The sequence below is a fragment of the Xanthomonas campestris pv. phormiicola genome, from assembly GCA_025666215.1.
GTDB classification, from domain to species: domain Bacteria; phylum Pseudomonadota; class Gammaproteobacteria; order Xanthomonadales; family Xanthomonadaceae; genus Xanthomonas_A; species Xanthomonas_A campestris_A.
In genome coordinates, this window is the sequence record CP102593.1 from 3,397,357 (window position 1) to 3,858,729 (window position 461,373).

Annotated in this window: 389 protein-coding genes, 3 tRNA genes, 8 pseudogenes and 1 riboswitch (1 of these 401 only partly in view); of the genes and pseudogenes, 191 read left to right on the forward strand and 209 right to left on the reverse strand. The window is 68.5% G+C overall.

Going from position 1 to position 461,373, the window contains the following annotated elements; translation table 11 throughout:
- On the reverse strand, positions 1-824 hold the 5' end (the start) of the coding sequence (locus tag NRY95_14055; protein ID UYC14850.1) for a methyl-accepting chemotaxis protein. Its footprint begins 838 nt before the window's first position; 824 of the gene's 1,662 nt are visible here — the first part of the coding sequence; it begins with the start codon at positions 822-824; the stop codon falls past the left edge of the window.
- Between the two features lie 476 nt (positions 825-1,300).
- Positions 1,301-5,665, reverse strand: coding sequence for a DEAD/DEAH box helicase (locus tag NRY95_14060; protein ID UYC14851.1), 4,365 nt, complete (start codon positions 5,663-5,665; stop codon positions 1,301-1,303).
- Between the two features lie 317 nt (positions 5,666-5,982).
- Between NRY95_14060 and NRY95_14065 the strand changes: the two genes are divergently transcribed.
- From NRY95_14065 to NRY95_14075, 3 genes are all read left to right on the forward strand, one after another.
- Positions 5,983-6,198 carry a hypothetical protein gene (locus tag NRY95_14065; GenBank protein UYC14852.1) on the forward strand — a complete coding sequence of 72 codons (216 nt, stop codon included), beginning with the start codon at positions 5,983-5,985 and terminating at the stop codon, positions 6,196-6,198.
- A 52-nt stretch (positions 6,199-6,250) separates the two neighbouring features.
- The gene (locus tag NRY95_14070) at positions 6,251-6,565 is read left to right on the forward strand and encodes a DUF3175 domain-containing protein (protein UYC14853.1); all 315 of its coding nucleotides are present in this window, start codon (positions 6,251-6,253) and stop codon (positions 6,563-6,565) included.
- A gap of 119 nt (positions 6,566-6,684) precedes the next feature.
- Entirely contained in the window at positions 6,685-8,058 is a 1,374-nt protein-coding gene (locus NRY95_14075; protein ID UYC14854.1) for an EAL domain-containing protein, read from the forward strand.
- A gap of 191 nt (positions 8,059-8,249) precedes the next feature.
- On the opposite strand, the gene pnp is transcribed toward NRY95_14075, so the two are convergent.
- The 25 genes from pnp to tpiA all read right to left on the reverse strand — a co-directional run bounded on the left by pnp (position 8,250) and on the right by tpiA (position 34,639).
- Positions 8,250-10,358, reverse strand: coding sequence for a polyribonucleotide nucleotidyltransferase (gene pnp, locus NRY95_14080; GenBank protein UYC14855.1), 2,109 nt, complete (start codon positions 10,356-10,358; stop codon positions 8,250-8,252).
- A gap of 164 nt (positions 10,359-10,522) precedes the next feature.
- Positions 10,523-10,783 carry a 30S ribosomal protein S15 gene (gene rpsO, locus NRY95_14085; GenBank protein UYC14856.1) on the reverse strand — a complete coding sequence of 87 codons (261 nt, stop codon included), beginning with the start codon at positions 10,781-10,783 and terminating at the stop codon, positions 10,523-10,525.
- Positions 10,784-10,998: 215 nt separating this feature from the next.
- Positions 10,999-11,925, reverse strand: a complete 927-nt coding sequence (truB, locus tag NRY95_14090) for a tRNA pseudouridine(55) synthase TruB (protein ID UYC14857.1) — start codon at positions 11,923-11,925, stop codon at positions 10,999-11,001.
- 235 nt (positions 11,926-12,160) lie between these two features.
- Positions 12,161-12,562, reverse strand: a complete 402-nt coding sequence (gene rbfA / locus NRY95_14095) for a 30S ribosome-binding factor RbfA (protein UYC14858.1) — start codon at positions 12,560-12,562, stop codon at positions 12,161-12,163.
- A gap of 116 nt (positions 12,563-12,678) precedes the next feature.
- Complete coding sequence (gene infB, locus NRY95_14100; GenBank protein ID UYC14859.1) at positions 12,679-15,387, reverse strand: translation initiation factor IF-2; 2,709 nt, start codon at positions 15,385-15,387, stop codon at positions 12,679-12,681.
- A 92-nt stretch (positions 15,388-15,479) separates the two neighbouring features.
- Entirely contained in the window at positions 15,480-16,991 is a 1,512-nt protein-coding gene (gene nusA / locus NRY95_14105; GenBank protein UYC14860.1) for a transcription termination factor NusA, read from the reverse strand.
- Positions 16,988-17,635 (reverse strand): ribosome maturation factor RimP, encoded by a 648-nt coding sequence (rimP, locus tag NRY95_14110; protein UYC14861.1) that lies wholly within the window; start codon positions 17,633-17,635, stop codon positions 16,988-16,990. The genes nusA and rimP overlap by 4 nt, the downstream gene beginning before the upstream one ends.
- A 204-nt stretch (positions 17,636-17,839) precedes the next feature.
- Positions 17,840-17,916, reverse strand: a tRNA-Met gene (locus NRY95_14115).
- 210 nt (positions 17,917-18,126) lie between these two features.
- Positions 18,127-19,602 carry an NADH-quinone oxidoreductase subunit NuoN gene (gene nuoN / locus NRY95_14120; protein UYC14862.1) on the reverse strand — a complete coding sequence of 492 codons (1,476 nt, stop codon included), beginning with the start codon at positions 19,600-19,602 and terminating at the stop codon, positions 18,127-18,129.
- A gap of 37 nt (positions 19,603-19,639) precedes the next feature.
- Positions 19,640-21,142, reverse strand: coding sequence for an NADH-quinone oxidoreductase subunit M (locus tag NRY95_14125; GenBank protein UYC14863.1), 1,503 nt, complete (start codon positions 21,140-21,142; stop codon positions 19,640-19,642).
- A gap of 20 nt (positions 21,143-21,162) precedes the next feature.
- Positions 21,163-23,319, reverse strand: a complete 2,157-nt coding sequence (gene nuoL / locus NRY95_14130; protein ID UYC14864.1) for an NADH-quinone oxidoreductase subunit L — start codon at positions 23,317-23,319, stop codon at positions 21,163-21,165.
- 7 nt (positions 23,320-23,326) lie between these two features.
- A complete protein-coding gene (gene nuoK, locus NRY95_14135) occupies positions 23,327-23,632 on the reverse strand; it encodes an NADH-quinone oxidoreductase subunit NuoK (GenBank protein UYC14865.1) in 306 nt (101 codons plus the stop codon).
- Positions 23,629-24,279: an NADH-quinone oxidoreductase subunit J gene (locus NRY95_14140; protein UYC14866.1), complete on the reverse strand. Its 651-nt coding sequence runs from the start codon at positions 24,277-24,279 to the stop codon at positions 23,629-23,631. The genes nuoK and NRY95_14140 overlap by 4 nt, the downstream gene beginning before the upstream one ends.
- Before the next feature lie 9 nt (positions 24,280-24,288).
- Entirely contained in the window at positions 24,289-24,777 is a 489-nt protein-coding gene (gene nuoI, locus NRY95_14145) for an NADH-quinone oxidoreductase subunit NuoI (protein UYC14867.1), read from the reverse strand.
- Between the two features lie 3 nt (positions 24,778-24,780).
- Positions 24,781-25,872, reverse strand: a complete 1,092-nt coding sequence (gene nuoH / locus NRY95_14150) for an NADH-quinone oxidoreductase subunit NuoH (protein UYC14868.1) — start codon at positions 25,870-25,872, stop codon at positions 24,781-24,783.
- Complete coding sequence (gene nuoG / locus NRY95_14155; protein UYC14869.1) at positions 25,869-28,121, reverse strand: NADH-quinone oxidoreductase subunit NuoG; 2,253 nt, start codon at positions 28,119-28,121, stop codon at positions 25,869-25,871. Before nuoG ends, nuoH begins: the two co-directional genes overlap by 4 nt.
- Entirely contained in the window at positions 28,118-29,461 is a 1,344-nt protein-coding gene (gene nuoF, locus NRY95_14160) for an NADH-quinone oxidoreductase subunit NuoF (GenBank protein UYC14870.1), read from the reverse strand. The genes nuoG and nuoF overlap by 4 nt, the downstream gene beginning before the upstream one ends.
- 5 nt (positions 29,462-29,466) lie before the next feature.
- Positions 29,467-29,994 (reverse strand): NADH-quinone oxidoreductase subunit NuoE, encoded by a 528-nt coding sequence (gene nuoE / locus NRY95_14165; GenBank protein ID UYC14871.1) that lies wholly within the window; start codon positions 29,992-29,994, stop codon positions 29,467-29,469.
- A gap of 157 nt (positions 29,995-30,151) precedes the next feature.
- A complete protein-coding gene (locus NRY95_14170; protein UYC14872.1) occupies positions 30,152-31,459 on the reverse strand; it encodes an NADH-quinone oxidoreductase subunit D in 1,308 nt (435 codons plus the stop codon).
- Positions 31,456-32,205 (reverse strand): NADH-quinone oxidoreductase subunit C, encoded by a 750-nt coding sequence (locus tag NRY95_14175; GenBank protein UYC14873.1) that lies wholly within the window; start codon positions 32,203-32,205, stop codon positions 31,456-31,458. The genes NRY95_14170 and NRY95_14175 overlap by 4 nt, the downstream gene beginning before the upstream one ends.
- A gap of 34 nt (positions 32,206-32,239) precedes the next feature.
- Positions 32,240-32,794 carry an NADH-quinone oxidoreductase subunit B gene (locus NRY95_14180; protein ID UYC14874.1) on the reverse strand — a complete coding sequence of 185 codons (555 nt, stop codon included), beginning with the start codon at positions 32,792-32,794 and terminating at the stop codon, positions 32,240-32,242.
- The gene (locus NRY95_14185; protein ID UYC14875.1) at positions 32,785-33,141 is read right to left on the reverse strand and encodes an NADH-quinone oxidoreductase subunit A; all 357 of its coding nucleotides are present in this window, start codon (positions 33,139-33,141) and stop codon (positions 32,785-32,787) included. The genes NRY95_14180 and NRY95_14185 overlap by 10 nt, the downstream gene beginning before the upstream one ends.
- Before the next feature lie 106 nt (positions 33,142-33,247).
- Positions 33,248-33,332: transfer RNA gene (locus NRY95_14190), tRNA-Leu, on the reverse strand.
- Positions 33,333-33,380: 48 nt separating this feature from the next.
- A complete protein-coding gene (secG, locus tag NRY95_14195) occupies positions 33,381-33,818 on the reverse strand; it encodes a preprotein translocase subunit SecG (protein ID UYC14876.1) in 438 nt (145 codons plus the stop codon).
- Positions 33,819-33,883: 65 nt separating this feature from the next.
- Positions 33,884-34,639, reverse strand: coding sequence for a triose-phosphate isomerase (gene tpiA, locus NRY95_14200; GenBank protein UYC14877.1), 756 nt, complete (start codon positions 34,637-34,639; stop codon positions 33,884-33,886).
- Positions 34,640-34,767: 128 nt separating this feature from the next.
- Here tpiA and NRY95_14205 point away from each other — a divergent pair, with 128 nt between their 5' ends.
- Complete coding sequence (locus NRY95_14205; GenBank protein ID UYC14878.1) at positions 34,768-35,568, forward strand: SDR family NAD(P)-dependent oxidoreductase; 801 nt, start codon at positions 34,768-34,770, stop codon at positions 35,566-35,568.
- Between the two features lie 121 nt (positions 35,569-35,689).
- On the opposite strand, the gene NRY95_14210 is transcribed toward NRY95_14205, so the two are convergent.
- From NRY95_14210 to trpB, 5 genes are all read right to left on the reverse strand, one after another.
- On the reverse strand, positions 35,690-36,628 hold the full coding sequence (locus NRY95_14210; GenBank protein UYC14879.1) for an isopenicillin N synthase family oxygenase: 939 nt from the start codon (positions 36,626-36,628) through the stop codon (positions 35,690-35,692).
- 112 nt (positions 36,629-36,740) lie between these two features.
- Positions 36,741-38,090 carry a phosphoglucosamine mutase gene (gene glmM, locus NRY95_14215; GenBank protein ID UYC14880.1) on the reverse strand — a complete coding sequence of 450 codons (1,350 nt, stop codon included), beginning with the start codon at positions 38,088-38,090 and terminating at the stop codon, positions 36,741-36,743.
- A gap of 181 nt (positions 38,091-38,271) precedes the next feature.
- Positions 38,272-39,162: an acetyl-CoA carboxylase, carboxyltransferase subunit beta gene (accD, locus tag NRY95_14220; protein UYC14881.1), complete on the reverse strand. Its 891-nt coding sequence runs from the start codon at positions 39,160-39,162 to the stop codon at positions 38,272-38,274.
- Positions 39,163-39,484: 322 nt separating this feature from the next.
- Positions 39,485-40,300, reverse strand: a complete 816-nt coding sequence (gene trpA, locus NRY95_14225; protein ID UYC14882.1) for a tryptophan synthase subunit alpha — start codon at positions 40,298-40,300, stop codon at positions 39,485-39,487.
- A 148-nt stretch (positions 40,301-40,448) separates the two neighbouring features.
- Positions 40,449-41,666: a tryptophan synthase subunit beta gene (trpB, locus tag NRY95_14230; protein UYC14883.1), complete on the reverse strand. Its 1,218-nt coding sequence runs from the start codon at positions 41,664-41,666 to the stop codon at positions 40,449-40,451.
- 95 nt (positions 41,667-41,761) lie between these two features.
- Between trpB and NRY95_14235 the strand changes: the two genes are divergently transcribed.
- Positions 41,762-42,652, forward strand: a complete 891-nt coding sequence (locus NRY95_14235) for a LysR family transcriptional regulator (GenBank protein UYC14884.1) — start codon at positions 41,762-41,764, stop codon at positions 42,650-42,652.
- Between the two features lie 58 nt (positions 42,653-42,710).
- Positions 42,711-42,833, forward strand: coding sequence for a hypothetical protein (locus tag NRY95_14240; GenBank protein ID UYC14885.1), 123 nt, complete (start codon positions 42,711-42,713; stop codon positions 42,831-42,833).
- A 171-nt stretch (positions 42,834-43,004) separates the two neighbouring features.
- Here NRY95_14240 and NRY95_14245 read toward each other — a convergent pair whose 3' ends face one another.
- The 7 genes from NRY95_14245 to prmB form a co-directional block, all read right to left on the reverse strand.
- The gene (locus NRY95_14245) at positions 43,005-43,667 is read right to left on the reverse strand and encodes a phosphoribosylanthranilate isomerase (protein ID UYC14886.1); all 663 of its coding nucleotides are present in this window, start codon (positions 43,665-43,667) and stop codon (positions 43,005-43,007) included.
- Positions 43,664-44,437, reverse strand: a complete 774-nt coding sequence (gene truA, locus NRY95_14250) for a tRNA pseudouridine(38-40) synthase TruA (GenBank protein UYC14887.1) — start codon at positions 44,435-44,437, stop codon at positions 43,664-43,666. Before truA ends, NRY95_14245 begins: the two co-directional genes overlap by 4 nt.
- 303 nt (positions 44,438-44,740) lie before the next feature.
- Positions 44,741-46,750, reverse strand: a complete 2,010-nt coding sequence (locus tag NRY95_14255) for a ferrous iron transporter B (protein UYC14888.1) — start codon at positions 46,748-46,750, stop codon at positions 44,741-44,743.
- 253 nt (positions 46,751-47,003) lie between these two features.
- Complete coding sequence (locus NRY95_14260; GenBank protein UYC14889.1) at positions 47,004-48,029, reverse strand: aspartate-semialdehyde dehydrogenase; 1,026 nt, start codon at positions 48,027-48,029, stop codon at positions 47,004-47,006.
- 100 nt (positions 48,030-48,129) lie between these two features.
- Positions 48,130-49,167, reverse strand: coding sequence for a D-glycerate dehydrogenase (locus NRY95_14265; protein UYC14890.1), 1,038 nt, complete (start codon positions 49,165-49,167; stop codon positions 48,130-48,132).
- Complete coding sequence (gene aroC / locus NRY95_14270; GenBank protein UYC14891.1) at positions 49,160-50,263, reverse strand: chorismate synthase; 1,104 nt, start codon at positions 50,261-50,263, stop codon at positions 49,160-49,162. The genes NRY95_14265 and aroC overlap by 8 nt, the downstream gene beginning before the upstream one ends.
- A gap of 10 nt (positions 50,264-50,273) precedes the next feature.
- A complete protein-coding gene (prmB, locus tag NRY95_14275) occupies positions 50,274-51,200 on the reverse strand; it encodes a 50S ribosomal protein L3 N(5)-glutamine methyltransferase (protein UYC14892.1) in 927 nt (308 codons plus the stop codon).
- 79 nt (positions 51,201-51,279) lie between these two features.
- Between prmB and NRY95_14280 the strand changes: the two genes are divergently transcribed.
- From NRY95_14280 to NRY95_14290, 3 genes and pseudogenes are all read left to right on the forward strand, one after another.
- Positions 51,280-51,927, forward strand: a complete 648-nt coding sequence (locus NRY95_14280; protein UYC14893.1) for an SCO family protein — start codon at positions 51,280-51,282, stop codon at positions 51,925-51,927.
- Positions 51,924-52,772, forward strand: coding sequence for an archaetidylserine decarboxylase (asd, locus tag NRY95_14285; protein ID UYC14894.1), 849 nt, complete (start codon positions 51,924-51,926; stop codon positions 52,770-52,772). Before NRY95_14280 ends, asd begins: the two co-directional genes overlap by 4 nt.
- 50 nt (positions 52,773-52,822) lie before the next feature.
- Positions 52,823-52,929, forward strand: a pseudogene (locus NRY95_14290) (phosphatidylserine decarboxylase).
- Between the two features lie 379 nt (positions 52,930-53,308).
- Here NRY95_14290 and NRY95_14295 read toward each other — a convergent pair.
- A complete protein-coding gene (locus tag NRY95_14295; protein ID UYC14895.1) occupies positions 53,309-54,907 on the reverse strand; it encodes a transglycosylase SLT domain-containing protein in 1,599 nt (532 codons plus the stop codon).
- A gap of 197 nt (positions 54,908-55,104) precedes the next feature.
- Here NRY95_14295 and NRY95_14300 point away from each other — a divergent pair, with 197 nt between their 5' ends.
- Complete coding sequence (locus NRY95_14300) at positions 55,105-56,610, forward strand: DUF853 domain-containing protein (protein UYC14896.1); 1,506 nt, start codon at positions 55,105-55,107, stop codon at positions 56,608-56,610.
- 280 nt (positions 56,611-56,890) lie between these two features.
- Here NRY95_14300 and nudK read toward each other — a convergent pair whose 3' ends face one another.
- A complete protein-coding gene (nudK, locus tag NRY95_14305) occupies positions 56,891-57,490 on the reverse strand; it encodes a GDP-mannose pyrophosphatase NudK (GenBank protein ID UYC14897.1) in 600 nt (199 codons plus the stop codon).
- 373 nt (positions 57,491-57,863) lie between these two features.
- On the opposite strand from nudK, the gene NRY95_14310 reads away from it, so the two are divergent.
- Positions 57,864-59,144: a hypothetical protein gene (locus NRY95_14310; GenBank protein ID UYC14898.1), complete on the forward strand. Its 1,281-nt coding sequence runs from the start codon at positions 57,864-57,866 to the stop codon at positions 59,142-59,144.
- 6 nt (positions 59,145-59,150) lie between these two features.
- Here NRY95_14310 and NRY95_14315 read toward each other — a convergent pair.
- A pseudogene (locus NRY95_14315) lies at positions 59,151-60,606 on the reverse strand (rhomboid family intramembrane serine protease).
- 110 nt (positions 60,607-60,716) lie between these two features.
- Here NRY95_14315 and greB point away from each other — a divergent pair.
- Positions 60,717-61,223 (forward strand): transcription elongation factor GreB, encoded by a 507-nt coding sequence (gene greB / locus NRY95_14320; GenBank protein ID UYC14899.1) that lies wholly within the window; start codon positions 60,717-60,719, stop codon positions 61,221-61,223.
- 49 nt (positions 61,224-61,272) lie between these two features.
- Here the strand turns inward: greB and rimO are convergent, their stop codons facing one another.
- Entirely contained in the window at positions 61,273-62,697 is a 1,425-nt protein-coding gene (rimO, locus tag NRY95_14325) for a 30S ribosomal protein S12 methylthiotransferase RimO (protein ID UYC14900.1), read from the reverse strand.
- 183 nt (positions 62,698-62,880) lie between these two features.
- Here rimO and NRY95_14330 point away from each other — a divergent pair, with 183 nt between their 5' ends.
- Positions 62,881-63,228: a helix-turn-helix domain-containing protein gene (locus tag NRY95_14330; protein UYC14901.1), complete on the forward strand. Its 348-nt coding sequence runs from the start codon at positions 62,881-62,883 to the stop codon at positions 63,226-63,228.
- Between the two features lie 158 nt (positions 63,229-63,386).
- On the opposite strand, the gene NRY95_14335 is transcribed toward NRY95_14330, so the two are convergent.
- On the reverse strand, positions 63,387-63,620 hold the full coding sequence (locus tag NRY95_14335; protein UYC14902.1) for an AbrB/MazE/SpoVT family DNA-binding domain-containing protein: 234 nt from the start codon (positions 63,618-63,620) through the stop codon (positions 63,387-63,389).
- 317 nt (positions 63,621-63,937) lie between these two features.
- On the opposite strand from NRY95_14335, the gene NRY95_14340 reads away from it, so the two are divergent.
- From NRY95_14340 to NRY95_14355, 4 genes are all read left to right on the forward strand, one after another.
- Positions 63,938-64,252, forward strand: a complete 315-nt coding sequence (locus NRY95_14340) for a DNA-binding transcriptional regulator (protein ID UYC14903.1) — start codon at positions 63,938-63,940, stop codon at positions 64,250-64,252.
- A 122-nt stretch (positions 64,253-64,374) separates the two neighbouring features.
- Positions 64,375-65,385: an ATP-binding protein gene (locus tag NRY95_14345; GenBank protein UYC14904.1), complete on the forward strand. Its 1,011-nt coding sequence runs from the start codon at positions 64,375-64,377 to the stop codon at positions 65,383-65,385.
- A 4-nt stretch (positions 65,386-65,389) separates the two neighbouring features.
- Complete coding sequence (locus NRY95_14350; protein ID UYC14905.1) at positions 65,390-68,083, forward strand: S8 family peptidase; 2,694 nt, start codon at positions 65,390-65,392, stop codon at positions 68,081-68,083.
- Between the two features lie 33 nt (positions 68,084-68,116).
- A complete protein-coding gene (locus NRY95_14355; protein ID UYC14906.1) occupies positions 68,117-68,434 on the forward strand; it encodes a hypothetical protein in 318 nt (105 codons plus the stop codon).
- Between the two features lie 278 nt (positions 68,435-68,712).
- Here NRY95_14355 and NRY95_14360 read toward each other — a convergent pair whose 3' ends face one another.
- The 3 genes from NRY95_14360 to NRY95_14370 all read right to left on the reverse strand — a co-directional run bounded on the left by NRY95_14360 (position 68,713) and on the right by NRY95_14370 (position 74,839).
- Positions 68,713-70,491 carry an ATP-dependent helicase gene (locus NRY95_14360; GenBank protein UYC14907.1) on the reverse strand — a complete coding sequence of 593 codons (1,779 nt, stop codon included), beginning with the start codon at positions 70,489-70,491 and terminating at the stop codon, positions 68,713-68,715.
- Entirely contained in the window at positions 70,491-72,629 is a 2,139-nt protein-coding gene (locus NRY95_14365) for an AAA family ATPase (GenBank protein UYC14908.1), read from the reverse strand. The genes NRY95_14360 and NRY95_14365 overlap by 1 nt, the downstream gene beginning before the upstream one ends.
- Before the next feature lie 938 nt (positions 72,630-73,567).
- Positions 73,568-74,839 (reverse strand): YiiX/YebB-like N1pC/P60 family cysteine hydrolase, encoded by a 1,272-nt coding sequence (locus NRY95_14370; protein ID UYC14909.1) that lies wholly within the window; start codon positions 74,837-74,839, stop codon positions 73,568-73,570.
- Between the two features lie 592 nt (positions 74,840-75,431).
- On the opposite strand from NRY95_14370, the gene NRY95_14375 reads away from it, so the two are divergent.
- The 3 genes from NRY95_14375 to NRY95_14385 are packed head-to-tail and all read left to right on the forward strand — an operon-like array spanning position 75,432 to position 76,707.
- A complete protein-coding gene (locus NRY95_14375; GenBank protein UYC14910.1) occupies positions 75,432-76,094 on the forward strand; it encodes a dienelactone hydrolase family protein in 663 nt (220 codons plus the stop codon).
- Between the two features lie 9 nt (positions 76,095-76,103).
- Positions 76,104-76,511: an HIT family protein gene (locus NRY95_14380; protein ID UYC14911.1), complete on the forward strand. Its 408-nt coding sequence runs from the start codon at positions 76,104-76,106 to the stop codon at positions 76,509-76,511.
- Between the two features lie 28 nt (positions 76,512-76,539).
- A complete protein-coding gene (locus NRY95_14385; GenBank protein ID UYC14912.1) occupies positions 76,540-76,707 on the forward strand; it encodes a DUF5668 domain-containing protein in 168 nt (55 codons plus the stop codon).
- Positions 76,708-76,805: 98 nt separating this feature from the next.
- Here the strand turns inward: NRY95_14385 and NRY95_14390 are convergent, their stop codons facing one another.
- The 3 genes from NRY95_14390 to apbC form a co-directional block, all read right to left on the reverse strand.
- The gene (locus tag NRY95_14390) at positions 76,806-77,333 is read right to left on the reverse strand and encodes an RDD family protein (protein ID UYC14913.1); all 528 of its coding nucleotides are present in this window, start codon (positions 77,331-77,333) and stop codon (positions 76,806-76,808) included.
- Between the two features lie 34 nt (positions 77,334-77,367).
- On the reverse strand, positions 77,368-77,940 hold the full coding sequence (gene dcd / locus NRY95_14395) for a dCTP deaminase (GenBank protein UYC14914.1): 573 nt from the start codon (positions 77,938-77,940) through the stop codon (positions 77,368-77,370).
- Between the two features lie 128 nt (positions 77,941-78,068).
- Entirely contained in the window at positions 78,069-78,920 is an 852-nt protein-coding gene (gene apbC / locus NRY95_14400) for an iron-sulfur cluster carrier protein ApbC (protein UYC14915.1), read from the reverse strand.
- 751 nt (positions 78,921-79,671) lie between these two features.
- Between apbC and NRY95_14405 the strand changes: the two genes are divergently transcribed.
- Positions 79,672-82,419 carry a TonB-dependent receptor gene (locus NRY95_14405; protein UYC18595.1) on the forward strand — a complete coding sequence of 916 codons (2,748 nt, stop codon included), beginning with the start codon at positions 79,672-79,674 and terminating at the stop codon, positions 82,417-82,419.
- A 166-nt stretch (positions 82,420-82,585) separates the two neighbouring features.
- On the opposite strand, the gene NRY95_14410 is transcribed toward NRY95_14405, so the two are convergent.
- Complete coding sequence (locus NRY95_14410; protein ID UYC14916.1) at positions 82,586-84,160, reverse strand: sulfotransferase; 1,575 nt, start codon at positions 84,158-84,160, stop codon at positions 82,586-82,588.
- A gap of 821 nt (positions 84,161-84,981) precedes the next feature.
- On the opposite strand from NRY95_14410, the gene NRY95_14415 reads away from it, so the two are divergent.
- Positions 84,982-88,008, forward strand: coding sequence for a TonB-dependent receptor (locus NRY95_14415; protein ID UYC14917.1), 3,027 nt, complete (start codon positions 84,982-84,984; stop codon positions 88,006-88,008).
- A gap of 118 nt (positions 88,009-88,126) precedes the next feature.
- Here the strand turns inward: NRY95_14415 and NRY95_14420 are convergent, their stop codons facing one another.
- Positions 88,127-89,719, reverse strand: coding sequence for an NAD(P)/FAD-dependent oxidoreductase (locus NRY95_14420; GenBank protein UYC14918.1), 1,593 nt, complete (start codon positions 89,717-89,719; stop codon positions 88,127-88,129).
- A gap of 174 nt (positions 89,720-89,893) precedes the next feature.
- On the opposite strand from NRY95_14420, the gene NRY95_14425 reads away from it, so the two are divergent.
- From NRY95_14425 to NRY95_14445, 5 genes are all read left to right on the forward strand, one after another.
- On the forward strand, positions 89,894-91,996 hold the full coding sequence (locus NRY95_14425; protein UYC14919.1) for a peptidase: 2,103 nt from the start codon (positions 89,894-89,896) through the stop codon (positions 91,994-91,996).
- 282 nt (positions 91,997-92,278) lie between these two features.
- Positions 92,279-94,288, forward strand: a complete 2,010-nt coding sequence (locus NRY95_14430) for a M13 family metallopeptidase (GenBank protein UYC14920.1) — start codon at positions 92,279-92,281, stop codon at positions 94,286-94,288.
- A 528-nt stretch (positions 94,289-94,816) separates the two neighbouring features.
- Positions 94,817-95,452, forward strand: a complete 636-nt coding sequence (locus NRY95_14435; GenBank protein ID UYC14921.1) for a hypothetical protein — start codon at positions 94,817-94,819, stop codon at positions 95,450-95,452.
- A complete protein-coding gene (locus tag NRY95_14440; protein UYC14922.1) occupies positions 95,449-96,759 on the forward strand; it encodes a lipase in 1,311 nt (436 codons plus the stop codon). The genes NRY95_14435 and NRY95_14440 overlap by 4 nt, the downstream gene beginning before the upstream one ends.
- A gap of 29 nt (positions 96,760-96,788) precedes the next feature.
- Entirely contained in the window at positions 96,789-97,358 is a 570-nt protein-coding gene (locus NRY95_14445) for a relaxation protein (protein UYC14923.1), read from the forward strand.
- A 61-nt stretch (positions 97,359-97,419) separates the two neighbouring features.
- Here NRY95_14445 and NRY95_14450 read toward each other — a convergent pair whose 3' ends face one another.
- The 6 genes from NRY95_14450 to NRY95_14475 all read right to left on the reverse strand — a co-directional run bounded on the left by NRY95_14450 (position 97,420) and on the right by NRY95_14475 (position 103,135).
- Complete coding sequence (locus NRY95_14450) at positions 97,420-98,076, reverse strand: rhomboid family intramembrane serine protease (protein ID UYC14924.1); 657 nt, start codon at positions 98,074-98,076, stop codon at positions 97,420-97,422.
- A gap of 40 nt (positions 98,077-98,116) precedes the next feature.
- Positions 98,117-98,482: an MGMT family protein gene (locus NRY95_14455; GenBank protein ID UYC14925.1), complete on the reverse strand. Its 366-nt coding sequence runs from the start codon at positions 98,480-98,482 to the stop codon at positions 98,117-98,119.
- Positions 98,479-99,414 carry a DMT family transporter gene (locus tag NRY95_14460; protein UYC14926.1) on the reverse strand — a complete coding sequence of 312 codons (936 nt, stop codon included), beginning with the start codon at positions 99,412-99,414 and terminating at the stop codon, positions 98,479-98,481. Before NRY95_14460 ends, NRY95_14455 begins: the two co-directional genes overlap by 4 nt.
- 254 nt (positions 99,415-99,668) lie before the next feature.
- Entirely contained in the window at positions 99,669-101,027 is a 1,359-nt protein-coding gene (gene gorA / locus NRY95_14465; GenBank protein UYC14927.1) for a glutathione-disulfide reductase, read from the reverse strand.
- A 185-nt stretch (positions 101,028-101,212) separates the two neighbouring features.
- Positions 101,213-102,490, reverse strand: coding sequence for a DUF418 domain-containing protein (locus NRY95_14470; protein UYC14928.1), 1,278 nt, complete (start codon positions 102,488-102,490; stop codon positions 101,213-101,215).
- Positions 102,491-102,655: 165 nt separating this feature from the next.
- Positions 102,656-103,135, reverse strand: coding sequence for a peptidylprolyl isomerase (locus tag NRY95_14475; protein UYC14929.1), 480 nt, complete (start codon positions 103,133-103,135; stop codon positions 102,656-102,658).
- 110 nt (positions 103,136-103,245) lie between these two features.
- Between NRY95_14475 and NRY95_14480 the strand changes: the two genes are divergently transcribed.
- Positions 103,246-103,791 (forward strand): C40 family peptidase, encoded by a 546-nt coding sequence (locus NRY95_14480; protein UYC14930.1) that lies wholly within the window; start codon positions 103,246-103,248, stop codon positions 103,789-103,791.
- Between the two features lie 107 nt (positions 103,792-103,898).
- On the forward strand, positions 103,899-104,723 hold the full coding sequence (locus NRY95_14485) for an NlpC/P60 family protein (GenBank protein ID UYC14931.1): 825 nt from the start codon (positions 103,899-103,901) through the stop codon (positions 104,721-104,723).
- A 155-nt stretch (positions 104,724-104,878) separates the two neighbouring features.
- On the opposite strand, the gene NRY95_14490 is transcribed toward NRY95_14485, so the two are convergent.
- From NRY95_14490 to NRY95_14500, 3 genes are all read right to left on the reverse strand, one after another.
- On the reverse strand, positions 104,879-105,358 hold the full coding sequence (locus NRY95_14490; protein ID UYC14932.1) for an acyl-CoA thioesterase: 480 nt from the start codon (positions 105,356-105,358) through the stop codon (positions 104,879-104,881).
- A gap of 187 nt (positions 105,359-105,545) precedes the next feature.
- Positions 105,546-106,412 (reverse strand): class I SAM-dependent methyltransferase, encoded by an 867-nt coding sequence (locus NRY95_14495; protein UYC14933.1) that lies wholly within the window; start codon positions 106,410-106,412, stop codon positions 105,546-105,548.
- A complete protein-coding gene (locus tag NRY95_14500) occupies positions 106,390-107,730 on the reverse strand; it encodes a dicarboxylate/amino acid:cation symporter (GenBank protein UYC14934.1) in 1,341 nt (446 codons plus the stop codon). Before NRY95_14500 ends, NRY95_14495 begins: the two co-directional genes overlap by 23 nt.
- 150 nt (positions 107,731-107,880) lie before the next feature.
- Between NRY95_14500 and NRY95_14505 the strand changes: the two genes are divergently transcribed.
- From NRY95_14505 to NRY95_14530, 6 genes are all read left to right on the forward strand, one after another.
- Positions 107,881-109,590, forward strand: coding sequence for an alkaline phosphatase (locus NRY95_14505; protein ID UYC14935.1), 1,710 nt, complete (start codon positions 107,881-107,883; stop codon positions 109,588-109,590).
- A complete protein-coding gene (locus NRY95_14510; GenBank protein ID UYC14936.1) occupies positions 109,587-110,138 on the forward strand; it encodes a WG repeat-containing protein in 552 nt (183 codons plus the stop codon). The genes NRY95_14505 and NRY95_14510 overlap by 4 nt, the downstream gene beginning before the upstream one ends.
- A 214-nt stretch (positions 110,139-110,352) precedes the next feature.
- On the forward strand, positions 110,353-111,663 hold the full coding sequence (tilS, locus tag NRY95_14515) for a tRNA lysidine(34) synthetase TilS (protein UYC14937.1): 1,311 nt from the start codon (positions 110,353-110,355) through the stop codon (positions 111,661-111,663).
- A gap of 31 nt (positions 111,664-111,694) precedes the next feature.
- Positions 111,695-111,958: an exodeoxyribonuclease VII small subunit gene (locus tag NRY95_14520; GenBank protein ID UYC14938.1), complete on the forward strand. Its 264-nt coding sequence runs from the start codon at positions 111,695-111,697 to the stop codon at positions 111,956-111,958.
- Entirely contained in the window at positions 111,948-112,829 is an 882-nt protein-coding gene (locus NRY95_14525; GenBank protein ID UYC14939.1) for a polyprenyl synthetase family protein, read from the forward strand. The genes NRY95_14520 and NRY95_14525 overlap by 11 nt, the downstream gene beginning before the upstream one ends.
- Before the next feature lie 757 nt (positions 112,830-113,586).
- Positions 113,587-114,678, forward strand: coding sequence for a M35 family metallo-endopeptidase (locus tag NRY95_14530; protein ID UYC14940.1), 1,092 nt, complete (start codon positions 113,587-113,589; stop codon positions 114,676-114,678).
- Between the two features lie 165 nt (positions 114,679-114,843).
- Here the strand turns inward: NRY95_14530 and NRY95_14535 are convergent, their stop codons facing one another.
- Positions 114,844-115,983: a DUF1501 domain-containing protein gene (locus NRY95_14535; GenBank protein ID UYC14941.1), complete on the reverse strand. Its 1,140-nt coding sequence runs from the start codon at positions 115,981-115,983 to the stop codon at positions 114,844-114,846.
- A 37-nt stretch (positions 115,984-116,020) separates the two neighbouring features.
- On the reverse strand, positions 116,021-117,442 hold the full coding sequence (locus NRY95_14540; GenBank protein ID UYC14942.1) for a DUF1800 domain-containing protein: 1,422 nt from the start codon (positions 117,440-117,442) through the stop codon (positions 116,021-116,023).
- Between the two features lie 51 nt (positions 117,443-117,493).
- Here NRY95_14540 and NRY95_14545 point away from each other — a divergent pair, with 51 nt between their 5' ends.
- Positions 117,494-117,787, forward strand: coding sequence for a hypothetical protein (locus tag NRY95_14545; GenBank protein UYC14943.1), 294 nt, complete (start codon positions 117,494-117,496; stop codon positions 117,785-117,787).
- Between the two features lie 48 nt (positions 117,788-117,835).
- On the opposite strand, the gene NRY95_14550 is transcribed toward NRY95_14545, so the two are convergent.
- Together NRY95_14550 and pmbA are read right to left on the reverse strand one after the other, a co-directional pair.
- Positions 117,836-118,213: a DUF4870 domain-containing protein gene (locus NRY95_14550; protein UYC14944.1), complete on the reverse strand. Its 378-nt coding sequence runs from the start codon at positions 118,211-118,213 to the stop codon at positions 117,836-117,838.
- A 154-nt stretch (positions 118,214-118,367) separates the two neighbouring features.
- Positions 118,368-119,732, reverse strand: coding sequence for a metalloprotease PmbA (gene pmbA / locus NRY95_14555; GenBank protein UYC14945.1), 1,365 nt, complete (start codon positions 119,730-119,732; stop codon positions 118,368-118,370).
- 65 nt (positions 119,733-119,797) lie between these two features.
- Between pmbA and NRY95_14560 the strand changes: the two genes are divergently transcribed.
- Positions 119,798-120,400, forward strand: coding sequence for a ribosome-associated protein (locus NRY95_14560; protein UYC14946.1), 603 nt, complete (start codon positions 119,798-119,800; stop codon positions 120,398-120,400).
- 99 nt (positions 120,401-120,499) lie between these two features.
- Here NRY95_14560 and tldD read toward each other — a convergent pair whose 3' ends face one another.
- From tldD to NRY95_14580, 4 genes are all read right to left on the reverse strand, one after another.
- On the reverse strand, positions 120,500-121,942 hold the full coding sequence (gene tldD / locus NRY95_14565) for a metalloprotease TldD (GenBank protein ID UYC14947.1): 1,443 nt from the start codon (positions 121,940-121,942) through the stop codon (positions 120,500-120,502).
- A gap of 63 nt (positions 121,943-122,005) precedes the next feature.
- The gene (locus NRY95_14570) at positions 122,006-125,884 is read right to left on the reverse strand and encodes a TIGR02099 family protein (GenBank protein ID UYC14948.1); all 3,879 of its coding nucleotides are present in this window, start codon (positions 125,882-125,884) and stop codon (positions 122,006-122,008) included.
- A gap of 134 nt (positions 125,885-126,018) precedes the next feature.
- Positions 126,019-127,509, reverse strand: a complete 1,491-nt coding sequence (gene rng / locus NRY95_14575; protein UYC14949.1) for a ribonuclease G — start codon at positions 127,507-127,509, stop codon at positions 126,019-126,021.
- Entirely contained in the window at positions 127,509-128,075 is a 567-nt protein-coding gene (locus NRY95_14580) for a Maf family nucleotide pyrophosphatase (protein ID UYC14950.1), read from the reverse strand. The genes rng and NRY95_14580 overlap by 1 nt, the downstream gene beginning before the upstream one ends.
- Positions 128,076-128,207: 132 nt before the next feature.
- On the opposite strand from NRY95_14580, the gene NRY95_14585 reads away from it, so the two are divergent.
- The 3 genes from NRY95_14585 to NRY95_14595 all read left to right on the forward strand — a co-directional run bounded on the left by NRY95_14585 (position 128,208) and on the right by NRY95_14595 (position 132,797).
- A complete protein-coding gene (locus tag NRY95_14585) occupies positions 128,208-128,945 on the forward strand; it encodes an SIMPL domain-containing protein (protein ID UYC14951.1) in 738 nt (245 codons plus the stop codon).
- 240 nt (positions 128,946-129,185) lie between these two features.
- Complete coding sequence (locus tag NRY95_14590; protein ID UYC14952.1) at positions 129,186-129,866, forward strand: energy transducer TonB; 681 nt, start codon at positions 129,186-129,188, stop codon at positions 129,864-129,866.
- A 165-nt stretch (positions 129,867-130,031) separates the two neighbouring features.
- Positions 130,032-132,797: a TonB-dependent receptor gene (locus tag NRY95_14595; GenBank protein ID UYC14953.1), complete on the forward strand. Its 2,766-nt coding sequence runs from the start codon at positions 130,032-130,034 to the stop codon at positions 132,795-132,797.
- A gap of 171 nt (positions 132,798-132,968) precedes the next feature.
- Here NRY95_14595 and rlmH read toward each other — a convergent pair whose 3' ends face one another.
- The 8 genes from rlmH to NRY95_14635 all read right to left on the reverse strand — a co-directional run bounded on the left by rlmH (position 132,969) and on the right by NRY95_14635 (position 141,342).
- Complete coding sequence (gene rlmH, locus NRY95_14600) at positions 132,969-133,439, reverse strand: 23S rRNA (pseudouridine(1915)-N(3))-methyltransferase RlmH (protein ID UYC14954.1); 471 nt, start codon at positions 133,437-133,439, stop codon at positions 132,969-132,971.
- A gap of 46 nt (positions 133,440-133,485) precedes the next feature.
- Positions 133,486-134,556 (reverse strand): J domain-containing protein, encoded by a 1,071-nt coding sequence (locus NRY95_14605; protein ID UYC14955.1) that lies wholly within the window; start codon positions 134,554-134,556, stop codon positions 133,486-133,488.
- A gap of 79 nt (positions 134,557-134,635) precedes the next feature.
- Complete coding sequence (gene rsfS / locus NRY95_14610) at positions 134,636-135,046, reverse strand: ribosome silencing factor (protein ID UYC14956.1); 411 nt, start codon at positions 135,044-135,046, stop codon at positions 134,636-134,638.
- A gap of 59 nt (positions 135,047-135,105) precedes the next feature.
- Positions 135,106-135,837: a nicotinate-nucleotide adenylyltransferase gene (gene nadD, locus NRY95_14615; GenBank protein UYC14957.1), complete on the reverse strand. Its 732-nt coding sequence runs from the start codon at positions 135,835-135,837 to the stop codon at positions 135,106-135,108.
- Positions 135,838-135,950: 113 nt separating this feature from the next.
- Positions 135,951-136,985, reverse strand: coding sequence for a DNA polymerase III subunit delta (holA, locus tag NRY95_14620; GenBank protein UYC14958.1), 1,035 nt, complete (start codon positions 136,983-136,985; stop codon positions 135,951-135,953).
- A gap of 69 nt (positions 136,986-137,054) precedes the next feature.
- Complete coding sequence (locus NRY95_14625; GenBank protein UYC14959.1) at positions 137,055-137,657, reverse strand: hypothetical protein; 603 nt, start codon at positions 137,655-137,657, stop codon at positions 137,055-137,057.
- Positions 137,658-137,808: 151 nt separating this feature from the next.
- Complete coding sequence (gene leuS / locus NRY95_14630) at positions 137,809-140,451, reverse strand: leucine--tRNA ligase (GenBank protein UYC14960.1); 2,643 nt, start codon at positions 140,449-140,451, stop codon at positions 137,809-137,811.
- 267 nt (positions 140,452-140,718) lie between these two features.
- Positions 140,719-141,342, reverse strand: a complete 624-nt coding sequence (locus NRY95_14635) for a DUF998 domain-containing protein (protein UYC14961.1) — start codon at positions 141,340-141,342, stop codon at positions 140,719-140,721.
- A gap of 234 nt (positions 141,343-141,576) precedes the next feature.
- Between NRY95_14635 and trxA the strand changes: the two genes are divergently transcribed.
- The 7 genes from trxA to NRY95_14670 all read left to right on the forward strand — a co-directional run bounded on the left by trxA (position 141,577) and on the right by NRY95_14670 (position 150,392).
- On the forward strand, positions 141,577-142,440 hold the full coding sequence (trxA, locus tag NRY95_14640) for a thioredoxin (protein ID UYC14962.1): 864 nt from the start codon (positions 141,577-141,579) through the stop codon (positions 142,438-142,440).
- A 165-nt stretch (positions 142,441-142,605) separates the two neighbouring features.
- On the forward strand, positions 142,606-144,279 hold the full coding sequence (locus NRY95_14645; protein UYC14963.1) for a FecR domain-containing protein: 1,674 nt from the start codon (positions 142,606-142,608) through the stop codon (positions 144,277-144,279).
- Positions 144,276-145,937 carry a CHASE2 domain-containing protein gene (locus NRY95_14650; protein UYC14964.1) on the forward strand — a complete coding sequence of 554 codons (1,662 nt, stop codon included), beginning with the start codon at positions 144,276-144,278 and terminating at the stop codon, positions 145,935-145,937. The genes NRY95_14645 and NRY95_14650 overlap by 4 nt, the downstream gene beginning before the upstream one ends.
- Before the next feature lie 32 nt (positions 145,938-145,969).
- On the forward strand, positions 145,970-146,419 hold the full coding sequence (locus NRY95_14655; GenBank protein ID UYC14965.1) for a DUF4442 domain-containing protein: 450 nt from the start codon (positions 145,970-145,972) through the stop codon (positions 146,417-146,419).
- Between the two features lie 341 nt (positions 146,420-146,760).
- Entirely contained in the window at positions 146,761-147,438 is a 678-nt protein-coding gene (locus tag NRY95_14660) for a DUF502 domain-containing protein (protein UYC14966.1), read from the forward strand.
- 10 nt (positions 147,439-147,448) lie between these two features.
- Entirely contained in the window at positions 147,449-148,222 is a 774-nt protein-coding gene (locus tag NRY95_14665; protein UYC14967.1) for a queuosine precursor transporter, read from the forward strand.
- Between the two features lie 292 nt (positions 148,223-148,514).
- The gene (locus NRY95_14670) at positions 148,515-150,392 is read left to right on the forward strand and encodes a DUF885 family protein (GenBank protein UYC14968.1); all 1,878 of its coding nucleotides are present in this window, start codon (positions 148,515-148,517) and stop codon (positions 150,390-150,392) included.
- A 195-nt stretch (positions 150,393-150,587) separates the two neighbouring features.
- Here the strand turns inward: NRY95_14670 and mmuM are convergent, their stop codons facing one another.
- A complete protein-coding gene (gene mmuM / locus NRY95_14675; GenBank protein UYC14969.1) occupies positions 150,588-151,541 on the reverse strand; it encodes a homocysteine S-methyltransferase in 954 nt (317 codons plus the stop codon).
- A 225-nt stretch (positions 151,542-151,766) separates the two neighbouring features.
- Between mmuM and NRY95_14680 the strand changes: the two genes are divergently transcribed.
- From NRY95_14680 to NRY95_14760, 17 genes are all read left to right on the forward strand, one after another.
- Positions 151,767-152,132 carry a VOC family protein gene (locus NRY95_14680; protein ID UYC14970.1) on the forward strand — a complete coding sequence of 122 codons (366 nt, stop codon included), beginning with the start codon at positions 151,767-151,769 and terminating at the stop codon, positions 152,130-152,132.
- On the forward strand, positions 152,129-152,524 hold the full coding sequence (locus NRY95_14685; GenBank protein ID UYC14971.1) for a VOC family protein: 396 nt from the start codon (positions 152,129-152,131) through the stop codon (positions 152,522-152,524). Before NRY95_14680 ends, NRY95_14685 begins: the two co-directional genes overlap by 4 nt.
- A 252-nt stretch (positions 152,525-152,776) precedes the next feature.
- On the forward strand, positions 152,777-153,229 hold the full coding sequence (locus NRY95_14690; GenBank protein ID UYC14972.1) for a DUF2147 domain-containing protein: 453 nt from the start codon (positions 152,777-152,779) through the stop codon (positions 153,227-153,229).
- 226 nt (positions 153,230-153,455) lie between these two features.
- A complete protein-coding gene (gene metG / locus NRY95_14695; GenBank protein ID UYC14973.1) occupies positions 153,456-155,528 on the forward strand; it encodes a methionine--tRNA ligase in 2,073 nt (690 codons plus the stop codon).
- A gap of 104 nt (positions 155,529-155,632) precedes the next feature.
- Positions 155,633-156,223, forward strand: a complete 591-nt coding sequence (locus tag NRY95_14700; protein ID UYC14974.1) for an HAD-IB family hydrolase — start codon at positions 155,633-155,635, stop codon at positions 156,221-156,223.
- 37 nt (positions 156,224-156,260) lie between these two features.
- Positions 156,261-156,677 (forward strand): Rnf electron transport complex subunit RnfB, encoded by a 417-nt coding sequence (gene rnfB / locus NRY95_14705; protein UYC14975.1) that lies wholly within the window; start codon positions 156,261-156,263, stop codon positions 156,675-156,677.
- Positions 156,678-156,970: 293 nt separating this feature from the next.
- Positions 156,971-157,759, forward strand: a complete 789-nt coding sequence (locus NRY95_14710) for a hypothetical protein (protein ID UYC14976.1) — start codon at positions 156,971-156,973, stop codon at positions 157,757-157,759.
- Positions 157,760-157,847: 88 nt separating this feature from the next.
- A complete protein-coding gene (locus NRY95_14715; protein ID UYC14977.1) occupies positions 157,848-158,219 on the forward strand; it encodes a DUF4345 domain-containing protein in 372 nt (123 codons plus the stop codon).
- Positions 158,220-158,277: 58 nt separating this feature from the next.
- Positions 158,278-158,835: a sigma-70 family RNA polymerase sigma factor gene (locus NRY95_14720; protein ID UYC14978.1), complete on the forward strand. Its 558-nt coding sequence runs from the start codon at positions 158,278-158,280 to the stop codon at positions 158,833-158,835.
- Positions 158,832-159,614 carry an anti-sigma factor gene (locus NRY95_14725; GenBank protein UYC14979.1) on the forward strand — a complete coding sequence of 261 codons (783 nt, stop codon included), beginning with the start codon at positions 158,832-158,834 and terminating at the stop codon, positions 159,612-159,614. Before NRY95_14720 ends, NRY95_14725 begins: the two co-directional genes overlap by 4 nt.
- 737 nt (positions 159,615-160,351) lie before the next feature.
- Positions 160,352-161,257 (forward strand): acyl-CoA desaturase, encoded by a 906-nt coding sequence (locus NRY95_14730; protein ID UYC18596.1) that lies wholly within the window; start codon positions 160,352-160,354, stop codon positions 161,255-161,257.
- Positions 161,254-162,516: an FAD-dependent oxidoreductase gene (locus NRY95_14735; GenBank protein UYC14980.1), complete on the forward strand. Its 1,263-nt coding sequence runs from the start codon at positions 161,254-161,256 to the stop codon at positions 162,514-162,516. The genes NRY95_14730 and NRY95_14735 overlap by 4 nt, the downstream gene beginning before the upstream one ends.
- Complete coding sequence (locus NRY95_14740) at positions 162,513-163,376, forward strand: DUF1365 domain-containing protein (protein UYC14981.1); 864 nt, start codon at positions 162,513-162,515, stop codon at positions 163,374-163,376. The genes NRY95_14735 and NRY95_14740 overlap by 4 nt, the downstream gene beginning before the upstream one ends.
- The gene (locus tag NRY95_14745) at positions 163,373-164,704 is read left to right on the forward strand and encodes a cyclopropane-fatty-acyl-phospholipid synthase family protein (protein UYC14982.1); all 1,332 of its coding nucleotides are present in this window, start codon (positions 163,373-163,375) and stop codon (positions 164,702-164,704) included. Before NRY95_14740 ends, NRY95_14745 begins: the two co-directional genes overlap by 4 nt.
- Positions 164,701-165,252: a DUF2878 domain-containing protein gene (locus NRY95_14750; protein ID UYC14983.1), complete on the forward strand. Its 552-nt coding sequence runs from the start codon at positions 164,701-164,703 to the stop codon at positions 165,250-165,252. The genes NRY95_14745 and NRY95_14750 overlap by 4 nt, the downstream gene beginning before the upstream one ends.
- Positions 165,249-166,031 carry a DUF1295 domain-containing protein gene (locus NRY95_14755; protein UYC14984.1) on the forward strand — a complete coding sequence of 261 codons (783 nt, stop codon included), beginning with the start codon at positions 165,249-165,251 and terminating at the stop codon, positions 166,029-166,031. Before NRY95_14750 ends, NRY95_14755 begins: the two co-directional genes overlap by 4 nt.
- Positions 166,032-166,054: 23 nt before the next feature.
- Positions 166,055-167,131: a cyclopropane-fatty-acyl-phospholipid synthase family protein gene (locus NRY95_14760; protein UYC14985.1), complete on the forward strand. Its 1,077-nt coding sequence runs from the start codon at positions 166,055-166,057 to the stop codon at positions 167,129-167,131.
- A 156-nt stretch (positions 167,132-167,287) separates the two neighbouring features.
- Here the strand turns inward: NRY95_14760 and NRY95_14765 are convergent, their stop codons facing one another.
- Positions 167,288-167,632: a RidA family protein gene (locus NRY95_14765; protein UYC14986.1), complete on the reverse strand. Its 345-nt coding sequence runs from the start codon at positions 167,630-167,632 to the stop codon at positions 167,288-167,290.
- Positions 167,629-168,315, reverse strand: a complete 687-nt coding sequence (locus NRY95_14770) for a DUF998 domain-containing protein (protein ID UYC14987.1) — start codon at positions 168,313-168,315, stop codon at positions 167,629-167,631. Before NRY95_14770 ends, NRY95_14765 begins: the two co-directional genes overlap by 4 nt.
- 350 nt (positions 168,316-168,665) lie before the next feature.
- Here NRY95_14770 and mprF point away from each other — a divergent pair, with 350 nt between their 5' ends.
- A complete protein-coding gene (gene mprF / locus NRY95_14775; protein UYC14988.1) occupies positions 168,666-171,236 on the forward strand; it encodes a bifunctional lysylphosphatidylglycerol flippase/synthetase MprF in 2,571 nt (856 codons plus the stop codon).
- Positions 171,237-171,448: 212 nt separating this feature from the next.
- On the opposite strand, the gene NRY95_14780 is transcribed toward mprF, so the two are convergent.
- The 6 genes from NRY95_14780 to NRY95_14805 all read right to left on the reverse strand — a co-directional run bounded on the left by NRY95_14780 (position 171,449) and on the right by NRY95_14805 (position 175,947).
- The gene (locus NRY95_14780; protein UYC14989.1) at positions 171,449-172,900 is read right to left on the reverse strand and encodes a virulence factor family protein; all 1,452 of its coding nucleotides are present in this window, start codon (positions 172,898-172,900) and stop codon (positions 171,449-171,451) included.
- Positions 172,901-173,033: 133 nt separating this feature from the next.
- Positions 173,034-173,222: an oxidoreductase-like domain-containing protein gene (locus tag NRY95_14785; protein ID UYC14990.1), complete on the reverse strand. Its 189-nt coding sequence runs from the start codon at positions 173,220-173,222 to the stop codon at positions 173,034-173,036.
- Positions 173,223-173,292: 70 nt separating this feature from the next.
- Entirely contained in the window at positions 173,293-173,898 is a 606-nt protein-coding gene (locus NRY95_14790; GenBank protein ID UYC14991.1) for a hypothetical protein, read from the reverse strand.
- Complete coding sequence (locus NRY95_14795; protein UYC14992.1) at positions 173,895-174,536, reverse strand: 2'-5' RNA ligase family protein; 642 nt, start codon at positions 174,534-174,536, stop codon at positions 173,895-173,897. The genes NRY95_14790 and NRY95_14795 overlap by 4 nt, the downstream gene beginning before the upstream one ends.
- Before the next feature lie 220 nt (positions 174,537-174,756).
- Positions 174,757-175,212 (reverse strand): PA2169 family four-helix-bundle protein, encoded by a 456-nt coding sequence (locus tag NRY95_14800; protein UYC14993.1) that lies wholly within the window; start codon positions 175,210-175,212, stop codon positions 174,757-174,759.
- A gap of 510 nt (positions 175,213-175,722) precedes the next feature.
- A complete protein-coding gene (locus NRY95_14805) occupies positions 175,723-175,947 on the reverse strand; it encodes a hypothetical protein (GenBank protein UYC14994.1) in 225 nt (74 codons plus the stop codon).
- Positions 175,948-175,958: 11 nt separating this feature from the next.
- Here NRY95_14805 and NRY95_14810 point away from each other — a divergent pair, with 11 nt between their 5' ends.
- Together NRY95_14810 and NRY95_14815 are read left to right on the forward strand one after the other, a co-directional pair.
- The gene (locus NRY95_14810; protein ID UYC14995.1) at positions 175,959-178,202 is read left to right on the forward strand and encodes a methyl-accepting chemotaxis protein; all 2,244 of its coding nucleotides are present in this window, start codon (positions 175,959-175,961) and stop codon (positions 178,200-178,202) included.
- 314 nt (positions 178,203-178,516) lie between these two features.
- Positions 178,517-179,512 (forward strand): UDP-N-acetylglucosamine-peptide N-acetylglucosaminyltransferase, encoded by a 996-nt coding sequence (locus tag NRY95_14815; GenBank protein ID UYC14996.1) that lies wholly within the window; start codon positions 178,517-178,519, stop codon positions 179,510-179,512.
- 102 nt (positions 179,513-179,614) lie between these two features.
- Here NRY95_14815 and NRY95_14820 read toward each other — a convergent pair whose 3' ends face one another.
- Positions 179,615-180,823 (reverse strand): MFS transporter, encoded by a 1,209-nt coding sequence (locus NRY95_14820; GenBank protein ID UYC14997.1) that lies wholly within the window; start codon positions 180,821-180,823, stop codon positions 179,615-179,617.
- Positions 180,824-181,081: 258 nt separating this feature from the next.
- On the opposite strand from NRY95_14820, the gene NRY95_14825 reads away from it, so the two are divergent.
- Positions 181,082-182,170 (forward strand): alkene reductase, encoded by a 1,089-nt coding sequence (locus NRY95_14825; protein UYC14998.1) that lies wholly within the window; start codon positions 181,082-181,084, stop codon positions 182,168-182,170.
- Positions 182,171-182,273: 103 nt separating this feature from the next.
- On the opposite strand, the gene NRY95_14830 is transcribed toward NRY95_14825, so the two are convergent.
- Positions 182,274-183,152, reverse strand: coding sequence for a LysR family transcriptional regulator (locus NRY95_14830; GenBank protein UYC14999.1), 879 nt, complete (start codon positions 183,150-183,152; stop codon positions 182,274-182,276).
- A 111-nt stretch (positions 183,153-183,263) separates the two neighbouring features.
- On the opposite strand from NRY95_14830, the gene NRY95_14835 reads away from it, so the two are divergent.
- Together NRY95_14835 and NRY95_14840 are read left to right on the forward strand one after the other, a co-directional pair.
- Positions 183,264-184,472: a beta-lactamase family protein gene (locus NRY95_14835; GenBank protein UYC15000.1), complete on the forward strand. Its 1,209-nt coding sequence runs from the start codon at positions 183,264-183,266 to the stop codon at positions 184,470-184,472.
- A gap of 101 nt (positions 184,473-184,573) precedes the next feature.
- Complete coding sequence (locus tag NRY95_14840) at positions 184,574-185,722, forward strand: MFS transporter (GenBank protein UYC18597.1); 1,149 nt, start codon at positions 184,574-184,576, stop codon at positions 185,720-185,722.
- Between the two features lie 16 nt (positions 185,723-185,738).
- Here NRY95_14840 and NRY95_14845 read toward each other — a convergent pair whose 3' ends face one another.
- Positions 185,739-186,080, reverse strand: coding sequence for a zinc ribbon domain-containing protein YjdM (locus NRY95_14845; GenBank protein ID UYC15001.1), 342 nt, complete (start codon positions 186,078-186,080; stop codon positions 185,739-185,741).
- Positions 186,081-186,180: 100 nt separating this feature from the next.
- Here NRY95_14845 and NRY95_14850 point away from each other — a divergent pair, with 100 nt between their 5' ends.
- From NRY95_14850 to NRY95_14890, 9 genes are all read left to right on the forward strand, one after another.
- Positions 186,181-187,137, forward strand: a complete 957-nt coding sequence (locus NRY95_14850) for a cation diffusion facilitator family transporter (protein ID UYC15002.1) — start codon at positions 186,181-186,183, stop codon at positions 187,135-187,137.
- Positions 187,138-187,261: 124 nt separating this feature from the next.
- Positions 187,262-187,732, forward strand: a complete 471-nt coding sequence (locus NRY95_14855; GenBank protein ID UYC15003.1) for a peptidylprolyl isomerase — start codon at positions 187,262-187,264, stop codon at positions 187,730-187,732.
- Between the two features lie 157 nt (positions 187,733-187,889).
- Positions 187,890-189,248 (forward strand): Hsp70 family protein, encoded by a 1,359-nt coding sequence (locus NRY95_14860; protein ID UYC15004.1) that lies wholly within the window; start codon positions 187,890-187,892, stop codon positions 189,246-189,248.
- A gap of 241 nt (positions 189,249-189,489) precedes the next feature.
- A complete protein-coding gene (locus NRY95_14865) occupies positions 189,490-190,170 on the forward strand; it encodes a protein N-lysine methyltransferase family protein (protein UYC15005.1) in 681 nt (226 codons plus the stop codon).
- On the forward strand, positions 190,167-190,502 hold the full coding sequence (locus NRY95_14870) for a YkgJ family cysteine cluster protein (protein UYC15006.1): 336 nt from the start codon (positions 190,167-190,169) through the stop codon (positions 190,500-190,502). The genes NRY95_14865 and NRY95_14870 overlap by 4 nt, the downstream gene beginning before the upstream one ends.
- A 16-nt stretch (positions 190,503-190,518) precedes the next feature.
- Positions 190,519-190,716, forward strand: coding sequence for a hypothetical protein (locus tag NRY95_14875; GenBank protein ID UYC15007.1), 198 nt, complete (start codon positions 190,519-190,521; stop codon positions 190,714-190,716).
- A gap of 97 nt (positions 190,717-190,813) precedes the next feature.
- Entirely contained in the window at positions 190,814-191,608 is a 795-nt protein-coding gene (locus NRY95_14880) for an EAL domain-containing protein (GenBank protein UYC15008.1), read from the forward strand.
- 130 nt (positions 191,609-191,738) lie between these two features.
- The gene (locus NRY95_14885) at positions 191,739-192,317 is read left to right on the forward strand and encodes a mechanosensitive ion channel family protein (protein ID UYC15009.1); all 579 of its coding nucleotides are present in this window, start codon (positions 191,739-191,741) and stop codon (positions 192,315-192,317) included.
- A 103-nt stretch (positions 192,318-192,420) separates the two neighbouring features.
- On the forward strand, positions 192,421-192,693 hold the full coding sequence (locus NRY95_14890; protein ID UYC15010.1) for a DUF2789 domain-containing protein: 273 nt from the start codon (positions 192,421-192,423) through the stop codon (positions 192,691-192,693).
- 20 nt (positions 192,694-192,713) lie between these two features.
- On the opposite strand, the gene NRY95_14895 is transcribed toward NRY95_14890, so the two are convergent.
- Positions 192,714-192,980, reverse strand: a complete 267-nt coding sequence (locus NRY95_14895) for a DksA/TraR family C4-type zinc finger protein (protein UYC15011.1) — start codon at positions 192,978-192,980, stop codon at positions 192,714-192,716.
- A gap of 155 nt (positions 192,981-193,135) precedes the next feature.
- Positions 193,136-194,098, reverse strand: a complete 963-nt coding sequence (locus NRY95_14900) for a LysR family transcriptional regulator (GenBank protein ID UYC15012.1) — start codon at positions 194,096-194,098, stop codon at positions 193,136-193,138.
- Between the two features lie 278 nt (positions 194,099-194,376).
- Here NRY95_14900 and NRY95_14905 point away from each other — a divergent pair, with 278 nt between their 5' ends.
- The gene (locus NRY95_14905; GenBank protein ID UYC15013.1) at positions 194,377-195,156 is read left to right on the forward strand and encodes an SDR family oxidoreductase; all 780 of its coding nucleotides are present in this window, start codon (positions 194,377-194,379) and stop codon (positions 195,154-195,156) included.
- A 172-nt stretch (positions 195,157-195,328) separates the two neighbouring features.
- Here the strand turns inward: NRY95_14905 and NRY95_14910 are convergent, their stop codons facing one another.
- Entirely contained in the window at positions 195,329-195,865 is a 537-nt protein-coding gene (locus NRY95_14910) for a DUF2058 domain-containing protein (GenBank protein ID UYC15014.1), read from the reverse strand.
- A gap of 124 nt (positions 195,866-195,989) precedes the next feature.
- Here NRY95_14910 and NRY95_14915 point away from each other — a divergent pair, with 124 nt between their 5' ends.
- From NRY95_14915 to NRY95_14925, 3 genes are all read left to right on the forward strand, one after another.
- Entirely contained in the window at positions 195,990-196,496 is a 507-nt protein-coding gene (locus NRY95_14915; GenBank protein UYC15015.1) for a DUF45 domain-containing protein, read from the forward strand.
- Between the two features lie 70 nt (positions 196,497-196,566).
- The gene (locus tag NRY95_14920; GenBank protein UYC15016.1) at positions 196,567-197,277 is read left to right on the forward strand and encodes an rRNA pseudouridine synthase; all 711 of its coding nucleotides are present in this window, start codon (positions 196,567-196,569) and stop codon (positions 197,275-197,277) included.
- Between the two features lie 161 nt (positions 197,278-197,438).
- Positions 197,439-198,536 carry a S41 family peptidase gene (locus NRY95_14925; protein UYC15017.1) on the forward strand — a complete coding sequence of 366 codons (1,098 nt, stop codon included), beginning with the start codon at positions 197,439-197,441 and terminating at the stop codon, positions 198,534-198,536.
- A 109-nt stretch (positions 198,537-198,645) separates the two neighbouring features.
- Here the strand turns inward: NRY95_14925 and NRY95_14930 are convergent, their stop codons facing one another.
- Positions 198,646-199,449 (reverse strand): SGNH/GDSL hydrolase family protein, encoded by an 804-nt coding sequence (locus NRY95_14930; GenBank protein ID UYC15018.1) that lies wholly within the window; start codon positions 199,447-199,449, stop codon positions 198,646-198,648.
- Between the two features lie 239 nt (positions 199,450-199,688).
- Complete coding sequence (locus tag NRY95_14935) at positions 199,689-200,825, reverse strand: HAMP domain-containing histidine kinase (protein ID UYC15019.1); 1,137 nt, start codon at positions 200,823-200,825, stop codon at positions 199,689-199,691.
- Between the two features lie 808 nt (positions 200,826-201,633).
- Between NRY95_14935 and NRY95_14940 the strand changes: the two genes are divergently transcribed.
- The 3 genes from NRY95_14940 to NRY95_14950 all read left to right on the forward strand — a co-directional run bounded on the left by NRY95_14940 (position 201,634) and on the right by NRY95_14950 (position 205,428).
- The gene (locus tag NRY95_14940) at positions 201,634-203,391 is read left to right on the forward strand and encodes a PQQ-binding-like beta-propeller repeat protein (protein UYC15020.1); all 1,758 of its coding nucleotides are present in this window, start codon (positions 201,634-201,636) and stop codon (positions 203,389-203,391) included.
- A 348-nt stretch (positions 203,392-203,739) separates the two neighbouring features.
- Positions 203,740-205,140 carry a serine protease gene (locus NRY95_14945; GenBank protein UYC15021.1) on the forward strand — a complete coding sequence of 467 codons (1,401 nt, stop codon included), beginning with the start codon at positions 203,740-203,742 and terminating at the stop codon, positions 205,138-205,140.
- A gap of 135 nt (positions 205,141-205,275) precedes the next feature.
- Positions 205,276-205,428, forward strand: coding sequence for a hypothetical protein (locus NRY95_14950; protein UYC15022.1), 153 nt, complete (start codon positions 205,276-205,278; stop codon positions 205,426-205,428).
- A gap of 103 nt (positions 205,429-205,531) precedes the next feature.
- On the opposite strand, the gene NRY95_14955 is transcribed toward NRY95_14950, so the two are convergent.
- Positions 205,532-206,101 carry an N-acetylmuramidase gene (locus NRY95_14955; protein ID UYC15023.1) on the reverse strand — a complete coding sequence of 190 codons (570 nt, stop codon included), beginning with the start codon at positions 206,099-206,101 and terminating at the stop codon, positions 205,532-205,534.
- 216 nt (positions 206,102-206,317) lie between these two features.
- Between NRY95_14955 and NRY95_14960 the strand changes: the two genes are divergently transcribed.
- Both NRY95_14960 and NRY95_14965 read left to right on the forward strand, forming a co-directional pair.
- A complete protein-coding gene (locus NRY95_14960) occupies positions 206,318-206,806 on the forward strand; it encodes a pyridoxamine 5'-phosphate oxidase family protein (protein UYC15024.1) in 489 nt (162 codons plus the stop codon).
- 159 nt (positions 206,807-206,965) lie between these two features.
- On the forward strand, positions 206,966-208,054 hold the full coding sequence (locus NRY95_14965) for a hypothetical protein (protein UYC15025.1): 1,089 nt from the start codon (positions 206,966-206,968) through the stop codon (positions 208,052-208,054).
- A gap of 34 nt (positions 208,055-208,088) precedes the next feature.
- Here NRY95_14965 and NRY95_14970 read toward each other — a convergent pair whose 3' ends face one another.
- The 3 genes from NRY95_14970 to NRY95_14980 form a co-directional block, all read right to left on the reverse strand.
- On the reverse strand, positions 208,089-209,222 hold the full coding sequence (locus tag NRY95_14970) for an HDOD domain-containing protein (GenBank protein ID UYC15026.1): 1,134 nt from the start codon (positions 209,220-209,222) through the stop codon (positions 208,089-208,091).
- Positions 209,223-209,304: 82 nt separating this feature from the next.
- Entirely contained in the window at positions 209,305-209,787 is a 483-nt protein-coding gene (locus NRY95_14975; GenBank protein ID UYC15027.1) for a nuclear transport factor 2 family protein, read from the reverse strand.
- Between the two features lie 161 nt (positions 209,788-209,948).
- A complete protein-coding gene (locus tag NRY95_14980) occupies positions 209,949-213,620 on the reverse strand; it encodes a methylmalonyl-CoA mutase family protein (protein ID UYC15028.1) in 3,672 nt (1,223 codons plus the stop codon).
- Between the two features lie 321 nt (positions 213,621-213,941).
- Here NRY95_14980 and NRY95_14985 point away from each other — a divergent pair, with 321 nt between their 5' ends.
- Entirely contained in the window at positions 213,942-215,549 is a 1,608-nt protein-coding gene (locus NRY95_14985; protein UYC15029.1) for a S53 family peptidase, read from the forward strand.
- A gap of 259 nt (positions 215,550-215,808) precedes the next feature.
- On the forward strand, positions 215,809-216,909 hold the full coding sequence (locus tag NRY95_14990; GenBank protein ID UYC15030.1) for a leucine dehydrogenase: 1,101 nt from the start codon (positions 215,809-215,811) through the stop codon (positions 216,907-216,909).
- A gap of 209 nt (positions 216,910-217,118) precedes the next feature.
- Here the strand turns inward: NRY95_14990 and NRY95_14995 are convergent, their stop codons facing one another.
- Positions 217,119-219,959: a S8 family serine peptidase gene (locus NRY95_14995; GenBank protein UYC15031.1), complete on the reverse strand. Its 2,841-nt coding sequence runs from the start codon at positions 219,957-219,959 to the stop codon at positions 217,119-217,121.
- A 205-nt stretch (positions 219,960-220,164) separates the two neighbouring features.
- Here NRY95_14995 and NRY95_15000 point away from each other — a divergent pair, with 205 nt between their 5' ends.
- From NRY95_15000 to NRY95_15035, 8 genes are all read left to right on the forward strand, one after another.
- Positions 220,165-221,340, forward strand: a complete 1,176-nt coding sequence (locus NRY95_15000) for a thiolase family protein (GenBank protein ID UYC15032.1) — start codon at positions 220,165-220,167, stop codon at positions 221,338-221,340.
- A 123-nt stretch (positions 221,341-221,463) separates the two neighbouring features.
- Positions 221,464-221,805, forward strand: coding sequence for a hypothetical protein (locus tag NRY95_15005; protein UYC15033.1), 342 nt, complete (start codon positions 221,464-221,466; stop codon positions 221,803-221,805).
- Positions 221,806-222,007: 202 nt separating this feature from the next.
- A complete protein-coding gene (locus NRY95_15010; GenBank protein ID UYC15034.1) occupies positions 222,008-223,696 on the forward strand; it encodes a molecular chaperone HscC in 1,689 nt (562 codons plus the stop codon).
- Positions 223,693-225,348, forward strand: coding sequence for a J domain-containing protein (locus NRY95_15015; protein ID UYC15035.1), 1,656 nt, complete (start codon positions 223,693-223,695; stop codon positions 225,346-225,348). Before NRY95_15010 ends, NRY95_15015 begins: the two co-directional genes overlap by 4 nt.
- A 90-nt stretch (positions 225,349-225,438) precedes the next feature.
- Positions 225,439-225,798, forward strand: coding sequence for a hypothetical protein (locus NRY95_15020; protein ID UYC15036.1), 360 nt, complete (start codon positions 225,439-225,441; stop codon positions 225,796-225,798).
- Positions 225,799-225,932: 134 nt separating this feature from the next.
- On the forward strand, positions 225,933-227,264 hold the full coding sequence (locus tag NRY95_15025; GenBank protein UYC15037.1) for a sensor domain-containing diguanylate cyclase: 1,332 nt from the start codon (positions 225,933-225,935) through the stop codon (positions 227,262-227,264).
- Positions 227,265-227,468: 204 nt separating this feature from the next.
- Positions 227,469-228,011, forward strand: a complete 543-nt coding sequence (locus NRY95_15030) for a polymer-forming cytoskeletal protein (protein UYC15038.1) — start codon at positions 227,469-227,471, stop codon at positions 228,009-228,011.
- The gene (locus NRY95_15035; protein UYC15039.1) at positions 228,008-228,376 is read left to right on the forward strand and encodes a hypothetical protein; all 369 of its coding nucleotides are present in this window, start codon (positions 228,008-228,010) and stop codon (positions 228,374-228,376) included. The genes NRY95_15030 and NRY95_15035 overlap by 4 nt, the downstream gene beginning before the upstream one ends.
- Before the next feature lie 98 nt (positions 228,377-228,474).
- Here NRY95_15035 and NRY95_15040 read toward each other — a convergent pair whose 3' ends face one another.
- On the reverse strand, positions 228,475-230,115 hold the full coding sequence (locus NRY95_15040; protein UYC15040.1) for an acyl-CoA dehydrogenase family protein: 1,641 nt from the start codon (positions 230,113-230,115) through the stop codon (positions 228,475-228,477).
- A gap of 112 nt (positions 230,116-230,227) precedes the next feature.
- Between NRY95_15040 and NRY95_15045 the strand changes: the two genes are divergently transcribed.
- From NRY95_15045 to pdeM, 4 genes are read left to right on the forward strand one after another with little or no spacing between them, the layout of a single operon-like run.
- Positions 230,228-231,232, forward strand: a complete 1,005-nt coding sequence (locus tag NRY95_15045; protein ID UYC15041.1) for a ligase-associated DNA damage response exonuclease — start codon at positions 230,228-230,230, stop codon at positions 231,230-231,232.
- On the forward strand, positions 231,229-232,821 hold the full coding sequence (locus NRY95_15050; GenBank protein UYC15042.1) for an ATP-dependent DNA ligase: 1,593 nt from the start codon (positions 231,229-231,231) through the stop codon (positions 232,819-232,821). Before NRY95_15045 ends, NRY95_15050 begins: the two co-directional genes overlap by 4 nt.
- The gene (locus NRY95_15055; protein ID UYC15043.1) at positions 232,818-235,358 is read left to right on the forward strand and encodes a ligase-associated DNA damage response DEXH box helicase; all 2,541 of its coding nucleotides are present in this window, start codon (positions 232,818-232,820) and stop codon (positions 235,356-235,358) included. Before NRY95_15050 ends, NRY95_15055 begins: the two co-directional genes overlap by 4 nt.
- Positions 235,348-235,998 (forward strand): ligase-associated DNA damage response endonuclease PdeM, encoded by a 651-nt coding sequence (pdeM, locus tag NRY95_15060; protein UYC15044.1) that lies wholly within the window; start codon positions 235,348-235,350, stop codon positions 235,996-235,998. The genes NRY95_15055 and pdeM overlap by 11 nt, the downstream gene beginning before the upstream one ends.
- 176 nt (positions 235,999-236,174) lie before the next feature.
- Here the strand turns inward: pdeM and NRY95_15065 are convergent, their stop codons facing one another.
- From NRY95_15065 to NRY95_15090, 6 genes are all read right to left on the reverse strand, one after another.
- Positions 236,175-237,452, reverse strand: coding sequence for an FAD-dependent monooxygenase (locus tag NRY95_15065; GenBank protein ID UYC15045.1), 1,278 nt, complete (start codon positions 237,450-237,452; stop codon positions 236,175-236,177).
- A 97-nt stretch (positions 237,453-237,549) separates the two neighbouring features.
- Positions 237,550-237,756 (reverse strand): cold-shock protein, encoded by a 207-nt coding sequence (locus tag NRY95_15070; protein UYC15046.1) that lies wholly within the window; start codon positions 237,754-237,756, stop codon positions 237,550-237,552.
- Positions 237,757-237,845: 89 nt separating this feature from the next.
- Complete coding sequence (locus tag NRY95_15075; GenBank protein UYC18598.1) at positions 237,846-238,598, reverse strand: S-methyl-5'-thioinosine phosphorylase; 753 nt, start codon at positions 238,596-238,598, stop codon at positions 237,846-237,848.
- 69 nt (positions 238,599-238,667) lie between these two features.
- Positions 238,668-239,222: a hypoxanthine-guanine phosphoribosyltransferase gene (locus tag NRY95_15080; GenBank protein UYC15047.1), complete on the reverse strand. Its 555-nt coding sequence runs from the start codon at positions 239,220-239,222 to the stop codon at positions 238,668-238,670.
- Complete coding sequence (nagZ, locus tag NRY95_15085) at positions 239,222-240,229, reverse strand: beta-N-acetylhexosaminidase (GenBank protein UYC15048.1); 1,008 nt, start codon at positions 240,227-240,229, stop codon at positions 239,222-239,224. The genes NRY95_15080 and nagZ overlap by 1 nt, the downstream gene beginning before the upstream one ends.
- A 158-nt stretch (positions 240,230-240,387) precedes the next feature.
- Positions 240,388-241,065, reverse strand: coding sequence for a DsbA family oxidoreductase (locus tag NRY95_15090; GenBank protein ID UYC15049.1), 678 nt, complete (start codon positions 241,063-241,065; stop codon positions 240,388-240,390).
- A 409-nt stretch (positions 241,066-241,474) separates the two neighbouring features.
- Here NRY95_15090 and NRY95_15095 point away from each other — a divergent pair, with 409 nt between their 5' ends.
- The 4 genes from NRY95_15095 (at position 241,475) to NRY95_15110 (ending at position 246,449) form a co-directional block, all read left to right on the forward strand.
- Complete coding sequence (locus NRY95_15095; protein UYC15050.1) at positions 241,475-242,749, forward strand: efflux RND transporter periplasmic adaptor subunit; 1,275 nt, start codon at positions 241,475-241,477, stop codon at positions 242,747-242,749.
- Positions 242,742-244,844, forward strand: coding sequence for a peptidase domain-containing ABC transporter (locus NRY95_15100; protein UYC15051.1), 2,103 nt, complete (start codon positions 242,742-242,744; stop codon positions 244,842-244,844). The genes NRY95_15095 and NRY95_15100 overlap by 8 nt, the downstream gene beginning before the upstream one ends.
- A 275-nt stretch (positions 244,845-245,119) precedes the next feature.
- Positions 245,120-245,317 carry a hypothetical protein gene (locus tag NRY95_15105; GenBank protein UYC15052.1) on the forward strand — a complete coding sequence of 66 codons (198 nt, stop codon included), beginning with the start codon at positions 245,120-245,122 and terminating at the stop codon, positions 245,315-245,317.
- Positions 245,318-245,408: 91 nt separating this feature from the next.
- Positions 245,409-246,449, forward strand: coding sequence for a hypothetical protein (locus NRY95_15110; GenBank protein UYC15053.1), 1,041 nt, complete (start codon positions 245,409-245,411; stop codon positions 246,447-246,449).
- 59 nt (positions 246,450-246,508) lie between these two features.
- Here NRY95_15110 and NRY95_15115 read toward each other — a convergent pair.
- A pseudogene (locus NRY95_15115) lies at positions 246,509-246,643 on the reverse strand (CYTH domain protein).
- A 100-nt stretch (positions 246,644-246,743) separates the two neighbouring features.
- On the opposite strand from NRY95_15115, the gene NRY95_15120 reads away from it, so the two are divergent.
- The gene (locus tag NRY95_15120; GenBank protein ID UYC18678.1) at positions 246,744-247,895 is read left to right on the forward strand and encodes a hypothetical protein; all 1,152 of its coding nucleotides are present in this window, start codon (positions 246,744-246,746) and stop codon (positions 247,893-247,895) included.
- A gap of 184 nt (positions 247,896-248,079) precedes the next feature.
- Here the strand turns inward: NRY95_15120 and NRY95_15125 are convergent, their stop codons facing one another.
- From NRY95_15125 to rlmD, 3 genes are all read right to left on the reverse strand, one after another.
- A complete protein-coding gene (locus NRY95_15125; protein ID UYC15054.1) occupies positions 248,080-248,757 on the reverse strand; it encodes a DsbA family oxidoreductase in 678 nt (225 codons plus the stop codon).
- A gap of 88 nt (positions 248,758-248,845) precedes the next feature.
- Positions 248,846-249,346: a CYTH domain-containing protein gene (locus NRY95_15130; GenBank protein UYC15055.1), complete on the reverse strand. Its 501-nt coding sequence runs from the start codon at positions 249,344-249,346 to the stop codon at positions 248,846-248,848.
- Positions 249,347-249,417: 71 nt separating this feature from the next.
- Entirely contained in the window at positions 249,418-250,770 is a 1,353-nt protein-coding gene (gene rlmD / locus NRY95_15135; GenBank protein UYC15056.1) for a 23S rRNA (uracil(1939)-C(5))-methyltransferase RlmD, read from the reverse strand.
- 280 nt (positions 250,771-251,050) lie between these two features.
- Between rlmD and NRY95_15140 the strand changes: the two genes are divergently transcribed.
- A complete protein-coding gene (locus NRY95_15140) occupies positions 251,051-251,761 on the forward strand; it encodes a response regulator (GenBank protein ID UYC15057.1) in 711 nt (236 codons plus the stop codon).
- Between the two features lie 145 nt (positions 251,762-251,906).
- Here NRY95_15140 and recO read toward each other — a convergent pair whose 3' ends face one another.
- From recO to rpoE, 9 genes are all read right to left on the reverse strand, one after another.
- Positions 251,907-252,758 (reverse strand): DNA repair protein RecO, encoded by an 852-nt coding sequence (gene recO / locus NRY95_15145; GenBank protein ID UYC15058.1) that lies wholly within the window; start codon positions 252,756-252,758, stop codon positions 251,907-251,909.
- Positions 252,759-253,045: 287 nt separating this feature from the next.
- The gene (era, locus tag NRY95_15150; protein ID UYC15059.1) at positions 253,046-253,948 is read right to left on the reverse strand and encodes a GTPase Era; all 903 of its coding nucleotides are present in this window, start codon (positions 253,946-253,948) and stop codon (positions 253,046-253,048) included.
- The gene (gene rnc, locus NRY95_15155) at positions 253,945-254,625 is read right to left on the reverse strand and encodes a ribonuclease III (protein ID UYC15060.1); all 681 of its coding nucleotides are present in this window, start codon (positions 254,623-254,625) and stop codon (positions 253,945-253,947) included. Before rnc ends, era begins: the two co-directional genes overlap by 4 nt.
- Positions 254,615-254,992, reverse strand: coding sequence for a DUF4845 domain-containing protein (locus NRY95_15160; GenBank protein ID UYC15061.1), 378 nt, complete (start codon positions 254,990-254,992; stop codon positions 254,615-254,617). Before NRY95_15160 ends, rnc begins: the two co-directional genes overlap by 11 nt.
- A 23-nt stretch (positions 254,993-255,015) precedes the next feature.
- The gene (gene lepB / locus NRY95_15165) at positions 255,016-255,816 is read right to left on the reverse strand and encodes a signal peptidase I (protein ID UYC15062.1); all 801 of its coding nucleotides are present in this window, start codon (positions 255,814-255,816) and stop codon (positions 255,016-255,018) included.
- A 100-nt stretch (positions 255,817-255,916) separates the two neighbouring features.
- Positions 255,917-257,707, reverse strand: a complete 1,791-nt coding sequence (gene lepA, locus NRY95_15170) for a translation elongation factor 4 (protein UYC18599.1) — start codon at positions 257,705-257,707, stop codon at positions 255,917-255,919.
- 215 nt (positions 257,708-257,922) lie between these two features.
- Positions 257,923-259,479 carry a DegQ family serine endoprotease gene (locus tag NRY95_15175; GenBank protein UYC15063.1) on the reverse strand — a complete coding sequence of 519 codons (1,557 nt, stop codon included), beginning with the start codon at positions 259,477-259,479 and terminating at the stop codon, positions 257,923-257,925.
- 100 nt (positions 259,480-259,579) lie between these two features.
- Positions 259,580-260,539 (reverse strand): sigma-E factor negative regulatory protein, encoded by a 960-nt coding sequence (locus tag NRY95_15180; protein UYC15064.1) that lies wholly within the window; start codon positions 260,537-260,539, stop codon positions 259,580-259,582.
- The gene (gene rpoE, locus NRY95_15185; protein ID UYC15065.1) at positions 260,536-261,156 is read right to left on the reverse strand and encodes an RNA polymerase sigma factor RpoE; all 621 of its coding nucleotides are present in this window, start codon (positions 261,154-261,156) and stop codon (positions 260,536-260,538) included. The genes NRY95_15180 and rpoE overlap by 4 nt, the downstream gene beginning before the upstream one ends.
- Before the next feature lie 238 nt (positions 261,157-261,394).
- On the opposite strand from rpoE, the gene NRY95_15190 reads away from it, so the two are divergent.
- Positions 261,395-263,458 (forward strand): 3-hydroxyacyl-CoA dehydrogenase NAD-binding domain-containing protein, encoded by a 2,064-nt coding sequence (locus NRY95_15190; GenBank protein UYC15066.1) that lies wholly within the window; start codon positions 261,395-261,397, stop codon positions 263,456-263,458.
- 161 nt (positions 263,459-263,619) lie between these two features.
- Here the strand turns inward: NRY95_15190 and NRY95_15195 are convergent, their stop codons facing one another.
- Both NRY95_15195 and NRY95_15200 read right to left on the reverse strand, forming a co-directional pair.
- On the reverse strand, positions 263,620-264,636 hold the full coding sequence (locus NRY95_15195; GenBank protein ID UYC15067.1) for a cation diffusion facilitator family transporter: 1,017 nt from the start codon (positions 264,634-264,636) through the stop codon (positions 263,620-263,622).
- A 290-nt stretch (positions 264,637-264,926) separates the two neighbouring features.
- Complete coding sequence (locus NRY95_15200) at positions 264,927-265,934, reverse strand: putative sulfate exporter family transporter (GenBank protein UYC15068.1); 1,008 nt, start codon at positions 265,932-265,934, stop codon at positions 264,927-264,929.
- 102 nt (positions 265,935-266,036) lie between these two features.
- On the opposite strand from NRY95_15200, the gene NRY95_15205 reads away from it, so the two are divergent.
- From NRY95_15205 to NRY95_15220, 4 genes are all read left to right on the forward strand, one after another.
- Complete coding sequence (locus NRY95_15205; protein UYC15069.1) at positions 266,037-266,933, forward strand: LysR family transcriptional regulator; 897 nt, start codon at positions 266,037-266,039, stop codon at positions 266,931-266,933.
- Between the two features lie 471 nt (positions 266,934-267,404).
- The gene (locus NRY95_15210) at positions 267,405-270,092 is read left to right on the forward strand and encodes a TonB-dependent receptor (GenBank protein UYC15070.1); all 2,688 of its coding nucleotides are present in this window, start codon (positions 267,405-267,407) and stop codon (positions 270,090-270,092) included.
- A gap of 22 nt (positions 270,093-270,114) precedes the next feature.
- The gene (locus tag NRY95_15215; GenBank protein ID UYC15071.1) at positions 270,115-271,296 is read left to right on the forward strand and encodes an arabinogalactan endo-1,4-beta-galactosidase; all 1,182 of its coding nucleotides are present in this window, start codon (positions 270,115-270,117) and stop codon (positions 271,294-271,296) included.
- On the forward strand, positions 271,293-273,854 hold the full coding sequence (locus tag NRY95_15220) for a DUF4982 domain-containing protein (protein ID UYC15072.1): 2,562 nt from the start codon (positions 271,293-271,295) through the stop codon (positions 273,852-273,854). Before NRY95_15215 ends, NRY95_15220 begins: the two co-directional genes overlap by 4 nt.
- 271 nt (positions 273,855-274,125) lie before the next feature.
- Here the strand turns inward: NRY95_15220 and NRY95_15225 are convergent, their stop codons facing one another.
- Positions 274,126-276,054: an alpha-L-fucosidase gene (locus NRY95_15225; protein ID UYC18600.1), complete on the reverse strand. Its 1,929-nt coding sequence runs from the start codon at positions 276,052-276,054 to the stop codon at positions 274,126-274,128.
- Between the two features lie 447 nt (positions 276,055-276,501).
- Here NRY95_15225 and mutS point away from each other — a divergent pair, with 447 nt between their 5' ends.
- A complete protein-coding gene (gene mutS / locus NRY95_15230; protein UYC15073.1) occupies positions 276,502-279,114 on the forward strand; it encodes a DNA mismatch repair protein MutS in 2,613 nt (870 codons plus the stop codon).
- A gap of 98 nt (positions 279,115-279,212) precedes the next feature.
- On the opposite strand, the gene NRY95_15235 is transcribed toward mutS, so the two are convergent.
- Positions 279,213-279,869, reverse strand: a complete 657-nt coding sequence (locus tag NRY95_15235; protein UYC15074.1) for a glutathione S-transferase family protein — start codon at positions 279,867-279,869, stop codon at positions 279,213-279,215.
- A 58-nt stretch (positions 279,870-279,927) separates the two neighbouring features.
- Positions 279,928-280,623: a YafY family transcriptional regulator gene (locus tag NRY95_15240; protein ID UYC15075.1), complete on the reverse strand. Its 696-nt coding sequence runs from the start codon at positions 280,621-280,623 to the stop codon at positions 279,928-279,930.
- Positions 280,624-281,053: 430 nt separating this feature from the next.
- Here NRY95_15240 and katG point away from each other — a divergent pair, with 430 nt between their 5' ends.
- Positions 281,054-283,303: a catalase/peroxidase HPI gene (gene katG, locus NRY95_15245; protein UYC15076.1), complete on the forward strand. Its 2,250-nt coding sequence runs from the start codon at positions 281,054-281,056 to the stop codon at positions 283,301-283,303.
- A 433-nt stretch (positions 283,304-283,736) separates the two neighbouring features.
- On the opposite strand, the gene NRY95_15250 is transcribed toward katG, so the two are convergent.
- A complete protein-coding gene (locus tag NRY95_15250) occupies positions 283,737-284,144 on the reverse strand; it encodes an RNA-binding S4 domain-containing protein (GenBank protein ID UYC15077.1) in 408 nt (135 codons plus the stop codon).
- A complete protein-coding gene (locus NRY95_15255) occupies positions 284,137-284,421 on the reverse strand; it encodes a hypothetical protein (protein UYC15078.1) in 285 nt (94 codons plus the stop codon). The genes NRY95_15250 and NRY95_15255 overlap by 8 nt, the downstream gene beginning before the upstream one ends.
- A 198-nt stretch (positions 284,422-284,619) precedes the next feature.
- On the opposite strand from NRY95_15255, the gene NRY95_15260 reads away from it, so the two are divergent.
- Positions 284,620-286,080, forward strand: coding sequence for an MATE family efflux transporter (locus NRY95_15260; GenBank protein ID UYC15079.1), 1,461 nt, complete (start codon positions 284,620-284,622; stop codon positions 286,078-286,080).
- Positions 286,081-286,522: 442 nt separating this feature from the next.
- Here the strand turns inward: NRY95_15260 and rplS are convergent, their stop codons facing one another.
- The 7 genes from rplS to ffh form a co-directional block, all read right to left on the reverse strand.
- Positions 286,523-286,939 (reverse strand): 50S ribosomal protein L19, encoded by a 417-nt coding sequence (gene rplS / locus NRY95_15265; protein ID UYC15080.1) that lies wholly within the window; start codon positions 286,937-286,939, stop codon positions 286,523-286,525.
- A gap of 130 nt (positions 286,940-287,069) precedes the next feature.
- Positions 287,070-287,852 carry a tRNA (guanosine(37)-N1)-methyltransferase TrmD gene (gene trmD / locus NRY95_15270; GenBank protein ID UYC15081.1) on the reverse strand — a complete coding sequence of 261 codons (783 nt, stop codon included), beginning with the start codon at positions 287,850-287,852 and terminating at the stop codon, positions 287,070-287,072.
- Positions 287,853-287,929: 77 nt separating this feature from the next.
- Positions 287,930-288,442 carry a ribosome maturation factor RimM gene (gene rimM, locus NRY95_15275; protein ID UYC15082.1) on the reverse strand — a complete coding sequence of 171 codons (513 nt, stop codon included), beginning with the start codon at positions 288,440-288,442 and terminating at the stop codon, positions 287,930-287,932.
- A gap of 43 nt (positions 288,443-288,485) precedes the next feature.
- Positions 288,486-288,746, reverse strand: coding sequence for a 30S ribosomal protein S16 (rpsP, locus tag NRY95_15280; GenBank protein UYC15083.1), 261 nt, complete (start codon positions 288,744-288,746; stop codon positions 288,486-288,488).
- 96 nt (positions 288,747-288,842) lie between these two features.
- On the reverse strand, positions 288,843-289,643 hold the full coding sequence (locus NRY95_15285) for an aminotransferase class IV family protein (GenBank protein UYC15084.1): 801 nt from the start codon (positions 289,641-289,643) through the stop codon (positions 288,843-288,845).
- Positions 289,640-290,710 carry a nitronate monooxygenase gene (locus NRY95_15290; protein UYC15085.1) on the reverse strand — a complete coding sequence of 357 codons (1,071 nt, stop codon included), beginning with the start codon at positions 290,708-290,710 and terminating at the stop codon, positions 289,640-289,642. The genes NRY95_15285 and NRY95_15290 overlap by 4 nt, the downstream gene beginning before the upstream one ends.
- A gap of 271 nt (positions 290,711-290,981) precedes the next feature.
- Positions 290,982-292,361 (reverse strand): signal recognition particle protein, encoded by a 1,380-nt coding sequence (ffh, locus tag NRY95_15295; GenBank protein ID UYC15086.1) that lies wholly within the window; start codon positions 292,359-292,361, stop codon positions 290,982-290,984.
- Between the two features lie 253 nt (positions 292,362-292,614).
- Between ffh and ccsA the strand changes: the two genes are divergently transcribed.
- Positions 292,615-293,409, forward strand: a complete 795-nt coding sequence (gene ccsA / locus NRY95_15300) for a cytochrome c biogenesis protein CcsA (protein UYC15087.1) — start codon at positions 292,615-292,617, stop codon at positions 293,407-293,409.
- Positions 293,410-293,568: 159 nt separating this feature from the next.
- Here ccsA and NRY95_15305 read toward each other — a convergent pair whose 3' ends face one another.
- Positions 293,569-294,621 (reverse strand): galactose mutarotase, encoded by a 1,053-nt coding sequence (locus NRY95_15305; GenBank protein ID UYC15088.1) that lies wholly within the window; start codon positions 294,619-294,621, stop codon positions 293,569-293,571.
- Between the two features lie 621 nt (positions 294,622-295,242).
- Here NRY95_15305 and NRY95_15310 point away from each other — a divergent pair.
- Positions 295,243-296,835, forward strand: a complete 1,593-nt coding sequence (locus NRY95_15310) for an alpha-N-arabinofuranosidase (GenBank protein UYC15089.1) — start codon at positions 295,243-295,245, stop codon at positions 296,833-296,835.
- 97 nt (positions 296,836-296,932) lie between these two features.
- On the opposite strand, the gene NRY95_15315 is transcribed toward NRY95_15310, so the two are convergent.
- The 3 genes from NRY95_15315 to NRY95_15325 all read right to left on the reverse strand — a co-directional run bounded on the left by NRY95_15315 (position 296,933) and on the right by NRY95_15325 (position 300,160).
- Positions 296,933-297,391: a hypothetical protein gene (locus tag NRY95_15315; GenBank protein ID UYC15090.1), complete on the reverse strand. Its 459-nt coding sequence runs from the start codon at positions 297,389-297,391 to the stop codon at positions 296,933-296,935.
- Positions 297,392-297,519: 128 nt separating this feature from the next.
- Complete coding sequence (gene fusA, locus NRY95_15320; protein ID UYC15091.1) at positions 297,520-299,574, reverse strand: elongation factor G; 2,055 nt, start codon at positions 299,572-299,574, stop codon at positions 297,520-297,522.
- A gap of 226 nt (positions 299,575-299,800) precedes the next feature.
- Positions 299,801-300,160 carry a hypothetical protein gene (locus NRY95_15325; GenBank protein ID UYC15092.1) on the reverse strand — a complete coding sequence of 120 codons (360 nt, stop codon included), beginning with the start codon at positions 300,158-300,160 and terminating at the stop codon, positions 299,801-299,803.
- A 148-nt stretch (positions 300,161-300,308) separates the two neighbouring features.
- Between NRY95_15325 and NRY95_15330 the strand changes: the two genes are divergently transcribed.
- Both NRY95_15330 and NRY95_15335 read left to right on the forward strand, forming a co-directional pair.
- Positions 300,309-301,445, forward strand: coding sequence for a DJ-1/PfpI family protein (locus NRY95_15330; protein ID UYC15093.1), 1,137 nt, complete (start codon positions 300,309-300,311; stop codon positions 301,443-301,445).
- A gap of 169 nt (positions 301,446-301,614) precedes the next feature.
- Entirely contained in the window at positions 301,615-302,571 is a 957-nt protein-coding gene (locus NRY95_15335; GenBank protein ID UYC15094.1) for a DJ-1/PfpI family protein, read from the forward strand.
- Positions 302,572-302,666: 95 nt separating this feature from the next.
- On the opposite strand, the gene NRY95_15340 is transcribed toward NRY95_15335, so the two are convergent.
- Positions 302,667-303,830, reverse strand: coding sequence for a dipeptidase (locus tag NRY95_15340; protein UYC15095.1), 1,164 nt, complete (start codon positions 303,828-303,830; stop codon positions 302,667-302,669).
- Between the two features lie 241 nt (positions 303,831-304,071).
- On the opposite strand from NRY95_15340, the gene NRY95_15345 reads away from it, so the two are divergent.
- Entirely contained in the window at positions 304,072-305,340 is a 1,269-nt protein-coding gene (locus NRY95_15345; GenBank protein UYC15096.1) for a cation:proton antiporter, read from the forward strand.
- Between the two features lie 21 nt (positions 305,341-305,361).
- Here the strand turns inward: NRY95_15345 and NRY95_15350 are convergent, their stop codons facing one another.
- Positions 305,362-306,294 (reverse strand): LysR family transcriptional regulator, encoded by a 933-nt coding sequence (locus NRY95_15350; protein UYC15097.1) that lies wholly within the window; start codon positions 306,292-306,294, stop codon positions 305,362-305,364.
- A gap of 143 nt (positions 306,295-306,437) precedes the next feature.
- Between NRY95_15350 and NRY95_15355 the strand changes: the two genes are divergently transcribed.
- Positions 306,438-306,704, forward strand: a complete 267-nt coding sequence (locus tag NRY95_15355) for a DUF2798 domain-containing protein (protein UYC15098.1) — start codon at positions 306,438-306,440, stop codon at positions 306,702-306,704.
- A gap of 154 nt (positions 306,705-306,858) precedes the next feature.
- Here the strand turns inward: NRY95_15355 and NRY95_15360 are convergent, their stop codons facing one another.
- The 10 genes from NRY95_15360 to gguC form a co-directional block, all read right to left on the reverse strand.
- Positions 306,859-307,578 (reverse strand): DUF4261 domain-containing protein, encoded by a 720-nt coding sequence (locus NRY95_15360; protein ID UYC15099.1) that lies wholly within the window; start codon positions 307,576-307,578, stop codon positions 306,859-306,861.
- Between the two features lie 98 nt (positions 307,579-307,676).
- A complete protein-coding gene (locus tag NRY95_15365; protein ID UYC15100.1) occupies positions 307,677-308,297 on the reverse strand; it encodes a glutathione S-transferase in 621 nt (206 codons plus the stop codon).
- 215 nt (positions 308,298-308,512) lie between these two features.
- Positions 308,513-310,420, reverse strand: coding sequence for a glycoside hydrolase family 97 protein (locus NRY95_15370; GenBank protein ID UYC15101.1), 1,908 nt, complete (start codon positions 310,418-310,420; stop codon positions 308,513-308,515).
- Between the two features lie 65 nt (positions 310,421-310,485).
- Positions 310,486-312,450, reverse strand: a complete 1,965-nt coding sequence (locus tag NRY95_15375) for a glycoside hydrolase family 127 protein (GenBank protein ID UYC15102.1) — start codon at positions 312,448-312,450, stop codon at positions 310,486-310,488.
- The gene (yjfF, locus tag NRY95_15380; protein ID UYC15103.1) at positions 312,447-313,475 is read right to left on the reverse strand and encodes a sugar ABC transporter permease YjfF; all 1,029 of its coding nucleotides are present in this window, start codon (positions 313,473-313,475) and stop codon (positions 312,447-312,449) included. Before yjfF ends, NRY95_15375 begins: the two co-directional genes overlap by 4 nt.
- On the reverse strand, positions 313,472-314,527 hold the full coding sequence (locus NRY95_15385) for an ABC transporter permease (GenBank protein ID UYC15104.1): 1,056 nt from the start codon (positions 314,525-314,527) through the stop codon (positions 313,472-313,474). Before NRY95_15385 ends, yjfF begins: the two co-directional genes overlap by 4 nt.
- Entirely contained in the window at positions 314,524-316,038 is a 1,515-nt protein-coding gene (locus NRY95_15390; GenBank protein ID UYC15105.1) for a sugar ABC transporter ATP-binding protein, read from the reverse strand. Before NRY95_15390 ends, NRY95_15385 begins: the two co-directional genes overlap by 4 nt.
- A 12-nt stretch (positions 316,039-316,050) precedes the next feature.
- Complete coding sequence (locus NRY95_15395; protein UYC15106.1) at positions 316,051-317,043, reverse strand: ABC transporter substrate-binding protein; 993 nt, start codon at positions 317,041-317,043, stop codon at positions 316,051-316,053.
- A gap of 97 nt (positions 317,044-317,140) precedes the next feature.
- Entirely contained in the window at positions 317,141-318,580 is a 1,440-nt protein-coding gene (locus NRY95_15400) for an aldehyde dehydrogenase family protein (protein UYC15107.1), read from the reverse strand.
- Between the two features lie 17 nt (positions 318,581-318,597).
- Entirely contained in the window at positions 318,598-319,605 is a 1,008-nt protein-coding gene (gguC, locus tag NRY95_15405) for a GguC family protein (GenBank protein UYC15108.1), read from the reverse strand.
- 150 nt (positions 319,606-319,755) lie between these two features.
- On the opposite strand from gguC, the gene NRY95_15410 reads away from it, so the two are divergent.
- A complete protein-coding gene (locus NRY95_15410; GenBank protein UYC15109.1) occupies positions 319,756-320,751 on the forward strand; it encodes a LysR substrate-binding domain-containing protein in 996 nt (331 codons plus the stop codon).
- Between the two features lie 160 nt (positions 320,752-320,911).
- On the opposite strand, the gene NRY95_15415 is transcribed toward NRY95_15410, so the two are convergent.
- A complete protein-coding gene (locus tag NRY95_15415) occupies positions 320,912-321,709 on the reverse strand; it encodes an SDR family oxidoreductase (GenBank protein ID UYC15110.1) in 798 nt (265 codons plus the stop codon).
- 174 nt (positions 321,710-321,883) lie between these two features.
- Here NRY95_15415 and NRY95_15420 point away from each other — a divergent pair, with 174 nt between their 5' ends.
- On the forward strand, positions 321,884-323,608 hold the full coding sequence (locus tag NRY95_15420; GenBank protein ID UYC15111.1) for a dihydroxy-acid dehydratase: 1,725 nt from the start codon (positions 321,884-321,886) through the stop codon (positions 323,606-323,608).
- A 103-nt stretch (positions 323,609-323,711) separates the two neighbouring features.
- On the opposite strand, the gene NRY95_15425 is transcribed toward NRY95_15420, so the two are convergent.
- The 5 genes from NRY95_15425 to NRY95_15445 form a co-directional block, all read right to left on the reverse strand.
- Positions 323,712-324,098, reverse strand: coding sequence for a hypothetical protein (locus tag NRY95_15425; protein ID UYC15112.1), 387 nt, complete (start codon positions 324,096-324,098; stop codon positions 323,712-323,714).
- Positions 324,099-324,227: 129 nt separating this feature from the next.
- Positions 324,228-324,614, reverse strand: a complete 387-nt coding sequence (locus tag NRY95_15430) for a DUF805 domain-containing protein (protein ID UYC15113.1) — start codon at positions 324,612-324,614, stop codon at positions 324,228-324,230.
- 84 nt (positions 324,615-324,698) lie between these two features.
- Complete coding sequence (radA, locus tag NRY95_15435) at positions 324,699-326,084, reverse strand: DNA repair protein RadA (GenBank protein ID UYC15114.1); 1,386 nt, start codon at positions 326,082-326,084, stop codon at positions 324,699-324,701.
- Positions 326,085-326,282: 198 nt separating this feature from the next.
- The gene (locus NRY95_15440) at positions 326,283-328,172 is read right to left on the reverse strand and encodes a tetratricopeptide repeat protein (GenBank protein ID UYC15115.1); all 1,890 of its coding nucleotides are present in this window, start codon (positions 328,170-328,172) and stop codon (positions 326,283-326,285) included.
- A 287-nt stretch (positions 328,173-328,459) separates the two neighbouring features.
- Positions 328,460-328,894, reverse strand: a complete 435-nt coding sequence (locus tag NRY95_15445; protein UYC15116.1) for a MarR family winged helix-turn-helix transcriptional regulator — start codon at positions 328,892-328,894, stop codon at positions 328,460-328,462.
- A gap of 88 nt (positions 328,895-328,982) precedes the next feature.
- Between NRY95_15445 and NRY95_15450 the strand changes: the two genes are divergently transcribed.
- On the forward strand, positions 328,983-329,867 hold the full coding sequence (locus NRY95_15450) for an SDR family NAD(P)-dependent oxidoreductase (protein UYC15117.1): 885 nt from the start codon (positions 328,983-328,985) through the stop codon (positions 329,865-329,867).
- Between the two features lie 161 nt (positions 329,868-330,028).
- Here NRY95_15450 and cyoD read toward each other — a convergent pair whose 3' ends face one another.
- From cyoD to NRY95_15475, 5 genes are all read right to left on the reverse strand, one after another.
- Positions 330,029-330,364, reverse strand: a complete 336-nt coding sequence (cyoD, locus tag NRY95_15455) for a cytochrome o ubiquinol oxidase subunit IV (protein UYC15118.1) — start codon at positions 330,362-330,364, stop codon at positions 330,029-330,031.
- The gene (cyoC, locus tag NRY95_15460) at positions 330,364-330,990 is read right to left on the reverse strand and encodes a cytochrome o ubiquinol oxidase subunit III (GenBank protein UYC15119.1); all 627 of its coding nucleotides are present in this window, start codon (positions 330,988-330,990) and stop codon (positions 330,364-330,366) included. The genes cyoD and cyoC overlap by 1 nt, the downstream gene beginning before the upstream one ends.
- A 3-nt stretch (positions 330,991-330,993) precedes the next feature.
- A complete protein-coding gene (gene cyoB / locus NRY95_15465) occupies positions 330,994-332,994 on the reverse strand; it encodes a cytochrome o ubiquinol oxidase subunit I (protein UYC15120.1) in 2,001 nt (666 codons plus the stop codon).
- Positions 332,994-333,935 (reverse strand): ubiquinol oxidase subunit II, encoded by a 942-nt coding sequence (gene cyoA / locus NRY95_15470; protein UYC15121.1) that lies wholly within the window; start codon positions 333,933-333,935, stop codon positions 332,994-332,996. The genes cyoB and cyoA overlap by 1 nt, the downstream gene beginning before the upstream one ends.
- A 401-nt stretch (positions 333,936-334,336) precedes the next feature.
- Positions 334,337-335,026, reverse strand: a complete 690-nt coding sequence (locus tag NRY95_15475; GenBank protein UYC15122.1) for a PAS domain-containing protein — start codon at positions 335,024-335,026, stop codon at positions 334,337-334,339.
- Between the two features lie 354 nt (positions 335,027-335,380).
- Here NRY95_15475 and NRY95_15480 point away from each other — a divergent pair, with 354 nt between their 5' ends.
- The 13 genes from NRY95_15480 (at position 335,381) to NRY95_15540 (ending at position 352,806) form a co-directional block, all read left to right on the forward strand.
- The gene (locus NRY95_15480; GenBank protein UYC15123.1) at positions 335,381-336,970 is read left to right on the forward strand and encodes a hypothetical protein; all 1,590 of its coding nucleotides are present in this window, start codon (positions 335,381-335,383) and stop codon (positions 336,968-336,970) included.
- A 3-nt stretch (positions 336,971-336,973) separates the two neighbouring features.
- On the forward strand, positions 336,974-338,488 hold the full coding sequence (locus NRY95_15485; protein ID UYC15124.1) for a hypothetical protein: 1,515 nt from the start codon (positions 336,974-336,976) through the stop codon (positions 338,486-338,488).
- An 81-nt stretch (positions 338,489-338,569) separates the two neighbouring features.
- The gene (locus NRY95_15490) at positions 338,570-340,813 is read left to right on the forward strand and encodes a TonB-dependent receptor (GenBank protein ID UYC15125.1); all 2,244 of its coding nucleotides are present in this window, start codon (positions 338,570-338,572) and stop codon (positions 340,811-340,813) included.
- A gap of 58 nt (positions 340,814-340,871) precedes the next feature.
- Positions 340,872-342,356: a hypothetical protein gene (locus tag NRY95_15495; protein ID UYC15126.1), complete on the forward strand. Its 1,485-nt coding sequence runs from the start codon at positions 340,872-340,874 to the stop codon at positions 342,354-342,356.
- Positions 342,353-344,386 (forward strand): amidohydrolase family protein, encoded by a 2,034-nt coding sequence (locus NRY95_15500; protein ID UYC15127.1) that lies wholly within the window; start codon positions 342,353-342,355, stop codon positions 344,384-344,386. Before NRY95_15495 ends, NRY95_15500 begins: the two co-directional genes overlap by 4 nt.
- On the forward strand, positions 344,383-344,910 hold the full coding sequence (locus NRY95_15505; protein ID UYC15128.1) for a RidA family protein: 528 nt from the start codon (positions 344,383-344,385) through the stop codon (positions 344,908-344,910). Before NRY95_15500 ends, NRY95_15505 begins: the two co-directional genes overlap by 4 nt.
- Before the next feature lie 23 nt (positions 344,911-344,933).
- Positions 344,934-346,211, forward strand: a complete 1,278-nt coding sequence (locus NRY95_15510) for an aminotransferase class V-fold PLP-dependent enzyme (protein ID UYC15129.1) — start codon at positions 344,934-344,936, stop codon at positions 346,209-346,211.
- Entirely contained in the window at positions 346,208-346,648 is a 441-nt protein-coding gene (locus NRY95_15515) for a RidA family protein (GenBank protein UYC15130.1), read from the forward strand. The genes NRY95_15510 and NRY95_15515 overlap by 4 nt, the downstream gene beginning before the upstream one ends.
- Complete coding sequence (locus tag NRY95_15520) at positions 346,645-348,348, forward strand: hypothetical protein (protein ID UYC15131.1); 1,704 nt, start codon at positions 346,645-346,647, stop codon at positions 348,346-348,348. Before NRY95_15515 ends, NRY95_15520 begins: the two co-directional genes overlap by 4 nt.
- 25 nt (positions 348,349-348,373) lie before the next feature.
- On the forward strand, positions 348,374-350,113 hold the full coding sequence (locus NRY95_15525; GenBank protein ID UYC15132.1) for a peptidase M61: 1,740 nt from the start codon (positions 348,374-348,376) through the stop codon (positions 350,111-350,113).
- Between the two features lie 849 nt (positions 350,114-350,962).
- A complete protein-coding gene (locus NRY95_15530) occupies positions 350,963-351,571 on the forward strand; it encodes a DUF4263 domain-containing protein (protein UYC15133.1) in 609 nt (202 codons plus the stop codon).
- A 58-nt stretch (positions 351,572-351,629) separates the two neighbouring features.
- Complete coding sequence (locus NRY95_15535) at positions 351,630-352,412, forward strand: DUF2971 domain-containing protein (protein ID UYC15134.1); 783 nt, start codon at positions 351,630-351,632, stop codon at positions 352,410-352,412.
- 172 nt (positions 352,413-352,584) lie between these two features.
- The gene (locus NRY95_15540) at positions 352,585-352,806 is read left to right on the forward strand and encodes a hypothetical protein (GenBank protein UYC15135.1); all 222 of its coding nucleotides are present in this window, start codon (positions 352,585-352,587) and stop codon (positions 352,804-352,806) included.
- A 384-nt stretch (positions 352,807-353,190) separates the two neighbouring features.
- Here NRY95_15540 and NRY95_15545 read toward each other — a convergent pair whose 3' ends face one another.
- The 7 genes from NRY95_15545 to NRY95_15575 form a co-directional block, all read right to left on the reverse strand.
- Complete coding sequence (locus tag NRY95_15545; GenBank protein ID UYC15136.1) at positions 353,191-354,519, reverse strand: Fic family protein; 1,329 nt, start codon at positions 354,517-354,519, stop codon at positions 353,191-353,193.
- A gap of 538 nt (positions 354,520-355,057) precedes the next feature.
- Complete coding sequence (locus NRY95_15550; protein ID UYC15137.1) at positions 355,058-355,189, reverse strand: hypothetical protein; 132 nt, start codon at positions 355,187-355,189, stop codon at positions 355,058-355,060.
- A 549-nt stretch (positions 355,190-355,738) separates the two neighbouring features.
- Positions 355,739-355,814: transfer RNA gene (locus NRY95_15555), tRNA-Thr, on the reverse strand.
- Between the two features lie 35 nt (positions 355,815-355,849).
- Entirely contained in the window at positions 355,850-356,800 is a 951-nt protein-coding gene (ispH, locus tag NRY95_15560) for a 4-hydroxy-3-methylbut-2-enyl diphosphate reductase (GenBank protein ID UYC15138.1), read from the reverse strand.
- 7 nt (positions 356,801-356,807) lie between these two features.
- Positions 356,808-357,311, reverse strand: coding sequence for a signal peptidase II (gene lspA / locus NRY95_15565; GenBank protein ID UYC15139.1), 504 nt, complete (start codon positions 357,309-357,311; stop codon positions 356,808-356,810).
- 100 nt (positions 357,312-357,411) lie between these two features.
- Positions 357,412-360,243: an isoleucine--tRNA ligase gene (gene ileS, locus NRY95_15570; protein UYC15140.1), complete on the reverse strand. Its 2,832-nt coding sequence runs from the start codon at positions 360,241-360,243 to the stop codon at positions 357,412-357,414.
- A gap of 6 nt (positions 360,244-360,249) precedes the next feature.
- Entirely contained in the window at positions 360,250-361,248 is a 999-nt protein-coding gene (locus NRY95_15575; protein ID UYC15141.1) for a bifunctional riboflavin kinase/FAD synthetase, read from the reverse strand.
- 623 nt (positions 361,249-361,871) lie between these two features.
- Between NRY95_15575 and NRY95_15580 the strand changes: the two genes are divergently transcribed.
- The 4 genes from NRY95_15580 (at position 361,872) to NRY95_15595 (ending at position 364,887) form a co-directional block, all read left to right on the forward strand.
- Positions 361,872-362,159, forward strand: coding sequence for a transposase (locus NRY95_15580; GenBank protein UYC15142.1), 288 nt, complete (start codon positions 361,872-361,874; stop codon positions 362,157-362,159).
- 162 nt (positions 362,160-362,321) lie between these two features.
- Positions 362,322-363,389, forward strand: coding sequence for a radical SAM protein (locus tag NRY95_15585; protein UYC15143.1), 1,068 nt, complete (start codon positions 362,322-362,324; stop codon positions 363,387-363,389).
- Positions 363,390-363,526: 137 nt separating this feature from the next.
- Positions 363,527-364,474, forward strand: a complete 948-nt coding sequence (locus NRY95_15590) for a hypothetical protein (protein ID UYC15144.1) — start codon at positions 363,527-363,529, stop codon at positions 364,472-364,474.
- Entirely contained in the window at positions 364,474-364,887 is a 414-nt protein-coding gene (locus NRY95_15595; protein ID UYC15145.1) for a PH domain-containing protein, read from the forward strand. Before NRY95_15590 ends, NRY95_15595 begins: the two co-directional genes overlap by 1 nt.
- 417 nt (positions 364,888-365,304) lie before the next feature.
- Here NRY95_15595 and murJ read toward each other — a convergent pair whose 3' ends face one another.
- Complete coding sequence (murJ, locus tag NRY95_15600; protein UYC18601.1) at positions 365,305-366,897, reverse strand: murein biosynthesis integral membrane protein MurJ; 1,593 nt, start codon at positions 366,895-366,897, stop codon at positions 365,305-365,307.
- Between the two features lie 116 nt (positions 366,898-367,013).
- Between murJ and rpsT the strand changes: the two genes are divergently transcribed.
- A complete protein-coding gene (gene rpsT / locus NRY95_15605) occupies positions 367,014-367,286 on the forward strand; it encodes a 30S ribosomal protein S20 (protein UYC15146.1) in 273 nt (90 codons plus the stop codon).
- Positions 367,287-367,410: 124 nt separating this feature from the next.
- On the opposite strand, the gene obgE is transcribed toward rpsT, so the two are convergent.
- From obgE to rplU, 3 genes are all read right to left on the reverse strand, one after another.
- Positions 367,411-368,481, reverse strand: coding sequence for a GTPase ObgE (gene obgE, locus NRY95_15610; protein ID UYC15147.1), 1,071 nt, complete (start codon positions 368,479-368,481; stop codon positions 367,411-367,413).
- A gap of 261 nt (positions 368,482-368,742) precedes the next feature.
- Positions 368,743-369,018 carry a 50S ribosomal protein L27 gene (rpmA, locus tag NRY95_15615; GenBank protein UYC15148.1) on the reverse strand — a complete coding sequence of 92 codons (276 nt, stop codon included), beginning with the start codon at positions 369,016-369,018 and terminating at the stop codon, positions 368,743-368,745.
- Positions 369,019-369,030: 12 nt separating this feature from the next.
- Positions 369,031-369,351, reverse strand: coding sequence for a 50S ribosomal protein L21 (gene rplU, locus NRY95_15620; protein UYC15149.1), 321 nt, complete (start codon positions 369,349-369,351; stop codon positions 369,031-369,033).
- Positions 369,352-369,650: 299 nt separating this feature from the next.
- Between rplU and uvrA the strand changes: the two genes are divergently transcribed.
- On the forward strand, positions 369,651-372,614 hold the full coding sequence (uvrA, locus tag NRY95_15625; GenBank protein UYC15150.1) for an excinuclease ABC subunit UvrA: 2,964 nt from the start codon (positions 369,651-369,653) through the stop codon (positions 372,612-372,614).
- The gene (locus NRY95_15630; protein ID UYC15151.1) at positions 372,611-373,039 is read left to right on the forward strand and encodes an acyl-CoA thioesterase; all 429 of its coding nucleotides are present in this window, start codon (positions 372,611-372,613) and stop codon (positions 373,037-373,039) included. Before uvrA ends, NRY95_15630 begins: the two co-directional genes overlap by 4 nt.
- A gap of 255 nt (positions 373,040-373,294) precedes the next feature.
- On the opposite strand, the gene NRY95_15635 is transcribed toward NRY95_15630, so the two are convergent.
- The gene (locus NRY95_15635; GenBank protein ID UYC15152.1) at positions 373,295-373,780 is read right to left on the reverse strand and encodes a copper chaperone PCu(A)C; all 486 of its coding nucleotides are present in this window, start codon (positions 373,778-373,780) and stop codon (positions 373,295-373,297) included.
- 48 nt (positions 373,781-373,828) lie between these two features.
- Here NRY95_15635 and NRY95_15640 point away from each other — a divergent pair, with 48 nt between their 5' ends.
- From NRY95_15640 to NRY95_15650, 3 genes are all read left to right on the forward strand, one after another.
- Complete coding sequence (locus NRY95_15640) at positions 373,829-374,608, forward strand: enoyl-CoA hydratase/isomerase family protein (protein ID UYC15153.1); 780 nt, start codon at positions 373,829-373,831, stop codon at positions 374,606-374,608.
- Between the two features lie 64 nt (positions 374,609-374,672).
- Positions 374,673-375,584 carry an acyl-CoA thioesterase II gene (gene tesB, locus NRY95_15645; protein UYC15154.1) on the forward strand — a complete coding sequence of 304 codons (912 nt, stop codon included), beginning with the start codon at positions 374,673-374,675 and terminating at the stop codon, positions 375,582-375,584.
- Between the two features lie 10 nt (positions 375,585-375,594).
- Complete coding sequence (locus tag NRY95_15650) at positions 375,595-376,107, forward strand: DUF2007 domain-containing protein (protein ID UYC15155.1); 513 nt, start codon at positions 375,595-375,597, stop codon at positions 376,105-376,107.
- Positions 376,108-376,456: 349 nt separating this feature from the next.
- Here NRY95_15650 and NRY95_15655 read toward each other — a convergent pair whose 3' ends face one another.
- Positions 376,457-377,062, reverse strand: a complete 606-nt coding sequence (locus tag NRY95_15655) for an EF-hand domain-containing protein (GenBank protein UYC15156.1) — start codon at positions 377,060-377,062, stop codon at positions 376,457-376,459.
- Positions 377,063-377,198: 136 nt separating this feature from the next.
- On the opposite strand from NRY95_15655, the pseudogene NRY95_15660 reads away from it, so the two are divergent.
- The 7 genes and pseudogenes from NRY95_15660 (at position 377,199) to NRY95_15690 (ending at position 382,543) form a co-directional block, all read left to right on the forward strand.
- Positions 377,199-378,038: pseudogene (locus NRY95_15660) on the forward strand (arginyltransferase).
- Between the two features lie 227 nt (positions 378,039-378,265).
- Complete coding sequence (locus tag NRY95_15665; protein UYC15157.1) at positions 378,266-379,507, forward strand: endonuclease/exonuclease/phosphatase family protein; 1,242 nt, start codon at positions 378,266-378,268, stop codon at positions 379,505-379,507.
- Positions 379,508-379,660: 153 nt separating this feature from the next.
- Positions 379,661-380,023, forward strand: coding sequence for a roadblock/LC7 domain-containing protein (locus tag NRY95_15670; GenBank protein UYC15158.1), 363 nt, complete (start codon positions 379,661-379,663; stop codon positions 380,021-380,023).
- Between the two features lie 10 nt (positions 380,024-380,033).
- Positions 380,034-380,534, forward strand: a complete 501-nt coding sequence (locus tag NRY95_15675) for a PAS domain-containing protein (GenBank protein ID UYC15159.1) — start codon at positions 380,034-380,036, stop codon at positions 380,532-380,534.
- On the forward strand, positions 380,531-381,286 hold the full coding sequence (locus tag NRY95_15680; GenBank protein UYC15160.1) for a phosphate/phosphite/phosphonate ABC transporter substrate-binding protein: 756 nt from the start codon (positions 380,531-380,533) through the stop codon (positions 381,284-381,286). The genes NRY95_15675 and NRY95_15680 overlap by 4 nt, the downstream gene beginning before the upstream one ends.
- A gap of 10 nt (positions 381,287-381,296) precedes the next feature.
- Complete coding sequence (locus tag NRY95_15685; protein ID UYC15161.1) at positions 381,297-381,926, forward strand: hypothetical protein; 630 nt, start codon at positions 381,297-381,299, stop codon at positions 381,924-381,926.
- Entirely contained in the window at positions 381,923-382,543 is a 621-nt protein-coding gene (locus tag NRY95_15690; GenBank protein UYC15162.1) for a hypothetical protein, read from the forward strand. Before NRY95_15685 ends, NRY95_15690 begins: the two co-directional genes overlap by 4 nt.
- A gap of 90 nt (positions 382,544-382,633) precedes the next feature.
- Here the strand turns inward: NRY95_15690 and purT are convergent, their stop codons facing one another.
- Positions 382,634-383,821 carry a formate-dependent phosphoribosylglycinamide formyltransferase gene (purT, locus tag NRY95_15695; protein ID UYC15163.1) on the reverse strand — a complete coding sequence of 396 codons (1,188 nt, stop codon included), beginning with the start codon at positions 383,819-383,821 and terminating at the stop codon, positions 382,634-382,636.
- A gap of 136 nt (positions 383,822-383,957) precedes the next feature.
- On the opposite strand from purT, the gene NRY95_15700 reads away from it, so the two are divergent.
- The 8 genes from NRY95_15700 to NRY95_15735 all read left to right on the forward strand — a co-directional run bounded on the left by NRY95_15700 (position 383,958) and on the right by NRY95_15735 (position 388,715).
- A complete protein-coding gene (locus NRY95_15700; GenBank protein ID UYC15164.1) occupies positions 383,958-384,842 on the forward strand; it encodes an SPFH domain-containing protein in 885 nt (294 codons plus the stop codon).
- Between the two features lie 61 nt (positions 384,843-384,903).
- The gene (locus NRY95_15705) at positions 384,904-385,083 is read left to right on the forward strand and encodes an Arc family DNA binding domain-containing protein (protein ID UYC15165.1); all 180 of its coding nucleotides are present in this window, start codon (positions 384,904-384,906) and stop codon (positions 385,081-385,083) included.
- Complete coding sequence (locus NRY95_15710; GenBank protein UYC15166.1) at positions 385,080-385,265, forward strand: DUF4177 domain-containing protein; 186 nt, start codon at positions 385,080-385,082, stop codon at positions 385,263-385,265. Before NRY95_15705 ends, NRY95_15710 begins: the two co-directional genes overlap by 4 nt.
- 28 nt (positions 385,266-385,293) lie before the next feature.
- A complete protein-coding gene (locus tag NRY95_15715; protein UYC15167.1) occupies positions 385,294-386,559 on the forward strand; it encodes an alpha/beta fold hydrolase in 1,266 nt (421 codons plus the stop codon).
- Positions 386,560-386,564: 5 nt separating this feature from the next.
- A complete protein-coding gene (locus NRY95_15720; GenBank protein ID UYC15168.1) occupies positions 386,565-387,122 on the forward strand; it encodes a PH domain-containing protein in 558 nt (185 codons plus the stop codon).
- Between the two features lie 15 nt (positions 387,123-387,137).
- Complete coding sequence (locus NRY95_15725) at positions 387,138-387,944, forward strand: D-alanyl-D-alanine carboxypeptidase family protein (protein UYC15169.1); 807 nt, start codon at positions 387,138-387,140, stop codon at positions 387,942-387,944.
- Complete coding sequence (locus NRY95_15730; GenBank protein ID UYC15170.1) at positions 387,941-388,537, forward strand: hypothetical protein; 597 nt, start codon at positions 387,941-387,943, stop codon at positions 388,535-388,537. Before NRY95_15725 ends, NRY95_15730 begins: the two co-directional genes overlap by 4 nt.
- Positions 388,538-388,574: 37 nt before the next feature.
- A complete protein-coding gene (locus tag NRY95_15735; GenBank protein UYC15171.1) occupies positions 388,575-388,715 on the forward strand; it encodes a hypothetical protein in 141 nt (46 codons plus the stop codon).
- Between the two features lie 46 nt (positions 388,716-388,761).
- Here NRY95_15735 and NRY95_15740 read toward each other — a convergent pair whose 3' ends face one another.
- The 7 genes and pseudogenes from NRY95_15740 to NRY95_15770 all read right to left on the reverse strand — a co-directional run bounded on the left by NRY95_15740 (position 388,762) and on the right by NRY95_15770 (position 393,680).
- On the reverse strand, positions 388,762-389,436 hold the full coding sequence (locus tag NRY95_15740) for a DNA-3-methyladenine glycosylase (protein ID UYC15172.1): 675 nt from the start codon (positions 389,434-389,436) through the stop codon (positions 388,762-388,764).
- A gap of 1 nt (position 389,437) precedes the next feature.
- The gene (locus NRY95_15745) at positions 389,438-389,809 is read right to left on the reverse strand and encodes a DUF423 domain-containing protein (protein ID UYC15173.1); all 372 of its coding nucleotides are present in this window, start codon (positions 389,807-389,809) and stop codon (positions 389,438-389,440) included.
- Positions 389,810-389,906: 97 nt separating this feature from the next.
- Entirely contained in the window at positions 389,907-391,076 is a 1,170-nt protein-coding gene (locus NRY95_15750; GenBank protein ID UYC15174.1) for a polyketide cyclase, read from the reverse strand.
- Between the two features lie 463 nt (positions 391,077-391,539).
- Positions 391,540-391,608, reverse strand: a pseudogene (locus tag NRY95_15755) (DNA-binding response regulator).
- An 84-nt stretch (positions 391,609-391,692) separates the two neighbouring features.
- A pseudogene (locus tag NRY95_15760) lies at positions 391,693-391,761 on the reverse strand (DNA-binding response regulator).
- Between the two features lie 84 nt (positions 391,762-391,845).
- Positions 391,846-392,487 (reverse strand): response regulator transcription factor, encoded by a 642-nt coding sequence (locus NRY95_15765; GenBank protein UYC15175.1) that lies wholly within the window; start codon positions 392,485-392,487, stop codon positions 391,846-391,848.
- Complete coding sequence (locus NRY95_15770) at positions 392,487-393,680, reverse strand: sensor histidine kinase (protein ID UYC15176.1); 1,194 nt, start codon at positions 393,678-393,680, stop codon at positions 392,487-392,489. The genes NRY95_15765 and NRY95_15770 overlap by 1 nt, the downstream gene beginning before the upstream one ends.
- A 139-nt stretch (positions 393,681-393,819) precedes the next feature.
- Here NRY95_15770 and NRY95_15775 point away from each other — a divergent pair, with 139 nt between their 5' ends.
- The 5 genes from NRY95_15775 (at position 393,820) to NRY95_15795 (ending at position 397,032) form a co-directional block, all read left to right on the forward strand.
- Positions 393,820-394,413 carry a GNAT family N-acetyltransferase gene (locus tag NRY95_15775; GenBank protein ID UYC15177.1) on the forward strand — a complete coding sequence of 198 codons (594 nt, stop codon included), beginning with the start codon at positions 393,820-393,822 and terminating at the stop codon, positions 394,411-394,413.
- 2 nt (positions 394,414-394,415) lie between these two features.
- Positions 394,416-395,171, forward strand: coding sequence for a septum site-determining protein MinC (gene minC / locus NRY95_15780; GenBank protein UYC15178.1), 756 nt, complete (start codon positions 394,416-394,418; stop codon positions 395,169-395,171).
- A 37-nt stretch (positions 395,172-395,208) separates the two neighbouring features.
- Positions 395,209-396,018: a septum site-determining protein MinD gene (minD, locus tag NRY95_15785; GenBank protein UYC15179.1), complete on the forward strand. Its 810-nt coding sequence runs from the start codon at positions 395,209-395,211 to the stop codon at positions 396,016-396,018.
- A 2-nt stretch (positions 396,019-396,020) separates the two neighbouring features.
- Positions 396,021-396,278: a cell division topological specificity factor MinE gene (minE, locus tag NRY95_15790; protein ID UYC15180.1), complete on the forward strand. Its 258-nt coding sequence runs from the start codon at positions 396,021-396,023 to the stop codon at positions 396,276-396,278.
- Positions 396,279-396,534: 256 nt separating this feature from the next.
- Positions 396,535-397,032: a hypothetical protein gene (locus NRY95_15795; GenBank protein UYC15181.1), complete on the forward strand. Its 498-nt coding sequence runs from the start codon at positions 396,535-396,537 to the stop codon at positions 397,030-397,032.
- Between the two features lie 579 nt (positions 397,033-397,611).
- On the opposite strand, the gene NRY95_15800 is transcribed toward NRY95_15795, so the two are convergent.
- Together NRY95_15800 and NRY95_15805 are read right to left on the reverse strand one after the other, a co-directional pair.
- Complete coding sequence (locus NRY95_15800; protein ID UYC15182.1) at positions 397,612-398,904, reverse strand: HAMP domain-containing histidine kinase; 1,293 nt, start codon at positions 398,902-398,904, stop codon at positions 397,612-397,614.
- Positions 398,894-399,595, reverse strand: coding sequence for a response regulator transcription factor (locus NRY95_15805; protein ID UYC15183.1), 702 nt, complete (start codon positions 399,593-399,595; stop codon positions 398,894-398,896). Before NRY95_15805 ends, NRY95_15800 begins: the two co-directional genes overlap by 11 nt.
- A 365-nt stretch (positions 399,596-399,960) precedes the next feature.
- Between NRY95_15805 and NRY95_15810 the strand changes: the two genes are divergently transcribed.
- The 3 genes from NRY95_15810 to NRY95_15820 all read left to right on the forward strand — a co-directional run bounded on the left by NRY95_15810 (position 399,961) and on the right by NRY95_15820 (position 404,377).
- Positions 399,961-400,620 (forward strand): phosphatase PAP2 family protein, encoded by a 660-nt coding sequence (locus NRY95_15810; GenBank protein ID UYC18602.1) that lies wholly within the window; start codon positions 399,961-399,963, stop codon positions 400,618-400,620.
- The gene (locus NRY95_15815; GenBank protein ID UYC15184.1) at positions 400,617-402,266 is read left to right on the forward strand and encodes a phosphoethanolamine transferase; all 1,650 of its coding nucleotides are present in this window, start codon (positions 400,617-400,619) and stop codon (positions 402,264-402,266) included. Before NRY95_15810 ends, NRY95_15815 begins: the two co-directional genes overlap by 4 nt.
- 137 nt (positions 402,267-402,403) lie before the next feature.
- Positions 402,404-404,377 carry a M2 family metallopeptidase gene (locus NRY95_15820; GenBank protein ID UYC15185.1) on the forward strand — a complete coding sequence of 658 codons (1,974 nt, stop codon included), beginning with the start codon at positions 402,404-402,406 and terminating at the stop codon, positions 404,375-404,377.
- 340 nt (positions 404,378-404,717) lie between these two features.
- Here NRY95_15820 and NRY95_15825 read toward each other — a convergent pair whose 3' ends face one another.
- The 6 genes from NRY95_15825 to NRY95_15850 form a co-directional block, all read right to left on the reverse strand.
- Entirely contained in the window at positions 404,718-405,098 is a 381-nt protein-coding gene (locus tag NRY95_15825) for a hypothetical protein (protein UYC15186.1), read from the reverse strand.
- 3 nt (positions 405,099-405,101) lie between these two features.
- Complete coding sequence (locus NRY95_15830; GenBank protein ID UYC15187.1) at positions 405,102-406,016, reverse strand: RHS domain-containing protein; 915 nt, start codon at positions 406,014-406,016, stop codon at positions 405,102-405,104.
- A gap of 12 nt (positions 406,017-406,028) precedes the next feature.
- Positions 406,029-411,614 carry an RHS repeat protein gene (locus tag NRY95_15835; GenBank protein UYC15188.1) on the reverse strand — a complete coding sequence of 1,862 codons (5,586 nt, stop codon included), beginning with the start codon at positions 411,612-411,614 and terminating at the stop codon, positions 406,029-406,031.
- Between the two features lie 456 nt (positions 411,615-412,070).
- A complete protein-coding gene (locus tag NRY95_15840; GenBank protein ID UYC15189.1) occupies positions 412,071-412,601 on the reverse strand; it encodes a GNAT family N-acetyltransferase in 531 nt (176 codons plus the stop codon).
- A gap of 4 nt (positions 412,602-412,605) precedes the next feature.
- Complete coding sequence (locus NRY95_15845) at positions 412,606-413,019, reverse strand: hypothetical protein (GenBank protein UYC15190.1); 414 nt, start codon at positions 413,017-413,019, stop codon at positions 412,606-412,608.
- Between the two features lie 52 nt (positions 413,020-413,071).
- A complete protein-coding gene (locus tag NRY95_15850; GenBank protein UYC15191.1) occupies positions 413,072-414,322 on the reverse strand; it encodes a multidrug effflux MFS transporter in 1,251 nt (416 codons plus the stop codon).
- Between the two features lie 330 nt (positions 414,323-414,652).
- A riboswitch (glycine riboswitch) is annotated at positions 414,653-414,760 on the forward strand.
- Between the two features lie 101 nt (positions 414,761-414,861).
- Here NRY95_15850 and gcvP point away from each other — a divergent pair.
- Both gcvP and NRY95_15860 read left to right on the forward strand, forming a co-directional pair.
- Positions 414,862-417,723 carry an aminomethyl-transferring glycine dehydrogenase gene (gene gcvP, locus NRY95_15855; GenBank protein UYC15192.1) on the forward strand — a complete coding sequence of 954 codons (2,862 nt, stop codon included), beginning with the start codon at positions 414,862-414,864 and terminating at the stop codon, positions 417,721-417,723.
- Between the two features lie 124 nt (positions 417,724-417,847).
- Positions 417,848-418,216, forward strand: coding sequence for a VOC family protein (locus NRY95_15860; GenBank protein UYC15193.1), 369 nt, complete (start codon positions 417,848-417,850; stop codon positions 418,214-418,216).
- A gap of 15 nt (positions 418,217-418,231) precedes the next feature.
- Here the strand turns inward: NRY95_15860 and NRY95_15865 are convergent, their stop codons facing one another.
- Complete coding sequence (locus NRY95_15865) at positions 418,232-419,707, reverse strand: GGDEF domain-containing protein (GenBank protein ID UYC15194.1); 1,476 nt, start codon at positions 419,705-419,707, stop codon at positions 418,232-418,234.
- A 459-nt stretch (positions 419,708-420,166) separates the two neighbouring features.
- Here NRY95_15865 and NRY95_15870 point away from each other — a divergent pair, with 459 nt between their 5' ends.
- Positions 420,167-422,272 carry a catalase gene (locus NRY95_15870; protein UYC15195.1) on the forward strand — a complete coding sequence of 702 codons (2,106 nt, stop codon included), beginning with the start codon at positions 420,167-420,169 and terminating at the stop codon, positions 422,270-422,272.
- Between the two features lie 264 nt (positions 422,273-422,536).
- Positions 422,537-422,698 (forward strand): hypothetical protein, encoded by a 162-nt coding sequence (locus tag NRY95_15875; GenBank protein ID UYC15196.1) that lies wholly within the window; start codon positions 422,537-422,539, stop codon positions 422,696-422,698.
- Positions 422,699-423,402: 704 nt separating this feature from the next.
- Here NRY95_15875 and NRY95_15880 read toward each other — a convergent pair.
- The 7 genes from NRY95_15880 to NRY95_15910 form a co-directional block, all read right to left on the reverse strand.
- Positions 423,403-424,101, reverse strand: coding sequence for a glycosyltransferase family 2 protein (locus NRY95_15880; protein UYC15197.1), 699 nt, complete (start codon positions 424,099-424,101; stop codon positions 423,403-423,405).
- A complete protein-coding gene (locus NRY95_15885) occupies positions 424,098-424,694 on the reverse strand; it encodes a nodulation S family protein (GenBank protein ID UYC15198.1) in 597 nt (198 codons plus the stop codon). Before NRY95_15885 ends, NRY95_15880 begins: the two co-directional genes overlap by 4 nt.
- Positions 424,691-425,452, reverse strand: coding sequence for a PIG-L family deacetylase (locus NRY95_15890; protein UYC15199.1), 762 nt, complete (start codon positions 425,450-425,452; stop codon positions 424,691-424,693). Before NRY95_15890 ends, NRY95_15885 begins: the two co-directional genes overlap by 4 nt.
- A complete protein-coding gene (locus NRY95_15895) occupies positions 425,440-426,423 on the reverse strand; it encodes an acyl-CoA dehydrogenase (protein UYC15200.1) in 984 nt (327 codons plus the stop codon). Before NRY95_15895 ends, NRY95_15890 begins: the two co-directional genes overlap by 13 nt.
- A gap of 220 nt (positions 426,424-426,643) precedes the next feature.
- Positions 426,644-427,807: a glutathione-dependent formaldehyde dehydrogenase gene (locus tag NRY95_15900; protein ID UYC15201.1), complete on the reverse strand. Its 1,164-nt coding sequence runs from the start codon at positions 427,805-427,807 to the stop codon at positions 426,644-426,646.
- 186 nt (positions 427,808-427,993) lie between these two features.
- Positions 427,994-428,242: a hypothetical protein gene (locus NRY95_15905; GenBank protein ID UYC15202.1), complete on the reverse strand. Its 249-nt coding sequence runs from the start codon at positions 428,240-428,242 to the stop codon at positions 427,994-427,996.
- Complete coding sequence (locus NRY95_15910) at positions 428,215-436,896, reverse strand: cyclic beta 1-2 glucan synthetase (protein UYC15203.1); 8,682 nt, start codon at positions 436,894-436,896, stop codon at positions 428,215-428,217. Before NRY95_15910 ends, NRY95_15905 begins: the two co-directional genes overlap by 28 nt.
- A gap of 886 nt (positions 436,897-437,782) precedes the next feature.
- On the opposite strand from NRY95_15910, the gene NRY95_15915 reads away from it, so the two are divergent.
- Both NRY95_15915 and NRY95_15920 read left to right on the forward strand, forming a co-directional pair.
- On the forward strand, positions 437,783-438,085 hold the full coding sequence (locus NRY95_15915; protein UYC15204.1) for a hypothetical protein: 303 nt from the start codon (positions 437,783-437,785) through the stop codon (positions 438,083-438,085).
- A gap of 84 nt (positions 438,086-438,169) precedes the next feature.
- Positions 438,170-438,520, forward strand: a complete 351-nt coding sequence (locus NRY95_15920) for a nucleotide pyrophosphohydrolase (protein UYC15205.1) — start codon at positions 438,170-438,172, stop codon at positions 438,518-438,520.
- Positions 438,521-438,678: 158 nt separating this feature from the next.
- On the opposite strand, the pseudogene NRY95_15925 reads toward NRY95_15920, so the two are convergent.
- Positions 438,679-439,173: pseudogene (locus NRY95_15925) on the reverse strand (DUF6496 domain-containing protein).
- A 109-nt stretch (positions 439,174-439,282) separates the two neighbouring features.
- Entirely contained in the window at positions 439,283-439,852 is a 570-nt protein-coding gene (locus tag NRY95_15930; protein UYC15206.1) for a phosphatase PAP2 family protein, read from the reverse strand.
- Between the two features lie 100 nt (positions 439,853-439,952).
- Here NRY95_15930 and NRY95_15935 point away from each other — a divergent pair.
- From NRY95_15935 to NRY95_15955, 5 genes and pseudogenes are all read left to right on the forward strand, one after another.
- Positions 439,953-440,108, forward strand: a pseudogene (locus NRY95_15935) (NAD(P)-dependent alcohol dehydrogenase).
- 242 nt (positions 440,109-440,350) lie between these two features.
- Positions 440,351-440,626 (forward strand): hypothetical protein, encoded by a 276-nt coding sequence (locus tag NRY95_15940; protein ID UYC15207.1) that lies wholly within the window; start codon positions 440,351-440,353, stop codon positions 440,624-440,626.
- 38 nt (positions 440,627-440,664) lie between these two features.
- Positions 440,665-441,021 carry an energy transducer TonB gene (locus tag NRY95_15945; protein UYC15208.1) on the forward strand — a complete coding sequence of 119 codons (357 nt, stop codon included), beginning with the start codon at positions 440,665-440,667 and terminating at the stop codon, positions 441,019-441,021.
- A gap of 211 nt (positions 441,022-441,232) precedes the next feature.
- Positions 441,233-441,832: a hypothetical protein gene (locus NRY95_15950; protein ID UYC15209.1), complete on the forward strand. Its 600-nt coding sequence runs from the start codon at positions 441,233-441,235 to the stop codon at positions 441,830-441,832.
- Positions 441,833-442,044: 212 nt separating this feature from the next.
- Positions 442,045-444,327: a glycoside hydrolase family 3 C-terminal domain-containing protein gene (locus tag NRY95_15955; protein ID UYC15210.1), complete on the forward strand. Its 2,283-nt coding sequence runs from the start codon at positions 442,045-442,047 to the stop codon at positions 444,325-444,327.
- Between the two features lie 390 nt (positions 444,328-444,717).
- Here the strand turns inward: NRY95_15955 and NRY95_15960 are convergent, their stop codons facing one another.
- The 3 genes from NRY95_15960 to NRY95_15970 form a co-directional block, all read right to left on the reverse strand.
- Complete coding sequence (locus NRY95_15960; protein ID UYC15211.1) at positions 444,718-447,234, reverse strand: excinuclease ABC subunit UvrA; 2,517 nt, start codon at positions 447,232-447,234, stop codon at positions 444,718-444,720.
- 284 nt (positions 447,235-447,518) lie between these two features.
- A complete protein-coding gene (locus NRY95_15965) occupies positions 447,519-447,824 on the reverse strand; it encodes a UBP-type zinc finger domain-containing protein (protein UYC15212.1) in 306 nt (101 codons plus the stop codon).
- On the reverse strand, positions 447,821-449,530 hold the full coding sequence (locus NRY95_15970; GenBank protein ID UYC15213.1) for an FAD-dependent oxidoreductase: 1,710 nt from the start codon (positions 449,528-449,530) through the stop codon (positions 447,821-447,823). Before NRY95_15970 ends, NRY95_15965 begins: the two co-directional genes overlap by 4 nt.
- Before the next feature lie 476 nt (positions 449,531-450,006).
- On the opposite strand from NRY95_15970, the gene NRY95_15975 reads away from it, so the two are divergent.
- On the forward strand, positions 450,007-450,537 hold the full coding sequence (locus tag NRY95_15975) for a DUF1993 domain-containing protein (GenBank protein ID UYC15214.1): 531 nt from the start codon (positions 450,007-450,009) through the stop codon (positions 450,535-450,537).
- Positions 450,538-450,657: 120 nt separating this feature from the next.
- Here NRY95_15975 and NRY95_15980 read toward each other — a convergent pair whose 3' ends face one another.
- Positions 450,658-451,308, reverse strand: a complete 651-nt coding sequence (locus NRY95_15980) for an HD domain-containing protein (GenBank protein UYC15215.1) — start codon at positions 451,306-451,308, stop codon at positions 450,658-450,660.
- Between the two features lie 62 nt (positions 451,309-451,370).
- Entirely contained in the window at positions 451,371-451,958 is a 588-nt protein-coding gene (locus NRY95_15985) for an alpha-ketoglutarate-dependent dioxygenase AlkB (GenBank protein ID UYC15216.1), read from the reverse strand.
- Positions 451,959-452,287: 329 nt separating this feature from the next.
- On the opposite strand from NRY95_15985, the gene NRY95_15990 reads away from it, so the two are divergent.
- On the forward strand, positions 452,288-452,440 hold the full coding sequence (locus NRY95_15990; protein ID UYC15217.1) for a hypothetical protein: 153 nt from the start codon (positions 452,288-452,290) through the stop codon (positions 452,438-452,440).
- Positions 452,441-452,641: 201 nt separating this feature from the next.
- Here the strand turns inward: NRY95_15990 and NRY95_15995 are convergent, their stop codons facing one another.
- On the reverse strand, positions 452,642-453,025 hold the full coding sequence (locus NRY95_15995) for a hypothetical protein (protein ID UYC15218.1): 384 nt from the start codon (positions 453,023-453,025) through the stop codon (positions 452,642-452,644).
- 206 nt (positions 453,026-453,231) lie between these two features.
- Between NRY95_15995 and NRY95_16000 the strand changes: the two genes are divergently transcribed.
- The 7 genes from NRY95_16000 (at position 453,232) to NRY95_16030 (ending at position 458,252) form a co-directional block, all read left to right on the forward strand.
- Complete coding sequence (locus tag NRY95_16000; GenBank protein UYC15219.1) at positions 453,232-454,332, forward strand: histidine kinase; 1,101 nt, start codon at positions 453,232-453,234, stop codon at positions 454,330-454,332.
- Positions 454,329-455,096 (forward strand): LytTR family DNA-binding domain-containing protein, encoded by a 768-nt coding sequence (locus NRY95_16005; GenBank protein ID UYC15220.1) that lies wholly within the window; start codon positions 454,329-454,331, stop codon positions 455,094-455,096. Before NRY95_16000 ends, NRY95_16005 begins: the two co-directional genes overlap by 4 nt.
- A 254-nt stretch (positions 455,097-455,350) precedes the next feature.
- The gene (locus tag NRY95_16010; protein UYC15221.1) at positions 455,351-455,710 is read left to right on the forward strand and encodes a hypothetical protein; all 360 of its coding nucleotides are present in this window, start codon (positions 455,351-455,353) and stop codon (positions 455,708-455,710) included.
- 27 nt (positions 455,711-455,737) lie between these two features.
- On the forward strand, positions 455,738-456,376 hold the full coding sequence (locus NRY95_16015; GenBank protein ID UYC15222.1) for a hypothetical protein: 639 nt from the start codon (positions 455,738-455,740) through the stop codon (positions 456,374-456,376).
- Between the two features lie 219 nt (positions 456,377-456,595).
- Positions 456,596-456,958: a hypothetical protein gene (locus NRY95_16020; protein UYC15223.1), complete on the forward strand. Its 363-nt coding sequence runs from the start codon at positions 456,596-456,598 to the stop codon at positions 456,956-456,958.
- On the forward strand, positions 456,928-457,707 hold the full coding sequence (locus NRY95_16025) for a hypothetical protein (protein UYC15224.1): 780 nt from the start codon (positions 456,928-456,930) through the stop codon (positions 457,705-457,707). The genes NRY95_16020 and NRY95_16025 overlap by 31 nt, the downstream gene beginning before the upstream one ends.
- Before the next feature lie 20 nt (positions 457,708-457,727).
- Positions 457,728-458,252, forward strand: a complete 525-nt coding sequence (locus NRY95_16030; GenBank protein ID UYC15225.1) for a hypothetical protein — start codon at positions 457,728-457,730, stop codon at positions 458,250-458,252.
- A gap of 358 nt (positions 458,253-458,610) precedes the next feature.
- Here the strand turns inward: NRY95_16030 and NRY95_16035 are convergent, their stop codons facing one another.
- From NRY95_16035 to NRY95_16050, 4 genes are all read right to left on the reverse strand, one after another.
- A complete protein-coding gene (locus tag NRY95_16035; GenBank protein UYC15226.1) occupies positions 458,611-458,901 on the reverse strand; it encodes a hypothetical protein in 291 nt (96 codons plus the stop codon).
- Positions 458,902-459,096: 195 nt separating this feature from the next.
- Positions 459,097-460,308 carry a hypothetical protein gene (locus NRY95_16040; GenBank protein UYC15227.1) on the reverse strand — a complete coding sequence of 404 codons (1,212 nt, stop codon included), beginning with the start codon at positions 460,306-460,308 and terminating at the stop codon, positions 459,097-459,099.
- Between the two features lie 162 nt (positions 460,309-460,470).
- Positions 460,471-460,686: a hypothetical protein gene (locus tag NRY95_16045; GenBank protein UYC15228.1), complete on the reverse strand. Its 216-nt coding sequence runs from the start codon at positions 460,684-460,686 to the stop codon at positions 460,471-460,473.
- 1 nt (position 460,687) lies between these two features.
- Positions 460,688-461,002: a hypothetical protein gene (locus NRY95_16050; GenBank protein UYC15229.1), complete on the reverse strand. Its 315-nt coding sequence runs from the start codon at positions 461,000-461,002 to the stop codon at positions 460,688-460,690.
- Positions 461,003-461,373 lie beyond the last annotated feature (371 nt).

Below are 461,373 nucleotides of genomic sequence, written 5' to 3' on the forward strand. Positions count from 1 at the left end.
AGGGTCTGCGCGCTGGCATTGACCTCACCCACCACCTGCTGCAGCTTCTCGACCATGCGCCGCATCGCCATCAGCAACTGGCCCGCTTCGTCCTTGGACGTGCTCTCGATGACCATGCTCAGGTCGCCCTCGGCCAGCGCATTGGCCACATCCACCGCCTTGCCGATCGGCTTGGTCACGCTGCGGCTGATGAAGAAGCCCAGGCCGACCCCGAGCAGCACGCCGCCGATGATGATCGCGATCATCGTCTTGGTACCGCTGCTGTAGATCTCATCGGTCGCATCGTTGGCCTTGGAGGCGTTGGCTTCCTTCACTTCGCCCAGCTCCGACATCAGCGCATCCAGCTCGTCGGAACTGCTGCGCACCGACTTGGACAATTCGGCCAATTGCGGATTGCTCTCCGACAGCGGCAGCTGCATCACCGAGTCGACGAACTTGCCGCGCCGCTCCAGGTAGGTCTTCCAGACCTGGTCGAACCGCGCCAGCTTGGCCAGCGACGCCGGATCGTCGAACGAGGCCCTGGCCTTGTCCATGTGCTCGACCACTTGCGCGGTGTACCTGTCGAGGCTGGCGGCATGCTTGGCGCGTTCTTCCGCGGTGCTGGCCAGTTGCAGGTTGGCGCGCGCACGGCCGGCCGCCATCAGGTTGATGTCGGCTTCCTTCAGATTCGACAGGCCGAGCAGCTCGCGCTCGTACAGCACCGTCGCGTATTCGTTGATCTTTCCCGAATTGAGGATACCGATCCAGCCGATGCACGCGCCGATGGCGGCCACGATCAGGAACGCGCAGGTCAGCCTGATGCCGATTTTCATATTGCCCACCATGATGTATCCCCCCGATTATTTGATAACGACCGCGCCACGCCGGCGCGTCCGGACGTCCTTCCCGCCGCACCACGTGGATCGGGAACGAGCGCAACAGCGCAGCCGCCGCCGGGCAGCCGGCGCGTCGCTGCATCGCGTTGCCTGAAGGCTATCGGCGTGCGCCAAAGCCGCCTTTAATCGGCGTTGCAGCTGCGGAATTCGGCATACACGCGCGTGCTTGTGGCGCTTCGATGAATACGCACGGCGCCTTTCGGAGCGGTGTTCGGGCGCTGCGGAAAGAGACTGGACCGCGTCTGGCGCGCATGCCGCACTTGTCCTGTGCGGCGAATTCCGGCCTTGCCGACGTCGCACCAAACTGGAATGAGAACCCAAGTTACTTGTAGACAAAGCGTGAAAATTGCGCGGCTGCGCGCTGGCGCGCCACTCCTGAATACATCGACGTTGGCGAAGAAGGCCGCTGTCGCAGCCCTGCGTCTTCAGCGCAGGCTGGCGAGCATCGCGGCGATGGCATCGCGTGCGCCCGAGGGCGCTGTCTCGGTCAGCCGCTGCCGTGCCACGGCGCTGTCGGCAGCGCTCAATTCCTGCAACAGCTCGAACCGATCCGCTACCCAGGTCGCCACCGGCACGCCGTCGCGGTACAGCACCCGCGCGCCGGGCACGCGCGGCACCCGGCTGCCCGGCAGCACGCTGCCGAGCAGGTTGGCCGGATCGGCCGCGGCCACGCACAACCAGGCGCCATCGTGCGGCTGGCGGCGTACCTGGCGCAGCAGCCCGATCGCGTCGGGCAGCGCGAACTGCTCGCCGGACAGCCCGCCGATGAAGCGCCCGCCGCGGAGCTCGCCGCGCGCTTCCAGCCGACGATAGACGCGCAGCAGCTCGCGCCACGGCGGCAGCCAGGCCGCCTCGCGCTCAAGCAGGCGCCAGCAGACCACGCCATAGCGACGCAACAAGGTCCGCGCCAGATGCTCGAGCGCCTCGCCGCGCGCCGCGGCGTCGCCAGCGTCGGCGACGCCGCGCAGCAGCGCCCAGCGCCCCGCGTCCTGGATGCCGTACAGCGGCACCCGTCGGCGGCGCCGCGACAGCGCCGAGGGACGCTTGGAGGCCGGCACCAGCAACGCGCGCAGGCCGGCGTAGCTGTCGCAGTGGATGCGGCCTGCGGCCACCAGTTCGGCCAGCGCCTCTTCCAGTTCGGTGGACAGCAGCCGCGTCGCCTCGGCGATCTCGTCGAAGAACGAGGCGCCGTGCGTCCCCAGGTAATCGGCGACCTTCTGCGCGCGCGAACCGGGCGTGCCCGGCTCGGCCGCCGCCGGCACCAGGCGCGACCACTGTGCGGCGCTGCGCCGCGGCAGCAGCAGGATCGGCGTGCTGCGCAGCGAACCCGTGCCGCCCGCAGCGACCGCGCCAGCCGCTGCCGGGCGCAGGCGCGTCCACAGCGTGCGTCCGGCGCTGCACAGTTCGTCCAGCCAGGCCGGGGCATAGTCGCGCACCCGCGCCGGCAGCAGCTCGGCCTCCCACAGCGCCGCCGGCGCCTCGAAGCCCTCCAGTTGCGCCAGTACGCTGGCCAGCGCCTCCGCGCCGGCGACTCGGCTTTTGCCATCCAGGTGCTGCCAGCGGAACAGGAAGCGCGCGTAATCGCGCGGCGCCACCGGTTCGATCTCGCGGCGCAGCCGGCCGAGCGTATAGCGGTGGATGCGCGCCAGCAGATGGCGCTCGCACCACTCGTCGGCGCCGGCCTCGGGAGTGAAGCGGCCGGGCAGGATGTAGCCGTCCTGCTGCAACGCCAGCAGCGCCGCCTGCACCTCGCGCAGCGGCATCTGCAGCGGCGCCGCCAGCGCCGCCGCGGTCACCGGCCCCAGGGCTGCCAGGCGCGAGCGCAGCAGTTCGCGCAGCGCGTGGTGGCGTTGCCAGTCGTCGATCGCGCACCCCTCCGGCACGGCGATGCGCGGCTGCGCCGCGGCCTGCGGATACAGCGGCGCGATCAGCGCCAGCGACTCGGCCGCGACCCACAGCGCGATGCCGTCGTCGCTTCCCTGCAAGCGGGTGGCGCGCGCATCGGCGGCCAGCTCGGCCAGCCACATCGGCCACGCCGCATGCGCGGCCGCCTCGCTGTCGGTCAGCACGCCCAGCGCGACCAGCGCCTCGTGCATCTCGTCGCGGCTGCGCGGCTGCGGCCAGGCTTCCTCGCGCACCGCGGCGATCGCGTCCGGATCGAGCCGGCCGAGGTCGTCGGCGCTGTCCGGGTCCTGGTAGCGGCGGCTGTGCACGGCCTGGGTGCGGCGCTCTTCCAGCGGCGCGTCGTCGAGAAACGCGTACGGCCGCGCGTCCAGCGCCTCGGCCGCCAATGGCGACGGCGCCGCCAGATCGCGCGCCAGCACGCGCACGCTGCCGTCCTCGATGCCGCGCAACAGCTGCAGCCAGCCGTCGCTGTCCAGCGCCTCGTGCAGGCAATCGTGCAGCGTCTGCGCGACCAGCGGGTGTTCGGGAATCTGGCGCTCGCCGACCAGGTTCTCGGCGCAGGCGACCTGGTCCGGGAACACGGTGGCGAGCAGATCCTCGGACTTCATCCGCTGCAGTTGCGGGGCGACCTTGCGCCCGCCACTGAAGCGCGGCAAGGCCAGCGCGTTGGTGGCGTTCCAGCGCCAGCGCACGCCGAACAGCGGCGCGTCCAGCAGCGCCTGCACCAGCACCTCCAGCGCCGACGCCGCGTGCAGATAGCGCGCGACCTCGTCCAGCGCGAAGCTGTGCCGGGTCGACAGCGACAGCACGATCGCGTCCTCGGTGGCCGCCGCCTGCAGCTCGAAATTGAAGGTGCGGCAGAAACGCTTGCGCAGGGCCAGGCCCCAGGCGCGATTGATGCGGCTGCCGTACACGCTGTGGATCACCAGTTGGGTGCCGCCGCTGTCGTCGAAGAAGCGCTCCAGCACGATGCAGGCTTGCGTGGGCAGCGCGCCCAGCGCGGTGCGTGCGCGGCCCAGATAGTCCACCAGCTGCTGCGCAGCGGCGGCGTCCAGCGCCAGTTCCTCATGCAGCCAGGCCAACGCCTGCGCCGCACCGCCCTGCTGCAGACAATGCTCCAGCTGCGCGCGCAGCCGCGACACCCCGGCCGACAGTTCGTCGCTGCGCCCCGGCGCTTCGCCGAGCCAGAACGGGATGTTCGGCGGCGCGCCGCGTGCGTCTTCCACTCGCACCCGCCCCGGCTCCACGCGCAGGATGCGATAGCTGGCGTTGCCGAGCTGGAACACGTCGCCGCTGAGGCTCTCCACCGCGAAGTCTTCGTTGACCGTGCCGATGCTCTCGGCCTGCGGCTCCAGCAGCACGCTGTAGTCGCCGGTCTCGGGAATGGTGCCGCCGGAGGTCAGCGCCGCCATGCGCGCGCCGCGGCGCTCGCGCACGCGGCGATGCACCGCGTCGCGATGCAGGTAGCCGGCGCGCGGGCCGAGCCGCGTGCTGAAGCCTTCGCTCAGCATCCGCAGCACCGTGTCGAAGCGCTCGCGCGGCAGCGTCGCGTACGGCCAGGCGCCGCGCACCAGCGCGTACAGCGCGTCCTCGTCCCATTCCTGGCAGGCCACCTCGGCAACCAGTTGCTGCGCCAGCACGTCCAGCGGCGCGTCGAGGATGCGCAGCGCATCCAGTTCGCCGCGGCGCACGCAGTCGAGCAAGGCCGCGCATTCGACCAGGTCGTCGCGCGATTGCGGGAACAGCCGCGCCTTCGGCGTGCCGCCGACGGCATGCCCGGAACGCCCGGCGCGCTGCAGGAAACTGGCGATCGAGCGCGGCGAGCCGAGCTGGCACACCAGGTCCACGTCGCCGATGTCCAGGCCCAGTTCCAGCGAGGCGGTGGCGACCAGCACCTGCAACTGGCCGGCCTTGAGCCGCTGCTCGGCGAGCAGCCGCGCCTCGCGCGCCAGGCTGCCGTGGTGCGCCGCCACCGCCTCGTTGCCGAGCAGCTCGCCCAGGTGCCGCGCGGTGCGTTCGGCCATGCGCCGGGTGTTGACGAACACCAGGGTGGTGCGATGCGCGCGCACCAGCTCGGCCAGGCGTGCATACACCTGCTGCCACTGGTCGTTGGACATGCTCACGCTGAGCGGCGTCGGCGGCAGCTCCAGCGCCAGGTCGCGGGCACGCGCGTAGCCGATGTCGACGATCGCGCAATCAGGCTGCCTCGCGTGCACCGCCGCGCTGCCGACCAGGAAGCGCGCGACCGCATCGATCGGCTTCTGCGTCGCCGACAGGCCGATGCGCAGCGGCGGCGTCGCGCACAGTTGCTGCAGCCGCTGCAGCGACAGCGCCAGATGGCTGCCGCGCTTGTTCGCGGCCAGCGCGTGGATCTCGTCGACGATCACCGTGCGCACGTGGCGCAGCGCGTCGCGGCCGGATGCCGAACCGAGCAGCACGTACAGCGACTCGGGCGTGGTCACCAGCACGTGCGGCGGGCGCCGCCGCGCCTGCGCGCGCTCGCGCTGCGGCGTGTCGCCGGTGCGCACCGCGGTGCGGATTTCCACATCCGGCAGGCCCAGCGCGCTCAGCTCGGCACGAATGCCGGCCAGCGGCGCCTCGAGATTGAGCTGGATATCGTTTGAAAGTGCTTTCAGCGGCGACACATACAGCACCTGGGTGCGATCGGCGAGTCCGCCATCGCGCAGGCCTTCACGCAGCAGCGCATCGAGCGCGGCGAGGAACGCGGTCAGGGTCTTGCCGGAGCCGGTGGGTGCCGCCACCAAGGTATGCCGCCCGCTCTGGATCGCCGGCCATGCGGCCAGCTGTGCCGGCGTCGGCGCAGCAAAACAGCGCTCGAACCAGCGGGCGACGGCAGGATGAAAGCGTGCTTGCACGAACGACATGCGGTCTCCTGCGACGCACCGTCGCGATCGAATGCACTGCGGGCGAAAAGAAGGAATGTCCCGATTGTCTTCGCCACGACAATCGAGTCAATCGCGTAGCGAAAACATGGTGACGTTACCAACGCAGATCAAGCGAGCCTGCGCGGCGCAGCTGTTTTCAAGGGCTTTTTCGGTTAATGGTTCAGTGAAAATCTCGCTGTCTACCACGCACCCCGATATGCGCGGTTATGTTGTCGATGACGTCACGCCTGCGCATCTAGGGTTTGCGCAACGGACGTGAAATTCGCTTCGGGGAGCCTTGCATGCAGCATGGCAGCATGATCGAACAACCGCTTAGATGCCGACGCAGCCGCGCCGCGGCGCGTGCCTGCGCGCACGCGGCGGCATTGCGCACCGCGCGCATGGTCGGCGATGGCCGCGTGCAACGGCGCATCGCGACGTGCGTGCGCGGCATCGGCGCACGTCGGGGCGGCGTCCGCACCGACGACGGTCGCTTCTTCACTCCACCCATTCGCCCGCCATCGGCGGCATGACGATTCCGCCTCGATTCCACCTCTTCACTTCCCTAGCCAAGGAGCCTCACCAATGGCAAACAGCAGCTCGAATGTGTCCACCGCCCACTGGGTGCAGCGCGCCAACGAAAGCAGCGATACGCTGGAACTCACGCCCAGCGTGTTCGAACGCGACGATCCCGTGTCCATCGCCCGTTCGCTCAAGCACTCCGCCGACCAGAGCGCGCGGCGCCGCACCGGTCCCTACCGCTCGGCGATGTCGATGCTGACCTTCTACATCAACCGCGCCGGCAAGCAGCTGCCGGCCCAGCGCCGCGAAGTGCTGGAACAGGCCAAGGACGAACTGCGCAGCCTGTACGGCAAGCCGCGCAAGGGCGCCACGGGCTAAGCGCCGCGACACCGCATCCGGCGGCGCAACGTGATGCGCGCGGCAATTCCGTGCTTCGCCAGCGCAGCCCCGGCGCATGCCGATTGCCCTGCGCCGAACCATGGGCGCATGATCGCGGCATGACCAAGGAACCCGACATTTCGGACTGGGTCCAGCGCCCTGCCGATACCGCTGCCGAACGTGGCCCCGTTGCCTCGGCGATGAGCGAGGATGCGCTGCTGCTGTCGCGGATCATCCTCGCCCAGGGCGAGATCGCCGCCGCCGGCAGCGACCCGCTGCAGGTGGTCGATGTGGTGACCCGCCGCGCGCAGGAGCTGACCCGTTCCACCGGCGCGGTGGTGGAGATGTGCGACGGCAACGACATGCTGTACTGGTCGGCCAGCGGCATCGCCGAACAGCATCTGGGCCTGCGCCTGCCCAGCGACGGCAGCCTGTCCGGGCTGTGCATGCGCAGCGGCCAGGTGCTGCGGTGCGACGATTCGGAAGAAGACCCGCGGGTCAACCTGGTCGCCTGCCGCAAGGTCGGCCTGCGCTCGATGCTGGTGGTGCCGCTGCGCTACGGCGACCGCGGCATCGGCGTGCTGAAAGTGATGTCGCCGTACCGCTGCAGCTACACCGCGCAGGACGTGCGCACGCTGGAAATGCTGGCGACCCTGGTCGGCGCGACCCTGGCGCTGGCGATGGACCGCGCCGCGCTGCAGACCGATATCGCGCGCCGCCAGAACGCGGAGAAACACGCATTCCGCGAGAAGGCGGCGATCGCCACGCGCATCCGTGAGGTGGTCGCCAACGAGCGCCTGCAGATCGTGACCCAGCCGGTGCTGGCGCTGTCCACGCAACGCATCGTCGGCGTGGAGGCCTTGTCGCGGTTCCCGTCCAATCCCGGCCTGGCGCCGTTGCGCTGGTTCGACGACGCGAGCAAGGTCGGACTGGTGCTGGAACTGGAGCTGGCCGCGGCGCGCAAGGCGCTGCAGGTGCTGGCGCAGCTGCCGGCACCGCTGTACCTGGCGATCAACGTCTCCGCGCAGACCCTGCTGCACCCGCAGCTGGAGGCGTTGCTGCATGGCCACGACCTGTCGCGGGTGGTGCTGGAGATCACCGAGCAGTTGCAGGCGCCGGACTATCCGCGCCTGTCCGAGCATATCGGCGCACTGCAGCGGCAAGGCCTGCGCATCGCGCTGGACGACGCCGGCACCGGCTTCGCCAGCCTGCGCCACCTGCTGCACCTGTCGCCGGACATCATCAAGCTGGACCTGACCCTGACCCGCGGCATCGACGCCGAACCGCGGCGCCAGCGGTTGGCGCTGGCGATCCTGTCCTTCGCCGCCGAGACCGACGCCAGCGTCATCGTCGAGGGCATCGAGACCGAGAGCGAACTGGCCACGCTGCAGGCGCTGGGCGCGCACTACGGGCAAGGCTACCAACTGGCGCACCCGGGGCCGCTGTCGGCGCACCTGGCACGCTATCCGGCGATCGGCGACGAGCCGGACTGAGCGCGGCCGGCCTCGCCAGGGCATTTCGGCCGAAGCGCTCCAGCTATCGCAGTGTTCCTCGCCCTCTCGCGGTACCTCGCTCGGTCGCCGAGCCAACGTAGTTCCCGCCAACGCAGCGCACGAAACCGCGCGCATGAAAAAAGCGGGCCGAAGCCCGCTTTTTTCATGCTGCAGCGCTGGACGCCGACGGCTTACTCGGCCGTCACGCCCTCGCCTTCTTCCACGGCCTTCATCGACAGGCGGATGCGGCCCTGCTTGTCGACTTCCAGCACCTTGACCTTGACCAGATCGCCTTCCTTCAACACGTCGCTGACCTTCTCGACGCGGTCGCTGGAGATCTGCGACACGTGCACCAGGCCGTCCTTGCCCGGCAGGATGGTGACGAACGCACCGAAGTCCATGATCTTGGCGACCTTGCCTTCGTAGATGCGGCCCGGCTCCACGTCCGAGGTGATCTGCTCGATGCGCGCCTTGGCGGCCTGCGCAGCGATCGCGTTGACCGAGGCGATGACGATGGTGCCGTCGTCCTGGATGTCGATCTGGGTGCCGGTTTCCTTGGTGATCGCCTGGATGGTCGAGCCGCCCTTGCCGATCACTTCGCGGATCTTGTCCGGGTGGATCTTGATCGTCAGCAGGCGCGGCGCGTAGTCGCTCAGTTCCGAACGCGGGCTGGTCAGCGCGCTGGCCATCTCGCCGAGGATGTGCAGGCGGCCGGCCTTGGCCTGCGCCAGGGCCTGCTTCATGATCTCTTCGGTGATGCCTTCGATCTTGATGTCCATCTGCAGCGCGGACACGCCTTCGGCGGTACCGGCGACCTTGAAGTCCATGTCGCCCAGGTGATCTTCGTCACCCAGGATGTCCGACAGCACCACGAAGTCGTCGCCTTCCTTGACCAGGCCCATCGCGATGCCCGCGACCGGCGCCTTCACCGGCACGCCGGCGTCCATCAGCGCCAGCGAGCTGCCGCACACCGAGGCCATCGACGAGGAGCCGTTGGACTCGGTGATTTCCGAGACCACGCGGATCGTGTACGGGAACTCTTCCATGCTCGGCATCACCGCCAGCACGCCACGCTTGGCCAGACGGCCGTGGCCGATCTCGCGACGCTTCGGCGCGCCGAAGCGGCCGCACTCGCCCACCGAGTAGGGGGGGAAGTTGTAATGGAACAGGAAGTTTTCCTTGTACTCGCCGCTGACCGCGTCGATCACCTGGCCGTCGCGGGCGGTGCCCAGCGTGGTGATGACGATCGCCTGGGTCTCGCCGCGGGTGAACAGCGCCGAGCCATGGGTCCGCGGCAGCACGCCGGCCTTGACGCTGATCGGACGCACCGTGTCCAGCGCACGGCCGTCGATGCGCACCTTGGTGCTCAGCACCGAGCCGCGCATGGTCTGGTATTCCAGCTCGCCGAATTCCTTGGACAGGTCGGCAGCGACCCAGCCTTCGACGGCGGCGCGCGGCGTCAGCTGCGCCAGCACGTCCTTCTTGATCGCCGAGATCGCGTCGCGGCGCTGCAGCTTGTCGCGCACCTGGAAGGCCGACGCCAGCTGATCGCCGACCGCTTCCTTCAGCGCCGCGATCATGCCTTCGTTCTTCGCCGGGGCGACCCAGTCCGACGGCTTGGTGCCGGCTTCGACGGTCAGCTCGTTGATGATGTTGATGACCTTCTGCATCTCGCGATGGCCGAAGGTGACCGCGCCCAGCATCACTTCTTCCGACAGCAGCGCCGCTTCGGACTCGACCATCAGCACCGCGTTGGCGGTACCGGCCACGACCAGCTCCAGCTGCGAATCCTTCAGCTCGGTGATGGTCGGGTTGAGGATGTACTCGCCGTTCTTGTAACCGACCTTGGCAGCGCCGATCGGGCCGTTGAACGGGGTGCCGGCCAGCGACAGCGCGGCCGAGGCGCCGATCAGCGCGGCGATGTCGCCGTCGATGTCCGGGTTCATCGACATCACCGTGGCGATGATCTGCACTTCGTTCTTGTAGTCCTCCGGGAACAGCGGACGGATCGGACGGTCGATCAGACGCGAAATCAGCGTCTCCTTCTCGGTCGCACGGCCCTCGCGCTTGAAGAAGCCGCCGGGGATGCGGCCGCCGGCGTAGAACTTCTCCTGATAGTCGACCGTCAGCGGGAAGAAGTCCTGACCTTCGCGCGCGCTCTTGGCGGCGACGGCGGTGACCAGCAGTACGGTGTCGTCCATCTTGACGATGACGGCGCCGCCGGCCTGGCGGGCGATCTCGCCGGTTTCGAGGGTGACGGTGTGCTTGCCGTACTGGAAGGTTTTGGTGATTTTTGCCACGGGGTTTCCTTGGATGATGCTGTCTTCGAATGGACCGCTGACGGCCCATGCCGCTGGCGGGTGGCCGGGAGGATCCGGCCGGCGGCGCGGAGCATTCCCCGGGCCACGGTACTACCCAAAACAAAACCGCGGCGCATCACTGCGCCGCGGTAGGGTTCGTTGACTCAGCGACGCAGGCCGAGCTTCTCGATCAGCGCCTTGTAGCGCTCGCCATCCTTCTTCTTCAGATAGTCGAGCAGGCTGCGGCGGCGGTTGACCATCTGCAGCAGGCCGCGGCGGCTGTGGTGGTCCTTCTTGTGGGTCTTGAAGTGGCCGGTCAGCAGCTCGATGCGGGCGGTCAGCAGGGCGACCTGCACTTCCGGCGAGCCGGTGTCGGCGGCGCCGCGCTTGTTTTCTTCGATGACTTTCTGGGTGTCGATGGACATGCTGTGGTTTCTCTGAGATGCGGGGCCGGCAGGAACGTGCTGATGAGACGCACCGCCTGGCTCGCCGATTGCGAAGGATTGCGCCGGAGCGCAGGGATGCCGTAAAGGCCGCGGAATTGTACCGGTCCCAGCCCGGACGAACAAGGTGTTAACGCTGCGTCACGGCCAGGCCGGCCGCATCGCGGCCCGCGCCGGGCTCCTCGGCAGGTCGCGAATCAGAGGTTGAACATGCGCTGTGGCGCCAGCAGCCCGCCGGCGTCGACCTGGCCCAGCCCCAACGGCAGGCCGTCGGCGCCGAACACCGCGACCGCGCCCGGCGCCCAGGCGGCATCGCGCAGGCGCTGGCCCATGCGGAAACGCTGCGCCGCAGCATGGTCCAGGCGCAACGGCGGGAAATCGACCAGGCCGGCGGCCAGCGGCAGCAGCAGCGTTTCCAGCGCCGCCGGATCCTGCGCGGCCAACTGCTGCAGCCGCTCCAGGGTCACCATCTGCGGCGCCCGGAACGGCGCCACCCACAGCCGCCGCAACCCGGCGATGTGCGCGCCGCAGCCCAGCGCCTCGCCCAGGTCGCGGGCCAGGCTGCGGATGTAGGTGCCGGAGCCGCAGGCCACATGCAGGCGCAGGCGCTCGCCTTCGTGGGCGAGCACGTCGATGGCGTGGACCTCGACCTCGCGCTCCGGCGCCTCGATCGCCTCGCCGCGGCGCGCCTTCGCGTACAGCGGCTCGCCGCCCTGCTTCAGCGCCGAATAGATCGGCGCGCGCTGGCGGATGCGTCCGCGCAGCGGCGCCAGCGCCGCCTGCAGGGTCGCCGCATCGATCGCCGGCACCGGCCGGGTGCGCAGCACCGCGCCGTCGGCATCGTCGCTGTCGGTGCTCACGCCGAGCACGATCTCGGCTTCATAGGCCTTGGCCGACCCGAGCAGCAGCCCGGCCAGCTTGGTCGCCTCGCCGAAGCACAGCGGCAGCAGGCCGGTGGCCAGCGGATCCAGGCTGCCGGTATGGCCGCCCTTCTCGGCACGGAACAGCCGCCGCGCCGCCTGCAGCGCCGCGTTGGAACTCATGCCGGCCGGCTTGTCGAGCAGCACGATGCCGTCGAGGCGGCGGAAGGAGATGCGGGGCAGTCGGGGGCCGAAGACGGGCATGGGGGAATCGGGACCGGGGACTCGGGACTCGGGACTCGGAAACGCCGAATCGGGAGTCGGACGGTGAGGCCTGCGATGCTGCAGGCCGGACGTGGTGAACCGCTGTCGACGGCAGCGGACAGCGGCTACGACAGGCGACGACGAGGCTGGAACAGCATGGCCATCGCTGCAAAGTACTTGCCGCTGGCCAACGCGACTTGCGTGCGGCATCGATGCTTGCGCATCGTGCCACCGCTCACTCCTTGGACGGAGCCGGCTCGCTGTCGCCGTCGTCGTCTTCGGTTTGCTGCAGTTCCGGCATGTCGCGCAGCAGGTTGTCGATGCGCTCGCCGCGATCGACCGAATCGTCGTAGTGGAAATGCAGTTCGGGCACGTGGCGCAGCTTCATCGCCCGCGCCAGCTCGCTGCGCAGCTGCGGCGCCAGCTCTTTCAAGCCCTTGACCGCCTCGGCCGAGCGCTCCTGCATCAGCGCGGTGACGAACACCTTGGCATGGGCCAGGTCGCGGGTGACCTCGACATCGGAAACGCTGACCGACGGCAGGCCGTGATCGCGCACGGCCGAATGCACGATCGTGCCCAGGTCGCGGCGGATCTGCGCGGACACGCGATCGGTACGGTGGAAGGATTTTGTTGCCATGGTCCGGAATCTCTTTTATGCGGGACTCGGGACTCGGGACTCGGGACTCGGAAAAGCAAAAGCGACAGCTCTTACCTTTCCGGGTCCCGGGTCCCGGAACCCGAGTCCCGGCTACATCACAGCGTGCGCTGCACTTCGATGCGCTCGAAGCACTCGATCTGGTCGCCCGGCTTGACGTCGTTGTAGGCCTTCACGCCGATACCGCACTCGGTGCCGTTGCGCACCTCGTCGACGTTCTCCTTGAAGCGACGCAGCGATTCCAGCTCGCCCTCGAACACCACGGTGTTGTCGCGCAGCACGCGGATCGGCTTGTTGCGCTTGACCACGCCCTCCACCACCATGCAGCCGGCGACCGCGCCGAACTTGGAGCTGCGGAACACGTCGCGCACCTGCGCGGTACCGATGATCTCTTCGCGGATTTCCACGCCGAGCAGACCGGAGGCCACCTGCTTCACCTGGTCGATCACGTCATAGATGATCGAGAAGTAGCGCAGGTCCACGCCGTTGGTTTCGATGATGCGCCGCGCCGAAGCGTCCGCACGCACGTTGAAGCCGATCACCGTGGCCTTGGAGGCCAGCGCCGAGTTCGCATCGGACTCGGTGATGCCGCCGACGCCGGAGTGGATCACGTTGATCCGGATCTGCTCGTTGGACAGGGCCACCAGCGACTGCTTCAGCGCTTCCACCGAACCCTGCACGTCGGCCTTGATCACCAGGTTCAGCGACAGCTGGCCTTCGCCCTTGCCGAGCTGCGACATGATGTCTTCCATGCGGCTGCCCGCCGAGGACACCAGGCGCGATTCGCGGCGCTTGGTCTCGCGCTGCTGCGCCACGTCCTTGGCCAGGCGCTCGTCGTCGACCACGACGAAGTCGTCGCCGGCATCCGGCACGCCGGACAGACCCAGCACCTGCACCGGGATCGACGGACCCGCCTCGGCCGGCTGGCCGCCGCTCTCGTCGAACAGCGCGCGCACGCGGCCGTACTGCACGCCGCACACCAGGTAGTCGCCCTTCTTCAGGCTGCCCTGCTGCACCAGCACCGTCGCCACCGGGCCGCGGCCCTTGTCCAGCGAGGATTCGATCACCACGCCGCTGGCGCGGCCGTCGAACACCGCCTTCAGTTCCAGCACTTCGGCCTGCAGCGAGATCGCGTCGAGCAGCGTGTCGATGCCCGCGCCGGTCTTGGCCGAGACTTCGACGAACTGGGTGTCGCCACCGAATTCTTCGGCGACCACGTCCTGCGACAGCAGTTCGTTCTTGACCCGCAGCGGATCGGCGCCGGACTTGTCGATCTTGTTGACCGCCACGATCAGCGGCACGCCGGCCGCCTTGGCGTGCTTGACCGCCTCGATCGTCTGCGGCATCACGCCGTCGTCGGCCGCCACCACCAGCACCACGATGTCGGTCAGCTTGGCGCCGCGCGCGCGCATCGAGGTGAAGGCCGCATGGCCCGGGGTGTCCAGGAAGCTGATGACGCCGCGATCGGTTTCGACGTGATACGCGCCGATGTGCTGGGTGATGCCGCCGGCTTCGCCGGAGGCGACCTTGGTGCGGCGGATGTAGTCCAGCAGCGAGGTCTTGCCGTGATCGACGTGGCCCATGATGGTGACCACCGGCGGACGCGGGCGCTTCTCGCCCTGCTCGTCCTCGGTGTGCGCCAGCAGCGCGTCCTCGGCATCGGCACTGCCCGCGCGCACCGGCTTGTGGCCCAGCTCCTCGGTGATCAGCGCCGCGGTATCGTGGTCGATGGACTGGGTGATGGTGGCCATCACGCCCATCTTGAACAGCGCCTTGACCACGTCGCCGCCCTTCAGCGCGAGCTTCTGCGCCAGGTCGGCCACGGTGATCGTCTCGCCGATCGCCACTTCGCGCACCACCGGTGCGGTCGGACGCTCGAAGCCATGCGCGCCGCCGCCGCTGCGCGACGGCTCGGGCTGGCGACGGCCACCGCTGTTGCCGCCGCGCGGCTTGCCGCGCACGTTGGAACGGCGCGCGCGATCGGCCGCGGACAGGTGCAGCTGGCCGGCGAAGCGGCTGGTGCTGTCGTCGTCCTCGACGCCGGCGACCATGACGTGCGAGCCGCGGGTCTTGTGCTTGTTGCCGGCGTTGCGGTCGTCGCTGCGCGGCGCGGCCGGCTTCGGCGGATGGTGCGGCGCGGTGGCCGGACGCGGCGCACGCGGCGCGGCGGCGGCGCCGGTGCCGGCACCGGTAGTCGGGGTCGCCGCGGACGCAGGCACCGCCGCGGCGGCCGGCGGCGCCGACTCGGCTTCCAACGCGGCCTGCGCGGCCTTGCGCTCGGCTTCCACGCGGTCGCGCGCATCCTGCTCGGCCTGGCGCTTGCGCTCGATTTCCTCGGCGCGCGCACGGTCCTGCTCGGCGAGCTTCTGCTGTTCGGCCAGATTGCGCTGCTTGGAGGCTTCCAGCTTGCGCAGGATCTCGGCGCGCTCGTCATCCACCCGTCCGCCCGACGACATGCCCGCGCGCTCGGCAGCGAGGTCTTCGGCGGTCTTGACGTAGGTACGCTTCTGCCGGACCTCGACGTTGACCGTGGTCTTGCTGCGACCGGCGCTGACCGTCACTTCCTGCAGCTTGCGCCGGTTCAGGGTGATCTTCTTCGGCGCGGCCTGGGCTTCTTCCTCGACCGGCTTGTCGGTCTTGCCGTGGGTACGGCGCAGGAAGCCAAGCAGCTTCATCTTTTCGGTACTGGTCACGACCTGGTCGGGACCGCTGAACTTCATTCCGGCCTCGGCCAGTTGAACCAGCAGTTTATCGACCGGCGTGTTCACCAGTTCGGCCAGCTTGCGGATGGTGGTTTGCTGCGACATTCGGATCCTATGATCTGGTTGGCGCCCCCTCGCGTGCGAAGGTAGCGCGGATTCTAAGCCCTGATCGGTTCAGGGCGGCATTCATCGCTGACTCATTCGCCGCGTTCCAATCGGGCGATCTCCTCGGCACGGGCGGCCAGGATGAGCGCAGCGGCGCGCTCCTGGTCCACATCCTCGATGCCGAATTCGAGGATTTCGTCCGCAGCCAGATCCGACAGGTCCTCGCTGGTGCGCACGCCATGGCTGGCCAGCGCGTAAGCGGTGGCCTCGTCCATGCCTTCCAGCGACAGCAAATCCGCCGCCGGCACGCCGCTGTCGTCGCTTTCCTCGGCGGCCAGCGCCTCGTTGAGCAACGCATCGCGCGCGCGGGCCCGCAGCTCCTCGACGATGTCCTCGTCGAAGCCTTCCACCGCCAGCAACTCGCCGACCGGCACGTAGGCGATTTCCTCGACCGAGTTGAAGCCCTCGGCGACCAGGATCGCGGCGATCTCCTCGTCCACTTCCAGCTTGTCCATGAACAGCTGGCGGGCGACGGTCTGCTCGGCCTCGGACTTGGCCGCGACCTGCTCGGCGGTCATCACGTTGAGCTGCCACCCGGTCAGGCGGCTGGCCAGACGCACGTTCTGGCCGCCCTTGCCGATCGCCTGGGCCAGCCGGTCTTCGGCCACCGCCAGGTCCATCGAGTGCTTTTCCTCGTCGACGATGATCGACTGCACCTCGGCCGGCGCCATCGCGTTGATGACGAAGTTGGCCGGGTTGTCGTTCCACAGCACGATGTCCACGCGCTCGCCGTTGAGCTCGTTGGACACCGCCTGCACGCGCGAACCGCGCATGCCGATGCAGGCGCCGATCGGATCGGTGCGGGTGTCGTGCGCCAGCACCGCGATCTTGGCGCGGTCGCCGGGATCGCGCGCGCAGGCCTTGATCTCGACCAGGCCCTGGCCCACTTCCGGCACTTCCAGCTTGAACAGCTCGATCATGAATTCCGGCGCGGCGCGGCTGATGAACAGCTGCGGGCCGCGCGGCTCCGAGCGCACTTCGGCCAGGTAGCCGCGGACGCGGTCGCCGGCGCGCAGCACGTCGCGCGGGATGCCCTTGTCCTTGGGAATGAAGGCCTCGGCGTTGCCGCCCAGGTCGACATAGATGTTGCCGCGCTCGGCGCGCTTGACCACGCCGGTGACCAGCTCGCCGATGCGGTCCTTCCACGCGTCCACCACCTGCTGGCGCTCGGCCTCGCGCACGCGCTGCACGATCACCTGCTTGGCGGCCTGCGCGGCGATGCGCCCGAAATCCGGGTTCTCGATCTGCTCTTCGATGTAGTCGCCGACGTCCACGCCTTCGGCTTCGTCGACCGCGTCCATCAGGCGGATCTGCCGGTCCGGCGATTCCATCACCACGTCGTCGGCCACCACTTCCCAGCGGCGGTAGGTTTCGTAATTGCCGTCCTTGTGATCGATGGTGACGCGCGTCAGCACGTCCTGATCGGGGTAGCGCTTCTTCGCCGCCGAGGCCAGGGCGGCCTCGATCGCGTCGAAGATCACTTCGCGCGGCACGCCTTTTTCGTTGGCCACCGCGTCGACTACCAGCAACAGTTCCTTGCTCATTCTTTCGCTCCGCGCGCAGCCTTGTCGGCTGCCGGTTCGTTGGATGGTTTCTTATTGGATTTTGCGGTCTTGCCGGCCGGCTTGGGGCGCTTGGCCGGCAGCTTGGGAGTGCTACCCGGCTGCTTGGGCGTCTTGCCCGGCTTGGTCGGGGCCAGGCCCAGCGCCGCCCAGTCGGGCAGGATCCGCGCCTTGTCGATATTGTCGAAGTCCACCGCCAGTTCGGCGCCGTCGACCTCGAACACGATGCGGCCGGCGTCCACGTCCACCTGGGCGATGCGCCCCTGCAGGCGCCGACGGCCCTGCTGCGGCAGCTTCAACACCACCTTGGCCGATTCGTCCTGGTGGCGCGCGAACTGCGCGGCGGTGAACAGCGGACGGTCCACGCCGGGCGAGGACACTTCCAGCGTGTAGTTGCCGCTGATCGGATCTTCCACGTCCAGCTGCGCCGACACTTCGCGGCTGACCCGCTCGCAATCGTCGATGTTGACGATGCGCTCGGGCTGCTCGGCCAGCGGTACGTCGATATACAGGCGCAGCGTGGCGCCGCCCGGGGCCGGCAGGTATTCCGCCCCCAGCAGTTCCAGACCCAACGCGTCCACGGTCGGGCCCAGCAGATTCGCGATTTCGTTTGCCTTGTCGCTCACAGCCTGCCTTGCATTTGAATGAATGATTCGGTCCTGGCGGTTTTCCCGGACCCCGGAAACGACAAAGGGCCCGTTGGGCCCCTTGTCCGGTACGACTCCGGTAAAGCTGGATTCCGGTTGCAAAGACGGGAACATGCGTCTTCGCGAAGCCCAGATTTCCCTACCGCAGGCAACCGGTGAACTGGTTGCCGCTGTAGACAAATATGGTAGCGGGGGCAGGATTTGAACCTGCGACCTTCGGGTTATGAGCCCGACGAGCTGCCAGACTGCTCCACCCCGCAGCAGAAGCGGAATTATGAAGAATCAGCGCGATGATTGCAAGCCCTGATTTTCATCCGACCCGGTGGCGATGCCGCCGGTCTTCGAGACACATGATAACCGCAAGCGACCGGAAGCGGAATAGCGATAGCGTCGATCGATGCACAAACGACAACGCCGCCAGGACGGCGGCGTTGTCGCAAACAGCTTGAAAACAGCGCTTTGGCGCGCGATCAGGCCAGATGCGCGAACGCGCGCTGGCACCACGCCATCAGCGGGCTCCAGGCCAGGCCCAGCGCCAGCAAGCCGATCGCATTGACGCCGAGCACCACGCCGAGCACGCGGTCGTCGTTGGCCGGCAACGGCTCGCCGACCGGCTCGTCGAAATACATCACCTTGATCACGCGCAGGTAGTAGAACGCACCGATCACCGCGCACAGCACCGACAGGATCGCCAGGCCGGTCCACCACAGGTTGTCGGTCGGCACCGCGAGCACCGCGCCGAGCACCGCCAGCTTGGCCCAGAAGCCCAGGAACGGCGGCACGCCCGCCAGCGAGGCCATGATGCACAGCACCAGCAGCGCCATCCACGGGTTGCGCGCGTTCAGGCCCTTGAAGTCGTCGATGTGCTCGGCCTCGAAGCCCTTGCGCGACATCGCGATGATCGCGCCGAACGAGGCGGTGGACATCACCGCGTAGCAGATCGCATAGAACAGCGCCGCCGCATAGCCGCGCTCGCCGCCGCCGGCCACGCCGAGCAGCAGGAAGCCGATGTGCGAGACCGTGGAATACGCCAGCATGCGCTTGAGGTTGCTCTGTGCCAGCGCCATCAGGTTGCCGACCAGCAGCGACAGCGCGGCCAGGCCGCCGACCACCCAGTGCCACTGCTCGGCCAGCGGGCCGACGCCCACTTCCAGCAGCCGGTAGGCCATGCCGAACGCGGCCAGCTTCGAGGCCGAGCTGATGAACAGCGCGACCGGTGCCGGCGCGCCCTGGTACACGTCGGGCAGCCACATGTGGAACGGCGCGGCGCCGAGCTTGAACGCCACCCCGGCGATCATGAAGAGGGTGCCGGTCAGCAGCAGCGTGCGCTCGTGGGTGGAACCGATCGCCTCGTGGATGCCGGTCAGGCTCAGCGTGCCGGTGGCGCCGTAGATCAGCGACATGCCGTACAGCAGCAGGCCCGAGGCCAGCGAGCCGAGCACGATGTACTTCATCGCCGCTTCGGTGGCCATGCCGTTGTCGCGGTTCGACGCGACCAGCGCGTACGAGCACAGCGCCAGCAGCTCCAGGCCCAGGTACACCATCAGCAGGCTACCGGCCGAGACCAGGATCATCATGCCGACCGTGGCGAACAGCACCAGCACCGGGATCTCGCCCTGGTACAGCTTGCGCTCGCGCAGGTAGCTCCAGCCGTAGATCAGGGTCAGCGCGCTGAGCCCGACGATCACCGTCTTCATCACGTCGGCGGCGGCATCGCGCACGAACATGCCGTTGAACACCTCGCCCTGCCCGCCCACGCCGGCGAGCAGCATCGCGAACACCGCGACCAGGATCGCCACCGAGACGATGTGGGTCCAGGCCTTGTTGCGCTCGCTGATGAACAGATCGAGCATCAGCAGGGCGAAGGCGCCGCCGGTCAGCACCAGCTCGGGGAGCAGGGGCGGCAGGTCGACGGCGGTCAGGGGCAGTAGCGCAGGGGTGGTCATCATCAAATCTCTGGAATCATTTCGCTCGACGGCCCGATTACAGCTTGCTGGTGGCGATCTGCGCCGCCAGCTTTGCGATCGAGGGTTCCATCAGGTCGGTCAGCGGCTTCGGATACAGGCCCAGGGCCAGCACGCCTGCCGCGAACACGCCCAGCACCAAGGCCTCGCGGCCGTTGATGTCCTTCAGTTCGGCCACGTGCGCGTTGGCCACTTCGCCGAAGAACACGCGCCGGTACAGCCACAGGGTGTAGGCGGCGGTGATCACCAGGGTGGTGCCCGCACCGACGGCCAGCAGCGGATGGGTCTGGAAGCTGGCCATGAGCACCATGAACTCGCCGACGAAGCCGCTGGTGCCGGGCAGGCCCGCATTGGCCATGAAGAACAGCATCGAGAACGACGCGAACCACGGCATCACGTTGGCCACGCCGCCGTAGTCGGCGATGCGGCGGGTATGCATGCGGTCGTAGAGCACGCCGACGCAGGAGAACATCGCGCCGGACACGAAGCCGTGCGAGATCATCTGCACCATCGCGCCCTGCAGGCCCAGGCGCGCCGCATCGGCGCTGCCGAAGCCGACCAGGGCGAAGGCGACGAAGGTGCCCAGGGTGACGAAGCCCATGTGCGCGATCGACGAATACGCGATCAGCTTCTTCATGTCGTCCTGCACCAGCGCGACCAGGCCGACGTAGATCACCGCGATCAGCGACAGCGCGATCACCAGCCAGGCCCATTCGTTGCTGGCGTCGGGCAGGATCGGCAGGTTGAAGCGCAGGAAGCCGTAGCCGCCGATCTTCAGCGCGATCGCCGCCAGGATCACCGAACCGGCGGTCGGCGCCTCCACGTGCGCGTCCGGCAGCCAGGTGTGCACCGGGAACATCGGCACCTTGACCGCGAACGCGATCAGGAACGCGAAGAACAACCAGGTCTGTTCCTTGGAGGTCAGCGACAGCTGGTACAGGTCGGCGAGCTGGAAGCTGCCGCCCTTCAGGTACAGGTAGATCAACCCGACCAGCATCAGCACCGAGCCGAGGAAGGTGTACAGGAAGAACTTGACCGCGGCGTAGATGCGGCGCGGGCCGCCCCAGATGCCGATGATCAGGAACATCGGGATCAGCATCGCCTCGAAGAACACGTAGAACAGCATCGCGTCGGTGGCGGCGAAGATGCCGACGGTGACGCCTTCCAGGATCAGGAACGCGGCCACGTACTGGTTGACCCGCTTCTCGATCGAGGTCCAGGCGCCGATCAGCGCCAGCACCGTGACCAGCGTGGTCAGCACGATCAGCGCGATCGCGATGCCATCGACGCCGAGGTTGTAGCCGATGTCGTAGGCCGGGATCCACGCATGGGTCTCGACGAACTGCAGCGCGTCGCTGGCGTAGTCGAAGCCGGTGAGCAGCGGCAGGCTGAGGGCGAAGGTCAGCAACGCGACCAGCAGCGACGCCCAGCGCGCCGCCTTGGCGTCGCGCAACGCGAGGATCAGCGCGCCGCCGAGGATCGGCAGCCAGATCAGGAGAGTCAGTAGGGGCCAGTTCGACACGTGTTCTTATTCCGTACAGGTCAACGCCAGAAATGCATCAGCACGCCCAACAGGGCAATGAGACCGATGATCATCGCGAAGGCGTAGTGATAGAGGAAACCGGATTGCGTGCGACGCAGCAGGTTGGCCGCCAGGTCGATCACGCGCGCGGTGCCGTTGACCATGACGCCGTCCACGACATGCGTATCCACCGCGCGCGACACCTTGCCCAGGCCCAGCCCGCCGCCGGCGAAGCCGTCGATCCAGAGCTTGTCGAAACCGTACTTGTTCTCGAGGATCCACACCGGCAGCGAGAACGTCTTGCGCGCCTTCGCCGCCAGCTCGGGCTTCCACAGGTACAGGATCCAGGCCAGGGCGAAGCCGGCCAGGGTCAGGAAGAACGGCGGCTGGGTCAGGCCGTGCAGCGCGAACGCGACCGGGCCGTGGAACTCCTCGGCCAGCGCGCCGACGCTGTCGCGCGCCGGGTTGTAGAAGTCGATGATGCCGCTGAAGAAACCGACCGCCTGGCCCTTGATCGCCACTGCGGCATGGTGCCCCGCCCAATCGGTACCGAACAGCATCGGGCCGATGGTGAAGAAGCCGATCGCGATCGACGGGATCGCCAGCAGCACCAGCGGCACCGTCACCACCCACGGCGACTCGTGCGGCTCGTGCGCGCCATGGTGGCCGTGGTCGTCGTGACCATGGTCGTCATGCGCATGCGCGTCGTGCGCGTCGGCATGCGCGCTGTCGTGGTGCGCGTGCGCGTCGTGCGCATGCGCATCGCGGAAGCGTTCCTTGCCGTGGAAGGTCAGGAACAGCAGGCGGAAGCTGTAGAAGCTGGTGATCAGCACGCCGCCGAGTACCGCCCAGTAGCCGTAGGTCGCGATCCAGTTGTGCGACTCGTGCGCATGGTGCGCGGCCGCCTCGATGATCGTGTCCTTGGAGTAGAAGCCGGCGAAGAACGGGGTACCGACCAGCGCCAGGGTGCCGATCACGCTGGTCCAGTAGGTGACCGGCATGTACTTGCGCAGGCCGCCCATCTTGCGCATGTCCTGCTCGTGGTGCATGCCGACGATCACCGAGCCGGCGGCCAGGAACAGCAGCGCCTTGAAGAAGGCGTGGGTCATCAGGTGGAACACCGCTGCCGAGTACGCCGACACGCCCAGCGCCACGGTCATGTAGCCCAGCTGCGACAGCGTCGAGTAGGCGACCACGCGCTTGATGTCGTTCTGCACGATGCCGATCAGGCCGGTGAAGAACGCGGTGGTGGCGCCGATGAACAGCACGAAGTTCAGCGCGGTTTCCGACAGTTCGAACAGCGGCGACATGCGCGCCACCATGAAGATGCCGGCGGTGACCATGGTCGCGGCGTGGATCAGCGCCGAGATCGGGGTCGGGCCTTCCATCGAGTCGGGCAGCCACACGTGCAGCGGCACCTGCGCCGACTTGCCCATCGCGCCGATGAACAGGCAGATGCAAATGATCGTCGCCACGTTCCACGGGTGGCCCTGGAACAGCTGCACCTGGGCCAGGCCGCCGGCCGCCTCGTTGCCGAGCACCGCGGTGGCGTTGGCGAACACGCTGGCGTAGTCGAGCGTGCCGAACCACAGCAGCACGCCGGCGATGCCGAGGATGAAACCGAAGTCGCCGACGCGGTTGACCAGGAACGCCTTCATGTTGGCGAACACCGCGCTCGGCCGCTTGAACCAGAACCCGATCAGCAGGTACGACACCAGGCCCACCGCTTCCCAGCCGAAGAACAGCTGCAGGAAGTTGTTGCTCATCACCAGGCTCAGCATCGAGAAGGTGAACAGCGAGATGTAGCTGAAGAAGCGCTGGTAGCCGGGATCCTCGGCCATGTAGCCGATGGTGTAGATGTGCACCAGCAGCGACACGAAGGTCACCACCACCATCATCATCGCGGTCAGCCGATCGACCATGAAGCCGACGTGGGCCGAGTAGTGGCCGACCTCGAAGAAGGTGTACAGGTTCTGGTTGAACGGCGACGCGCCCTGCCCGACCAGCTGGTACAGCGTCCAGCACGACAGCGCACAGCTGATCGCCACGCCGAGGATGGTGACGGACTGGGCGCCCTTGCGCCCGACCTGGCGACCGAACAGGCCGGCGACGATGCTGCCGACCAGCGGCGCAAGCACCACCGCGATCAGCAGACTCTTGGAGAGAGTGATTTCCATCTACGGGTCAGCCCTTCAGCGAATCGACTTCGGCCACGTTGATCGTGTGGCGGGTACGGAACAGCGTCACCAGGATCGCGAGGCCGATGGCGGCCTCGGCCGCGGCCACGGTCAGGATGAAGAACACGAACAGCTGGCCGGCGGCGTCGCCGAGTTCACGCGAGAACGCGACGAAGTTGATGTTGACCGACAGCAGCATCAGCTCGATCGACATCAGCAGCACGATGACGTTCTTGCGGTTGAGGAAGATGCCGGCCAGGCTGATGCAGAACAGCACCGCGCCGAGCGCCAGCAGGTGGCCTAGGGTGATCATGGCTGGCCCTCCTGCGGCGCCGGAGCCGGGGTGTGCAGCGTGGGCTTTTCGGCATCCATCTTGACGATGCGCAAGCGGTCGCCGGCCTTGACCCGCGCCTGCTCGCCCGGGTTCTGGGTCTTGATGCCGGTGCGCTTGCGCAGGGTCAGCATCACCGCCGCCACCACCGCCACGGTCAGGATGATCGCGGCGAATTCGAACGGCAGCAGGAACTGGGTGAACAGGGTCTTGGCCAGCCAGGCGATGTTGGAGGTGTCGGCGGCCTGCGCGGCGGCGTTGTCGGCCGGGAACGGGGTGGCGGTGCGCGCCTTGACCCCGATCAGGGTGACCATCTGCACCAGCATCGCCACCGCCACCACCAGCCCGACCGGCAGGTAGCGCACCCAGCCCTGGCGCAGCCGCGCGGTATCGATGTCGAGCATCATCACCACGAACAGGAACAGCACCATCACCGCGCCGACGTAGACCAGCACCAGGGTCACGCCGAGGAACTCGGCGCCCACCAGCAGCCACACGCAGGCGATGGAGAAGAAGGTCAGGATCAGGCACAGCACCGCGTACACGGAGTTGCGCACGCTGATCACCGCGCCGGCGGAGACCGCGGCGATGGTGGCGAAGATCCAGAAAGCGATATTTACCCAATCCATTTCGGGACCTCAGCGGAAGGCGGCGTCGGCGGCGCGGCGCTCGGCGATCTCGGCTTCGAGCCGGTCTCCGATCGCCAGCAGCTGCGGCTTGGTGACGATGTTCTCGCCGCGGTTCTCGAAGTGGTACTCGAGCACGTGGGTTTCCACGATCGAGTCCACCGGACAGCTTTCCTCGCAGAAACCGCAGTAGATGCACTTGAACAGGTCGATGTCGTAGCGCGTGGTGCGGCGGGTGCCGTCCTCGCGCTTGGCCGAATCGATGGTGATCGCCAGCGCCGGGCACACCGCCTCGCACAGCTTGCAGGCGATGCAGCGTTCCTCGCCGTTGGGATAGCGGCGCAGCGCGTGCAGGCCGCGGAAGCGCACCGACTGCGGGAACTTCTCCATCGGGTACAGCACGGTGTACTTGGGACGGAACGTGTACTTCAGGGTCAGCCACAGGCCGCCGAGCAGCTCGAGCAGCAGCAGGCTCTTGAAGTAATGGGTGACTTTATTCATCGCTTACACGCCCTTGTGGATCACGCCGTAGAACACCATCAATGCCGTCACCGCGATCCACACGATCGTCAGCGGAATGAACACCTTCCAGCCCAGGCGCATGATCTGGTCGTAGCGGTAGCGCGGGAAGCTGGCGCGGAACCAGATGTAGGCGCTGGCGAAGAACAACACCTTCATCAGCAGCCACGGCCAGCCGCCGGTCCAGATCCAGTTGACCCACGGCGAGATGTCCGCCGTGACCCAGCCCTGGAGCGGGCTCAGCCAGCCGCCCAGGAAGAAGATCGAGACCAGGAAGCTGACCAGGATCATGTTGGCGTATTCGGCCAGGAAGAACAGGGCGAACGCGCCGCCCGAATACTCGACCATGTGCCCGGCGACGATTTCCGACTCGCCCTCGACCACGTCGAACGGCGCGCGGTTGGTCTCGGCCACGCCGGACACCCAGTACACGATGAACAGCGGGAACAGCGGCACCAGGAACCAGTCGAAGAAGCCGGAGTTGCCGGCCTGCGCCGCCACGATCGTGCTCAGGTTGAGGCTGCCGGCGGCGATCATCACCCCGACCAGGGCGAAGCCCATCGCGATCTCGTAGCTGACCACCTGCGCGGCCGAGCGCATCGCGCCCAGGAACGCGTACTTGGAGTTGGACGCCCAGCCGGCCAGGATGATGCCGTACACGCCCAGCGAGGTCATCGCCAGCAGGTACAGCAGGCCGGCGTTGGCGTTGGACAGCACCAGCTTGGCGTCGAACGGCACCACCGCCCAGGCCGCGAACGCCGGCGCCAGGGTGATCAGCGGCGCGATCACGAACATCGCCTTGTGCGAGCTGCTGGGCTGGATGATCTCCTTGAACAGCAGCTTGAACACGTCGGCGAAGGCCTGGAAGATGCCCATGCCCACGTACATCGGCCCGTGGCGCACGTGCATCCAGCCGATCAGCTTGCGCTCCCAGACCACGTAGAACGCCACCGAGATGATCACCGGCATGGTGATCAGCAGGATCTTCAGCACGATCCACAGGACCACGCCGATCGCGCCCAGGCCGACGAACCACTGGTGCAGCGGATCGACCACGTTCAACAGCATCTCGTTCATGCAGCCACCACCGTTACCCGGCCGGCACCGATCGGCGCCGTCGCACCATGGCCGGATTCGATCCAGGCCACCCCTGCCGCGACCCGCGGATCCAGCACCACCGGCAGCGTCGCGTTGCCGACGGCGTTGCCGACCTTGACCACCTGCCCGGCAGCCACGCCCAGTTGCGCGGCGTGCTCGGGATGCAGGCGGATCGCCGGCGCGGCGTTGAGCGGATGCGCCTGCAGCGCGGGCGCACGGCGCACCACCGCATCGGTGCGGTAGATCGCCGGCGTCGCCGCCACTTCGATGCCCTCGCCCGCCGCCGCGGCCTGCGCCGAACCGCGCAGGCTCACGCTGCGCGGCTGCACGCCGGCACGCAGGCCGGCCAGGTCGGTGAAGTCGAAGCCGGCCAGCTGCAGTTCGCCGCCGAGCGCACGCAGCACCCGCCAGCCTTCGCGCGCCTGGTCCGGCAGCTTGCCGGCGGCACGCGCCAGCTGCTCGACGCCGTCCAGGTTGGTCAGCGTCGCGTCGATTTCCGGCAGCGCGCCGATCGGCAGGATCACATCGGCGATATCGCGGGTGGAGGCGCAGGCGAACTGGCTGAACGCCACCACCTTGGCCGCGCCCAGCGCGGCGCGCGCGGCGCCGGCATCGGCGAAGTCCAGGCCCGGCTCGATGCCGTAGAGCACATAGGCGCTGCGCGGCTCGGCGAACATGCCGGCCACGTCGCGCGCGCTCGGCAGCACGCCGAGCTTGGCCAGGCCCACCGCATTGGCGCCCTGCGGCACGCGGCACAGCGCCGCGCCGGTGGCAGCGGCGAAGTCGCGCGCGGCGGCGCGCAGCGCGGCGGCCTGCGGATGGTTCTCGACCAGCGCGCCGACGATCAGCACCGCACGCCCGGCGGCGCCCTGCACCGCCTCGCGCAGCGCCGCATCGGCGAGCGCGGCGGCGAAACCGGACGGGGCCACGATCTGCTTGCCGGCCTGGTCGAAGGCGAAATCGAAATCGACCGGATTGATCGAGTACACGCGCGCCTGGCGCTGCATCCGCGCCTTGCGGATACGCGCGTGCAGCAGCGGCAGCTCATGCCGCAGGTTGCTGCCCAGCACCACGATCACGTCGGCCTGCTCGATCTGCGCCAGCGGCACCGCGAACGGCTCGGCCACGGCGGCATCGGAGAAATCGCGGTTGCCGATGCGGTGGTCCAGGTTGCCGCTGCCCAGGCCGTCGGCAAGGCGCGCCAGCAAGGCGCCTTCCTCGTTGGAGGTGGCCGGGTGCGCGAGCACGCCCAGCGCATCGCCGCGGTTGCTGTTCAGGATGTCGGCGGCGGCGGCCAGGCCATCGGCCCAGGACACTTCCTGCCACTGCCCGTCGATCTTGCGCAGCGGCCGGGTGGCGCGGTCGGCCGCGTACAGGCCCTGGTGCGAATAGCGGTCGCGGTCGGACAGCCAGCACTCGTTGACCGCCTCGTTGTCGCGCGGCACGGTGCGCAGCACTTCGCCGCGGCGCACGTGCAGGAACAGGTTGGAACCCATCGCGTCGTGGTAACCGAGCGATTCGCGCGCGGTCAACTCCCACGGACGCGCGCGGAACTGGAACACCTTGTTGGTCAGCGCGCCGACCGGGCACACGTCGATGACGTTGCCCGACAGCTCGGTGGTCAGCGGCTTGCCGTCGTAGGTGCCGATCTGCAGGTTCTCGCCGCGGTACATGCCGCCCAGCTCGTAGGTGCCGGCGATGTCCGCGGTGAAGCGCACGCAGCGCGTGCACTGGATGCAGCGGGTCATCTCGGTGGCCACCAGCGGACCGATGTCCTCGTCCGCCACCACGCGCTTGCGCTCGTTGAAGCGGCTGACCGAGCGGCCGTAGCCCAGCGACACGTCCTGCAGCTCGCACTCGCCGCCCTGATCGCAGATCGGGCAATCCAGCGGGTGGTTGATCAGCAGGAATTCCATCACGCTGCGCTGGTACTTGAGCGCCTTCTCGCTGCGCGTGGCGACCTTCATGCCGTCCATCACCGGCGTCGCGCACGCGGGCGACGGCTTCGGCGACTTCTCCACGTCAACCAGGCACATGCGGCAGTTGGCCGCGATCGGCAGCTTCTCGTGGTAGCAGAAGCGCGGGATCGGGATCCCGGCCTTGTCGGCGGCCTGGATGATCATCGAGCCCTTCGGCACGACCAGGGACTGGCCGTCGATCTCGACGGTCACGTGTCCCTCCGGCACCACGGCCGGGGTCACGCCAGGATTGTTGGGTTGCGCGCTCATGCGGCGGCTGCCTCCACCTTCTTGCCGTCAACCATCGAATGACCGTTGACGATGTAGTACTCGAATTCGTCCCAGAACTGGCGCAGGAAGCCCTGGATGGGCCATGCCGCCGCTTCGCCGAACGCGCAGATGGTGTGGCCCTCGATCTGGCCGGCCACCGTCTTCAGCTGGTGCAGGTCTTCCATCGTGGCCTTGCCGGCGACGATGCGCTCGAGCACGCGGTGCATCCAGCCGGTGCCTTCGCGGCACGGGGTGCACTGGCCGCAGGATTCCTTGTGGAAGAACTGCGAGATGCGGCAGGCGAACTTGACGCAGCACACGCTGTCGTCGAGCACCACGATGGCGCCCGAGCCCAGGCCGGTGCCAAGCGCACGCAGGGTGTCGTAGTCCATCTGCAGGCCCTTGAGCTGCTCGGCCTTGAGCACCGGCATCGACACGCCGCCCGGCACCGCGCCCTTCAGCGTGCGGCCCGGCTTGAGGCCGCCGGCCATCTCCAGCAGTTCGTCGAAGGTGGTGCCCAGCGGCACCTCGAAGTTGCCGCCCTTCTGCACGCAGCCGGACACCGAGAAGATCTTCGGCCCGCCGTTCTTGGTCTTGCTCAGGCCCAGGAACCATTCCGGGCCGTTGCGGATGATCGCCGGCACCGAGGCGTAGGTCTCGGTGTTGTTGATCGTCGAGGGCTTGCCGTACAGGCCGAAGTTGGCCGGGAACGGCGGCTTGTAGCGCGGCTGGCCCTTCTTGCCTTCCAGCGACTCCATCAGCGCGGTCTCTTCGCCGCAGATGTAGGCGCCGGCGCCCAGCGCGCCGTAGATGTCGATGTCCACGCCGCTGCCGAGCACGTTCTTGCCCAGCCAGCCGTTGCTGTAGGCGTCGGCCAGGGCCTGCTCGAAGTGCTCGAACGGCTCGTGGTGGAACTCGCCGCGCAGGTAGTTGTAGCCCACCGTGCTGCCGGTGGCGTAGCAGGCGATGGCCATGCCCTCCACCACCGAATGCGGGTTGTAGCGCAGGATGTCGCGGTCCTTGCAGGTGCCCGGCTCGGACTCGTCCGAGTTGCACAGGATGTATTTCTGCGGCGCGCCCTTGGGCATGAACGACCACTTCAGGCCGGTCGGGAAGCCGGCGCCGCCACGGCCGCGCAGGTTCGACTGCTTGACCATTTCGACCACCTGCTCCGGCGCGATCTTCTCTTCGAGGATCTTGCGCAGGGCGGCGTAGCCACCGGACTTGAGGTAGCTCTCGTACGACCACGGCGTGTCGTAGTGCAGCGTGGTCAGCACGACCTGGTGCGGCTGTGGGGCCGGGCCGACCGGGCCGGTGGGAGCGTGGGGATGCTGTGCCATTGCCGTTACTCCAACCCGTCCAGCAGCGCGTCGACCTTGTCCTTGGTCAAGTGCTCGTGATAGTGGCCGTTGATCACCATCATCGGCGCGCCGGCGCAGCCGGCAAGGCATTCTTCTTCGCGCTTGAGATAGACGCGGCCGTCGGCGGTGGACTGGCCCAGCTTGCAGCCGAGCTTCTTCTCCGCATGCGCGACCAGGTCCTCGGCGCCGTTGAGCCAGCAGCTGATGTTGGTGCAGAAGGCGACGTTGTTGCGGCCGACCTTCTCGGTCTCGAACATCGAATAGAAGCTGGCGACCTCGTAGGCCCACACCGGCGGCAGTTCGAGATACTTGGCCACGCCGACGATCAGCTCGTCGGTCAGCCAGCCCTGGTTCTGCTCCTGCGCGGCGTGCAGGCCCTGCAGCACCGCCGAACGCTTGCGGTCCGGCGGGAACTTGGCCAGCCAGTGATCGATGTGCGCGCGCGTCTTGTCGCTCAGCACCAGCATCGGATCGACGTCGCGCGCCGCTTCGAAATTACCTGTGGCTTTCATGCGTGGAACTCCGGGACTCGGGACTCGGGACTCGGGACTCGCAAGAGCCCGCGTCCGCCGATGCCCGGACCGTGGAAAAGAACAACCGTGTTTACCGAAAAGGAAGCTGCGAACCCGCTGTTGGCGAGTCCCGAGTCCCGAGTCCCGAGTCCCGGCTTCATCGATCCACCTCGCCAAACACCAGATCATAGGTACCGATCATCGCCACCACGTCGGCCAGCATGTGCCCGCGCACGATCGCGTCCATCGAGGACAGATGGGCGAAGCCGGGCGCGCGCAGGTGCACGCGGAACGGCTTGTTGGCGCCGTCGGAGGCCAGGTAGCAGCCGAACTCGCCCTTGGGCGCCTCGACCGCGCAATAGGTCTCGCCGGCCGGCACGCAATAGCCTTCGCTGAACAGCTTGAAGTGATGGATCAAGGCTTCCATGTCGTCCTTCATCTCCGCCCGCTTGGGCGGGGCGACCTTGAAGTTCTCGACCATCACCGGGCCGGGATTGGCCTTCAGCCACTTCACGCACTGCTGGATGATGCGGTTGGATTCGCGCATCTCGGCCACGCGCACCAGGTAGCGGTCGTAGCAGTCGCCGTTGGTGCCGACCGGGATGTCGAAATCCACCGCGTCGTACTTGGCGTAGGGCTGCTTCTTGCGCAGGTCCCACTCGATGCCCGAGCCGCGCAGCATCACCCCGGTCATGCTCCAGCCATAGGCCTGCTCCGGCGTGACCACGCCGATGCCCACGGTGCGCTGCTTCCAGATGCGGTTGTCGGTGAGCAGGGTCTCGTATTCGTCGACCCGGCCCGGGAAGGTGCTGGTGAAGTCTTCCAGGAAGTCGAGCAGGGAGCCTTCGCGCGCGGCGTTGAGCCGCTTCAGCGCATTGCCCTTGTGCCAGCGCGATTCCTTGTACTTGGGCATGCGGTCCGGCAGGTCGCGGTAGACGCCGCCGGGCCGGTAGTAGGTCGCGTGCATGCGCGCGCCGGAGACCGCCTCGTAGCAGTCCATCAGCTCCTCGCGCTCGCGGAACGCGTACAGCATCACCGCCATCGCGCCCAGGTCCAGGCCGTTGGAGCCGACCCACATCAGGTGGTTCAGGATGCGGGTGATCTCGTCGAACATGGTGCGGATGTACTGCGCGCGCTCCGGCGCCTCGATCCCCATCAGGGTCTCGATCGCGCGCACATAGGCGTGTTCGTTGCACATCATCGACACGTAGTCGAGGCGGTCCATGTAGCCGATCGACTGGTTGAACGGCTTGGACTCGGCCAGCTTCTCGGTGCCACGGTGCAGCAGGCCGATATGCGGATCGGCGCGGACCACGGTCTCGCCGTCCATTTCCAGGATCAGGCGCAACACGCCATGCGCGGCCGGATGCTGCGGGCCGAAGTTCATGGTGTAGTTGCGGATCTCCTGCCTGGCTTCGGCGGGATTGCTGGCGAACGCGTCGTGCGCCTGGTGGTACTCGCTCACTTGGCGGGCTCCTTGTGTGCTTCGCCCGCGGCGGTCTGGTAGCGCGCATCGTCGCGGATCACGCGCGGCACGCCGACGCGCGGCTCGACCGAGGTCACCGGCTCGTACACCACGCGCTGCCGCTCTTCGTCGTAGCGCACTTCGACGTTGCCGATCAGCGGGAAGTCCTTGCGGAACGGATGGCCGACGAAGCCGTAGTCGGTGAGGATGCGGCGCAGGTCCGGGTGGCCGGCGAAGACCACGCCGAACAGGTCGAATGCCTCGCGCTCGAACCAGTTCGCGCCCGGCCAGATGTCGGTGACCGAGGCCACCACCGGCAGGTCTTCGTTGGGCGCATAGCAGCGCACGCGCAGGCGCTGGTTGTGGCGATAGGAGATCAGCTGCGCGAGCACCGCATAACGCTGCAACGGCACCGGCAGCGGCTGGATGTCACCGGCGGTCTCGCCGCTGGGGAATTCGCCCCAGGCGAAACGGCCCATGCCCTTGCCTTCGACGCCGCGGCTGAAGCCCTGCGACGACACGTCGGCGGTATCCCACTCGTCGCTGCCGTAGCCCAGGTAGTCCACGCCGCACAGGTCGGACAACTGTTCGAAACCGAACTCGTCGCGCAGCGCCAGGCAGGTGGCGTGCCAGGCGTCGGCCGGCACTTCCAGGGTGACTTCGCCACGCGGGAGGACCACGAACACCTGGCTGCCGGGGAAACGGGCGCCGAGTCGGTCGCTAAAGGAAGATGCTTGCTCTGCCATGGGGGCTTGGCGTGCTCTTAAGAAGTAAGAGGAATCAGCGCGCGATGGTCTGGGTTCGCCAGATCTTCTTCTGCAGCTGCAAGATGCCGTAGACCAGCGCTTCGGCGGTCGGCGGGCAGCCCGGGACGTAGATGTCCACCGGCACGATGCGGTCGCAACCGCGCACCACCGAGTACGAATAATGGTAGTAGCCGCCGCCGTTGGCGCAGCTGCCCATCGAGATCACCCACTTCGGGTCCGGCATCTGGTCGTAGACCTTGCGCAGCGCCGGGGCCATCTTGTTGACCAGGGTGCCGGCGACGATCATCACGTCGGACTGGCGCGGCGACGGGCGGAACACCACGCCGTAGCGGTCCAGGTCCAGGCGCGCGGCGCCGGCGTGCATCATCTCCACCGCGCAGCAGGCCAAGCCGAAGGTCATCGGCCACATCGAGCCGGTGCGCGCCCAGTTCAGCAGCGCATCGACGCTGGTGGTCACGTAGCCCTTCTCGAGCAACGGGTTCTCGCCTTCGGGACGCAGGATGTCGTCGACCCGCCCTTCCGGGATCGGGTTGGTCATCAGGCGATCCAGGGTCTGAATCACTCCCATTCCAGCGCTCCCTTCTTCCACACGTAGATAAAACCGAGGAACAGCATGCCGACGAACAGGCCCATGGTGACCAGGGAGCGAGCGCCCAGGTCCATGAACACCTGCGTCCAAGGCACGATGAAGATGATTTCCAGATCGAAGACGATGAACTGGATCGCGATCAGGTAGTAGCGCACGTCGAACTTCATGCGCGCGTCCTCGAAGGCCTCGAAGCCGCACTCGTAGGGCGAGAGCTTCTTCGCGTCGGGACGCCGGGGACCGAGGAACCGCCCCACCAGCATCAGCGCGACGCCGATTCCGGTGGCCACGATCAGAAACAGTAGGGTGGGCAAATATTCGGCCAGCACTCGCAATTCTCTCTTGCCTGTGCCCGCGCGCGTGCCGCGCAGGCATGGGGTAGACGATCTTCCAGCAAGAACATGACGTTCCTGCCCAGAAACCGTAGCCAAACAATGGTGCCCAAGAGGGGACTCGAACCCCTACGACCTAAGTCGCTACCACCTCAAGGTAGTGCGTCTACCAATTCCGCCACCTGGGCTTGCGTATCGCGCGCGGCATCCCGCCGCGCAACATAGTGTAACCGTCTTCAGTCTTTCTGCGATGGGGCAGGCGACTTTTGTTGCGCATTTTCCGGCGCCTGCTGCGCGGGCACCGCAGCGGCAGGTGCGGCGGCGGCCGGCGCGGTCGAGGCCGGGGCCTGCGGGATCTTCAGCTCGCCAGCCGGCGCCGCCGGTGTCGGGTTCGCGGCCTGCGACATCACGCCGAGGTTGGCCTCGGCGGCCGGGCGCGCGCTGTGGCCGGCATACCAGGCCATGAACAGGCTGATGCCGAAGAACACCACCGCCAGCCACTTGGTCGACTTGGACAGGAAGTTGGACGCGCCGCGCGATCCGAACACGGTGCCGGACGCACCCGCGCCGAAGCCCGACCCCGCCGCCGCGCCGGAACCGCGCTGCATCAGGATCAGCGCGATCATCGCGATCGCCACCAGCACGTAGACCACATTGAGGATGACCATCAGCATTTCGAAATCCGTCCGGACAGTTGCGACTTGGGTAGCGAGCGGCCGCCAGCGCGGCGACCGTTCGGTTAACGGGCGGCCGCCGCTCGCGCGATGGCCAGGAACTCCCCGGCGACCAGCGAAGCGCCGCCGACCAGCCCGCCATCGACGTCCGGCTGCGCGAACAGCTCGGCGGCGTTGTCGGGCTTGACGCTGCCCCCATACAGGAGCGGCAGCGAATCAGCGATTCTAGCATCGTGGGCGGCGACTTCGCCACGGATGAAGGCGTGTACCGCCTGCGCCTGGGCCGGGCTGGCGGTGCGCCCGGTGCCGATCGCCCACACCGGCTCGTAGGCGACCACGGCCTGGGCGAAGCCCTGCGCGCCGACCAGCGCCAGCACCGGTGCCAGCTGCGCGGCGATGACCGATTCAGTCTGGCCGGCCTCGCGCTGCTGCAGGCTCTCGCCCACGCACAGGATCGGGATCAGCCCGGCATGCAGCGCCGCGGCGAACTTGCGCGCGACCAGCTCGCTGTTCTCGTGATGGTACTGGCGCCGCTCCGAATGCCCGACCAGCCCGTAATGGGCGCCGACATCGATCAGCATCGCCGCCGACACCTCGCCGGTGTAGGCGCCCTTCTCGTTGCTGCTCACGTCCTGCGCGCCGAAGCGCAGCGCATGGCCCTCGAAATCGTCGATCAGGTCGCCCAGGTACGGCAGCGGCGGCAGGATCACCACCTCCACCCCGTCGGCGGGCAGGCCCGCGGCCACCTCCCGCACCAGGGCGGTGGCGAACTGGCGGTTGCCGTGCAGCTTCCAGTTTCCGGCTACGATCTTGCGTCGCATCGGCGCGTTCTCCGGCGAAAAAGTGCCGGAAGGATAGCCGATGCGCGGTGAGGCCCGGCGCTGCCGCCGCCTTTCGCCGCGTCCGCGCCCGCCCTGCCCCAACCACTGCCGCCCTCTGCGAGACCGCCATGCCCCAGCCTTCCGGCCATGCCCTGATCACCGGCGCCTCCAGCGGCATCGGCCGCGAGATCGCCCGCGAATACGCGCGCCGCGGCGTGCCGCTGATCCTCAGCGCGCGGCGCGAGGCGCTGCTGCAGGCACTGGCCGAGGAACTGCGCGCGCAGGTGCCGGTGCAGATCGTGGTCGCCGATCTGGCCGACCCGGCGGCACCGGCCGCGCTGGTGGCCGAACTGGAACGGCGCGGCCTGGCGGTGCGGATCCTGGTCAACAACGCCGGCTATGGCGTGCCGGGGCGCTTTCCCGACAGCGACTGGGCCACGCATGCCGCGTTCCTGCAGGTGATGGTCGGCGCGGTCTGCGAACTGACCTGGCGCCTGCTGCCGGCGCTGCGCGCCAGCGGCCACGGCCGCATCCTCAATGTCGCCTCGTTCGCCGCGCTGGTGCCGGGCGCCGACGGGCAGACCCTGTACGCGGCGGCGAAGAGCTTCATGCTGCGCTTCAGCGAATCGCTGGCGCTGGAGAACGCCGACCGCGGCGTCAACGTCTGCGCACTGTGCCCGGGCTTCACCTGGTCCGAATTCCACGACGTGACCGGCACCCGCGAACAGATGGACAAGCTGCCGCGCTGGGCCTGGCTGCAGACCGCCGCGGTCGCCCGCGCCGGCATCGACGGCGCCGAGCACGGCCGCGTGCGGGTGGTGCCGGGCGCGTTCTACCGCGCGCTGCTGGGCCTGGTCGCGCTGCTGCCGAACGCGCTGCTGCTGAAAGCGATGCGTCGCGGCTCGCAGCGGATCAGGCCGTTGGATTGAAGCCGGGAATGGGGAACCGGGAATCGGGAATGGAGAGAGCGCAGGGTTCCGAAGACCTGAAACAAGGCCGGCCACGGAAACCCGCTTTTACGATTCCCGATTCCCCATTCCCGACTCCCAGCTACTTCAGCTTGATCTCGCGCAACCGCTCCTCCAGATACCCCTGCGCGGTGATCGGCTCGGGGTAGCGGCTGGGGGTGTCGGCGCTGACGCACGAGGGCAGCACATCGATGACGAAATCCGGGTTCGGGTGCAGGAAGAACGGCACCGAGTAGCGCGGCTGCCGCGCCTGTTCGCCCGGCGGGTTGACCACGCGGTGGGTGGTCGACGGGTACACGTGGTTGGTCAGGCGCTGCAGCATGTCGCCGATGTTGACCACGATGGTGTCGGCGTCGGAGGTGAACGGCACCCACTCGCCCTGCTTGGACTTCACTTCCAGGCCGGCGGCGCTGGCGCCGACCAGCAGGGTGATCAGGTTGATGTCCTCGTGCGCGCCGGCGCGCACGTTGGGGATGTCGTCGGCGGTGATCGGCGGGTAGTGGATCGGGCGCAGGATCGCGTTGCCCGAATCGGTCTTGTCGGCGAAGTAGTGCTCGGGCAGGCCGATATGCAGCGCCAGCGCCGCGAGCACGCGCGCGCCGAGCTGGTCCAGCGCCTGGTACAGGCCGTAGCCGTGCTCGCGGAAGCCCGGCACTTCGCTCGGCCACAGGTTCGGCAGCATGACGTCGCGATACTTGGAATCCTCGCCGATCTCGCGGCCGATGTGCCAGAACTCCTTCAGGTCGAAGTGCTTGGAGTCCTTGGCGGTTTCCACGCCGAACGCGGTATAGCCGCGCGCGCCGCCGCTGCCGGGCACGTGGTACTTGCGCTTGACCTCCTCCGGCAAGGCGAAGAACGCCTTGAACACGCCATAGGCCGCATCGATCTGCGCCTGCGCGATGCCGTGGTTGCGGATGCCGGCGAAGCCCCACTCGCGGTAGGCCGCGCCCAGCTCGGCGACGAAGGCGTCGCGATCTGTGTCGAAGCGGGTGATGTCCAGGGTCGGGATGCGCGCAGTCATGGCAGGAACCGTAGTCGTGAAGGGAGAACGCCGCGCTCAGATCAGCAGGCGGTACAGCAGGTAGAAGGTGGCCGCCTTGGCGATCACCACCGCGATGCCGATGGCGATCGACTCACGCCGCGTCACGGACCGCCCCGGCGAGCTTTTCCAGGGTGTCGCGCATCAGCGCGGCGTCGTCGGCCTCGACCGTGACCCGCAGCACCGGCTCGGTCCCGGACGGACGCAGGAACGCACGCCCGCGCCCCTGCACCGCCGCCTGCGCCGCCGCCAGCGCGGCCTGCACGCTGGCCGCCTCGGCCGGGCGCGCGCCTTGCTGCAGGCGCACGTTGACGGTCTGCTGCGGCACCTTGTGCAGGCCCTGCAGCGCCTGGCGCAGGCTCTGCCGCGAGCGCTTGAGCACCTCCAGCACCTGCAGCGCGCTGACGATGGCATCGCCGGTGGTGGCGCGGTCCAGGCACAGCATGTGCCCGGAGGTTTCGCCGCCGAGCACGCCGCCGTGCTCGACCAGCGCCTGGTGCACGTAGCGGTCGCCGACCTTGACCCGCAGGAACGGCAACTGCAGCCCGGCCAGGGCCTGTTCCAGTCCGTAGTTGGTCATCAGCGTACCGACCACCGGCCCGCGCAGGCGGCCGCTGGCCTGCCAGCCGCAGGCCAGCACGTACAGCAGGTCGTCGCCATCGACCGGATTGCCCTGGTCGTCGGCCATCAGCACGCGGTCGCCGTCGCCGTCGAAGGCGATGCCCAGCTGCGCGCCATGCTGGCGCACGTTGCGGGCGAGGTTGTCGATGTGCATCGAGCCGACCCCGGCGTTGATGTTGAGCCCGTCCGGCGCGGCGCCGATCGCGATCACCTCGGCGCCCAGCTCGCGGAACAGCAGCGGCGCGATGTGGTAGGTCGCGCCGTGCGCGCAGTCCAGCACCAACTTCAGCCCGCGCAGGTCGAAGCCGCGCGGCACGCTGGCCTTGCAGAACTCGATGTAGCGGCCGATCGCATCGCGCGCGCGCATCGCCTTGCCCAGGCGCTCGGAGTCCACCGTGGCGAACGGCGCATCGAGCGCGGCCTCGATCGCGGTTTCGGTGGCGTCATCAAGCTTCTCCCCTTCGGCGGAGAAGAACTTGATGCCGTTGTCGTAGTGCGGATTGTGCGAGGCGCTGATCACGATGCCGGCGTCGGCGCCGAGCGTGCGGGTCAGGAACGCCACCGCCGGCGTGGGCATCGGCCCGAGCAGCTGCACGTCGGCCCCGGCGGCGACCAGCCCGGCCTCCAGCGCCGATTCGAACATGTAGCCGGAAATGCGCGTGTCCTTGCCGATCACCACCGTCGGCCGCGCATTGCCGGCGGCGCCGGCGCCGAGCACGCGGCCCAGCGCATTGCCCAGGCGCATCACGAAATCGGCGGAAATGGCGCCCTGCCCGACCCGGCCGCGGATGCCGTCGGTGCCGAAGTATTTGCGGGTGCTCATGGGGCCGGGACTCGGGACTCGGGACTCGGGACTCGAAGTGCCGGGACTGGGGACTCGGGACTCGGGACTCGGTCAAAAGCTGGGAAATCCAGCGCCCCCGAGAAATGCCCTCTCGTCGCGCAAAGTATCCGCCGCACGGGACCACGAGTCCCGGGTCCCGGGTCCCGGGTCCCGACAGAGATCACGCCACCACCTCGGTCTTGGCCGGCGCCGGCTGCCGCATCATCATCGCCAGCAGTTCGGACAGGCGGTCGCGCAGTTCGCGGCGGTCGCAGATCTGGTCGATGGCGCCGTGCTCGAGCAGGAACTCCGAGCGCTGGAAGCCTTCCGGCAGGGTCTCGCGCACGGTCTGCTCGATCACCCGCGGGCCGGCGAAGCCGATCAGCGCGTGCGGCTCGGCGATGTTGATGTCGCCGAGCATGGCGAAGCTGGCCGAGACGCCGCCGGTGGTCGGATGGGTCAGCACCGACACGTACGGCAGGCCGGCCTCGCGCAGGCGCCCGAGCGCGGCCGAGGTCTTGGCCATCTGCATCAGCGAGAACAGGCCTTCCTGCATGCGCGCGCCGCCGCTGGCGGAGAAGCACACGAACGGCGCGCCGATCTGCAGCGCGGTCTCCGCGGCCAGCGCGAAACGCTCGCCGACCACCGAGCCCATCGAGCCGCCCATGAAGGCGAAATCGAACGAGGCGGCGACCAGCGGCTGCGCCTTGAGCAGGCCCTGCATCGCGATCAGCGCGTCGTACTCGCCGGTGCTCTTCTGCGAGATCTTGATGCGCTCGCTGTACTTCTTCTGGTCCTTGAACTTCAGCGCGTCGGTCGGGCCCAGGCGCGCGCCGATCTCGGTCGGCGTGGTGTCCGGATCGAACAGCGAGGCCAGGCGCGCGCGCGCGCGGATCGCCATGTGGTGGCCGCATTTCGGGCACACCTCCAGGTTCTCCTCCAGCTCCGGCCGGTACAGCACGGCGCTGCAGTTGGGACACTTCTCCCACAGGCCTTCGGGAACGCTGCGCTTCTTGCTGGGCGTGCTATCGGTGCGGATGCCGGAGGGCATCAATTTGCTGAGCCAACTCATGCGGAATGACGATCCAGTCGCGCGGCCCACCAGGCCGCCAAGGGGCGACAGTCTAGCGCGCCGCCGGAAATCGCGCCGCAACGCGGCCCAACCGGCCACCGCACCGCGCATCGCCGCAGCGCAACAATCCCCGACCAGGTCCGTGTCGCAGGACACACCAAGCCATGCCCCCCTCCGGCAGCAGAGCGGTTGGCATGACGGCACGGGCAAAGCCTCCGCGCCGACGCCTCAGTTCAAGCAAGCGTCCCGCGACCGAGCCCGTCCGGCGAACATGTACCGCGCCGTGCCGCGGCACAGCGCCCGCCACCGGCGGGCACGGCCTTCACGCCTGGTCCAGCGCCTGCCGCAATGGCGCCAGGAACGCCAGCGCGCGTTCGCGCACCGCCTCCAGGGTCGTCGCCTCGGCCAGCGCCGCGACCAGCGCGCTGCCGACCACCACGCCGTCGGCGTCCACCGCCATGGCCTGGGCGCTGGCCGCGTCCTTGATCCCGAACCCGGCCACCACCGGCACCGCGCAGCGCGCGCGCAACTGGCGCAGGCGGTCGCCGGCGGCGCGGGTATCGAGGTGGTCGGCGCCGGTCACGCCGGCGAAGCTGACGTAGTACAGGTAGCCGCGCGCCGCATCGCACAACAGGCCGATGCGCGCGTCGCTGGTGGTCGGCGAGGCCAGCACGATCAGGTCCAGGCCGGCGGCGGCGAAGATCGCCAGGGTCTCGGCCGACTCTTCCGGCGGCAGGTCGACCAGCAGCACCCCGTCCACACCCGCGGCCACCGCCTCTTCGGCGAAGCGCGCGGTGCCATGGATCTCGACCGGATTGAGGTAGCCCATCAGCACCACCGGCGTGGCCGCGTCGTCGCGGCGGAACGCGCCAACCGTTTCCAGCACATAGGCCAGGCCGGCGCCGCGCGCCAAGGCGCGTTCGGAACTGCGCTGGATGGTGGGGCCGTCGGCCATCGGATCGGAAAACGGCACGCCCAGTTCGATCACGTCGGCGCCGGCCTCGACCAGCGCGTGCATCGCCGGCACGGTAGCCTCCAGCGACGGATCGCCGGCGGTGACGAACGGGATCAGCGCCTTGCGCCCGGCCTGGCGCAGCGCATCGAAGCGCGTGGCGATGCGGTTCGCGGCGCGGCTCATGCGCCGCTCTCCACCAGTTGCACGGCGTCCCAGCTTCCCCAGCACCTCGATGTCATGTTGCCTTCTCCGGTTTCGTAGCGGACCGCGCGCCCGCGTTGCGGGTCGCGCCAAGTCAGATAAAGAGCGTTGCCGTCGTCGCCAGGTTCGCTCACAGCACCATGCCTTCGCGCGCGGCGATGGTGTGCACGTCCTTGTCGCCGCGGCCGGACAGGTTGCACAGCACCAGCGCGTCCTTGGGCAGCTCGCGCGCCAGCTTGATCGACTGCGCCACCGCGTGGCTGGATTCCAGCGCGGCCAGGATGCCCTCGGTATGCGCCAGCAGATGGAACGCGGCCAGCGCCTCGTCGTCGGTGATGCCCTGGTAGACCGCGCGGCCGCTGTCGGACAGGAACGCGTGCTCGGGGCCGACGCCCGGGTAGTCCAGGCCGGCGGACACCGAATGGGTCTCGATGATCTGGCCGTCGTCGTCGCAGATCACGTAGGTGCGGTTGCCGTGCAGCACGCCCGGGCGGCCGGCGGCGATCGAGGCGGCGTGGCGGCCGCTGGCGATGCCGTCGCCGGCGGCTTCGGCGCCGTAGATCTTCACCGCGGGATCGTTGAGGAAGGCGTGGAACAGGCCGATGGCGTTGCTGCCGCCGCCGACGCAGGCGCTGATCGCGTCCGGCAGGCGGCCGTAGTCTTCCAGCATCTGCGCGCGCGCCTCGCGGCCGACGATGGCGTTGAAGTCGCGCACCATGCGCGGATACGGATCCGGGCCGGCGACGGTGCCGATGATGTAGAAGGTGTCGCGCACGTTGGTCACCCAGTCGCGCATCGCCTCGTTCAGCGCGTCCTTGAGCGTGGCCGAGCCGGAGGTCACCGGCACCACCCTGGCGCCCAGCAGCTGCATCCGGTAGACGTTGATCTTCTGCCGCTCGATGTCGGTGGCGCCCATGTACACCACGCACTCCAGGCCCAGCCGCGCGGCCACCGTGGCGCTGGCCACGCCGTGCTGGCCGGCGCCGGTCTCGGCGATGATGCGGGTCTTGCCCATGCGGCTGGCCAGCAGCGCCTGGCCGATGGTGTTGTTGATCTTGTGCGCGCCGGTGTGGTTCAGGTCCTCGCGCTTGAGCAGGATCTGCGCGCCGCCGACTTCGCGGCTGAGCCGCTCGGCGTGGTAGATCGGGCTGGGCCGGCCGACGTAGTGCTTCAGGTCCTTGTCGTACTCGGCGATGAAGGCCGGGTCCTGGCGCGCCTGGTCGTAGGCCGCGGCCAGCTCCTGCAGCGGTCCGATCAGGGTCTCGGCGACAAAGCGGCCGCCGTAGCGTCCGAAATGGCCACTGGCGTCGGGATAGGCATGGAAGTCGCTGATGGGGACGGAGGACATGGCGATCACGGCAAGTAGGACAGGCCTGCACTTTAGCGCACGCGTCGCCCGGCAAAAACCGATAAAGTCTGAGCAGACCCGTCAGGAAATCTCACATGTTCAACCTGCGTCGCCTGCCTTCGCTGAACGCCCTGCGCGCGTTCGAGGCCGCCGCGCGGCTGCGCAGCGTCGGCGGCGCGGCGGCCGAACTGCACGTCACCCATGGCGCGGTCAGCCGCCAGATCCGGCTGCTGGAGGAGGAACTGGGGCTGGCGCTGCTGCAGCGCGAGGGCCGCGGCATCCGCCCGACCGCGGCCGGCGAGCGGCTGCGCGAGGCCACCGGCGGCGCCTTCGCCCAGCTGCGCGATGCGGTGGCGGAACTGCGCCGGCCGGCGCGGCCCAGCGCGCTGGTGCTGGGTTGCCCGGGCAGCATCCTGGCGCGCTGGATGATTCCGCGGCTGCAGGCGCTGCAGCGCGACCTGCCCGCGCTGACCCTGCACCTGTCCGCGCACGAAGGCGAGTTCGGCGCCGACCTGGACGGCCTGGACGCGGCCCTGTTGCTCGGCCAGGCGCCGTGGCCGGACGGCTGGCGGGTGCACGTGCTGGCGCCCGAGCGGATCGGCCCGGTGCTCAGCCCGGTCCTGCCGCAGGCGCAGGCATTGGCCGCGGGCCCGGCGGCGGCGCTGCTGCTGCAGCCCCTGCTGCATACCGCCTCGCGCCCGCAGGCATGGCCGGCCTGGGCGCAGGCGCATGGCGTGGACCCCGCCAAGCTGCGCTACGGCACCGGTTTCGAACACCTGTACTACCTGCTCGAAGCGGCGCTGGCCGGCATCGGCGTGGCGATCGCGCCGCAACCGCTGGTCGCCGACGACCTGGCCAGCGGACGCCTGCTGGCGCCGTGGGGCTTCGCCGAGACCGGCGGGCAATGGGCGCTGTGCGCACCAGGCGGACGCGAGGATCCGCGCATCGTCGCACTGGCGGCGTGGCTGCGCACGCAGTTGCGTTGATCCGCGCACTCCTGCCTTTGCGCTTCACCAACGACGCGGCCCGGCACCCTTGAACCGCTTGAGCGTCGAGAACGGTGTGCGCCACGGAAAACCAAGTGAAAACCTGCGCATGTCGCCGCGCCGCACCGCGCCCGCCACGCAGGCGGTGCGGCTTCGCAAGGAACCGAAGCCGCTGACGTGACGGCATGCCGAGGCGACCGAGCCGTCGCAGTGCGGCAAGCGGCATCGAGTGATGGACTGCATTCAGCACTGTCGATTGACATGGCGTCCGCGTGCACGAACGTGCAAACAACGCAGAAACCATTCCAACTCGCGCCGCGCTGCGCCGATCCAGCAAGCCAAGCGGCTCCGCTCAGCAGTTGGTGTTCAACTCGTGGCAATCGGCGCGGCGCACTTCTTCGACGAACTTGCGCATCTTGTGCCCGTCCTTGATGCCGGGCTGGCTCTCGATGCCGCTGGACACGTCCACGCCCCACGGCAGCGTCGCCACGATCGCGTCGAACACGTTGTCGGAGGTGATGCCGCCGGCGAGCAGGAACGGCCGGTGCAGGCCGGTGGGCAGGCGCGTCCAGTCGAAGGTCTTGCCGGAGCCGCCGCTCTCGCCGGGAGCGTGGCTGTCGAACAGGAAGCCGGCCGCGTTCGGGTACTGCAGCTGCAGGGTGCGCGCGTTGATGTCGCTGCCGCCCATCGGCACCGCTTTCAGGTACGGCAGGTTGAAGCCGCGGCAGAAGCTGTCGTCCTCGTCGCCATGGAACTGCAGCAGGGTCGGCCGCACCGTGCGCAGCACTTCGCGCACTTCGTCCTTGGGGTTGTCGCGGAACAGCGCGACCACGTCGACCATCGGCGAGGCGGCCTGGCGCATCGCGCGGGCTTCGGCCGGCGCCACCCGCCGCGGGCTGCCGTGGGCGAACACGAATCCCACCGAATCCACCCCAAGTTCGCCCGCCAGGCGGATGTCGCCGGCACGGGTCATGCCGCAGAACTTGATGCGGGTGCGATACAGGGTTCGATTCATAGGGTGACCTCGGCCGGTAGCTTCCAGATATCGGGGTAGAGAGGACCGACGAAGACCAATCCCTGCGGCGGCGCGGTCGGGCCGGCGACGCTGCGGTCGCGCCCGGCAAGCAGTTCGCCGATCCAGGAAACCGGCTTGTCGCCTGCTCCTACCATGATCAAGGAGCCTACGATATTGCGCACCATGTGATGAAGGAATGCATTGGCCTGGACCTGGACCTCGACGACCTCGCCGCTGCGGGTCACCGCGACCGATTGCAGCTCGCGCCGCGCGTGCAGCGCCTGGCACTGGATGCTGCGGAACGCGCTGAAATCCTGCTCGCCCAGCAACGCCTGCGCGGCGGCATGCATCGCCTCGGCCTGCAGCGGCCGCCGCTCCCAGCTCAGCGTCTGCCGGTACAGCGCCGGGCGTACCTGGCGGTTGAGCAGGCGGTAGCGGTAGCGCCGCGCGCGCGCCGAGAAGCGCGCATGGAAATCGTCCGCCGCCGGCACGCACCAACGCACGCACACCGATGGCGGCAAGCGCGCGGTGGCGCCGAGCATCCAGCCGCGCGGCGCGCGCGGCGCATCGCAATCGAAATGCACGACCTGGCATTCGCCGTGCACGCCGGCATCGGTGCGCCCGGCGCAGACCACGCTCACCGGCGTATCGGCCACCGACGACAGCGCCGCCTGCAGCGTCGCCTGCACGCTCGGCCCGCCGGATTCGCCGAGCTGCTGCCAGCCCTGGAACTCGCTACCGTCGTATTCCACGCCCAACGCATACCGCATACCGCCCCTACTCCGACACGACGTGCAAGACGGGCAACAGCGGCCACGGCGCAGCGCGGCGGCAGGCGCGAGCCTGCGCCGCCGTGCGCGGCCGAGCGGCGCTGGCCGCGGGCATGCGCGGCCGCGGCGCGGCGGCCATGCACGCCTGCCGGGCCGCAACGCTGGCGGACCGGACCGGACCGGACCCGGCCTGGCGGCGTGTCGGCGGCATCATCGCAAGGCCGAGGAGGTGTTCGCGCATCGTCGCATTCCCTGTCCAGGCAGCGCGGCGGCGGCGACTGCGCCGCACGCCGCCTGCGCGCATCAGCTCAAGCGGGCCAGCAACTGCTGGGCTTCGGCACGCGCCGCCGGATCGCCGCCGGCCGCCACTTCGCTCAGCAGGGTCCGCGCGGTTTCGTTGTCGCCCAGGTCCATGTAGGCCACCGCCAGCTCCAGGCGTTCGCGGCCGATCGGCGGATACGCCGGCGCCGACTCGACGCTCGGCTCGGCGGCGGCAGGCAGATCGCCCTGGTGCCAGGTCGGCTCCTGGCGTTGCGCAAGCACCGGCGCGACCGGCGTCGGCGCCAGCACCGGCGGCTGCCGCCATGGTTCGTCGGCGTCGAGCGGCGCCTGCGGCGCCGGCGCGATCTCCGCGTCGGGCCGTAGCGCGAACTGCGGATGCTCCGCGGCGGGCGCAGCGTCGGCATCGGCATCGGCGTGATGCTGCGCCTGCGCGGCCAGCTCGCGCTCGAATGCGTGGTCCTGGTAGGCCCGGTCTTCGTCGGCCGCGTCCTCGGCCACTTCACGCTCGTGTTCGTCCAGCGGCGGCAGGTCCGGTGCGTCCACCTCGCGGTGCGCGACCACCGGCACCGCCGCGGCCAGTTCCGCCGCATCGTAGCCGTGCCGCGGCAACGGCGGCAACGGCGACGGCTTGCGCCGGCGCGACAACAGCAACGCGCCGATGCCCAGCAGCAGCAGCGCCAGTCCGCCCCACAGCCACAGCGGCCAGCCACTGGAGGCCGCGGCCGGCGCCGGTTGCGCTTGCGCCTGGGTCTGCCCGGATTGCGCCAGGCGCTTCTGCGCCGCGGCCAGGTCGCTGTCCTTCAGCGCGATCAGTTGCTGCTGCTGGGCCTTGAGCTTTTCCAGCTGTTCGACCCGCGAGCGCAGCTCCTGGACCTCGGCATCGCGTGCCGCGAGATCTTCGCGCGCCTGCTGCAATTGTTGAGTCGCCACCATGTCTCCCTCGTCGCCGGCACCGGTGCCGGACTTGGTTCCTGCGTTGTCGCGCTGCGCCGGCACCGCCGGCGCGATTTCCAGGCGTGCGCCCGACGTCGCGGCGGTCGCGGCGGCGGGCTTGGCGGCGGCCGGCGCAACCGCCGCGGCCTGCTGCGCCTGTGCCGGTTGCGGCACCGGCGCGCGCGCCTGGCGCCATTGCGCGGCCTGCTCGCGGACGATGGCGGTGGCCGCAGCGGCATCGATGCTGGCCAGCTCTTCCTGGCGCGGCGTGCGCAACACCGCGCCCTGCTTGAGCAGGTTGACGTTGCCGCGGATGAACGCATCCGGATTGGCGCGCAGCAGCGCGACCATGGTCTGGTCCAGCGAATGGCCGCTGCCGCGCGCCAGCTGCCCGGCGATCTGCGACAGGGTCTGCCCGCGCTGCACCGGCGCCAGCGCATCGCCGGGCGCCGCCGTGGGCGCCGGGGCGCTGCGCACCGGCGCGGCGGGTGCGGCCGACACCGCGGGCGGCGGTGTGGGGGCGACCGGCGCCGGAGCCGTTGCCGGCGCCGGCAACGGCTCGCTGCGGACGATGCGGTCGGACGGCGCGGCGGCGGCCGGGGCATCGATCGCCGGCGCGTCGATCGCCGCGGCGGTGTTGGGCGCGTCGAGCAAGGCCGAATATTCGCGGATCAACCGGCCCTGGCCCCAATCGACTTCGATCAGGAAGCTCAGCGACGGCACCTCGACCGGCATCTGGCTGCTGACGCGGATCACCGCGCGGCCCTGGTTGGTCTGCGCGAAGCGGAACTGCAGGTTGCCGACCAGGCCATCCGGGCGCTCCAGCCCGACCCGGGCGAAGGTCGCCGGCGAGGCCAGCGCCACCCGTGCGTTTTCCAGTTCGCCCGGTTCGTTGGAGATCACCGGGATCTCGGCCAGGAACGGCTGGCCGGGTTTGGACAGGACGCGGATGTCGCCCAGCCCCAGCGCCAGCGCGGCCTGGCTGCAGGCCAGCAACAGCAGCGCGCACGCCGCACGCCAGCCGCGGCTCGGAGCGAACCCAATGGAAATGCCGTCGCCGCCATGGCGGCGGCGGAAGAAGCGTGGTTGTAGGCGCATCACGCCCCTGCCCTTGGTGTCATGCCGTGCAATATAGCCGTTGCCCTTGGGATTGTGGCGTTCGTCTACGTGGCCGTGCGACGGAGCCCGCGCAGGTTCGCGCGGCTTAGCCCCCCCTTCTCCCATCGGGAGAAGGTGCCCCGAAGGGGCGGATGAGGGTACGGGCGAAGCCTCGTGGGATCGAAACAGTGCGAGGGCTTCGCCCCGTACCCTCACCCCTACCCCTCTCCCGAGGGGAGAGGGGAAATAGCGCTCAGCCTTCCTGCGCCACCAGCTCGGCCAGCTGCACCGCGTTGAGCGCGGCGCCCTTGCGGATGTTGTCGGAGACGATCCACAGGTTGAGGCCGCGCGGATGCGAGATGTCCTCGCGGATGCGGCCGACGTAGACCGCGTCGTTGCCCGAGGCGTGGGTGACCGGGGTCGGATAGCCGCCGGCCTTGCGCTCGTCGACCACTTCCACGCCCGGCGACGCGGCCAGCAGCGCGCGCGCCTGCTCGGCGCTGACCTTGCGCGTGGTCTCGATCGCGACCGCTTCGGAGTGGCCGTAGAACACCGGCACGCGCACCGCGGTCGGGTTCACCTGGATGCTGTCGTCGCCGAGGATCTTGCGCGTCTCCCAGACCAGCTTCATCTCTTCCTTGGTGAAGCCGTTCTCGAGGAAATCGTCGATGTGCGGGATCAGGTTGAAGGCGATCTGCACCGGAAAGCGCTGCGGGTCGATCGCCTGGAAGTTGAGCAACTGGCCGGTCTGCTTGCCCAGCTCTTCCAGTGCCGAACGCCCGCCGCCGGACACCGACTGGTAGGTGGCCACGTTGATGCGCTCGATGTTGAATTCGCGGTGCAGCGGCGCCAGCGCCACCAGCATCTGCATGGTCGAGCAGTTGGGGTTGGCGACGATGCCGCGCGGGCGCTGCTTCAGCGCCTGCGGGTTCACTTCCGACACCACCAGCGGCACGTCGTCGTCGTAACGGAACGCCGAGGAGTTGTCGATCACCACCGCGCCGGCGGCGGCGAACTTCGGCGCGTATTCCTTGGAGATGCCGCCACCGGCGGAGAACAGCGCGATGTCCACGCCGGTCGGGTCGAAGCTGGCCAGGTCGAGCACGGTGACCTTCTGGCCCTTGAACTCGACCTGGCCGCCGGCGGAGCGCTCGGAGGCCAGCGGGTACAGCGTGGCGATGGGGAAGTCGCGCTCGGCGAGGATGGCCAGCATGGTTTCGCCGACAGCGCCGGTGGCGCCGACGACGGCGACGTTGAAACGACGGGATTGGTTGCTCATGGGAGATGGTTCGATCGGGTAGGAGAAAGGGGGAACAGCCGCACTGCCAGCTGGATTCGGGGAACCTCCCGAGCGCGCCGCTCAGGTCGCCGGAGGTTCCCTATCGTTTTTTGCCCGCGCCAATGCCGCCGCCGTTGCCGGCAGCCGCGATCGCGTCCAGGTTCAATGCATTCGGCGGACGCCCGGCGTCGGCGCCGATGCCCAGCGCGGCCAGCAGGTTGTCCACCGCCAGCGATACCATCGCGCGGCGGGTCGCGGCGCTGGCGCTGCCGATGTGCGGGGTCAGCACCACGTTGCGCAGCGCCAGCAGTTCCGGGCGCACCGCCGGCTCGCCTTCGTACACGTCCAGCCCGGCCGCGGCCAGGCGTCCGTGCGCGAGCGCGTCGGCCAGCGCCAGTTCGTCGATCAGGCCGCCGCGGGCGATGTTCACCACGGTGGCGCCCGGCTTCATCTGCGCCAGCGCCGCGGCATCGAGGATGTGGTGCGACTGCGGCGAATACGGCAGCACCAGCAGCAGGTGATCGGCGCGCGCCAGCAGCTCGTCGAAACCGACATAGTCGGCCGCGTGCGCACGCTCCACCTCGGCCGGCAAACGGCTGCGGTTGTGGTACAGCACGCGCATCGAGAAGCCCGCGGCGCGGCGCGCGATGGCCTGGCCGATGCGGCCCATGCCGAGGATGCCCAGGGTGCTGCCGTGCACGTCGGCGCCGAGCATGGTCTGGAACGACCACTGCCGCCACTGGCCGTCGCGCAGCCAGCGCTCGGACTCGGTGATGCGCCGCGCGGCGGCCATCAGCAGCGCGAAGCCGAGGTCGGCGGTGGTCTCGGTGAGCACGTCGGGGGTGTTGCTGGCGACGATGCCGGCCGCGCTGAGCGCGTCCAGGTCCAGGTTGTTGTAGCCGACGCCGACGTTGGCGATGGCGCGCAGCCGCGGCGCGGCGGCGATCTCGGCCGCGCCGATGCGCTCGTTGAGGGTCACCAGCGCGCCGTCCAGCGGCGCCAGCGCCGCAGCCAGCTGCGCCGGCGAATACTTGGTCACGTCCGCGGTGGTGGTCAGCGCGCAATGTTCGCCAAGCCGTGCGACGACATCGTCGAACAGCGGTTGGCTGACCCACACCCGTGGCCGCGACTCAGCCATCGCCACCGCCGGGGATGCGCGGGGCGACGCTGCCGACGTCGCCGCACTGCGCGCGGTGGCGCAGCGCCTGGTCCATCAGCACCAACGCCACCATCGCCTCGGCGATCGGGGTGGCGCGGATGCCGACGCAGGGGTCGTGGCGGCCGGTGGTGATCACGTCCACCGCCTGCCCGTCCACGTCCACCGTGGCGCCGGGCAGGCGCAGGCTGGAGGTGGGCTTGAACGCCAGCGCCGCGACGATCGGCTGGCCGGTGGCGATGCCGCCGAGCACGCCGCCGGCATGGTTGGACTGGAAGCCGTCCGGCGCGATCAGGTCGCGGTGTTCGGTGCCTTTCTGGGTCACCGCGGCGAAGCCGTCGCCGATCTCCACGCCCTTGACCGCGTTGATGCTCATCAGCGCCGCGGCCAGTTCGCCGTCGAGCTTGCCGTAGATCGGCTCGCCCCAGCCCGGCGGCACGCCGTCGGCGACCACGGTGACCTTGGCGCCGATCGAATCGCCGGACTTGCGCAGCGCGTCCATGTAGCTTTCCAGTTCGGGCACCTGCGCCGCGTGCGGCCAGAAGAACGCGTTGTCCTCGACCGCATCCCAGGCGAAGCCCTGCGGCACGACCGGCCCGAGCTGCGACAGGTAGCCGCGCACGCGCACGCCGTAGCGCTGCGCCAGCCACTTCTTGGCGATCACGCCGGCAGCCACGCGCATCGTGGTCTCGCGCGCCGAGGAGCGGCCGCCGCCGCGCGGATCGCGGATGCCGTACTTCTGCCAGTAGCTGTAGTCGGCATGGCCCGGACGGAACTGGCGGGCGATGTCGGTGTAGTCCTTGCTGCGCTGGTCGGTGTTGCGGATCAGCAGGCCGATCGGGGTGCCGGTGGTACGGCCCTCGTAGACCCCGGACAGGATCTCGATCTCGTCGGCCTCGCGCCGCGCCGAGGTGTGGCGGCTCTTGCCGGTGGCGCGGCGCTGCAGGTCGTGGGCGAACTCGCTGGCGTCGAGTTCCAGCCCCGGCGGGCAGCCGTCGACCACGCAGCCGATCGCCGGCCCGTGCGATTCGCCGAAGGTGGTGACGGTCAGCAGGGTGCCGAAGCTGTTCGCGCTCATGGCCGCCGGCTCACCGGCTCGCGGCCAGGTCGGCGATGCGCGCATGGTGCGCGAGCAGCTCGCTGGCCTCCACCGCGAAGATGCCCATCTGCCCGACCTTGAACTCGACCCAGGCGAACTCGACTTCCGGCAGCAGCTGCACCAGCGCACGCTCGGATTCGCCGACTTCGCAGATCAGCAGGCCGTCCTCGCTCAGGTGCGCCGGCGCGTCGCGCAGGATCTTCAGCGCCAGGTCCAGGCCATCAAAGCCGGCGCGCAGGCCCAGTTCCGGCTCGTGCGCGTATTCGGGCGGCAGCGCGTCGGTCTCGGCATGGGTGACGTAGGGCGGATTGGTGACGATCAGTTCGTAGCGGCGCCCGCCCAGCCCGGCGAACAGGTCGGACTTGACCAGCGCGACGTTGTCGGCCAGCAGCCGCGCCTTGTTCTCCGCGGCCAGGGCCAGCGCGTCGTCGCTGATGTCGACCGCGTCCACCTGCCAGTTCGGGTTGTAGTGGCCCATCGCGATGGCGATGCAGCCCGAGCCGGTGCACAGGTCGAGCGCGCGGCTGACCTCGCGCCCGGCCAGCCACGGCTCGAAGCCGGCCTCGATCAGCTCGGCGATCGGCGAGCGCGGCACCAGCGCGCGCGCGTCGCTCTTGAAGCTGAGCCCGGCGAACCAGGCCTCGCCGGTCAGGTAGGCGGCGGGGATGCGCTCGGCGATGCGGCGCTCGAACAGCGCCAGCACCTGCGCCTTTTCCGGCGTGGTGACGCGCGCGCCGCCGTAGGCCGGGCCCAGGTCGTGCGGCAGGTGCAGCGCGTGCAGCACCAGTTGCGTGGCTTCGTCCAGGGCGTTGTCGTAGCTGTGGCCGAAGCTCAGTTCGGCGGCATTGAAACGGCTGGTGCCGTAGCGGATCAGGTCGATGATCGTGTGGAGTTCGGCGGCCGCGTCGGCAGTCATGGCAACAGGCAAGGCAATTCGGCCCCCGATTATAGAGGCCCGGCCGCTATCATGAGCGTTCGTTGCAAGGGAAATCAGTATGTTCAACCGCAACTTCGGCATCGTCCTGGTGGTCGCCCTGGCCGCCGGCCTGGGCCTGCTGCTGGCCCAGAAGTACTTCGGCGGCAGCGCTTCGGCGTGGCCCGAGACCCGCAGCGTGCGCCTGTACCCGCAGCCGCGCGCCCTGCCCGACTTCCACCTGCGCCAGTCCGACGGCACGCCGCTGGTGCCCGGCGAGCTGAAAGGCCACTGGACGCTGGTGTTCCTGGGCTTCACCGCCTGCCCGGACGTGTGCCCGACCACCCTGGCCGACCTGGCCCGCGCGCAGAAGCAGTGGGAAGCGATCCCCGACACGCTGCGCCCGCGGGTGCTGTTCGTCTCGGTCGATCCCGAGCGCGACACCCCGCCGCGGCTGGGCGCCTACGCGCACGGCTTCCACAAGGACACCCTGGCCGCCACCGCCGACGTGCCGGAGCTGGAACGCTTCGCCACCGCGCTGGGCTTCGTGTTCCAGAAGGTGCCCGGCAAGCATTTCCAGGAAAATCCCAACGACTACAGCATGGACCACTCCGCCGCGATCGCCGTGCTCGACCCGCAGGGCCGCCAGGCCGGGCTGATCCGCCCGCCGTTCGAGCCGGCGGCGATCGCCGCCGACCTGCAGGCGCTGACCAAGGCGACCGCGCCATGAGCCTGCTGACCTCGCTGACCTACGTGCTGCCGCACCGGCTGCTGTCCTCGCTGGCGCGGCGCCTGGCGTATTCGTCGCGGCCGGGCCTGAAGCAATGGCTGATCGACACCGTGGTGCGCCGCTTCGGGGTGGACCTGGCCGAGGCCGCCGAACCCGATCCGCGCGCCTACCCGACCTTCAATGCGTTCTTCACCCGCGCGCTGCAGCCGGGCGCGCGCGTCGCCGATCCCGACCCGCAGGCGCTGCTGATGCCGGCCGACGGCCGCATCAGCCAGCTCGGCCCGATCCAGGACGGGCGCATCTTCCAGGCCAAGGGCCAGGCGTTCACCGCCGCCGAACTGCTCGGCGACGCCGCCGCCGCGGCGCCGTTCGCCAACGGCCTGTACGCCACCGTGTACCTGTCCCCGCGCGACTACCACCGCGTGCACATGCCGTGGACCGGCACCCTGCGCGAGACCGTGCACGTGCCGGGACGGCTGTTCAGCGTCGGCCCGGACGCGGTGCGCAACGTGCCGCGGCTGTTCGCGCGCAACGAGCGCCTGGTCTGCCATTTCGACACCGAGTTCGGCCCGATGGCCTCGGTGATGGTCGGCGCGCTGCTGGTCAGCGGGGTGGAGACGGTGTGGAGCGGCGTGGAAATCCCGCGCTACGGCGACCGCATCACCCGCAAGGACTGGCGCGGCAAAGGCATCGTGCTGGAGCGGTTCGCGGAGATGGCACGCTTCAACTACGGCTCTACCGTGATCGTGCTGTTGCCGCCCGGCATGGCACAACTCGATCCGACGCTGGCGGCGGAAACGCCGGTACGGCTCGGCCAAGCCCTGGCACGGCGGTTGGATCGCTGACGCGCGGCGGCGCGCCAACCTGACGGGCGCACCGCATCTACTGCGGCGCGGCGCGCTTCGACTACGGCTCCACTGTGATGTGATCGTGCTGTTGCCGCCGGGCGTAGCGACGCTCGATCCGGCGCTGGCAGCGGAAGCGCCGGTCCGGCTCGGTTGAACGCTGGGCACACAGGCGCTACCTGCAACGCCGCGCGGGTATCGGGGCGGCAACAGCGCGCCCTGGCGGCCTTGCACTCCCGGTGCTGCCGTACCCTCACCCTACCCCTACCCCGATGGGAGAGGGACATCATGGCTTCGCGTTTGATGTGAGGCGCGGCTGGACCATCACCGCGCGTTGCGCACCGCCCTTCTCCCATCGGGAGAAGGTGCCCGAAGGGCGGATGAGGGTACGGCGCCGCAACCAGGCGGGCGACGCTCCTGATAGCAGGGGTGGAAAACCTCTCCCAAGCAATTGATTGCGCACCCACCCTCATCCAGCGCTACGCGCCACTTTCCCCCGAAAAAAGGGGCCTTGGTCCCGGCGGAAGAAGGAAGGCCTACCTGTCGCAGCCGGTCATCTTCAGCGATTGCCCCGGCTTCAATGCATAGCCCGGCGCGCGCAGGCCATTGGCCTTGGCCAGCTGCTTGACATCGCAGCTGTAGCGGTCGGCGATGCGGCCCAGCGTGTCGCCCTTGGCCACGCGGTAGCTGCGCACCTGCCTGGGCTTGGGCTTGACCGGCGCCGGGCGCCCGGTGGCGATGGTGGTCGGCACGCCGGCCACCGGCGTCACGTCGCCCACCGCCACGTTGCCGGTGGGATCGGCGACCACGGGCGTGTTGCTGCGGATCGCCGCGTTGACGTCGGCGGTGATCAGCGCGCGCGCCAGGTCGGCGCGCGGGCCGCTGACGCAATAGCGGTTGTACAGGCCGACGATCTTGGTGGTGGCGTTGATGGTGACGCCGGCCGGGATCCAGCCGTCCGGCTCGTAGCGCGGGTTGAGGTTGCGCAACGCGCGCATGTAGCCGTCGCGGGTGCCGTCGCTGCCCAGGCAGATGGTCAGCTCGTAGATCGTGGTCGATTTGGCCAGGCGCAGCGTGGCCGGCTGCGCATTGATCTTCGGGAACGCCACGCCGTACTGCTGCGGGTGCAGGAAGATCCAGGCCGCGGCGATCACCATCGGCACGTAGTCCTTGGTCTCGGCCGGGAACTGGTTGTACACCGAGGCGTCCCAGAAACTGCGCCCCTGCATCTGGTTGAACACGCGCGCGGCGCGGCCCTCGCCGCCGTTGTAGCCGGCCAGCGACAGCTCGATGCTGCGGTTGAGCTCGGCCATGCGCTCGTTGATGTACACCGCGCTGGCCTCGGCGGCGCTGCGCGCGTCGTAGCGGGTGTCGAAGCCGGTGCCGTCCGGGCCCAGCCCGAAGCGGCGCCCGGTGGCGGGCATGAACTGCATCAGCCCGGCGGCGCCGACCCGCGAATTGGCGTGCACCCGGCCGTTGGATTCCTTGGCGATGATGCCGAACAGCAGCGCCTCCGGCAGCCCGCGCTTTTCCCATTCCGGCCACATGATCGCGCGCAGGTTCTGGTAGTTCTCGTAGCTGTTCATCAGCGACGGACGCATGTCGGTGAGCCAGCGGCGGATGCCGGCCTGCACCGCCGGGTTGTAGTCGACCATCGCGTCGAAGGCGTGGCGCTGGTCGTTGAGCAGGTTCGCCGCGCGCGCCGCTTCCGGCACGTTGGCGGCCAGCGGACTGATGTGGTCGGGATCGGCCTGCAGCGGCGCGGCGCCATCGTCGCTCGCATCGGCGTCGGTCGCGGCGCCCTGCGCGTCGGCCTTGGCCTTGAGCAGGCGCTTGTACGCGCCCAGGTAGGTGCCGACCTGGCAGCCGCGCTGCTTGATGCAGGCATCGACCACGTCCTCGATGTCCTCCAGCGCCGCATCGCTCTCCTGGGTGCCCTTGGGGTCGCTGTTGCCGACCAGCACCATCGCGTCGTTGTAGCGCTTCTCGGCCGCGGCCAGGCGCTGGTCGAGAACCTCGATGGCGGCCTTGTCGCGCGCGGAGACACGTTCGGCGTGGGCGGCAGGAGCGGCGCAAGCCAGCGCCAGGGCAGCCACGGCGGGCCATCCATGGGTGATACGGAACGAAGAGGGCATGATGGGACGCGACGACGGAAAGGCCGCAGGGTAGCCGCCGCTGTCACATCGCGGCAAGGTCGGGCATGCGCCGGCACCGCGCCGGCGGGGCATTCGTTCATCGCCCAGGCCAGGCGAACCGCGGCCCCGGCGCCCTCGCGGCGAGCGGGCGCCGGCGCGAACGCCTAGAATCCGCCCACCTCACCGCGGAGCTGTTCATGGACCCGATCCTGCTGGGCAAAGGCCTGACCGACGACATCGCGGTGCTGCTGCAGCCGCGCCTGGGCAATCGCCACGGCCTGGTCGCCGGGGCCACCGGCACCGGCAAGACCGTGACCCTGATGACCCTGGCCGAGGGCTACTCGCGGATCGGCGTGCCGGTGTTCATGGCCGACGTGAAGGGCGACGTGGCCGGGCTGGCAGTAGCCGGCGACGGCAGCGAGAAAGTGCTGCAGCGCGCCAGGGACATCGGCGTGACCGACTACGCGCCGGCCGCCAACCCGGTGGTGTTCTGGGACCTGTACGGCCAGCTCGGGCACCCGGTGCGCACCACCGTCAGCGAGATGGGGCCGACCCTGCTGGCGCGGATCCTGGAACTCAACGACACCCAGGCCGGCGTGCTCGACATCGTGTTCAAGCTGGCCGACGACCGCGGCCTGCTGCTGCTCGACCTGGACGACCTGCGCGCGCTGCTGGCGCTGGTGGTGGAGCAGCACAAGGACATCTCCACCGAATACGGGCTGGTCAGCGCGCCGTCGGTGGCGGCGATCCAGCGCGCGCTGCTGCGCCTGGCGCAGGACGGCGGCGAAGGCTTCTTCGGCGAGCCGGCGCTGGACCTGGCCGAGCTGATGCGGGTAGGCAGCGACGGCCGCGGCGTGATCGGCATCCTCGCCGCCGCGCAGCTGGTGCTCAAGCCGCGCCTGTACTCGACCTTCCTGCTGTGGCTGCTGTCGGAGCTGTTCGAAAAATTGCCCGAAGTGGGCGACCTGGACAAGCCCAAGCTGGTGTTCGTGTTCGACGAGGCGCACCTGCTGTTCGACGATGCGCCGCCGGCGCTGGTGCAGCGCATCGAGCAGGTGGTGCGGCTGATCCGCTCCAAGGGCGTGGGCGTGTACTTCTGCTCGCAGTTCCCCGACGACGTGCCGGACAACATCCTCGGCCAGCTCGGCAACCGCGTGCAGCACGCGCTGCGCGCCTACACCCCGCGCGACCAGAAGGCGGTGCGCACCGCCGCCGAGACCTTCGTCGCCAATCCCAAGCTGGACGTGGCCAAGACCATTTCCCAGCTCGGCACCGGCGAGGCACTGGTCTCCACGCTGCAGGACAAGGGCGTGCCGTCGCCGGTGCAGCAGACCCTGATCGCACCGCCGCGCTGCCGGATGGGCGCGATCTCCGACGCCGAGCGCGCGCAGGTGCGTGCCGCCAGCGTGGTCGGCATTCGCTACGACACCGCGATCAACCGCGACTCGGCGGCGGAGATGCTGGCGCGCCGGGTCGAGCAGGTCGCCGAGAAGACCGCCGCCCCGGCGGCACGCACCCGCGAGCAGGACGACGCACAGGACAGCGGCTTCGGCCAGGCGGTCAAGGACGCGGTGTTCGGCACCAAGCGCCGCCAGGGCATGCTGGAGACGATGGCCAAGCAGACCTCGCGCACCGTCGGCAACCGCATCGGCCAGCAGATCGTGCGCGGCCTCTTCGGCAGCATCTTCGGCGGCAGGCGCTGAGCGTGGCGGATGGATGGCGCGCCACTTGCGCTGCACAGGCACAGGCACCCTAGAACATCTTCGATCCGGACAATGCCAATTGTGGGAGCGACTTCAGGGCACCTCTAATAACCTCGATTCTAAAAATTTGGCACTATGCGCATCAATGACTTGCGAGCGTTTTAGTCGAGTTTTTTGGGGTTATTAGAGGTGCCCTTCAGTCGCGACAGGCTCTACCGGAAAGGCCCGTCGCGACCGGAGTCGCTCCCACAAGGGGCAGAAAGAGACGCCATGCAACGCGCTACGCCATCACCCCATGCAGCTTGGCGTACTGCAGCAGCATGATGGTCTTGCCGTCGGCGATCTCGCCGGATTCGATCATCGCCAGCGCCGCGTCGAGCGGCAGTTCCAGCACCTCGATCTCCTCGCCCTCGGCGGCGATGCCGCCGCCCGCGCCGACCTTGTCGCGATCGAAATACTCGCCCACGAAGAAATACAGTTTTTCGGTGACCGAGCCCGGGCTCATGAACGCCTCGAACACCTTGCGCACGTGCTCGATGCGGTAGCCGGTCTCCTCTTCGGTCTCCTTGCGGATGCAGGTCTGCGCATCGTGCTGGTCGAGCAGCCCGGCGCAGGCTTCGATGAGCATGCCGTCGGGATTGCCGTTGAGCAGCGTCGGCAACCGGAACTGGCGGGTCAGCAGCACCGTCTGCCTGGCGCGGCTGTAGAGCAGGATGGTGGCGCCGTTGCCGCGGTCGTAGGCCTCGCGCGACAGCGTCTGCCAGCTGCCGTCGCTGCGCTGGAAATCGAAGGTGACCTTGCGCAGCACGTACCAGTTGTCGGACAGCACCTCGACCTTTTCGATACGCACACGTGGATTGCCTGTGGCGGATGGGTTCAAGCGACACTCCATGCGATGAGCGGGCGGCGCTGCCGGCGCCCGCAGCGGTTCGCCGCCGGGGAACGCCAGCATTCGCCGTGGAGCGCCATTCTAGCCGCCGTCGCGGCGAGACCAGTCAGGACGCGCAGTGCCCGTCGCAACGCCGATCCGGTTGCGGCACCGCACTCCCTGCACCGAGGCCTGCCCGGCTTCGCTGCGCAGCCATGCCCGCATCACGACCGCGCGCGTCGGCCCGACGACCGCCGATGCGCGGAGGGACATGAGGCCGCCCTGCCCGGCACGGTCTCGCCCAGACAAGCCGCGTGGGCGCATCCCGATTGCACGCACGCCCGGCCCGCCGCACAATCGGCGCACATCGAACGCAGGGGGCGTCATGGAAGACCGTCGTCGCGCCGGCGCAGGCCGCGCGCACCGCAGCACACCCGTACCTTTCTGGGCGCGCACCCGCGCCATCGCGCTGTATCCGTTGCACGGCGGCGCGCTGTTCGCCCTGATCGCGCTGACCCTGTGCAGCCTGCTGGGCATGCTGCCGGGCATCGGCTGGATCATCGGCATCGTCACCACGCTGGCGATCTACAAATACGCCTTCGAGATCCTGCGGCATACCGCCGACGGCCACATGGATGCGCCCGAGCGCGGCTTCGACATCGGCGACGGGGTGGTGCTGCGGCTGCTGGCGCTGATGATCGTGCTCGGCACGGCGGTGATCGCGACGCTGCTGCTGGCCGGCCCGGTCGCGGCCTTGCTGGTGCTGCTGGCAGTGGTGCTGCTGCAGCCCGGCTTCCTGATCTCGCTGGCCATCGACGGCAGCCTGCGCCGCGCGCTGAACCCGGCGGTGTCGATCGGGCTGGCGCTGCGCATCGGCTGGCCGTACCTGGCCGCGTTCGGCCTGTTGTTCGTGATCCAGGCCAGCGCGCTGAGCGCCGCCAACTGGCTGCAGCACTACCTGCCGCCGCTGGCCAGCGACCTAGCGGTCACCGTGGTGACGATCTGGGGCCTGTTCGCCGCCTTCCACCTGCTGGGCTATCTGGTCTACCAGTACCACGAGGTGCTGGGCTACGAACCGGCCGCCGGCAACGACGATGCGTATCGCCGCCACGATCCGGACCAGCGCGTGCTCGACGAAGCCGAACAGTTCGTGCGCGACGGGCATGCGCCCGAGGCGCTGCAGTTGCTGCGCGGCGAAGTGCGCTCGCGCGCGGTCGGCCTGGCGGTGCACGAGCTGTACCAACGCCTGCTGCGCACCGGCGGGCGCGCCGACGACCGCCGCGACCACACCCGCCAGTACATCAATCGCCTGCTGCAGGAAAAGCAGGAGCGGCGCGCCCTGGCGCTGCTGCGCGAAGCCCTCGACGCCGATCCCGACTTCGTCCCGCTGCTGCCGGAACAGGCGTCGCTGCTGGCCGAGCGCGCGCAGCTGGCCGGGCAATTCAAGCTCTCGCTCGACGGCCTGCTCGCCGCGCTGCGCGCCTGGCCCAATGCGGCGGAATTCGGCACCTGGTCGCTCAGTGCAGCGCTGTTGCTGGCCGAACGCTTCGGCGACGACGCGCAGGCGCGCACGCTGCTGCAGGACGCGCTCGTGCGCTGCGAGGACGAGCTGCAGCGCGGCAAGCTACAGGCGGCCCTGAAGGCGCTGACGATCGCGCCTGCCTGAGGCGCATCAGGCGTTTGCGAGCAGGAACCGCGCCTTGTCGGCCTGCGGCAGATCCGGGTAGCGCTCGATCACCGCCAGCAACAGGCGTCGCCACTCCGAGAGGGTCTGTCGCTCGCCATGGCCGAGCGCGAGCCGGAACCAGTGCTGCGCCTGTTCGGCGCGCGACACTGCCGCGGCATCCTGCGCCAGCAGCGCTTCGACATCGTGCAGCCGGCCCAGCGCCAGCCAGCGATCGAACAGCAGCGCACGTGTCGCCGCATCCATGGCAATGGCACCGGCAGTGCAGTCGCCGAGCAGCGCCGCCTGCTGCTGCGCTTCCTGCGCCGTGGTCGCCGGCAGGCGCAGCAGCTCGATCGCGCGCGCCTGCGCGGCACGCGCATCGCCGGCATTGCGCGCGCCCCGGTAGCGCGCCTGCGCCACGTCGAAGCGGCGCGGCTGCTCGGCGGCGAGTCCGTCGAGCAGCAACGCCGCCTCGCGGTTCTCCAGCCGCCCCAGGTGCCGCTGCGCGCGCTCCCAGCGCTCGTCCGCGGCATCCACGGACTCCTCGCGCATGAATGCCTCGCGGGTCTGCCGCGTCGCCACCAGCGCCGCGCCGAGCAGCGCGCCGACGACCAGGCCGCCGGCATGCGCATCGAAGCCGATCCCGGCATCGCCGTTGGCCAGCAGGTTGTACAGCTCCCAGCCCAGCCACAGCGGCAGCAAGGCGATCGCCGGCCCGCGCACGTAATCGAACACCACCGCGAACCAGTAGAAGAAGCGCACCGGCCGCCGCCCCCCAGACCACGCAGAACGCGCCCATCAGCGCGGCGATGGCGCCGGACGCGCCGAGCCCGCCACCGGCCTCGCCCCAGCGCCAGCACAGGCTGACCGCGCTGGAACCGAACGCGCCGAGCAGGTACACCAGCAGGAACCGCCACGGCCCGATCGCGCCTTCCAGCAAGGTGCCGAGCACGACCAGGAACAGCATGTTGCCGAACAGGTGCAGCGCATCGCCATGCAGGAACGCCGCGGACAGCATCCGCGCCGGCGACCATTCGGAGCTGCGCTGCAGGTGGCGCAGGGTGAACACCCGCTCCAGCAGCGCGTCGTAGCGGGCGCGCAACGGCGCCCAGGCCTGCTGCGCCGCCGGATCCTCGAACGCCTCGCCGCTGCGCAGCGCCTGCTCGAAGCGCACGTCGTTGAGACTGGCGGTACCGACGAATTCCGCCTGCTGCGCCGCCGGCAGGCGCTCGAACTGGGCCAGCGCGTCCTTGCGTCCGCTGCGCTGCAGATAGCGCGCATAAGCTGGCGCTTCATGGGCGCCGAGCCCGGAGTCCAGGTAGTAGCGTTGCGCCTGTTGCAGCGGCACCGCGTCCTGGCGCTGCCAGCCGAAATAGACCGCTGCGTTGAGCAGCACCAGCAGCAGCGTGACCAGCGGGAAATTCTCCCGCGACAGCGGCTTGTGCAACGGCAGGATCAGCATCGAACAACGTCCGTGTGGATGGCCGCGCCAGCTTCGGCGATCGCCTGCGAGTGCGCAAGGCGCACGCACGCGCTAGCATCGTCCCCCGCTCCACCGCAGTACCTACCCCGATGAGCCGCTGGCGCCCACCTGCCGAGAAAAGCACCGCCCTGATCACCGCCGAGGGCCACGCACGGCTCAAGGCCGAGCTGGAAGAGCTATGGCGCGTGCGTCGTCCGGAGGTAGTCAAGGCGCTGGCCGCGGCCGCGGCCGAGGGCGACCGCTCGGAAAATGCCGAGTACAGCTACCGCAAGAAGCAGCTGGGCGAGATCGACCGCCGCGTGCGCTACCTGAGCAAGCGTCTGGAAGCGCTGCGCGTGGTGGATACCGCGCCGTCCGATCCGCAGGCGGTGTTCTTCGGCGCCGTGGTCGAACTGGAGGACGCCGACAGCGGCGAGCTGCTGCGCTACCGCATCGTCGGCCCGGACGAGACCGATGCCGGCCGCGGCTGGATCAGTATCGACTCGCCGCTGGCGCGGGCGCTGCTGAAGAAGCGCATCGACGACGAGATCGAGGCGCAGCTGCCCGGCGGCCGCCACAGCTTCGTGGTGGTGTCGGTGGACTACGCCGCGCGCTGAGCGCCGCGCCGTCCACACCGGGGCGCGCCGGCACGGCCGGCCGCCTCGCTCACAGCACCCGCAGGTCCAACGCGCGCGGCTGCGCCGCGCCCGCCGGCAACGCCTCGCCGAACAGGTCGTGCTCGTCGCTGTCGGTGATCTCCACGTCGACCAGATCGCCCGGCTGCAGGCCGCGCTCGGCCCCGTTCTGGATGTGCACCAGGCCATCGATTTCCGGCGCATCGGCCTTCGAACGCGCCACCGCGATGCCGTCCTCGAGCAGATCGACCAGGCATTGCTGCACGCTGCCGATCTTGGCCTCCAGGCGCGCCGCGGAGATGTCGGCCTGCCTGGCCATGAAGCGCGCCAGCCGCTCCTGCTTGACCGCCTCCGGCACCGGATCGGGCAGCGCATTGGCGCTGGCGCCCTCCACCGGCGAGTAGGCGAACGCGCCGACCCGGTCGAGCTGGGCAGCGTCGAGGAAGTCCAGCAATTGCTCGAACTCGGCCTCGGTCTCGCCGGGGAAACCGACGATGAAGGTCGAGCGCAAGGTGATGTCCGGACACAGCGCGCGCCAGCGCTGCACCCGCTCCAGGGTCCGCTCGACCGCGCCCGGCCGCTTCATCAGCCTGAGGATGCGCGGGCTGGCGTGCTGGAACGGGATATCGAGGTACGGCAGCAGCTTGCCCTCGGCCATCAGCGGGATCACCTCGTCCACGTGCGGGTACGGATACACGTAGTGCAGCCGCGTCCACACGCCCAGTTCCGAGAGTCCCTCGCACAACGCCTTCATCCGCGTCTGGTAGCGGCGGCCGCGCCATTCGCGCTCGGCGTATTTCAGGTCCACGCCGTAGGCCGAGGTGTCCTGCGACACCACCAGCAGTTCGCGCACACCGCCCTTGACCAGCCGCTCGGCCTCGCGCAGCACCTCGTCGACCGGGCGCGAATCCAGGTCGCCGCGCATCGAGGGAATGATGCAGAAACTGCAGCGGTGATTGCAGCCCTCGGAGATCTTCAGATACGCGTAGTGACGCGGGGTCAGCTTGACCCCGACGCCGTCCTCGTCGCGCACGCCGTGGCGCCCGCGCGGCAGCAGGTCCACGAACGGGTCGTGGCGCGGCGGCAACGCCGCATGCACCGCCTCCATCACGCTCTGGTAGTCCTGCGGCCCGGACACCGCCAGCACGTCCGGGTACGCCGCACGGATCTGCTCCGAGCGCTTGCCCAGGCAACCGGTGACGATGACCTTGCCGTTCTCGGCCATGGCCTCGCCGATCGCCTCCATCGATTCGGCCACCGCCGAGTCGATGAAGCCGCAGGTGTTGACCACCACCACGTCGGCCGCGTCGTAGCTGGGCACGATCGCATAGCCCTCCACGCGCAGTTGGGTGAGGATGCGTTCGGAGTCGACCAGCGCCTTCGGGCAACCTAGACTCGTGAACCCTACTTTGGGTACTCGACCCTTCGTCGGATTCACGTAATTTATTGATTTCATTTAACTTTCCCCCTCAGCCATGCCAACACCGAAGGTGGCTGATTTTATTTCTACTGTAATACCCAAGGGCATACATATACCCAGCTCGAAGGTCGCGCTATCTTACCGAATGAGGCGACAACACCTGACATAGCATGGGCTACCGCTCCGGAGCAGCTCAGATTGCGAGGGTGCAAAAGAACAATGGCGAAGTTCCGGCAGATGACCATCGGCGAGCGCCTTCGGTGGCTACTGGTGGTCCGACGCCTCACCCAGCAAGGGTTGGCATCAAAGATCGGGATTACGCAAGGCGCAGTCTCAAACATCGTGGGAAGCGCCTCGCGCCAGCCGACCGCGCGAACGCTCCTCAAGATGGCTGATGCACTGGAATGCTCTGCGGAGTTCATCCTGCTGGGCGAAGGTAGCCTCTTTGAGCAGGTCGCACCACGGAATGCGCGAGAGGCCGAATTGTTGTGTCTCTACCGGAGCCTCCAATCTACCGAACAGTCCACTCTCATGGTGTTCGCGCGGATTCTTGCTCGCTCGAAATAGCCGCCGCGCGGCGAATTGGAAAAGCGTGCGGAGTTATGACCACCAATGCCAGCAAGCGAGCTCACCCGTTTGACGTGTCTCGCGGGCCTAACAGGGTCAGTTCTCGCTCGCTAACAATCCGAGCCGTCGAGAACATCTATGCCCACTAGCGAATCACGTTACACATGGCCATTGGCCTCATCCCGGTCAAACTTGAAGTCCATAGGCAACCTACCGCGGAAGGAGTGAAGCCGTTCCAACATGGCCTGCAGCTCTGGCTTCTTGCGGACCGTGAAGAGTCGAGGACCGTCAACGATAACCTCGATCTCATCGCCCTCCCGCAATTCCAGTGCCTCGACCAAGCTAACCGGCAGGCGTATAGCCAAGCTATCACCCCACTTTGCGACTCGCATAGTGAATCAGCATCATATATGTACGGATGTGTATTCTGCCGCTTACCCATTCCGCTGCAACCAGCCCCCCCCTGGCGTGCGAGGATGGGACGGCACGACCTGGAAGAACAGATTGACCTGGTCGCTTTCATCGGCAGACAGCCGATCTCGTCGATGATGAGCATCCGCGCCCCATCAAGTAACCTTCCGGCCGAAGGCGGCAGCGACAACGCGCTATGCAACACCTCTGGTCACAAGGAACTCCGCTTGCGCATCTATAGCACCAGGTGCTATAAAATCACGAGTTGTTTGCCCCGGGCCGATAGGAGTGGATCTCGATGCGCAAGACAAAGTCACCTATCGTTGAGGCAGTGCGCGACACGGCTAAAGGCCTGCACAAGGCCGTCCTAATGGATCAGGTCACGCTACGCGAGATCGACCCGCTCTGGTTGCCACAAGTAGAGCCATTAGGACCCGCCGAAATCAAGCGCATCCGTGAAAACGCACACGTTAGCCAAGCGGTTTTTGCACGCCTACTGAACACTAGTCTTTCGACCGTTCAGAAATGGGAGATCGGGCAGAAAAAGCCCGCGGGAACTGCGCTCAAGCTGCTGCATCTGGTTCAAAAGCGCGGCGTGCAAGTCATCGCATGACTGCGATGCTCCAGCAACACTCGATCAGGCTGCAAGTGCGCGGACCAGCCTGTGGCAAATGAAATCCAGCCCATCGGCGTGCGACCAATCGCCCAACGGCTCGCAAGTAAAGGTGATATCGCATGAATGCCGATATTCTCAAAAGAGTAGTACGAGCCATTGCTGATGGCTCGCAATCTGACTTGGACCGGCTTGCCGGCAAGATCGTCGAAGCAGAACGCAAGACAGGTCACGTCAGGCTGGCTGAGCAGTTGGAGGCCATCCTCAAGCAGCATAAGACGAAACGTGCGCCGCCGTCACCGATTCCGCCAACTGACGTTGAGCGCACGCTCAAAGAGCTGCCCATAAGTCGGCGTCACGGGGAGACTCTGGCCACGCTCATCCCTCACGAGCAGTTGGAGCACCACATGGTGCTGCCCGAAGCTGTCGAGCAGCGCTTCGCCCGCATCGAAGCCGAGTTCGCAGCACGCGACCGGCTACGTACCTTTGGACTCAAGCCACGCAAGACTGTGTTGCTTTACGGCCCGCCGGGCTGTGGCAAGTCGTTGGGCGCTAAGCGGCTCGCCTGGAATACAGGCTTGCCGCTGATGAAGGTGCGCTTTGACGTGCTTATTTCCTCGTTCTTTGGGGAATCGGCCCAGAACCTGCGATCCATATTCAGTAGCGCCAAGGAGAAACCATGCGTGCTGCTACTCGACGAATGCGACTTCATTGCACGATCACGTACTGCCTCTAAGGATATCGGCGAAGTGTCTCGCATCGTCAACTCACTGCTGCAGCTCATGGAAGAGTACGACGCGCCTGGCCTGCTAGTGGCGACCACGAATCTTGAGTCCGCGTTGGACCCTGCGCTGTTTAGGCGCTTCGACGATGTTTTCTCTATCCCCCTGCCCGGCAAGATCGAAATTGAGAGGCTGCTGAGAATGACGCTGTCGAGCGTCCGGATGGACCGAACCATTGCCTGGGACCCATTGATCGCCAAGCTAGAAGGATCGTCGGCTGCGATGGTCGTGAAGGCGGCGCAGGACGCTGCAAAAGCCACTGTGCTGGCCAATCGTCAGTCTTTGTCGCAAGACAAGCTGCTAAAGGCCGTCGAGGAACTGCAGCGGTACGATACGGCACAAAGGGCATAAACCCATGGCGGAAGCGCACAATTTTGAGCACCTTCCACTGCTCCTGCGCTACCAAGGTAAGGCGCGCTTGCGCGGAGGTGGCGATCCGTCACCGCAAACGCTAGCAAACAAAGGGGCGCAGCGACAAGCGCACAGCGTCACTTTAGATGCCGCTGCCCACTCGGTCAGTGCGAACTGGCAGGCTCGCAAGGCACAGCGCCAAGCGACGGACCAAACCTTGCCGGAAATTCCGGCGGGCATTCCTATCCTGTTGCAGATTGACACCGGCCTCGACCTTGACGCGCTGCGTGCCAAGTTCCAATTCGAGATTGTTGCAGAGCAGGAGGACGGCTATGTGATCGTGGCGTCTGAGGACACTCATCTAACGACGTTCCGCAATATGGCCCAAGGGTTTGCTGTCACCGTGCGCGGCTCGGCTACCATCGCCGAAATCCACGCGCTGTTCGACGATCCGAACCAAACGGACCGGCTGGGCCGAATCCTTTCTGATCAGTTGATGGCATCGTGGGGCACTATCGGCGAAGACCAACACTACATCGTTGACATTGGCATCGCCTGCTCCGGCACGCAGGAAATTCCGCCGCGCCCAGTGCGTGGCAAACGTGCGACCGACGCCCAATGGGCGGCTAAGGAATACGAGTGGTCGGAGCGGCGGACCAGCGCGTACAACGAGTGGGACGACATCAAGATCGAACGCGAGAGTTCCATCCAGAAGTTCACCGAGTTCTATCAAGCCGAAATCCTGCATATGATGGACAGCGCCGACTTCGATGCGGGCGTGCTGCCGGACAGTTTCACGGTCCGGCTGAAGATCTCGGGCAAGGGGCTGAAGGACTTCGTCCTCAACTATCCCTATATCTTCGAGGTCGTCGAACCGGAAGACATCGCGCTGCCCCAACACCAAGGCCAGCAAGGCGCGCAAGCGGTGCCCGCAGTTACGCCGCTCGCACCCGATGCCGACGCGCCTGCAGTCTGCGTCATTGACAGCGGCATCCAAGAGGCGCACTTCCTGCTACAACCTGGCATCGACCAAGCCGCGTCCCATTGCTTTTTACCGGGCCAAGCCACGACGGCGGTCGCCGATGAAGTCGCGCCGGGCGGCCACGGCACGCGCGTCGCAGGCGCCGTGCTATATGGCGAGGACGTGCCGGTCGCCGGCGCACCGCAGTTACCATTCTGGATTCAGAACGCTCGCGTGCTCGACGCCCAGAACGCGATGCCTGTCGAGTTGTTCCCTCCTGAAGCGCTACGCAAAGTCGTCGAACGCTTCAACGACGGCCCGCGCCAGACCCGCGTCTTCAATCACTCGATCAACGCGCGCAGCTACTGCCGCACGCGCTATATGTCGTCTTGGGCGGCTGAGATCGACCAGTTGTGCAATGAACGGGATGTACTCATCGTGCAAAGCGCTGGCAACCTGCCGCTGCAAGGCACGCCCCCATTCCTTGGCATCGCCGACCACCTGACTGCTGGCCGAGACTATCCCACCTACCTCGCAGAAAATGCGGCCCGTATTGCCAACCCGGGCCAGAGTCTGCAGGCCTTAACTGTCGGCTCTATCGCCTACGACGCCGCCGAGCAAGGGGCATGGCGTACCTTCGCCACACGGCCCGCAGACCCGTCGGCGTTCTCGCGGGCAGGCCCCGGCATCTGGAACGTCATCAAGCCCGAAGTTGTGGAGTACGGTGGCGACGCCGCGCGCACTAACAACGCGCCGCCAGACATTCAGGTCGGCGGTGTCATCCCTTCCGCCTGCCCCAACCTGATCCGCTCGACACTGCATGGCCCCGGTCCGGCAGCTGATCGTGACACTGCCGGCACGTCCTATGCTGCGCCCAAGGTCGCACGCATTGCCGCCCAGGTGCAACGTGTCTTGCCTGCCGAGCCAACACTCCTGTATCGCGCCCTCGTCGTGCAATCGGCGCAGTGGCCCGCCTGGGCGGAAGAAATACTGGCGCTCTTGCGCAATCCGCCGCCGAGCATGACGCTTGAGGAAAGAAAGATTCTGTTCACCGCAGCGTCCAATGCCTTCCGTTGCCTGGGCTTCGGCATTCCGGACGAAGCGCGGGCCACCACCAACACTGACCATCGAACGACCCTGATCACAAGCGGCGACACCGAAATCCATGCCGGCGAATGCCATGTCTACCAGGTGCCCATCCCGGCGGAACTACGCAATCAAGCTGACGAATTCGATATTCGTATCGACGTGACCTTGTCCTATGTCGCTCAGCCGCGGCGCACGCGCCGCAACCTTCGACGCTATCTCTCAACTTGGGTTGATTGGAAGGCCAGCAAGCTGGGCGAGGGATTGCATGACTTCCGCGTGCGTGCAATGAAGGACGCCATTAACGGCGAAGCGCCGCTGTCCGGCTCCACACTACCCTGGGTACTTCATGACAAACCCCAAGATGGCCTGATCCGGGACTTCAAGCGCAACAGCGGAACGGTACAGAAGGACTGGGCCGTCGTACGCTCAAACAGTCTTCCTGACCACTTCTGCATCGCCGTAGTGGGCCACCAGGGTTGGAGCCATGACCCGGACTCGACGGCGCGCTATGTCCTTGCAGTGACCTTTGAAATATTGGGCGGAGAAATGACGATTTACGAACCGCTTCGAGCGGCTATTGCCGAACTTCAAGCGCAGACCGAGGAAGTAGAAGCACAGGCCGAACTGGAGGTCGGCGTCGATGATTAGTCATCCCTAGAGCCCCCCGCACAGCAAACGCACGTGGACGCCGCACTGTGCGGCGAGGCGATGAGCATGTACCTGACCGAACCACGCGGCACTCCGGCGCCCAACATCAAGATGACCCACCTCCAGTACATGAGCCCGGACGAGGCTTGTGCGCGCAACGTAGAGCGCAACGTACTCATGCGCCTGCACGATCGCATCAAACCCATCGCAGCTTCAGCCTTCGCGCACACCGAGGCGAGCTTCAGCGTCATAGTGCGCTACACGCTCACGCCCGATAAGCCAGCGGTGGTGTTCGAGATTCAAACCACCACGACGCCAGCGGCTGAAGAGGGGCGACTGACTGCGTTCTAGAACGGCGCCGCAGCGCTTGACGATGCCCGCAGCACCCGGGGCACGGTCTAAGTCGTGTTCAACTACGACATCTCGCCAGGGGTGAGATAAGCGTCCAGTCGCATCGGATCAAGGTAAGTCGGCTTTCGACCCGATGCTGCCGTTCGTACCGCCAAGGCGCATCCCCGATAGCAGCCGTTGGCTGACTGTTGAGCCAGTCACCTCACTGGCGCGAAGCTAGGTGTCGTAGGTAATGGACACAGGACTAAACCGTTCTTGCGGTAGCTGCGCAGCCCTCACTACCCGTTGTAATCGAACTCACAGCGAGCCAGAACCTCGGTGGGCTCGTAGCTCCCATATCTTCCGCGTGAGCGACCTGCCTCCGAGATGAGGTGCAAGTGCTTTCGAGCGCGCGAGGCCAGCACGTACAGCAGCTTGCTGGCTGCGACATCACCGTCAGAATCGCTGAAGTGGGGCACCATGCCTTGGAGAAGACCGAATGCTATGACTACGTCAAACTCCGCGCCCTTGACCCCGTGAATCGTCGACACGGTGATCCCGGTCCGTTCACGGAACACTTTCTTGAAGAACGACAGATCGGTGATGTAGTCGGCGCCCGAATTCTGCAGCCTCTCCAGTCGCGCCTGGGAACTCGCAAAGAACGCCTCGCGATGCTCCACTAGGACGGGGAAAGCACGCAGCTCGATCCCCAGGCGATTGAGCAACGCGACGAACGCTTGGTCCAGATACGCCAAGCCGTCTGTTTCGGTAATGGCGAGGGAGTTGGACTCCCGTAGCAGCGATCGCTGCGTGATCCTGGCCGTGTCGACGCCGAAATCTCGCAGGTCGGCAATGACGTCCCTGGCCCATCGCATGCGTCGCACCAGCATTTGTGGCGACGACTCCGTCAGCAATATCTTGGAGAGCTTGAACCAAAAGTTGTCGGGATCATTGCTGAACGGTACTAATCCCGGACCGTCGAACTGCTGGTCGGGGAGCAGTGCCACCAGTTTTCGGGTGGTTGACGCCAGCAAGATCCACCAAGGCGCCAACACGCAAATCTCTTCGGGTGCATGCCCTTCGGCTAAGCTCTTTTGAATGAGCCTGACCAGTTCATCATGAAGGTCGTCGTGCGCAACGAGTCGGTTGTAGGAGATGTGGCTGGGAAAGCCGACCATCTTGCCCGCACCCTCGATGTCGGTAGCATGCACATTGAAGTTGGAGAAGTGCCCGATGATCCGCGCGCTTGAGCGGTAGTTCAATCGCAGCGCCATCTCCCGAATGGGGATGCTCGTGAGCGCGCGAAAATCCGACACCGAAATGGCATAACCGCCAAGCGAGCCATAGATCGCCTGGTTGGGATCGCCCACGATGAACGTCTTGGTGCTGCCAGCGCCCGCCCGAAGGATGGCCCCCACCAGGTTGTACTGGATCTGCTTCGTATCCTGATACTCATCGACGAGGACATAGGAAAAGACTTGCGATAGCAGCGCCGCGATTTGCGGCTGATTTCGGATCAGCACCTGGGAGTACCAGAGGATCAACTCGAAATCGATGCGTCTCATGTCCGCCAGTTCTCGAAAGTAGGCTGCCAGGACCTGATGGATGCTGTCGTGCTTTCGCGTGTCGGCGCATCCCAGCCGGTAACCATCCCCTTCGAAGTAATAGTCGCAGTCCCACAAGGTCACGCCGCGGTACGGTGCGCACAGTCGCTCGAGCATCTTTTCGCGGTCGTGCCGGTCCAAGACCGTGTACCCACGAGCCAGCTCCGGGACATAGATTCCGTAGGGCTTGATGATCCATTCGAGACAGAACGAGTGAATGGTTCCGATCCACAAGGCGGAGGTGTCGACGCCAAGGGCTTCGATTCGCTCCTGGATCTCGTCAGCGGCCCGGTGGGTGTAGGTGATGGCCACGACGATGCGCTTGTCCGTGCGCTGGGACAGCTCATACGCGATCTTGTAGGTCAGTGTGTGCGTCTTTCCGCTGCCGGGGCAGGCGACCAGGAAGACGCTCGACGGTTCTTCAACGGCGGCGGCTTGCTCGGGATTGAGCTCGGTGGCATCCCAGACAAACATCAGTTCATTCCGGCCAGGAACACATGGACCACGTCGCCCGGCAACGCCGCTACGGCCGCCGCACGAAGAGTGGCCAGATCGATCTCCGAGCGCCCGAAACGCTCCACCTCAAAATTGAAGACCGCCAAGCGCGGACGCGCAGCAGGATCCGTGCCTAACAGGCAGTTCATGCGATGCCGGAGGATTCGCATAATCAGCGGGCGCGAGAACGAGCCATGTGCGAACAGAACGGCTTCTCGGATGTAGCCGGGCATAACGGCTTGGTGATCCAGCGTTTGCGCGAGCAAGATCGCAAACCATCCCTTGCCTTCATGCTCGGCCATCGTCAAGGTCCGGTAACCGCTTTGATGGATGAGGCCCGACCGAAGGTCGGTCGTTGCGTGCGCTATCGTCGCTGGCGCCTTGTAGACCTTGTTGACGCTGCTCACGAAGGCTTCATGATTGCCCACCCCGACCAGATCCACCTCGAAGGTATGCGTGGCGTAGAAGCTCCGCACCCAGGCGTTGCCCGCGCCAAAAGCGTCCAAATCGGCTTTCCGTTGCGCGCCGGCCGCCTGTGAGCCGATCGCCTTTCGCTTCTTAGTAGCCAAGGCGTCGTCATCCAACGGATTCGGCGTGGTGTCGAAGAAGATCGTGTCCAGGTCAGTGACGATCGCGCACCGCTTGCGGATCCGGGTCTCGTGGAACAGGACCGCGACGTTCTTGAACCCGGTGCTTCGAATGTTGATGACGCTGAGTCCCAACTCGTCCACGCTCAGGCCCAGGACCTTCTTCACGAGCGCAGGGATCAGGATCTCCTCCGCGTCCCCCTCTACCAGGATCACGCTCTTGGCAAACAGCAGGTTGCTTCGCACCGCGTCCAGGTATCGCTGGATGCTCGTCACCTGGGCAGGATCCAGTCCTGTCGCCGGTTGGTAGGCCTCACAGAAAGCGCCGCGCCGACCCAGGATGTTGACGTTACTCACATTGCTCACCTCGGAGATGTGCGTGGAGTGTGTCGTGTAGATGACCTGCGCATCCTCGTAGCCGATGCGATCAAACAGCGTCTTCTGGATATGGGTATGGATATGCGCTTCGGGCTCTTCGATCAGCAGGAAGTTCGCGATCGCCATCTTCTCGCGCTGGTACTTGAACTCCAGCAGTTTGAGGGTAAGGTAGATCAGGTTAGCGCCGCCAAGGCTGAGCTCGTTGATCGTCCCTTCATGCCCGTCCTCCGACTCCCCGACGAACAGCCGCAGCGACTGAAACAACTGCTCCGCTTCCTCGGGCAGGTCTGACCGGATCGACAGCGACGTCGGGGAGTAGGTTTCGCCGGCAGTGTCCTTGATGGTCTCGCGGATGTGCCTTCGCACCGACTGCACATCCTCGAGCTCTTCGATGGCGCCATTGAGATCGCGCACCTTGTCTACGATGGGCACGAGGGCGGCCGCGTCGATCTCCCCGCTCTTGCTCTTGAGCAGGTTGAGCAGCGGATTGGTGCGGTTGTTGTGAAACTCGGCTACAACGTCGCGAAGCGCCTGAATGAAGGTGAGTGACACCTCTTTAGTGACCGACAGGAACCCGGGCACCTTCGCCCCAAGTTCAGGGAACTCAGTTTCGTCAGAGAAGGAACAAAAGTCGAAGTCTCCGACGATCCGTTGATACGTGGCCGGATCACTAAAGTCAGCGCTGCTTCGGCCGGTGAAGATGGTCTCGTAGTCGTCGATGGTGATGCCATCCCGGATTGCCTTCAACGCCGTGTAGTCGAAGTCATCAAGGGCCGCCAGCTTCAACCGGATCTCCTTCTTGGGGCGGAAGATGAGGTTGTAGGTGGCTTTGGAAATAGGCCCGGCGTGGATATCGGCTGTGCCGTGCAAGAACAACGCTTGGACCGCCTCGTCCGGGCTGAGGTCCTCAAACTCTATGCTGATGACAATCCAGTGGCCCTTCCACTGCTCCAGCGCGCGGCTGAAATCGGACTCTTCCAGCCGATAGGCTGCGCGGACCATGTTGTCGTCCAGGAGCAGTCGGATGGCGCGAAGAATGTTGGACTTGCCCGCGCCGTTCTCTCCGATGATGGTATTGACGCCGCGCTGAAACGTCAGACTGGTGTTCTTGAAGTTTCGGTAATTGACCAGCGTGAGTTTAGAGATGTGCATATCGTTGGCCCTCGTCTCCCTGAGGCGCTAGTGTCTAGTTGTAAGCTATCGTAGCGTGCCAGGGACAGCGAGAACCCAGTCCTGGCGGACGGTTGCCGCAAACCCGCAAGGAGAACGGTTGTCCACACGAGAGCGCCCGGTCTGGACGGACGTCGATCTTGCCAGCCGTTGACTGCGGAGAGCGGCAATGCTGCTGGACCAGCAGCGCATGAACTGGCGACACGTGGCCGCGCCACATGCTTGGCAGGCACTCAGCGCTTTGCGCCTGCAGCTAGCTGAGATCGCGGCCACTACAGCAGCGATGGCTTACAGTAGGTGCTCCCACGCGATGAAGTGTCTGCAAGCAGAGGTCCACGAAGGCCGCTAATGGCTAAGAGCAGCCAGCGAGCACCAGCTGCGGTTCGCGATTGCGCCCGAGGTCGAAGCCCGCCCTGTGTTCCAACAACGACTAGACCCGTTTCCGGGACTTGGCATCCTGGCGCGGACGGCCGAACCGAGGTGCCGGCTTAGTCCACCGAGGCACCCGAATCCCTGACAACCTGCCACCACTTCGCCCGCTCGTCCTCAAGAAGGCTAGCAAACGCGGGCACAGTGCCGCCCAGGGATTCGGGGATTGCCTCCTGGCGATTAGCGACTGCCGCAACTGCGACTGCTTGGGCGAACGGTTGATCTCTAGGTTGAGCCTGAAGACCACGGTATCGGGCGTGCCTGTGGGCTCCACCACTCCGAAGATCACGGCCGCCTCAATGCCCTGGAAGCCCGATTCGGCAATGGTGGGAATGTTCGGGAGCAACGCTGCCCGCAGCGGGAAAGCGACCGCTAGGTCCACCACGCTGCGGCAGGGTCCCTTGGCGAAAACCACCAGCACCAGCGGAACCGTTTCGTATCGCGTTTGAGCAATCACGAACAGCCGCCAAGACCGGCCGGTGACCAGCTCATCAGTTCGCGGGGATTAGCTCCAGCGGCTCTTCCGTTGAGTGGCTGGCGTAGCACTCATCGCACAGACGGTATGTCCCTGGTCCCGCCGGCGGCGGAGTAATTGCAATGTAATCTCTGGTAGGTTCTTTCGTACACATAGTGCATATGGCCGTGTTCTCTCCCGCCGCTTGCACTGCCTGAGCGACCTTGAGTGATAGCCGCGGGTCCCAGTCGGCGAGAGACAGATACCACTTGAGGGTATGTGGCAGCACTGGCGGTGTGTACTCAGCAGTCAGCAGGCCTTTGCGCTCCAGAAGCATGATGGCAACTCTCAGCCGCTGCGCGTGGTTCTTCGCCAAGGCCGTGTAGAGCTCAACCTGCAAACTGAAATATTCCAGCGGGTACGCCATGTGATAGCGCATGTAAGCTGCACGCATCGGCGCGTAATGACTAGGGTTTCGAACCTCCTCCTCGACCACATCTGCGCAGTAGTCTTGTGCGGCCGACTCCGGCACGTGGTGCGCTATCAGTTGATCCACGTCATAGTGCCAAGGTGTTCTGGCCACTTGAGTACGCCATAGTTCTAGGTATCCAGACGCGTGAATTGCTTCGACCATCCGAGCGTCGTCTTGGGGATGCTCAATCAGGTGCGCATTAATGTCGTTCAAGGACTCAACGCAAGGTGCAATCTTGCGAGCGCTATCGAGCAGTGCATTGGTGGCATCACGCATTTCTTGCACAGGGTCCGCTTTCCTGCGAGCCGCCTCCTGCTTAGGAGAAAGCTCGAACACTGCATCAAGCACAGGCGCCAACAACTCGCACCTCAAAAGGTCTCCCGGCGTACAGAATGCGGGATTCTGAGACAGGTACACCCCGGCCGACTCATAGGCCTGAGCCACCAATCGGGAGCAGAACTGCCGGCGGCCTGGGGCAACTTTAAGGCCCAAACTCTTCACGGCATTGCCTATGCTGTAACGCGCGCCAACATGCCCACGGGCGTATGCGATTACCGCATTCAACTGGTCTGCCGACAGCGGCTTCCTGGGCCGTAGGACATAAGCACTGCAACCCGCCTCAATTACAACCCGAGCCAGATTGCGCGCCTGAACGCCCTCCGGCGTTGAATCGATAACGCTTGCATGGCCAACACAGAGCATGGCGTGTGAAATGTCTGCGCGGACACCCACCTGAATCAATCGGCTCCGGAACTTGCGGGTCGTTGTGAGCACGATGTCGCCAAGCTGAACACGGTCAACATCGAAACCTCTCGCCTTCATTTTGGACGTTGGCATAGCAGCTCACAGTTCGATTCGTGCTTCGATGCGGCGCCGGTAATGCAGCATGGGCTCACCGGCGACGTTGTCTGACTGGGGCGATTCACAGCCAACCTGTGCCCCGCTCACCGTTTCAGACCGCGACCACGACGGCCGCGAACTCTGCGGGTGTGACGCTTTCACAGTTTATGGGACCTGCCCCACTAAGTAGGCCTCGAACGCGTGGAGGGAATCGAAAGACGCGGGGTTACCGATAGACGGGGCACGAACATCGTCGCACAGATGGTCAAGCTCCCTTTTCAGCTCTCCGAATGCGCAGCAGCGCCCTGACAGCACGGCCCGCCAACAGATATAGATAGGCTTGCTTTTGGTCAGCCGAGGCTGACGAAGCCGACTTTGGGGTTCGCGAGAGACATGGAGGGCCTGGGTCCGGGGGGCCTGGGAGAAAAAACGCGCGGATTATAACGGGCCGGAGGCGCCGCGCGGCCGGACCGCGCGGCGGGCGCGGCAGGCCGACATACATGGCACGGCCTGTCCCAACCGCGTTAACGGCCGCCTGACCACCGACGTGGATAATCGTCGCCTCCTTCCCCCGCCACAGGAACGCACCATGGGCCACTGGACTACCCTCGAAACCGCGCACGGCCAAGTCTCCGCCTGGCACGCCGTGCCGGAAGGCGCCCCACGCGGCGGCCTGGTCCTCATCCAGGAAATCTTCGGCGTCACCGCCTACATCCGCGAGGTCGCCGACCACTACGCCGCGCAAGGCTACGAAGTGCTCGCCCCGGGGCTGTTCGATCCGGTGCAGAAGGACGCGCAGCTGAACTACGACCAGGAGGGCGTGCAGCAGGGCCTGGAACTGGTCGGCGCGCTCGGCTTCGACAAGGCGCTGGACATCGTGCAGGCCGCCGCGCAGGCGCTGGCGCCAGCCGGCAAGGTCGGCACCGTCGGCTACTGCTGGGGCGGCAGCGTCGCGCTGCTGGCGGCGTTGCGCCTGGGCCTGCCGTCGGTGAGCTACTACGGCGGGCGCAACACCCAGTTCCTCGACGAGACCCCGAAGGCGCCGGTGCTGTTCCACTTCGGCGCGCAGGACAGCAGCATTCCGCCGGACTCGGTGCAGCAGCATCGCGAGAAACTGCCGCAGATGCAGACCTACGTGTATCCGGCCGGGCATGGCTTCGACCGCCACGTCGATCCGAACCACTACGATGCCGACAGCGCCGAGAGCGCGCGCGAACGCAGCCTCGCGTTCCTCGCCGAACACCTGCGCTGAGCCGCAGCGATGACCGATTTCGTGCTCGATCCGCAACTGGAAGCGGACAGCGCGTTCGTCGCCGACGGCCCGCTGTCGCAGGTGCGGTTGATGGACGACGCGCGTTTCCCGTGGCTGCTGCTGGTGCCGCGCGTCGCCGATGCCAGCGAGTGGATCGACCTGGACGGCGCCCAGCAGCGCCTGCTGCTGGCCGAGATCAACCAGCTCTCGCAGCTGCTGCGCGGCGAGCCGGGCGTGCACAAACTCAATCTCGGCGCGCTGGGCAACATCGTGCGGCAGCTGCACGTGCATCTGATCGGGCGCCGCGAAGGCGACGCGGCCTGGCCCGGGCCGGTATGGGGCAGCGGCGCGGCGCAGCGGCTGGACGCCGATGTCCTGCAGACCCGTGTTGCGGCGTGGCGGCAACGGCTACGATAGGCGCCCTTTTAGCGGAAGCCGCGCCTCCATGAAATCCAATGTGATCGCCGCCATCGTGCTGATCGTGATCGGCCTGGTGTTCCTGGCCAACAACCTGGGCTGGACCAATCTCAGCCTGGGCCGACTGATCGCCACCTGGTGGCCGGCGATCCTGGTCGCGGTCGGCGTGGGCATGCTGTTCGGGCGCGGCAAGTAGGAGATGCCGGGATTGGGGATTCGGGATTGGGGGTTCGATCCGGCGATCTCCATCCTCCTGGCTGCCGGCCGCCGATGCGTGGCGGCCGGCACGCCGCATCAACGGCGAACGTTGACCACCTGGGTGCCGGCGATCAGGTCGTGCAGGCAGCGCTTGTCCTTGCGGAAGATGAACAGCGCATCCACCAGCGCGTAGAAGTTGCCCACCACCGGCACCAGCGACAGCAACTGGGTCGGCAGGTAGCGCAGCGCGAGCAGCCGCCACAGCGGCGGTTGCCCGCCCTCCAGATCGGCGATACGGATCCACAGCAGCTTCTTGCCCCAGGTCTGCCCGGTCTTGGCCAATGGATAGCCCTGCACCACCACGAACACGACGAACGCCAGCGCCACGTAACCGGCCATGGCCAGCAACGGCATCGCTTCGCCGCCGCGCGCCGCGTCCATGACCTTGCCGAAATAGCCGGTGACCGCGGCCAGCGGCAGGAAGGTCGCCAGCGAGATGACGCCGTCGATCAGCGCCGCGCCCAGGCGTTCGCCGCGGCCGGCCAGCACATCGGCGCCGTCCAGCGCCAGCGGCGCCGTCGGCAGCGGGGCTTCGGGCGCCTGGTAGGGATTGGGGTCGTTCATTGCGCGCTCCTTGTGCTTGTGTCGTGGAAGAAACTCAGGTCTTGGGCAGGGTCACGCCGGTCTGGCCCTGGTACTTGCCGCCGCGGTCCTTGTAGCTGGTCTCGCAGACGTCGTCGGCATCGGACTGGAAGAACAGCATCTGCGCCACGCCTTCGTTGGCGTAGATGCGCGCCGGCAGCGGCGTGGTGTTGCTGAATTCCAGGGTGACGTGGCCTTCCCACTCCGGCTCCAGCGGGGTCACATTGACGATGATGCCGCAGCGCGCATAGGTGCTCTTGCCCAGGCATACCACCAGCGTGTCGCGCGGGATGCGGAAGAATTCCACCGTGCGCGCCAGGGCGAAGCTGTTGGGCGGGATGATGCATTCGTCGGCCTCGATGTCCACGAAGCTCTTCGGATCGAAGCGCTTGGGATCGACGATGGTCGAGTTGATGTTGGTGAACACCTTGAACTCGCGCGAGCAACGCACGTCGTAGCCGTAGCTGGAGGTGCCGTAGCTGACGATGCGCTCGCCGTTGACCTGCTTCACCTGGCCCGGCTCGTAGGGCGCGATCATGCCGTGCTGCTCGGACATACGGCGGATCCAGCGGTCGCTCTTGATGCTCATACGTCTTCCTGATGCCTGTGGCGGCAAGCCGGAACCTGCCCGCCGGGAGCGCGGCCGACGCCGGAGCGCGCCGCAGTGACCGGCGATTCTAGCCGGTCGCGGCGCGTTCGCGGCAGCCGCGGCGCCGCTCAGAGCAGCGAGGCGGCGATCGGGATCGAGGCGCGCGGCCGCTTGCGCAGTTCCTCGGTCAGGCGCTGCGCGGTCGCCAGATAGGCCTGCGCGGCGGCCGAGTCCGGGGCCGCGGCGACGATCGGGGTGCCGGCGTCGCCCTGCTCGCGGATCGCGATCGCCAGCGGCAGCGACCCCAGCAGCGGCACGCCGTACTGCTGCGCCATGCGCTGGCCGCCGCCCTCGCCGAACAGGTGCTCGACATGGCCGCACTGCGTGCAGGTATGCACCGCCATGTTCTCGACGATGCCCAGCACCGGCACCTCGACCTTCTCGAACATCTTCAGCGCCTTCTTCGCATCCAGCGTGGCGATGTCCTGCGGCGTGGTGACGATCACCGCGCCGGCGACCGGGATCTTCTGCGCCAGGGTCAGCTGGATGTCGCCGGTGCCCGGCGGCAGGTCGATCAGCAGGTAGTCCAGGTCGTCCCACAGCGTATCGGTGAACAGCTGGGTCAGCGCCGAGGTCGCCATCGGCCCGCGCCAGATCATCGGCGTGTCCTGGTCCACCAGCAGGCCGATCGACATCGCCTCGATGCCGAACGCGCGCATCGGCTCGATCGACTTGTTGTCGGGACTGTCCGGGCGGCCGCTCAGGCCGAGCATGGCCGGCACGCTGGGACCATAGACATCGGCATCCAGCACCCCGACCCGCGCGCCCTGGCGCTGCAGCGCCAACGCCAGGTTCACCGCGGTGGTGGATTTGCCCACCCCGCCCTTGCCGGACCCGATGGCGATGACGTTGCGGATCCGCGGCAGCGGGACGAGATTGGGCTGGACGGCATGAGCGGAGATGCGGGGGCGGTCGGTCATCGGGGAACTCGCGGAGGTAATGCCGGCCTGCGCGCCGGGCGCTGCAGCTGGCGATAAAGGAAGGAAGGGTGACACAGGGCGGGCGTCTTGCGTATCGGGCCGGACGCCATGCGCGACCGCGGCAATGGCGCGGCGCATTGCCGCGCGCACTTGCGCATTCGAGCACCCGATCGCCGCGCGCGGCGGCTCCTGCAACGGCTGCCGCCACATGCGCTGCGATCGTCTCGTGGCGGCGACCAAAGGCGGATCCGTGACAACGACGAGCATCGCCACCACTGCCACTCCCCATTATGGCGAAACATCTCACCGCATTGGTGCATGCGGCAGACGCGGATTGGGCTGGTTTGCGCCGACATGCATTCGCGCGGAGATCCGGCTTTGCAGGCTTCCAGCACCATGCCGGAAATGCCCCGCAACCCATTCATCTACCTGTCTCGCCAACACCCCAAATTGGTGCAAAGCAGCGTTGCAGACGCCGCACCCGACACTCATCGGAATATTTTCCGGGCGTTTGCCGCCCAATCGCCGCAGATGCAATGGCTAGCACTAGAACGTGACGAGCCCGTACAAACCGCGTTAAGTTCGTGTTACGTTTGGGTCGCTCGCATGGATGTGACCCCAATTCAAGGCATATGTCGTGGCACGAGGCCACCCGCCTTTTCTTTATTTTTTCCGGGGATAGAGAGAAATGACTGCTCGTCAGACACGTAGTTTCAAGCACAGCCGCCTGAGCGCGGCGCTGGTGACCGCCATGGTCGTGCCGGCCGCGTTCAGCGCCTTCGCGCAGGACAGCAGTGAGACCAAGGCGACCGACCTGGAGAAGGTCACCGTCACCGGCTCGCTGATCCCGCAGAGCGAGATCGAGACCGCCACGCCGGTCACCACCATCACCGCCGAAGACATCAAGGCCCGCGGCTTCAGCTCGGTGGCCGACGTGCTGCAGAAGAGTTCTTTCGCCACCGGCGGCGTGCAGGGCGGCCAGAGCTCCGGCTCCTTCACCCAGGGCGCGAAGACGGTCAGCCTGTTCGGTCTGCCGCCGGGCTACGTGAAGTACCTGATCGACGGCCGGCCGATGTCCAACTATCCGGCGCTGTACAACGGTAGCGACACCTTCAACAACATCAGCGGCATTCCGATCGACCTGGTCGACCGCATCGAGATCCTGCCGGGTGGCCAGTCCTCGCTGTACGGCTCCGACGCGATCGCCGGCGTGATCAACGTCATCCTCAAGAAGAAGATGGACGGCGCGGTGTTCAGCATCCGCGGCGGCGGCTACTCCGACGGCGGCGGCAGCAACTTCCGCGCCACCTTCGCCGATGGCTGGACCTCCGCCGATGGCCGCACCAGCGTGGTTGGCGGCGTGCAGTACGAAGAAAAGGATCCGATCTGGGCCTACGACCGCGCCCTGACCAAGCAAGTCAATGCGCAGGGCTATTCGCGCCAGCTGGTCAGCCGCGACTTCCTGGTCTACAGCCCCTTCACCAGCTACAAGTTCCTCGACCCGGCCAACTGCGGCAACGTCTCCGGCCTGTTCGGCGGCACCATGGCCCTGCAACAGCGCCCGGGATTCGGCGACGAATACTACTGCGGCTCCAAGTACACCCCGGGCTACCGCACTCTGGATGCAGGCCAGAAGTCGCTGCAGGCGTACGTGCACGGCACCTTCGACCTCAACGACAACGTGCAGCTGTACGGCGACGTGCTCTACAGCAAGGACCAGGTCAAGTACAACTCCGGCGGCAATTATCTGTGGTGGGGCACGAGCGCCGACTTCGGCTACTACTACGACCCGAACCTGGACGACCTGGTCAACCTGCAGCGCTCGTTCGCGCCTGAGGAAGTCGGCCCGAACGGCTTCAACGACACGATGAGCCGCGATACCAGCAATTCGGTCCGCATCACCTTCGGTGCGCAGGGCGCGCTCGGCCAGTCCAGCTGGGACTACGATGCCGGTGTCACCTACACCCAATACAAGCTGGAAGAGCGCAACTTCGTCCGCTTCAAGAGCGCGATCGACCAGTTCTTCATCAACAAGGTGCTGGGACCGCAGCAGGGCCTGGATCCCTACTACGACACCTACCCCGTCTATACCCCCAACTATGCGGCGTTCTACTCGCCGATCACGCCGGAGGAATTCGCCAGCTTCACCGGCCATGCCACCAACAAGAGCAAGACCTCCGACGGCATGCTGCGCCTGCAGCTCACCAATGCCAAGCTGTTCGGCCTGCCCGGCGGCGACGCGGGCCTGGCCGTGGTCGGCGAATACGGCAAGCAGAAGTGGGACTACGATCCGGCGCCGGAAATCGTCAACGGCGAAGTCTGGGGCCTGACCTCGGTGGCTGGCGGCGGCGACCGCGACCGCTACGCGCTGACCTCGGAACTGCGCATGCCGGTATTCGACCCGCTGACCATCACCCTGGCCGGCCGCTACGATGCGTTCAAGGCCAGCGGCACCACCGTCGACAAGCCGACCTACAGCATTTCGCTGGAATACCGTCCGTTCCAGTCGCTGCTGCTGCGCGGCAAGTACGGCACCGCGTTCCGCGCGCCGACGCTATCCGACCAGTACCAGGGCAAGAGCGGCTACTACAGCTCGGTGATCGACTACTACCAGTGCGCGCAGCGCGGCTACCTGCCGGGCAACACCGACAACTGCCCGGCGGCCTACTCCAACCGCCAGTTCTTCGGTACCCAGTCCGGCAACCTCGGCCTGAAGCCGATCAACGCCGATGTGTGGAGCGCCGGCTTCGTGTGGTCGCCGATCGACCGCATGGCACTGACCGTCGACTATCTCAACTGGGATATCAGCGATGAGGTCAACCAGCAGAGCGCCAACGGCCTGAGCCTGCAGGACTATCGTTGCCGCGCCGGTATCGACGACATCAATTCGACACTGTGCACCACCACCATGGCCCAGGTCACCCGCAACGCGGCCGGCCAGATCACCGCGATCTATACGCCGAAGATCAATGTCTCCAATCAGAAGCTGGAAGCGGTGACGGCCTCGTTCCGCTATGGCTACGACTTCGGCCGTTGGGGCGACCTGAAGACCGTTGCCAGCTACAGCGAGAACCTGCGCCACAAGTACGTGCAGTACGCCGGCGACGAACCGGTCGACCTGCTCAACGATCCGTACTGGAGCACGGACCCGAAGCGCAAGGCCGACGCCTCGCTGACCTGGGACATCGGCGACTTCTCGACCACCTGGTACGCCAGCTGGTTCGACAAGACTCCGAACTACGCGGCCACGATCAGCCAGGCAGGCTACGCCGCGCCGCGCGCCGGCAAGCTGCCTTCGCACATCACCCACAACGCCAGCGTCACCTACACCGCGTTCGAGGGTATGGAGCTGTCGCTGATGGTCACCAACGTGTTCAACAAGATGCCTCCGTTCGATGCGTCCTACCCCGGCAGCGCGCAGTGGGCGTACAACGAGTACAACTTCGACGCGTATGGCCGCGCGTACTATCTGGAAATGCGTTACTCGTTCGGCAAGTAACAAAGCGTCAGGCGACACCAAGGCCCACCCGCAAGGGTGGGCTTTTTTTGTGCGGCGGCCTGCTGCGGGAATGCACGCCATCTTCGACGAACGAGCATTGCCCCCCACAGGGCCGCGCACACGCGATGACGCGACCTTCGCCTTCGACGCCTTGCCGCTTCAGCGACTAAGGCGCCCGTTGCGACTGCGTATCGAGCAATTGCTTCAGCTCGGCAAGATCCTCGCCGTAACGCTGCCAACGCCCCATGTAGGCGCGGGTCATCGACGTGCGCACCTGCACCACGCTGGCGGTCGCCACCGGCGCCTGGTTCTGTTCGAAGCGCAGGCAGGCCTCGTCCCATGGCAAGCCGCAGAACTCCAGCAGGCGGCGCGTGGTCGGCTCCTGCTCCAGCACCAGGTCTTCGTAGTCGATTTCCAGAAGACGCTGCGGGAACAGCGCGCGCCAATGCGCCATCAAACGCTCGAACATCAGGTAATAGCGACCGACGTCCATCAGGTCGAAGGAATAGTCGTAATACGGCGAGGACAGCGCGAACAGTTGGCGGAAGTTGCTCAGGCAGCTGTCCATCGGATCGCGCCGCAGGCACACGATGCGCGCATTCGGCAAGGCGCGCGCGATGTGCCCCACGTACAGGAAATTGTGCGGCAGCTTGTCCACGAAGCGCGGCTTGGCGGCGGTGCCGGGACGGGTGGACTCGACGTAGGCGCGGCCGAGTTCGCGCCAGTCCAGCCCCTGCAGCCGGGTCAGCGTGGCCACGTCCAGGATCGCCGGCGATGGCGTGCGCACCAGGCGCTTGAGCGCCACCGAGAAATTCTGCAGTTCGCCGGCCGAGTGCACCTGCGGATGGCTGGACAGGATCCGGTCCACCAGGGTGGTGCCGCTGCGCGGCATGCCGACCACGAAGATCGGCTCTTCGCTGTCGAAGCCTGGCGCAGGCGCAGCGTCGGCGCGGAAGGCCTGCTGCAATGCATCGAACAGCACCGCATCGCGCTCGGACGTGTAACCGCGCGCACGCTTCTGCACCGCCTTGCCCTGCACGTAGCCACGGAACGCGGCATGGTAGTCGCCGAGATCCTCGTGCTCCTTGGCCAGTGCCAGGTTGAGATACAGCACCGCTTCCGGCGCGTCGCCGGCCGACGCCAGCGCCTGCTCCAGCAAGGCCAGGTTGTTCTCGTCGGCGCTCCACTTGCGCAACTGCGACAGCGACAGATAGACCTTCCAGTAGCGCGGCTCCAGGGCCAGGCAGGCCCGGTATTCCTGCTCGGCTTCCTGCAGGCGCCCGGAGAACAGCAGCGAGGTACCGAGGTTGTAGCGGAAGCTGGCGTGTTGCGGCGCGAGCTGCACCGCCTGGGTGAACGCCTGCAGCGCCGCGACGTGCTCGTTGACCTGGGTGTAGACCACGCCCAGCGTGTCCAGCGTATGCGCGTCGGTCGGCTGCAGCGCCATCGCCTGGTCGGCGAAGCGGTGCGCCTCCTGCATGAAGCGCCCCATCGCCAGCACCTTGGCCAGTTGCGCGGCGTAGTCCGCACGCTGTGGATTCAACGCCGTCGCCTGGTACAGGTGCGCCGCGGCAGGCTGCATCTGTTTCAGCTCCAACGCCGCCACGCCGGCCACGAAATGCACGCCCGGATGCTGCGGCAACGACCGCAACAGGTACTGCGCGAGCCGCTGCGCCTGGCCCCAGTCGCGCTGATTGAGCGCCGCGACGGCCTGGTTGTAGAGCTGAACCTGTTCGGTCATGGATGCGCCTGATCGTCCCCGGGAGGCCGGCAACGCCACGAGATAGCCGCGGCGCACCGAACCGACATTATGCCCGGCCCACAAAACCGTGGCCGGTGCTGGCATGCGCCCAGCATTCGCACGCAACCGGGCCACACGAATGTCTGCGCCTGCCGGCGCGACCAGTCAGTCGCCCGGCCGCGCCCTGCGCGGCGACCTGCGCTGTCAGCACCTGATCGCGCGCGATGCGCTTCGGGGTGCCTGGACCATGCAACCGCTACGGCAACGCAGCGCGACCATGCCAGCGCCACGTAGCCGTCACCTGATCGCCAGGCCCACGCTGCGACATACAGGGTTGCCGATACCCGTGAGCGACAACGCCGTCGTCCCGGGATGGGAGGAGAAGCACAGGGGCGACGATCGGATATTCGACCCTGCTCCCGCGTCAGCCTCACCCTTACGGGCTGCACAGCCACGCAAAAATATATGCCGAATTCGTCATTTCAAATGACTCACATCGACTGCCTCAGGGAGCATGAGTCCCACCAAGACCACAGGGACCCAACTGATTTTCGTGGTTTTTATCGCATTTCTTCACTAGACGGCAAGAAAAAGACACAATGTACCGATCCTGATCCATAGCGCCATAGGCACTGGTGATTTGCGCATTTTTGTGATTTGAGCCTCGTCCGACACACCCAATTTATACAAATTGCCGCATTTTTGATGCGGATGACGGCAGATCCCGCTACAACTCGTTGCACGCGCTAGCACGCCGTTATTACGTTTGGGTTAAGGCCGCTCATCTGCGGCCCGCCACCCCACGTCATCGAAGGTAAGCAATGAGCAACCACCGCGATCGAAAGGCATTCAAGCGCACCGCTCTGGCCATGATTCTCAGCGCCTCGCTGGCCCACGGCGCCGTTCATGCGCAAAGCACCACCGGCAGCATCTACGGTTCCGCGCCGGCCAGCGGAACCAGCATCACGATCCAAAGCGATACGGGGTTGAGCCGTACCGTGCCGGTGGACGGCAATGGCCGCTACACCCTCGGCTCGCTGCCGATCGGCAACTACACCGTGATCCTGCGTCGCGGCGAGGAAACCATCGACACGCGCAAGGACGTCTTGCTACGCGTCGGATCGGGCACGGAAGTCTCGTTCGCGGCGGCTGACGCCACCACGCTGGGAGCCGTGACCGTCACCGCCGCGAGCGTGCCGAAGATCGACGTCAGCAGCACCGCGTCGCGCTCGGTGATCACCTCCGAGCAGCTGGACACGCTGCCGCTGGGACGCAGCGCCGAAGCGATCGCACTGCTCGCACCGGGCACCGTCTCCGGCAGCGGCGCGTTCACCAACGGCAGCCGCTCGGTGGTGTCCTTCGGCGGTTCCGGCGTGACCGAGAATGCGTATTACATCAATGGATTCAACGTCAGCAATCCGCTGAACAATCTCGGCGGGCTGAGCCTGCCGTACGGCGCCATCGACCAGCAGGAAACCTACACCGGCGGCTACAGCTCCAAGTACGGGCGTTCCACCGGCGGCGTGATCAATCAGGTCGGCAAGCGCGGCACCAACGAGTGGCACTTCGGCATCCAGACCACCTGGGCGCCGGATTCGCTGGCCAGTTCGCCGCGCGATATCTGGTATCCCAGCGCCAGCCTGGCCAGCGACTACACCTACGAAAACCCTGACCTCGCCGGCACCCTGTATCGCCGACGCAAGGGCGACACCAGCACCAACACCACCTACAGCGCCTACGCTGGCGGCCCGCTGATCGAGGATCGCCTGTTCGTCTTCGTCGCCGGCGAATCCAATAAGACCGATGGCATCGACACCAACAACAGCGCCGACAGCATCCAGGCGCGCAACCACTACAACTACAGCGCGCCGAAGTTCTACGGCAAGATCGACTGGAACATCAACGACAGCAACATCCTGGAATACACCCGCATCCAGAACACCGACCGCCGCGCCGGCTACTACACGTCTTACGACTACGACACTCTCAGCGAAGGCGGCCGCACCGGCACCTATCCGGACACCTACAAGCTCACCGACACCTACGACATCTTCAAGTACACCGGCTACCTGACCGACAACCTGACCTTGAACGCGACCTGGGGCCGCAGCCTCGAAAGGGACTACCAGGCCAATCCGGTGTCCTCGGACCTGCCCTACATCAGCGGCGTCACCAACCAGGATCCGTCGATCACCGGCGGCACCGCGATCACCAACAACCAGGCCTCGACCACGGTCAAGAACGCCAACGCGCAGAACAAGACCCGCGGCCTGCGCGTGGAGCTGGAATACCGCATCGGCAACCACGACCTGACCGCCGGCGTGGACAACATGTACTTCAACGCCTACAACGAAGGCGTCGATACCAGCGGTCCGGGCTATCGCTGGATCTACAGCAAAGCCTCCAACCCGAGCGTGGCCATCGATCCCAACCTCGGGGTCGGCGCGGCCGGCGGCAACGGCTATTACGTGCAGAAGTACATCTTCACCACCGCCACCAGCATGGCGGTGGAGCAGAAGGCCTACTACCTGGAAGATCGCTGGCAGGTGAGCGACAATTGGCTGCTGACCCTGGGCGTGCGCAACGACAAGTTCACCAACTTCAACAGCAGCCACGTGGCCTATGTGGACAGCGGCGACCAGTGGGCCCCGCGCATGGGCGTGAGCTGGGACGTGTTCGGCGATTCCTCGTTCAAACTGTTCGCCAACCTCGGCCGCTACTATCTTGCGCTGCCCAACAGCGTCGCCATCCGCGGCGCCTCGGCCTCGACCTATACCCGCGAGTATTTCACCTACACCGGCATCGATGCGAACGGCGAGCCGACCGGTCTGACCGCGCTGGGCCCCGGCCCGGTATCCAGCAACGGCGAATACGGCGAAGCTCCGGATCCGAATTCGTTCACGCCCAGCGACCTGAAGTCGCAGTACCAGGACGAGCTCATCGTCGGCTTCGAGAAGACCATCGGCGACAAGTGGAACTCCGGCGCCAAGGTCACCTACCGCAAGCTGCAGTCGGCGATCGACGATGTCTGCGATAGCGACAAGATGTCGAGCAAGCTCACCGCGCTCGGCATCGATCCGGATTCGGTCACGATCCCCGGCTGCGTGCTGTTCAACCCCGGCGAGAGCAACACCTACAAGCTCGCCAACGTGGACGGTTCCGGCTACACCACGTTGAAGATGTCGCGCTCGGACTGGGGCTTCACCGATTCGGCCAAGCGCAACTACGCCGCCGTCGACCTGTTCCTGGAGCATCCGTTCGACCAGAAGTGGTACGGCCGCGTCGACTACACCTGGTCGCACAGCTACGGCAACACCGAAGGCCAGGTGAAGTCGGACATCGGCCAGACCGACGTTTCCAAGACCCAGGACTGGGATTCGGCGCCACTGATGTACTACGCGGGCGGCGATCTGGCCAACGATCGTCGGCACCAGCTGAAGGCCTTCGGCGCCTACCAGTTCACCCCCGAGTGGATGGTCTCTGCGACGCTGAAGATCGCCTCGGGCATGCCGAAGTCCTGCCTGGGCTACTTCGGCAGCGACGAATCGGATCCGATCAGCTACGGCTCGGCGTATCACTACTGCGGCGGCAGCCCGTCCAGTCCGGGCCAGGCGGGTCGCCTGCCCTGGACCAAACTGGTGGATTTGGGCGTGACGTATCGGCCGGCCTTCGCCGACCACAAGCTGGCGTTCAGCCTGCAGGCGTTCAACGTGTTCAACGAGCGCAAGCCGGTGCAGATCGATGCCACCTACGAAACCGATCCCTATACCGTTTCCAACACCTACGGCATCGGCACCTACTACACGACGCCTCGCTCCGTGCGCCTGTCGGCGTCCTACGACTTCTGACCGCCCGTGGCGGGACGTCCGGCCAGGGCGTTCCGCCGCAACGCAACGCCTCTCTCCTGCCCCGGCTACGCCGGGGCTTTTTTTGCGCGTGGCGCCGGCATGCATCGCCGGCAATGCCTCAGCGGCCCAGCAGGGCCATCGCCGCATTGTGCCCGGGCGCGCCGGTCACGCCGCCGCCCGGGTGGGTGCCGGCGCCGCACAGGTACAGACCGGGAATCGCGCCGCGGTAGTTGGCCTGGCCGAGCATCGGGCGGGCGCTGAACAACTGGTTGAGGCTCAGCGCGCCATGGAAGATGTCGCCGCCGATCAGGCCGAAGCTGCGTTCCAGATCCAGCGGGGTCAGCGCCTGCCGGCCCAGCACCGAGGCGGCGAAGCCAGGCGCGTAGCGTTCGACGGTGGCGATCATCAGCTCGGCGACCTCGTCGCGGTACGCGTCCCAGCTGCGCCCGTCCGGCAGCTGCGGCGCCACGTGCTGGCAGAACAGGCTGGCCACGTGCTGCCCCGGCGGCGCCAGCGAATCGTCCAGGGTGCTCGGGATCAGCAACTCGACGATGGGCTCGCGCGACCAGCCATGCGCGCGCGCATCGCGGTAGGCGCGATCCATGTAGTCCAGGCTCGGCGCCAGGATGATGCCGGCGGTGAGGTGGTCGCCCTGCCCCGGCAGCGCGCGGAACTGCGGCAAGCGCGACAGCGCCACGTTCATCCGGAACGTGCCCGAGCCGCAGTGCCAGTTGGCCATGCGCTCGCGGGTGGCGGCCGGGACGTGCGCCGGGTCGAGCAGGCGCTCGTACAGCAGCTTGGGATTGACGTTGGCGACGACGCGGCGCGCATGCAGGCGTTCGCCGTGTTCGGTGATCACGCCGACCGCGCGCCCGTCCTCGACCAGGATCTCGCGCACGCCGGCGTCGGTGCGGATCTGCGCGCCGGCGGTGAGTGCCGCCTTGGCCATCGCCTGGGTGATCGCGCCCATGCCGCCGAGCGCATGGCCCCAGGCGCCCTTGACCCCGTTGCTCTCGCCGAACACGTGGTGCAGCAGCACGTAGGCCGAGCCCGGCGTGTAGGGGCTGGCGTAGTTGCCGACGATGCCGTCGAAGCCGAACAGCGCCTTGACCGGGTCGCTCTCGAACCAGCGCTGCAGGTACTCGGCGGCGGAGATGGTGAACAGGTCCAGCAGTTCCTGGCGCAGGCCGGGGTCGAGCGCATGCAGGCGGCGGCCGAGGCGGCCGGCGCGCAGCAGTTCCGGCAGCGCCTGCACCCAGCCGCCGTCGGTGACGTTCGGCGGCGGCTGCAGCGCCAGCGCGCGCAGCACGTCGGCGATGCGCTCCAGCCGCGCCTCGTAGGCCGGCAGGCGCTCGGCGTCGCGCAGCGAGAACTTCGCCACCTGCGCCTGGGTGATGCTGGCGCCGGCCAGCAGGTAGCGGTCGTCGGGCAGCGGCACGAAGTTGTTGCAACGGCGCGGCACGATGCGCAGGCCGTGCGCGGCCAGGTCCAGGTCGGCGATCACCTTCGGCTGCAGCAGCGAGACCGTATAAGAGGCCACCGAATTGCGGAAGCCCGGATGGAATTCCTCGGTGACCGCGGCGCCGCCGACCACGCCGCGCCGCTCCAGCACGGTGACCTTCCAGCCGGCGCGCGCCAGGTAGGCGGCGCAGACCAGGCCGTTGTGGCCGGCGCCGACGATCAGGGCATCGCAGGACGGTTCGCGCTTCATCGTGGCGATCATACCGGGCCGCCGGCCCCGCGCTGGCCGGCCGCGGCGCCCGGCCCATGACCTTCGACACCCCTGAAACGCCGGGCAGCGGCGTACAGTCTCGCCACGGCCCATCCGGGCCATTCCGTATCCCCGCTGGCTTGGAGCTTCCTTGTGACCTTTCGCAATCCCCGCATGCTGCTGTTGACCCTGGCCGTGAGCGCCGCGCTGAGCGGCTGCAACAAGCCCGACGCGGCAGCGCCCGCCGCCGACACCGCCAAGACCGAGGCCGCCGCACCGGCGCCCGCCGCGGCGCCGGCCGAGCTGAAGCTCGACACCAGCAAGCTGCCGCCCTACAACGCGTTCAGCGCCAACGACCTGGACCCGGCCAAGGACGCCTGCGGCGATTTCGCCGGCTACGTCAACGGCAAGTGGCTGGCCGCCAACGAAATTCCCAAGGACCGCAGCAGCTGGGGCGCGTTCTCGATCCTGGACGAGCGCTCGGTCGCCGTGCAGCACCAGTTGGCCGAGCAGGCCGCCGCTGCGGCCAACGCGCAGGGCGTGGACAAGATCGTCGGCGACTTCTGGTCCTCGGGCATGGACGAAGCCAAGGTCAACGCGCAGGGCATCGCGCCGCTGAAGGCCGACCTGGCCGCGATCGACGGCCTCAAGGACGGCCCGGCGGTGGCCGAGTACCTGCGCCAGAGCGCGGCCAAGGGCGAGAACGGCCTGTTCGGCTTCGGCGCCGAGGCCGACTTCAAGAACTCCTCGATGAACATGGCCTACGCGATGCAGGGCGGCCTGGGCCTGCCCGACCGCGGCTACTATTTCGATGCCGACAAGAAGGACAAGCTCAACGCCTACCAGGCGCACGTGGCCAAGGTGCTGGAGCTGTCCGGCGTGCCGGCCGCCGATGCGGCCAAGCAGGCCAAGGACGTGGTGGCGCTGGAAACGCGCCTGGCCAAGGTCTCCAAGTCCAGCGAACAGATGTCGCGCGACGCCGAGCTGGCCTACAACCCGATCACCCCCGCCGAGGCCGACAAGCTGGCCCCGAACTTCCCCTGGACCAAGTTCTTCGAATCGCAGGGCGTGGCGGTGCCGGAGAAGTTCTCGCTGGCGATCCCCGCGTTCCACCAGGAAGTGAGCAAGGCGCTGGGCGATACCGATCCGTCGGTGTGGCGCGCCTACCTGCGCTTCCATACCGTGGACAGCGCCTCGCCGTACCTGAGCGATGCGTTCGCGCAGGAGAGCTTCGCGTTCTACGGCAAGGAGCTCAACGGCCAGGCCGAGATGAAGCCGCGCTGGAAGCGCGTGCTCGGCAGCATCGAGGACGGCGCCGGCGAGGCGATGGGCCAGATGTACGTCAAGGTGGCCTTCTCGCCCGACGCCAAGAGCAAGATGCAGCAGCTGGTGGACAACCTGCGCCAGGCGCTGAAGGCGCGCATCGAGAACGTCACCTGGATGAGCCCGGAGACCAAGGCCAAGGCGATCGCCAAGTGGGAGACCTTCACCCCGAAGATCGGCTACCCGGACAAGTGGCGCGACTACAGCGGCCTGAGCACCCAGCGCGACAGCTACCTGGACAACGTGCGCGCCGCCACCGCGTTCAACTACAAGTACAACCTGAGCAAGATCGGCAAGCCGGTGGACAAGACCGAATGGGGCATGACCCCGCAGACGGTCAACGCCTACTACAACCCGCTGCAGAACGAGATCGTGTTCCCGGCCGCGATCCTGCAGCCGCCGTTCTTCGATCCCAACGCCGACGACGCGTTCAACTACGGCGGCATCGGCGCGGTGATCGGCCATGAGATGACCCATGGCTACGACGACCAGGGCGCGCGCTTCGGGCCGACCGGCAACTTCGAGAACTGGTGGACGCCGGCCGACGCCAAGAACTTCGCCGCGCTCACCGGCAAGCTGGTCAAGCAGTTCGACGAGTACAAGGTGGACGGCAAGCCGGTCAACGGCAAGCTGACCCTGGGCGAGAACATCGCCGACCTGGGCGGCCTGTCCACCGCCTACGACGCGATGAAGAAGGCCACCGAGGGCAAGGACGATCCGAAGGTCGGCGGCATGACCCGCGACCAGAACTTCTTCCTCAACTGGGCCACCGTGTGGCGCACCAAGTACACCCCGCAGAACGCGGCGGTGCGCCTGACCACCGACCCGCACGCCCCGGCGCAGTTCCGCGCGATGGGCGCGCCGTCGAACCTGCCGGCCTTCGCCGCCGCGTTCCAGTGCAAGCCCGGATCGCCGATGGTGCGCGCCGGCGACAAGCAGGTCGTGATCTGGTAAGTCTGGCGATCCGCTGCAACCCGAAAAGGCCCGGCATGTCCGGGCCTTTTCTTTGCGCGCGGCGCGCCACGCCGCGGAAGCCCGCGCTGGCGCGGAAGCGGCAGGCACCGCACGCCTGGATCCGTGTGCGACAGCGCGCCGGCGACACCCGCACGACCGCCACGCACCCATGCGCGCATCCATCTGAACCGGTTAGGCAAAGCCGCGCCGCAGCATGGACACAGCTGCGGGCCGCAGCTTGTTAAACTCCGCCGACTTTAATCCTGACCGGATTCGCTCCCGATGCTCAATGCCCGTCCGCTTGCCCTCGCTGTCGCCCTCGGCCTGATCGCCCTGGCGTCCACCGCCGATGCCGCGCCCAAGAAGAAGCGCGCCGCCGCCAAGGCGCCCGTCGTCAGCGCCGCCTGCACCGATTTCTACGACTACGCCAACGCCGATTGGCTGAAGAGCAACCCGCTGCCGCAGACCGGCGCGGTCACCGCCCTGGGCCAGCTGTCGGCGCGCGCGCAGCAACAGCAGCGCGACCTGCTCGACGCGTCGATGCAGTCGCCGCAGAATTCGGTGCAGAAGGCGCTGGGCGATTTCTGGGCCAGCGGCCTGGACGAAGCGGCGGTGGAGAAGGACGGTTCCACCCCGATCGCGCCGCTGCTGAGCCGCATCGACGCGATCAAGAAGGCCAAGGAGGTGCCGGCCTCGATCGCCGCGCTGCACCAGATCGGCATCCCGGTGGCGTTCAACTTCGGCGCCGACGTCGATCTGAAGGCGCTGGACCGCCACATCGGCTACTTCATGCAGGGCGGCATGGGCCTGCCCGACCCGGCCTTCTACACCCGCACCGACGCCGACACCGTGGCGCTGATGGGCCGCTACCGCGCCTACGTCAAGCAGATCCTGACCCTGACCGGCACCCCGGCGGCCAAGCTCGAGGCCGACACCCAGTCGGTGCTGCAGATCGAGACCGCGCTGGCGCGCAGCGCCAAGTCGCTGGCCGGCATCAACAACCCGTTCAACAACTACGCGCCGATCTCCACCAAGGAGTTGAACAAGCAGTACCGCAACCTGCAGCTGGACGCGTTCCTGAAGGCGCAGGGTGTCAACGACGACCTGGTGTCGATGGCCGATCCGGACATGTTCAAGCAGCTCGACGGCATGATCGTCAGCATCAAGCCCGAGCAGTGGAAGGCCTACCTGCGCTGGCGCGTCGGCGACGCGATGGCGCCCTACCTGTCCAAGAGCTTCCGCGACGCCAGCTTCGAGTTCCGCGGCCGCGTGTTGGAAGGCCAGACCCTGCCGCCGCAGCGCTGGGCGCAGGTGCTGGACGCGATCAACGTCGCCGCCGGCCCGATGCTGGGCCGCGAGTACGTCGGCCGCTATCTCAACGCCGACACCCGCCGCCAGGCCGAGAGCATCGCCGACCAGGTGCGCGATACCGAGATCGCCGCGATCAAGCGCAACACCTGGCTGAGCGAATCGGCGCGCGCCGAAGCGCAGGCCAAGCTGGCCGCGCTGAAGATCGAGGTCGGCGCGCCGCGCCGCGACCTGGACTACAGCGTGCAGCCGATGGGCCGCGGCAGCTTCGGCGGCAACATGCTGATCGCCTCCACCTGGCGCCACCGCGAGGAAATGAAGCGCATCGGCAAGGGCAACGCCGACCGCCGCTGGGACGTGCTGCCGCAGCAGCCGGCGCTGACCTACGACCTGGCCCAGAACCGCCTGATCGTCACCGCCGCGGTGCTGCAGCCGCCGGTGTTCGTCGCCGGCGGCGATGCCGCCGCGCTGTACGGCGGCTACGGCGCGCTGGTCGCGCACGAACTGATCGGCGCAATCGACAGCAAGGGCAGCCAGGTCGACGCCAAGGGCGAACTGCGCAGCTGGTGGACCCCGGAAGACAAGAGCGCGTGGACCGCACTGAGCGCGCGCGCCGCCGCGCAGTACGGCGCCTACGACTTCCCCGGCGTGAAGGGCGCCAAGGTCAACGGCCAGCTGACCCAGGAACAGGACCTGACCGACATCGGCAGCGTCGAGCTGGCCTGGCAGGCGTATGCCGCCGCCCAGCCGGCCGCCGGCGACACCGGCAAGCAGGCGTTCTACAAGGCCTGGGCCGGCCTGTGGGCGCAGCAGCTGTCGCCGAACGAAGCGGTGCAGCGCGTCACCGCCGACGTGCACGCGCCCGGCCGCTGGCGCGCCAACGGCCCGCTGGCCAACCTGCCGTCCTTCGCCGCCGCCTTCACCTGCAAGGCCGGCCAGCCGATGGTGCGCAGCGACGCCGAGCAGATCCGCGTCTGGCCGTAACCGCAATTCGCTAGGCAGTGCATGCACGACGGCGCGGGCAACCGCGCCGTCGTCGCGTGTGGCGCCCGCGCACCGCGGTACGCGGTACTCGGTACTCGGTACTCGGTACTCGGTATCGGCAGCATCCAAGTGATTGAAGCGCCTTGCACACTGCCCGGCGCAATCGCCTCGCCCGCAGCCAGGCGGCGACCGGCGCATTCCCGAAGGCGGCAACGACGTCATTAACCACATGATGGGAGACGATCCGGCCAGTGCGGCCAGCCGCGTACTGTTTGAGACTTGGCGATGAGACCCAACCGAGGCCAAGCTTCGTTCCTCGCGCGGCATCTGGTAGACGAATCGCGCAGTGACCGGGCCTGGACTTGCCCGTGTGGCAAAGGAGGAGTAGGTTTGGAATACCTGAACTTAAGCGCTCAGTTGCGGACGGCACACAAGCTGAGCCGCTCCAACTCGCACACGATGCACTGAAGTTCTCGCCTTTGGACAGCATCCAGACCAGGGAGTGTCATGCAAGCGCTTCGGACCGCCTTGTTTCTGATCCTGCTCGCCCTCTCACTGTGCGCCTGCGGCGGCACCGGGAACCATATGCATTCCAAGAATGGCCAGGACGTCGATGCCGACGGCGACCCGATCTACCGCAAGAACCCGCACCCCACGCAGGCGTACCGGATCACGATGACCATCGAGGACGCGCCGGGACCGTTTGGGTACGTCTCGGGCACGGCATTCTATGAAATGACCAATCACCGCGAATGCACCCCGGTCGAGCCGATCGCTGGCGTGTGGAGCAAGTCAAGCGAAGGTGCGATCCCGATTCACTTCCAAAAAGTCGATGAAACCACCTATGTAGCGACAATTTATGCCGATGGCATGGTGGATGCGGACTATTACGAAAAGGGTGTTTGCGCTTTTGAGCTTGATGGGGTTGGCATTACACTGAAAGCCACTGGAAGCATCAAGGAGACTCGTTTTCAACCAGCGTTATTCAAAAAAGAAATATATAGCCCAACGCCCAAGATAACCTACTTCTGGAAAGGAGGCTACCCAAAGGACGACATGGCCAACTTCCCAGATGGCGGCAAGACAAATATTGAAGATTTCAATGACAATGCGCGCCACAATGTCTTTAAGATTACGTTAGCCGTCCAAAAGGTGATGCAATGAGCCTAACCAGTCAGCAATATGCAGCCCTTGTAGATGATGGTTATAAAGAGCCACAAGAAACTGGATGGGATAGTAAAGTCGTCGGCATTGGCGGCCTCGATTATAGACGCATCGAATATATGGACCGCCCCTCTGGCTATCAGGGCATCATCTATCAAAGAATAGATAATGGAGAAATTATCGCCGTCCACCGCGGCACCGAATTCGATCGCCAGCCGATGCACGACGGCATCTACGCCGACGGCGGCATGGTTGCTACCCGCCATAACGCACAGGCGGCAGACGCCATAGAGCTGACTCGGCATGCTATCGATATGGCAGAACGCGAAGCTAAACGCTACGGTCACAAACCCCAAGTCACCGTCGCCGGCCACTCCCTCGGTGGCGATCTGGCCCAGGTCACCGCGCACCATTTCGGCCTCAAAGGCGAGACCTTTAATGCCTACGGCGCGGTCAGCCTGGACCGGCGCATTCCCGAAGGCGGCAACGACGTCGTCAACCATGTGATGGCCGGCGATCCGGTCAGCGCCGCCAGCCGGCACTACGGCCATATGCGGGTCTATGCGACGCCGCAGGAAATCGCCACGCTGGAGCAGGCCGGGTACGACAATCGCAGTAGCGGGCTGGACGCACGCAACCCGCTGGGCGCGGCCAAAGGCCTGGTGATGGATTCGCACCGGATGCACAACTTCCTTCCCGTGGACGGCAACGGCAAGCCTGACCGCTCGGTCCTGGAGGATCCGGCCGCGCGACAGCGTGCGCAGCAGTACGCGCCGATGATCGACAAATACCGAAGCGACGTGGAGACGATGCGGACCGGGGTGACCATCGGCGCACGCGGTTGGCAGGGCCTGGTGGTCGATGGCATCGATGTACTGCGCGGCCCCGCGTCGCCCGGGGCGGGCCGCCGCGCGATGGACGCGCCCAGCTGGCCCGAGCAGATGCAGCACCTGCACGAGAGCCGCGAACGCGGCCATGCGCCGCAAGGCTGGCAGGTGCCGTTGCGAGTACCCGGCGACAACGAAGTGCAGGCAACCAAGAATCCTGCGCATGCCTCCTTGCGAGACGACCCTGGTGCCTTCCTCGACCGCATGTTGGCCGCCTCGCAGAATGGCGACCGCGACCTGTTCCGGCAGATGACCCAGGAATTGTCCAACGCAACACCGGGCCGCACGCTGCGCAGCGAGGCCATCGACATGGTGAACCAGCAGGAGCAGCAGGCCGCGCAGCAAGCGATGCAGGCGCAACGGCAACACGTCGAGATGCAGCAGCAGGAAACGATGCGCATCGGCGCGCGCAGTCTCTGATCGCCACTACAGCGGATGCAGGAAGCACGATGAACCAACCCGATCCCGTGGCGCTGGCGAGCAAGGCCGCCGCGCTGATGGAGCAGTTCGAACGCCGCTGCGCCGAGCTTGAGCAGCAGCAACGGCAACTCGCACAACACCTCGAACACGTCGCGCACTCGTTGCCGGGTGTCGTCGCGCGTTCGGCGCAAGAGACGTTGCAACGCGTTCCCGACACGCTGATCCGCCAGGTGCAAACCGGCATCGATCAGCCCGTGGCCGGCTTCGAGAAGCGGCTGCAGCAGGCCGGCAGCTCGATCGCCGAAGGCGCCCACGCGTTGGCCGCGCAGCTCAATCGCATCGAGCGCGTGCAGCGCAGCCTGCTGTGGAAGAGCGCCACCGTCACCCTGGGCAGCTTGCTGCTGTTGCTCGCCGGCGGCGGTTGGTTGCTGGTGCAGTACCGGCACGACATCCAGGACAACCAGCTGCGTGCGGAATTGCTGCGTGCCTACAACGCGGCCGACGTGACCCTGTGCGCGGGCCGCCTGTGCGCCAACGTCGACCCCAATGGCGCGGCCTACGGCGATCGCCGGCAGTATCGGCTGATCCGCCCGCGCTGACCGCGCGGCTCGCGCGCCGGCGAGGGCGACGCAGGCCGCGACCGCCCTCGCCCACCAACCCTCAGCGCACGATCCGCGGCCGCGGCGGCTTGCGCTTGCCGAACGGCGGCTGGCCGCGCCAGTAGCGGATCAGCAGCCAGCCGAACAGCATGCCGCCCAGATGCGCGAAATGCGCCACGCCCGGCTGCCAGCCGGTGAAGCCCATGATCAGCTCCAGCGCGCCGAACACGATCACGAAGGTGCGCGCCTTCATCGGAATCGGCGGGAACAGCAGCATCACCCGCTGGTTCGGGAACAGCATGCCGAACGCCAGCAGCAGGCCGAAGATGCCGCCGGAAGCGCCCAGGGTCGGATACGGATCGCCGCCGTTGCTCACCATCCACCAGCCCACCAGCAGCTGGCACAGGCCGGCGCCGGCCACGCACACCAGGTAATAGGTCAGGAAGCGCTTGTTGCCCCAGGTCTGCTCCAGCGGCCCGCCGAACATGTACAGCGCCAGCATGTTGAACAACAGGTGCGAGAAGCCGCCATGCAGGAAACCATAGGTCAGCAGTTGCCAGATCTGGAAATTCTGTCCCGGCGAGAACGCGTCGAAGTCGCTGATCGGCCACAGCATGAATGGCGCGAAGGTGTCGTCGCCCAGCAGTTGCTGCAGCAGGAACACCACCACATTGCCGATCAGCAGGGCTTGGGTCACAGGCGGGAGTCTGGGAAACATGGTCGTGTCCGTGGCAACTGCCGACCATCATAGCCGCTCGCTATTGCGGCCCCCATAACGCCGCGTCGAGATCGCGCGCCGGCGTTGGGGCACGCTTCACCCGCCCGCCCTGCACCGCCACGCCTTCGGCGCGCAGCCGCTGGCATTGCTCGCGAAAGCCGCGCGAGCCTTCCGCAAAGGCGATGCGCCCGTCGCTGCGCAGCACCCGGTGCCAGGGCAGCGCCGGATCGGTGTTGGCGCCGAGCACGCGCGCGACCAGCCGCGCGCGGCCGGGCAGCCCGGCCAGCATCGCCACCTCGCCATAGCCGCGCACCTGGCCGGGCGGGATCGCACGGATCGTCGCCAGGAGCCGCGCCTGGGCCGCCGCCGAGGCCTCGGCGGCCGACGCAGGAGGCGGCCCGCTCATGCCGGCAACGTCCGCGCGGGGCGCGACACGGCCAGCACCCCGCCCAGCACCAGCAGCGTGCCGGCGATCTGCCACGGCCCCATCGCCTCGCGCAGCACCAGCACGCTGAGCACGATGGTCGAGACCGGACCGAGCATGCCGATCTGCGACGCCAGGCCCGAGCCGATGCGCCGCACCGCCAGCATCGTCGCCAGCACCGGCACCGCCGTGCACAACGTGCCGTTGAGCAGCGACAGCCAGTACACCGGCGTAGGCAGCTGCAAGGCCTGCAGCGGCCGCAGCAGCAGGAACTGGGCGATGCACAGCACGGAGGCGACCAGGCTGGCGTAGGCGGTCAGCCGCACCGCGCCGATCCGCGCCACCATCTGCCCGCTGCCGACCAGATACAGCGCATAGGCCAGCGCGCTGCCGAACACCAGCGCGCTGCCCCAGGCGGTACGCGCGCCGCCGACCTGCAGGTCGTGGCCGAAGGCGAGCAGCACGCCGAGATAGCTCAGCGCCAGCGCCCACAGCTGGCGGCGCTGCGGCCGCCGGCGGAACGCGAGCACGCCGATCAGCAGCACCAGGGTGGGAGTCAGATACAGGATCAGCCGCTCGAGCGTGGCGGTGATGTAGGCCAGGCCTAGGAAATCCAGGTAGCTGGCCAGGTAGTAGCCGAGCACGCCGAGCATGCCGATGCGCCAACGGTCGCCACGCTGCAGCGGCGGCGCGCGGCGCGCGGCCCACAGCGCCATCGCCGCGAAACACGGCAGCGCCACCAGCATGCGCAGCGCCAGCAGGGTCACCGCGTCCACGCCGTAGCGATAGCCGAGCTTGACGATGATCGCCTTGCCGGAAAACGCGATCGCGCCACCGGCGGCAAGCAGCACGCCGCCCAGGTCGGCATGCGCCGTGGCCAGCGGAGCGGCGGTCGAGCGCCCGGATGCGCTCATCGCGGACCGGCGCCGTAGCGGAAACGAACATCTTGCATGCCGCCCATTCTACGGCCGCCGCGCGCGGCAGCAGCGCTACCGATGCGACAGAGCGGAGCGCATCGGCGCAAACCACCCCGCAACCAGCCTGCATAACGCCGGCGCCGCAATGCACTGCACTAAGGCGGATGACCGCACCGCTCGAACGTCGCCTTGCCCGCGCCCTCCCTGGTTTCGGCGCCACCACCTGCAGTAGCACCGCGACGGCACGCGCCTCAGCGCATCAGCACCACTTCCTCGGCCGAGGTCGGATGGATCGCCACCGTGTCCTCCAGCTGGCGCTTGGTCACGCCCAGCTTCAGCGCCACCGCGAAGCCCTGCAGGATCTCGTCGGCGCCGTCGCCGAGCAGATGGAAACCGACCACCCGTTCGTCCTCGCCGACGCAGACCAGCTTGAACAGGCTGCGCTGCGGCGCGTCGGCCAGCGCATGCAGCATCGGCCGGAAATTGCTGCGATACACCGTCACCGCGTCGCCGTAGCGTGCCCGCGCCTGCTCCTCGCCCAGCCCGACCTGGCCCAGCGGCGGATGCGAGAACACCACGCTGGGCACGTTGTCGTAGTCCAGCCGCGCCTGCGGCTGGTCGCCGAACAGGCGATCCATCAGCTTGCGTCCGGCCGCGATCGCCACCGGGGTCAGGCCGACCTTGCCGGCCACGTCGCCGATCGCGTACAGCCCCGGCACGTCGGTGTTCTGGTAGTCGTCGACCACGATCTCGCACTTGTCGCCGATGCGCACGCCCAGCGCTTCCAGGCCGATGCCCTGGCTGTTCGGGCGCCGCCCGATGGCGAAGAACACCTGGTCCACGGGCTCGCTCGGCTGCCCGTCGCCGTCGTGCAACCGCAGGCCCTGCTCGCCGCGGCGCAAGGCGGTGGCGCGATAGCCGAAATGCAGGCGCACGCCCTGGTGGTGCAGGTTCTCGCCGAGCTGGCGCGCCAGTTCCGCATCGAAACGCTCCAGCAGGCGCTGGCCCTGCACGAACAGGTCGACGCGACTGCCCAGCGCCTGCAGCAGGCCGGCCAGCTCCACCGCGATGTAGCCGCCGCCGACGATCGCCACCCGCGCCGGCGCCTCGCACAGGTTGAAGAAATCGTCCGACACCAGGCCCAGTTCGGCGCCCTCGATCGGCGGCCGCAGCGCATGCGCGCCGGTGGCGATCACCACGTGGCCGGCGCTGACCCGCACGCCGTCGCCGCATTCCACCGTATGCGCATCCAGCAACCGGCCGCGCTGCGGAATCAGCACCACGCCGTCGGCATCCAGGCGCCGCCGGTAACTGCCGTGGATGTTGCCGATATAGCCCTGGCGATGCGCCACCAGTTCCGGCCACGACAAGGTCGAACCGGGAATGGAGAAGCCGATGGCGCGCGCCAGATCGATGCGCCCGACCAGGTCGGCAGCCAGCCACATCGCCTTCTTCGGCACGCAGCCGATATTGACGCAGGTGCCGCCGAGCGCGTTCGGCTCCAGGATCGCCACGCGCGCGCCGAGGCCGGCGGCGCGGAACGCGGTGGCCAGGCCGCCGGAACCGCCGCCGAGCACCAGCAGGTCGTAGTCGTAGACGGCATCGTTCACTGGAAACGCTCCGCGCGGTGCGGCGTGGTGTAGATCGCGGGCCACTGCCCGCCTATCCGGTCGGCCATCGGTTGTCCTGTCGTGTGGCTCATGCTGATTCCGAGCATGCCACGCGCGGTGGCGAGCCACGCGTGAGGATGCCGCGGCATGCACGGGATCGGCGCATCGTCATGGGCAGTCGCGTTTCAGGCAGTGCCATGACGGCGCATCGGTTGCCAACGCAGATAGCTCGCCGAACGCCACAGCCATTCGACCGGACCGAAGCGGAAATGGCGCAGCCACAGCTGCGACGCCGCCACCTGCAGCGCGAACAGCGCGAACGCGAACGGGATCTGCCAGGCGCGCGGCAGGCGCTCGAAATAGCCCAGGCCATAGCCATAGAACAGCGTGGTGCACAGCAGCGACTGCAGCAGGTAGTTGCTCAGCGCCATGCGCCCGGCCGGTGCCAGCCAGCGCAGCGCCGGGGCCAAGCGCAGCAACCAGGCCGCATAGCCCAGCGCCATCATCCCGCTGGCCACGGTGGCCAAGGCGAACGCGCTGGCCAGGCGCAGATCCAGCCGCGCCGGATCCATCCACGGCTCCAGCCGGAAGCTCAGCAGCATCAGCGCCATGCCCACCGGCAGCACGCCCCAGCGCAACGCCGCCAGCAGCCGCGCAGAGCGCTGCGGCTGCACCGCCAGGCCACTGCGCACGCACCACGCGCCGAGCAGGAACATGCCGAAGATGGTGGGCGCATTGAACACCAGCTCGCCCAGCGTATCGATCAGGTCGCGCAGGCGCTGCGCAGTGGCCTCGGCGTAGCCGCCATGGCCGAACACCTGGCGCTGCTGTTGCAGCGCCGCCGCCGCGCGCTGCGCCTGCTCGGCCATGTCCTGCCGCCACTGCACGGCGCCATGCGGATCGGCCTGCGCCGCCGAGCCGATCGCGCCGGTCAGCAGCGACAGCAGCGGCGAGCACAGATAGACCGCCAGCGCCATCCACGGCAACCAGCGCGTCGGCGCCTCGCGGAAGGCGAGCAGCATGAACGCCAGCAGCGCGTAGCTGACCAGGATGTCGCCGGACCACAGCAGCACCGCATGCAGCACGCCGATCAGCAGCAACGCCGCGCTGCGGCGCACGAAGAAGCCGCCGAACTCGCGCAGCGCCGCCTCGGCGCGCTGCGCCATCACCGCGAAACCCATGCCGAACAGCAACGAGAACAAGGTGTAGAACTTGCCCTGCACCAGCAGGTAGACCGCCGCGTCGGCGATGCGGTCGGCGCCGCGCAACAGCGGATCCAGCCCGGTCATCGCCGCATCCAGGGGACCGACGAAGCCCTCGATGTTCATCAGCAGGATGCCGAGCAGGGCGAAGCCGCGCAGCACGTCCAGGGCGGCGATGCGTTCGGCGGGCGCGACGGGCTGCAGCACGGGAGCGGAGGAAGCCAAGGCGTGGCACCGGACGAAAGACCGGCGATTATCCATCGCCGCGGCGCCGATGCGCCAAGGTGCATGCGGCGCAGTGCGCGCCGGCGGCGCGCCGGGCGCTGCGCCGCCGCTCAGCGCTGCCGACCAGGCAGCGACGGCGCCGCCGGCAGCGGCGCGACGGCGGACGCGGACCCGTAGCAGCCGGATCCGCGCCAGCCTCGATCAATGGTGATGACCGCCGTCGCCGTGCACGTGGCCGTGCTCGATCTCTTCCGGCTTGGCTTCGCGCACCTCGAGGATCTCCACGTCGAAATGCAGGTCCTTGCCCGCCATCGGGTGGTTGAGGTCGACGTCGACCACGCTCATGCCGACCTTCTGCACGGTCACCGCGCGCGGGCCGAAGTTGGTCTGCAACACCACCTGGCTGCCCGGCTGCAGCTTGGTCGCGCCGAAATGCTTCTTCGGCACGCGCTGGGTCAGGCCCTCGCGGTAGTCGCCGTAGGCATCCTTGGCGGCCACATCGACGCCGAAGCTGGCGCCGGCTTCCTGGTCCAGCATCGCGTTCTCCAGGCCCGGGATGATGTTGCCGTGGCCGATCAGGATCACCAGCGGATCGCGGTCCTTGGACGTCTCGATCGGCGCCTGGCCGGCTTCGGAGACGGTGTAGTGGAAACGGACGACGCGGTCTTTTTCGATCTTCATGTGCAACTCTGCGCTGTGGCTGCCGATGGCAGACGGTGTGGACGGCTTGTCGGCCGACGGGAGCGCCGCCATGATGGCGGCCATCTAAGGTTGCGCATTATCCCGGCTCCATGCAGAACAAGCCAGTTGCAACGTCCACGCGGCGCCGTCTTCCCTGCTGGGCGGCCCTGCTGTGCATGGCCGTGCTGGCCGCCTGCGGCCGCCACGAGGTGCGCCCGTCGCGTCCGCCCCCGCCGGTGGCGGTGCGCAGCTGGCCGCAGGTGGCGCCGGCCGACCCGGCCGCGGCCAACGCGGTGCTGATGCGCGCGCTGGGCCTGGTCGGCACGCCCTACCGCTACGGCGGCAATACCCCAGAATCGGGCTTCGACTGCAGCGGCCTGGTCGCCTACGTCTACCGCGACATGCTCGACCTGCGGCTGCCGCGCACCTCGCGCGAACTGGCCGCAGTGCAGGGTCCACGGATCGATCCGCAGCGCCTGAGCACCGGCGATCTGGTGTTTTTCGGCAGCGCCGGCACGGTCAGCCATGTCGGCATCTATGTCGGCGAGGGCCGCTTCGTACACGCCCCCAGCACAGGCGGAACGGTCCGTCTGGACTTTCTGGACGGGGCCTATTGGCGCGATCACTACACCGGCGCAAAACGTGTCCTGCACTGAAGTGTGGTTTCGCTCACATTCATAATTACGAAATATTAACGTAATTTGAACTTCCTCTTGCTGTCTACAGGGCATGATCGCCCATCGTTTGAATTTGTGATCGAAGCGTGACGACCGAAGCCAAGACCTCTCCAGGCAAGACCTCCGTCCCCCGCCGGGCCGCCTTCCGCCTCATTTGCACCGCCTCGCTCTGCCTCTCGGCCGTTCCGGCCCTGGCCCAGTCGGCCCCGGCCGACACCGTGGTCCCCGAAGCGATCGCCACCATCGCCCCGGCGCAGGTGACCACCGCCACCGGCTCGGCCAGCACCAATTCCACCGCTTCGCAGCCCGCGACCGCCAAGCCGGCCGCCGCGCAGACCCCGGCCACGGCACGCAGCAAGGCCGATGCCGCCGCCACCGCCACCCTGGCCGCCCTGCTCCCGCACCTGGCCGCCAACGACACCATTCCGCTGATGGACCGCTCGGCGATGTTCGCCGGCGACATCAGCCGCCTGCTGGCCAACTACGACGTGTCCCAGGCGCCGCTGCGCGAAGGCGTGGTGCCGGGCGGCGACAAGGTCCAGTCGGTGCTCAAGCGCGCCATGGCGCTGCTCGGCACCCCGTACCGCTGGGGCGGCGAAGACACCGAAGGCTTCGATTGCAGCGGCCTGGTCGGCTACGTGTTCCGGACCGCGCTGGGCATCGAGCTGCCGCGCGTGTCGCGCGAGATGGCACGCGAGGCCAATGCCGAACTGATCAAGGACCGCGACGCGCTGGCCCCGGGCGACCTGGTGTTCTTCGGCCGCAAGGGCCGCGTCGACCACGTCGGCCTGTACGTCGGCGAGGGCCGCTTCCTGCACGCGCCGAGCCGCGGCAAGGACGTGCGCGTGGACACGCTGACCAGCGGCTACTGGAGCGAGAAGTTCGTGCAGGCGCGGCGCGTGGCGATGTAAGTCGCGCGGCACGCCGGCAAACGACGAAAAGGCCGCTGGAGACAGCGGCCTTTTCCGTTGCTGCAGGCCATGCCTGCCCTGCGCTGCATGACCTCGCCGCGCGCCGGTCCGCGACCGCGCCTGCGGCGCGGCCACGGCCACCGCCGGCGCCAGGCTCAGGCCTGGTAGTGGGAGATGGTGTCCTCGATCCCCTTGCTCAGCTCCATCACCTTCAGCGCGTACTCGGCCAGGCGGTGGTCTTCGGGCGTGTCCGGGCTCCACGACGGCACCGGGGTCGGCTTGCCTTCGACCCCGTCCAGGGCCACGAACACGATGATGCAGTGGGTGCACAGGCGCGAGTCGCCGCCCATCGGGTCGCGCGCGCGCACGTCGATCGCGAAATGCATGCTGGTGCTGCCGGTGTAGACCAGCTTGGCGCTGACCGTGACCATGTCGCTGATCCGGATCGGCGAGACGAAGCGAATCCCGCCGACCGCCACGGTCACGCTGTAGCGCCCGCTCCAGCCGACCGCGGCGGCGTAGCCGACCTGGTCGATCCACTTCATCACCACCCCGCCGTGGACCTTGCCGCCGTAGTTGACGTCGATCGGCTCGGCCAGGAAGCGGAAGGTCAGTTCGCGTTGCGTGCCGCTCATCGGGGCTCCAGGGAAGGGGGGAAGACCCGCAAGTCTGCCACGTGCCGATGCCGCTGATGCCAGAGGCGATGCAACGCTGCAACGCGCGGATGTGCGGTTCCGGGCCAGGGATGTCGCTGCGCAGGAAACCAGCCGATAGCAGGCGCCATCGCCTTGCCAGGCAGCGCCGGCAGCCGGTCGCGCCTGCCTAGGCGTGCGCCAGCCCCGGGTTGTCGCGTTTGCGGATGCACAGCCACGGGAAGAACGGCTGCGGCCAGCGCAGCGCGCGCAGCCACCTGGCGCGCAGGCTGCGCGGATCGAACAAGCGGCGCACCACGATGCCGTCGAGCGCAGCATAGGTGTGCTGGTGGTAGCGGCTGGCCAGTTCCGCGCAGCCCAGGCCGGTGAAATAGCGCAGGCTGCGCGCGGCGCTGGCCTGCGCGTGCGCGGCATCGGCATAGAACGGGCTGTCGATCACGTGCAGTTCGCCATCGTCCTGCAGCAAGCCCAGCAAGCGTGCGATCAGCGCGCGCGGGTCGGCGAAATACTGGATGCAGGCCGGCAGCACGACCGCATCGAAGCGCTGCGGCGGCAACGGCAGCGTGTGGATGTCGCCGGCGACGAAGCTCAGACGCGCACTGGCCGCGAACACGCGCGCGGCCTGCGCCAACTCGGTACGGTTGACGTCGACGCCGCAGACCTCGCGCTGCAGGCCCTCGGCCAGCCGCTGCGACAGCCAGCCGTTGCCGCAGCCCAGTTCGAGCAACGGTCCGCTGCCGCCGCGCGCCTGCAGGTGGCGCAGCAGGCGCCGGCAGGAGGCGGCGCGCACCCGCCACTCGTGGCTCGCCCCCAACGCCCCGCCGGGACGCGGCAGCATGCGTACCTGCGCATCGCTGTAGACGCGGCCTTCCTGCTGGCGGACCGCGAGGTACCGGCGCTCGAACGGATCGGCGGCCAGCGCCTGCTGCACCAGCACCCCGTCGATCGGCACCAGGCCGGGCAGCGCCTGCAGTTGCGCGCGCAAGCGCGTCGCAGGCGTGCTCACCAGGCGATCAGCGCACCCGTCCGGAACCATCGGCCGGCCCATCCTCCAGGCCGACGTTGCTCGACGCCGCCTCGTACATGCTGCGGTCGAGCAGGCCGGTTTCCTTGGCCACCAGCACCGGCACCAGCATCTGCCCGGTGACGTTGGTCATGGTGCGCATCATGTCCAGCACGCGGTCGATCGCGTACAGGTAGCCGATCACCTCCAGCGGCAGGTTGGCCGCGCTCAGCACCACCGTGGCCATCACCACCGCGGTACCGGGCACGCCGGCGGTGCCGAAGCTGCCCAGCACCGAGGCGATCAGCACCACGAAATACTGGTTGGCGGTCAGCGGCACCCCGGTGTATTGGGCGATGAACACCGCGCACAGCGCCGGGAAGATCGCCCCGCAGCCGTCCATCTTGATGCTGGCGCCCAGCGGCACCGCGAACGCGGCGTAGTCCTTGTTGACGCCGAGGTTGTGGGTGATCGAGCGCAGCGCCACCGGCATCGCGGCGAAGCTGGAGGAACTGACGAAGGCCACCTGCATGCCCGGCGCGGCGCCGCGGAAGAACTTCCACGGGTTCAGCCCGTGCGCCAGCAGCAGGCCGCTGTACACCACCAGGATGTGGATCGCGCAGGCCAGGTACAGCGCCAGCACGAAGTTGCCGAACGGCAGCAGCTTCTCGAAGCCGTAGCTGCCGACCAGCGAGGCGATCAGGCCGAAGGTGCCGAGCGGGGTCATCTCCAGCACGAAGCGGGTGACCTGGATCATGATCTCGCTCATCTGCCCGGTGAGCTTGCGTGCCTCGGCCACGCGCTCGCCCAGCTTGACCATCGCAAAGCCCAGCAGCGCGGCGAAGAAGATCACCGGCAGGATCGAGCCGCGCCCGGCCGCCAGCACCGTCTCGCCGGCGGCGTTGGTCCTGGTGCCGATGCCGGTCAGCGCATAGAACGGATTGGACGGCACTACGTCCAGCAGCACCTGGATCGGGCTGGGCACGTCGCGCGGCTTCCATGCGCCATCCACGCTCAGGCCGAAGTGGCCGGCGCCCGGCTGCAGCAGCGTGCCCACGGCCAGGCCGACGCCGACCGCCAGCGCGGCGGTGAGCACGAACCACAGGAAGGTGCGCCCGCCGAGCCTGGCCACCGATTGCTGGCCGTGCAGCGAGGAGATCGCGTTGATCACCGCGAAGAACACCAGCGGCACCGCGATCATCTTGATCAGGGTCACGTACAGATCGCCCAGCGGCCCGAACCAGGTGTCCGCCGCCGGCCCCATCGCCCAGCCGGCCAGCGCACCGAGCACGAAGCCGGCCACCACGCGCTGCCAGAACGGAATGCGCAACCAGGCGGTCACCAATGTCATCGATGCTATCCAGGAAATCTCGGGATCCTGCACCATAGCGCAAGCCGGCGCGGGCGACGACGCCATGGCTGGAAAGGCGCGATGTCATCGGCGTGCCTTGTCGCAGCCGGCATAATGCGCAGGACTTCGTGCCCAGGGCCCGTTCCTCGTATGCGCTACCTCGTTCCCGCCTTCGCCGCCGCCTCCACCCTGCTGCTGGCCGCCTGCGCCAGCGCCCCGCGCGCGCCGGCCAGCGCCGCCGTCGCGCCGATCCAGGTGCCCGCCGTCGCTCATCCAAGTGGCGAGACGCCGGACTGGTGGTACCGCAGCGGCGCGGCCAAGGCGGCCAACAACGGCGCGATGCGCGGCAAGGCCAAGAACGTGATCCTGTTCCTCGGCGACGGCATGAGCCTGACCACGGTCGCCGCCGCGCGCATCCTCGACGGCCAGCGCAAGGGCGCCTCCGGCGAGGAGAACCAGCTGGCGTGGGAAGCGTTCCCGGCCACCGCGCTGAGCAAGACCTACAACACCGACTCGCAGACCCCGGACTCGGCCGGCACCATGACCTCGATCACCACCGGGGTGAAGACCCACATGGGCGCGATCGGCGTGTCCGCCGGCAAGCGCGAGGCCTGCGCCGACAGCCTCGGCAAGCACCTGCTGACCTGGCTGGAACTGGCCGACAGCGCCGGCATGAACACCGGCATCGTCACCACCACCCGGCTGACCCACGCCACCCCTGCGGCGACCTACGCGCACACTCCCGAGCGCAACTGGGAAAGCGACACCGACCTGCCCGGGAAGGCGGTGGCCGAAGGCTGCCGCGACATCGCCCAGCAGATGGTCGGCGCGCGCTTCGGCCGCGGCCCGCAGGTGATGCTGGCCGGCGGCCGCGGCCAGTTCACCACCGTCGAGCAGCGCGATCCGGAATACGACGACAAGGTCGGCCTGCGCCTGGACGGCCGCGACCTGATCGGCGAATGGCGCCAGCGCCATCCGCAGGGCGCCTACGTCTGGAACCGCGGGCAGCTGGAAGCGGCGCAGAACGCGCCGGCGCTGCTGGGCCTGTTCGAGCCGGACCACATGCAGTTCGACCACGACCGCGACCAGGGCGCCGGCGGCGACCCGAGCCTGGCCGAGATGACCCGCGCCGCGATCCGCACCCTGTCGCGCGGCAAGGACGGCTACGTGCTGATGGTCGAAGGCGGCCGCATCGACCACGCCCACCACGCCGGCAACGCCTACCGCGCGCTGGACGAGACCATCGCCCTGTCGCAGGCGGTGCAGGCCGCGGCGGAGGCGACCTCGGCCGAGGACACGCTGATCGTCGTCACCGCCGACCATTCGCACACGCTCAACTTCGTCGGCTACCCGCAGCGCGGCAACCCGATCCTGGGCAAGGTGCGCGGCACCAGCGGCGAAGACGCCAACACCGGCGAGCTGGCGCTGGACGGCAACGGCCAGCCGTACGCCACGCTCAGCTATGCCAACGGCCCCGGCTATACCGGCGCCAGCAACCAGCAGCCGGCCGGCATCAAGACCTTCCCGCATGCGCCGAGCAGCTTCGAGCCGGCGAACGGCCGCCCGGACCTGACCCATGTCGACACCGAAAGCCCGGACTTCATGCAGGAAGCGCTGGTGCCGACCAAGGCCGAGACCCATGGCGGCGAGGACGTCGGCATCTGGGCGCGCGGCCCCGGCAGCGACGCGTTCCGCGGCAGCCTGGAAGAGAACGTGATCTACCACGTGATCGTGCAGGCCACGCCGAAGCTGCGCGGCCGCCTGTGCCAGGCCGGCACCTGCAATCCCGACGGCGTGCCGGTGCAGGTGCCGAAGCCGGACGCGTTCGTGGCCGACGCCGCCACCGCCACCGCGAAGTGACGGCGGCGCGGCGGCGCGCTCGCGCGCTACGGATCGCGCTGGCGCTGGCGGCGATCGCCGCGGCGCCATTGGCCTGGGCGCAGGCGGACAGCGCGTGCCGGCTCGGCGATCCGAACAGCGACCGCGCCATCGTGCCCGGCTGCAGCGTCGGCGCCGACGGGCGTCTGCGGCTGTCGCCGCAGACCGCACGGCGGTTGCAGTTCGACGCCGACGGCCTGGCCGTGCTGACCGTGCAGAACCAGTTCTACTACGTGCGCGCCGACGGCAGCAGCCTGCCGGTGATCACATGGGACAGCGGCCCGGACTATTTCGCCGAAGGCCTCACCCGCGGCATCTTCCATGGCCGCATCGGCTTCTACGACCGGCAGCTGCGCGAAGTGATTGCGCCGGTGCACGATTTCGCCTGGCCGTTCGAGCACGGCGTGGCCCGGGTCTGCGACGGCTGTCGCCGCGGCACGCCCGATGGCGAGGGGCACACGCCGATGCAAGGCGGGCGCTGGTACGCCATCGACCGCCGCAACCGCGAAGTGCCCGAACCGCAGCGCTGAGCGCGGGCACGTCGGGGGCGGCAGCGTCGACTTGCCGACAAGCAGACCGGCTCCGCTCTCCACTTGGACCGCAGGGCACGGCTTGCGCGCCACCGGCGCGTGCCGGGACGCAACCTCGTGGCGCCGCAGCGGCCGCACCACGCTTCGCGGCCGCGTCGCCAGCCTCTAAAGTGACACGATGAGCATCCGCCCCGCTACTGCATCTCCCTGCGCCGTGAGCGCCGCCCTGCCCGACCCGGCGCCGGCCGCGGTCCTGGTCGGCCTCAGCGGCGGGCTGGATTCCAGCGTGCTGCTGCATGCGCTGGCGCAACAGCCGCACTACCGCCGCGCCGGGCTGCGCGCGCTGCATGTGCACCACGGCCTGCATGCCGATGCCGATGCCTGGGCCGACCACTGCACCGCGTGCTGCGCCGCACTGGCGATCCCGCTGCAGGTGCTGCGCGTGCAGGTGCCGCGCGACAGCGGCCACGGCCTGGAGGCCGCGGCACGGCAGGCGCGGCGCGCGGCCTTCGCCCAGGCGCTGGCCGCCGGCGAGTGGCTGGCGCTGGCGCAGCACCGCGACGACCAGGCCGAGACCTTCCTGCTGCGCGCGCTGCGCGCCTCCGGCCCGGACGGGCTGGCGGCGATGCAGGGCCTGCGCAGCTTCGCCACCGGCATGCTGTGGCGTCCGCTGCTGGCCCTGCCGCGCAGCGCATTGCAGGCCTACGCGCAGCGGCACGCCTTGCGCTGGATCGAAGACCCGAGCAATGCCGACCCCGGCTTCGACCGCAACTTCCTGCGCCTGCAGGTGTTGCCGCTGCTGCGCCAGCGCTGGCCGCATGCCGCTGCCGCGCTGGCGCGCAGCGCGCAGCTGTGCGGCGAAGCCGGCGCGCTGCTGGACGACGGCGACCAGGCCGCGCTGGAGGCGCTGCGCGACGACGCCAGCGCGCCGCTGTCGCTGCCGCAGCTGCGCGCGCTGCCGGCGCCGCGACGCGCGCGCGTGCTGCGGCGCTGGGTCGCGCAAGCGGGTCTGCCGCCGCTGCCGGCCGCCGGCCTGCTGGCGATCGAGCGTACGCTGCTGCACGCGCGTGCCGACGCCGCCGCGCAGTTCGCCTGGCATGGCGCGACGCTGCGCAGCTGGCGCGAGGCGTTGTACGCCGAGCGCGATCCGCCGCCGCTGCGCGCCGACTGGCAGGCGCAATGGGACGGCCTCGCACCGCTGGCGCTGCCCGACGGCCGCCGCCTGCGGCTGCTCGCCGACACCCCGCTGGTGTTCGACGCCCCGCTGCTGGTGCGCTTGCGCCAGGGCGGCGAACGCATCCTGTTGCCCGGGCGCGTCCACTCGCAGGCGCTCAAGCAACTGCTGCAGGAGCGCGCCGTGCCGCCCTGGCAGCGCGCGCGCCTGCCGCTGCTGTTCGACGCCGAGCGCCTGCTCGCCGCCGGCGACCGGATCGTCGCCGCGCCGCTGCACGCCTGGCTGCAGGCACGGTACGCGCGGCTGGTACTGGACAGCGCCGCCACGCCATCGTCACCCGCCTCGCATTGACCCTTCCGCCGGCGCCGCGCACACTTCCGCGATGCCCAAGAAGCCATTAGAAGAAGCCTCCCCGGTCGCCCGCTTCGAGCAATCGCTCGAGGAGCTGGAAGTGCTGGTGGAGAAGATGGAAACCGGCGACCTGAGCCTGGAACAGTCGCTGAGCGCCTACGAGCGTGGCGTCGGCCTGTACCGGCAGTGCCAGCAGGCGCTGGAACAGGCCGAACTGCGCGTGCGCCTGCTCAGCGATCCGGAGCAGCCGGACAGCGCCGAGCCGTTCGATCCTGCCCCGCTCCATGGCGGCTGACGCCGCGTTCGCGCGCTGGCGCCAGCGCGTGGAAGCCGGCCTGGATGCGCACCTGCCCGCCGCCGCGGCCGCGCCGCAGCGCCTGCACGCGGCGATGCGCCACGCCACCCTCGGCGGCGGCAAGCGCATGCGTCCGCTGCTGGTCTACGCCACTGGCGCGCTGTTCACCGCCGACGAAGCCCGACTGGATGCGCCGGCACTGGCGGTGGAACTGATCCACGCCTATTCGCTGGTGCACGACGATCTGCCGGCGATGGACGACGACGCCTTGCGCCGCGGCCGCCCGACCGTGCATATCGCCTTCGACGAGGCCACCGCGATCCTGGCCGGCGATGCGCTGCAGAGCCTGGCCTTCGCCCTGCTGGCCGGCGCCGACGGCGCCGATGCGGCCTTGCGCGTGCGCTGGCTGCAGACCCTGGCCGAGGCCGCGGGCGCGGCCGGCATGTGCGGCGGCCAGGCGCTGGACATCGACGCCACCGGCACGGTGCAGCCGCTGGCCGACCTGCAGCGCATGCACGCATTGAAGACCGGCGCGCTGATCCGCGCCAGCGTGCGCCTGGGCGCGCTCGGCGGCGGCGCCGACGCCGCCGCGCTGGCGCAGCTGGACGCCTTCGCCAGCGCGCTGGGCCTGGCATTCCAGGTGCGCGACGATATCCTCGACATCGAGGCCAGCTCCGAACAGCTCGGCAAGACCGCCGGCAAGGACGCGGCGCAGGCCAAGTCCACCTACCCGGCGCTGCTGGGCATGGACGGCGCCAAGGCCAAGCTCACCGAACTGGCGGCGACGATGCGCGACAGCCTGCACGGCCACGGCGCCCGCGCCGACACGCTGGCGGCGCTGGCGCGGCTGGCGGTGGATCGCGCGCACTGACTCCATCCAGCCGCCCCCTGTAGGGACATGTGGGAGCGGCTTCAGCCGCGACAATCGAAGCGGCGAGATTGCCAGGCTTCAAGGTGGTCGGGAGGGCGCTGAAATCCTCTCTGCAGCGCAGGCAGCGCGCCGGCCGCCTGTAGGGACATGTGGGAGCGACTTCAGGGCACCTCTAATAACGCGGCGTCGCGGCCGCCGGCAGCACCTGGGTGAAGTACGGGCGATTGCTCTTGTCCTGCTTCGGCGTGACGAACTCCCAGGCCAGCAGTTTCAGCACGCCGCCGTCGCAGGTCGCATACCTCGCGCAGCGGCGTGCCCGGATAGTCCGAACCCACCGACAGATCGTAGAAGCGATCGCGCGGCGACGTCGGCCCCTGCACAGCCAGCGCGATCTCGCGGACCGCAGGCTGCGCCGCGGCAATCGCCGCCAGCGACATCGGCGCGGCACCCCACCACAGGCGTAGCGATCCCATGACGTCCCCGTGCCAAGGCGTGAACGCGCGACTCTAGCATCGGCATGCGCACCGGCAAACCGGGAGCGCACCGGCGAACGCGCGATGCAAGGCGCCATGCGTGCGTCCAGCGCAGCGAATGGACGCTGGCGCCGGATTCGCACGAACATCGTTTGTGGGATCGGTCGTCCGTTTCGCTGGACGGAATCGCAGACAAATCCACAAACGCCGGTTACCCGCGGATCGTCGGGCTAGTTTGCATACGCCCACGCACGGGCAGTCCCTTTTCGACGGAGAAAGCCTGCATGAAACACGCATCCCTGATCTCGGCAGCCATCGGCTTCAGTCTGGTCGGCCTCATGTCTGCGGCCACGGCGCAATCGCGGCTGTCGCGCACCACCCCGCCGCTGCAGGTCGAACTGGCACCGGTCGCCGACGCCGACGGCCAGTACCGTGGGCAGGTCGCGGTCACCGTGCGCAACGCCGGCGCGCGCGGCGCGCGCGTGCCCAGGTGGGAGCTGCCGCTGGGCGAACTCGATGCCAGCCTGTTCGAGATCCAGCGCGACGGCAGCACGGTCGATTACGTCGGGCGCCTGGTCAAGCGCGCCGCTCCGCGCGCCGAGGATTACGTGACCCTGCAGCCGGGCGAAGCGCGGCACGCGCAGATCGATCTGGCCAACGCCTACGAACTGTCGCGCAGCGGCAACTACACCATCCACCTCAACGCGTCGCTGCAGTACGCCGCATTCGCCGACGGTGAGCGGATGCAGCGCGCCGACGGCCAGGCGCAGACCGTGTCCAGCGCACCGCTGACGCTGTGGCTGGACGGCCGCGGCCGCGCGGTGCGCAACGATCTGATGGCCGGTCCGCAGGCGGTGGTCAACGGCATCAACTACACCTCGTGCAGCACCAGCCAGATCAGCACCATCGGCAGCGCGGTGAACTCGGCGCGCACCTATTCGCAGAACGCCAAGACCTATCTCAACGGCGGCAGCACCGGCGCGCGCTACACCTCCTGGTTCGGTGCGTACGACGCCGGCCGCTACAGCACGGCCACCTCCAACTTCGTCAACATCGATGCGGCGATCGACCAGAACAACGGCCAGGTCACCATCAACTGCGGCTGCAGCGACAGCTCCTACGCCTATGTCTACGCCAACCAGCCGTACCAGATCTATGTCTGCAATGCGTTCTGGAGCGCACCGCTGACCGGCACCGATTCCAAGGCCGGCACGCTGATCCACGAGATGAGCCATTTCACCGTGGTCGCCGGTACTTCGGACTATGCCTACGGCCAGAGCGCGGCGCGGACCCTGGCCACCAGCAATCCGGCGCGTGCGGTGAAGAACGCCGACAGCCACGAGTACTTCGCCGAGAACACCCCGGCGCAGAACTGAACCTGGCGCCGTACGCAGCGCACGCGCGACCGGTGCCGGCAAGGCCATGCCGGCACCGTTGCCGGCGCGCGGCATGATGCAATGGCCGCCGCATTGGCGGCCATGTTCGCTGCGCATGCGACAGCGGGCCGGACGCCGTAACGTCCACCGTCAGCGTGTACTTCCTCAGCGCGACGCTACCAGCCCGTCCATCGCCCGCACCGCACCGCTGCCGGGAAACACCTGCGTTTCCAGCGCCGCGTCGGACACGCCCAGGTGTGCGCCCAGCAGATGCTTGAACAGGCCGCGCAGGTCGGCGGTGGCGCGCAGGTCGCGCCCCTCGTTCAAGGCCCGCGGCGACAGCCCCGGCCAGTCGCCGGCAATGCGCCCGCCGCGGATCGCGCCGCCGGCCAGGAAGGCCACGCCACCGGTGCCGTGATCGGTGCCGCCGGTGCCGTTGACCGCCGCGGTGCGCCCGAACTCGGTCACCACTGCGACCACGCTGCGCTCCCAGCTGGCGCCGGCACCGTCGTGGAACGCGCGCACTCCGGCATCGAGTTCGGCCAGCTTGCGCTGCAGCACCGTGGCCTGGTTGCCGTGCGTGTCCCAGCCCGAATCCTCGACGAAGCCGATCCGCGGGCCGTCGGCCTTGGCCATGAAGCCGGCGGCGGCGCTCATCGCCTGCGGCAGCTGCCCGCCCTTGACGCTGTCCACCTGCATGCCCTGCCCGCGCACCGCGCGCGCGAAGCCGTCGGCCAGTTGCGCATCTGCAGCGTACAGGGGCTGCAGCCGCTGCAGCAGGATCGGATTGACCGCGCTCGGCAACGGCGGCGACCAACTGCTGACCGCGCCCGGACCGCGCATGATCAACGGCGTCACCGTGCTCACCGAGAGCGCGTCGGCGCCGTGCAGCGCCGCCGCACACCGGTTGAGCCAGCCGCTGGAGGCGCCGCTGGGCCGCGCGGTACCGTTTTCCAGGCAGTCCTGCGCTTCGAAATGCGAGCGTTGCCGATACGGCGGCGCCACCGCCACCACCGGCAGCCACTGCTTGCGCGCATACAGTTCGTGGGCGAAGGCCAGCGCCGGGTGCAGCGCGAAACTGCCGTCCAGCGCCAGGGTCTGCGGCGGCGCCAGCGCGCCGCGCAGCCGCGCGTAGTCCGCATCGCCCTGCGGCACCAGCGCATGCAGGCCGTCCAGCGCGCCGCGCAGCAGCACCACCAGCAGTCGCGTCTGCGCGCCCGGCGTGGCCAGAGCGGCGCCGGACCACAGGCTCAACAATGTGGCCGCACCGCTGGCGGCGAGAAAACGGCGGCGTGTCAGTTGCATCGGGCGTTCTCCGCGATCGTGGTGCGCGACGCGCCGCTCAGGCGCGCCATTGGAAGGCCGGGCTGGCCAGCAGCAAGGCCACGCCGTCGCGCGGCGATTCGGCGCGGCGCAAGGCACTGGCGGTGTCCTGGTCCAGGCTGGTGGCGAACACGCTGCCGGCCAGCGCCAGCGGATCGGTGGGTGCGACCAGCCCGGCCAGCGCCTCGGCCGCCTGCACCCGCTTCCACAGCGCATCCGGCCCGCTCCATTCGGCGGCCACGTCGGCATAGCCGGCCGGCGAGCGCGGCGTGAACGGCGGCTGCCCCATGCGCATCAGCAGGCCGAGCACCGTTTTCTGCTGCGCCGGCGCCTGCGGCCATTCACCTCCGGCGCGCAGCGCCGACAGCACGAAATCCTGCGGTGGCTTGAACTTGCGCGCCTGCGCACTCCACGCCTCCGGACTGTCGATCAGCGCGCGGTACACGCTGGGCAAATGCCCATCGCTGCGCAGCCAGGCGTCGGCCATGCGCTGCACCAGCGCCGGCGGCGGAGCGTCATGGACGAAATGTCGCGCCAGCTTCAGCGACACATGCCGCGCGGTGGCCGGGTGCCGCGCCAATGCGGCCAGGATCGCCTCGCCCTGCTCCTGCCCGGCCTCGGCGTAGCGCCGGCCCAGCACCTGACGGCTGCCGGCGGCATGCGCCGGGGCGCGAAACACGAAGGCGCGATCGGGCGCGCCCTGCTCGAAATCGCGTGGCGCCGGCACGCCCCAGCCAGTGATCGCGCGCGCCAGCTCGGTGACGTCGGCCTGGGTATAGCCGCCGTCCACGCCCAGCGTGTGCAGTTCCAGGATCTCGCGCGCCAGGTTCTCGTTGAGGCCGGACCGGCGCGGCGGCGCCTCCAGGCCCTGCCGCGCCGCACGGCGCTGCGCGCGTTGCGCCAGCACCGAGTCGGGACCGATCGAATTGGCGTTGTCCAGGTAGCGCAGCATCGCCGGATGCCGCTCCACCGCCAGCAACAGGTCGGCGAAACGGCCCATGCACTGCGGGCGGATCGCTTCGCGCTCCATCGGCGCGGCGTACAGCGCGGCCGCGCGCTTGTCGACCGAGACCGCGAAATGGTTGGACCAGAACTGCACCAGACGCTCGGCGAAGCCGTCCGCGCTGGCGACCGCGGCGCCGTAGCGCGCCGCCAGCTCCTGCGCCTGCGCCTGCCGGTACAGGCCGCGCGCCGCCTGCTGCGCGGGCTTGGCATCCGCTGGCGCCTGCATCCGCGCCTGGCGCCGTTCGCGCTGGTAGTCGGCTTCGCGGCGCAGATAGTCCAGGCTGTCGGGCAAGCCCTGCATGGCGGGAACGGCAGCGGGCGGCGCGCGCACCTGCGCGGCCAGCCACGCGTACGGATCGCCGATGCTCGCCAGCTCGCCCGGGCGTGCGCCCAGGCCGAAGCGGTTCGCGGCACTCAGGGTTTCGCGACGGATCATGCGGCGCTCCGGTTCGGCATCCACAATGCAAACGCGCGACACCAGGCCGGGTTGACCGGCCGCAGCCGCAATTCGCAGCGCGGCCTCCCCCGGAGAGAGCAGATCGCGGGCGAGGAAACCACGGCGCGGACCGGGCCGGAGTCGCCGGCCCGCCGTGCTTTCTGGGCGATGCGCCCCCCGATGATGCGACTGGAACACGCCGGAAGCATGTTCTCGCGCGATATCTGGCTGGTCGTGCAGCGCGATCCGCGCCGCTCTTCGCCGGTGATCGACTTCGTGGCCGCTGCTATCGCAGCGACACCAGGTCTTGGCCTTGAAACGGAGGTTGCCCAGCAGCGGAAATAGAAAAGGCCCGGCGAATGCCGGGCCTTGTTCGCGAACCGGACCGCGCGCTTACTTGATCAGGCGCAGCGCGAACGGGTAGCGGTAGGCCACGCCTTCGTTGGCCTTGATCCCGGCCAGGATGCAGAACACCAGGTTCACCACCCACACCACCGGCGCCAGCAGCCCGCCGATCACGATGACGCTGAGCACCATGCAGATCACGTAGGCGATGGCGACGGTGATCTGGAAGTTCAGCGCTTCCTTGGCCTGGTCGTTGAGGAACGCCTTGGCCGGGTTGTCCTTGTTCACCAGCCAGATGATCAGCGGCACGATGAAGCCGGCGATGATGCCCGACAGATGGGTGATCAAGGCGACCGTACGGTCTTCCTGCGGGCCGGCGGCAGCCGGCGGCGGCGGCGGTGCGGTCACGTTGTCGAATTCGCTCATCGGTATTCCTTTCCTTATGGTGGTGAGTGGGCAAGGCGCTTCGCGCGCCACTCTCGGTGGCCCGCGCGAGCCTGTCAAGCCTTCGCGACGCCGGGCCGGGCGCGCCCCGCCAGCGGCCGCGGCCGCGGATGGCGGCGACGGCCAGCCGCGCGGGTCAGGAGTTGCCGGCCACCGTCATCCTGCCGACCAGCACCGCGCCGATGTGCACGTGCGAGCGCACGTCGATGTCGCGGCCGACCGCCTCGATGCGCTGGAACATCTCGCGCAGGTTGCCGGCGATGGTGACCTCGTCCACCGGGTAGGCGATGGCGCCGTTCTCGATCCAGAAGCCGCCGGCGCCGCGCGAGTAATCGCCGGTGACCGGGTTGACGCCGTTGCCCATCAGTTCGGTGACCAGCAGGCCGCGCGGAATGCCCGCCGCGATCGTGGCCAGGTCGTCCGCGTTCGCCGCCACCTGCAGGTTGTGCACGCCGCCGGCGTTGGCGGTGGTCTGCAGGCCGAGCTTGCGCGCCGAGTAGCTGCCCAGCACATAGCGCTGCAGCACCCCGCCGGCAATCAGCGGCGCGGCGCGGGTGGCCACGCCCTCGCCGTCGAAGGCGGCCGAGCGCAGCCCGCGGCGCAGGTGCGGCAGTTCGTCGATCGCGAACCAGTCCGGGAACAGGCGGCTGCCGACGCTGTCGAGCAGGAAGCTGGCGCGGCGGTACAGCGCGCCGCCGGACACCGCGCCGAGCAGGTGCCCGACCAGCGAGCGCGCCATCTCCGCCGCGAACAGCACCGGCAGCTCGCCGGTGGGCAGCGAGCGCGGCTGCAGCCGCGCCACGGTGCGCTCGGCGGCGCGGCGGCCGATCGCTTCCGGCTGTTCGAGGTCCTCGCGCGCCAGCGCGCTGCTGTACCAATGGTCGCGCTGCATGCCGTCGCCGTGGCCGGCGATCAGCGAGCAACCGATCGAATGGTGGGTGCTGCGCTCGCGGCCGACGAAGCCGTGCGAGTTGGCGTACACCGACAGGCTCTCGCTGCTGCCGGCCGAGGCGCCGTCGGAATTGGCCACGCGCGGGTCGGCCTCGCGCCCGGCGGTCTCGCAGGCCAGGGCCAGCTCGATCGCCTCCTCGGCCTCCAGCGCCCACGGATGCCAGCGGTCCAGTTCGGGCAGCTCGCGCGCCATCAGCGCCGCGTCGGCCAGCCCGGCGGCGACGTCGTCCTCGGTGTAGCGGGCGATCGCGCAGGCCTGGGCGACGGTCGCCTCGAGGCTGGATTGGTGCAGGTCGGCGGTGCTGGCGCTGCCCTTGCGCTGGCCGAAGTAGACGGTGACGCCGATCCCGCGGTCGCGGGTGGCCTCGACCGTTTCCACCGCGCCCAGGCGCACGTTGACGTCCAGCCCGCGGTCTTCGCTGCAGCTGACCTCGGCCTGGCTGGCGCCGAGTTCGCGCGCGCGCGCCAGCAGCCGCTCGGCGATGTCGGACAGGCGCTCCAGCCGTTCCAGGCTGTCGTCGCGGCGCAGTTCGGAAGTGATCGCGTTCAATGCTTTATCCTGTAGAGGTCACGGCTCCGCGCAACGCGGAGCGGAAAATTCGAATTGGAAAGACGATGCGCGGACGCGACGAAGACACCGGTGAATTCCGCGGCGACAGCCGCAGCCAGCAGCGCCGCGCGGCGCTGGAAGTGCTGACCCTGGGCGAGAAGCTGGTGGCGCTGACCCCGGCGCAGCTGGCCAAGCTGCCGGTGCCCGAATCGCTGATTCCGCATATCGAGGAAAGCAAGCGCATCACCTCGCACATCGCGCACAAGCGGCAGCTGGCGTTCCTGGCCAAGCAGATGCGCCGCGAGGACGACGCCACCCTGGACGCGATCCGCGAGGCGATGGACGCCAACAGCGACGGCGCGCGCCGCGAAGTGGCGGCGATCCACCGCGTCGAGGACTGGCGCGCGCGCCTGCTCGCCGACGGCGACAGCGCGCTGTCCGAACTGCTGGGCGACTACCCCGAGGCCGACCGCCAACGCCTGCGCCAGCTGATCCGCAACGCCAAGGAAGAGCGGCTGAAGAACAAGCCGCCGCATGCCTACCGGGAGTTGTTCCGGGAGTTGCGCGAGTTGGTGCTGGGGGCGGACTCGGGACTCGGGACTCGGGACTCGGGACTCGAAGAAGCGGACCTGGACGCGATCGACACCGATCCCGACGAGCGCGACTGAGGCGCGGCGCCGGACGGAGCGGCCGATCGCACCGGCATCGCCATGGCCGCAGCGCGCGGCGCTAGCGATTCCCGTTTGCCGATTCCCCATTCCCGGCACTCAAGCGGTCCCGCCCACGGTCAGCCCGTCGATCAGCAGCGACGGCTGGCCGACGCCGACCGGCACGCTCTGCCCGTCCTTGCCGCATACGCCCACGCCCGCGTCCAGCGCCAGGTCGTGGCCGATCATGCGCACCTTCTGCATGGTTTCCGGGCCGTTGCCGATCAGGGTGGCGCCCTTCACCGGCGCGGTGATCCTGCCGTCCTCGATCAGGTAGGCCTCGGTCGCCGAGAACACGTACTTGCCGCTGGTGATGTCGACCTGGCCGCCGCCAAAATTGACCGCGTACAGGCCCTTCTTCACCGAGCGGATCATCTCTTCCGGATCGTGCTGGCCGGCCAGCATGTAGGTATTGGTCATGCGCGGCATCGGCAGGTGCGCGAACGATTCGCGGCGGCCGTTGCCGGTCGGCGCCACGCCCATCAGCCGCGCGTTCAGCGAGTCCTGCATATAGCCCACCAGCACGCCGTCCTCGATCAGCGTGGTGCAGTTGGTCGGCGTGCCTTCGTCGTCCACGTTCAGCGAGCCGCGGCGGCCGACGAGGGTGCCGTCGTCGACGATGGTCACGCCCGGCGAGGCCACGCGCTGGCCGATGCGGCCGGCATAGACACTGGTGCCCTTGCGATTGAAGTCGCCTTCCAGGCCATGCCCGACCGCCTCGTGCAGCAGCACGCCGGGCCAGCCGGGACCGAGCACCACCGGCATCACCCCGGCCGGGGCCGGCACCGCCTCCAGGTTCACCAGCGCCTCGCGCAAGGCTTCCTTGGCGAAGGCCTCGGGGCGGCCGTCGGCGAACAGCACCTCGTAACCGTAGCGGCCGCCACCGCCGGCATGGCCGGACTCGCGGCGCCCGTCCTGTTCGACGATCACCTGCACGTTGAGCCGCACCAGCGGGCGCACGTCGGCGGCGAGCACGCCGTCGCTGCGCGCCACCAGCACCGTGTCCACGCCGCCGGACAGGCCGACCATCACCTGCTGCACGCGCGGATCGGCGGCGCGCAGGAACTGGTCCAGGCGCCGCAGCATCTCGACCTTGAGGTCGTTGCCCATGCCGTCCACCGGGTCCAGCGCCGGATACAGCGCGCGCCCGTTGCCGCGCAGCAGCGATTGCGCCGGCTGCGCGCCGCCGTCGCGTGAAATCGCCCGCGCCGACTGCGCCGCGGCCAGCAGCGCGTCGCGGTGGATGTCGTCGGAGTAGGCGAAACCGGTCTTCTCGCCGGAAATCGCGCGTACCCCCACGCCCTGTTCGATGGAATGGGCGCCGTCCTTGACGATGCCGTCCTCCACGCTCCAGCTCTCGCGCCGCGAATGCTGGAAATACAGGTCGCCGAAGTCGATGCCGGGGCCGAGCAGCGTGCCGAAGGCGCGCTCCAGGCTGGTGGCATCCAGGCCGGCGGGAAGCAACAGGCGGGTTTCGGCGAGGCTGAGGGCGTTTTCGGTCATGGGCTCAACATGGGGGACATGGGCGCTCAGCGCAAGCGCGGATGGCGCAGCGCAGGCGCCGATTCAGGGAGGGCTGGAGGGCGTTGGCGAAGCGGGGGTGCGCGCGGACTCGCGCTCGATCACTTCCACCTTGGGATCCTTCCACGGGCCGGTGACGCGGTAGGTGCGCGCGCCGATCGCGCCCAGCGGCTTGCCCAGCACCGCGTTGGCGGCAGCGCCGACCGCCGCGCCGACCGGGCCGCCGGCGACCGCACCGACCACGGTCAGCAGATTGCCGGACTTGGGATTGACGTCGATGGTCTGGTCGAACTGCTGCGCGCGCAGATCGGCCTGCCCGCGCACCTTGATCTCCGCGGCGGGGCCGTCGATCAGCATCGATTCGCTGCGCGCGACGCCGTTGCCGAACTGGACCTGGCCGTCGATGCGGTTGAAGGCGAAGCCCTTGGAGAAGAAGTCGCGGAAATCGAACATCAGCCGGCGCGGCAGCTGCGCCACGCTGAGCAGGCCGAGCACGCGCCCGGCGCCGGGATTCAGTTCCAGCAGCTGGCCGTTGCGCGCGGCCACGTCGAGCTGGCCCTGCAGCGTGGCCAGCTGGAACCCGGCCGGGTCGCCGGGCCAGGCGGCGCGCAGGCGCAGCGTGCCTTCGCCGCCGCGCAGCTGGCCGCCGAAGTCCAGGTTCTGCATCAGTTCGCCCAGGTCCTGGCTGTCCACGCTGGCGTTGAGCTGGGTGCGCGCGGCGGCGCCCTTGCCGCGCCAGTCGCCGCCGATGTCGATCTTCTGCTTGTCCGAGCGCAGGTGCAGTTGGTCCACCTGCATGCCGTCGCTCAGCTTGCGCGTGCGCAGCGAAGCGGCGCCGAGGTTCATCGCGCCGAAGCGCAGGTCGTCCACGTCCAGCGCCAGCGCCGGGATCGTGGCCGGGTCGATCGCCTCGGTCAGCGGCCGCACCGCCGCAGCCGCGGCCGTCGCTACGGGTGTCGGAGCGGAGGCCGGACTGGCCATCACCGCGGCCGCCGGCGCGGCGCGCCAGTGCACCCGCGCCAGGCGCCCGCCGAGCACCCCGCCCTCCTTGCTCGGCACGCTCAGCTCGCCGGCCAGCGCCGGTCCGTCCAGACGCACCGCCACCGTGTCGGCTTGCGGCTGCAGGCGCAGGCGGGTGTTGTCGAACACGCCGCCGAGCAGCAGCAGGTGGTCGGCCAGCACGTCGATCTGGTGCAGCGGCATCGGGTCTTCGGCGCCCGGCGTGGCCGGCTTGTTCGGATCCGGGCCGCTGACCAGGCCGATCCAGTCGATCGCGTTCAACGAGGCGGTGCGGCCGCTGACGGTGAGGCCGCTGCTGGGCGGGTCCTCGGCCACGTGATCGCTGCCCATCACCACCTTGACCCCGGTCTTGCCGTTCTGGCTGCGCGCGACCAGCGCCATTAGCTTGCCGAAGGCCACCTCGATGCGCCCGCTGCCGACCGGCAGCGGCACGTTGACCGAGGTCGCCAGCGGCGCGGCCACGCCCTTGTCCATCGGCGCCGGCAGCAGCAACTGGGTGCCGACCAGGTCCGAATGCAGTTGCAGGCGGGTCGGCGGCTGCACGCCGCCATCGGCGGTCTTGGGCAGGCCGACGCCGATGTTCCAGCGCGAGCGGCCCTGCACGAAGGGCTTGAGCCAGGCCATTTCCGGCGCCCGGTCGAGCAGTTCGTCCGCGTCCACCGAGGCGCTCAGCGCCGCTTCGAACGCCTGCTGCGGATCGCTCACGCCGTCGCCGGCACGCAGCGCCAGCTCGCCGGCATGATCCGCGTACAGCACCGCCAGCTTCGGCGCCTCGAAGCCGGTGTCGCGGTAGTCCGCGCTGCCGCGCATGTCGTCGAAGGCCACGTCCCAACGGCGGTCGGCGATGCGCGCGCCGAGCAATTCGACCTTGCCGCGCAGGTGATGGCCGCCGACGCCGGCGCTCAGCGGCTGCAGCAGGTCGAAGCTCACCTCGGCCGGGCCGGAGGCGCTGAGCGCGTCCAAAGTGTCGCCGTAGCGCTTGCGCAGCGGGCTCTGGCGCAGCATCGCCAACAGCTGGCCGGTCTCGGCGCGGCTGCTGGCCAGCACGCTGAGCTGGCCCTGTTTGTAGTCCGGCAACGTCGCCGACAGCCGTTCCACCGGCACCCCGCCCATCTCGCCGCGGCCCTGGACCTGGAAACCGTTGCCGATGAACACGACATCGGCATCCACCTTCTCCACCGCCGGCCATTCGCGCTGGAAACGGACCTTGCCGTCGTCCAGCCGGGCGCTGGCTTCGAAGCGGCCGTTGTGGTCGACGAACGGCCACTGGTCCAGATCGCCGGACACCAGCGCGCGGCCGCCGCGCAGGTGCCCGCCCTGCAGCGCGGCGTCCAGCCAGTCGGTGGCCGCCTTGCTCATCTTCGAATGCACCCAGAATTTCTTCGCCGCCACCACCGGCGCGTCCTGCAGCTGCGCGGCCAGATCGATCCACGGCCGCGAGCCGTCGGCCTGGAAGCGCAGCCCGCCGCGGACATCGGCGCCGTAATCGGTGCCCTGCACGCGCAGCGCCGGGGTCGCCACGCGCAGGTCCTCGCCGTCGCGGAACACCACGATGCGCCCGGCCAGTTGCACGTCGTGGGGCACGCCGAAGCCGCTGGGCCAGTCGAAACGCACCGGGCTGGCGGCGTCCAGCACCAGTTCGCCGCCCTGCGCGTCGCCCTCGAAGCGGCCACGCAGGCCGCTCACCCCGGGCGACTGCCCGACCGGCGCGAACGCCAGCTCGCTCAGGCGGCCCTGGCCATACAGCGGCCCGCCGGCGCGGCCGCTCAGTGCCACCTGGGTCAGCTGCAGCCGCGGCCGGGCCGCGTGCAGCCAGGTGCGCAGGGACGGCGACAGGCCGTCGCTGAGCGCGGCCACCGCCAGCAGCGGCGCCAGGTCCAGGCGCTCGCCGAGCAGCGCGAAGCGGCGCCCGCCGGCCACGGTCAGCCCGTCCAGGCGCTGCGTCGGCTGGCCCGCCTGGCCGATCTGCAGCTGCGGCGCATCCAGCCGCCAGCCGCCGTCGATCAGCCGCCAGCGCGCGGTGGCGCGCAGCGTGGTGAACGCGGTCTGCGGCCGCGCGCCGCCGGCGACCGGCGCCGCGCCGCTCAGGCGCAGCTCGCGCAGCGTGGCCTCGACGCTGACCCCGACGATCCGATGCTGCCGCAGCTGCGCCCAGCCCTGCACCTGGCCGGTGCCGCCGTCGACGCGGATCCCGCCGGCCTGCAGCAGCCCCGACCAGCCAGCCAGCTCGGCCGGGCGCGCGGCCACATAGGCCTGGCCGTCGCCGCGCCGGCGGTCCATGTCCAGCACCGCGGTCAACGGCGCCTGCCTGGGATCGATCCAGCCCTGCGCACCGACGCGCAGGCGGTCGCCGTCCACGCGCAGGCGCAGGTCGATCTTCGGCAACGTCGCCTCCACGCCCAGCTGCGGCGCATGCACCGCCAGCCGGCCGTCGATGACCTGCAATTCGCCCAGGCCCTGCAGCGCGTCCAGCGGATCGCCGCCCTGCCCGGTGGTCGGCAGGCCCTGCACCGACCAGCTGCCGTCGGCGCCGCGCAGCAGGGTCAGCGCCAGCCCGCGCAGGCGCAGCTCGGTGAACGAGCGGCCCGGCAACAGGCCGGCGTACATCGACACCAGCACCTCGGCCTGGCCGATGCGCACGCCATCGCCGGCGCCCACGCGCAAGCCATCCAGGCGCAGCAGCGGACCGCGCCGGGTCCAGGCGGTCTGGACCCGGTCGAACCGGATCGGGCGCCCGGCACGCTCGCTGAGCCAGGCCTGGATCCGCTGCGGGTGCCGCTCCACGAACGGCAGCGCCTGGCTCAACGCGCCTACCAGCAACGCCACGCACACCAGCCCGATCGCCACCGCGTAGAACGCGAAACGGCGGGCCAGGCGCAGGCGGCGGCGCAGGGGGGTGGGCATTTACTCGGGACTCGGGACTCGGGACTCGGGACTCGGAAAAGCAAGGGCACACGCCGCACCCTCGCGCACGGAAACCCAGCAGCGCACGCGCTTGTGCTTGCCGAGTCCCGAGTCCCGAGTCCCGAGTCCCGGCCTCACAGCAACACCACGTCGAACTGCTCCTGCAGGTATTGTTCGTCGGCCTGGAAGCGGATGCTCTTGCCGAGGAATTCCTCCAGCTCGGCCACCGCCGAGGATTCCTCGTCGGTGATCCGCGCCACCACCTTGCTCGAGGCGATCACCAGCAGCCGCGCCGCATCGAACTGGCGCACCGCGCGGGTGATCTCGCGGAAGATCTCGTAGGTCACGGTCTCGGCGGTCTTGATCGAGCCGCGCCCGCTGCACTCCGGGCACGGCTCGGACAGCTGCCGCTCCAGGCTCTCGACGGTGCGCTTGCGGGTCATCTCGACCAGGCCCAGCGGCGAGAATTCGTAGACCGTGGTCTTGGCGTGGTCGCGCGACAAGGCCTTTTCCAGCGTGCGCAGCACCTGGCGGCGGTGCTCGGCGTCGTCCATGTCGATGAAGTCGATGATGATGATGCCGCCCAGGTTGCGCAGCCGCAGCTGCCGCGCCACCGCCTGCGCCGCCTCCAGGTTGGTGCGGAACACCGTTTCCTCGAGGTTGCGCTGGCCCAGGAACGAGCCGGTGTTGACGTCGATGGTGGTCATCGCCTCGGTCTGGTCGATGACCAGGTAGCCGCCGGACTTCAGCGGCACCTGCTTGTCCAGCGCGCGCGCGATCTCGTCCTCGACCCCGTACAGGTCGAAGATCGGGCGGTCGCCGGTGTACAGCTCCAGGCGCTCGGCCAGCACCGGCATGTACTTGGCGACGAACGCCTGCAGCCGCTCGAAGGTCTCGTGCGAATCGACCTTGACCTTCTCCACGTCCTTGCGGATCAGGTCGCGCACCGCGCGCAGCGGCAGGCTCAGGTCCTCGTAGATGATGCTGGCCGGGGCGCCGTCGCGGCCGCGCCGCTCGACCACGTTCCAGACCCGCGACAGGTAGGCGATGTCCTCGGCCAGCGCCTCGGCCGGCTGGCCCTCGGCATTGGTGCGGATGATGTAGCCGAAACCGCCGTGGCTGGCGGCCAGGTCGGCGACCAGGGTCTTCAGCCGCAGCCGCTCGGTCTCGTCCTCGATCCGCGCCGACACCCCGATCACCCGCGACTGCGGCAGCAGCACCAGATAGCGCGAGGGAATGCTGATCTGGGTGGTCAGCCGCGCGCCCTTGCTGCCGATCGGGTCCTTGACCACCTGCACCACGATGTCCTGGCCGTCGCGCAGCAGCTCCACGATCGGCACCCCCGACGCCACCGGCAGCGGCGGCGCCTCGTCGGTGTCGCCGTTGGCCACCGGCGCCGGCCGCACCACGTCGTTGGCGTGCAGGAACGCCGCGCGCTCCAGCCCGACCTCGACGAACGCCGCCTGCATGCCCGGCATGACCCGCTGCACCCGGCCCTTGTAGATGTTGCCCACCACGCCGCGGCGCCAGCCGCGCTCGATGTGCAGCTCCTGCAGCATGCCGTTCTCGATGACGGCCACCCGGGTCTCGCGCGGTGTGACGTTGACCAGGATCTCTTGCGACATCAAAGCACTCCGAAGGCGCGCAGCAGGTGGGAAGTCTGGTGCAGGGGCAGACCCATCACCCCGGAATAACTGCCGTCCAGGCGGCTGACGAAACGCTCGGCGCCGCCCTGGATCGCATAGGCGCCGGCCCGCCCCATCGGCTCGCCGCTGGCCACGTAGTCGGCGATGTCCTGCGCCGACAGGGCCGCGAAGCTGACCTGGGTCGGCACCAGCAGCACCTCCTCGCGCGCCGCGGCGACCAGCGCCACCGCGGTGATCGCCTGGTGGGTACGCGCGGACAACGCAGCCAGCATCGCCGCCGCGTCGGCGGCGTCGGCCGGCTTGCCGAACACGCGATCGTCCAGCACCACCTCGGTGTCGGCGCCGAGCACGACGGCATCGGCCGCGCCGGCCAGCTGCGCCATGCCGGCGCGGGCCTTGTCCAAGGCCACGCGGCGCACATAGGCTTGCGCGGATTCGTCGGCCGCGCGCACTTCCGGCACCTCCAGATCGAGGATCCGGAACGGCACGCCCAGGCGCGTCAGCAGTTCGTTTCTGCGGGGGGAACGGGAAGCGAGATACAGCATGGCGGAAGGATAACCCGGCGGGCCTGACTGAACGATCGCTAATTCCGGCGGCGCGCCGTCGACCCCGCCCCGAATCACGACGCGTTCATCGTCGCGGCAACACCCTCGCCCCACTTTCAAGGAGAACATCCGATGCGTGCACTATCCGTCTGTCCGCTGCTGCTGGCCCTGACCCTTGCCCTAGGAGGCACGATGACCGCCCACGCCCAAACCGCCGCACCGGGCTATGCCGTGCCCGCCGACGGCACCCTGCTCAACATCGCCGCGCAGGCCGAGGCCAGGCACGCGCCGGACGTGGCCACGCTGTCGACCGGCGTGGTCACCCAGGCCAGCGACAGTGCCGCGGCGATGCGCCACAACGCCGAACAGATGACCAAGGTGCTGACCGCGATCCGCGCCGCCGGCATCGCCGACAAGGACGTGCAGACCAGCGGCGTCAACCTCAGCCCGCAATACAAGTACGCCGAGAACCAGGCGCCGCAGATCCTCGGCTACCAGGCCAGCAACTCGGTCAACCTGAAAGTGCGCGACCTCGGCAAGCTCGGCAAGGTGCTGGACGCGCTGGCCGCGCAAGGCGCCAACCAGATCAACGGCCCCAGCTTCGAGATCGACGATCCGGAACCGCTGTACGACCAGGCCCGGGTCGATGCCTTGAAGAAGGCGCAGGTCCGCGCGCAGACCTACGCCAAGTCGCTGGGCCTGCGCGTGCGCCGCATCGTCAGCATCTCCGAAGGCAGCGGCGGCGGCGTGCGCCCGATGCCGATGATCCGCACGATGGCGATGAAGGCGGAGATGGACAGCACCCCGGTGGCGACCGGCGAGAGCAGCGTGTCGGTCAACCTGGACGTGGTGTTCGAACTGGGCAAGTAAGCCCGGCTCGCACCAGCTTGCCGACGACGGCGCCTGCGGGCGCCGTCGTCGTTTCCGCGCCAGCCAATCCATGGGCGCGGAGCGCTGGCCGCGCGCGTCCTGTGCCGCCGCTTGCCATGCCGATGGCGACGGGTGCAATGTCGGAAGCGCGGGCGGGTGCCGCATCGACCCCGTCCGCCGCGCTGGCGCGTTTGGTCGTACCGCAAGTCCACAAGACGCACTTCATCATGGAGGTGGATCATGGTTCGCACGCAACTCCCCGCTCCCTCGTTCGGTATCGACCTGTCGCGGATCCTGGCGCTCAGCGCCGCGATCGGCCTGCACCTGTTGGCCATGCTGCTGTTGCTGATCCCGCTCTCGCACGTGGCGCCGCCGCAGGAACCGGCGCAGCCGCAGCCGCGCTGGCAACAGCCGGTCGTGGTGCCGATCACCCCGACCCCGCCGCAGCCCGTCCTGCAGCCCGAAAAGCGGCCGATGACCCAGCCGCGGGTGCCGACCGCCGTGCCGGTCCCGACGCCGCTGCAGGCGCCGCTGGCCGACACCAGCCCGCTGCCGATGCAGGCCGAGAGCGCCGATCCGGCACCCACCGCGGCCGAGCCGACCGTGCCGACCGTGCCGCCGGGTCCGAGCGGCGCAGCGGTCGCCGGCATGCAACTGCACTACCTGCGTGCGCCGGCCCCGCCCTACCCGCGCGAGGCGCTGCGCGACGGCCTGCAGGGCAGCGTGTTGCTGCGCGTGCTGGTCGGCGTCGACGGCCAGCCGCTGGAGGTCAGCATCGCCAGGAGCAGTGGCCACCGGATCCTGGATCAGGCCGCACGCGAGCAGGTGCTGAAGCGCTGGAAGTTCCATGCCGCATTGCAACAAGGAACCCCGATTCAGGCCTACGGACTGGTGCCGGTGGATTTTTCGCTGGGCCGTTGAATGCTGGCGCGTCCCCGGTGCAGGAGCGTGCAGCGGGGTCGCTTTAATTTAAAATTCACAATTCATTCACGACAAATACACCTAGATGGCATCAGCCGAGCCTTTGTGCCGGCACTTGGCAAAAATTAGAAATCAAAACTTGCGCTTCCAGTTAGGAGAGAGACTGTGAACACCCCGAACCAACGGCGTGCAACCCGCCGCCATGTCCTTTGCGCGTCCGTCGCTGGCGTCCTCGCCGCCGCTGCCGCCGTCCCCACCGCGTTCGCCCAGGAGGCGGCCACCACCCTCGACCGCATCACCGTCACCGGCTCCAATATCCCCCGCACCAACACCGAGACCCCATCCCCGGTCCAGGTGGTCACCCGCCAGGAAATCGACCGCACCGGCAAGAGCACGGTGGCCGAATACCTGCAGACCCTGACCTCCGACGGCGCCGGCTCGATTCCCAAGACCTTCGGCAACGGCTTCGCCGGCGGCGGCGCCGGCATCTCGCTGCGCGGCCTGGGCGCTGGCTCCACCCTGGTGCTGTTGAACGGCCGGCGCATGGCCACCTATGGCCTGGCCGACGACGGCCAGAAGGTCTTCACCGACCTGAGCACCATTCCGCTGGACGCGGTCGAGCGGATCGACATCCTCAAGGACGGCGCCTCGGCGATCTACGGCTCCGACGCGATCGCCGGCGTGGTCAACATCATCCTGCGCAGCGACTTCGAAGGCGCGATCCTGCGCGGCTCCTACGGCATGTCCGGCGACAGCGACGGCAACGCGCGCAAGGCCACCCTGACCGCCGGCACCGGCAACCTCGCCACCGATGGCTGGAATGCGTTCTTCAGCCTGGACGTGGGCAAGACCGACGCGATCAAGATCAGCGATCGCAAGGACCGCAAGTGGATCGGCACCGGCGACATCCGCCGCTACGGCTACGCCGCCACCGACGCGCAGTTCCTCGGCGGCGCCTATCTCAGCGGCGGCACCGCAGGCGGCACCGGCCCGAACGGCTCGGTGTTCGACAACACCGCGCACCTGGTCGCCCTGCCCGGCTGCGCCAGCGTCAGCAACATTCCCGGCCAGACCGACGCCAGCGCCCAGGCCCAGGGCTGCCTATGGGATCCGGCGCAGAAGTTCCGCGACCTGAGCCCGGAAGAGAAGTACGTCAACGTGTTCGGCCGCGCCAGCTTCGCCTTCGGCGAGGGCGGCGAGATCTACACCGAGATCGGCTACTCGAAGAAGGAAACGGTTTTCTCCAACACCCCGTCGGGCGTGTCCGGCGGCTGGGGCTATCCCGGCGGCCCGGTCAACGCCAACAGCGGCGCCGGCGCCACCGTGCTCTACGCCGGCCATCCCGACAATCCGCTGCCCTACGCCGCACGCCTGCGCTACAGCGCCTGGGACGTGGGCCCGCGCGTGACCGACAACACCAACGAGTTCAACCGCTTCCTGGCCGGGGTCAAGGGCAACTGGGGCGAGTGGAGCTACGACACAGCCTACCTGCATTCGGGCACCGACCTGGTCAACAAGCGCACCGGCTTCCTGCGCTACAGCGCCGTTCGCTGCGTGCTCGGCAACCCGGCCTGCCCGGCCGGCACCTGGCGCATCGGCGACGACGCCGGGCTGAACTCGCAGGCGCTGTACGACTACATCTCGCCGACCATCAGCGCGCGCGCCAAGTCCAGCCTGGACACGTTCAACTTCACCGTCTCGCGCAGCCTGGCCGACCTGCAGGGCGGCCCGCTGGGTCTGGCGCTGGGCACCGAATGGCGCCGCACCAGCAACAGCCTGACCCCGCAGACCTACACCGACGTCGGCGACATCATCGGCCTGGGCTACTCGGCCTACGACGGTACCCAGAACGTCTACGCCGCCTATGCCGAGCTGTCGGCGCCGGTGCTGGAGCAACTGGAACTGTCGGCGGCGGTGCGCTACGACAAGTACGAGAGCGGCGACAGCAAGGCCACGCCGAAGCTGGGCGTGAAGTGGACCCCGGCCGACTGGATCGCCCTGCGCGCCAGCTACGCCGAAGGCTTCCGTGCGCCGAACCCGGCCGAGAACGGCGACGGCGGCCTGGCCGCGTTCTCCAACGCACGCGATCCGGTGCGCTGCGCCATCGATCCGGCCAACGAATGCACCGCGCGTTCGGTGGCGATCATCACCCGCCCGAACCCGGCCCTGAAGCCGGAAGAGTCGAAGAGCTATTCGGTGGGCTTCGTGCTGCAGCCGACCGCCAGCACCTCGCTGACCGTGGATGCGTGGGAAATCAAGCGCACCAACGAAATCGCCCAGGGCAGCACCGCCGACGCGATCGCCGCCGGCAGTGTCCTGCGCGACAGCAACGATATCGGCGGCGTGGCCAACAGCGGCACCATCCTGGCGGTCAACACCGCGTACGTGAATGCCAATTCCTCGCGCGTGCGCGGCATCGATACGGACATCCGCCAAACCTTCGACATCGGTCCGGGCCAGCTGGAGCTGGACGCGCAGTGGAGCCACCTGCTCAAGTTCGAGCGTACCGAAGGCGATACCACCGTCGATTACGTCGGCACCCACGGCAACTGCGACGTGACCAACTGCATCGGCACCCCGCAGGACCGCATCAACGTCGGCACCACCTGGAAGCAGGGCAGCTGGAGCGTCAGCGGCGTGGTCAACTACATCGACAGCATCGAGAACAAGGACCGCCGCGGCGGCGACTACCTGGCGTTCTACGCCGACGGCAGCCCGGTCGAGAAGATCGCCTCGTTCACCACCTTCGATCTGTCCGGCCGCTGGAGCGTCACCGAGGCGTTCGAACTCAACGCCTCGGTGCAGAACGTGTTCGACCGGATCGCCCCGCTGGATCCGTCCACCTACGGTGCGGTCAACTACAACCCGCTGCACTACAGCGGCGCGGTCGGCCGCTACTTCACGCTGGGCGCGAAGTACACGTTCAACTGATCGAACGCGTTGCGCTGCACGAAAAGCCCGGGCGCAAGCCCGGGCTTTTTCTTTTGCGCCGACCCTGCGCAAGTCGTGTCGCGGTTCCGCCGCCGGCTTGGCGCCGGCGCTACGTGCGCTGCGCGGCCGGCGCGCCGTGCACGCACCGGGCGTATCAGGCCGATCGAACGATCACGCGCGATGGTAGGGATGATTGGCCAGCATCGCCGCGGCGCGGTACAGCTGCTCGGCCACCACCAGGCGCACCAGCATGTGCGGCAGGGTCAGCGGACCCAGCGACCAGGACTCGCTGGCCACCGCCAATACTTCGGGCGAATGGCCTTCGGGGCCGCCGATCAGCAGCGCCAGGTCGCGGCCCTGGCCGCGCCAGTGCTCCATGCGCTGCGCCAGCTGTTCGGAACTGTGCGCCTTGCCGGGCACGTCCAGCGCCACCACCAGCGCGTTCTTCGGCAGCGCGGCGAGCACGCGGCGGCCTTCGTCCTCGATCGCGCGCTGCGCATCGCGGCCCTTGCCGCGCAGCCCGGGTTCGATCTCGACCAGCTCCAGCGGCAGCCAGTGCGACAGCCGCTTGCGGTATTCGGCGAAGCCCTGCGCGACCCAGGCGGGCGCGCGTTCGCCGGTGGCGATCAGGCGCGCCTTCATCGTTGCGGCGCAGCCGGCCGGCGTTGCCCCCCATGCACCACACGCATCACCAGCGCTCGGCGGAAAAAGCGAACTCCATCAGCGCCGCATGGCGCTCCTGCTCGTCGATGCGCGCGCGCTGCAGCTTGAGCCATTGCTTGAGCGTGGAGGCCTGCTGCAGATAGCGCAGCTCCTCGGCGTATTCCTCGATCTCGTCCTGCACGTGGCGCTTGATCTGCGCCATCAGCGGATCGAGGCGTTGCGGCTTCGGCCGGCGCTCGGCGTACACGTCGTACCTGTCCAGGAACGATGCGGCGACCTGCGCCAGTTCCTGCTCCACCTCTTTCAACTGCGTGGCCAGCATCCGGTTGTAGTGCTGGATGCGCTCCTCGCTCATCGCCGCGATCCCGGCGCGATCCAATTGGCCGATTTCCAGTTGCAACTCCAGCAACCCCAGCAGATCGCCATCGCGATAGGCGCTGTTGAGACGCTGCATCAGCGCGGTCTTGCGCTCGCGCTGCTGCGGATCGCTCTCGCGGTCCGGGTGCAGGGCCGCCACCAGTTTGCGATAGAGCTCGCGCAAGGACTGCTGCGGATCGAACGCGGTTTTCTGCGCCTTGCGCGTGCCGGCGCGCCGGCTCTTGGCGGTCTTCTGCGCGCGGTCGGCCGCATGCGCCTGCTGCTCGTGCAGGCGTTGCTGCACCTGCGCGTAAAGCTCTTCGGGCGATTGGATATGGTCCAGCTCTTCCGGTGCAAGGCCGAACTCGGCGCCGATCACCGACTTCAGCAGTTCGTTGGATTCGGCGATTTCCTGGTCGAAGCCCACCTCGCTGTGGCGATCGTAGATCGGCTTCAGCTGCTCGAAGCCGCCTTCCTCGATCAGCGGGCCGGCCAACTCGCAGATGATGTCGGACAAGTCGGCGCGATCGCGCTTGCTCAGCCTGTGAGCGGCATAGGCTGCGTCCAGCGCATGCACCAGCTGCGCCTGGGCCGCGTCGCGCGCCTGCAGCAGCGGCTCCACCTGCTCGTGATAGCGCTGCTCCCAGCGCGGCAGCGCCTCGCGCCATGCCAGCAGTTCCAGGCGATAGCGCTCCAGGCGCTGGACCAGCGTATCGAAGCGCTTGCGCGCGGGGGTCATTCGGCTCTGCGTTGCGTCCTGCGCGCGCAGTTGCATGGACTGCGCAACGTCGCGGCCAGCGCGTGAGCCGTCGCGCCGCTCAGGCATCGCGTTCGGCGTCCGCGTCGCTCGGCGGCTGGTCGCCGACCGTCCACAGCCGCTCCAGCGCATAGAACTCGCGCACCCGCGGCAGCATCACGTGCACCACCACGTCGCCGAGATCGACCAGCACCCACTCGGCCTCGCGTTCGCCTTCCACGCCCAGCGGCATCACGTCCAATTTCTTGGCGTGCTTGATCACTTCGTCGGCGATCGACTTGACGTGGCGGGTGGAGGTGCCGGACACCACGATCATGTAGTCGGTGACGCTGGACTTGCCGCGCACGTCGATTTCCACCGCATCCTTGGCCTTGAGCTCGTCGAGCGCGTTGCGGACATGGGCGAGCAGGACCGGCAACGACGGTGGCGGGTTGGGCAGTTGGGTCTTGATGACGTGGGCTTGACTGGACAAAGGTGCGAACTCGATGGAATGGGCGAATTATAGGGAACTACGCGAAGACGCGTATTCAGCTAGCCGGCGCGGGCGCCGCTGGGGGGCAATGCATACAGCCCGGCGGCACGGATGTAGTCCGCGACCGCGGCCGGCACCAGCGCCGCCCAGTCGCCGCCGGCGGCGATGCGCTCACGCACCTGGCTGGCCGATTCGCTGCGCAACGGCTGCCGCAGGCACCACAACAGGCCGCCCGGCGCGGAGGCCAGTGCCTGCGGCGACGCCGCCCAGCGCCCGGCCACCGCCTGCGCCAGTTCGGCCGGCAAGGCGCGTTCCCAGCCGCTGCCGGCACGGTCGGCGACGACCAGGTGCGCCGTGTCGAGCAGGCTGCGCCAGTCGCGCCAGGCGTTGAAGCCGACGAAGCTGTCGGCGCCGATCAGCAGCGCCAGCGGCGCGGCGGCGCCGAGTTCGGCGCGCAGTTCGCGCACCGTGTCGATGCTGTACGAGGCCACGCCCGGCTGCGCCAGCGCGCGCTGCAGCTCGTGCCGGTCGAGCAACAGCCCGGCTTCGCCGGCGATCGCCAGCGCCAGCATCTCGCAGCGTTGCCGCGCATCGGCCCCGGGCGCCTGCCGATGCGGCGGATCGGCCGCCGGCATCAGCCGCACCGGCACCGCGAACGCATCGCGCGCCGCCCGCGCGATCGCCAGGTGGCCGTTGTGGATCGGGTCGAAGGTGCCGCCGTAGATCAGGTGCAGGTGTCGGGACTCGGGACTCGGGACTCGGGACTCGGAAAATCCGGACGTCGGCGACAACAACGGCTGCAGAGACCGTCCCGCACGTTGAGCGGAGGCACAACCAGCAGCGCCCGCACTCGCTGGGTTCCCGCTGTTCCGAGTCCCGAGTCCCGAGTCCCGAGTCCCGGCGGTCATACCACCAACAACCGCACCGCCCGCGCCTCGGCGATGGCCAGCAGCAGACGCTCCAGTGCGATCCAGGCATCGCCGTCGGCGCGGCCCTTGGCGATGCGGTCGATGCGCCCGGCTTCGGCGGCGAAGCGTTCCCAGCGGCGCGGTTCGGCATGCCGCTGCAGGGCGCGCTTGAACGGCGCCTGGCGCGACTCCCAGATGCCCTGCCCCTTCATCTCCGCAGCCAGGTTGCCGCCGGCCGCCTGGACCTTGGCCAGCGCCGCGGTGCGCAGCAGTTCCTTGATCAGGATCGGCAGCAAGGCCGCCACCGCTTCGCCCTCGGCGCGCAGCCCGGCGAGCATGCGGCCCACCGCCGGCGCCTGCCCGGCCAGGGTGGCCTCGGCCAGGCGGAACACGTCGTAACGCGCGGCATCGGCGACCAGCGACTCCATCGTCGCCACGTCCAGGCTGTTGCCGTCGGCCAGCAGCGCCAGCTTGTCGATCTCCTGCGCGGCGGCCAGCAGGTTGCCTTCGACCCGCTCGGCCAGGCGCTGCACCGCGCCGGCATCGGCGCGCAGGCCCTTGCTGCGCAGGCGGCGCTCGATCCAGTCGCCCAGTTCGTGCGGCTTGATCGCCCAGGCCACCGCGATCACCCCGAGCCGGCCGACCGCGTCGGCCCACTTGCCCTGGTGCGCCTTGCTCCATTCGTTGCAGGTGATCAGCAGCACCACGTCCGGCGGCGGGTCGGCGCAGAACGCGCTGATCACCTCGCCGCCTTCCTTGCCGGGCTTGCCGCTGGGCAGGCGCAGCTCGATCAGCCGGCGCGGGCTGAACAGGCTCGGCGCATTGAAGCTGGAATACAGCTGGCTCCAGTCGAAATCGCGGCCGTCGGCGTCGAACACCTCGCGTTCGCCGATGCCTTCGGCACGCGCACGCGCACGCACCGCGTCGGCGGCCTCGAGCACGCGCAGGGTTTCCGGGCCGGCGATCAGGTAGACCGGATGCAGCGGCTGCGCGGCCGGCTGGGTGACGAGCTGTTCGGGACGCAATTCCATGGCGGCAGCCTGGGACGGGTCAGCCGGCCGCGGCGGTCGATCGCGCTGCGGCCGGCGGCGAGCGGCGGATCAAGGCTGCGGCGTGGTCGCCGGCGGCGTGCCGGTGTCGGGCTTGCCTTCGACCGGCGTACCGGTGGCGGCAGGCGGGGCCTGGTTGACGTTCTTGCCGTCGCGCACCTCGGCGCGCACCACGCTGTCGATCCGACGCAGGATCGAGGCCGACATATCGCGGCGCAACTCGTCGGCGAGGATCTCGCGTTCGGTCGTGGTGCCGGTGGCGTCGGTGGCCGGCGCCACGTAGTCGCGCGACAGCTCGATCACCTGCTGCGGCACCAGCACGCTGCCGTCGGCGCGGCGGAATACGAAGATCGCCGCGTAGCGCAGGCTGTATTCCTGGGCGCGGCCCGCGGCGTCGATCGAGATCGGCAGGTCGCCCCAGCGCTCGGACAGCAGCTCCAGACGCGCCACGCCGGTGTTGACCTCGTCAGGAGCGATCTCGGCGCCCGCAGCGCGCAGGCCGCGCTTGAGCAGCTTGACCAGCTCACTGTACGGCGCCGAGGAAACCACCTTCACCGAGGGCGTGCCGGCCGGCAGGGTCAGCTTGTCGCGCAGGTGGAAGCCGCAGGCGGTCAGCGACGTCGCGAAAACGAGGGCGAGCAGGAATCGGGTCATGGACACAGTCTGGAGGAGCCGGCTGGGCGCGGCAACAGGCGGCTAGCCTGCCGGATGCCGCGTGAACGAGGGTTGAGACAGGCCGCGCCGCGCACCGGTGGCGACGGCGGATGCAACGCCGCCACGGCGCCCGCGCCGGTGGTGCCGAGGTTCACGCCGCCACCAGGTTCACGATCTTGCCCGGCACGATGATGATCTTGCGGATGCTCAGGCCTTCCAGGAACCTGGCGGTGTTCGGTTCGGCCTGGGCCAGCGCCTCGATCTGCTCGCGCGGGGTGTCGGCCGCGACCTCGATGGTGCCGCGCAGCTTGCCGTTGACCTGCACCGCCAGGGTCAGCGCGTCGCGCACCAGCGCGGCCGGGTCCGGCTGCGGGAACGGCAGGTCTTCCAGCAGCGTCGGCGCATGCCCCAGCGCCTGCCACAGCGCATGGCTGGCATGCGGGGTGATCGGGTTGAGCAGCAGCACCGCCGCCTCCAGCGCTTCCTGGCGCACCGCGCGGCCCTGTGCGCCGGCGTCGTCGAACCTGGCCAGCGCGTTGGTCAGCTCCATCACCGCGGCGATGGCGGTGTTGAAGCTGTGGCGGCGGCCGTAGTCGTCGGCGACCTTGCCGATGGTCTCGTGGGTCTTGCGCCGCAGCGCCTTGTGTTCGGCGCCCAGCGCGGCCGCGTCCAGCGCCGGGGCGGCGCCGTCGGCGACATGCTTGTGGACCTGCGCCCACAGCCGGCGCAGGAACCGCGCCATGCCGTCCACGCCGGCCTCGTTCCACTCCAGCGACTGCTCCGGCGGGGCGGCGAACATCGAGAACAGGCGCACCGTGTCGGCGCCGTACTTGCCGACCATCGCCTGCGGGTCCACGCCGTTGTTCTTGGACTTGGACATCTTCTCGATGCCGCCGATCTGCACCGGCGCGCCGTCGGCGATCAGGGTGGCGCCGACGATGCGGCCGCGCTCATCGCGCTGCACGTCCACCTCGGCCGGGTTGATCCAGTCCTTGGCGCCGTCGCCGTTGTCGCGGTAGTAGGTCTCGGCGATCACCATGCCCTGGGTCAGCAGGTTGGTCGCCGGCTCGTCGCTGTCCACCAGGCGCGCGTCGCGCAGCAGCTTGTGGAAGAAGCGGAAGTACATCAGGTGCAGGATCGCGTGCTCGATGCCGCCGATGTACTGGTCCACCGGCAGCCAGTAGTTGCCGCGCTTGTCGACCATGTCCTTGGCGCCGGGCGAGGTGTAGCGCGCGTAGTACCAGCTCGACTCCATGAAGGTGTCGAAGGTGTCGGTCTCGCGCTCGGCCGCCGCGCCGCACTGCGGGCAGGTGGTCTTGCGCCATTCCGGATCGGTCTTCAGCGGCGAGCCGGTGCCGCTCAGCGCCACGTTCTCCGGCAGCAGCACCGGCAGCTGGTCTTCCGGCACCGGCACCGCGCCGCAGCTGGCGCAGTAGATCACCGGGATCGGGCAGCCCCAGTAGCGCTGGCGGCTGACGCCCCAGTCGCGCAGGCGGTAGTTGATGCGGCGCTGGCCCTGGCCCTTGCGCTCGAAGCGCTCGGCCAGCGCCTCGAACGCGCCATAGGCGTCCAGCCCGTCGAACTCGGCCGAGTTGACCAGTTCCAGTTCGCGGCTCTTGTCGCCGTACCAGTCCTGCCAGCGGCCGGCATCGAACTGGCGCTCCTCGTCGTTCTTCGGCGCCTTCAGCGCGATCACCTGGCGGATCGGCAGCGCGTACTTGGTGGCGAACTCGAAGTCGCGCTGGTCGTGGCCGGGCACCGCCATCACCGCGCCGGTGCCGTAGCCCATCAGCACGAAGTTGGCGACCCACACCGGCACCTGCTCGCCGCTGATCGGGTGCACCGCCACCAGGCCGGTGTCCATGCCGCGCTTTTCCTGGGTCTCCAGTTCCGCCTCGGACACCCCGCCCTGCTTCAGCTCGGCCAGCAGTGCGGCCAGCTGCGGATTGGACCTGGCCGCATGCAGCGCCAGCGGATGCTCGCTGGCGATGGAGACGAAGGTCACCCCCATCAGCGTGTCCGGGCGCGTGGTGAACACGCGCAGCGGATCCAGCGCCGCGCCGTCGGCGTCGCGCACCTCGAACTGGATCTCCAGCCCTTCGGAGCGGCCGATCCAGTTGCGCTGCATGGTCTTGACCGATTCCGGCCAGCCCGGCAGCTGGTCCAGCCCGTCCAGCAATTCCTGCGCGTAGTCGGTGATGCGCAGGAACCACTGCGGGATCTCGCGCTTCTCCACCAGCGCGCCGGAGCGCCAGCCGCGGCCGTCGATGACCTGCTCGTTGGCCAGCACGGTCTGGTCGACCGGATCCCAGTTCACCACCGCATTGCGGCGATAGGCCAGGCCCTTGCGCATCAGCCGGGTGAACATGCGCTGCTCGTGCACGTAGTACTCGGGGCGGCAGGTGGCGAATTCGCGCGACCAGTCGATCGCATAGCCCAGCGACTTGAGCTGGCTGCGCATGTGCTCGATGTTGGCGTAGGTCCACTTCGCCGGCGCGGTCCTGTTCTTGATCGCGGCGTTCTCGGCCGGCAGGCCGAACGCGTCCCAGCCCATCGGCTGCAGCACGTTCTTGCCGGTCATGCGCTGGTAGCGGCTGATCACATCGCCGATCGTGTAGTTGCGCACGTGGCCCATGTGCAGCGCACCGGACGGGTACGGCAGCATCGACAGGCAGTAGAACTTGGGCTTGTCGGAAGTCTCGTTGACCTCGAAGGCGCGGGTGGCATCCCAGAACTGCTGGGCGGACGATTCGACCTGCTGCGGGTCGTAGGCGGTGGGCTCGACGGCGGACATGGAAACGGGCAAGGGCCAGGCGGCAACAAAGCAGGCAAGGGTACCGCAGCGCAGCAGGCGGCTCCAATCCCGGCGACGAGCGGTGCCGGCCCTGCTTGCCTGCGCCCTGCCCTGGAGCTGCGCGCGCATGGCGGCCAGCGCAGCCGCTGCGGGGAAAACCGCGCTCGCCGCGCCGCCCGGGGCCGCGGGAGGGACACCGCAGCGGCCGCGCGCCAGGCGGGTTGGATGCGCTGCGGGCTGGGCGCCGATTGCGCGGCGACAGCCGTTTCAGCCGCTGCGCGGCACCGCGTGCGGCCCGGGCCAGCAGGCCAGCAACGCCAGCCAGGCCCACCACAGCAGGAAGACCAGCCGCTGCGCCACCGCCGCGGACAGCAGCGGGTCCAGCGCGAATGCGCCGAGCGCGGCCAGCAGCGCCACCGCCAGGGCCGACCGCGCCCAGCCGCGCGCGCCGGGCTGGCGCCAGGCACCGACGGCCAGCAGGCTGGCCGCCGCCACCAGCGCCACCACCCACAGCAGCCAGGCGCTGGCATGCAACTGGGTGGCGCGCGATTCCAGGTCGGCCGGATCCAGCGGCAGCAGGCCCATGCCGGCGAAGGCCAGCCCGGCCAGCAGCAGCAACTGGCCGCCGACGCGCAGCGACCAGGGCGCGCCACGGCCGCTGCGCTGCAGCAGGCGCAGCGCCAGCGCCACCGCCAGCGCCCCGGGCAGCACGAAGGCCAGCAGGTCGAAGGCCCAGGCATGGGCGATGCCGCTGGCGCCGAGCAGCGCGACCGGATGCGACCACGGCAGATAGCCCGGCAGCGCCAGGCCGAAGCCCACGACCGCAGCCACGGCGGCGACCGCCAGCAACGGTCCTGCGTAGCCCAGCGCCTGATCGTATCGGTTGCTCATCGTGTTTCCCGGCCGCTGCGTCGGTACGCCACCGCGGCGCGCCAAACCCCCATTGTCGCCGCTGCCACCGCGGCTGGCACCCCGCCTGCCCCGGTACGCTGGCGATCGCCGCAGCGCCCTCGCTCGCGGCCCGCACCGCGCGCCGCGCAGGCCGTCGCCTGCCTGCGCACCCTTGCGTCGCCGCCGGTCTGCCACCATAGAGGCCATCTTCTTCGCCTGCCACGATGAGCCCCCATGTCCGACATGCCCCACGTTTTCGACGCCAAGACCGAGACCTTCGAAGCCGAGGTCCTGCAGAAATCGCTGCAGACCCCGGTGCTGGTGGACTTCTGGGCGCCCTGGTGCGGCCCGTGCAAGACCCTGAGCCCGATCCTGGAGAAGCTGGCCGCCGAGTACCACGGCGCGTTCGAGCTGGCCAAGGTGGATGTGGACCAGGAGCAGCAGATCGCCGCCGCATTCCAGATCCGCTCGGTGCCGACCGTGTTCCTGGTCAAGGACGGGCAACTGGTCGACGGCTTCCCCGGCGCCATGCCCGAGGGCCAGCTGCGCGAGTTCCTGACCCAGCACGGCATCGCGCCGCTGCCGGCACCGGCCGAGGTCCAGGACGACGCCCCCGCCGCGCCGCTGGATCCGCACGCCGAGGTGCTGCGCCTGCGCGAGGCGGTGGCGGCCGAGCCGGACAAGGACGAACTGAAGCTGGACCTGGCGCTGGCGCTGGTGAAGACAGGCGCCGCCGCCGAGGCGGAGACGCTGATCGACGCGCTGCCGGCCAACCTGGCCACCGACGAGCGCGCGGTGCGCGCGCGGGCACGGCTGGGCTTCGTCGGCGCGCTGCAGTCGGCGCCGCCGGCCGAAACGCTGCAGGCGGCGCTCGCGCAGGACCCGGCCGACCTCAAGGCGCGCTACCTGCTGGGCGTGCAGCGGCTGATCGCCGGCGACGACGAGGCCGCGCTGGAACAGTTCCTGGAGATGCTGCGCCAGGACCGCAGCTTCGAGGACGGCCTGCCCAGGAAGTCGCTGATCGACGCGTTCCGGGTGATCGAGGACGAGGATCTGGTCGGCCGCTACCGGCGCAAGATGTCGGCCCTGCTGTTCTGACCGGCGCGGCGCGCAGGGGCCCGGCGGCGGGCGGCGGCGATACTTTTCTGGCCCGCCGGGATATCATGCGCCGCACGTCCGGGCTCCTCCGCGACGCCATCGCCCCAGGGAAGAGGCATGCATCAGGCATGTCCGTCAGCGCCTGGCACCTGTCAGGCCGACCCGTTGAGTACCAAACACCACCGCGTCTCGTCGTTTCGTTCCTGCCCGCCGCTGCGCTGGGCGATCGCGCTTTCGCTGTGGCTGGGCCTGGCCTGCGCCGGAGCGGCGGCGGACCAGGACTGGACCTACCGGGTGCGTCCCGGCGACACGCTCTGGGACCTGAGCGCCCGCTATCTCAAGCCTGAGGTGGACTGGCGCCGGCTGGGCCAGCACAACCGCGTCGCCGACCCTTACGCATTGCCGCCGGGACGGCCCTTGCGCGTCCCGATCGCCTGGCTGCGGACGCAGCCCGCCCCGGCGCAATTGATCGCCTTGCGCGGCCAGGTCAGCGTGCAGACCGCCGACGGCGCGACGCTGTCGGCGCAGCAAGGCATGCCGCTGCCGATCGGCAGCGCGCTGCAGACCGGCGCCGATGCCAGCGCCACCGTGCAGTTCGCCGACGGGTCGCAGCTGCAGCTGCGCGAAGACAGCCGCGTGCGCTTCGACCGGCTGGCCCGCTTCGGCGCCACCGGCATGGTCGATACCCGCCTGCGGCTGGAGTACGGCCGCAGCAGCAATGCGGTCACCCCGGCGCAGGGCCCCGCCGCGCACTACATCATCCAGACTCCCAGCGGCACCAGCAGCGTGCGCGGCACCCGCTTCCGCGTCGGTGCCGGCAGCGACGGCGAACTGGCCGCCACCGAAGTGCTGGAGGGTGCGGTGCAGATCGCCAATGGGCGCGGGCAGCGCCTGCTGCGACCGGGCCAGGCCGCACGCATGCCCGCGGACACCGCGCCACTGCAGGAACCGCTGCTGCCGCCGCCGGCGGTGGACGCGGCGCGCAGCCGCCTGGACCGGCCTCCCTACGTCCTCGCCTGGCAGCCGTTGCCGGGGGCCAGCCACTACCGGATCGAGGCCGTCGATGCCGACCGGCCACAGGTGCTGCGCTTCGCCCACGAGACCGGGCAGAGCCGGATCGCACTGGACGCGTTGCCCGCAGGCCGGCTGCGCGTGCTGGTCCGCGGCATCGCCGCCACCGGCGTCGAGGGCGAGGATGCCGAGCAGGCGCTGCAGGTCTGGGCCACGCCCCTGCCGCCGCTGACGGTCTGGCCGCTGCACCAGCAGCCGTTGCACGAGCCCCGCCCGCGCTTCGAATGGACCCGCAACCCCGAGGCCGCCGCCAGCGTGCTGCAGCTGGCGCGCGACCCGCAGTTCCAGGACCTGCTGTTCGAACGGCAGACCCGGGACACCCGGCTGCGCGCGCCGCAGGCGCTGCCCGCCGGGGACTATTTCTGGCGCGTGGCCTCGCGCGATGCACAGGCCCGGCAGGGCCCGTTCGGGCAGCCGCGGACGCTGCGCATCAGCGCGGCGCCGGTGGACCCGGCGCTGGCGCCGCCGCTGGCGGCCAAGGGCCAGTTGACCCTGCGCTGGCAGGCCGGCACGCCGACGCAGCGCTACCGGGTGCAGATCGCGCGGCGGCCGGATTTCGCCGCGCCGCTGCTCGATCGCAACGTCGCCACGCCGCAGGTGTCGTTGCCGCGGCCGCGGCGCGGCACCTGGTACGTGCGCATCCAGACCGTGGACGACGACGGCTACGCGGCGCCGTTCTCGCCGCCGCAGGCGATCGCCGTGCCGTGCCGCTATTGCACGGCCGGCGGGACCGCAAGCGGCGCGCTGCTGCTGTGGTTGCTGCTGTGACCACGGCATCCGTGCGACGGGCATTGCCCGCGATCGCCGCGGCGCTGCTGGCGGCGGCGCTCAGCCTCGGCAACGGCGCATGGCGGCTGGACAATGCGCTGTACGACGCGCTGATCGCACGCTGGCCGCACCCCACCGATCCGCGGTTGCTGATCGTCGCCATCGACGACCGCAGCATGCAGGCGCTCGGCCCATGGCCGTGGCCGCGCAAGCTGCACGCGCAACTGCTGGATCGGCTGGATGCGGCGGGTGCGGCCGTGGTGGCACTGGACCTGGTGTTCAGCGAGGCGGACCGGGTCGCCCCGGCGCAGGACGCGCAACTGGCCGCGGCGCTGCGCCGCAACGCGCGCACGGTGCTGCCGGTCATCGGCGGGGCGGATGCCGGCCAGCTCCCGCAGGAACTGCTGCCGACGCCGGCCATCGCCGGCGCCGCGGCCGCGCTGGCGCATACCGATATCCCGATCGATGCCGATGGCGTCTCGCGCGGAGTCTACCTGCATGCAGGGCTGGGCAGCGCGCATTGGCCGGCGCTGGGCGCGACCCTGGCCAGCGGCGCGCTGCCGGCGCTGGCGCCGCCGGCACCGGCACGGGACGCGATGCCGTACCAATGGCATCGCGCCGACTACGTGGCGCTGCGCTTTGCCGGGCCGCCCGACAGCCTCGCCGAGGTGTCCTATGTGGATGTCCTGCGCGGCCAGGTGGCGGCGCAGGCGCTGCGCGGACGGCACGTGATCGTCGGCATGACCGCCACTGGCATGGGCCAGCGCTTCCGCACGCCGATGTCGTCCGAACGCTGGATGAGCGGACCGGAATACCAGGCCAACGTCGCCGCCACGCTGCTCGGCAACGCCGCGATCGTGCCGCTGTCGCGCGCCACCCAGGCCGGCGTGGCGGCGCTGCTGGCGCTGCTGGCGGCAATCGGCCTGAGCTGTCCGCAGCGCTCCTCGCGCTGGCCATGGCTGGCGCTGCCGGGGGCGCTGGCGCTGCCCGTCGCCGGCAGCGCGGCGTGGCTGCTGCTGGGCGGGCGCTGGTTCGCGCCGGGCGCCTGCCTGGTGGCGCTGGGCGTGGTCGCCGCGGGCTGGCTGGGCGTGCGCGTGGCGCAATGGCGGCGCCATGCCCAGCGCGACGCGCTGACCGGGCTGGCCAACCGCCACGGGTTCGAACTCGCCTTTCGCCATGCGCTGGCGGCGGCGCGGCGCAGCGGCAAGCCGTTGGCGATGATCCTGCTGGATGTGGACCATTTCAAGCGCTACAACGACAGCCTGGGCCACCAGGTCGGCGACCACGCACTGGTCCTGGTCGCCGCCGCCGTGGCCCGCCACACGCGGCGGCGCGGCGAGGTCGCCGCGCGCTTCGGCGGCGACGAATTCGCGATCGTCCTGCCGGACACCGGCACCGACGCCGCCTGCCGGACCGCCGAGGCGATCCTCGCCGACATCCGCCAACTGGTGCTGCCGGCCGCCGAAGCCGCCGAGCAACCGCTGACGATCACCGCCACCCTCGGCGTCCACAGCGCCCGGCTCGACGCGCACTCGCGACAGCACGACTTCTTCGAGCACGCCGATGCCGCGCTGTATCGCGCCAAGCGCGCCGGGCGCAACGGCTACGCCTGCAGCGAGGCCGGACGCGCTGCGGACGCACCTTCTGGCGATTACTGAGCTTCGCCTCCCATGCTTTGCGCCCGCCTGCAATGAACGCCTCCCTGTTCCGCCTTGGCCTGAACCTGTGGCCGCCGTTCCTGTGCGCCGGCATCCACCTGGCCGAACTGAGTCCTGACTACCGCTACGCGCGGGTCGAGCTGCGCATGCGCCCGTGGAACCGCAACTATGTCGGCACCCATTTCGGCGGCAGCCTGTTCGCGATGACCGATCCGTTCTGGATGCTGCTGGCGATGCAGAACCTGGGCGGCGCCTACTACGTCTGGGACAAGGCCGGCAGCATCGACTTCGTGCGCCCGGGCCGCGGCACGGTGAGCGCGCAGTTCCGCCTGGACGCGGCGGTGCTGGAAGAGATCCGCCACGCCACCGCCGGCGGCGACAAGTACCTGCGCTGGTTCGACAACGAGATCCTCGACGCGCAGGGCCAAGTGGTGGCGCGCACGCGCAAGCAGCTGTACGTCAAGCGCAAGCCGGCGCGGTAACGCCGGCGCGATTGATCGCTACCAGGCGCGCGATACGATGCCTGGCGCGATCGATGCCCTGCCGACGGTTTCCGAAGCACGGAGACCCTCCTGCTGCGCTTGTCGCGACTGAAGGGCACCTCTAACAACCTCAATTCCCAAAATTTCACGCTATACGCATCAATGACTTGCGAGCGTTTTAGCCGAGTTTTTTGGAGTTGTTGGAGGTGCCCTGAAGTCGCTCCCGCAGGGACTTGCGGCCAGCGCGCTGGCGCGCGGTTTCCCCAATCGCACCTGCACGGAATGCGCCATCCTGGCCGCCGGGCGCAGCGGCCGGCGCGGTGCGCCGCTACACTAGGGGGATGTCGCCCGATACCCCCGCTCCGCATCCCCGCCCGTCCCTGCAACGGCTGTTCTTCACCGGCCTGCTGACCCTGCTGCCGATCTGGCTGACCTGGGTCGTGGTCAAGTTCGTGTTCGTGCTGCTGTCGGGCATCAGCAGCCCGTGGGTGGTGCCGCTGTCGGCGCGCATCGCCGCCTCGTTCCCGCACGAGATGGGCTGGGCCACCGCGCTGTGGGTGCAGAACACCATCGCGCTGATCGCCACCCTGGCGGTGATCCTGCTGGTCGGCATCCTCAGCCGGCGCGTGATCGGGCAGCGCCTGCTGCGCTGGTTCGAGGCGGTCATGCGCCGCATCCCGCTGGCCAGCGTGGTCTACGACAGCGCGCGCAAGCTGCTGGACATCCTGCAGACCCAGCCCGGTAGCACCCAGCGCGTGGTGCTGATCGACTTCCCGCACCGCGACATGAAGTCGGTGGGCCTGGTGACGCGGGTGATCAAGGAACAGGGCAGCGGCCGCGAACTGGCCGCGGTGTACGTGCCGACCACGCCGAACCCGACCTCCGGCTACCTGGAGATCGTGCCGGTGGAGTTGCTGACCCCGACCGACTGGAGCGTGGACCAGGCGATGAGCTTCATCATCTCCGGCGGCGCGGTGGCGCCGGACAGCGTGCCGTTCACCCGCACCATGGACCGCTGAGGGAAGACGCATGCGCAACGGCACGCTCGACGATCGCGCCGTCCGCCTGTTCATCGGCCTGGCCGCGTTCTTCTGCGTCAATGCCGCGCTCGCCGAATTCATCGGGGTCAAGATCTTCGCGCTGGAAGACACCCTGGGCATCGCACCGCTGAACTGGAACCTGTTCGGCCAGAGCGGCTCGATGAATTTCACCGCCGGCACGCTGCTGTGGCCGCTGGTGTTCATCCTCACCGACACCATCAACGAGTTCTTCGGCCGCCGCGGGGTGCGCTTCATCTCCTGGCTGGCGGTGGCGCTGATCGGCTACGGCTTCCTGTTCGCGTTCGCGGCGATCGCGCTGGCGCCGGCCGCATTCTGGGTCGACGCGGCGCAGACGCAGGGCGTGCCGGACTACCAGGCCGCGTTCGCGGCGGTGTTCGGCCAGGGCCTGTGGACCATCGCCGGCTCGCTGGTCGCGTTCCTGGCCGGGCAGCTGATCGACGTGGCGGTGTTCCACCGCATCCGCAACGTCACCGGCGAAAAGCACGTATGGCTGCGCGCCACCGGCTCCACCGCGGTGTCGCAGCTGATCGACAGCTTCGTGGTCATCTACATCGCCTTCGTGCTCGGCCCGCAGCACTGGTCGATCCCGCTGTTCCTGGCGGTGAGCACGCTCAACTACATCTGCAAGATGCTGCTGGCGGTGTTGCTGATCCCGCTGCTGTATCTGATGCGGCGGCTGATCACCGACTACCTGAGCCCCGAGCGCGCCGAGCAGCTGCGCGAGGAAGCCGCGGCCGATTGACTGCGCGGATCGGCCGCGCTGATGCGGCGACGACCCGATCCGCACCACCGGATGCTTGCCGCATTCGCACCGCAGGCGCGCCGCCGATGCGCGCGTATTCCCGCCATGCGCGGCCGGCGCGAACGCCGAAGACAACCGCCTGGCCTGGGCCGCGTCCCGATGCGCCGCTGCCGCACTGGTTGCCGGGGCCAGCCGTCTCACCGATTTTTTCCTGACCGCACGCGCGGTGGTGGGTGGCCTCCACGGTGCGGATCGGGCAAGCTCCCGTGCTCGCTTGTCGTTGGAGCCCGCAATGCCGCCCAGCTTTCCCCGCCTGCTGTCGCTCGCCATCGCCGCCGTCCTGAGCCTGTCGCTGGCCGCACCGGCGGACGCGGCCAAGAAGAAGGCCGTCAAACAGCACAGCGCGCAGACCCGCGCCAAGGCCAGCAAGGCAAAGAAGGCGCGGCCGGCGCCGGCGCCGGTGGTGCTGACCAAGGCGCAGCAACTCAACCGCCTGTACGACGACTACTGGGAAGCATCGCTGAAGCTCAATCCGCTGCAGGCCACGTTCCAGGGCGACAGCCGCTACAACGACCAGCTGCCCAATTTCCTGTCGCCGGCGTTCCGCCAGCAGTCGCACGACTTCACCGTGCTGTGGCTGGGCAAGGCCGAGGCGATCGGCAAGGACGGGCTGAGCGGGCAGGACCTGCTCAGCTACGAGATCTTCGTCAGCGATGCGCGCACTGCGCTGGAAGCGGAGAAGTACCCGAGCTGGATGCAGCCGGTGAACCAGTTCTACAACGTCGGCAGCATCATGGTGATGCTCGGCTCGGGCACCGGCGCGCAGCCGTTCCGCACGGTCAAGGACTACGACGACTGGTCGCGGCGCGCGCTCGGCATTCCCGCCCTGTTCGACCAGGCCATCGCCAACATGCGCGAGGGCATGAAGGCGGGCGTGGTGCAGCCGCGCGCGCTGATGGAAAAGGTGCTGCCGCAGCTGGACGCGATCATCAAGCCCACCGCCGAGGAGAGCCTGTTCTGGGGTCCGGTGCGGAACCTGCCGGCGGACATGCCCGAGGCCGACAAGCAGCGCATCACCGCCGACTACAAGCGCCTGATCGAATACCGGATCATGCCGGCCTACCGCGCGCTGCGCGGCTTCATCGCCACCGACTACCTGCCGGCCACGCGCAGCACTGCCGGCGTCGGCGCGCTGCCCGGCGGCGCGGACTGGTACGCCTACAACGTACGCCAGAGCACCACCACCGAGCTGAGCCCGGCGCAGATCCACCAGATCGGCCTGGACGAGGTCGCGCGCATCCAGGCGCAGATCCAGGTGGTGATGAAGCAGGTGAAGTTCCGCGGCTCGATGCCGAAGTTCTTCAAGTTCATGCAGACCGACAAGCGCTTCACCTTCAAGAGCGAAGACGAGTTGCTGAACTACTACCGCGGCCTGGAGACGCGGGTGGACGCGGCGGTACCGCGCATGTTCGCGCTGAAGCCGAAGGCGGCCTTCGAGATCCGTCCGGTGGAGCCGTACCGCGCGCAGTCGGCGGCCAGCGGCTCGTACATGCGGCCCAGCGAAGACGGTTCGCGCCCCGGCATCTTCTACGTCAACACCTACGAGCTGCCCAGCCGCAAGACCTGGGATGCGGAAGACCTGTATCTGCACGAGGCCATTCCCGGCCATCACTTCCAGCTCGGCCTGCAGCAGGAACTGAGCAACCTGCCCAAGTTCCGCCGCTTCGGCGGCGAGACCGCCTACATCGAAGGCTGGGGCATGTACACCGAATCGCTGGGCAAGGACCTGGGCCTGTACCAGGATCCGTACAACTACTTCGGCTACCTGCAGAACGAGCTGTGGCGGGCGATCCGCCTGGTGGTGGACACCGGCCTGCACAGCAAGGGCTGGACCCGCGAGCAGGTGATCGACTACATGCTCGAGAACTCGGCCACCAGCCGCACCGACGCCGAAGCCGAGGCCGAGCGCTACATGGCCATCCCCGGGCAGGCGCTGTCCTACAAGATCGGCGAGATGAAGATCCTGCAGCTGCGCGACGATGCCCGCGCCCAGCTCGGCGCCAGGTTCGACATCCGCGAGTTCCACGCCGAGATCCTGAAGGACGGCTCGGTACCGCTGGACGTGCTGCAGGAGAAGATCGAACGCTGGGTGGCGAGCAAGAAGGGCTGAGCGCGACGACGACCGCGCGTGATGCAGCGGCTGCGTTGTGGGTGGGACTTCAGTCCCGACGCAGCCTTCTTATCGGGCAACGGTCGGGCCAAAGCCCCTCCTACAAGGCATTCAGACACGGCGAGACAGCTGAGCCGTTCCGCTCCTGAAGCGGCACACTCGATGCGCTGTCGAAGCGACGAGGCATGCGCCGGATCAACCGGCCTGAGGCGCATGCATCCCCAGATGCTGCGCCAACCGCGCGATAGCGCGCGGCGTGGTGCGGCAGCAGCCGCCGATCAGGCGTGCGCCGGCGGCGCGCCAGGCATCGACACGATCGCCCAGGCCGCAGGCATCGCTGCCGGCACCGTCCCAGCGCCTGCCTGCAGCGTCGTAGCGCTCGCCGGAGTTCGGATACACCACCAGCGGCAACCGGGTCAGCGTCGCCAGATGCTGCAGCGCTGGGGTGCACAGCTCCGGCGCGATGCAGTTGATACCGAGCGCGACGACCTGCGGATGGCCGTCGAGCAGCGCCACCACCTCGCGCAGCGGCGTGCCGTCGCTCAGATGCGTGGTGTCGCGCAGGGTGAACGAAAACCACGCCGTGATCTGCGCAAACTCCTGCAGCAACGCCAGCAGCGCGGCGATCTCCGCCGCCGACGGTTGCGTCTCGCAGGCCAGCAGGTCCACGCCCGCTGCGACCAGTGCGGCGATACGCGGGCGGTGGAACTCCAGCAGCTGCGCCTGCGGCAGCGCGTAGTCGCCGCGGTATTCCGAACCGTCGGCCAGATAGGCGCCATACGGTCCCACCGAGCCGGCCACCAGCAGTACGCCGGCATCCGCATGCATCGCCCGATACGCAGCGCGCGCCTCCAGCGCCAGGTGCGCGCTGCGGGCGATCAATTGCTGCGCTTGCGCCAGGTCCAGTCCGCGCGCGGCGAACCCCAACGGCGTGGCCTGGTAGCTGGCGGTGATCGCGCATTGCGCGCCGGCCTGGAAATAATCCAGGTGCACCTGGCCGATCAGCTGCGGCTGCTCGAGCAGCACCTTCGCCGACCACAACGCATCGCCAAGGTCGCAACCGCGCGCCTCCAGCTCGGTGGCCAGCGCGCCGTCGAGCACGATGCAGCGGTCGTCGGCCAGCAGCGCAGTCAACGGGTTGTGCGGCATGCTCGCGTCCTCGCCGGCGAAACGTGATGCCGCCATTGTGGCAGGCGGTGGCCGCTGCGCGGAATGCGGGCGGTCGTGCGCACCGCCATTTGCGCACACGCAGCAGACCGCACCGCCGCCGTATGCGAACGCATATCCCGCGCCACGCGGCGCACAGACTCGCACCTGACGCTGCGCTATGCTCGGCGCATGGCCGACCCTCTTCCTTCCTTGCCGGAGCAGCGCATGACGTTCACTGCGTTGACGCCGATGCTGCGCAGCGCCGACCTTGCCGCGGCGCTGGCGTTCTACACCGACACGCTGCAGTTCCGTCTCGACAGCGGCGGCGCAGACGCCGGCTGGGCCTCGCTGCGACATGGGTCGCTGGCGCTGATGCTGGCCGCGCAGCAGGCCACCACCGAGGCTGCCGTAGCCGGTTTTCCCGGCTCGCTGTACTTCCGCACCGACGACGTCGACGCCTGGTGGCAGCGGCTGCAGCCGCGCGCGCGCATCGCCTATCCGCTCGAGGACTTCGCCTACGGCATGCGCGAGTTCGCGATCCACGATGCGGACGGCCACCTGCTGCAGTTCGGCCAGGCGCTGTGCCGATGAGCCTGACCCTGCGCGGCCTGCACCACGTGGCGATCATCGCCGCCGACTACCCGCGGTCGAAGGATTTCTACTGCCGCATCCTCGGCCTGCGCGTGCTCGCCGAGGTCTACCGCGACGCGCGCGACTCCTGGAAGCTGGACCTGGCCCTGCCCGACGGCACCCAGATCGAACTGTTCTCCTTCCCCGCACCACCGCCGCGGCCCAGCCGTCCGGAAGCCTACGGCCTGCGCCACCTGGCGCTGCGCGTGGCCGACTTGGACGCCGCCGTCGCCCACCTGCAAGGGCACGGCGTGGTGACCGAGCCGATCCGCATCGACGAATACACCGGGCGCCGCTTCACCTTCTTCGCCGACCCGGACGACCTGCCGCTGGAGCTGTACGAGACCGCGTGAGCGGCGCAAAGCCCACGTCGATTTCGGCTGCGGACTGCTATCGCGCTGCGTTCGCGTTGCCCACTCCCCAGGCACACACAGGCGCGCCGGGGCCAAGCAGCAGCCCGGCATCCGCTGCCGGATCCTGAAGCGCGCCGGCGACTCGCTGAACCGCCCACGTCCGTCGATTCCCAGCACCATACGCTTGGGTATACAGTCGGCTCCAGGCCGGCATCGCGCCGGCCGCTTCGCACACACCCTGGGAGGGGACACATGCGCACCACCTTCAAGACCCTGCTGCTGGCCCTGCCGCTGAGCGTGGCCGCGTTCGTCGCGCAGGCCGCCGACACCTCGCCGGTCGGCCGCTGGCAGACCATCGACGACGAAACCGGCAAGCCCAAGTCCATCGTGCAGATCGAGCAGGCCGGCAACGGCACGCTGAGCGGCAAGGTCGTCGAGATCCTGCAGTCCAACCACGGCCCGAACCCGATGTGCGACAAGTGCGACGGCGCGCAGAAAGGCAAGCCGATCAAGGGCATGACCATCCTGTGGGGGCTGAAGCCGGACGGCACCGCGGTATGGAGCGGCGGCTCGGTGCTGGACCCGGCCAAGGGCAAGACCTACAAGGCCAAGATCACCCTCACCGACGGCGGCAAGAAGCTGCAGATGCGCGGCTACATCGGCATCGAGGCGCTGGGACGGACGCAGACCTGGATCAGGGAGTGAGGGCGGGACTCGGGACTCGGGACTCGGGACTGGGGACTGGGGACTCGGGACTCGAAACAGCGGACTAAAGCAGGCGCTGGCCATACTGCTTGGTTCCGATCCAGTTCCAAAGTCAGAAAAGGCGCCGCAAGGCGCCTTTTCTGCTTCCGAGTCCCCAGTCCCCAGTCCCCAGTCCCGGCTCCACGACTAATGCGATAATCGCGATCCCCCAGGATCGCCGTTCCCCATGACCCGCACCGCTCTCGTCACCACCGCCCTGCCCTACGCCAATGGCCCGCTGCACCTGGGCCATCTGGTCGGTTACATCCAGGCCGACATCTGGGTGCGCGCACGGCGGCTGCGCGGCGACCGCACCTGGTTCGTCTGCGCCGACGACACCCACGGCACGCCGATCATGCTCGCCGCCGAGAAGGCCGGGGTCAGCCCGGAGAACTTCATCGCCAATATCCAGGCCAGCCACGAGCGCGACTTCGCCGCGTTCGGGGTGGCCTTCGACCACTACGACTCGACCAACTCGGCCGCCAACCGCGCGCTGACCGAGGCGTTCTACGCCAGGCTCGAGGCCGGCGGCCACATCGCGCGGCGCTCGGTGGCGCAGTTCTACGATCCCGCCAAGGGCATGTTCCTGCCCGACCGCTACATCAAGGGCATCTGCCCCAACTGCGGCAGCGCCGACCAGTACGGCGACAACTGCGAGGTCTGCGGCGCCACCTATGCGCCGACCGAGCTGAAGGAGCCGAAGTCGGTGATCTCCGGCGCCACCCCGGAACTGCGCGATTCGGAGCACTTCTTCTTCGAGGTCGGCCGCTTCGACCGCTTCCTGCGCGACTGGCTGGCCGGCGACGTGGCCCTGCCCGGGGTCAAGGCCAAGCTGATGGAGTGGCTGGACAGCGAGGGCGGGCTGCGTGCCTGGGACATCTCGCGCGACGCGCCGTATTTCGGCTTCGAGATCCCCGGCCAGCCGGGCAAGTACTTCTACGTGTGGCTGGACGCGCCGATCGGCTACCTGAGCAGCTTCCAGACCCTGTGCGCGAGCCTGGGCGAAGCGTTCGAACCGCACCTGGCCGCCGGCACCGCCACCGAACTGCACCATTTCATCGGCAAGGACATCGTCAACTTCCACGGCCTGTTCTGGCCGGCGGTGCTGCACGGCACCGGCCACCGCGCGCCGACCCGGCTGCACGTCAACGGCTACCTGATGGTGGACGGCGCCAAGATGTCCAAGTCGCGCGGCACCTTCGTGATGGCGCGCACCTACCTGGACGTGGGCCTGGAGCCGGAAGCGCTGCGCTACTACTTCGCCGCCAAGTCCTCCGGCGGCGTGGACGATCTGGACCTGAACCTGGGCGACTTCGTGGCGCGGGTCAATGCCGACCTGGTCGGCAAGTTCGTCAACCTGGCCAGCCGCTGCGCCGGCTTCATCGACAAGCGCTTCGGCGGCCGGCTGGCCGACGCGCTGCCGGATCCGGCGCAGTACGCGCGCTTCGTCGCCGCCCTGGCGCCGATCCGCGAGGCCTATGAGCGCAACGACGCGGCCAGCGCGATCCGCCAGACCATGACCCTGGCCGACGAGGCCAACAAGTACATCGACGAACACAAGCCGTGGGTGATCGCCAAGCAGGACGGCGCCGACGCGCCGTTGCAGGCGGTGTGCACGCAGGGCCTGAACCTGTTCCGCGTGCTGGCCGGCGCGCTGAAGCCGGTGTTGCCGCGCACCAGCGCCGAGGCCGAAGCCTTCCTGTCCGCGCCGCTCACCGCCTGGGACGACCTGGACGCGCCGCTGCTGGCGCACGTCATCCAGCCCTACGCTGCGCTGTTCACCCGAATCGACCCCAAACTGATCGACGCCATGACCGAAGCCTCCAAGGACACCCTCGCCCCCGCGCCCGCAGCGACCAAGCCAACGCCAGCCAAGACCGAAGCGAAGGCGGTTGCCACCAATCCCGAATCCCCACTCCCCAATCCCGGCCTCATCGGCATCGACGATTTCGCCAAGCTCGACCTGCGCATCGGCAAGGTGCTGGTCTGCGAATGCGTCGAGGGCTCGGACAAGCTGCTGCGCTTCGAACTGGACGCCGGCGAACTGGGCAAGCGGCAGATCTTCTCCGGCATCCGCGGCAGCTACGCCGAGCCGGAAAAACTGGTCGGCCGCAGCGTGGTGTTCATCGCCAACCTGGCCCCGCGCAAGATGCGCTTCGGCCTCAGCGAAGGCATGATCCTGTCGGCCGGCTTCGACGGCGGCGCGCTGGCGCTGCTCGACGCCGACAGCGGCGCGCAGCCGGGGATGCCGGTGCGTTGAAAGCCGGGAATGGAGAATCGGGAGTCGGGAATGGGAAAAGGCAAAGCCTCGTCCGTGCCGATAGATCGGCTTCCACCATTCCCGTTTCTCCATTCCCCATTCCCATGCACTTAGCCCTTTTCGACTTCGACCACACCGTCACCACCACCGATACCTATTCGCGGTTCCTGCGCCGCGTCGCCACGCCGCAGCAATTGGCGCGGGCGAAGTGGTCGGTGGGGCCGTGGTTGGCCGGCTATCGGCTGGGCCTGGTCTCGGCGCAGGCGATCCGCAGGCGGGTCACCCGGATCGTGTTCGCCGGCCGGGACGCGGCGGAAATCGCCGCGCACGCCCAGGCGTATGCGCACGAGGTCCTGCCGACGCTGCTGCGCCCGGAGATGATGCAGCGCATCGCCTGGCACCAGGCGCAGGGCGACCGCGTGGTGCTGGTCTCCGCGTCGCTCGACCTGTACCTGCAACCGTGGTGCGCGCAGCATGGGCTGGCGCTGATCTGCAACCGCCTGGAAACGCGCGACGGCCAGCTGACCGGCCGCTACGCCGACGGCGATTGCGGGCCGCACAAGGCGCGCCTGATCCGCGCACGCTACGATGTGGCCGCCCATCCGCGCGTCTACGCCTACGGCGACAGCCGCGAAGACCGGCCGATGCTGGCGCTGGCGCACGAGCGCTGGTACGGCGGCCGCCGCATCGCCTGACCCTGCAGCGCGCCGCAGCCGACGCGACGAACCCGCCATGAAGCCCGCCCACGACGCCTTGCTCGAACGCCTCGATCGCCTGCTGCCGCAGACCCAATGCGGCCAGTGCGGCTTCGATGGCTGCCGCCCGTACGCCGAGGCGATGGCGCGCGGCGCGGCGCAGGTGGACCGCTGCCCGCCCGGCGGCGATGCCGGCGCGCGCGCGCTGGCGCGCGTGCTGGGCACCGTGCCGCTGCCCTACGACCGCCGCCGCGGCGCGCACAAGCCGCCGCAGGTGGCGTTCGTGATCGAAGCCGACTGCATCGGCTGCACCAAATGCATCCAGGCCTGCCCGGTGGACGCCATCGTCGGCGGCGCCAAGCACATGCACACGGTGCTGGCGCCGCTGTGCACCGGCTGCGAGCTGTGCGTGCCGGCCTGCCCGGTGGACTGCATCGCGCTGCGCCCGGCCTAGGCGCCAGCGCCCCGCGCAAATCGCGCCACGCTTGCGCGTGCATGGCGCAAGCAAGCGGAAAGGGATGAACACCGTCCGCGCCCGCGAGATGCCGCAGCATCACGCGGGCGCGGAAGCGCGCTTTGGAGTCGGGCTCGCCAGGACAGCCGCCGGCTCCGCGCCGCGCGACCTGACGCGGCCTGCCCGGAATGGATGATGCGCCCTGGCGTCCGGCATCGGCCCGGCCGTCAGCGCATCCGGATCGGCGCCCGCTGCGTATTGCCAGCTGTCACCGTCTCGCGGAAGCGCCACGCATGCCCATGCCGATCGCCACGTCCCCCCTCGCCCGCGCGCGCCTGCCGCTGGCCGCCACTGTGTGCCTGGCCGTGCTCGGCGTCGCCGCTCCGGCGCGGGCGATGCTGCACTACGACGGCCTGGCCTATGCGCCGAACGGCCAGCAACTGCTGTACCGCGAGAGCCATTGGGTGCGCGACGACGGTGCACGGCTGGTGCTGTACCGCTGCGCCGACGGCACGCCGTTCGCGCGCAAGCGCATCGCCGACGGCAGCATCGCCCCGGATTTCGAACTGGTCGATGCGCGCAGCGGCTATCGCGAAGGCGTGCGGCGCAGTGGCAGCGGCCGGGTGATGTTCAGCCAGCGCGACGGCCAGGCGGAGCGCAGCGCGCCGTTGCCGGCGTCGGCCGCGCCGCAGGTGATCGATGCCGGGTTCGATGCCTTCCTGCGCCTGCGCTGGGACGCATTGAGCCAGGGCACGCCGCAGCGCGTCGCCTTCGTGCTGCCCAGTGCCTTGCGCACGCTGCAGTTCCAGATCAAGCCTGCCGCGGCCGACGCCGGCGTGCAGCGCTACACACTGGAGGTCGACGCCTGGTATGGCGGCGTGCTGCCGAATATCGCGGTCGCGTACACGCGCAACGACCGCCGCCTGCTCGAGTTCCGCGGCATCGGCAATGTCCGCGATGCGCGCGGCCGCTACGCGCAGGTGCGCATCGAATTTCCCGAGCGCCTGCGCGATCAGGCCGACGACGCGGCCTGGAACCAGGCGCTGCAGCAACCCCTGGCCGCGCAATGCGCTGCGCGCTGAATCGCACCGGCAGCATCTTCACATCCGTCCGCGTCGCGGCCGCTACACCTATGCAGCGGTCTCCCACACCTCCCGACAAGGAATATCCATGGCCAAGGCCTATCTGTGGTTCAACGCCGCGCTGTACGCGGTCCTGGCGCTGTGGTGCACGCTGCTGCCGGCGCAGACCGCCGCGGCGGTCGGCTACGTCGGCCTGGACCGCTCCGGGCAGTCCGAATACCTGGTCATCTACGGCGGCCTGCAATTGGGCATGGCGTTCCTGTTCGGCTATTTCGCCCGCAGCGGCCAGATCCGTACCGGGCTGCTGCTGGCGCTGGCCTTCTACGTGCCGATCGTGCTCTACCGCAGCGCCAGCCTGCTGCGGCTGTGGCCGGTCGGGCCGACCACCACCGGCCTGGCCGCGTTCGAAATCGGGCTACTGCTCGCCGCGCTCGCGCTGTGGCGCGGACAGCGTCGTTGAGCGACGCGCGCGCCGAAAGCCTGTAGCATCGCCGCGACCTTCGCCACCGCACCCCGGCATGACCGAGACGCCCGATCACGACGAAGCAGGCCAATTGCTGGTCGCCACCGCGGCCGGCGACAGCGCCGCGTTCGAACGCCTGTACCGCACCACCTCCCCGCGCCTGTTCGGCGTGTGCCTGCGCATCGTGCCGCAGCGCGGCGAAGCCGAAGACGTGCTGCAGGAGGTGTTCACCTCGGTCTGGCGCAAGGCCGCGCAGTTCGATCCGCAGCGCGCGCGCGGCCTGACCTGGCTGACCATGATCGCGCGCAACAAGGCCATCGACTACCTGCGCGCGCGCGCGCCGGCGCGGCAATCGGTGGGGCTGGACGACGCCGGCGAACTGCACGACGACGGCCGCGACCCGCTGGCCGAGACCGAGTGGCGCGTCGCCGGGCGGCGCCTGGACGTGTGCATGGGCGAACTGGAACCGCCGCGCGGCGACCTGATCCGCACCGCGTTCTTCGAAGGCATCACCTACGAGGAACTGGCCACGCGCAGCGGAACGCCGCTGGGCACGGTCAAGAGCTGGATCCGGCGCGGCCTGGCCAAGCTGAAGGCATGCCTGGAACGATGAACGCATCCGTGCCCGATCCGCAGGAAACCCCGCCGCCGCGCGATGTGCTGGCCGGCGAATACGTGCTCGGCGTGCTCGACGCGCCCGAACGCCGCGCCGCCGAACAACGCATCGACGCCGACGCCGAATTCGCCGCGGCGGTGACGCAATGGCAGCAGCATCTGATGCCGCTGGCCGACGAGATCGCGCCGGTCGCGGTGCCCGAGCGCGTGTGGGTGCGCATCCGCGCATCGCTCGGCCTGGATGCGCCGGCGCCGCGCGCGCCGGCGGCATCGCCCGGCTTCTGGGAAAGCGTGCGCACCTGGCGTTGGCTGAGCGCCGGCGGCTTCGCCACCGCCGCGGCGTGCATGCTTACGCTGATGGTGGCGCGTCAGCCGCTACCGCCGCAAACGCCTTCCCCGCCGGTCGCCACAGCGCCCGCCGACACCGGCATCGCGATGACCTCGACGCTGATGCAGGCCGACGGCAAGCCCGGCTATGTGGTGCTGATGGACGCCGACAAGAAGCGCATCACCCTGACCCCGCTGGCCGGCAGCCACGACGCCGCGCGCGTGCCGGAGCTATGGCTGATCCCGGCCGACGGCAAGGCCCGTTCGATGGGCGTGTTCGACGACGCGCAGGCACGTGCGGCGCGCATTCCCGACGCGCTGATGCCATTGCTCAGCGACGGCGCCTTGCTGGCGGTGACGATGGAACCGCACGGCGGCGCGCCCGGCGGCGTCGCCACCGGTCCGATCGTGGCAAAGGGCGGCATCAGCACGCTGCGCCTGGCGCCGTAGGCAGACCGCCGCGGTGCCAACTGCACCTTCTCCCTGCGCGAGAAGGTGCCCCGAGGGGGCGGATGAGGGGACGGGCGAAGCCTCGCAGATCCAGGTGCGCCAGCCTGGCCGTGCCGGCGCACCCTCACCCCACCCCCTCTCCCGGTGGGAGAGGGGCTACTGCGGCTCGTAGACAATGCAACGCAGACTGCGCACCTCCCCTCTCCCTGCGGGGAAGGTGCCCCGGAGGGACGGATGAGGGGACGCGCGAAGCCTCGCAGATCCAGGTGCGCCAGCCTGGCCGTGCCGGCGCCCCCTCACCCCACCCCCCACCCCCTCTCCCGGTGGGAGAGGGGCTTGAGCGCCGTGCGTCGGTGACACGCTCGGCTCTCGCGCTGCGCGTGATCATCAAAAGCACCGCGAACCCGCACATTCACCCGGCCACCACTCGCGCGCAGGCAGCATCGCCGCAGCCGTCGCGCATGCGCCGGGCAGCCTGATCCTCCGACGATTCCGACCTGCGTGGACGCCGCTTCGAGCGGCGACCGCATGCGCCGCCATGGCCGCGGATCCCGCGCCTGCAGCGCCGCGCAGGGACGCCGCGACGCGAGTGCATCCGTCTTCCGGCTTTGTCCGTATCGCTACCCGAATCCCCACGAGATGCGCTTGTGCCGAGCCCCGTTCCGGACCATCCCCGTGTACCGACCACCGCGCCTGCCGATGCGGCCGCGCCGCGCAGCGGCCGCGTGGCGCGCACGCTGCGGCGCTGGTTCGACACCAGCGCAGACATCGAACTGGACGAGGCCCGCGCCGACCGCATCGACTGGTTGCGCGCTGCGCCCTACTTCGGCCTGCACCTGGCCTGCCTGGGCGTGTTCTGGGTCGGCGCCTCGTGGTTCGCGGTGGGCATGGCCGTGGCGATGTACGCGGTGCGCATGTTCGCGCTCACCGGCTTCTACCACCGCTACTTCGCCCACCGCGCGTTCAAGACCTCGCGGCTGGTGCAGTTCCTGTTCGCCGCGCTCGGCGCCACCTGCGTGCAGCGCGGGCCGCTGTGGTGGGCCGCGCACCACCGCAACCACCATCGCCACACCGACACCCCGGCCGACCCGCATTCGCCGCGGCAACACGGTTTCTGGTGGAGCCACAGCGGCTGGTTCCTGACCCCGCGCGGCTTCCGTACCGACTGGGAAGCGATCCCGGACCTGCGCCGCTTCCCGGAACTGCGCTTCCTCGACCGCTTCGACCTGCTGCTGCCGGTGCTGCTGGCGCTGGCCCTGTTCCTGCTCGGCGGCTGGTTGCAACGCCACCATCCGCAGCTCGGCACCGACGGGCCGCAGCTGCTGGTGTGGGGGTTCTTCGTCTCCACCGTGGTGCTGTTCCATGCCACCTTCACCATCAACTCGCTGGCGCACCGCTTCGGCAGCCGCCGTTTCGACACCCGCGACGACAGCCGCAACAACCCCTGGCTGGCGCTGCTGACCTTCGGCGAAGGCTGGCACAACAACCATCATTTCTTTCCGGGCGCAGCGCGGCAAGGCTTCCGCTGGTGGGAGATCGACCTGACCTGGTATGGCCTCAAGGCGCTGTCGTGGACCGGCCTGATCCGGCAGTTGCGGCCGGTGCCGGCGGGACTGGTACGGGCGCAGGTGCGCGCACGATGAGCCGTATCGCGGTGGTGGGCTCGGGCATCGCCGGGCTGGGCTCGGCATGGCTGCTGTCGCAACGGCACGAAGTCACCCTGTACGAGGCCGCCAATTACCTTGGCGGGCACACCCATACCCATGCGATCGAACTGGACGGCGCGCAGTTCGCGGTGGACAGCGGCTTCATCGTGTTCAACCCGCAGCACTATCCGCTGCTGAGCAAACTGTTCGCGCAGCTCGGCGTGGCCGCACAACCGACCACGATGAGCTTTTCGGTACACGAAGCGCGTAGCGGCCTGGAATACAACGCAGGCAGTCTCGGCGGGCTGTTCTGCCAGCCCGGCAACCTGGCCAGCCCGCGTTTCTGGCGCATGCTGGGCGATCTGCGCCGCTTCTACCGGCAGGCGCCGCAGGTACTGGCCGATGCCGCGCAGGCGCAGCTAACGCTGGGCGAATTCCTGCAGCGACACGGCTATTCGGACGTGTTCCGCGACGCGCACCTGGTGCCGATGGCGTCGGCGCTGTGGTCCTCGCCGTCGCAGCGGATCCTGCAATTTCCGATGCGCCAGCTGATCGGCTTCATGGCCAATCACCATATGCTGCAACTCAGCGGCCGGCCGCAGTGGCAGGTGGTCGCGGGCGGCTCCAACAGCTATGTGCACGCGCTGCGCAGCCGCTGGCGAGTGCGCGAACGCATCGGCACGCCGGTGCGCTCGGTGCAGCGGCTGTCGCAGGGCGTGTCGGTGCTGACCGAAGGCGACAGCGACGCCGATGCGCAGCACTACGACCACGTGGTGCTGGCCTGCCACGCCGACGACGCCCTGCGCCTGCTCAACGACGCCAGCGCCGCCGAGCGCGAGATCCTCGGCGCGATCGCCTACCAGGACAACGACACCGTGCTGCACACCGATGCGCGCGTGCTGCCGCGCAATCGCCGCGCCTGGGCCGCCTGGAACGCGCACGTGCCGGCCGATCCGGACGCGCCGTGCACGGTCAGCTACTGGATGAACGCGCTGCAGTCGATCGCCTCGCCGCGGCCGTTCATCGTCAGCCTCAATCGCAGCGATGACATCGATCCGGCCAAGGTGCTGCGGCGCATGCGCTACCGGCATCCGCTGCAGACGCACGCCGCGGTGGCCGCGCAGGCGCGCAAGGGCGAGATCCAGGGCCAGCGCGGCACCTGGTTCGCCGGCGCCGGCTGGGGTTTCGGCTTCCACGAGGATGGCCTGCGCAGCGCGGTCGACGTCGCCGCCGGGCTCGGGGTACCCTGGCCATGAACCTGCTGCGCAGCGCTACCGTGTCCGCCCCGCCGGCTGGCGCCGTCTCGACAACGCCGGCGGCGGCGGGCACGACCAGGCCAGGACTGCACAGCGCGCTCTACAGCGGCTGGGTCCGGCATCGCCGCTACGCGCCGAAAGCGCTGGCGTTCCGCTATCCGTTGTTCCTGATGTACCTGGATCTCGCCGAACTCGACCACGTGTTCGCGCGGCGCTGGCTGTGGTCGGTCGGCCGCCGCAACCTGGTCGAATTCCGCCGCAGCGACTACCTGGGCGATCCGGCGCAAGCGCTGGACGAAGCCGTGCGCGACCGCGTGCAGCAGCACTGCGGCGAACGTCCGCTCGGCGCGGTGCGCATGCTGACCCACCTGCGCTACTTCGGCCACTGCTTCAATCCGGTCACGTTCTACTACTGCCACGACGCGCAGCAGCGCCTGCACAGCATCGTCGCCGAGATCACCAACACGCCGTGGAAGCAGCGCCATGCCTACGTGCTGCCGGTGGCCGCCGCGCGCAGTCGCGGCAGCGTGCATGCCTGGCGTTTCGACAAGCGCTTCCACGTCTCCCCGTTCATGGCGATGGCGCACGCATACGCATGGCGCTGCAGCGAGCCCGGCGCGCAGTTGCGCGTGCACATGGACGTGCTGGATCCGCAGCCGGCGGCCAGGCGCTTCGACGCCACGCTGGTGCTGCAGCGGCGCGAACTCTCCGGCGCCAGCCTGGCGCGCGCGCTGCTGCGCTATCCGGCGATGACCCTGCAGGTGGTGGCCAAGATCCACTGGCAGGCGTTGCGCCTGTGGCTGCGCGGCAATCCGGTGCACGACCACCCCGACCATTCCCTTCCGCGAGAACGCCGATGAACGCTCCGCACGCGCCCTCCTCCGCTTCCGTCGCGCTGACCCCGGCCGCAGCGCCGCTGCGCGGCCTCGACCGGCTGCTGCGGCGGCGCCTGCTGGCCACGCTCGACGGCTTGCGCGATGGCCAACTGCGCATCGAGGAAGCCGGCGCGATCACCACCGTGGGGAACGCCGCATCGGGCAGCGCCACGCATGCGGACGACGCACTGCACGCGCACCTGCGCATCCGCGATCCGCGCTTCTACCGCCAGGCCGCGCTGAACGGCAGCGTCGGCGTCGGCGAGGCGTACATGGACGGACTGTGGGAATGCGACGATCTGGTCGCGCTGGTGCGCCTGCTGGTGCGCAACCGCGAGCGCCTGGACGCGCTGGAGACCGGCCTGGCCCGTCTCGGCGGCATGGCGATGCGCGGCCTGCACGCGCTGGCGCGCAACACCCGCGCCGGTAGCCGCCGCAACATCGCCGCGCACTACGACCTGGGCAATCCGCTGTTCGAACTGTTCCTGGACCGCAACCTGATGTATTCCTCGGCGATCTTCCGCGATGACGACGCCGCGCTCGGCGACGCCGCGCTGGAACGCGCCGCCGAGCGCAAGCTGCAGCGCATCTGCGCCAAGCTCGACCTGCAGCCGCACCACCATGTGGTCGAGATCGGCACCGGCTGGGGCGGTTTCGCGCTGCATGCGGCCAGACATCACGGCTGCCGCGTCACCACCACCACGATCTCGCGCGAGCAGTACGAACTGGCGCGCCAGCGCGTGGACGCGGCCGGCGTGTCCGATCGGGTCGAGGTGCTGTTGCGCGACTACCGCGACCTCGACGGCCGCTACGACCGGCTGGTCTCGATCGAGATGATCGAGGCGATCGGCCACCAGTACCTGGACACCTATTTCGGCAAGGTCGGCAGCCTGCTCAAGGACGATGGCCAGGCGCTGATCCAGGCCATCACCATCGAGGACCACCGCTACGCGCAGGCGCTGAAATCGGTGGACTTCATCAAGCGCCACATCTTCCCCGGCAGCTTCATTCCCTCGGTGGCGGCGATGACCGGCGCGATCGCGCGGGCCAGCGACCTGCGCCTGTTCAACCTGGAAGACATCGGCCCCAGCTACGCGCTGACCCTGCGCGCCTGGCGCCAGCGCTTCATGGCCAAACTGCCGCAGGTGCGCGCGCTGGGCTACGACGAGCGTTTCATCCGCATGTGGGAGTTCTACCTGGCCTATTGCGAAGGCGGCTTCCTGGAGCGCTCGATCGGCGACGTGCACCTGTGGCTGAGCAAGCCCGGCGCGCGCCCGGCGCAGTTCGCGCCGGCATTGGCGCACGACGCATGAGCAACCTGGCCAACTACGTCGCGCTGCAGTTGCTGTGGCTGGCGGCCGTGATGGGCGCCGGGCACGGGCTGGCCTGGGCCGGTCCGGCGGCGTTGGCGCTGTTCGCGCTGTACCAGTTGCAGCCGCGCCGCCGCGCGCGCGGCGATGCGGCACTGATGGCGCTGGCGCTGCTGCTCGGCAGCATCGTCGATACCGCGCTGGCCGCGGGCGGTTGGGTGCGCTACGCCGCGGCGCTGCCGCCGGCGCCGTGGGCGCCGCTGTGGATCCTGGCGCTGTGGGCCGGCTTCGCGCTGACCTTCAACCATTCGCTGGCCTGGGTCATGCGACGCCCGTGGCGCGCGGCGCTGTTCGGCGCGGTGTTCGGCCCGTTGGGCTATGTGCTGGCCGCGCGCGGCTGGCAGGCGGTGACGCTGAGCGCGCCGCTGCTGCACGCGGCATTCGCGCTGGCGCTGGCCTGGGCCGCGGCGCTGACCGTGCTGAGCCTGGCGACGCGGCGTCTGTCCGCGACCGTGCAGCCCGCACCACGCATCGCCGGCGCCGCGCCATGAACGCCTGGCCGCTGCTGCAGGTGGGCGTGTTCACCGCGCTGGCGATGCTCGCCGGCTGGGCCTGGCAACGGCGCAGCCGCAACGCCGGCGTGGTCGATGTGCTGTGGGCCGCGTGCATGGCGCTGGCCGCGCTGTACTGCGCCTGGCGCGCCGACGGCGCCGCGCTGCCGCGCGTGCTGACCGCGGCGATGGGCGGCCTGTGGGGCGCGCGCCTGGCCTGGCACCTGGGCGTGCGCGTGTTCGGCGATGCGCACGAGGACGGCCGCTATCGCGCGCTGCGCGAACACTGGCACGGCGACCAGCGTCGCTTCCTGCTGTTCTTCCTCGGCCAGGCGCTGGTGGTGGTGCTGTTCGCGGTGCCGCTGTCGATCGCCGCGCACAATCCGCTGCCGCAATGGAGCGTGTGGACCACGCTGGCGCTGGCGACCTGGCTGCTGGCGGTGGGCGGGGAAAGCCTGGCCGACCGCCAGCTGGCCGCGTTCCGCGCCGACCCCGCCAACCAGGGCAAGACCTGCCGCCGCGGCCTGTGGCGCTATTCGCGGCACCCGAACTACTTCTTCGAGTTCGTGCACTGGTTCGCCTACGTGTTCCTGGCGGTGGGCGGCGGCGCGCTGTGGGTCGGCATCGCCGCGCTGGGGCCTTTGCTGATGTTCGCGTTCCTGTACCGCGTCACCGGCATTCCCTATACCGAACAACAGGCGCTGCGCTCGCGCGGCCAGGACTACGCCGACTACCAGCGCAGCACCAGCGCCTTCTTTCCGTTGCCGCCACGGCAATGACCCCGCTTCCAGGAGATTGCCCGATGTCCAGCACCCTCGCCCCTTCGCCTGCGCCCGCGCTGCCGGCCGAACCGCTGGCCACCCGCGTGGCCGAATCCGGCCTGCTGCCCGATGCGCTGCTGCGTGCCGCGATGCGCAAGCTGTGCACGCAGCGCCTGCGCGATGAGCGCAGCGGCGGCGCCGACGCGGCCTGGGAACGCCAGCGCACCTTCGTCGAGGCCTTGCGCGGCAGCGCCATCGCGATCGAGACCGAGGCCGCCAACCGCCAGCACTACGAACTGCCGCCACGCTTCTTCGAGCTGTGCCTGGGCAAGCGCCTGAAATACAGCAGTTGCTACTGGGACGCCGGCACCGCCGACCTGGACGCGGCCGAGGAACGCATGCTGCACCTGTACGCCGAACGCGCGCAGCTGCGCGACCGCCAGCGCATCCTCGAACTCGGCTGCGGCTGGGGTTCGCTGACCCTGTGGATGGCCGAGCACTATCCCGGCGCGCGCATCACCGCGGTGTCCAACTCGCGGCCGCAGCGCGAGCACATCGAGGCGCAGTGCCGCGTGCGCGGGCTGCGCAACGTCGAGGTCATCACCCACGATGCCAACACCCTGGCCCTGCCGCATGCGAGCTTCGACCGCGTGGTGTCGGTCGAGATGTTCGAGCACATGCGCAACTACCGCGAACTGCTGGCGCGGATCGGCCAATGGCTGGTGCCGGGCGGCCGACTGTTCGTGCACATCTTCTGCCACCGCGACCTGGCCTACCCGTTCGAGGTGCAGGGCGAGGACAACTGGATGGGCCGGCACTTCTTCACCGGCGGGCTGATGCCGGCCGCCGACACCCTGCTGCAGTTCCAGGACGAGCTGGCGCTGGAACGGCGCTGGCTGCTGTCCGGCCAGCACTACGAGAAGACCGCCAACGCCTGGCTGCGCAACCAGGACCGGCACCGCGCCGACCTGATGCCGGTGCTGCAGGCCACCTACGGCCGCGATGCGAAGATCTGGTGGCAGCGCTGGCGCATGTTCTGGATGGCCTGCGCGGAACTGTTCGGCTACGAACAGGGCCAGCAGTGGGGCGTGGCGCATTACCGGTTCGTCAGGCGCTGAAGTGCCGGGATTGGGGATTGGGGATTGGCAAAGGCGAGGCCGCGTGCTCTGAAGGGCGACGTGATGCGGATCGGCGCTTGCAGCGATCGCATGGTGCAGTCAGCCGGAAGTGGGGATCGAATCCCGAATCCCAAATCCCCAATCCCGGCTTTCCACTCACACGGCTGCGGTGATCACGATCTCGATCTTCCAGTCCGGATTGGCCAGCTTGGCCTGCACGGTGGCGCGCGCCGGGGTGCTGCCCGGGCAGACCCAGGTTTCCCAGACCTTGTTCATCTCGGCGAACTCGGCCAGGTCGGTCATGTAGATCTCCGCGCGCAGCACCTTGCTCTTGTCGCTGGCGGCGCGCGCCAGCAGTTCGTCGATCGCCGCCAGGACCTGGCGGGTCTGGCCGGCGATGTCGGCGCTGGCGTCGTCGGCGATCTGCCCGGCCAGGTAGGCCACGCCGTTGTGCACGGTCATTTCCGACATGCGCGGGCCGGTATCGAATCGCTGGATCATGGGGCGGTGTCCTGAAGAGGGGAAACCGGGGCATTGTCGCGCGATTGCGCCAGGCCTGCAGGCCGCCACAGCCGGTAGGCGACCAGCAGCAGCCAGGCCAGGATCAGCACGATCGCCAGCTTCTGGGTCAGCCCGCGCGGCGGCGCGCGCCACAGCACATGCACCCACAGCGCCACGAACGCCGCCACCGCCAGGGCCACCACCGTGCCGGCATGGCCCTGCCACGGCGCCTGCCGGCGCAGCCAGGCGCTCTGCAGCAGCATCGCACTGGTCGCACACAGGAACGCGGTCTGCGCCGCCAGCGCATGCAGCAACGGCGCCAGCAGCGGCGCGCGCTGCGGCAGGTAGCTGTCGCCGATCGCCACCGCGCACAGGCCCAGCCCGGCGACCGCGAACAGCAGCAGCGGCGCGGCGCTGCGTGCCGGCGGCGGGGCCTGCGCATACAGGCCGGCGGCCAGCGCGACGATGCCCGCCGCCAGCAACACGTAGACAATCCGCAGCAACAGCCCGCCCGGACCGTGCAGGTACAGGCTCAGCGTCGCCTGCTGCCAGTGCAGGTCCGCGCGCAGCAGCTGCAGCGCCAGCGCCACGCCGAGGAACAGCAGGCACAGCAGCGTGGCGAGGGCGCCGGCGACGCGCGGCCAGCGCGGCGGCGCGGAGACGGGGGCCATGAGCGGCGGCATGGGCGTAGCTCCGGTTCGGGTCGATCGATGCGCTGCGCGGTTGCTGTCCGCGCCGGCGCCATCGGCACCCAACGACGCGGTGCCGACGTGCGATTCCACTATGATGCGCGTCGCCGGCGCCGCCGGTACAGCCCCAGGGCCTGTCAACGCTGCCGGGATAGGCCACGCCGTGCTTGCGCACGTGCGCGGCAAGGACGAAAAACGAGTGACCGCATGTCGATAAGTGAGCGCGTGATGACGCGGCCCCGTCCCCGCCCAGGCGCGGCCCGTCCCAACAACGCTGCGCGCCCGCGCGACGCCGCCGGCGTCCGTGCGCTGTTCCCCCTCTCCTTCGCTTACGCTCCCCTGCAATGACCGACGCCGCGCCTCCCGTTTCCCCGTCCCCCTCCGCCGCTGGCTGGCGCCGTGCGCTGCCGGTGGTGTTCAGCCTGGCGATCCTGGCGCTGGCGCTGCGCGCGCTGGCCACCGAGTTCAGCACCCACGGCTACGCCGCGATCCGCCATGCCTTCAACCAGCTCAGCGTCGGCCAGATCGCGCTGACCCTGCTGCTGGGGCTGAGCAGCTACGCCTGCCTGATCGGCTTCGACGCGGTCGGCCTGCACCGCAGCGGGCGCAAGCTGCATCCGATGCGGATCGGCGTCACCGCGTTCCTGGCGCACGCGGTCGGGCAGACCCTGGGCTTCGCCGCGCTCACCGGCGGCGCGGTGCGCCTGCGCGGCTACGGCCGGGTCGGGCTGAGCCTGGCCGAGATCGGCCAGGTGGTGCTGATGAGCACGCTCGGCTTCGTGTTCGGCGCCTGGCTGCTGCTGGCGCTTGCCCTGACCCTGGAACCGGCCTCGGCGGCGCTGGCGCTGCCGCTCGGCGCTTCGGCGGTGCGCGCGTTCGGCATCGCGCTGCTGGCCGGCTTCGGCCTGATGCTGGTGCTGGCCGGACGCGAAGGCCGCACCCTGCGCTGGCGCACCCACGAACTGTGGCTGCCGGACCGGCGCACCGCGCTCGGCGTGACCGCACTGAGCGTGGTCGAACTGGGCCTGGCCAGCGCCGCGTTCTACGTGCTGCTGCCGAACGAATCGGGGATCGAGTTCGTCGGCTTCGTCGGCCTGTACCTGGTCGCGGTGGTGGCCGGCCTGATGTCCACCGTGCCGGCCGGCCTGGGCGTGTTCGAATGGAGCCTGCTCAAGCTGCTGCCCGGCGTGGCCCCGGCCGCGGTGCTGGCCGCGGCGCTGATCTACCGCATCACCTACTACGTGGTGCCGCTGCTGCTGTCGGTGCTGATGGCCGCGGTCTCGGGCCTGCGCCGGCCGCTGGCGGCCAGCGCCGGCGGGGTGCGCGTGGCCTGGGGCACGCTGCGCCCGTGGCTGCCGCAGATCATCGCCATGGCGGTGTTCGCGGTCGGCGCGGCGCTGGTCATCGACGGCACCCTGCCGACGCCGAAGCGGCGCCTGGGCATGGCGCCGCTGTCGATCGTGGAGACCTCGCACCTGCTGGCCAGCCTCGGCGGCGTGGTGCTGCTGCTGATCGGCCAGGGCCTGCAGCGGCGCAGCCATGCGGCCTGGGTGCTGGCGATCGGCATCTGCGTGCTGCTGCCACTGCCGGCCTGGCTGCGCGGCGGCCACGCCTCGGTGGCGCTGTCCTCGCTGGTGGTGGCGGCCGGGCTGTGGGGCGCACGGCGCGAGTTCTACCGCCAGGGCGCGCTGCTCGACGAGGCCTGGTCGTGGCCATGGATCCGCAACCTGGGCCTGGTGCTGATCGCCACGGTGTGGCTGCTGTTCTTCGTCTACAGCCACGTCGAATACCAGAACGAACTGTGGTGGCAGTTCGCCACCTCGGCCAATGCCCCGCGCGCGCTGCGCGCGGTGCTGCTGGTCAGCGTGGCGGTGGTGGTGTTCGGGCTGGCGCGGCTGCTGCACAGCACGCGCTCGCCGCTGCCGGCGGCCGACCACGCGCAGCTGGACGCGCTGGCGCCGGTGCTGGCCGCGGCCACCGACACCCAGGCCTGCCTGGTGCTGACCGGCGACAAGGCGCTGCTGCACGCCGAGGACGGCCAGGGCTTCGTGATGATGCAGCGCTACGGCGGCTCGCTGGTGGCGATGGGCGATCCGGTGGGAGCGCCGGAGGTGGCGCGCGCGCTGATCTGGCGGTTCCGCGAAGAAGCCGACCGGCTGGGCCTGCGCCCGGTGTTCTACCAGGTCGGCGAGCAGCACTGGCAGACCTATCTCGACCTGGGCCTGACCCTGGTCAAGCTGGGCGAGGAAGCGATGGTGTCGCTGGAGGACTTCCACCTGGAAGGCCGCGACCGCGCCGACCTGCGCCAGGCCTGGAACCGCGGCAAGCGCAGCGGACTGAGCTTCCGCATCGTGCCGCTGGAGGAGATCGACGCGCTGATGCCGGTGCTGGCCGACGTCTCGCAGCAATGGCTGGAGGAAAAGGCCGGCGAAGAGAAGGGCTTCTCGCTGGGCAGCTTCGACCCGGCCTATCTGCGCCGTTTCCCGATCGCGGTGGTCGAGGCCGAGGGCAAGGTCGTGGCCTTCGCCAACCTGTGGCAGGCGCCGGCCGGACACGAGCTGTCGGTGGACCTGATGCGGCACATCGCCGATGCGCCGAAGGGCACCATGGATTTCCTGTTCATCGAATTGTTCCTGTGGGGCCGCGAACAGGGCTACAAGCGTTTCTCGCTGGGCATGGCGCCGCTGTCGGGGCTGGCCCAGCACCGCCTGGCCGGACGCTGGAACCGCTTCGGCAACCTGATCGTGCGCCACGGCGAGCGCTTCTACGGCTTCACCGGCCTGCGCCGCTTCAAGTCCAAGTTCGCGCCGGCCTGGCGCACCCGCTACCTGGCCGCGCCCGGCGGCATGCACCTGCCGGCGGCGCTGCTGGACGTGACGCGGCTGATTTCGCTGGATCCGCGTAAGCCCGATTGACGGCCGGGATTGGGGAGTGGGGATTTGGGATTGGTAGCCATTCGGCTGCGGAAACAGGGATTCGGGGACCTGGGAAGAGGTCTCTGCGGCAACGGTGGGTTTGTGGGAGGGGCTTCAGCCCCGACGCTTCAGCGGCACGGCGTCGGGGCTGAAGCCCCTCCCACGCATGCCGCTCTTGCGAATCCCAAATCCCCACTCCCCAATCCCGGCCGTCAATCGATGCGCTGCAGGATCTGCTTGGCCAGTTCCGCGTAGTCGCCCTTGAAGTGGTGGTCGCCGGGCAGCTTCACCAGCTGCGCGCCGCCGTGCGGCAGGTCCGGGCACAGTGCGTCGGTATCGTCCTCGCCGTAGATGCACAGGGTCTGCGCGCCCGGCATCTTCGCCACTTCCGGGGCGATCGGCAGGCCGTCGTCGCCGGAGCTGATCCAGTTGGACACGTGGAATTCGTAGTCGGCGGTCTTGCCCAGCGACAGCAGCGCGGTGGCCTGCACCTGCTCGCGCATCGCCGGCGGCAGCTGGTTGTAGGCCGCCGGCAGCACGTCGGCGCCCTGCGAGAAGCCGATCAGCACCACGCGTCCGCGCTGCCACAGGTGGCTGTAGTGGCGGTAGATCCGGTCCAGGTCGGTGGCGAAGCCCTGCGGGGTGCGCTCGCTCCAGAAGTAGCGCAGCGAATCCACGCCGACCACCGGGATGCCGGCCTGGGCCAGCGCACCGGCGACCTGCTGGTCGAGCCCGGCCCAGCCGCCGTCGCCGGAGACGAAGATCGCGAACACCTGGTCGTTGGCGTTGCCGGTGGCCGCTGCGCCGGCCGCGGCCGGCGCAGCCACTGCAGGCACCTCGACCACGGGCAGCCCGGCCAGGTCGACCGGCGTCGGCGGCAGGCTGACCCCGCGCTGCGCGCCCAGCGAACGCACCGCCGCGCGCAGTCCGGGCAGCGGATCGCCGCTGGCGCTGCGGCGGAACTGCCGCGCTTGCGGCACCTTCTGCACGAACGCATCGCTCTGCCGGGTGCAGCGGCGCTTGCCCGGCGCATCGATCGCCGCCAGCCACGGCAGCGGCAGCGTCGCCGGCTGCAGCGCGCGCGCCGGCGCGGTGATGCCGGCGCCGCAGATCTGGTCGTCCAGCACCTGCACCGGACAGAAATCCTCGGTGACCAGGCCGGCCAGCAGGTGCTTGGGCGCCTGCGCCGCGACCGCATAGGCCAGCGCGGCGCCGTCGCCATCGCCGACCAGCAGCGGCAGGCGGTAGGTCGGCACATGGTAGTAGGCCTGCACGTAGCGCGAGAAGTTCTCCACGTCGCCGGCGGAGAAGCCGCAGGTGCCGGGGATCTTGGCCAGCACCGCCTGCAGGTGCGCGCCATCGATCACCAACACCATCGCGCCATCGCCGCGCAGCGCCTCGATCTGGCGCATGCGCGCCGCCTCGCCGTGCTTGCCGCCGGCGAACCACAGCACCACGCGCTGCGCCTCGCCATGCGGCAGCAGCACCGGGACCTGTTCGAAGCGGCCGTGGCTGAGTTTCTCAGGGACCGCAGCCGGTGTCGCCGCTGGCGCGGCTGGCGCTGGCGCCGCTGCCGTCGTCGCAGGCGCCGCCGAGGCGGCAACCGCGGCGGCCAGGCCGGCCAACGCACATCCCCACATCCATCCGCCACGCATTCGCATCATCCGGCAATCCTGAAAAGGCGTGTAAAGATAATCCCGAACGGCGGCGGCGCGAAGCACGGCGCGGGCGCCGGTTCATGCGGGGTACGCCGGGACGTTGCACGCGGGGCCGGCGCGGCCGCCCGCAGGCGGGCGCTCACGCGCCCGGGTCGGCCTCGGGATGGCGCAGCCGCCACGCCGCCAGCGCCAGCCGATAGCGCGCCACTTCGTCGTTGTACAGGTCGTGGACGCACAGCGGGCAACCGCTGTTGCAGCAATCGCTGGGCAGCGGCGGCGGCGGCGCTTGCGGGCACGGATCGGCAGTGGCGGAATCGGGATCGGACATCACGGTGCGCGGCGGGTGGCACGCCAGCGGCGTGAACAGGTGCGCATTGTAGAACGCCGGCGCGGCCGGCTCAGCCGATCGCCTGGCGCAGGTTGGCGCGCGCCGCCGCGTCGTAGCGCGCATGGAACCAATCGCTGAGGAAGATGCGCGGCTGCGCCAGCACCGTCTTCAGGAACGCCCGGCGCTTGCGCCGGTACAGCCAGCCCGGCACCACGCCGCGGTATTCCTCGGCGATGGCGCGATCGTAGGCAGCGAAGCCGGCGGGATCGGCGCCGAGAATGGCCATGTCGCAATCCAGGAACAGCGCCGCCTCGGCATCCACCGCAGCGGCGGACAGTTGCCCATGCCGCGCCGTCAGTTCGATCAGCGCGGCGACCCGCGCCGCGTCCAGCCCCGCAGCGGGCAGCCACTGCGCGATCGCCGCCTGCGCCATGCGTGCCGACTGCGCCTCGTTGTCGCCACGCCCGGCCTGGTACACCGCGTCGTGGTAGAGCACGGCCAAATACACCTCGCGCGGCTGCCGCCAGCCCAACGCCGCGGCGACCTCGGCATAGTGGCCCAGCACCGCCTGCACGTGGCCGAAATGGTGATAGGCGCGCAGCGGCGTGGCATAGGCCGCCAGCAACTGCTCCCATTGCGCGGCGGGCAGGGTCAGCGGCGGCGCCGGTTCGCTCATCGCATCGCCTCGCCGCCGGCAGACGCAGGCCCGGCCGCATCCGCCGACAGCGGCCAGGTGGCCTCGTGCACATGGCGCCCCTGCCCTTGCACGCTGCGGATCAGGCTCAGCGCGGCGACCGTGCAGCGCAGGTCCGGCACGGTTTGCGGCGGCACTGTCTGCTCGTCGTAGCTCAGAGTGATATGCGGCACATAGGCCGCCTCGGCGCGCGCGGCCACGCCCTGGCGGCCGAGTTGCCGCTGCAGGGCCTCGCGCAGCCGGCGCAGCGCGGGCGGCTCGCCGTCGCCAAGCAACACCAGCGGCCGCGCGCGGGTGCGGCCGCCGAAGCTGGCGACCCGATCGAAACACAGTTCGAACGGCGCCTCGGCCACTGCCTGTCCTGCGGCATGCGCCTGCTGCAGCAGGCGCGGCGGGATGCCGGCGTACTCGCCGAGGTAATGCAGGGTCAGGTGCAGACGCTCGACCGGCAGCGCGCGACCGCGCAGGCCATGCTCGGCACGCAGGCGCTCGCCAATCGCGAACGCGCGCTGCGCGGTGGCCGGGTCCGGCAGCACGGCGAAGAACAGGCTCTCGTGCGGCGCCGGCGCAGCGAAGCCGAGCGAGAACTGCACGGTTGCGGAAGGACTATCGTGGGCCATCGGCAGGAGGCGGACGCCGCGGGCGATTCGGCGAAAGGACAAGGAGCGTCATGGTAGCAAGCGCGCTGCGCCACGCGCGCATTGGCGCCGAAAACGCAAAAAGCCGGCCGGACGGAGCCGGTCGGCCTTCGCATCTGTGCGGCACAGGCAGGCCGCGGTCTGCGAGGACCGCAGCGCGCGGTGCCGCGGGCGATGGCCGGGCGCGCGCCCGGCCTGCGGCTCAGGCCGCGTTCTTCATCGCCAGCTTGCGGTTGCGCATCACGTCGTGGCAGGCACGCACTTCCGGCAGCAGCTTGGCAGCGGCATCGCGTGCGGCAACCGGGGTGTCGCTGTCGGCGATGGTCTCGTTGAACGCCTTCAGCAGGCGGTCCTCGGATTCTTCCAGTTCGGCCACATAACCGTACTTGGTGTCGCCCAGCGCGGCGCGCACCTTGCCGTACATCTGTTGCATGCTGCCGACCAGGGTGCCGTGCTCGTCGGGCTTGCCGCCGACCGCCTGGACCACCGCGCTCAGGCTGCTGACGATATCGGACTTGACCCCGGCAATGCGCAGGAACAGCGCCGACAGCTCGGTATCGCCGACCTTCTGCGCCGCTTCTTCGTAGAACTGCTTGCCGTCGCGGGAGATGGCGATGAGGTCGTTGAGGCTGTGGGTGGTCTTGCTCTGAATGCTCATGGATGGAACTCCTTCTGCAATGGGCCGGCGAACATCGCGCAACGGGCACGTCGGGTCGTGTTCCCTGGACTTCGCTCGGCCGCGGTGTGAAGAGTTTTGCCGCGTTGCGTCGTGGGAGGGATGCTGGACGCCTGCGCATAAAGCACATGTGAGCCGAAACGCCTGCGTCCTCACGCGGCGCTGGCAGGCATGAACAGGCGTTCATCGCCGCCGCGTCGACATCGTGGCGATGCTTTCGCCAGATCCCCTGCGCATCGGCTGGGCACATCGAAAAAGCAGGGCCATCCAACGACGCGTACGCCGCTGCTCCACGGCGGCACTGGATGCATGGGCGCTTGCGTTCGCTACGAGCCCAGCCTTGCGCCAACCGCGTGTGAGGCCGAGCTTGCCGCCGGGATCACAGCTTGCAGCGACGTCGGCGCCCCCCTGGAGCGAGCGCCGCTCTCGCCGCAATGTTCGCGGACTCTCGCGCATTGCGACCCACTCCGCAGCCGTCGCCGATGTCGTAGCTCAGGCGCGCAAGGCGCGCAGCACCAATTCCGCAAAAAAATCACGCATCAAGATTCGGGCAAAGCCGCCGCTATCTTGAAACAGGCATTGGCGGGATACAGCACGCAGCGCGACTTGGCCTTGCACGTCGCTGCTCTGCCGCCGTTGCCAGTCTTCCTGCCTGCATGCCCTGCTCTTCGCGCCCTGCCGATGCCACACCAGGCCATCGCGCACCCCCACTTCCATCGGTAACCACCATGAACGGATTCCTGCAACGCTACAACGTCGGCGTGCGCCTTTCCTCCGCGTTCGGCCTGCTCATCCTGCTTTCCTGCGGGCTCGTCGTAGCGGGGCTGATCACCCTGGCGCAGTCGCGCACGCAGATGGAAAACATCGTCAAGCGCAACGCGATCCTGGCGTACGCCAACGAAATGCGCGAGGCTAGCTCGATCATCGCCATCAACCTGCGCAACATCGTCCTGCCGACTACGCAAGAGGACAATCTGCGCTTCGCCAAGATCGTCGAGCAGCAGCGCCAGCGCTACGAAAAAGTCCGCGACCAGCTCTATGCGATACCGGTCGCCGACAGCGCCGGCGCGGAGATGCGCAAGCAGATCGATCTCGGCTATCAGACCGCCAGCGCCGCCAATCAGCAGGTATTCGATCTGGGCATGAACAACAAGTCCGACGAGGCCCTCGCCACGTTGATGAAGCTGGCGGCGCCGGCCACCCAGCGGTGGCAGGATGCGATCAACACGTATTCGGAGCGGCAGCGCCAGCGCGGCACGGCCGCCTATGTCGTGGCCAATGCCGCGATGGACCGCGGCCGGGCCCTGCTGGTCGCAGGCGGCGTCATCGTGATCCTGATCAGCAGCGTGCTGGCCTGGCTGATCACCCGCAGCCTGACCGCACCGCTGAACCGCGCCACGCGCACCGCCGAAGCGATCGCGCGCGGCCAGCTGGACAACGACATCAAGACCGATGCCAAGGACGAAACCGGCCGGCTGCTGACCGCGATGCAAAGCATGCAGTTGCAGTTGCGCAACCTGATCGATGCGCAGCTGGACATGGCCAGGCGCCACGATGCCGGCGAAATCAGCCATCGCATCGATGCGCAGGCGTTCCCCGGCGACTACGGACGCATGGCGGCGGAAACCAATGCCGTGGTCGGCGCGCACGTGTCGGTGCAGATGAAGCTGGCGCAGATCATGGGCCGCTATGCGATCGGCGACCTCAGCCAGGACATGGACCGCCTGCCCGGCGAGAAGGCAGCGTTCACCCAGACCATGGACGAGGTGAAGGGCAACCTGTCGGCGATGAACGGCCAGATCAGGCAGCTGGCGCAGTCCGCCGCCGACGGCGACTTCAGCGCGCGCGGCGATGCCGAGCGTTTCCAGTTCGATTTCCGGGTCATGGTCGAGAGCCTCAACCAGCTGATGACCACCGCCGACGGCAATCTGCAGTCCTTGTCGGCGTTGCTGCAATCCATCGCCAACGGCGACCTGACCGCGCGCATGCACGGCGAGTTCCGCGGCGTGTTCGCGCAGATGCGCGACGACGCCAATGCCACGGCGCACCAGCTGTCGGAAATCGTCGGCCGGATCAAGCACTCGGCGGTGTCGATCAACGCCGCGGCCAGCGAGATCGCCGCCGGCAACGACGACCTGTCGCGGCGCACCGAGCAGCAGGCGGCGAGCCTTGAAGAAACCGCCGCGTCGATGGAAGAGCTGACCTCCACAGTCAAGCAAAATGCCGACCATGCGCGCCAGGCCAACCAGCTCGCGGTCGGTGCGGCCGCGGTCGCCTCCGAAGGCGGCGACGTGGTCGGCCAGGTGGTGACCACGATGAGCGGGATCGAGGCCTCCTCGAAGAAGATTGCCGACATCATCAGCGTCATCGACGGCATCGCGTTCCAGACCAACATCCTGGCGCTCAACGCCGCGGTGGAGGCGGCGCGCGCCGGCGAGCAGGGCCGCGGTTTCGCCGTCGTCGCCAGCGAGGTGCGGACGCTGGCCCAGCGCTCGGCCGGCGCGGCCAAGGAGATCAAGAGCCTGATCGACGACTCGGTCGGCCAGGTCGCCAACGGTTCGACGCTGGTGCGCCAGGCCGGCCAGACCATGAGCGAGATCGTGTCCTCGGTGCAGCGCGTCACCGACATCATGGCCGAGATTTCCTCGGCCTCGCAGGAGCAGTCGGCCGGCATCGAGCAGGTCAACCAGACCGTGACCCAGATGGACGAGAGCACGCAGCAGAATGCGGCCCTGGTGGAAGAGGCCAGCGCCGCGGCGCGGTCGATGGAGCAGCAGGCGACCGAACTGGCGCAGGCGGTGGCCCTGTTCAAGCTGGAAGACGGCGCAGCGCCGGCGCGCCAGCCGACCCGGGCGCTGGCGCCGAAGCCGAAGAGTGCCACCCGTCCGGCCGCGGCTGCCGTGCCGTCCGCGGCGCGACGCCCGCAGCCGGCCGCCGCGCTGGCCACGGACAAGGACTGGCAGGAGTTCTGATCGGCAAGTCCTGGTGTTGGCCGCCCTCCAGCGCGAGGGCGGCGCGTCGGCCCCGGCAACGCCTGCGACCGATCGCTATCGCGCGCAGACCGGCGCAGGTACGGAGTAGAACGGCCCCTGAAGCGCCAGCCGGCGCTCCAGCATCCAAGCCGGCGCCTCCGGGCAGCGCCACGACGCCGGCAAAGGACTATATTCGCGGCGAGCCCCCATTCCGGGTCGCCGCGAGGTGCGCCATGTTCGGTTGGACCGCATTCGCCCTGGTCGCCGCGACGGCGATCGTGCCACCGCCCGCGCCGCCCGCAGCGGACCAGATCATGCGTGTCCCGCCTGCGCTGCATGCGCTGGTGCAACAGCGCGTTGATGTACATGCCCCGCGCGAACAACGCCTGCAGCAACTGGTGCGGCTGACCTTCGATGCCGACGGCCTGGATCTGCAGTACGACGCCAAGGCCACCCACAGCATCGCCGAGACCTACGCCACGCGCCGCGTCAATTGCCTGTCCTTCACCCTGCTGTTCGTGGCCCTGGCGCGCGACGTCGGGCTGGACGCACAGGTGGAGGAAGTGGGCCGGGTGCTGAGCTGGTACCAGGACGGCGACGCGCTGTACAACGCCGGCCACGTCAACGTCGGCGTGCGCATCGACGGGCGCCACGCCAGCATCGACCTGGACCGCAGCGTGCTGATGGACCGGCGCGGCCCGCAGCCGATCTCCGACCGCCGCGCGCTGGCCCACTACTACAACAACCGCGGCGCCGAACTGATGGCCGACGGCGCCCTGCCCGCCGCGCAACAGCATCTGCAGATGGCGCTGCAGATGGACCGCGACTTCGCCGCCGCCTGGAACAACCTCGGCGTGCTGACGCTGCGCCAGGGCGACCCGCAGGCGGCCGCGCAGGACTACGCGACCGCGCTGGCGGTCGACCCCAACCATATGTCCGCACTGTCCAACGCCGCCATCCTGTACCGGCGCCTGGGCGATGGCCGGCGCGAGGCGGCGATGCTGGCGCGACTGCAACGCGTGCAGCTGACCGACCCGTTCCAGCAGTATCTGCTCGGCAACGAGGCGGAGCGGCGCCAGGACTACGCCGCGGCGATCGGCTACTACCGGCATGCGCTGCGGCTGTACGACGGCGCGGACCTGCTCTATTTCGCCCTGGCCCGCGCGTATCTGCTCAACGGCGACACGCGCCGCGCGAACACGGCGCTGCAGCAGGCGCTGGCGCACGCCGACAAGACCGCGCAGCCGCGCTATCAGGCCAAGCTGGATGCGTTGCGGCGGCTGTCGCACAACGCGCAGGCGCAGCGCTGAGTCCCGCCGGGCGCGTCAGGCACGCCACCGCGCGTGCAACAAATAGCCAGGCGCGCAACGGCGCACGCAGCGCGTGGAACGTCGAAACGCGCTCCTGCGCTCTCAGCCAGCCGTCGCCAAGCGCTGCGCACGGCGCGCGTCGTGCCGCGCCCACAGGTACACCAGCAGGCCGCCCAGCGCCGCCGCGGCGCCGACGTAGCCGGTCGAGGTCCAGCCCAGGCCGGCGCTGATCGCGATCCCGCCCATCCACGGGCCCAGCGCGTTGGCCAGGTTGAACGCGGCATGGTTGGACGCCGCGGCCAGGGTCTGCGCCTCGCTGGCCACGTCCATCAGCCGGGTCTGCAGCACCGGCGCCAACGCGCCCATGGTGCCGACCGCGACCACCGCCGGCAGCACCGCCCACGGCGAGTGCGCGGTCAGCGGCCAGGCCAGCAGCACCGCCATCGACCACAGCAGCACCAGCGGCACCGCACGGAACTGCAGCCGGTCGAACAGCCAACCGCCGGCGAGGTTGCCGAGCAGGCCGCCGAAGCCGAACGCGCACATCGCGAACGGGATCCAGCGTTCGGACACGCCGGTGACCTGGGTCAGGGTCGGCGCCAGATAGCTGAACACGCAGAACATGCCGGCGAAGCCGACCGAGCCGATGCCCAGCGCCAGCCACACCTGCGGCCGGTTGAACGCGCGCAGTTCGCGCAGCGGCTGCTGCCGCGGCTCCTGCGGATCGGCCGGCAGCAGGCGCATGACCAGCACCACCGTCAGCACCGCGATCGCCGCCACCAGCGCATACGCATAGCGCCATTGCGCCACCTGGCCCAGCCAGGTCGCCAATGGATTGCCGACCAGCACCGCCAGATTGAGACCGAGCAGCACCCGGCTCACCGCCGCACCGCGCTGGTCGGGGCGGCTGATCGACGCAGCGACCAGCGTGGCCACGCCGAAATAGGCACCATGCGGCAGGCCGGCGATGAAGCGCACCAGCAGCATGCTGTGATAGTCCGGCGCCAGCGCACTGGCCAGGTTGCCGACCGCATAGAAGCCCATCAGCGCCAGCAGCAGCGTGCGCCGCGGCCAGCGCGCGCCGACGATCGCCAGCAGCGGCGCGCCGACCACCACGCCCAGCGCGTAGGCGCTGATCAGGTGCCCGACCTGCGGCTCGTCGATCGCCAGCCCGCGCGCGATGGACGGCATCAGCCCCATCGTGGAGAACTCGCTGGTGCCGATCGCGAAGCCACCCATCGCCAGCGCGAACAGGATCAGCACGTAGCCGCGGCGCGACAGCGGCGTCGGGGAAGTGGCGGGAATGGACATGCCCGGAGCCTGGATCGAGAAGGGCCGCTCATTATTGTGCATCGCAGCATGCAGGTGAACCCGAGCGCGTGCAACGCCGCGTTGCGCCGCGCCATCGCAAGCGCGCCTGCGCATGCCGGTCCGCGAACGGCAACGCACTGTCCCATCGGCGTTCCGGCGAAACCATCGGCGCCGCCCCCATGTCTGCAGTGCACACGCTCGGCGCCGGCAGCGCCGCGCCGTGTCCCGCCTTTTTCCATCGACAGAGACCCCCCACCGATGACCGCTCCTGCTTCCCCCCTGTTCACCCCGCTGCGCCTGGGCGCGATCGAACTGGCCAACCGCATCGTGATGGCGCCGTTGACCCGCAACCGCGCCGAAGGCGAAGGCCGCATCCCCTCGCCGCTGGCCGCCACCTATTACGGCCAGCGCGCCAGCGCCGGGCTGATCGTCGCCGAGGCCACCCAGATCAGCCCGATGGGCCAGGGCTACATGGATACCCCCGGGATCTACAGCCAGGCGCAGGTCGCCGCCTGGCAGACCGTCACCGCCGAGGTGCACCGCCGCGGCGGCAGGATCGTGCTGCAGCTGTGGCACGTCGGCCGCATCTCCCACGTCAGCCTGCTGCCGGACGGCGCCGCGCCGGTGGCGCCGAGCGCGTTGCGCGCCAACGCCAAGACCTATACCGCCGAGGGCTTCAGCGACGTCTCCGCGCCGCGCGCGCTGCGCCTGGACGAGATCCCCGCACTGATCGAGGACTACCGCCACGCCGCACGCAACGCCATCGCCGCCGGCTTCGACGGGGTGGAAGTGCACGCCGCCAATGGTTACCTGATCGACCAGTTCCTGCGCGACGGCAGCAACCGGCGCGACGACGCCTACGGCGGCAGCATCGAGAACCGCACCCGGCTGCTGTTCGAGGTGGTGCAGGCGGTGGCGCAGGAAATCGGCGCCGAGCGCACCGGCGTGCGCCTGTCGCCGGTGACCCCGGCCAACGACGCGCACGACAGCGACCCGCAGCCGCTGTTCGAACGCGCGGTCGAGCGCCTGGATCCGCTCGGCCTGGCCTTCCTGCACGTGATCGAGGGCGCCACCGGCGGCCCGCGCGACAACATCGCCTTCGACTACGCCGCGCTGCGCGCCAGGTTCCGCGGTCCGTGGCTGGTCAACAACGGCTACGACAAGGCCCTGGCCGAGCGGGTGCTCGGCTCGGGCGCTGCCGATGCGGTCGCGTTCGGGCGCCCGTTCATCGCCAACCCGGACCTGGTGGAACGGCTGCGCCGCGATGCGCCGCTCAACCCGCTGGATGCCGATACGCTCTACGGCGGCGGCGCCAAGGGCTACACCGACTACCCGACGCTGGACTGAGCCCGGCGTGCGACGGCGGCACGGCAGGCGTGCCGCCGTCGCGCCTCAATGCACCCAGGCCATGGCTGGGGTGGCGCGATCCCACCGGTCGCGCCGGCAGGCGCTACAGGATCAGCCGTTCGCTGAGGTAATCGATGAACACGCGCAATTTCGGCAGCACGTGCCGGCCCGATGGCCACAGCAGGTGGAAGGTGCCGTCGGCGGCGACATAGTCGTCCAGCAGCGTGCGCAGCGCGCCGTTGGCCACCGCATCGCGTACCGAATGCTCCGGCAGCAGGGCGATGCCGCAGCCGCGCAGGGCGAAGCTCAGGCGCGTTTCGATGCTGTTGCAGACCATCGACACCGGCAACCGCAGGCCGGCGCCCGCCGCGCCCATCGGCCAGGCCTCCAGGCGCCCGCTGCTGCGGAAGCGGTAATGCAGGCACTGGTGGGCCAGCAGATCGGCCGGCACGAGCGGCGTGCCGCAGCGCCGCAGGTAATCCGGCGCGGCCACCAGGCAGCGCCGGAAACCGCCCAGGCGTCTGGACGCCAGGCGCGAGTCGTCGGGTTCGGCCACGCGCAGCACCGCATCGAAACCGTCCTCGATCACGTCCACCAGGCGGTCGTCGAAATCCAGGTCCAGTTGCACCTGCGGATAGGCGCGCATGAAGTCGGCGAGCACCGGCAGCAGCACGTTGTTGTTCATCGGCAGGCTGACCCGCAGCCGTCCCTTCGGCGTGGCCGCATGGCTGCCCAGTTCGCTGCGCGCCGCCTCGGCCTCGGCCAGGATGCGCCGGCAGCGCGGCAGGAACAGCTGGCCTTCCGCGGTCAGGGTCTGGCTGCGGGTGCTGCGATGGAACAGGCGCACGCCCAGCGCGCGCTCCAGCCGCGCCACGCTCTTGGCCATCGCCGAGGCGGACACGCCCAGCACCCGCGCCGCCTCGGCGAAGCCGCCGCTCTCCACCACCTGCATGAAGCCGCGCAGGCTGCCCAGACTGTCCATCGCGCCCCTCCATTGCGGACATTTGCGTCCGTGTAGCCAGGAACTCTACCCGCCTTTTTCCGCAATCGACATGCGCCCACGCTGCAGCTCCCACCATCGCGAGTTGCGCCAATGTCCCTGTCCCCCGCCGTCGACTCCCCTGCCCCGGCACCTGCGCCGGCACTTTCGCCGGCACAGGCCGCCCCGCTCGATGCCGCGCTCGATGCGGCGCTGCGCGAGCAGCGTCTGGTCGGCGCGGTGGTGCTGGTCGCGCACGCGGGCCACTGCGTCTATCGCCGCGCCGCCGGCTGGGCCGACCGCGAGGCGCGGCGGCCGATGCGCGAGGACACCACGTTCCGGCTGGCCTCGGTCAGCAAGCTGGTCGCCGCCAGCGCGGCGCTGGCGCTGGTCGCACAGGGCCGGCTGCAGCTGGATGCGCCGATCGCGCGCTGGCTGCCCTGGTTCCGTCCCGCGTTGCCCGACGGGCGGGTGCCGGACATCAGCCTGCGCCAGTTGCTCAGCCACAGCGCCGGGCTCGGCTACCGCTTCCTCGAACCGGCGGATGGCGCGCATGCGCGCGCCGGCGTGTCCGACGGCATGGACAACAGCGGCCTGCGCCTGGAGGAGAACCTGCGCCGCCTGGCGCAGGTGCCACTGCAGTACGCGCCCGGTGCCGGCTGGGGCTATTCGCTGTCGATCGATGTCGCCGGCGCACTGCTGCAGGCGGCCAGCGGCCAGCCGTTGCCGCAGCTGGTGCGCACACTGGTCACCGCGCCGCTGGGCATGCACGCCACCGCCTTCCATGCCGAGGATGCGGCGCGGCTGGCGGTGCCCTACGCCAACGGCGACCCGGCGCCGCATCGGCTCGGCGAGGGCGAAGTGGTCGCGCCGTTCGCGGACAGCGCCGGCATCGTGTTCCATCCTTCGCGCGCGCTGGATCGGCATGCGTTCGCGTCGGCCGGTGCCGGCATGGTCGGCAGCGCCGACGATGTGCTGCGCCTGCTCGAGGCGTTGCGCCGCGGCGGTGCGCCGTTGCTGCCGGCCGCGCTGGTGGCGGAGATGGGACGCGCGCAGGCCGGCGACCTCGGCCCGCCGGATGGGCCCGGTTGGGGCTACGGCCTTGGCTTCTCGGTACTGCGCGACCCGGCGCCGACCGCGACTCCGGAAGCGCCCGGCAGCTGGCGCTGGGGCGGCGCCTACGGCCATAGCTGGTTCGTCGATCCGGCACGGCAGCTGAGCGTGGTGGCGCTGACCAACACGCTGTACGAAGGCATGTCCGGTGCGTTCGTCACCGACCTGCGCGACGCGGTCTACGCCGCCGTGCCCGGGGCCGCGGCGTGAACCGCGACACCGCCGCGGCGTGCGCGACCGCGCCGGCCACGGCAGCGGCGGCATGCGCGCGCACTGCGCACCAGCAGGCAACGGCCGCGGCGCGGCCGCGCCTGCCGTGGGCCGGCCTGCTGGCGCTGGCCTGCGCCGGCTTCGTCACCATCCTCACCGAAACCTTGCCCGCCGGCCTGCTGCTGCCGATGGCCGTGGGCCTGGGCGTCGGCGAGGCCTGGATCGGGCAACTGGTCAGCCTCTACGCACTGGGGTCGCTGCTGGCCGCGATCCCGCTGACCGCCGCGACCCGGCACCGCCGCCGGCGGCCATTGCTGCTGCTCGCCATTGCCGGCTTCGGCATCGCCAATAGCGTGACCGCGGTTGCGTCCAGCTATGCGCTGATCCTCGCCGCACGCTGCGTCGCCGGGATCAGCGCCGGGCTGCTGTGGGCGCTGCTGGCCGGTTATGCGAGCCGCCTGGTGCCGGCGGCGCAGCAGGGCCGCGCGATCGCGGTGGCGATGCTGGGCACGCCGCTGGCGCTGGCGCTGGGCGTGCCCGCCGGCACCCTGCTGGGCCAGCACCTGGGCTGGCGCTGGAGCTACGCTGCGATGTCGCTGCTGAGCGTGGCCCTGCTCGGCTGGGTGCGCGCGGCGCTGCCGGATCTCGCCGGCCAAGCGGCGACGGTGCCGGCGTTGCGCCTGCGCCAGGTGGTGGCGCTGCCCGGCGTGGCCCAGGTGCTGGCGGTGATGCTGGTGTTCGTGCTGGCGCACAACCTGCTCTACACCTACATCGCACCGGTCGTGGCCATGGCCGGCGGCGATCCCGCGCTGGAGCGCTGCCTGCTGCTGTTCGGGCTGGCGGCGCTGGGCGGGATCGTCCTGATCGGCGTGCTGATCGACCGCTGGATGCGGCCGCTGGTGCTGGCGAGCGTCGCCGCGTTCGGGCTGGCGGCGCTGGCGATGGCGCTGTGGCCGCGCACGCCGGCGCTGCTGAGCCTGGCGATCGTGCTGTGGGGGCTGGCGTTCGGCGGCTGCGCGACGCTGTTCCAGACCGCCATCGCGCGCCGTGCCGGCGACGCCGCCGACCTGGCGCAGGCGCTGGTGGTCACCGGCTGGAATCTGGCGATCGCCGGCGGCGGCCTGGTCGGCGGGATGCTGCTGCAGCGCTACGGCGCCGCCAATCTGCCGTGGGCGCCGGTGCTGCTGCTGGCCCTGACCGCGGTCCTGGCATGGCCGCGACGCGCCTGGCGGGCGCGCGCGAACGCCTGACGCCGCCAGGCGGGACTCAGGCCTTGCGCAGGAAGCAGGTCTTCAGCACCAGGCCCTTGATCTTGTCCGAATTGCCTTCGATGTGCTCGGCATCGTCCTCGACCAGGCGGATGCCGCGGATCACCGTGCCCTGCTTCAGCGGGATCGACGAGCCCTTGACCTTCAGGTCCTTGATCACCACCACGGTGTCGCCGGCCTGCAGCATGTTGCCGTTGCTGTCGCGCACCACGGTGTCCGCGGCGGAGGCGGTGTCCGCCGACTGCGGCCACTCGTAGCCGCAGTCGGCGCAGATCCACAGCGCCCCGTCGACATAGGTGTTTTGCAGCGTGCATTGCGGACAGGCGGGTGCGGCGGACATGGCGTTCCTTGATACGGCGACGACGGGAGGACGCCTATTGTAGCCGCCCGCTCCACGCCGCCGCGTGCCGCGCCCGGTCCGCTCTTCCCGCAGGAATCCCATGTCCGCCGCTTCCGGTTCCCGCTTCGCGATCTATGCCGCGCTCGCCGGCAACCTGGCCATCGCCATCGCCAAGTTCGTCGCCGCCGCGCTGTCCGGCAGCTCGGCGATGCTCAGCGAAGGCGTGCATTCGCTGGTGGATACGGTCAACGAGCTGTTGCTGCTGTACGGCCTGCGCCGCGCCGCGCGGCCCGCCGATGCCAGCCATCCGTTCGGCTACGGGCGCGAGCTGTACTTCTGGAGTTTCATCGTCGCCCTGCTGGTGTTCGCGCTCGGCGCCGGGGTGTCGTTCTACGAAGGCATCGCGCATGTCCGCAATCCGGAGCCGGCCAGCAACCACACCCTCAACTACGTGGTGCTGGGCCTGTCGATCCTGTTCGAGGGCGCTTCGTGGTGGGTGTCGCTGCGCGAGTTCCGTGCGCGCAAGGGCGCCATGGGCTACGTGCAGGCGTTCCGCGAGAGCAAGGACCCGAGCCTGTTCACCGTGCTGCTGGAAGACAGCGCCGCGCTGATCGGCCTGTGCATCGCCCTGCTGGGCCTGCTGGCCGCGCAGTGGCTGCAGATGCCCGAGCTGGACGGCGTGGCCTCGATCGGCATCGCCGCGGTGCTGGCCTGTTCGGCCTTCGTGCTGGCGCGCGAGAGCAAGGGCCTGCTGATCGGCGAACCGGCGGCGCGGCCGCTGAGCGATGCCTTGCGCCGCATCGCCGGCGCCGATCCGGACGTGCGCGCGGTCAACGGCGTGCTGAGCGTGCAGATGGGGCCCGAGCAGGTGGTCGCCGCGCTCAGCGCCGAGTTCGAGGACCAGCGCAGCACCGCGCAGATCGAGGCCTGCATCGAACGCATCGAACGCGCTGCGCGCGCCGAATACCCGGAATTGCAGTCGCTGTTCGTCAAGCCGCAGACGCCCGAGGCGTGGCAGGCGCGACGCAGCGCGTTGCGCGCGCCGCCGCCGGCCTGAACCCGCGATCCGGCGTGCCGACTTGCGATCCGCCGCCGCTTTTCGTTAGGGTATTCGGGTAGCACCTCCCATCGCGCTGTGACTGTGCCGGCGTATCCCACCTTCCTACTGAATGAGGTTTCCCATGGAGATCGCCAACGGCCTTGTCGCCACCATCCACTACACCCTGACCGACGATGCCGGCGAGGTGATCGATCAATCCGCGCCGGACAATCCGCTGAGCTATCTGCACGGCGCCGGCAACATCGTGCCGGGGCTGGAAAAGGCGCTGACCGGCAAGCGCCCCGGCGAACGCTTGCAGGTCGACGTGATCCCGGCCGAAGGCTACGGCCCGCGCCACGAGCAACTGCAGCAGCAGGTGCCGCGCAGTTCGTTCCCGGATGCCGAGGGCCTGGAGCCCGGCATGCAATTCCAGGCGCAGACCGACCAGGGTCCACTGCTGGTCACGGTCGCCGAAGTCGGCCCGGAGCTGGTGACCATCGACGGCAACCACCCGCTGGCCGGACAGGTGCTGCATTTCGCGGTGGAGGTGGCCGGCGTGCGCGAGGCCACCGAGCAGGAAAAGAACCAGGGCCACGCGGGCGCCGCGCTGTAACCGTCCGCCTCCCTGCTGGAAGCGCACTAGGCCCGCAATCGCGGGCCTCGTGCATTGTGCGACGGCGGCGGCGCGCCCTGCACCGGGCGCCGGCCGGCTTGCGCCGCGCTGCGGCTTGCCGCACAGTGCGCGGCCCCCTGCCCGGCCCCGCAGCGACATGAGACTCGGCATCGATTTCGGCACCAGCAACTCCGCCGCCGCCGCGGTGATCGATGGCCGCGTGGTGCCGATCGGCTTCGGCGACCAGCACCAGTTCCGCACCACCGTGTACTTCCCGGAAGTGATGCGCGATCCGGCCGATTTCGAGCTGACCCCGGTGCTGGAGCGGCAGGTGGACGAGCTGGTCGAGGCCGGCCGCCGCGATGCGGCCGCCGCCGGGCGCGAGCGCAGCCGCGACGAATTGCGCCGCGACGCGATCCGGGTGGTGCGCCGGCAATGGATGGAAGCGCAGATGCGCGAGCCGCGCAGTTCCGCGGCGCTGCTGCAGAACGCGGTGTACGGCGACGCGGCGCTGGATGCGTATTTCGTCGAAGGCGAAGGCAGCCTGGTGCAGAGTCCCAAATCGATGCTCGGCTACAACCTGCATCCGCGCGCCAGGCAGACCATCACCGGCATCGCCACGCACATCCTCGAGCACATCCGCCTGACCGCCTCGCAGCAACTCGGCGTGCAGGTGCGCAGCGCGCTGCTCGGGCGCCCGGTGCAGTTCCGCAGCTCGATCGGCGAGGCCGGCAACGCGCAGGCGCTGCAGATCCTGCACAGCGCCGCGATCGCCGCCGGCTTCGACGACATCGCGTTCCTGGAAGAACCCGCCGCCGCGGCGATGCACTACCACGCCGGCAGCGGCGAGCGCCACGACGCGGTGGTGGTGGACATCGGCGGCGGCACCACCGACATCGCCCACGCCAGCGTCGGCGGCGACGGCGCGCCGGACGTGCATCGCGCCTGGGGCATCGCCCGCGGCGGTACCGACATCGACCTGGCGCTGAGCCTGGCCAGCTACATGCCGCTGTTCGGCCGCGGCAGCACCCGCGTGCCGGCGCACCACTACGTCGAAGCGGCGATGGTGCAGGACACCACGCGCCAGCGCGATTTCCGCCAGCATCGCTACGACGAAGTGCCGCACCCATACGACACGCGGCTGCAGGCATTGCAGGACACCGGCAACACCGCGCGCCTGTACCGCGCGGTGGAGCGCAGCAAGATCCTTCTCAGCGACAGCGCGCAGCACGAGGAGGCGCTGGACTACATCGAAGCCGGGCTGCAGGTGCAGGTACGCGCCGACGAACTGACCCACGCCGCACGCAGCTATCTGGAAGCGCTGGGCGAACTGCTCGCGCAGGTCCGCAGCGACATCGGCCGCGAGCCGGCCGCGGTGTTCCTGACCGGCGGCATGTCGCGCGCCGGCTACATCCAGCAGGTGGTCGCCGCCGCGTTCCCGCAGGCGCGCCTGGTGCACGGCGATCCTTCGTTCGGCGTGGTCCAGGGCCTGGCCCTGGCCGCCGCGCAGCGCTGACCGGCGCAGGCCGCAGCGCCTCGCCGCGCCGCCGCAGCGCGCGCCGGCGCGGCCGCGCGTGCGCAAGGCGCTAGCGCAGGTTCCGTTCATACGCAAGAGGCGCGACTGGCGTAATATGCGCGGTCACGCTTCAGCGTCACGTTTGTACACGCGTCTCGTCCGGCCGTTTCTGTCGCCCGACTCGCCCCTCTTCTCGCGCCAGCCTCCGTCCCGCTTCGGGCCGGACCCACCGGGAGCGCCTGTGTCCGGCTACACCACCCAGATCAACACGCTCAACCTGGGCGGCCAGGACTATCGCATCCGTTCGCTGCTCGACACCCAACAGTTCTCCGATCCCGACGCGCAGGCCGAAGCGGCCGGCATTTCCTCGGCGCAATGGAGCCTGTTCGGCAACGTGTGGCCGGCCGGGCGGCTGCTCGCCGAAGCGATGGCGCTGTACGACGTCGGCGGCAAGCGCATCCTCGAGATCGGCTGCGGCCTGGGCCTGGCCAGCCTGGTGCTGCGCCGCCGCGGCGCCGACATCGTCGCCAGCGACCGCCATCCGCTGACCGAGGTGTTCCTGGCCTACAACGCCGCGCTCAACGAACTGCCTGCGGTGCCGTACCGCCGCCTCGACTGGGACCAGCCCAACCCCGAGCTGGGCCGTTTCGACGTGATCATCGGCAGCGACGTGCTGTACGAACACCAGCATCCGGCGCTGCTGGCCGAGTTGCTGGCGCGGCATGCGACGGCGAGCGCGGAAGTGCTGATCGCCGATCCGGGCCGCGGCAACAGCGCCGCGCTGACCCGCGCGCTGGCCACGCAGGGCTACGCGCTCAGCGAACAGCGCGAAATGCCGTTGGGTCCGGACGATCTGCCGCCCTACCGCGGCCGCGTATTGCGCTTTCGCCGCGATGCCATGCCCGTCGGCGGCAACGCGTGAGCGCGCAACCGGCAACAGCGCGCGCCCCGGCCGAAAAATCCGTCGCCTGCGATCGCTGCGACGCGATCTGCTGCCGCCTGACCGTGCTGCTGATGCCCGACGACAAGGTGCCCGACCACTACACCGAGCACACCGCCGAGGGCCTGCACGTGATGGCCCGCGACGAGGACGGCTGGTGCGTGGCGGTGGACAGCAAGCGCATGTGCTGCTCGATCTACGAACAGCGCCCGGCGATCTGCCGCAAGTTCACGATGGCCGGCCCGTATTGCCGCGACATCCGCCGCATCCACAACGATCAGTTGGCGCGCGGCATTCCCCTGACGATGTACTGACTCCAGGAGATTCACCATGGCACGTCCCACCAGCAAGACCCCGCCCCCGACCGCCAAGACCGTACGCAGCGGCGCCGGCGACAAGGCGCAGAAAGGCCTCAGCCGCGAGCGTATCGAGGCCGACATGGCCGCGTTCCGCAAGGCCGGCGGCCGCGTCGAAGTGCTCGGCACCACCCGCGTGCTGAAGAAAGTCGACGAAGCCGAAGCCGGCTGAGCCCGCGCGCTGCGGCACCGCCGCAGCCGATGTCGGCGCCGTCTTCACGGCGCCGGCCGATAGAATCCAGGCATCTTCGTTGCGATAGACGCACGGCATGCTCCTGCGATCCCTCTCCGCCGAACTGGGCCAGCCGGCCTGCGGCAATTGCCGCGATGGCGAACCGCTCGACTTCGGCATCCGCATGGCGTTCCAGCCGATCGTCGATGCGGACGCGCGCACGATCTACGCCTACGAGGCGCTGGTCCGCGGCGAGGACGGCAGCGGTGCGGCCGCGGTAGTGGCGCGGGTCGGCCCGCAGCAGCTGTACCGCTTCGACCAGACCTGCCGGGTACAGGCGATCGCCACCGCCGCGCGGCTGGGCCTGCGCACCCGGCTGTCGATCAATTTCATTCCCAATGCGGTCTACGAACCGGCGACCTGCATCCGCCTGACCCTGGCCGCGGCCGAGCGCTATGGCGTGCCGACCGGCGATCTGATCTTCGAGATGAGCGAGTCCGAGCACATCCGCGACCTCGGCAAGGTGGCGCGGATCCTGCGCGACTACGCGCAGCGCGGGTTCCTGACCGCGATCGACGATTTCGGCGCCGGCCATTCCGGACTCAACCTGCTCGCCGATTTCCAGCCGCATCTGCTCAAGCTGGACATGGCCCTGATCCGCGACATCGATGCCAGCGCGCCGCGCCGGCACATCGTCGCCGGCATCGTCGGCATGGCCGCGGCGCTGGGCTGCCGGGTGCTTGCCGAAGGCGTGGAAACGCCCACCGAGTACCGCACGCTGCGCGCGCTGGGAATCGGCCTGTACCAGGGATACCTGTTCGCGATGCCGGCGCTGGAGGCGCTGCCGGAGATCCCCGCAGAACGCTGGGACAGCCTGGAGCACAGCGCCTGAGCGATGCCCTGCAGCGCATGCGCTGCAGCGTTGTGCTGGCAGCAATGGCGCTGGCTTCGCGCCATCCGCACTTGCCCGATGCGGCGACGATTGCGACCATCGCGCCTGCCCCGCCACCCCGACACCGCCGATGTCCTCGCTCCGCGCCATGCTGCCGCCCTCGCTCCACCGCTGGCTGGACCTGATCGTGCCAGGCGCGCAGATCGCGCTGATCGTGCTCGGCGCATGGTTGTTGCGCACCCTGCTGCGGCGGCTGGTACGGCGATTGAGCGAACACCACGCGTTGCCGCCCGAACTGACGATGCTGGCGCGCCGCGGCAGCGGCTTCGTGATCTACAGCACGGCGCTGCTGCTGATCCTGGACCGGTTCGGCGTGTCCGGCACGGTGCTGTGGACCGCGTTCACCGGTTTCGCCGCAGTGGCGGCGGTGGCGTTCTTCGCGGCCTGGAGCGTGCTGTCGAACATCTTCTGCACGCTGCTGATCTTCGCCACGCGGCCGTTCCGCCTGCACGACCACATCGAACTGCTCGAAAACGGCGAAAAGCCCGGGCTCAAGGGCCAGGTGGTGGACATCAACCTGATCTACACCACGCTGCGCGAGCGCCATGGCGACGATGGCGACAGCGTGCTGCAGATCCCCAACAGCCTGTTCTTCCAGCGCAGCACGCGGCGCTGGCGCGGCCACCCGGTGCCGCCGGGACTCGGCTAGCGCGCAAGCGCACGTCCTAACAAGACACTGATCGCACGAGCGGTATCGTGCCTGGCTCGTGCGCCGCCGTATCGCGGCACGCGCCCCAACGACAAGGTGCCCCATGGAACAACCCGTCCACCCGTTCGCCGAGCTGTTCGCCCAGTTGGGCCTGCCCAATAGCGAAACCGAGATCCGCCAGTTCATCGGCCGCCATTCGCCGCTGCCGGACACGATGCGGCTGGAAGAAGCGCCGTTCTGGACGCCGGCGCAGGCGCAGTTGCTGCGCGAGGAGCGCATCGACGACGCCGACTGGGCGATGGTGGTCGACCAGCTCAACATCGCCCTGCACTCGCGGCCGGTACCGCCGGTCGGCAGCGCTGCCAACGACGACTGAGCGCCCGGCACCGCTGGCCGTCAGCGCAGCTGGCTGTCCTTGCTGCCGCGGCGGTTGTAGCCGCTGTGCTCGTGCCGTTCGCGGTCGTGCGCTTCCTGGCAGGCCACGCACAGGCGCACGCCGGGCACCGCCTTGCGCCGCGCCTCGGGAATCGGCGCATCGCAGGACTCGCACCGCTCCAGGCTCGGCCCCTGCGGCAGCTGGCTGCGCGCGCGCTTGATCGCATCTTCGACGGTGGCGTCGATCTGGTCCTGCACCGCGCCGTCGTTCGCCCATCCTGTCGCCATCGCCGTCTCCTGCCGTGTCGCCTGTTTCCGATGATGCGGCCGGCGCCCGGCAATGCAATGGTGGGCGCCTTCACATTGCCTGGGGATTCAGTCGGGACTCGGGACTCGGGACTTGGCAAAGCCCAAGAGCGTCGCCAAGTCCGAAAAACCCGCGCTTATCGCGGAACGACGTCCGTGGCGAAAGACGACGAATCCAGGATCCCGACTCCCGGGTCCCGCCCAGCCAGAAACCGCTGCAACCGCGGCACCACGAAGTCCAGGAACACGCGTACGCGCTGCGGCAAGCGCGGGCCGCCGCGATAGAGCGCGTGGATCTCCTCGCTATCGCCTTCCACCGCGTCCTGCAGCACTTCCACCAGCCGGCCCGCGGCCAGATCGTCGCGCACGTGATAATCGCCCAGCCGCGCCAGGCCGATGCCGGCGACGGCCATACGCCGCACCGTTTCGCCGTTGTTGGCGAGCAGCGCGCCCTGCACCGTGCGATCGACGATGCGGCCGCTGTGCGCGAGCGGCCACACCGGTGCGGCGCGGCGGAAATTGAAGCCCAGGCAGCTGTGCCGCGACAGCGCGTCGATGCTGCGCGGCGTGCCGTGGCGCGCCAGGTACGCCGGCGCGGCGACGATCTTGCGCTGCGCCACGCCGACATGCCGCGCCATCATGCTCGAATCCTGCAAGGCGCCGACGCGGAACGCGACGTCGGTGCGATCCAGGTACAGATCGACCATCTCGTCGGACAGCGAAAGATCGACCACGATCTGCGGATGCGCCTGCCAGAACGCCGGCAGCAGCGGCTCCAGGCCGAGAATGCCGAACGCCACCGACGCATTCACCCGCACGCTGCCGCCGGCGCTGGCCGCGCCGCGGCCGAGGTCGCGCTCCACGTCGTCGAGTTCGGCGAGCAGCGACAGGCTGCGCTCGTAGTAGACCTGGCCCTCGGCGGTCAGCGACAGGCGCCGGGTCGAACGCTCGAGCAGGCGCACGCCCAGGCGGGTCTCGACGCGACCGATCAGCTTGCTGACCGTGGACGGGGTCATGCGCAGCAGGCGTGCCGCCGCAGAGAAACTGCCGGCATCCACGACCCGCAGGAACACCTGCATTTCGCCGGCCCGATTGTCCATTGCGCCCAACCTGTGAATTCGCTTCACAGATCATAGGCCGGCGCGACGCATTATCAAATCCGTCGCCGCGGCCTATCGTGGCCCGTACCGGCCGAGTTGTATGCCGAAGTCTTCCACCAGGACGCATCGGCAATGCAGCGAGCGCCCATGGCTCTGCTGGCGGCAGCGCACGCGCCGGGCCCGTGGCCGCCGCGCGCAGCGCGCGCCGCGCCCCGTCTTTTCCGCCGGATGCGGCCAGCGCCGCACCGCTTCCCTCTCTCTCACCGAAGGATGCCCTCATGGATCTGCAACTCCACGGCAAGACCGTTCTGGTCACCGGCGCCACCGCCGGCATCGGCCTGGCCATCGCCCGCACGCTCGCCGCCGAAGGCGCCGAGCTGATCATCTGCGGCCGCAACCAGGCCACTCTGGACACTGCCGCCGCCAGCATCGGCGGCAACGTGCGCTGCGTGCTGGCCGACCCGGCGACCGCGCAAGGCGCCGCGGCGCTCACCGCCGCGCTGCCGCAGGTCGATGTGCTGGTCAACAACCTGGGCATCTACGAATCCAAGGAATTCGGCGAAATCAGCGATGCGGACTGGCTGCGCTTCTTCGAAGTCAACGTCCTGAGCGGCGCGCGCCTGGCCCGGCACTACCTGCCCGGCATGCTCGCGCACGACTGGGGCCGGATCATCTTCATCTCCAGCGAAAGCGCGGTGCTGGTGCCGCCCAACATGATCCACTACGGCATGACCAAGACCGCGCAGCTGGCCATTTCGCGCGGCCTGGCGGCGACCACCAAGGGCACCCGCGTCACCGTCAATGCGGTGCTGCCCGGCACCACGCGCTCGGCCGGCATCGAGGCGTTCATGCGCAGCGTCGCCAGCGATCCGGACATGCCGCCCGAGGCGATGGAGCGCGAGTATTTCGCCAAGGAACGCGCCAGCTCGCTGATCCAGCGCATGATCGAGCCCGAAGAGGTCGCCAGCCTGGTCGCCTACGTGGCCAGTCCGCTGTCGGCGGCGACCAATGGCGCGGCGCTGCGCGTGGATGGCGGCATCACCCCGACCATCGTGTGAGCCGCGGCGCGGCGTGTGTGCAGCGGCAATGGATCGGTCCGCAGCAGTGCCACGTTCACAGGCGAGGTCCGCTGCGCCCTGTGCAATTCGCGGCGCGGCGCATCGTGTCCGCGCACGCCGCACGCCGTTTTTCGCGCACGCCGAGGGGTGACAAGCGTGGCGGTGCCGGCGGCTACCAGATCAGGTCGTCCGGCACCTGGAAGCGGCTGTAGTACGCGTCGTCCTCGTCGCTGGCCGCCGGCGCGGCCTGGGTGGTGTCGAGCACGATCGCGGCCGGATCGCGGCTGGCCACCTTCTCCACCACTGCGCGCGGGATCGCCGCGTAGCCGGCATCCAGGCGCGCGATCGCCGCCGCGCCGCCGATCAGCTGCGCGCGCAGCGCCGCATCCACCCGCAAGCGCTGGATCTTGCCGGCGTCGGTGAAGTGGTAGTCGATGTCGCCATCAGCCTTGAGCTTGTGCTGATCGATCAGTTGCCGCGCCTGCGCGCGCTGCTCCTGCGCCCGCACCTGCGCATTGCGCTCGGCGGCCAGCGCGCGGTCGCGCTCCACCCGTTCCAGCCGCAGCCGCTCGCTCTGCAACTGCTCGGCGCTGGGCGGCGGCGGCGCCTTGCCATGGCGCGCCTTGGCCTGCTCGCGCGCGACCTGCGCCACCTGGTTCTTCTTCACCAGGCCGGCCTTGAGCAGTTGTTCCTGCAGGGGATTGCGCATCGGGAAAATCCAGTCGATCCAAGACGTTGGCCGGCATGATACCCGCTGCGGCCGGGTCCCGGCCGCGGCCCCGTGGCGGCGCCAACGGCTCGTCCCGGCGGCCACGGCGCGCTATCGTGGCGCCATGCAAGCGCTGAAATACCTCGCCGGCTATCCGCCGCATGTGCAGGACCAGGTCCGCGAACTGATCGCGCGCGATCGCCTCGGCGAATGGCTGCGCAAGCGCTACGACACGCCCAATCCGGTCCGCAACGACCGCCAGCTGTACGCCTACACGCTGGCCCTGAAGGACCGCCACATGCGCAGCTCCGAGCCGCTGCACAAGGTGATCTACGACAACCGGTTGCAGGCGGTGAAGCACGCGCTCGGCACCCACACCAGCGTCTCGCGGGTGCAGGGCAGCCGGCTCAAGGCCAGCCGCGAGATCCGCATCGCCGGGGTGTTCCGCGACGCGCCGGCGGCGTTCCTGCAGATGATCGTGGCGCACGAACTGGCGCATCTGAAGGAAAGCGCGCACAACAAGCCGTTCTACCAGCTGTGCACGCACATGGCGCCGGACTACCACCAGCTGGAATTCGATCTGCGCCTGTACCTGACCCAGCTCGATCTGGCCGGCACCGTCGACCGCTGAGCGGCGCCGCGCATGGCAGTGCGGTGACGGCTGCACGTACACTGCCCTGCCCTGATCGCCGAGCCATTCGATGTCCGCCCCTACCCGCCTCGACAAATACGTGGCCGCCATGCTGCCGTGCTCGCGCAGCGAAGCGCAGCAGTACATCGAGGGCGGCTGGGTCAGCGTGGACGGGGTGGTGGTCGAGGAACCGCAGGCGGCGGTGACCACGCAGCAGGTGACCCTGGCCGCCGACGCGCAGCTGGGGCCGGTCGAGCCGGCCACCCTGCTGCTGCACAAGCCGGCCGGGCTGGGCCTGGACGCCGCCCTGGCCCTGGTCACGCCCGCTACACGCAGCGACCTGGACATGGCCGACGTGCGCGTGCTGAAGCGCCACTTCCTGCGCCTGAACGCGCCGCTGCCGCTGGAAGACGCCGCCAGCGGTCTGCTGGTGCTGAGCCAGGACGGCCGCGTGCTGCGCCGCCTGACCGAGGACGCGACCTCGATCGAACAGGAATTCGTGGTCGAGGTGCGCGGCGAACTGAAGCCTTACGGCATGCTGCGGCTGGCGCACGGCCTGGTCTACCGGCAGCGCAGCCTGCCGCCGTGCAAGGTCAGCTGGCAGAACGAGGACCGCCTGCGCTTCGCGATCAAGCACGTGCAGCCCGGGCAGCTGCAGCACATGTGCGCCGAGGTCGGGCTGGAAGCGATCAGCCTGCGGCGCCTGCGCGTGGGCCGCATTCCGTTGGGCAAGCTGGCACCGGGCGAATGGCGTTATCTGCCCGGCGGCGAGCGCTTCTGAGCGATAACGGTCAGGACGGATGCTGCGCTAGCACAGCGCGCTTACGCATTCGCGCCGTCTCGCACAACTGGGCCTGGTCGCGCAAAGTCCCCCTGTCTTGCGGCCTATTGCGCGGCTCGCCGCCGGCGGCAGACACTCGCCGCGGGCACAAGGGGACCGACATGATCGCAACGATTCTGGCAGCGGCGCTGGCGTTGGCGCCGACCGATGCTGCCGTGGCGCAAGCCGACCTGCAGTTCGCCGCTGCGCGCATCGCCGCCGATCATCCTGGCCTGGCTCCCGGCGTGGATCCAGCGCTGGCCGCGCAGGCGCGGCAGGCGGCGCGCGCGGCGCAGGCCCAGGCGCGGCGCATCGTCGATCGTGCCGGCTATGCCCAGGTCATGCAGGCCTATGTCGCCTCGTTCGGCGACCCGCATGTCGCGATCGAGCTGGCCTCGCCCGACACCGCCGCCGCGAGCGCACCCGCACCCGCACCCGACACCGCCGCGCAGGGCGCATTCGAACACCTCACGCCGACGGCCTGGAAGCTGACCCTGCCGACCTTCTATGCAGGCGATCCCGGCTTCGAAACGACGCAGGCCGCGATCTCCGCGGCGGCGGACGCGCTGCGCCAGCACACGCCCGCCCTGCTGATCCTGGACCTGCGCGGCAACGGCGGCGGCGGCGCGGCGCCCGGCGATGCGGTGCTGGCCGCGATCTGGGGCGAGCAGGCGCTGCCCGCGCTGGACCGCCGCCGCGCCAGCGCCTCGCTGTGGCGGGTCTCCGACGGCGTGATCGACAACCTGCAGACACGCCGCGCGCGGATCGCCGCGCGCTATCCGCAGGAACTGCCCGGCTTCGACCGCTTGCTGGACGGCCTGCGCGCGGCGCAACGCCAGGGAGAGGCGCTGTTTCGCGACCCGCTGCCGAGCGCGGCCGGCGGTACCCCGCCGCGCGGCGGCCCGGCACGCATCGTCGCGATCACCGATGGCGCCTGCATCAGCGCCTGCCTGGATTTCATGGACCGGCTGCTGGAAGGTCCCGGCGTGGAGCAGGTCGGCCAGCCGACCGGCGCCGACACGCTCTATACCGAAGTGGAAAGCGTGCCGTTGCCGAGCGGACGCGCGACGTTGCTGCTGCCGATGCAGCGCCTGCAGGGGCGCCAGCGCGGCGCGATGCAGGCCTATGCGCCGCATGTGTACCTCGCCGACGACGCGGCGGTGAGCGCCTGGGTGCGCCGCGAAGTGGCCGCGGTGTCGCCCGCCAACGGCGCGCCCTAGCGCCTTGGCACGATCGCGATCGGCTGATCCGGCTGCGCCGAACGCCTGGCCGCGGCAACGCTCAAGGCATGTCATCGCTCCACGAGCAGGTGCTGTTGCGTGACACGCCCTACGGCTGCGCCAACGCGCGCTCCACCGCCTGCTGCGCCAACGGCGCCATCAGCGCGTAGCCGGCGGCGGTGGGATGCACGCCGTCGTTGGCCAGGGCCTTGTCCAGGCCGCCCTGGCGATTGCGCATCTTGCCGTGGTAGTCCAGGTACACCGCGCCATGGCTGCGTGCGTACTGCTCGATCCAGGCATTGAGCGCGCGGATCTTTTCCGCCGGCTGCAGCCCCGGCCGCCACGGGTAGTCGCTGACCGGCAGCACCGACGCCAGCACCAGCTTGATGTGGTTGGCCTGCGCCAGCTCGGCCATCGAGCGCAGGTTGTCCTCGATCATGCGCTGCGTGGACAGGCCGGTGTTGCCGGCCAGGTCGTTGGTGCCGGCCAGGATCACCACGGCCGCCGGCTTCAGGTCGATGACGTCCTGGCGAAAGCGCACCAGCATCTGCGCGGTGGTCTGCCCGGAAATGCCGCGATTGACGTAGGGCTTGCCGGGGAAGAACTTGGCGCCCTCGCTACGCCCCCACATGTCGGTGATCGAATCGCCGTAGAACACCACGCGCCGCTCGCCCGCGGCCGGCGGCGCCAGCGCGGCGTTGTCGGCGCGATAGCGATTGAGCTGCGCCCAGTCCAGCAGGCGCTGCTGCAGTTCGGCCACGTCCTTGGCCTGCAGCGTGTCCGGCGCCTGCGTGTACAGCGCGTCCACCTTGCCCTGCAACGCGTCGGCGGCAGGCGCGGCGGTCTGCGCGAACGCAGGATGGGCGACACTCAGGCACAGCGACAACAGTGCGGCACGCGACAAGGGCTTCACGATCCACCTCCAGCTCGGGGAAACGCGTCACCCTAATCCAAATCGTGCGCCTGCGCGCGGGTCGGTGGCTTGGGCGGTGTGCGCGGCATTGGCGATGCGGCGTTACCCGCGGTTTCTGCGCACGGGGCTCGCCCGTAATCTCGCCTCGGCGATGCTGCGCCCGTCCCCTCACCCCAACTCCTCTCCCGTGGGGAGAGGGGCTTCAGCGCTGCTGCTGGCAGCGCTCAGGCCGGCTTCGCTCAGTTGCTGGCGGCCGCCTGCCGCGGCAGCGTCGCCAGGAAACGGGTGCCATCCTGCTGCGACGAGCTGACGTCGATGCGGCCGCCATGCGCCGCGACGATCCTGTCGACGATGTACAGGCCCAGGCCCAGATTCGCGCCGGCGACCTGCGGCGTGCCGTCGGCGTGCGCGGTCGTGGTCAACGGCTCGAACACCGAGTCCAGCATCGCGGCGGGAATCGGTGGCCCCAGGTTGTGCACGCTCAGGCCCACCTCGTCCGCCGCCAGGCCGTTCAATGCGATCGTGATTTGCTGATCGCGGCTACCGTACTTCAATGCGTTGTTCAGCAGGTTCGCGATCACCCGGCGCAACCGCATCGCGTCCCAGCTGCCGTGCAGATCGCCGACCGTGATCACCTGCATCGCCCGTTTCGGATAGATCGTGGCCATCTCGTCGACGACGTCCTGGGCCAGCGCCTGCAGGCTGGCCGCTTGCGGGCGCACCGGGATGGACACGCCCAGCTTGTCGCCGGTGAAGTCCATCAGGTCGTCCAGGATCGCCTTCATCTGCATGGCGCTGCGCAGCAACACGCGCGCCTGCGGCGCCTGGGCCTCGCCCTGCCCCAGCATCAGTTCGGCGCAGCTCATCACCGCCGACAACGGCCCGCGCAGGTCGTGGCCCAGGATGCCCATGAACAGGTGCTGGGTCTGCTCCACGCTCTCCACGAAGGCGCGCACCGAATCGGCCAGGATCTGGTCCAGCGCCTCGTTGAAGCGGCTCATGTCCGGCACATCCTGCGCGCCCGGCGTATGTTCGGATCGGCTCCACAGGCGCATCACGCTGGCGCGCAGCGCGCGGAATTCCGACACCAGCTGCATCATGCCGAAGCCGTGCCTGACCCGTTGCCGGGCATGCAGGCTCGCGGCGCCGTCGGTCTCGAATTCTTCCGACCCGGCGTCCAGCGACCTGAGCCGCAACTCCGTCGCGCTCATCGGCGCGCGCATGTCGGCGACGATTTCGGCCAGCAATTGCGCGGCATGATCGCGCAACTGGGAAGAGTTCATCGCCTCGCCTTCCGCACCGCGCGTGCGCGCGAACGCCATCCAGTCGTTGCACAGCGGCTCGATGTTCGCCTCGATGAAATCGGCCAACTTCATGCGGCCACTCCCGCAATCGGGGCGCCGTGCCGCAGCCGCCGTGCGCGCGCATTCGCCGCGGGCATGCGCCTTGTGCCGCTTGCCGCCGTCGCCGCGCGGCCTTCCAAGCAAAGCGTCCCCATCACGTCATTCCCAAGCGTCGATGCGCCAGCTTAAACATTCCCGGTGAGATCCGTACACCTGCGCCCTGCCGGCACCGGCCGCAAGGCGCTGCCCTGCGCGACGCCGCGGTCCGGCTTTCGCGGTGGCGACACAGCGCGCAACCGCTGAACGGAACGCCTGTTGTGCGGCGCCGGTGCGGCGCTGCGCACGGCCGTGCCGATTCTGGAATCGCGCATGCGCGCAGCGGCGAGCGCCGCGGACAGACACCCGCACGCGGCATACGCCAGGCACGCGACGCGCAAACTGTCACCGAAGCGCCATACGGCAGCGCCCGTTCTGGCCGATCGCGGGCCTGGCGGCGCGCCAATTCCCGGCATTCAGTCGCCGCTCATGCGCCAACGACGGCTCTGTATCGGCACGCATGGCGCGCACCGGAAATGCCCGCACGCCGCATGCCGGACGCACAAGCCATTGCCCTGCAAGGGACAGGGGCCCATGCCCAAGCGCGCATGTCCCGGCATGCCGGCCATCGGCAATGCATGCATTTGCGACACGTTGCCACGCGGCCGATTGTTTTTCGCTATCCATGCAACCTTTTCGCTTGCCCTAACTTTTTTGTACGTACATGACATGCGCCGTTTCCCGTTCCTACCATTGCGCCGGTAGTGAAGGGGGGGTCCCCACTCCAAGCCCCGAAGGACACCGCATGAACAGGCATTACGCGCACCGGAAACTCTCTCTGCTGTGGCTGGCCCTGGCTCCCGGATTGATGCTCGCCACGGCGGCATCGGCACAATCCGCAAGCCCTGCCCCGGCGCAAGCTCCGAACGACAGCGCAGCGTCCGCCAGCCCGCAGGGCAATGGCAGCCGCTACGGCGACAACGCAGGCACCGGTTCCGCTGCTGGCATCGCCAGCCTCGGCGGATATGCCACGGCATTCGGCGGCGGCGCGCCGTATGCCACGCGCAACAGTTGGGAAAACGCCGGTGGCGGCTTTCTCAACACGCGCTTCGCCCCGGCAGAATGGCAGATCAATCCGTTCAACGCGGCGCGGCTGAAGACCGCATGGACCTTCACCACCCAGGGCGATGTGTCCGCCACGCCGACCGTGCAGGGCAGCGCGCTGTACGTGCCCGACTGGGGCGGCCAGCTGTATCGCATCGACACCACGCTGGGCAAGGCGGTGTGGCAGGTGAAACTGTCCGATTACACCGGCAACGCCGCCTCGCTGTCGCGCAACAGCCCGGCGATCGCGCGCGACAGTGTGCTGGTCGGCGACCAGGCCAGCGGCACGGTCGTGGCGATCGACAAGAACACCGGCAAGCTGCTGTGGAAGACCCTGGTCGAAGCCAATGCGCAAGCGCGCATCACCGCCTCGCCGGTGGTGTACGGCGATCGCGTCTACGTCGGCGTGTCCTCCGGCGACTGGGGCGGGCTGAGCCCGGGCTACAAGTTCTCGTTCCGCGGCAGCGTGGCCGCGCTCGACCTGAAGACCGGCAAGCTGCTGTGGAGCTTCCGCACCGCACCGGAAGGCTATACCGGCGCCTCGGTGTGGGGCACGCTGGCGATCGACCCGCAACGGCAGCGCGTCTACGCCACCACCGGCAACAACTATTCGGTGCCGCTGGACGTGGCCAGCTGCGTCAAGAACGCCAACGGCAACAAGACCGCGCAGCTGGCCTGCCTGGCGCCGGACAACTACGTGGACTCGGTGCTGGCGCTGGACATGCGCAGCGGCAAGCCGGTATGGACGCGCCGCCTGCAGGGCGCCGATGCCTGGTCGCTATCGTGCCTGGTCGCGCCGACCACTGGCGTGTGCCAGGAACCGCAGGGGCCGGACTACGACTTCAGCGGCGGCGGCGCCAACCTGTTCACCGCGATCCGCGACGGCAAGCCGCAGGCGCTGGTCGGCGCCGGGCAGAAGAGCGGCGTGTATTGGGCGTTCGATGCCGACAGCGGGCGCACCGTGTGGTCCACCCAGGTCGGCCCCGGCGGCACCGCCGGCGGCATCGAGTGGGGTTCGTCGGTGGATCCGTTCAAGTCGCGCGTGTACGTGGCCATCAACAACAACAACCACACCAGCTATACCCTCGCCCCCGGCAACACCGAGACCTGGAATGCGGGCTCGTGGGCGGCGCTGGACGCGGCCACCGGCAAGATCGTCTGGCAGGTGAAGGTGCCGGGCATCGATCCGGTCCAGACCGCCTTCGGCGCCGGCGGCCGTGGCCCGCTCGCGTCCTCGCCGGGACTGGTCTACGCAGGTTCGATGTCCGGCGCGATGACGGTACTCGACGCCGAGACCGGCAAGACCCTGTGGAGCTACGATGCCGGCGGTTCGGTGTCCAGCGCACCGGCCATCGTGGACGGTGCGGTGTACTGGGGCGCAGGCTATAGCCGCTTCAATTTCGGCACCGGCGTGCACAAGCTGTACAAGTTCGTCCCGGCCACGTCGCACGCGCGCTGAGCGCGCGTCGCAGCGCAACAGGTCCGATCCCACCGCCTCTCCTGCGCATGCAGGAGGGGCTTTTTTGTGCGCCGACGCCACCGCTGCGCCTGCAGGACGCCAGCCGCAATCGGCTGCATGACGACACCGCTGGACACAGCCGAGCGTGCGCCTCTGCGACCCAGCACCGCGCATATGAAAGCGACAACAAAGCGACAGCTGTCTACAAAATCGGCCCCGCACGCGTGACCGCGCGCACGCAATCGCGGTGTCGGCGCCCGTAGCCTCGGCATGCACCTTGGAAGTGGGTGCAACGGCATCCGGTCCCCTGCCGGATGGTCCAGTCGTCTTCTAGCAGAAGGAAGATCCATGAATCGCAAGAACGCGTTGTATCTGGCCCTGCTCGCCGGCATCTCCGGCCTTTCCCCCATCGCCATGGCCGCCAATCCCCCCGCGGCCGAGATGGACTCCGCTCCGGTCGAAGCACGCCCCAATGCCGCCGCGCTCGGCGGCGCCGAACTGCGCAGCCTCGCCACCGGCAGCGCGCACGCGCCGCGCCTGATCGAACTGGGTGCGCCCGACAGCGCCCAGGCCGCGACGATGAAGCAGTTGCGCGGCCAGCAGGTCAAGCACGGCCAGCCGCTGCAGATCGGCTACTCGCGCGACATCGCCAAGCCGGCGATCAACCTGCGCCGACTCACCTGGCAGAGCCTGCCCAATGGCGCGCAGGTGACCAGCTTCGAGATCGTCTCCACCGACGCGGCAGCGCTGCGCGCGGCACTGCAGCTCAGCGGCAGCGGCGCCCAGCCGGGCGACCCGAGCAAGGCCACGCTGCGTTTCGCCGGCGACGACGGCCGCGTGTTCGAACAGAGCGGCGCCGATTTCGCCGGCAGCGAGCCGGGCTGGTCCGCGGCGGTGTCCGGCTCGCGCCTGGTGGTGGAGATCGAATTGCCGGCCGGCCAGTATCCGCAGGGCTTCGCGCTGAAGATCCCGCAGGTCTCGCACATGGACATCAACCCCGTCGCCAGCGAGGAAATGATGCGGCCGATGATCGGCGAGAGCGACTCGTGCGAGCGCGACATCGTCTGCCGCGCCAGTCCCAGCAGCGGCTTCACCTCGGCCGCCAAGTCGGTGGCGCGCATGGTGTTCAGCACCAGCAGCGGTTCCTACCTGTGCACCGGCACCCTGCTCAACAACACCAATTCGCCGAAGAAGTACCTGTTCTGGACCGCGGCGCACTGCATCAGCACCCAGACCGTGGCCAACACCCTGCAGACCTACTGGTTCTACGACGCCACCACCTGCAACGGCTCCACGGTCAGTTCGGCGTACACCACGCTCAGCGGCGGCGCCTACCTGCGCCATGCCAACACCACCCGCGACACCTCCCTGCTGGAACTGAAGACCGCCCCGCCCAGCGGCGCCTTCTATGCCGGCTGGAGCAGTTCGGCGATCGGCTCCACCGGCACCGCGATCGAGGGCATCCACCACCCCGCCGGCGACGTGAAGAAGTACTCGCTGGGCAGCGTCACCGCCCTGTCCACCTCGATCGACGGCAAGTCGCCGCTGTACAAGGTGGTCTGGAACACCGGCGTCACCGAAGGCGGCTCCTCCGGCTCCGGCCTGTTCACCATCAACAGCAGCGGCGCCTACCAGCTGCGCGGCGGCCTGTACGGCGGCACTTCGTACTGCAGTGCGCCCAGCGATCCGGATTACTACTCGCGCTTCTCCGACGTGTATACGACCATCCAGCCCTACCTGAGCCCGTAAGCCGACGCCCGGGAGGGCCGTACTCCCGGGCCAGGACAGGCCACGCCGCGGCGTGGCCTGTCCGTACGGCCCGCCGCTGCCCCGGCGCACAGCGGTTACACTGGGAGCCCCATCTCACACACGGCAGGCATCCACTTGGCAAAGCCCAACTATTCCTTCGAAAAACGTCAGCGCGAAATCGCCAAGAAGAAACAGCAGGACGAGAAGGACGCGCGCAAGCGCGAAGCCCGCGAGGCGGCCAAGGCCGCAGCGGACGCCGAAGCGAAGACGCCCGACAGCGGCACCTGAGCGGCACCGGCGGAACCGGTCCCGTGCCGGCTCCCGCCAATGCGTGCAGCTTCCGGTGTTTGCCGATGCGCGCAGTGCAGGCGTCGACGCCTCGCCTTGCGACTCAGGCGACGCCGGTGGCCGGCGGGGCGGCAGACGGCAACATCGCCGGGAACCACTCCGCGCGTGCCAGCCAGCCCTCGAGGAATCTGTCGTCGGCAGGACGCTCCTGCGCCAGCCGGTCGTAGTAATCGATCCGGCCCTGGCGATACAGCGCATAGACCCGCGCCTGGTCGGCCGCCTGCAGCGCCGCCAGCGTGGCCGGCCCCATTTCCCCATCCGTGTCCAGACCCGTGGCCCCCGATTGCAGCAGGATCCGCTGCAATAGCAGGACCGCCTCGGCCCCGGCCTTGACGTCGAAATCGAACAGGATCTCGGCCAGCGGCTGCGAGGCGATCTGGTCGCCGTCCAGCATGTCCCAGTAGGCGTGCCGGTAGATGACCCCGGCCTGCTGCGGGGCCAGCGGGCGCAGCGCATCCAGCGTCGGCTGCTCGCCGAGCAACGACGGCGCATGGCGCTCGAACGTCGCCAGGGTGATGCCGCGATTGGTGGCACCGCCCGGATCGGCCGGATCGTCGACATAGCCCCCTTCGAACTCCAGCAACTGCGGCAGGTACAGCTGCAACGATGCCATCGCGATGCACTCCCCGACGAACGACAGGGCTGCAGCGTGGCACCGACCCGGCAGCCACGCTGTGCCCCAGGAAACAACCGCGACGCACGGCCGGGACACCGCATGGACCTGGGTGACGGACGCCGCCTACACGCCCCGTCAACGCCTCCGTCACGATGCGCCCGCGCACGGCGAGGCACAGTCTCGGCAGGCATTCACGCCCTATCGGAGACCCGCATGGCCAGCCCGCAGGAACTGGAAGAGAAATTCTGGAAAGCGCTCAAGTCCGACCGCACGGTCATGCTCGGTCTGGACGGCGTGGAAGACGGCCATGCGCGGCCGATGACCGCGCAATTCGAAGGCGACCGCGGCGGTGCGATCTGGTTCTTCACCTCCAAGGACAACGCCCTGGTGCAGAAGCTGACCCAGAGCCAACGGGTCATCGCCGCATTCAGCGCCAAGGACCACGACCTGTTCGCCAGCATCAGCGGCACGCTCAGCGTGGACAACGACCAGGCGGTGATCGAACGGCTGTGGAACGGTTTCATCGACGCCTGGTACGAGCAGGGCAAGGACGATCCCAAGCTGGCGCTGCTGCGCCTGGATCCGGACCACGCGCAGATCTGGCTCAACGGTTCCAGCGTGGTGGCGGGCATCAAGGTCCTGTTCGGCATCGACCCCAAGCGCGACTACCAGGACAAGGTGGCGGACGTGCCGCTGCGCTGAGCGGCATGCGCGCGTCCTGACAGGCCGCATCGCGCACGCTCTCGAGCCCTGTCACCTGTTCCTTTCCTTGTGTTCCCTTCCTCGCCGCCGGCACTGCCGCGGCGAGAATGGCGCTTCGCAAGCGTCGGGATGCCGAGCAGCGCTCCCTCGCGTCGCCGAGTGGGCCTGCCGTCCCCCGCACCAGCCACGACCTCGAGCGGCATCGCCCGGTGGGCAGGATCGCACTGCGCGTCCATAATCTGCGCCAATATCCACAGCGCCAGCCAGGTCGTCGCGATGCCGCAGCCCTTGTCCGAAGAAGACCTGCAGACGGTGCACGAACGCGCCTACGCGAGTTTCGACGCAGGACAGCTGGAGCAGGCATCGCAGCACTTCGCCACTTTGCTCGCGCACGCGCCGGACGCACGCTATTACCACTACATGCAAGGGCTGGTGCACAAGTACCTACTGGACTGGCCGCTGTCCCTGCACCACAACCTGCGCGCGCTGGCGCTCGCCGAAGACGCCGACGCATCCGCGCAGTGGAATGCCGGCATCGCGGCCACCGCCATCGGCGACTGGGCGCAGGCACGGGCGCAGTGGGCGGCCTGCGGCATCGGCGTTCCCGAAGGCCACGGGCCGATCGACGCGGATTTCGGTGTGGTCAGCGTGCGCCTGAACCCCTGGTCCAACGGCGAGACGCTGTTCGCCCGGCGCATCGACGTGGTCCGTGCGCGCCTGCTCAACGTGCCGCTGCCGGAAAGCGGCCACCGCTACGGCGATATCGTCCTGCACGACGGCGCCGCGACCGGGCGGCGGGCGTTTCGCGACCGCACCGTGCCGGTCTTCAACGCCTTGGCACGGCTGCAGCCTTCGCCATTGCAGACGTTCACGGTGTTCGCGCATTGCCCCAGCCCCGACGATCGCGACGCGCTGCGGGACGCGCCCGCATCCGACGAGATCGCCCTGATCGAGGACTGGAGCGAAACCCTGGTCAACTATTGCCTGCGCTGCAGCTACGGCGCCGCCGCCCATCCGCACCACGACGCGTCGTCCGATACCTGGAAAAGCGATCGCGATTTCGGCGTCGCCGCCACCCAGCGCAGTTCGCTGGATGCGTGGTTGCAGCACTGGCAGGCCGGCGCTGCGGGACGTCGCATCGATGCGGTGGAAATCCGCGAGACCAGTCCTCCGCCGCGCCAGGATGGCATGACCTGGTGGATCTCGCCGGACGACGCGGCCGACGACGGCAAGACCGAGGATTCCTAGCGCATCGGCAAGCACGGCAACGCCGCCCAGGCGCTCAGCGCGCGGCGGCATCCAGCAAGGCCAGCGCCGCCTGGCAGCGGCCGATCCGCAGCGAACGTCCCAAGGAACTCGACGCGTGCGGCGCAGCCTGCCTGTGCTGCTCGCCGAGCGCGTGTTGCATGCGCTTGGACAGCGCCCAGCCATGCGAGATCGCCTGCGCCACCCGCGCCGTCCAGTCCTGCAGCAACTCGGCCAGCATCCCCACATCCGGCACCAGTCCTGGCTGTTTCGCATACGCATCGCGCACCACCTGCACCACGGCGACCGCTCCCAGTCCGTACAGCAGCGCCAGCAGCTGCGCCGCAGCGGGATCCTCGCGCTCGGCAGCTTCGGCATGGCGGGCCGTGGCCTTGGCCGACAGCAAGGTGTACTCCCACAGCAGCGATGCGCAGCGGCCGAACACGCTGCCGTCGTCGGCGATGACCGGTTGCAACAGCGCCGCCAGCACGATCTGGCGCAGGCCCTCGGTGCCGAGCAAGGCCACCGCCCGCTCCAGGTTCTCGATCGGCTCGGCCTGGCGGCGGTAGGCGCTGCTGTTGGCGATGCGCAGCAGGTTGCCGGCCAGGGCTGGATCCTGGCCGAGAATCGCGGCGATGGCCTGGGCGCCGGCAGCGGGATCGTTGATGGCGCGGGTCAGTTGCGGCAACAGCTGCGGGCGGCGCGGGGTGTAGCGCGGGTGCGCATCGATCCGCGCCAGCACCGCGACCGCCGCGGCGGCGATCTCGGCATGCGCAGCGCGCGACGCCGCGCTCGGTTCGGGTGCGGGCGCGTCGGCGAACGCCAGCGCGTACAGGCGCAGCAGCAGCGCGGCTTCCTGCTCGGGCGCGAGTTCGGCGGCAGCCGCGGCGGCGCCGGGATCGGTGTCCGCCGCGATCGCTGCGCCTGCGCCAGCCGCTTCGACGGGGATGGCATCGTCCATGGACGCGGCGGCCCGGCGCGCGACGGCGATCGGCGCCACCGGTCCGCGCCGGCCTCCGCGCCGCCACAGCCAGCCACCGGCGCCCAGCAGCACGACGGCGACGCCTGCAATCCACATGGGCGGCACCATCATCGCCACCCGCGCAGTCGCCATGCGCCCGGCCCGGCCGGGCGCGCGGCCACGGCCAGGCGCGACAGGACGTTCAGGCATGGCGCGCCATTTCCTGCCCGAGCGAAGCCGCCCGCCTGCACACGGACAAGCAGCGACTGCGCAGCGCCGCGAACGCGCATGTTCACGGCACCGGCGACGCGGCCGCGCGGTGGCCGTAACTGAGCACCCGCGTCAGCTTCCAGCCGTCCTGGTCCTGGCGCCACACCATCACGAACTTGGCGATGCCCTCGCAACGCCCGCTGGCCAGTTCGCAGAAGCGGTGCTCGCCTTCCTCGATCGCGCCGAAGTCCTTGACCGGGTAGACCCGCAGCGTGCCGTCCACCAACTCGCGGCGGACCTTGCCGCAGATCCACTTGCGCGTGTTGTCCACGACGCTCTTGCGGTCCCAGGTGACGCCGCCGGTGTCGTGATAGAACTCCACGTCGGGCACGAACAGGGGCTCGAACGCCGCCAGGTCGCAACGGTTGTAGGCGCCGAACAGGCGCTGGTCCAGCGCCGCGACCGTGTCGAACAGCGGCCCGGCCGTGACCTCTTCGCTCGGTTCCGCCGCACGGGCGGTCGCCGCGCCCATCGCCAACAGCAGCAACCCTCCCCATGCCTTCATCCGCCGCTCCCGCGTTCGTCGATGCCCAACTATGAGCCTCCCCAGGCGGCGGCGGCAATAGTGCCGGATGCGTGCGGGAGCCAGCGGGCGAGTCGGCACAAAGCGCTGGGCAGGCATGCTCACCGACCTCGCCACAGCCGGCATCGGCCATCGCCGGCGGCCTACATGTTGCGCCGGTACTCGCCGCCCACCTCGTACAGGGCATGGCTGATCTGGCCCAGGCTGTGGGTCTTCACCGCCTCCATCAGCGCGGCGAAGACGTTGCGGCGCTCGCGTGCGCTGCGTTGCAGGTAGCCCAGGCCAGGGCCTTCGCGCTGCGACACCAGAGCGCTCGCCGGCACCGATGCCGCGTCCAGGTCCGCGGCGGCCGGCGCGATGCCATTGCGGCGCTGCTGCCAGTCGCGCACGTTGGCGATCTGCTGGCCCTTCTCCTCCTCGGTGGAACGGATCAGCTCGATCTGGGTCGCGGTCTCGCCGGCGTGCTGCTTGGGCAGGAAGGTGTTGACCCCGACCAGCGGCAGGCTGCCGTCGTGCTTCTTGTGCTCGTAGTACAGGCTTTCTTCCTGGATCTTGCCGCGCTGGTACATGGTGTCCATCGCGCCGAGCACGCCGCCGCGCTCGCTGATCGCCTCGAATTCCTTGTACACCGCCTCTTCCACCAGGTCGGTGAGCTGCTCGACGATGAAGCTGCCCTGCCAGGGGTTCTCGCAGAAGTTCAGCCCCAGCTCCTTGTTGATGATCATCTGGATCGCCACCGCGCGGCGCACGCTCTCCTCGGTGGGCGTGGTGATCGCCTCGTCGTAGGCGTTGGTGTGCAGGCTGTTGCAGTTGTCGAACAGCGCGTACAGCGCCTGCAGCGTGGTGCGGATGTCGTTGAACTGGATCTCCTGCGCATGCAGCGAGCGGCCGGAGGTCTGGATGTGGTACTTCATCATCTGGCTGCGCTCGTTGCCGCCGTAGCGCTCGCGCATCGCCCGCGCCCAGATGCGCCGCGCCACGCGGCCGATCACGGTGTACTCCGGATCCATGCCGTTGCTGAAGAAGAAGCTCAGGTTGGGCGCGAAATCGTCGATGCGCATGCCGCGCGCCAGGTAGTACTCGACGATGGTGAAGCCGTTGCTCAGGGTGAAGGCGAGCTGGCTGATCGGGTTCGCGCCGGCCTCGGCGATGTGGTAGCCGGAGATCGACACCGAATAAAAGTTGCGCACCTTCTGTTCGACGAAATACTGCTGGATGTCGCCCATCATGCGCAGCGCGAACTCGGTGCTGAAGATGCAGGTGTTCTGCGCCTGGTCCTCCTTGAGGATGTCGGCCTGCACCGTGCCGCGCACGCTGGACAGGGTCTGCGCCTTGATCTGCGCATAGGTCTGCGCGTCGACCAGCTGATCGCCACTGACCCCGAGCAGGGCCAGGCCCAGGCCGTCGTTGGTGGGCGGCAATTCGCCGTGATAGCGCGGCCGCGGCCGGTCCTCGAACAATTGCGCCAGGGTCCGTTCGGCCTGCGCCCAGCGCTGCGCATCGGCCTTGAGGTACTTCTCCACCTGCTGGTCGATGGCGGTGTTCATGAACATCGCCAGGATCATCGGCGCCGGGCCGTTGATGGTCATCGACACGCTGGTCGTCGGCGCGCACAGGTCGAAGCCGGAATACAGCTTCTTCATGTCGTCCAGGGTGGGAACATTGACCCCGGAATTGCCGATCTTGCCGTAGATGTCCGGACGCGGCGCCGGATCCTCGCCGTACAGGGTGACGCTGTCGAAGGCGGTGGACAGGCGCGCGGCCGGCTGGCCCACGCTCAGGTAGTGGAAGCGGCGATTGGTGCGCTCCGGCGTGCCCTCGCCGGCGAACATGCGGATCGGGTCCTCGCCGGCGCGGCGGTACGGATACACGCCGCCGGTGTAGGGATAGCTGCCGGGCAGGTTCTCCTTGCCGAGGAAGGTCAGCAGTTCGCCCCAGTTCCTGTAGCGCGGCGCGGCGATCTTCGGGATCGGCTGGTGGCTCAGCGACTGGCGGTAGTTCTCCACGCGGATCGCCTTGCCGCGCACTTCGTACTCGGTGACCGGGTCGGTGATCGACTTCAGCCGCTGCGGCCACTCGCGCAGCAGCTTCAGCGACGCGCTGGACAGCGCCTGCAGCGCGTCGTTGTAGCGCTGGCGCAACAGCAGCAAGGTCGCATCGACCGCGGCACCGGCCATGGCGGGCGCATCAGCGCTGCGCGCGGGTGGCTGCAGTTCCTCGACTGCGTAAAGGTCCAACTGCTTCGGCAACTGCGGGTCCTGCAGTTCGTGCAGCGATTGCCAGAACGATTGCGCGCGATCCGCGGCCTCGGCCTGACGTTCGACCCCGGCGTTGAGCGCGCGACCCTGTTCGGCGATCTCGGCCAGATAACGCACCCGTGCGCCGGGGATCAGCACGGTGGCGCGCGGCTCCTTCAGCGTGGTGTCCAGTTGCGGCAGGAAATCGCACTGCGGCAACGGCGCGGCATGGCGGGGCGCGTCGGCCGTTGCGGCTCCGGCGGTGGGCGCATCGAGACCCAGCTTCGCGCGCAGCAGCCGGCACAGGTTGACGAACATCCAGCTGATGCCGGGATCGTTGAACTGGCTGGCGATGGTCGGATACACCGGCACCGCCGCGTCCTCCATCTGGAAGGCGCCGCGGTTGCGCCGCCACTGCTTGCGCACGTCGCGCAGCGCGTCCTCGGCGCCGCGCCGGTCGTACTTGTTCAGCACCACCAGCTCGGCGAAATCGAGCATGTCGATCTTCTCCAGCTGGCTCGGCGCGCCGTAGTCGCTGGTCATCACGTACACCGGGAAATCGACCAGATCCACGATCTCCGAATCGCTCTGGCCGATGCCGGCGGTCTCCACGATCACCAGGTCGTAGCCGATGCCTTTCAGGAACGCGATGCAGTCCTTCAGCACGCGGTTGGTGGCCGCATGCTGGCGGCGCGTGGCCATCGAGCGCATGTACACGCGCGGGCTGCGCAGGGCGTTCATGCGGATGCGGTCGCCGAGCAGCGCGCCGCCAGTGCGGCGCCGGCTCGGATCCACCGACACCACCGCGATGCGCATCTGCGGGAAGCCGGCCAGGAAGCGGTTGAGCAATTCGTCGGTGACCGAGGACTTGCCGGCGCCGCCAGTGCCGGTCAGGCCGAGCACCGGCGCTGTGCGCCGTGTGCGGGACTCGAGACTGGGGACTCGGGACTCGGAGGTGCCTGGCAGGCCGGACTGCCACTGCTTGCGCAGCAGGGCCAGCTCGGACTCGCAGAACGCGCCATCCTCGAGCGCCGACAGCACCCTGCCGATGCCGATCTCGTCGTCGATGTGCGGCATGCGCACACCGGCTTGTTCCGGGTCCCGAGTCCCCAGTCCCGAGTCCCGCCCGCGCGAAGCGCGCACCACCACGTCCTCGATCATCTCCACCAGGCCCATCTTCATGCCGTCGTTGGGGTGGTAGATGCGCTCCACGCCGTAGCCCTGCAGCTCGGCGATCTCCTCCGGGGTGATGGTGCCGCCGCCGCCGCCGAACACCCGCACATGGCCGGCGCCGCGTTCGCGCAGCATGTCCACCATGTACTTGAAATACTCGACGTGCCCGCCCTGGTAGGACGACAGCGCGATCGCATCGGCGTCCTCCTGCAACGCCGCGCGCACCACGTCCTCGACGCTGCGGTTGTGGCCGAGATGGATCACCTCCGCGCCCTGCGCCTGGATCAGCCGGCGCATGATGTTGATCGCCGCATCGTGGCCGTCGAACAGGCTGGCAGCGGTGACGAAGCGCAGCGGGCTGGTGTCGGCTTGCGGCAGCGTGACGCGGGAGGCGGGAATGCTCATCGTGGCGGCGATCGGGAAGACGAAGTGCCGATTCTAGGCGCCACGCGCGATGCGGACAGGTTGCGCTGCAACATGCGCCGCGCCGCACGCCGGCCTGCCTGCGGCGCAAAGCGCTTCCTCCGCCGACCGGCGGCGGCATGCTCGCGCCACGACCACGGCCATTTCTTTGGAAATGAAGGAATCCATGGTGTTTCGCACCGCACATGAACATCGGCAGGTGCGCGACATGGACCCCGATGAGAAGCCGGCGACGCGTCTCATTCGGTGCCACGGAGGGTACCTATACTGCGCCGCGACTTACCCCCACTCAAGGATCATGCAATGCCTTACCGCATCCTCCCAGGCAGCGAACGCCAGGCATTGCCTGGGTGCGTAGACGCGGGCAAGGTGCCCGCCTCCGAAAGCGTGCGCGTGCTGCTGGCGTTGCGCCAGGTGGCGCTGGATGAGGCCGCCGCGCGGCTGCTCGACGCCACTGCCGACCGCCTGCCGGAGCCGCTCGCGCGCGAGGCGTTCGCCGAGCGCTTCGCCCCCAGCGACGCCGATGTGCATCGCATCGTGGCATTTGCCGAGCAGCATGGATTGCAGGTCGAACAACATCTCTCCCACGCCGGCGCGATCTTTCTCGAAGGCAGCGCCGAGCAGATGGATCAGGCATTCCAGGTGGACCTGCGCGACTACCGCAAGGACGAATTGCGCTATCGCGGACGTACCGGCGCGTTGTCGCTGCCGGTGGAGTTGCAAGGCCTGGTGACCGCCGTACTCGGCCTGGACAACCGTCCGCATGCGCATACCCTGCCGAAGGCGCGGGACACGCAACCGGGCAAGCGGCACCAGGATGCGCCGCCGGACGCGAAGCGCGCGCCGATCGCCCAGTACACCCCGCCGCAACTGGCCGACCTGTACGGCTTCCCGCAACACGACGGCGCCGGCCAGTGCGTGGGCCTCATCGCGCTCGGCGGCGGCTACGATCGTGCGCAGCTGGCGGCCTACTTCGCCAAGCTGGGCGTGCCCATGCCGCAGATCGTCGAGGTGCCGCTGGCCGGTGCCCGCAACCAGCGCTCCGGGCAGACCGACAAGGCCGACATCGAAGTGCAGATGGACGTGCAGATCGCCGGCGCCATCGCTCCGGGCGCCAAGCACGTGGTGTATTTCGCCCCCAATACCGACAACGGCTTCCTCGAGGCCATCCTCAACGCGGTCCACGACCGCGTACACGCGCCTGATGTCATCGCGATCAGCTGGGGCTTCTCGGAAACGTTGTGGACCGCGCAATCGCGCGAAGCCTACAACCGCGCGCTGGCCGCCGCCGCGCTGATGGGGATCACCGTGTGCATCGCCTCCGGCGACGATGGTGCCAGCGACGGGCAACCCGGACTGAACGTGTGCTTCCCGGCGTCCAGCCCGTTCGTGCTGGCATGCGGCGGCACCCGCCTGCAGGTGGATGGGCAGACCGCGAACGAGCAGGCCTGGAGCGGAAGCGGCGGCGGCCAGAGCCGGGTCTTCCCGCGGCCGCGCTGGCAACAGGGACTCAGCATGAACGGCACGCAGGCCGCCGCGCAGCCGTTGACCATGCGCGGCGTGCCGGACGTCGCCGCCGACGCCGATGCCGAAACCGGCTACTACGTGCATATCGATGGCCGTCCCGCGGTGATGGGCGGGACCAGCGCGGCCGCGCCGCTGTGGGCCGCGTTGCTGGCGCGCATCTATGGCATGAACGGCAGCCGGCGCGTGTTCCTGCCCCCGTCGCTGTACACCGCGGCGGCAGGCGCCTGCCGCGACGTGGTGACCGGCGACAATCGCGGCTACAAGGCCGGCATCGGCTGGGATGCCTGCACCGGCCTGGGCGTGCCCGATGGTGCGCAGATCGCCGCCCTGCTCGGCGCAGGGACAGGCACCGCATCCGCGGCGCCGAACGCCGGCACACACTGACCCGGCAGCGCCGCGGGGCCGCAGCGATCCGGCCCCGGGGCCAGCATCAGCGTCGCATGCAACCACGAGATGCCGTCGCGACAGGCTCCAGCGCCCCCCAGGGCGGCGCTGCGCGGTGCGCGGGCAATTGCTTTAAACTGCCCCATCGCGACGATCAGGACCCGTTCCGGAACCCGTCGCGTTTTTCGTTTTGCGCACCCTCACTAGGCAAGTTCCTGGAACCAAGGTGTCCTACACCTGCAACGCCAGCGGAGCCCCCATGCTTTTCGAAACGCTAGCCACCACCGGCCACGAACAAGTCGTCTTCTGCCACAACCGCGACGTGGGCCTGCAGGCGATCATCGCCATCCACAACACCGTGCTCGGCCCCGCACTGGGCGGCGTGCGCATGCGCCCCTACCCCAACACCGAGGCCGCGCTGCACGACGCGCTGCGGCTCAGCCGCACGATGACCTACAAGAACGCGCTGGCCGGGCTGAACATCGGCGGCGGCAAGGCGGTGATCATCGGCGACCCCAAGGCCGACAAGTCCGAGGCGCTGTTCCGCGCGTTCGGCCGCTACGTGGATTCGCTGGGCGGGCGCTACATCACCGCCGAGGACGTCGGCACCGACGTCAACGACATGGAGCAGATCTACCTGGAGACCGAATACGTCACCGGCGTGCACCAGGTGCACGGCGGCTCCGGCGACCCGGCCCCGTTCACCGCCTATGGCGCGCTGCAGGCGCTGATGGCGTCGCTGCAGCGCAAGCTCGGCCACGAGGAGATCGGCAAGACCAGCATCGCCGTGCAGGGCCTGGGCCACATCGGCATGGAGCTGGTGAAGCTGCTGAAGGAACGCGGCGCCAAGCTGTACGTCACCGACCTGGACCCGGCACTGGTCGAGCGTGCAGTCGCCGAATACGGCGCCGAGGCGGTCAAGCCGGACGAGATCTACGACGTGGCCGCCGACGTGCTGGCGCCGTGCGCGCTGGAAAGCGCGATCGACGAGGCCACGCTGCCGCGGCTGAAGGCCAAGATCATCTGCGGCACCGCCAACAACCAGCTGGCCAACGCCGCAGTGGGCGAAGAACTGCATCGCCGCGGCATCCTCTACGCCCCGGACTACGCGGTCAACGCCGGCGGGGTGATGAACGTGTCGCTGGAGATCGACGGCTACAACCGCGAACGCGCGATGCGCCTGATCCGCAGCCTGTACCACAACCTGGGCAAGATCTTCGACCTGTCCGAGCGCGACAACATCCCGCCGCAGCAGGCCGCCGACCGCATCGCAGAAGCGCGCATGCACGCCATCGGCAAGCTCAAGCTGCCGCTGGGCCGCACCGCGCCGCGCTCGATGGGGCATCTGCGCGGCGAGTAGGTGCGCAAAGAGCAGAACCTCCCGACGCGCAGTGCGTCGGGACTGAAGTCCCTCCCACGATAAGCCAGCACGGTATCGCCGGGCTCTGGCTCCACTGCGGGAGCGACTTCAGTCGCGACAAGCGAAGAGGGAAAGCTGACGCCGCCTCGGCAGCTCGGGACCGAAGCCTCATCTGCAAATCAAGCGCGACCGCACCGGCCGGCACCGCATCAAAACCCCAGCCGGTACCGCAGCGACAGCGCACGATCGTCGCCGCGCGGGCCGAAGCGCCGGTCGTAGCCCAGGCCCAGCGCACTGGCGCCCCAGCGCCGGTCCAGGCCCATGCCGAACAGCCCGCCCGAACGCGCCGGTTGCAGATCGACCAGCGGCGCCCACGCATCCACGCCAACGAAGCTGGCCTGGCGCTGCAGCCCTTGCGCGGCAAGAGTCTGCTGCCATTCGGCATAGCCCTGCAGCGACCAGCCATGCCCGCCGTAACCGGCACGCAGGCCGGCCAATGCCTGGCTGCGCGAAGAAGACGCCGCAGCGGCCATCAATCCGAAGCCGTCGCCGCCCTGCTCGCGGAAGCCATCGCTGTCGATGCGGCTGTAGTCGGCGCCGGCGTACGGGGTCAGCCACGCCTTGCCGCGCCCGACGCGGTAGCCGACCTCCACGCTGCCGGACAGGAAGCGCCCGGCGTAGCGGCTGGACGCATCGGCGACGCTATCGCCGAGCAGCAGGCCGCGGTCGAGCTGGCGCCGGTATTGCCCGGTGCCCAGCTGCGCCAGCGCATAGGCATTGCCGCCGACCGCGCCGAGATAGGCCTGGCCCTGCACCTGGCGATCGCGGCTGTGGTCCAGGCCGCCGTCGCCGCCAGCGTCGGCGCGGGTCTCGCCGAAGGCGAAGCCGGCCACCGCGTGCTCGCCCAGGCGCAGGTCCTGGCCCATCATCCAGCCGTCGAGCTGGAACTGGCTGCCGGCGAAGCTGCCCTGCCCGGTGTCGCCCAGGCGCTGGCTCCACGCGCCGATCGCGCGCGGCTGCGCGATCAGGCTGTCGAAGCGGCCGGACAGCGCGCGCCGTTGCAAATCGATGCTGTCGAAGGTCATCGCCGTGGCCGCCGCATGCGCTTCGCCGGACAGGCTGCGCAGCGTCGCCGCTGCCGCCGCCGCATTCGGCGACTGCTGCACCGCGCCGGCCGCCTTCAGCAGCGACGCGTCGACCGTCGCCGGATCCCGGCTCAGTTGCGTGTCCAGTTGCGCGAACGCCGCGTCCACGCGCGTGGCGGAGGCGAGCGTGGCGGCGCTGATGCTGCCGAAGCTCGCCGCCGTCGCGGTGACGCTGAGCGCCTGCACGGTGATCGAGGCGCTGGTGCTGTCGTAGGCCAGCGAGGAGGTCAGGAACACATTGGACGGCGTGGTGACCGAGGCGAACGTGCCGCTCAGTCCGCCGCTGCTGTCGAGCACCTTGTAGGCGGTGTTGTTGACCACGTAGTCGCGCTTGCCGAGCACGTACAGCGAGCCGCCCTGCAGCGTCGCGGTGCCGGTCACCGAGAGCTTGTCGCCGACCAGCAAGGCCAGCCGGCCATTGCTGTCCTGCACGTAGTTGCCGCTCAGGCTCAGCGTCGCGGCCCCGACCTGGAACGTGCCGGAATTGCTGACGTTGCCGCGCAGCGGCCCGGTGCCGATGAAGGTGGCGCCGTTGCTGATGGCCACGTTGGAGCCGCCCAGGCTGGCCGCGCTGAGCGTGCCGGCCTGCACCTGGGTCGTGCCGCTGTAGCTGTTCTGGGTACCGCTCAGCGTCAACGTCCCGCTGCCCTGCTTGATCAGCCCGCCGCTGCCGGCGATGTCGTTGGCCCAGGTCGAGCTGCCGCTGAAGGACACGCTGACGTCGCCCCAATCGAACCTGGCCGGTCCCAGCACCGCCTTGCCGACATTGAGCAGGCCGTAGCCGAAGGTGGCATCCACGCCGGGCGTGCCCAGGTCGGTGGCGGTGCCGAGCAGCGTCTGCCGCAGCAGATCGTTGCTGAAGTAGGGAAACGCCTGCCACACCAGCGCCGCGGCGCCGGACACCAGCGGTGCGGCGAACGAGGTCCCGCTGCCGTAGTAATAGTCCGGATTGGCGGTGGCGGTGGTCGCCTTGGGATCGACGAACACTTCCGTGCCCGGCGCCACCAGGCAGTAATGCATGGCCACGCCGCAGGCATTGGAATACGACTCCAGCTTGGTGCCGGTGCTCGCATCCACCGCGGCCACCACCAGCCAGCCGCGTTCCAGGTCCGCCGCCGGACGGGTGCCGCCGGGGCCGGGCTGGCTGGGCAGCGCGGCGATGTCCGACGGATCGGCCTTGGCTTCGTTGCCGGCGGCGAACACCACCAGCCCGCCATTGCTCAGCACGAACGGACGGTATTCGTTGGCGATGGCGTTGGTCGCGGTCGGGTCGGTCCAGTAGATGCCGCCCCAGGAATTGTTCATCACCTTGACCCCGGCATTGATCAGGTCCTGGTGGACCGCCGCCAGGCCCAGCGCGCCGCTGGTCTGGTTGCCCTCGCCGCTGCCGTCGTCGTCGGGCGAGGTGTCGCTGATGATGCGCGCCGACACGATCTGCGCGCCTGGCGCGATGCCGCCGGGCCATGCGCCCACCGCCTTGCCCGCGGCCAGCTGCGCGACCGTGGTGCCGTGGCCGTCGACATCGTCGACGTTGACGTTGTTCTTGGCCGGATCGACGTAGATCAGGTCGGACACCACGCGCCCGGCCAGGGCCGGGTGATTGCGGTTCACGCCGGTATCGACCACGCCGATGCGATAGCCGCTGCCGTCGTAGCCGGCATTGTGCGCGGCCAGCGTATTGGTCAGCGCCAGGTGCGCGTCGAACGCCGGCTGCGGCGGTGGCGGCGAGGTGGGAGGGGACGGCGGCGGCGAGGTCGGCGGCGGCGGCGGCGGCGGGGAGGTCGGCGGCGGCGAGGTCGGCGGCGGATCGCTGCGGGTCAGCCCGCCACCGCCGCCACCGCCGCACGAGGTCAACGCCATCGCCAGTGCGGTCGCCAGCAGCGACCGGGCCATCAACTTGCGCATGCTCTCTCTCCAGATATGCACGCCGGCCAAGTCGACCGGCAACGTTGTGTTAGCGGCCGCAAACCGGCGGCCTGAATCGACATGAATCTACACCGGAATCCACATCGACACTCCACGCCCGCCACGATCCCGCCAGGGCGCCGCGATTGGCAGAAGTCGCACCGAGGCAGATAATCGCCAACTCATCTTCCGTAAGGGTTTGCCAATGACCGAGATCGTCATCGCCGCGGCCAAGCGCACCGCCATCGGCGCCTTCCTGGGCCAGTTCAACGGCGTGCCCACGCCGGCACTCGGCGCCGCCGCCATCCGCGCCGCGCTGGAGCAGTCCGGCATCCCCGCCGCCGACGTGTCGGAAGTGATCATGGGCTGCGTGCTGCCGGCCAACCTCGGCCAGGCGCCGGCGCGCCAGGCCGCGCGCGCGGCCGGCGTGCCCGACGCCACCGGCGCCACCACGATCAACAAGGTCTGCGGTTCGGGCATGAAGGCGATCATGCTCGGCCACGACCTGATCAAGGCCGGCTCGGCCAGCATCGTCGTCGCCGGCGGCATGGAATCGATGAGCAACGCGCCGCACCTGCTGCCGAACTCGCGCACCGGCAACCGCTACGGCAACTTCCAGGCGGTCGATCACATGGCCTGGGACGGCCTGACCAATCCCGACGACGGCCAGGCCATGGGCGTGTTCGGCGAGGCCACCGCGGAGAAGTTCGGCTTCAGCCGCCAGGACCAGGACGCCTACGCGATCGAGTCGGTGACGCGCGCGCAGGCCGCGCAGCGCGACGGCGCGTTCGATGCGGAGATCGTTGCGGTGCGCGTCGCCACCCGCAAGGGCGAGGTGGTGGTGGCCAGCGACGAGCAGCCGGGCAAGTCCGACATCGCCAAGATCCCCACGCTGAAACCGGCGTTCAAGAAGGACGGCACGGTCACCGCCGCCAGTTCCTCCAGCATTTCCGACGGCGCCGCCGCCACGGTACTGCTCAGCGCCGACGACGCCGCCCGCCGCGGCATCGCGCCGCTGGCGCGGATCGCCGGCCACGCGACGTTCTCGCAGGCGCCGGAATGGTTCACCACCGCCCCGGTCGGCGCGATCAGGAAGCTGCTCGAACAGGTCGGCTGGAGCCTGGACCAGGTCGACCTGTTCGAAATCAACGAAGCGTTCGCGGTGGTGCCGATGGTGCCGATCAAGGAATTGGGACTGGACCCGGCCAAGGTCAACGTCAACGGCGGCGCCTGCGCGCTCGGCCATCCGATCGGCGCCTCCGGCGCGCGGCTGGTGGTGACATTGCTAAACGCGTTGCGCATGCGCGGCGGACGCCGCGGAATCGCCACCCTGTGCATCGGTGGCGGCGAGGCGACGGCGGTCGCCATCGAATTGATTTGATTGGGATTAACCCTTGAAACACAAAAATGAATGCGCATGCGCTTGACAGCCGACTTTGGCTTGTCATCATGGTGAGGGCGCGCAATAGCGCGTTGCCTAACTAAACGACGAGGATAGACACACATGAGCATCAACAAGCTGCTGATCGCAATGGCCCTGGGCCTGGCCCTGGCCGCGTGCTCGAAGCAGGAGCAGGCGCAGGACGCCGCTGCTTCGGCTAACGAAGCCGCCACCGACGCGCAGGCTGCTGCCGACCAGGCTTCGGCCGCCGGTGCCGCCACCGCCGATTCCGCCCAGGCTGCTGCCGACACGGCCGCTACCGCCGCCAACACCGCTGCCGACGCTTCGGCCGCCGCCGCCGCTGCCCCGACCGATGCCGCTGCCGACAAGGCTGCCGACACCGCCAAGGCTGCTGACGACACCGCCGACAAGGCCAAGGACGCTGCCGAAGAAGCCAAGAAGTAATCACTTCTCGCTTCAGGCACGTCTGAAGAAGCCGCTGGTTCGCCAGCGGCTTTTTCTTTGCCTGCGACTTGCCAGATGCATGCGCGACACCCGCGCTGAGCACTGGGTCGGGCTTTCGGCCGACGCTATGATTGGCTGGCGCGGCCGCCGTCCACCCGGCGCCACTCTCCACCGTATTTTTCGCAACGGACCTGCCAAACCAATGATCGTCGGCATCGACCTCGGCACCACCCATTCCCTGATCGGCGCCTATTTCGAGCAAGGCAGCCGCTTGTTTCCCAATGCGCTCGGTGCGTTGCTGACCCCGTCGGTGGTCAGTGTCGACGACAGCGGCATCCTGGTCGGCCAGGCCGCGCGCGAGCGTCTGGTCAGCCACCCGCAGCGCAGCGTGGCGGCGTTCAAGCGCTGGATGGGCAGCGACCGCGAGACCGTGCTGGGCGAGCATCGCTTCCGCCCGGAAGAACTGTCGGCGATGGTGGTGCGCTCGTTGCTGGCCGACGCCGAAGCCGCGCTCGGCGAAAAAGTGCGCGAAGCCGTCATTAGCGTGCCCGCGTATTTTTCCGATGCCCAGCGCAAGGCCACCCGCGCCGCCGGCGAACTGGCCGGGATCCGCGTCGAACGGCTGATCAACGAACCCACCGCGGCCGCCCTCGCCTACGGCCTGCAGGAACGCGCAGGCCACGGCCGCTTCCTGGTGCTGGACCTGGGCGGCGGCACCTTCGACGTGTCGATCCTGGAGATGTTCGAAGGCGTCATCGAGGTCCACGCCAGCGCCGGCGACAACTTCCTCGGCGGCGAGGATTTCCTGGAACTGCTGCTGCAGGCGTTCCTGGCCGACCACGCGCTCGCGCCGCAGGCGCTGAGCGTGCAGGAAAGCGGGCAGCTGCGGCGGCGGCTGGAAACGGCCAAGCGCGAGCTGTCCAGCGGCCAGGAGGCGACCGTGCAGATCGGCGTGGCCGGCCAGGCCTTGCACTGGACGCTGCACGAGGAACGTTTCAACCACCTGGCCGAACCGCTGGTGCAGCGCATGCGTGCGCCGCTGGAACGGGCGATGCGCGATGCGCGGCTGCAACCCGCGCAGCTGGACGAGATCGTGCTGGTCGGCGGCGCGACGCGGATGCCGCTGGTCGCCAGGCTGGTCACGCGCATGTTCGGACGGCTGCCGATGCGCCACATCAACCCGGACCAGGCAGTGGCGCTGGGCGCGGCGGTGGCGGCCGGGATGAAGGCGCGCGATGCCGCGCTGGAGGAAGTGATCCTCACCGACGTGTGTCCGTACACGCTCGGCACCGAGGTCGCCTCGCGCGACGCGCAAGGCCAGCTACGCACCGGCCTGTTCCATCCCATCATCCAGCGCAACAGCACCGTGCCGATCAGCCGCGAGGACAGCTTCTACCCGATCCACGACGAGCAGGAACACCTGGTGATCGACGTCTACCAGGGCGAGAGCCCGCTGGTGGCCAAGAACATCAAGCTCGGCGAACTGCGGGTGCCGCTGCCCAGGCACCTGCCCAAGGCCGAGAAAGGCGTCACCACCCGCTTCACCTACGACAACAACGGCCTGCTGCAGGTGGAAGTGACCGAGCACCACAGCGGCCTCAAGCACGAGCTGATCCTGGAGCAGAACCCCGGCCTGCTCAGCGCCGGGCAGATCCGCGAACGGCTGGCCGCGCTGCAGGCGTTGAAGATCCATCCGCGCGAACAGCAGGACAACCTGAGCCTGCTCGCGCGCGCCGAACGCATGTACGAGGAATATCTGGACCTGCGCGAACAGATCCAGGCCTGGATCGTCGCCTTCCGTGGCGCGCTCGACACCCAGGACCTGCGCCTGATCGACGACCACCGCCAGCGCCTCGGCGAGGCGCTGGACGCACTGGAGCGGCGCGCTTGAACTGGGCGTTGCGGTGGCTGCAACTGCCGCCGGATGCCGACGAAACCGCGATCAAGCGCAGCTACGCCAAGCTGCTGCGCCAGCATCGCCCGGATACCGACCCGGAAGGTTTCCAGCAACTGCACGCGGCCTACCAGGCCGCACTGGCCTGGGCGCGGTCGCGCAGCGACGAGGACGACGAAGACGTTGAGGGCGTTGAAGACGTTGAGGGCGTTGAAGACGTTGAGGGCGTTGAGGACGTTGAGGACGTTGAGGACGTTGAGGACGACGACGCTCGCGCCGTTCCGGAAGCCGCGACGATTGCCGCCGGCCTTGGCGCCAGCGAGGGCGAGGGCGAGGGCGACGATCGCCGCGACGCGCAGCCGGATCCGGCAGCAGCCTCCGCCACCGACAGCGATTTCCCCGATGCCGAGCGGCTCGCCGCAGATACCGACGGCGACAACCCGCGCCTGGCGCAGCAGCAACGCCCGCCGCCACCGCCACCGCCGCCGCCGCCAGTGCCAGCCAACGTGGCGCAGCCGCCTCCCCCGCTGCCCGCGCCCGATCCGGATGCGCTGTGCGACGAACTGCTCGCCCTGGCCGCGCGCGCCGAGCCGCAGGCGCTGCAGCACTGGCTGGAACGGCAGCCCACGCTATGGTCGCTGCGCGACAAGGCTCAAGTCGGCTGGCTGCTGTGCCATCGACTGCAGCAGCGAATGCCGCCGATCCAGCGCGACAATTTCGCGATCCTGCTCGGCTTCTTCGGCCTGGACGACATCGCCGCCGGTAGCGCCGCGCAGACGCTGCCACTGCTGCAGGAGCGCCTGCACCTGGCCTGGGAAATGCAGCCGGGGAACGCGCACGCCCTTGCCCGGCGGGTGTATCCGGCCGGCGACAAACGCTATCGGGTCCCCGCGCTGATGCGCCAGCTGACGCGTCCGTTGGCGCTGCCGCAGGCGCTATGGACGGGCCTGATGCCGGGACGGCCGCGGGCATTGCGGCAATTGCTGCTGCGCCTGGACCAGGGCCGTCTCGACACCCTGCCGGCACCGCTGGACCGGCAGCAGATCGGCTTCTGGATGCGCGCCACCGACGCCGGCTACCTGACCCGCGCGCGGCTGCTGGTCGGCCTGGCGCGATGTGCCGCAGCCGCGCTGCTGCTGGCCATCGTCGTGGTCCTGGCCACCGCCGCCAGCGCCCTGTCGCCGGATCCGGTGCCGATGTCGTTCGCTTTGTCGCGCAGCGGCATGGCCGCCGTGACGATCGCCGCGCTGTGGGCGGTGTGGCTGGTGGTCGGCATGCTGCTGCGTTGGCAGAGCGAACCGGAATCGGCGAATCGCTCGCCGGCGCCGCCGTGGCTGCGGCTGCTGTTCATTCCGTTGCTGGTCGGCATCGGCCTGGGCTTGATCCACGGCGCCGGACAGCGCATCCCCGGCAGCATCGTCGCCATGCTCGCGCTGCTGCTGTCGATCGCACGGGTGTGGCGGCGACGTGGCCTGGAATATCGCCTGAGCGTGCGCAGCACCTGGTGGACGATCTTCGTGATCCCCAGCCTGTTCAAAGGTTTGCTGGCATTGCTCCATTCCGGCGAGATTGGTGCGGCGCTGGCGCTGGCCTTGTGGTCGTGGGATCTGCTGCACCAGCGCCGGCTGCTGCGCTGGCGGCGTACCTGAACGCGAGCCGGCGCCGCGCGCCGGCATTGACGCCGGCTGCATCCGCGCCCGCTTAGGCTGCGCCGCATCACCCCGCAATGGAGAACGCGCATGACCAAGACCCCGATCGTGGCAGTGGCCCTACTCGGCGCCCTGGCGCTGGCCGCCTGCCAAGGCCCGGAAGCGCAACAGGCGCAGCGCGACGCCAAGGTCGCCGCCGAGCAGACCGGCGAAGCGGCCAAGGAAGCCGCCCACGAGGCCGCGCAGACCGGCCGCGAAGTCGCCGCCGACGCCCGCGACGCCGCGCATCGCGCCGCCAACTCCGAGGCGGTGCAGGACGCGTCGGCCGCGGCCAAGGAAGCGGCTGCCAATGCCAGCGAGGCGACCGCCAGCGCGGCGCAGAAGCTCGCCGACAAGGCGCGCGAGAACGCCAACGAAGACCCGCACAACGGCGACAAAGAAACGCATTGACCGGCACCCGCCGCACCCGCGCAGCGCGCGGGAGGCGGCGGGTCGCGGGCGCCGCCGCGGACCGCGCCGCCGCCCCGCCCAGGCACGACCGTCGTCGCCGCGCTGCTGTCGCAGTCCCGCAGCGCCGCAGCTAGATGCTCGACGTGTACCAGCGCGCCGGCGCGGATGCGCTGCAGCGCGCGATGGCGCCGAGCGTGTTCAAGGACTCCAGCGCGATCCGCGAACACGTGCAGCAGATGACCGAACTGGAGCAACAGCTGCTGCAGAGCCGCGACCGTTCCAATCAACGCAGTTCCGATCTGCTGCTCGCGTTGGCCCTGGCCGGCATCCCGTTCGGCCTGGGCAGCGTGGGCGTGGTCTATGCGCTGCTGTTTCGCGAATTGCGCAGCCGCAGCAACGCCGAGCAGGCCGCCTCGGTCGCCAACGACAAGCTGGCCGCCAGCATCCACGACCTGGAGCGCACCAGCGCCGACCTCAATGCGCTCAGCCGCTACACCGGCCTGCTGCAGAGTTGCGTGGACCCCAAGGAAGCGCTGGCGGTGACCGCGCGCATGCTCGCCGCGCTGATGCCCGATGCCGGCGGCAACGTCTACCTGATGCGTGCGTCGCGGGATCGCGCCGAATCCACCGTCGCCTGGGGCCAGGCGCCGGTGCGCAGCGAACCGGCGGTGGCGCCCGAGGAAAGCTGGGCGCTGCGCCGCGACAAGGCGCACTTCGTGCACGCGCTGCGCCACGACTCGGCGTGCGCGCATCTGCTCGACGACCCGCAGGCGGTCGGCGCCAGCAGCGCCTGCATTCCGTTGTCCGCGCAGGGCACGCAGCTGGGCTTCGTGTTCCTGGCCGGTCCCGGCCCCGGGCCGCTGCCGCGCATCGCCATCGCCGAGGCCGCCGCCGAGCAGCTGTCGTTGGCGCTGAGCAACCTGCGCCTGCGCGAATCGCTGCGCCTGCAGTCGATCCGCGACCCGCTCACCGGCCTGTTCAACCGCCGCTACCTGGAGGCGTCGCTGCACCACGAACTGGCACGCTGCGCCCGCCGCGCGGTGCCGCTGTCGCTGCTGATGCTGGACGTGGACCACTTCAAGCACTTCAACGACCTGCACGGCCATGGCGGCGGCGACAGCCTGCTCGCCGCGGTCGGGCAGATGCTCGCCTCGCGGCTGCGCGGCGAAGACATCGCCTGCCGCTACGGCGGCGAGGAATTCACCGTGATCCTGCCGGAAACCGGCGCCGAGGCGGCGCTGGCGATCGCCGAGCAGATCCGCAGCGCCGCGCAGCAGATCAGCACCACGCTGGACGGCCAGGCGCTGCCGGGGGTGACGCTCTCGATCGGGCTGGCCAGCTATTCGCGCGACGGCGTGGTCGCCACCACCCTGCTGCGCAAGGCCGATGCGGCGCTGTACCGGGCCAAGCGCAGCGGCCGCAACCAGCTGCAGCAGTTCGATCCGGCGCTGGACGGGATGGGATGAGGCCAGGCGAATCGCGAGGGGAAGGCGCGCTGCGCCCTGGTGCCTGCCCCACGGGCCGCCGGATGCGGCAAAGTGCCCATGCGATCGCCTTGCAGGCCGTGGACCCGATCGCGGCGCACGAAGCGCGCTTTAGTGATGATTGTCACAAAAACTGAGCGGTAGAGCGGCGATAGTCGGCGTTCCCCCGACTGGAGACGTCTTCGCATGTCCATCTGGAAAGATCAGGGTACCCCGCGCAAGGACGGCCTGCCGCTGCCCGCCACGTCCGGCACCAGCGCCGTGCCGGAACCGCGGCCGGTCACCGAACCGGCGCCCGGCGAGTCCGCGGTCGGCGTCGCCGCGGCCGCTCCCCTCCCGGTACGCGCCGCAGCGCCAGCGGCGAAGGAGTCGCTGATCGCTGCCGACATCACCATCGAAGGCAAGATCGAAGGCACCGGCCACATCCGCATCGCCGGCAAGTTCAAGGGCGACGTCAACGTGCAGGGCGACCTGACCATCGAGACCGGGGCCAAGCTCAGCGGCGGCGTGCGCGCCAACAAGGTGATCATCGCCGGCGAGCTGGAAGGCAACATCGAATCGGCCTCGCAGGTGGAGCTGCTGGCGTCCGGCGCGTTGATCGGCGACGTCAAGGCCGGTTCGCTGACCGTGGCCTCTGGCGCGCGGATGCGCGGCCAGGCCGATTTCGGCTGGGAAGATGACAAGGGCCGCAAGGGCGGCAAGGCCACGGAGCCCGACGCCGGCGCATGAGCACGCCGCGTCCCGGCACCCCGGGGGCGACCCGGACCTGCCCGCACTGCAAGGCGACGATCCTGGAGAGCGCCAGCGTCTGCCCGGCCTGCAAGCACCACCTGCGCTTCGACTCGGCGGTGCTGCAGCAATCGGCGCCGACCGCGACGGTGCCGCTGCGCGTGCAGGGCACCATCCAGCATCCCGCCGACGGCACCGCGTGGGAGTACACGGTGGTGGTGACGATCCGCAACGGCCGCGGCGAGGAGATCAAGCGCCAGCTGGTCGGCGTCGGCGCGATGCTGGACGGCGAGGAACGCAGCTTCACCTTGTCGGTGGAAGCGACCCAGGCCAAGGGCGGCGGCAAGCGCGGGACGCGGCATTGAGGCGGGGACTCGGGACTCGGGACTCGCGAATAGCCTAGCCCCTCTCCCACCGGGAGAAGGGTTGGGGTGAGGGTACGGTGCGCAGCCATGCCGCACGCTTACGGCAAGGCATGCGCCAGCAGTTCCTCGACCGGCACGCCCCCCTCCAGCGTCCCGAACGCCAGCCCGTGCGCGCCGGCCAGGCGACTGCGCACGAACGCGTCGGCAGCGGGGCTGGCACTGCGCAACAACAGCGCAGCCTGCAACGCCAGCGCGATGCGCTCGCTGATGCGGCGCGCGGCGTATTCGTCCACCTCGCCGTCGCCGGCCAGCGGCGCGCGCAGCGCGTCCAGCGCCTTGTCGTAGTCCGGGTGCAAACCTGCCGCCGTTTCCAGCTCGACCAACAGCGCCGCCGCGCTGGCCGGCTCGCGCGCCAGCGCGCGCAGCACGTCCAGGCACTGGATGTTGCCGCTGCCTTCCCAGATCGAATTCAGCGGCGCCTGCCGGTACAGCCGCGGCAGGATCGATTCCTCGACATAGCCGGCGCCGCCCAGGCATTCCTGCGCTTCGTTGACGAAGGTCGGCGCGCGCTTGCACAGCCAGTACTTGCCCAGCGCGGTGGCGATGCGCGCGAACGCGGCTGCGGCCGGATCGCGCTCGGCCGCATCCACCGCGCGCGCCACGCGCAGCGCGAACGCGGTGGCCGCCTCGCACTCGAGCGCCAGATCGGCGAGCACGTTGCGCATCAGCGGCTGCTCGACCAGGCGCTTGCCGAACACCAGGCGGTGCCGCGCGTGATGCAGCGCCTGCGCCAGCGCCATGCGCATCTGCGCGGCGGCGGCGAGCATGCAGTCCAGCCGGGTCAGCATCACCATGCCGATGATGCGCGCCACGCCGCGCCCTTCCGCGCCGATGCGCTGCGCCCAGGCGCCGGCGAACTCCACCTCGCTAGACGCGTTCGACCAGTCGCCGAGCTTGTCCTTCAAGCGCATCAGCCGCAGCGCGTTGAGCCGGCCATCGGCCAGGCGTCGCGGCAGCAGGAAGCAACTCAATCCGCCCGGCGCCTGCGCCAGCACCAGAAAGCCGTCGGACATCGGCGCAGAGAAGAACCACTTGTGTCCGACCAGTGCGTATTCGCCCTCGGCGCCCAGCGGGGTGGCGATGGTGGCATTGCTGCGCACGTCCGAGCCGCCCTGCTTCTCGGTCATGCCCATGCCCAGGGTGATGCCGGCCTTGTCGGCGATCGGCACGTCGCGCGGGTCGTAGTGCGGCGCGGCGGCCTTGTCCGCCCAGTCGCGCAGCGCCGGTTCCTGGCGCAGCACCGCGACCGCGGCATGGGTCATGGTCAGCGGGCAACTGGTGCCGGCCTCGGCCTGATGATGCAGGTAGCTCAGCGCCGCCCGCGCCACGTGCGCACCCGGCTGCGGCGTATGCCAGGACAGACCGGCCACGCCGTGCGTCTTGGCCGCCTCCAGCAGCTGGTGGTAGGCCGGATGGAAGTCGACCGTGTCGATGCGGTGGCCGTGGCGGTCGTGCGTGCGCAGCCGCGGCCGGTCGCGGTTGGCGTCGAAGCCGAGCCGGTACAGCGTGTCGCCGGCAAGCGCGCCGTACGTCGCCAGCTGCGCGGCGAACGCGTCGCCGCCTTCGCGCGCGACCGCGGCGCGCAGCACCGCATCGTCGGCCCACAGGTCGCGCGGCTCGAACGGCGGCGGCTGGTTGTCGACCACGTGCGTGGCGAAGGCGGGCAGTTCGGTTTGCATGCATCTCCCTCCCAGAAGCGCGTGCCGCATTGTGGCCGATCCGCGCGCGCACGGTGAATCGCTCAGCCTGGATTCTCATCTCCTGCACACCGCGTTGGACACAGTGGCGGGCATGCCGAATCCCGCCTCCCAGGACCTGGTGGTGCTGCGCCCGGAAGGGCTGTACTGCCCCGCCGGCGACTTCCACATCGATCCCTGGCGGCCGGTGCCGCGCGCGGTCATCACCCATGGCCACGGCGACCACGCGCGCGCCGGCATGGGCGAATACCACTGCGCCGCCGCCGGCCTGCCGATCCTGCGCTGGCGCCTCGGCGACCAGGCCTACCGGGCCTATGACTACGGCGAACGCTTCGCGCTGGGCGCAGCAACGGTGTCGCTGCATCCGGCCGGGCACGTGCTCGGCTCGGCGCAGGTGCGCATCGACGTGGACGGCGAAGTGTGGGTGGCCTCGGGCGACTACAAACGCCAGCCCGACCCGACCTGCGCGGCGTTCGAAGTGGTGCGCTGCGACACCTTCATCACCGAGGCCACCTTCGGCCTGCCGGTATACCGCTGGCCGGACACCGCCGCGGTGGCGCGCGAGATCGTCGCCTGGCGCCGCGAATGCGCCGCACGCGGCGAGGCCGCGGTGCTGTTCTGCTACGCCTTGGGCAAGGCGCAGCGAGTGCTGGCCGAATTGCAGCCGTGGGACGACCAGCCGGCGCTGCTGCACGGCGCCGTAGCGGCCGGGGTGGCGGTGTACCGCGAGGCCGGGGTGGCGATGCTGGACACGCGGCCGGTCGCCGAGCTGGACAAGCGCGCCGACTACGCCGGGCAACTGGTGCTGGCGCCGCCGTCGGCGGCGGGCAGTCCGTGGCTGCGCCGCTTCCGCCACGCGCAACTCGGCTTCGCCTCGGGCTGGATGCGGCTGCGAGGCAACCGCCGCCGGCGCAATTACGATCGCGGCTTCGTGGTCTCCGACCATGCGGACTGGCCCGACCTGCTGCGCACCATCGCCGAGACCGGTGCGCAACGGGTCATCGCCACCCACGGCAACACCGATGCGATCATCCGCGCCTTGAACGAACGCGGCGTGGCGGCCGAAGCGTTCCGCACCGACTACGGTGCCGAGGAATGAAGCGCTTCGCCGCGCTGTACCGGCAGCTGGACCAGAGCACCGCGACGCTGGACAAGCGCGCCGCGCTGGTCGCGTATTTCGAACAGGCGCCGCCGGCCGATGCCGCTTGGGCGATCTGGCTGCTGAGCGGCGGCAAGCTGCGGCGCATCGCCAACACCCGCGAACTGCGCGAGTGGATCGCGCAGGAAAGCAGCCTGCCCGGCTGGCTGGTGGACGACAGCTACGACCATGTCGGCGATCTCGCCGAAACCCTGACCCTGTTGCTCGACGATCCGGCCGCAGCCTCCGATCCGGCGCCGCTGCGCGACTGGATCGAGGAACGCCTGCTTCCGGTCGCCGCACAGGACGAGGCCGCGCGCCACGCCGCGGTACTGGCCGGCTGGCGCAGCCTGGCGTTCGACGAGCGCCTGCTGTTCAACAAGCTGCTGACCGGCGCGCTGCGCGTGGGCGTGTCGCAGCGGCTGGTGCAGCAGGCGCTGGCGGCGATGTCGGGCATCGACATCGCGCGCATCGCCCAGCGCATGCTCGGCGCGTGGTCGCCGACCCCGGCCGCACTGGAAGATTTGTTGTCGCACGAGGTGCTGGCCAGCGACCGCCAGCAGCCCTACCCGTTCTTCCTGGCTTCGCCGCTGGAAAACGCCGTGGCCACGCTGGGCGCGATCGACGACTGGCAACTGGAATGGAAGTGGGACGGCATCCGCCTGCAGTTGATCCGCCGCGCCGGCGAGACGGCGCTGTGGTCGCGCGGCGAGGAACGCCTGGACGGCCGCTTCCCCGAGATCGAGACCGCCGCGGCCACGCTGCCACGCGATGCGGTGATCGACGGCGAACTGCTGGGCTGGCGCGACGGCGACATCGCGCCGCTGCCGTTCACCGCGCTGCAGACCCGCATCCAGCGCCGCAAGCCCGGCGCCAAGACGCTGGCCGACACGCCGGCGCGGGTGCTCGCCTACGACCTGCTGGAGCTGGACGGCATCGACCTGCGCGAGCAGCCGCTGGCGCAGCGCCGCGCGCAGCTGCAGGCCTTGCTCGCTGCGCATGCCGATCCGCGCATCGTGCTGTCGCCGCAGGTACAGGCCGCCTCGTGGGAAGACGCCGCAACGCTGCGCGAGGATTCGCGCGAGCGCGGCGTGGAAGGGCTGATGCTCAAGCGCGCCGCGTCGCCCTACCAATCCGGGCGCCGCCGCGGCGACTGGTGGAAGTGGAAGATCGAACCGCTGACCATCGACGCGGTGCTGCTGTACGCGCAGGCCGGTCACGGCCGCCGCAGCACGCTGTACACCGACTACACCTTCGGACTGTGGGACGGCGCGCAACTGGTGCCGGTGGCCAAGGCGTATTCGGGCCTGGACGACAGCGAGATCCTGGCGCTGGACCGCTGGATCCGCGCGCACACCACCGAGCGCTTCGGCCCGGTGCGCGCGGTGACGCCGTACCACGTGTTCGAACTCGGTTTCGAGGCGGTGAACAAGAGCAGCCGGCACAAGTCCGGCATCGCGGTGCGCTTCCCGCGCATCCTGCGCTGGCGCCACGACAAGCCGTTCGCCGAGGCCGACCGGCTGGCCACGTTGCAGGCGCTGGCGCGATGACGCCACAGGCGCGCAAGCGCCCGGCCGATGCGCCGCTGTACGCGTGGTTCGCCGCGCAGGGCTGGCAACCGCTGCCATTCCAGCGCGCGCTGTGGCAGCACTATCTGGACGGCGGCTCCGGGCTGCTGCACACGCCCACCGGCAGCGGCAAGACCCTGGCCGCGTTCGGCGGCCCGCTGCTGGAAGGCCTGCGCGAACAGGCGGCGCTGCAGGCGGCCGCACGCAAGGCGCCGCGCCGCAGCAAGGCTGCCGCCAGCACAAGCACGTCGGCACCGGCCACGCGCGCGCGCCGGCAAGCGCAGCGCGCGCTGAAAGTGCTGTGGATCACCCCGCTGCGCGCGCTCGCCGCCGACACCCTGCGCGCGCTGCGCGAACCGGCGGAAGCGCTGGGCCTGGACTGGCAGATCGGCCTGCGCACCGGCGATGCCAGCGCGCGCGACAAGCGCCTGGCGCGCAGCGGCAAGCTCGACGTGCTGGTGACCACGCCCGAATCGCTGGCGCTGCTGCTGTCCTATCCGGACACCGCGCCGCAGCTGGCGACGCTGCGCTGCGTGATCGTCGACGAATGGCACGAGTTGCTCGGCAACAAGCGCGGCGTGCTGCTGCAGCTGTGCCTGGCGCGGCTGCGCGCTTGGGCGCCGGCGCTGCGTACCTGGGGGCTGTCGGCCACGCTCGGCAATCTGGACGAGGCCCGCGATGTGCTGCTCCCGCACGTGGCGGATGCGCCGATCGTGGCTGGGGTCAAGCCGCGCACGCTGACCCTGGAAACGCTGGCCCCGGCCAGCGGCGAGCGCTTCCCCTGGGCCGGCCACCTTGGCCTGGCGCAGTTGCCGCGGGTGCTGGAAAAACTGTTCGCGCTGCGCAGCAGCCTGCTGTTCACCAACACCCGCGCGCAGGCCGAACTGTGGCACCAGGCGCTGGAATCGGTATGGCCGGAAGACACGCGGACGCTGGCCCTGCACCACGGCTCGCTGGACCCGGCGCTGCGCCGCGCCGCCGAACAAGGCCTGCGCGACGGCAGCCTGCGCTGCGTGGTGGCGACCTCGAGCCTGGACCTGGGCGTGGATTTTCCCGCGGTCGACCAGGTACTGCAGATCGGCAGCCCCAAGGGCGTGGCGCGATTGCTGCAGCGCGCCGGCCGCGCCAGGCACCGTCCCGGCGAGGCCGGCCACGTGCTTTGCGTGCCCTCGCATGCGCTGGAGTTGGTCGAGTACGCCGCCGCGCGCCGCGCCATCGCCCACGGCCGCATCGAATCGCGCCCGTCCCCGCGGCTGTCGCTGGACGTGCTGGCGCAGCATTGTGTGAGCTGCGCGCTGGGCGGCGGCTTCCGCGCCGATGCCTTGCTCGACGAGATCCGCGGCACCGCTGCGTTCGCCGCGCTCGATGCGTCCACCTGGGCCGCGGTGCTGGACTTCGTCGTGCAGGGCGGCCGTGCGCTGGCGCAGTACCCGGACTACCGCAAGGTGGTGCTGGACGAGGACGGCGTGTACCGCGTGCACGACCGCCGCATCGCGCTGCGCCATCGCCTGTCGATCGGCACCATCACCAGCGATGGCAGCGTGGCGGTGCGCTTCCTGCGCGGCGGCCGGCTCGGCGCGGTGGAAGAGCAGTTCGTCGGCCGCCTGCGCCGTGGCGACCGTTTCCAATTCGCCGGACGCCTGCTGGAACTGGTGCGGCTGGAAGACATGACCGCCTACGTACGCCTGGCCAAGGGCGGCGACGGCAGCGTGCCGAAATGGATGGGCGGGCGCATGCCGCTGTCCTCGGCGCTGGCGCGCGAAGTGGAAGCGGTGTTCGCCGAGCCGCGCGGCGAGGAGGAACTGCGCGCCTTGGCGCCGCTGCTCGGCCTGCAGCGCGCGCTGTCGGCGCTGCCGTCGCCGCAGCGGCTGCTGGTGGAGAGCGTGCGCGCGCGCGATGGCCGCCACGTGTTCGTCTATCCGTTCGCCGGGCGCCAGGTGCACGAAGGCCTGGCCGCGCTGCTGGCGCTGCGCTGGGGCCGGCGCCAGCGCAATACCTTCAGCTTCGCCGCCAACGACTACGGCCTGGTGCTGTCGCCGGCGCAGGACGTGGTCGCCGATGAACCCCTGCTGCGCGAACTGCTCAGCCCCGAGCATCTGTTCGAGGACCTGCGCGAAAGCCTCAACCTGGGCGAACTGGCGCGGCGCCAGTTCCGCGAGATCGCGCGCGTATCCGGCCTGCTGCCGCCGAGCCTGCCCGGCGGCACGCCGCGCAGCCTGCGCCAATTGCAGGCCTCCAGCGGCCTGCTGTACGACGTGCTGAGCCGCTTCGATCCCGGGCACCTGCTGCTGGCGCAGGCCGAACGCGAAGTGCTGCAGGGCGAGATGGAACTGACCCGGCTCGCCGCCACCCTGCACGACTGCGCCGGGCGCGATCTGGCCGTGTACACGCCGCGCAGCCTGACCCCGCTGTCGTTCCCGCTGTGGGCCGAGAGCATCCGCGGCCAGCTCAGCACCGAGGACTGGAAGGCGCGGGTGACCCGCGCCGCCGCGCAGCTGGAACAACGCCATGCGCGCTGAACTGGACTGGCGCCTGGCCGGCGAGCCGATGACTCTGCTCGGCGAACGCGCGTTGTACTGGCCGGCGCGCCGGCGGCTGCTGATCGCCGACCTGCACCTGGGCAAGGCCGACGTGTTCCGCCGCGCCGGCATCGGCCTGCCCAGCGGCGGCACCGCGCTGGACCTGCAACGCCTCGCCGCACTGCTGCAGGCACAGGACGCGCAGGAACTGTGGATCCTCGGCGACGTGCTGCACGGCGCCGCGCCCGCGGCCGCCTGGCAACGCGACTGGCACGCCTGGCGCGCCGCGCATCCGCAGTTGCGCGTGGCCGCGATCGCCGGCAACCACGACCGCGCGCTGGCCGGCGCCGGGTTGGACATCGCGCTGCTCGGCGAACAGGTCGAGGACGGCCCGTTCGCGCTGCGCCACGATCCGGCGCCGCACCCGCACCTGCACGTGCTGTGCGGACACCTGCATCCGCTGGCGAAGCTGCCCGGCATGCGCCAACGCTGGCCGGCCTTCTGGCTGCGCGAGCGGATGACGGTGCTGCCCGCGTTCTCGCAGTTCACCGCCGGCGTGGTGCCGATCCTGGACCCGGACGAACGCCTGGTCGTCTGCGTCGAAGGCGCGACGCTGGCGTTGCCGGCGGCAATGAAATAGCGCGCCCCCCGGATACGCCGATCGCGCCCTGTGGGAGGGACTTCAGTCCCGACGCGTTATCGGTAAAGCGTCGGGACTGAAGTCCCTCCCACAAGAAAGCGCTGGCGCCGCGGCATCGCAACAGGTCGACCGATCGCAGAAACAACGTCGTTCGCCACCTGCACGAACGCACTGGCTCACTGCACCTGTTCGCCCTGCGCGTGCCCCGCCGCAATCCGTGGCACTGCCGCCGTCTCCGCCAGCGCCTGCAGAAATCCAGGCTCCAGCGGCAGCTTGCCGAACCACCCGTGCTGGGTACCGCTGAGCACGCGCAGCATGTGCCCGCGACCGCCCGGCATGCGCCCGGCCGGCCGCATGCCGAGGTCGCGCACGCGCGCCACCAGGTCGCGCTCGGACTGGAACAGCGGGGTCAGCCAGCGGCTCCAGAACTGGTATACCGCCACGTGCGCGTGCCGCTGCGCCTGGTAGCGCGCCAGCGCCGCGTCCAGGTCCGGGGCTACACGCAAGCTCTCGCTCAACACCCACGCATCCATCAGCGCCATGTTGACGCCCTGCCCCAGCTGCGGGCTCATCGAATGCGCCGCGTCGCCGGCCAGCACCAGGCGGCCGCGGTACCAGCGCTGCTGCACCGCGTCGCGATAGCTGGCCCGTGCCAATTGCGCCGGCTCGCAGACCTGCGCCAGGCGCTCGCGCGCCTGCGGCCACAGCTGCGCGACCTCGTCCAGCCACGCCTCCATGCCGCGCGCCTGCCAGGCGTCGAAATCGGCGGTGGGCAGGCTCCAGAAGAAACTCATGCGCGGCTCGGGATCGCCGGGCCGGGTACCGACTGGCAGCAGCCCGATCATCTTGCGCGCGGCCACGTAGCGCTGGCGCAGTTCGTCGGCGAAGGCCCAGTCGCCGCGCGGCAACAGGCACCACAGCGCGCCCCACGGATACAGCCGATCCAGGCGCGTGCCCTGCACCTGCGCGCGCAACGCCGAGGCCGAACCGTCGCTGGCGATCACCAGATCGAACGGGCCATGCCAGCGCCCATGCTGGTCCTGCACCCGGCGCAGGCCGTCGTCGATGGCGACGATGCGCGTGTCGCGCTGCAGCTCGGCATAACCGTCCCACGCCTGCGCCAGCAGCGAGAACAAGGCACCGCGCTGCATGCCCAGCCCGAACAGGCGCGTATCCAGATCGCGGTAGCGCATGTCCATCACCGCGCGGCCGCACGGCGTCTCGCCGTACAGGCGCCGCACCGGCGCGCCATGCGCCAGCGCCTGCTCGAGCAGGCCGATCCGCCACAGCACCTGCAACCCGGTCGGCTGCAGCAGGAACCCGGCGCCGACCGGACCCGGCTGCGGCGCGCGTTCGAACACCTGCACCCGATGGCCGTCGCGCGCCAGCAGCAGCGCCAGCGCCTGGCCCGCCGTGCCGTAGCCGACGATGCCGATCCGCATCCGTTGCTTCATCGCATCCACCGATTGCGGGCGACACCGCAGCGGTATCGCCATCCATAAAAAACCCCGCCGGAGCGGGGCTCAAAAACAGCTCAGCCGAGCAAGCGATTTACTCGACAGGCGTAATATTGGAGGCCTGCGCGCCCTTCGGACCCTGGGTCACGTCATAGCTGACACGCTGTCCTTCCTGCAGGCTGCGGAAGCCCTTGGAATTGATCGCGGAGAAGTGCGCGAATACATCGGCGCTGCCGTCTTCCGGTGAAATAAAGCCAAATCCCTTGGCGTCGTTGAACCACTTGACGGTACCGTTCGGCATGGTGATGCGAGACCTTGTGCAATGAATGGGTGGTGGTTGTGCGGCATCCCGCACCGGCGGAGTATGCAAAGCTTGCGCAACGAAGACAATCACCCGCGCGCCAGTTCGCCGATCAGCTCCGGCAGCCCCGCCGACGCCGCCTCCACGTTCGCCAGCACCTCGGCCAGGGTGATTTCCTGCGCGTCGCCGCAGCCTGCGGCCCAGTTGGCCACGATCGCCAGGCACACGTATTCCAGGCCCAATTCGCGCGCCAGGCCCGCTTCCGGCATGCCGGTCATGCCGACCAGATCGCAGCCGTCGCGGCGCAACCGCGCGATCTCTGCAATCGTTTCCAATCGCGGTCCCTGGGTGGCGCCGTAGCAGCCGCCATCGACCACCTTGGCGCCGGTCACGCGCGCGGCGGCCAGTACCTTGCTGCGCAGCATCGGCGAATACGGGTGGCCGAAATCCACGTGCAGCACCTCGCTGCCCGGCTCCTCGCTGAGCGTGGACACGCGGCCCCAGGTGTAGTCGATGAGTTGGTCCGGGCAGGCCAGCACGCGCGGCCCGAAGCGCTCGCCGATGCCGCCGACGGTGTTGAGCGCGAGCACCCGGGTGGCGCCGATTTGCTGCAGCGCCGCAAGGTTTGCGCGGTAATTGATCTTGTGCGGCGGCAGCGAATGGCCCTCGCCGTGCCGGGCCAGGAACGCGACCCGGTGGCCGAGCAGCGTGCCGATGCGGATCGGGCCGGACGGACTGCCGTAGCGGGTGTCGACCTGGCGGGTCTCCACGTCATCCAGTTGCGCGAGTTTGTAGACGCCGGTGCCGCCGATGACGGCCAGTGCGATGTTGTCCATGCGGATCCTCGAATCAGAACGTGCGCGCACGCCGGCCGCGACGGCCGGCGCGCAATGGGAAAAAGGCGCCGCGCCTCATTCCTTCATCGCGTAGATCGCCGGCAGGTTGCGCAGGCCTTCGTTGACGTCCATGCCGAAGCCGAACACGTAGCGGTCGGGGACTTCCACGCCCACGTAGTCGGCGTCGACGCCGTCCACGCGGCGGTCGTGGCGCTTGACCGTCATCGCCGCGATGCGCACGTCGGTGGCGCCCTGCTCCAGGCACCATTGGCGCACCGCCAGCAGGGTCAGGCCTTCGTCGAGGATGTCGTCGAGCAGCAGCACGCGGCGCCCGTACAGCGCGGTGGCCGGGCGGTGCTTCCACACCAGCTCGCCGCCGACGGTCTCGCCGCGGTAGCGGGTGGCGTGCAGGTAATCCAGCTGCAGGTCCTGGCCGCGCGCGCCCAGTTCCAGCGCCAGTTGCCCGGCGAACGGCAGCGCGCCGTGCATGATGGTCAGGTAGACCGGGATCTCGCCGCGGTAGTCGGCGGCGATGGCGTCGGCCATGCGCGCGATGGCCTGGTCGAGGTGCGGACGATCGACCAGCAGGTCGGCCTGGGCCAGGGCCTGGGCGATGGTGAGAGTGGACATCAGGCGGTTTTTCCGAAGGTTGCGAGCAGGTGGGATTGGGTGTGGCCGTAGCGGGCATCGGCGAGCAGGCCGTCCCAGCCGAGGGCGCCGCGGCCGATCAGGCCGAGCAGCGCGGCGGTATTGAGCGGGCGGTCGCGCACGGCCTGCAGCGAGTCTTCGACCAGTTCGGGATGGCAGACCAGGACCACGTCGCAGCCGGCGTCCAGGTGCGCCGACACGCGCGCGGCGACGCCGCCGGCGGCGAACGAGGCGGCCATGCCGATGTCGTCGGAGAACACCACGCCGCGGAAGCCCAGGTCCTGGCGCAGGATCTGCTGGATCCAGCGCGGCGAATAGCCGGCCGGTTCCGGCGCGACCTGCGGGTAGACCACGTGCGCCATCATCACCGCGTCGGCGCCGGCGGCGATGCCGGCGGCGAACGGCAGCAGGTCCTGCTCGCGCAGTTCCTGCAGCGGGCGCGGATCGACGGCGTTGTCGACGTGGGTGTCTTCCAGCACCGTGCCGTGGCCGGGAAAGTGCTTGAGGGTGGCGGCCATGCCGACGCTGTGCATGCCGCGCACGTAGGCGCCGGTGAACGCGGCCACCACCTGCGGATCGTCGCTGAAGGCGCGGTCGCCGATCGCGCGGTTGCCGCGCGCCAGGTCCACCACCGGGGCGAAACTCAGGTCCACGCCGCTGGCGCGGACCTCGCTGGCCATCAGCCAGGCATGCTGCTCGGCCAGCGCCAGCGCCGCGTCGCGGTCGCGCGCATACAGCGCGCCGAAACCGTGCAGCGGCGGCAACGCGCTGTAGCCCTCGCGGAAGCGCTGTACGCGGCCGCCTTCCTGGTCCACGCAGATCAGCTGCGGCCGCGGCGCCGCGGCGCGGATCGCCGCGGTCAGCTCCGCGAGCTGCGCCCTGGAGGCGAAGTTGCGCTTGAACAGGACCACGCCGGCGACGGCATCGTGCTGCAGCCAGTCGCGTTCCTGGGCGGTGAGTTCGGTAGCGGCGACGCCGATCGCGAGCATGCGGGGATTCTCCTGCCAGCGCTGGTCAGCGCGCCTGGGCGGCATTGTCGCAGATGCCGGCGCCGGCGACAGGCCGCAAGTGCCGTGCGGTGCCGTGCGGTGCCGGCGCGTGCCGATGGCGCGCCGTGGCTGCGCCACGTTGCGCTCGTGTGACCGGCCTACACCGCGCAACCGTCGGAGCCGCAGTCCTGCGCCGCATCCGGCGCCGGCGGCAGCAGGCCGCGCAGGGTCGCGGCGAACACTTCCGGCGGCTGCGCTCCCTGGATCGCGTGGCGGCCGTCGACGACGTAGGTCGGCACTGCGCGGATGCCCATCGCCTGCGCCTGCTGCAGCTGCGCCTGGATCTCGGCCAGGCCCTCGTCGCCGTCCAGCAGCGCCTGCACCCGCGCCGCGGGCAGCCCGCCGGCGGCGCCGGCGGCGAGCAGCGTACTGGTCTCGGCCAGGTTGCGGCCCTCGGCGAAATGCGCGTGGAACAGCGCCTCGGCCACCGCCTCGGCATCGCCTTCGCGCGCCGCCAGCCACAGCAGCCGGTGCGCCGGCAACGTGGTCACCCGCACCTGGCCGCGGTCGAAGTCGAACGGCAGCCCCTCGGCGCGCGCGGTGGCCTGGGTCTGCGCCAGGATCTGCTCGGTGCGCGCGGCGCCGCCAAACTTGGCTTCATACGCCTTGCGCAGCGGCACCGGCTCGGTGCCGGCATCGGGATCGAGCAGGTACGGATGCCAGTGGATCTCCAGCGCCGGCGCATCCGCGCCGAGCGCCGCGATGCCTTGCTGCAACCGGCGCTTGCCGATCCAGCACCAGGGGCAGACCACGTCGGACCGGATATCGAGGCGCATGAGGTTGGCATTCGGGATTGGGGGATTAAGGCATACAACCGGAGTTCGCATCATCAGCCGAACTCTGACCGCGGAAGAAGTGCGATCTATCACTGCCGGCTCGGATGAGCATTGTTCACCGATAGCGAGGCCTTGAAGCGATTGCGTTGAAGCGCTTGCGTTGCCTAAGCCGGATCAAAGAACGGCCGCTTTCGACAACCGCAGATAGCTATTGCGAGTTCAGAGTAAAAATCCCTGACCGCAGTAGCGATCGAACGTACATACGAAGGTATAGCCGGCATAAAAGTGAACCGCGGCACCAGCACCTAACTCTCCGATAAACAAAATTCTTCACACACCCTTGACTTCCATGAACAAAATTGCTATCAAACGGTGAAACAAAATACCAATCCAAGTTCAAGGATGAGCAATGTCTCTTTTTAGAGATGAAGTATTTCAAGCCAAAAAAAATGACAATCTCGGAGGGATTCGAATACCTCCTCCGAAAATGGGCTGGTTAGCAGCGTATATCGCGGCTTCTTCTCTAATTACGCTAGCGCTCATTTTTTTCTTTGGGTCGTACACAAAGACAGAGACAGCCGAAGGGATTTTAGTCCCAACCGATGGACAGCTAGATATACTCCCACCAAAAAATGGTTTGATCAGCCAAATTTTTGTCCACGAAGGTGACTTGGTCAAACCAGGCGCTCCGCTTTTCGAATTAACGGAAAACCAAGAAAGCGTTAGCCTTGGAGATACGAAAAAGGCTACCGCGGCACAGCTAATTAGGAAATTAGAAAGACTAGACGAGGCTCAAAAAGAGCAAAAGCGCACTTTTGCATTAAAGAGCCAAGAGCTGATAAATACCATAAATCTACTAGCCAACCAAAAGAAAGATATAGAAGAACAACTATCAATTCAAGCTAACCGAGCTCAAGCAGCTATGGAGCTTTATAAGAAGTGGCAAAAAGACGCCCAAGGAATTATCAGCGGATATCAAATCGGCCAGCAATACGATACCGCGATGCAACACAAGGCAACCTTAGCCAGCCTTAGCCAGCAGAGGTTCCGCATATCAGAAGAAATAATGCGGAGCAAATCAGAGATGGAGCAACTACCGGCCACACTCCGAGAAAAATTATTATTACTTGATCTTCAAATGGCAGACGTCGAACAAGCTCGCCTAGAAAATGCCGAAAACTCATCGATTGTTATTCGGGCGAGCAAGCCAGGAAGAATAAATAATATCATGGCAAAAGCAGGACAAGTTGTAAATACAGACTTTTCCCTAATGACACTCGTTGCAGATGCTTCCCCACTTGAAGCAGAGCTGTGGATTCCTGATATATCCGCGGGATTAATAAGACAAGGTTCCACCGTATCTATTGAATACGCCGCTTTTCCAAAGCAAACATATGGACTTCAATTGGGACACGTAAAAAGCATTTCTCTTAGTCCTGTACCACAGTCAAAACTTATCAAATATCTAGGCCAAGAAATCAAAGGTGCACGCTTTCGCATCTTGGTTGAATTAAGCGATCAATCAGTTTCGCTAGCAAAAGATGAAATCAGACTAAAGCCAGGCATGTCTTTAAAAGCTGACATAGTTGTAGGCAAACAAAAAATACGCGATCTATTTAAACCAAATAATTCTAAGGCACAGAACGATCAGCCCACGTTAACGGAGAGGCTCAAAAATGGCTGACGGATCGGGCTTTATTCATTGGAGTCAGAAGCGCCGAGTAGAACTTGTGATGCAGTCCGAAGGCGCGGAATGTGCTCTAGCATGCCTCACAATGATTTCAAAATTTCATGGGCACAACATCGATCTTCCAAGTCTACGCAGACGCTTCAGCTCTTCCTTAAAAGGAATAACTTTAGCTAGAATGATTGATATCGCAAATGAACTATCATTTGAATGCAGACCATTGAAAGCCGAACTGGAATATCTATCGTTTGCGAAATTACCGTGTATAGCACATTGGGATCTAAATCACTTCGTAGTTATAGCCGCCACAAAAAAAAACAAAATCGTCATCTATGACCCTGCTCGCGGAGTCCGAAAGATTTCCTACAGAGAGGCCAGCGACCATTTTACAGGGGTATTACTTGAATTAGAGCCCTCGACGGACTTCGCCCCTCAGACAGAAATTCGCCACATCTCCTTGAAGGCACTTACAGGAAAAATTCACGGGCTAAAAAGAGCTGTCACTCAAATAATAATCTTAGCCCTTGGAATAGAGGCGCTAGCTTTAGCCATTCCATTACAGTTGCAGTTAACTATTGATCAGTTCAGCGCATCAAATGACACGAGTATCTTACTGATAATAAGCATCTCCTTTACCTTAATCGTAATTACACACTCGCTACTTTCGATTGCTCGAGCTTGGATAATAAGCTGGCTGGGAGCCAACATTAACTCCCAGTGGGTTACCAATATGTTCGGCCATCTATTAAAGCTTCCATTAGAATTTTTTGAAAAGCGGCACTTGGGCGATATCTTATCGCGATTTTCATCAATATACTCAATTCAATCAACACTCACAGGATCTTTTCTTTCGGCAATCCTTGATGGATTGACAGGAATATTGGCGTTACTATTATTAATTTCCTATAGCCCCATTCTAACTTGCTTTGTCGTTGCGATGGCCTGTATTTATTCACTACTTCGTGCACTTATGTTTAAGAGCTTATGGTCAGCCAATGAAGAGAGTGTCGTTTACGCGGCACGACAACAGACAGAACTTATGGAATCGGTACGCGGCATCCAAGCCATTAAAATATCCCAAAAGCAAGCGGAGCGGAAATCGCGCCTAAGCAATTCAACGATGGAGGCCGCCAAAAGGCAACTATCTGCACAAAGAATTGAACTAGGCTTCAACACTGCGAACCAAGGAATATTTGGGTTGCAACGCGTCGTTTTGATCGCGGCTTGCGCTTATATGGTAAGCAGAGGAGAACTCAGCGCCGGCATGTTAGTTGCCTTTGTTGCCTACGCCGATCAGTTTTCATCAAAAACTAGCACTTTAGTAGACAAGTTAATTGAGTTTAAAATGCTAAAACTTCATCTATTGCGGATATCAGACATTGCTCTCGAAAGTCCTGAAAAGCCCCCAATCTTAACCAATAAAAAAGAAAAAGGAAGCAACGAAAGCATCTATATTGAGAATGTTAGCCACAGGTACTCAGACGACGAGCCCTGGGTGATAAATAATTTGTCCATGGAAATAATGAAAGGCGAATCGCTTGCTATTGTAGGCCCTAGTGGATGCGGAAAGTCCACGCTAGCCAAATTGATTCTTGGGCTCCTAACACCAACTCAAGGCACGATAAAATTCGGAAATTCCAGCAGCCTAGCGAGCTCCCCTGGAACAATTGCCGCAGTGATGCAAGATGACAATCTCTTTTCAGGGAGTATCGCTGACAATATCGCATTCTTTGACAGCGACGCAGACAAAGATGCAATTGAGGAAGCAGCTCGCTTAGCCGCAATCCATAACGAGATAAATATAATGCCGATGGGCTATGAAACCCTGGTTGGAGACATGGGTTCTACGCTATCAGGAGGCCAGAAGCAGCGTTTACTTTTAGCTCGCGCGCTATACAGAAAGCCACAAGTCCTGGTTTTAGACGAAGCATCAAGTCACTTGGATGCTGCAAACGAAGCACTAATCAACAAAACCATCAAGGAGCTAAATATAACGAGAATAACTATTGCCCATCGAAAAGAGACGATCGACCAAGCTGATCGAGTGTTTGATTTATCGCTGCACGTGTCAATAGCATCACGTAGCAACTGAAGCAAGGGCCCTGCTGCAGTTGCCACGTGGCGTTAGGTAGACGCCAACCAAAAACCGACAAAGGCAAAAAAAATGGAAAATAACACCGTGAAGCCCGTGCTGAAGTCTCTTTCCCGTCTGGTAACGGCCGATGAACTAACGAAAGTTAGTGGCGCCGGCACCGTAGTCAAACTACCTGGAGCAGTGACCACGGAAAATTCGTACGACAAGAATGGGAAGTATGTATCTCAAGACAAGATCGAAAGCAATTAAATCCCCCATATAAGGAGAAAGAAATGAGCAAAGACACCATCACTCCTATCGCCAAGACGTTAGCTCGCTGCATTTCTGCAGATGAGTTGAGCCAAGTAAGCGGAGCTGGAACAATAGTGCGCACCCCGGCTGCCGGGTCTGGTGGAACGGCAACTGAAGAAACATACAAGGGCAACTCTAAGACACCCAGCGGGCTCGATACAATTATCGAAACGCCTTAACTACGCAAGCGTGCACCACGATAGTGGTGCACGCTTCGCTTATCAAAATCCGATCGGCAGCTGCATGCACCGATAACAAGTAGATATCACCATGGCATCTAAAGTACTTATAGTTTCCTCCGAAGAAGATGATACACACGCCAAGGTGGTTGCTTGGTCGTTAAGGGAAAGAGGGCATGAGGTAATCTTCTGGGACACTTCCAAAGTCATACAAACCGCAGGATATAGTGTTGAAGTGAGTAACGATTTACCATTGGCTGTCCAGATCAACTTACAAGAAAATTTCGATAGCGCCTGGCTCAGGCGCGTGTTCTGGCCACGAAATTTTTCTATTGCCACGGATGCTGCAGACAAAGATTACATCTCAGGGGAGAACAAGAGGTACATAGATAACGTGCTTGACTGCCTATCAAACAACGGCATTAAATGGCTTAATGACAAACCAGCTTGCATTAGCGGCGAACTAAAAATCAAGCAACTTTACGCGTGTCATCAACTAGGGATTCGCTTTCCTAATACTCTCATTAGCTCCGATGCCTCAAAGATCAGAAATTTCGTCGCGAAGCACGGTGCTGTAGCAGTTAAGCCACTAGACGTTTACACTTGGAAGCAAGATGACGGCAGCAGGCTTATGACCTATACGAATGTCATAACTAACGCGCAGCTCCAAAACATAAGTGATGAAGAGCTACTTTCGTGCCCTGTGATCTACCAAGAGCTAATTGATAAAAAATTGGAACTTCGCGTGGTTGCTGTTGGCAAAGAAGTATTTGCATGCAGTATAAAAAATCCCAATGCTGAATGCATTGATTTTCGATTCTACCAAACCGATGAAACTCTCGAATACTCCTCATTCGACGTACCTCCAAGGTTAAGAGAAGAAATGTTAAAGCTCATTAACTTTTTTGGCCTGCAAATGGCGAGCAGCGACTTTTGCGTAGACAAAGATGGAAACATTTTTTTTCTTGATTTAAACCCAGGCGGCGCTTTTCTTTTCGTCGAATATTGGGGAGGCAACCGGATTGTGGCTAGTGTAGCGGCCTTGCTTGGCGGGGGGCTACCTAATGACTACAACAGCCTAACTGATTACAACTTAATGGCTGAGGAAAATAACAGAGTAACAGGAGCATGAATTTGATGAATTTGATGTGAGTAGTAACTTAGCAAAAAATTTGAACAATCGCTTCTTGCTTACCCAGCGAACGGACGCGAGGGAGCCGCTAAGTTGTAGTAACGTGCGTCATCTGCAACCTCGGCTTCCAACCATTTTGGCTTTGCGGAGGCCTCATCGGCGGAGTTCAGTTCGATCTCGGCAACTACCAGTCCAGGTAAAGGGTATGAAGCGCGTTGCGGAAAAGCCATGGTATTGGCGAGCGCTTGATTTCTACCTGCCACGTAACAAAAATAGTACATCATAGGAACCGCAATGCACCAATTGTCCGCAAGCACACTGATTCGACGCGTCATGCATGCGATTTTTCTTGCTGGTGTCATCAGCACAGCCCCTACAGCGAGCGCTGAAGACGCGGGTCCAGCTTATGACATCGCCGTAGCGAGTGGCACCCAGAAAGACCATGCATACTTGTTACTGTTGACGGAACTGAATCAAGAAACTGGTGCACCGCTTACTGAGGAACAACTGGAACGATTCAAGGCCCTCCTGGTGTCGAAAGGCTGGCCGACCAGCGAGACCACAGGTAGAGAAGGCATCGATGTCGCTGGCCAGTTGCTTCTGCGCGCCTCTGGAGAATTTTCTTTTCAGAACTACATGCTTGAGCTAATGGATCAGCAGGTTGATATAGATGTTGATCCAGCGGCCTATGCACGCCTATCTGACCTAATTTATCAACAGCATGGAGATGGTCAGATCTATGGCACCCTTCTGGGCATTGTCGCAGGTAAAGTGGAGCCAGTGCCCGCGATGACACGCTATGGAAAAAGTAGATTCTTTCGAGATTTTTACGGCCTTGCACCCCTCGATCAGGAAATTGAAGACGCACAGAATCGGGTGGATTCAGGTCATCCGATCCCCCAACCTTACGCTGAACTTAGACTATCCAAGCAGGTCCAAGCATATTCCCGGCCAGATATAAGGGAGAGCCTGGGACACATGATTGCTGATGATCAAGCAGCGCGCCAATCTATTTCTCAAACAGTCAGCAAGAAAGAGATCGCGGCCGCCAAGAAGCGCGTTGCCGAGGTAGATGGGAAGAACCTTCCGCTGATTAAGTCGATCTTTAAAGAGGTTGGCTTCCCTACCATTTCAATGGTTGGGAGAGACGGTGTCTCCACTGCTTTTCTGCTCGTTCAGCATGCGGACGACGATCTCGATTTCCAGCGACTCGCCCTTGAGTTGGCGAAACCTCTAATGGAACAGCGGCAGCTCTCTAAACAGCAATACGCTATGCTTTTTGATCGTGTCCGCCTGGCTAGTGGTAAACCCCAGCGCTATGGCACCCAAGTCCAAACGGTCGATGGAAAAACACATCTTCGCCCTGTCGAGGACCCCGAGAATCTTGATATTAGGCGAAAACAAATGGCACTTGGCCCAATAAAGGACTATCTCAACTCTTTTTAGAAAAGCATTTGAATTTTAGAACACACTTCAAAGTTTAGACAAATTCCGAAAATCTAAGGACACAGTAGGCTGATTCTCAAGCACTGACGCGCTTCTACAAATCCCAGACACTCATTCCCAGCTTTTCGAACGCCGCCCGTCGACGTCGATCGCGCGTGCGCCGCGTTGCCGGCGTGTGACCGGCCTACACCGCGCAACCGTCGGGGCCGCAGTCCTGCGCCGCGGCCGGCGCCGGCGGCAGCAGACCGCGCAGGGTCGCGGCGAACACCTCCGGCGGCTGCGCTCCCTGGATCGCGTGGCGGCCGTCGACGACGTAGGTCGGCACTGCGCGGATGCCCATCGCCTGCGCCTGCTGCAGCTGCGCCTGGATCTCGGCCAGGCCCTCGTCGCCGTCCAGCAGCGCCTGCACCCGCGCCGCGGGCAGCCCGCCGGCGGCGCCGGCGGCGAGCAGCGTGCCGGTCTCGGCCAGGTTGCGCCCTTCGGCGAAATGCGCGTGGAACAGCGCCTCGGCCACCGCCTCGGCATCGCCTTCGCGCGCCGCCAGCCACAGCAGCCGGTGCGCCGGCAGCGTGGTCACCCGCACCTGGCCGCGTTCGAAGTCGAACGGCAGCCCCTCGGCACGCGCGGTGGCCTGGGTCTGCGCCAGGATCTGCTCGGTGCGCGCGGCGCCGCCGAACTTGGGTTCATACGCCTTGCGCAACGGCACCGGCTCGATGCCGGCATCGGGATCGAGCAGGTACGGATGCCAATGGATCTCCAGCGCCGGCGCATCCGCGCCGAGCGCCGCAATGCCTTGCTGCAACCGGCGCTTGCCGATCCAGCACCAGGGGCAGACCACGTCGGACCAGATATCGATGCGCATGAGAGGGGAATGGAGAATGGAGAATGGGGAGTGGCAAAAGCATAAGCCCGATCGCCGCGCTTGACCCGCTTTTGCGAATTCCCAATCTCTAATCCCGGCTTTCCGGCCACTCACGGAATGGATGCGAAGCCAGCGCCAGGTTGTAATAGCGCGCATCGTCGGTGACTTCGGCGCCGATCCAGTCGGGCTTGGCGAAGGCCTCATCGGCGCTCTCCAGCTCGATCTCGGCGACCACCAGCCCGGCGTTGTCGCCGAGGAACTCGTCCACTTCCCACAGATGGCCCTGGTGCTGCACCAGGTGCCGGCGCTTGTCGATCAGCCCGCCCACGCACAGCGCCAGCAGCGCGCGCGCGTCGTCCAGCGGCAGCGGATACTCGAACTCCTGGCGGGTGTGCCCCAGCTCGCGCGACTTGAGGTTGAGGAACGCCTCCTGGTCCTGGATACGGACCCGCACCGAGGCCTTCTGCGCGCCGCTGTCCATCGCCGCCTGGTCGTTGATGTAGCCCTGCGCCATCGGGATCACCCGATGCGCCGCGGCGCGCCAGCCGTCGCCGGTGACGAGGAATTTGCGTTCGATTTCGATGGCCATGGGAATGGGGAATCGGGAAAGGAGAATGGGAAAAGCATAAGCCAGCGCGCGGACGCCGCTGTTACCACTCCCTATTCCCCATTCCCGACTCCCGGCTTCTCGAACACCGCAATGCTCTCCACATGCGCCGTATGCGGAAACATGTCCATCGCGCCGGCGGCCTTCAGCACGAAGCCCTGCTCGTTGACCAGGTAGCCGGCGTCGCGCGCCAGCGAGCCGGGGTGGCAGCTGACGTAGACGATGCGCTGGAACGTCTCCAGCGGCAGCTGCCGCAGCACCTCGATCGCGCCGGAGCGCGGCGGGTCGAGCAGCAGCTTGTCGAAGCCCTGGCGCATCCACGGCGCCTGGCGCTGGTCCTGGGTCAGGTCGGCGGCGAAGAACTGCGCGTTGTCCAGGCCGTTGCGCTGTGCGTTGTCGCGCGCGCGCGCCACCAGCCCCGCATCGCCCTCCACGCCCACCACCTCGCGCACCGTGCGCGCCAGCGGCAGGGTGAAGTTGCCCAGCCCGCAGAACAGGTCGAGCACGCGGTCGCCGGGCTGCGCGTCGAGCAGGGTCAGCGCCAGCGCGATCATCTTCTGGTTGAGCGAGGCGTTGACCTGGATGAAGTCCAGCGGCCGGAACGCCAGCTCCACGTCCCATTGCGGCAGCCGGAACGACAGCGGCACCTGCTGCGGGTGCAGCGGATGCACGCTGTCCACGCCGCCGGGCTGCAGGAAGATGGCGAAGTCGTGGGCCTGGGCGAAGGCCACCAGCGCGTCCTGGTCGTGCGCGCTGAGCGGCTGCATGTGGCGGAAGGTCAGCGCCACCGCGTCGTCGCCGACGATGAACTCGATCTGCGGGATGTCGCGCTTGCCGTCCAGGCTCTCGACCAGCGCGGCCAGCGCGCTCACCTTGAAGCCGATCTGCGGGATCACCGTGTGGCACACCGACAGGTCGGCGACGAAGCGCGGGTCCTGCTCGCGGAAGCCGACCAGGGTCTTGTCCTTCTTCTCCACCCGGCGCACCGAGAAGCGGCCCTTGCGCCGGTAGCCCCAGGGTTCGCCGGACAGCGCCGGCAGCACCGTCTGCGGGGTCACGTGGCCGATCCGCTCCAGGTTCTCGGTCAGCACCCGCTGCTTGGCCAGGATCTGCTGGTCCTCGGCCAGGTGCTGCAGCACGCAGCCGGCGCAGACCCCGAAATGCGGGCAGCGCGGTTCGACCCGCTGCGGCGAGGCCTGCAGCACCTGCAGGGTGCGCGCTTCGTCGAAATGACGGTTACGCGCGGTGGGCTCGGCGAGCACCGTCTCGCCCGGCAGCGCGCCGGCGACGAAGGCGACCTTGCCGCCCTCGCCCTCGGGGCGGGCGACGCCGCGGCCGTCGTGGCTGAGGTCGACGATATCGGTCTGGAACGGGGTGCGGTCTAGGCGTTTTCTGGATCGGGCCACGTGGCGGCAGGCTGCGGGCGAAAAAGGGCGGCCATTGTCGCAGATGCGCCAGGGCCTGCCGATGCGCGGGGAGCGGCCCTGCGGTGCGCGGGCGCCGACGCCGCCCTATCGGTGCCCGGACGCGGCGCTTCGGGTTGCCCTGGCCTGCGCCGATCCGGCCAGCGCCCCCCCGGCGGCGGGCCCGGGGCACCGGCTTGCGGACGCGGCGGCGGCGGCGCAAAGTGATGCGACGCATCGTCGCAGCCGCTAAGATGCGCCCAGGCCGCATGGAGGCATAAGGATGGCATCGACCCAGGACCCTGTGACGCGACTTTTGCTGGTCGAGGACGACCCGATCAGTCGCACGTTTTTGCAAGTGACGCTGGAATCCCTGCCCGCGCAGGTCGATCTGGCCGACACCGTCGCTTCCGCGCTGGCCAGTGCGCAGGCGCAGGAACACGACCTGTGGCTGATCGACGCCAACCTGCCCGACGGCAGCGGCGCCGACCTGCTGCAGCGCCTGCAGCGGCAGCGCCCCGGCACCCTGGCGCTGGCGCATACCGCCGACGCCAGCGGCGCGGTCCGCGAGCACCTGCTCGGCGCCGGTTTCGCCGAAGTGCTGCTGAAACCGCTCAGTCCCGAACGCCTGCTGCAGGCGGTGCGCCGGTTGCTGGCGCGTGGCAGCGTCGGCACCGCGCCGGGCGCGGTGGAGGCGGCGGTGGACTGGGACGAGACCACCGCCCTGGTCGCGCTCAACGGCGAGCGCTCGCACCTGATCGCGCTGCGCGAACTGTTCCTGGCCGAGTTGCCCGGCACCCGCGACGCGGTCGCCTCGGCGCTGCAGCTCAGCGACGAGCAGGCGGTGCGCAACCACCTGCACCGGCTGCAGGCCAGCTGCGGCTTCGTCGGCGCCGCGCGGCTGGCGCGCGCGGTACGCCAGCTGCAGGGCGACCCGGCCTCGTCGCAGGCGCGCAGCCAGTTCAGCGAGGCGGTGGCCGCGTTGCTGCATTGAGGCCGGGACTCGGGACTCGGGACTCGGGACTCGGAAAAGCATGGCATGTCGTTGCCATGCGCCATCCAGCGCCGGAGTCGCGGCAAAAAACGCGAGCGCCGCGCGGAGTTCCATCCGCTTATTCCCGGATGCCGCCGTCCACGGACTACGCCGTTCCGGGTCCCTGGTCCCCGGTCCCCGGTCCCGGCTCTGCTGTTCCGAGTCCCGAGTCCCGAGTCCCAAGTCCCGGCCCTGCTGTTCCGAGTCCCGAGTCCCGAGTCCCGAGTCCCGACGCAAACCGGCCCGCCCGCGCCAGATCCTCCAGCATTTCCCACGACTTCAGGCCGCGCCCGCCGAGGTGGTGCAGCAGCACCACGCGCATGCCGCGGCGCAGGCCGGGCAGGTCTTCGGCCACCGGCATCTCGTCGGCGGCCAGCGCCAGCAGCGCGCGGCCGGTGGCCATGCCGCTGCGCTGGTCGTGGCCGCGGTCGCTGAGCAGGCGGCGCGGGCCGTGCTCGGCGTCCAGCACGTAGCGTGCGGCCGGGTCGATCGGCTCGCCGTCGCCGTCGTGGCGCAGGTCGAAGCCCACGCCCAGCGCGTCCAGCAGGTCGCGCTCGAAGCAGCGCAGCGTCCACGCCAGCGGCGCCTCCGCGCCCAGCCGCGCGCGCACCCGTGCGTAGGCCAGGTACAGGTCCGGCGCAGGATCGTCGCGCGGCGCCAGGCGCAGGGTCAGTTCGTTGATGTAGAACCCGGCGAGCATGCCGTCCCCGCTCAGCCGCGGCGCCGTATCCACCGCCTCAGCCGCACGCAGCTGGGCCAGCTCGCCGCGGCGCTGCGCGCTGAAGCGGATCGACTGCAGCGGCTGCAACGCGGCGCGCAGCGGCTGCTTCTTCGGCCCCTGCACGCCCCGCGCCAGCACGCCCAGCCGGCCGTACTGCGCGCTCAGCACCTCGACCAGCAGGCTGGTCTCGCGCCAGGGACGCGCGTGCAGGACGAAGCCGGGTTCATGTTCTATCACGGTCGGGACTCGGGACTCGGGACTCGGGACTCGGGACTCGGGACTCCAGGATGCTGTCCGGCGGCAAATCGCTGTCAAGCGATTTGATGAAAAAGCGCCCTGCTCCGAAGAGAAGCGGCAGCTGTATTTCCGGCTCAGCCGTTTTTTGTGGGAGCGGCTTCAGCCCCGACGCGTTACCGGTAAGGCGTCGGGGCTGAAGCCCCTCCCACAGAAAAGCGGAAATGCGGTGAACTTGCGAAAATCCCGAGTCCCGAGTCCCGAGTCCCGAGTCCCGAGTCCCGGCTTTACTACTCCCCGTACCCGAACGCCTTCAGCGCCGCCTCGTCGTCCGACCAGCCCTCGCGCACGCGCACCCAGGTCTCCAGGAACACCTTGGCCCCGAACAGGCGCTCCATCTGCTGCCGGGCCTTGGCGCCGATGTCCTTCAGGCGGGTGCCGCCCTTGCCGATCACGATCGCCTTCTGGCCCTCGCGCTCGACCCAGATCACCGCGCCGATGCGCAGCAACGCGCCGTCCTCGGCGAAGCGCTCGATCTCCACCGTGGTCGCGTACGGCAACTCTTCGCCGAGTTGGCGCATCAGCTGCTCGCGGACCAGTTCACCGGCCAGGAAGCGCTGGCTGCGGTCGGTGATCTCGTCCTCGCCGAACATCGGCGGGGCCTCCGGCACCAGCGCCAGCAGGTCGCGCACCAGCGCTTCCAGGCCCTTGCGCTTGAGCGCGGAGATCGGATGCACCGCGGCGAAGCTGCGGCCGTCGCTGACCTGCTGCAGGAACGGCAGCAGCGCGGTCTTGTCCTTGAGCCGGTCGACCTTGTTCACCACCAGCACCACCGGGATGCCGGAATCGCTGAGCACGTTGAACGCCAGCGTGTCCTCCTCGTCCCAGCGCCCGGCCTCGATCACCAGCAGGCCGGCGTCCACGCCTTCCAGCGAACCGCGCGCGGCACGGTTCATGACCCGGTTCATGGCGCGCTTCTGCTCGCGGTGCAATCCGGGGGTGTCGACCAGCACCAACTGCCCTTCCGGGAAGCTGGCGATGCCCAGCAAGCGGTGCCGGGTGGTCTGCGGCCGGTTGGACACGATGCTGACCTTGGCGCCCACCAGGGCGTTGGTCAGGGTGGACTTGCCCACGTTGGGGCGGCCGATCACGGCCACGCTGCCGCTGCGGTAAGGGGACGCTTGCTCGTTCACTTGCTGGAATCCAGTTGCTCGATGGCGGCGGCGGCGGCCTGTTGTTCGGCCAGCCGTCGCGAGGTGCCCTCGCCCTCGGTCATGAGGGCAGGCTCGGCGAGTACGCAGCGTACCCGGAATAGCTTGGCGTGTTCGTCGCCGGTTTCGCTGATCAGTTCGTAGGCCGGCAGCGCCCGCTGCCGGGCCTGCAGCCATTCCTGCAGGCGGGTCTTGGCGTCCTTCTCCGGCTTGCCCACCGGCAGTGCCGCCAGCGCCGTCTCGAACCAGGGCAGGATCACCGCACGGCAGGCCTCGAACCCGGCGTCCAGATAGATCGCCGCGACCACCGCCTCGACCGCGTCGGCCAGGATCGAATCGCGGCGATGCCCGCCGGACTTCATCTCGCCCGGCCCCAGCGTCAACCGCTCGCCCAGCTCCAGCTGGCGGCCGATGGTGGCCAGCGAGGCCTCGCGCACCAGTTCGGCGCGGGCGCGGGTCAGCGCGCCTTCGTCGGCCTTGGGCCAGCGCCGGTACAGCGCCTCGGCGATCAGCTGGTTGACGATGCTGTCGCCGAGGAATTCCAGCCGCTCGTTGTGCGGCGCGCCGGCGCTGCGATGCGTCAGCGCCTGCGCCAGCAGCTGCGGGTCGGCGAAGCGGTGACCGATGCGGTCGCCGCGCAGGATCGTTTTACTCGCCACCGCGCGTCGTCAGGTCCTGGGTGATGTCGAACTTGCCGACCACGTCCAGGTTGGCGATGAGCGGCTTGCGCACCTCGTAGGCCACGTGCATCTTCCAGCCCGAATCCATGCGGTCGAACTTGACGTCGTCCGGCTTCACGTTGTCCGAGTAGCTGATGTCCAGGCGGCGGAACAGCAGCATCTTCGCCTGCGCCGGATCCATGTCGGCGCTGCCGTTTTCGGCAGCCAGGCCCTTCATCGCCGAGCGCACCGCGTAGTACTCCATGTACATCGGGAACAGCTTCATGCCGATGTAAGCGAAGAAACCGACCACCGCCAGCACGATCACGAACGACGTCAACGTCATGCCACTTTGCTTGTGCTTCATCGCGCTTCCCCTTACGCCAGAAATCACTGGATGCCGGTCCCGATCCGTGAGGGATCGAAACTGCCGCTGCAGAACCACCCTTCGCAATTGAGCCACACCAGGAACGCCTTGCCGCGCAGATTCTCCTCGGGCAGGAAGTGGGTCTGGGTCCAGAAGCGGCTGTCCTCGCTATTGTCGCGATTGTCGCCCATCACGAAATACTGGCCCGGCGGCACCACCCAATCGCCCTGGCCGGCCGGATTGTTGCGCTCCAGCCATTCCAGTTCGGTGTGGGTGCGGCCCGGCAGGTATTCGGTGAGCAGCGTGGCGCCGGTCATCTCCGCGCCCTTGCCCTTGCCCACGTACTCGCCGCGCACCTGGTACTTCATCGGCGTGCCGTTGATGTACAGGGTATCGCCGTGGAAGCCGATGCGGTCGCCGGGCAGGCCGATGACGCGCTTGATCCAGTTCTCGTCCGGCTTGTGCGGCGGCTTGAACACCACCACGTCGCCGCGCTTGGGCTCGCTGGTCGGGATCACCTTCTGGTTGGTGATCGGCAGGCGGAAGCCGTAGGCGAACTTGTTGACCAGGATGAAATCGCCGACCAGCAGGTTCGGCATCATCGAGCTGGACGGGATCTTGTACGGCTCGGCGATGAAGCTGCGCAGGATCAGCACCACCGCCAGCACCGGGAAGAACGCCCGCGAATAATCGACCAGCACCGGCTCGGTATCCAGCAGCCAGGCGCGCGCCGCGCGGCGCCTGGCGAAGAACAGCTTGTCCAGCAACCAGACGATGCCGGTGGCGAGGGTCAGGACCACCAGCGCGATTTCAAACCATTTCATTCGTATTCCTTCGGAATGGGAATCGGGAATCGGGAACGGGGAATCGGAAAGGCAAGAGCGCCGCTCTTCCCATTCCCGATTCCCTACTCACCATTCCCAGCTACTTATCCATCTGCAGCACAGCCAGGAAGGCTTCCTGCGGGATCTCCACGCGGCCGACCTGCTTCATGCGCTTCTTGCCTTCCTTCTGTTTTTCCAGAAGTTTCTTCTTGCGCGACACGTCGCCACCATAGCATTTGGCCAGCACGTTCTTGCGCATCGCCTTGACCGTGCTGCGCGAGATGATCTGCGAGCCGACCGCGGCCTGGATCGCCACGTCGAACATCTGCCGCGGGATCAGGTCCTTCATCTTTTCGCACAGCTCGCGGCCGCGCCGGTCGGCGTGGCTGCGGTGCACGATGATCGACAGCGCATCGACCTTGTCGCCGTTGATCAGGGTGTCCACGCGCACGAACGGGCCGGCGTCGAAGCGCAGGAAGTGGTAGTCCAGCGAGGCGTAGCCGCGCGACACCGACTTGAGCTTGTCGAAGAAATCCAGCACCACCTCGGCCATCGGCAGTTCGTAGCTGATCTGCACCTGGCTGCCCAGGTAGTTGATGCCGATCTGGCTGCCGCGCTTTTCCTCGCACAGGGTGATGATGTTGCCGACGTAGTCCGGCGGAGTGAGGATGTTGGCGCGGATGATCGGCTCGCGGATCTCCTCCACGTTGTTCAGCGGCGGCAGCTTGGACGGGTTGTCCATCGGGATCACGCTGCCGTCGGTCTTGAGCACCTCGTAGACCACGGTCGGCGCGGTCGAGATCAGGTTGAGGTCGTACTCGCGCTCCAGCCGTTCCTGCACGATCTCCATGTGCAGCATGCCGAGGAAGCCGCAGCGGAAGCCGAAGCCCATCGCCTCGGAGCTCTCCGGCTCGAAGCGCAGCGCCGCGTCGTTGAGGCGCAGCTTGTCCAGCGCCTCGCGCAGGTCAGGATAGTCCTCGGCATCGACCGGGAACAGGCCGGCGAACACGCGCGGCTGCATTTCCTGGAAACCGGGCAGCGCATGCGGCGCCGGGTCGGCGGCCAGGGTCAGGGTGTCGCCGACCGGCGCGCCGTGCACGTCCTTGATCGAGGCGTTGATCCAGCCCACTTCGCCGGCGCCCAGCGCGGCCAGCTCCTTGCGCTTGGGGGTGAACACGCCGACCTTGTCGACCAGGTGGGTGCGGCCGGTGGACATCACCAGGATCTTGCTGCCCGGCTTGATCTCGCCCTGCATCACCCGCACCAGCGAGACCACGCCCAGGTAGTTGTCGAACCACGAGTCGATGATCAGCGCCTGCAGCTTGTCGGTGTCGCGCGGCTTGGGCGGCGGAATGCGGTGCACGATCGCTTCCAGCACCAGGTCCACGTTGAACCCGGTCTTGGCGCTGACCGCCACCGCGTCCTCGGCGTCGATGCCGATCACCGCCTCGATCTCGGCCTTGGCGCGGGCGATATCGGCGGTGGGCAGGTCGATCTTGTTGAGCACCGGCACCACTTCCAGGCCCTGCTCCACCGCGGTGTAGCAGTTGGCCACCGACTGCGCTTCCACGCCCTGCGCGGCGTCGACCACCAGCAGCGCGCCCTCGCAGGCGGCCAGCGAACGGCTGACTTCATAGGAGAAGTCGACGTGGCCGGGGGTGTCGATGAAGTTCAGCTGGTAGACCTGCCCGTCCTTGGCCGTGTATGGCAAGGACACCGACTGGGCCTTGATGGTGATGCCGCGCTCGCGCTCGATCGGGTTGGAGTCGAGCACCTGCGCTTCCATCTCGCGCGCCTGCAGGCCGCCACAGAGCTGGATGATGCGATCGGCCAGGGTCGATTTGCCGTGGTCGACGTGGGCGATGATGGAGAAATTGCGGATGTTCCGCATCGAATCAGAGGACATGAGGTGGGCGGCGGCCAGGACCGTCGTCAGGATAACGGGCCATTATCGCATGGCTCGGAGCGAGCCAGGCGCCCCGCCTGCGCCACGCGTGGACCAAGCGCTGCGCGGGCAGCATTTCGGGAAACAAACCCCAATGAAATCAATGGCGGCCAGCGAACCGGGGTTCGCTGGCCGCCATCGGCAGTGCGGCGTTCGCGCGGTCAGTCGACGCTGATCGCGATGAACTGGCTGGCCGGGCTGCCCGGCGCGCGCACCAGCAGCATCACCACGTCGCCCTTCTTCGCGCCGGCGGTCAGCTTGCGGAACTGCGCCGCGTTGGCTACCGGGGTACGCCCGACCTGCAGCACGATCATGCCCGCACGCAGCTGCGACTTGCTCGCCACCGCGCGGCTCACCTGCGCCACCTGCACGCCCTCGTCGGCGCGCAGGCCGAGCTTCTGCCGCACCGGCGCCGGGATCTCCTCCACGCTGATGCCCAGCGCGCTGCTCTCCGCGGCCTGCGGCGCCGGCGCCGCACCGCCGCGGCCCGGCAGCTGCTGGCCCATCGCCACGCCATCGTCGCTGAGTTCGCTCAGGGTCACGCTGATGTCGCGCGGCTTGCCGTCGCGGATCACGGTGACCCGCGCCTTGCTGCCCGGCGGCAGCATGCCCACCAGCGGCGGCAGGTCTTCGCGCGTGTTGATCTTCTGCCCGTTGAAGGCCACGATGAAATCGCCCGGCTCGATCCCGGCCCTGGCCGCGCCGCTGCCCGGCTGCACGCCGTTGACCAGCGCGCCGCGGGTGTCGGTCAGGCCCAGGCCCTTGGCCTCGACATCGCTGATGTTCGGCTGCATGGTCACCCCGAGCATGCCGCGGCTGACCTTGCCGGTCTTCTTGATCTGCTCGACCGCGCTCATCGCCAGGTCGATCGGGATCGCGAAGCTGATGCCCATGTAGCCGCCGGAGGCGGAGAAGATCTGCGAGTTGATGCCGACCACCTCGCCGCGGGTATTGAGCAGCGGACCGCCGGAATTGCCCTGGTTGATCGCCACGTCGGTCTGGATGAACGGCACGTAGCGCTGGTCGGCGTACGGGTTGCTGCGCCCGGTGGCGCTGACGATGCCGGCGGTGACCGAGTGGTCCAGGCCGAACGGCGAACCGATCGCGACCACCCACTGGCCGGGCTTGAGCATGTTGGAATCGCCCACGCGCACCGTCGGCAGATTCCTGCCGTCGATCTTCAGCAGCGCCACGTCGTACTGCTGGTCGCTGCCGACCACCTTGGCGGTGAACTCGCGGCGGTCGGTCAGCTTGACCTTGACCTCGCTGGCGCCATCGACCACATGGTGGTTGGTCAGCACGTAGCCGTCGGGCGAGATGATGAAGCCCGAGCCCATCGAACGGCCGCCCGGGGTGGCGTCGTCCTCGTCCGGCCCCTGCTGGCCGGGCACGCCCTGCTGGCCGGGCATGCCGTCCGGCCCGAAGAAGCGGCGGAAGAACTCGGGGATCTGCGCATCGTCGGGCATGCCGCCGGCGCCGCTGCGCGCGGCCGCGGCCTTGCGGCTGATCGTGGTCTCGACGTTGACCACGCCGGGACCGACCTGTTCGACCAGGTTGGTGAAATCGGGCAGGCCGGCGACCAGCTGCGGTGCGGGCGCGGCGCGCGCGGCCGGCGGCGGTGCGGCCGGCGCGCCCGCCTCGGGCTGCTGCGCACAGGCGGCCAGCGGCAGGGACAGGGCCAACACGCCCAGCAGATGGTTGCGGATACGGTGAGTCATCGGACGCGAGCCTCCGGTTCGGGAAAGGGAAGGAAAACAGCGGCGGTGCCGCCGGCACCGCGCGCCGGAACGAAGCGCGGGCTTCGGCCGACGCCTGGGTTCAAGGCTGCTGCGGCAGCGGCGCGGACGCCGCCTCGGCCGGCAACCGCGGCTCGAATGGATAGAACGCCGCCGCCGCGCCCTGGCGCGGGAAACTGGCGGTGAACTCGCCGCCGGTCGCGGCCGGCGCCAATGCCGAGCGCGGCCATGGCCGGGCCTGCAGCGGTACCGTCTGGTGTGCGAACGGATCGCCGGCGTGTTGCTGCGCGAGCGCCTGGCTCGCCGCCGCGGCGGTCAGCGGCAACGCGCTCGCCGCAGGCCGCGGCGGCGCCGCGGCGGCGATCGCGCGTACCGGCTCGGCGGCGCGCGCCGTGCTGCTGCGCCCAGCCTGCTGGGTGCGGGTCGCGCCGCGGCGGGCGGCCGCATCCTGGCGCCGGTTCGCGGCGATGGCCACGGCCGGCGCCGCGGCGACCGCCGCCCCGAGGTCGCCCTGCGGATCGGCCGGTGCCGGCGTCGGCACGTGCGGCACGGCTGCGGGGACTGCAGGCGTAACGGCGGCAGGAGCGCTCGAACTGGCGATCTGCACGGGTGCTGGCGCCGGTGCTGCATCGGGCAGGCGCTCGCGGGTCATGAAAAAGGCGATCGCGGCGACCGAGGCCGCCAGCGCCGCGCCGCCGCCCCAGCGCCAGGCGCGGCGGCTGCCGGCCGCATCGCTGGCGCGCGCCGCGCCGGCGCGCTGCGCCTCGGCCGCCACCGCCTGGCGCACGCGCTCGCCGAAATCGGCCGGCGCCGGCATGCACACGCGGCCACGCAGGATGTCGCCGCACAGCTGCCAGCGTTCGTGGCAGCCGGCGAGTTCTTCGTCGTGCTGCAGCCGGCGCACCACGAAACGCGCCTCGTCGGCCGGCAGTTCGCCGTCGATCAGCGCGGACAGCTGCTGCCGGTAGTGCAGTTCGAACTTGTCCGGCGCGGCGGCGCCAGGGGTCGGTTCGGGCGGGGAAACGGGCTTGCTATCGGTCATACGCGGTGTCGCTCACGAGTGGCGCTGTCGGTATCCAGCAGGGGACGGAGTTCGGCGTCGATGGCGTCCCGCGCACGGAAGATGCGCGAGCGCACCGTGCCGATCGGGCAACCCATCTTCTGCGCGATGTCCTCGTAACTCATCCCGTCCACCTCGCGCAGGGTGATGGCGGTTCGCAATTCTTCCGGCAACGCATTCACCGCCTTCATCACCGTCTGTTCCAGCTCCTGGCGCATCAGTTCGCGCTCGGGCGTGTCGGTGTCGCGCAGGCGCGTGCCGCTGTCGAACTGCTCGGCATCGAGCACGTCGACGTCGTCGGTGGGCGGCCTGCGGTTGTGCGCGACCAGGTAGTTCTTGGCGGTGTTCACGGCGATACGGTGCAACCATGTAGAGAACTGGGCGTCGCCACGGAAGTTCCCTATCGCGCGATAGGCGCGGATGAAGGTGTCCTGTGCCACGTCCTGACATTCGCTCCAGTCGGCGATGTAGCGCCCGATCAGGCCGACGATCCGGTGTTGGTACTTGCGCACCAGCACATCGAACGCCGCGCTTTCGCCGCGCTGCACACGCCGGACCAGTTCCAGGTCCAGCTCCTGAGGTGTTTCGACATCGGCCATAACGGGCCGCACTCCTGTCAGCCCAACCTACGTCGGACCATCTGACCGCCAATTCGGAAAAAAGTTCAGCGCCCCTGCGGACCGCCGCCCCACGACGTTAACCCGCATTCCGTTAGGCTGGCGGCATGCCAGCGGTCGCGGGACCCGCGTCACTCCCCGGTGGATTGGGATTTGACGCAACGGAAACAACCTCTGGATGATAACGATCTTCTCCATACATAAGCGGATGGTCCTCCCCATGCTTTCAGGCTTCGACGGGCTCCGATTCAGTCACTGGCAAGCGGATATCCGCGACGACGGCGTCGTCGTGCTCAGCCTCGACCGCCAGGACGCGCCCGTCAACGCGCTGTCGCAGGACGTGCTGCTGGAGCTGGGCGATCTGCTCGAACGCATCGCCATCGACCCGCCCAGGGGCGTGGTGATCCGCTCGGCCAAGGCCAACGGCTTCATCGCCGGCGCGGACCTGAAGGAATTCCAGGAATTCGACCGCCGCGGCACCGTCAACGACGCGATCCGCCGCGGCCAGGCCACCTTCCAGAAACTGGCCGAACTGCCCTGCCCGACCGTGGCCGCGATCCACGGCTTCTGCATGGGCGGCGGCACCGAGATCGCGCTGGCCTGCCGCTACCGCATCGCCTCCAGCGACGGCGCCACCCGCATCGGCCTGCCCGAAACCAAGCTCGGCATCTTTCCCGGCTGGGGCGGCAGCGCGCGCCTGCCGCGGCTGATCGGCGCGCCGGCGGCGATGGACCTGATGCTGACCGGGCGCACCGTGTCGGCGTCGGCGGCACGCGCCATGGGCCTGGTCGACAAGGTCGCCGCGCCGGCGGTGCTGGTCGATAGCGCGGTGGCGCTGGCCCTGGCCGGCAGCGCGCGCCCGTTCAAGCAGCGCGCCAGCGCCTGGGCCAGCAACACCTGGCCGGCGCGCAAGCTGCTGGCGCCGCAGATGCGCAAGCAGGTCGCGCGCAAGGCGCGCAAGGAACATTACCCGGCGCCGTACGCGCTGATCGGCGTGTGGGAGCGCAGCGGCGGCGGCGGCATCCAGGCGCGGCTGGACGCCGAGCGCAAGGCGGTGGTCAAGCTGGCGAGCACGCCGACCGCGCGCAACCTGATCCGCATCTTCTTCCTCACCGAGCGGCTCAAGGCGCTGTGCGGGAAGGATCATGGCATCCGCCACGTGCACGTGGTCGGCGCCGGGGTGATGGGCGGCGATATCGCCGCGTGGTCGGCCTACAAGGGCTTCGAGGTGACCCTGCAGGACCGCGAGCAGCGCTTCATCGATGGCGCGCTGAGCCGCGCCGGCGAGCTGTTCGCCAAGCGGGTCAAGGACGACAGCAAGCGCCCGGCGGTGGCGGCGCGGCTGAAGGGCGACCTGCCCGGCGACGGCGTGCCGCTGGCCGACCTGGTGATCGAGGCGATCATCGAGAATCCGCAGGCCAAGCGCGAGCTGTACCAGTCGCTGGAACCGCGGATGCAGCCCGATGCGCTGCTCAGCACCAATACCTCCTCGATCCCGCTGACCGAACTGCGCGAACACATCCAGCGTCCGGCGCAATTCGCCGGCCTGCACTACTTCAACCCGGTGGCGCAGATGCCGCTGGTGGAGATCGTCTGCCACGACGGCCTGGCCGCCGACAACCAGAAGCGGCTGGCGGCGTTCTGCAAGGCGATCGACAAGCTGCCGGTGCCGGTCGCCGGCAGCCCCGGTTTCCTGGTCAACCGGGTGCTGTTCCCGTATCTGCTGGAAGCGGCCACCGCCTACGCCGAAGGCATCCCCGGCCCGGCGCTCGACAAGGCCGCGGTGAAGTTCGGCATGCCGATGGGGCCGATCGAATTGATCGACACCGTGGGCCTGGACGTGGCCGCCGGGGTCGGCGCGGAACTGGCGCCGTTCCTGGGCCTGCCGATTCCCGCCGCGCTGCAGACGGTGGAACCGGGCAAGCGCGGCAAGAAGGATGGCCAGGGCCTGTACGCCTGGGAAAACGGCCGCGCGAACAAGCCGGAAGTGGACAAGGACTACCAGGCGCCGGCCGATCTGGAAGACCGCCTGATCCTGCCCTTGCTCAACGAGGCGGTGGCCTGCCTGCACGAAGGCGTGGTCGCCGATGCCGACCTGCTCGACGCCGGGGTGATCTTCGGCACCGGTTTCGCCCCGTTCCGCGGCGGCCCGATCCAGCACATCCGCGCGGTCGGCGCCGATGCGCTGCTGGAGCGGTTGCGCGCGCTGCAGGCGCGCTACGGCGAGCGCTTCGCGCCGCGCCCGGGCTGGGATGCGCCGGCGCTGCGCGAGCCGGTGGCCTGAGTCCGGTTCGACGAGTTTTATCAGGCAACTTCGGCTGCCTGGATCTTTGTGGGAGCGACTTCAGTCGCGACAGGCCTTACCGGTAAAGCCCGTCGCGACTGAAGTCGCTCCCACAAATGGCACCTTCCACATGCCGCATTCAAGATCCGCAGCGACTCGACTCAGAAATGCGAATGCCCATGCGCGCCGTGCGCATGGCCGTGCCGATGCCCGTGGTCGTCGTGCTTGCCGTGATCATGATCGTGATCCGCATGATCGTCGTGCGGACCCGCTGCCGCGCGCGCCGGCGTGCCGCACGGCTCCGCGCCGCAGTGCCCGGCTTCCATCTGCAGGGTGATGTGGTCGATGTCGAAGCGCGCATGCAGGCCATCGCACAGCGCCGCGCGCAAGGCGTCGGCATCGGCGCCGTCGGCGATCACCACGTGCGCGGTCAGCGCCGGCGTGCTGGAGGCCAGCGCCCACACGTGCAGGTCGTGCACGTCCTCCACGCCGGGGACGCCATGCAGATAGCCGCGCACCGCGGCCATGTCCATGCCCTTGGGCACGCCTTCCAGCAATACGTTGATCGCCTCGCGCAGCAGCACCCAGGTGCGCGGCAGCACCCACAGGCCGATCAGCACCGCCAGGATCGGATCGATCACCTTCCAGCCGGTGAGGCGGATCGCCAGCGCGCCAGCGATCACCGCCACCGAGCCGAGCATGTCGCTCCACACTTCCAGGTAGGCGCCCTTCATGTTCAGGCTCTCGCCGCTGCCGGCCTTGAGCAGGCGCATCGAGATCAGGTTGATCAGCAGGCCGAACGCGGCGATGCCGAGCATGCCGACCGTGGCCACGTCCTGCGGCTGGCGGAACCGCTGCACCGCCTCCCACAGGATGTACGCGGCGACCACGAACAGCATGCCGCCGTTGAACAGCGCGCCCAGCGCTTCCAACCGCGCGTAACCATAGGTGCGCTTGGCATCGGGCGGGCGCCGGCTCAGCCGCACCGCGACCAGCGCGATCATCAACGCCAGGGTGTCGGTGGCCATGTGCGCGGCGTCGGACAGCAGCGCCAGGCTGTTGGTCAGGAACGCACCGGCGATCTCCACCAGCAGGAACGTGGCGGTCAGCCCCAGTGCCCACCACAGCGGTTGCTCGTGGCGGATCTCGGTCGGTGCGTGGCTGTGGTCGTGTCCCATGGAGTTGGCCTGGCGGTGCGTGCGAAGAACAGGCGCCAGCTTAGATCGGCCCTGCGGCGGAGACTATTACACCGCGGCGGCATGTCCGCACGCCGCTAGCGCAGCGCGCGCAGAGGGCGTTCAAACCTGCGCTTGCGGCACGCCCCGCCGCCCCGCCGATCCGGCGGCCGCGGCGGCGCTTGCCGCGCTGCGGCGACGGTGCAGCGGTCGCGACACGATGCCGCATCGGACCGCACGCGATGCATCCGCGATGCCGACGGCATGCCGCATGCGCACGGCAATGCTGCGCGTCACGGCAGCCACCACACCAACAACCCGCTGATGCCGGCCAGCGCCAGCAGCGACAGCGTGCCCGCGGCCAGCACGCGGCCGCCGGACGCCAGCACCGAGCGCAGGTTCACCGACAGGCCCAGCGCCGCCATCGCCACCAGGGTCAGCAGCGCCGAAACGCGTTGCGCCGCGTCCGCCAGCGCCAGCGGCAACAGGCCCGAGGAGCGCAACAGCATCATGCCGATGAAGCCCAGCACGAACCACGGCAGCAGGCGCTGCAGCGGCAACCGCGCGGCGCCCGGCCGGCCGGCGGTCAGCCCGAGCAGCAGCATCACCGGTCCCAGCATCACCACCCGCATCAGCTTGACCAGCGCGCCGACCTGCGCGCTGATGGCGCCGACCGGCAGCGTCGCCGCCAGCACCTGCGGCACCGCGTACACGGTCATGCCGGCGAGGATGCCATAGTGGCGCTGATCCAGGCCGAACAGCGGCACCGCCAGCGGCAAGGCCAGCACCACCACGATGCCCAGCGCCGCGGTGAACGCGATCGAGGCGGCCACCTCGTCCGAATCGGCGTCGATCACCGGCGCCGCCGCGACGATCGCCGAGTTGCCGCAGATCGCATTGCCGCAGGCGACCAGCGTGGCCAGCCGTGCCGGCAGCCCGAGCAGGCGGCCGATGCCGTAGCCGATGCCGATCGCCAGCAACACCGTCGCCGCGATCAGCCCCAGCAGCAGGCCGCCGGCCGCGCCGACCGCAGCGAAGCTGACCGACGCGCCGAGCAGCACGATCGCCACTTCCAGCGGCAGCTTGGCGGCGAAGGCGATGCCGGCATGGGCATGTGCCGGCAGATCCAGCGCCGTGCGCAGCAGCGTGCCGAGCGCGATCGCGAACACCAGCGCATCGATCCACGGCCGGCCCAGCCAGTGCAGTTGCGCCCGCTCCGCCAGCAGCGCCAGCGCGGCGACCGCGATCGCCAGCAACAGGCCCGGCAGCTGCGCTGCGATGTTGCCTAGTGTCTTGCGCATTGCCGCCACCGTGTCGAAGTGGCCGCAGGATGCGCCTGCCGATCCTGTCATTCCATCACATAATGTTGGATAGTTCGTTCGCCTCAATCGAACGATCCCGCCGTGACCCTGGAACAACTCGCCCTGTTCGTCGCCGTCGCCGAACGCCAGCACCTGACCCTGGGCGCGCAGGCCGCGCATCGCACGCCGTCGGCGGCCAGCGCCGCGATCAAGGCGCTGGAAACCCGGTACGGCGTGCCGCTGTTCGACCGGGTCGGGCGCGGCATCGCGCTGACCGCCGCCGGCGCGGCGTTCTTCGAGGAAGCCAAGGCGATCCTGGCGCGCACCCGCGCCGCGGAACTGGCCTTGAGCGAATGGCGCGGCGTGCTGCGCGGCACCCTGGACCTGCACGCCAGCCAGACCGTGGCCAGCTACTGGCTGCCGATGCGGCTGATGGCCTTCCACGCGCGCTTCCCGCAGATCCAGATCCGCCTGAGCGTGGGCAACACCGAAAGCGTGGCGCGCGCGGTGGTCGAGGGCCGCGCGGAACTGGGGTTCGTCGAAGGCGGCGTGCACGATCCGCAGTTGCAGCTGTCCGCGCTCGGCCACGACCGCCTGCTGGTGGTCGCCGCGCCGACCCACCCGCTGGCCGGACGCCTGCGCCTGGGGCTGCCGCGGCTGGCCCAGGCCAGCACCTGGATCATGCGCGAAGCCGGCTCGGGCACACGTTCGGAGTTCGAAGCGGCGCTGCGCGCGGCCGGGGTCGCGCCGGAACGCCTGCGCGTGGCGCTGACCCTGCCATCGAACGAAGCGGTGCTGTCGGCGGTGCACGCCGGCCACAGCCTGGCGGCGATCTCGCAGCTGGCGGCCGCGCCGTGGCTGGAAAGCGGCCGCCTGCAAGGCGTCGGCGCGGCGCTGGGCGCGCGCACGTTCCACGCACTGCGCCATCGCGAACGCAGCCTGGGTGCGGCGGCCGCGGCCCTGCTCGACAGCGGCATCGCCAGCGGCGCAGGCGGCTGACGCCGGCCCCACCAGCACGACAGTTGCGGCGATCGGGCATGCCACCCGCGCAGGGGCATCGGCGCGCAAAACCAGCCTTGCGCCTGCGCTGCAGCGGAGGCGTCGCATCCCCCCATCCGCCACCACGCGACCCGCGCGGCCGCCACCGACGGCTCCGCGCATGCCACGCTGCAACATGCCGATCAATTCCAAAATGAGATAGCCGACGCCAAATGCTTCATTGGAACGGAATGACAGCCACTCCTATGCTCGCTCCGGTTCCAGGCGATCGGCGCGGCGGCAAGCGGCCAGGTCCACCACTGACGGCAGCCGGAACACAACACGCCTCGTGCAGCGAGGCCGCGATACAACGCACGTTCGCACTACGCACGGGGACCGCCACGTGCGATTTGCCAGCGCGGCCGGGAAGACCGGATTGCCCGGTCTTCATGTCAACTTGCTCGGTAACTTTCGTCCTGGGAGGGAACAAAGATGCCTTTGGAACACCACCGTCGCCCGGCTTGTCGGCGCGCGCAGCACCCGGCCGGCCGCACGCTGCTCGGCTCGGCCATCGTCCTGGCCCTGGCCAGCAGCTTCGGCGCCCACGCGCAGACCGTCGCCGCCGATCCGGCGCCGCCGGCCGGCACCTCGAGCAGCGATGCCGGGCAGGCACCGGTCACCCTGGACAACGTGATGGTGATCGGCCAGCGCGCCAGCCTCGACCAGGCCGTGCAGGCCAAACAGCTCGACGACCACGTGGTCGAGGTGATCTCCGCCGACAACATGGGGCAGATGCCCAATGTCACCGTGGCCGAGGCGCTGGTGCGCCTGCCCGGCGTCAACGGTACCCGCGACCGCGGCAACGAAAGCCTGGCCACGGTGCGCGGCCTGGGTCCGCGCATGACCATGGGCACCGTCAACGGCCGCGAGATCGCCTCGTCCGAGCCCAACCGCGCGGTGCGCTGGGAAGTGTTCCCCACCGAGATCGTCTCCACGGTCAAGGTCTACAAGACCCAATCGGCGGACCTGGTGGCCGGCGGCATCGCCGCCACGGTGGACATCTCCACGATCAGCCCGCTCGACCATACCGGCCCCACGTTCGTCGGCACCGCCGGCCCGATCTACTACGACGAGGCCAAGGACGTGGACGGCTATTCGCCCTGGGGCAACCGCCTCGGCGCCAGCTGGATCCACCGCTTCAACGACAACCTGGCGATCGCGCTCGGCGCCACCTACCAGAAGCAGAAGAATGCCGGCGTCTCCATCGGCAGCTGGGGCTATACCGACGACAGCAATGCGCGCGACGTCGATGGCGACGGCAAGGTCGACTACACGCCGTGGGGCGCGGCCGACCAGCTCAAGCTGACCGAACAGACCCGGACCGGTGCGATGGGCACCGTGCAGTGGCGCTCGGGCGACTTCGAACTCAAGCTCGACGGCCTGTATTCGCGGATCAAGATCGACGAGGACCAGCGCCAGAACTGGTTCAACAACCTCGGCTACAGCGTCTTCTCCGCCAGCAATCCGTATACCGCGCCCGGCTCGTCCTACACCATCGTCGATGGCGACGTGGTCGCCGCCACGCTGGCCAATTCCAACCTGCAGGTGGACCACGTCATCAGCCACTACAACGAGGTCAAGACGCTCGCCGCCGCCGGCCTCAACGCGAAGTGGAGCGGCGACGTGTGGACCCTGGGCGGCGATCTGTCGTTCTCGCAGGCCAAGCGCGACAACGACTGGCGGGCGATCAAGTTCGGCAGCAATCCCGACACCATCTCCTACGACTTCCGCCACGGCGTCACGCCGTCGATCACCACCAGTTCCGACACGCCCGAATGGGGCATCAGCGGGCAGACCGAGCCGCAGGCGCTGCGCGACCGGATCGCGGCGCTGGCGCTCAGCGCCAGCCGCAGCATCGAGGACTCGCCGATCACCGCACTGCAGTTCGGCGCGCGCGCGGCGCGGCGCGAGAAGCAGAACCGCCATTCCAGCAGTTTCCAGTCCAACTTCGACCAGCCGATCTCCGCGTACCAGGACCTGATTTACCCGGTAAGCATGCCCGACCTGAACGTGCCGGCCCTGACTGGCGGCGACCTGAACGCGATCGCCATGGCCGGCTTCGGCGGCTTCGATCCGAGCCTGGCCAGCGAGCAGTTGCTGGACCATTGGAACGTCAAGGAGAACGTGCGCGAAGCCTTCGCCAAGGCGGTATTCAGTTCGCAGTGGTTCGGCATCGACGTCACCGGCAACGCCGGCGTGCGCGTGGTCCACACCGACACCACCAGCGACGGCTACGACACCATCGGCGGCGTGGTCCAGCCCAGCAGCGCCAGCAACGACTACACCGACGTATTGCCCAGCGCCACGCTCAACTTCCTGCTCGACGACGAGCGCATCCTGCGCTTCTCGGTGGCCAAGGTGATCGCGCGTCCGCCGCTGGACGAACTGCGCACCGGCCGCGCGCTCGACGATCCCAACACCACCGTCGGCCAGCTGACCGGCAGCGGCGGCAACCCGAAGCTGGATCCGTTCCGCGCCACCCAGGTCGACCTGTCCTACGAGTGGTACTTCCACAAGGAAGCGCTGGCCGCGCTGGCGCTGTACCGCAAGTGGGTGGACTCGAGCATCGGCTACAAGACCCAGCACGAGACCATCGACGGCCGCGACTACCTGATCAGCGGCCCGTTCAACGGCGGCGGCGGCTACATCAACGGCGCCGAGCTGACCTTCCAGACGCCGTTCTTCTTCATCCCGCACATGGAGAACTTCGGCGTCTACTCGAACTACTCCTACGTCGAATCCAACCTGCACGAGTTCTCGCCGGCCGACGATCCGCTGCCGCTCAGCGGCCTGGCGCGCAACACCGGCACCTTCGACCTGTGGTACAGCAACAGCAAGTTCGAAGCGCGGGTGGGCTACAAGTACCACAGCCCCTACACCGTGGTGTACGGCTGGAATGCCGCACGCCTGGCGCGGCTGGAGAGCGAAGGCACGGTGGACCTGAGCCTGGCCTGGCGCTTCAGCGAGCACCTGGGGCTGAAGTTCCAGGTCGGCAACCTGACCAACGAGCCGTTGCGCGCCTACAGCGACAACAAGCGCAACCGCCTGGCCAACCAGGACGACGGCGGCTATCAGCTGTTCGGCCGCCGCTTCGCGCTGGAAGCCACCTACACGTTCTGAGCCTTTCTGCCGCAGGTACCGCATGCCGCACCCACGCCGTCACCGGATGCCAGCGCTCGCGCTGGCCCTCGCCGCCGCCCTCGTCTCCGCCGCCGCCGGCGCCGGTCCGCTGTATCTGGGCGCCGACCTGTCCTACGTCAACGAGATGGAAGACTGCGGCGTGCAGTACCGCGAACACGGCGCGGTGCAGGATCCGTTCGTGCTGTTCCATGCGCACGGCGCCAACCTGGTGCGCGTGCGCCTGTGGAACGATGCGCGCTGGACCCGCTACAGCGACCTGAGCGACGTCAAGAAGACCATCCGCCGCGCGCGCGCGCAGGGCATGCAGGTGCTGCTGGACTTCCACTACTCCGACGACTGGGCCGATGGCGAAAAGCAATTGATTCCCAAGGCCTGGGCCGCGATCACCAACCAGGACGAACTGGCGCGCACGCTGTACGGCTACACCTACGACACGCTGAGCGCGCTGGACCGCGCCGGGCTGATGCCGGAGCTGGTGCAGGTCGGCAACGAGAGCAACTCGGACCTGCTGGACAGCCGGCCATGGGACAAGCGGCGGCCGATCGACTGGACGCGCAACGCCAAGCTGCTGCGCGCCGGCATCCAGGCGGTGCGCGACGCCGGCGCGCGTTCGACGATCAAGCCGAAGGTGATGCTGCACATCGCCCAGCCGGAAAACGTGGAGCCGTGGTTCGCCGCGGCGAGCAAGGCCGGCGTGCGCGACTTCGACTTCATCGGCATCAGCTACTACCGCAAGTGGTCCAGCGAATCGATGGCCGGGCTCGGCGCCACCATCAAGCGCCTGCGCCAGCGCTACCCCGCCGAGGTGATGGTGGTGGAGACCGCCTACCCGTGGACGCTGGCCAGCGGCGACACCTCGCAGAACCTGCTCGGCGAGGACTCGCTCATTCGCGGCTACCCGGCCACGCCGCAGGGGCAGCTGGACTACCTGGTCGATCTCACCCAGCTGGTGATCGACAACGGCGGCAGCGGCGTCGTGTACTGGGAACCGGCCTGGACCAGCAGCAGTTGCAAGACGCGCTGGGGCACCGGCTCGTCGTGGGAGAACGCCAGCTTCTTCGATTTCGCGCACGGCAACGAACTGCTGCCCGGCATCGGCTTCATGCGCCACGCCTACCGGCCCGCGCCGCAGGCCGGCACCGACGCGGCGACGCCGCCGCACGCACAGGACCCGCAACCATGATCGAACTGAGCCGACGCGACCTGCTGCGCTCGCTGGTCGCCGGCGGCGTGCAGGCGGCCGTTCCCGGTGCGGCCGCGGCCTTGGCGCCGGCGGCCCTGGCCGCGAGCCCCAGCGACGCTGGCCCGGCGCTGGCGCCGACGCTGGACGAGGACGCGCAAGCGCCGCGCGAACGCCTGCTGTGCGACTTCGGCTGGCGCTTCCACTTCGGCCATGCCGACGACCCGGCGCGCGACTTCAACTTCGGGACGTTCCAACGCACCTACGCCAAGGCCGGCAAGGACACCGCCGACGCGGCCCTGCCCGGCTTCGACGACAGCGCCTGGGACGCGATCGACCTGCCGCACGACTGGGCGGTGGCGCTGCCGCCGCGCCAGGATCCCGCCTCGGCCAGCATCCTGGTCGACGATCCGGCCGCCGCGCACGGCTACAAGCCGCTTGGCCGCAACGATCCGCAGACCAGCATCGGCTGGTACCGGCGCGAACTGGAGATTCCGGCCGACGATCTGGGCAAGCGCATCTGCCTGGAATTCGACGGCGTGTTCCGCGACTGCCTCGTGTTCTGCAACGGCCACATCGTCGGCCGCAACGCCAGCGGCTACTGCGGCTTCGAGGTCGATCTCAGCGACGTGCTCGACTACGGCAAGCGCAACGTCATCGCCGTGCGCGTGGACGCCACCCTGGGCGAGGGCTGGTTCTACGAGGGCGCGGGCATCTATCGCCACGTGTGGCTGCGCAAGACCGATGCGCTGCACGTGCCGACGCATGGCGTGTTCGTGCGCAGCCCGTGGCAAGGCGGCGCCGCGCAGGCGCTGGTCAGTACCGAAGTCGGCAACAGCGGCGCCGAGCCGCGCAACTGCAGCGTCACCTCGGTGATCCGCGCACCGGACGGCCGCATCGTCGCGCGCGCGACCGCCGCGCCGGTCACGGTGGCGCCGGGGCTGCTGCAGCGCGTCGAACAGACGCTCGATCTCGGCACGCCGGCGCTGTGGTCGCCGGACACGCCGCAGCGCTACACCCTGTCCACCCACCTGCACAGCGACGGCCGCGCCTGCGACGCGCTGAGCACGCGCTTCGGCGTGCGCAGCCTGCAGTTCGATCCGCAGCGCGGCCTGCTGCTCAACGGCGCGCCGTTCAAGCTGCACGGCACCAACAACCACCAGGACCACGCCGGCGTCGGCACCGCCATTCCCGACCGCCTGCACGAATGGCGCCTGCGCCAGCTCAAGTCGATGGGCTGCAACGCGTACCGCAGTTCGCACAACCCGGCCGCGCCGGAAGTGCTGGAGCTGTGCGACCGTCTCGGCCTGCTGGTCATCGACGAAACCCGGCGCATGTCCTCCGACAGCGAGGCGCTGGCGGAACTGGAAACGATGGTACGGCGCGGCCGCAACCATCCCTGCGTGCTGCTGTGGTCGCTCGGCAACGAGGAACCGCAGATGGTCACCGTGCGCGGCGCACGCATCGTCGCGCGCATGCAACAACTGGTGCGGCGCCTGGATCCGACCCGCCCCACCACCTTCGCGATGGACCAGGGCTTCGACGACGGCGTCGGCCAGGTGGTGGACGTGGTCGGTTTCAACTACCGCACCCCGCAGATGGACGCCTTCCACGCGCGCCATCCCGACATCCCGATCTACGGCAGCGAGACCGGCAGCACCGTCGGCGTGCGCGGCAACTACCGCAGCGACGACGCGCGCGGCTACGCCCGCGCCTACGACCTCGACTACCCGTGGTGGGCGAGCAGCGCCGAAGCCTGGTGGAGCTACGTGGCGCAACGGCCGTACATCGCCGGCGGCTTCGTCTGGACCGGCTTCGACTACCGCGGCGAACCCACCCCGTACAACCGCTGGCCGAACGTGGCCTCGCAGTTCGGCATCCTCGACAGCTGCGGCTTCCCCAAGGACAACTACTGGTACTACCGCGCGCAATGGACCCGCGAGCCGGTGCTGCACCTGTTCCCGCACTGGAACTGGAACGGCCTGCTGGACGAGCGCGACAACGGCATGGTCGACGTCTGGTGCCACAGCAACCTGGACGCGGTGGAACTGCTGGTCAACGGCGCCAGCCAGGGCCTGCAGCAGGTGCCCGCCTACGGCCATGTCGAATGGCGGGTGAAGTACGCGCCCGGCACCATCGAGGCGCGCGGCTATCGCGATGGCAAGCAGGTGCTGGTGCAGACCCGCCAGACCGCCGGCGCAGCTGCCGCGATACGCCTGCGCAGCGACCGCCCCGAGTTGCTGGCCGACGCCGAGGATGTCGCCGTGGTCGCGGTCGAGATCGTCGATGCGCAAGGCCGCGTCGTCCCGACCGCCGACACCGCCGTGCACTTCGCCGTACGCGGTGCGGGTCGGCTGATCGGTCTGGGCAACGGCGACCCGGCCAGCCACGAGAACGACAAGGGCGACAGCCGCCGCGCCTTCAACGGCCTGTGCATGGCGCTGCTGCAGACCACGCGCACGGCCGGCACGCTGACACTGGAAGCGACCGCGCCTGGGCTGGCGCCAGCGCGGCTGGCGCTGAAGAGCGTGCGCACCAAGGTGCGGCCGTTCGTGGCCTGACGCGGGCGCGTCTTTTTAAGGATCCACGCCGGCGCGCGCGCGGCGGGCGCCGGGCGCTCCCGACGTCCTTCCTGCGCAGACGCCCAGGCGCGCCATCCAAGGCCCGCCCATGCCGTGGTCGGCGCGATGGCGACGCACGCCGGGGTGACGTCGCCGACGCTTCACTCCGAAGTCGATCTTCACCGCATCGGGCATCTCCAAGCCCGTGAAGCTGCGTCGCCCCAGCGATGCGCCACCCCCACCGCGCATGGCGGTGAGGGAGCGCAAGCCGTCATCGCAAACGCGAGAATGCACCGATCCCGGCGATCGCCAGCCGCTCGGCGGGCAGCGCCGTTTCGGCGAACGACAGCCGCAGGTAGCGGATCTGGCGCACCTCGGGGAAATTCAGGCGCTGGGTCGACAGCGCATAGGCGATATTGGACAACTCGCCGGCGCCGGCCGGCTGCCAGTGCTGGCCATCCTCGCTGCTTTCGGCGCGATAGCCTTTCGGCGGCGCCGCGCCGTTCAGCACCGCGCGCGAGGGCGTGAGGCTGAAGCCGGCGACCTGGCGCAGCGCGCCGAGGTCGATGGTCACCTGCGCCGGATGGCCCGGCTTGGGCGCGGGCGCGATCCAGATCGTGCCGGCATCGTCGTCGAGCAGCTTCTCCGCCCCAGGCGCGCTGGCCGCGACGATGCGCCAACCCGCGGTGGACAGCACGTCCGGCGCGTTCGCCGTCGGCCGCGCGACCGCAACCGGCGCAACCGCGCGGAACAGCGCGAATTCGCTGATCGCCGGGCAGACCGGCGCCTCGAGCACGAGCAGACGCACACGGCGCGCGGCGACCGGGGAATCGAGCCGCAGGATCCGCTGCGCACCGATGCATTGCGCTTCGGCCAACCGCCGCCATTGCCCATCGACCTCGGCTTCGATCGCGAAGCGGGTGACGCGCACGCCCAGCGGCAGGTATTCGCGCAGCCGGATCAGGTCGAAGCTGCGCAGCGCCGACAGTTCCAGCGTCAGCGTCGGCGTGGTGACGGCGTCCGGCGTGGACCAGTAGCTGTCCGCCTGGCGGTCGAGCACGCGCGCCGGCTCGAAGCCCTTGCCGCGAGACGCGCTGGCGCTTGCCTTGGCGCCCTTGGCCAGATCGATGGCGAAGCTGGCGCGGATCGCGTCGCCGAAGCTCTGCAGCACCGCGACGTCGTGGTCGGCGATGCGGCCGCGTCGGTCGGGCGGAAGATTGAGGTTCATGTTGGTGCCGCGCGCGACCGAGGTGTCGAAATAGCGCACCAGGTTCTCCGGGCTGCGCACCTTGCCGTCTTCATCGGCATGGTAGAACCAGCCCGGGCGGATCGAGGTGTTGGTTTCGGCCGGCCACCACAGCGCCGCCCCACGCACGCCGGCATTGCCGTTTTCCTGGGTGTAAGGGGCATCGGGCATGGTCGGCCAGCACGGATCGCCGGCGACGCCGTCCTCGTTGCCGACCCAACGGATGTCGGCGCCGAGCGGGTCGAAGGTGCAGGCCAGCGGCTGGTGCTGGTGCACCAGCTCGATCATCCGCGGCCAGTCGTAGTAAGCGGGCGCATCGATCTTGCGCGTTTCGCGCGCTCCACCGTAGTAGCCGTCGCCGCCATTGGCGCCATCGAACCAGAACTCGAACAGGTCGCCGTAGCCCGTGCACAGTTCGACGATCTGCTTGCGGAAATAGTCCAGGTAGCCGGGGCGCCCGTACTCGGCGTGGTTGCGATCCCAGGGCGACAGGTAGATGCCGAAGGCTAGGCCGGCGCGCCGACACGCCGCCGCCATCTCGCCGACGATGTCGCCCTTGCCGTTCTTGTAGGGCGAATTGCGAATGCAATGCTCGGTCAGGCGCGTCGGCCACAGGCAGAAGCCATCGTGGTGCTTGGCGGTAAAAATGAGCCCTTTCAGATTGCCGGCCTTGGCCGCGGCGACGATTTGATCGGCGGAGAAATCGCTGGGATCGAATTTGCGCGGATCTTCGTCGCCGTAGCCCCATTCCTTGTCGGTAAAGGTGTTCATCGCAAAATGCACGAAGGCGTATTGCTCCCACCGATGCCATCGCAGCTGCCGCGCGCTGGGCACGGCGCCCCACGGCGCCGGCCCGCCAGCGCGCGGCGCAGCCGCGATCCGAGCGGCGGAGGCGCTGAAACCTGCGGCGACGGCCACAACACCCGTGGCAAGAAAGGTACGACGATCGATCACTGGCGCCTCCGGCTCTGCACAAGCCTCGGATCTTAGCTTCTTCCAGTGGCGGAACAGCCCTACGTCGAAGCGATGACGGCCGTTCAAGCGCAGAACGTCAACCATATGGCGATCCTTGCCACCGCATGCCTGAGAAGTGCACAGCGCACTGTCACCGATCCCGTTTACACGGACACTTGCAGATGCCGCCAGACGACTGGAGCGCATTTGATGCGGACTCGACGTTGCACATCCAGCGCATAGACCGGACATTTCCTGTCTCTCCTGTGACCACCCCGCAAATGCTCGCGGAAACGGTGCGAGGCTGGGAGTTCCGCAGCGGATCGGCAAGTGCTTGTCGGCCATGGCCGCCATGGCTGGCGCCGCGGCACCCTGTCATTTGCCGGCCGCACCCGTCCATACTTGCCCACGGACAGTCACTTCGAAATTCCTAACCCATTGAATCAGATGCAAAATCGAGAAAAATCCCAAGGTCCTGGCGGCGCAGCGGAGCACACCCCGCTGATGAAGCAGTTCTTCGCCGCCAAGTCCGAGTACCCGGACCTGCTGCTGTTCTTCCGCATGGGCGATTTCTACGAGCTGTTCTACGACGACGCGCGCAAGGCCGCGCGCCTGCTGGACATCACCCTGACCCAGCGCGGCAGCTCGGGCGGTGCGCCGATCCCGATGGCAGGGGTGCCGGTGCATGCCTACGAGGGCTACCTGGCGCGGCTGGTGGCACTGGGCGAGTCGGTGGCGATCTGCGAGCAGATCGGCGATCCGGCGCTGGCCAAGGGCCTGGTCGAGCGCAAGGTGGTGCGCGTGGTCACGCCGGGCACGGTCACCGACGAGGCATTGCTCGACGAGCGCCGCGACACCTTGCTGATGGCGATCGCGCGCACCAAGCACGGCTACGGCCTGGCCTGGGCCGACCTGGCCGGCGGCCGCTTCCTGGTCAACGAGGTCGACAGCGAGGACGCGCTGGAAGCGGAGCTGGCGCGGCTGGAACCGGCCGAGCTGCTGGTGCCCGACGAAGACCAGTGGCCGGAATTCCTGCGCGAACGGCGCGGCGTGCGCCGCCGCGCGCCGTGGCTGTTCGATGCGGACAGCGGCCGCCGCCAGCTGTTGAACTTCTTCCAGCTGCACGACCTCAGCGGCTTCGGCATCGACGACAAGCCTCGCGCCACGGCCGCCGCCGGCGCCCTGCTCGGCTACGTGGAGGAAACGCAGAAGCAGCGCCTGCCGCACCTGACCGCGATCGCGATGGAGACCGCCGCCGAGGCGATCGCGATGAACGCGGCCACCCGCCGCCACCTGGAACTGGACACGCGGGTGGACGGCGACACCCGCAACACCTTGCTCGGTGTGCTCGACAGCACGGTCACGCCGATGGGCGGGCGCCTGCTGCGGCGCTGGCTGCACCGCCCGCTGCGCCTGCGCGAGGTGCTGGTGCAGCGCCACCACGCGGTCGGCACGCTGATCGACCGCGGCGCCGATGCCGACCTGCGCGATGCGTTCCGCGCGCTCGGCGACATCGAACGCATCCTCACCCGGGTCGCGTTGCGTTCGGCGCGGCCGCGCGATTTCTCCACGCTGCGCGACGGCCTGGGCCTGCTGCCGACGGTGCGCGCGGTGCTGGCGCCACTGGATTCGCCGCGCCTGGCCGCGATGGGCGCGGAACTGGGCCAGCACGACGAGATCGCGCACCTGCTGGCCTCGGCGATCGCCGAGCAGCCGCCGCTCAAGCTCAGCGACGGCGGCGTCATCGCCGCCGACTACGACGCCGAACTGGACGAACTGCGCCGGCTCAGCACCCATGCCGACCAGTTCCTGATCGACCTGGAAGCGCGCGAGCGCGCCAGCAGCGGCATCGCCACGCTGAAGGTCGGCTACAACCGCGTGCACGGCTACTACATCGAGATCAGCAAGGGCCAGGCCGACAAGGCGCCGGTGCACTACACGCGGCGGCAGACGCTGACCAACGCCGAGCGCTACATCACCGAGGAACTGAAGAACTTCGAGGACAAGGTGCTGTCGGCGCGCGAGCGCGCGCTGTCGCGCGAGAAGCTGCTGTACGAAGCGCTGCTGGACACGCTGGGCGAACGCCTGGAGCCGCTCAAGCGCGCCGCCGCCGCGCTCAGCGAACTGGACGTGCTGGCCGGCTTCGCCGAGCGCGCGCAGGCGCTGGACTGGGCGCGGCCGGAACTGGAGAGCGCGCCGTGCCTGCGCATCGAGCGCGGCCGCCACCCGGTGGTGGAAGCGGTGCGCGAGCAGCCGTTCGAACCCAACGACCTGGACCTGCATCCGGAGCGGCGCATGCTGGTGATCACCGGCCCGAACATGGGCGGCAAGTCCACCTACATGCGCCAGAACGCATTGATCGTGCTGCTGGCGCACATCGGCAGCTACGTGCCGGCCACGCGCGCGGTGATCGGCCCGATCGACCGCATCCTGACCCGCATCGGCGCCGGCGACGACCTGGCGCGCGGCCAGTCCACCTTCATGGTCGAGATGGCCGAGACCAGCTACATCCTGCACCACGCCAGCGCGCAGTCGCTGGTGCTGATGGACGAGATCGGCCGCGGCACCTCCACCTACGACGGCCTGGCCCTGGCCGACGCGGTGGCGCGCCACCTGGCCCACCACAACCGCTGCTACACCCTGTTCGCCACGCACTATTTCGAACTGACCGCGCTGGCCGACGAATCGGTCGAAGGCGGCGCCAGCGGCATCGCCAACGTGCACCTGGACGCGGTCGAGCACGGCGACAAGCTGGTGTTCATGCACGCGGTCAAGGACGGCCCGGCCAACCGCAGTTTCGGCCTGCAGGTGGCGGCGCTGGCCGGCCTGCCCAAGGCCACCGTCGCGCAGGCGCGGCGGCGGCTGGCGGAACTGGAGCAGCGCGGCGGCGAGAGCCACGCCTCGCAGATGGCGCCGCAGGCGCTGGACGCGCCGCAGCAGTTCGGCCTGTTCGCGGCCGCCCCGTCGGCGGCGCAGGATGCGCTGGCCGCGCTGGATCCGGACGAGCTGACCCCCAAGCAGGCGCTGGAAGCCCTGTACCGGCTCAAGTCGCTGCTGTAGCGCGGCGTGCGGTCCAGCCCCTCTCCCACCGGGAGAGGGGTTGGGGTGAGGGTACGGCGGCGCAGCACGCACAACCGCCAGCGAATCGCGTCCGCTCGCTAGGCGACCGCCGGCGCCACGCTTGCCGGCATGTCCGGATGCGGATGCGCCGCGAGCAATGCAGCATCGATCGCACTGGCACGCAGCAATGCAGGGCGATCGCCATGGCGCTGCGCGAACGTGGCGAATGCCGGGCGCGGCTCGAGCATGCCGATGCGCATGTAGTACGCCAGGCATGCGGCTGTATACAGGTCGGCGGCGCTGAAGCGGTCGCCGGCCAGGTGCTCGCGGCCCGCGACCGCCTGCTCCAGGGTCTGCATCAGGTCGGCCTCGCGGCCATAGCCAGCGCTGCGTGCCGGCGCCAGCGCGCCACCTTCCTTCGCGGTCAACAGCGCCTCGACCGGGCCGGCCATGAAGAACAGCCAGCGATAGTAATCGGCGCGCGCCGGCGATCCCGGCGGCGGCGCCAGTTGCCGCTCCGGCACCAGATCGGCCAGATAGGCGCAGATCGCCGCGTTCTCGGTGACCACGGTGTCGCCGTGGCGCAGCGCCGGGACCTTGCCCATCGGGTTGATCGCCAGATAGGCCGGCGCCTTCATCGTGGTGCCGTAGTCGAGGACGACCGCCGTGTACGGCAGGCCGGTTTCCTCCAGCATCCAGCGGGCGACGCGGCCGCGCGACAGGGGGTGGGTGTAGAGCACGATCTCGGTGGACATGGTCAGACTTCCGTGGTGGACAGCCTGCAGTCTGGTCCTGCCCTGCTGACAGGTGCTGTCAGTGGTCGGCGCCGTAACCGGTGGCCGCGCGCCAGCGCTTGATCAGCAGATGGCGGCGCGAGGGATAACGCTCGCCGTCGTCGGCCAAGGCCAGCACCCGGTCGGCGCGGAAGTGGCGGAAATCGCGGCGCAGTTCGCACCAGGCGGCGATCATGCCGTAGCCGCCGAGGAAGGCCATCGCGAACGGCCAGATCAGCCGTTGCGAGGCCGCGCCGTTGGCATCGGCGTACTCCATGCGCAGCACGTGTTCGAGGCGGATGCCACGGCGCAGCACCGGCAACCATGGCGCGGGCGGTTGTGTGGCATCGGCCGCGGGCACCAGCAGTCCGCTGGTCTCGATCGCCAGGCGCAGGTTGCCGGGCAGCGTGGCCGCGATCCGCGCCACCGCGCGCTGCGCCGCCTGCGCCAGTTCCGGATCGGCCTGGCGCGCCACCCAGCGCGCGCCCAGGGTCAACGCTTCCAGTTCGTCCTCGCTGAAATTCAGCGCCGGCAGCAGGAAGCCGGGACGCAGCACGTGGCCGACGCCGGGATCGCCGAGGATGTCGGCGCCCTGCACGCGCAAGGTCGCGATATCGCGGTACAGCGTGCGCAGGCTGACGCCCAGCGCGGCGGCGAGCTGGGCACCGGCCACCGGCCGGCGGCGTCCGCGCAAGGCGTCGAGCAGATGCAGCAGACGGTTCGCACGGATGGCCATCGCGTCAGGATAGTGGGCTTTGCCGCTTCCGATCACCGCCGCGGAGATTCGCCGTCGCGCTGCACAATGCCTCCGATGCGCTCGGCGCGCCCGCGCCGCAGATCGATCGCCGATCTCCACACCGACAGGCGCCGCACGTGCGCAGGCGCGTTATCCAGCGAGTGCCAAGGCGGTTCGGCGCGATCCGGTCAAAACCCGGACATGCTCCACCGCGATCCTCGAATCGCTACGCACCGCTATCCTATAGGTATCTTCTATCGATTCCGTAGGATCATTCGAATTCCCTACCGCAACGTCCCCGCCTATCGTGTCCTCCAATCGCCGTGCGCCATGCTTGCACTCCTTGCATCCCAGCCGCCCGGCCCCGCCATCACGCGCACCGTACGACCACGGCGCGCGGCCACCCAGCGTCCATCAAGGTAGCCTAGCCATGACCAGCGAATCGAAATGCCCGTTCCACAGCGCCGCCAGCAGCGGCACCACGAACAAGGACTGGTGGCCGAAGCAGTTGCGCGTGGATCTGCTCAGCCAGCATTCGTCCAGATCCAATCCGCTGGGCGAGACGTTCGATTACGCCAAGGCGTTCAACGCGCTCGACCTGCAGGCGCTGAAGCAGGACCTGCGCGCGTTGATGACCGATTCGCAGGACTGGTGGCCGGCCGACTTCGGCCACTACGGCCCGTTGTTCATCCGCATGGCCTGGCATAGCGCCGGCACCTATCGCACCGGCGACGGCCGTGGCGGCGGCGGTCGCGGCCAGCAGCGCTTCGCCCCGCTCAACAGCTGGCCGGACAACGTCAGCCTGGACAAGGCGCGGCGCCTGCTGTGGCCGATCAAGCAGAAGTACGGGCAGGCGATTTCCTGGGCCGACCTGATGATCCTCACCGGCAACGTCGCGCTGGAATCGATGGGCTTCAAGACTTTCGGTTTCGCCGGCGGCCGCGAAGACACCTGGGAGCCGGACCAGGACGTGTACTGGGGCCGCGAGACCACCTGGCTGGGCGGCGACGTGCGTTATGCGCACGGCTCGGACGGCGTGGACAAGGCCGGCGGCGTGCTGGTCTCCGACGACGATGCCGATGGCGACGTGCACACGCGCGATCTGGAAAACCCGCTGGCCGCGGTGCAGATGGGCCTGATCTACGTCAATCCGGAAGGCCCGGACGGCAATCCCGATCCGCTGCTCGCCGCCAAGGACATCCGCGACACCTTCGCGCGCATGGCGATGAACGACGAAGAGACGGTGGCGCTGATCGCCGGCGGCCACACGTTCGGCAAGACCCATGGCGCCGGCCCGGCCGACAACGTCGGCGCCGAGCCGGAGGCCAGCGACCTGGAGTCGCAGGGCCTGGGCTGGCACAACCGCTTCGGCAGCGGCAAGGGCGGCGACACCATCACCAGCGGCCTGGAGGTCACCTGGACCACCACCCCGGCGCAGTGGAGCAACGATTTCTTCGAACACCTGTTCAAGTTCGAGTGGGAGCTGAGCAAGAGCCCGGCCGGCGCGCACCAGTGGGTGGCGAAGAATGCCGAGGCGCTGATCCCGGACGCGCACGATGCGTCGAAGAAGCATCTGCCGACCATGCTCACCACCGACCTGGCGCTGCGCTTCGATCCGGCCTACGCCGCGATCTCGCGCCGCTTCCTGGAACACCCCGAGCAGTTCGCCGATGCCTTCGCCCGCGCCTGGTTCAAGCTGACCCACCGCGACATGGGTCCGCGTGCGCGCTACCTGGGTCCCGAGGTGCCGACCGAAGAACTGGTTTGGCAGGATCCGATCCCCGCGCTGGACCACGCGCTGGTCGATGCGCAGGACATCGCCGCGCTCAAGCAGATGCTGCTCAGCTCAGGCCTGAGCATCGCGCAACTGGTCTCGACCGCCTGGGCGTCGGCCTCCACCTTCCGCGGCTCGGACAAGCGCGGCGGCGCCAACGGCGCGCGCATCCGCCTGGCCCCGCAAAAGGATTGGGAGGTCAACCAGCCCAAACAGCTGGCGCAGGTCCTGTCCGTGCTGGAGCGCATCCAGGCGCAGTTCAACGGCGCGCAGAGCGGCGGCAAGAAGATCTCGCTGGCCGACCTCATCGTGCTGGGCGGCGCGGCCGCGGTCGAGCAGGCCGCGAAGAACGCGGGGCAGAGCCTGACCGTGCCGTTCGTGCCGGGGCGCATGGACGCCACCCAGGCGCAGACCGACGTCGCATCGTTCGCGGTGCTCGAACCGGCGGCCGACGGCTTCCGCAACTACAGCAAGCGCCGCTACGCGGTCTCCGCCGAAGCGTTGTTGATCGACAAGGCGCAGTTGCTGACCCTGACCGCGCCGGAGATGACCGTGCTGATCGGCGGACTGCGCGTGCTCGGCGCCAATGTCGGGCAGTCGGCGCACGGCATGTTCACCAAGCGCAGCGACACGCTGAGCAACGACTTCTTCGTCAACCTGCTGGACATGGGAATCGAGTGGAAGGCGACCTCGGACACCAAGGAGCTGTACGCCGGCCGCGACCGCGCCACCGGCGAGCAGACCTGGACCGGCACGCGCGTGGACCTGGTGTTCGGTTCCAATTCGATCCTGCGTGCGCTGGCCGAGGTGTACGCCAGCGCCGATGCCCAGCCGAAGTTCGTGCAGGACTTCGTCGCGGCCTGGACCAAGGTGATGCAGCTGGACCGTTTCGATCTGGCGGCGTGAGGACGAGGGCCTGCCCGCTGCATTGGGCAGGCTGTCGATCGCCGGGGCCTGCCGGGATGATCCGGAGCAGGTCGGCAACAGCAGTTTCTGCACTGCGCGACATGGGTAAAAAGCGCCCTGGCCTGCCGGGGCGTTCGCGTGGGCGTCATGGCATAGGCATCGCGACGGTCAGGCTGATGCAAGCCGGTCGTTGAAAGTGATTCGGGCCCGGGGCCTTCAATCCACACTGCCCGACACCGACGGTTCACCGCTTCGCTCGTCGCGCCCGAAGTCGCTCGCACAGCGCAACCGGCGAGCGAGAAGCATGCCGGCCCGTTGTGGGAGGAACTTCAGTCCCGACTGCGTGATGCCTGGCGAAGCGCCCGCCCGATGATCGCGAGCGGGGTGGCCGCAGTCACCGGAGCTGCGGCTTCGCAGACAACTCCGCCCGTGCCTACAACGCGTCCAGATCGCCCAGCGCGCGGATCAGCCGCCGCGCGCGCTTGTCCGGCTTGCCGTCGGGGGCCTGGTAGCCGTTGCGTTCGGCGCTGCGTTGCGCGCGTTGCTGCGCGCGCCGCTCGCGCGAGGCGTCGCTCTCCTGGTACAGCGTCTGCGCGACGCTGGCCGGGCCGCGGTCGTCGCTGAGCGCCAGCACCTGGATCTCGAATACCTCCTCGCCGCGCTCCACGCGCAGCTGCTCGCCCACGCGCACCGCGCGCGAGGATTTCGGCCGCTGCCCGGCCACGTCGACCTTGCCGGTTTCCACCGCCTGCTTGGCCACGCTGCGGGTCTTGAAGAAGCGTGCGGCCCACAGCCAGACATCCAGCCGGACCGCACTCGGTTGCGCTAGCGGTTCATTCATCGTGCTTACGGAAATCCACCTGCATGGGTTGGGGATCGGATCGCTCGCTGGACCACTGCAGCGACTGTTGTGGATGGCAGCGCTGCCAGCGCTGGCTGACCGCCAGGCCGTCGGCGCGTTGCGGGAGCGCGCTGGCGGCCTCGCCGACCAGACATTCCGGGCGCTCGCCGGGCCGCACATTGGCACTGCCCCAGCGCGCGGTGTCGGCGCAGCCGGCCAGGACCAGCGCCAGCGCGCTGCATCCGATCCACTGCAGATTGCGGCGCGCTCGCGGCATTGCAAGTTCCTCGCATGAGTGCAGCGCGGACAACCTGCGCCCAGAGACCTGCAACTGCGCCACAAGGCCGGCGTCCGCATCGATGCATTCAGTCTAGGACGTTCCCGGCCGCGCCACATCCGCCATGCGTCGCCTCCCCGGGGTCGCGCGCAGGTGCTAGTGTGCGCGGCTCCCCGCTCCCGTCCCTGCAGGCAAGCGATGGCCAAGCCCGCCACCCTCACCGAAGGCCCGATCGGCCGGCAGTTGCTGCTGTTCGCGCTGCCGATCCTGGCCGGCAACATCGCGCAGTCGCTGAACGGGTCGGTCAATGCGATCTGGGTGGGCCGCTACCTCGGCGAGGCGGCGCTGACCGCGGCGGCCAACGCCAACAGCATCATGTTCTTCCTGATCGGCTCGGTGTTCGGGATCGGCATGGCCGCCACCATCCTGATCGGCCAGGCGATGGGCCGCGGCGACGTGCTGCAGGCGCGGCGGGTGATGGGCACCAGCGCCACGTTCTTCATCGGCATCTCGGTGCTGATCGCGGCCGGCGGCTGGTGGCTGGCGCGGCACCTGCTCGCGGCGATGGGTACGCCGGCCGCCTCGTTGCCGCTGGCCGAGGCCTATCTGCGGGTGATCTTCCTGGCGATGCCGCTGCTGTACGCGTTCGCGTTCCTGTCCGCGGCGCTGCGCGGCACCGGCGATTCGCGCACGCCATTCCGCTTCCTGCTGCTGTCGGTGGTGCTGGACATCGGCTTCAATCCGCTGCTGCTGTTCGGGCTGGGGCCGTTCCCGAAGCTGGGCATCGCCGGCGCCGCCTGGGCCACGCTGATCGCCCAGGCCATCGCCCTGGGCGGCCTGCTGCTGTACCTGCGGCACAAGCGCCATGTGCTGTGGCTGGGCCGGCAGGACGCGCGGCTGTTCCGCATCGACCCGACGATCCTGCGCGCGCTGGTGGTCAAGGGCGTGCCGATGGGCCTGCAGATGGTGCTGATCTCGCTGGCGATGATCGTGATGATCTCGATGGTCAACGGCTACGGCACCGATACCTCGGCCGCCTACGGCGCGGCGATGCAGCTGTGGACCTATGTGCAGATGCCGGCGATGGCGATCGGTGCGGCCTGCTCGTCGATGGCCGCGCAGAACGTCGGCGCGCAGCGTTGGGACCGGGTTGCGGCAGCCGCGCGGAAGGGCGTGCTGTTCAACTTCCTGCTGACCGGCGCGCTGATCGCGCCATTGATCCTGCTCGACCGCTGGACCCTGGCGCTGTTCCTGCCGCCGCACAGCGCCGCGCTGGAGATCGCGCGCCACCTCAACCACATCGCGGTATGGTCGTTCCTGTTCTTCGGCGTGACCTTCGTGATCTCCGGCGTGGTCCGCGCCACCGGCGCGGTGCTGCCGCCGCTGCTGATCCTGGCGCTGGCGCTGTGGGGCATCCGCGTGCCGTTCGCGCAGCTGCTGCAGCCGCAGTTCGGCGCCGATGCGGTGTGGTGGAGCTTCCCGATCAGTTCGATCTGCTCGATGACCCTGTCGCTGGCCTATTACCGCTGGGGCAACTGGCGCAAGGCGCGGATGCTGAACCAGCCGCGCCCCGAGGAAATGGCCAGCCCCGCGGAAGTGCCGGCGCAGCCCCCGGCCGCGATCGCGGATGTGTCGATCGCGCAGGATCCGGCGCGCTGAGCGCGGGTACTCGCGGTTCGGCCCGCGCGGTATCGCGTGGATGCCTCTTCAGTTGCGGCCGGCCCTCTCGGCAAAGCCCGTCGCGACTGAAGTCGCTCCCACAAAAAGCCTGCGGCAACTGCGCGAGAACACTCTCGCTTTGTCCCGACCGAAGCGGCATCGAGGAAACGCGGCCGGGGGCCGACGCCGTCGAGGCCTGGCCGCACGCAGGGTCCACGGCTTCGCTCGGTCGCGGTTGAAACCGCTCGTGCAGGAAGCTGGCTGGGTGCACTGCAGGAGGGGCTCCAGCCCGGCCGGCATTCCAGCCCAGCCCATGCCCGGCGCAAGCCAGCCCATTGGACGCAACGGCGCACCCCCCCCGGAATCGCGGTCACGCCGCCGCACCAACGCAAACGGCCGCCCGAAGGCGGCCGTCGCGGCAGCGACCGGAGTCGCTGGGGGATTACTCGGCCTTGGCGGCGGCCGCAGCGGCCTGGCGCGCGACCTTGGCCTGCGCAGCGGCGGCCAGATCTTCCTTGATGCGGGCGGCCTTGCCTTCCAGGCCACGCAGGTAGTACAGCTTGCCGGCGCGGACCTTGCCGCGGCGCTTCACTTCGACCGAGTCGATGATGGCGCTGTGGCTCTGGAACACGCGCTCCACGCCGAAGCCGTGGGAGATCTTGCGCACGGTGAACGAGGAGTTCAGGCCGGCGTTCTTGGTGCCGATCACCACGCCTTCGTAGGCCTGCACGCGCTCGCGGTTGCCTTCCTTCACCTTGACGTTGACGACGATGGTGTCGCCCTGGTTGAACTCCGGCAGCTTGCGCTGGATCTGGGCGGCTTCGAAGTCGGCCAGGATGGTCTTGTTGAGCTTGCTCATGGTGGGCACCGCTTGTGTCTGGTGAGGTGGTCCGGCAGTCGCCGCACGGCGATTGCGCGATATACGATGGGCCAAGCACAGAGGGCTTGACCGGAAAGCCGGGCATTTTAACCCAGTCGCGACGCCGTGGCTAGGGCTTGGATGGATTTTCCTGCAGCGGCGCCGGATCGGCCTGCAGGCCCTGGCGGAACTCCTCCAGCAGCCGCCGGTCGGCCTTGCTCAGCGCGGCCTCGTCCAGCAGGTCCGGGCGCCGCAGCCAGGTCCGGCCCAGCGCCTGCATGCGCCGCCAGCGCGCGATCGCGGCGTGGTTGCCGGAGCGCAGGATGGCCGGCACCTCGCCCAGCGCGTGCTCGCGCGGATGGGTGTAGTGCGGGCAGTCGAGCAGCCCGTCCGGGCCTTCGAAGCTGTCCTGGGCGGCAGACTCGGCATCGTTCAGCGCGCCCTCCTGCAGCCGGGTCACCGCATCGACCAGCACCGCCGCGGCCAGTTCGCCGCCGGACAGCACGTAGTCGCCGATCGAGAGCTCCTCGTCCACCGCGGCGGCGACGAAGCGCTCGTCCACGCCCTCGTAGCGCCCGCACAGCAGCACCAGCCGCGGCAGCGCCGCCAGCTGGCGGGCCTTGGCCTGGGTCAGCGGCGCGCCCTGCGGGCTCAGGTAGATGACCGGCGCCGGCTGCGGGTCGGCGGCGCGTACCGCCTCCAGGCAGGCCTGCAGCGGCTCGATCATCATCACCATGCCCGGGCCGCCGCCGAACGGGCGGTCGTCCACCTTGCGGTAGCCGCCCGTGGCGTAGTCGCGCGGGTTCCAGCCGTGCAGGTCCAGCAGCGCGCGCTCCTGCGCGCGGCCGACCACGCCGAATGCGGCGCACTGGGCGACGAATTCGGGGAACAGGCTGATGACGTCGATGCGCATGAGGCGGGGATTGGGGAGTCGGGATTGGGGATTGGTCGGAGCAACGGCCACGGCAGGCGCATGCGCGCCCGCCTCGCTCAGAACTCGGGGTCCCAGTCGACCACGATCAGGTTGGCATCGAAATCCACCGACTTGACGTAGTCCGGCTGCACGAACGGCAGCAGCCGCTCGCGGTCGCCGCGCACCACCAGCACGTCGTTGGCGCCGTTGGAGAACAGGTGCGAGACCTGCCCCAGGGCCACGCCGTCGACGGTGCGCACGTCCATGCCTTCCAGGTCCACCCAGTAGTATTCGTCGGGCTTGGGCGGCGGCAGGGTGTCACGCGCCACGTAGATCTCGGTGCCGCGCAGCGCCTCGACCGCATCGCGATCGGTGACGTCGGGCAAGGTGACCACCAGGTGCTTGCTGGATTCGCGGCCGCGCACGCCGCTCAGGGTGCTTTCGCTGCCGTCAGGCTTGCGCACGATCCAGGGCTGGTAGCGAAAAATGGCGAGGCGCGGCTCGGTCCACGACTCGAGCTTGGCCTCGCCACGTACGCCGAAGGCGCCCAGGATCCTGCCCAGCAGGATACGGCGCTGGCTGTCTTTCATGGGTGCAAAAACCGAAGGGCCGCGCGTGGCGCGGCCCGCAGGATCAGGCCGCGGCGGCCTGGGCCTTGGTCGCTTCCTTGTACAGGTTGCGCACCTTGTCGGTCAGCTGCGCGCCATTGGACACCCAATGATCCACGCGCGGCAGGTCGAGCACGATGCGCGGCTCGGCGCCCTGCGCGACCGGGTTGTAGTAGCCCAGGCGCTCGATGTTGCGGCCGTCGCGCGCGCTGCGCACGTCGGTGACGATGATGTGGTAGAAGGGGCGCTTCTTGGCGCCGCCACGGGTAAGGCGAATCTTGACCATGGTGAGTTTTCCGGTGTTGCCCAGTCGCCAGGATGGCGCGGTGAACTGCCGATTATAGCCGGCGCCCGGAACGCTGCCAAGTCGCCCCCGGCTCCGTCAGATCGCTTGCCAGGGTTGGGTCTCGACCGCGTCGTTCAGCATCCGCAACAGCTCCGTGGCCGGCCCCAGCGCCTGCCCGTCCACCGCGGCGATGGCCTGCTGGCCGCGCGCATTGCAGGCGAAGACCGCGGCGAACCCGGCCAGTTCGCGCACATGCAGCGGCCGCAGCTGCTGGGCCACGCCGAGCGCGGCCAGCCCGGCCTGCAGCAACCGCTCCTGGGTGCCGCGCAAGGCCGGCGCCCGCGGCCAGACCACGCCCTGCCCGTCCCAGGCACCGAGGTTCCAGGTCGAACCCTCGGCGACCAGGCCCTGGGCATCGACGAACAGCGCATCGTCGAAACCGGCCTGCAGCGCCAGCCGGCGCTGGTGGAACAGGGCGAAGGTGCCGGCGTGCTTGATCTGCGGCAGCTCGCGCGCGAACGCCACGCTGCGCAGCCGCAGCGGCGCGGCATCCGGCTGGGCGGGCGCGGACAGCGCCACCAGCAGTTCCGGCGTGCAGGCCGCATCGGCGCGGCGGAAATCGAAGTCGCGGGCGAACACGCTGGCACGCAGCGCCGCATCGGCGCTGCCGAACGCGGCCAGCGCCGCGCGCAACTCGGCGCGGATCCGATCGGCCGGCAGTTCGCTGCCGAACAGCGTGCGCGTGGCCGCGTCGAGCCGCTGCAGGTGCAGGTCGAAACCGCGCACCGCGCCGGCGCGCACCTGCATCGTGCTGAAGTGGCCGTAGTTGACCAGCGCCGGCGCGGCCAGCGCGTCCGCGCCCGCCGGGCGCCCGTTGCAGAACAGCCGGGCGCTCACAGCAAGGCCTGCGCCTGCATCCACCAGGTTTCCAGCAGCGTCGCCGCCGGCTGCGCCGGCGCCATCCACGCCGCCTGCCCGGCCCAGGCCTGCATCGCCGCGAGCCGGTCGTCGCGGACCGCGGCCTGGCGCATCGGCGCGGTCAGCCCGCGCTGCACCGGGTAGGGCCGCGGCGGCGGCGCCGTCGGCCCGGCCGCGGCGCGCACGTAGTCGGTGGCCAGCGCACGGCCGAGGCGGCCGGAAAAGGCGCGGGTCAGCGTGGTCTGCTCCGGTTCGGCGCCGGCCAGCGCCTCGGCCCAGGCCGGCGCCAGCGCCGCTTCCGGCGTGCGCAGGAACGCGGTGCCGATCTGCACCGCACTGGCGCCCAGGGTCAGCGCCGCAGCGATGCCGCGGCCATCGGCGATGCCGCCGGCGGCGATCACCGGCACGTCCAGGCGGTCGGCCAGCCGCGGCACCAGCGCGAACAACCCGGTCAGTTGCTGCTCGGCGCGCGCCGCATCGAACGCGCCGCGGTGGCCGCCGGCCTCGGCCCCCTGCGCGACCACCGCATCGGCGCCGGCCGCCTGCGCCGCCAAGGCCTCGTCCAGCGTGGTGGCGCAGGCGAACCAGGCGATGCCGGCCTGCTTCAACTGCGCCACGAAGGCGGGCGCGAACAGGCCCATGATCGAGGACGCCACCGCGGGACGCGCATCCAGCAGTGCGGCGCATTGCGCGCCGAAATCGGCCGGACCGGCATCGCCTGCAGCGGCCTCGACCGGCGCCCCCCATTGGGCGAGGAATGCGCGGGTGACGGCCTCGGCCGCGGCGTCGCGCAGCGGCGGCGGATCGGGCACCCACAGGTTGACCTGCGCCGGTGCGTTGGTATGGCGCCGAAACGCATCCATCCAGGTGCCGATGTCCGCGGCCGAGGACAGCACCGCGCCCATCGCGCCCATGCCGCCGGCCTGGGCGACGGCCACCGACAGCGGCACCGGGCAGGCGCCGGCCATCGGCGCCAGCAGGATCGGCGTGCGCAGGCCGAAGCGCGCGCAGAAGGCGGTCACGCGGTGGTGCAGCGAATCGTGCATGGCGGGTCGATGCCGCGGTGGCGGCGTGTCGGATGATGGCGCAGCGGATGATGCCAGTTTCTGCGCAGCGGCTGCGGGGTGCGGCAGGCGCGGGGCGAAGGCTGCATCCGGATGGATGGCGGGTGGCTTCGCGCCTGCCCGCTCCCGGCCCTTCCAGTCATGGCGAGGTGGCTTCGCCCCGACCCACTCCCAGCCCCTCCATGCATGGCGAGGTGGCTTCGCCCCTACCCTCACCCCAACCCCTCTCCCGGGGGGAGAGGGGCTTTACGGTTCAGCGGAACGGCAGGCCGCCGCGGCCGCCCATGCCGCCCATCATGCCCTTCATGCCGCGCATCAGGCCCTTCATGCCGCCGCCGGCCATCTTCGACATCATCTTTTCCATCTGCTGGTACTGCTTCATCAGCTTGTTGACATCGGCCGGCTGGGTGCCGGAACCGCGCGCGATGCGGGCGCGGCGCGAACCGTTGAGCAGGGTCGGGTTGCGCCGCTCCTTCTTGGTCATCGAGCCGATGATCGCGATCATCCGCGGCACGTCCTTGTTGCCGGCAACCTGCTGCTTGAGGTGCTCGGGGATCTGGCCCATGCCCGGCAGCTTGTCCATCAGCCCGGACAGGCCGCCCATGTTCTGCATCTGCTCGAGCTGGTCGCGCATGTCGTTGAGGTCGAACTTCTTGCCCTTGGCGACCTTCTCGGCGAGCTTCTGCGCCTTGTCCTTGTCGACCTGGTGCTCGACCTGCTCGACCAGCGACAGCACATCGCCCATGTCCAGGATGCGGCTGGCCAGGCGATCGGGATGGAACACGTCCAGGCCGTCGGGCTTCTCGCCCACGCCGATGAACTTGATCGGCTTGCCGGTGATGTAGCGCACGCTCAGCGCGGCGCCGCCGCGGGCATCGCCGTCGGTCTTGGTCAGCACCACGCCGGTCAGCGGCAGCGCCTCGCTGAACGCCTTGGCGGTGTTGGCCGCGTCCTGGCCGGTCATCGCATCGACCACGAACAGGGTTTCGGCCGGGTTGATCGCCGCGTGCAGCGCCTTGATCTCGGCCATCATCGCCGCGTCGATGGCGAGGCGGCCGGCAGTATCCACCAGCAGCACGTCGACGAAGGACTTGCGCGCATCGGCGATCGCGGCGCGGACGATGTCCACCGGCTGCTGCGTCGCCTCGGACGGGAAGAACAGCACGCCGACCTGTTCGGCCAGGGTCTTGAGCTGTTCGATCGCGGCCGGGCGGTAGACGTCGGCCGAGACCACCATCACCTTCTTCTTGCGCTTTTCCTTCAGGTGCTTGGCCAGCTTGCCGACCGTGGTGGTCTTGCCGGCGCCCTGCAGGCCGGCCATCAGCACGATCGCCGGCGCCGGCACGTTGAGGTTGAGGTCGCTGGCGGCCGAGCCCATCACCGTGGTCAGCTCGTCGCGCACGACCTTGATCAGCGCCTGGCCCGGGGTCAGGCTCTTGAGCACTTCCTGGCCGACCGCGCGCACCTTGATGCGCTCGATCAGCGCCTGCACCACCGGCAGCGCGACGTCGGCCTCGAGCAGCGCGATGCGCACTTCGCGGGTGGCTTCGCGGATGTTCTCCTCGGTCAGGCGGCCGCGGCCGCGCAGGCGCTGCATGGTGCCGGAGAGGCGTTGGGTGAGGGATTCGAACATGCGGGCGGGTCGCAGACGGGAAACGGTCGTCGATTATAGCCGCGCCCGCCGGCGATCCCGGAGACGGCCGCGGCTCTGGCCTGCCGCCGCATCGGCGGCCGGGCGCCGTACTCGGTGCCGCTGGCCGCCGGCCGTCTGTTGCTGCCGCCGAAGGCGCAGGCGCATGGCGCGCTGCTTGGACGCGGCGCCAGCAGACGCACCCGCTCGGGGGGCCGCCGCCACGAGCGCAGGCCCGATATGCGAAACTGGCGCGATGCTCATCGTACTGCTCGCGACCTTGCTGTACCTCACCGCCACCGGCCTGCTGGTCGGCTCGGTGGTGCGCGACCGGGTCGAGCGCAGCCGCGGCTGGCTGTGGGCGGCGCTGCCGGCGGTGGCGCTGCATGCGGGTTACCACGTGCAGGTGGCGTTGCACACCGCCGGCGGGCCGGACATGCACTTCTTCGCCGCGCTGTCGCTGGTCAGCCTGGGCATGGCGCTGATGACCGCGCTGGTCGGGGCCAGCGGGCGCATGGCGGCGCTGGGCGTGGTGGTGTTCCCGCTGTCGGCCGCGCTGCTGCTGGCCTACCACTCGCACGGCCACGAGCCGGCGCCGGTGCTGGACTGGCGGCTGCAGTTGCATGCGTGGATGGCGCTGCTGGCCTACGCCACGCTGGGCATCGCCGCGCTGCTGGCGGTGATGCTGTGGCTGCAGGAGCGTGCGCTGCGCCGCCGCGACTTCCATCCGTGGCTGCGCGCGCTGCCGCCGCTGACCGCGCTGGAGACGCTGCTGTTCCGCACCATCGTGGTCGGTTTCATCCTGCTGACCCTGACCCTGCTGACCGGGGTGCTGTTCGTGCAGGATTTCCTGGCGCAGCGGCTGGTGCAGAAGACCGTGCTCAGCGTGCTGTCGTGGATCGTGTTCGGCGCGTTGCTGTTCGGCCGCTGGCGCTACGGCTGGCGCGGCATCAAGGCGGTGCACTGGACCCTGGCGGCGATGCTGTTGCTGCTGCTGGCGTTCTTCGGCAGCAAGTTCGTCATCGAACTGGTGCTCGGGCATCCGCAGTAGCGGCTGCGTGTCGGCATTGGGGGATGCAATGCCTCCCTGTAGGAGCGGCTTCAGCCGCGACGCCGGCGCCGAGGAAATGTCGGTTGCGGAAACGTTCTGTCGCGGCTGAAGCCGCTCCTACAGGAAGCGCGCCGCCTGCCGGCGGCCCTGCATCACACCTCAATCGGCCAATGCCGCCTCCACCGCGGTCCAATCGGCATGCGCGCCGACCTCGGCGAAGCGGTATTCGATGCGGTGCCGGTAGACCTGGCCGGGACGCAGGATGGTGTCGGGGAAGCCCGGCTGGTTCGGCGCATCCGGATAGCCCTGCGGCTCCAGGCACACGCCGCGGCCCAGGCCCGGATGCTGGCGATCCAGCCAGTGCCCTTCGTACAGTTGCAGCGCCGGCATCGCGCTGGCGATGCGCATGGCCACGCCGCTGTGCGGCGAATACAGGATGGCGCTGCAGTCGCGCGGCTCGGCCAGCACCAGGCAATGGTCGTAGCCGCCGCTCAGGCGCAACTGCGGATCGGCCGCGCCGTCCTTGTCGGCGATCGCGCGCGGGCGGCGGAAGTCGAACGGCGTGCCGGCCACCGCGGCGACCTCGCCGGTCGGCAACAACGCCGCGTCGGCCACCGGCAGGTAGCGGTCGGCCGGCACGCGCAGCCACTGCGCGGCGGCCGCCACGCCGGCATCGCCGGCCAGGTTGAAGTACGGATGATGGGTGAGATTGAGCGGGGTCGGCGCATCTGTCTGCGCAGCGAACTGCAGTTCCAGGGTGCGCCCGTGCACGCTGAACTCGGCGCTGACCTGCACGTTGCCCGGATAGCCTTCCTCGCCGGCCGGCGAGTCGTAGCGCAACTGCAGGCTGCGCTCGGACTGCGCCTGCACCGACCACACCCGGCGCCCGAATCCGCACGCGCCGCCATGCAGATGATTGGCGCCTTCGTTGGCGGCGACCGCGTAACGCTGCCCGTCCACGCTGAACGCCGACCCGGCGATGCGGTTGCCGAAGCGGCCGACCAGCACGCCGAGATAGGCCGGGTCGTGCAGGTACGCGTCCAGCGTCGGCAGCCCGAGGACCAGTTCGGTGCGGCCGCGCGCAGTCTCCAGGCTCAAGCCGCGCAGCAGGCCGCCATAGGTCAGCACTTCCGCGCGCAAGCCGGCGCCGCTGTCCAGGAGCAAGCGTTGGATGGCGGTACCGTCGGGAAGCTGGCCGAAGATCGATGACATGCGGGGTCCTTTGTAGGCGCGTGCGGAGTCCACGCGTGCCACGCAGCATAACCAGCGCGGCCGCTCGCAAGCCATCGCCGCGCAGGTTGGTGCATCGATGCACCACGCCGCGTGCTTGCGACTGCGATCACGCGCCACGACGAAATGGGTGCGAGGCGCACTCCATGCACGATCTGCGGCATCGCATCATTGCAATCCCCATATCGATACGCCGATTTAAATCATTGGTCGGCTATCTGTCGCTCGCCTATCCTCGATGCGCGAATCGGGGAGCGCAACGGGACGGCGCGGCGACCACGTCAGCGGACAGCCGCGCCAGCGATGCGAATCGGCTATAGCAGCGAGGATTTAAGTCATTGGTCGCAACGCGCCGGCCTGCCTATGCTCGAACCGCGGCCGGGGGCTGCCGCAGCGCCGCACCCTCACCGATCACAAGGACTGCGATCTGCGCCGATACCGCCACCACGCCGCGCCCTGCCACCCACGACTGCCGCTGCGCGCCGCAGCGGCCCCGTGCAGCGCCGATCCCGTGCATGCGCCGCGTGCGGCCGGCACCGCCCCTCATCACCGACGCGGCGTCCTTGCACGGCTCCGCCGCCCCATCCACTTAGGAGACCCACGATGCTCTCGACCCGCTCACTGAAGAACGCCGCGCTGCGCTGGCGGCGACGCCTGCCGCTGGCCGTCGCGGTGGCCGCGCTGACCTTCGGCGCCGGCCTGGCGCAGGCCGCCGACGTCCAGGTGCGCGGCACGCTGCATGCCGATCAGCCGAGTGCGCAGGTCTCGCGCAACCTGTTCGGCCAGTTCGCCGAACACCTGGGCAATGGCATCTACGGCGGCGTGTGGGTCGGACCGGACTCGAAGATCCCCAACACCCGCGGCTACCGCAACGACGTGGTCGCGGCGCTGAAGGCGCTGGAGGTGCCCAACATTCGCTGGCCCGGCGGCTGCTTCGCCGACGAATACCACTGGCGCGACGGCATCGGCCCGCGCGCCAGGCGCCCGACCAGCATCAACACCCACTGGGGCGGCGTCGAGGAACCCAACAGCTTCGGCACCCATGAGTTCATGGACTTCACCGAGCTGGTCGGCACCCAGGCCTACGTGGCCGGCAACGTCGGCGACGCCGCGCCGGACGAGATGGCGCAATGGGTCGAGTACATGACCGCGCCGACCAAGTCGACGCTGGCCAACCAGCGCCGCGGCAACGGCCGCGACGCGCCGTGGAAGGTGCCGTACTTCGGCGTCGGCAATGAGCTGTGGGGCTGCGGCGGCAACATGCGCGCGGAATACGCCGCCGACGTGTACCGCCGCTACCAGACCTTCGTCAAGGCGCCGGCCGACCAAAAGATCATGAAGATCGCGCCCGGCCCCAACGAGGGCGATTATCACTGGACCGAAGTGATGATGCGCGAAGCCGCCAAGTTCATGGACGGCATGAGCCTGCACTACTACACCGTTCCCGGCGGCTGGCCGCCGCGCGCCTCGTCCACCGATTTCGACGAGACCGCGTGGATCGAGACGCTGTCGCGCACGCTGCTGATGGACGAACTGATCAGCAAGCACAGCGCGATCATGGACAAGTACGACCCGGGCAAGAAGGTGGCGCTGGTGGTGGACGAATGGGGTACGTGGTACGGCGGTCTGCCCAACGTCAACCCAGGCTTCCTGCGCCAGCAGAACACGCTGCGCGACGCGCTGGTGGCCTCGCTCAACCTGGATATCTTCGTCCAGCATGCCGACCGCGTGCGCATGGCCAACATCGCGCAGATGATCAACGTGCTGCAGGCGATGATCCTCACCGACGGCGACAGGATGCTGCTGACCCCGACCTACCACGTGTTCGCGATGTACAAGCCGTACCAGGACGCGACCGCGCTGCCGCTGCAGATCAAGGCGCCCGACTACAGGCACGGCGAGTACACGGTGCCGTCGGTGCACGGCTCGGCGGTCAAGGCGAAGGATGGCCACGTGTATGTGGCGCTGACCAATCTCGACCCGAACCGCGCCGCGGAGGTGGTGGTGAGCGTGGACGGCGTGCAGGCCAGCGGCGTCAGCGGACAGATCCTCACCGCGCCGAAGATCACTGCGCTCAACACCTTCGAACAGCCGCAGGCGGTGAAGCCGGCGGCCTTCGGCGGCGCCAGCCTGCAGGGCGGCACGCTGACCGTGGCGCTGCCGGCCAAGGCGATCGTGATGCTGAAGCTGCACTAGTCGCGGACGCCTTCGCGCCTACCCTCCCGCTGCAGGGCGCGGGCAGGTCGTCCGAACCACGCCGGCGCAGGTCGGCGTGTTTTTTTATGCGCTGCGCTTATTCCGGCGCGTTCGACAGCCGCGCGAACAGCGAATCGCCGTCCGGCGAGATCAGGTCGCTGACCGCCCAACAGCCGTTGCCGCGGCGCTGCAGTTCGATCTTGACCGAGCCGTCGCCACCGAGCGCCAGCCGATAGTCCATGCGCACTTCCAGCACGGTGGCCAGGGACCCGCCGGACACCAGGGTGAAGCGCGGCGCGCCGTCGATGGCGCCCTCCGCATCGGTCCACGGGTCGTAGCCCAGGCGGCAGTCGCCCTTGCGCTTGGTACAGCCAAGTCCCGTCTCGAGCGCATGGGCGAAGGGCGGTGTCAGCAAGCCATCCAGGTCCTGCGGCCGCCGATAGAAATCGCGCGCCTGGTACAGCCGCTCGGCCACCTGCAGCGGCGTCTGGCACGGCGGCGCCTGCGCCGCGGCGAGCGCAGGCAGCACGGCAAGGATGGCAACGAGTCGACGCATGCGCGGCTCCGGTGTCGGGGGCGCCTATGAAGCCCGGATCGCGGCGCACGCGCAAGCGCCGGGCAAAAAAAGAGGAGCCGGCGAACCGGCTCCTCGACTTCGTACAGTACTTCTCGCAGACGGGCGATCTACGCCGCCCTGACCGCCTCGTAGCCGTCGAAGGTCATGCTCGCCGACGCGCGCCCCTGGGTCAGTGAGCGCAACGCAGTGGTGTAGGCCTGCAGTTGCGCCAGCGGCGCGTGCGCGACCACGTCCGCGCGCGTGCCGTACTCCTGGATCGCCACGACGCGCCCGTCGCGCCGCTGCAGATCGCCGAGCACGTCGCCGACGCTGGCCGCCGGGGTGTCGATCGCCAGCGCCATCACCGGCTCCAGCAGCAGCGTGCCGGCCTGCGCCAGCGCCGCCTTCACCGCGTCCGACGCCGCACGCTGGAACGCCAGGTCCGACGAATCCACCGCGTGCGCCTGGCCATCGACCAACGCCACCTCCACCCCGACCACCGGGTAGCCGCGCGGGCCTTGCGCCAATGCCGCGCGCACGCCCTTCTCGGTCGCGGCGACGAAGGCCTTCGGCACCACGCCGCCGCGGCTGCGGTCGGTGAAGGTGACCTCGCCGTCCGCGCGCGGCACGATGTCCAGCACCACCTGCGCGAACTGGCCATGGCCGCCGTTCTGCTTGGACAGCCGCCCGGCCACGCCCAGCGCCGCGGCGCGCAGCGTTTCCTGGTAGGCCACGCGCGGCGCACCGGTGCGCACGTGCACCTGCCACTCGCTGCGCAGGCGCTCCACCATCACCTCCAGGTGCAGCTCGCCCATGCCCCAGACCAGGGTTTCGCCGGTCTCGGCATCGCTGTCGACGCGCAACGAGGGATCCTCCTGCGCCAGCCGCGCCAGTCCCTGCCCCATCCGCACCAGCTCCGCGGCATTGGCCGCGCCCAGCCGCCACGCCAGCACCGGCGGCTGCGTGCGGATGCTCTCCAGCACCCAGCGCGCGTCGCCGCCGCTGAGCGTCTCGCCGCTGGCCGCCTCCTTCCAGCCGAGGATGGCCACGATCTCGCCGGCGCAGGCCTGCGCCACGTCATGGGTGCGCTGCGCCTGCACCACCGCCAGCCGCCCGACCCGGCGCAGACGCCGCGCCTGCGACGTCCACACCATGTCGCCGACGCGCAAGGTGCCCGCATACACGCGCACGAAGGCCAGCGGCCCCTGCGCGGTATGCGCGACCTTGAACACCAGCGCCGCCAGCGCGGCGGACGGATCCGGCGCCAGCTGCACGGCATGAGCGCCGCTGGCGTCATCGACGTCGCGCGTCGCCGCGACCGGCGGGCGGTCCAGCGGCGACGGCAGCCAGTCGACGATCGCGTCCAGCAACGGCTCGATGCCCTTGCTCTTGAATGCCGAGCCGGCCAGCACCGGCACGCCGGCGCCGGCCAGGGTGGCGCGGCGCAGCGCGGCGCGCAGCGCGTCGTCGTCGATCGCACGCTCTTCCAGATAGGCCTGGGCCAGCGCGTCGTCGTGCTCGGCCACCGCGGCGATCAACTGCTCGCGCGCCGCGGCGAACGCGGCGCTGTCGTCCGCGCTCCATGCGCGTACGCTCAGGCGCCCGTCGCCGTCCCACGCCAGGACGCGGCGGCCGACCAGGTCGACCCAGCCGTCGAAGCCGGAATCGCCCGGCAGCGGCACGCCGACCGCCCACACCGTGGCGTCGAGCTTGCTGCGCAGCTGCGCCAGCACGCCCTCGAACGAGGCGCCGGCGCGGTCCATCTTGTTGACGAACGCGAGCAGCGGCACGCCGTGCCGGCGCGCCTGGCGCCACACGGTTTCCGATTGCGGCTGCACGCCGTCGACCGCGGAGAACACCGCGACCGCGCCGTCGAGCACGCGCAGCGAGCGTTCCACCTCGATCGCGAAATCGATGTGCCCGGGAGTGTCGATCAGGGTGAGCCGATGCGCCGGCTGCCCGCGCGGCGCCCACTGCGCCTGCACCGCGGCCGCGCCGATGGTGATGCCGCGGGCGCGTTCGATGTCGGAGAAATCGGTGGTGGCGGCGCCGTCGTGGACTTCGCCGACGCGATGGATCGCGCCGGTCGCCCACAGCAGGCGTTCGGTGAGGGTGGTCTTGCCGGCGTCGATGTGGGCGATGATGCCCAGGTTGCGCCAGCGGGAGAGGGTTTGGGTGTTCATGAGATGGGTTCCAGATGCCAACGCGGGGAAGCCGCATGCCCCGGTTGGCGACTGGGCATGCGGCTAGGTTTTCGGTTCGGCGGCGTAGTGCATGGCACGTTCTCCTTCGCATCGGTTCGGTGAAGTGGGGAAGCTGGAAAAAAGGCAATAAAAAAGCACCCATCGGGTGCTTGTCTGCGGCGGATCGGCGGCGGCGGAGCGCTACGGCTCGGCTCGGTCCATCCCGTCAGGCAGGCGCACCCGGCCCGCGCTGATGCGCAGGGCGTCGGTCGGCAATATCAGCAGCGGTGCGTGCGACATGGAAGGGCGGGCGATACGTGGACGAGGGCGCAAGTCTGGACCCGCGCCGCAGGCGGGTCAATGCATTCGGCGCATCGCCGCTGGAACAGTCAAGCGCGGCGCGTGCAACGACGCGACCGGGCCGCTCGCCGGTGTTGTCGCGACGCGTGTCCAGGCGGCTGATATGAGCCAGCTGCGACTGGCAGCTGTGCTCGGCCAGGAACGGCAGCACGTCGATGCCATCGCCCGCCCTTGTCGGCCAACGCGCCATGTCGCGAGCGGGCTTGTTGCGCGAATGCGCGAACACCGCGCTGCAGCCTGCATGGACGACGCTGGACGGGAAAGAGCTTCCGGAACCCCTCGCTTCCCTTCCTGGCAGAAAATGATGGAAGATCGACCTTTAAGCCAAGCGTGAATCCCGAGAGAGTGGGACCCCAACCACATCGGATTTCACCATGTCGCACCATCCCCGTCGCCGCTCCCGCATGGCCCTTTTCGCCGTCGCCGGCCTCTTCGCTGTCTGTGGATCGATTGCCGCCGCCGGTTCTCCGGCGACAGCGCAGCCAGAGAATGCGCGGGCGACGGGCTTGCCGATCGTCCACGTCCGCAAGCATCCGGACGCGCTCCCGGTGGTGGTCGTGGTTGCCCAGGACAAGGCCGTGCTGTCGGACTTCGTCGTGCCATACGGCGTCCTGGCGCAATCCGGTGCGGCAACCGTGATCGCCCTGAACATGACCGACCGTCCGTTGAAGGCCGGCCCGCTCACGCTGTTGCCCGACATGACCGTCTCCGCGTTCGACAAGGCCTACCCCGATGGGGCCGACTATGTGATCGTCCCGGCGACGGCGGACAAGCATGCCGAGGAAACGGCCTGGTTGCGGGCACAACGCGCGCACGGCGCAGCGCTGGTGTCGATTTGCGACGGCGTCGAGCTGCTGGCGGAGATCGGCGCGCTCGACGGTCGCCGCGCCACGGGCCACTGGGCCTCGCTGCGGGACCGTCGCAAGCACTACCGGCAGGTCACCTGGCTGACGAACCTGCGCTATGTGGCCGACGGCGATGTCGCCTCGAGCGCCGGGGTCTCTGCCGCGCTGCCGATCAGCCTCGCACTGGTCGAGACGATCGCCGGGACGCAAGCGGCGCGCGCGACCGCCGAGCGCCTGGGCGTTGCGTCATGGGAAGCCGCACACGACAGCGACATGTTCAAGGTTCTCCCGACGGACCAGGCCACGCACCGCGCCAACATGCGCGTCGAGCGCGAAGACGTGGTGGCGCTGGAGGTGCGGGACGGCGACGACGAGGTGGCGTTGTCGCTGCACGCCGAAGCATGGTCGCGCACGATGCGCAACGAAGTCCGGATTGTCTCCGACACGGCCGGTCCGGTAAGGCTGCGCGGCGGCCTGCGCGTGCTGACCCAGGCGGCTGCGTCCCCGACTGCGGACGTGCGCATCGCATTGGCCGCGGCCGCCCCTGCCGGCACGGCGCTTCCTGCCGCTTTCGATCTGATCGCCGAGCGTTACGGCAGCGGCACCGCACGTCTGTCCGCGCTTGCCATGGAATATCCGTGGGGCGACCTGAAGGCGGCACGGTGACATGCGCGCCCCCCCCACTCGGCGTTATCCGGTCCAGGGCACATGGTGGCCACATGCCGCGATCGGACAATAGCCCATGACGTCTTTGCCAGCGCGGAGCGCTCCAGCTGTCCTAGATGGAAAGCCGATCGGCATCGGTCACGTGGGACAGCCGCACGGACCGCTGCGCGTGGTGCTTCTCGCCTACGACGGGATGAACCTGCTCGACCTCGCCGGTCCGTTGCAGGCGCTGACCACGGCCAACCGGGGCGCGGGACCGGGCGCGCCGGCGCGGTATGACACGATCGTGGCATCGGCACAGGGCGGCCCGATTGTCACCGGGTCGGGCTTGCCCGTGGTCACCGTCCCGGTCTGCGCGCTGGCGAACGTCGCGATCGATACGCTGATCGCGCCGGGCGGCTGTGCGGGCGACGAGTTCGAGGTCACGCCCGCCTTGCGTGATTTCATCGCCGCGCGCGCCGGATCGGTGCGCAGGCTCTGCTCCGTCTGTACGGGCGCGTTCCTTCTGGCAGCCGCCGGCCAGCTCGATGGACGGCGCGTGGCGACGCACTGGGCCTGGCTCGATAAATTGAAGCGCCGGCATCCGGAACTGGAGGTCGATCCGGACAGCATCTTCATCCGCGACGGCAATCTGTGGACTTCGGCCGGGGTGAGTGCGGGAATCGATCTCGCCTTGGCGCTGATAGAGCAGGACTATGGCCCGCGCGTCGCGATCGACGCCGCCAGACAGCTGGTGGTCTTCATGAAGCGCGCCGGCGGGCAATCGCAGTTCAGCGTGCCGTTGGCGGCGCAGGCGCGGGATCGTGCCTTCGTCGAGCTGCACGCGTGGATGGCGGCGAATCTGGGCGCGGACCTGTCGGTCCCGCAGCTCGCGGAGCGTGCAAACATGGCGCCGCGAACCTTCGCGCGCATCTATGCTGCCAAGGTGGGGCGCACGCCCGCCAAGACGGTCGAGTTGATGCGGCTCGAGGCGGCATGCCGCGCGCTGGAGGAAACCGGGCTGCCCCTGAAGAGCATCGCCTTGCAAGTGGGCTATGGCGACGAACAGCAGCTGCGCCGCGCGTTTCGACGCCAGTTCGGCACCAATCCAGGCACGCATCGCTCGCGCTTCTCAACCCATCCCTAGGCATCGAAGCGGAGCGAAAGCGGCCCGCTTGAGGAACGATCAGAGCAAGCACGAAAGCCTGAAAGACGGCATATGCCTATGCCTACCGGCGCGCCTCAGGCCGCGCAGATCTCGCCGAACACCCGGTCGAAGTTCAGCCCAAGCACCTTCTCGGTCACCCGTGCGCTGTAGCCGTGGCGCAGCAGGCCATCGGCGACGCGTTCGAGCTTGCGCACGCTGTTGACGTCGGGCAGGTACGGGGTGCGGTTCTCGCCGGGCGCGCCGACGCCGTCGTGGCGGCGCTGCTGCATCAGCGTGTCCATCTCGCGGATGTCCTGCTCGGTGACCGGGAAGAACATCGAATCGGTACCGATGCCGACGTGGTCCTCGCCGCATACGTCCAGCGCATGCAGCATGTGCCGCAGATAATCGGCCAGCTGCGGCTGGCGGCTGTCCTCGGTCAGGAACGGCAGCATGTAGATGCCCATCACCCCGCCCCTGTCGGCCAGCGCGCGCATGTCGCGGTCGAGCTTGTTGCGCGGATGCGCGAACACCGCGCTGCAACCGGCATGGGTGAAGACTGCCGGCCGCCGCGACAGCGCGATGCCGTCGCGGGTGGTCTGCGCGTTGGCATGGCTCAGGTCCAGCGCCACGCCGAGCCGGTTCATGCGCGCGATCGCCTCGCGCCCGAGCGCGGTGACGCCGCCGGCGTCGCCGTCCAGGCAACCGGTACCGAACGGCGAGGCATGGTTGTAGGACAGCTGCATCACGCGCACGCCGAGCTGGCGGAACAGGTCGATACGCTCCGGCTTGTCCTCCAGCATCGCGGCCGCTTCGAAGGAGAAGATCAGCGCGATCCGGCCCTCGCGCCTGGCCCGCCGCAGGTCGTCGTGCTGCAGCACTTTCAGGAAGTGCTGCGGATAGGTTTCGACCAGCGCCTGCGCGGCGGCGATGTCCTTCACCGCCGCCTCGAAGTCGCCGTCGGCATCGCCCAGCGTGGTCTTCAGCGCGGTCACGCCGGAACCGCGCAACTGGCGCAAGCGTTCGGCACTGTCGCCGTCGCTGGCCAGCTGGCCGATCGAGGCCAGGGTGTTGGCGTCGAGCACCAGGGCGCGGCGATACAGCGCCTGCGCGTCGCTTGCGCCCACGCCGTGGTCGGCCGTGTCCTTCACCGCCCTTGCCACGGCGCCGCTTGCCGCCGCCGTGCCGGGCAGCAGCCCCGCCAGCAGTGCGCTGCCGGAAAGACCCAGCCATTGCCGCCGCGTCCATGCTTCGCTCATCGCCCTCTCCCGCTGCAATCAAGTGATGACGCCCGTGGCCACCGAGCGCCGGGCGCGCCGCCCCGCATAGCACTGCATCCGGGGCACGGCGGTCAGTGCCGAAAGTACCGTCGGCCGCGCGCTGCGGCGCCCGCGACGCCGCCCGGCCGCGCCGGCCGGCGCGCGGCGCGGGCGGCGGGCATGCGTGGCTTTCTCCGCGTCGCGCTCCTATCATCCGCCGACATATCAAGGATGCGTGCCGATGACCACACCGCAGATGTCCGTCTATTTCTTTCTGCAGGCGGCGGCGATCCTCCTGGTCTGCCGGCTGGTCGGCCTGCTGGCCAGGCGCGTGGGCCAGCCGCAGGTGGTGGGCGAAATGATCGCCGGCGTGGCGCTGGGGCCGTCGCTGTTCGGCTGGCTGCTGCCGGACGTGCAGCAGGCGCTGTTCCCCAAGCAGACCCTGGACATGCTGTACGTGGTCGCGCAGTTCGGCGTGGGCCTGTACATGTTCCTGGTCGGCACCGACTTCCGCGGCGACCATTTCCGTGCGCGCTACCGCAGCGCGATGAGCGTGTCGCTGGCCGGCATCGCGGTGCCGTTCCTGCTCGCGTTCGCGCTGGTGCCGTGGCTGCTGCACACCCCGGGCCTGTTCTCGGCCAAGGCCAAGATCCTGGAAGCCTCGCTGTTCCTGGGCGCGGCCATCGCCATCACCGCCTTCCCGATGCTGGCGCGGATCATTCACGAGCGCGGCCTCACCGGCAGTTCGCTGGGCACGCTGGCGCTCACCGCCGGTGCGGTGGACGACGCCGCGGCCTGGTGCATCCTGGCGATCGTGCTGGCCAGTTTCGGCGGCAGCTGGAACAGCGCCTACCTGGCGATCGGCGGCGGCGTGGGCTACGCGCTGTTCATGCTGCTGGTCGGCCGCCATTGGCTGCGCCGCCTGGCCGATCACGTGCGCCCCGACCAGCCGCTCAGCGCCAGCGTGCTGGCGGTGGTGCTGATGCTGTTCTGCCTCAGCGCCTGGGCGATGGACGCGATCGGCATCCACGCGGTGTTCGGCGGCTTCCTGCTCGGCGCCTGCCTGCCCAAGGGCGCATTGACCGAGAAGCTGCGCGAGCAGCTGCAGCCGTTCGTGGTGGTGTTCCTGCTGCCGATGTTCTTCACCTTCTCCGGGCTCAAGACCCAGCTCAGCGTGCTGCTGGACCCGCAGATCCTGATCGCCGCGGTGGCGATCCTGCTCGCCTCGTTCCTGGGCAAGGGCATCGCCTGCTGGGCCGCGGCGCGCGTCAGTGGCGAGAACAACCGCGATGCGATGGCGATCGGCGCGCTGATGAACGCACGCGGGCTGATGGAACTGATCATCATCAACATCGGCCTGCAGGCCGGGGTCATCGAGCAGGGCCTGTTCTCGATCCTGGTGTTGATGGCGATCGTGTCCACGCTGATGGCCACGCCGCTGTTCAACTGGGTGATGCGCCGCGCCGCCGCACGCGAGGCGGCGCCGGCGGTGGCGGGCGGCAGGCTGTAACGCCCCGCCCGCAGTGCGGGCCTACGCCGACGCCACGCGCCACGCCGGCGGCAGGCCGGCGACCAGGTGCTCCTGCAAGGCGCGTACCTTCGGGGTGAAGTCGCGGCGGTCGGCCACGCACAGGTACAGCCGCATCGGTTCGGGCGCGGCGTGGACCGCACCGGTTGCGTCGTATTCGAACAAGGCGCGCAACGCGCCGCGCTGCAGGTACGGCTGCGCCACGAACGCCGCCAGCCGGGTGATGCCGCCACCGGCCGCGGCCATGCCGGCGAGCGCATCGATGTCGTCGCCGACCAGCGCCGGCGTCACCTCGGCATCGAAACGCAACCCGTCGCGGACGAAACCCCAGCGCAGGTAGCGGCCGTCCACCGCCCAGCGCAGCAGCAGGCAGGCGTGGTCCTTCAATTGCTCCGGCGTGGTCGGCATGCCGGCACGCGCCAGGTACTCCGGCGCCGCGCAGAACACGAACGGCACCGCGGCGATGCAACGCGCGACCAGCCCGTCCTGCAGCTGCGGCTCGATGCGGATGCTGACGTCCACGCCTTCCTGCGCGTGGTCGACGCGGTGATCGGCGCTCAGCAATTCGATCGACAGGCGCGGATGCCGCGCCGCCAGCGCCGGCAGCAGCGGCGCCAGCACATGCCGGCCGAACGCGGCGGTGCTGGCCACGCGCAGCCGCCCTTCCGGCTCGGCCTGCGGATCGGCGACCGATTGCCGCGCGCGCTCCAGATCCAGTTCGACCTGCCGCACCTGCTGCAGATACAGCGCGCCGCGCTCGGTCAGCGCCAGGCTGCGCGTGCTGCGGTTGAACAGGCGCACGCCCAGATGCGCTTCCAGCCGCGCGATGTTCTGGCTCACCGCCGCCGCGCTCACGCCCAGGGTCTTGGCGCCGCCGGCGACGCTGCCGGCCTCGGCGGTGTGGATGAAGCTGCGGATGGACTGGAGAAGGTTCACTACGCAAACAGCTATACGCGATGCATTCGTAAGTTGCAGTTTACAAAGTCGCAAGCCGCCCTCGCCTACTGGCGCTGCGATCGGCTTGCTAACGTGCCGCCTGCCGAGCCGTCCGGCCCGCAACGACCACCGAGGCATCGCCCATGCAGGATTTCGACATCGCCGCGCCACGCCGCCTGAACCTGGGCGTGCGCGCCACCCCGTTCGTGTTCGCCTTCTACATGGCCACGATCATGGCCATGCTGATGTGCCTGGTGATCACCGCGGCCAATGCCGGGCTCGGCGAGGACTATCTGCAGCGCGTGTTCGGGGCGTACCGGCTGGCGATGCCGACCGCGTTCTGCTGCATCCTGGTGGTGCGGCCGCTGGTGATGCGGCTGGTGGCGGCGACGGTGCATCCGCCGCGTTGAGCGTTTTCGCCTCGTGCATTGCGGTCGGCAGCGTGGCGTGGACGATCGTCGCGACGCGGCCTATCGATGAAGCCCTGTCGCGGCCGATGGCCCGAGGCCACCTGGAGCCGCTCCGGCAAGTGCGGTGGTCTGCCGCGCATCCTGAACCGCCGACTCACACCGGCGTCAGCCGCCATAGCCCGTAGGGATTGGCGAACAGGTCGCCGGGCTGGAACTGGGTGCTGGGTTCGGCCTCGATCCGGTAGCGCGGCGTATCCTCCGCGATGGCGAAGGTGTGGCCCTCGCGTATCGGCGGCGCTTCGGTGAACAGATACCAGGTGAAGGTGTGCAGCAGCGCCACCGGATCGGGCGACGCCTGCGCATCGACGATCGCGTCCTTCATGCCGAAGTGATGCATGCCGCAGGAATGGACCTGCTCGCCGGTGACGTTCAACACATACGCACGATGGGCGCTGAAAAAGGACAGGTCCGCGCACAGCTGGCGCCATGCCCCTGGACCGTGGGCGACGCCGCTGCTCTCGACCTTCACCCCCAGGCCGCCGGCGTCCAGCAGCGCCGCGGCCGCCAGCATCATCGCCTCGGCACGCCCCCTGGAACCGCCAGCGCCGATCAGGTACACGACCGAGGCATGCGCGTGGATACGCGCCATGTCGTCGGAATCGAGCCAATGCGGCCCGGCGGCGGCGAATGCGGCCGCCATGCGCGGGTCGTGCGGCTCGTATTCCAGTTCGAACGCATCGCCGCTTTCCATGTGCAGCAGGACCCGCCCGGCGAACAGATAGCCGCCGCTGTCGTGGACGATCCGCGCGAGCAGCTCCGCGCGGTCCTGCCACGGACCGGGAATGCACAACACGATTTTCGGGGTGTCGATCAAGATGGCGGCTCCTTGCCGTCAGATGCCGGGCGCGCTCGCCCGGAAGGGCGGCCGCCGCGAAAACGGCGAGGCCGCGCGGGCCGGAGAAAAGGCCATGCTCAGGTCAGCGCCGTCATCACGCCCTTGCGGTAGGCCGGGCGCTGTTGCAGCCGCGCGTACCAGTCCTGCAGATGCGGCAGCGCCGGCCGGTCGATCGGCATCTCGAACCAGGCGTAGGCAAAGCTGCCCAGCGGGATGTCGCCCATCGCGAACTGCGCGCCCGACAGCCACGGCTGCTGCGCCAGTGCCGCATCGGCGATGCCCAGCAGTTCGCCGCAACGCGCCAGCGCAGCGGCGATCCTGACTTCGTCGCGCGCCTCGGGCGCGGCCCGCAGCGTGCCCCAGAACAGATCGCGGAAAGGACCGGCGAAGATCGAGGTGGTCCAGTCCATCCACTTGTCGCCGAGCGCGCGCGCGGCCGGATCTTCAGGGTACAGCGTGCCCGGCGCGTAGCGCGCGGCCAGGTAGCGCACGATGGCGTTGGATTCCCACAGCGCCAGGCCGTGGTCCTCGATCGCCGGCACCAGGCCGTTGGGATTCAACGCGCGGTAGGCCGGATCGGCGGTCTTGCCGAACGCGCCGCCGACCTCGATCGATTCGTACGCCACACCGACTTCCTCGGCGCACCACAGCACCTTGCGCACGTTGCTCGAATTGTGTCGTCCCCAGATCTTCAGCATGGCAGCGCTCCTGTCGCGAGCGCCAATTCTATGCTGCCGCATCCGTCGCTGCGACGCCGATGCGTGCGAGTGCGGCCATCGTGCCGCCGCTGCAATGGCGCGGATTCAGCCTGAGCCGACGGCGCGGCATCGAATCCCGGGCACCCCCGCCATCGCCATCGGCAGGCGCTGTTGCCGCCGTGCGTCTGCCTGCGCACGGGCGGCGGCGAGCGCGCTCAGTCGAACTGCAACACGAAGCCGCCGCGCGCCGGCAATGCCACCTCGACGGTCTGCGCCGGCGGCACGTCGATACGGCGACCGGTCAGCCCCAGCGGGCCGTCGCCATCGACGATCAGGCGTGCGCCACGCCCGGCCACCCCCAGCTCCGCCAGGTTCAGGCGCAGCGTGCGCGGCTGCGCATCGGCATTGATGCCGGCCACGTACCAGCGCGCGCCGCCGCGCCGCGCGAACACCGCGAAGCGCCCGGGATAGCCGTCCACATAGCGGCTGTCGTCCCACACCGCGGGCAGCTCGCGCAACAGCGCACGCACGTCCGGCGCGGCTTTTTCCAGATTCTCGGGGGTCTCGGCGTAATGCTGGATGCCGGACACGAACAGCACCGTCTCGGCCAGCTCGAAGCCCGGCGTGGTGCGGCGCTGCACCTTGTCGTTGAGTTTGACCAGGGCCAGCGGGGTGAAGTCCATCGGGTCGAACACGTTGCGCGCGAACGGCAGCATCGCCGCATGCGCCGGCACCTGGTCGGCATTGGCCTGCTCGAAGGTGGCGAATTCCAGCCCGCGCACCGCCTCCATCGTCATCAGGTCCGGCCATGTGCGCTGCCAGCCGCGCGGCAAGGTGGCGCCATGGAAGTTCAGCAGCAGGCCGTACGGCGCGGCGTCCTGCATGATGTCCAGGTAGTAGCCGATCATCGACTGCCCGTCGCCGCCGAAGAAGTCGATCTTCACCCCGGCCACGCCCATCGCCTTGAGCCGTCCGAACTCGCGGAGGCGGCTGGCGTGGGTCAGCATGCGGTCGCGCGGAGTCTGCGGCGTGTCGTTCCAGCTGCCGGCCGAGTTGTACCAGAGCAGGATGGCCACGTGCTTGCCGTGCGCGTAGTCGATCAGTTCGCGCATCCTGTCTTCGCCGATCTGCGTGTCCCACAGGGCATCGATCAAGGTGTAGCGCCAGCCCATGCGCGCGGCGAAGTCGATGTAGCGCTTCTGCACGGCGAAGGTGGTGGCGCCATCGCCGAGCAGCGGCCAGCTCCACGCCGCCTTGCCCGGCTGCGGCGGCGCGACCGGCGCGGCCGCGGGCGGGTCGGCCAGGTCGGTGCCGAGCGTGGACTCGGCGATGGTCTTCAGGCTGCCGACCGCGACGATGCGCCACGGCGAGCGCCACGGCAGCGCGAAGCGCGGATTGGCGGCGCCGCCGGGCAGCACCTCGCGCGGATCGGGCATGCCGATCGCGTACTCGCCGGGCGCGTCGGCGACATCGCGCAGGCGGCTGCCGGCGTGGCCGCGGCCGAGCGCGCCCTCGCTGAGCAAGACCCAGTCCGCGCCATTGCCGAACAGCGCCGGATACACCCAGCCGGCCGCCAGCGGCGACGGTGTCCCCACGGCGATGTCCTGCAGGTAGTACTCCTCGTAGGAGGGATTGGTCCTGCCGAATCCGGTCTTGGCCGGCGACATCGGCTGCAGCCAGGCGCGCGTCTGCGCCGCGAAGCGGAACGTGGTGGCGTCCTCGCGCAGCTGGCGGATCGTCGCGTCGCGCTGCGGGAAGCCGTAGCGGAACGCGACGCCGTCGTCGGAGACCTGGAATTCGATCTGCAGGCGCTCGCCCTCGGCGCCGCGCCAGGAGAACACGCGCCGGTTGGCGCGGTAGTCGTTGATCCGGCGCTTGCCGGTGAGCAGTTCGTAGCGATCGTGCACCGCGGCGACCGGCGACACCGCGAGCAACTGCAGGCCCTTGGAAAAATCGGCATCGTCGCGGACCAGGCCGAGCCGCGAGCGCAGCAGCACGTCGCGCCCCTCGCGCAACACCCGGTAGTGCGCGCTGCCGGCCTCGTCCACGCTCACCTGCGCGCGCAGCGTGGCGTCCGGGCTGAGCACCTCGCCGACCATGCGCTCGGCGGCCAGCGCTGGCAACGCGCACAGCAGCAGCGCGCCTATCGCCGCGAGTGCCGCCGGCGCCCGGCACCGGCGGCTCGGAACTACGGATTCTTTTCCCATGCCGGCCTCGCTCGGCAATAGACCGCATAACGCTCGTGGGCGATACGGTAAAACGGCAGCAGGGTGATCGGGCCTTCGATGCCGTCGGCCTCGAACACCTGGACCTGGCCTTCGCGCTTGCGCGCCCACAGTGCGTCCGGCGCGAAGTAGACCGCCGGCAACTGGCGGCCGACGATGCGGTTCACCGACGGCCGCTGGTCGCAGACGTGCAGCTGCGCCGGATCGATGCCGTCGCTGCCTAGCTGCGCGGCCAGCACCAGCGGACCGTACATCATCGCCTGCAGGCTCGGTTCGTCGGGCAGCGGCGCGGCATGCAACGCCATCGGCAGATCGAGTTCGATGCGGTCGCCGTCGGCGAAGCGGCGCTGCAGCACCAGGTAGCTGCCCGGGGTCGCCGACACCGCCTGCGCCTTGCCGTTGATGCGCAGGCCAACGCCCTGCGTGGCCCAGTACGGGACGCGCAGGCGCAGCGTCATCTGCTGCGCGCGCCTGCACTGGAATTCGAGCGCGGTGCCCTCCTGTTGCGGGAACCGCGTGCGCTGGGTAACGCGCAGGCCGCGCTCGGGCCAGTCCAGCTGCGAGGCGATGAACAGGTTGACGGTCAACCCGGCATCGTCGCGGAAGTAGATGCTGTCGTTGCTCTTGGCGAACTCCTCCACGCCGGTGCCGGTGCAGCACCAGAACGAGGCGAACGGCGTGCCGTACAGCTTCCAGTAGCCGGCATCCATCGGCACGAAGTACATCAGCATGCCGGCTTCGTCCTGGGTGCCCAGGCGCGCGTTGAACAGCACGCGCTCGTAGTAGTCCATCAGCGCCGCGTCCGGCTGCCAGGTGTACAGGTGCCGGGTCAGCTTGAGCATGTTGTAGCTGCAGCAGCACTCGTGGCTGTGCCCGCTCAGGCGCCCGGCGAAGTGGTCCGGCTTGCCGAACAGCTCGTAGTCGCTGGTACCGCCGGTGCAGTAGGCATGGTGGCCGCTGACCGTGCGCCAGAAGAAATCGGCGATGTCGCGCTGGCGCGGGTCGCCGTCGATCTCGTAGGCGCGTGCGGCGGCGACGATCTTCGGGATCTGGGTATTGGCGTGCTGGCCGTTCAGCGCGTCGCGCTGCTGCGCCAGCGGTTCGAGCAGCGCGGGCTGCGCGTAGCGCGCGGCCCAGCGCCGGTAGTTCGGATCACCGCTGAGCAGGTACAGCTCCAGCAGCGATTCCTGCACGCCGCCGAACTCCACGCCAAGGATGCGCTGCCACTGCGCGTCGTCGCAACCGTCCATCCACGCGCCCAGCCAGTCGGCAAAGCGCTGCGCGGTGCGCAGCGCCTGCGCATTGCCGGCATGGCGGGCCATGTCCAGGTGCCCGGCCAGGATCTTGTGCGCGGTGTAGATCGGCACCCACACGTACTCGCCGCGGCGAAGTCGGTCGTAGAACGAGGACGGATACGCGCCCAGGTAACCGTCTTCGCGCTGGCAACGCGCCAGTTCGGCGACCAGCGCATCGGCCTTGTCCTTTATTGCGGCATCGCCGGTAGAGGCGTACAGCAGCGCGCAGGCGGACAGATAATGGCCGCCGGCGAAATGCCCGCGCAGCTCGCCCTGCGGCGATTCCCAACCGCCCAACGGTTCGGCATCCGAGGCCAGGCCCGCGGCGAGCCGGAAACTGTGCAGCAGGCGCGCGTTGGGAATCGACATCAGGTAGCGGCGGTCGCGCGCGCGCGCCTGCAGGAACGGACCGTCGAGCAATTGCACCTGGCCCAGCGCGAACGGCTGCTCGCGCAATTGCACCGCTGGCTGCCGTTTCGCGGCGGCCGGCGCAGCCGATGGCGTCACGGCCAGCGCCTCGCCCTGCGCCAACAGCCCCAGCGCGGCCAGCGAGGCGCCGCCGTAGTGCAGGAAATCGCGCCGTGTGCAGGCCAGGCCCGCGCCTTCATGGTCCGCGCCTTCATGTTCCGTCATGCGTCCGCTCCCGAGTCCGGCGTGCGCCGGGTCAATACGCGCTGCAGCAGGCAGAACACCAGCAGCAGCGCACCGATCACGATGCGTGTCCACCACGAGCTGAGCGTGCCGTCGAACACGATCAGGGTCTGGATCACGCCGAGGATCAGCACGCCGAACAGCGTGCCGATCACATAGCCGCTGCCGCCGGCCAGCAAGGTGCCGCCGATCACCACCGCGGCGATCGCATCCAGCTCCAGGCCCAGCGCATGCAGGCTGTAGCCGGACAGCATGTAGAACGTGCACACCACCCCGGCCAGCGCCGAACAGAAGCCGCTGAAGGCGTACACCTTGATCTGCGTGGCGGCCACCGGCAGCCCCATCAGCCGCGCCGAGGCCTCGCTGCCGCCCAGCGCGTACACGCCGCGGCCGAAACGCGTGCTGTGCGCCAGCCACATGCCCAGCGCCACCGTGGCCAGCGCGATCAGCGCGCCGATCGACAGCGAGGCGCCGGCGCCGATCGGCACCCGGAACTGGGCGATGGCCACGTACAGCGCATCGTCGATCGGGATCGAATCGACGCTGATCAGATAGCTGGCGCCGCGCGCCAGGAACATGCCGGCCAGGGTCACCACGAACGGCTGCAGCCGGTAGCGCTGGATCAGCATGCCCATGAACGCGCCGAACAGCGCACCGAGCAGCAGCACCAGCGCGATCGCCGCCAGCGGCGGGCAGGCGTGGCGTTGCACCAGCGCGGCCGACAGCACCGTGGTGAAGGCGATCACCGCGCCCACCGACAGGTCGATGCCGCCGCTCAGGATCACGAACGTCATGCCGACCGCGGCGATGCACAGGAAGGCGTTGTCGATCAGCAGATTGGCGAACACCTGCGGCGACAGGAAGCCGTCGTAGAGCGCGCCGCCGGCGCCGGCCATGGCCACGAACAGGGCCACGGTGATCGCCAGCGGCAGGCGCGCGCCGTGCAGCAGCGTGCCGGCGCGGCGCAGGCCGCGCGCGGTCTGGACCGGTACGCCGGCCACGCTCATCGCCCCGCTCCCGGCTCGGCACGCCGCACCCAGCCGCGCACGCTGGCGCGGAACTGCGGCGATTGCAGCAGCATCACCGCGAACACCAGCAGCGCCTTGATCAGCATGTTGACCTGCGCCGGCACGCCGATCGCGTAGATCGTCGCGGTCAGGGTCTGGATGATCAGCGCGCCGATCAGGCTGCCGGCCAGGCTGAAGCGGCCGCCATCCAGTAGGGTGCCGCCGAGGGTGACCGCCAGGATCGCGTCCAGCTCCATCAGCTGGCCGGCGTTGTTGGCGTCGGCGCTCTTGACGTTGGAACTGATCAGCAGCCCGGCCAGGCCGGCGCTGAACGCGCAGAACACGTACAGCAGCACCGCGATCAACCGCGCCTTGACCCCGGCCACGCGCGCCGCGCGCGGGTTGTGCCCGATCGCGCGCACGAACAGGCCCAGCGCGGTGCGCCCGAGCAGCAGCTGCAACACCACGAACACGGCCGCGACCACGAACAGCGCGAACGGCAGGCCGAGCAGGAAGCCGTTGCCGAGATAGAAATACGGCGGGGAGTAGATGGTCAGGATCTGGCCGTCGCCGATCAGCTGGGCCACGCCGCGCCCGGCCACCATCAGGATCAGCGTGGCGATGATCGGCTGCATGCCGACCTTGACCACCAGCAGGCCGTTCCACAGCCCGCACGCGGCGGCGACCAGCAACGGCGCCACGATCACCGCCCACAGCGGGAAGCGGCTGTGCTCGCCGCCGCCGATCATCCACGCCGCCACCGTCGCGGCGATCGCCACCACCGCGCCGACCGAGATGTCCAGGCCGCGCACCGCGATCACCAGGGTCATGCCCAGCGCGACCAGCGCCAGCGGCGCGGCGCGGTTGCCGATGTCCACCAGGTTGCCGTACAGGTGCCCGTCGCGCCATTGCAGCGCCAGGAAACCGGGATTCCACAGGCCGTTGCCGAGCAGCAGCAGCGCCAGCGTCGCCAGCGGCCAGAACAGCGGATGGGCGGCGATGCGCGCCGGCCACCGCGGCGCGCTCGGCGATTGCGTGGCCGCCGCGCTCATGCCGCCGCGCTCCCGGCGATCAGCTCGAACACCGCGCGCTCGCCGCAGCCGCCGGGCAGTTCGCCGACCAGGCGCCGTTCGCGCAGCACGGCGATGCGGTCGGCGATGCGCTCGATCTCGGCGACTTCGGCGGAAATGAACAACACCGCCATGCCCTCGCGGGCCAGCGCCAGGATGCGGGTCATGATGTCCTGCTTGGCAGCGATGTCGATGCCGCGGGTGGGTTCGTCGAGGATCAGCAGCCGCGGCCGCGTCGCCAGCCAGCGCGCCAGCACCACTTTCTGCTGGTTGCCGCCGGACAGCAGCCCGACCGGCGTTTCCACGCTGGCGGTCTTGATGCCCAGCGCGTCCACGTAGCCCTGCGCGATGCGCACCTGCTCGGCCAGCGGCAGGAACCGGCGCAGGCCCATGCGCGCCTGCAGCGCCAGCACGATGTTCTCGCGCACCGACAGCTCGGCGACGATGCCCTCGGTCTTGCGCTCTTCCGGGCACAGCGCCAGGCCGTGGCGGATGGCGTCGGGCGGGCCGCGCAGCGCCACGTCGCGCCCGTCGATGGACAGCTGGCCGCAATCGGCGCGGTCCAGGCCGAACAGCAGCCGCGCCAGTTCGGTGCGGCCGGCGCCGAGCAGGCCGGCCAGGCCCAGCACCTGGCCGCGGCGCAGTTGCAGGTCGAGCGGATGCAACTGGCCGCGCCGGCCCAGCCCCTGCGCCTGCAGCAGCACCGGCGCGGCTTCGGCCGGCGCGGCGTCCACCGCCGCGGCGGCCGCGGCGGCCACGTCCAGTTCGCGCCCGACCATCGCCGCGATCAGCCGCGGCGCCGGCAGGTCGGCGGCCAGGTATTCGCCGACCAGGCGGCCGTTGCGCAGCACGCTGATGCGGTCGGACACCGCGTACACCTGGTCGAGGAAATGGGTGACGAACAGGATCGCCATGCCCTGCTCGCGCAGGCCGCGCATCACCCGGAACAGGTCGGCGACCTCGCCTTCGTCCAGGCTGGAAGTGGGTTCGTCGAGGATCAGCACCCGTGCCGACACGCTCAGCGCGCGCGCGATCGCCACCATCTGCTGCACCGCCACCGGATAGGCGGACAGCGCGCGGCGCACGTCGATGGCCACGCCCAGCCGCTGCAGGCACTCGTGCGCCTCGCGCTCGACCCGGCGCCAGTCGATGCGCCGCGGCCAGCCGGTCAGCGGATAGCGGCCGGCGAAGATGTTCTCGGCCACCGACAGGTTCGGGCACAGGTTCACTTCCTGGTACACGGTGCTGATGCCCAGCTGCTGCGCCTGCAGCGGCGAGGCCGGCGCGATGGCGTCGCCGCCCAGCGCCATGCGCCCGGCATCGGCCGCGACCGCGCCGGTCAGCAGCTTGATCAGGGTCGACTTGCCGGCGCCGTTCTGGCCCATCAGCGCGTGGATCTCGCCGCCGCGCAGGCACAGCGCCACGTCCTCCAGCGCGGCGACGCCGGCGTAGGCCTTGCTCAGTCCCTGCGCGTGCAGCACCACCGGCTTCATCGGCAGGCTCCGTCAGTACTTGCGCTTGGGCAGCTCGGCGGCGGCCTGCTCCTGGGTATAGACCGATTCCTCGACCACGATGCGCTTGGGCAGCGGCTTGCCGGCCTTGACGTCGCCGATCGCCTGCACCAGTTGCGGGCCGAGCAGCGGATTGCACTCGACGGTGACGTTGAGCTTGCCGGCCTGCATCGCCTCGAACGCGCCCTTCACCCCGTCGATGGAGATCACCAGGATGTCCTTGCCCGGCTTCAGCCCGGCTTCCTCGATCGCCTGGATCGCGCCGATCGCCATGTCGTCGTTGTGCGCGTACAGCACGTCGATGTTGCGCCCTTCCGACTTCAGGAACGCCTCCATCACCTCCTTGCCCTTGGCGCGGGTGAAGTCGCCGCTCTGCGAGCGCACCACCTGGAAGCGCGGGTTGGCCGCGATGATCTCCTTGAAGCCCTTCATGCGGTCGATCGCCGGCGCCGAGCCCACCGTGCCCTGCAGCTCGACGATGCGCACCGGCTTGTCGCCGTCCTTCAACGGCGATTTCTCGAGCAACCAGCGCCCGGCCTTGCGCCCTTCCTCGACGAAGTCCGAGCCGATCAGCGTGGCGTACAGGCTGTCGTCGGACACCTTGACCGCGCGGTCGGTCAGCACCACCGGGATGTTCGCCGCCTTGGCCTCGCGCAGCACCGTTTCCCAGCCGGATTCGACCACCGGCGAGAACGCGATCACATCCACGCGCTGGGCGATGAACGAGCGCAGCGCCTTGATCTGGTTCTCCTGCTTCTGCTGCGCATCGGAGAACTTCAGTTTCATCCCGGCCTGCTCGATCGCCTGCTTCACCGAAGCGGTGTTGGCGGTACGCCATTCGCTCTCGGCGCCGACCTGGCTGAAGCCGACCGTGATCTGGCCGTGCTTGGCGGCCGCGTCCTTGCCGCCGCCGGAACACGCGCTCAACGCCGCGCCCAGCAGCACCGCCATCCCCAGTACCGCTGCACGCACTCCCGACTTCTGCATAACCCCTCCTCGTTCGTTGCACGCTGGCGGTCGCGCGGCGTTCGGGCCGCGGCGGCCGCCCACCCTCCCAGGCAGGCGCGCGAATGGATCGATCAGTTCATCCCGCGAATGTATAGGCCGTCTTGACCGTCGTATAGAACTCCACCGCATAGCGGCCCTGCTCGCGCGGACCGTAGCTGGAGGCCTTGCGCCCGCCGAACGGCACGTGCGGATCGACCCCGGCGGTCGGCAGGTTGACCATCACCATGCCGGCCTGCGCATGCCTCTTGAAATGCGTGGCGTGCTGCAGCGAACGGGTGGCGATGCCGGCGCACAGGCCGAACTCGGTATCGTTGGCCAGCGCCAGCGCATGCTCGTAGTCGTCGGCCGGCATCACCGCCGCGACCGGGCCGAACACTTCCTCGCGCGCGATGCGGTGCTGCGGCTGCGCGGCGATCAGCGCCGGGCGCATGTAGTAGCCCTGGTGCCCGCATTCCAGTGCGTCGCCGCCGTATACCAGCTCGGCGCCTTCTTCCTGGGCGATGCGCACGTAGTCGCGGTCCTGCGCGAACTGGTTGGCGCTGGCGACCGGACCGATGTCGATGCCGGGGCTCAGCGCGTGGCCGATCTTCAGCGTGGCCAGGCGCTTGCACACGCGCGCGACGAACTCCTCGTACACCGCGCGCTCCACGATCAGCCGGCTCGACGCGGTGCAGCGCTGGCCGGTGGAGAAATACGCGCCGTTGACCGCGATTTCCACCGCCAGCTCCAGGTCCGCATCGGCCAGCACCACCAGCGGATTCTTGCCGCCCATTTCCAGCTGGATCTTCAACCCGCGTGCGGCGGCCTGCTTGAGCAGGTGGTTGCCGGTGGGCACCGAGCCGGTGAAGCTCAGCGCGTCGATGCCGCGCTCGGCCACCAGCGCCTGGCCGACGCTGCGGCCGCTGCCGATCACCAGGTTGAACGCGCCGCTGGGCAGGCCGGCGCGGCTGAGAATCTCGGCCAGTGCCCAGGCGCAGCCGGGCACGATCTCGGCCGGCTTGAACACCACGGTGTTGCCGTAGGCCAGCGCCGGGGCGATCTTCCACGCCGGGATCGCCAGCGGGAAATTCCACGGCGCGATGATGCCGACCGTGCCGACCGGCTCGCGGGTGATCTCCACGTCCACGCCGGGGCGGGTGGAGGCGAGTTTCTCGCCGGGAATGCGCAGCGCCTCGCCGGCGAAGAACTTGAAGATCTGCCCGGCGCGCGCGGCCTCGCCGATGCTCTCCGGCAGGGTCTTGCCTTCCTCCGAGGCCAGCAGCGTGCCCAGCTCCTGCTTGCGCGCCAGGATCTCGCTGCCGACGAAGTCCAGCGCGTCGGCGCGCTGCTGCGGCGTGCTCGCCGCCCACTTGGCCTGCGCCGCGTTGGCCGCGGCGATCGCGCCGCGCACCGCGTCGGCGTCGACGCTGCCGGCCTCGCCGACCGGCGCGGACAGGTCCGACGGATTCTCGTCCGCCGCGCTGTCGCTGCCGGCCACCCACTGGCCGTCGATATAGCTCTGGAAACGCTGGCTCATGCGGTTCTCCTGTGCGGTTACAGCGCGCGCACGCCGCCCAGTTCGAACCCGGCCGACACCCGCTGCAACGGATTGACCAGCGCTGCGCCCAGCTCCGGCAGTTCGATCTCGAAGCGATCGCCCGGCTCGGCCTGCACGCCGTCGGCGAAACTCAGCGTGGCGGTGCCGAAGAAGTGCAGGTGCACGTCGCCGGGCACGCGATGCGCCGCGTACTTGAAATGGTGGTATTCCAGGTTGGCCAGCGAGTGGCACATGTTGGCCTCGCCGGTGACGAAGGGTTTCTCCCAGATCACCGCATCGCCGCGGCGGATGCGGCTGCTGCCGCGCAGGTCGCGCGGCAGCTCGCCGCTGCGCAGCTCCGGCCCGACCGCGCAGGCGCGCAGCTTGGAATGGGCCAGGTACAGGTAGTTCTGGCGCTCGGTGACGTGGTCGGAGAATTCGTTGCCCAGCGCGAAGCCGAGCCGGTACGGCACGCCGTCGGCGCCGATCACGTACAGCCCGACCAGCTCCGGCTCCTCGCCGCCGTCCAGCGCGAAATCCGGCGACGGCAGCGGCGCGCCCGGTGCGACCAGGATGCTGCCGTCGCCCTTGTAGAACCATTCCGGCTGCGCGCCGGGCCGGCCGTCGCGCGGGATGCCGCCTTCCACGCCGAGCTGGAAGATCTTCATCGAATCGGTGAGCGTGCCCTGCTCGGCCTGCTGCTGCAGGTTCTGGTGCATCGCGTCGCGGGTGGCGGCACTGCCCAGGTGGGTCAGGCCGGTGCCGGTGACGCGGCAATGCGCCGGGTCCGGATGGGTCAGCGGCGACAGCACGCGGTGGTTCGCCAGCAGCGCGGCGTAGTCGAGCACGATGTCGCCGAGTTGATGCGTGGCGTAGTCGTCCAGGCCGAGGCCGGCGGCGAGCGCGGCGTTGGCCAGCGCATAGGTCGAGCCGACCTCGCGCAGCAGGCGCACCTGGGTGCCGTCCGCCGCCACCGCGCCCACGCGGGGAATGCCGGACTCGTCGAGCAGTTGGATCAATCGCATGAATCGGTCGCCTGTCGGAATACAAAGAGCGGCGCGGCAGCACAGACCGCCGGTGCCGCGGATGCGCTTCTATTCTGGCCGGATGACCTATATGCAACAAATATCGTTTTTGGCTTAATGTATACGAACATTCATATGCATTGGGCCGCCATGTCTGCCGCCACGCCCTGGTACGTCCGCGCCCGCCTGAAGACCCGGCAATTGATGCTGCTGCTGGCGATCGAGGAGGAAGGCAACATCCATCGCGCCGCCGAGACCCTGAACATGTCGCAGCCGGCCGCGTCCAAGCTGCTCAAGGACCTGGAAGACATGCTGGACGTGCCGCTGTTCGAGCGGCTGCCGCGCGGCATGCGCCCGACCTGGTACGGCGAGGCGATGATCCGCCACGCGCGCATCGCCCTGTCCAGCCTGGGCGAGGCCGGCGCCGAGATCGAGGCGCTGAAGGCCGGCTATTTCGGCAGCGTCAGCGTCGGCGCCATCGCCGGGCCGGCGATGACCCTGCTGCCGGCCGCACTGGCCCAGGTCACCGAACAGCATCCGCTGCTGCGCGTGGCGCTGCGCGTGGACGGCAGCGACGTGCTGCTGGAGCAACTGGCGCAGAACAGGCTCGACATCGTGGTGGCGCGGCTGTTCGCGCGCCACGACAAGCGCAACCTGCACTACCAGGCGCTGGCCGAGGAAGAGGTGTGCGCGATCGCCCGCCCCGGCCACCCGATCCTCGCAATGCCGCAGCCGGCGCTGCGCGCACTGGCCGATGCCGGCTGGATCGTGCCGCCGGACGGCAGCGTGCTGCGCCACCGCTTCGAGCTGATGTTCCAGAACGCCGGCCTGGAGCCGCCCAGGCGGGTGCTGGAGACCTCGGCGCTGGTGGTGCTGCCGCAACTGCTGCGCCTGGGCGACTACCTGGCGGTGGTGCCGGTGGACGTGGCCCGGCATTTCGCCGACCACGGCAGCGTGGCGATCGTGCCGGTGGAGCTGTCGTGCCGGATGGACGCGTTCGGCATCATCACCCGCACCGACTGGCTGCTGTCGCCGGGCGCGCGGATCATGCTGCAGGCGCTGCAGGCGGCCGCCGGACCGGTGTATGGCTACGTCGCGCCGGCCGAGGAAGCGCCGGCGCCGGCGGATGCGCGAACCGAAGGGTGAGGTCGGGGCTGAAGCCCCTCCCACAATGCATCCAGCGCACATGCCGCAAGCCCGCTGTGGGAGCGACTTCAGTCGCGACGAGCGAAGCCCGCAATTGCGACCGCTTCAGTGATCGGCAGAGGCCGAAGCCCCTCCCACATGTCGGCAACGCATCCGCCGCTCAGGTCCAGCCCGCATCCACCACGAACTCCTGCGCGGTGATCGCGCGCGCCTCGTCCGAGGCCAGGAACAGCGCCATGCGCGCGATGTCCTCGGGCATCACCTTGTCCGGCAGGCACTGGTTGCGCGCCAGTTCGCGCTCGCCGGCCTCGTCCAGCCACAGCGCGACCTGGCGTTCGGTCATCACCCAGCCCGGGGTCAGCACGTTGACGCGGATCCGCGCCGCGCCCAGTTCGCGCGCCAGGCCGCGGGTCAGTCCGTTCACCGACGACTTGGCGGTGGCGTAGACCGGATAGCCGCCGGTCTTGCTCTGCCAGCCGGTGGAACCGAGATTGACGATCGAACCGCCACCGAGCCGCTGCATGCCCGGCACCACCGCCTGGATCGCGAAGAACGCGGCGCGCTGGTTGATCGCCACGCAGCGCTCCCAGTACTCCGGGGTCACCGCGTCCAGCGCATGCCGGTCGTCGCTGCCGACGTTGTTGAGCAGCACGTGGAAATCGCCCAGTTCGGCGGCGGCCTCGCCCAGCGCCGCCTGCAGCGCGGCCACGTCGGTGACGTCGCAACGGCGCCACCACGGCCTGGCCAGGCCGGCCGCGGCCAGCCGCTCGGCCAGCGCCGCGCTGGCCTCGGCGGCCACGTCGACGAAGGCGACCTGCGCGCCCTGCCCGGCGAAGGCCTCGACCAGGGCCGCACCGATGCCCGACCCGCCGCCGGTGATGAAGACGCGGCGCCCGTGCAGGCTGCCGTAGGTTGCGTTGCCAGTGCCGAGGGGCGTCGCGCTTGCCGTGTTGTCCATGCCGTTTCGCTCTAGGTGGATAGGATTTTGATATATGAAAACAAATATCCATAGTCAGATATTTGTTATTTTTCATGTATCAATATGCCCGCTAGCATCGCCGACGTAAAGCACCCCGGGCGACGCCGCGCAGGCACCGATCCGGGCCGATCAGGTCTCGAGGATTCCGCCAGCATGGGCTCACCCACCAAACCGGTCCGCCGCAGCCAGGCGTGGTTCGGTCGCGAAGGCAAGCAGGGTTTCTACTACCGCAGCTGGCTCAAGAGCGCGGGCCACCCGCACGACATGTTCGACGGGCGCCCGGTGATCGGCATCTGCAACACCTGGTCGGAGCTGACTCCGTGCAACGGCCACCTGCGCGAGCTGGCCGAGCACGTCAAACGCGGCGTCTACGAGGCCGGCGGCTTCCCGCTGGAATTCCCGGTGATGTCGCTGGGCGAGACGCAGATGCTGCCCACCGCGATGCTGTTCCGCAATCTGGCCAGCATGGACGTGGAGGAATCGATCCGCGCCAATCCGCTCGACGGCGTGGTGCTGCTGATGGGCTGCGACAAGACCACCCCGTCGCTGCTGATGGGCGCGGCCAGCGTGGACCTGCCGACGATCGGTTTATCCGGCGGCCCGTCGCTGTCCGGCAACTGGCGCGGGCAGCCGCTGGGCTCGGGCACCGGGGTGATCCAGATGTCGGAGATGGTCCGCGCCGGCACCTTGAGCCAGGAAGACTTCGTCGAGGCCGAGGCCTGCATGCAGCGCTCCAAGGGCAGCTGCATGACCATGGGCACCGCCTCGACGATGGCCAGCATGGTCGAGGCGCTGGGCATCTCGCTGCCGGAAAACGCGGCGATTCCCGCGGTCGATGCACGCCGCGCGCGGCTGGCCCGGCTCAGCGGCCGGCGCATCGTGCAGATGGTCGAGGAAGACCTGCGCATCTCGCAGGTGCTGACCCGGTCCGCGTTCGCGAACGCGATCAAGGTCAACGCGGCGATCGGCGGCTCCACCAATGCGGTGATCCACCTGCTGGCCATCGCCGGGCGCCTGGGCGTGCCGCTGAGCCTGGACGACTGGGACCAGTTGGGGTCGCGGTTGCCGTGCCTGGTGAACCTGAAACCGTCCGGCCAGTACCTGATGGAAGATTTCTACTACGCCGGCGGCTTGCCGGCGGTGATGCGCGAACTCGGCGCCGAGCTGGAGCTGGACGCGCGCACCGTCAACGGCCGCACCCTCGGCGAGAACGTGGCCGACGCGCCGTGCTGGAACCGCGAGGTGATCCATGCACTGGACACCCCGTTCCGCGAACAGGCCGGCATCGCCGTGCTGCGCGGCAACCTGGCCCCGGACGGCGCGGTGATCAAGCCCTCCGCCGCCTCGCCGCACCTGCTGCGGCACCGCGGCCGCGCGGTGGTGTTCGAAAGCATCGAGGACATGAAGGCACGCATCGACGACGAAGCGCTGGACATCGATGCCGACTGCATCATGGTGCTGAAGAACTGCGGCCCGCGCGGCTACCCGGGCATGGCCGAGGTCGGCAACATGCCGCTGCCGCCGAAACTGCTGCGCGCCGGCGTCACCGACATGGTGCGCATCTCCGACGCGCGCATGAGCGGCACCGCCTACGGCACCGTGGTCCTGCACGCCTCGCCCGAAGCCGCGACCGGCGGCACCCTGGCGCTGGTGCGCGACGGCGACATCATCGAACTGGATGTGCCCGGGCGCTCGCTGCACCTGGAGGTCAGCGACGAGGAACTGCTGCGCCGGCGCAGCGAATGGACGCCGCTGCCGACGCCGCTGCGCGGCTGGAGCAAGCTGTACGTGGAGCACGTGCAGCAGGCGCACCTGGGCGCCGACCTGGATTTCCTGGTCGGCGGCAGCGGCGCCGACGTGGCGCGCGATTCGCATTAGGCGCTTCGACTCCGGCAGTTGCAGCCGGCAGCGTAGTGCGCCGGTGCGTTTGCAGCCGACGCGACGTTGTGCGACGGGCCTTGCCGGGAGCTGATGACCCACATCACGCATCCAGCGTAGCAATCCGACAGGGCAGCGGTGGTGTGTGGACGGCGGCGCAGAGCCATCGCGGCCCCAGGGCGACCAGGTCGAAGCGCCGGTTCAAGCGATGGCAGAACCCGCTGAGGTAGCGTTGCAGGCACTTCGGGCGCAAGGCGTGATAGGTGCCATGCAAGGCGTTCTCGATGTTGCCCAGCAAGCTGTTGCCCCGCGGATAACAGAACCCTTGCGGCCAGCGCTGTTCAAATACGGCTTGCCGGCATTGCGCTTCGCTGCCATGCCATAGGACTGCAGGAACGCCGGCAGGCGCATGCCTGCCTGGAACCGGATCAGGTTCTTCTTGGCCGTCGTCGCATCGCCTCTGTCGAATCAGCGGCTTGCATTGCAGCATCGGTTGGTTGCCCCTGGATCAAGGGATGCGACCGATCGGGAATCAGCTCACCGCAAGCGGCGCATGCGCGCCAATGCATCGGCAACGGCCGGGTCGCAGGACCCGGCCGTTGCGGGATCGCGCCGCAGATCAGGCCTGCTTCGGATCCGGACCGTAGGCGTTGGCGCCCCTGATCCCTTCCATGCACATGAAGACGAGGATCACCACGCCGCCCAGCCAGGGGATCAGGCCCAGCAGCACGTACCAGCCGGACTTGCCCTGGTCGTGGAAGCGGCGCACCTGCACCGCGATCGACGGCACCAGCACCGCGAGCGAATACAGGCCCAGCAGCACGACCGCCACCAGCGACAGCGCGCCGGTACCGTTCTGGCCGCCGACGCCGCCGCCAATCCCCATCAACACCATCAGCACGGTGATCACCACGATGTTCAACAGCGTGAACATCCAGTACTCCTTGCGCCGCGAACGCCCGGAAAAATCCGCGTAGCGCTTGAGCGGCATCAACATCCATTCCATTGTGTTTCCCTTTATTTCGAACCGCTGCCTCACTGCAGCGGGCGGCATGGTGGCATAAACTCCGCCGCAGGGAAACGCTTTCAGCTACTCGCTCGCCGCCTCCAGCGCCTGCGCCAGGCGCTCCACCGCGATCACCTCCATGCCCTTGACCACGCCGGTCTTGGGCGCATTGGCCTTGGGCACGATGGCGCGCTTGAAGCCGTGCGTGGCCGCTTCGCGCAGCCGGTCCTCGCCGTTGGGCACCGGGCGGATCTCGCCGGACAGGCCGACCTCGCCGAAGGCGATGGTCTTCTCCGCCAGCGGCCGGTCGCGCAGCGAGGACAGCACCGCCAGCAGCACCGGCAGGTCGGCCGCGGTCTCCTGCACGCGGATGCCGCCGACCACGTTGACGAACACGTCCTGGTCGCCGACCACGATGCCGCCGTGCCGATGCAGCACCGCCAGCAGCATCGCCAGGCGGTTCTGCTCCAGGCCCACCGCCACCCGCCGCGGATTGGACAGCGGCGAGGCATCGACCAGCGCCTGCACTTCCACCATCAGCGGCCGCGTGCCTTCGCGCGTCACCATCACGCAGCTGCCGGGCTGGTTGGCGCTGCTGCCGGACAGGAAGATCGCCGACGGGTTGGACACTTCCTTCAGTCCCTTCTCGCCCATCGCGAACACGCCCAGCTCGTTGACCGCGCCGAAGCGGTTCTTGAACGCGCGCAGCAGGCGGAAACGGCTGCCGCTCTCGCCTTCGAAATACAGCACCGCATCGACCATGTGCTCGAGCACGCGCGGCCCGGCGATGCCGCCTTCCTTGGTCACGTGGCCGACCAGGAACACCGCGGTGCCGGTCTCCTTGGCGTAGCGCACCAGCCGCGCCGCGCTCTCGCGCACCTGGCTGACCGAACCGGGCGCGGCGGTCAGCGACTCGGTCCACAGGGTCTGCACCGAGTCGGCCACGATCAGCCTGGGCCGCGCCGCGCTGGCGTGCTGCAGGATCTGTTCGATGCCGGTCTCGGCCAGCGCGTTGAGGCCGTCCAGCGGCAGATCCAGGCGCACCGCGCGGCCGGCGACCTGGGCCAGCGACTCCTCGCCGGTCACGTACAGCACCGGCAGCGTGCCGGCCATCTTCGCCAGCGCCTGCAGCAGCAGCGTCGACTTGCCGATGCCCGGGTCGCCGCCGATCAGCACCACCGCGCCTTCGACCAGGCCGCCGCCGAGCACCCGGTCGAACTCGCCGATGCCGGTGGACACGCGCGCCTGGTCGCGATGCTCCACGTCCTTGAGCGCGGTGATCTTCGGCGTCTCGGCCTTGCCGGCCCAGCCGCTGCGCCGCGCCGCGGCCGGCGCCTTGGCCGCCGACGCGCTTTCCAGCACGATCTCGCTCAGCGAATTCCACGCCCCGCACTCGGTGCACTGGCCTTGCCATTTGCTGTATTCGGCGCCGCAGTCGCCGCAGACATAGGCCGTTTTCGCCTTCGCCATCTCGTTCTTGCCCGCTGACAGAATGCGCCAGCATAGTGGCTGGCGGTCTCAAGGTCCGCGACCGTGCACGGGAGCGGCGGACCGATGCCGCGCCCGTGCATTCGTCCCGCTCCTACAGGGGCGAACGAGGGCTGCACGCGTTGCCGCGTTGCCCCCGCACGCAGCGGCCCATCGCCATGGACCGCCCCCGTTCCCCGCTCAGCGCGCCTTGTACAGCTCGCTCAGCCGGTCCGGCTTGCCGGCGATGCGTTCCAGGTGCGGATACTGCAGGCCACCGTGGTAGGCGATGCGCAGCGTGTCGTAACGGTTGCCGCGCTTGACCAGCAACTCGATCGGCGCGGTGCCGCCCTTGGCCGCGGTGATCGCCTCCTTGATCGTGTCGGCGCTGTACTCGCGGCCGTTGACCGCGACCACGCTGTTGCCGGCGATGATGCCGGCGTCGAACGCCGGACCGTCCCACAGCACGTCCTGCACGCGGCCCTTCTCGTCCAGGCTCAGGCCCAGCGAATAGGTCAGGCCGACGCCCTTCTTGGTCGCCTCGTAGGTCTTGATCGCCTCGTTCGGCTGGTCGCTGTAGACCAGCTTCCAGCCGCTGGCCTCGATGCCGCCGAGCAGCGAGCCGTGGCCATCGACGCGGCTGCGCAGGAACGTCGCCCAGTCATAGCTGGCCACGCCATCGAGCGTGGCGACGATGTCGTCGAAGGTATACGGATTCACGTCCCAGGCGCCGTCGTGCATGCCGAAGAAGGCCTTGGCGAAATCGTCGATCGAGCGCTTGTTGCCGCTGAGCTCGCGCAGCTTGGCATCCGTCTCCAGCCACAGCATCTGCCCGCCGGAATAGTAGTCCTCGCTCATCTGGTAGCTGCGGTAGGCGCGCGGCCGGCGCATCGACATGGTCGGATCGTTGGTGGTGTCCTGCAGCGCGCGCCAGGCCAGGCCGGGGCGGCCGCGCTGGTAGGTGGCGGCGACGTCGGCGAGCGCGTCGCGGGCCTGGTTCTGCGTCCACAGGCCGGAGCGCGCCGACAGCACTTCGCCCCAGAACTGGGTCTGGCCTTCGTACAGCCACAGCAGGCTGTCGCCCATCGGCACATTGAAGTTCGGCGTGGCCAGGTCGGCGCCGCGGCGGTACTTGCCGTTCCAGGAATGGTTGAACTCGTGCGGCAGCAGGTCGCGCCGGTCCCAGCTCTTGTCCCACTCGGTGAAGTAGTTGAGCGGGCCGCTGTTCTCGCTGGAGCGGTGATGCTCCAGGCCGATGCCGCCGAGCTTTTCGGTCAAGGCCAGCAGGAACTCGTAGTGGTCGAAATGGCGCGCGCCGTACAGCTTGTCCATCTGCTGCACCAGCGCCGCGTGCGCCTTGATCTGCTCGGGCTTGGCCTCCAGCGACTTGGCCTCGTCGGCGAACACGTTCAGGTACACCGGCGCCCTGCCGCCGGCGTCCAGCGCGATGCGCTTGTAGTATTTGCCGGCGAACATCGGCGAATCGACCAGGTCGTCGAAGTCGATCGGCTTGAAGGTCACGGTGTCGCCGACCCGCGTGGCGGTCTCCAGCGCGGTGGCGTAGCTCCAGCCCGGCGGCAGGGTCACGCTGGCCTGCGCCTTGATGTTGCGCGCGTAGGGGCCGGCCGGGTACAGCGCGGTGGTGTTCCACTGCAGGTTGAGCAGCTCCGGGGTCATCATCACCCGGCCCTGGCCGTCGCCCTGCGCGGACAGAAACTGGAACTCGGCGACGATCTCGCTGGCGCCCTGCGGCACCTCGACCTTGAACGCGTACACGTCGAACTGGTCGCGCTTCCACGGCAACACCTGGCCGTTGGCCTTGATCACCAGCCCGGCCAGCTTGTCGATCGGCCCGGTCGGCGAATGGTTGCCGGGGATCCACTGCGGATACAGCAGGGTCATCGGCCCCGGCGTGGCCGGAATCGTGGTGCGTACGCGGAAGATGCGGTGCGCCAGATCGGTGGCATCGACATCGATCTTCAGCGTGCCGGCGAACGGCACGTCCTGCGGCGGCGCGGTCTGCGCCGAGGCCTGGAAGGCGGCAGTGGCGGCCAGCAGCAGCGGCGCCATCCAGGCGGTGGACTTGTTCATGGGGTCTCCAGTGGGGGTACGGCGGACGGGCAACTCCTGATCCTATGCCGGTGGCGGCGTGGCGCTCTATGCCATTGGTCATGCATCGGTGCCATCGGCGCCCTCGATACCAACGCGTGCACGCCTTGCCGTGTCGGCCATCCATCGCTGCCGCCAGCGCCGCGATCGTCCGGCGAGAGGAGCGCGCGCTGGCGTATCGGCGCGCGGATCGTGCCGGCACGCTGCCGGTCAGGCGCACGTGCGTGCAGCCTCCAGCGCACGCCGCGCGATGGCGCTTCAAGGCCGCTTCAAGCGCGATTGAACTTCCCGAGCAGCGCCACCAGTTGCGCCAGCTCGACATCGTCCCAGTGCGCCAGCCGCGCCAGGAACATCTCGGCCTTGACCGCATCGGCGGCCTGCAGGCGCCGGTCGCCCGCGGCGGTCAGGCGGTATACCGTGCCGCGACCGTCGTGCGGATCGGCCATCGCCTCCACCAACCGGTGTTCGCTCAGCGACTTCGCCAGCCGGCTGACCGCGCTCTTGTCCATGCCGAGCAGCTCGGCCAGGCGCCCGGCCTTGCTGGGACCATGCCGCGCGAGCGCGGCGGCCAGCTGATACGCGGCGGGCTGCAGCGCGGGATGGAAACGCGCGGCCGACGCGGCCATGACCGCGCGCGATGCCGCCAGCAAGGCGCTCAGTTCGCCGCCCAACTCCCCGACCAGTGCCGCATGACGTCTGCCCATGTGTTCTCCGCATGCATCAAAAGTGCGCATGGACAGCGCGCGGCTTTCGTGATTTAGTTGATATATATCAACCAAATCATGCCACACCATGCTCACCCTTCCCACGATCCTCATCACCGGCGCGACCGACGGCATCGGCCAGCTGGCGGCCCTGGCGCTGGCACGCCGCGGGGCGCGCCTGGTGCTCACCGCACGCAGCCAGGTCAAGGCGGACAGGACCCGCGCCGCGATCCTGGCCGTCGCTCCCGCCACGCCGGTCGATGTGCATTATGTGGATTTTTCGGATCTTTCGGCGGTCGCGGCGACCGGCAAGGCGATCGCCAGGCAGCATCCGCGCATCGACGTGCTGATCAACAACGCAGGACTGCATGCCTTCCGGCAGCGCGTCAGCATGGACGGCTATGCGGAAATGATCGCGGTCAACTACTTCGCCCCGTGGCTGCTGACCCATGTCCTGCAGGAAACCCTGCTGCATTCCGCGCCGTCGCGCATCGTCACGGTCGGGTCGGAGGCCTCCCGCCATAGCGGCCGCCTCGCCATCGAACGCGACCTGCTCGACATCGCCGCCTTCGGCGTACGCGGATCCTCGCGGATCTATGGCCGCAGCAAGCTGCTGGACATCATGTTTTCCCTGGAATTGGCGCGCCGGCTTCGCGGCAGCGGGGTGACGGTGAACTGCCTGTGCCCCGGTTTCAACGTCACCGGCCTCGGCCGGGAATTGGGCTTGGCACGGCCGCTGGCCAGGCTGCTGCGATGGTTCGACATCGGCAACCCCCGCCATGGCGCCGACGGCATCGTGCGGCTTGCGGTCGATCCGGTTTTCGGCCGCCAGAGCGGTGCCTACGTGTCGGCCAGGCATGCCCGCGCGCTGACCCCGTGGGGACCGGCAAACAGCGACGCGGCGAGGCGGCAGTTGTGGGATGCGACCGCCAGCCTGCTTGCCCGGTTCGTCGCACCCGCCCCTGCGCACTGAAGGCGCGCATGCGAGCGATGTCGCTCGACCGGCGCACGCCGCGGCGCCACGCGATCGCCGACGAAGACACGCCTGCGCCGCAACGAAGAAGGCCGCCCGGAGGCGGCCTTCCTGCGTTCACGCGAACGACGGCATGCGCATGCCGTTGCGCGTGCCCGACCTCAATGCATCATGTTGACGTTGAGGTTGTGCATGACCCACAGCGAGCCGACCACCACGATGCCGATGATCAGCAGCGAGAACAGGCCCACGTGCACGTTGGAGCGCTGCTCGGCGGAGCGGTCCATGTGCAGGAAGTAGATCAGGTGCACCAGCATCTGCACCGCGGCCAGCACCGCGATGACGATGACGGTCACGCCCTTGGGGAACGCGCCGCTCATGACCATGCCGAACGGGATCACGGTGAGGATCACCGCCATCACGAAGCCGATCAGGTAGGACTTCAGGCCGCTGCCGTGCGACTCGGCGTGTGCGTCGGAAGAAGGGTGGTTGGCCATTACAGCGCTCCCAGCAGGTAGACGATGGTGAACACGCCGATCCAGATCACGTCCAGGAAGTGCCAGAACAGGCTCAGGCACGCCAGGCGGGTGGTGTTGCGCGGGGTCAGGCCGTTCTTGGCGATCTGGATCACCAGCACCGTCATCCACAGCAGGCCGGAGGCCACGTGCAGGCCGTGGGTGCCGACCAGGGTGAAGAACGCGGACAGGAACGCGCTGCGGCCGGGGCCGGCGCCCTCTTCGATCAGGTGGTGGAACTCGTAGATTTCCATGCCCAAAAAGCCCAGGCCCAGCGCCGCGGTGACCGCCAGCCAGGCGTACAGGCCGGCCACGCTGCGCTTGTGCGCGGAGATCATCGCCAGGCCGAAGCTCAGGCTGCTGAACAGCAGCAGGAAGGTTTCCACCAGCACGAACTTCAGGTCGAACAGTTCCTTGGCGGTCGGGCCGTCCACCGTCGCGCCGGCCAGCACCGCGTAGGTCGCGAACAGGCCGGCGAAGATGAGGCAGTCGCTCATCAGGTAGACCCAGAACCCGAACACGGTGTTGCCGCCGCTGTCGTGGTGGGCGTGGTCGTCGTGGCCGTCCGCGTGGACGGCGTGGTGGTTGTCGAGCGTCGTGGAGGACATGGTTCAGACCGCCTTTGCGGCATGTGCCGCCTGTTGCTGCTCCAGCAGGGCGAAACGCGCGTTCTCGATGCGTTCCACTTCCTCCGCCGGCACCCAGTAGTCGACGTCGTCGTCGAACGTGCGCGCGATGAAACTGCCGATCATGCCGACCAGGCCGATGATCGCCATCCACCAGATGTGCCAGATCAAGCCGAAGCCCATGACCACGCTGAAGGCGCCGATCCAGACCCCGGCCGCGGTGTTGCGCGGCATGTGGATCGGTTCGTACCTGGCCGGACGCGTCCAGCCCTTGCCCTTGAGCTTGTCTTCCCAGAACTGGTCGCGGTCGTCGATGTGCGGCAGCACGGCGAAGTTGTAGAACGGCGGCGGCGAGGACGTGGCCCACTCCAGCGTGCGACCGTCCCACGGGTCGCCGGTCAGGTCCAGGTTGTCCTTGCGCTTCCAGATGCTGTAGCCGATCTGCACCAGGTTCAGGAAGATGCCGATGCCGATGATCGCCGCGCCGGCCGCGGCCACCATCAGCCACGGCGCCCACTCCGGGTGGTTGTAGCTGTTCATGCGCCGGGTCATGCCCATGAAGCCGAGCACGTACAGCGGCATGAAGGCGATGAAGAAGCCGACGATCCAGCACCAGAACGAGGCCTTGCCCAGCGTCTCGTTGAGCTTGAAGCCGAACGCCTTCGGGAACCAGTAGGTCAGGCCGGCCAGGTAGCCGAACACCACGCCGCCGATGATCACGTTATGGAAGTGCGCGATCAGGAACAGGCTGTTGTGCAGCACGAAGTCCACCGCCGGGATCGCCAGCATCACCCCGGTCATGCCGCCGATGGTGAAGGTGATGATGAAGCCGATCGTCCACAGCACCGGCGCGGTCATGCTCACCCGGCCGCGGAACATGGTGAACAGCCAGTTGAAGATCTTCACCCCGGTGGGGATGGAGATGATCATCGTGGTGATGCCGAAGAAGGCGTTGACGTTGGCGCCCGAGCCCATCGTGAAGAAGTGGTGCAGCCACACGATGAACGACAGCACGCCGATCGCCGAGGTGGCGTAGACCATCGAGGTGTAGCCGAACAGGCGCTTGCGGCTGAAGGTGGCGATCAGCTCGGAGAAGATGCCGAACGCCGGCAGGATCAGGATATAGACTTCCGGGTGGCCCCAGATCCAGATCAGGTTGACGTACATCATGGCGTTGCCGCCACCGTCGTTGGTGAAGAAGTGGGTGCCCAGGTAACGGTCGGCCCCCAGCAGCGCCAGCGCCACGGTCAGGATCGGGAACGCGGCGATGATCAGGATGTTGGTGATCAGCGCGGTCCAGGTGAAGATCGGCATGCGCATCAGGGTCATGCCCGGCGTGCGCATGCGCATGATCGTCACGAAGAAGTTGATGCCGGTCAGCAATGTGCCTAGACCCGATATCTGCAAGGCCCAGATGTAGTAATCGACGCCGACCCCTGGACTGTATTCCAGCCCCGACAGCGGCGGATACGCCAGCCAGCCGGTCTGGGCGAATTCGCCCACGCCCAGCGAGATGTTGACCAGCGCCGCGCCGGCCACGAACAGCCAGAAGCTCAGCGAGTTCAGGAACGGGAAGGCCACGTCGCGCGCGCCGATCTGCAGCGGCACGATCAGGTTCAGCAGGCCGGTCATGAACGGCATGGCCATGAAGAAGATCATGATCACGCCGTGCGCGGTGAAGATCTGGTCGTAGTGGTGCGGCGGGAAGATGCCTTCGTTGCCGCCGTGCGCGATCGCCTGCTGGGTGCGCATCATCGCCGCATCGGCGAAGCCGCGCAGCAGCATGACCAGCGCCACCAGGATGTACATGACGCCGATGCGCTTGTGGTCGACCGAGGTGAACCACTCCTTCCAGAGATAGCCCCACAGCTTGTACTTGGTGATCGCCGCCACGACCAGCAGGCCGAGCAGGCCGGCGCCGCCGAGGGCGCCCATGATGATCGGCTCGTGGTACGGAACCGCCTCGAGCGTGAGTTTGCCTAGCATCACTTGTCTCCAGAAGTGCACATGGCGACCGGCTCAGCAGCCGATGCCGGATGGGCGTCGTGGCCTTCCATCTTGTGGCCCTTGCCCATCATGTATTTGTCGAGCAACGACTTGAACATGCCGTCCTGCACCGACGAGTAGTAGGTCACCGGGTACTGCGCCTTGTCGTTGCGGTTGGCCGCCAGGATCTGGAACTCGGCCTGGTCCAGCGCCTTCGGCGCGGCCTTGACCTTGGCCACCCAGGCGTCGAAGCCGGCCTGGTCGGTGGCGTGCGCGGCGAAGCCCATCTTCGAGAAGCCGTGGCCGCTGTAGTTCGCCGACAGGCCGAAGTACTCGCCCGGCTCGTTGGCGATCAGGTGCAGCTTGGTCTCCATGCCGGCCATCGCGTAGATCTGCGTGCCCAGGTGCGGGATGAAGAACGAGTTCATCACCGTGTCGGAGGTGATCTTGAAGTTCAGCGGCGTATCCACCGGGAACGCGATCTCGTTGACCGTGGCGATGCCCTGCTCCGGGTAGATGAACATCCACTTCCAGTCCAGCGCCACCGCCTCGATGGTGATCGGCTTGACCTTGGAGTCCAGCGGCTTGTACGGATCCAGCTCATGCGAGGAGCGCCAGGTCAGCACCGCCAGCACCAGGATGATCATGCACGGGATCGACCACACCACCACCTCGATCGCGGTGGAGTGCGACCAGTTCGGCTCGTAGCGGGCCTTGGTGTTGGACGCGCGATAGCGCCAGGCGAAGGCCAGGGTCATCACGATGACCGGGATCACCACCAGCAGCATCAGCACCACCGAGGTGATCAGCAACGTCTTTTCGTCGTGGCCGATCTGTCCCTTGGGGTTGAGAATGGCCGCGTCGCAGCCGGCCAGCAGCAGCGCGGGCAGGACCGACAGACCGGAGCGCAGCGAGCGCCGGAGTTGTTTCAACGGAATCATCGAACGATCCAATTGCGTAGGGGATGCGGACCGCGCAGTGGCGAACGGGAGCGGCCCGGACGGGCGTTTCCGCGTTGCCTGCGGCATCCTGGCCGGCATGCGCGATCGACCCGGCATTTTATGCTGCCGTGCGGCATCTCCGAAAGCCATTGACAAGGCCGAGCGTGCGCGCAGGCGTGTTTTTATGTGCGACACATTGCCGCACCCGCATGCGACGGATCGCGGCAGCGTGCCTGCGGCGCATGCCCGGCGCCCTCCATCTCGCTACAACTTGAGATGAAAGCGGGCGCGACCGCCGCCGCGTCGGCGCGGCCCTGTTGCTTGCGCGGAGAGCGAGACGACATCCCGCCCGGCCCTGCCTGGCCGACGCCGCGACCGCCCGCCCCATCCGGCTCCGGGCGTTACGGCCGCGCCGCCGCCTTCTTCTGCTTGATCTGCTCGATGTAGTTGTAGATGGTGAAGCGGCTGACCCCCAGCGCCGTGGCCACCTGCTCCACGCTGTTGCGGATCAGGAACAGGCCGCGATGCATCATCGCCTCCACCGCGTACATCTTCTCTTCCTTGTTCATCAGCGCCGGCGGCTTCATGAAGCGCTTGACCGCATCGTCGATGATCTCCTGCATCATCGCCTCCAGCCCGACCTCGCCGGTCGGCGCCTCGCTGCGCGGCGGCTTGGCCTTCCGGTGCAGCATCTGCTCCAGCCAGCCATGGGCCATCTCGAACACGGTCATGTCCGCATTGAGGCACAGCGCGGCCACCGGCTGGCCGGCGCCATCGCGGAACAGCAGGGTGGCCGAGCGCAGCTGGCGGCCGGCGGCGTTGGTGGTCTGGTACTCGTCGACGATCGCCCAGCTGATCGTGCCGGTGCCGGCCACGTCGCGGTACAGCTCGCTGAAGCCGGCGTCCTCGCGCGGGCCGCTGAGGATCGGGTCGCCGAGGCTGCGCCCGGACACATGGCCGTTGGCGATCGCCAGCACCGAGGCCCCGGGCGCGGACAGGTCGTGCAGCACCACTTCGATGTTCTCGCCGATCACCCCGCCGAGCAGGGTCACCACCGGCTCGAGCAGCGCGAACAGGTCGCGCACCTGCACGCCCGCCCCCAGTCCTTGCGCTGGCGCAGGCGCCGCCTGGGCGCGCCTGCGCCTGAGCGCGGGCGCCCCGCCCTTTTTCGCTGTTGCCATCGAATCGTCCCGTCCTGAGCAGTGCCCGGCGAATGCGCACCGGCCATCTTGCCGGCTACGTCCGCAGGCGTCGAGACGGCAGCGCAACGGCGCAGCTCCGCACAGGAAGGATGTGACGCGGTCTTGACATAAAAATTATTTTTGTATATCAACAAACTGTTGAAGCAGCATCGCATCGCGGCCAAGGGGGCCGCCGCCGCCCATGCATCGGGCGTCCAGCCACGCTTCGCCAGGGGAAACACCGTGCTGTCCATGCCGACGTCCATGCCGTCCGCCAGATCGTGCTGTCGCGCCAATGCCTGGCGGCGTCCGTTCGCGGTTGCCGCGGCGCTGTGGCTGGCCGGCGTCGCCAGCGTGTCGGCGGCGGTGCCGGTCCACGCCGACGTGCAGGTGCGGTCGGCCGGCAGCGTCGCCGTCCAGGGCCATGACACGTTGCGCTACGCGGCCGAGGCCGGGCTGCTGCCGATCCACGACGATCCGACCGGGCGGCTGATGGCGTCGGTGTTCTTCGTCGGCTACAGCGCCCCGGCCAGTGCCGGCGCGGTGCGGCCGCTCACCTTCCTGTGGAACGGCGGCCCCGGCTCCAATGCCGCACAGCTGCACCTGGGCGTCGGCCCGCGCCGCCTGGACACCGCCGATCGCCTGCCGGACTGGACGCCGGCGCAGAGCGAGCGGCCGCTGGTCGAGAACGCCGACAGCTGGCTGGGCGCGAGCGATCTGGTGTTCGTCGATCCGCTGGGCACCGGCTACAGCCGCGCGGTCGAGGCCAAGGACCTGCCCACGCTGTACACCTCGCATGGCGATGCGGAAGTCATCGCCGAGGCGATCCGGGTCTATCTCACCCGCCACGACGCCTGGGACCGCCCGCTGTACCTGGCCGGCGAAAGCTATGGCGTGACCCGGGCGATGCTGGTCGCCGAAGCGCTGCAGCGGCGCGGCATGCCGGTGCGCGGCGTGGTGCTGGTGTCCTACAACTTCGACCTGGGCACGCCGCCGGCGGCGTATCCGGAAGACGCATTGAACGTGCCGCAGTTCACCGCCGCGGCGCACTACCACCGGCGCCTGGACCCAACGCTGCAGGCGCTGGACGAAGCGACCGCGGTGGCGCAGGCGCAGGCATGGATGCGGCAGGACTACCTGCCGTTCCTGGCCGCCCCGGCAACGCAGACGCCGGAGGCGCGGCGCCGGATCCTGGCCGCCCTGGCGCGCTTCAGCGGCCTGCGCGAGCAGGACATCGATGCCAAACAGTTGACCATCTCCACCGCCGATTTCGCCGACCGCCTGCTCGCCGACCAGGGCCGTGAGCTGGGCCGCTACGATCTGCGCATGACCGCGCCGCGCCGCGCCAGTGACGCGCCGTGGATGCCGGGGATCGACCCGAGCCTGCTGCCGATGGCCGGCCTGATGAACGGCACCTCGCGCGTGTTCAACCGCTATCTGCGCCAGCAGCTCGGCTTCGAGAGCGACCTGCTGTATCGCGGCCCGTTCGGCAACGCCTTCCATCCGCTGCCGCGCTACACCGACCCGAAGACCGGCATGCCGGACGACTGGATGGCGCAACTGTGGGATTTCTCGCAGAAGCTTCCCGAGGGCGCCGCTGCGCCGCTGCGCAAGGCGATGGACCAGGACCCGCAGCTGCGCGTGCTGAGCCTGCGCGGCCGCTACGACGGCTGGCCCTGCGAAAGCTCGGTGGAGACCACCCGCGCCGCCGGCCCGCGCTACGCCGCGCGGGTGACCACCCTGTGCCTGCAGGGCGGACACATGTGGTACTCCGAACGCGCCAGCCGTGCCCAGGGCCGCCGCGCGTTCGAAGCCTTCCTCGCCGCCGCTCCCTCTCTTCCCAGCACGGACTAGCCCATGCGCTCCGCGACCGTACACCCCGGCCCTGTGCCGCCGAAGACCCGAGTGCTGCAGCCGCTGCTGGCGCTGGCCCTGGCGATGGCCTTGCCCGCCGGCAACGCGCACGCCGCGGAACCGGGCTTCGTCGATCCAACCACGCTGGGCCCGGTGTCGTTGCCCACACCAGTCACCACCCAGCACCGCGGCGTGTTCAACGGCCAGCACATCGCCTACGCCGCGACGGTGGAAACCTATGCCACCACCGGCGCCGACGGGCACCCGGCCGCACGCCTGGTCTCCACCGCCTACATCGCCACGTCCACCGACCGTGCGCGGCCGCTGCTCTTCGCCTTCAACGGCGGCCCGATCGCCGCCAGCACGCCGCTGCATTTCGGCCTGCTCGGCCCGCAGCGGCTGGCCGTGCCCGACGACCTGCATGCCGACGCCGCCGGCTTCAAGCTGGTGGACAACCGCTATTCGCCGCTGGACGCGGCCGACATCGTCATCTTCGATCCGGCCAGCACCGGCTACAGCCGCGTCGCCGACGGCGTGGCGCCGGCCAGCCAGTTCTCCACCCGCGCCGACGCGCGCCAGCTCGCGCAGCTGGTGACGCAGTGGCTGGACCGGCACGGCCGGCGCGGCGCGCCGGTGTACCTGCTGGGCGAAAGCTACGGCACCTTGCGCGCGCCGGAAGCGGCCACGCAGCTGCAGGCCGCCGGCATCGTGGTGGACGGCATCATCCTACTCGGCCAGGCCGACAACATCCTCGAATACGCCCAGCGCCGCGACAACATCGTCAGCTACGCGGTGTCGCTGCCGACCCTGGCCGCGCTCGGCTGGTACCACGGCAAGGTCGAGCGCAAGGGCCGCAGCCTGGCGCAGTTCGTCGACGAAGCCTCCGCCTACGGCCGCGAGCGCTACCTGAGCACCCTGTTCCTCGGCAACCGCGCCAGCGCGCAGCAGCGCGAAGAAGTGGCGCAGGCGCTGCAATCGTTCACCGGCCTGTCGGCGGACGCCTGGCTCAAGGCCGATCTGAAGCTGTCCAAGGTCGCCTACGCGCGCCAGCTGTTCCCGGGCCGGATCCTGGCGTCCAGCGATGGCCGCTACCTGCTCGATGCGCAGGGCAATTCCAGCAGCGTGCCCGACTACAACGCCGCCGCCGAGCGCTACTACCGGCAGGTGCTGAAAGTGCCCGCGCAGGCGGGCCGCTACTCCACCGCGCTGCCGACCTCCAGCGACTTCAACGCCTGGGAGTGGGACGCGAACAAATCGCCGTTCGGCGACTACCCGTGGGTCGGGCAACTGCGCGAGCTGCTGGCGTCCAACCCGCGCATGCGGCTGCTGGTCGGCAACGGCTATTACGACAGCCAGACCACGATCGGCGCGATGGATTATCTGGCCGCGCAGTCGGGGTTTCCGATGCAGCAGGTGCGCACGCGCTACTACGACGGCGGCCACATGATGTACACGGTCGAGCGCACCGCCGCCGACCTCGCCGACGACATCCGCCAGATGGTCCGCCGCACCTGGTGACCTGACATTCCGCAGTCCCCGCAGCACCCGTGGTTCGCGCTCCACCCATCCCGCCCACCGCCCGCCAGACGAGTCCCGCCCATGTCATCCGTCGCCCGCAACCGTCTTTCCCAGGTCATTTCGCGCGCACTGTGCTGCCCGGCCAGCGCGCTCCTGCTGCTGCCGTCCATCGCGCTTGCCCAGCAGGACGACGGCACGGCCGCAGCCAAGCAGCTGGACACCATCACCGTGACCGCGCAGAAGCGCAGCGAGCGGCTGCAGGACGTGCCGATGTCGGTGCAGGTGCTCAACACCGAGAAGATGAGCAGCGAAGGCAGCTACAAGCTGGCCGACTATTTCGCGCAGCTGCCCGGCCTGTCCTACATCCAGTCGCCGATGAGCAGCAACATCGTGCTGCGCGGCATCGCCACCGACTCCGGCCTCGGCAGCCGCCCGACCTCGGGCATCGTCATCGACGACGTGCCCTACGGTTCGGCGCTCAGCACCGGCGCGATCCCCGACCTGGACCCCTCCGACCTGCAGCAGATCGAAGTGCTGCGCGGCCCGCAGGGCACGCTGTACGGCGCCAGCAGCATGGGCGGGCTGATCAAGTACGTGATGACCGATCCGGACACCAGCGCGACCTTCGGCCGCGTCGAGGCCGGCGGCTCCAGCGCCGCGCATGGCGGCTCCGGCTACAACGCGCGCACCTCGGTGAACCTGCCGTTCTCCGACCGCTTCGCGCTGCGGGTCAGCCTGTTCCAGCGCCAGGACCCGGACTTCGTGCACAACACCAACAGCGGCGACAAGAACGACAGCCAGGTGCGCGGCGGCCGCGTCTCCGCGCTGTGGAACGTCACCGACACGGTGACCATCCGCTCCTCGGCGCTGTTCCAGGACACCGAGACCGGCTCCAGCTCGGTGGTCGATACCGACCCCGAGCTGCATCCGCTGTACGGCCAGTACAGCCACGACCGCATCAGCGGCGGCGACACCTTCAAGGGCCAGGTGCGCTTCTACACCACCAAGGTCAGCTGGGATCTGGGCTGGGCCACGCTGGACAGCATCAGCGGCTATGCGCAGCACCGCAGCAAGGCCTACCAGGATGTCGGCTACACCACCATCGGCTCGCTCGCACCGGTGTTCGCCGGCATCTTCGGCCTGGACAGCAGCAACCCCAGTTCCCTGATCGACAACCGCTACAACACCAACCGCACCACCCAGGAGGTGCGGCTGGCCTCGCAGGGCGAGCGGCCCCTGGACTGGCAGGTCGGCGCGTTCTACAGCGACGAGGAGGCCAAGAGCACGCAGAACTTCTACATCGCCGACAAGTCCAGCGGCACCATCTACCGCGACTTCCCGCTGCTGGTCTCGCTGGGCGACAGCAGCTACCGCGAGAAGGCGGTGTACGCCGACGGCACCTACCACTTCACCCCGCAGTTCGACATCCAGGTCGGCGCCCGCTACGCGCGCAACAGCCTGCGCGAGAACAGCGACACCGGCGGCCTGCTGCAGGACCCGAACCAGAGCTTCGACAGTAACAAGGACAGTTCCACCACCTATCTGTTCTCGCCGCGCTACCGCTTCAACGACCAGTTGATGACCTACCTGCGCGTGGCCTCCGGCTACCGTGCCGGCGGCAGCAACGGCACCCTGGTGGCCAACGTCCCGTTCTCCTACGGCTCCGACAGCCTGTGGAGCTACGAGTTGGGCCTGAAGACCCAGTTGCTGGACCGCTCGCTGAGCCTGGATGCGGCGCTGTTCCACATCGACTGGAGCGACCTGCAGATCTCGCAGGTCGAGCCGACCCTGGGCAGCAGCTACACCACCAATGCCGGCAAGGCCACCAGCCAGGGCCTGGAACTGTCGGTCAACTGGGTGCCGTCGGCCGACTGGAAGGTCAGCGCCAGCTACGCCTATACCGACGCCACGCTGGCCCAGGACATCCCCGGCTACGTCGAAGGCTCCTCGGCCTACGGCAAGGACGGCGATCGCCTGCCGTACTCGGCGCGCAACAGCGCCTCGGCCTCGCTCAAGCGCTACTTCGCGCTGGGCGACAACCTGGAAGGCTTCGCCGGCGCCGACGTGGCCTACATGGGCGATCGCGACATGGAGTTCACCACCTCGGCCAGCATCCCGCGCATCCACCTGCCCAGCTACACCACGCTCGGCCTCAACGCCGGCGTGCAGGGCCAGGCCTGGAGCGCCACGCTGTACGTGCGCAACCTCACCGACGAGGTCGGCTACATCAACGCCAATCGCCGCGGTTCGCTGGCCAGTTCCGCGCTCGGCGCCACGCTGATCCAGCCACGCACGGTCGGCCTGACCCTGGCCTGGGACTATTGATGCGCCTCGCCGGCCGCCGCTTGGCGGCCGGCCCTTCCTCCTGTTGCGGAATTCCCCGATGAAATGGATCCACGGCCTGGCCCTGCTGCTGTGCACGGCGCTGCCGTTCGCCGCAGCCGCCGACGAAGCGGCAGCGCTGGCGCGACCGACCTTGCTGTCCAGCCCGCAGCAGACCCGCATCGGCGCGCAGCGGCTGCGCTATCGGGTCAGCTTCGACCAGCTCGACTTCGCCGGCGCGGACGGCGCCCGCGTCGCCTCGATCGGCGCCATCGGCTATCTGGCCGAGCGCGCCGATGCCGGTACGCGGCCGGTGCTGTTCGCCTTCAACGGCGGACCCGGCGCGTCCTCGGTGCTGCAGGTCGAAGGCCTCGGCCCGCGGCTGCGCGCGCGCGACGGCAAGCGACAGAAACTGATCGCCAATCCGCACAGCATTCTCGACGTCGCCGACCTGGTGTTCATCGACCCGCCCGGCACCGGCTTCAGCCAGGCCCCGACCGATGCCGCCGCGCGCGCACGCTACTGGTCCGACCATGGCGACGCCAAGGCCGTGGAAGCGATGATCCGGCACTGGCTCAAGACGCACGCACGCGAACGCGCGCCGCTGTACATCGCCGGCGAAAGCTACGGCGGCTACCGGCTCGCCCTGCTCGCCGCCGGCATCGCCGACCTGCGTCCGGCCGGGGTGCTGCTGGTCTCGCCGCTGCTCGATGCCAGCAGCGGCGACGACAGCCCCGGCAACGACCTGCGCGCGGTGTTCGACCTGCCCTCGCTGGTCGTCGCCGCCGCCGCCCACGGCAAGGGCGACCTGGCCGGGCAAGCGGTCGACAACGTCTATGCGCAGGCACGTGCGTTCGCGCTCGGCGACTATGCGCAGGCGCTGCTGCAGGGCAGCGCCCTGCCGGCCGACGCACGCAGCCGCATCGCCACGCGCCTGGCCACGCTGCTGGGCCTGCCGCCGCAAGCGCTGCTGGCGGCCGACCTGCGCCCCGATGTCGAAACCTTCCGGCTCGGCGTGCTCGCCGACGCCGGCCAGCAGATCGGCCGGCTCGACAGCCGCATCGCCGCGCCGCTGCCGGCGCCGCATGCGGCCGACAACGGCCGGCCCTCCGCCGCCAACGATCCGGCGCTCGGCCTCGGGCGCAGCAACCAGATCAAGTCCGTTGTCATCGCCGACTACCTGCATGGCCTGTTCGGCGCTGCGTTGCCGCGGGACTACGTCAGCCTGGACATCGACATCGCCATGGCCTGGCGTTTCAGCCCTGACGATGGCGCCGCTGCGGCTCCGGCCGGCACCGCGATGCGCTTCAATCCCACGCCGAACCTGGCGCGCCTGGCGCAGGCCAACCCCGACTTCCATGTGCTCGCGCTCAACGGCTATTACGACCTGGCCGTGCCCGCGCTCGGTCCCTGGTACGCGCTGCACCACAGCGCCCTGGATCCGGCGCGCATCGATTTCCGCCTGCTGCCCGGCGGCCACGCCGTGTTCGCGGAAGACGCGCTGCGCCCGCAACTGCATGGCCTGCTGAAGGACTTCCTGCGATGACCCACACGCTGCTGCGGGCGGCCGCCCTCGCCGCTGCCTGCACGTTCGCCGGCCACACCGCGATCGCGGCGAACCCGCCGCAATCGCTGGTGCTGATCGCCAACGGCGAGAACGTCGGCTACCTGAAGGCCACGGCCGACGGCGACACCTACGAAGTCGATTACCACGTCGACAACAACGGCCGCGGCCCCAAGCACCACGAGACCATCGTGCTCGGCGCGCACGCGCTGCCGCTGGCCTGGTCGGTCGCCGGCACCTCGCTGATGGGCGGCCAGGTCGCCGAGCGCTACCAGTGGCGCGACGGCGTCGCCGAATGGAGCAGCCAGGCCGACAGCGGCCGCAAACCGCAGCCGCGACCGACGCTGTACATCACCAACGACAGCAGCCCCTGGGCGATGTGGACCTACGCCAAGGCCTTGCTGGCCGCACCCGAGCATGCCCTGGACGTGCTGCCCAGCGGCCGCATGCAACTGGAACTGGTCGGCACGCTCGCACTGCAAGGCCAGGCCGGGGCGCCGCCGCTGCAGGCGCGGCTGCTGCGGCTGTCCGGCCTGGACCTGGAACCGCACTACCTCGCCGTCGATGCCGACGACGCCCTGCTGGCCGACATCGACGACGACGCCGTGGCGATCCGCGACGGCTACCAGGCGCAGGTGGCGACCATCGCCGACGCGGTGAAGGCGCAGCAGTTCGCGCATGCGCAGGCATTGCAGCGCCAGCTCGCGCATCCGCTGACGCGCGGCCTGTGGCTGCGCAACGTGCATGTGTTCGATCCGGTCAACGGGCTGCGCAGCGACGCGGTGAACCTCCACGTCGCCGACGGGCACATCGTCTCGATGGACGCGCGCTGGCAGCCGGCGCCCGGCGACAGCGTCTACGACGGCAACGGCGGCACGGTGATTCCCGGGCTGCACGACATGCATTCGCACAGCACCCTGTCCTCCGGGCTGTGGTACCTGGCCGCGGGCGTCACCAACACCCGCGACATGGGCAACGACAACGCCTTCCTGCTCGACCTGACCGCGCGCATCGAACGCGGCGAGATCGCCGGCCCGCGCATCGTGCGCAACGGCTTCCTCGAAGGCCGCAGCGCGTATTCGGCGCGCAACGGCTTCGTCGTCGACACGCTGGCCGACGCGCTGAAGGATGTCGCCTGGTACAAGGACCACGGCTACTGGCAGATCAAGCTCTACAACTCGATGAACCCGGCCTGGGTGGCGCCGATCGCCGAACGCGCGCATGCGCTGGGCATGGGCGTCACCGGCCACATCCCGGCCTTCACCAACGCCGACGCGATGATCGCCGCCGGCTACGACGAGATCACCCACATCAACCAGCTGATGCTGGGCTGGGTGCTCTCTCCCGAAGAGGACACGCGCACGCCGCTGCGGCTGACCGCGATGAAGCGCGTGGCCGCGCTCGACCTCGACGCGCCGAACGTGCGCCACACGCTGCAGCTGATGCGCCAGCGCGACATCGCCCTGGACACCACCGAGGTGATCCTGGAGCGGCTGATGCTGAGCCGCGCCGGCAGCGTGCTACCCGCCGACGCGCCGTACCTGTCGCACATGCCGATCGCCTACCAGCGCTACCGCCAGCGCACCTTCGTCCCCGACCTCGACGCGCAGACCGATGCGCAGTACCGCCAGGCGCTGGACAAGACCCTGCACCTGATCGGCCGCCTGCACCGCCAGGGCACCGTGCTGCTGCCAGGGACCGACGACACCACCGGCTTCACCGTGCACCGCGAACTGGAACTGTACGTCGCCGCCGGGCTGACCCCGCAGCAGGCGCTGAGCGCCGGCACCTGGCAGAGCGAACAGCATTTCGGCCGCAGCGACCGGCTCGGCAGCGTGCATCCGGGCAAGCAGGCCGACTTCGTGCTGCTGCCCGGCGATCCGACCACCGACATCGCCGCGATCCGCCAGCCCGCGCTGGTGGTGAAGGACCAGTCCCTGTACCTGCCCGCCGACATCTACCGCGCCCTGGGCGTGGCCCCGTTCGCGCCGGCCCCAAAGAAACTTCAATGAGCCCGATCCCCCATCCCATGCAGACCCCGCACGTCCCCCCATCCGGCACCGTGAGCGCGCGTCTGCATGCGCTCGGCATGACCTTGCCGCCACCGCTGCGCGTGCCCGACGGGGTGATCCTGCCGTTCGCGCCGGTGCACGTGATCGGCAGCCGCGTGCTGATCTCCGGCCACGGCCCGCAACATGCCGACGGCAGCATGGCCGGTGGCGTCGGCCGCGTCGGCGAGGAGCTGGACGATGCCCAGGGCTATGCCGCGGCGCGCGCCACCACCCTGTCGATGCTGGCCAGCCTGGAGCGCAGCCTGGGCAGCCTGGAACGGATCAAGCGCTGGGTGCGCGTGTTCGGCATGGTCCGCTGCGCGCCCGGCTTCCAGCGCCTGCCGAACGTGATCAACGGCTGTTCGGACCTGCTGCTGGCGCTGTGGGGGCCGGAACTGGGCCAACATGCACGCAGCGCGGTCGGCATGGCCGAGCTTCCGTTCGGCATCCCGGTCGAGATCGAAGCCGAAGCCGAACTGCACTGACCCTCGCCTGCTGGAACGCCACCATGGACACGCGCCCGCCCCGTTTCGATCCCACCCGCCGGCAACTGCTGGCCGCGGCCGGCGCGCTGCCGCTGTCGGCCGCGCTGTCCGGCATCGCCGGCCAGGCCAGCGCCGCCACGCCGCCACCGTCCACGCCCGCACGCGGCCTGCAAGGCCTCAACCAGGCCTTCGAGATCGCCGGCTGCTATCTCAACGGCGCCTACATGCATCCGCTCAGCCGTGCCGCGGCACAGGCGCAGCGCGGCTTCCTCGATGCGCGGCTGATGAACGCCGGTGCCGACAAGGTCGACATGGGCGGCGACCGCGAACGCGCGATGGCCGCGCTGGGTCGGCTGCTGCATGCCGACCGCGACGAACTGGCGTGGATTCCCAGCACCATGTTCGGCGAGAACCTGGTGCTCAACGGCCTGGGCATTCCGCACAGCCGCCAGCGCGTGGTCACCGACGCCTACCACTTCAACGGCTCGCTGTTCATGTACATGGAGCTGGCCAAGCGCGGCCTCGATGTGCAGGTGGTGCGCCCGCGCGACAACCGCATCCGCCTGGAGGACCTGGACAAGGCGATCACCCCCGGCACGTGCCTGGTCGCGCTGACCCTGGTGTCCAGCGTCAACGGTTTCCAGCACGACCTCAAGGCGGTCTGCGACCTCGCCCACAGCCGCGGCGCGCTGGTCTACGCCGACCTGATCCAGGCCGCCGGCAACACCCCGATCGACCTGCACGGCAGCGGCGTGGATTTCGCCGCCAGCTCCACCTACAAATGGCTGATGGGCGACTTCGGCCTGGGCGTGCTGTACGCGCGCCGCGCCAGCCAGGACGCCTTGCAGCAGATCGTCTGGGGTTACCGCCAGGAAGGCGACACCGTCTCGCACCTGCTGCCGTTCGACCCGCCCGGCGAGCCGCCGCTGCAGACGCAGGCGATCGGCGGCCTGGCCGGCAAGATCGAAGTCGGCACGCTCAACAACTCGGCCGCCGCCGCGCTGGCGAGTTCGCTGGAGCTGATCGAACGCATCGGCGTAGATGCCATCCACGCATGGCGCCAACCCTTGCTGGCGCGCCTGCACGCCGCGATCCCGCGGCTGGGCTTCGACGCGATGACCCCGCCCGATTCCAGCTCCGCGCTGGTGTCCTTCGCCCAGCGCGACGTCGGCAAGCGGCTGGCGCCGAAGCTGAAGGCGGCCGGCGTCGAAGTCACCCTGTACCGCAACTATTTCCGCGTGTCGCCGTCGTTCTACAACGGCAGCGACGATGTCGAACGCCTGATCGAGGCCCTGTCATGAAACGACTTACATTGTTGCTGTGTGCACTACTGCCGTGGACCGCACAGGCCGCGCCGGCAGCGTTGCACCACTACGGCACCGCGCCCGGCGCGCCGTTCTCGGCCGCGGTGCGTGCCGGCGACACGCTCTACGTCTCCGGCCAGATCGGCAGCGCCGCGCAGGGCGGATTGCCCGAGGATTTCAGCGCCCAGGCCAACAACGCGCTGGACAACGTCGCCAGCGCCCTGGCCCTGGCCGGCGCCGGCATGGACGACGTCGCCAAGTGCACGGTGATGCTGACCGACATGGCGCAATGGCCCGCGTTCAACGCCCTGTACGTGCGCCGTTTCAAACCCGGCCACCTGCCCGCACGCAGCGCCATCGGCGCCAACGCCCTGGCGCTGGGCGCCAAGGTGGAAATCGAATGCATCGCCTACCTGCCCCAGGCCACACCATGACCGCACGCACCTGCCGCTGGCTCCCCCTCGCCCTGTTGCTGACGCCGGCCTGCGCCGCGCTCGCTGCCGAACCGCCCACGGCCCCGGTGCCGCTGGACGTGGTGCTCACGCCCAAGGCCGACGCCGGCCGGATCGGCACGCTGCAAGTGCATCTGCATCTGCCTGCGCCGAAGGTCGCCGCCGGCGCGCCATTGCTGCGCATGCCGGTGGAACTGGTGTCCACCCCGACCGCCGCCTACCGCGCCGAACAGATCCAGGTACGCGACGCGCGCGGCGCCTTGCCGCTGCGCGCCGAAGACGAAGCGCCCGACTCGTCCGGCAGGTACCGCAACTACCTGGCCACCCGCGCCAGCGCCGGCGACGTCGAGGTCGACTACGCCACGCCGCCGCGCGCGGTCGATGCCGACACCCGCAACGGCCCGCTGTTCGACCTGCGCGCGCAGGACGGCGGCCTGATGGGCGCCGGCGTCTATTTCATGGCGTTGCCGCCGGGCGAGGCGCCGCGCCGGATCCACCTGCGCTGGAACCTGAGCGCGCTGCCGGCCGGCGCACGCGGCGTGTGGAGCGTCGGCGAAGGCGAACAGCGCGCCACCGCGCCGAGCGACCTGCTGCGCTTCTCCTACTACGCCGTCGGCACGATGCAGCGGGTGCCGGAAAACGACGACGACGTCTTCCATTTCTACTGGATGGACACCCCGCCGTTCGACGCGCACGTGCTGGCCCAGCAGACCGGCCAGCTGTACCGCTACATGGCGCGCTTCTTCGGCGACGACGGCTCGGACTATCGCGCCTTCGCCCGCCGCAATCCGTATCCGGCCGGCGGCGGCACCGGCCTGGCGCACTCCTTCATGTTCGGCTACGGGCCGCAGGGCCAGACCATCGCCGAGGGCCCGCAGGCGCTGCTGGCGCACGAGATGGCGCACACCTGGCCCAAGCTCGACGGCGAAGAGCACGCGCTCACCGCCTGGTACACCGAAGGCACCGCCGAGTTCTATTCGCTGCTGCTGTCGCTGCGCGCCGGGGTCTACGCCAAGGACGCCTTCCTGCAGGCGATCAACCACCGTGCCGACGGCTACTACGACAACCCGTTGCGCGCGCTCGACAACACGGCCGCCGGCGAACGTTTCTGGAAGGACGCGCGCGCCCAGCGCGTGCCGTACGGCCGCGGCTTCATGTACCTGGTGAGCGTCGATGCGCAGTTGCGCCAGCACGGCCGGCAGGCGCATTCGGTGGACGACCTGGTCCTGGAAGTGCTCAAGCGGCAGCGCGCCGGCGAGACCATCGGCGTGCCCGAATGGCGCGCGATGGTGGTGCGCGAACTCGGCGCCGACGCCGGCAGCGCGTTCGACGCGATGGTCGCCGGCAAACTGATCGTGCCGGCCGCCCCGGCATTCGGCTGCTACCGCGTGGTGCCGGCGCCGCACCAGCCGTTCGAGCTCGGCTTCGATCGCATGCGCATGGGCGTGGTCAAGAACCTGCTGCCCGATTCGACCGCCGCCCGTGCCGGCGTGCAGGAAAACGACCGCATCGTCGACTACACCCCGCTGGAACAGGCGATGGCCGACGAGCACGCGCACATGCAGCTGAAACTGGAGCGCGACGGCAAGCCGGTGCAGGTGGACTACCTGCCGCGCAGCGCGCGCGTGGATGCCTGGCGCTTCGCCGTCGATCCGGCGCTGGCCGCGCGCTGTTCGCCCTGATCCCCACCTGCCGCGACCCTTGCCGATGAAGATGCCACGCCAACGCTGCCTGTTCCTCGCCCTCGCCGCGGCCGCGTCTCCGGCCCTGGCCGCGACCGATGCGCCCTACGCGATCACCATCCATGCGCAGGCGGACGCCGCCGGCAGCAGGATCGAGGCACTGCTGGTGGACGAAGCCATCCCGCTGCCGGCCACACCGGCCGGCACCACCGTGCTGGCGATGCCGCACGTCACCAGCAACGTGCCCACCATCGCCGGCAGCGTCGACGAACTGGCCGCGCGCGACGACCGCGGCGCCGTGCAACTGCGCTATCGCGACCAGGGCGAAGGCCCGGTGCGGCAGCGCCAGTGGTACGCCGATCGCGACGTCGCCGGCATCCTGCGCTTTTCCTACCGTGCGGCGATGACCGAAGCGCTGGCCGCGCGCGGCGCCGCGCCGCCGATCGAACTGCGCAGCGAGGAAGGCGCCTTCTCCGGCGCCGGCGCCACCTTCCTGCTGCATCCGACCAGCGGCCGGCACGACATCGAACTGCACTGGGAGCTGTCCGCACTGGGCGCGGGCGCGCATGCCGTGAGCAGCCTGCAGGGCCGCAACGCCCGCGACGTCGACATGGAAGCGCTGGACAGCAGCTACTTCATGGCCGGCAAGATCGGCCTGTACCCGCGGGCGCCCGACGCCACCGGCTTCTTTTCCGCCTGGCAGGGCAACACCCCGTTCGACGCGCAAAAATTGCTGGCCTGGACCCAACAACTGCGCCAGCACTACCAGGCCTTCTTCGCCGTGCCGGCCACACCCTACGGCGTGTTCCTGCGCCGCAACCGGGTCAACCCCGGCGGCGGCATGGGCATGTACAACTCCTTCGTCGTCACCTACGACGACGACCGCGGCAACGACCCGCAACAGCTGGAACTGACCCTCGCCCACGAGATGTTCCACACCTTCCAGCCGCACATGAGTTCGCAGTACGACGGCGAAAGCCTCGCCGACGCCTGGTTCAACGAAGGCACGGCGGTGTTCTACCAGGCGCGCCTGCCGTTCCGCTACGGCATGATCGATGCCGATGCGTTCCTGAAAGACCTCAACTTCGCTGCCGCCCGCTATTACACCAACCTCCTCGGCAACGCCCCAAACAGCGAAGTGTCCGCGAAGTTCTGGCAGGACACCCGCATCCGCACCCTGCCCTACGACCGCGGCTTCCTGTATTTCGTCACCGTGGACGACGCGCTGCGCAAGGCCAGCGGCGGCCGCAAATCGCTGGACGACCTGATCCTGGCGATGCTGCACCGTCGGCAAGGCGACAAGTCGCTCGGCATCGCCGACTGGGAAGCGCTGCTGCGCGACAACCTCGGCGAGGACGCGGTCGAGCAACTGCACGCCATGCTCGACGGCGCCGCACCGCTGCCCGCCAGCGACGCCTTCGGCCCCTGCTTCGAACGCATCTCCCAGCCCATGCGCCGCTACGAACTCGGCTTCGCCCCCGCCGTGCTGACCGAATCCCCGCGCATCGTCCGCGACCTGATCCCCGGCTCGGCCGCCGCCAAGGCCGGCGTGCGCAATGGCGACGCGATCACCCGCCCGGTCGGCCAGGATCAGCTGCAGGGCGAACAGGACGGCACCCTCACCCTGCAGCTGTTGCGCGACGGCAAGCCGCTGACGGCCTCGTACAAGCCGCGCGGGGAAACCGTGGCGACTTGGCAGTGGAAGCGCAAGCAGGACGTTGCGGAAGCCACGTGCTCGCTGCCTGCCACCGCTCAGGCGCAATGACCGACAGGCTCCCTCCCCGGCCAAACGCCTGACGCAATTGCCGATGGTCCGGCGAATACTTCATCTTACTCACGGCCCAACTTCTCAAAAATCGGACTCTCCCGAAATCCCAGGGCGGTTCACAGACCAAAAGGGGCTGGGTGTTGGGCCACAAGACCAACAATGCACGCCAGCTTGAGCCCAATAATCTCCCTATCGAGGCACTAGTCTTCTCTTCTGACTGATCGGATACGCGGCCAAGAACGCGCCATTCGGTACATCTGGATGGTGCTGCATCAAAAATTTGTCTACGAATTAAGGCCGCCGGCGGCTTCGCCGAGCTGCCTCAACTTGTGACGATGCTCAACAAGTGGTAGCGTCGGCTTGATCGGGGATGCACTGGGAATGGCCGTGGGGTTATGCGCAAGGATTCCGCGACAGCGCGACTCGCGAAAGATCGGACCTGAAATCCATGCTGCGCCGAAAGGTAGCGAAATAGATTCGCTATACACCTTTTTCACACACCATTTTATCGTCAAATAATATTTAGGGCGCAGGGTGAAGAATGGGCGCATCAATTAGAGAAGAACTAGAAAGATCGAATGTAAAAGAGCATGTCAGTCATAGCAATCTCTATAAAGTTACGGCCGCGGTTCAAGCAGAAAAAAAGGAATCAACCCGAAAGACCCCATGCAGACCGAGCAGAAGAAAGCATTGCGGCAAGTACAAAGAACTTGCTAAAAATGAGGATTGCAAAGTAAGTGAATGTCAATACGTAAAGAAATCCAGAATCTAGGCTGCGGCCTATCAATTCATCCAAGCCGAACATGCTTCTCGTGTCGACTTAATTCAGGCGTTAGGGCCAAGATCATGCCTTTCAATACTCTAAAACAACTCGTAGCCGCTAACTCGGGCGAAAACGATATTCAGAATCACCTTAAGGCCAACCTGCACCTTATCGGTAGATCTTGCACATATACGCCTATTGGAGATGAGTATTTAGCGTTCTCTGAATTTGAGATACAGCGAGGAAAAGTTGACTTCTGTGTATTTGCAGATCGATCGCGCATGGCGGTAGTGCTAATTGAAGTCAAAGGAGCAGACTTCTCTTTCCTGAACCAAGACGGCTCAATCAATGCACTGATTAGCGAGGCTGCACGCCAAATCAGAGAGCGAGTTGAGTACGCCATGACCGATCAATTCAGACAGGAGGCACATGAAATTCGGCGCCTTACGTTACTTGACAGAAGTCCCTTCAACCACGTCAAAGGGCCAGCAGGCCTCCCTGAAGTCGACCCCGGCAAACCACTTCAGATTCGGAGTCTTGTCATAGGCGGATTCACTCGAGATGACACCGAGGAGAGTCGTGAACGAAACCGCCTTGAACGCCACGACCCGAAGACTCGATTCGAGTCCTGGAATAGCTGGATACGCAAGAACGGTGATATTGGTGGCTCATTAAAAAATGCTGGGCACTAATAATTCATTGAAGCCCACGCCGCTTCGCGGCGCGGCTTAATTCAGGCGTCAGGTTGCCATGACAGATTTCACGCAAAAGAGGGAGTTGCTTCTTGCGGCAATTACAGCTGGGAAGTACCCCCGTCACCTCTATAAGTATCGAAACGACTCGATTTATACGGATTCAATATTTAAAGATTTAACAATGTGGTTTTCTGCACCGCAGTCGTTCAATGATCCTTTTGATTGCAATCTATCTGAGATCTCCTATCATACCCAAGATGAGGCAAATCAATTCCTAAAGCATATTCTAGAAGGCCAGACCGATCGAGAAATATTGCTATTAATAGGAACAACTATTGCAGAGGCGGAGAGATCCCTAGCTTCATCAAAAGAAGCTATCCTTTCCAAGACAGGAATTCTTTGCCTCTCAAAGAAATTCGAAAACGTACTAATGTGGTCTCATTACACAAACTCCCACAAGGGACTTGTCATAGAGCTAGATCTGGTTCATGACTTGGACTTTTTCTTATCTCCTATTCAAGTTCGCTACACTGACGCCTACGAACCAACGAACTACTTCAAAGATCAACACTCAGCAATCAGTCAGATAATTTCAACGAAATCATCTTGTTGGAGCTATGAAGAAGAGGTCAGAATTGTAAAGAACAATGTAACTGGGTCCGTATTTTTAAATCCCAAGGCAATTCGTCGCGTGATCTTTGGTTGCAGATCAGATGCTGACTTCATTTCAAGAATTCGAGGACTCTGTTCCGTTCCCGAACTTGAGCATGTTTTGTTTTCTCAGCTTAAGAGTTCATACGGGAAGTTTGCTCTTGAAATCTCGGATCTGGCAACCTAGCAATTCAAGCCGACGTCGCTTGGCGACGCGGCTTAATTAAAACGCCAGGCCCCTCCCTCGGGCAACAACGGGGCCATAGGAAATATCCATTTAAAGCACATATTTCCTCTGGCCCCGTTATTGCCGCATCGTCCGCGAGCTGATCCCCGGCTCGGCCGCCGCCAAGGCCGGCGTGCGCAATGGCGACGCGATCACCCGCCCGGTCGGCCAGGATCAGCTGCAGGGCGAACAGGACGGCGTCCTTACCCTGGAGTTGCAGCGCGACGGCAAGGCGTTGAGCGTTACCTACAAACCGCGGGGGGAGACCGTGGCGACGTGGCAGTGGAAGCGCAAGCAGGGCGTCAGGGAAGCCACTTGCTCGCTGCCTGCCACCGCCCAGGCGCATGACCGATAGGCTGTGTAACCGGAGTCCATCTCTGCCTGGACTGCCTCCATAGGCCAATGAGGATGGAAGTTTCCATGGCAATCGGAACCTGCCCAAAACGAACTGGAACAATACCCCAAAAAACTCCGGCCAAAGCCAGGGGTTTTTCCCTGGAACTGGTGCCGGAAACAGGATGCGAATCCCCTTTGGGACGCAAGGCTTTCCGGGCGCTGCGGGGGAATTTCTGCTCAGGCCACGTACGGCCGCAGCGCAACCCACGGCCCGCCAGTTTCCGATCCACTCTCTTCTGATCCAGTTCTAGCGCAGCCAGGTAAGATGTATCTGTATGGCGCGGCCCGTGATTGCTAGCGGGCCTTAGAAAACATGCGCCGCTGAAAAGTTCTGGGCCTTGTGCTACGCGCCCAGAATGCGCGACAACCCGACTGCCGGCATGTACTCGAAAGCACGGCCGATGCGCTGCTTATGGAGAAGGCCAGCCGCTACCAGGGAGTTGAGATCTCCGAGCGCCGTGGGATAGGTGATCGTGTGCGCCGATTGATGGCTCGCGATGGTATATGGACGGTCTGGGTCTTTCAGAGCATTTGCCAATAGTGCGCGCTGTCGATGGTTCAACACCATGCCGTTGACTTTCGCGGTTCGCAGAACACGTCGCGCCACACGGTCCTCTTCATGTTTCTTTGCAATGTAAGCGTGCAGGGCCTGAATGGACTGCTCAATTGCTTCCAATTGCTGGCTCACGAAGTAACTGAGGTCGACCCCGTCGCTCTCGGTATAAAGATAGGCCCGCATGTACTTCCCAGGGGACTTCTTCAAGACGCTTGAGATCGACAGATACTCGGTCAACCAGTAGCCAGAGTTCATCATGCTCCAGTAGAACAACGCTCTCGCAGTTCTGCCATTTCCGTCCACGAATGGATGGTCGTAACCCATCTGAAAGTGGATTGCGATCGCGCGGACAACTGGGTGCACGAATGATTCGCCAACGTCCTCATTGGCGAAGGTGCACAAACGCTCCATTCGCTCAGGCACTTCGGCAGCAGGGGGGGGGACGTGGAGCAACGTTGGCGGAGACCCTCGGTCGTAGATCACCACGTTGTCTCCCGCCGTCCTGTACCTTCCACAATCGCCGCCGCTCTCCAGAGTTCCATCCGTGAGTATGCTGTGTAGCTCCAGAATCTCTTCCGGGGTAATGGGCCTCTTCCCACGCTCCCGAATCATGTTCATTGCGACGTAGTTGTTGTAGATCATCCGCTCGGACTGATCGCGTGGCGCACGCCCGGTCGCAAGCATCTCTTTTGCTATGGCACGCGTCGTGGCGGCACCTTCAAGTTGTGACGAGGTCATTGCCTCCTCAATCAGCGAGCGGATCAGAAATCGGCCCTGGCCTGCGCCGTCTTCCATTCCCTTGATAGCGCCAGCCGCTTCGCGATCTATGTAGTGCAGTCGCCGGTGCATGGTGTCCGTGAGCGACACAGCAAATTTCGAGCCCGTCTTGTCTAGAAGCTCAACTGGCCTAGCGAGCGCGTTGCGGATCGTTTTGATGCCGAACCACCATTCCTCGGATGTCAGTCCGGATGGCGGGGTGCGGTGCCGAAGCTTGTCCCAATGTTCGTAGTTCCCGTTCACCTCCGGACCTATATTCATCCGGAATACCTCGTACCATCTCGAAGGGTTGTGCGTCATGAGATCCCAGACGACAGGTGGCGGCACAGGCAGCTTCATCTCTGTTTGCTATAAAAAGGCACCTATTCTTTATAGCAAATTGCTACTGAGATTTCAGTGGTCGCTCTAGCGAGGCCCTACAGCCATGAAAATCCACGCTGTCCGCACGTCAGACGCATCCGTCCAGCATCGTCACATCACAATAAGCGCATGATTTTCATGGCTTCAGTGATCACCCCCATTCCGCCTATGCTGCAACGGCGCGTTCGGTCGTGGCCGGCCGCGCGACCTCCGGCTCCGGTTCGTCGGTGATCGCAGCGAACGACAGCAGGTCCGGCTCGAGGCGGCGGGATCAGTCCAGCGGGACCAGAGACAGGCGAGCAGCATCGGGGGACCGCTGCGCGGCACGAACTCCAGGCGCTGATTCTCAACGTCGATCTCGACGTTCTCGTAGAACCGGCCACGATCAGCCCGTGGCGTAACCGAACGGCCGGCACCAGAAACCCTTCGAGTTGTCGCGCCTAGCGTTGTAGGTGCCGGGGAACTTCCGCTCGTACAGCGCCGGCGTGCCGGCTTGGCCACTGGTAGCGCATCGGCTTCACCACGCACTGGCCGTTCTCGACCACCAGGACACGCCGAGGAAGATGCGGTTGTCGTCGACACCGCGCACGCCCTTCGGCACATCCAGACGCCGCTGGGCATGCTGGATCTTGTTCGTGCCGATGCGCACCCTCGCGGGTCTTCTTGGTTTCCTTCTGTTGCAGCGCCCGCTCGGCGTCACCGACGCGCCGCCTGTGATCGAAAATTTCGCGCGTCAGGGCGCCGGCCTCGGGTGCATAGGCTTGCCGGATGTTCTTCTTCAGCTCCGGCGGCCCGCGCTTGGGTCGTGCTGCAGCGCCTTCAGTCGGATCAGCTCCCAATGGGATCCGTCGCGCTCCGGCGCCACTATCGCTGTAGCGCTGCATGGCGTCGCTGCAGGTCTTGCCCGGCAGCTTCATGCCACGCAGCTCGGCCTAGCGCTTCAGCGCCCACCAGGCGGCCTCCTTGCGTGTCTGCTTCGTCGCCGAGTCGCGAACGCCGTTGACCAAGACCTGGACCCGGCACTGGATTTCCGGATGCTCGCCATGCCCCCCATCGCATGGGAAGTTTTTGGGGAGTGGAAGCGGACAATCGCGGGCAAATCATGGCAGCGCCGAGAAACGAAAACGCCCGAAACCGTTGCGGCCCGGGCGCTTCGTTGTGAATCGTGGCGATGCCGCAAGCCGTCGGATTCGGGGCCTGGTGCCGGAAATAGGAATCGAACCTACGACCTACGCATTACGAATGCGCCGCTCTACCAACTGAGCTATTCCGGCTGAACCGCCAATTCTAGGGGCGCGCCGGGCGCCGGTCAATTGACCAGGCGCAGGCGCAGCTCCTTGGGCAGGGCGAACACCATCGACTCCGGTTCGCCGGCCAGTTCGCCGACGCCGTCGGCGCCCAGTTCGCGCAGCCGCGCGATGACCCCGTCCACCAGCACCTGCGGCGCCGAGGCGCCGGCGGTCAGGCCGATGCGGCGCTTGCCGGCGACCCAGGCCGGGTCGATCTCCTCGGCGCCGTCGATCAGGTAGGACTCCACCCCGTCGCGCCGCGCCAGCTCGCTGAGCCGATTGGAATTGGAGCTGTTCGGCGAACCGACCACCAGCACCAGGTCGCACTGCCTGGCCAGGTCGCGCACCGCGTCCTGGCGGTTCTGGGTGGCGTAGCAGATGTCGTCGTTCTTCGGCCCCTGCATCGCCGGGTAGCGCGCGCGCAGCGCGTCGATGATGCCGCGGGTGTCGTCCACCGACAGCGTGGTCTGGGTGGTGTAGGCCAGATTCTCCGGCTGCTGGATCTCCAGCGTGGCGACCTGCTCGATGTCCTCGACCAGATAGATGCGCCCGGCGCCGCGTTCGCGGTTCCACTGGCCCATCGTGCCCTCCACCTCGGGGTGGCCGGCATGGCCGATCAGCACCACGTCGCGGCCGGCGCGGCAGTGCCGGGCCACTTCGAAATGGACCTTGGTGACCAGCGGGCAGGTCGCGTCGAACACCTTCAGCCCGCGCCGCTCGGCTTCATGCCGCACCGCCTGGGACACGCCGTGGGCGCTGAAGATGACCGTGTTGCCGTCGGGCACCTCGTCCAGTTCCTCGACGAAGATCGCGCCGCGCTGCTTCAGGTCGTCGACCACGAAGCGGTTGTGCACCACTTCGTGGCGCACGTAGATCGGCGCGCCCAGAATCTCGATGGCGCGCTTGACGATCTCGATCGCACGGTCGACGCCGGCGCAGAAACCACGGGGATTGGCGAGCAGGACGTCCATTCCCTAATTATCCCGCTTTTCGCTTCGGCTTGCCGTCGAACACGCCGAACAGGGCGATGCCCACGGCGCCGGCGACGATCGCCGAGTCGGCGATGTTGAACGAGGGCCAGTAGTGGTCGCCCACGTACCACTGGATGAAATCGACCACGTGGCCGTGCATCAGCCGGTCGATCACGTTGCCGATCGCCCCGCCGATGACCAGGGCGTAAGGCATTGCGCTACGCCAGTCGCCGCGCGGGGTGCGCGCCAGCCACCAGGCCAGCAGGCCGCTGATGCCCACCGCCAGCGCGGTGAAGAACCACAGCTGCCAGCCGCCGGCCTGGCTCAGGAAACTGAACGCGGCGCCGGTGTTGTAGGTCCGGTACCAGTTCCAGAAGCCGTCGATCACCGGCACCGCGGTGAACTCGGGCAGGCTGGACAGCACCCAGGCCTTGCTCCACTGGTCCAGGCCGATCACCAGCGCGGACAGCAGCAGCCAGATCAGGGCGGAGGGGTTGGGTCGTACGGTCATGCGCGGGATCCGCCTTGGGCGAAGGGTGGGTGTGAAAGACAGCGACACGGCGGGAGCCATGACGGCGACGGCGAACGCCTCGCCGCCGCGCAGGAACGGATCAGAACCAGGTGCGCTCCTCGCCCGGCCCGGCGATGTTGTTGACGCAGCGGCCGCACAGTTCCGGGTGCTCCGGATCCACGCCCACGTCGGCACGGTGGTGCCAGCAGCGCACGCACTTCTGCTTGCTGGTGGCCTGGGCGCTGACGAAGATCTCGTCGGTGCTGGCCTCGCGCACCACCACGTCGCCACTGATGAACAGGAAGCGCAGTTCCTCCTGCAGCGGCTGCAGCTTGGCGGCGGTGGCCGCGTCGGCGGCGACGGTGATCTCCGCCTCCAGCGCCGCGCCGATCACGCCGTTGCCGCGCATCGGCTCCAGCACCTTGGCCACCTGCTCGCGCAGCGCCAGCAACTGCTCGAAATCGGCCGCGCTCAGCGGCGCATCTTCCGGCAGCGGCGCCAGGCCTTCGTACCAGGTCGCGAACAGCACGTTGCCGACATGCGCACCGGGCAGGTAGCCCCACAGTTCGTCGGCGGTGAAGCTCATGATCGGCGCGATCCAGCGCACGAACGCCTCTGCGACATGGAACATCGCGCTCTGCGCCGAACGCCGGCCGTGCGAGTCCTCCGGCATCGTGTACAGCCGGTCCTTGGTCACGTCCAGGTACAGCGACCCCAGGTCCACGCTGCAGAAGTTCAGCAGCGCCTGCACGATCGCGGCGAAGTCGTAGCGCGCGTAGGCGGTCTTGATCTGCTCCTGCACCTCGTAGGCGCGATGCACGATCCAGCGGTCCAGCGCCACCAGCTCCGGCAGGGTGCGCAGGTGCGCGGCCGGATTGAAGCCATGCAGGTTGCCGAGCAGGAAGCGCGCAGTGTTGCGCAGGCGCCGGTAGGCGTCGGAATTGCGCTTGAGGATCTCCTGCGACAGCGACATCTCGTTGCTGTAGTCGCTGGAGGCGATCCACAGCCGCAGGATGTCCGCGCCCAGCGTCTTCATGATGTCCTGCGGCTCGATGCCGTTGCCCAGCGACTTGGACATCTTGCGGCCGTGCTCGTCCACGGTGAAGCCGTGGGTCAGGCACTGCCGGTACGGCGCCGCCTGGTCCAGCGCCACGCCGGTCAGCAGCGAGGACTGGAACCAGCCGCGATGCTGGTCCGAACCTTCCAGGTACAGGTCGGCCGGCTTGGGAATGCCGCGCTCGGCCAGCACCGCCTCGTGGGTCACGCCCGAATCGAACCACACGTCGAGGATGTCGGTGATCTTGTCGTAGTCGGCGGCTTCGTCGCCGAGCAGTTCGGCGGCATCGAGCGTGTACCACACGTCTACCCCGCTCTCCTCGACGCGGTCGGCGACCTGGCGCATCAGTTCGGTGCTGCGCGGATGCGGCTCGCCGGTCTCGCGGTGCACGAACAGCGCGATCGGCACGCCCCAGGTGCGCTGCCGGGAGATGGTCCAGTCCGGGCGCCCGGCGACCATGCCGGCGATGCGCGCCTGGCCCCAGGACGGATACCAGTGCACGCCCTCGATCGCCTTCAGCGCGTCGGCGCGCAGGTTGGCCTGCTCCATCGAGATGAACCACTGCGGGGTGGCGCGGAACGCGATCGGGGTCTTGTGCCGCCAGCAGTGCGGGTAGCTGTGGACCATGCTCGCGTGCGCCAGCAGCGCGCCGCGCGCGGCGAGCACCTCGGCGATGGTGTCGTTGGCCTTCCAGATGTGCAGCCCGGCCAGCGCCACGCCGTCGGCCGGCGGGGTCGACGGCAGGTACACGCCGCGGCCGTCGATCGGGTTGATCTGCGCGGCGGTGTAACGCTCGATCAGGCCGTACTGTTTGGCGGCCACATAGTCTTCCTGGCCGTGCCCGGGCGCGGTGTGCACCGCGCCGGTGCCGTCCTCGTCGGAGACGTGGTCGCCCAGGATCAGCGGGATGTCGCGCTCGTCGTAGAACGGATGCGCCAGCAGCTGGTGCTCCAGCGCCGCGCCGGCGACGCGGCCGTGCACCACCACCTCGGTGACGCCGTAGCGTTGCAGCGCGCGCTCGGCCAGCGCATCGGCCAGCACCAGCCAGCGGCGACGGCCGTCGTGGGCCGGGCCTTCGACCAGGGCGTAGCGCAGGTCCGGCCCCAGCGACACCGCCAGCGAGGCCGGCAGCGTCCACGGCGTGGTGGTCCAGATCGGCACCGCGACTTCCACATCCTCCGGCAGCGCGACGCCGAACGCGGCCGCCAGCGCCGCGCCGTCGCGCGCGGTGTAGGCCACGTCCACGGTCGGCGACTGCTTGTCGGCGTATTCGATCTCCGCCTCGGCCAGCGCCGAGCCGCAATCGAAGCACCAGTGCACCGGCTTCACGCCGCGGGTCAGGTGGCCGTTGTCGACGATCCGGGCCAGCGCGCGCATCTCGTTGGCTTCGAAATGGAAGTCGAGCGTGCGGTACGGGTTGTCCCAGTCGCCGATCACGCCCAGGCGCTTGAAATCGCGGCGCTGGATGTCGATCTGCTCGTTGGCGTACTCGCGGCACTTCTGCCGGAACTGCGCCGCATCCAGCTTGACCCCGACCTTGCCGTACTTCTTCTCGATCGCGATCTCGATCGGCAGGCCGTGGCAGTCCCAGCCCGGGATGTACGGCGCATCGAAGCCGGCCAGGTACTTGGACTTGACGATGATGTCCTTGAGGATCTTGTTGACCGCATGGCCGAGGTGGATCGCGCCGTTGGCGTACGGCGGGCCGTCGTGCAGCACGAACAGCGGCCGGCCCTGGGCGTTGTCGCGCAACTGCGCGTACAGCCCCTCGCTCTCCCAGCGGGCCAGCGTGTCCGGCTCGCGCTTGGGCAGATCGCCGCGCATCGGGAAGTCCGTCGCCGGCAGGTTGAGGGTGGCTTTGTAGTCCTGGGTCACGGGGATTTACCGGTTGTCTTCAGTGGAGAGTCCGCGCGCGGAGGCGCGGGCTTGTGCGGGCGGCAGCGCGGGGCGCTGCGCGGACGCGAGCAGGCGCCGGGCCAGCGCGGCGTCGCGGTGCATCTGTTCGGTCAGCGCCGGCAGATCGGAGAACTTTTCTTCGTCGCGCAACTTGGCGACGAATTCCACGGCGATGTGGCGTCCGTACAGGTCGCCGTGGAAATCGAACAGGTGCGCTTCCAGCAGCGGCTCCACGCCCTGCACCGTCGGCCGCGTGCCGAAGCTGGACACCGACGGCCACGGCTGCTCGGTCACCCCGTGCACCCAGGTCGCGTAGATGCCCGACAGCGCCGGCGTGCGCGGAAACCGCAGATTCGCGGTGGGATAGCCGAGGGTGCGTCCGAGCTGCTTGCCGCGCACCACGCGGCCGTCGATCGCGTACGGGCGGCCGAGCAGTTCGGCGGCATGGGCGAATTCGCCGGCCACCAGCAGTTCGCGGATCCGGGTGCTGGAAATGCGTTCCTCGCGCAGGTGCACCGGCTCGATCTCGCCGGCGGAAAAGCCCAGGTGCGCGCCCATCTCGCGCAGCAGCGCGATGTCGCCGCCGCGCTTGTGGCCGAAACGGAACGCCGGGCCGATCCACACCTCGCGCGCCTGCAGCCGATCGACCAGGGTGCGCTGCACGAAGTCCTGCGCGCTCATCGACGACAGGCGCAGGTCGAAGCGCAGCAGGCCCACGCTGTCCACGCCGAGCTGCTGCAGGCCTTCGACCTTGGCCCGCGGCAGGGTCAGCCGCGGCGGCGGCGCGGCCGGCGCGAAGAACTCGCGCGGTAGCGGCTCGAAGCTCAACGCCACCGCCGGCACACCCAGCGCGCGGGCACGCGCCAGCGCATGGCGCACCAGCGCGCGGTGGCCCAGATGCAGGCCATCGAAGGCGCCGATGCAGACCACGCTTCCCTGCGGGAACAAAGTCCCGCCCTCGACGTCTCTAAACAGCCTGCTCATTCCTCGGTCCGAAGCGCCGACGCTGGAATGCGCCGGCCGATGATGCGTAACCGTCGAGTATAGCGGCTGAGGCAGCGGCCTGGGCCTGGGCCTGGGCCTGGGCCTGGGGCCTGGGCCTGGGCCTGGGCCTGGGCCTGGGCCTGGGGCCTGGGCCTGGGCCTGGGCCTGGGGCCTGGGCCTGGGCCTGGGCCTGGGCCTGGGGCCTGGGCCTGGGCCTGGGCCTGGGCCTGGGCCTGGGCCTGGGCCTGGGCCTGGGCCTGGGCCTGGGCCTGGGCCTGGGCCTGGGCCTGGGCCTGGGCCTGGGCCTGGGCCTGGGATTGGGATTGGGATTGGGATTGGGATTGGGATTGGGATTGGGATTGGGACTGGGACTGGGACTGGGACTGGGGGATCCCAGAGAAAGAAGATAGGCCCCTCCAAAGATCGAAACCGACTTATGAAATAGCAGACGACGGCGATGGCTGCTTATCATGCGCAGGATTCGAGCAGCATCTTCGGCCGACGCACCAAAACGTGTTCCTGCCGAGGGTGGAGCGGACCGTGCCATGGCCATCGCTATGCATTGGGTCTAGCCGCGCTATCCAAAGGCTGGCAATGGCCGGCCACCGATCGATTTGGAACGCATGCTGCGGATGTACTTCGTGCAGCACTGGCTCGATCTGGGCGATGAGGCCTGCGAGAAAGCGCTGCTGGACAGCACGGCACTGCAACGGCTCGTAGGGACCGACCTAGGCCGGGAGCGCGTGCCGAGCTCGAAATCGCGAACTGGAGAAGAACACGAACTGCAGCTTCGTCGTGCGGCTTGGCCAAACCTGCACCTGGCGCATGCGCATTTGAAGAGATCGTTGCACATGAGGTGCAACAGCGAACCGGAGCGTCCAAAAAAGTCTGTAACGACTGTCAATCGCTGACCCACTCACGCCCCGCACCGGATACTCATGATCACTATCCAGCCCGAATACATGATAAGCGTCTCACTATCGACACCCTTCAAACTTGACCACGACACCACCTAGTGCTATCAACGCGAGCGTCGAAAGGAATGGAAATTATGACTAAGGAATGGAAATCTCATGACTGAGGCAAAGGCTCATAGCGCTCGCCTGATTGATCCGCAGACCTTGACGATTCTGTGCACATACACTTGCACCGCTGCATGCAGGCAATGCTGCTTCGAATCAAGTCCCAAAGTAGTAGGAAGGCTCGATCGCGAAGTGCTTCTGGCTCGCATCAAAGAAGCCAAGAGCAAGTTCCAGAACCTCAAGATAGTTGTATTCAGCGGTGGCGAGGCTACGCTTCTGAAAGAGGACCTTTATGAAGCCGCTGCCTTGTGCACGAGCTTAGGGCTCTTGACACGCATAGTTTCGAACGGCTCTTGGGGCAAGACAGCACGATCTGCCAATAATGTTGCTTCGAGGCTAGCGGCTTCAGGCCTCTCAGAACTCAACATCAGCACCGGAAAAGATCATCAGGAATTTGTCTCTCAGGACTGCGTCATCAACGCAGCCCAAGCAGTCAGCGGCCGCATGATTCCCACACTGATTACCGTCGAGGCTGACGAAGAAAAAAACATGCACTATCGCCATCTGGCGTCGGATCCGCGAGTACAGAAGTTGCTTAGGGGAGGATTTCTACGCATTCAGTCCAACAGTTGGATGCCCTTTCACAACGATGCCGACGAGCGCGACCAGGAGATCGACCACGAAAGCCTGAGAAATGGCTGCGACCAGATCTTCTCAAACGTCGTTGTCACGCCTCACGACAACCTCTCCGCATGCTGCGGGTTGACACTTGAGCATATTCCAGAGATGCGCCTAGGCCGTTGTGATGGTAGCAATATGGATGAACTCTACTACAGCCAGTCTCAAGACTTACTCAAATTCTGGATACACACGGACGGTCCATACTCGATCATCGAAAGTGTTCTAGGCAAGGAATCCGCCAAGATCCTTGATGGCGTAGTCCATATCTGCCAAGCCTGCGCAATTCTTCATAAAGATGACGAGGTAAAGCGCGCAGTGTTATCCCGCTATCGGCAGCTTGCACCGGAAGTCATGACAAGGTTCTACCTAAAGCGAGCCCTAGAAGTTTCGAGCAAAGAAATTTCGCCCAACCTAAACAAGGAAGAGGAAACCACATGAAGAGAAGGAAATTCATACAGGCCGCTCTGATTGCTCCAGCCGCTGCCACAACCACAGCTAGCGGTGCCAGCTCCGAAAGGCTCTATGGAACTCCGTTAAGCGTTCAGGCCGACGGTGGCCAAGCGGCAGCGAGATTCATGCTTCCGCTGTCGCAGACTGGCCTTCCAGCTGATTCGTGGGCAGAGTTGGCGCGAGTCTCGCAAGTCGTTGATCGCGTACTGACCTCTAGCGAAGAATCTACCCGGTTCCGTGCGTCCCCAGAGAAATTCCTTCGATCCCATGGGCTCGACGGCTCTGACAGGATACTCAATAGCGAAATCACGAGGATGCTTGCCTGCGCAAGCGACCCAGCTGTTCGGCTGACTTTAGAGAATTCAGACTGGGATGGCGCAATCAAACTCTTTAAGGCAGCAGGGCTCTTCGAGCAGCCCGACACGTCCGTGCTGACCAACCGAATTGCGACAGCACTGCAAGGGAACTACGATGAAATTGCCAAGATTCTTCGCTCAGAAGGACTGGTCACGGAAGACGAACAGGACAAGGCACTTCTGGAGCTCATCACCCACACTGCTGGCACGCCGACCGAAGACGACTTGGCGGCGCTCTACCATCTGACCTCTTCTGGGCGCGTCACACCCATGTTCTGCACAACTGTGACCGTTTGTGTTGCAGCCGTGACAGCTGGCGCCGCGGTTACAGCAGTGGTCTATCTGATGGTGGCGGTCGTTTCTGCAGCTGCCGTTCTCACTCAGGTCAGCACGTCTGGCAGTTCGCCACAACTCCCACAACTAGGTGACGACCGCGGAGGCACGTTCAATGGAAGCATGACAAAGCTTGATCCGCTCTTGGTTAGGAACAGCCAGCGCGCGCTGCGGCTTGGAGCCATCCTTGGCAACTCAGAACTTCAAACACAGGTGTATCGAGACCTGATTTCACGTGAAGTGGACGCATTCATGCGCGCCATGGCCAGTGCGGGCCTCTTCCGTTTCGACGAGACCCAACTCACAACAGCCATATCCGCAGTTCAATCCTATTCACTCAGGGTTTCTGGTCTAGCACCTGAGAGTAAGAGACGGAGCAAGTGATGACGTTTAGATCGAAAATCGACTGGTGGTTAGCGGCCATCCTGCTGGTAGTGATCGCGGTGTCTATCGTGACCATCGTAGCTGCGTCGCATGGACGATCCAATGGAGGCTTGCTAACAGCGGCAGCAGTCCTTGTTATAGGCATCGTATTGCCTGCCTGGCTGCTGCTTTCCACGGCCTACACCGTTGAATCAAAAGTCCTCATCGTTCGCAGCGGTCCGGTCAGGCAACGTATACCGCTAGATCAGATTGGTGACATAAGGCCCTCATCAAATCCGGTTTCAAGCCCAGCCCTCTCTCTTGATCGCCTTGAAATACATCATGGACAGAAGAGAACTCTGGTCTCTCCGAAAGACAAACAAGGGTTCATCAAGGCCATCCGAGACGCACAAAGAGCTTTGGGGCAACGCTGATCAAGTCTGTGCCGAGAGCGACCAAGGAGCCTCCTTCCCAGATCGTGATCGACCGCTGGAACAGCAGCCATTGGCAATGGCTGCGGATCAAGACGGATTGAGCAGCATTGCCGGCCGACGCGCCGACACGTGTTCCTGACGAAGATGGAGCAGACTTCGCCATCGTCGGCGCCATGCGCGGCGATCTAGTCGCACTAATCGGTTAGTTGCACCTAGGGCCGCAACAGCGGCCCGGAGCACCCGGGAATGGACCGGTGACGCCTGTCAAGCGTAACCCGAGGCGCGTTATGCCCTTCAAGATCACCGCCAAGTTCGGCCACGATCAGGGTGCCTTAAGCAAGAAATCCCACCAATGCCGCGCATTCGCGCAAAATCCCGAGTCCCGAGTCCCGAGTCCCGAGTCCCGAGTCCCAGCCCCTAATGCTCGCGCAGATCCCGCGGGCGGAACCCCAGCGCCAGCAACGCCAGCAGGTACACTGCCCCGCCGCCGCCGACCAGCGCCAGCAGGCTGCCGATGCGGTGCCACTTGTCCATCGTGGTGAACCCCGGCAGCCAGTGCAGGCCCAGCCCCAGCACCGCGGCCATCGCGGCGCAGGCCACGCCCAGCCGCAGCAGGTAGCCCGCCCAGCCCGGCCGCGGCCGGTACACCTCGGCGCGGCGCAGCCAGCGCCACAGCAGCGACAGGTTGATGTAGCTGGCCACCGCGCTGGCCAGGCCCAGCGCCAGGTGCAGGCCCGGCACCGCCGCCAGCGCCGCGCGCACGCCCTGCGCGCGCAGCTCGGCCGGCACCCACAGCTGGTACAGGATCGCCAGGAACAGCAGGTTCAGCACCATGTTCGCGACCAGCGCGACCACGCCGGCGCGCACCGGGGTGCGCGTGTCCTGGCGCGAGTAGAACGCCGGCAGCAGCACCTTCAGCAGCGCGTACGCGGGCAGGCCGAAGCTCAGCCCGAACACCGACATCGCCGCCATGCGCGTGTCGAACGCGGTGAACTTGCCATACTGGAACAGCGTGGCCACCAGCGGCTGGCTCAGCAGCATCAGCCCCAGCATCGCCGGCACCGAGATAAGCAGCGTGATGCGCAGACCCCAGTCCAGCGCATTGGAGAACCCGGCATGGTCGGTCTTGACGTGGTGCCGCGACAGCGCCGGCAGGATCACCGTGCCCAGCGCCACGCCGAACACGCCCAGCGGCAGCTCCAGGAAGCGGTCGGCCTGCGACAGCCAGCTCTGCGAGCCGGCGAACAGGAACGAGGCGATCACCGTGTCCAGCAGCAGGTTGATTTGCGCGATCGAGGAGCCGAACAGGGTCGGCACCATCAGCTTGAGCACCCGGCGCACGTCCGGATGGCTCCAGCCCCAGCGCGGCAGGGTCAACAGGTCGATGCCGCGCAGCGCCGGCAGCTGGAACAGCAGCTGCAGCGCGCCGGCAACCAGTACCCCCCAGCCCACCGCCAGGATCGGCACCTCCAGCTTCGGCGCCAGCCACAACGCGCCGGCGATCATGCACAGGTTGAGGATCACCGGGGTCAGCGCCGGCAGGCCGAAGCGGTTGAAACTGTTCAAGGCGCCGCCGGCCAGCGCGGTCAGCGACACGAACAGCAGGAACGGGAAGGTCAGCCGCAGAAGATCCACGATCAGGCCGAACTTGGCCGGATCGTGGCTGGCGCCGGGATTGAACAGCAGCGCCACCTGCGGGGTGAAGATCAGCCCCAGCGCGGTGACCAGCAGCAGGATCCCGCCCAGGGTGCCGGACACCCGCGACATCAGCGCGCGCAGGTCGGCATGCGGCCGGGTTTCCTTGACCTCGGTGAACACCGGCACGAAGGCGGTGGCGAACGAGCCCTCCGCGAACAGCCGGCGCAGGAAGTTCGGAATGCGGAACGCGACCCAGAAAGCGTCAGTGATCGCGTTGGTGCCGAACGAAATGGTGATAGCCTGATCGCGTACCAGCCCCAGCACGCGCGAGACCATGGTCATGCTGCTGAACGAGAGCAGCCCGCGGGACATGCGCGGCGTGCTCATGCAGCGACCCTCTTGACAATTGGCTTGACGCAGTTGTTTAGAACCTTCATACTCTCCCGCTTGTTTTTATCCACCACACAGCTTTCCAGGAAACCACCACCGTGGCCAATATCAAGTCCGCCAAGAAGCGCGCCAAGCAGACCGTCGTGCGCAACGCGCGCAACACGGCTCAGCGTTCGATGCTGCGCACCGCCGTCAAGAAGGTCATCAAGGCCCTGGACGCCAACGACGCCGCCGGCGCCGAAGCCGCTTTCGCCGTTGCCCAGCCGATCCTCGACCGTTTCAGCTCGCGCGGTCTGATCCACAAGAACAAGGCTGCGCGCCACAAGAGCCGCCTGACCGCCCGCATCAAGGCGATCAAGACCGCCGCCTAACCGGCTGTGGTCGTTGCCGGAGGCGCCAGCGCTTCCGGCACTACGAAAAAGCCCGGCCTCGGCCGGGTTTTTCGTGTGCGTGCGATCCGTTGGCGACAACCGTGCGCCGGACCGGCCGCCGCGCTCAGAGCGCATCGGCGGCAGGCGCATTGGCGGCCGCCTCCAGCGCATCCTCGCGCTGGCGGTCGAAGAACGCCATCACGTCCTTCATGATCGGCCAGGTGCCGTCGCGGCCCAGCGCCGACACCAGGTACCACGGCTGGGTCCAGCCGAGTTCGGCGACGACCTGCTCGGCCAGCGTGCGCGCCTCGTCCTCGAACAGCAGGTCGGCCTTGTTCAGCACCAGCCAGCGCGGCTTGGCCAGCAGCTCCGGGTCGTGCTTTTCCAGCTCGCGCTCGATCGCGCGCACCTGCTCGGTCGGCGACACGCCATCCACGCCGCCTTCCATCGGCGCCAGATCCACCAGGTGCAGCAGCAGACGCGTGCGCTGCAGATGGCGCAGGAACTGCGCGCCCAGGCCGGCGCCGTCGGCCGCGCCCTCGATCAGGCCCGGAATGTCGGCGATCACGAAGCTGCGATAGGCCTCGACGCTGACCACGCCCAGGTTCGGATACAGCGTGGTGAACGGATAGTCGGCGACCTTCGGCGTGGCCGCGGACACCGCGCGGATGAAGGTGCTCTTGCCGGCATTGGGGAAGCCGAGCAGGCCGACGTCGGCGAGCAGCTTCAGCTCCAGCTTCAGCACGCGCTCCTCGCCCTCCTCGCCCGGCGTCGCCTTGCGCGGCGCGCGCGTCACCGAACTCTTGAAATGCATGTTGCCCAGGCCGCCCTTGCCGCCCTGCGCGACCAGCAGCTTGTCGCCGTGCGCGACCAGGTCGCCGATGGTCTCGTCGGTATCGACGTTGATCACCACGGTGCCGACCGGCACGGTGATGACCAGGTCTTCGCCGGCCTTGCCGTACATCTGCCGGCCCATGCCGTTCTCGCCGCGCTGCGCACGGAACGCGCGCTGGTGGCGGAAATCGACCAGGGTATTGAGGTTCTCGTCGGCGACCAGCCACACGCTGCCGCCGTTGCCGCCATCGCCGCCGTCCGGCCCACCGAGCGGGATGAACTTCTCGCGGCGGAAGCCGATGCAGCCGTTGCCGCCATTGCCGGCACTGACCTGGATTTCTGCTTCGTCTACGAGTTTCATGAATTTACAACCGGGAATGGGGAATGGGGAATCGAGAATCGGAAAAGCCAACCGGCGCCGCGGCGTCGATTCTAAGTGGCAGCACCCGATCGGCAAAATCCGACCGGTTGCGCGGCCAGGAAACGGAACGAGCCAAAGGGAGGCGCTTTTGCCATTCCCGATTCCCCATTCCCGATTCCCAGCCACAAAACAAAAACCCCGCCGAAGCGGGGCTTTCGTCAGCAAGCCCGCGCCGTGGCGCGGGCCCTGGAGGCGAAACGCTTACGCCTCGGCGCTGACCGCTTCGGCGACCACGCTCACGGTGCGACGCTTCTTGGCGCCCTTCACCGAGAACTCGACCTTGCCGTCGACCAGCGCGAACAAGGTGTGGTCGCGGCCCAGGCCGACGCCCGAACCCGGGTGGAACTGGGTGCCGCGCTGACGCACGATGATGTTGCCCGCCTCGATCGCCTGGCCGCCGAACATCTTCACGCCCAGGTATTTCGGGTTGGAGTCGCGGCCGTTGCGCGAGGAACCTACGCCTTTTTTGTGTGCCATGACTGCTGCTCCTTACTTCTTGTCGCCACCGGCAATGCCGGTGATCTCGATTTCGGTGTAATGCTGACGATGTCCCTGACGCTTCATGTGGTGCTTGCGGCGACGGAACTTGATGATGCGCACCTTGTCGGCGCGGCCATGGGCCACGACCTTCGCGGTGACGGTGGCGCCGTTCAGCGCGTCACCGAGCTTGATGCCGTCGCTGTCGCCCAGCATCAGGATGTTGTCGAACTTGATCTCGTTGCCGGCTTCGACTTCGAGCTTTTCCACGCGGAGCGTTTCGCCCTGCGCGACGCGGTATTGCTTACCGCCGGTTACCAGTACTGCGTACATGACCAGACTTCCTCTGTAGTTATTGTGGTCGCCCCTGCCGTGCCTCTTCGGGCAGACAGGAGCGGAATTGTAATGGCTTCAGCGGGTTAGGGTCAAGCCCCCGGCCCGGCCCGGCGCGGACGCGGTCCCGGCGCCGCGCCGCGACTGGCTGAACCGGCCAGCCGCGGCCCGCCCCGAATCCTGGCAAATCCGGCAATTGCCCCCACCTGACAAGCTGGGTACGCTGATCGATTGCCGTCCCCTCTCCGCCCCCACGCTGGCCCCGGGCTGTCGCCCGGCCGGCACAACACGGACCCCTCATGGCGATGGATTTCATCCGCATCCGCGGCGCGCGGACGCACAACCTCAAGAACCTCGACCTCGACCTGCCGCGCGACAAGCTGATCGTGATCACCGGCCTGTCCGGCTCGGGCAAGTCGTCGCTGGCGTTCGACACCATCTACGCCGAAGGCCAGCGCCGCTACGTGGAGTCGCTGTCGGCGTACGCGCGGCAGTTCCTCAGCGTGATGGAAAAGCCCGACATCGACCACATCGAAGGCCTGTCGCCGGCGATTGCGATCGAGCAGAAGTCGACCTCGCACAACCCGCGCTCCACGGTCGGCACCATCACCGAGATCTACGACTACCTGCGCCTGCTGTACGCGCGCGTCGGCCAGCCGCGCTGCCCCGACCACGGCTATCCGCTGGAGGCGCAGACGGTCAGCCAGATGGTCGACCAGATCCTGACCCTGGACCCGGAGCAGCGCTACATGCTGCTGGCGCCGGTGATCCGCGACCGCAAGGGCGAGCACGCGCAGGTGTTCGAGCAGCTGCGCGCGCAGGGCTTCGTGCGCGTGCGCGTGGACGGGGAGCTGTACGAGATCGACGCGGTGCCGGCGCTGGCGCTGCGCCAGAAGCACACCATCGAGGCGGTGATCGACCGCTTCCGCCCGCGCGAGGACATCAAGCAGCGCCTGGCCGAGAGCTTCGAGACCGCGCTGAAGCTGGCCGACGGCATGGTCTCGGTGCAGTCGCTGGACGACACCGCCGCCGCGCCGCACCTGTTTTCCTCCAAGTACAGCTGCCCGGTCTGCGACTACTCGCTGCCGGAGCTGGAGCCACGGCTGTTCTCGTTCAACGCGCCGATGGGCGCCTGCCCGAGCTGCGACGGCCTGGGCGTGGCCGAGTTCTTCGATCCCGAGCGCGTGGTGGTGCATCCGGAACTGTCGCTGTCGGCCGGCGCGGTGCGCGGCTGGGACCGGCGCAACGCCTACTACTTCCAGCTGATCGCCTCGCTGGCCAAGCACTACAAGTTCGACGTGGACGCGCCATGGCAGTCGCTGCCGGCCAGCGTGCGCCAGGCGGTGCTGTACGGCAGCGGCGAGGAGACCATCACCTTCACCTACTTCACCGATGCCGGCGGCCGCACCCAGCGCAAGCACCGCTTCGAAGGCATCATCCCCAACCTGGAGCGCCGCTACCGCGAGACCGAATCGCCGGCGGTGCGCGAGGAACTGGCCAAGTACATCAGCGAGCGGCCGTGCCCGGACTGCAAGGGCGCGCGCCTGAACAAGGCCGCACGCAACGTGTTCGTCGCCGACCGTCCGCTGCCGGACCTGGTGGTGCTGCCGATCGACGACGCGCTGACCTTCTTCCGCCAGCTCGACCTGCCCGGCTGGCGCGGCGAGATCGCCAGCAAGATCGTCAAGGAGATCGCCGAGCGGCTCGGCTTCCTGGTCGACGTCGGCCTGGATTACCTGACCCTGGAACGCAAGGCCGACACCCTGTCCGGCGGCGAGGCGCAGCGCATCCGCCTGGCCAGCCAGATCGGCGCCGGCCTGGTCGGGGTGATGTACGTGCTCGACGAGCCGTCGATCGGCCTGCACCAGCGCGACAACGAGCGCCTGCTCGGCACGCTGACCCGGCTGCGCGACCTGGGCAACACGGTGATCGTGGTCGAGCACGACGAGGACGCGATCCGCCTGGCCGACTACGTGCTGGACATCGGCCCCGGCGCCGGCGTGCACGGCGGCGAGATCGTCGGCCAGGGCACCGTGGCGGACCTGCTGAAGGCGCCGCGCTCGCTGACCGGCCAGTACCTGTCCGGCAAGCGCCGCATCGAGATCCCGGCCAAGCGGCACAAGGCCAATCCGAAGATGACCCTGCACCTGCGCGGGGCCACCGGCAACAACCTCAAGAACGTGGACCTGGACATCCCGGCCGGGCTGCTGACCTGCGTCACCGGCGTGTCCGGCTCGGGCAAGTCGACGCTGATCAACGACACCCTGTTCACCCTGGCCGCCAACGAAATCAACGGCGCCTCGCATGCGGTGGCGCCGTACCGCGAGATCGAGCACCTGGACCTGTTCGACAAGGTGGTGGACATCGACCAGTCGCCGATCGGCCGCACCCCGCGCTCCAACCCGGCCACCTACACCGGCCTGTTCACGCCGCTGCGCGAGCTGTTCGCGCAGGTGCCCGAAGCGCGCGCGCGCGGCTATTCGCCGGGCCGCTTCAGCTTCAACGTGCGCGGCGGCCGCTGCGAGGCCTGCCAGGGCGACGGCCTGATCAAGGTCGAGATGCACTTCCTGCCCGACGTCTACGTGCCCTGCGACGTGTGCCACGGCAAGCGCTACAACCGCGAGACGCTGGAGATCCTGTACAAGGGCTTCAACATCAACGACGTGCTGCAGATGACCGTGGAAGATGCGCTGCGGCTGTTCGAGCCGGTGCCGACCATCGCCCGCAAGCTGGAGACGCTGGTCGACGTCGGCCTGAGCTACATCAAGCTCGGGCAGAGCGCGACCACCCTGTCCGGCGGCGAGGCGCAGCGGGTGAAGCTGTCCAAGGAACTGTCGCGGCGCGATACCGGCCGCACCCTGTACATCCTCGACGAGCCGACCACCGGCCTGCACTTCCACGACATCGAGGCGCTGCTGGGCGTGCTGCACAAGCTGCGCGACGAAGGCAACACCGTGGTCGTGATCGAGCACAACCTGGACGTGATCAAGACCGTGGACTGGGTGGTGGACCTGGGTCCGGAAGGCGGCCATCGCGGCGGCACCATCCTCGCCACCGGCACCCCGGAGGACATCGCCGCGCATCCGGATTCCTACACCGGCCAGTTCCTGGCCAAGCTGCTGCCCGCCGGCACCGTGGCCAAGCCGACCAAGCCGGCGGCGATGGCCAACAAGCCCGACGCGCTGCCGCCGCGCAAGAGCAAACCCGAGAAGGTCGCCAAGAAGGCGGCCAAGAAGACCACGACCAAGAAGGCCGCACGATGAGCGCATCCCCCGCCGATTCCTCCCCCTCGCACAAGCCGCTGGCGCGCGTGCCGATCAGCGTGCGCTGGCGCGACATGGACAGCATGGGCCACGTCAACAACGCCAAGTACATCTCCTACCTGGAAGAAGCGCGCGTGCGCTGGCTGCTGAACGTGGAAGGCTTCTCGATGCGCAACCGCATCGCCCCGGTGGTGGCCGCGACCAACGTCAACTACCGGCGCCCGATCGTGTGGCCGAACGACATCGTGGTGGAGCTGTTCGTCGAGCGCATGGGCAGCAGCAGCATCACCGTCGGCCACCGCATCGTCGACCAGCAGGACGAGCGCGTGCTGCATTCGGACGGCAACGTGGTGGTGGTGTGGATCGACACCGAAACCGGCAAGAGCGCGCCGCTGCCGGACGAGATCCGTGCGGCCTGCAGCTGATTGAAAAGCCGGGATTGGGGAGTCGGGATTGGGGATTCGCAAAAGCGATCCTCAACCCCAGCCCCTGTAGGAGGGACTTCAGTCGCGACCGGCATCATCAGGAAGCCCTGGCGCCGAAACAGCCGGGGCAATGAATCCATCCTGCAGCGCGCCATTGCGCCGGCCGCAAGACGTGTGGGAGCGACTTCAGTCGCGACGCGCAGGAGCCACAGGCCGCAGTGGCAAAAATCCCACCACAGCACCGCAACGCAACCGCTACGGCTTGCCCGCACGCACCTTCAGCTCGCCCTGCACTTCGCGCCCATCCTCCAGCACGAAGCTGATCGGCAGGCTCGCCCCCTCGCGCAGCGGCTGCGCCGGCTGCATCAGCATCAGGTGCAGGCCGCCGGGCTGCAGCACCGCGTCGGCGCCGGCGGCCAGCGGCAGGCGCTCGATCTCGCGCATCTTGCTGACCCCGTCCACCTGCGTGGTCTGGTGCAGGCTCACCTCGGCGAACGCCGGGCTGCGCGCCGACACCACCGCCAGCGCCTGCCTGCACGGGTTGTGCAGGCGGCCGAAGCCGGCGGCCATCGGCATCGCCGCGCTCGGCGGCAGCCTTGCCCAGCCCGCCTGCCACTGCGGCAGACAGCCATCGGCCTTGGCCGCCGCCGGCGCCGCGAAGGCCGCCCCCGGCGCCAACCCGGCCAAACACGCCAGCCCGATGGCCAGCCCCCGTACGCATGCGGATGGTTTGAGCTTCATGACCCTATGATAGCGGTCCCGCACCGCACCGCCCTCGGCAGCTTTCGCATGACCTCGCTGATCCAGGTTTTCGACCACGGCCCCATCCGCCAGCTGCGCCTGGCGCGCGCGCCGGTCAACGCGCTCGACACCGCCCTGTGCGCCGAACTGGCCGCAGCGATCGCGCAGGCGCAGGCCGACGCGGTGCACGCGCTGGTGCTGTCCGGCAACGAGCGCATCTTCTCCGCCGGCATGGACGTGCCGCACCTGCTCGGACACGGCAACGACCGCGCCAAGCTGCTCGACAGCTGGCAGCAGTTCTTCGGCGCGGCGCGCGCGCTGGCCGGCAGCGCGATCCCGGTGGTGGCGGCGTTGACCGGCCATGCGCCGGCCGGCGGCTGCGTGCTGGCGCTGTGCTGCGACTACCGGGTGCTGGCGCGCAGCCCGGAACCGGCGCACCCGGTCAGCATCGGGCTCAACGAGACCCAGGTCGGCCTGGTCGCGCCGGAAGGCATCCAGCGCCTGCTGCGGCGCGTGGTCGGCGCGCACCGCGCCGAACGGCTGCTGGTCGCCGGCGAGCTGGTCAGCGCCGAACGGGCGCTGGAGATCGGCCTGGTCGACGAACTGGTCGACGCGCAACTGGTGGTCGCGCGTGCGCTGGCCTGGCTGCAGGAGCTGCTGAAGCTGCCGCGGCAGCCGATGCTGCAGACCCGCGCGATCGCCCGCGCCGACCTGCGCGCCGCGCTGGCCGACGAACACATCCAGCTCGAGCACTACGTGGACACCTGGCAGGCGCCGGACACCCAGGCCGCGCTGCACGCGCTGGTGGCGCGACTGGGCAAGCGCTGAGCGGCGCAGGCGGGCGCGGGCGGCCCGGTATAATCGTAGACATTCCTCGCCCAGGCCCCGCCTCTTGTCCGCCAAGCCGTCCGCTCCCGTCGTGTCCGAACTGATCGAACTGCTGTCGCTGGAACGGTTGGAGGACAACCTGTTCCGCGGCCAGAGCCGCGACATCGGCACCAAGTACGTGTTCGGCGGGCAGGTGCTGGGGCAGGCGCTGTCGGCGGCGCAGGCGACCGTAGAGAACGGGCGCCGTGCGCATTCGCTGCACGCCTACTTCCTGCGCGCCGGCGACATCGACCACCCCATCGTCTACGACGTGGACCGCACCCGCGACGGCGGCAGCTTTTCGGTGCGCCGGGTCACCGCGGTCCAGCACGGCAAGGTGATCTTCTTCTGCGCCGCCTCGTTCCAGGAGCGCGAAGACGGCGCAACCCACCAGCTGAAGATGCCGGAAGTGCCGCAGCCGGAAGACATCGAGCCGACCCAGGCCGCGCGTCCGGACGTGCTGGCCACGCTGCCGACCAAGGTGCAGCGCTGGCTCTCGCGCGGCGGCCCGTTCGAGTTCCGCCACGTGTACCCGCGCGACGAACTCAACCCGCCCAAGCGCCCGCCGTTCCAGCAGATGTGGCTGCGCCTGAGCGAGCCGGTCGGCGACGCGCCGGAACTGCACCAGGCGCTGCTGGCCTACGCCTCGGATTTCCACCTGCTCGGCACCGCGACCTTCCCGCACGGCATCAGCTATTACACGCCGAACGTGCAGATGGCCTCGCTCGACCACGCGCTGTGGTTCCACCGCCCGTTCCGCGCCGACGACTGGCTGCTGTACTCGCTGGACAGTCCCAGCGCGCAGGGCTCGCGCGGCCTGGCGCGCGGCCAGTTCTTCACCCGCGACGGGGTGCTGGTCGCCAGCACCGCGCAGGAAGGCCTGATCCGCGTGGTGCCCGAGGACGGCGCCGCGGCGCAGGTTCCGGCCAAGGACTGAGGCGACGACGATGCGGCAGATCTTCAGCAGTCAACGCGTGGAAACCGCCGAAGGCGTGGCCAGGCTGTTGCGCGAGCAAGGCATCGAGGTGCGGCTGAGCAACGGCCGTTCCTATCGCAGCCGGCGCAGCGGCCAGTTCAGCTACATCGACCCGGTGGCGACCCAGGTGCAGCCGACGGTGTGGGTGGTGCATGCCGACGACCAGCCGCGCGCGCGTGCCCTGTTGCGCGAATCGGGGCTGATCGACAGCACCCGCCAGGACCCGGCGCAGACGCTGCCGTACCTGAGCGAATTCCGCTCGCAGGCGGTGCCGGACACCGGCAAGCGCTGGGCGTGGCGGCTGCGGGTCGCGCTGCTGCTGGCGATCGGCGCGGTGGCGCTGGTGACGGTGCTGCGCCATCGCGGCAACCAGGCCGCCGTGCCCGCCCCGGCTGTCGCGCCAGCCGCCGCACCGGCCTCGCAACCGGCGCAGGACAGCGACGAAGTGCGCGTGCGGGTGCAGCCGGCGCAGCGCGGCAACTGAGCCGCCGGCGGCAAAGGCATCCTGTTTCTTGCAGGGTTTGGGGTGGCCGCTGACGCCTGACGGCCGCCGGAGCCGGCGATTTCGCCACCGCCCCCGTGCGGTTGAAGCCGCCCGCGACCGGCGGGCCAGGTGCACTGCAGGAGCGGCTTCAGTCCCGACAGGCCGCCGAAGTTCGCCACTTCGCCACTGGGCCTGGCGCGGTTGAAACCTCCTACAGACGCATGGCGATCGACCCGGTGCGCTGCAGCAGCGCTGCGTGGACAAATAAAAACGCCCCCTGCGCATCGCTGCGCAGGGGCGTCTGTCGATCGGCGCCTTGTTGCCTGTTGCCTGTTGCGGGGTGGAATGGTCAGTTCGCGTCGGAGGCGGCCGGCATCGGCTTGGCGCCAGGCTTCTGCCCGGGCTTCGGGCCCGGCTTGTGCATCCACATCGACTGCGCCGCGTCGAACTCGGCGCGGCTGAGCATGCCGTCCTTGTTGGTGTCGGCCTTGGCGAACCATTCGTCGCGATGCTGCTTGGCGCGCAGCTCGAAATCGGCGCGATCGACGAAGCCGTCCTTATTCGCGTCCATCTTGTCGAAGCGCGCGGCGAACTTCGGATCGGCCTTGGCCTCGTCGCGGCTGATGCGGCCGTCCTTGTTGGTATCCAGCTTGGCCCACATCGCGCCATGCTCGCCGCGTCCGCCGCGCTCGCCGTGACGGCCATGGCGCGGGAACTCGTCGGGGGTCAGCTTGCCGTCGTGGTTCTTGTCCAGCGCGTCGAAGTGCTCGGCCAGGCGCGGGTTGGCCGCGGCCTCGCTGCGGTCGACGACGCCGTCGCCGTTCTTGTCCAGCCTGGCGAAGCCGCCGGCATCGGCCGGCGCGGCCGGATCCGACGGCGGCGGATTGGCGGCATAGGCGCCGCCGGACAGCACGGCGAGCATGGCCAGGGCGAGCAGCGGATTGCGATACTTCATGGAAAACTCCCTGAGGGAAAGGAACACACCTGCCGGCGCGGCAAGCGCGTGCGGCAGTCGCCAGCGCAGCAGGGACGGACCGCCAAGCGGGCCGGCGCAGCGGCGCCTTCACTGCAAGCAACGCCCCGATGCAGGCGCGGTTGACCCGCGCCGGGGCGCATTCATGCGGCGGACAGTCGCGGCCGCTGCGATCGCGAAGCGCTATGCTCGGTGCATGGCCATCCACACCGACGTCAGCGACGACCTGCGCCTGTTCCAGACCGGCCAGCACGCGTGCGGCTATTGGCCCGAGCGGCAGGCACGCGATCTGGTGCTGGACCCGCACGACCCGCGCCTGGGCGCGCTGTATCCGCTGGCACTGAGCTGGGGTTTCCGCCGTTCCGGCGACCTGGTCTACCGGCCGCATTGCGACCACTGCCGCGCCTGCGTGGCGGTGCGCATCCCGGTCGCCGAGTTCGTCCCCGATCGCAGCCAGCGCCGCTGCCTGGCGCGCAACGCCGACATCGACACGCGCATCGTCGCCGCCGAACGCAACGACGAGCAGTTGGCGCTGTACCAGCGCTACCTGCGCATGCGCCACCCGGGCGGCGGCATGGATGCGCACGGCGCGCACGAGTTCGACCAGTTCCTGATCGGCCGCTGGTCGCATGGGCGCTTCCTGGAGATGCGCCAGAAGACCGCGGACGGCCAGCGCGGTCCGCTGCTGGGGGTGGCGGTCACCGACATCGCCGAGCAGGCCCTGTCGGCGGTCTACACCTTCTACGATCCCGACGTCGCCGCGCGCGGGCTGGGCACGCTGGCGATCCTGAAGCAGATCGAATGGGCCAACCGCGAAGGCCTGAGCCATCTGTACCTGGGCTACTGGATCCGCGGCCACCAGAAAATGGACTACAAGCGCCGCTTCCGGCCGTTGCAGGCCTACGACGGACGCAACTGGCGCGCGTTCGACGAGGACGCCGGCCGCCTCGGCGACTAGGGCGCCCGCACTGCGATTCGGCCTTCCGGCGCGTCGACCGAGGGGAGGGAGAAAGGCGATGCGCGACGCACGGCGCGACCGGCAGAGGCGACGACGAGCGACCGACTCGCCGTCTCGAGCCGCCCGCCGGCGACGAAACCCGCAGCATGCATCGCCCTCGGCAGGCGGGTTCGGCACGCCGCCGCGGCGCCATCGTCAGGACATGCGCCGCGTGCAAAAATAGGCACATGACTCCACGCGCCCTGTTGTTCGCCATGACCCTGCTGTGCGGCGCCTGCTCGCATGCCGGCTCCGCCCCGACCGCCGCCACGCCCGCGGCGCCCGCCACCGCGGCGTTGCGCCTGGCCACCTACAACACCTCGCTGAATGCGGACGCGGACGGCGGCCTGATCGCCGCGCTGCAAGGCGACAGCGCGCAGGCGCGCAAGATCGCCGCGGTGCTGCAGCAGGTGCGCCCGGACCTGGTGCTGCTCAACGAATTCGACTACGACGACGCGCACCGCGCCGCCGACCTGTTCCAGCAGCGTTACCTGGAAGTGGCCCAGCCCCTCGGCGGCGCCGCGCTGCACTACCCATACCGCTATCTGGCGGCGGTGAACACCGGCGTGCCCAGCGGCCTGGACCTGGACAACAACGGCAGCGTCGGCGGCGACGGCCGCACGCGCGGCAACGATGCCTGGGGCTACGGCCTGCATCCCGGCCAGTACGGCATGCTGCTGCTGTCCAGGTACCCGATCGACGCCGCGGCGGTGCGCAGCTTCCGCCTGTTCAAATGGAGCGCGATGCCCGGCGCCCTGCGACCGATCGACCCGGCCACCGGCCGCAGCTTCTACAGCGATGCGGTGTGGGCGCAACTGCGGCTGTCGTCGAAATCGCACTGGGACGTGCCGGTGCGCACGCCGCTGGGCGTGGTCCACGACTTGGTCGCGCATCCCACGCCACCGGTGTTCGACGGCGCCGAGAAGCGCAACGCGGCGCGCAACCACGACGAACTGCGGCTGTGGCGCGAATATCTGGACGACAACACCAGTGCGACATGGCTGTGCGACGACGCCGGCCGTTGCGGCGGCCTGGCCGCCGACGCGCGCTTCGTGATGCTCGGCGATCTCAACAACGACGTCATCGACGGCGAAGGCCGCCACGACGCGATCCGCGCGCTGGTCGAACACCCGCGCGTGCTGCACTACCCGGCCCCGCACAGCGCCGGCGGCGAAGAGACCGCGCGCGCCTACGCCGCGCAGGGCATCGCCCACCGCGGCCCGCCGCAGCAGGTCACCGGCGATTTCGGGCCGAAGGCCGGTGCGATGCGGCTGGACTACGTGCTGCCGTCCAACGGCTTCCGCTATCTGGACAGCGGCGTGTTCTGGCCGGCCTCCAGCGTTGCGGCCGCGGCGATCGCCGACGGCAGCGACCATCACCTGGTGTGGGTGGATGTGACTGTGGAGCCGGGATTGGAGAGTCGGGATTAGGGATTCGTGGCGCTGGCGGTCGGCCGGCGACTGAATTGATCCGGGTCCGCGGGGTCGCCGCAGACCGGCCTTGATCCAGATCAAGGGCAAGACCGCGCAAACGCTATCCAATGCATGCCGCACCCCGTCGGGATGCGTCACCGGATAGCGAGCATGCGAACGCAACAGCTGCAACAGGCGCTGGAGGGACTCAACGGCGCCACCGCCGATATCGAGGCCTCGGCGCTGATTTCCTTGGATGGACTGATGATCGCCTCGGCGATGCCGCAGGGCATGGACGAGGACCGCGTCGGCGCGATGTCCGCCGCGCTGCTGGCGCTGGGCGAGCGCAGCGCGCGCGAGCTGGCGCGCGGGCCGCTGGAGCGGGTGCTGATCCAGGGCGAACTCGGCTACGTGATCATGAGTGCGGCCGGGCGCGAAGCGGTGCTGACCGTGCTCGCCAAGCCCAGCGCCAAGCTCGGCCTGGTGTTCCTGGACATCAAGCGCGCCGCCCAGGCGCTGCAGCAGATCCTCTAGGAGCGCAGCCATGCCGCTGCCGCCGATGGATCCGCCGCACGAGCCGCACCGCAGCGCCGAGCTGCGCTACCACGACCGCAGCCGCCGCCTGGTGTACTGGAGCGAACGCGAAGTGGCCTACCCCGACGGGCGCCTGATCGTCTCGCGCACCGACCTGGACGGCGTCATCACCCACGCCAACGACGCCTTCGTCGAACTCAGCGGCTGGCCGCGGGCGGCGCTGATCGGCGCGCCGCACTGCATCCTGCGCCACCCGGACATGCCCAGGCGCGCGTTCGCCGACCTGTGGGACACGGTGCTGGGCGGCGAGAAGTGGCACGGCTACGTCAAGAACCTGCGCCGCGACGGCGCCTGCTACTGGGTCTACGCCACCGCGCTGCCGAACGTGCGCAACGGCCAGGTGGTCGGCTTCACCTCGGTGCGGCGCAAGCCCTCGCGGCGACGCATCGACGCGCTGCAACCGCTGTACGCGCAGTGGCTGCAGGACGAGCGCGCGCAGACGCCGGCATGAGCCTGGACTTCCTGGTCGCGCCGGACTTCGCGCCGGAGAACTTCTGCGGCTGGTACCTGCTCAGCACCGTGCTGCAGCGCCGCACCGGCGTCGGCCTGCACCTGCTGATGCCGGCCGATGCCGCCGAACAGAAACAGTTGCTCGACGACCGCGTGGTCGACCTGGTGTACGCCAGTCCGTTCGATGCCAGCGCCCTGATCCGCACGCGCGGCTACCTGCCGCTCGCACGCCCGCGCGGTCGCGCCGACGAAGTGGTGATCGCCGCGGCCGCGGACGCGCCGGCGCGCCGTGTCGAAGACCTGTCCTACGGCTGCCGCATCGCGCTGACCGACAACCACGACGTGCGCCTGATCGCGCTGCGCCTGCTGGAGCCGGCCGACCTCGACCCCGAGCGCATCGCCTGGCGTCCGGCCAGCAGCTACGCCGCGGTGGCGCGGCTGCTGCTGGAAGGCGAAGCCGATGCCGGCCTGTTCCTGGCCGACGCCTATCACCGCCTGTCGCGGCTGACCCGGGAGCGGTTGCGGCCGCTGGTGGAGAGCGCGCTGTGCGACATCGGCCACGTGCTGCTGGCGCATCCGCGCATCGCCGCGCAGCTGCCTGCGCTGCAAACGGCGCTGCTGGCGCTGGGCGACGACGCGCACCGCGAGGACCAGGGCGTACTCGACGCGCTGGGCCTGGAACAGGGCTTCCAGGCGATGGGCATGGAAGACGCGGAATTCATGATCGACCTGATCGACACCTTGCTGGACTGAGCGCACCGCCATGGCCAACCGCACCGCTCCAGATCCGGCCCGCCTGGTGATGCGCACCCATGCGCGCGCCCTGCTGCGCGATCCGCACGACGCCGGCGCGCACCTGGCGCGGCTGCATGCGGCGCTGCAGCTGGCCGACGACGAACCGGTGCAGGGCGTGCTCGCCGACCTGTTCGTCGGCCTGCCGCGGCACGACAGCGCGCTGCGCCACGCCGCGCTGCAGATGGCCCAGCAACGCCTGCCGCCGCATGTGGCCGCGGCCTTCCAGGGCCATGCGCTGCTGCCGATCACCGCACTGGCCACGCGCTGGAGCGTCCTGGCGCGGCCATCGGCCGACGTGCCGGCGCGCATGCGCCGGGCCAATCCGGATCATTCGCGGCGGCTGGCACGCGAAGTGGTGGAAGCGCTGTGCGAAGGCGAACCGCTGTCCGCCGCCCGCACCGAGCGCGAGTTCCTGGACTACTGCGTCAGTTGCCAGGACAAGCTCGCCTTCATGCTCGCCAGCCGCGACCTGCGCCGCCACGCGCTGGCACTGGACGACCGCTGGGACCGCGCCGCGCGCTGGCTGCAACAACGCGATCTGCTAGGCGGCCGCAACGTCGCCGCCCTCTCTCTTCCCACCGCAAGCCATTGGCCATGAACGATCAAGAACCCACCTGGCTGATGCCCACGCCGCACGGCGTGCTGCATGGCTTCGCCAGCGCCGCCCCGGACCGCATGCAGCGCGCCCTGCAACTGCTGCTCAGCGCGCACGGCGCACTGTCGCTGCCGGAATGGCGCATGCGCGTGGACGGCGACGCGCAGCGCCTGCTGCACGAGGCGCGCGAACGGCAGTGGATCCAGCTATTGCGGCGTCCGGTGCCCGGCCCGGAGATCCGCCTGGACGATTTCGCCCAGCACGTGATCGCGCCGCTGTCGGCCGAACGCCGCGCCGTGCTCGCCTCCGACGGCGGCTTCTGCCTGGGCCAGGCCGGGCTGAGCCAGGACGAGGCCGACACGTTGAGCGTGGCCGCGGCCGATTTCTCCGGCTTCGCCCAGCGGCAGGGCGCACGCGGCTGGAGCGGCGCGCAGCGCTACGTGTCGTTCTACAGCGAACCGCAGCTGTTGCTGCCGGACTGGTCGTTCGTCCCGTTCCGGGTGGACGGCGCCGGTTACTGGCTGATCCTCGGCGGCGAAGCGCTGCTCAACAACCTGGCGATGGTGGAACTGGTGTGGAGCATCCGCCTGGCGGCGGCGCGGTTCGTGCCGCCGGCTTGAAGAGCCGGGATTGGGGAATCGGGATTGGGGATTGGGAACGGCCCCACGAGCGCGTCCCTTTTCCATGCCGTCAGACCTTTTCCCCTGCCGTCAGACCTTCAGTTCGATGGTCAGGGCGGCGGCGGCGTCACGGGCGGTCTGGCGCGCTTCGTCGATGCTGGCGCCGCGCGCCAGGGTCACGCCGACGCGGCGGTGGCCGTGCACGCTGGGCTTGCCGAACAGGCGCAGCGCGGTGTCCGGGGCCTGCAGCACGGCGGCGACGTTGCCGAACAGCGGCACGCCTTCGCCGTGCGCCAGCAGCGCGCACGAGGCCGACGGCCCGCTCTGGCGGATCACCGGGATCGGCAGGCCCAGGATCGCGCGCGCATGCAGCGCGAACTCGCTCAGTTCCTGCGAGACCAGGGTGACCAGGCCGGTGTCGTGCGGCCGCGGCGACACTTCGCTGAACCAGACCGCGTCGCCCTTGACGAACAGTTCCACGCCGAACAGGCCCCAGCCGCCAAGGTCGTCGGTGACCGCGCGCGCGATCTCCTGCGCACGCTGCAGCGCCAGCGCCGACATCGGCTGCGGCTGCCAGCTCTCGCGGTAGTCGCCGTCCTTCTGCCAGTGCCCGATCGGATCGCAGAACGACGTGCCGGCGGCATGGCGCACGGTCAGCAGGGTGATCTCGTAGTCGAAGTCGATGAAGCCTTCGACGATGCAGCGGCCGGCGCCGGCGCGGCCGCCGGTCTGCGCGTATTCCCAGGCCGCATCGATCTCGGCCTCGCTGCGCAACGTGCTCTGGCCCTTGCCCGAGGACGACATCACCGGCTTGACCACGCACGGCAGGCCGACCGCGGCGATCGCGGCGCGGTACTCCTGCGGCGTATCCACGAAACGGTACGGCGAGGTCGGCAGGCCCAGCGTCTCCGCGGCCAGGCGGCGGATGCCCTCGCGGTCCATGGTCAGCCGCGCCGCGCGCGCGGTCGGGACCACCCGCTGGCCGTGCTCGCGCTCCAGCGCCACCAGCGTCTCGGTGTGGATCGCCTCGATCTCCGGCACGATCAGGTGCGGCTGCTCGCGCGCGATCAGCTCGCGCAGCGCCATCGCATCGAGCATGTCCAGCACGTGCGAACGGTGCGCGACCTGCATCGCCGGCGCATCGGCATAGCGATCGGCGGCGATCACTTCCACGCCGAAGCGCTGCAGCTCGATCGCCACTTCCTTGCCCAGTTCGCCCGAGCCGAGCAGCAGCACGCGGGTGGCGGAAGCGGACAGCGGGGTTCCCAGGGTGGTCATGGCGGCGGTGCCTGCGCGAAAGAGGGGCGCCATTCTAACGGCCCGTGCCGTTTCCCCGTCGCAGACGTCCGCAAACGCCCCCTTGCAATAAGATATCAAAGTGATATCTTTCTCTAACACACTTGGGGACACCGCCATGAAAGAACGCACGCTTCGCTCGCTGCCCGGCATTCCGCTTCTGCTCGGCGTCCTGGCGCTGTCCGCGCTGGCGCTGTGGCTGTTCGTGATGGGCGTCATCAAGGATCCGGTGAGCGGCGGGCCGAGCTCGCTGCCGCTGGTGCTGCTGTCGCTGCTGCTCGGCGCGGCCGCCCTGTTCAGCCTGTGCGGCCTGTACACGGTGCAGCCGAACCAGGCCGCGGTGCTGAGCCTGTTCGGCAAGTACGTGGGCACGGTCAAGGACAACGGCCTGCGCTGGAACAACCCCTTCTATTCGAAGAAGAAGGTCAGCCAGCGCGTGCGCAACTTCGAAAGCGGCCGACTCAAGGTCAACGAGCTGGACGGCAGCCCGATCGAGATCGCCGCGGTGATCGTGTGGCAGGTGATCGACGCGTCCGAGGCCGTGTACAACGTCGACGACTACGAGAGCTTCGTGCACATCCAGTCCGAATCGGCGCTGCGCGCGATGGCCACCAGCTATCCCTACGACCAGCACGAGGACGGCCAGATCTCGCTGCGCAGCCACCCCGCCGAGATCAGCGAGCAGCTCAAGCGCCATCTCGACGAGCGCCTCACCCAGGCCGGCGTGGACGTGATCGAGGCGCGCATCAGCCACCTCGCCTATGCCCCGGAAATCGCCCAGGCGATGCTGCAGCGGCAGCAGGCCAATGCGGTGATCGCCGCGCGCACGCGCATCGTCGCCGGCGCGGTGGGCATGGTCGAGATGGCGCTGGCCGAGCTGGAGAAGAACGGCACCGTGCAGCTGGACGAGGAACGCAAGGCGCACATGGTCAGCAACCTGCTGACCGTGCTGTGCTCGGACCGCGGCGCGCAACCGATCGTCAACGCCGGCACGCTGTACTGATGCGCGAGTCCTGCCACCTCCGTGCGGCAGCGGCCGCACGGATGCAAACGAGCCGTCCCGCATGAGCGAGAAGAAGGCCTATCCGCTGCGCATCAACGCCGACGTGCTGACGGCGGTGCAGCGCTGGGCCGACGACGAGCTGCGCAGCCTCAACGCGCAGATCGAATACGTGTTGCGCGACGCGCTGCGCAAGGCCGGCCGGCTGCCCAAGCCCGGCGAGGACCAGGAACCCAAGCCATGACCACGCGCTGGACTTACCTCACTGTCGAAGTGAATCTCAAGCCCACCTTTCTCGGCAAAGTGGACGCCGAACCGATCCAGGCCGAGCTGAACAAGCAAGGCGCCCTGGGCTGGGAACTGGTCAACGTGATCAGCTCGCCGCGGCTGTGGCCGGTGCTGCTGGTGTTCAAGAAGGCGAGCTGACATGCGCCCACGCCGCCACCTCGGTCCCATGCTGGCATCACTGCTGTTCCCGGCTGCCGCACTGGCGGCCTCGCCTCAGCAGGCGGCGAACACGCTGCTGGACCGCCTGCAGGCCGGCGACTACGCCGCCGCAACCGCCGATTTCGATGCGCGCATGCATACCGCATTGACGCCGCAGAAGCTCGCCGCGGTCTGGACGTCACTGCAGCGCCAACTCGGTCCGCTGCAAGAACGCGGACACTCCGAGCAGCACACCGAGGGCGCAACGACGCTGGTCCTGGTGCCGCTGCAGTACGCCAAAGGCGAGCTGCAGGCGCGCGTGGGCGTGAATGCCGACGGCCGGATCTCCAGCCTGCTGATCGTGCCCGCCGCCTCGGCCGCGACAGCGGCAGCACCCGACGCCAATGCCGCCTACATCGAGCAGGCCGCCACCGTCGGCGACCTGCCGGGCACGCTCACCCTGCCCAAGGGCACCGGCCCGTTCCCCGCCGTCGTGCTGGTCCATGGCTCCGGCCCGCACGATCGCGACGAAACCATCGGCCCCAACAAGCCATTCCTGGACCTGGCGCACGGCTTGGCCGAGCTTGGCATCGCGGTCCTGCGCTACGACAAACGCACCTTCGCCAGACCCGAGTCGATGGCCGGCGCGCACCTCAGCGTCGATGCCGAGACCACGGACGACGCGGTGGCCGCGATCGCCTCGCTCGCCGGCAACCACTCGATCGATGCCCACCACATCTACCTGTTCGGCCATAGCCAGGGCGCACTGCTCGCACCGCGCATCGCGGCGCGCTCGCATCGGGTCGCCGGCATCGTGCTGCTGGCCGCGCCGGCACGACCGTTCCTGGATCTGCTGCTCGAACAGACGCGCACGCTGGGCAAGCAGCAGTCCACCATCGACCAGATCCAGGCCGAGGTCCGCCGCATCCGCGAGCCGCCGCCGGCGGGCGCGGCCGCCGGCGAAACGGTACGCCTGCTCGGCATCCCGGTTCCCGCCGCGTACGCACGGGAACTCGACCGGATCGACCCGGTCGCCGAGCTGCGCACGCTCGGACCGATGCCGGTGCTGTGGCTGCAGGGCGAGCGCGATTTCCAGGTCACCGCGCTGGACTGGCAGCGCTGGCAGCAGGCGCTGGGCGAGGACTCGCGCGCGACCCTGCACCGCTATGCGCAGCTCAACCACCTCGGCATCGCCGGCAGCGGCGCACCGAACCCCGCCGAGTACGCGCAGCCCGGGCATGTCGACGCGCAGCTGATCGCCGATACCGCGCAATGGATCCGCGCACAACCGTGACCGCCATGCACCGCCATTCCCCAGCCGCACCGACCTCCCGCGACTACCGCGTCGCCACGCCCGGGCGCCTGCCGCTGCTGGGCCTGTGGCTGCCGCTGCTGCTCGCCGCCGGGCTGGTCGCCGCCGTGGGCCTGTCCAGTCCCGACCGCGGCCATCGCCTGCACTGGACCACCCTGGTGCTGCTGCCAGCCACCGGCACCGTGCTGAGCCTGTTCTACCTGCGCCGCGGCATCCGCCTGCAAGGCCACACGCTGCTGGTCCGCTCCAGCCTGTTCGCCGCGCGCACCGACATCGCGCAGATCGACCTGGCGCAGGCACGCGTGGTGGACCTGGCCGAGCATGGCGAATTCGCGCCGACCCGCAAGACCATCGCCTACGCGTTACCCGGCTTCAAATCCGGCTATTTCCGCATGCGCAACGGCCAGCGCGCGTTCTGCCTGGTCACCGATGCCAGCCGCGTGCTGGCGCTGCCGTTGCGCGACGGGCGCTGGCTGCTGCTGAGCCCGGAACAGCCGCGGCAACTGCTGCAGGATCTGCAACGGCTGGCCGCGCACCGCGCTTAGCCCTACCCTGTGCGGATGCGCCCCGCTCCCGCCCTGCTGCTCAATACCGAATGCATCGAACTGCTGCCGGCCAGGTTGCTGCGCGCGCGCAGCAACGTCGATGCACGCCTGCTCGCGCAGGCGACCTGGCTGTTGCGGCGCAAGTGCGACGGCCGTTATCTGGCCGCCGCCTCCGCGCACGGCCTGCACGCGCTGCTGCCGCGGCTGATGCACGAACCCGGCATCGATGCGGCGCTGGATCGCCTCGATGCCCTGCCCCTGCGCCGGCAACCCGACGACGCCGGACCGCTGCCGCTGAGCGCCTTGCACGAACGCCTGGCCAGCCTCGGCCTGGACGCGGAGGACTACGCGCGCAGCACCGGCCTGCCGCTGCACGCCGAGCCCGCCACCCTGCATGCCGCCGGCCGCGACCGCTACCGGCGCCCGCTATGGCTGAGCGTCGGCGCCGCGCGCGCCTGGCCGGCGCTGCAACGCGCCGCCGCCCGCGACGGCGTGGTGCTGGAGGCGATCTCCGGCTACCGCAGCCACGCCTACCAACTGGGCATCTTCGCGCGCAAGTTCGCGCGCGGGCAGAGCCTGCCGCAGATCCTGCAGGTCAATGCCGCGCCCGGCTACAGCGAGCACCACAGCGGCGACGCGCTGGACATCGGCACGCCCGGCGAGCCGCCGGCCGAGGAGAGCTTCGAGCGCACCGCGGCGTTCGCCTGGCTGCGCGCGCATGCCGCCGACTTCGGCTACCGGATGAGCTACCCGCGCGGCAATCCGCACGGCATCGTCTACGAACCCTGGCATTGGCGCTGGCATGCGCGAGCGCCGGCATGAAGGGCGACATGGAGCAGCGCGTGGAGCGCCTGTGGCGCGGCGGCCTGGCGGGTTGCGCCCTGGGATTGCTGGCGCTGCCGTTCGGCGCCTCCGCGCAGTGGCACGATCGCCAGGGCAAGCCGGTCGCCGACAGCGCCGAGCGCGCGCACGACAAGGACTTCGCGGCGAGCGTCCACGTCGCCGACGAAGCCGCGTTCGCGCGTTTCGGGAAAGAGTGGAGCGGGACCGACAGCGGTCACGGCCCGCAGCTGCGCACGATCGAGCGCGTGCGCCGCGGCGAACCGCTGCGCGTGGTCGTGCTGTATTCGGGCTGCGCGCCCAGCCGCAACAACGACGGCGCCTGCGACGCGCAACTGCGCCTGCGCCTGCTGGGGCCGGACGGCCGCGTCGCGCTGCAGGAACCGGCGCGGCCGCTCACCACCGGCGGCAAACCAGCCGCGGCGGGCATGCTGGAACTGGCGCCGCTGTCGCTGCAGATCCGCTTCGAGCCCGAGGATCCGCTCGGCACCTATACCCTGCACGCCACGCTCAACGATCCCAGCCAGGACGCCTGGGTGCGCGTGCAGACGCAGGTGGAACTGGTCGCGGACTGACGCCCACCCCTGCCGACACCACGGGAGCATCTTGCTCATGGACGAGCACATCGACAGCCAACGCCGCATCGCCGTTGCATGCGGCGAAAGCTCCGGTCGCAATGCCGGGCCGCATGTCCTGCAGGAGCAGCTCCGGGTGCCTCGGGCCATCAGCCGCGACCGGAGCCTCTCCCGGTAACGCCCGGTCGCGGCTGAAGCCGCTCTCACAGAAGACCCAGGCCGTCCTATTCCTGCGAACGCGGCGTTGGCGTTTTCGTCGTCAGCGCCGCGTCGGCGATGCGCCACAGGTAGAAGGTGGCATAGCTGCGATACGGGCCCCAGCGTTCGCCACGGGCCAGCAATTCCGTCGGAGCAGGTGGCAGCTCCAGCGTGTCCACCCGCTGCGCGCCCTTGCGCACGCCCAGGTCGTCCACCGGCAGCAGGTCCGGGCGGCCGAGCCGGAACAGCAGCAGCATCTCCACCGTCCAGCGGCCGATGCCGCGCACCGGCAGCAGCGCCTGCACGATCGCCTCGTCGTCCAGGAAGGCGAGCTTGCGCAACGCAGGAATCTCGCCAGCGGCCTCGCGCCGCGCCAGATCGCGCAGCGCCAGCGCCTTGTTGCCGGACACGCCGCAGGCGCGCAGGCCGGGATCGTCGATCCGCGCCAACGTGTCCGCATGCAACCGGGTGCTGCCGATCGCCGCCTCGACGCGGCCGACGATGGTCGCCGCGGCCTTGCCGCTGAGTTGCTGGAACAGGATCGCGCGGGCCAACGCATCGACCGGGTCGAACGGCCTGGCCCAGCCCGGCTGCGGCGCGATCGGGCCGATCCGGCGCATCCACGCGCCGAGCTTGCGGTCGCGCCGGCTCAAATGGTCGTAGGCGGCCTGGGTGTCGAATCCGCGCGCGTAACGCGGCATCTCAACGCCTGAGCGCATCCAGCGCCCACAACACCCAGCCCAGCATCAGCGTCGTCCCGCCGACCGGGGCCAGCCGCGTCGGCCATTGCGCCAGCGCGTTGCCGGCCAGGCTGCCGGAAAACAGCAGCGTGCCGAGCAGCAGCAGGGACAGCGCGGCGCGCGCGAGCAGGCGCGCGCTGCTGCGGCCCAGTGCGGCCAGCGCCAGCCCGTGGCCGAAGGCATACAGTGCGGCGGTCTGCAGATGCGACTGCGCCAGCGGCTCGGCGACGCCGTGCGAGGCATAGGCGGACAGGCCGATCGCGGCGGCGGCCAGCAGGCCGCCGGCGCAGGCCAGCCAGGAACGTTTGTGCGAACGCCGATCGAGATTCAGCATGACGAGGCTCCGTTGCGGCCGGCGTTCCGGCCCCCACAAACGAAACGCGCCGCAAGAAGCGGCGCGTTTCGGGTCACTCATCCATCCGGGCGACGGCTTACTTGATCGCCCAGTAGATGTCGTACGTGCCTTCCGGCGTGAACGCCTTGTCCACGCCGCCCTTCCAGGCCTCGTACGGACGGTCGGTCACGTCGTAGCCGCTGGTCGCGGCCCAGGCGCGGACCGCATTGCGCGCCGCATCCAGGCCCGCCATGTGGCCGGTGTAGCTGGCGAAGGCGGAACGGTGCGCCTCGGTCCGCAGGTAGGTGACCGGCGCGCCCTGCGGGATGGTCGGCTTCAGCGGATCGCCGCTGGCGGCGACCGGGGTCGCATCGACCGGAGCCGCAGGAGCGGCCGCCGCGTCGTCCTTCTTGTCTTCCGGCTTGGCCGCCGCGTCCGGCTTCGGCGCGCCACCGGCACGCTTGCGCACCGGCTGGGTCACGTCGAAGGCGTACTTGTCGGAACCGAAGTCGGTGGTGACGATGCGCACCGGACCGGCCGCTTCCAGGCCGTTGGCGTCCATCACCCGCTTGATCCACTCCTGGTTGTCCTTGATGGACTTCTTGATGGTGTCGTTGTCGCGGTCGACATTGCCGGCGTTGACCACCAGCAGATCCTCGGCCGGGACGTCGACGACCTTCAGGTCGGTCAACGGGGTTTCCTCGGCGCGGTAGTCGACGTTCGGCACGGTGGCCAGCACGTTGCTCAGCCGCGACAGGCCCAGCTTGATGTCGTCGCCGACATGGCGGCTCACGTACAGGCCGGCGTAGCGACCGAACAGGTCCCAGCCGTACTTGACCGTGTAGTCCTGGGTGATCTTGACGTTGCGACCGCTCTTGCCGGTCGGCTCGAGCTTGAACGACGTGGTCTTGTCGCGGCCCTTGCTCTCGTCTTCGATGCCGATGACGACCTGCTTGTTCTTCTCGGTCGAGGTGATGGTCCAGCTGCCCTTGCCGATGTAGCCCTCGTTGGAGGTGTAGTCGAGGCGGGCGCCGACGCCGGCTTCAGGACCGGAAAGCTTCAGCTGGATACGCGGATCGCGTAGCACCAGAGGATTCCAGTCCTTGAAACGACGCAGGCTGTTCACCGTGTCATAGACAATGGTCATGCGCCGATTGGTTTCGACGCTTTCGGACATGTGACGCTCCGAAGGCAGCACCAGGCCGACGATGACGAACAGGCCAGCCACGATCCCCAGTGCGATCAGGAATTCGATAATACGGGTCATTCAGGAGGTCTCCGGGGCCGATCCCACGGCCGGGTTAATGAAGCGAAGCGGCCATCCTAGCAGGCTTCGCGGCTCGTGGTCAGCAGATGGCGACGCGGAATTCCGCATAGTGGCGAAAACCCTGCGAACGCGCCGTGCAAAGCGCCGCGGCGGCGCCACGCGGGGCGACCAGACCATTGTCGCGCAGGCGGTGGCGGACAGGCCGTTGCCGGCGCCGGATCGCGGCGGGCAAGCCAGACCAGGCGTGGCGTTTGCGCCCGGGCGCGGGCAACGGCGCCGATCCGGGCGGCCAGACCACTGCAGGCGGCGCCCTGTAACGCCGGACTGTCGGCGCAGACGGTCTCCGGACGCGGCACGCCTGCCGCTGCGCTCGTCGCGACTGAAGTCGCTCCCACAGGGGCTGGCGCCGCACCGGCGCGCGCGAACGCCCGGCGCGCTGCGCCGGGCCGGGCATCCTGTCCGGTCAGACCAACTGCAGCTCGAACGCCTTCAGCACCGCCCGGGTGCGGTCGCGCACGCCCAGCTTGGACAGGGTGAGCGGGCGCTGCTTGCGAGCCACTGGCTCGCGCGCCCGTGAACGCCCGGCGCGCTGCGCCGGGCCGGGCATCCTGTCCGGTCAGACCAACTGCAGCTCGAACGCCTTCAGCACCGCCCGGGTGCGGTCGCGCACGCCCAGCTTGGACAGGGTGAGCGGGCGCTGCTTGCGAGCCACTGGCTCGCGCGCCCGCGAACGCCCGGCGCGCTGCGCCGGGCCGGGCATCCTGTCCGGTCAGACCAACTGCAGCTCGAACGCCTTCAGCACCGCCCGGGTGCGGTCGCGCACGCCCAGCTTGGACAGGATGTTGGACACGTGGTTCTTGATCGTGCCCTCGGCCACGCCCAGCGAGTTGGCAATCTCCTTGTTGGAGAAACCGCTGGCCATCAGCCGCAGGATCTCGGTCTCGCGGTCGGTCAGCGGATCCGGCCGGTCCAGGCTGACGAAGTCGTTGCGCATGTGCTCCAGGCCCGACAGCAGGCGCTGGGTCACCGCCGGCTGCACCAGCGAACCGCCGGCGGCCACCGCGCGGATCGCGCCGACCAGCTGTTCCAGCGACACGTCCTTGAGCAGGTAGCCCTTGGCCCCGGCCTTGAGCCCGGCCAGCACCAGCTGGTCGTCGTCGAAGGTGGTCAGGATGATGGTCGGCGGCAGCGTGCCGTTGCGCGACAGCATCTGCAGCGCCTCCAGCCCGGACATCGCCGGCATGCGCATGTCCATCAGCACCACATCCGGCTTCACCTGCGGGATCAGTGCCACCGCCTGGCGGCCGTCGTTGGCCTCGGCGACCACCTCGATCCCGCCGTCCAGCGCCAGCAGCGAGCGGATTCCCTGCCGCACCAGGGTTTGGTCGTCGACCAGGCAGACACGGATCATCACAACACTCCTTGTGAAACGGCGGGCGGCAGCAGGGCCGCCGCACTCGGGACCGCGGCGCGCAGGCGGAAGCCCGTGCCCTGCGGCGCATCGATTTCCAGGCTGCCACCATACTGGCTCAGCCGCTCGCGCATGCCGCGCAGGCCGTTGCCGGGCAGCAGCGCCTCGCAGCCGCGGCCGTCGTCGTGGGCCTGGATCACCACCTGCGGGCCGTCGCGGCGCACCTGGATCCACAGGTTGTCGGCCTGCGCGTGGCGCACCGTGTTGGTGATGATTTCCTGGGTGCAGCGCAGCAGGACATGCGCGCGCTCCGGATCCTCGACGGTCAACGGCTCGTCCACCTGCAGATGGATCCGCAACGACGGCACCCGCTCGACCAGCGGCCGCAGCGCCGCGGCCAGGTCGATCGCGCCGCTGTCGCGCAGATGGCTGACCGCCTCGCGCACGTCGGTCAGCAGCAGCTTGGCCAGGGTATGCGCCTGGTGCACATGCTCCTGCGCGCGGCCTTCGGTGATGTGGCCGGCCACTTCCAGGTTCAGGCTCAGCGCGGTCAGGTGGTGGCCGAGCAGGTCGTGCAGCTCGCGCGAGATGCGGGTGCGCTCGTTGACCCGGGCGCTTTCGGCCAGCAGCGCGCGGGTGGCGCGCAGCTCGGCATTGAGCTGGCGCTGCTCCTCGCGGGCCTGGGCCTGCTGCCGCGCGACCAGGCTGGTGACGAAGATGAACATGGAGAAGCCGCCGTACAGCAGCGACTGCATCAGCGCGTCGAACAGCGGAAAACCGACCAGCAGGTAGTAGACCGGCAGCACCGCCAACTGGCTCAGCACCAGCCACAGCACGCCGATCCGTACCGGCAGCAACCACGGGATCACCCCCGCCGCCACCATCATCAGGATGCTGCCCAGCCCGCTTCCGGTCAGATAGCTGACCGCCAGCGCGCAGACGGTCAGCAGCAGCAGGATCAGGCGATCGTACCAATGCGCGTGGCCGCCGCTGCCCAGCCCGCGGGTCAGCCAGTAGTAGCTGCCGCCGAAGGCGATGAAGAAGCCGGACATCATCGCCGCTTCCCAGCCGCCACGCCGGTTCGCCCCCTCCTCCGGGATCCAGTAGGTGTAGACCAGCGGCATGGCGATCATGGCCCAGGTGAACAGGCCGGCGAAGCGCAGGACGCGGGTGTGGCTGAGGTTTCCCAACATGCACGCATCTTAGGATGAACGGCGCGCAATGCACTCCCACGGAAGTCATGCATGCGCGGCTCGCCGCCCCGGGCCACGCGTGCGATAATCCGGCTGGCGGTCCGCATCTGGCCGCGCGCGCATCAGCAACGGAGTCCCAATGTCGATCGTCATCCGCGACGTGCGCGAGCACGAGCTCGATTCGGTCATGGCCCTGAACAACAACGCCGGACTGGCGATCCTGCCGCTGGATTCGGCCAAGCTGCACCGCTTCTACGAGACCGCAGAATACTTCCGCGTCGCCGAGCGCGACGGCAACCTGGCCGGCTTCCTGGTCGGTTTCGGCGGCGGCAGCGATCACGACAGCAGCAATTTCGCCTGGTTTCGCGAGCGCTATCCGGCGTTCTTCTATATCGACCGCATCGTGGTGGCCAGCCGCCGCCGCGGCGGCGGCGTCGGCCGCGCGTTCTATGCCGACGTGCAGAGCTACGCCGAGCTGCGCTACCCGCAGCTGGCGTGCGAGGTTTTCCTGGATCATGGCGCGGACGCGGCGCTGCTGTTCCATGGCAGCTTCGGTTTCCGCGAAGTGGGCCAGAACACGATGAACGAGGTGGAGGTGCGTGCCAGCATGCTGTTGAAGGATCTGTGCAGTTACGCCTGGGTCCGCGAGACCTACGGCGACGAATTGCCCGACCTGCCCTGGGTCGGCCATGCCCGCCGCCTGCAACGGGCCCAGCGCCCGACCGGGACCTGAGCGTGTCGTCGGTGAATCTGGATTTCGAGCAGGCAGGCGAACTGAAGATCGGCCAGGTCGGCATCGCCAACCTGCGCATCCGCACCCTGGACGTGGCGCGCCTGACCCAGGAAATGCGCGAGCGCGTGCAGCGCGCGCCCAAGCTGTTCGGCCGCGCCGCGGTGATCATCGATTTCGGCGGCCTGGCGCAGACCCCCGACACCGCCACCGCGCGCGCGCTGCTGGAAGGCCTGCGCGCCGCCGGCGTGCTGCCGGTGGCGCTGGCCTACGGCACCCGCGAGACCGAACAGCTGTCCGAGGCGCTGGGCCTGCCGCTGCTGGCCAAGTTCCGCGCCCAGTACGAGCGCATCGACGGCGGCACCCCCGCCGCCGCGCCCGCCCCGGTCTCACCGCCGCCCCCGCCGCCGCCCGCCCCTGCGGCGCGCCCGCAACCTGGGCGCATGCAGAGGACCGCGGTGCGCTCGGGCCAGCAACTGTATGCGGAGAACTGCGACCTGACCGTGGTGGCCACGGTCGGCGCCGGCGCCGAAGTGATCTCCGACGGCAGCATCCATATCTACGGCAGCCTGCGCGGTCGCGCGCTGGCCGGCGCGCAAGGCAATACCGAGGCGCGGATCTTCTGCCGCGACTTCCATGCCGAACTGGTCGCCATCGCCGGCCACTACAAGGTACTGGACGATATTCCCAAGGAACTGCGTGGCAAGGCCGTCCAGGTCTGGCTGGAGCAGGACCAGATCAAGATCGCCGCGCAAGATTGACGCGGCCCTACAACCGAACGTATCAGGAGACATTCCTTTGGCTGAAATTATCGTAGTCACCTCCGGCAAGGGCGGCGTCGGCAAGACCACCACCAGCGCGAGCCTGGCCTGCGGGCTGGCGCGACGCGGCAAGAAGGTCGCCGTGATCGACTTCGACGTGGGCCTGCGCAACCTCGACCTGATCATGGGCTGCGAGCGCCGGGTGGTGTACGACTTCGTCAACGTGGTGCACGGCGAGGCCACGCTCAAGCAGTCGCTGATCAAGGACAAGCGCTTCGACAACCTGTACGTGCTGGCCGCCTCGCAGACCCGCGACAAGGACGCGCTGACCCAGGACGGCGTGGAGAAGGTGCTCAAGGACCTGGTCGCCGAAGGCTTCGAATACATCGTCTGCGATTCGCCGGCCGGCATCGAGAAGGGCGCGTTCCTGGCGATGTACTTCGCCGACCGCGCCGTGGTCGTGGTCAACCCGGAAGTCTCTTCGGTGCGCGACTCCGACCGCATCATCGGCCTGCTCGACTCCAAGACCCGCAAGGCCGAGGAAGGCAAGACCGTGCCGGCGTTCCTGCTGCTGACCCGCTACAGCCCGGGCCGGGTGGAAGGCGGTGAGATGCTCAGCATCACCGACGTGGAGGAAGTGCTGGGGCTGAAGGCGATCGGCGTGATCCCCGAATCCGGCGACGTGCTCAACGCCTCCAACAAGGGCGAGCCGGTGATCCTGGATGGCGAGTCCCCGGCCGGCCAGGCGTACGACGACGCCGTGGCCCGGATCATGGGCGAAGAGCGCCCGATGCGCTTCATCTCCGTGGAGAAGAAGGGCTTCTTCACCAAGTTGTTCGGAGGGTGAGCATGGGACTATTCGACTTCCTCAAGGCCAAGAAGAACACCGCCGAAACCGCCAAGAACCGCCTGCAGATCATCATCGCGCAGGAGCGCAACCACCGTGGCGGCCCGGATTACCTGCCGCTGCTGCAGCGCGAACTGCTGGAAGTGATCAAGAAGTACGTCAACATCGACGCCGACGCGGTCAAGGTGGACCTGGTCAAGGACGGCGAACACGACGTGCTCGACATCTCGGTGGCGCTGCCGGAAGGGCCGACGCCCTGAGCCGGGCAGCACGCTGCGGTCGCCGATGGCGGCTGTGGCGCGCAGCCTGCGGCGCCTTGTTCGGCGGTGTGTTCGACGCAGCGTCCTGACGAAGCCGCACTGCGGCGCCTGCGATGCGTCATGGTCGCGCACACGACCGCAGCTGCGCTCACCGAATCCATGAGCGCCAGTGGCGCAGTGGTCGAGCTGCCGAGCTGCCCAACCATCGCCAACATTCTTCGATTGCGTTACGCCGCTCCTCCTTCCCGACCTCCCGATGCACACCGACGCTTCCCGCTCCGCCCCCGCTGCCGAGGTCCTGACCGTCGGCGCCATCGGCCTGGAGGCGCCGCGGGCGCTGCTGGCCGGCCATGGGCTGACCCTGCACCGGGTCGCCGACGGTGCCAGCATTCCCGGCAGCTACTGGGGCGAACCGGAAGCCGGCGTGATCGCCAGCGACGTGTACGTGCGCGACGACACGCCCGTGCATTCGCTGCTGCACGAGGCCTGCCACCTGATCGTGCTGCCGCCGGAACGGCGCGCACAGGTACATACCGACGCCACCGATTCGGTCGAGGAAGAGGACGCCACCTGCTACCTGCAGATCGTCCTGGCCGACGCGCTGCCCGGCGTCGGCAGCGCGCGGCTGATGGCCGACATGGATGCATGGGGCTACACCTACCGGCTCGGCTCCACCCGCGCCTGGTTCGAACAGGATGCCGAGGACGCGCGCGCCTGGCTGCGGCAGCGCGGCTTGCTGCCGCAGCAGGCCTGACTGAGTTCCGTGCAAGCGATCGCATCGGCTCTCCGAGCGCTTGCAGGAGCCGCTTCAGCCGCGACGAACGAAGCGCGGATGCCTGCCGGCTACGCATGCAGTCGGGACTGAAGTCCCTCCCACTGTGCACCCGGCCAATCTGCCGCAAGCCACTGTGGGAGCGGCTTCAGCCACGACGAACGAAACACGGATGCCAGCCGGCTACGCATGCGGTCGGGACTGAAGTCCCTCCCACAGTGCACCCGGCCAATCTGCCGCAGGCCATTGCAGGAGCGGCTTCAACCGCGACGAACGAAACACGGATGCCTGCCGGCTAGGCATGCAGTCGGGACTGAAGTCCCTCCCACAGTGCACCCGGCCAATCTGCCGCAGGCTCCTGTGGGAGCGACTTCAGTCGCGACGAGAGATGGTGTCCAGGAGAGATGGTGTCCAGGCTTCGGATGCCTTCGGGACCGACGCCCCTCCCGCAATGCACCCATTCTGCTCGCGGCAAGTCCCTGCAGGAGCGATTTCAACCACGACGCACGCAACGGCACGCTGCACGCGCCGCAGCCCCGTCAGCGTCAGGACACCCACCCATTACGCCGCGTCGCCCTCCTTCAATGCCGGACTCATATCCAGCGTCGCCCGCGTGCCCTGCCCGGCATCCGAATCCAGTTGCAGCGACCAGCCGAGGTGTTCGCACAGCCGCGCGATCAGGTCCAGGCCGATGCCGCTGCCCTCGCGGCCGCCGCCGCGGGCCATGCGCATGTAGATGGCGCTGATCTCTTCCGGCGCCATGCCGTGGCCGGGGTCGTCGATGCGCACCACGCCCGGCGCCGGCATCGCGATCTGGATCACGCCCTGGTCGCTGTTCTCGATCGCGTTGCGCAGCAGGTTGCCGATCGCCGCCTGCACGATCGCCAGCGGCGCCAGCACCTCGCACGCCGGCAACGGCGCCAGCACCAGTTGCAGGCGCTTGTCGGCGCACAGGTGGCGATGGTCCTCGACGATGTCCGGCAGCAACTGGTCCAGCCGCACCAGGTCGCTGCCGCGCGCCAGCCGCGCCGGGTCCTTGGCCAGCACCAGCAGCAAGGAAATCAGTTGGCCGACGCCGCTGGCGGTGCGGCGGATGCGCAGCAGCTGGTTGCGCGCGCTGGGCGGGATGTCGGGCTGCTCCAGCGCCAGTTCGGCGGCGCCGCCGATCACCGCCACCGGCGTGCGCAGTTCATGGCTGGTGCTGTCGATGAAGGCGCGCTCGCGCTCGACGAACAGGTCGTTGCGCAGCAGGTAGTCGTTCAACGCATCGGCGATCACCACCTGTTCGGTGCTGGCGCGCGGATGCACTTCGATGCGCTGGCCCGGCCGGTCCGGACGCAGGCTGCCGATGCGTTGCGCCATGTCGGTGAGCGGCTGCACCACGCGGCCCAGGCCCCAGGCCACCAGCGCGCCGAGCAGCAGCACCGCGATCACGTTGGACAGCAGCATCCACAGCGCCAGGTTCTCCTCGTGCTTCTGCAGCTCGGTGATGTCCAGCGCCAGCGCCAGGCGGCGGCCGTGCACGTCCTGCACCAGCACCACCTTGTCGCGGCCTTCCAGCGGCACGTCGTCGTGCAGGCCCGGCGCCAGCGCCGCCACAGGCGGCGGCAGCGGCTCGCCGCCTTCGTCGCCGTACAGGCTCACGGTGCGGGTGTCGATCCAGCGGTAGTCCGGATCGGCCGCGCTGCGGGTCAGGAAATGTTCCAGTTCCGAGCTGAGCAGCGAGCGCCAGGTCAGCTGTTCGGCCTGGTCGTTGACGATGTAGCCATGCACGAACACCGCCAGCGACAGCAGCGCCGCATAGCCGACCAGCCACAGCGTGATGCGTTGCCGCAGCCCGGCCCTACGCGGCATGCTCTTGCTCGTGCGGGTCCACCACCGCGAGCCGGTAGCCGATGCGCGGCAGGGTGTGGATCAGCTTGGCCGCGAACGGGCCGTCGACGCTGCGCCGCAGGTCGTAGATGTGCGAGCGCAGCATGTCGCCGTCCGGCGGCTCGTCGCCCCACAGCGCCTGTTCCAGGCGATCGCGGGTGACCGCGGCCGGGCTGGCCTGCATCAGCACTTCCAGCAGCTTGCGGCAGGCCGGATACAGGTGCAGCGTGCGGCCGCCGCGGGTCGCCTCCAGCGTCCCCAGGTCCAGCTGCAGGTCGCCCACGCGCAGCAGCTTGCTGCGGCCGCGGCCGTTGGCGCGCAGCAGCAGCGCCTCCAGCCGCACTTCCAGCTCCGGCAGCGCGAAGGGCTTGGTCAGGTAGTCGTCGGCGCCGGCGCGGAAGCCGGCGATCTTGTCCGGCAGCTCGTCGCGCGCGGTGAGCATGATCACCGGCACCTCGGCGTGGTGCTGCTCGCGCATCGCGCGCAGCACCTGCGGGCCGTCCAGGCGCGGCAGCATCCAGTCAAGGATCACCGCGTCGTAGTGCTGGGTGGTGGCCAGGTGCAGGCCGGTCACGCCATCCGGCGCCGCATCCAGGGTATGGCCGCGCACCTCGAAATAGTCGAACAGGTTCGCCACCAGATTTCGGTTGTCCTCTATGACCAACAGCCGCATGGCACTCGCTCGCATTCCGGGACGACAGGGGATGGCGCCATGCTAGCGGATACGCGTCGGAGCGCGGTCGGAACGCTGCGTCTTGACCGAATCTCGATAGAACCTGCACGCAACCCGAAAACCGCGACGACAACCTGGGCTGAAGCGCCGCGCCTGCGGCGGCCCCGATCCGACCAGTCTCCGACACGAAGCGCAACACCATGACACTCGCTACCGTCCGCACGTCCAGCACGCCTGTCGCCATGCACATGCCCTCCTCCCTGCCCCTGCCTGCCGCCGCTCCCGCCCTGCCCGCGGTGTCGGCCTTCTATCGCTGGCATGGGGGGCTGCCGCTGGCCGTGGCGCTGCTGGCCAGCACCGTGCTGATGGGCCTGGGCGGGGATTTCTGGTTCGCCGACCTGCTGTACCGCTGGGAAGGCGGCCACTGGGCGCTGAAGAACGCGGCGCTGACCCGCAACCTGATCCATCACGACGGCAAGCTGCTCAGCACCGTGGCCTGGGTGGCGACGGCTGGACTGGCGGTCTGGGCCTGGCGCCGCGCCGACGGCCAGCGCTACCGCCTGCCGCTGCTGTACCTGGCGCTGGCGGTGGCGTTGAGCACCGGCGCGGTGTCGCTGCTGAAGTCGCTGACCCACATGGACTGCCCGTGGGACCTGAGCCGCTACGGCGGCCACCTGCCCTATATCGGCCTGTTCGAGGCGCGCCCGGCCGGCATGCCGCATGCCGCCTGCTTCCCGGCCGGGCATTCCAGCGCCGGCTATGCCTGGGTGGCGCTGTACTTCGTCGCGCTGGCACTGAAGCCGGCCTGGCGCTGGCCGGCGCTGGCGGTCGGGCTCGGTGCCGGGCTGCTGTTCGGCCTCGGCCAGCAATTGCGCGGCGCGCACTTCCTGTCCCACGATCTGTGGACGCTATCCCTGAGTTGGGCGGTGGCCCTGGGTCTGTACCGCGCCTTGCTGTGGCAACCGCAGGTTTCGGCCCGATCCATGCATGTGTCCTTGCCTGTCTTGAAGGAAAGTCGCGCATGAGCATTTCGCTGCCGCATCCCGGCACACACTCCAAGATCCGCTGGTGGCGCTACCGCCCGCTGCTGAGCAACGAAACCCTGGCGCTGGCCGCCAGCGCCTTCTTCGCCCTGGTCTGCAACGGCATGTTCTGGCGCAGCGCGATGAGCGGCCACCCCGGCGACCTGAAGCTGGGCCTGTCGCTGTTCCTGCTGCTGCTGTCGGTGCACGGGCTGCTGCTGGGCCTGCTGCTGTGGCGCGGCGTGTCCAAGCCGCTGCTGACCGTGCTGTTGCTCACCACCGCGTTCGCCACGCACTACATGAACAGCTACAGCGTCTACCTGGACGCGGACATGCTGCGCAACGTGCTGGCCACCGACCACAAGGAATCGCGCGAACTGATGACCCCGGCGCTGATCGCGCCGCTGCTGTTCTACGCCGCACTGCCGATCCTGGTGCTGTGGCGGCTGCGCCTGCTCCGGCGTCCGCCAGGCAAGGCGCTGGCGATCCGCGCCGGTTTCCTGCTGGCGATGCTGGCGCTGGGCGGCGTCGGCGCGATGCTGTCGTTCCAGGACCTGTCGGCGATGATGCGCAACCACCGCGAGATCCGCTACCTGGCCACGCCGATCAACTACCTGGTCGCGCTGCGGCAGAACCTCAAGTCCGCCAGCCCCACCCACAAGGCGCCGAAGCTGCCGCTGGAACACGACGCGATCGCCACCCCGCGCGCGCCCGGCAGCAAGCCGCGGCTGCTGGTCGTGGTGCTGGGCGAGACCGCACGCGCGCAGAACTGGGGCCTGAACGGCTACGTCCGCCAGACCACGCCGCAACTGGCGCAGCTGGACGTGATCAACTTCCCCGACATGCATTCGTGCGGCACCAGCACCGAAGTCTCGGTGCCGTGCATGTTCTCGCCGTTCGGCCGCCACGACTACAACGAAGGCAACATCCGCAAGCACCAGTCGCTGCTGCACGTGCTCGAACACGCCGGCATCGCCACGCTGTGGCGCGACAACCAGTCCGGCTGCAAGGGCGTGTGCGACGGCCTGACGATCCAGCGCCTGGACGACGCCAAGGACCCGCAGCTGTGCAAGGACGGACGCTGCATGGACGAGATCCTGCTGCAGGATCTGGCCACCCAGGTGCGCGCCAAGCCCGGCGACCGCGTGGTCGTGCTGCACCAGCTCGGCAGCCACGGCCCCAGCTATTTCGAACGCTATCCGGCCAGCTTCCGCCGCTTCACCCCGACCTGCGACACCGCCGACCTGGGCAACTGCGAGCGCGACCTGATCGCCAATGCCTACGACAACTCGCTGCTGTACACCGACCACCTGCTGGCGCGCACCGTGTCCACGCTGGAGGCGATGCCCGACTACGACACCGCGATGATCTACCTGTCCGACCACGGCGAATCGCTGGGCGAAAAGGGCCTGTACCTGCACGGCGTGCCGTATGCGATCGCGCCGCAGGAGCAGACCCACGTGCCGATGGTGATGTGGTTCTCGCCCGGCTTCGCCAGCGATCGCGGCCTGGATCTGGCCTGCGTGCGTGCGCGTTCGCGCCAGTACGCCGACCAGGACAACCTGTTCCCGTCGGTGCTGGGCCTGATGCAGGTCAGGACCGGGGTCTACGAACGTTCGCGCGATCTGTTCGCGCAATGCGCCAGCTAGCGCTGCCGGGAATCGGGAATCGGGAATCGAAGACCGAGGGCGGATAGAAGTGCGTGCCCTTGCCGCGCGGCAGGCGGCCCTTGCGGCGGACGGGACGGACCACTAGCCTCGTCGCATTCGTCACCGAAGGATCCGCCGTGAACCACCGCCATCTGCTGCTTGCGCTGTGCATCGGCGCGAGCGTGCTTGCGCTGTCCGCGTGCCGCAAGGAAGCGACCACCCAGACCGGCACCGCGCCGGCGCCGGCCGCGCCCGGCGAGAGCGCCGACCAGTTCGTCGCCCGCATCAACGAGGAATACCGCGCGCTGCTGCCGGAGCTGACCTCGGCGCAGTGGCTGTCGATCACCTACATCAACGGCGACTCGGAGCGGCTGGTGGCCAAGGCCAACGAGCGCTGGCTGACCACGCTCAACGGCTGGATCGCGCAGGCCAAGCGCTACGAGGGCAAGCCGATGTCGGCCGACAGCGCGCGTGCGCTGCAGCTGCTGAAGCTGATGACCGCGATGCCGGCGCCGCGCGATCCGGCCAGGCTGGCCGAACTGGCCCAGCTGACCTCGAAGATGGAAGGCGCCTACGGCGCGGCGTCCTATTGCACCGGCGAGGGCGATGCGCGCCGTTGCCGGCAGCTGGGCGAACTGGAGGACGTGCTGCGCCGCAGCCGCGACTACGACCAGCAGCTCGACGCGTGGCAAGGCTGGCACGGCACCGCACAGCCGCTGCGCCAGGACTACCAGCGCTTCGTCGAACTGGTCAACGAAGGCGCGCGCGAGATGGGCTATGCCGATACCGGCGCGATGTGGCGCAGCGGCTACGACATGCCGCCGGCGCAGATCGCCGCCGAGACCGACCGGCTGTGGGCCCAGGTCAAGCCGCTGTACGAGCAACTGCACTGCTACACCCGCGGCAAGCTCGACGCCGAGTACGGCAAGGACAAGGGCGAGGTCGCCGGCGGGCTGCTGCCGGCGCACCTGCTCGGCAACATGTGGCAGCAGGACTGGAGCAACCTGTGGGACCTGCTGCAACCCTACCCCGGCGCCGGCAGCCTGGACATCACCGACACGCTGGAGAAGCAGTACCAGAGCAACCTCGGCGCGGCGCTGGCGCGGCGCAATGGCGACACTTCGCCGGAGGCGCGGTTCATGGCCCAACGCGACGCGCAGCTGCAGAGCGCCAAGCAGATGACCGAGCGCGCGCAGGATTTCTACACCTCCCTGGCGATGCCCAAGCTGCCGGACAGCTACTGGGCGCGCAGCCAGTTCATCAAGCCGCTGGACCGCAACGTGGTCTGCCACGCCAGCGCCTGGGACATGGACATGGCCGGCGACGTGCGCACCAAGATGTGCATCAAGCCGAACGAGGAAGACTTCACCACCATCTACCACGAACTCGGCCACATCTATTACGACCTGGCCTACAACCCGTTGCCGCCGCTGTTCCAGGGCGGCGCCAACGACGGCTTCCACGAGGCGATCGGCGACACCATCGTGCTGGCGATGACCCCGCAGTACCTGCATTCGATCGGCCTGGTCGAAGCGCCGCAGCTCAGCCGCGAAGCGCTGATCAATGCGCAGATGCGCATGGCGCTGAGCAAGGTCGCGTTCCTGCCGTTCGGACTGATGATCGACCGCTGGCGCTGGGGTGTGTTCGACGGCTCGATCGCGCCGGAGCACTACAACCAGGCCTGGTGGGACCTGAAGGCCAAGTACCAGGGCGTGGCTCCGCCGTCGCCGCGCGGCGAGGAGTTCTTCGACCCAGGCGCCAAGTACCACGTCCCCGGCAACACCCCGTACACCCGCTATTTCCTGTCGCACATCCTGCAGTTCCAGTTCTACAAGGGCCTGTGCGACGCCGCCGGCTACAAAGGCCCGCTGTACGAGTGCACCTTCTACGGCAATAAGGAGGCCGGGCAGAAATTCTGGTCGATGCTGCAACGTGGCGGCAGCCAGCCGTGGCAGGCCACGCTGAAGGAACTCACCGGCAACGACAAGCTCGACGCCGCCCCGCTGCTGGAATACTTCGCGCCGATGCAGGAGTGGCTCAAGCAGCAGAACCAGGGGCAGATGTGCGGCTGGGAAGCGCCGAAGGCGGTGCAGGCGGCAGTGCCAAAGTAGTCACTCCTCGGAAAAGCCTGACATTCAACGATAAGGGCCGCTGATGCGGCCTTATGCGTCATGGGCGAAGATTAATTACCTCCAATCCTCCTTACCCCCTTTTGCTCAATATAAGCTGCGGAGGTGAAGAACGCCGTTCTCGCCAATCACCTCTACAGAGCTTCAGCAAATCGAAACCTCAGCCAGTTGACAAAAGGCCAAGCAACAGCTCGCCCAGCGAATTTCCTGACTCATTGCTCGCAGGAGATTCTTTAGCTCACGAATCTCGATTAAACGACAAACAAGCGAGTGGCGGACCTATGCGTTATGAATTCCGGATAAAACTGGACCTTACCGCACTTCATGGCACATGAACGGACTGGACATCAAACTCATAGCCGTCAGGTATTTCATAAACACGAACAGACAGCACCAAATCGCTCACACCTTCTTCAAGGGTGTAAAGATCAATCAAAGCATCCCAGTATTCACGCATCCATTGACAGACCGAAGTCTGCCACGCCTCCTCCGGCAAGCTCCTTAAATGCGCCCCGTAATTTTCGATATTTCTTGCGATCCTTTGAGCATCGCTTGGCGAAAGCCGCCGCGCCTCCCTAATACCTGCGAGTTGAAAATTTTCTTGCTTGAGCGCCTCAACAATCTCCTGAAGCGGGCGCCTCCAGAGCAATGGAATCGCCTGTTGATTTTCCTCATCCTTCAAAACCTGAGTTTCTTTGTTCATTGATCAATTTCCCGAATGAAGGTCCTTGTGGCATTGAGTGCAAACTTCTGCGTGATTCTCAGGCACTGTCCTACCTCCATCTGCATGACGCTTAATGTGATGGCCAGCCGAATTCGACCCATCAATTTTCTTTCCGCATCCATTTGCGCACTGATGACCCTGTTCAGCGCGCTTAGCTTCACGTTCAGAGTCTGAAAAGAGGCGCTTTGGATCCCGCTCAGACTTGGGAACGGAGCCAGGGCCAGTAGGAGGAGTTGGCAACTTTCCTGCGGCCGAGTCCGCCTCGGCTGCATTGTCAGCACCATCCGGATCAGGCGAAGCATTACTCGCTTGCGAGACTGGATTCCCTTGACGATCGCGCCGCACGGGATCCCGTGCGGCGGATCTAATACCCCTATCTGGGCGCCCATCGCCATTTGTGTCTTTTCCGGAAGAAGAGCCCGATGAGGGCGAATCATCCTGTTCATCCCGGCCATGCGTTCCGGATGAATAAGGCGGAAACGACCTAAGAATACGAGCAAGCGTACTTTGCCTGCCATCTGGGTCGGTAAACTTATATGGATTGTTATTTCCATATGAATACCTATTAAAATTCCTTAGATCATTTGACTCATAAGCAGTAACAGGATCAACACTCAGCATTACACCGATGGCGGGATCGTAATACCGCTGCTGCATATAAGCCAGCCCAGTCGCCGCATCCATGACGTGCCCCGTATAACCAGGCCCATCCGTCAGCGGACGATTCAGCAGGCTGCCATACGGCTCGTACTCGCTACGCTCCACCACATTGCCGCTGGCGTCAGTCACCGCGACTGGCGTTCCCAGTGCGTCGGTGTGGTAGTAGATGACGGTCTGCGCATTTGCAGTCGCCATCAGGAACAGCGACAGCAGCAGAAGGATGATCGTGCGCTTCATGGCATTCTCCCCTTATTGCCCGACGGCCGTGACTTCGGCCGACCACGCGGAGCACCCGTTGTTGTTGCAGGCGCAGACCTTGAACTTCGCCGACAGGTTCGGCGCGCCGCTCACGGTACTGGCCGTCATCCGGTTGGGGCCGTTGTAGACGATCGGACCGTTGAGCATGTAGCTGGTCGCACCCGTCGAGGCGCCCCAACTGGCGCTGTAGCGCGTCTGGCTGGTGCTGGGCGTGGTGTAGTACGCCTTGAGTCCTGTCGGTACTGGCGGCGGCAAGGCGACCACCACCGTTCCCGTCCCGGACGTGCCGCTGCACCCCGAGCCGTTGCACGCGCGGACACGGTAGACGTAGCTGCCATCGCCCTTGCCAGAGATTCCAGCACTTGTCCCGCCGCCGTTGTAGACCTGGCTCCAACTGCTGCCGCCGTTGCTGCTCTCCTCCAGTTGGTAACTGGTGGCCGTCGCCACCGCCGACCAACTCACGGAGTAGCTGCCGGTGTTGCTGCTGCTGGGTACGGACAGGCTGGGGGTGGACGGCGGCAGCAACACGGTGGTCGTCGCGGTCGCCGAATAGGAACTACAGCCGGAGCCATTGCAGGCACGTACGCGGTAGGCATAGTTGCCGTTGCCCTTACCGGAGATCCCAGCGCTAGTCCCGCTCCCGTTGTAGACCTGACTCCAATTGCTGCCGCCGTCGCCGCTCTCGTCCAACTGGTAGCTGGAGGCGGTCGCCACACCCGACCAACTCACGGAATAGCTACCGGTGCCGCTGCTGCCGGGCACGGAGAGGCTGGGGGTGGAAGGTGGCAACAGCACGGTGGTCGTTGCGGTCACCGAATAGGCGCCGCAGCCGGAGCCGTTGCACGCGCGCACGCGGTAGGCATAGCTGCCGTTGCCTTTACCGGAAATCGCGGCGCTGGTCCCACCGGCGTTGTAGATCTCCGACCAACTGCTGCCGCCGTTGCCGCTTTCTTCCAGCTGGTAGCTCGACGCGGTGGCGACGCTGGACCAGCTCACCGAGTAGCTACCGTTGGCACTGCTGGCGGGCGCTGACAGGTTCGGTGTGGCTGATGGAGGCAACGCCACGGTCGTCGTCGCAGTCGCCGAGTAAGCGCTACACCCGCTGTTGTTGCACGCCCGCACTCGATAGGCATAGGCGCCGTTGCCCTTGCCGCTGATCGCGGTACTGGTGCCGCTGGCGTTGTAGATCTGCGACCAGCTGCTGCCGCCGTTGCCGCTTTCGTCCAGTTGATAGCTGGTGGCGGACGCCACCGCGTTCCAGCTCACCGAGTAGCTGCCGGTGGCGTTGCTCGCAGGAGCAGACAGACTAGGCGCGCTCGCGGGAGGAAGCTGGACCACGGTGGTCCCCACGTTCGAGTACGCACTGCAGCCACCCGCGTTGCAGGCGCGGACGCGGTAGGTGTAGGTTCCGCTGCCCTTGCCGCTGATCACCTTGGTGGTGTCGTTGGCGCTGTAGATCTGCGACCAGGACGTGCCGCCGTTGCTACTTTCCTCCAGTGGGTAGCTGGTGCTGGCGGCAACGCTCGTCCAGGAGACGGTGTAGCTGCCGGTGCTGTTGGCGGACGGCGTGCTCAGCGCAGGCGCGGACGATGGCGCCGGCGGCGGCGGCAGCACGGCGGTGGTGGTCGAGATGCCGGCGACCAGGCTCCCTGCCACGTAGACGTACGCCATGGCTTTGCCCTGGCGCAGGTCGTCGGCATACAGCAGTTGTCCATCGCGGTTGTAGAAGCTGCGCTTGCCGCCGGTGGTGTAGTCCAGCACCCGGCGACCGGCGCCGTCGTATGCGTAGCTGGCCTTGCCGGCAACGCTGCGCAACCGGTTGCCATAGTCGAACTGGTACAACTCGCCATTCTTGTTGGACAGGTTGCCCTGTACGTCGTAGGCCAGGCCGATGACGGTCGACCCTCCTGCCCCCTGGGTCACGTTGCTCAGGCGATTGTGCGCATCGTAGACATAGCTGTGATCGCGCCCATGCACACGGACGCTGGCCAGATTGTCGAGCACGTCGTAGGAGTAGCGCGCGATATTGTCGCCACCGAACATTACCGACTCTGCCGTGATCAACCGATCCAGGCCGTCGTAGGTCATGCTGCGGGTCTGCCGCGTCGTCGCGTAGTCGGTGACCGAGGCGACGTTGGCATTGGCGTCGTAGGCATAGGCCATGTCCAGCGGGCCGCCGCCGCCGACATCGCTGCTGCGCGCAGGCAACTGCCGCGCGTTCTGCGCCATCGTGTGGGCGATGCCGTTGCCGTAGGTGAATTGCTTGACCGCGCCATTAGGGTAGTAGCTGATGCCCGTCGCGTATGTGCCTGCCTGGGTGGGCTGCCCCAAGGCATTGGGCGCGTAGTCCACGCTCAGGCCAGGCGATGTCTGCATGGCGAGATGGCCATTGGCGTTGTAGCCGTAGCCGGCGGACCAATCGACATCGCCCCATTGCAGCCGCTCGCTGCTGGGCAGGCGCCGCTTGTTGTAACCGTAAGTCGTGGTGACCGCATTGCCCGAGGCGTCGCTGGCGACCATCGAGGCGACCAGGCCGTCCGGCAGATAGGTATAGGTGGTATTGCCGTTGCCGTCAGGGAAGGCGAGCGTCTTGATCCGGTTGCGCGCGTCGTAGGTGCGGGCGGCCTTGCGGGCGGCGATCGGCGCCGCCGTGCCGCTGGCATGGCAGGCAGTCGAAGGGTCCAGACCTGCAGCCGACCATGCGAGGTTGCCGGCGCCATCGTAGGCGGACAGGGTCGCGCCAGTTTCCGGCTCGACGCTGCGGCACAGTTGCTGGTAGCTGTCGTAGGCGAAGCTGCGCGTCACCGCAAGACTGCCGTCCGCATTGCGGCGGGTCAGCGACAGCGGCTTGCCGTACGCGTCGCGTGCGATGTCCATGTACGCGCCTTCGGGAAGGCTCAAGCTCACCGGCCAGTCCGCGCTCGGCTGGTCGAAAGCCATGTAACCCGTGATGGTGCTCTGGTTCCTGGGGTTGGTGGTCTGGGTCAGGAAGCCGGACAGGTATTGGGTGGTGGTGGTCAGCAGGCCCAACTCGCTGTCCTGGGAAACCGATGTGGTCCGGCCCAGGGCGTCGTACTCGGTCCAGGTTCCCGTTCCCAGTTGGTCGGTGGTACCCGGATAGGAAGCGAACAGCACGCGCCCGGCGTGGTCGTACTGGTAGCGATTGAAGCGTTGCGTGGCGGCGACGTTGGCCGTGTCCTGCTCCTGGACCAGCAAAGGACGCCACAGTCCATCGAAGTAGGTGATCTTCCTGCTGTTCCCGGTCGCGATCGTTTGCCGCCAGTGCCCGGACCCGATGCCGAACTCGGCCGCATCGACGCGTTCGAACGACAGCGTGGTCGGCGCCCAGGCCACGGTATCGCCTGTGGGATAGGCGATACCGCTGATGCGTCCCATCGCGTCGTACGTGTAGGACGTCGTATAGCCGTTCTCATCGGTCACCGAGTCGATCAAGCCGCGATTGCTGACCACGGCCGAGTCGCTGGTTCCATCCGCATAGGCAATGTTCTGCGGCAGGCCGAGCTTCCATCCCCCCAGCGTGGTGGTGTTGCTGTTGCCATCGGTCACCGACGCCACCGTGCCATCGGTGTTGTAGCCGATCGACTGGATCAGTTTGCCGAAGCGGCTGATCTGCGTGGGCAGCGCAGTCGCAGCGTCGTAGTTGGTGCTCGACATGACCTCTGCTGCACCCGGTGCCGTCTTGGTCACCGAGGCAACTTGCCCCAGCACCCACTTGCCCAGGTTGTCGCTGTAGGCGGTGGCCTCGGTCCGGGAGTTCCCCAGCGTACTGGAACGGGTGACGCTGGTCGGGCGCGCGAACGCGTCGTAGGCATTTACCAGCGACTGGAAGGAAACGCCCTGCTGCGTGATCGTGGTCCGCTTCAGCGGACGCAGCCCCGATGTCGAGATATCGTCGTTGTTGCCCATATTGTCGGAGCCGACAAGATTCGGGAACGGCATGGCAGCGACATCCGCGGTGGCGACATACTCGTTCTCGCTTGTGCTCAGGATCGTCACGACATCGCCTGAGCCACTATTGGTCACGGTCCCGGTCTCCGCCCCCAGGTCCACGCCTTCGTTGAGCTGGTACCAAGCGCCGAACTTGTAGCGTTTGAAGTCGTTCTCAGGACCGCGCACTTCGGTCTGCATGGACTTGCTGCAGGTCAGCTCGGGATTGGGAAGATCTGTGCGGGCGCAGGTTTCCTCGTAGGCCAGCGGCCGTGCGCCGATGTCATAGGTATAGGTCCACTGCATCGAGGGCAGGTCGGGCCCGGCGATCGACTTGCTGACCAGCGTCAAGGTATCCGAGAAGTTCGGAATGGTCAGATACTGGTAGGTGGTACTAGCTCCCGCTGCATCCATGAAACTGTTGCATTGCTTTGGAATGTTGTGGCGGAAATGCCGCTTCACCGAGAACGCGTAGGTTGCGGTCGCATTGCTCGGCAAGGTCACCGCATAGGTGAAATCTCCGCTGGAAGGTTCCGGCAGCGGACACCGAGCCGTGTCTGTGTACAGAGGCAACGAAGGGCTGGGAAGGATCTCCATGTTGCCGGTCTGGACATAGCGCGACTGCGCGTTGTCCGGCTGGGTGATGATCAGCGACTTGTCGTCGTAAGCGTATGTCCAGGTTCCCACGCTGGATTCGACCGAGGTGATGTTGGCGCCGGAGGTGCCGGTCACACTGATGTAGCGGCCGTCACTGGCATCGATCCGCGACAGCTGGTCGCCGTTGTACGTGTAGGTGACCCAGTTGCCGAAACGGTCCTCGATGCGCGTCGCCAGGAAGAAGACAGCCAGGCGGCTCATGGATGCTTTGGCCGAATAATTGCCAATGCGCTTGGAGATATCGGGGTGCGCCTTGCTGACGACCCAATCGAAATAGTACTTGTCGCCCTCCGGCGACAGCGCCACGAACCCTTCGCCCGGATATCCGTTCTTGGTGCTGGCCAGACAGGAGATGCGCCAGAAGTTCTTGGTGATCCATGGGTAGCTGGTGCCGTTGCTCGGCGCCGGCAACTGGCTGGCGGGCTCGTCCAGCATCGCCTGGTCGCCGGAGCCGGGAATGTGCATCCAGTTTCCCGACCAGTAGTCCGAGGCGGTCAAGGTGTAGTCCGGCGGCTGCGCGGGTTGGCTGCAGCGGCTGTTCGGACTGGATCCGTACACCTGCCAGCCGTTCGTGCTGAAGACGCCTTTGAGATAGGGCACATCGAGCGATCCGCCGACGCCGAACCCGCCCAGTTTGCCGCTACGGCCCGCGCCCTCGTCCTCGATGACATGCGACCGTTGCAGCCGGACGGGGAGCTTGCTGTTGCCTGGAATGTCGATATCGGTCCAGTTGAACTCCACCGCACCGTTCTTCAGGCTGACCTGTTCGCCGAAAGAGTCGACGCTCAGCCGACCGATGTCCTGCGACTGCTTGATGCGCTCGATGTATTTCTGATCGAACCTCAACTCCTGCGCATCGGCAAGCATTGCGAACGCCATCGCCAGCAGGACCACACCTGCGCGCAGGCGAAGAAATGTGTCGAACTTTTCCATGTTGTTCTCGAACTCGATCAGCGACCAATAGATGGCCATGCCTCGCCCGCGGCATGGCATGTGTCCATGAGCCGCAGGAGTGACTGGGTTCAATGCATGAGTTTGCAGCGCCGATCGATAGATCGAACGCAGGGACCATCCGCGACGCTTTACGTCGCTGGTATCCGTTGATATGAAACAGCGCCCACCGTTGCGGCAAGCACGACAGCACCCGAATGACGATCCATGTTTTCCCCCGATCTCGACACCATGCACCACTGCGCTTCAGTTCAAAGCGCAGCAGAGCGCAATCCCTTTGCAGACGGCGCAGCCATCACTACAGCACAGCAGCATTGCACCGCCGATTACCCGCGCCTCAACTGTGATAGCGCGCACCTGAGGCTGTCAAGAGGAATTTTGCCGACTGCTCGTTAGCGGCTACGCAATGTGTGTAACAACTGGACAGGCCAGGAAATTTCCAAAGACCGCGTGGACGCATCGGCAGCAGCCGCCGACTCAATCGTCCGCCAGCCGCGCCCAACGTTCGTGGTCGCGCCACACCCCGCCGATGCGCAGGTAGCGCGGCGAATAGCCTTCGTGGCGGAAACCGGCGCGTTTGACCAGCGCCAGCGAGCGTGCGTTGTCCGGCTGGATGTTGGCCTCCACCCGATGCAGGCCCAGTTCGGAAAACCCGTAGGCCACGCACAGCCGCAAGGCATGCGTCATCAGCCCGCGGCCTTCGCAGCCGGCCATCGCGTGGTAGCCCAGGTAGGCGCTCTGGAAACAGCCGCCGACGATCTGGCTGAAGGTGAACAGGCCGGCGACCTCGCCGCTGTCGCGCGCGCGCGCCAGCAGTGCGACGTTGCTGCCGTCCAGGGTCTGCGCGTACCAGGCGTTGAAGCCGGGCACGTCGGTGAACGGATACGTCCACGGATGATGCAATGCGGTGCTGGCGCGGTGCGCCTGGATCAGCGCGAGCCCGTCGCGGCGCCGTACCCGCGCCAGCGACACGGCGGCGTCCGCGGCCTGGCTGGCGCTCTGGCCCATGTCTTCAGCCCGGCAGCGCCGCGCCGGCCCCGCGCTGCATGACCTGCGCGTGGCGCTCCTTGAACTCGTCGAAGCTCAGCCCCTGCGCCTGCGCATCGGCGTGCGCGGCGTCCTTCAGCGCATCCGAATACACCAGCCGCACCGGCGTGCCGGCGCGCTCGTGCAGTTCCGCGGCCTGCATGATCAGCGACAGCACCTGCGCGGCGCTCTCGCTCTGCCCGGCGATACGCCCGTCCATGCCCAGCACCCACTCGCCGTCGCGGCGCACGATGCCGGCCAGCAAGGTGCGCTGCTGGTCGCGCAGCTCGGCATGCGGTTCGATCGCGGTGGCCGCGGCGGCGGCGGCTTCGCTGCGGTGGCGCAGGCGTTCGGCAAGCTTCTTGCGCACGTCGCGGCGCTGCTTGGACTGGATGGACATGCGGTTTCCTCAACGATGACCCGGCGACGATAGCCCAACCGCGGCGCCGGCGTCACACCGGATCGGCCGGCTCCAGCTGCGGCACCTGGCTGCCGGGCCGCGGCAGGCGCTTGCCGCTGCGCCTCTCCCAGCGCCAGAAGCCCCAGCCGATCAGCAAGAACGCGCCCGAGCCCAGCGCCAGGTGCATCGGCCGGCCGCTGAGCAGCGGCGACAGCACACCGGCCACCACGGTATTGAGCATCAGCTGGGTGAAGGCCTGCAACGACGAGGCCAGCCCGCGCTGGCGCGGGTACATGTCCAGCACCGCCAGCGCCAGGATCGGGAAGATCAGCGCCATGCCCAGCCCGGCCACGAAGATCGGCAGCACCGCCCACGGCAGCGCGATCTGCGGCGCGATCGCGGTGTAGGCGATGTTGCCGACCATCGACACGCCGCAGCAGATGAAGCCGATGCGCACCTGCCGCATCGGCCCGATGCGCCCGGCCATGCGCCCGGACAGGAACGAACCCAGGGTCATGCCGCCGATGGTGGGAATGAACAGCCAGGCGAAATCGCGCTCGGTGCGGTGCAGCAGGTCGATGATGAACACCGGCGCCGAGGCGATGTACAGGAACACGCCGGCGAAGTTGAACGCGCCGGCCGCGGCCAGGCGCTGGAAGCGCGCATTGAACGCGATCGACACGTAGTCGCGCAGCAGCGTGCGCGGCGCCAGCGGCGTGCGCATTTGCGGCGGATGCGTCTCCGGCATCCAGCGCAGCGTAGCGACCAGCAACAGCAGCGAGAACCCGACCAGGAACCAGAAGATCGTCGGCCAGCCGGCGCCGGTGGCCAGGATCCAGCCGCCGATGATCGGCGCGATCGCCGGGGCGATGCCGAAGATCATCGACACCTGGCTCATCAGCCGCTGCGCGTCGTGGCCGTGGTACAGGTCGCGGATCACCGCGCGGCCGACGATCATGCCCACGCCGGCGGAGAACCCCTGCAGCGCGCGGAACGCCAGCAGCATGGGCAGGTCGCGCGACAGCGCGCAGCCGGCCGAGGCCAGGATGAACACCACCAGGCCGCCGACGATCACCCGCCTGCGGCCCCAGGCATCGGACATCGGCCCATGCGCCAGGCCCATCAGCGCGTAGGCCAGCAGGTATACGCTGACCGTCTGCTGGATCGCCACCGGATCGGCGCGCAGGCGCTGCGCCAGCTGCGGGAACGCCGGGAAGATGGTGTCGATCGAGAACGGGCCGAACATCGCCAGCCCGGCCAGCAGCAATGCCAGGCGGCGGGTCGAGATCGTCGGGAGCGTCATGCGCAGGATCCTGGAAAGCCGGCCGCACGCAACCCGGGTGGGCGAACACGCGACGACACCGTCCAAGGGACGGAACGATGGGGAGAGGGAATGCCGCCATGATAGACCCTTGCCAGTGCCGCGTTAAGCGGCGCGGCCGCGGCCACGCCGCAGCGGGGCGCAGGCCCGCATGTTCAGCGAGCCGCGGCAGGCCCGCCGGGCGGGCCGTGCGGAGGCCGCCGTGGGCGCCGCCGGCCACGCTATAATCGCCCGGCAGCATGGTGGGAGAAGCGGGGCGACCCGCTGCCGAAGGCGCAAACGCCCGTAATCGCTCAGGCCCGATACCACCCGCACCAAGACTCTGGAGAGACCGGTCCAACCCGGCGCCGAAGGGGCACGAAGCGCAGCGCACCCCGCCGCCGCTTCCAAACTCTCAGGCAAAAGGACAGAGGGGCAGTGGGAAGACATGTGGCTTCCCGTCGGTCGTGTCCGCAGCTGCGGCCGACGGCGGCATCCGTGCGTCCTCCGCCCTTCGTGCCCTCCTCTGCCGGACGACCGCCATGTCTAAGACCCCCTCGCTGCGCGACCTCGAACACCACTCGGCCTTCGTCGAACGCCATATCGGCCCGAACGACGCCGAGATCGCGCACATGCTGCGCACCGTCGGCCACGACTCGCTGGACGCGCTGACCGACGCCATCGTGCCGGGCAAGATCAAGTCGCCGGCCGCGCTGGCGCTGCCCGACGCGATCACCGAAGAGGAAGCGCTGGCCAAGATCGGCGCCATCGCCGACAGGAACCAGGTGCTGCGCAGCTTCATCGGCCAGGGCTACTACGGCACCCACACGCCGAAGGTGATCCTGCGCAACATCCTAGAGAACCCGGCCTGGTACACCGCCTACACGCCGTACCAGGCGGAGATCTCGCAAGGCCGCATGGAAGCGCTGATCAACTTCCAGACCATGTGCGCGGACCTGACCGGCATGGAGATCGCCAATGCCTCGCTGCTGGACGAGGCCACCGCCGCGGCCGAGGCGATGACCCTGGCCAAGCGCTCGGCCAAGGCCAAGTCCGACACCTTCTTCGTGCACGACGCGGTGCATCCGCAGACCCTGGAACTGCTGCGCACCCGCGCCGAGCCGCTGGGCATCGTGCTGCGCGTGGGCACGCCGGAGGAAGCGCTGCAGGCCGAGTGCTTCGGCGTGCTGCTGCAGTACCCGGACAGCTTCGGCCACATCGGCGACCACAAGGCATTGGCCGACGCCGTGCATGCGCGTGGCGGCCTGGTCGCGGTGGCCACCGACCTGCTGGCGCTGACCCTGATCGCCGCGCCCGGCGAATGGGGCGCGGACATCGTGGTCGGCAACTCGCAGCGCTTCGGCGTGCCGTTCGGCTTCGGCGGCCCGCACGCGGCGTTCATGGCCTGCCGCGACGCCTACAAGCGCTCGATGCCGGGGCGCCTGATCGGCGTGTCGATCGACGCGGCCGGCAACCCCGCCTACCGCCTGACCCTGCAGACCCGCGAACAGCACATCCGTCGCGAGAAGGCCACCTCCAACATCTGCACCGCGCAGGTGCTGCTGGCGGTGATGGCCGCGATGTATGCGGTCTACCACGGCCCCGACGGCCTGACCCGCATCGCCCGGCGCACCCATCGCCTGGCCGCGATCCTGGCCGCGGCGCTGCGCAATGCCGGCGTCGCCGTCGGCGAGCGCTTCTTCGACACCCTGCACGTCAAGGCGATCGACGCCGAGGCGATCCATGCCAAGGCGCGCGCGGCCGGCATCAACCTGCGCGCGATCGACAGCGAGGCGCTGGGCATCAGCCTGGACGAGACCAGCACCCGCGCCGACGTGGTCGCGCTGGCGCAGCTGTTCGGCGCGCGCGCCGACATCGACGCGCTCGATGCGGTCACTGCCGACGCATTGCCGCAGGACCTCAAGCGCAGCAGCGCGTTCCTGCAGCACCCGGTGTTCAACACCCACCACAGCGAGCACGAGCTGCTGCGCTACATGCGCGCGCTGGCCGACAAGGATCTGGCGATGGATCGCACCATGATCCCGCTGGGCAGCTGCACGATGAAGCTCAACGCCACCGCCGAGATGATCCCGGTGACCTGGCCGCAGTTCGGCGCGATCCATCCGCTGGCGCCGGCCGAACAATCCGCCGGCTACGCGCAGCTGATCGACGAACTGGAAGCGATGCTGGTCGAATGCACCGGCTACGACACGGTCAGCCTGCAGCCCAACTCCGGCGCGCAGGGCGAATACGCCGGCCTGCTGGCGATCCGCGCCTATCACCGTTCGCGCGGCGAGGCGCATCGCGACATCTGCCTGATCCCCGAGTCCGCGCACGGCACCAACCCGGCCTCGGCGCAGATGTGCGGCATGAAGGTGGTGGTCACCAAGTGCGACGCCAACGGCAACGTCGATGTCGACGACATCCGCGCCCAGGCCGAAAAGTACAGCGAGCGCCTGGCCGCGCTGATGATCACCTACCCGTCCACCCACGGCGTGTTCGAGGAAGACGTGGTGGCGATCTGCGAGGCGGTGCATGCGCACGGCGGCCAGGTCTACACCGACGGCGCCAACATGAACGCGCTGGTCGGCGTGGCCAAGCCCGGCAAGTGGGGCTCGGACGTGTCGCACCTGAACCTGCACAAGACCTTCTGCATCCCGCACGGCGGCGGCGGCCCGGGCGTGGGCCCGTGCGCGGTGAAGTCGCACCTGGCACCGTTCCTGCCCAAGACCCTGGGCGACGACGGCGAGGTCGGGATGGTCAGCGCGGCCAGCTTCGGCAGCGCCTCGATCCTGCCGATCAGCTGGATGTACATCACCATGATGGGCAGCGCCGGGCTGCGCAAGGCGACCCAGGTCGCGCTGCTCAACGCCAACTACATCGCCAAGCGCCTGGCGCCGCACTACAAGACGCTGTACACCGGCCGCAACGGCCTGGTCGCGCACGAGTGCATCCTCGACGTGCGTCCGCTGGAGAAGACCAGCGGCATCGGCGCCGAGGACATCGCCAAGCGGCTGATCGACTTCGGCTTCCACGCGCCGACGCTGAGCTTCCCGGTCGCCGGCACGCTGATGGTGGAGCCGACCGAGAGCGAATCGCTGCACGAGCTGGACCGTTTCATCGACGCGATGATCCAGATCCGCGAAGAGATCCGCGCGATCGAGGACGGTCGCCTGGACCGCGAGGACAACCCGCTCAAGCACGCCCCGCACACCGCCGCGCAGGTCACCGCCGGCGAGTGGACCCACGCCTACCCGCGCGAGCTGGCCGCGTTCCCGCTGCCCACGCTCAAGCAGGCCAAGTACTGGCCGCCGGTGGCGCGGGTGGACAACGTCTACGGCGACAAGCACGTGATGTGCGCGTGCATCCCAGTGGATGCATACAAGGACGACGTGGTGGCGTAACTGCCGCCGAGCCGCCCGCCCTCCGAACCCAGCCGCGTAGCCCGCGACTGGGTTTTTTCATGCCTGCGATGTCCATGCGACACTCTGCGGCATCGTTTTCGATGCCCGACGCGGAGCCGCGCACATGGCCGTGGAGAAACTGGATCACGTGCAGCTTGCGATGCCGGCCGGCGGCGAAGCGGCGGCGCGCGCGTTCTACGCAGGCGCGCTCGGCATCCCCGAAGTGCCCAAGCCGGCGCATCTGGCGGCGCGCGGCGGCTGCTGGTTCGAACGCGGCGCGCTCAAGGTCCACCTCGGGGTGGAACAGGATTTCCGCCCGGCCAGGAAGGCCCATCCCGCGTTCATCGTCACGGGTCTCGCCGATCTGGTCCAGGCGCTGACCGCCGGCGGCTATCGGGTTGCCGAAGACCAGCCGCTGGACGGCTACGAACGGCGCTACGTCGAGGATCCTTTCGGCAATCGGATCGAACTGATGGAGCCACGCGCCGGCTAAGCGCCCGCGCGCGCCTCAGCCTGGCGCGGCCACGCCCTGCATCTCCGCCGCCGCGTCCCGCGCATGCGCGCAGCGATTGCGGCCATTGCGCTTGGCGCGGTACAGCGCGGCGTCGGCGTGGTGCAGCAGATCGATCGCCGCCTCGGCGCTGGCCGGGTGGGTGGCGATGCCGATGCTGACCGTGACCACGCCCAGCGGGCTGGCCGGGTGCGGGATCTGCCGCTGCTCGACCGTCGCCAGCAGGCGCCGCGCGATCGCGTGCGCGGCGTCGGCCACGGTGTCCGGCAGCACCACCGCGAATTCCTCGCCGCCGTAGCGCGCCACCGTGGCGGTGTGCGCGGGCAAGGCCTCGGCCAGCGCGGTGGCCACCTCCACCAGGCAGGCGTCGCCGACCACGTGGCCGTGGCTGTCGTTGAACTGCTTGAAGAAATCGATGTCGATCATCAGCAGCGAGCAGTCCAGGCCGCCGTCCAGGTCGCGCAGCCGCGCCGCCAGGCCGACGCGGTTGGCGATGCCGGTCAGCGGATCGCGCGCCACCTGCTGCTGCAGGCGGCGCGTGCTCACCCGGCTCAGCCGCTGGATCTCCAGATGCTCGCTGTGCAGGAACGCCACGTGCGCGCCGTACACCATCACCGCCAGCGTGGCCGCAGCCATGCCCCAGAAGAAGCTCACCCGCGACACGCTGATCGCCAGCAGCAGCACCGCCAGCGAGAACACGATCGGCGCGAACGCGGCGATCAGCTCCGCGCCGCGCAGGCTCGGCCGCGCGTGGCGCAGCCAGCGCCCCCGCGGCAGCGACGCCACCAGCACCAGCGCCATGCCGGGCAGATCGATCAGCAGCCCGCCCCACCACGGCAGCCCGCCCAGCTCGATGCGGTTGTACAGCGCCGCCACCGCGCCGTTGATCCACAGGTAGACGCAGGCGCTGAGATAGAAATGGCGACGGCTGCAGCCGCCGGCCCCGAGCAGGCGCAGCGTGGCCATCGACGCGAGCAGCAGGTCGATCGCATCGGCGTGATTGATGATCAGGCTGACGTCGGGTTCTGAGAAACCATTGCTCGACGACAGCGCCAGGTCGATCAGCAGGAATAGCAGGCCGGCGCCGACCAGCGCCAGCACTGCATCCAGTGCCACGATCAGCCGCGGCTGCGACCGGTTGAACGAGCGTGCGATCAGGTACAGCGCCGGGATCATCGACGAGCCGGAAAACATCACGCCCAGTTTCTGCAGCACGGGACCGTACAGCGGAAACAGCAATGCCAGCAGGTTGCAGCCGGTCCACAGCATCTGCACGCCGACCATGTAGCCCAGCAGCCGCCACGGCATCCGGTCCACCGCCGGCGCACGCCACAGCCGGCGCAACACGGCCAGCACCGCCATCGCCTGTACCGCCAGGCCGCACCATTGCGCAGCAGGCATGCTGGTGCCGCCAGCGTGCGCGACCAGCGCATGCGCGAGCAACAATCCGATCACGACGATAGGCAAGAACACGTTCGGTCTCCGTCGCACGCCACTGCACTGCGTCGGCCGCTGCCGCTGCACACCCCCCACACTTGCAGCGCCCCTGCAAGGAGCGATGCTCAACGCTCTATCGGCTCCCCGCCGTCTTCCTGTAGCTCCAGCTTAGCGGCAATGCCCGCGCCGCGACAGGCCAGCCGCAGCGGACGCGCTCACGGCGCACCGCACATGCCGGCGACGACGCCATCCGGCAGCAGCAGCCGCACCCTTCCGCACCAATCACGCACCGCGGGTCACCTCCCCTTTCGGCGACCCGCGCCACAGGCCGCAGCCCCGTCCTCACGCCATGCTCGGACAGGTTGCACGGATCGTTCACGCCTGCCGGCACAGCATCGACCCGAATCCTGACGGCGTCCCTTTCCGCGCATTGCGCATCCATTCGCAGCGCGAATGTCCTAGCCGTCCCCGCCTCATCCCCCGGAGCGTTCATTCATGGCCAGCCCGTCCCGCAAGCCCAGCAAATCCAGCCCCCCCGTCGATACCAGCGCCGTCGCCGACCAGCGCGGTCGCGGCGACGAACTGCACCAGAGCGCCGGCGGCACGCATCCGCCGCTGACCACCAATCAGGGCATTCCGATCGCCGACAACCAGAACTCGCTGCGCGCCACCCCACGCGGGCCGACGTTGCTGGAAGATTTCATCCTGCGCGAGAAGATCACCCACTTCGACCACGAACGCATCCCCGAGCGCATCGTGCATGCGCGCGGCAGCGCCGCGCACGGCTATTTCGAACTGACCGCCTCGCTGGACAAGTACACCACCGCCAAGATCCTCACCGAGGTCGGGGTCAAGACACCGGTGTTCACCCGCTTCTCCACCGTCGCCGGCGGTGCCGGCTCGGTGGACACGCCGCGCGACGTGCGCGGCTTCGCGGTCAAGTTCTACACCAAGGAAGGCAACTGGGACCTGGTCGGCAACAACATCCCGGTGTTCTTCATCCAGGACGCGATCAAGTTCCCGGACCTGATCCATGCGGTGAAGATGGAGCCGGACCGCGGCTTCCCGCAGGCGGCCAGCGCTCACGACACGTTCTGGGACTTCATCTCGCTGACTCCCGAATCGCTGCACATGATCATGTGGGCGATGAGCGACCGCACCATTCCGCGCTCGCTGCGCATGATCGAAGGCTTCGGCATCCACAGCTTCCGCCTGCTCGATGCGAACGGCAACAGTACCTTCGTCAAGTTCCATTGGCGGCCCAAGCTCGGCCTGCAATCCACGGTGTGGGACGAGGCGGTGAAGCTGGCCGGCGCCGATCCGGATTTCCATCGCCGCGATCTGTTCGAAGCGATCCAGCAAGGCGATTTCCCGGAATGGGAGCTGGGCGTGCAGCTGTTCACCGAAGAAGAGGCGGCCAAATTCCCGTTCGACCATCTCGATTCCACCAAGCTGATCCCGGAAGAACTGGTGCCGCTGCGGATCGTCGGGCGCATGGTGCTGGACCGCTGGCCGGACAACTTCTTCGCCGAGACCGAGCAGGTGGCCTACTGCCCGGCCAACATCGCGCCCGGCATCGATTTCTCCAACGATCCGCTGCTGCAGGGCCGCCTGTTCTCCTACCTGGACACCCAGCTCAGCCGCCTGGGCGGGCCGAACTTCCACCAGATCCCGATCAACGCGCCGAAGTGCCCGTTCGCCAACATGCAGCGCGACGGCCACATGCAGATGGGCGTGCCCAAGGGCCGCGTGGCCTACGAGCCCAGCTCGCTGCAGGGCGACACCCCGCGCGAAAGCGCGCGCGGTTTCCCCAGCCACGCCACGCCCAGCGAGGACGGCGGCAAGGGCCGCGTGCGCGCGGAGAGCTTCGCCGACCACTACAGCCAGGCACGCATGTTCTTCCGCAGCCAGAGCAAGCCGGAGCAGGCGCACGTCGCCTCGGCGCTGGTGTTCGAGCTGTCGAAGGTGGAGACCGCGCATGTGCGTGAGGCCGTGGTCGGGCACCTGCGCCACATCGATCCGGCGCTGGCGCAGCGCGTGGCCGACGGCCTGGGCATGGACGCGTTGCCGCCGGCGCCAGCGGCCGCGGTCGCGCCGCAGGACATGCCGCCGTCGCCGGCGTTGCAGATCATCGGCAAGATGAAGCCCACCCTGCAGGGCCGCACGATCGGCATCCTGGTCCACGACGGTTCCGACGCGGCGACGGTGAAGGCGCTGCAGAAGGCGGCGCGCGACGCTGGCGCCACGGTCAAGATCGTCGCGCCGAAGCTGGGCGGCGCCAAGCTCAGCGACGGCAAGAAGCTGGCCGCGGACGGGCAGCTGGCCGGCACCCCGTCGTTCGTGTTCGACGCGGTGGCGGTGGTGCTGTCGGCCGAGGCGGGCAAGCTGCTGAGCAAGGAGTCGGCGGCGGTCGATTTCGTCAGCAACGCCTTCGCGCACCTGAAGGCGATCGCCGCCGACGCCGGCGCGCAGCCGCTGCTGAAGGCCGGCAACGTGGTCAAGGACGCCGGCGTGGTCGATGCCGGCAACGGCAAGGGCTTCATCGAGGCGGCCAAGACCCGCCAGTGGGACCGCGAACCGAAGCTGCGCATGCTGGCCTGAGCCTGCGTCGCCAACGGCACCCTGCCCCGACCGTGCCATGCCTGCGCATGGCGCGGTTTTGGTTTGCGGCGGCGGATCGCAACGGACGCTCCCCGGTCAGGATCCAGCGCGGTCCCGAGCGGCCGGCGAGCCGCCCACCGACGCGATGTCATGGCCGCAACGCGGGCCTGGAGCGGCTTGCCCACAGCCGACGAACGGCATTGCCGCCACCCCCGCAATGGCGCGCAGGTTGGCGCCGAACATCGCCCTGTCTAATTTTTCGCCATGTCTCTTGACAGTCTTGTGGCACGTGGCCGCGACGGGCTTATCCACACCCTTATGCAGAAGTCATCCACACCCCTTGTGGACAACGTGGCGCGCGCCGGCGCAGCAGGCGCCATGAGCCAAGTGATTGAAAAAAAAGAGAATCCATTCATCGCCTATTGACAAGCGTCGATCTGCGTCCGGGCCGGTTGCTGTCCCGCAACAAACGCGAGACAAAACTTATCCCGAGGCATGGCCGCCGCCAGCGCGGTTCCACGTTTCTGGCTGAATGCGCATTGCCCTGGCACGGGTCGCGTCCCGCGCAGGCCGCTGGATCGCCGCCGTCATCAGACGGACATGGCCACGGATCTGGGCTTGCTGGCGGGGCCTTCACCTGGTCGGGACCATGGCGTCCTTTTCGGGGGGACATGGCCCGCAGGGCCGGATGTGAGTTTGGGCGCAACCTGCTGTGCCCAAACTCCGCGAGTCGCTGCGCGCCGGACCCTCACCCCCCCCCTCTCCCGACGGGAGAGGGGCCATGCACGCGCGGCTATTCCCTTCTCCCACCGGGAGAAGGTGGCGCGCAGCGCCGGATGAGGGTGCGGGCGCAGCTTCGTACGCCCACACTTCGCGCGACGCTGCGCGCCGGACCCTCACCCCACCCCCTCTCCCGGCGGAAGAGGGGCCATGCACGTGCGGCTATTCCCTTCTCCCACCGGGAGAAGGTGGCGCGCAGCGCCAGATGAGGGTGCGGGCGCAGCTTCGTACGCCCACACTTCGCGCGACGCTGCGCGCCGGACCCTCACCCCACCCCCTCTCCCGACGGGAGAGGGGCCATGCACGTGCGGCTGTCAGGCCGATCGGTTGCGGACATGCGCCACGCAGGCTCAGGCCAGCACGTCGCCGCCGGGGGCCGCCAGCAGCGATTCGGCCAGGCTGCGCTCCATCTGCTTCAGGTAATCGCTGAAGCCGCCGCGCGCCCGCGCCACGCGTCGGGCGCTGGTGACCACCACCGGCTGCGCGCGGCGTGCGATCCGCGCATCCGCGCGCACCATCGCCGCGACCAGGGCCACGTCCTCGTGCGCGGCCAGCGGCAGGAAGCCGCCGCAGCGCCGGTACAGCGCGGCGCTGATGCCAAGGTTGGCGCCATGCACGTGCGGGTGGTCGTCGCGGCGGCATTCGCCGGCGCGGTAGGCATCGCGCATCGCGCTGTCGTAGTCGTCCCAGTCGCCGACCGTGACGATGCCGCAGAACGCGTCGCTGGCGCAGTCCAGCTGCGCCGACAGCCAGTTCGCCGGCACCACCGAATCGGCGTCGGTGCAGGCCAGCCAGCGCGCGCCGGCGGCCAGCGCGGCCTGCGCTGCCGCGGCGCGGGCGCTGCCGACATTGCCGGCCTGCAGCACGATGGCCTGCGCGCCGTGCGCGGCGACGATGCCGGCGGTGCCGTCGCTGCAGCGGTCCAGGGCAACGAACACCTGCACCGGCTCGCCGCGCAGGCCGGCGCATTGCGCCGCCAGCGCCACCGAGCGCAGGCAGGCGCCGATCAGCAGTTCCTCGTCGTGCGCCGGAATCAGCACCGCGATCACCGCAGTCGCTCCGCGGCGGCAACCGAATACGGGGTGGCGCTCCAGGCTTCGAGCAGCACGTCCTCGTCCTCGTAGCGCAACAGGCGCGGCAGCTGCAGGGTCTGCGCCAGGCAGGCGTGCACCGCGCGTCCATCCATGCACGCCTGCGCGAACGGATGCAGCCAATGGCAGGCGACCAGCACGCCCTGCCCGGTCAACGATGCGCGCAGGCGCTGGATGCAGTCCTGCAGCAGCGGCAACGGCAGGTAGTAGCCGACCTCGCTGAACACGATCAGGTCGAAACGGCCCGGCGGCCAGCTGTGCGGATGTTCGGCCTGCTGCACGCGCACGTGCGCGGTGCCGGCGTTGCGTTGCGCGGCCAGGGCCACCGCGCGCTCGGACAGGTCGGTGGCCAAGAGCGCATCGCAGCGCGGCGCCAGCGCCGCGGTGAGTTCGCCGTTGGAGCAGCCCACTTCCCAGGCGCGCCCGAAACGCGCGCGCGGCAGGCTGGCCAGCAACAGGTCGCGCTTGCGCGCCTCGTACCAGCGCTCGCGATAGCCGAACGGATCGTCGTCGCGGTAGATGGCGCCGAAATACTGCTGGACCGAACTCATGCGGCAAAGACCTCGAAGCGGCGGGCGAAACGTTGCAGCACCTGCGGCGGCAGGATCGGTGCCGGCACCGCCGGCTGCGCGGTGCCCAGCTGCGAGGCGAAGCAACGCAGCGCCTGTTGCTTGGCTTGCCAGTCGGCATCGTCCAGCACGTAGCGAACCGCGCCAGGCAGCGCCTGCTGCGGCGCGCCGGCGTCCATCCAGTGCCAGGCCCACACCGGGAATTCGGCCATGCGCGCATCGCAGGCGGCGACGGCGCGCCGCACCGCGCGCGCGGTGGCTTCGTGGTCGGGATGGCCGTCGTGGCGCCACGTCGTCAGCACCAGATCGCCGGCATGCAAGTGCGCGTGGATCTGTTCGGCGACCACGAATTCGCGCTGGCCGACCTGGCCGTCGGCGATGCGCAGGTGGCAGATCGCAGCGGCGTCCACGCCCAGGCACTGCGCGGCGGCGGCCAGTTCGGCGCGGCGCACGGCGCGCAGGCGCTGCGGCGTCCAGTACGGATCGTCCGGATAGCAGGCTTCGCCATCTGTCACCGCGATCAGGCACACCGGCACGCGCAGCCGCCGCGCACAGGCGAGCGCGCCGCCGCAGCCCAGCACTTCGTCGTCCGGATGCGGCGACACCACCACCAGCCTGGATGCGTCGGCGATCAGGTCCTCGACAGGGCGCTGCGGCAAGGCCGCCAGCCACGGCGAGCGCTGCCATGCCGGCTCCGGCGTACCGTCGCCGTGGATCCGCGGCGCGCTCACAGCCGCCATGGTTGCGCCTGCTCGCCCAGCGCCTGGCCCAGCGCCGCCCAATCGTGTTCGGCATGGCTCTGGCGCACGAATACGGCCAGATCGGCGCAGCGCATGGCATGTTCGCGATCGCTGCACAGCGGCGCCGGTCCCAGCGCGCGGCCGACGCGATCGAGCACGTCGCTCGCCGCCCGCTCCACGAATGAACGCAGCCGGATCACCGCATGCCGGTGCTCGTCTTCGGGGGCGGCGTCGATGGCCGCGGCCAGTTCGCGCAGCAGCGCGCGCGCCGCGCCGAGCTGCTGGTCGATCGCGCCCAGGTGCATCGCCGCGTGCGCGTCGCGCGGCAGCTTGGGATGCGCGCGCAGGCGCTCGGCCACCGCGGTCGCCGCGCCGAACCAGCAGGCGGCGATGCCGGCGCCGCCGTGCCAGAACCCCGGACGCGTCAGATACTCGCCCGGCGCGCCGATCGCGCTGGCCGGCACCGCAGCGAACGTCACCGGCCCGCTGACCACGCGCGCCATGCCCACCGCCGCCCAGGCCTGCGTGTCGATGCCGATGCCGGGCTGGCGCAGGTGTACCTGCACCAACTGCTGGCGGTCCTCGTCGTGCGCAGTGAGCAACGCAGCGTCGACGATGCCGGCGCCGGAACACCAGGCCTTGCGGCCGTGCACCTCACCATGCTGCGCGGCGTCCATGCGATAAACCAGGCGCGCATCCGGCGCTTCGGCGGCCCAGACCGCGAACAGCTGGCCAGGCGCTGCCGCGGCGGTGCCGAGTTCGGCCAGGATCGCCTGCGCGTCGTAATGCGCCTCCAGCACCTTGGCCAGGCATACGTCGGCGGCGGCGATCTCGGCCAGGATCCGCCAGCGGTCCAGGGTGCTGCCGGCGCCGGGCAGCGGCAGCTGCGGATAGCGTTCGAGCACGCGCAAGGCGGCGCTGCGCAGATCGCGGGCGTCGCCCAAGGCGGCAGGGGAAAGCAGTTCGGTCAAGGAGGTCTCTCTGGAGATTCGGCAATGGCACAGGCGATCGCCGCGACGCGGTGCGCGGCAGGCGCTGCCTGAGCGTCGCCGCGATCACAACAGGCGCGGCGCCCACGCAGCGTGTGTGCGCCGCGCGGTGGCGTGCACATCGATAAAGAGTTCATGCACGTGCCGGCCGCGGCCGCCATCGGCTCCGTGGAGCGCGACGGCGGCGACGCGACACGTCGCGTTACGGCGTCAGGATGACCTTGCGGCAGTCCTGCTCCTTCTTGTCGAAGATCGCATAGCCATCGGCGGCCTGCGCCAGCCCCATCCGATGGGTGATGATCTCGTTCGGCTTGAGCCGGCCCTCGCCAATATGCTCCAGCAGTTCCGGCAGGAAACGCTGCACGTGGGTCTGCCCCATCTTGAAGCTCAGGCCCTTGTCGAAGGCGTCGCCGAACAGGAAGCCGTGGATGAAACCGGCATACACGCCGGGCACGCTGACCGTGCCGCCGCGGCGGGTGGCGGCAATGCACTGGCGCAACGCGGTGCCGCTGCTGCCTTCCAGCTTCAGCGTGGCCATCACCGTTTCCACGGTGCTGCCCTTGGCCTCGAAGCCGACCGCGTCGATGCTCGCATCCACCCCGCGGCCGTCGGTCTGGCCGACGATGATGTCGGCCGGATCGTCGATCTCCTCGAAATTGAGCGGGATCACGCCATAGGTCTTCTGCGCGAAATCCAGGCGGTATTGATAACGGTCGACCATGAAGATGCGCTCGGCGCCGAGCATGCGGCAACAGGCGGCGGTCATCAGCCCGACCGGACCGGCGCCGAAGATCGCCACGGTGCTGCCCTGCCCGACGCCCGCATTGAGCGCGGCCTGGTAGCCGGTGGGCAGGATGTCGGACAGGAACAGCACCTGCTCGTCGTGCAGGGCGTCCGGCACCACCAGCGGGCCGACGTTGGCCTTGGGCACGCGCACGTACTCGGCCTGGCCGCCGGCCACGCCGCCGTACAGATGGCTGTAGCCGAATAGCGCCGCCGGCGGGCGGATGCCCTTCTGGTTCAGCGCGGCGCCCTTGCCGGTATTGGTGGTCTCGCAGGCGGCGTATTCGGTCAGGCGACAGTGGAAGCACTCGCCGCAGGCGATCACGAACGGGATCACCACGCGGTCGCCCTTTTTCACCCGCGTTACCTCGGGACCAACGTCCTCGACCACGCCCATGAACTCGTGGCCGAGCACGTCGCCGCTGTGCAGGTCGGGAATCTTGCCGCGGTACAGGTGCAGGTCCGAGCCGCAGATCGCGGTCGCGGTGACCCGCAGCACGATGTCGTCGGCATCGACCAGGACCGGATCGGGAACGGTTTCCACACGCACGTCCTTGGTGCCGTGATAGGTGAGAGCTTGCATCGGATGGTGTCCTCTTGCGACGGCGTGGAGCGCAGTGTTGCCGCAGGCGACGTGCAACCGGGGTGACCATGCCGTGAGGCCAGCGTGGCGGGATCGGCGCAGCGCCCTGCGGCGCGGCGCTGAGGCACGCCATGGCTTGCCGCGCAATCCGCACACTGGCGCCTGCCCGTGGAGCGACGAGGCGATTCAGTGCGGCAGCAGGCGCGCGTCGATCGCGTAATCGGCAAGCATCGTCGCCAACGCTTGCCGCGCGTGCGTGCGATCGCCTGGATCCGCCGCGTCCAGCAGCTCCTGCGCGAGCGCGCTGAATTGCGGCCAGAACTCTTCCGGATGGCGCAGATGCGCGGTCCATTCCGGCAGCATCGCCGCCATATGCGCCAACGCCGCCTGCGTTTGCGCGTGCGTGTTCATGCCGGCGCGCGCGGCTGCCGCCATTGCACGCGATGCGCCTTGCCGTCGTCGGCCAGGACGATGCGCGCGTCCTGCTGAAGCACCCCGTCCACGAACAGGCCGGCGCTGTCGGCGGCATCGCCTGCCTGCTCGGCGGCGTGCTGCAGCAGTTCGATGTGATACGTGCTGCTGCCGTGGCGGTACTGCAGTTCGCAGCGCTCCCAGTCGGCCGGCAGGCACGGCCGCAGCTGCAGGCTGTCGCCTTCGCGCTGCAGGCCGAGCAGCGATTCGACCAGCAGCCGGTACATCCACCCGGCCGAACCGGTGTACCAGGTCCAGCCGCCGCGGCCCACGTGCGGCGCCACGCCGTAGACGTCGGCGGCCAGCACGTAGGGTTCGACCTTGTAGTGCTCGCTGGCCGCCGCATCCAGGCTGTGCCGGATCGGGTTGATCATCCGCGCCAGTTCCCAGGCGCGTTCGCCATCGCCGAGCCGGGCGAAGGCCATCGCCGCCCACACCGCCGCATGCGTGTATTGCCCGCCGTTCTCGCGCACGCCCGGCACGTAGCCGCGGATGTAGCCGGGGTCGTGCGCGATGCGGTCGAACGGCGGCTCCAGCAGTTGGATCAGGCCGGCATCGCGCTTGACCAGGTGCCGGTCCAGCGCGGCCATCGCCTGCCGCGCACGCGCCGGTTCGGCCGCGCCGGACAGCACTGACCAGCTCTGCGAGATCGAGTCGATGCGGCATTCGGTGTTTTGCGCCGAACCCAGCGCAGTGCCGTCGTCGAACCAGGCGCGCCGGTACCAATCGCCATCCCAGGCATGCGCCTCGAGATTGCCGCGCAGCGCATGCGCCGCCGCCTCGCACTCGTCGGCGAAGGCCGCATCCTCGCGGCCGCGCGCCAGCGCCGCGAACTGCTGCAGCACATGGAACAGGAAGAAGCCCAGCCACACGCTCTCGCCCTTGCCGCCCTCGCCCACCCGGTTCATGCCGTCGTTCCAGTCGCCGGTGCCGATCAGCGGCAGGCCGCGCCCGCCGAGCAGGGCCATGCCGCGGCGCAGCGCCTGCACGCAGTGCGCGTACAGCGGCGCACGCTGGCTCGACGGCGCCGGCAGGTCGTAGTACGACTCCTCGTCGGCGCCGACCGCGCGGCCTTCGATGTAGCGCACGTCTTCGTCGAGCACGCCGCGGTCGCCGGTGACCTGCAGGTAGCGGCACGCCGCCAGCGGCAGCCACAGGTAGTCGTCCGAACAGCGCGTGCGCACGCCGCGGTCCTGCGGCGGATGCCACCAGTGCAGCACGTCGCCCTGCGGGAACTGGTGCGCGGCGCTGGCCAGCAGGTGCTCGCGCGCCAGCGCCGGGGTGGCGTGGACCAGCGCCATCATGTCCTGCAGCTGGTCGCGGAAACCGAACGCGCCACCGGACTGGTAATAGCCGCTTCGCGCCAGGTAGCGGCAGGCCAGTGTCTGGTACGGCAGCCAGCCGTTGACCAGCAGGTCCACGCTGGGATCTGGGGTCTTCACCTGCAAGCCGCCGAGCAGCTGGCGCCAATGGATGCGCACCGCATCCAGCGCGTCGTGCGCGGCATCGCGGCCGCGCAGGCGCCGCGCCAGCTCCACCGCCGCGTCCTGGTCCTTGCCGGCGCCGAGCCGGAACACGGTCTCGCACTCGGCGCCGGCGGCCAGGGTCAGCGGCACCTGGATCGCCGCGCACGGATCCAGCCCGGCGCCGAGGCGCCCGGACAGGCGTTCGCGGCGCAGCGCCTGCGGGTCGCTCATGTCGCCATTGCGGCCGAGGAACTCGGTCCGGTCGCCGCTGCAACTGCGCGTGGCCGCGTCCACGTCGAAGAACGCGGTGCGCGCGGAGAACTCGGCGTTGTACGGATTGCGCGCCAGCAGCGCGCCCTGCGCGCCGTCCTGTTCGGTGACCACGTGCATCTGCGATTTCACCCGCAGGTCGCCCAGCACCCATTCCACATAGCCGGTCGCCGACAGGCGCCGGCTGCGCCCGGACAGGTTGCGCAGCTTCAGCACCGAGAACTTCACCGCCTCGTGCAGCGCCACGTACACCCACAGTTCGCTGGCGATGCCGTCGTGCACGTGCTCGTAGACGCTGTAGCCGAAGCCGTGGCGGGTGCGGTAGTCGCCTTCGCCGCGGCGCGGCAGCGCTTGCGGCGACCACACCCGGCCGCTGTCTTCGTCGCGCAGGTAGAACGCTTCGCCGCAGGTATCGCCGACCGGGTCGTTGTGCCAGGGCGACAGGCGGAACTCGTGCGCGTTCTCGAACCAGGTGTAGCCGGCGGCGCTTTCGCTGAGCACCGTGCCCAGCTGCGCGTTGGCCAGCACGTTGGCCCACGGCGCCGGGGTCGGCGCGCCCTCGCGCAGCGCGACCAGGTATTCGCGGCCATCGGCGGCGAAGGCGCCGGTGCCGTTGTCGAACAGCACCTGCGCGTGCGCCGGCGCGAACGGCCATGGATCCTCGTGCGCATCGCCGGTCGCATGCGCGAGCGGTGCCAGCGACTGCGCCTGCGCCAACGCGGCGGCGGGCAACGGCACCAGCTCGGGCACGCCGCGCGGCGGCGGCAGGTGCCGGCCGATCTGCGCGGCCAGGGTGCCGCGCTGGTCGCTGACGATGACCCGCGCCACCACCTGCAGCAGGATGCGGTCTTCCTGCGAGATGTTCTGCACCGGGCGCACGAAGATGCCGCCGGGGCGCTCCAGCACGCTGGCGTCCGGATCGGCGGCGACCATGCCCAGGATCTGTTCCTGCAGCTGTTGCCGGTAGCCGCTCTGGCTCTCGTTCCAGATCACCAGGTCCGCATGCAGGCCCTTGAGCCGCCAGTACGCATGCGCCTGCACCATCTGCCGGACCAGCTCGATGTTGTCGGCATCGCCGATCTGCAGCAGCGTGATCGGCAGGTCGCCGGAGATCGCATGGCCCCACAGCCCGGACTGGCCGCGCCGGTTCTGCAGCAGCAGTTCGCTGTCGGCGCGCAGCGCCGGATGCACGTACACCATCAGCCCGGCCAGGCGCTCGTACAGCTGCGCATCGGCCTGCGAGGCGTTGATCTGGCGGCGCACCACCTGGCTGTGGGTCCAGGCCAGGTCGAACACGCGGTCGGCCAGGCGCCGGTCGCGGTACTTGTCGATCAGCGCCGTGCAGGCGTCGCGGTCGCCGCCGACGCCGTAGACGATGTCGATCATCGCGGTCTGTTCCGGCGCCAGCACGATCCGGCAGCGGATCGCGACCACCGGGTCGAGCACCGAGCCGGCGGTGTCGGACAGCACCGCATCCTGGCTCAGGGCACGCGGGGTGCGCGCGCTGTTGCCGCGGCCGAGGAAGCGCGCGCGGTCGGTCTCGTAGGAAATCGCGCCGATATGCGCATCGTGCACCGCCACCAGGTGGAACATCCACGGCGCCACCTCGTCGTGCGCGCGCGTGCGCCGCGTGCACAGCAGCGCCTGCCTGTCGCGGGCGATCTCGGTCTGCACGAACAGGTTGCTGAAGGCCGGATGCAGTTCGTCGGCGATGGCCGGGGCCAGCACCACTTCGGCGTAGGTGGTGATCTCGATGGTGCGCGGCTGCCGCGAGCGGTTGCTGACCCGCAGGCGGCGCAGCTCGATGTCGTCCTCGGCGGAGATGGCCACTTCCAGGTGCGTGTCGAAGCCGCGCTTGCGCCCGCGGAACTCGGCCTTGGCATCGGAGAAGATCGCTTCGTAGTGGTCCACCGCCACCGCGGTGGGCTGGTAGGCGGCCGACCAGTAGTCGCCGCTGTCCACGTCGCGCAGATAGCAGAAGCTGCCCCAGTGGTCGCGGGTGCCGTCTTCGCGCCAGCGGGTGATGGCCATGTCGCGCATGCGGCTGTAGCCGCCGCCGGCACTGGTGAGCAGGCCGTGGTAGCGGCCGTTGGAGAGCAGTTGCACCGCCGGCCGCGAGGCGCCGGGATCGCGGAACACGCGCAGTTGGGTCTCGTCCTCGCGCGCGTCCTGGGCGCTGCGCGCGGGGCCGTCGGCTTCCTGCGGATGGAACACGCCCACCCGCGGAATCCGTTCCTGCAGCAGCAACAGGGTGGCCTGGAATTCGGCATCGGCGGCGAAGCGCTTCTGCATCGGCTGCTCGCGCAGCAGATGGTCCAGCGCCAGCAGGCCCATGCCCTGGTGATGCGCCATGTACGAGCGGATCACGGCATGATCCTGGCCCGGCGGCACCCGGCTGGGGGTGTAGTCGATCGCCTCGTGCAGGCCGAAACGGCCGCCGAAACCGGACTCGGAAAGCCGCTGCAGGTTGGCGCAGGCCGCTTCCGGGGCCACCATCAGCGCCATCATGCTGGCGTATGGCGCGATCACCAGATCGTCGCCGAGCCCGCGCTTGAGCCCCAGCCCGGGCACGCCGAACGCGCGGTACTGGTAGTTCATCCGCGCATCGACCGCGTTGTAGCCGGACTCGGACACGCCCCACGGCACCGCGTGCCGCTCACCGTGCGCGATCTGCGCGTTGACCGCGTGCACCGCGGTCTGGTCGAGCAGGGTGTCGGCATAGCTGGGCATCACCAGCTGCGGCATCAGGTATTCGAACATCGAGCCGCTCCACGACAGCAGCGTCGCTTCGCCCTCGACTTCGGTGAGCTGGCGGCCGAGCGCGAACCAGCTTTCCTGCGGCAGCTGGCCCTGGGCGATGGCGACGAAGCTGCACAGCCGCGCTTCCGATGCCAGCAGGTCGTAGTAGCCCTGGTCCAGGCGCCGTTCGTCGACGTTGTAGCCGATCGCCAGCAGGCGCCGCGCCGGATCGTAGAGGAAGCCGTATTCCATCAGCGACAGCTGCCCGGCGATGTGCGCCAGGCGCTCGAGCTGGTGGATGCGCGCCCGCGCGCGCTCGGCGGCCTCCGCGCTGCGGGTCTGCGCGGCCAGCGCACGCAGCGTCGGCAGCGGCGTCTCGGCCGCAGGCGCGGAGGCGGCGTCGCGGTGATCGCCCGCCGTCGCCCACGGTGCGAACTCGCGCAGCTCCTGCTGCGCGGCGTTGCATGCGTCCAGCAACGCCTGCGGCCAGTGCGGCGCCAGCGCGTCGGCGCAGCGTTCCGCCGTGGCGGCCGGCGGCGGCCACTGCGCGGCGATCGCCGCCGCCTGCGTGGCCAGCGCAGCCAACACCTGCCAGGTCTGCGCCAGCGTGCCCGGCGGGGCCGCGCACAACGCCTGCAGACGTTGATCGAAGTCGTGCAGCGCCGCCTGCGGCACCGCCGCTGCGGCTGGATTGTCATGCGCGGCCTCGCGCAGCACGCCGAACGTGTCGGCCAGCCCGTCGAAGGTCGCCGTGGCCAGCAACGGCGCATCGCACAGCGCCAGCAGGCCCTGGCGTAGGGTCAGCAGATGCCCGGCCAGGTTGCCGCTGTCCACCGTCGACAGATAGGCCGGCGGCAGCGGCAGCAGGGTCTCGGTGTCGTACCAGTTGTAGAAATGGCCGCGATGGCGCGGCAGCGTCTCCATCGTCGCCAGGGTCAGCCGGGTGCGTTCGATCACCCCGCCCGGCTGCAGGTAGCCCAGGTCGTAGGCGGCCAGATTGCCGAGCAGGGCCAGGCCGATATTGGTCGGCGAGGTGCGCCGCGCCACCACCAGCTGCGGATGCTCCTGCACGTTGTCCGGCGGCAGCCAATGGTCCTGCGCGCGCATGTGCACTTCGAAGAACGCCCAGGTGCGGCGCGACAGCCGGCCAAGGAAGGCGCGCTGCGGCAGCGCCAGCTGCGCGCGGCGCGGCGCGGCGGCATGCCCCATCCACGCCATCAGTGCCGGGGCGGCGATCCACAGCGCCAGGATCGGCGCGGCGACCCACAGCGCCTGCGGCTGCCGCCACGCCAGCACGCCCAGCAGCGCCAGCGCGAACAGCGCCGCCGGCGCCATCCCGCCCAGCTCGGCCGCATTGCCGCGGCCGAGACTGCGCGCCACGTCGCTGGACGCGTGCCATTGCAACAGGTGGCGCCGGCTGACCAGCATCCGCCACAGCGTGCGCACGATCGCCAGCGCGGCATAGCCGGCCTCGTACGGCAGGCACGCCAGGGTCACCAGCGCGCGCTGCAACTGCGTCTTCAGCGCCTTGCCCAGCGTGCCCAGATGCATGCGCCAGGCCATGTCCAGCGGCTTGGCGACCACGTCGTGCAGCGCCGGCACCACGATCGGCAGCACGAACAGGCCCAGCAGCCAGGCGGTCCACGCCGCCGGCCGCGGCAGCCACAGCCAACCGGTCGCCAACAACGCGGTGGCGGCGATCGGCACCAGGCTGCGGCGCAGGTTGTCCAGCAACTTGCCGCGCGACAGGATCGACAGCGGATTGCGCCGGTAGCGGCCGGCGCCGTCCGGCACCCACGGCAGCAGCCACGGCAGCAGTTGCCAGTCGCCGCGGATCCAGCGCGCGCGGCGCTTCACGTCGGCCGCGTAGCGCGCCGGATAGTCCTCGAACAGGCGCACGTCGCTGACCAGGCCGGCGCGCGCATAGCAGCCTTCCAGCAGGTCGTGGCTGAGGATGCGGTTGTCGGGCAGGCGGCCGTCGAGGGCCTGCTCGAACGCATCCACGTCGTAGATGCCCTTGCCGACGAACGAGCCTTCGCCGAACAGGTCCTGGTACACGTCGGACACGGTGCGCGTATACGGGTCGATGCCCGGCTCGCTGCCGAACAGGCGCGCGTAGCGGGTGATGCGGTGGCCGCTCATGCTGCTGCCCACGCTCGGCTGCAGGATGCCGTAGCCGCGGGTCACCCGGCCCAGCGCCGGATCGATGCGCGCGCGGTTCAGCGGATGCGCCAGGGTCGCGACGAACTCGCGCGCCGCATCGCGCGGCAGCCGCGTGTCCGCGTCCAGGGTGATCACATAGCGCACCTGCGCCAGCAACGCGGTCGCGCCGATCGCCGCGCTGAAATCGGCATCGGCCGCACCGCCGCGCAACAGCCGGTTCAGCGCCGCCAGCTTGCCGCGCTTGCGTTCGTGGCCGATCCAGGCGCGTTCGCCGGCACTCCACAGGCGCGGGCGATGCAGCAGCAAGAAGCGGTCGCCGCTCTCCGGCGCGTAGCGCTGGTTGAGCCGCGCGATGTGCTGCGCGGCGTGGTCGAGCAGCGCCGCGTCGCCGGGCAGCGTCGCCTGCGCGGCGTCCAGGAAATCGGTCAGCAACGCGAAATGCAGCTGCACATCGCGGTTGGCCAGGAACCGCACTTCCAGCGCCTCGGCCAGTTCGTCGATCGTGGCCACGTCGCTGAGCATGCTCGGCACCACCACCAGGGTGCGCGCGCCCACCGGGATGCCCTTGGAGAAATCCATCCGCGGCAGCGTGCGCGGCGCCACCAGCAGCGTCGCCGCCCAGTTGACCAGCGCCACGCCCAGCTCGCTGAACAGCAGCGCGCCCAGCAGCGCGGTCGTGGCCCACAGCCATGGCGGCAGCGTGGCCAGCGCATGCAACTGCTCGAGCAGGGTCCAGCTGCCGAAGCCGGCGATCGCCGCGATCGGCAGCAGATACGCCGGCAGCGGCAGCGTGCGCCGCGCCACGTGCGGCCGCCGGCGCGCGCGCGGCAATGCGGCGATCGCCGCCGGCAGGTCGCGCTGGCCGTCGTCGACCAGGTAGTAGCCGACATGGCGCCGGTCGTCCAATGCCGCCGTCTGCGCCAGCTGCAGCACGCACTCGGCCACCGCGTCCTCGCTGGCGCCGCTGCGCCGCGCCAGCAGCTCGACGCTGTGCCGGTAGCTGTCGCGGGTCTGGAAATCCATCTGCGCATAGGTGCCGTGCGGATCGCGGCGCAGATGCGCTTCGACCACGCTCAGCTCCTCGACGAAATCGCGCCAATCCATCGTTGCCAGAAAACGCAGGCTGGCGATGCTGTTGCTGATCGAGACCTGGTCGGCGGCCTGCTGCTGGCTCTCCGCATGCACCATGTCGTCGATGCGCTGGCCGCCATCGGCCAGCCACTGCTCGACCCAGCTCACCGGCATCGCCAGCACCCCGCCGCGCCCGTGCAGCCCGCGCACCAGTTCGGCGACGAACGCGCCGGACAACGGCGGCTGCGAGCGCGCCATGTCCGCGACCACCAGCACCACGCTCTTGGGATCCTGCGCGGCGGCGGTATTGAGCCGGTCGGCCCAGTCGCTGGCCAGGCGGTGGTCGATGCCGTCGCGCATCACCCGCGCCGCGACCCGGCGCAGGTTTTCCAGCAAGCCCAGGCGCAACATGATCGGGATCGCCCACAGCTCGCCCAGCTTCAGCGGCGTCACCGTCTGGTAGGCGGCGATGAAGCGGCTGGCCATGTCGGCATCGATCCGGCCGTCGCCATGCGCGATCGCGTCCATCGACAATGCATAGACGCGCGGCAACCCGGCCGATGCGCCCTGCGCCAGCGTCGGCAGCTGGCGACTGTAGCCGGCGGGCAGATGGCGCCGCGCGATCAGGATCTGCTCTTCGACCAGGTAGAAGTTGTCCAGCAACCACTCGCCGGCCGGGGTCACGCGGATATCGTCGCGGACCATCGCCGCGAGCATCGCCAAGGCGTCGCGCAGCACGTCCTCGTTCTGTTTCAGCCGCGCCAGCAACACCTCGGGGCTGCGCCCGCCGCGCACCCGGTGACTGTGCGCCAGGGCCTCGCCGTGCGCGGCCATCTGTTCGGCGCTGAGCAGCTGCGCGCGCAGCGGCTCTTCGGCCAGCGGCCGCGTGCGGCCATGCTGCAGGAACATCGCGCGCACGCCGGAAAGGCCACGCCGATAGGGAAGCAGCCGTCTACGCAACGCACGCCAAGGGGACGCCATGATGATCCAGAGGGGCCACAGGGCCCGCTTGGTTCCATGCTTAACAGGCGCCGGCAGCGCCAGGCGTGAATGCGCGCAGCGCAGTCCGCGCGATTGCCGGGCGCGCTTGCTGCGCCGCGCGAGGCGCCGCCACGCCGCGGTTGACGCTGCGGCCGGCGCCCGGCGCAGCGATGGCGTTCAGGCGCCGATGCGTGCGACGGCTCCGACTGGGCAAATCCGCGGCGATCGCGGGGCGATTGCGCAGAATGCGGACGCTTGGGAGGCGAGGCGAGCACGCGCGGACGCTGGTGAATGGCAGCGACCCGCCGGGCCTTGAACGATGTCATCCGCGGCGGCAAGACGTTCTCCGCGGCGATCGACTTCGATGCGGTGCTGCGCGACCCGACGCACCGGCACGCACGGCCGGCACCACCCGCGGCCACCGGCATCCCAAACGATGCCGGCCATGCGCGCGGGGCCGCCGCGACCGGCCTGTCGTTGTTCGGCTGCAAGGCCCGCCGACGGCGGCGCCGCTTCCGCGACCGGGGCTTGTCGGCAAGCGCTTTCTGCAGAGATCCCCCAACACTGTGCGAGCGACTTCAATCGCGACGGGCCTTGTCGATCAAGCCCTGCGCGAGCGAAGACCCGAACTCACCGGCAGGCGCTCGCACAGATCAAGCAAGCGCTCAGGCACGTCGACGCGATCGGGATAGGCTATGCCCATGCCAATGCACACCCGCCCCTGCCCGATCCGCCGCACTGCCTTCGCGCTCCCGCCCATCCCGCGTCGTGGCGACGCCAGCGCGAGCGGGATGCACAACCAGGCAACCGCTTCGTGAGCGCCCTTCGTTTTCGCGTACTGGACCACGCCGCGCATGCCTGGTTCCTGCTGCAGGCCGGCGCCGACTATTTCCTGGACGTGAACTGCAGCGCGTCGGCGTTCGGCTATTCGCTGCTGATCCGACTCGATGCCGACGAAGGCGCGCAGCTGCAGCATGGCGGCCATGCCGCCTGCGATGCCCTGGCCACGCGCATCCGCGACACGGCAACGCCGCAGCACCGGCGCGACGTCTCCCGGGAATACGGCGAAGCGGTCTCGCGCGCCATCGCCCGCTGGCGCGAGCGCGCCGGCAGCTGACGTCGCACCCGACCGTGACGGCCACGCGCCGCATCGGCTGCACGCGCTGCATTACCATGCGGCTTCCCGTCCGCGGAACCCGCCATGCCCGACAGCCTCCACGACCTGCAGACCGCCCAACGCGCCTTTGCCGCAGAACGCGACTGGGGCCAGTTCCACAGTCCGCGCAATCTGGCCGCCGCGCTGTCGGTCGAGGCCGCGGAACTGCTCGAACATTTCCAATGGCTCGACGACGCGCAGAGCCGGCAGCTCAGCGACGACAAGAAGGCCCAGGTGGGCAGCGAAATCGCCGACGTGCTGCTCTACCTGGTGCAGCTGTGCGACAAGCTGGGCATCGACCCGATCGCCGCGGCGCAGCAGAAAATGCTGGTGAACGCGAAGAAGTACCCGGTCGAGCGCGCCAAGGGGCGCATCACCAAATACACCGAGCTGTAGCGGCGGCAGCGGCAGGGATTGAAAGAAGCCTCCGCCAGGCGTATTGCGCCCTACCGCGCAGCGGCCTTCTTCGCAGCACGCTTGCGCGGCGCACGCTTCCTGGCCGCCATTTTCTTCGCCGTGCTCTTCCTTGCGGTGGAGGCACCGGTCCCGGCCGTCTTCGCCCGCGTCCGCGCCGCCTGCTTCGCCGCGCTCTTGCGCACACTGGCGCCCTTGGTCTGTGCGGTCTTCTTCGCCGCGGCCGAACGGCTGCTGGCGGTGCGTTTGCTGGCCGCCTGCTTGGCCTGCGTGGACAAGGCCTGCTTACCCACGGTCTGCGAGGCGGTCTTGCCCTTGCTGGCGGTCTTCAGCGCCTGCTTGGCGCCGCGCGAACGGGTCGGCGACGGCGCGGCGGCCTTGCCGCCCTTCGCTTCCTCCTGCGCGACCTTGTTCTTGGTGGACTTGGAGGCGGACTTGGACGCACCGGTCTTGGCCCCGGCGCGGCGTGCCTTGGACAGGCCGATGGCGATCGCCTGCCTGGTCGATTTCACCTTGGTCCTGCCCGCGCGCACCCCGTCGATCTCTTCGCGCACGAATTCACCGGCCTGCGTACTGCCGGCCTTGCCCTCGTGCTTGGCGCGCGTGGCGCGCCTGCTGGCGGATTGCTCTGGCATGACGTTCTCCTGCAAACGGCCGCAATGGCCATCGCTGCAGATGTAGCAACCCATCGGTAAAGACCAGGCATAGAACGGGCGAAGCCGAAGTGCACGCGGGGCGGCACGACTACGCGCCGCCGCAAAGATACGGCGAGTATTTCTGGATCGCGCCCTGGATCGGCGCATGCTGCCCGTACATGGCCAGGCACACCAGCAGCATCGAGGCGATCGCGTAGGGGCGGCGTGCCGGCATCACGCCCGGTACGCCGCGCCAGCGCAGGAAGCAGGCGCCGACCAGCGCACCGACCAGCAGCCCGGCGATCACCTCGGACACGCTATGCGCGCGGTCGAAGACGCGCGCGGCGGCGATGGCCGCGGCAAGCGCGAAGCCGCAGACCAGCGCCGGCCGCGGCGCGTATCGGCCGCCGAGGCACAGCATGAAGGCCATCGGCCACACGACCGCGGCGAGCACGGTGTGGCCGCTGACGACCCGGAACTGCAGGGCGCGCACTTCCACGCCGCAGCCGGCATAGAGGATCTTGGTCGCCCCGACCAGCGCTGCGGCCGCGGCCAACAGCCCCAACCACGTCCACGCCGCACGCGCTCCGCCTCCCCCGATCGCCAGCCACAGGCAACAGAGGGCGGCCAACGGCAGCGTCAACGCCGCGTCGCCGAGGTTGCTGAGCGCAGACCACATGGACATTCCTCTCGAGCGCGCATAGGCAAGGACGCCGGCGCAATGGTGGATCGCGCCATGCTACCGGCGATGGCGACAACGTCGGTGGAACGAAGCCGCCGACACCCGCGAGATGCCGGCATTTTGCCAGCAGCACGGCATCGTCGCCGACGTGGAAGTGATCGCGATGGAGCAGATCAACGACGCCTTCGCGCGGCGGCGGAAAGGCGACGTGCACTACCGCTTCGTGATCGATATGGCGCGCTCGGCGCTGTAGGCGGGGTTGGCCTGCGGCGGCGGCACTGCACGGCAACACGCCGTCGCGGGCCGGACGCGCGAGCCAGCACCCAGAGGTGCTTGCGGCAGGGTCCAAGCGGGGAACCGGGACTCTCGCGCCTGGCTTGACCGCCCCCGCCGCGCAGGCGATGCTCGACGCGGCAGCCGATGCCGCCGCACCGCACCCGCGCAGTTGGCCACGCTGCGCGACCGTCCTGGGCCACGCCAGCAAGGAAGACACCGATGTCCGCCAACAAAACCGTCGCGCCTGCCGTCCTGTCCGGCGCCATCAGCCTGTTCGTGGTGCTGGGTCTGTGCGTCGGTCCGCTGTACTTCAGCGCGGCCCTGGTCTGCCTCGCCATCCTGGCGCTGCGCAACGACACGCGCCAGGCGCAGATGTACGCCGGGCTCGCGCTCGTGTTCCTGCTCGTCGCCTTCGGCTACGGCATCGGCAAGGACCTGGCGCAACGCGACAACCTGCACGATGCGCAGGCTGTCGAAAGTACCGACCAACAGTAGCGATCACGATCGCGGCAATCCGGCAGGAGCCGACGTCGATGCAAACCCCGCTGGTGTTAGTGCTGGCATTGGCTGGCACACCGCAGCAACAGCCTGCCCCCGAGCGTGCAACGCCGCCGGAACCCTTGTCCGCCACGTCGCTGCACATTCCCGCCGACGTTTGCTTCGGCACGTCCGATACGGACAAGCGCTGCACTGTCACGGTATCGTTCGAGGTTCTCGACAGCGGCGCCGTCGGCAAACTCGACGTCATCCGCTCGTCCAGAGACCGTGTCTGCGATCGGGCAGTAATGGAGTCCGTCCGCAGTCGCCGCTATCCGTTAGGCAAGCCCTTCGCTATCGTCCATGAAACGCTGCAAACTCCGAGTTGCAAGATGGACCGGTTGAAGCGCTAAGTTCACCGCCAGCGGGGGCTCGCGCACAGCGTTCGGCAGAAGGCATGACCTAATGCAGTTCGGAACGGTAAAGCACGATGTGGCGACAACCCGGCACTAAGCGTGCCACTGCCCGCGCGGGTTTGCGCGTGGCGGCATTGCGCAGCGGCGCGCGACATTTGCCTGCTCGGCACGTACAGTGCCGAGCAGATTGATTGCCGCAAGGATGCCCATGCATTACGCCGCACTTCGTCCCCTGCTCGAACCCTGGGGCGAGCTACGCCCACAGCCGGTGTCCGACTGGCAGGGACCGATGCCGCTGCCGACAACGCTCGCCGATTTCTACGCGCAGGTTGGGCCGTGGGGCGAGACTTACCACGAACAGGTGGGCCCGACCGGCGTGTCGCTCGACATCGGCGGCAACCCGGTCGACATTCCGCCGCTGCACAAGCTTTGGCAACTGCAAGCCGGGTACCGGTGGAATGCCGTCAGCGGCGAACGCCTTGCGGACTGGAGCGAGCAATGGCTGGTGGTCGCGGACCAAGGTGCGGACCCTTTCATTCTTGACGTCAGCAGCGGCGAGGTCTTGTTCGCGTTTCACGGTGCAGGCACGTGGGAACCAAAGCTGCTGGCCGCCACGCTGGACACCGCATTCGGTGGCCTGGCCACCATCGCCAACGCCATGGCGGAGCTGGGCGACGACGCGTTCGACGACACCGACGAGTTGCTCGCAACGGCCCGAACGGCGGTCGCGTCGTCCCTGGCATCGTATCTGGGCAGCGCTGCCCACGCCTCGCAATTCCTGGATGCCTTGGAGTGGTACCCATCTTGAACTAGCCCAATAAGCAGTGCTGCGAGGCCGATCCACAAACGCCCGTGACAGCCGCACGACTGGGAGGAACGAACCACCTACAGTCGCGGCGCTTCCGGGCCAATCGCGAAGCGCCCTGGGACCGCCAGACTTCCCTCGCTCATCGTGCACCGCATCACAGCTTTTCCTGGCCGATCCGTTAGCGTTGCGTCTGGGCTGACGGGGACTCACATATGGCATTCCGCACCACGCGGCGCGAGCTATTGCTCGGCGCCGGTTCGCTCGCGTTGCTGTCGCAGATGCCGATGGGCTTCGCCTTGCCGCGCAACGCGGCGAAGACGCCCGCCTTCATCGATGCGCTGATCGCACGCATGACGGTGGAAGAGAAGGCCGGGCAGCTGACCCTGTCCGGCTCGGCGCAGCAGACCGATGCCGCGGCGGCGGCCAATCCGGTCAACGTGCGGCCTACTGCCGAAGGCCAGCTGGCCGCGGCGCGCGCCGGGCGCCTGACCGGCATCTTCAACGGCTCCAACGTGCGCTGGCACCAGCAGTTGCAGCAGGCCGCGCTGCAGAGCCGGCTGCGGATCCCGCTGCTGTTCGCCGCCGACGTGATCCACGGCTTCACCACCGTGTTCCCGGTGCCGCTGGCCGAGGCCGCCAGCTTCGAGCCGGAACTGGCGCAGCGCACTGCGCGCGCCGCGGCGCTGGAAGCCAGCGCGGTCGGCATCGACTGGACCTTCGCGCCGATGGTGGATATCGCCCGCGACGCGCGTTGGGGCCGCGGCGTGGAGGGCAGCGGCGAGGACGTGCTGCTCGGCCGCCGCTTCGCGCAGGCCCGGGTGCGCGGCTTCCAGGGCGAGGGCCTCGGCCACGCCGATGCGCTGGCCGCCTGCCCCAAGCATTTCGCCGCCTACGGCGCGGCCGAGGCCGGGCTCGACTACAACACCGTCGACATCTCCGAACGCACCCTGCGCGAGGTGTATTTCCCGCCGTTCCAGGCCGCGTTCGACGCCGGCGCGGTGACCACGATGGCCGCGTTCAACGAGATCGCCGGCATTCCGGCCACCGCCAACGCCTGGCTGCTGAGCGAGGTGCTGCGCGGCGAATGGGACTACCGCGGACTGGTGGTGTCCGACTACACCGGCGACCAGGAACTGGTCGCGCACGGCTTCGCCCGCGATGCGCGCGACGCGGCACGGCTGGCGTTCCTGGCCGGCGTGGACATCAGCATGCAGAGCGGGCTGTACCTGCAGCACCTGCCCGGCCTGGTCGCCGACGGCGCGGTGACGATGGCGCAACTCGATGCCTCGGTGCGCCGCGTGCTGCGGTTCAAGGCCGCACTCGGCCTGTTCGACGATCCGTTCCTGCGCATCGTGCCCGAGCGCGCGCAGGCGCGGCAGCGGCGCCCGGAGACGCTGGCGCTGGCGCGCGAGGCGGCGCGCAAGTCGGTGGTGCTGCTGAAGAACGACGGCGAGTTGCTGCCGCTCAAGCGCCACGGCCAGCGCATTGCGCTGATCGGGCCGATGGCGGCCAACTGGGTGGACAGCGCCGGGCCGTGGACGCTGTTCGGCGGCGACGACAGCGGCAACGACCTGGCCACCGCGCTGCGCGCGCAACTGGCCGATCGCACCGCGCTGCAGGTAGTGGAAGGCTGCGCGTTCGAACACAGCCTGCCCGGCGGCGTGCAGGCCGCGGTCGCCGCCGCGGCCAGCGCCGATGTGGCGGTGCTGGCGATCGGCGAACCGCTGCGCTATTCCGGCGAAGCGCAGTCGCGCACCGAGATCGTCATTCCGCCGGCGCAGCAATCGCTGCTGGCCGCGGTCGCGGCGACCGGCACGCCGGTGGTGGTGGTCCTCAGCAACGGCCGCGCGCTGGTGCTCGACGGCGCGGTGCTGGAAGCGCCGGCGATCCTGGTGAGCTGGTTCCTGGGTTCGGCCTCGGGTGCGGCGCTGGCCGACGTCCTGTTCGGCGCATACAGCCCGTCCGCGCGCCTGCCGGTGAGTTTCCCGCACGAAGCCGGGCAAGTGCCGTACAGCTACGCGCACAAGCCCAGCGGCCGCCCCGACCCGCGCCCGGACGCGCTGCTGCCGTTCAAGACCCACTACCGCACCGTGCCCAACGCCGCGCTGTTCCCGTTCGGCCACGGCCTGACCTACGGCCGCATCGAATACGGCGAACTGGCGCTGAGCGACGCGCGGCTCGCCGCCGGCGGCACCTTGCAGATCAGCGCACGCATCCACAACCGCGGCACCCGCGATGCGGAGGAAGTGGTGCAGCTGTACGTACGCGACCGCAGCGCCAGCGTCACCCGCCCGGTGCGCGAACTGAAGGAGTTCCGCAAGGTCGCGGTGGCGGCCGGTGGCAGCGTCGGCGTGGAATTCGTGTTGCGCCGCGAGGATCTGCTGTTCGTCGGTCAGGCATTGAAACCGACCGTGGAGCCGGGCGTGTTCGATGTATGGGTGGCGCCATCGGCCGAGGCGGCTGGCCTATCTGCGAGCTTCGAATTGGTGGACTGAAAAGCGGGAGCGTTTCGCGACAGCGAACCCTGTAGGAGTCAACGGTCATGCAGGGACAATGGCAGGAGGTGCACAAGGTGCTCGATCGCATGCGATGGCATGCATCGAGCCAGCGCGGGTACTTGTGCATGCAGGCGACGATGGCGACTTCAGCCGCGACACACCATCAATAAAGCCCGTCGCGGCTGAAGCCTCCTACAGGACGCAAGGTGTCAGCCGCGCAGCGCCTGCGACAGGAACCGCACAGTGCGGCCGCAGGCAGCGGCCCGAACAGCATCGGTCGTGCATGTCAGCGGCGCCATTGGCGATGCGATGCGCTTGCGGGAGTTATCCGCGGCAGACAGATCATTGTGGGTTCACTGCCTGCAATCAGATGAGAGAGAAGGCGCGCTAGCCTTGCATCGCCTCGGCGAGAAATGGCGCAGTCCGGCTACGCGCATGCCGCGCCACCGCCTGCGGCTCGCCGGCGACGACCACCTTGCCGCCTTCATCGCCGGCACCAGGCCCCATATCGATGATCCAGTCGCTGGCCGCGGCCACGCGCATGTCGTGTTCGACCGCCACCACCGTATTGCCCGCCTCCACCAGCCCGTGCAATTGGCGCAGCAGCGTGTCCACGTCGGCCGGGTGCAGGCCGGTGGTCGGTTCGTCGAGCACGTAGACGGTGTCGCGGCGCTGCGCGCGTTGCAGCTCGGTGGCCAGCTTGATGCGCTGCGCTTCGCCGCCGGACAGCTCGGTGGCCGGCTGGCCCAGCCGCAGATAGCCGAGCCCTACCTCGCCCAGCACCTGCAGCGGCCGCGCGATCACCGCGTCGCCGGCGAAGAAGTCCGCCGCCTGCGCCACGGTCATGCGCAGCACTTGCGCGATGGTGTGTCCGCGCAGTTCGATCTCCAGCGTCTTGGCGTTGTAGCGCGCGCCATGGCAGGTGGGGCACGGCGCGTAGACGCTGGGCATGAACAGCAGTTCCACGCACACCGCGCCCTCGCCTTCGCAGGTCTCGCAGCGGCCCTTGGCGACATTGAACGAGAAGCGGCCGGCGTCGTACTTGCGCTTGCGCGCGGCCGGCGTGGCGGCGAAGCGCTTGCGCACGTGATCGAACAGGCCGGTATAGGTGGCCAGATTGGAGCGCGGCGTGCGCCCGATCGGTTTCTGGTCCACCTGCACCAGGCGCCGCACATGCTGCAGGCCGTCGACGATGCATCCGTCGGTCGCGACCTGCGCGCCGCGCTCCAGCGGATCCACGCCTTCTTCCGGATCGATGCGCTCCTGGCCAAGATGCGTGCCGAGCAATTCCACCAGCGCCTGGCTGACCAGCGACGACTTGCCCGAGCCGGACACGCCGGTGACCGTGGTGAACACGCCCAGCGGAATGTCCACGTCCAGCGCGGCGACGTTGTTGCGGGTGATGCCGCGCAGCTGCAGCCACGCGCCCGGTGCGCGCGGCGCGTGCGCGATCGGTGCCTGCTCGGCGAACAGGTAGCGGCGCGTGGACGAGGCGGCGACCTGCGCCAGTCCCGCCGGCGGTCCGCTGTACAGCACCTGCCCGCCCTGCTCGCCCGCGCCGGGGCCGACATCGACGATCCAGTCGGCATGGCGGATCACGTCGATCTCGTGCTCGACCACGAACAGCGAATTGCCCGCGGCCTTGAGCTGGTCCAGCGCCGCCAGCAGCGCCTGCGCATCGGCCGGATGCAGGCCGGCGGAGGGCTCGTCCATCACGTAGACCACGCCGAACAGCTGCGAACGGATCTGCGTGGCCAGGCGCAGCCGCTGCAGTTCGCCCGGCGACAGCGTCGGCGTGCTGCGTTCCAGGGTGAGATAGCCCAGGCCCAGTTCCTGCAGGATCTGGATCCGCGCCAGCAGATCCTGGGCGATGCGCTGCGCGGCGATGGCCTGCTCGGGATGGCGCTTGGCCTCGCGCGTGCGCCCCGCCGCGGCCGGGCGCAGCAGGTCGGCCACCTGTGTGAGCGGGCGCTGCGACAGCGCGCCGATGTCGAGTCCGGCGAAGGTCACCGACAGCGCCTCGCGGCGCAGGCGCTTGCCGTCGCAGGTCGGGCATGGCGTGCTCAGCAGGTACTGCGCCACGCGCTTCTTGATCAGCGCGCTCTGCGTGCTGGCGAAGGTGTGCAGCACGTAGCGGCGCGCGCTGCTGAAGGTGCCCATGTAGGCCGGTTCCTGCTTGCGCCGCAGTGCGCGCTGGGTTTCGGCCAGGCTGAAACCCGGATACACCGGCACCGTCGGCTGCTCGTCGGTGTACAGGATCCAGTCGCGGGTCTTCTTCGGCAGCTTGGCCCACGGCACGTCGACGTCGTGGCCGAGCGTGGTGAGGATGTCGCGCAGGTTCTGCCCGTGCCAGGCCGGCGGCCACGCGGCGACGGCGCGCTCGCGGATGCTCAGCGAGCGGTCCGGCACCATCGACGCCTCGGTGGCGTCGTAGATGCGGCCCAGGCCGTGGCAGGTGGGACAGGCGCCGGCCGGCGTGTTTGGCGAGAAGCCGTCGGCATAGATGATGGCCTGTCCCGGCGGATAGTCGCCGGCGCGCGAATACAGCATGCGCAGCGAATTGGAGATGGTGGTGACGCTGCCCACCGACGAGCGCGTGCTCGGCGCACCGCGATGCTGCTGCAGCGCCACTGCCGGCGGCAGGCCTTCGATCGAATCCACGTCCGGCACCCCGGCCTGGTCGATCAGGCGCCGCGCATACGGCGAAATCGAATCCAGGTAGCGGCGCTGCGCCTCGGCGAACAGCGTGCCGAACGCCAGCGAGGACTTGCCGGAGCCGGACACGCCGGTGAACACCACCAGCGCATCGCGCGGCAGCTCCACGTCCACATCCTTGAGGTTGTGTTCGCGGGCGCCGCGGACGCGGACGAAACCGGAGGCGGGAGAAACGGGCGGCTTGGGCATTGGCTGCGAAGTTGGCAAGAGCTTGCGCAAGCTTAGCGGGGTCGGGCGGAGGTGGCCGTGTAGGTGCTGGCGCGATGGCCGCGGCGTCGCGTTCGCGACATGGACACCTGTCAATCGACATGCATTCTTGCAGGAGAGGCTTCAGTCCCGGCACGGCCCGAAGCCGTCAGCTCCACCGCTGCGCTGGTCAAGGCATGGGGCTGAAGCCCCTCCTACAGAAAACTTGCGGCAAGCTGGCCGGGTGCACTGTGGGAGGGACTTCAGTCCCGACGCTGCCCCTTCCGCTACACGTAACGCGGAATCGGCCCCAGCTGCGGCGTCTGGTCCGGCAGCTCCACTTCGGTCTCGTCCACGTAGCACCAGCCCCAGCCCTCGGGCGGGTCGTAGCCTTCGATGATCGGGTGCGCGGTCTGGTGGAAATGCTTGGTGGCGTGGCGGTGCGGCGAGTCGTCGCAGCAGCCGACGTGGCCGCAGCTGCGGCACAGGCGCAGGTGCACCCAGGGGCTGCCGATCTTCAGGCACTCTTCGCAGCCGCGCGCGCTCGGCGTGACCTCGGCGATCGTGGAAAGATGGGAACACTGCGCTGTCATGGCTTGGCCCTCTCGACAATGGCCGGCGCGGCACTGCGCCGCGCCAGGAATTGATGAATCTGCGCGACCACCGCCGCGCCCTCGCCGACCGCCGCGGCCACGCGCTTGACCGAGCCGGCGCGCACATCGCCGATCGCGAACACGCCCGGCCGGTCGGTCTCCAACGGCAGCGCCGGCACCTGGCCTGGCACGGGTTCGGCACCGGTGACGACGAAGCCGGCATGGTCCAGCTGCACGCAGCCGTCCACCCAGGCGCTGTTGGGATCGGCGCCGACGAACAGGAACAGATGGTGCAAGGCGCAGCGATGCGTGGCGCCGCTGGCGCGGTCGCGAAACTCCGCGCTCTCCAGGCGCTGCGCGGCATCGCCCTGCAGCGATACCACCTCGGTGCCGGTATGCAATTCCACGTTCGGCAACGCGGCGATGCGCTCGATCAGGTAGCGCGACATCGACGCCTCCAGCCCCGCACCGCGCACGATCAGGTGCAGGCGCTTCACCTTCGGCGCCAGGAACACCACCGCCTGGCCCGCGGAATTGCCGCCGCCGACCAGGGCCACCTCCTCGCCTTCGCACAGCCGCGCTTCCACCGGCGAGGCCCAGTACGACACGCCGTTGCCTTCGAACGCGGCCAGATTGACGATGTCCGGGCGCCGGTAGCGCGCGCCGGATGCGATCACCACGGTGCGCGCCTGCACCCGCAGGCCGTCGCGCATCTGCAACTGCAGCGGCGCGGCGCTGCACTCCTCGGCGGTCGCCGCATCGCAATGCAGCTGCGCCACTTCCAGCGGCAATGCCAGCTCGGCGCCGAACTTCAGCGCCTGGTTGTAGGCGCGCCCGGCCAGCGCCTGGCCGGAGATGCCGGTGGGAAATCCCAGGTAATTCTCGATCCGCGCCGACGCGCCGGCCTGGCCGCCGATCGCGCGCTGGTCCAGCACCAGCACCGACAGCCCTTCGGACGCGGCGTACACCGCGGTCGCCAGGCCGGCCGGGCCGGCGCCGACGATGGCCACGTCGTAGCGTTTGTGCGGATCCAGCTCCGGGGTCATGCCCAGGCAATGCGCGGCCTCGGCCTCGCTGGGGCGCCGCAGCACGGTGCCGCTGGGGCAGACCATCAACGGCAGTTCGTCGTGATGGATGCCCAGGCGCTCGACCAGCGCACGGCCCTCGTCGTCGTTGGCCGCATCCAGGAAGGTATTGGGATAACCGTTGCGGGTCAGGAAGCCCTGCAAGCGGGTCAAGCGCGCCTCGCCCGGCTCGCCGATCAGCACCGAGCCGGCGGTATCGCCTTCGATCAGGCCGACCCGGCGCAGGATCAACGCGCGCATCACGATCTCGCCGACGTCGGCCGAACTGATCATCAGCGAACGCAGATGCGCCGCATCGAACGGCACCGCCACGCAGCCCTGCGCGCCGGCACGCCCGCCGGCCAGCGAGGCGCGGCCGGCCAGCTGGCTGACCTCGCCGCTGAACTGTCCCGCAGTGTGTTCGGTGACCGGTTTCTCATGGCCCAGCCCGTCGCGGCGCACCACCGCGATCGAGCCCTGCAGCACCAGCCACACCGGCGCCGGATGATCGCCGACGGCGAACACCTCCTCGCCGGGCGCGAAGGTGCGTGGCGCGCCGCTGGCGAAACGGCGGGCGGTGTCCACCTGCGCCGGCTCGAGCACCGGGAACATCTGATGGCGACGGGTATCGGCCAGGCTCATCGGCATCCTTGTGGTAGCGGGCGACAACGCGCACAGCATGCGATGCGGGGGCGCCGCGGGCAATCACCCATTCTGGGAGGAGGTGCCGCGCGGCAGCGATGCGGCCACGTTTTCGGCAAGGGCCAAAGGACGCGCATCGCGCACTTGATCTGCGAGGCGCTTCGCGCCGCACCCTCACCCCAACCCCTCTCCCGAGGGGAGAGGGGCCAAGACGCCGCGGCTGTTCCCTTTTTGCACCGGGAGGGGGCCCGCAGGGCGGGATGCGGGACGGACGAAGCCTTGCAATCACCGCACACGACTCTCTTTCGTCGCGGCGCACCACCACCATCGCGCAGCCAGTACGCGCAGGTATGGCGCAAGCCGCGCCCGGCTGCCACGACGGCGGCCCTTGTGTTCGATCCGCGCCCCCCCATCCAGTTCGTGCTGCGCCGTCTTCGGCGTCCGTCCAGCCCCTATCGTCCTCAAGGAAACCGCCCATGTCCGTCTCGATGTATCGCCTTTCCGTTCCGGTGTTCCTGCGTGGCCTGGACGTGTTGCAGCACTATGTGGACCTGGCCGAGCGCCATGCACAGGGCAGCGGCCAGGATCCGCAGGCGCTGGTCGACGCGCGCCTGGCGCCGGACATGTTCGGCTTCGCCGGGCAGATCCAGCGCGCCACGGACACCGCCAAGAACACCATCGGCCGCCTCAGCGACATCGTGCCGCCGAAGATGGCGGACGACGAAACCACCCTGGCGCAGCTGCACGAGCGCATCGCCGCCACCCAGCGCTTCCTGCACCGCGTGGACGCCGCGGCCCTGGACGGCGCGCAGGACCGCGCGGTATCGCTGAGCGCCGGCAAGTTGAAGGCCGACTTCAACGGCAGCGACTACCTGCTGACCTTCGCCCTGCCGAACTTCTTCTTCCACGTCGCCACCGCCCACGCGATCCTGCGCCAGCAAGGCGTGGCAGTGGGCAAGCTCGACTACCTGGGACCGTTCGACACGGTAGAAACCGAGCGCGCGTAAGCCCCTCTCCCCTCGGGAGAGGGGTTGGAGTGAGGGTCCGGCGCGAAAGCGACTCGCTGATCCGAGCAAACGAGGCTGTACCTGTCAGCGTCGGAGGCCGCGCCTGTCGGCGCCAGGCGATTAGGCCAACGAAGGCACCGCAAACGCACCAGCATCGTCCGCCGCGAACGCCACGCCCGCCAACGCATGCATCCGCGCCACCGTCGCCGCGAACGGCCGCAGCACTGCCACGCCGCGTTCGGCGAACACCGCATGCAGCGCCGCGTAATACCACAACGTCCCTTCGCGGCCGGCAGTGAAACGCTCGAACACCTCCGTGCCGACCTCGGGGTCTTCCAGATCCGCGACGATGCTGCGCGCGTTGTAAAGCTTGTCGCAGGCCGACACCAACAACACCGCATCCGGCGCCTCGCGCAGATGCGCCAGATACGCCTGCTTGCGGATGCGCCAGTCGCGGCGCCTGGCCGGCACGTCCTCGTGTTCCGCCTTGCGCTCGGCGCTGGCGTCGGTACATCCCATCACGATCGCCGCCACCGCATCGCCGAACTGCGCGCGGATCACCGCCTCGTGGCCGGCGCCGCAGTCCTCGATCACATCGTGCAGCAACGCCGCGATCGCCTGGTCCTCGTCGCCGCCGGCCTCCAGCACCACCGTCGAAACCCCCAGCACATGGCTGAAATACGGCACCGTGCCGCCCTTGCGGAACTGGCCGGCGTGGGCGATGCGGGCGTAGTCCACAGCGCGCGCGTAGCGTTCGGTGAGAGCGGTCATGCGGTCTTCCTGACGGGGCAGAACCGCATTATCGCGGAATCCGCGCGCCAGGGTCGTGCCGTTCATGTCTCCGGCGACGGCCGCACCCGGAACACCACGCTCATCCGCGGCGCCACCGGCCTGGCGGTCTTGGGGATGCCGTGCTCGTGGGTGAGCTGCGAGGCGTGGCTCATCGCCAGCAGACTGCCCGGCGCCAGTTCCACGCCGATAGTCTTGCGGTCGCCGGCCTTGGCGCGGACGGTCATGCGCCGCGGCGCGCCCAGCGATACCAGCGCGATCGGATGCGGGGCGACCAGCGTATGCAGCTTGTCGTGGTGCATCGCCACGCTGTCGCGGCCATCGCGGTACAGGTTCAGGCCAACCGCGGTGTACGGCGCCGGCACCAACGCCTGCACCGCCGCATGCAGGTCGCGCAGCGGCAGCGTCTCGGGCAGGGCTGGCAGCGGATACGCCGCCACCAACCGCGGCACATCCACCACCCGGTCGTACATCGGCCGGCGCAGCTGCTGCCATGGCGCGCCGTCGCGCAACGCGGCGAACCACGCCTGCGCCAGTTCCGGATCGAGCAGCCGCGGCCAATAGCGGATGCCGCCCTCGGCATCGTGCACCAGGCAGTGCGGGGCATCGTCGGTGTGCGCGAACAGGTCCATGGGCGAAAGATGGGGATGCGGCGGAACAAGCCCCATTCCAGCATCTGAACGGATCAGCGGCTGCGACGCGGCGCAATCCGCCGGCCCGCGACACAAGAATTCTTACTTTTCGCCCGCGCCGCGTTAACGTTCCGCTTGGGAGGATGCAAAATGTCACTTTCCACCAGCACAGGCGATACGCCCGCATGACAGCAGCGAGCAGGACAACGGCAAGCATCACCCCAACGGCACGCAGCGCGCATGGCCCGGACAGCGGCGCCGCTGGCAACAACGCCCAGGCGCCAGCGGAAGCGCGGCCCGCACACGGCAGGCCTGCCGCCCAAGGCAACGTGTTCCAGCACCCCCTGTCCACAGGCCGCACGGAGAACGACCTGCGCCGACGCGCGCAGCGCACGCAGCTGGCGACCCGGGTGGCCGCGATCGGCACCATTGCCGCCGTGGCTGCGGTCGCGCTGATCGCCTGGCGACGCGCGCGGCGCTAGCCGATTGCGACCAAGGCGTATTCCTGCATCGCTATCGCGGCGTGCAGGAGCGCACTCGTCGTTTGCAGCTTGAGGCTGGAGCACATCTCCCGTGCTCCAGCAGGGGAACATGCGAACTACCCGAACGGCCGTTCGGCAACATCCGCAGCCTGCATCTTCGTGCAACGACGGCCGCGGTCGCAGCGCACGCATGCATCGCCGCTAACGGGCCATCGAGACGACGAATCGCGTGGAGGCGTCCGCCTGCTTGCGCGGCAGCGGCCGGATCCGCACCAGCCCATAACGGCAGACGTCCAGATCCTGGTAGACCAGGCTGCGGCCATCGTCGAAAGCGAAGCGCAGATCGTAGCGGCAACCGACGCCGCGGACGCCGACGGTGGCCGAATCGCCACCGCCGCGCAACGCATCCAACGGCACCTCCCGGAACGTCCCGCTGCCGGCATCGGCGACCGCAAACGCGGTCACGCTGTCGTGCGCGCGATTGACCAGCATGACGTAGTGCTTGCGGCCTTGCTCCTGCGCGTAGACAGTGGCTGTTGCGAAGAGCAGCACACTGGCGAGGCAGGCGGTGCGGAAGGGATGCATGGTGGGACTCTCCGGCGGGATGGGATGCCGCCGCATGCGCAAGGCGCAGCCGCGGTGCGCACATCTGGCGCGCCCGCCCTGCCCCGCGCCCAGCGATCCGGGACGAATCGTCGTACCGGCGTGCCCAATCGTCGCCATTGGTCGCCGCGCTTCTCAGCGCGCACCACCGCGCTTAGGATCGGCGCATCCCGTTCGAGCATCGCCCGATGAAGATCCGCCTGGGTTCCACGGAAATCGGCCTGACCCGATACCTGACCCTGTGGACGGCCGTCGTCGTGGCGTTCGCCGTGCAGGGCTGTCTGTACGACTCCGTCAACGACGGCCACAGCTGGCAGCTCGGCGACTACCTGCGCTGGTCGATGATCCAGTGGTACACCTGGGCCGCGCTGGCGCCACTTGTGTTCCGCCTGGGCGAGCGCTACCCGATCCCCACGCCGTTGCAGCTGAGTTCGCTGGGACGGCAGCTGCTTGCCAGCATCGGCGTCACCGCGCTGGCGATGTTCATCGGCGCAGTCGTCTCGCCGGGCGCGTTCTTCGACCAGCTCGGGCAGTTCATCGGCAAGCACTTCGCGATCGGCCTGCTCACCTACTGGGGCCTGCTGGCGATCCAGCAGGCGCTGCACTACCGCAGCGAGAGCGACCGCCGCGAACTGGAAGCCAGCCGCCTGGCCACGGAGCTGGCGCAATCGCGGCTGCAGGCGCTGAAGACCCAGCTGCAACCGCATTTCCTGTTCAACACCCTGCACGCCATCGTGACCCTGCTCGACGAGGACGTCGCCTCGGCCGAGGACATGCTGCTGCGCCTGAGCGAACTGCTGCGTGCGCTGCTGGAAGAATTCGACGGCCAGGAAATCACCCTGCGCCACGAACTCACCCTGCTCGACCTGTACCTGGGCATCCAGCGCAAGCGCTTCGGCGACCGCCTGACCACGCGCCTGTACATCGACCCGGACACCCTGGACTGCGCGGTGCCGAGCCTGCTGCTGCAGCCGATCGTGGAGAACGCCATCCAGCACGGCATCGGCCGCCACGCCGGCGCCGACTGCGTCGAGATCGAGAGCCGCCACGAAGACGGCCAGCTGCGTATCGAAGTGCGCAACCGCAACAGCACCCTGGGCGACGGCAGCGGCGCCGCCGGCCACGGCATCGGCCTGTCGAACACGCGGCTGCGGCTGCGGGAACTGTATGGCGACGCCGCCGAACTCCGCCTGGACATGCTCTGGCCGCAAGGCGTGGCGTGCCGTATCCGCATGCCGTTCCGCGAACTGGAAGACGCCGAAGGTGCGCCGGAGCACGTGCCCGCATGACCATCGCCACGCTGGTCATCGACGACGAACCGATCGCCCGCCACGCCATCGTGCGCCTGCTGCGCGAGCACGCCGACATCGCCCTGCTCGGCGAATGCGGCGACGGCGCCGCCGCGGTGGCGGCGATCCGCGAACACTCGCCGGACCTGGTATTCCTCGACATCCAGATGCCGGAAATGACCGGCATGGATGTGGTGGCGCAGATCGGCGCCGAGCGCATGCCCGCCACCGTGTTCGTCACCGCCTACGAGCAGTACGCCGTGCGCGCCTTCGAAGCCAACGCGCTGGACTACCTGGTCAAGCCGTTCAGCCGCGAGCGCTTCGCCGCCACCCTGCAACGCGCCAAGGCACGACTGGGCGACGCCGGCAACAACCCCGCCCACCTCCTGCAAGCGTTGGACGCACTGCGCCAGCGCGACGCCTACCTGCAGCGCATCGCCGTGCGCGTGGACGAGCACGTGGTATTCATCGCCGTGGACGACATCGTCTGGATCAAGGCCAACCGCAACACCGTGCAACTCCACGTGGCCGGCGCCGTACACGAACTGCGCGAAACCATGGCCGCCCTCGGCGCGCGCCTGGACCCGCGCCACTTCGCCCGCGTGCACCGCTCCGCGATCATCAACGTGCGCCGGGTCAAGGCCATCCACCCCTGGTTCAACGGCTACCACGTGGTGGCCATGGACAACGGCCAGCAGCTGCGTATGAGCCGGTACCAGCATGAGGCGTTCCTGCGGTTGGTGACCAACGGCGGTGGGGAATGAGGCGGGCGCGGCGGCCGTAAGCGCAGGACCACGGCCTAGCTCCGCGCCAAGCGCTCCACTGCACACCGTCCGGCACCGGCTCGCGCGGCCCAGGCACCGAATCGACAGGCGCAGCCGGCGCATTTACAGTGGGCACATCGCCTCGCCGCAGCACCGCAGTGCGACACGCCGGGCCACACAAGGAGAAGCACATGAAGCCGTGGCTCGCCGCCGCCCAGATCGCCGGCCTCTTGTTCGTCGCAGGAGCATGCAGCATGTCCGCCGCCGCAAAGAAGACCCCGATGGCCTCCGATATCCTGGCAGTGCCCGCGGACCTGCCGACCCAGCGCCTGTTCGACTGCGCCGAGACCAGCATCACCAAGTTGTCCGAGACCAGCAGCTCCTGGCCCAAGATCACGCGCAAGGACAACGCCAAGGGCGTGCTGGAATCGGGCAACTTCGAAGAAGAGAACCGCAGCGGCTTCCGCATGCGCATCGAGCGCGCGCAAGGCGCCAGCCAGGCCAGGATCACCCTCAAGGGCGCCGGCGCCTACTTCGTCGACCTGGGCGTGGCGCAGGCGATGCAGGACCTCAAGACCGCCCTGAGCAGTTGCATCGCCACCGCACCGCGCTAATCTCGAGCAGACAGACAGAAGAGCCCCATGCGCGACCATTCGATCGAAGCACGCTTGCTCTGCATTGCCGGCATCGCCGGCCACGCCTACTGGGTGCTGCGCGACGAGTGCGGCAACGCCCTGGCCGAACTGCACGGCCTGGCCACCGACCGGCACACCGGCACGCCGATCCCGATCGGCACCGACGCACGCAGGCACACGCTGCGCGCCTGGCACTACCCGCACGACGCCGATTACGCCAACACCATCGGCGCCCAGCCCGACCGCACCAGCTACCTGCGCGACGGCCAGCCGGCATGCACTGCCGCCAGCGGCAACAAGCACGAAGTCCTGGCGCGCTGGCACGCGGCGCTACGCGCCATGCCCGAACTCAACGCCCAGGACCTGGACTACCCCAACTACGGCTTCAAGCTGCTCGGGGCCACCATCAACAGCAACTCCGCCTTTCGCACCTTCGGCGAACTGATGGGCGTGCCGGTGCCAGGTTTCTCCCGCAGGCTGCAACCGGGCATCGGCAACTGCATGCTGCCGCGCGAGCGTATCGCGGCGCTGTGTTATCGCGAGTTGCCGGTGCAGGCCCGGCAGCACCTCTACACACCGACCAACGACCATCCGCCAGGACGCCCAAACCTCGCCATGCCGCAACAAATTCGTAGTCGCGGATAACAGGCAGCTAAAGTATTTAGCGTCGGCCAATTTGAACAAGGCAAGTCTAAAAAAACCAATAGTTCGACGACAGATGTGCACCCTGCGTTGCGCACTGGCCTGCTGCACTCATCCACGCCGATGTGAGCCTTTACACCGAAGTACCATTGGCCAGCCTTAATCGCCTGATGTTCCACCCTGGATCGCGCGCGCCCCCGGTGCTCTAGGTCGAACTGCCCCATGCCGCGGCAGGTGGAAGCGCATCATCACTTCCATCCGATTCTGTTGCCGACCGGTTCCTCCCAACTCCCGGAGGGGGCGCACGCTAAGGCGCGCACCTTTCGACATATTTGTGTAAGCTTCTATGGCCTCGATCTCGGTGGCCGCGACATAGGGCAGGCAACTAGTCGGCAACCAATTCAACGCGAGAGCCACGACTACAACTGCCTTATTTTTATCTGGATTCACCAAAATAATGAAAGCCATGGAATTGAGGCACACAATATAAAATATCGCCACATCATTTCTATCGGCGTCAATTATTTTATAAAATTATTTAAATGGGGAGCGAGATGGCAGTCAAAAGAATGGCAATTACAGTAGGCGCACTGTGCGTTCTATCCGGCGCGGCATGGATAGCATTCAATAACTCAAAGAAACATGAATCGATGGAAGCCAATAAGACTGAGACTTCCATAGTCGCCGAAAATTCGAAGAGCGATGCACAAGGGAGCATGGCTCCCAACTCGGACAACGGAGACACAAGTCGGGCACGCTCCCAGATACATAACGATATTGGGGCGATGAAAATTGGCGACCCCCTATACGGGCCAAAATCGCAGCAAGATGTGAAATGGCTGATGAGTCACGGCTATCCTACTCAAGCACAGCTACAGGCCGCACTTTCATCCAGACAGACATTGGCCGAGCTTCAATCCAAATCAAAACTCAGTCCCGTTGATGTCATTCAGGCAGGGCAATTAGCCATGAGTGATTCATCCATTTCTGAAGCTGCCATAGAGGTTATGAACAAAGCTGCAGTAGATGGCTCTGTTTTTGCCCTTCAAGAAATTTCTCGAACTGCCTCCAGCCCGAGTGTAAACGATCCAATAAGAGCAGCAGCATACAAGAAGGCTGCCGAGATGCGCGGCGACTGGGGATCCGCACTTCTTGGCGACACAACCGGATTAAATGCAGAGCAATCTATTATTGCAAACGCAATGTCGTATCAAATCATAGAAAATATAAATCGTGCCCGCGCCCAGAATGGTAGCGCACCACTAGTTAACGAAGCACGGCCAGGAGTGGACGAGTTCCTTTCTGGCATAATGAAGCAGATGAAAAATAAATAGAAATTATTTAAGGAGAGAGCATGAAAAGGAAAATAGCGGCTGCATTTGGTTTTTTCATGGCTGCAACATCTTTTGCAGCCGATTGTCCACTGGTGCCTGCAATAGTCACCCCTCTTATTACGGTCTCGCCCTACTCTTCATTCAAGGAAAAGTTTGAGAAGATAGGCGATGAGCTTCAGAAAATTTATGGAAATACATACAAGGATAGCGAGATTTACCAAGTGCGGATTCCTGTTAAAGTCTGTTTGCTTGGCATTTGCGGAACATCCATAGAAACCAGCATGTACAAAACCTGCGGCAAGACAATGAAAGAGTCGATGCAGGATGTGGCACTGAATGCGCCCGGCGGTGGTTTGGCTGGCGGCGGCGGCGGTGGATCCACAGGCAGCGGATCAAGCCAGGGCGGTGGCGGTCAGGCTCCTCCATCTAATCCGTTCATGTATTGCTCCAACATTACGATTCAGTCCTGTATGACTGGGGGCGGAAACTCTGGGCAGACCTGCCGAGTTGACACTTCGCTCCAATGCCCCATTGTTGTAGGCTGAAATTTTTAACGCATGCATGTCACGACCCCTGCCTTTGCAGGGGTTTTGGCTTTGACAGTGGTGCAACTGTGGCGCAGAGCGTCGCAACTCCGTCGCACACGCGCACTTAGCCGCCAGGCGTTCAAAGCCTCTGCATGGCGACCTGATCCAGCAGCGTACGCAGGGACATGGCCGCGTCATGCAGCGCCACCCAAGCGCGGGCAACGTGGCAGGATGCAACGCGGCGGTATACAGCGCGTCGAAGGCAACACATGCAACCTTCCTGTCCGAACCAAGCCTCCCGGCAAACAACCGCATCCGGGGCTGGGCGGCACCTACGGCCGGTTCGGCCGCATCCACAGCCTGGGGCATGGCGCTCTTAGCGCTCCGCCGTTGCCTTGATTGCCGCCGGCTTGGCCCCTGGCTTGCCGACACGCTTGAGCACCGCCCCTGCCGGGGCGGGCGTGCTGTCGGGCAGACGTTTGATCACCACGTCCGGGCCATTGGCATGACGCTCGATCAGCAACCCACTGGCCGACTTCATCACCACCCGCCCGTTCTGCTTCAGCGCACGCGCGTGCGCCTCCCGACCGGCCTGGACAGCCAGCAGCGAGATGCGCGCTTCTGCGGCCTGCATGGCTGCTTCGCTGAGAGCTTTGCCGCGGGGCATGAGGAAATCCGCGATAGCGACGTAGGGCCATTGTGCAACGTAAGCCCGACGACTGCATTCGCTGCCGGGTACGGACCACGCCACGTCAGTGCGTGATCAGCTTGAAGCTCACCTGATAACGAATGCAGCGCGTCGAAGTGAGCACATGCGACGTTCCTGCCAGATCCGAACGTCTGCTCGCGGACGGGCAATCGTTCACTTGACGGATGGCGCGGTGGCCTGGGCGGCGGCGGCCTTCTTGAACACCTCGACCCTGCTCCAACTCAGCACTTGGCTCGCAGGAATCAGAAAGCGCGGCTTGTGCTCGTCGCTGAGCCCACCAGGCGGCGACACATAGAAATCCGACCCCAACCGGGTCAGCACATCGACCGACGGCACCACATACACGTTCGACCCGGGTTGCGCTCGCTCGCAGCGCGCTTCCGGCCAAGCGGCCTTGACGATCTGGCAGCCCTGCTCCGTCAACTGCAGCTGCACCCCTGGCAGCATGCCGATGCCGAGCTTGCGCACGGTGACGTCCACGCTGCCGAGCAGCGCGCCGCTGTAGACAACCAGAATCAACAGCGTCGGCGCGAAAACCCGAATCCGCCTTGACCACTCGATACGATGGGTCACGTACACCGCCCAATGAGCGAAGACCAGCATCAGCGCAGAAAGCGCAAGATAGAACCAGTCCCTGCCCCGCACGGGAGGTGCCACGTAATCGACCGCAAACGCGGCAAGTGGCCAGAAGGCCAGGTACATCAGCAGCATCAACACGAACGTATTGTGTCGCTTGCGCAAGATCGGCCAAAATCGACGGACGCGATCAAAGTCCCAGGCGACGGTCAGCACCATCAAGGTGATCGCACCAACGCAGAAGCCGGCGATGACTCCATAGGTCGCCACACCGCCGAAGCCCGAGCGCGCGCAGAGCAGCATGATGGTGTAGTACGCGGCACTCACCAATGCCGCTCCCGCGAACACCCACATGCTGCCGAAGATGCGCTCCTGCCGCGGGCGCGGCGCAACCTGCGCGCGCCGGTAGTAGGATTTCAATCCCTTGCGTGGCGCATTGTCCTGCCTCGGCCGCAACGGGACGGGCAGCACGTGCTGATCGACCAGCATCCCGATCACCCACGCCGGCAGTGCAAGCACTGCCAAAAAACCGAGCAGCGCAATCGCACCAAACAACGCCACCGCACTCAGCACCACGCCAAGATCGCCGAGCGACAGCGACGGCACATAGCCGATGCGCAGGAAGTGCGCCAGCACCATGCCGCCACCCCAACAGGGCACCAGCCATTTCAGGTCCACCCCGAACGTCTGGCGCAACATGCGCCACAGCGGCATGGCCGGCGCATTGCGTTTCCCCGGTCTCTCGCCGGCCTCACTGCCGCCAGGGGCGGCCTCCTCGCTCTGCTGCATCGTGGTTCCTTGGCGCTTGGCCGCACTGTTTCCTGGCAGGGGCCAAGCATACGCAAGGTCCGCCGCACGGAGGCAGACACTTTCCTGTGACCGCATGGCATGCGGCCGGATCAGCAAGCCATACGGAGCAGTTGGGACATACGCACTATTGCGCCACGCCGCTCAAAGCTTCTGCTTGGCCACCTCATCGAGGATGCCGCGCACCGCATGCGCCGCGTCATAGATCGCCTCGCCAAGCGCGGGCAAGGTCCGGTGATCAAAATGGGCAGCACTGCCCGCGGCGATCACATCGCCATAGACCGTGATCGTCCGCATCAGGCGGTCGAGCGTGTCCACCTGCTCCAGGGTCAGGCCGAAGGCAAAGGATGGAGCGGCCATCTCACTCCATCCCCCGTTTCGAAGCGGCCATGGGGTCGCCGCCAAGATCCTGACCCGAGGGCGGGAACTGCCGCTGCGCCGGCCACGACACCTCGCGCAGCATCATGTCCACCTGCTCCGCGAGCAGTTCCATGCACACCGCCAGTTCTCCCGCACGCACCTTCGGTGCGGCCTCGCGCTCTTCGGCCACGCTGCGTGGCTCTGCCAGTCGTGCGAGGAACTTGATGAACTGGCCAATCCGCACCAGCCGGAACTGGCTCTCTTCGGGCAGAAAATAGCCCACCATTTCAAGATCGTCCGCTCTGTATTCCGACATCGTCGCCTCTCCTTCCATGAAGTGGCCGTCCGCCGCCAATGGCGGACGGGAAGTCGGGAGGCTAGAAACCGCTAACAGCCGGCGGGCTTATTCCCCTTGCGGGTGTTGTATTCACCGCCCTCCCGACGCAGAACGAAACGTCGGTTGCACCTGCAAAGCATGCAGGCACAAAAAACCCACCGGTTTGTCGGAGGTGGGTACCGCTGTTAGCGGAGTTTCTAGGCTCCGTTTAGTAATATTGCTACTGCCGATGCGGCGCGTCAAGCCGCTTCATCGACTTGTTTTCGCTTGCAGCAAATCGCAATCAGCATACGTCGAGCTTGTATACGAATTGCTCCAAAACACCCGCGCTGCGGTGAACCCAGCGCGCA

Bases quoted from the DNA above. Each gene is read 5' to 3' on its own strand.
- NRY95_14060 (UYC14851.1), bottom strand. From the start codon at position 5,665: ATGTCGTTCGTGCAAGCACGCTTTCATCCTGCCGTCGCCCGCTGGTTC.
- NRY95_14065 (UYC14852.1), top strand. From the start codon at position 5,983: ATGATCGAACAACCGCTTAGATGCCGACGCAGCCGCGCCGCGGCGCGT.
- NRY95_14070 (UYC14853.1), top strand. From the start codon at position 6,251: ATGGCAAACAGCAGCTCGAATGTGTCCACCGCCCACTGGGTGCAGCGC.
- NRY95_14075 (UYC14854.1), top strand. From the start codon at position 6,685: ATGACCAAGGAACCCGACATTTCGGACTGGGTCCAGCGCCCTGCCGAT.
- rpsO (UYC14856.1), bottom strand. From the start codon at position 10,783: ATGTCCATCGACACCCAGAAAGTCATCGAAGAAAACAAGCGCGGCGCC.
- truB (UYC14857.1), bottom strand. From the start codon at position 11,925: ATGCCCGTCTTCGGCCCCCGACTGCCCCGCATCTCCTTCCGCCGCCTC.
- rbfA (UYC14858.1), bottom strand. From the start codon at position 12,562: ATGGCAACAAAATCCTTCCACCGTACCGATCGCGTGTCCGCGCAGATC.
- infB (UYC14859.1), bottom strand. From the start codon at position 15,387: ATGTCGCAGCAAACCACCATCCGCAAGCTGGCCGAACTGGTGAACACG.
- nusA (UYC14860.1), bottom strand. From the start codon at position 16,991: ATGAGCAAGGAACTGTTGCTGGTAGTCGACGCGGTGGCCAACGAAAAA.
- nuoN (UYC14862.1), bottom strand. From the start codon at position 19,602: ATGACCACCCCTGCGCTACTGCCCCTGACCGCCGTCGACCTGCCGCCC.
- nuoL (UYC14864.1), bottom strand. From the start codon at position 23,319: ATGGAAATCACTCTCTCCAAGAGTCTGCTGATCGCGGTGGTGCTTGCG.
- nuoK (UYC14865.1), bottom strand. From the start codon at position 23,632: ATGATCACCCTAGGCCACCTGCTGGCGCTCGGCGCGGTGCTGTTCTGC.
- NRY95_14140 (UYC14866.1), bottom strand. From the start codon at position 24,279: ATGGATTGGGTAAATATCGCTTTCTGGATCTTCGCCACCATCGCCGCG.
- nuoI (UYC14867.1), bottom strand. From the start codon at position 24,777: ATGAATAAAGTCACCCATTACTTCAAGAGCCTGCTGCTGCTCGAGCTG.
- nuoH (UYC14868.1), bottom strand. From the start codon at position 25,872: ATGAACGAGATGCTGTTGAACGTGGTCGATCCGCTGCACCAGTGGTTC.
- nuoG (UYC14869.1), bottom strand. From the start codon at position 28,121: ATGAGCGCGCAACCCAACAATCCTGGCGTGACCCCGGCCGTGGTGCCG.
- nuoF (UYC14870.1), bottom strand. From the start codon at position 29,461: ATGGCACAGCATCCCCACGCTCCCACCGGCCCGGTCGGCCCGGCCCCA.
- nuoE (UYC14871.1), bottom strand. From the start codon at position 29,994: ATGAAAGCCACAGGTAATTTCGAAGCGGCGCGCGACGTCGATCCGATG.
- NRY95_14175 (UYC14873.1), bottom strand. From the start codon at position 32,205: ATGGCAGAGCAAGCATCTTCCTTTAGCGACCGACTCGGCGCCCGTTTC.
- NRY95_14180 (UYC14874.1), bottom strand. From the start codon at position 32,794: ATGGGAGTGATTCAGACCCTGGATCGCCTGATGACCAACCCGATCCCG.
- secG (UYC14876.1), bottom strand. From the start codon at position 33,818: ATGCTGATGGTCATCCTCAATGTGGTCTACGTGCTGGTGGCGATCGCG.
- tpiA (UYC14877.1), bottom strand. From the start codon at position 34,639: ATGCGACGCAAGATCGTAGCCGGAAACTGGAAGCTGCACGGCAACCGC.
- NRY95_14205 (UYC14878.1), top strand. From the start codon at position 34,768: ATGCCCCAGCCTTCCGGCCATGCCCTGATCACCGGCGCCTCCAGCGGC.
- NRY95_14210 (UYC14879.1), bottom strand. From the start codon at position 36,628: ATGACTGCGCGCATCCCGACCCTGGACATCACCCGCTTCGACACAGAT.
- glmM (UYC14880.1), bottom strand. From the start codon at position 38,090: ATGAGCACCCGCAAATACTTCGGCACCGACGGCATCCGCGGCCGGGTC.
- accD (UYC14881.1), bottom strand. From the start codon at position 39,162: ATGAGTTGGCTCAGCAAATTGATGCCCTCCGGCATCCGCACCGATAGC.
- trpA (UYC14882.1), bottom strand. From the start codon at position 40,300: ATGAGCCGCGCCGCGAACCGCATCGCCACGCGCTTCGATGCGCTGCGC.
- trpB (UYC14883.1), bottom strand. From the start codon at position 41,666: ATGTCCTCCGTCCCCATCAGCGACTTCCATGCCTATCCCGACGCCAGT.
- NRY95_14235 (UYC14884.1), top strand. From the start codon at position 41,762: ATGTTCAACCTGCGTCGCCTGCCTTCGCTGAACGCCCTGCGCGCGTTC.
- NRY95_14245 (UYC14886.1), bottom strand. From the start codon at position 43,667: ATGAATCGAACCCTGTATCGCACCCGCATCAAGTTCTGCGGCATGACC.
- truA (UYC14887.1), bottom strand. From the start codon at position 44,437: ATGCGGTATGCGTTGGGCGTGGAATACGACGGTAGCGAGTTCCAGGGC.
- NRY95_14255 (UYC14888.1), bottom strand. From the start codon at position 46,750: ATGCGCCTACAACCACGCTTCTTCCGCCGCCGCCATGGCGGCGACGGC.
- NRY95_14260 (UYC14889.1), bottom strand. From the start codon at position 48,029: ATGAGCAACCAATCCCGTCGTTTCAACGTCGCCGTCGTCGGCGCCACC.
- NRY95_14265 (UYC14890.1), bottom strand. From the start codon at position 49,167: ATGGCTGAGTCGCGGCCACGGGTGTGGGTCAGCCAACCGCTGTTCGAC.
- aroC (UYC14891.1), bottom strand. From the start codon at position 50,263: ATGAGCGCGAACAGCTTCGGCACCCTGCTGACCGTCACCACCTTCGGC.
- prmB (UYC14892.1), bottom strand. From the start codon at position 51,200: ATGACTGCCGACGCGGCCGCCGAACTCCACACGATCATCGACCTGATC.
- NRY95_14280 (UYC14893.1), top strand. From the start codon at position 51,280: ATGTTCAACCGCAACTTCGGCATCGTCCTGGTGGTCGCCCTGGCCGCC.
- asd (UYC14894.1), top strand. From the start codon at position 51,924: ATGAGCCTGCTGACCTCGCTGACCTACGTGCTGCCGCACCGGCTGCTG.
- NRY95_14295 (UYC14895.1), bottom strand. From the start codon at position 54,907: ATGCCCTCTTCGTTCCGTATCACCCATGGATGGCCCGCCGTGGCTGCC.
- NRY95_14300 (UYC14896.1), top strand. From the start codon at position 55,105: ATGGACCCGATCCTGCTGGGCAAAGGCCTGACCGACGACATCGCGGTG.
- NRY95_14310 (UYC14898.1), top strand. From the start codon at position 57,864: ATGGAAGACCGTCGTCGCGCCGGCGCAGGCCGCGCGCACCGCAGCACA.
- greB (UYC14899.1), top strand. From the start codon at position 60,717: ATGAGCCGCTGGCGCCCACCTGCCGAGAAAAGCACCGCCCTGATCACC.
- rimO (UYC14900.1), bottom strand. From the start codon at position 62,697: ATGAAATCAATAAATTACGTGAATCCGACGAAGGGTCGAGTACCCAAA.
- NRY95_14330 (UYC14901.1), top strand. From the start codon at position 62,881: ATGGCGAAGTTCCGGCAGATGACCATCGGCGAGCGCCTTCGGTGGCTA.
- NRY95_14335 (UYC14902.1), bottom strand. From the start codon at position 63,620: ATGCGAGTCGCAAAGTGGGGTGATAGCTTGGCTATACGCCTGCCGGTT.
- NRY95_14340 (UYC14903.1), top strand. From the start codon at position 63,938: ATGCGCAAGACAAAGTCACCTATCGTTGAGGCAGTGCGCGACACGGCT.
- NRY95_14345 (UYC14904.1), top strand. From the start codon at position 64,375: ATGAATGCCGATATTCTCAAAAGAGTAGTACGAGCCATTGCTGATGGC.
- NRY95_14350 (UYC14905.1), top strand. From the start codon at position 65,390: ATGGCGGAAGCGCACAATTTTGAGCACCTTCCACTGCTCCTGCGCTAC.
- NRY95_14360 (UYC14907.1), bottom strand. From the start codon at position 70,491: ATGTTTGTCTGGGATGCCACCGAGCTCAATCCCGAGCAAGCCGCCGCC.
- NRY95_14365 (UYC14908.1), bottom strand. From the start codon at position 72,629: ATGCACATCTCTAAACTCACGCTGGTCAATTACCGAAACTTCAAGAAC.
- NRY95_14370 (UYC14909.1), bottom strand. From the start codon at position 74,839: ATGCCAACGTCCAAAATGAAGGCGAGAGGTTTCGATGTTGACCGTGTT.
- NRY95_14375 (UYC14910.1), top strand. From the start codon at position 75,432: ATGGGCCACTGGACTACCCTCGAAACCGCGCACGGCCAAGTCTCCGCC.
- NRY95_14380 (UYC14911.1), top strand. From the start codon at position 76,104: ATGACCGATTTCGTGCTCGATCCGCAACTGGAAGCGGACAGCGCGTTC.
- NRY95_14385 (UYC14912.1), top strand. From the start codon at position 76,540: ATGAAATCCAATGTGATCGCCGCCATCGTGCTGATCGTGATCGGCCTG.
- NRY95_14390 (UYC14913.1), bottom strand. From the start codon at position 77,333: ATGAACGACCCCAATCCCTACCAGGCGCCCGAAGCCCCGCTGCCGACG.
- dcd (UYC14914.1), bottom strand. From the start codon at position 77,940: ATGAGCATCAAGAGCGACCGCTGGATCCGCCGTATGTCCGAGCAGCAC.
- apbC (UYC14915.1), bottom strand. From the start codon at position 78,920: ATGACCGACCGCCCCCGCATCTCCGCTCATGCCGTCCAGCCCAATCTC.
- NRY95_14405 (UYC18595.1), top strand. From the start codon at position 79,672: ATGGTCGTGCCGGCCGCGTTCAGCGCCTTCGCGCAGGACAGCAGTGAG.
- NRY95_14410 (UYC14916.1), bottom strand. From the start codon at position 84,160: ATGACCGAACAGGTTCAGCTCTACAACCAGGCCGTCGCGGCGCTCAAT.
- NRY95_14415 (UYC14917.1), top strand. From the start codon at position 84,982: ATGAGCAACCACCGCGATCGAAAGGCATTCAAGCGCACCGCTCTGGCC.
- NRY95_14420 (UYC14918.1), bottom strand. From the start codon at position 89,719: ATGAAGCGCGAACCGTCCTGCGATGCCCTGATCGTCGGCGCCGGCCAC.
- NRY95_14425 (UYC14919.1), top strand. From the start codon at position 89,894: ATGCTGCTGTTGACCCTGGCCGTGAGCGCCGCGCTGAGCGGCTGCAAC.
- NRY95_14430 (UYC14920.1), top strand. From the start codon at position 92,279: ATGCTCAATGCCCGTCCGCTTGCCCTCGCTGTCGCCCTCGGCCTGATC.
- NRY95_14440 (UYC14922.1), top strand. From the start codon at position 95,449: ATGAGCCTAACCAGTCAGCAATATGCAGCCCTTGTAGATGATGGTTAT.
- NRY95_14445 (UYC14923.1), top strand. From the start codon at position 96,789: ATGAACCAACCCGATCCCGTGGCGCTGGCGAGCAAGGCCGCCGCGCTG.
- NRY95_14450 (UYC14924.1), bottom strand. From the start codon at position 98,076: ATGTTTCCCAGACTCCCGCCTGTGACCCAAGCCCTGCTGATCGGCAAT.
- NRY95_14455 (UYC14925.1), bottom strand. From the start codon at position 98,482: ATGAGCGGGCCGCCTCCTGCGTCGGCCGCCGAGGCCTCGGCGGCGGCC.
- NRY95_14460 (UYC14926.1), bottom strand. From the start codon at position 99,414: ATGAGCGCATCCGGGCGCTCGACCGCCGCTCCGCTGGCCACGGCGCAT.
- NRY95_14470 (UYC14928.1), bottom strand. From the start codon at position 102,490: ATGGATAATCGCCGGTCTTTCGTCCGGTGCCACGCCTTGGCTTCCTCC.
- NRY95_14475 (UYC14929.1), bottom strand. From the start codon at position 103,135: ATGAAGATCGAAAAAGACCGCGTCGTCCGTTTCCACTACACCGTCTCC.
- NRY95_14480 (UYC14930.1), top strand. From the start codon at position 103,246: ATGCAGAACAAGCCAGTTGCAACGTCCACGCGGCGCCGTCTTCCCTGC.
- NRY95_14490 (UYC14932.1), bottom strand. From the start codon at position 105,358: ATGAGCGGCACGCAACGCGAACTGACCTTCCGCTTCCTGGCCGAGCCG.
- NRY95_14495 (UYC14933.1), bottom strand. From the start codon at position 106,412: ATGGTTCCGGACGGGTGCGCTGATCGCCTGGTGAGCACGCCTGCGACG.
- NRY95_14500 (UYC14934.1), bottom strand. From the start codon at position 107,730: ATGACATTGGTGACCGCCTGGTTGCGCATTCCGTTCTGGCAGCGCGTG.
- NRY95_14505 (UYC14935.1), top strand. From the start codon at position 107,881: ATGCGCTACCTCGTTCCCGCCTTCGCCGCCGCCTCCACCCTGCTGCTG.
- NRY95_14520 (UYC14938.1), top strand. From the start codon at position 111,695: ATGCCCAAGAAGCCATTAGAAGAAGCCTCCCCGGTCGCCCGCTTCGAG.
- NRY95_14525 (UYC14939.1), top strand. From the start codon at position 111,948: ATGGCGGCTGACGCCGCGTTCGCGCGCTGGCGCCAGCGCGTGGAAGCC.
- NRY95_14530 (UYC14940.1), top strand. From the start codon at position 113,587: ATGAAACACGCATCCCTGATCTCGGCAGCCATCGGCTTCAGTCTGGTC.
- NRY95_14535 (UYC14941.1), bottom strand. From the start codon at position 115,983: ATGCAACTGACACGCCGCCGTTTTCTCGCCGCCAGCGGTGCGGCCACA.
- NRY95_14540 (UYC14942.1), bottom strand. From the start codon at position 117,442: ATGATCCGTCGCGAAACCCTGAGTGCCGCGAACCGCTTCGGCCTGGGC.
- NRY95_14550 (UYC14944.1), bottom strand. From the start codon at position 118,213: ATGAGCGAATTCGACAACGTGACCGCACCGCCGCCGCCGCCGGCTGCC.
- NRY95_14560 (UYC14946.1), top strand. From the start codon at position 119,798: ATGCGCGGACGCGACGAAGACACCGGTGAATTCCGCGGCGACAGCCGC.
- tldD (UYC14947.1), bottom strand. From the start codon at position 121,942: ATGACCGAAAACGCCCTCAGCCTCGCCGAAACCCGCCTGTTGCTTCCC.
- NRY95_14570 (UYC14948.1), bottom strand. From the start codon at position 125,884: ATGCCCACCCCCCTGCGCCGCCGCCTGCGCCTGGCCCGCCGTTTCGCG.
- rng (UYC14949.1), bottom strand. From the start codon at position 127,509: ATGTCGCAAGAGATCCTGGTCAACGTCACACCGCGCGAGACCCGGGTG.
- NRY95_14580 (UYC14950.1), bottom strand. From the start codon at position 128,075: ATGCTGTATCTCGCTTCCCGTTCCCCCCGCAGAAACGAACTGCTGACG.
- NRY95_14585 (UYC14951.1), top strand. From the start codon at position 128,208: ATGCGTGCACTATCCGTCTGTCCGCTGCTGCTGGCCCTGACCCTTGCC.
- NRY95_14590 (UYC14952.1), top strand. From the start codon at position 129,186: ATGGTTCGCACGCAACTCCCCGCTCCCTCGTTCGGTATCGACCTGTCG.
- rlmH (UYC14954.1), bottom strand. From the start codon at position 133,439: ATGAAGGCGCGCCTGATCGCCACCGGCGAACGCGCGCCCGCCTGGGTC.
- NRY95_14605 (UYC14955.1), bottom strand. From the start codon at position 134,556: ATGACCCCCGCGCGCAAGCGCTTCGATACGCTGGTCCAGCGCCTGGAG.
- holA (UYC14958.1), bottom strand. From the start codon at position 136,985: ATGGAATTGCGTCCCGAACAGCTCGTCACCCAGCCGGCCGCGCAGCCG.
- NRY95_14625 (UYC14959.1), bottom strand. From the start codon at position 137,657: ATGACCCGATTCCTGCTCGCCCTCGTTTTCGCGACGTCGCTGACCGCC.
- leuS (UYC14960.1), bottom strand. From the start codon at position 140,451: ATGTCCGCCGTCGAGCCCACCGCCTACGACCCGCAGCAGGTCGAATCG.
- NRY95_14635 (UYC14961.1), bottom strand. From the start codon at position 141,342: ATGAGCAACCGATACGATCAGGCGCTGGGCTACGCAGGACCGTTGCTG.
- trxA (UYC14962.1), top strand. From the start codon at position 141,577: ATGTCCGACATGCCCCACGTTTTCGACGCCAAGACCGAGACCTTCGAA.
- NRY95_14655 (UYC14965.1), top strand. From the start codon at position 145,970: ATGAACGCCTCCCTGTTCCGCCTTGGCCTGAACCTGTGGCCGCCGTTC.
- NRY95_14660 (UYC14966.1), top strand. From the start codon at position 146,761: ATGTCGCCCGATACCCCCGCTCCGCATCCCCGCCCGTCCCTGCAACGG.
- NRY95_14665 (UYC14967.1), top strand. From the start codon at position 147,449: ATGCGCAACGGCACGCTCGACGATCGCGCCGTCCGCCTGTTCATCGGC.
- NRY95_14670 (UYC14968.1), top strand. From the start codon at position 148,515: ATGCCGCCCAGCTTTCCCCGCCTGCTGTCGCTCGCCATCGCCGCCGTC.
- mmuM (UYC14969.1), bottom strand. From the start codon at position 151,541: ATGCCGCACAACCCGTTGACTGCGCTGCTGGCCGACGACCGCTGCATC.
- NRY95_14680 (UYC14970.1), top strand. From the start codon at position 151,767: ATGACGTTCACTGCGTTGACGCCGATGCTGCGCAGCGCCGACCTTGCC.
- NRY95_14685 (UYC14971.1), top strand. From the start codon at position 152,129: ATGAGCCTGACCCTGCGCGGCCTGCACCACGTGGCGATCATCGCCGCC.
- NRY95_14690 (UYC14972.1), top strand. From the start codon at position 152,777: ATGCGCACCACCTTCAAGACCCTGCTGCTGGCCCTGCCGCTGAGCGTG.
- metG (UYC14973.1), top strand. From the start codon at position 153,456: ATGACCCGCACCGCTCTCGTCACCACCGCCCTGCCCTACGCCAATGGC.
- NRY95_14700 (UYC14974.1), top strand. From the start codon at position 155,633: ATGCACTTAGCCCTTTTCGACTTCGACCACACCGTCACCACCACCGAT.
- rnfB (UYC14975.1), top strand. From the start codon at position 156,261: ATGAAGCCCGCCCACGACGCCTTGCTCGAACGCCTCGATCGCCTGCTG.
- NRY95_14710 (UYC14976.1), top strand. From the start codon at position 156,971: ATGCCCATGCCGATCGCCACGTCCCCCCTCGCCCGCGCGCGCCTGCCG.
- NRY95_14715 (UYC14977.1), top strand. From the start codon at position 157,848: ATGGCCAAGGCCTATCTGTGGTTCAACGCCGCGCTGTACGCGGTCCTG.
- NRY95_14720 (UYC14978.1), top strand. From the start codon at position 158,278: ATGACCGAGACGCCCGATCACGACGAAGCAGGCCAATTGCTGGTCGCC.
- NRY95_14725 (UYC14979.1), top strand. From the start codon at position 158,832: ATGAACGCATCCGTGCCCGATCCGCAGGAAACCCCGCCGCCGCGCGAT.
- NRY95_14735 (UYC14980.1), top strand. From the start codon at position 161,254: ATGAGCCGTATCGCGGTGGTGGGCTCGGGCATCGCCGGGCTGGGCTCG.
- NRY95_14740 (UYC14981.1), top strand. From the start codon at position 162,513: ATGAACCTGCTGCGCAGCGCTACCGTGTCCGCCCCGCCGGCTGGCGCC.
- NRY95_14745 (UYC14982.1), top strand. From the start codon at position 163,373: ATGAACGCTCCGCACGCGCCCTCCTCCGCTTCCGTCGCGCTGACCCCG.
- NRY95_14750 (UYC14983.1), top strand. From the start codon at position 164,701: ATGAGCAACCTGGCCAACTACGTCGCGCTGCAGTTGCTGTGGCTGGCG.
- NRY95_14755 (UYC14984.1), top strand. From the start codon at position 165,249: ATGAACGCCTGGCCGCTGCTGCAGGTGGGCGTGTTCACCGCGCTGGCG.
- NRY95_14760 (UYC14985.1), top strand. From the start codon at position 166,055: ATGTCCAGCACCCTCGCCCCTTCGCCTGCGCCCGCGCTGCCGGCCGAA.
- NRY95_14765 (UYC14986.1), bottom strand. From the start codon at position 167,632: ATGATCCAGCGATTCGATACCGGCCCGCGCATGTCGGAAATGACCGTG.
- NRY95_14770 (UYC14987.1), bottom strand. From the start codon at position 168,315: ATGCCGCCGCTCATGGCCCCCGTCTCCGCGCCGCCGCGCTGGCCGCGC.
- mprF (UYC14988.1), top strand. From the start codon at position 168,666: ATGACCGACGCCGCGCCTCCCGTTTCCCCGTCCCCCTCCGCCGCTGGC.
- NRY95_14780 (UYC14989.1), bottom strand. From the start codon at position 172,900: ATGATGCGAATGCGTGGCGGATGGATGTGGGGATGTGCGTTGGCCGGC.
- NRY95_14785 (UYC14990.1), bottom strand. From the start codon at position 173,222: ATGTCCGATCCCGATTCCGCCACTGCCGATCCGTGCCCGCAAGCGCCG.
- NRY95_14790 (UYC14991.1), bottom strand. From the start codon at position 173,898: ATGAGCGAACCGGCGCCGCCGCTGACCCTGCCCGCCGCGCAATGGGAG.
- NRY95_14795 (UYC14992.1), bottom strand. From the start codon at position 174,536: ATGGCCCACGATAGTCCTTCCGCAACCGTGCAGTTCTCGCTCGGCTTC.
- NRY95_14800 (UYC14993.1), bottom strand. From the start codon at position 175,212: ATGAGCATTCAGAGCAAGACCACCCACAGCCTCAACGACCTCATCGCC.
- NRY95_14805 (UYC14994.1), bottom strand. From the start codon at position 175,947: ATGGAAGTGGGGGTGCGCGATGGCCTGGTGTGGCATCGGCAGGGCGCG.
- NRY95_14810 (UYC14995.1), top strand. From the start codon at position 175,959: ATGAACGGATTCCTGCAACGCTACAACGTCGGCGTGCGCCTTTCCTCC.
- NRY95_14815 (UYC14996.1), top strand. From the start codon at position 178,517: ATGCGTGTCCCGCCTGCGCTGCATGCGCTGGTGCAACAGCGCGTTGAT.
- NRY95_14820 (UYC14997.1), bottom strand. From the start codon at position 180,823: ATGTCCATTCCCGCCACTTCCCCGACGCCGCTGTCGCGCCGCGGCTAC.
- NRY95_14825 (UYC14998.1), top strand. From the start codon at position 181,082: ATGACCGCTCCTGCTTCCCCCCTGTTCACCCCGCTGCGCCTGGGCGCG.
- NRY95_14830 (UYC14999.1), bottom strand. From the start codon at position 183,152: ATGGACAGTCTGGGCAGCCTGCGCGGCTTCATGCAGGTGGTGGAGAGC.
- NRY95_14835 (UYC15000.1), top strand. From the start codon at position 183,264: ATGTCCCTGTCCCCCGCCGTCGACTCCCCTGCCCCGGCACCTGCGCCG.
- NRY95_14845 (UYC15001.1), bottom strand. From the start codon at position 186,080: ATGTCCGCCGCACCCGCCTGTCCGCAATGCACGCTGCAAAACACCTAT.
- NRY95_14850 (UYC15002.1), top strand. From the start codon at position 186,181: ATGTCCGCCGCTTCCGGTTCCCGCTTCGCGATCTATGCCGCGCTCGCC.
- NRY95_14855 (UYC15003.1), top strand. From the start codon at position 187,262: ATGGAGATCGCCAACGGCCTTGTCGCCACCATCCACTACACCCTGACC.
- NRY95_14860 (UYC15004.1), top strand. From the start codon at position 187,890: ATGAGACTCGGCATCGATTTCGGCACCAGCAACTCCGCCGCCGCCGCG.
- NRY95_14875 (UYC15007.1), top strand. From the start codon at position 190,519: ATGGCACGTCCCACCAGCAAGACCCCGCCCCCGACCGCCAAGACCGTA.
- NRY95_14880 (UYC15008.1), top strand. From the start codon at position 190,814: ATGCTCCTGCGATCCCTCTCCGCCGAACTGGGCCAGCCGGCCTGCGGC.
- NRY95_14885 (UYC15009.1), top strand. From the start codon at position 191,739: ATGTCCTCGCTCCGCGCCATGCTGCCGCCCTCGCTCCACCGCTGGCTG.
- NRY95_14890 (UYC15010.1), top strand. From the start codon at position 192,421: ATGGAACAACCCGTCCACCCGTTCGCCGAGCTGTTCGCCCAGTTGGGC.
- NRY95_14895 (UYC15011.1), bottom strand. From the start codon at position 192,980: ATGGCGACAGGATGGGCGAACGACGGCGCGGTGCAGGACCAGATCGAC.
- NRY95_14900 (UYC15012.1), bottom strand. From the start codon at position 194,098: ATGGACAATCGGGCCGGCGAAATGCAGGTGTTCCTGCGGGTCGTGGAT.
- NRY95_14905 (UYC15013.1), top strand. From the start codon at position 194,377: ATGGATCTGCAACTCCACGGCAAGACCGTTCTGGTCACCGGCGCCACC.
- NRY95_14910 (UYC15014.1), bottom strand. From the start codon at position 195,865: ATGCGCAATCCCCTGCAGGAACAACTGCTCAAGGCCGGCCTGGTGAAG.
- NRY95_14915 (UYC15015.1), top strand. From the start codon at position 195,990: ATGCAAGCGCTGAAATACCTCGCCGGCTATCCGCCGCATGTGCAGGAC.
- NRY95_14920 (UYC15016.1), top strand. From the start codon at position 196,567: ATGTCCGCCCCTACCCGCCTCGACAAATACGTGGCCGCCATGCTGCCG.
- NRY95_14925 (UYC15017.1), top strand. From the start codon at position 197,439: ATGATCGCAACGATTCTGGCAGCGGCGCTGGCGTTGGCGCCGACCGAT.
- NRY95_14935 (UYC15019.1), bottom strand. From the start codon at position 200,825: ATGAAGTTGGCCGATTTCATCGAGGCGAACATCGAGCCGCTGTGCAAC.
- NRY95_14940 (UYC15020.1), top strand. From the start codon at position 201,634: ATGAACAGGCATTACGCGCACCGGAAACTCTCTCTGCTGTGGCTGGCC.
- NRY95_14945 (UYC15021.1), top strand. From the start codon at position 203,740: ATGAATCGCAAGAACGCGTTGTATCTGGCCCTGCTCGCCGGCATCTCC.
- NRY95_14955 (UYC15023.1), bottom strand. From the start codon at position 206,101: ATGGCATCGTTGCAGCTGTACCTGCCGCAGTTGCTGGAGTTCGAAGGG.
- NRY95_14960 (UYC15024.1), top strand. From the start codon at position 206,318: ATGGCCAGCCCGCAGGAACTGGAAGAGAAATTCTGGAAAGCGCTCAAG.
- NRY95_14970 (UYC15026.1), bottom strand. From the start codon at position 209,222: ATGCCTGAACGTCCTGTCGCGCCTGGCCGTGGCCGCGCGCCCGGCCGG.
- NRY95_14975 (UYC15027.1), bottom strand. From the start codon at position 209,787: ATGAAGGCATGGGGAGGGTTGCTGCTGTTGGCGATGGGCGCGGCGACC.
- NRY95_14980 (UYC15028.1), bottom strand. From the start codon at position 213,620: ATGAGCATTCCCGCCTCCCGCGTCACGCTGCCGCAAGCCGACACCAGC.
- NRY95_14985 (UYC15029.1), top strand. From the start codon at position 213,942: ATGCCTTACCGCATCCTCCCAGGCAGCGAACGCCAGGCATTGCCTGGG.
- NRY95_14990 (UYC15030.1), top strand. From the start codon at position 215,809: ATGCTTTTCGAAACGCTAGCCACCACCGGCCACGAACAAGTCGTCTTC.
- NRY95_14995 (UYC15031.1), bottom strand. From the start codon at position 219,959: ATGCGCAAGTTGATGGCCCGGTCGCTGCTGGCGACCGCACTGGCGATG.
- NRY95_15000 (UYC15032.1), top strand. From the start codon at position 220,165: ATGACCGAGATCGTCATCGCCGCGGCCAAGCGCACCGCCATCGGCGCC.
- NRY95_15005 (UYC15033.1), top strand. From the start codon at position 221,464: ATGAGCATCAACAAGCTGCTGATCGCAATGGCCCTGGGCCTGGCCCTG.
- NRY95_15010 (UYC15034.1), top strand. From the start codon at position 222,008: ATGATCGTCGGCATCGACCTCGGCACCACCCATTCCCTGATCGGCGCC.
- NRY95_15020 (UYC15036.1), top strand. From the start codon at position 225,439: ATGACCAAGACCCCGATCGTGGCAGTGGCCCTACTCGGCGCCCTGGCG.
- NRY95_15025 (UYC15037.1), top strand. From the start codon at position 225,933: ATGCTCGACGTGTACCAGCGCGCCGGCGCGGATGCGCTGCAGCGCGCG.
- NRY95_15030 (UYC15038.1), top strand. From the start codon at position 227,469: ATGTCCATCTGGAAAGATCAGGGTACCCCGCGCAAGGACGGCCTGCCG.
- NRY95_15035 (UYC15039.1), top strand. From the start codon at position 228,008: ATGAGCACGCCGCGTCCCGGCACCCCGGGGGCGACCCGGACCTGCCCG.
- NRY95_15040 (UYC15040.1), bottom strand. From the start codon at position 230,115: ATGCAAACCGAACTGCCCGCCTTCGCCACGCACGTGGTCGACAACCAG.
- NRY95_15045 (UYC15041.1), top strand. From the start codon at position 230,228: ATGCCGAATCCCGCCTCCCAGGACCTGGTGGTGCTGCGCCCGGAAGGG.
- NRY95_15050 (UYC15042.1), top strand. From the start codon at position 231,229: ATGAAGCGCTTCGCCGCGCTGTACCGGCAGCTGGACCAGAGCACCGCG.
- NRY95_15055 (UYC15043.1), top strand. From the start codon at position 232,818: ATGACGCCACAGGCGCGCAAGCGCCCGGCCGATGCGCCGCTGTACGCG.
- pdeM (UYC15044.1), top strand. From the start codon at position 235,348: ATGCGCGCTGAACTGGACTGGCGCCTGGCCGGCGAGCCGATGACTCTG.
- NRY95_15065 (UYC15045.1), bottom strand. From the start codon at position 237,452: ATGAAGCAACGGATGCGGATCGGCATCGTCGGCTACGGCACGGCGGGC.
- NRY95_15070 (UYC15046.1), bottom strand. From the start codon at position 237,756: ATGCCGAACGGTACCGTCAAGTGGTTCAACGACGCCAAGGGATTTGGC.
- NRY95_15080 (UYC15047.1), bottom strand. From the start codon at position 239,222: ATGTCCACTCTCACCATCGCCCAGGCCCTGGCCCAGGCCGACCTGCTG.
- nagZ (UYC15048.1), bottom strand. From the start codon at position 240,229: ATGCTCGCGATCGGCGTCGCCGCTACCGAACTCACCGCCCAGGAACGC.
- NRY95_15090 (UYC15049.1), bottom strand. From the start codon at position 241,065: ATGCGCCTCGATATCCGGTCCGACGTGGTCTGCCCCTGGTGCTGGATC.
- NRY95_15095 (UYC15050.1), top strand. From the start codon at position 241,475: ATGTCTCTTTTTAGAGATGAAGTATTTCAAGCCAAAAAAAATGACAAT.
- NRY95_15100 (UYC15051.1), top strand. From the start codon at position 242,742: ATGGCTGACGGATCGGGCTTTATTCATTGGAGTCAGAAGCGCCGAGTA.
- NRY95_15105 (UYC15052.1), top strand. From the start codon at position 245,120: ATGAGCAAAGACACCATCACTCCTATCGCCAAGACGTTAGCTCGCTGC.
- NRY95_15110 (UYC15053.1), top strand. From the start codon at position 245,409: ATGGCATCTAAAGTACTTATAGTTTCCTCCGAAGAAGATGATACACAC.
- NRY95_15120 (UYC18678.1), top strand. From the start codon at position 246,744: ATGCACCAATTGTCCGCAAGCACACTGATTCGACGCGTCATGCATGCG.
- NRY95_15125 (UYC15054.1), bottom strand. From the start codon at position 248,757: ATGCGCATCGATATCTGGTCCGACGTGGTCTGCCCCTGGTGCTGGATC.
- NRY95_15130 (UYC15055.1), bottom strand. From the start codon at position 249,346: ATGGCCATCGAAATCGAACGCAAATTCCTCGTCACCGGCGACGGCTGG.
- NRY95_15140 (UYC15057.1), top strand. From the start codon at position 251,051: ATGGCATCGACCCAGGACCCTGTGACGCGACTTTTGCTGGTCGAGGAC.
- NRY95_15160 (UYC15061.1), bottom strand. From the start codon at position 254,992: ATGAAGCACAAGCAAAGTGGCATGACGTTGACGTCGTTCGTGATCGTG.
- lepB (UYC15062.1), bottom strand. From the start codon at position 255,816: ATGAAATGGTTTGAAATCGCGCTGGTGGTCCTGACCCTCGCCACCGGC.
- lepA (UYC18599.1), bottom strand. From the start codon at position 257,707: ATGCGGAACATCCGCAATTTCTCCATCATCGCCCACGTCGACCACGGC.
- NRY95_15175 (UYC15063.1), bottom strand. From the start codon at position 259,479: ATGACTCACCGTATCCGCAACCATCTGCTGGGCGTGTTGGCCCTGTCC.
- NRY95_15180 (UYC15064.1), bottom strand. From the start codon at position 260,539: ATGACCGATAGCAAGCCCGTTTCCCCGCCCGAACCGACCCCTGGCGCC.
- rpoE (UYC15065.1), bottom strand. From the start codon at position 261,156: ATGGCCGATGTCGAAACACCTCAGGAGCTGGACCTGGAACTGGTCCGG.
- NRY95_15190 (UYC15066.1), top strand. From the start codon at position 261,395: ATGCTTTCAGGCTTCGACGGGCTCCGATTCAGTCACTGGCAAGCGGAT.
- NRY95_15195 (UYC15067.1), bottom strand. From the start codon at position 264,636: ATGGGACACGACCACAGCCACGCACCGACCGAGATCCGCCACGAGCAA.
- NRY95_15200 (UYC15068.1), bottom strand. From the start codon at position 265,934: ATGCGCAAGACACTAGGCAACATCGCAGCGCAGCTGCCGGGCCTGTTG.
- NRY95_15210 (UYC15070.1), top strand. From the start codon at position 267,405: ATGCCTTTGGAACACCACCGTCGCCCGGCTTGTCGGCGCGCGCAGCAC.
- NRY95_15215 (UYC15071.1), top strand. From the start codon at position 270,115: ATGCCGCACCCACGCCGTCACCGGATGCCAGCGCTCGCGCTGGCCCTC.
- NRY95_15220 (UYC15072.1), top strand. From the start codon at position 271,293: ATGATCGAACTGAGCCGACGCGACCTGCTGCGCTCGCTGGTCGCCGGC.
- mutS (UYC15073.1), top strand. From the start codon at position 276,502: ATGCAAAATCGAGAAAAATCCCAAGGTCCTGGCGGCGCAGCGGAGCAC.
- NRY95_15235 (UYC15074.1), bottom strand. From the start codon at position 279,869: ATGTCCACCGAGATCGTGCTCTACACCCACCCCCTGTCGCGCGGCCGC.
- NRY95_15240 (UYC15075.1), bottom strand. From the start codon at position 280,623: ATGGCCATCCGTGCGAACCGTCTGCTGCATCTGCTCGACGCCTTGCGC.
- katG (UYC15076.1), top strand. From the start codon at position 281,054: ATGACCAGCGAATCGAAATGCCCGTTCCACAGCGCCGCCAGCAGCGGC.
- NRY95_15250 (UYC15077.1), bottom strand. From the start codon at position 284,144: ATGAATGAACCGCTAGCGCAACCGAGTGCGGTCCGGCTGGATGTCTGG.
- NRY95_15255 (UYC15078.1), bottom strand. From the start codon at position 284,421: ATGCCGCGAGCGCGCCGCAATCTGCAGTGGATCGGATGCAGCGCGCTG.
- NRY95_15260 (UYC15079.1), top strand. From the start codon at position 284,620: ATGGCCAAGCCCGCCACCCTCACCGAAGGCCCGATCGGCCGGCAGTTG.
- rplS (UYC15080.1), bottom strand. From the start codon at position 286,939: ATGAGCAAGCTCAACAAGACCATCCTGGCCGACTTCGAAGCCGCCCAG.
- trmD (UYC15081.1), bottom strand. From the start codon at position 287,852: ATGCGCATCGACGTCATCAGCCTGTTCCCCGAATTCGTCGCCCAGTGC.
- rimM (UYC15082.1), bottom strand. From the start codon at position 288,442: ATGAAAGACAGCCAGCGCCGTATCCTGCTGGGCAGGATCCTGGGCGCC.
- rpsP (UYC15083.1), bottom strand. From the start codon at position 288,746: ATGGTCAAGATTCGCCTTACCCGTGGCGGCGCCAAGAAGCGCCCCTTC.
- NRY95_15290 (UYC15085.1), bottom strand. From the start codon at position 290,710: ATGCACGATTCGCTGCACCACCGCGTGACCGCCTTCTGCGCGCGCTTC.
- ffh (UYC15086.1), bottom strand. From the start codon at position 292,361: ATGTTCGAATCCCTCACCCAACGCCTCTCCGGCACCATGCAGCGCCTG.
- ccsA (UYC15087.1), top strand. From the start codon at position 292,615: ATGCTCATCGTACTGCTCGCGACCTTGCTGTACCTCACCGCCACCGGC.
- NRY95_15305 (UYC15088.1), bottom strand. From the start codon at position 294,621: ATGTCATCGATCTTCGGCCAGCTTCCCGACGGTACCGCCATCCAACGC.
- NRY95_15310 (UYC15089.1), top strand. From the start codon at position 295,243: ATGCTCTCGACCCGCTCACTGAAGAACGCCGCGCTGCGCTGGCGGCGA.
- NRY95_15315 (UYC15090.1), bottom strand. From the start codon at position 297,391: ATGCGTCGACTCGTTGCCATCCTTGCCGTGCTGCCTGCGCTCGCCGCG.
- fusA (UYC15091.1), bottom strand. From the start codon at position 299,574: ATGAACACCCAAACCCTCTCCCGCTGGCGCAACCTGGGCATCATCGCC.
- NRY95_15330 (UYC15093.1), top strand. From the start codon at position 300,309: ATGTCGCACCATCCCCGTCGCCGCTCCCGCATGGCCCTTTTCGCCGTC.
- NRY95_15340 (UYC15095.1), bottom strand. From the start codon at position 303,830: ATGAGCGAAGCATGGACGCGGCGGCAATGGCTGGGTCTTTCCGGCAGC.
- NRY95_15345 (UYC15096.1), top strand. From the start codon at position 304,072: ATGACCACACCGCAGATGTCCGTCTATTTCTTTCTGCAGGCGGCGGCG.
- NRY95_15355 (UYC15098.1), top strand. From the start codon at position 306,438: ATGCAGGATTTCGACATCGCCGCGCCACGCCGCCTGAACCTGGGCGTG.
- NRY95_15365 (UYC15100.1), bottom strand. From the start codon at position 308,297: ATGCTGAAGATCTGGGGACGACACAATTCGAGCAACGTGCGCAAGGTG.
- NRY95_15375 (UYC15102.1), bottom strand. From the start codon at position 312,450: ATGACGGAACATGAAGGCGCGGACCATGAAGGCGCGGGCCTGGCCTGC.
- yjfF (UYC15103.1), bottom strand. From the start codon at position 313,475: ATGAGCGTGGCCGGCGTACCGGTCCAGACCGCGCGCGGCCTGCGCCGC.
- NRY95_15385 (UYC15104.1), bottom strand. From the start codon at position 314,527: ATGAGCGCGGCGGCCACGCAATCGCCGAGCGCGCCGCGGTGGCCGGCG.
- NRY95_15390 (UYC15105.1), bottom strand. From the start codon at position 316,038: ATGAAGCCGGTGGTGCTGCACGCGCAGGGACTGAGCAAGGCCTACGCC.
- NRY95_15395 (UYC15106.1), bottom strand. From the start codon at position 317,043: ATGCAGAAGTCGGGAGTGCGTGCAGCGGTACTGGGGATGGCGGTGCTG.
- NRY95_15400 (UYC15107.1), bottom strand. From the start codon at position 318,580: ATGAGCCAGCGTTTCCAGAGCTATATCGACGGCCAGTGGGTGGCCGGC.
- gguC (UYC15108.1), bottom strand. From the start codon at position 319,605: ATGCGATTGATCCAACTGCTCGACGAGTCCGGCATTCCCCGCGTGGGC.
- NRY95_15410 (UYC15109.1), top strand. From the start codon at position 319,756: ATGTCTGCCGCCACGCCCTGGTACGTCCGCGCCCGCCTGAAGACCCGG.
- NRY95_15415 (UYC15110.1), bottom strand. From the start codon at position 321,709: ATGGACAACACGGCAAGCGCGACGCCCCTCGGCACTGGCAACGCAACC.
- NRY95_15420 (UYC15111.1), top strand. From the start codon at position 321,884: ATGGGCTCACCCACCAAACCGGTCCGCCGCAGCCAGGCGTGGTTCGGT.
- NRY95_15425 (UYC15112.1), bottom strand. From the start codon at position 324,098: ATGCTGCAATGCAAGCCGCTGATTCGACAGAGGCGATGCGACGACGGC.
- NRY95_15430 (UYC15113.1), bottom strand. From the start codon at position 324,614: ATGGAATGGATGTTGATGCCGCTCAAGCGCTACGCGGATTTTTCCGGG.
- radA (UYC15114.1), bottom strand. From the start codon at position 326,084: ATGGCGAAGGCGAAAACGGCCTATGTCTGCGGCGACTGCGGCGCCGAA.
- NRY95_15440 (UYC15115.1), bottom strand. From the start codon at position 328,172: ATGAACAAGTCCACCGCCTGGATGGCGCCGCTGCTGCTGGCCGCCACT.
- NRY95_15445 (UYC15116.1), bottom strand. From the start codon at position 328,894: ATGGGCAGACGTCATGCGGCACTGGTCGGGGAGTTGGGCGGCGAACTG.
- NRY95_15450 (UYC15117.1), top strand. From the start codon at position 328,983: ATGCTCACCCTTCCCACGATCCTCATCACCGGCGCGACCGACGGCATC.
- cyoD (UYC15118.1), bottom strand. From the start codon at position 330,364: ATGGCCAACCACCCTTCTTCCGACGCACACGCCGAGTCGCACGGCAGC.
- cyoC (UYC15119.1), bottom strand. From the start codon at position 330,990: ATGTCCTCCACGACGCTCGACAACCACCACGCCGTCCACGCGGACGGC.
- cyoB (UYC15120.1), bottom strand. From the start codon at position 332,994: ATGCTAGGCAAACTCACGCTCGAGGCGGTTCCGTACCACGAGCCGATC.
- cyoA (UYC15121.1), bottom strand. From the start codon at position 333,935: ATGATTCCGTTGAAACAACTCCGGCGCTCGCTGCGCTCCGGTCTGTCG.
- NRY95_15480 (UYC15123.1), top strand. From the start codon at position 335,381: ATGCCGTCCGCCAGATCGTGCTGTCGCGCCAATGCCTGGCGGCGTCCG.
- NRY95_15485 (UYC15124.1), top strand. From the start codon at position 336,974: ATGCGCTCCGCGACCGTACACCCCGGCCCTGTGCCGCCGAAGACCCGA.
- NRY95_15490 (UYC15125.1), top strand. From the start codon at position 338,570: ATGTCATCCGTCGCCCGCAACCGTCTTTCCCAGGTCATTTCGCGCGCA.
- NRY95_15495 (UYC15126.1), top strand. From the start codon at position 340,872: ATGAAATGGATCCACGGCCTGGCCCTGCTGCTGTGCACGGCGCTGCCG.
- NRY95_15500 (UYC15127.1), top strand. From the start codon at position 342,353: ATGACCCACACGCTGCTGCGGGCGGCCGCCCTCGCCGCTGCCTGCACG.
- NRY95_15505 (UYC15128.1), top strand. From the start codon at position 344,383: ATGAGCCCGATCCCCCATCCCATGCAGACCCCGCACGTCCCCCCATCC.
- NRY95_15510 (UYC15129.1), top strand. From the start codon at position 344,934: ATGGACACGCGCCCGCCCCGTTTCGATCCCACCCGCCGGCAACTGCTG.
- NRY95_15515 (UYC15130.1), top strand. From the start codon at position 346,208: ATGAAACGACTTACATTGTTGCTGTGTGCACTACTGCCGTGGACCGCA.
- NRY95_15520 (UYC15131.1), top strand. From the start codon at position 346,645: ATGACCGCACGCACCTGCCGCTGGCTCCCCCTCGCCCTGTTGCTGACG.
- NRY95_15525 (UYC15132.1), top strand. From the start codon at position 348,374: ATGAAGATGCCACGCCAACGCTGCCTGTTCCTCGCCCTCGCCGCGGCC.
- NRY95_15530 (UYC15133.1), top strand. From the start codon at position 350,963: ATGCCTTTCAATACTCTAAAACAACTCGTAGCCGCTAACTCGGGCGAA.
- NRY95_15535 (UYC15134.1), top strand. From the start codon at position 351,630: ATGACAGATTTCACGCAAAAGAGGGAGTTGCTTCTTGCGGCAATTACA.
- NRY95_15545 (UYC15136.1), bottom strand. From the start codon at position 354,519: ATGAAGCTGCCTGTGCCGCCACCTGTCGTCTGGGATCTCATGACGCAC.
- ispH (UYC15138.1), bottom strand. From the start codon at position 356,800: ATGGACGTCCTGCTCGCCAATCCCCGTGGTTTCTGCGCCGGCGTCGAC.
- lspA (UYC15139.1), bottom strand. From the start codon at position 357,311: ATGACCGTACGACCCAACCCCTCCGCCCTGATCTGGCTGCTGCTGTCC.
- NRY95_15575 (UYC15141.1), bottom strand. From the start codon at position 361,248: ATGAGCAGGCTGTTTAGAGACGTCGAGGGCGGGACTTTGTTCCCGCAG.
- NRY95_15580 (UYC15142.1), top strand. From the start codon at position 361,872: ATGCTGCGGATGTACTTCGTGCAGCACTGGCTCGATCTGGGCGATGAG.
- NRY95_15585 (UYC15143.1), top strand. From the start codon at position 362,322: ATGACTGAGGCAAAGGCTCATAGCGCTCGCCTGATTGATCCGCAGACC.
- NRY95_15590 (UYC15144.1), top strand. From the start codon at position 363,527: ATGCTTCCGCTGTCGCAGACTGGCCTTCCAGCTGATTCGTGGGCAGAG.
- NRY95_15595 (UYC15145.1), top strand. From the start codon at position 364,474: ATGACGTTTAGATCGAAAATCGACTGGTGGTTAGCGGCCATCCTGCTG.
- murJ (UYC18601.1), bottom strand. From the start codon at position 366,897: ATGTCCCGCGGGCTGCTCTCGTTCAGCAGCATGACCATGGTCTCGCGC.
- obgE (UYC15147.1), bottom strand. From the start codon at position 368,481: ATGAAACTCGTAGACGAAGCAGAAATCCAGGTCAGTGCCGGCAATGGC.
- rpmA (UYC15148.1), bottom strand. From the start codon at position 369,018: ATGGCACACAAAAAAGGCGTAGGTTCCTCGCGCAACGGCCGCGACTCC.
- rplU (UYC15149.1), bottom strand. From the start codon at position 369,351: ATGTACGCAGTACTGGTAACCGGCGGTAAGCAATACCGCGTCGCGCAG.
- uvrA (UYC15150.1), top strand. From the start codon at position 369,651: ATGGCGATGGATTTCATCCGCATCCGCGGCGCGCGGACGCACAACCTC.
- NRY95_15630 (UYC15151.1), top strand. From the start codon at position 372,611: ATGAGCGCATCCCCCGCCGATTCCTCCCCCTCGCACAAGCCGCTGGCG.
- NRY95_15635 (UYC15152.1), bottom strand. From the start codon at position 373,780: ATGAAGCTCAAACCATCCGCATGCGTACGGGGGCTGGCCATCGGGCTG.
- NRY95_15640 (UYC15153.1), top strand. From the start codon at position 373,829: ATGACCTCGCTGATCCAGGTTTTCGACCACGGCCCCATCCGCCAGCTG.
- NRY95_15650 (UYC15155.1), top strand. From the start codon at position 375,595: ATGCGGCAGATCTTCAGCAGTCAACGCGTGGAAACCGCCGAAGGCGTG.
- NRY95_15655 (UYC15156.1), bottom strand. From the start codon at position 377,062: ATGAAGTATCGCAATCCGCTGCTCGCCCTGGCCATGCTCGCCGTGCTG.
- NRY95_15665 (UYC15157.1), top strand. From the start codon at position 378,266: ATGACTCCACGCGCCCTGTTGTTCGCCATGACCCTGCTGTGCGGCGCC.
- NRY95_15670 (UYC15158.1), top strand. From the start codon at position 379,661: ATGCGAACGCAACAGCTGCAACAGGCGCTGGAGGGACTCAACGGCGCC.
- NRY95_15675 (UYC15159.1), top strand. From the start codon at position 380,034: ATGCCGCTGCCGCCGATGGATCCGCCGCACGAGCCGCACCGCAGCGCC.
- NRY95_15680 (UYC15160.1), top strand. From the start codon at position 380,531: ATGAGCCTGGACTTCCTGGTCGCGCCGGACTTCGCGCCGGAGAACTTC.
- NRY95_15685 (UYC15161.1), top strand. From the start codon at position 381,297: ATGGCCAACCGCACCGCTCCAGATCCGGCCCGCCTGGTGATGCGCACC.
- NRY95_15690 (UYC15162.1), top strand. From the start codon at position 381,923: ATGAACGATCAAGAACCCACCTGGCTGATGCCCACGCCGCACGGCGTG.
- purT (UYC15163.1), bottom strand. From the start codon at position 383,821: ATGACCACCCTGGGAACCCCGCTGTCCGCTTCCGCCACCCGCGTGCTG.
- NRY95_15700 (UYC15164.1), top strand. From the start codon at position 383,958: ATGAAAGAACGCACGCTTCGCTCGCTGCCCGGCATTCCGCTTCTGCTC.
- NRY95_15705 (UYC15165.1), top strand. From the start codon at position 384,904: ATGAGCGAGAAGAAGGCCTATCCGCTGCGCATCAACGCCGACGTGCTG.
- NRY95_15710 (UYC15166.1), top strand. From the start codon at position 385,080: ATGACCACGCGCTGGACTTACCTCACTGTCGAAGTGAATCTCAAGCCC.
- NRY95_15715 (UYC15167.1), top strand. From the start codon at position 385,294: ATGCTGGCATCACTGCTGTTCCCGGCTGCCGCACTGGCGGCCTCGCCT.
- NRY95_15720 (UYC15168.1), top strand. From the start codon at position 386,565: ATGCACCGCCATTCCCCAGCCGCACCGACCTCCCGCGACTACCGCGTC.
- NRY95_15725 (UYC15169.1), top strand. From the start codon at position 387,138: ATGCGCCCCGCTCCCGCCCTGCTGCTCAATACCGAATGCATCGAACTG.
- NRY95_15730 (UYC15170.1), top strand. From the start codon at position 387,941: ATGAAGGGCGACATGGAGCAGCGCGTGGAGCGCCTGTGGCGCGGCGGC.
- NRY95_15735 (UYC15171.1), top strand. From the start codon at position 388,575: ATGGACGAGCACATCGACAGCCAACGCCGCATCGCCGTTGCATGCGGC.
- NRY95_15740 (UYC15172.1), bottom strand. From the start codon at position 389,436: ATGCCGCGTTACGCGCGCGGATTCGACACCCAGGCCGCCTACGACCAT.
- NRY95_15745 (UYC15173.1), bottom strand. From the start codon at position 389,809: ATGCTGAATCTCGATCGGCGTTCGCACAAACGTTCCTGGCTGGCCTGC.
- NRY95_15750 (UYC15174.1), bottom strand. From the start codon at position 391,076: ATGACCCGTATTATCGAATTCCTGATCGCACTGGGGATCGTGGCTGGC.
- NRY95_15765 (UYC15175.1), bottom strand. From the start codon at position 392,487: ATGATCCGTGTCTGCCTGGTCGACGACCAAACCCTGGTGCGGCAGGGA.
- NRY95_15770 (UYC15176.1), bottom strand. From the start codon at position 393,680: ATGTTGGGAAACCTCAGCCACACCCGCGTCCTGCGCTTCGCCGGCCTG.
- NRY95_15775 (UYC15177.1), top strand. From the start codon at position 393,820: ATGTCGATCGTCATCCGCGACGTGCGCGAGCACGAGCTCGATTCGGTC.
- minE (UYC15180.1), top strand. From the start codon at position 396,021: ATGGGACTATTCGACTTCCTCAAGGCCAAGAAGAACACCGCCGAAACC.
- NRY95_15795 (UYC15181.1), top strand. From the start codon at position 396,535: ATGCACACCGACGCTTCCCGCTCCGCCCCCGCTGCCGAGGTCCTGACC.
- NRY95_15800 (UYC15182.1), bottom strand. From the start codon at position 398,904: ATGCCGCGTAGGGCCGGGCTGCGGCAACGCATCACGCTGTGGCTGGTC.
- NRY95_15805 (UYC15183.1), bottom strand. From the start codon at position 399,595: ATGCGGCTGTTGGTCATAGAGGACAACCGAAATCTGGTGGCGAACCTG.
- NRY95_15810 (UYC18602.1), top strand. From the start codon at position 399,961: ATGGGCCTGGGCGGGGATTTCTGGTTCGCCGACCTGCTGTACCGCTGG.
- NRY95_15815 (UYC15184.1), top strand. From the start codon at position 400,617: ATGAGCATTTCGCTGCCGCATCCCGGCACACACTCCAAGATCCGCTGG.
- NRY95_15825 (UYC15186.1), bottom strand. From the start codon at position 405,098: ATGAACAAAGAAACTCAGGTTTTGAAGGATGAGGAAAATCAACAGGCG.
- NRY95_15830 (UYC15187.1), bottom strand. From the start codon at position 406,016: ATGAAGCGCACGATCATCCTTCTGCTGCTGTCGCTGTTCCTGATGGCG.
- NRY95_15835 (UYC15188.1), bottom strand. From the start codon at position 411,614: ATGGCCATCTATTGGTCGCTGATCGAGTTCGAGAACAACATGGAAAAG.
- NRY95_15840 (UYC15189.1), bottom strand. From the start codon at position 412,601: ATGGGCCAGAGCGCCAGCCAGGCCGCGGACGCCGCCGTGTCGCTGGCG.
- NRY95_15845 (UYC15190.1), bottom strand. From the start codon at position 413,019: ATGTCCATCCAGTCCAAGCAGCGCCGCGACGTGCGCAAGAAGCTTGCC.
- NRY95_15850 (UYC15191.1), bottom strand. From the start codon at position 414,322: ATGACGCTCCCGACGATCTCGACCCGCCGCCTGGCATTGCTGCTGGCC.
- gcvP (UYC15192.1), top strand. From the start codon at position 414,862: ATGTCTAAGACCCCCTCGCTGCGCGACCTCGAACACCACTCGGCCTTC.
- NRY95_15860 (UYC15193.1), top strand. From the start codon at position 417,848: ATGGCCGTGGAGAAACTGGATCACGTGCAGCTTGCGATGCCGGCCGGC.
- NRY95_15870 (UYC15195.1), top strand. From the start codon at position 420,167: ATGGCCAGCCCGTCCCGCAAGCCCAGCAAATCCAGCCCCCCCGTCGAT.
- NRY95_15875 (UYC15196.1), top strand. From the start codon at position 422,537: ATGTCTCTTGACAGTCTTGTGGCACGTGGCCGCGACGGGCTTATCCAC.
- NRY95_15885 (UYC15198.1), bottom strand. From the start codon at position 424,694: ATGAGTTCGGTCCAGCAGTATTTCGGCGCCATCTACCGCGACGACGAT.
- NRY95_15890 (UYC15199.1), bottom strand. From the start codon at position 425,452: ATGGCGGCTGTGAGCGCGCCGCGGATCCACGGCGACGGTACGCCGGAG.
- NRY95_15900 (UYC15201.1), bottom strand. From the start codon at position 427,807: ATGCAAGCTCTCACCTATCACGGCACCAAGGACGTGCGTGTGGAAACC.
- NRY95_15905 (UYC15202.1), bottom strand. From the start codon at position 428,242: ATGGCGGCAGCCGCGCGCGCCGGCATGAACACGCACGCGCAAACGCAG.
- NRY95_15910 (UYC15203.1), bottom strand. From the start codon at position 436,896: ATGTTCCTGCAGCATGGCCGCACGCGGCCGCTGGCCGAAGAGCCGCTG.
- NRY95_15920 (UYC15205.1), top strand. From the start codon at position 438,170: ATGCCCGACAGCCTCCACGACCTGCAGACCGCCCAACGCGCCTTTGCC.
- NRY95_15930 (UYC15206.1), bottom strand. From the start codon at position 439,852: ATGTGGTCTGCGCTCAGCAACCTCGGCGACGCGGCGTTGACGCTGCCG.
- NRY95_15940 (UYC15207.1), top strand. From the start codon at position 440,351: ATGTCCGCCAACAAAACCGTCGCGCCTGCCGTCCTGTCCGGCGCCATC.
- NRY95_15945 (UYC15208.1), top strand. From the start codon at position 440,665: ATGCAAACCCCGCTGGTGTTAGTGCTGGCATTGGCTGGCACACCGCAG.
- NRY95_15950 (UYC15209.1), top strand. From the start codon at position 441,233: ATGCATTACGCCGCACTTCGTCCCCTGCTCGAACCCTGGGGCGAGCTA.
- NRY95_15955 (UYC15210.1), top strand. From the start codon at position 442,045: ATGGCATTCCGCACCACGCGGCGCGAGCTATTGCTCGGCGCCGGTTCG.
- NRY95_15960 (UYC15211.1), bottom strand. From the start codon at position 447,234: ATGCCCAAGCCGCCCGTTTCTCCCGCCTCCGGTTTCGTCCGCGTCCGC.
- NRY95_15965 (UYC15212.1), bottom strand. From the start codon at position 447,824: ATGACAGCGCAGTGTTCCCATCTTTCCACGATCGCCGAGGTCACGCCG.
- NRY95_15970 (UYC15213.1), bottom strand. From the start codon at position 449,530: ATGAGCCTGGCCGATACCCGTCGCCATCAGATGTTCCCGGTGCTCGAG.
- NRY95_15975 (UYC15214.1), top strand. From the start codon at position 450,007: ATGTCCGTCTCGATGTATCGCCTTTCCGTTCCGGTGTTCCTGCGTGGC.
- NRY95_15980 (UYC15215.1), bottom strand. From the start codon at position 451,308: ATGACCGCTCTCACCGAACGCTACGCGCGCGCTGTGGACTACGCCCGC.
- NRY95_15985 (UYC15216.1), bottom strand. From the start codon at position 451,958: ATGGACCTGTTCGCGCACACCGACGATGCCCCGCACTGCCTGGTGCAC.
- NRY95_15995 (UYC15218.1), bottom strand. From the start codon at position 453,025: ATGCATCCCTTCCGCACCGCCTGCCTCGCCAGTGTGCTGCTCTTCGCA.
- NRY95_16000 (UYC15219.1), top strand. From the start codon at position 453,232: ATGAAGATCCGCCTGGGTTCCACGGAAATCGGCCTGACCCGATACCTG.
- NRY95_16005 (UYC15220.1), top strand. From the start codon at position 454,329: ATGACCATCGCCACGCTGGTCATCGACGACGAACCGATCGCCCGCCAC.
- NRY95_16010 (UYC15221.1), top strand. From the start codon at position 455,351: ATGTCCGCCGCCGCAAAGAAGACCCCGATGGCCTCCGATATCCTGGCA.
- NRY95_16015 (UYC15222.1), top strand. From the start codon at position 455,738: ATGCGCGACCATTCGATCGAAGCACGCTTGCTCTGCATTGCCGGCATC.
- NRY95_16020 (UYC15223.1), top strand. From the start codon at position 456,596: ATGCCGCGGCAGGTGGAAGCGCATCATCACTTCCATCCGATTCTGTTG.
- NRY95_16025 (UYC15224.1), top strand. From the start codon at position 456,928: ATGGCAGTCAAAAGAATGGCAATTACAGTAGGCGCACTGTGCGTTCTA.
- NRY95_16030 (UYC15225.1), top strand. From the start codon at position 457,728: ATGAAAAGGAAAATAGCGGCTGCATTTGGTTTTTTCATGGCTGCAACA.
- NRY95_16035 (UYC15226.1), bottom strand. From the start codon at position 458,901: ATGCCCCGCGGCAAAGCTCTCAGCGAAGCAGCCATGCAGGCCGCAGAA.
- NRY95_16040 (UYC15227.1), bottom strand. From the start codon at position 460,308: ATGCAGCAGAGCGAGGAGGCCGCCCCTGGCGGCAGTGAGGCCGGCGAG.
- NRY95_16045 (UYC15228.1), bottom strand. From the start codon at position 460,686: ATGGCCGCTCCATCCTTTGCCTTCGGCCTGACCCTGGAGCAGGTGGAC.
- NRY95_16050 (UYC15229.1), bottom strand. From the start codon at position 461,002: ATGTCGGAATACAGAGCGGACGATCTTGAAATGGTGGGCTATTTTCTG.